Origin of the sequence: Capnocytophaga gingivalis, from assembly GCF_002302415.1 — a bacterium.
Classification (GTDB): Bacteria; Bacteroidota; Bacteroidia; order Flavobacteriales; family Flavobacteriaceae; genus Capnocytophaga; species Capnocytophaga gingivalis.
Genome location: NZ_CP022386.1, coordinates 1,786,466 through 2,247,838 on the forward strand (window position 1 = coordinate 1,786,466; position 461,373 = coordinate 2,247,838).

Below are 461,373 nucleotides of genomic sequence, written 5' to 3' on the forward strand. Positions count from 1 at the left end.
TGTGTAAGTGCTCAGCAGGCACAGCGCTTCTTGGATATCTTCGAAGAGTTACACCAGCAGGTGCCTTGTGAGCTCTTGGAACTTTCTCTCTCAGAGGGATTTACTGATACAGCAAATAAGATAAACTGTTATACAGATCACCAGATCTTGGAGCGCTATCACAAGTTCAATATTCGCAATGGCTATGCTAAAAAACAAGCTATTACGCTCAAGGAACTCCATCAGCTTACTATAGGTGATTACGTGACACATATTGATCATGGAATAGGAAAATATGCAGGCTTACAGAAAATAGACATAGAGGGTAAAAAACAAGAGGCAATCAAGCTCATCTATGGAGATAGGGATGTGCTGTATGTAAGCATTCATTCCTTGCACAAGATTAGCAAATATAATGGTAAGGATGGAGCTCCTCCTCGCCTATATAAGTTGGGAAGCTCTGCATGGAAAGCACTCAAACAGAAGACCAAGGCAAGGGTCAAGCAAATCGCTTTTAACCTCATTCAGCTCTATGCCAAGCGGCGTGAGGCGGTGGGGTATGCCTTTGCGCCGGACTCTTATTTGCAGAAAGAATTGGAGGCTTCTTTTATCTATGAAGATACTCCAGATCAGAGTAAGGCAACACTCGAGGTAAAACAAGATATGGAGCGTGCGCGCCCTATGGATAGGCTCGTCTGTGGTGATGTGGGCTTTGGGAAAACGGAGGTGGCCATACGTGCCGCCTTCAAAGCGGTGGACAATGGCAAACAGGTAGCTGTACTGGTGCCTACTACGATCTTGGCTTTTCAGCATTACCAGACCTTCTGTGAGCGCCTCAAGGAACTCCCTGTAAGGGTGGAGTACCTCAACCGTTTCCGTACAGCTAAGGAGAAAAATCAAGTACTTGCCGATCTGGCCTCAGGCAAAGTAGATATACTTATAGGAACCCATCAGATAGTCAATGAGAAAGTGAAGTATAAGGACTTAGGATTATTGATTATAGATGAGGAACAAAAATTTGGGGTAGCGGTCAAGGACAAGCTCAAGACCTTGAGGGAGAATATCGATGTACTTACTCTTACAGCCACCCCTATTCCGCGTACTTTGCAGTTCAGTCTCATGGCAGCACGAGATCTTTCGGTGATTACTACCCCACCACCCAATCGCTATCCTATCGAAAGCCAGATTATCTCCTTCAATGAGGAGGTGATCCGCGATGGGATTGCCTATGAGTTACAGCGAGGGGGACAGGTGTTCTTCATACACAATAGGGTAGAGAATATCAAGGAAGTAGCAGGGATGATTCAGCGACTGATTCCCGATGCAAAAATAGGGATAGGGCATGGTCAGATGGAAGGCAAACAGTTGGAAGAAGTGATGCTTGCCTTTATCAACGGTGATTATGATATTCTGGTGGCAACCACTATCATTGAGAGCGGATTGGATGTTCCTAATGCCAATACCATATTTATCCATAATGCACAGCACTTTGGGCTCTCTGACCTGCACCAGATGCGGGGTAGGGTAGGGCGTAGTAATAAGAAGGCTTTTTGCTACTTTATCACTCCGAATCTCTCAGAGCTACCAGAGGATTCTCGTAAGCGTATGCAGGCTATCGCACAGTTTTCGGATCTGGGGAGTGGTATCCATATCGCTATGAAGGATCTGGAGATACGTGGAGCTGGAGACTTGCTTGGGGGTGAGCAGAGTGGCTTTATCAACGATATAGGGTTTGATGCTTATCAGAAGATTCTCCAAGAAGCCGTTACCGAACTGAAGGAAAACGAGTTCGCCGAGCTCTATGCCGATGAGACTCAGCAGGCGGTATATATTACAGATACACAGCTGGATAGTGATTTTGAGTTGCTCTATCCAGACAATTATATCAATAGCATCACCGAGCGACTGAACCTATATAATGAGCTGAGCAATCTTAAGAACGAAGAGGAGCTCTCCCAGTATGAATATCGCCTTATTGACCGTTTTGGAGCCTTGCCGCCTCAGGCAAGGGATTTGCTCAATTCGGTACGTATCAAGTGGTTGGCCACTCAGATGGGGATAGAGCGCTTAGTGATGAAGCAGGGCAAGATGCTGGGATACTTTATTGCGGATCAGCAGAGTAAGTTCTACCAGAGTGGGACTTTCCAGAGAGTGCTTGCCTTTGTCCAGCGCAATTCGGATAAATGTCACCTCAATGAAAAGGAAACCCGCAATGGGCTAAGGCTGATTATTACCTTTGATAAGATTACCTCTATCGATAAAGCACTAAGGATTATTAGTGGGTTTGTGGAGTAAAAATCATTCATAAAACCATTGATAAATTACAATTAAAATTCGTATATTTGTGCGGAAAATTTGTAAATACATGAAAAAAATCTATTTACTTGCCTCTGTTGCTTTTTTAGTGGCTTGTGGCTCTCAAAAACAATCTAAAAATGATCCTATAGAAAAGGGATTAGACCTCTCTGCTATGGATACTTCGGTACGCCCTCAGGATGATTTCTATAATTTTGTCAATGGCAAATGGGCTAAAACAGCACAAATCCCTGCCGATAAGTCTACTTGGGGTACGTTCCAAATCCTTCGAGATAAGACCGACGAACAGTGCTTGGCGATCTTGGACGAACTTCTGCAGAAGGACTTTCCTAAGGGAAGCGAAGGACAGAAAATCAAGGATTTGTATGCCTCATATCTCGATTGGAATCGGCGTAATGCTGAGGGACTCAAGCCTCTGGGACAGAGTTTTGTGAAAATTGATGCCATACAGTCTTTGGCTGACCTGCAGCGATACCTTATTGAAGTGACACCACAAGGGGAAAACCCTATCTGTAACTGGAGTGTCTCTGCCGACAAAAAGGATTCTCAGATGAATGCTGTCTATCTTGGAGCCTTCTCCATAGGGCTTTCTCGAAGCTACTACCAAAAGGACTCTGAGGCCAATACCAAGACCATTGCCAAGTATCAAGAATATGTCACTAAAGTACTCTCTATGATTGGGGAGGAAAATCCTGCTCAGAAGGCACAGGAGTTGGTCGATATGGAGCGCCGTATTGCTAAGCTCATCTATACCAATGAGGAGAGAAGGGACCCTAACATCACTTATAATCCTGTATTGATCAAGGAATTGTCTTCTTTGGTTAAGGGAGTGAACCTCCCTGTATATCTCTCCGCAGTAGGGGTACATACCGATAGGGTTATCGTTCCTGAGATCCGTCTGTACAAGGCGTATGATACTTTTCTCTCTCAGGAGAATATCCCACTGCTCAAGACTTACCTCAAGTATCAGCAGGTCTCCAGTAACCTCCATACTTTGGACAGTGCATTGGATGAACTCTCTTTCGATTTCTATACCCGCTATCTCAGGGGACAACAGCAACAACGCCCTATGAACAAGCGTGCCTTGGGCATAATCAATGGGCTCTTAGGGGAGGCCTTCGGCAAGCTCTATGTAGAGAGGTATTTCCCTGCTAAGGCTAAGGAGGAAATGTTGGTACTGATTGACTATCTCAGAAGAAGTTTTGCCCAGCATATCCAACAGGTACAATGGATGTCCCCTCAGACTAAGGAAAAAGCACTTGCCAAGTTGAACAAATTTGGGGTGAAGGTTGGCTATCCTGACAAGTGGACGGATTACTCTCGCTTGGAGATAGCACCAGCCTCCACAGCTTCTTATTTTGACAATGTATGTAGTATCCGTGCATGGCGCTATAAGGAAAACTTGGCCGATGTAGGACAAAAGGTGGACAAATCCCGCTGGCGTATGACTCCACAAACAATCAATGCTTATTATAGCCCTATGAACAACGAGATTGTGTTCCCAGCAGCTATCCTTCAGGCTCCTTTCTTTAGCTTCGATGCGGATCCTGCGGTTAATTTTGGTGGTATAGGCGCGGTGATTGGGCATGAGATGACCCATGGATTCGATGATAGTGGCGCTGAGTATGATGGGGATGGAAATCTTAAAAACTGGTGGACACCTCAGGATAAGGAAAATTTCAAAAAAGCAACTAAGGCTCTCGCAGCTCAGTTCGATAAATATGAAGTGGCTAAAGGAGTTTTTGTCAATGGAATCTTTACCAATGGCGAAAATATAGCCGACCTCGGCGGGGTTAATATCGCTTATGATGCGCTACAGCTATACCTCAAAGAGCATGGCAAGGTACAAAAGATAAGTGGATATACCCAAGAGGAACGCTTTTTTATCTCTTGGGCGACTGTGTGGCGTGGTTTTTCCACTGAAAAACACCTACTCAATCAGGTAAAAACAGACCCTCATACTCCTCAGTATATCCGTGCTTATGCACCACTAACCAATGTGGAGGCTTGGTATAAGGCTTTCAAGGTGAAAACAGGTGATAAGCTCTACAGAGCTCCTCAGGATAGGGTCAAAATCTGGTAATAATGATTAATGGTTAATAATTGAGGGATAATACCTAATTTGTTAAAACACAATAATTGCGTCTCTACTTCGATACTTTCCTTGTCGTAGTAGAGACGCAATTTATTGATTTCCATAAATCATTGCTGAGGTCTCAGGGCAAAATTTACTCCTTTGTGTTCTCCTAAGCCATAGTAATGCTTGAAGTTATAGATTAGTGGATTCCATGCTAAGGGATTGATCTTGTCTCCGTCCATAACTAAATGATCTTCCGCATGAACTACAACGAATTCAAGCTCTACCAATACATAACCATTGCGGTCGATGACTTCTGTCACTTTGGCCTCGGCTTGTATGGGGCACTGAGCAATACGCGGCGGACGCACCTTCTGCGAAGGTAGTGGTGTAAAACCTCCTATAGCAAATTTGTCCTGAGCAAAGGTGTACTTCTCTGCCTTCTGCGCAGGTACAGGATTCTTGGCTGTATAGGGCGCTATAGTATCCACTTGTTCCCACATAGAAGCTGTAGGCAGGTTAAAGACTACTTCAGGGACAACAAGTACATTCTCATAAGCCTTATTGAGCTTTACTAAAGCCATTACCGCATGGGTACTCAGGGTAAAGGTACAGCTGATAGGCGTAATATTTGCATTCCCCTTCTCATCGGTTGTGGTGAGTAATACTACAGGGAAGCCATAATAAAACATGTTGGGTAAAAATGACTGCATAGTATCAAATTTTGAAATTAGGATACAAAGGTACGATTTTGAGTGAGAAACGAAAAGAGAAAAGTGAAAAATATTTTGTAAGGGCAAATGACTGATAGTAAGGTGTATAAGCTCTCTATTAATCGTTTTAACAAAAGATTATCTTTTTGGTTCGCAAACTATAGAACTAAATAACTATCTTTGCTCCCAGAAATAATTATTAATACTAATAGTGATTAATCATTGAACATTAATCCATTGAACATTAATCCATTGAATATTGAAAAAAACACCCTTATTGAGATGATGTCTGAGCTCTTTAGGAAGATGCACCATGTATCTCCTATGGCCGCTAAGATATTGTCTGTATTGGTCATTGAAGGCTGTGCGGAGGGGCTTACCTTTGAGTATCTTATAGAGAGGTTACAGGCCAGCAAGAGCACGCTTTCTACCAATATCAATTTTCTTTTGGACAAGGGGCTGATCTACTATGACACCAAGGAGGGAAAGCGAAGAAAATACTTCAAATCCTTTCCTTTTGACAAGCGATTTTCGGAATTTCTCGAACTGATTCGTTACGAAAGGGATTTTACCCTTCGTTTTAGAAAATATATTGATGACCAAGATCCTCAACATACAGATCGCTTCCTCGAGAGAAGAATGAAAAAAACAGGGGTCCTTCTTGATTTCCTCGGAAAAATGGAATCACTTACTGAAGATTTTTTGGAAAAACTAAAACAGGAAGATATACGTGAAAAACTATAATACAGACGTTCTTTTTATCTTAATCTTAGGATTGCTCTCTATGCTTACTCCTTTGGCGATAGATATGTACTTACCATCCTTTGGGTCAATAGCCTCGGACTTGCATGTCTCCAAGGAGCGCATCCAGACGACCTTAGCCCTCTTTACCATGGGCTTTGCCGTAGGTCAGTTGCTCTGGGGGCCACTTTCGGATAGCTATGGCCGCAAGCCTACTATTATTGTAGGGGTAATCGTAGCGGCAGTGATTGCCTTGTGGCTTACACAGGTGGGGGAATTATATCATTTTTATATATTGCGCTTTTTGCAAGGCTTTTTTGGTTCAGCCCCTGCGGTGGTTGCAGGTGCTTTACTCAGAGACCTTTTCAATAAGGAAGCCTTCTCCAAGATGATGTCTATGATCATGCTTGTCACCATGATAGCTCCTTTGGTAGCTCCTATTTTGGGAGGGTATATAGCCGATTGGTTTCATTGGCAGGCCATTTTTTACCTATTGACAGTATTGGGGTTGCTCGCGGCTCTTTTGGTATGGCTGCGCATCCCAGAGTCTTTGCCCAAAGAACGACGCATTCCCTTGGATATCATAGGTGTATTGCGTAATTATCGTACAGTAGCGACCAATAGGAAAGTACTGGGGTATATTTTTACCAATGCTTTTTCCTATTCAGGAATGTTTTGCTTTTTGACTTCAGGATCATTGGTTTATACAGGAGTCTATGGAGTAGCACCTAAGAATTTTGGGTACTTTTTTATATTGAATATAGGCGTGATGATGATCGCTACTTTTCTTGGGGGGCGCTTCGTAGGTCGCTTAGGCACCGAACGTATCCTAAGGATCGGGCTTTGGATACAGCTGATCATGGGTGTCTACTTGGCATTCTGTGCGTTTTTTCATTGGGGGCTATGGCCTTCTGCCATTGGAATAGCGCTATATGTAGGGATGGTCTCTATCGTCTCGAGCAATGCCAATGCAGCTGTCCTTGAGTTATTCCCACGTACAGCAGGGACCGCCAATTCGCTTATAGGAATGTTTCGCTTTGCTATCGGCGCTATCATCGGTGCTATATTGGCACTATTCTCAGTCGAAACGGAGCAACCCATGCTCTTTGCAATAACCTTGTGTATCTTTATTTCTGTAATGTTTTATAGAATACAAGTAATTGGTAAAAGGTAATGGACATTATTAATAGTAAACATTATAAAAATGAATAAATTTTTCCTGATCAGTATAGGGCTTATGTTATTTTCTTGTAAGACTTTACAAAAAAAGGTAGAACAAAGAGATACAGATACTCTTATTTTACTTTATGAAGCAGCAACTCCAACAGCCTCTCTCAAAAAAGAATTTGCTAAATATGGAGCAGAGATTTTATACGAATACAAGAATATCAATGGTTTTGCTATTAGAATTCCTAAAGAAAAATCCTTAGAGCAAGCCAAAACACATTTCTCCAAAGTCAAGGGAGTGCTTAGTGTCGAAAAAGATGAAAAAGTAGAGATTAACCAATAATATAGAAACCTATAATTTTAAAATTCTTTTAAATAATGAATAAAGTTTTAATTTTTGTAAGTATGCTTGTCCTTACCATAGGATGTAAAAAAGGACAAGAACAACAAGGCGCCGGTATGGGAGCCACTCAGAAGGTATTGCCTACCATTACAGTAGGAGAGCAGAGTACCACTTCGAACCTCTCTTTCCCTGTCAATATAGAAGGGGTGGTCAATAGCCCTGTACAGGCCAAAATTTCTGGATATATCACCAAAGTACTTGTGGACGAAGGGCAGGCAGTGCACCAAGGGCAGCCTATGTTCCAGCTCGAGACACAAACCCTTAACCAATCAGCAGCTTCCGCCAAGGCACAGGTGGAGGTAGCTCGTGTGGAGGTGAACAGACTCCTCCCTCTTGTGGAAAAGAATATCGTAAGCAAGGTGCAGCTCGAAACAGCTCAGGCCAACCTACAGCGTGCCCAAGCTGCCTATAACGAAGTGGCAAGCAATATCGGATTTGCGGTCGTAAAAGCACCTGTAAGTGGAGTGGTAGGAGCCATTCAGTACCGTGAAGGAGCCTTGGTAACTGCCAATAACACGGTACTCACCACCGTTTCCGATGTAAAGGATGTATATGCCTATTTCTCTATGAACGAAAAGGATTATCTCTCTTTCCTTGCTCAGGCAAAAGGAGCTACAGTCAAGGAAAAATTGGCTAATTTTTCCGAAGTATCTTTAATTATGGCCAATGGTAAAGAGTATAATCACAAAGGAAAGATCCAAACAGTAACAGGACAGATAGACCCTACTACAGGATCTATACAGATCCGTGCTACTTTCCCTAACCCAGAACACTTACTTACCAACGGAAATAGTGGTACCATCCTTATTCCACAGACTTTTGACAACTCTTTGGTAATTCCTGAAGTGGCGGTATTCGAGCAACAAGGGAAGATATTTGCCTACAAGGTAGAAGACAATACTATCAAGCAGGTGGTGGTAACCCTCAAGAGCCGTGCTGATAACTTGGTAGTGGTAGAGAGTGGTCTCAAGGCAGGCGATGTGATCATCGTACAAGGACTTAATGGGGTACGTACTGGCGACAAGGTAACCCCTCAACCTGTTTCTATGGATAGTATTGTCAAAGCTATTCAACCCATTTTCTAAGAGGGCATTAATCATTTCATTAATTTAAGTTTCGCAAGTTATTTTTGGATTATAATTAGATTTATAATTATTTAATAATCAATATATTACAAAAAAACCTCCCCTTGCCCCCTCTGAGAGGGGGCAATAAATTCGTTGAAAAAGATAAAAATTGTCTATCAATCTGGAAAATGTTCTCTCTATAACTCCTTGAGAATTATAAACTATCTCATTCCCCCTTTGGAGGGGGGTAGGGGGAGGTTTTGAAAGTCAGTGAGTTACAGAGCTTGCAAAACTTAAATCATTAATCATTACTATGGATGCTTACAAAACCATCTTTGAGAACAATCGCCAGTGGGTCGAAAGGAAGACTGGTGAAGACAAGGATTTTTTCAAGAAACTCGTCAAGGAACAAAACCCTGACTTCCTCTATATTGGTTGCTCGGATAGCCGCGTAACTGCTGAGGAACTGATGGGATTAGGCCCTGGCGATGTCTTTGTCCATCGCAATATCGCCAATGTGGTCAATACGCTGGATATGAGTTCTACAGCGGTCATACAATATGCCGTGGAACACCTGCAAGTGAAGCATATTATCGTCTGTGGGCATTATGATTGCGGAGGGGTAAAAGCCGCCATGCAAGCCAAAGACTTGGGGCTACTCAACCCTTGGCTTAGAAACATACGCGATGTGTATCGTCTACATCAGGATGAGCTCGATAGCATCACCTCTCCTAAGGAACGTTACGACCGTTTGGTAGAGCTCAATGTGGAAGAACAGTGTATCAACGTGGCGAAAATGGCCTGTGTACAGGAGGGATACCTCTATCACCAGTATCCTATTGTCCACGGATGGGTGTTTGATATCCGTTCAGGACGCCTGATAGACTTGGAAATAGACTTCGTAGAGCTGATGAAGCGTATCCAAAGGGTATATGACCTCACCGGAGAAGACTGGAATTATAAGTAGGAGTCTTGAGTTTTCAGTTTTGAATTTTGAGTTATTATGAAATATTTGTTATTATTACTCTTTTCTCTGCCTCTCACAGCACAAGTTAAGGAATCCCAAGGCGGAGGTATAAAGGATATAGGGGAAATTTCTAACAAGACTCCACTTTACCTCATCGATGGAAAGAAATTTAGCGAATGGAGTTTAAAGACTAAAAAACTACAACCCAAAGATATAGCCGAAATTTTGGTATTTTTTACAGAAGAAGCTAAAAATCTTTTTGGCAACAGTGCAAAATACGGAGCCGTATATATCATCACTAAGGAAACTTTTCAGAAAGCAGAAGCCCTTGCCAATAATCATCCTAATAGGCAACTCAACAGAAGAGAGCGGCATTATAGAGAAATTGGAGAATTCTATCAAACTTATCGCCTTATAGTGGTTTCAGGGAAAGTTACAGACAAAGAAGGGAATCCTCTGGCTAATATCAAAGTGCGTAACAACGATAGGGGGACTCGAACCTTTACCGATAGCATAGGTAATTACACGATTGAAGCCCGTCGCTGGAATGCGATACAACCTGAAAATATAGAGGATTGTTATCTCGTTGTAAAAGAAGCAAGAGAACAAAGCCATAACTTTGTACAACATCCTCCTATTGAAAGCAGGAACAGCGACCCAAGAGCCTCTACACCTTCTATAAGTTTGAAAACTCCTTGCGACAAGTTGTTTGTTCTCGACGGATTGCCTATAGAAAAAAAGGAAGAGTTTCTTAAAAAAATACGACGGAAGAAAATAGAGGAAATAATAGAAATAGATGAACAATCAGGAGTTCTATTATATGGCTCTCTTGGAGCCTATGGAGTAATCATTGTAAACACTAAAAAATAAAAATTATGAACAGACTTACTATATTTCTATTCTTTTTTACGCTTTCCACTATGGCGCAAATCACTATAACAGGCAAAGTTACCGATTATCAAGGAAAGCCTCTTGCCAATATTACTGTAAATACAGACGTGATAACTTATACCAATCAAGGGTATTATGTCGCTAATTATGTAAAAACTGATGCCAATGGTATGTATAAGATACAAGCAAAACAGTGGGATACAATCCATTTTGACAATATGGGCTGTTATATTGTGTTTAAAGACACACCTCACCAAGTATATAACCATACTATGGACAGACTCTATAGGAATAGTAATATTCATATTGAGTATGCTTATGGTTGTGGAATCCTTTTTATACGTAATGATAAGATAGTTGAAGAAAAAGATAGAGAAGCATTCAAAAAAGAACTCCGAAGCGGACAGTTTTACAAGTATTCTGTAATGGAGAAGCAAGAGTTATTTGAGCAATATGGCTATCTCAGTCAATATGGATTAGTAGCTTATACCAAGGATTACTATAATGAGCATAAAAAGAATAAGAGTAAAAAGAAATAAAATATTTTTGATATGACCCGAATAACTATATTTCTATTCTTTTTTACGCTTTCCACTATGGCGCAAATTACCATATCAGGAAGGGTTTTTTATGAGAAAAAGAAACCTTATGTTGATTTTCCGGTTACCAATGGAAGAGATACGGTGCGAACCGATAGTGAGGGCAGGTATAAAATAGAAGCCAAACTATGGGATGTTATTTATTTTTATAGATTGGATCGAAAGTTTCGCTTTTATGAAATCGACACACCTCACTATGTACTGACGGAAACACCTCATCAAAGTTATGATGCATTTGTACATTCTATTGATTTTTTTAAGTGTGATAGAGGTAGGAAAAAACCAGATATGCTTTTTGTGCTCGATGGAGTGCCTATTGAGGAAAAAGATAAGGAATCCTTTAAAGAAAGACTCAGAAACGGAGAGTTTTTTCAGTATTCACTAAAGAAAAATGCTTTCTTTTCGAGCAGAATTACCGACTATTACGACTATATTCTATATGTTTATACCAAAGATTACTATAATGAGCATATCAAAGACAAAGAGAAAAAAGAATAAATACATTTTTCTACGTATCGTTGAACTTTGATTTCTGTGCTGTTTTGTATTTTCTATGGTATGTAGATTTCTAAAAAAAGATACTTTTCGTTAAATAAACGTATCGTTGAATATTGAAAAAAATAAAAATTTCCATAAGCTATGACCCGAATTACTGTATTTCTATTCTTTTTTACGCTTTCCACTATGGCACAACAAGTACAAGATACGCTTGGAAAGGTAAAAACACCTGAAGAGGATTCTAATATAAATCCTACTATAAGGTGTGTGATGGGTTTAAGCCCGCAGCCGGTGTTCTTTTTGGATGGGAAAATAGTTGGTAATGCAGGAAATATAGATACAATAAAATCATTTGACCCAGAAGATGTGGCTGCTTTGATAGTTTTTACATCAAAAAATGCAGTAAATCTCTTTGGAAAACAAGCAGTAGGTGGGGCAATATATATAGTAACAAAACAGGCATATAAGAAAGTGCAGGAAGTACAGCATAAGAAGTTAGGAAAACTGACCCGAGAAGGATACAAATACTACCGAATAGCACAAATATTGGAAAAATTCAAATTTCCTATAATGATAACAGGTAGGGTTACTGATGATGAAGGTAATCCTATCGCTGGCTGTAAAATAGAAAACAGAGAAAGAGACTCTGAGGTATATACTGATAGCTTGGGAAGATATGAGATAAAAGCTCGTCGATGGGATGCCATATTAAGTGAATGCGTAGGGCAGTGCCGTGTTGTTGTAACCGATAGCACAGAACAAACGATGGATTTTGTACGTCCTCCTCTTAAAAAATCTTCTATCAACTATACAACTGTGGGTATGGTGACGGTAGGAGGTTCGCCTTGTGATAAGCTTTTTGTCCTTAATGGTAAGCCAATGAAGGATAAAAAGCAATTTCTCAGAAGGATAAAAGACAGTAAGGAGATAAAAGCCCGTGAGATAGCACAGCAAGAGGCTATGGCGCTTTATGGAACTCAAGGTCGTTTTGGTATCGTAGCAGTCAGAGATGAGAAAGGGCGAAAACAAGATAAAATCTATACAAGAAAATTCAAAAGAAAAATGCGAAAAACTAACAACTATGACCCGAATTGCTATATTTTTATTCTTTTTTTACGCTTTCCACTATGGCGCAACAAGTACAAGATACGCTTGGAAAGGTAAAAACACCTGAAGAAGGAGAGACAAAGATTGCTTTTGGAAATTCGTGTCATTATGTAGCGCATAATCCATTGCTTATTATTGATGGGAAAAGGTATAAAACAAAAGAATCTCACAAAAAGATAAAAATAGATATTAGGGAGATAGAACATATAGTTGCTTTTAATCCTCCAGAGTCTAAAAAACGCTTTGGTAGGTATGCCAAATATGGAGCCATCTATGTTATCTCTAAGAAAGAATTGCAAAAAGCAATAGAAATATTTGGCAAAAAAGACAAACGAGGACTTAAAATAAGAAAACGACGATATAGAGAAATCTGGGAAGTGTACCAATTTAACTTAGCAAAATCTAAATTGTCTGATCCAACTGAAAACTAACCACTAATCACTAACAACTATTTACTTATGAACAGAATCATTTATAAAGGTTTCGCAGCGGCTTTTGTAGCCCTTACCCTTACCGCTTGTGCAGGTCGCAAAACTTACGAGCGTCCCAATGTCGTAAATGAAAAACTTTTCCGTACGGACAATATCCCTACGGATAGTCTTAGCAGTGCCAATGTCTCTTGGCGTAACATCTTCACCGATGCTACTCTCCAAGGGCATATCAATAAGGCGCTTTCTAACAATCTTGATGTACGTGTAGCCATGCAGAATGTGGCTTCTGCTCAGGCGTACCTCAAGCAAAGCAAAGCCGCTTTTATCCCTACCCTTGCTGCTCAGGCGAATTATACCCGCGCTACCTCCTCTATCAATGCGATGGGGGGCGTAGGCGAACGTACTTACGGCAACTTATGGGATCTCACAGGCTCAGCTTCCTGGGAAGCCGACATTTGGGGCAAGCTCTCTGCTCAACGCCGTGCTTCCTATGCTTCTTACCTTGCTACCGTAGAGGCACAAAAAGCAGTACAGTCCGAGGTAGTGGCTACCTTGGCAACGGCTTATTACCAACTGCTGATGCTTGATGAGCAGAAAAAGGTATTGGAACAAACCATTGATTTCCGCCAAAAGAGCTTGGAGACTACCAAGCACCTCAAGGAGGCAGGTTCCACTACCGAAGTGGCTACTAAGCAAATAGAGGCTTTGGTGTACAATGCTCAAGCACAATTGGTTACCATAGGCAATAATATATGGGCTTTGGAGAATACCATCTGTGTACTCCTTGGGGAAGAACCGCATACGATAGAGCGCACCACGCTTGCCGAGCAGCAATTCCCTACCGAATTTAAGCAGGGCTATGCCGCCAAGCTTCTCCAAAATCGTCCCGATGTAGCTCGCGCAGAGCTTAGTCTACGCAATGCCTTTGAACTCACCAATGTAGCCCATGCCGCTTTCTATCCTACGCTGACACTCTCGGCTCGTGGAGGTATTTCCTCTACCGAATTGGATACATGGATTTCGGCTAAGTCCATATTTGCTAACTTTGTAGCAGGATTGGCTCAACCTATCCTCAATGGAAGACAGATTCGTACCCAATACGAAGTGAGACAGATAGAACAAGAAACCGCTTTGCTCAATTTCAAGAAAGTGATACTTTCTGCGGGTAAGGAAGTAGCTGATGCTATGCAGAATTTTTCCAACCAAACAGAATTTATTGAGCTAAAAAACAAGGAGATGAAAGCCTATCAAGAAGCTACGGACTACTCCAAACAGCTGTTCGATAGCGGTATGGTGAATTATTTGGAGGTGATCACCGCCGAAGTAAATCGCCTCAATGCAGAGCTTAGTGTTGCCAATGCGCAATTTACCCGTATGCAATACGGTATTACCTTATACAAAGCCCTTGGGGGTGGTTGGAGGTAGAGACGCAATTTATTGCGTCTTCACCTTGATGTAGCGGCAAAGGGTCATAGGAGGTTACAAATAACAAAGTTAATACGCTCTTTTTGGAGGAAATAATACAAGAACTAGCAAAAGCTAATAACTAATGAAGCAACTATACATCATTCACGGATATGACGATACGCCCGAAAGGCATTGGTACAGATGGTTGGAACAAGCACTAAAAGCGGAAAATATCAGCGTCCATTGCTTGGCGATTCCTAATCCAGCCGATCCTAATGTAGCGGTATGGGTGGGTACCTTGGAAAAGGAGCTCGAGATGACTCCCGAGACGGTCATTGTAGCCCATAGTTTGGGAACGATTACCACGCTCTGTTACCTGCTCAAGACCGATAAAGAGCCCAAAGGCATCGTACTTGTATCGGGATTCTGTGAGGAGGTACCCAATTTCGAGAGTCTCAATCCCTTTGTGGAGCATCTCAGGAGCTATCACCGTGTTCCTAAGATAGGCAAGGGGATAGTCATCGCCTCTGAGCAGGATTCTATTGTACCTACCGAGCTGAGCGAACGCCTCGCCACGTGGCTTCATTGTGAGTTTGTACGCCTACCCGTAGCGGGGCACTTTCTTGACCGTGAAGGATACACCCAATTCCCAGAGGTTCGCGACAAGGTATTGGAGATTTTTAGAGAGGAAAAATAGTAAAATCACTATAATTGTTTTTACGCAAACTAATTGGCTAATTTTCAAATTTACTAACAAACATATTATCATTATGCAATCAAGAGAAGAAATCCAAGAACTGAACGACCATTTGCAGGCGTTCCCTAAAGCAGAAGATATTTTCGTAAAAGAGCAACCGTGGCTCAAAAATCATTTTCTGCCCCTGATGAGTATCGATTTAGCCGAAATCAACCCCGATTGGGCAGGGCAAAAGGTGTATATGATCTGTCCGTTTGAGCCTTACGAGGGGTATATAGGCGATAATACCACTGAGTATCACAACGAATATACCGCACCTAACTGGTTGGCTTTCCGCCTAACCGACGATAATAAGTTCGAGTTCCTCGGCAAGGAAGGATATTTTGAACGAACCGCTATTCACCATTGGGATTTTGATTCTGAAGAGGAAGAACTCTTTCGGGAAATGGCTGATAACTATGAAAAGAGTAAGGAAAATGTAGCCAAATATGGTACTTTGGTGAATTTACATTATCCTGAATATAATGGCAAACTCAATAGAGAAACATTTTTGGAGATATTAGGGGGAGAGCCTCAGTATGGTAACTGGTGTTCCACTATTGAAGACGAGGAATATCCGAAGGCTTTCAAGATGAACATAGAAGATGGTGAAGATGATGATGAGGTAGTGTTTGACATTTCATACAAAGGAAATCCTTTTTATCTTATCTCAGAGGCAACAGCTTTCCATTGGGTAGGGGCTGGTGGCTATATCATTATGATGTACGAGCCCATAAGTCGTATCGTGCTATTCACTTTTGATTATTCGTAAATTGATTAAGCAATTTAAATATATTAACAATTTAATTAAATCATTAATTGCCCGTGCGGCTCGTATCGAATGAAAACACTCATTATAGTAACACACCCTCATATAGAGGATTCTCTCATCAACAAACGTTGGATTGAGGAGCTCGAGAAATACCCAGAGCAATATACCATACATCAGTTGTATAAAGTATATCCCGATGAATGTATAGACGTTAAGAAGGAACAACAACTGATAGAGCAGTACGACCACATTGTATTTCAGTTTCCGCTCTATTGGTTTAGTATGCCCCCATTGTTAAAGAAATGGCAAGACGAAGTCCTTACCTACGGTTGGGCTTACGGGAGCAAAAGCGGTTATAAAGTAGGTGGCAAAAAGGTAACGCTTGCCATTTCAGCAGGTATTGATGAGCGTGAATATGCGCATAACGAAAAATATAAATACACCCTTAAGGAATTGTTACGCCCTTTTGAACTCACGTTCGAATACATTCACGCCGATTTTCGTCCGTTTTTTGCCTATTACGGCATCGAGCTGAACAGTACAACCGAATGGATTGAGAGAAGCGTACCACTATACCGTCAGTTTTTAGAAGAATTTGCCAAACAATAATTAGTTTATATATCTTTTCAAAGTTTTAAATCTTAAACTTTAACGTTTTCAGACGCAAATTTAGAAAAAGAATATAGGCGTTTTGGTACGCTTATTGTGGGAAAAATAGAATAACTAAAATTATTAGATTTATGAACAAACGTATTAAAGGCATTGCTATTGCCAGTTTGCAAAATCACGAACACTATGGGTTCGTAACCGAAGTAAAATTAGCTATTGAGCAGGCTAATATCGACTCACTCGCTACTCTTTTAGCCAAATTTACCCCCTTGGTAGAGGAGGAAAACAAATCGTTGGAGATTGTAGCTAAGAGCGAACATACCCACCGCCTGAAGGAATTGGATCGCAACCGCGATAATATGTTCCGAGGGCTCTCCGCTTGTGTAAATGAAGCTTCCTACAGTCCTACAAAAGACGAAAAAGAAGCGGCAACACTCATCAAGATATTGCTAAAACGCTATGGCAATATCATCTCCGAGAGCTTCGAGTCGCAACATAGTAAGACCGAAAATCTTATCCAAGACCTTCGTAGCGAAAAATATGCCGAAGCGTCTAAGAAAATCGGATTGGTGCGCTGGGTGAATTGGCTCGAACAAGCTGAGACTACCTTTATGGAGCTTTATCGTACACGACGCGACGAGAGGGCTTCTACTATCGCAGGTACACGTGCCTTGAAGCTCATTCGCAAGGATTTGAACGGGGTATACCGCGAAATCATCGAACATCTGAACGCTTTGGCAGTCTTACAACCATCAGAAGCACTTACACAGCTTATTGCACGTATCAATATTCATATTGATAAGCTCGTAGCACTGAAAGCTAATAGGTCTACAAGAGCGAAAAAGAGTGTAAAAAATTCTGGTAATAGTACCAAAGAAAACTAAAAACAATTTAGTTGCACGTATCAACGGTACGTAAATCATCCGAAAAAGAGTAATTTACGTACCGTTACGATACGTTGAAGTTATAAATAAGATGATAAAATTAATAACAACGATAGTTCTGTGTAGTATTTTTTCTTTTTCAAGAGGTCAAAATATACTATCGAATAACGCAAATACAAATATGAAAAGATTATTTTTAACCTCATCGTTCAGTTCAGTAGCAAAATTGTTTGAAGATTTTGCAGGTGAACCTGTAAAAGGGAAAAAATTGGCTTTTATCCCAACGGCAAGTTTGGTAGAAAAAGTGCGTTTTTATGTAGATGATGATAGAAAAGCCTTTGAAAAATTAGGTCTTATCATAGAAGAATTAGAAGTTTCTACCGCTACTACCGAAGAAATAGCCCAAGCATTAGAGCAAAATGATTATATTTTTATCTCTGGAGGGAATACATTCTACCTAATGCAGGAACTAAAAAAGAAAGGAGCTGACAAGCTACTTATTGAACAAATTAATAATGGAAAGTTGTACATAGGTACTTCAGCAGGTTCTGTCATTGCCTCTCCTACTGTTGAATTTGTTAGTGATATGGACGAAACAAAAAAAGCCCCTGAACTCACTGATTATTCAGGATTACATTTGGTAGATTTTTACTTTTTACCTCACTATCTGAATTTCCCTTACAAGGAAGCTTCTCAAAAAGTAGTAAATGACTATTCACAGAGAATAGATTTGCGACCTATTTCCAACAATCAAGTAATTACCGTTTTAGGTGATGAAATAAAAACACTTGTTTTAGACGACGCCAAAAAATTAGGATAATTAACACACAAATGAAAAAATTAGGATAATTAACACAAATGAAAAAATTATTTTTAACCTCATCATTCAGTTCAGTAGCAAAATTATTTGAAGATTTTGCAGGTGAACCCGTAAAAGGAAAGAAACTAGCATTTATTCCAACAGCAAGTTTGGTAGAAGAAGTGCGTTTTTATGTCGATGACGATAGAAAAGCCTTTGAAAAATTAGGTCTTATCATAGAAGAATTAGAAGTTTCTACCGCTACTACCGAAGAAATAGCCCAAGCATTAGAGCAAAATGATTATATTTTTATCTCTGGAGGGAATACATTCTACCTAATGCAGGAACTAAAAAAGAAAGGAGCTGACAAGCTACTTATTGAACAAATTAATAATGGAAAGTTGTACATAGGTACTTCAGCAGGTTCTGTCATTGCCTCTCCTACTGTTGAATTTGTTAGTGATATGGACGAAACAAAAAAAGCCCCTGAACTCACTGATTATTCAGGATTACATTTGGTAGATTTTTACTTTTTACCTCACTATCTGAATTTCCCTTACAAGGAAGCTTCTCAAAAAGTAGTAAATGACTATTCACAGAGAATAGATTTGCGACCTATTTCCAACAATCAAGTAATTACCGTTTTAGGTGATGAAATAAAAACACTTGTTTTAGACGACGCCAAAAAATTAGGATAATTAACACAAATGAAAAAATTAGGATAATTAACACAAATGAAAAGATTATTTTTAACCTCATCATTTAGTTCAGTAGCAAAATTGTTTGAAGATTTTGCAGGTGAACCCGTAAAAGGGAAAAAACTTGCTTTTATCCCAACAGCAAGTTTGGTAGAAAAAGTGCGTTTTTATGTAGATGATGATAGAAAAGCCTTTGAAAAATTAGGTCTTATCATAGAAGAATTAGAAATTTCTACCGCTACTACCGAAGAAATAGCCCAAGCATTAGAGCGAAATGATTATATTTTTATCTCTGGAGGGAATACATTCTACCTAATGCAGGAACTAAAAAAGAAAGGAGCAGACAAGCTACTTATAGAACAAATTAATAACGGAAAATTGTACATAGGTACTTCGGCAGGTTCTATCATTGCCTCTCCTACTATTGAATTTGTTAGCGATATGGACGAGACCAAAAAAGCTCCTGAACTCACTGATTATTCAGGCTTACATTTGGTAAATTTTTATTTTTTACCTCATTATTTGAACTTTCCATATAAGGAAGCTACTCAAAAAATAGTAAACGAATATTCACAGAAAATAGATTTGCGACCTATTTCTAACAATCAAGTAATTACCGTTTTAGGTAATGAAATAAAAACACTTGAAAAACCCAAACGAACAACTAAAAAATAGTTTTAATGAAGCCCAACATTCTATTACAACAATTAGAAAATGCCCTCCCAAAGGGAATGCAAATCCCCGAGGAACTCAGACAACTCTATCAGTGGATAGAGGATAACGGCTATTATGATTAGGAATTAGAAGTAGCAACTCCTCATAGTATGGCTGAAAAACCTAAAAAAGGAACTAAGAAATAGTTTCAATTTAAACACGTTTAATAAAATAATATAAGAAAAAATGAAAATTCCAGAAAAGTATTTTGCATTAGTTAAAAAGTATAGCAACTCCGATGATAGTTGGGTAGCTGACAAAGATCAGTTTGGAAATCCAATAGAAACTGAACTAAACATATTCTACAAAACTGAAAAACAAATAATAAAACACAGTAAAGAACTTGTGGAAGACTTCCCCGCTGAAGAGGCTGAAGAATATGCCGACACAGAGCGTATTAATGAATACGATTTAGGGTATATTACCGATTTTTCTAAGATATTCATATTTGGCGTAGATGGTGCAGACTGTCAGTTTTGTATGGATTTTAGTGTAGGAGAGGAACCTCGTATTATCTTCTGGGATGATGCGGAGCTTACTTGGCGGGTGATTGCCAATACTATTGAAGATTTCTTTGCTCTTTTTCATAAAGAATAATCTCTTAAATTAGAAAAATGTCAAACATCTTATTACAACAATTAGAAAATGCCCTCCCCGTAGGAATGCAAATCCCTGAGAAACTCCGCAAATTCTATCAGTGGATAGAGGATAACGGCTATTATGATTAGGAATTAGAAGTAGCAACCCCTCATAGTATGTGCGATGAACCTATTACAGACCCTTTTTTGAAGTGGTTTTTTGAAATGACAGAATAATCATAAAAAGAAAATGAACATTTATTTATCAGAAATAGCTCCTTTTTGTACCACCGATGCAGAAAAAGTATTGTGGCTACGGCTTAAAAAGATACAAAAGTTCCGTATCAAGCGCCATAGTGATAGTTTTCTGTTGGAATCATTGTTGGAAAGCTTCCATATAGAAGAGAAATATGAACCCATAATGTATTATTATGAGGAGGTTATCAAGTTACCATTAGACGAAGAGTTTCCGCTATGGGATACTTTTTGGGATATTTTATCCGTTTTCTATAACAATCCGCTGTGTACAGAGGCGCAAAAAGAGACTATTTTTGCCCGCTATAAAGAGGTTACCCTATATACTTCTTCTTTTGAAGGGGCGCAAGATCTTTTTACTAACTTTTTTGCTAATATTCTTTCGTTGGAAGCGATAAAAGAACGCGAACAAGTACTAAAAAAAGCTGTAAAAGAGAATGATTTACTACTTGAGTTTTCAATGCGTAAGAGCCTGATACTCCGCGCTACAAGGGTAATTATTGTCAATAATGGTAAAGATGTAGCCCTACAAGAGCAGATGCAAAACCTTATAGAGGAGCAAACACAAGCTTTGCGGTCAGGAAAATTTGAAGAATATATATAACTAAATATAACAAACCTATGAACAACGAAGTATTACCTACAATATACTTAGGGAGAGAGCTCCCAAAAGAGTATATAAACTGTATTGAAAAGGGAGAATCTTTCCCAGAATGGCTCACGCTGTATCCTCATACAGAATACGAACACAGTACCGATATTGAAGTATGGAGCAAAGAATTTCTCTTTGGGCATACTTTTAGTGAATCTTTCCGCAATTACGCTTTCTTTACTCGTGATGATCTTGATTTTTCGGTGCTGCAAACCCGTGATGAAGACACTTTAACCCCTGAAGAACTCCAATCAGCCTTTGCTATAGGTTCTGTAAACGAAGGATTTGTGTTTATCAACCTGCACGATGGTTCGCTTTGGATTTGGTATCACGATATGTTTTGTGAGAAGATAGCTGAAAACTTTTCCGACTTCCAAAATCTTCTTACTGAAGAGCCTGTGGATAGAGATGAGTAAATGTAGCACAATAGCTTTGCGGTCAGGAAAATTTGAAGAATATATATAACTAAATATAACAAACCTATGAACAACGAAGTATTACCTACAACATATTTGGGGAGAGAGCTCCCAAAAGAGTATGTAAACAGTATTGAAAAGGGAGAGTCCTTCCCCGAATGGCTCACAATGTTCCCTCATACAGAATATGAACACAGTACCGGGATTGAAGTATGGAACAAAGAGGATCTCTTGTCGCCCAGTTATAGCGAATCTTTCTGCAGTTACGCTTTCTTTACTCGTGATGATCTTGATTTCTCGAGGCTAGAAACTCGTGATGAAGACACTTTAACTCCTGAAGAACTCCAATCAGCCTTTGCTATAGGTTCTGTAAACGAAGGAATTGTGTTTATCAATCTCCACGATGGTTCGCTTTGGATTTGGTATCACGATATGTTTTGTGAGAAGATAGCTGAAAACTTTTCCGACTTCCAAAATCTTCTTACTGAAGAGTCTGTGAATAGAGATGAGTAAATGTAGCACAATAGCTTTGCGGTCAGGAAAATTTGAAGAATATATATAGCCAATATATAAACACAACAGAATGAGCAAACAACTCTATATCATAGCAGGTTGTAATGGCGCGGGAAAAACCACCGCTTCCTTTACCATTTTGCCCGAAGTACTCCACTGCAAAGAGTTTATCAATGCCGACGAGATCGCCAAGGGGCTATCGCCTTTCCAGCCCGAAAGTGTAGCTATGCAAGCCGGTAGAATAATGCTTGCTCGTATGGATGAACTATTGCAAAAAGGGGAAACTTTTGCCTTTGAAACTACTTTGGCTACTAAAAGCTATAAGCAAAAAATAGAATGGGCGCAAGCCAATGGCTATGAGGTTACCCTGTTGTTCTTTTGGTTGGACTCGCCCAATATGGCTAAAAAGCGGGTCGCTCAGCGCGTTGCCGAAGGAGGGCATAGCATTCCCTCAGAAACCATTGAAAGAAGGTATCATAATGGGATTGCTAATCTCTTTGCTATCTATATCGATATGGTAGATATTTGTTATATATTTGATAATTCAGAGGGAAGAAAGGAACTTATAGCTCAAAAGGAAAGGTATAAGGACATCGTAATTTATAACAACGACAAGTTTAACTTAATGAAAAATAATTATGAAAGATAAAATAACTAAGAAAGAGGGTCTAAAAGATAAACTTTTAAAGGGTTTAGACCTTGCTTATGAGCGAATGATTGCTCAAAAACGCAAGAATAATCAAAAGATTGTGGTGCGCCGTGAGGGAAAAATCGTTACTATCACACCATAAGAATTAGTAAAGGTATCAATTAACACATTAATTAAGTTTATGACCGAAGAAATCAAAAACAGAAAAGGAGCTCAAAAGGCAGTAGATATACCTTCCGAAGTGCTTTCGTTATTAAATGCGGGGCGTATAGAAACGGTAAACCTTACCGAGTGGCTGGCTGTAGACCATTCCCAGCTGGTAAAATCTGTTTTTCCTGCTTTGGGGATGGATAAAAATATCATTGAAGAGTTGGTTTGCCAAATCCATCAGCAAAAGAAATCTTCTACAATGAATACAATTAAGCTCATAGGAGCATTGTTATACGAAAAATATGTACATACTGACCTTTATGAGCCTTTGTTTAAGCAAATCAGCACGCACTTATCCGATTCGGTGCGCTGTTATGCTTGTTATTTGGTGGCTTTGCATACCGAAATTCCTTTAGAGGATAAGCTACACAAACTAAAACCTTTGGTAGCCGATAGTCATTTTGGCGTTCGTGAAATCATTTGGATGGCATTACGCCCCGAAATGAGCGAACATTTAGACTTTTCAATCGCTTTTCTCTCCCATTGGGCAGAAAGTGAAGATGAGAATATCCGCAGGTTTAGTACAGAAGCCTTGCGTCCGCGGGGTGTTTGGTGTGCTCATATAGAAGCCTTGAAAGAAAAACCAGAACAGTATTTGCCTATATTAGACAAATTGAAGTCCGATAAGGCAAAGTATGTGCAAGATAGTGTAGGGAACTGGCTGAACGACGCCAGCAAAACCCGTCCCGATTTCGTAACAGCTCTTTGTGAGCGTTGGGAGCGCGAAAGTCCTACCAAGGAAACCAAATATATTGTAAAAAAGGCACTGAGAACCCTTGCCTCTAAATAGTATAAAAACTTATTTTTTACCGAATGACCCGAGAAGAACTCATACAATTGGGGAACCAAATCATAGAAGAAACCGATGACGATCGCCAAGAGGAGCTAATGGAGCGCTTCGATCGCAATGTACCTCACCCCGAGGGCAGTTCGTTATTCTTCTATCCGGAAAACTACAACGCCCGCACTATGGATATTTCCTCCTACGACCCCACTGTCGAGGAAGTGGTAGACAAATGTTTGGCGTATCAACCGATTATCTAATGTGTTAATGAATATTTTTTACTAACAAAAACAATATAACAATGAGTGTTTTAACGATAGATATACTCAATCCTAAAGCGGAGGAATTATTAAAAAACCTCGCGGATTTACAATTAATAGCCATTAAGGATAGAAAAAGCAATCCTTTTCTACAAGTAATAGAGCGTTTTCGTAAGAAAAATGAAGCCAATGCGCCCTCTTTGGAGGAAATTACCAAGGAAGTAGAAAAAGTAAGGGCAAAACGTTATGAAGAAAAGAAGTAAAAGAGTAATTATAGATACCAATCTATGGATTAGGTTTCTTATTTCTCGAGATTATTCCGTGATAGATAAGCTTCTTTTTCAGGAGAGGATACAACTTATTTTCAGTAGTGAGTTAGTGGGGGAGTTTGTAGAAGTTGCTCAGCGTCCTAAGTTTCGTAGATTTTTTCCTTTGGAAGAACTTAGCGAATTGGTAGAGATGATAGAAGAAGTAGCCGATTTTGTAGAAGTTACTACTGATGATATTATTTCGTGCCGAGATGAAAAGGATAATTTTTTGCTTTGTTTAGCAAGAGATGCTTCTGCGGACTATCTGATTACAGAAGATAATGACTTGTTAGTGCTAAATCCTTTTGAAGAAACAGAGATAATGACAATGAAAGATTTTCTATATAAGATAGATTGGCAAAAATAGCCGATGAAAGATATTAATTTTATGATCACAAACCAATACAATCAACCTATAGGGGAAGCATTAGCTGATTTTTCAGTAGGAGAAACCCCTCATATAACCCTCTTAGAGGGAAATTATTGCCTGTTGGAACCTCTTTCGGTAGCCAAACACTTAGACGATTTGAGTGATTTCTATTTGGAAGCCAATGCTGTGATGCCCGATTGGACGTATTTATCTATAGCTCCTGCAAAGAACAAAGAGGAGTTGCACGCTTTACTCACCAAGCAGGAAGCCTCTACCGACCCTTATTTTCTGACGATTGTAGATAAGCAAACGCGAAAAGCCGTGGGTACGCTTGCCCTAATGCGTATAGACCCTAAAAATAGAGTGATAGAAGTGGGATGGGTGAACTATTCGCCAGCTTTGCAGCGTACGCGTATGGCTACAGAAGCGCAGTATTTGTTGGCAAAATATGTATTTGAGACCCTCCAATACAGGCGTTACGAATGGAAATGTGACAGCCTTAATGCACCTTCGCGCCGTGCTGCGGAACGCTTGGGCTTTGTATATGAGGGTACATTCAGGCAGGCAGTGGTTTACAAAGGGCGTTCGCGCGATACCGCTTGGTTTGCTATGATAGATAAGGAATGGGAAGCTAACAAACGCGCTCTTGAGAAATGGCTTTCCCCAGAGAATTTCGACTCACAGGGTAAGCAACAGAAGTCTTTATCCACAATCAGACAAAGTAACATACAGTAATTATGACCGAAAATATCAAAAATAAAGTAGTGATTATCACCGGTGCCAGCAGTGGACTGGGAGAAGCTACTGCCTTGCTCTTGGCAAAATATGGAGCTAAGGTAGTTTTAGCCGCTCGGCGTAAGGAGCGTCTGGAAAAATTAGCTTCTCAAATCATCTCGCAAGGGGGCGAAGCCCTCGTGGTAGTTGCCGATGTGGCTGTACAAAGTGATGTGGAGCGTATTGCAGAGGAGACACTCAAGACGTATGGTCGTATTGATGTACTGATTAACAATGCAGGGATTATGCCTCAAGCTACTTTGGACAAACTCAAAGTGGAAGAATGGGACAAGATGATTGATATTAATGTAAAAGGGGTGCTCTATGGCATCGCGGCGGTATTGCCTACGATGCAGCAGCAACACAGTGGGCATATCATTAACCTATCGTCGGTGGCAGGCTTGCGAGTGGCAGCAGGTCGTGGTACGGTGTATAGCGGTACCAAGTTTGCCGTCAAAGCCATTAGCGAGGGCTTACGTGTGGAAGTGGCTAAGGATAATATCCGTGTAACCACTCTTTACCCTGGGGCAGTGGAGAGCGAACTCAAGTATGGCAGTTCCGACCCTGAAGCCAGCGAGAATATACAAGCTTTCTATAAGGCATATGAGATTCCTGCCTCCTCTGTGGCCAGAGCGATAGCTTATGCCATTAATGAACCAGAAGAGGTAGCGATTAACGAAATTACGCTACGTCCTACCCGCCAAGAATTTTAGTAGGACTGTAGGGGCGAATTGCAATTCGCCTTTCAAAGAGAGGCAATTCGCCCTTTCAAAGAGGATAATTTGCCCTTTCAAATAATTTAAAAAAACGAACAAAGAATAATTAGTGTTTTATGATAAAAAGTTTTATTAACAGACCGGTGCTATCAACGGTAATTTCTATCTTGATAGTGATCTTGGGGGTATTGGGAATCCTTTCACTTCCTGTATCACAATACCCAGATATTGCTCCTGTAACCGTATCGGTAAGGGCAAGTTATGGAGGTGCCAATGCGGAGACCGTGCTCAAGGCGGTAGTAATTCCACTCGAAGAACAAATCAACGGGGTGGAGAATATGGACTATATTGTCTCCTCTGCTTCCAATAGTGGTTCAGCGAATATCACGGTATATTTCAAAAATGGAATGGATCCAGACAATGCTGCGGTGTTGGTACAGAACCGTGTATCGTATGCCAATGCGATTCTCCCTGCTGAGGTAAAACAAGCAGGGGTAACCGTAGAGAAGCGTGAGGCAGGTAACCTGATGTTCCTTACTTTCTTCTCGGATAACCCTGAAATAGATGAGGTATTCTTGGAGAATTACTTGGCGATCAATGTGATTCCAGGACTCAAGCGTATCACTGGAGTAGGTGATGCCGAGGAGTTCGGAGGGAAAAACTACTCTATGCGTATATGGCTGGACCCACAGAAGCTTCAGGCATATAAGCTGAACCCAACAGAGGTTACTGCAGCTATTTCTTCTCAGAGCTTGGAAGCGGCTGCCGGTACCTTGGGGCAGAACAGTGGGAGTTCTTACGAATATACTATTAAGTACAAGGGAAAATATAATAAAGTTTCCGAGTATGAAAACATTGTACTTAAAGCTATGGAAGGAGGGCGTATCCTTCGCTTAAAAGATGTAGCAAAGGTGGAGCTTGATGCCATGGGCTATACAAGCTTCTCCGAGAGTAAGGGGCGCCCAGCTATTGCCATGGGAATTTCTCAGACACCAGGGGCTAATGCACATGCAGTGGTACAGAACATAGAAACATACCTCAAGTCTATCGAGAAAACACTCCCTGAAGGGGTGACTTATTCGATTAACTTCAATGTGAATACCTTCCTCAATGCTGCTATTTCTAAGGTGGTTTCTACCCTCTTGGAAGCCTTCCTTTTGGTGTTCTTGGTGGTATATCTTTTCCTACAAGATTTCCGTTCTACATTGATTCCAGCTATTGCGGTACCAGTATCCATTGTCGGTACGTTCTTCTTCCTCAATATCTTTGGGTATTCTATCAATATGCTTACTTTGTTTGCTTTGGTATTGGCTATTGGTATTGTGGTGGACGACGCGATTGTCGTCGTCGAGGCCGTCCATTCCAAGATGGAACATACGGGAGAAAAAGCCAAACCTGCAACGATCTCGGCTATGAACGAGATTACAGGAGCCATTATCTCTATTACCTTGGTCATGGCAGCAGTATTTGTACCTGTTACCTTTATTGAGGGGACAACAGGGGTATTCTATAAGCAATTCGGGGTTACTCTGATTGTTGCGATCTTTATTTCGGCTGTCAATGCGCTTACTCTCAGTCCGGTACTCTGTTCACTCTTCCTCAAACCCCACGGAGATAAAGAATATCAGAATAAGTCATGGATGGGTAAGTTCTTCCATAAGTTCAATATAGCTTTTGATGCCGCTACGCTTAAGTACGGACAGACCTTTACGTTCTTCCTCCGTCACAAATGGGTCACCTTAGTGCTCTTTGCTGTAGCAGGGGCAGGAATTTACTTTGCAAATAATAACTTACAAAAGGGATTTGTCCCCAACGAAGACCAAGGTTTTGTGCTGATGGATGCTTCCATGATACCTGGAGCTTCTATGGAGCGTGTAGCCAATCAGTTGCGCGAGGTAAGCAAAGACCTCAATGAGATTCCTGGAGTGGAAAACTTTACCTTTGTAACAGGGAATGGGATGCTCTCTGGTGCAGGTAGCAACAATGGTATGGGCTTTTTTACCCTCAAGCCTTTTGAGGAACGTGCTAAGCACCCTGACCAAAGTATAGACGCTATTATAGGCAAGGCTTTTGCTGCGGCATCTAAGATTAAGGATGCACGTATTCTCTTTTTCCAACCGCCTGCTGTATCAGGATTTGGTATGGGAGCAGGGGTATCTTTTGCTTTACTAAACAAATCGGGTGCCGATGTTACTGAGATCAATAAGGTTACTCAAGAGTTTATGGCAGCCCTTAATGCACGTCCTGAAGTGCAGTATGCCCAAACCTCTTTCAATACCGATTTTCCTCAGTATCAGATGGATATCAATGTAGAACGTGCCATGCAGTCAGGAATAGCGGTAAGTACCATTCTTTCTACCTTACAGAACTATATAGGAGGGTATTATGCTACTGACTTTACGCTATACGGAAAACAATTCCGTGTGATGGTGCAAGCATTACCAGAGGATCGTAAGGATGTCAATAGTCTCAACAATCTCTTTGTGAAGACAGGTACAGGAGAGATGGCGCCTATATCAGAGTATGTAACCCTAAATCGTGTATTTGGGCCTCAGGCAATTAGTCGTTATAACCTCTATACTTCTGTGGATATATCCGCGGCTACCAACGAAGGCTATAGTACAGGGGATGTGGTAAAAGCAATAGAAGAAGTAGCAGCTCAGAAGCTCAATAGTAATTATGGAATTGACTATACTGGTCTTACCCGCGAGGAGCAAAACGCAGGTTCACAGACGATTGTTATTTTCCTCTTGAGCTTGATATTTACTTACTTTATCCTTTCGGCTCAGTATGAGAGCTATATCTTGCCGCTTTCAGTACTTATGTCTTTGCCTTTTGGTATCTTTGGGGCATATTTGGGGCAATGGCTCTTTGGCTTGGAGAATAATATTTATTTCCAGATTTCATTGATTATGCTCATGGGGCTTTTGGCTAAGAATGCCATTTTGATTGTGGAATTTGCCATACAAAGGCGCCGACATGGCGAGAGTCTCTCCAAGGCTGCGATTAATGCCGCTATGGCACGTTTGCGTCCGATCTTGATGACCTCTTTTGCCTTTATCGTGGGGCTATTACCTTTGGTATTTGCTTCAGGAGTGGGAGCTGCCGGTAACCGCTCGGTAGCGACAGGTGCCGCTATAGGCCAGCTCATCGGTACTTTCTTTGGGTTGATCGTCATTCCGGTACTCTTCGTAATATTCCAACACCTACAAGAGCGTATCTCTGGGGTAAAACACAAAGAAGAAGTCTTTGTTGCACCGACAGACAACTATTAATAAGTGAAGAATGAAGTGAGAGCTGCACAGGCAAATATGCTACAAGAGTAGACAAAAATAGGAAGTGAACCTCAAGTTCACTTCCTATTTTATTTAGATAACTTGTATCTCCAAGATTATTCTTCACTCTATTAGTCCATTTCTTCAGTGAGTTTTTGGAAGGTTTCACGTGCAGAGTGGTGTAGGTAGAGTACTTTGTATACGGCGTTGAGAATAGGAGTGTAAGCAGGTAATGCTTGTCGCTGGTTGATCTTGTAGGCATTCTCCACGGCATAGTATCCTTCAGCGACCATATTCATTTCCATAAAGGCACTGCGCACTGAGTACCCTTTACCTATCATACTACCAAAGAGGCGGTTACGGCTGAAAGCGGAGTAGCCTGTAACCAAGAGGTCTCCCAAGTAGGCCGACTGGTTGATGTTGCGTGCTATAGGGTGAATGGTATCCACATAGCGCTCCATCTCGCGTATGGCATTGCTCATTAGCACACTCTGAAAGTTATCCCCATACCCCAAGCCATGGGCGATTCCCGCCGCGATGGCATAGATATTCTTGAGCATAGCTCCATACTCTACTCCTATGATATCCTCACTGATCTTGGTGCGGATAAAGGTACAGCGTAGGGCAGAGGCCATTTCTTCGGCTTTGAGAAGGTCTTCACAAGCGATAGTTAGGTAGGAGAGTCGCTCCAGTGCGACCTCTTCTGCGTGGCAGGGACCTGTGATCACCCCTACATTTAGTGGGTTGATCCCATAGGCTTGTATCAGGTGCTCACCTACTACCAAGCCCGATTCAGGAACAATCCCCTTGATAGCTGAGAATACTACCTTTTCCTTAAGTGAAAGGGTGAGCTTGGAGAGTTCTTGTACCAAGAAGGCTGAAGGAATGACAAAGATTATATAGTCAGCTTCTTCTATAGCCTCATTGATGTTGCTTGTCAGGTGAAGCTTCTCGGTATGAAGCTCCACTGAGGAGAGATAGTTGGGGTTGTGGCGGTACTGTCGGATATGCTCTATAGCATGTTCATTGCGCATGTACCAAGTGATCTGAGGAAGGTTCTCGGTAAGGATCTTTACTATGGCCGTAGCCCAAGAGCCTCCTCCTAAGACGGTATATCGTTTCATTACATGTATATTACTATTCAGCCCAAGAGTTTCAAAAGAAAAGCTGCGCCACAAAGGTACGAAAAATTATCAGAATAGGAAAATTTTTCCTGTGACAAGGCAGCCATTTCCACAGTTCTCTTAGAGCTTAAGCATCGTAGGGTTGATATTGATACTACACCAGAACCAATCTTGCCAAGGGCGGGTAGCTGAAAAACCGCGTAAGGTATTGTAGCTACCAGATACTTTATGTACGGAATAGCCCACTTGTAGAGAAGCAAAAGGTTGTAGCTTATGAGTATATACTAGGTCAGCTTCTACCCCTAAGTTGCGAGTTTTGCCATCTATCTTGCCTGCAGAACGGAAGTAGTGTCCTGTAGCAGAAAGGTTTCCTTTTTCACTTGTCTTTACAGTGGCACTGATGTAAGGGTTGAAGAGTCCTACTTTAGGAGTGTAGCTTACATAATAGTAGTCCATAAAGCCATAGAACTTATGGTTGGTACCACTGAAAGGGGTGAATACCTTATCCTTGTCAGAGCTATCTGGAGTATTGTTACCACTGAGGTAGTCTATACCCATAGTGGCCGATAGTGAGGGGAGGAATTTGTATCCTACCATGGCAGCCAAGAGATAGGCTTCCTTAGTAGCTCCTGTATTGTTTTTTCCTGTTTGTAGATAGGCTTCTGCTCCATAGGATAGGCTTTCGGAACGTCCGCGGTAGTGTACGCCAAAGGTTTGCATGTTGTAATCCGCTTTGTCATCGTTGCGTAGTCCTAAGTTGGCAAAAAGGAAGGAAAGTTGCTGCTCTGGAGTGAAAGCATAGTGAGCATGTAGGGCTTCCATATGCTGATAAGGTTGTCCAGGGGTGAAGTATTGTCCCTTAGGGTTGTTTACATTACCATTGATTTTGTCAGTGGCAGCCTTGCCATCCAAGTAGTTTTGATTGAAAGCGAAGAAAGAGCGCAGGTAGAGGTTCTCCACCGGTCTCCAGTTGATATTCACTGCATCATGAGCCCGTCCGGCAGGATGCCAGTCAAGAGAGCCGAAGATACGATCTTCGTCCAAGACAATCTGTTGGCGACCGAGCTTAAGGTCAAATCCTCCTCCCAGAGGTAGCGCTGCATAGGCCTCGAATACCGAGAGCCCTCCTGTACGATCAATCACTTGTACCTGTGGTGCTTGTCCCCAGATATTCACCTGTTGCAAGGACACATACAGCTGTAGGTCTTGGCGAAAACGATAATCCATATTCAATCGTAGACGGTTATTGACCAAAATAGCAGGTTCTTCCCCTTCTTGTAGGGCTTGATACGCACCATTACGGTATTCAAAACGTGGACGAAGCTGTCCTGATAGAGTAAAGAAGTGTTCCTTTTCCTCTACCACAGGAGCATCTCCTTGCTCCTGTGCCATACCTGCTAATGGAACTAAGGCCATGGCCATACTAAAAAATGTAATTCTATTCATAACCTGTTGTTAGTTTTTAGTTTTCAAAGATATATTGTAGCTCTTCACTACATACCCAACGCTGAGAATTGCTGGCTTCTCTCTTTTATGCAGCAGCAAAGATACAAAAAAATAATTAATTTCCAATGATTTAATGATTAATTCTATTTACTACCTAACTATTGTGATCCATTCCCAAATTGCTTGTGATGAGTTATCTATTCTCTCCCTTTTTTCATTAAAACTTTAACAAACAAAATGGTATAAAACTGCTAAAAAACCTGAAAAACTGCTAAAAATCGAGGTTTGAGAAATAAAATTTGTGGTAGGTAGAAAAAAAGTTATACATTTGCGCCGAATTTTAAAATGATAAAAAGAACTTACAAAAAAGATTTTTTTATGAAAAAGAATATTTTAACTCTCGCAGCTATCCTAACAGCTGCAGTAAGTGCTAATGCACAAGAAACGCTAAGCGGTAGCAAATTTTTTGACAACTGGCAAGTAGGTGTTAAGGGAGGAGGATTCTCTTGGACTACTCGTGAGGCTTTCATCAAAAACACTCGTGCCACTTTTGGAGCAGAGATAGGCAAACAAATCTCTCCAGCGTTCCGTTTAGGAGTAGAAGGAATGGCTTATGTTCGTCCTATTGATTTTGACAATGAAGCTAAATATGGAAACTTTATCGATCAAACTAATGTAAGCTTGGTAGGTACTGTAAACCTTAGCAACCTTATCCTTGGATACAAAGAAGCACCTCGTTTCTTTGAACTAGAAGGTTTTGCTGGTTTAGGTTGGGCTCACATATACCCACAAGGCGCTGATAACAGAAAAGCTCCTGCTCCATTAAATAGCATGACAGCTCAGTTTGGTTCTAACTTGTTGTTCAACTTAGGTCAAAGCAAAGCTTGGGGTATCAAAATCAGCCCAGCACTTATCTATTTTGTTGATGGTGTAGAAAACCCTGCTGAATCTAACTCTCAAAATGAGTTGAACCTCAAAAACTCTTGGACTCAAGTAACTGCTGGTGTGGTTTACCGCTTCAAAGGTAGCAATGGAGCTCACCACTTCACCAGACCTTCTAACAGAGAAGAATTGGAAGCGCTTAACAAACAATTGGCAGGTCTTCGTGAAGATCTAAGAGGAAAAGACGGACAGCTTTCTGAAAGCCAAAGACGTATTGCTCAGTTAGAAAAAGAGTTGGAAGAAGCTCGCAACAAAAAACCTGAAATAATCGAAAGAACTGTTACTAAGAGCAAAAAGACTTTGGAATCAGTAGTTACTTACCGTGTAGGTAGAACTAATATTGAGCCTTCTCAGTTGCCTAACGTAGAGCGTATCGCTACTTACCTTAAGAAATATCCTAACAGCAAGGTAGTGATCAAAGGATATGCTTCTCCAGAAGGAAACTTAGAGAAAAATCAAAAATTGGCTGCTGATCGTGCAGAATCTGTAAAGAAAATCTTGGTTACTCGTTACAAAATTTCTTCTGATCGTATCCAAGCAGAAGGAAATGGTATCGGAGATATGTTCAGCGAACCAGATTGGAACCGCGTAAGTATCTCTACTATCGTAGAATAATCTATAATATAAGTGATTTTTAAAAGAGAAAGGCTGTCGTAAGACAGCCTTCTTTTTATATAGAAAGTTGCAAATAGGCTTAGGTTATTCTACATGCTTATAGGCCTTGTAAGAAGAGCGTACCAGAGCACTACTTTCGAAGTGGCGGAAGCCTAAAGAATCCCCTATTTCTTTGTATTTTTGGAACTGATCAGGAGTGATGTATTGTTTTACAGGGAGGTGCTTCTTAGAGGGTTGTAGGTATTGTCCTATGGTGACTATATCTACCTTAGCTTCTTTTAGGTCATAGAGGGTTTGTATGACCTCTTCTTCGGTCTCGCCCAAGCCAAGCATAATACCCGATTTGGTACGATGAGCACCATTTTCTTTTAGATAACGTAATACCCCCAAGCTTCGGTCGTATTGGGCTTGGATACGCACCTCACGGGTAAGGCGGCGTACGGTCTCCATATTGTGGGAAATCACCTCTGGTGCTACAGCCAAAATACGGTTGAGATTGCGCTCTACTCCTTGGAAGTCAGGGATAAGGGTCTCCAGTGTCGTCTTGGGGTTCATACGGCGAATAGCCTTGACAGTCTCTGCCCAGATGATACTTCCCATATCCTTGAGGTCGTCGCGGTCTACGGAGGTAATCACCGCATGGGTGATATTCATCAGCTTGATAGAGCGGGCTACCTTTTCAGGCTCTTCCCAGTCTATCGTATCAGGACGCCCTGTTTTTACCCCACAGAAGCCGCAGGAGCGCGTACAGATATTTCCCAAAATCATAAAAGTAGCGGTACCATGTCCCCAGCATTCGCCCATATTAGGGCAGCTCCCAGAAGTACAAATGGTATTGAGCTGATATTTGTCCACCAAGCTACGTAGCTCGGTATATTTCTTTCCTGTAGGGAGCTTCACCCTAAGCCACTGTGGCTTAGTAGTTTTCTCTACAGAAGTAGTAGTTGTAGTGTCCATAAAAACAGTTGTTAGTTCTTAGGTGTTAGTTGTTGGTAACTCAAAATTTAAAACTCAAAACTCAGAACTCATTGATAAGAACGCCTGCTACAGTAGCATTGCTGGTTTCATCAATCAGAATAGCGCTACCCATAGGAGGATTCTCTTCGAAAGGATCATACACAAGGGGCGAGGCGGCTTTGAGTTGAACCTTAGCTATCTCGTTCAGTTTTACACTCTTGCTTTCAGTATCTTGGGCAAGAGTATTGACATCTATTTTATAGATAATTTCTTTGACAATCACCTTGGTAAGGCGGGCGCGCTGTTGGAGTAGGTATCGGCTACCTTCTTGCAGCTCTCGGCGATCCATCCAGCAGAGGGTAGCCTCCAAGGTTTGTTCTATATGTGGCTCACTATCAGCCTTGACCAGATAATCCCCTCGTGAGATATCTATATCATCGCTGATATGCAATACCGCAGGAGTACCCGCTTGTACTTCTTCTACTTCTTTTCCATCTACTTCTATACGGCTTAGGGAAGTGGTAACCCCTTGGGGAAGGATAGTCAGGGTATCTCCCTTGGTGTAGGTACCTGAGAGGACTTGCCCTGCATAACCTCGATAGTCGTGGAGCTCCTCTGTCTGAGGGCGGATCACGTACTGCACTTGGAAGCGTGGCTTGTCATAAGGATGGCTATTGATCTGTACTCTCTCTAAGAAATGAAGCAAGGAATCTCCCTGATACCAAGGCATGGCGCTGGTGGTATTCACTATATTATCTCCTACAAAAGCAGAAATAGGGAAGTAGTGTACTTGCTTGAGGTTTAGTTGTTTTGCTATACCTTCGTATTCTTTCTTGATATTGTCAAATACCTTTTGGTCATAGCCCACCAAGTCCATTTTGTTCACGGCGACCACTACCTCAGGGATGTGAAGCAGGGAGGCAATGATAGAGTGTCTACGAGTCTGTTCGGTTACCCCATTGCGAGCATCGACAAGCAGGATGATAAGGTCGGAGTTGGAAGCACCCGTGATCATATTACGGGTGTACTGTATATGTCCAGGGGCATCCGCAATGATGAACTTGCGCTTATCCGTGGCGAAATAGCGGTAAGCCACATCTATAGTGATACCCTGTTCTCGCTCAGCACGTAAGCCATCGGTGAGAATGGCCAAGTCTATTCCATCATCATTTTTATTTTTAGATTGCTGTTCTAAGGCTTCGAGCTGATCGGCCAAGATACTTTTACTATCGTATAACAAGCGACCGATAAGGGTACTTTTTCCATCATCTACACTGCCAGCAGTGATAAATCTTAATATATTCATTGTCTAATCGTTGTCTAAAGGTTTGTTACTTGGTAGGGAGGGTATCCACGGGGGTATCGGCTGAGCCAGAAGTGGTCTCTGTCGTCTGTATATTAGCATAAGGAACGGCGTCCAATTGCTTTTTCAGTGGAGTGACAAACTCCATATACCGAGGCTTTAGAGCTCCATCGATAGGAGTCGCCTCAGGGAGTTTCTCCTTCAGAGGGTCTATCTGCACCCCATTTTTCCAAAAGCGGTAACATACGTGAGGTCCTGTGGCGAGCCCTGTACTACCTACCAGCCCGATTACATCCCCTTGGGATACATGTTGTCCCTTGCGAGCAATGATTTTGGACATGTGTAAGTATTGAGTCTCGTAGGTCTTGTCATGGCGTATTTTTACATAGTTTCCGTTGCCTGATCCATAACCTGCCTGAGTCACTGTTCCACTGGCTGTAGCACGGATAGGGGTTCCTGTAGGTGCGGCATAGTCAGTCCCAAAATGCCCCTTCATACGGTGGAGGATAGGATGGTAGCGCATACCATAGTGGGAGGTGATACGGAAGATGTCCAAAGGAGACTTCAGGAACATACGCTTCATCATGTTCCCATTCTCATCATAGTAGCCACCTGCTTTGGTAGTATCGCTCTGGAAATGAAAAGCATAGTAAGGTTTCCCTTTGTGTTCGAAGAAAGCCGCTTTCACTCTTACCAAGCCTGCATTGATAGTATCATCCACATAGCGTTCGTCATAGATAATCTTGAACTTATCATCTTCCTGAAGGTGAAAAAAGTCGATGGTATAGTCAAAGATCTGAGAGAGCTTATAGGCAGCTGCAAAGGACATGCCAGACTTCATTACATCATCGATAAGGTTGTTTTTGATATACCCTCCTCCTTCTCTCTCTACGATGGTCACCTTGCGGTCTATTCTGCGAATTGCCAAAGAATCTCGGAGCTTGATTTCTATAAAGTGCAACAAATCAGGCTGGTATACAAAGTAAGCTAAGGAATCAGGCTGTTTTTTGTCATAGACCAAGGCATAGGGCTGTCCGGCACGGAAATTCTTTGGACGGATTAGTTCCTTGGAGAGGTCGGCTATTTCAGCAACTTTCTGAGCAGAAATATGCTGAGCTCCCAGTAGGGCGCCGAAGGTATCCCCCTGCTTTAGGGTATCCTTGACAATATTGTATTCTAAGAGGTTAAAGCCATATTCGTATACAGGCTTAGGAGGTGGAGGAGTCTCAACCACAGTAGATTGTGGTTCGGTTTTGGGTTCTCTCTTACAAGAGGGTATAAGGGCTGCAAGGCCTATCAGTAGTATGCTTCCTTGAAAAAGTCTCTTCATATGTGACAGTACGTAATTGGGAGAGCAAAGGTCGGTTTTTTTTTTCAAAGCGAAAAGTTTTTAATAGAAATTAGGATTTATTTAGGTATCAGATTAATGATCAATGATCAATGATTAATGATTAATGATTAATGGTCAATGATTAATTTGTTATTGCTCACTGTTTCCTACTCACTGTTCACCACTCACTGTTCACCACTCACTGTTCCCTGACCTCTGCTCACTGTTTCCTGACCTCTGCTCACTGTTTCCTGTTCACCGCTCACTGCTAAAGAATTGTTGTTAGTCATTTGTCATTTGTAATTAAAATTGTATCTTTGCAAAAAATTATAAATAACATAAATAAATGGATACACTTATTAAAGAACTAAAAGAAAAAGTAATAGAAGTGCTTAACTTGGAGGAAATGACTCCAGAAGATATCAAGATTGATACTCCTCTTTTTGGAGCAGAAGGTTTAGGTTTGGATTCTATTGACGCTCTGGAACTTATTGTCCTTTTGGATAAGGAATATGGTATTCGTTTGGCTGATCCTAAGCAGGGAAGAGATATATTCTACTCTATTCAGACCATGGCGGACTATATACAAAAGCACAGAACCAAATAGTCATGGGTGATAGAATTGTCATCACTGGTGTGGGTATCAGTTCCTCTCTTGGTCAGGGGCTGCCCATACATACAGAGGGCTTGCTCTCGGGTAGCACAGGGATTTCTCGGATAGATTATATAGAGACCCTCCATAGGGAACATATCAAGGTAGGGGAAATCAAGCGCTCCAATGAGGAGCTTGCTGCTTCCTTGGGGATTCCCCCTGTCAATGCCTATTCACGTACTTCTTTCTTAGGTATTGAAGCTCTTGGTGAGGCTTTGCAGAGTGCTGGGCTGAGCAAGGATGAAATTATGCAATTACCCTTAGTGATGGCTTCCTCTGTCGCAGGAATGGATATTACCGAGCGCTATTTTTATGAATATACGACTGCGCCTGAGCTGCGTCGCTATATCCACACCCACAATATAGGCGAGGTAACCGCCCAGATAGCCGATTACTTCGGGATCAAAGGCATGGTAACAAGTCTTAGTACTGCTTGTTCCTCCTCTGCCAATGCTATTATCACAGGAGCTCAGCTCATTCGCTCCCGAAGAGCCAAGAGAGTTGTGGTAGGGGGTGCTGATGCCCTTTCGAAATTCACCATTAACGGCTTTAATACCCTAATGATTCTTTCCGATATGGACTGTACTCCCTTCGATGCACATCGCAAGGGCTTGAACTTAGGAGAAGCCGCTGCTTTTCTCGTCTTAGAATCTCAAGAGGAAGCCCTTGAGAAGGGGCGAAAGATATGGGGAGTACTCTCGGGCTGGGGCAATGCCAATGATGCCTACCACCAGACGGCCTCCTCAGAAGAAGGAGAAGGGGCTTTCCTCGCTATGGAGAGAGCACTCCATCTGAGTGGTCTTATCCCCTCTGATATCGATTACATCAATGCGCATGGTACGGCCACAGTGAATAATGACCTCTCAGAGAGCCGTGCTCTTATGCGTATCTTCGGTGAAGAAGTACCTGACTTTAGTTCTACGAAGCCTTTCACAGGGCATACCTTGGCGGTAGCTTCTGCGGTGGAGGCAATATTTAGCCTTTTGGCGATCCAAGAAGGAGCGGTATGGCCTAACCTGAACTGGCAAACCCCTATGCCAGAGGTGCCTCTTCGCCCACAGACAACACTCAAGCGCAAACCCATTAGGCATGTATTGTCCAATTCCTTCGGATTTGGAGGAAACTGCTCAACGCTTATTTTTAGTAAAGCCAGCGAATGCCCACAGTTGGGTATGTGAAAGATGTAAATAGATAGAATACCAAGCTTATTTAATACTATTCCACTATGAGATCATTAAAAAACATTTCTTTTCTATTGTTTCTTGTAGGATTTCCTCTTATGTTGTTTTCACAGTCCAAAACATATAAGGTTTTTTCACCAGCAAGTAAAATTTTAGTTATCTCAGGACATCCTCATTTAGAGAATTCCAATGTGAATAAAGTTATTCTAAAAGAATTAGAAAAACATTTCGGAGAGCAAATCAGTATCCGTAGATTGGACAAGCTTTATCCTGATTATCAAATCAATATAAAAGCAGAACAAGAAGCTATAAAGAATGCTGATTTTATCGTCCTACAGTTTCCTTTCTATTGGTACAGCACGCCAGCACTTTTAAAAAAATGGATAGACGATGTGCTATATGACTATTTCCCAGGTAATAATCTTTCGGGCAGATTCAAAGATAAGGTAGTCATCGCTTCCATTACTATAGGTGGCTCAAAAGAAAGATATACACCACCCCATAAAACAGTGGAGACTTACCTTATTCCTTTACAAGAAACCTTTGAAATCATTGGGGCGGAGTGGGAACTCCCCGTGTATTCATTTGATGCAGTCCTCTCCAACAAAAATCTATCCAAGACGACACTCCAGCATTTTTTAGAACTTGAAAAACGAATAAATAAAAACAATGTGATTCTTCATGAACGAAGATGTTGGTAAGGGAAGAGAATTATATACTATACTTTGCCCTATAATTAGCAAGCAAACTAACTCCTATGGCAATATCAACAAAACTCAAAAGACGTTGGGATATCTATCCCACTTTGCAAGAGGTGCTCACGGCAACTCAAAACCTTAGTGTATCTCCTTTCGGACTTACCGAAGGGGGCTTGCAGGACTTTCGTGGGATTAAGCTCATAGGCGAAAGAGCGCAAGTTCCTTTGCGAAATGGCTATATGTGGGAAAACATATCCCAACCCCTCCACACCTCCCTATCTTATGCCGATTTTACAGGCTCGGTATGGCAGTATTTTGCCATTGAAGAAACAGACGATTTTACCCCTGTGATTGATCACGTTATTTTCGACGAAAGCATGTTTCAATTGAGTGCCTATGCTATTTGTGGAAATGGAGCCACCTTCTTATCGTGCAGTTTTGCTGGTTGCAAATACAAATGGGGAGATTTTATAGGGGCTACACTAAAAGACTGTCGTTTTACCCAAATTAAAAAGAATGTCCGCTTAAAGTTCAATAGTTGTAAACTATTAGAGAACTGCCTATTTAGTGGAGAAATCCACAAGGCACATTTTGGGTATTCCAATCTGAAAAACTGTACCTTTGAAGTGCTGTTATACGACTGCTCGTTTGAAGGGGTTGAAAAGATAGGGAACCTGCGTAAAGGTGAGATTATTCCGCCTGAAAAGGTAGATAACAGAATGGATGGACTGGATTTTTCTAAGGCGGATATCATAATGTGTAGCTTTCAGTCATTTTGTTATTTGGATAAAGTGAAACCCTCAAAAAACAATTGTATATTCAAGGTAACCGATGAATTTCACAACTGTTTGCTTTCCATTATAGAAAATAACAACAGTCCTTTAAAAGAGAAATTGATAGAATACGCAAAATTATTCTACGCTCCGCACACTACAACCCCTTATGAAGTAGTACATCCTAATAATTTTTCATTCAAACATCCAGAAGAAACTGAACTGAGTCAGCAACTCTACAATTTTGTTTGTGAGGCTGCAGAAGCTACTGGGTGTAGGGTGAAGTAGAGAGGAGAACAATCTAAAAAGAATTACAGAATTGATTATCAATTATGGATGCAACAGATATAAAAGTATTGCTAAAAGTAGGAGAACGCATCTCCTTTGAATGCAAGAAAGCCGAAAATAATATTCCAAAGTCGGTGTGGGAAACTTATTCTTCTTTTGCCAATACTATTGGAGGTATTATTGTTTTGGGTATTACTGAAAATATCAAGTTTGCAGGTGAAGCCAATCATTTTGAAATTACAGGAATTACGAATCCACAGAAATTGAGAAAAGAGTTTTTTGATACACTCAATAGCAATAAAGTAAATCGTAATATCCTTACTGATAGCGATGTTGAAATTATAGATTACGAAGGTGTTTCTTTAATGTGTATCACTGTTCCTCAAGCTGATTATAGGTAACGCCCTATCTATATTAATGGCAATATGATGAATGGTGCCTTTAAGCGAAATTATGAGGGGGACTATCACTGCACTGAAGAAGATGTGAAAGCAATGATTCGCGATGCCAATGATAGCGGGAATGACGGAATACTGATAGAACACTATAATACAGATGATATTGATAGTGCTACCCTTAGTGCCTATCGCAACAGATTTAGAACTGCTAACCCCGACCATATCTGGAATGATTATGATGATAAGGATTTTTCACTCAATATAGGAGCTTATACCAAAGATAGAAATACAGGTAGAGAAGGGCTTACATTGGCAGGTTTGCTTCTCTTTGGCAAAGGACTTTCTATAAGAGAACGCTTTGATAATATCCGTATGGATTATCTTGATTATACTAACTTAGAAGAGGAAAGCCGTTGGAGTGATCGCTTAACTTACGATGGGCGTTGGGAGAATAACCTCTATAACTTCTTTATGCGGGTACAATCCAAACTTATTAGCGATATCAAGCGTCCTTTCACTCTCAAAGGTATGGAACGCGAAGATGATAGTTTGCTACACAAAGCTATTCGTGAGGCACTCACAAATTTAATTATTCATACTGATTATATGCTAACAGGGGTTTTGAAAGTAGAGAAGTATGACAATCAGTTTGTATTTTCTAATCCTGGTTCACTTAAAATACTTGTAGTTGATATTTATGAAGGAGGACACTCCAAAGCGCGAAACCCTCATATACAAGCCATTTTTAGAATGATTGGTTTCGGTGAGAATATAGGCTCTGGATTTCCTACCATTTTAGAGGCTTGCAAAAAAGAAAACTGGCGCAGACCTCTATTAAGCGAACGTCCCGATTTGCACTTGGTAGAACTTACTCTTTCTATGATTTCACTAATATCGTCTGAATGTGAAACACAGCTTTTGGAAATCTATGGTGATGATTATAAAGAAATAGAAAAAGAAGAGCAACTTATTTTGGCTACAGCGTTTAGTGAGGGGATTATTGCTAATAATACAGTACAATTACTCCTTGACAAAAATCCGTTAGAAGCAGGAAAGCTACTCTATGCCTTAGTAGCAAAAGATATGCTATTATCCACTAACAAAGGACGTTGGACTACTTATGTTATTAACAAAAAATATACTCAAGGAGTAGAAAACTCAAGGAGTAAAACTCAAGGAGTAAAAAGGCAAGGAGTAGAAAAGGCAAGGAGTAATAAAAAAGAAAAAATTATTGAACGTATTATAGCTTTTTGTCAAGAACCTCACACCTTGCAAGAAATAGCACAAGAATTAGGTTTCTCTGACCGCTATAAGATGAAAAGAAAATATATAAATCCTTTGTTAGGTGATGTGCTACAAATGACTTCTGTAGAGAGTAAAAATGCTCCTACTCAGAAATATGTAGTAATCAACAAATGAGAAAATCAGCAAAATGACAAACCTCATTCACACCATACAGCAAGCCTTTTCTGGCGTTACCTTGGGCAACGGCATAGGGCTCAGCGAGGGCAATGCTATGGATGATTATGCCCCAGCCGAAGAACGCGCCCGCTGTCGCAAGCAAGATGAGCAAACCCATTGGCACAAGATACCTATAGAGCTTCTCAACCAATATTATGTAGCCCTCTGCTATTTCGACCCCGAAGGAATGCGATTTCACCTGCCCGCTTTCCTTATTGCCGACTTACAAGGGCTGTTCCGTTTTGACCTTGTCTATACATTTATCCATTTAGACCAGTACAAAGAGCAACAATTCTCATTGCTAAACGCTCAGCAAAAACAAGCGGTCGCTCAATACCTGCGCTGGATATGCACCGACCCCAATTGTCATACCACTGCAGACGATACCACTGCCATCGAAGAAGCTCTTTTACTATTTTGGGAGGAATAAAATATAATAAATTGAAAATGAATGTCTTATAACAATTACTTACATACACGGTTATTGCCAATTTTACTCATCAGTTGTTTATTTAGCAGCTGCCAATATTTCTCATCCTCTCCTGCCCAAGAAGAGGTAATCGACACCGCTGATGTAGTTTATACAGAAAAGAAGGATTCAGTTGAGAATACACACACTGAGGGTAAAAGAATAGGTAACCCTATTGATTATAATACACCTACGATTAAAGAAGTTTATGTAACCACCCGCGATAGTATTGATCTTTATGAAGAAGCTGACGACAAAAGCGCACGTCTTGGCAAATTGCCTTATGCTGAAAAAGTAGAGGTAGTTCAAGAACTTAACTCTTGGTATGGCATAAAACAACGCCCCCAAAGGAAGTACAAGCGCGATGGCGAGGAGATTATCTTATGGCAATGGGAAAAACTCTTTATTAAAAAAGAACAAACAGGTGATATTAGCCAAATAAAACTCAACTATAAAGAACTGATTACTACTGAAGGCAAGAAACTGTTCAAGAAAATAAACATTCGTTTTGTGACTAAAGACGAATATCTCGCTCAAAAAGCCAATGCGGTTGACTTTGTAGATACTACCAATACTATCAAAAAAGTAAAAGGGAAACTGCGCCTTCCTTGTCAGGAGTGTAAAAACAAATATGTTACTTATATTGATAGCCTTGCGCCTAAGTACGATGACAATAGAATAGAGCATACCTATATAGGGGGAATACCCTTTCTAAATCAATATCTTATCAGTACTACATACTATGAAGATTGGGATTATACCTTGATTGACAAAACCACAGGTAAAAAGTTTACTTTAGCCGCTTATCCTTATATTACCCCAGATAGACAGTATTTTATGACTCTATTAGACAATGTCTATGAAGGAGTTACTGAATTCTCACTTTATAGTATTGATGAGACAAATAAAATAAAGCAAGTATTTTCAACCGCTTTTACCCAGTGGGCATTAGTGTTGGATGAAAAGGATAGAGAACAAGTCTTTATGGGAAGTGATGGGAATCTCTATGCCAAAGTAATTAATGTCTCTGTTCGTTGGGATCAAAAAGGGCACTATAACCCACGAGGTCAGTATATCTGTATTAGTCTTAAAAAATAAATCAAACTTATATGAACAATAAAAATCTTCCCCAAAATTGGGATTTCTTTATGTGCCGTATTGAAGGCGCTCCCGCCTCTATACGCACCAACTTAGCCTTGATTGAGGTCGCTCCTCTCGAAGGACTCTCTCAGCGCTTGCAGTTCTATATCAAAATGCAAAATCCTAGACCCGACGGACTTTCTTCCAATGAAGAATATCCTATCCTCTGTGATATAGAGGACGCTATAGGTGAAAAAGCCGAAGCTACAGGGGCTGTATTAGCAGGGGTGGTGAAATCGGAAGGGTTTTTAGAACTCTGGTTTTATACCCAAAATGCCGAGGCTTTGGCAAAAACTTGTGAAGATGCATTACAAACTTTTGAGGGCTATCAGTCGGGGTATAATATAGCCGAAGACCCCGAGTGGGAAGATTATTTCGGTTTCCTCTACCCCGATGAGTTTTCTTACCAAACGATGCAAAACCGCAAAGTGCTAATGCAACTCGAAAAGAATGGCGATAAGATGGAGGTGCCTCGCGAAATCGACCATTTTATCTACTTCAAAGAAGCGGCTCAGCAACAGGCTTTTGCCAAAGAAGCTGAAGCCAAAGGTTTTAAAGTACGTTTTAACGATGATGAATTTGTAGAAGATCGAAAAGCAGAAGGAAAAGAATATCCCTATATGGTAGAAGCCACCCGTGAGGACAGTCCTTTGGATATCGATGATATCGTATGGGATTTGTTAGAACTCGCCTCTCCTTTTGAAGGTAATTACGATGGCTGGGGCTGTGCAAATGTACAATAATATACTACCTCTGTATCGGACAAGAATAATACACGGCAATTGGATTCACAAAAAGGATACTACCAATTCCCATTGCGTACGGCATTACACAAGGAGTATTGTCTATTATTAAAATATCTGTCTAAGAATGAAAAGAATCTTTTTTTTATTAGTCTTGTTAGGGTCTCTTTCTAAAAGCTACGCAGGTCCTATACTAACTTTCTATGAAGACTTCAGTTTAAAAATAGAAGGTGAAAAAGTGTATTTAGTAAAAAAATACTATAGTAATCGTAATAAAATTGCGATTACTTCTTATGAAAAATACTTATTGCCTTTTGATAGTAAAGAGGCTCATATTGTTATGACAAATGTGGAGGATAAAAATGAATTAATCATTGCTAATGCCAATGATTACTATTTTGTGGAGTATTTTAGAGATTATACAAATTTGAAACAGTGTGTAAGAGCTGTCAAAATGTTTCCTACTAATAGTGTTACTCAAACTTTTAGGAATAATTGCTTTTATGTAAATGGTAAGTGGGTGAGGGTAGCCATGAAATATGGTGAGCTTATCACTACTCCAATGCCAGATTTTCCCCAGCACCCTACTGTTATTGCTGAATTGGAACATACTACTTTGTTAAAAGATAAAAACTTTGTGTATGAGTATAATAACCGAACATATACTTTAAAAAAGATAGAGGGACTCAATGCTAAAACCGTACAATTTCAAAAAACCAATAGTTATGACAAAAATCTGTTATATGACGATAATACTTTTTATGTAATGGATTACAATGGGACTGATCTTATGGAAATCACTAAAGATCTGAGAGCAAGAGGCTGTAAGAGAAAATTTACTGAGGCTACTTTTATCAAGTACCGAAGTGAGGGAGAGCTTTTTGAACAGTATTTGTTGGATTTTAAAGACGGTAATTTGTGGAGTTGTGATAAGTATGGTAACGATAGATTTGTACTACCCATTAAGAATGCTACTTATGTAAAAGACCTTGAAATGGTAAAAACAAGCGAAGGATATTATATTTCATTGCGAGATGATGATCAACCTATTGATATGAGTATTGTGCCAAATCTCAATAAATTACACAAGGTAAAGTATGCTTTTCATTACTTGAATCAGAGCTATGATTTGTATACTGATGGAGAACAACAATATATTTGCATGTATAATATTTCTCAGCATAGAATATTATACCCTCTACAGGTAGAAAAGCACATTTGGGAAGCCTTCACCTCTAAACAAAAATATTATCACTATGAAAAAACATTAGGAGATGACTCAAGCACCACACAAATAGCTGTAGTAGGCAACCAATTGGTAATATATAAAATTACCGCCCTATTTAGTAAAAACTATTTAGAAGCACACCATACGCTCCCCATTGAGATTGTTAAAAAAATACCCCTTACATCAAAAGTCAAAGACCTAAAAATGTGTTATGCCACAAGAGATAAACTCATTATTGACGATATCATTATAGATAATATAGCTGATTTTGATACGCTTACTTTTGTAGGAGCCATTTATACATATGATTCACAACAGAGAGAATATGGCTACAAAAGTTATTTCAAAGATAAAAACAGTGTGTATTCTTACTATGAGAAGTCTCAAGAGATGATTAAGGAAAACTACGACCCTAAAAATTTTGATGAAGAAGCCGTGTGGAAACTCAGAGTTAGGCGACCTGGCGATTAGGTCTAAATCAATAGCAAATTATTATATTAACATATTATCATTATGACAAAAGCATTTGACTTACACAAGGCCATCCGTGCCCGTCTGTTGCGCTTCTTGGACGAAGCTACCCCAGAACAATTAGCGCTCATCCCTGAGGGCTTTCATAACAATATCCTATGGAATATAGCCCATTGTGTGGTCACCCAACAGCTGCTGTGCTATAAGCTCGCCGGAGTGACCCCTCATGTGTCGGAGGAGTTGATTAACACTTACAGGAAGGGTACCTACCCCGATGGACATATCCCAAGCCAAGAGGAAATTGCTACCCTTCGCCAGCTACTGACTTCCACCCATGACCAAATCATTGAGGACTATCAAAAAGGGGTGTTTGCAGGGAAAGACTATCCTGTATATGAAACCTCCTTTGGCTATACCCTCCATAGTGTAGAGGAGGCCATTCTCTTTAACAACACTCACGAGGGGATGCACATAGGGACAATATTGGCTTTGAGGTATTTTGTGTAGAAGACTAAGAGGCTCAAGCACTACAAAAATCAATGGACAAAGCAGTGACGGGAGTGATTCTCCCTGCTTATGAAAGTAACGTGTTACAAAGTCAAGACAATACCCTGTGAGGAATGAGAAGAGGAGTGAGAGAGCAACAAGCAAGCTCTCACTTCTTTGTCTTCTCCCTTGTATCCTTTAGTTCATAGCGGGTTACCTGCATCTGATTGCCATTTTTGTAGGTAATCTCCTGCACAGTTTCTCCTTCTGGGTTGAAGTACTTCCAAGTACCCTCTTTTTGGTTGTGTAGGTATTGTCCTATTATATAAGGATTGCCCGATAGGTGGTATTCCTTATAAGTACCCTCGCGGCTACCTTCCTTGAAGTTGATTTCCTTTTCTAAGTTTCCTTTTAGGGAATAGTACTGCCAGAGACCATCCTCGTAATCCTTCAGGTAGTTGCCCTTAAGTAAGGTACGCCCGCGCTCGTCATATAGGATATACTTACCCTCACGTTTTCCATTTTTAGAAAAACTCTCCTCCTTGACCTGTCCGTTAGGATAGAAAGTCTTCAGGTGGGCAGGGTAGTTATTCTCATAATTGCTGTCCTCGAGCAATACTCCCAGGTCATCATATAGTTTGTAGGGTCCATGGCGCTTATCTCCCTTGAAGGTAGCTAGCTCACGGAGCTTGCCATTCTCATGGTAGCGCTCACGTACCGATGTACCATTGGGCTTGTATTCCTGTCTCTCACGTAGGGTGCCATCCTCAAGTTTTGTTTCCCACTTACCTACAGGGACATCCTCTTTGTAGTACTCAGTGATATATTGTTTTATTCCACTGCGGCGGTCATAGTAGCGCATATACCACTGTTTGCCATCTTTTTTACCCATCTTGTAGTGTTCTATCTCTATAGGCTTGCCATCCTCGTCATATTCCTTCCATTCTCCATCGGGTTTGTCGGCCTTGTAGTGTAAGTCCTTGACTACTTTTCCATCGGAGAACTCGCGAAAGCTTCCTTCCATTTGGTCATTTTTGTAGAAATATTCCCTCCAGAGCATCCCACTACGAGTATATTCTCTATAGAATCCAGTAAAGATTCCAGCGGTGAGTTCTATCTCTTTTTTTACTTTTCCATTAGGATGATATTCACGGCTGACCCCTGTCAGCTGTCCATTCTTATAGCTTCTTTCAGCCATAATTTTTCCGTTGCGGTCGTAGTATTTGGCGATGCCGTTGAGTTTTCCATCCGAAAAAGAGGCTTCATAGTATTCCCCATTGCCCTGAGAAATCTTATAGGCTCCATTCAGGGGCGACTTATCCTCATAGAGGCTAAAGAGACTCTCCATGCCAAACTTTTTTTCTTCTATATCACTTTGGTTTAAGAGTTTTTGCCCATATCCTCCAGCGAAGGAAAATAGGAATAAGGTGAAAATAATCTGTCTCATAAGAAAGTTTTATGAATTTTTGAGTGTACAAAGATAAAAATAATTTTCAAAATAACCATATATTTAGAAAAAATTAGTATCTTTGCGGCAGTATTAGTACATTGTCTTGAGTATATCTTTCATAAGAATCTAGATAAAAGAAAAAAGTTGACAGAGATACTAAAAGAAAAAATTACCATAAGAAAGTGCTTAAAGGAGATAGTATAGGGATTTTTTAGGCATTGGATTTTGTAAAAATAGAGGATAAAAATATTAAAATTATCCAAGAAGAATAGAAATATTTCCTCGTTGTTAATAAATATTTAAGGAAGGGAAAGTTAAGAAAGTATTTTTTATAAATCATTGATTATAAATATTTTGTTGTTTTTCTAATTATACTTAATTATATATTATGGTATAAATGAAAAATGGTTAATAAGTTTTTATGAAAAAAAGATAAAAAAAAACGTTTTTTTATTTGTTTCTAAAAATATTTTTATATCTTTGCGCCGAATAAATAGTTAGACTTATGAGTACACCAGTGAATAAAGAAGTTGCTTGGGACAAGACCAAGACAATTATGAGTAAAACCGATGCAAAGGGCACTATAGAGTATGTAAATCAAGTGTTTATCGATGTATGCGGTTATTCAGAAGGAGAGCTAATAGGCAAGCCTCACAATATAATTCGTCATCCTGACATGCCTAAGACAATATTCAAAATTCTATGGGATAACATCCAAAAAGGGATTAACTTCCATGCAATTGTTAAAAATATGGCTAAGTCAGGGGAGTATTACTGGGTGATTACCGATTTTGATATTATCCGAGATCCAAGTGGACAAATCATCAATTATATGGGGCGTAGAACTTCTGTTCCTTCTCAGACTATAGAAAAATATATAGGCCCCCTTTACCAAAAAATACTACAGGCAGAACAAGCCGGTGGTGTAGAAGCTGGAGAAAAATACTTTGAACAATTCCTCAAAGATCAGGGAAAAGATTACCTTACTTATATAGAGGATGTAATATTGGAGTTTAAATAAATCCAAAAAAACTTGTAAAACTAATCGTGAAGAATTAAACAACAAAGGGAGGTACATGTAAGTGTCCTATACAATCTTCCATTACAAAGACAAAAGATAATTAACAAAAGAAGTGTTAATAACTTTTTTTAAGAATAATTACCATTCGAAATCTTTGTAACTTTTTGAAAATCAATATGCACTAAATTCTTTAAAAAGATAATTGTATAAAGATTTTTTAAAAATAGAAGGAATTTGTAAAAAAAATAGTGTAGGACAAATAAAAATGCCTACATTTGCCATCCCGAAATAATATTGTAGATTATGATATTGAAACTAAAAAAAGTAGCACTTATTGTAATAGGTTATCTGGTGGTATCCTGCGGTTCAGGTAATGACCGAGGAGAGCTTGTAGGTGTAAAAGGAGGGCAGTGGAAACAGCCTAAACCTTATGGGATGACACTTGTGCCAGGTGGTGCTTTCGTAATGGGTAGCTCAGATTATGACAAAGCTCATACAGAGGATGCTACTACGAAGACCGTAACAGTGAGTCCTTTCTATATGGATGATACAGAAATCACCAATGGAGAGTATCGCCAGTTCGTCAACTGGGTGCGTGACTCTATCGTTCGTCGTAAATTGGCTATCATGGCAGAGGAAAGTGGTCAGTCTGCTGGTGGGGAAGGTATAGGACAATATGCTTTCCTTGATACTGATCAGGAAAAACTCAATGCTTATGATAAGTATATGTACGAAAATTATGGAGATAAGGACAATCCTGAAAAACGTAAGATCAATCGTAAAGTAAAGCTTATCTGGGATAAGGAAAAATATCCTGACGAACATTACGTAGAGGTGATGGATACTATGTATGTACCTATTGAGGAAACATATAATGGTCGTCGTCCCTTGGATGTAGATAAGCTCGTTTTCAAATATCAATGGATGGATATTGAGGCGGCTGCTCGTTCTCACAAAAAAGGTCGTAAGGACTTTATCAAAGAAGAGATCGTCAAAATATATCCTGATACTACAGTATGGATTAAGGACTTCAACTACTCCTATAACGAGCCTATGCATAATGACTACTTCTGGCACTATGCTTATAGCGAATATCCTGTAGTAGGAGTTACTTGGAGACAAGCTAAGGCTTTCTGCGAATGGCGTACCTTATATAAGAACTCTTTCCAAAAAGCTAAGAAGAAAAAAGATGTGAATGCTTTCCGTCTTCCTACAGAAGCAGAATGGGAATTTGCTGCTCGTGGTGGCTTAGAGGGTGCTACTTACCCTTGGGGAGGTCCTTATACAGTGGATAGTAAGGCTTGTTTTATGGCCAACTTCAAACCAACTCGTGGGGACTATGCCGCTGATAACGCTCTCTATACAGTAGAAGCTAAGTCTTACCACCCTAACGGATACAATCTCTATAACATGGCAGGTAACGTATCTGAGTGGACTAATACTTCTTATGATTCTAACTCATACGAATATATGTCCTCAATGAACCCTAACGTGAATGACCAAAAGAACAAACGTAAGGTGATCCGTGGTGGTTCTTGGAAAGATGTGGCTTTCTATACACAGGTGGCTACCCGTGATTATGAGTATCAAGACTCTGCCCGTAGCTATATCGGTTTTCGTACCGTACAGAGCTTCATGGGTGTTCAGAGAGTGGATACTAAAAAAGGTAACTTAACCAACATGAGATAGTGAAAAATTAAAAATTAATAAATAAAACAAAGTATAATTAAATCAAAGAAAAAATGGCAAATTCATCAAAATCGTCAAAGAAAATCATAAATATGGTTTATGGTTTGGGAGCATCTGTTGTAATCCTCGGAGCTCTATTCAAAATTCTTCACTGGGAATTACCTTTAGGATCTATTAAGCTTGGGGGTGGTACTCTCTTGGCGATAGGTCTTATCACAGAAGCAATCATCTTCGCTATTTCAGCTTTCGAACCTGTGGATACAGGGTATGACTGGTCTCGTGTATTCCCTGAACTAGAAGGAGGAGAACCAAGACAGCTTAATTTCAGTGGAAACGCACAGCTTCCATCTAGAAATGATCAAGAAACTCAAGTACTTAGAGAATCTCTTTCTGAAAAATTGGATAATATCCTAAGAGAAGCTCATATAGATGCTAACTTGATGAACTCATTGGCTACTAGTATCCGTAACTTCGAAGGAGCTGCTAAGAATATCGGCCCTGCTGCTGATGCTGTTGCTTCTACTCGTAAATATGGAGAAGAGCTTACTACAGCTGCTGTTCAATTAGAGGCTTTGAACTCTCTTTACCGTATCCAACTTGAAAGAACTGAACTTCAGGTGAATGCTCAAGAAGGTATGGTGGATAACCTCAACTCATTGAATGCACAAGTTAATTCATTTAAAGAACATTTGAGATCTCTCAATACAGTATATGGTGGAATGCTTTCTGCAATGGGTGGTGCCAGATAATTCTAAATTAGTTAATAATCATTAAAAAAATTTAGAATATGGCAGCAGCGAATTCACCACGACAAAGGATGATTAACCTGATGTATCTGGTTTTCATCGCGATGATGGCTCTTAATATGGGCAAAGAGGTACTTAGTGCGTTTGGACTTATGAACGAAAAGTTACAAACAGCTAACGAACGTTACCAACTTACCAATGAAGCAGCCTTTGCAGAATTAGAGAAAAAAGAACAGGAAAAACCTGAGGATTATAAAGAGGCTTTAGAAAAAGCGCGTCAGGTAAGAGAACTTTCTAATGAGTATTACGCTTACTTAAACACTCTTAAGGAAGAAGTAATGTCTCAGGCAAGCAACAAAACAGATTACCAAGTGATGGACAAATCTGATTTTTTGGATGAAAAGTTCTTTAAAACAGACGGACTAAAACCAGAAGGGCAAAAATTCTTGGATGAAATCAACAAGTATCGTACCCAATTGGTAAGTCTATTAGGAGCTAAAGATGAAGCCCTTAAGAAAATTATTGAAGAGCGTTTCTCTACAGGAGAGAATAACAAGGTAAAAAACCGTGATGGTAACACTATTGGTTGGGTTCAGTACAACTATGAAGGGTTCCCTTATATAGCCTCTGTTACTAAGTTCTCTCAACTTCAATCCGATATCCGCCAGACAGAACAAGATTTCTATAAGGCTATGCTCGGTGAAAAGATGAAAGACGAGCTTTCTATGAAGCACTATACTACTTTGCTTGAACAATCACGTGGGGCTTACTATGCTAATCAACAGTTCGATGGTGCTATCGTACTTGGTCGTAAGGACGGCTCTACCAAACCAGAACGTGTAGAACTTACCCTCGATGGAAGAAAGCTTTCTGAATCTGAAGTGGAAGTTGTAGAAGGAAAGGTCAAACTTAAAGTGAACACTGGTAATGTAGGTGAGCACAAGATCGCTGGTACTTTGTACTACAAACAATTTGGTCAAGAAACTCAAGTAGAGGTGGCTCAATCATTCACTACTATCCCTCGTCCAAACGAAGCAGTAATCTCTGCTGACAAGATGAACGTAGTATATCGTGGAGTTGTGAACCCTATGACTATCTCTATGCCAGGGGTGCCTGATAATCAGGTGACAGCTTCAGCACCAGGACTTTCTCGTAAGAGTGGACCTAACTATATCATGAAACCTAATGTAGGTTCTGCTGAGGTAACTATCAATGTGACTGGTACTTTCGAGGGTCAGAAATTCTCTTCTTCTAAGAAGTTCCGTGTGAAAGATATTCCAAAACCAGAAGGTGCTATCTTACGTACTACAGGAGCTGTGAAGTTGGCTAAGGCTAATATCTTGGCTGGAGAGCTTTCCGTAGCATTTAACGACTTTGACTTCGACCTTTCTACAAGGGTGAACTCATTCCGTATCTTAGTTCCTGGTCAGCCAAGTGTGGTGGTACAAGGTAACAGAGTAAGTGCTAGCGGTGCTGCAGCAGCTGCAGTGAATAGAGCTAAGAGAGGGGATATCATTCAAATATCTGAAATACGTTACTCTGTATCAGGATATAGTGGTACTCCTAAACCAGCTACTCCAATATCAATTGAAGTATTATAACAAATTATAAGATTATGAAACAAGCACTAAAGAATATCCTGACGCTATCTTTTATGTGGATAGTATCTTCGACTACTTTTGCTCAGGTAAATATACTCAATGCAAAAGTTCCTTCTGAAATAGGTGAGAAGACTGCCGCTCAACAGGAATCTGACAACGACGTACCACTTCCTTATGGTTATGTAGATGATCGCGATATCATGTGGTCTACTACTACTTGGGAACTCGTTGACTTGGAAGAAAGAGCTAATTTTCCACTACTATTCCCTATTGATACTATGGAAATTGGTGCAGATCGTCGTTCTTTGTACGATGTACTTCTTAGAGCGATGAGGGAAAAAAGACTCACTGAGACTTATGTAGATTCTTATTTTACTGAGAAGAGAACTTATGATGATCTTAAGTATAGCCTTTCTAAGGCAGATACTTTGGATGCTGGTTACGAAATCCTTAACCAAGGATTGCCTCTTCCTCCTGAATATATTGTACGTACTGATCTTACTTCTCGTGATATTGTACAATACAGAATCAAGGGGTTGTGGTACTTCGATAAGCGCCAAGGAGAACTTAAGTATCGTCTGTTAGGAATTGCACCAGTAGCTCCCGATGTGAGTGTATTGGGAACTGATGATGCACAGTCTAACTTAGTAGAACTTTTCTGGGTATGGTATCCTGCCGCAAGAAATATCTTGCACAAAGCAAGGGTATTCAATCAGTTGAACTCTGCTAACCGCGTCTCTTTTGACCACTTGCTCAATGCTCGTCGCTTCGTAGGGGTTATCTATAAGGAGGACAACGTATATGGGGATAGGGAAATCAAAAAGTACCTCCCAGACAATGCCTTATACCAACTCTTGGAAGCAGAGCGTATCAAGCAGCGTATCCGCGACAGAGAACAAGATATGTGGGTTTACTAAATTATATATAAAAAGGCTATTCGTAAGGATAGCCTTTTTTACCTATTTCTTATTATCCTATTTCCCAAATTTTGAACCTCGATTTCCTAAGTCAATATTTTACAGAAGTACACTTCACCAAAGGACAGCTCATCACTCGTGTAGGTGAGGTGGAGAACTCTTTGTACTATTTGAGCGAAGGGATTGTACGTTTCTTCTATTATAATTCTACGACCGATAAGGAAACTACCGTAGATATCTTGTTCCCAGAGAGTTTCTGTCTTTCCTACACTTCTTTCGTCAGGCGAGAACCCTCTTTGCTCTCCATAGAAGCGCTCAAGGAGGTTACAGCCTACAAGATTGGCAGAGAACATCTTGATCATCTCATACAACAACAGGAATACCTCCAGATAAAAGCCGATATATTGGAGCACTTGCTTATTGAGAAAATGCAACGTGAAGCTCAGTTTTTATTGCAATCTCCTGAAGAGATCTATCTCAATCTATTAGAAAAGGATCCTAAGCTGATTCAGAATATTCCCTTAAAATACATTGCCTCTTATATAGGGATCACCCCTCAAGCCCTCAGCAGAATACGCAAGCGTATTTTCTAAGGAGCTATTTTCTCATGGAGTTCCCTTAATAATTCTTCCACAAGCGAGAAATGAACTCTTGGATATGTGTCTTTTTCCTGTAGGATTGTAGTCAAGCGAAACCGTAATTTCATATAAAGTTCTGTTCCTAAGGTAGTGTACTTTAAATCTTCTTTCAGCAAATGAGCTAAATTATCATAGTTTTCATCTTCTAATGTGATAATAAGCCATTCCACCTTACCCAAGAAGTCTCTGGAGATATGTTCTTGGTAGAAGGTGTCAAATAGTTCAAAGAAAGCATCTAAAGCCTTTTCTTTAGTCTTGAATTTGTAGAAGAGTATATCCGCCCATCCTCTACTATCCCTAAGATGATATTTCTTGCGTAACCAATAGTAAAAGTCATTATATAGAATATCTGCTTTTACCTCTTCTTCTTGATTGCGATAATACCAACCATTTAGGAAAGTATCTAAGCAGAATATATCGTGTTCGTGAATAAATAATTCAGGAAGAGGCTTGATAAGGTTTATAAGTTCTATGATGTTCATTTTCTATTTTCTATCTACTTGTTTTTCAGTTGTTTTTCTATGTATAACCTTTTGCTGCGATCCGCAAAGGAAGAGGAGATATTCCCTTCAAAGTTACGATTTTATTTTTAAACTACCAAAAGCATTTATGAACCCAAGTTCATTTTTTCTACATTTTTTCGTCGTTACTTTGCATTGAAAAACAAAGACAAATAAAATGAACTTCAAAATGTTATCTATTACTTTTATGATGGCGCTTGTTGCCCTAAAGGGTCGCGCCCAAGATTCCGATTACATGACCCTTATCAAGGCTGCTACCCAAGCACCTTCGGGTCATAATTCTCAACCATGGTGGTTTGAGACTTTCGACCACAGCATAGTGATCTCTCCCAACTTCGAAAAGGCGCTCCCAGCAGTGGATAGCCAGCACCGAGAGCTCTTTATCAGCTTGGGGTGTGCACTGGAGAATCTCTGCACAAAGGCCTCTGAGTTACATTATCAGACTCAGGTAAGCCTTAGTGAGGAAGGGGTGATTACTGTGGAACTTCACAAATCCAATACCGTTGTCCCTGATCCCTTGGCTGCTTTTATTGAGAAGCGACAAACCAATCGTTCTGAGTATGAGGACAGGCGTATCGACCCTGCTCTATTGCAAAGTCTCATTGACAAAGTATATGAGGGATTATCTCCTTTAGAGGGAGCAGGGAAGTTTCATGTTTTTGCCAAAGACACTCCACTCTTTGAAAGGTTTACCCAAGCTGTCCTACAGGGTAATACCGTACAGATGTCAGACCCAGCTTTCAAGAATGAGCTCCTCTCATGGATTCGTTTTAACAAAAAACATTCTGAGAGTACCCATGATGGATTGAGCTATGCGGTGTTGGGAGCGCCTAACCTACCTCGCTGGGTCACTGAGCCTATTGTACGGGGAAGCTTGAAAGCAAAAACTCAAAACAAAACCGACCTGAAGAAGATACAATCCTCTTCCTATATGGTACTACTCACCACCGAAGGGAATGATATTCGTACTTGGATACAGGCTGGTCGTACTCTCGAACGTTTTCTGCTATTGCTTACTCAGGCAGGTATAGCTCATGCCTACCTGAATCAACCCTGTGAAGTGCCTGAAATAAATCTAACACTGCGTGAGAATTTTCCTAAGGAAAATCTTTATCCTCAAATCCTTTTACGTATTGGTTATGCCAAACCAGTAGCTTATTCTAAGAGGAAAGATATCAAGGAAGTGATGGTTAATGATTAATTGTTAATGATTAATGAAGAACACTATATTCTATTGCAACACTTTGTCAAAGTCTAAGGGCTTTGACAAAGTGTATAAATTATTAGCTTGTCTTTACCTATTACCTATTTTTGTCTCTGCTCAGGTCTCCTTTAAGACGGATATACTGGGCAAAGAAGGTCTTTTCAGAGAGGAACTCTCCCTACAGTTGCCTATACATCTTGATTCGCTTGCCAAGGATTCCTATAGGCGAATAAGTGTTTGGGCAGTGGGAGGCAATATGGTTTTCCAACAAATGAATCCTACCGAGGGACTACCTTATCAGACAATGAACCTTAGTGCTAATATCTTGCACTTGCGACCACTGGGTACTCGTTGGTCATGGCTTACGGCTGTAGGATTGGGCATATATACTCCTGAAAACAGACTTTCGTCCATTGCAATTGGTGAAAATGTGGTTGCCAATGGTGCCTTGCTTTTTATCTGGCATAGCAACCAACACATGCAGATAGGGGCAGGAACACTTGTCAATACCCTTTTGGGATATCCTATGGTTTTTCCTACTGCTTTTGTAGAATATCAAGGAGAGCAGTGGATAGGATGGGCTAAAGGTAATTTTTTAGAAGGAGGAAAGGGAGCTATAGGCTATCGTTTTAGTGAACCCTTTTCGCTATGTCTCTTGGCTGACGCTTCTATCTACGCAGCTTTCTTGAGAAAAGAAGGCAAAAAAGCAGTCTTCTTTACCCAACATACAATTGTAGGCTTACAACCCGATTTCAGGGTAGGGAAGTACCTGCATATCCCCTTGGTTATAGGGACAGACCTTATGCGGATGGGTATCTATAAAGAGCGAAAGCTGAGCACTTTCTTTACCCAAACTTTCGAGGGAGCTCCCAAGCAAATTTATAGCCCTGCCCTCTACTTCTCAGTAGGGATAAAAATAGTGAATTAGCAAGTTTACAAAAGAGATAAAATGTTAATTATTTGTTGTCTATTATTTATAGTTCATTATTTGTTATTAATTTTGCTCTTTAATAATAAAAAAAATAGAATAGCAAAAATGAAAAAAGCCTTATATATACTTTGTGCAGTAGTGTGCATTCTATTGGCTGTATTTTTTTACTTTAAAATCACTGGTAAAAGCTCAGAGAAGACCTCTCGCTTTGATATTCCAGAAGAAGCAAGAAATATCATAGCTGAGAAATATATTGCTATCATGGCAGATAATGGGATGACAATCAATGAAGGTAAAAACCCACCTGATATTCAGGGGATTTTTGCTACAGATTCATTGGAGTTGTTCTATACTAGTTTGGAGAACGATTTAGCCATAGGATACAAAGTCCCCAGTTATCGTTACAAATTCTATGGGCAAGATGGGATACAAGTGAAAACCGATTATATACAAGAAGCTCCTTCAAGTGATGACAACGTTACAGGAAAAGGTACTGCCCTCTCAGGATCAGGGAACAAATTTACTGCCTATATAGAACAAAAAGGATCTGCCAAAGGGGCAACTTATCGACAAGCAACGGTACTTTCGGGGGAGATAACCCCTCAGGGAATTAAGGATTTCCAATGGGGATTCTGTATACTTGAAAAAGAAGATCCCGATAACAAACTTATGCAAGTAGGAGGTGTCCGTATTTGGAAGGATAAAGGGAAATTGGCAAAGAAGAAAACAAAGTTTCCCTATGGAGACTGATTAGTGTTCAATTGTTAATTTTTTATTACTAATTATCAAACATTGATCATTAATCATTACCTTTGCCCCCCACTATAATAAAAAGAGAACAAAGAATGAAAAGAACAATCTATGTATTTTGTGTGGCAGTATGTGCCCTATTTGTAATGGTTTCTTGCTCTAAATCAGAGGATAATGCAGGAAACAACAACAAAAATCTGAATATTCCAGCCGAGGCTAAGGCTATTATCCCTGAAGAGCTTATAGGGAAAATGAAAGCTAATGGAATGACTATCAATGAAGGGATGAACCCTCCTAATATCCAAGGAATTTTTGCTACAGGTGATTTAAAGATGACTTATACCAGTTTAGGAGATGATGATGGCTATTCTGTAGGACAAGAGATCCCCAGCTACCGCTATAAGTTCTATGATCAAAAGGGAACAAAAGTAAAGACGGATTACATCAATGAATGGATCACAAGTACTGAAAGAGCTACAGGAAGGGGTACTATTATCTCAGGAGAAGGTAACAAGTTTACTGCTTATTTGGATGTAAATATTACAAATGGTGAAATAAAGAGTAGAGATGTTTCTGTACTTTCAGGAGAGATTACCCCAGAAGGGATTAAGGATTTCCAATATGGTTTTCTTAAAATAGAGAAAACAGGCGATATAATAGGAAGAGTAGTACCAGTGGGTACCATACGTATCTGGATAAGTAAGGATAAGTTGGCCGTAAAAAAACAAGAATATCCTTATGGAGATTAAGTGATAAGTTGATAAATATCATATATAACCGTTGAAAAATAAAATAATTTAAGAGAAAAAGATGAAAAGAACCATTTATGCGCTTTGCACAGCGATATGTGCTTTATTTACAGTAGTATCCTGCTCACGATCAGAGGATCCTAGACATTTTAATATTCCTCAAGAAGCAAGAGAAATTATCTCAGACAGACTTTTAGAGGAAATGGAAAGCAATGGAATGCAGATTAACGAAGGGGATAATCCACCTGATATTCAAGGAATTTTTCAGACAGGTAGTTATAAGTCGATATATACAAATGTGAAAGGAGACATGATAGGGAAAACATATTTGCCTTACCGTTATAAATTCTATGAACAAAATGGGATAAAAATAAAAACAGATTATATAGCGGAGAGCAATGGAAAATTTGATATAGCTACAGGGGAAGGGACTATTATTTCTGGATCAGGGAATAAATTTACAGTCTATATGAAGGTAAAAGGTAATAATGGTGGAGCACTATACAAAGAAGCAAAGGTGTTTTCAGGAGAGATTACCCCAGAAGGGATTAGAAATATCCAAATGGGACTTTGTATAGTTGAAAAAGATGATCCTAAAGGAGAATTGATCCCTGTGGGTGGCATACGTGTTTTTAATAATGAAAGTAGCTTAGCTGTAAGAAAACAAAATTATCCTAGAGATTAACTCATTTAATGAATAAGTAAATTAATATCGTGTATAACAATTAAAAGATAAAAAAATGAAAAGAACCATTTATGCGCTTTGCACAGCGATATGTGCTTTATTTGCAGTAGTATCCTGCTCCAAATCAGATGACAACAACGGAAATCAAGGAGGAACTCAGAACAATAGTCAAAATCAACAGGCTGTTAGAAGTAATAACTTCTCTAATGAAGTGAAGGCAATTGCTTCTCAAGAGTTTATCCAAAAAATGAGAGATGGTGGTGCTACTATCTACGGAGGAACCAATCCTCCTGCAGTAGAAGGATCTTTTACCACTGGAGCATTAGAGCTTATTCATAGCAGTTTTGGAATAGATAAGGATCCTTTAAGAGGTCGTTTTGATGGATTCTTCTATAAGTTTTATGGAAAAAATGGGTCTAACATAAAAGTAGACTATAGCAACCATTCTGGAGGAACTTATGCAGCTCAAGGAGTGAAAGCTGCTATCTCAGGAGAAGGGGATAATTTTACTATTTTCTTTATAAACAAGGCAGGAGATTTACATGCTATTTCAGGGACATTTACAGGAGATGCTATAGAAGGGTTTCAAGAGATAGACTATGTTAAGATTGGTACTAACACTTCTCCAGTAGGCACTGTACGTGTTCTTAAAAGCAAGGATGGTCGTGCTGAAAAGATACAAGGATTTTAATGAGCTAATTTAGCTAATTAACAAATTAATAAAACTTCCCTTTATCTCTGGTAAAGGGAAGTTTTTTATTGTTTTTCGTCACTTATCACTTACTATCATCGTAGTTCTCTTATTGCAGCCTCTACCGCTTGGTCATAGAGGATATTTTTGTGATGATAAGCCTCTTTGTAAGCCTTGAACTGGTTGTAGAGTTGTTCTTTTTCACTGCGAGAGGCCTTGCGAAGATTTATTTTCTTATAGGCGGCCATCAGGCGGTAGTATTCTATTACAAAAGGGCGCAAGACCTTATCCTTGTGGAACTCCTCGGCAAGCTGTAGCACCTGATCATAGTCCTTGCTCTCGAAAGCCTCCTTGAGTTGCTGCATCTGTCCCCCTTCGGCATGCTCTATTTTCTGAACGATAAAGTCCAATTCCGTAGGTGGATACTGCTCTAAAACCTCTTCTACAGCCGTGAGTGACCTGGCTTTCTTGTTCTTCGCAGTAAGAGCCTTGTAGGTGGCGATATCCGTGCGTAGGCTGGACAGGCGGTTGTAGTCGAACTTGACAATATTTTCACTATAATCCTTCTGCAAAAGGGCAAAACGTGCCTGTATAACCCAGTAGAGTGCCTCGGGGGTTTTCAAAAAATCCTCTCCCTTGAGCAGATCTACTACCTGCTGGTAGTTGCCCTTGTGGTACTCTTTATCGGCCAAGGAGAGTTTCTCCCTGAGGGTCTGTGCCTGTAAGAGCTGAGGAAGTAATAGTAGGAATAGGTATAAAATTCTTATAGTCATTATTTTATTTTTTGATTCAGCCATTTTTTGTAGGCTTCTCTAAGGGCTTGAGCTTGAGCCTTGTGAGGGCTGAGGGTACTCATATCATCATAATATTGGAAGGAGACAGCCTTACTTACCTTCGGCAGTGCTGTTTCTATAGCAAGCTGTTGGCTTACCCTATCAAAAGAAGCAGGGGTAAAAGGGTATTCTCCTGTAGGAGAATAGAAGGTCTCCAGATCAGTCCAAAAAGCTCCTTTGTAGTTTTTGTTTTCCTCAAAAAGTCCCTTTTGGGCACTTTGGTAATAAGCACCTAATTGGTCAAGTGTTACGTGCTTGGCTCCTACGCCATCCTGTAACATGATGATTTGCAGGTGGCTCTTAGCCAATTCTGCCATGAAGTGCTGGAGCTGAGCAGCAGAGGTAAGAGAACTGTTCCAAAAAGCGGCGATAGAAACAGGTTTGCGATCCCACTGATGGATGCTATCGGCAATAGGATTTACCAATACTTCTCTAAAAAGGGCTATTTTTTCGTCAGAACCATAAGCATAGGGTTCAGGTTCGTGAGGTATATACCATCCCTTGAAAGCAGGATGATTACCAAACTGGGTATGCAGTTCTTTGGCTAAGGCAATACAGCGTTGGGCATTAAGCTCCAGCCAAGCCCTATCGGTCTGGTGCTGCCAATAAGAATTGTCAAAGAGGAGTCCTATATGTACTTCTATCCCTTGTCTTTGTGCTGCCTCAAGGAGTCGTGCCAAGGTAAGGCGGCTCTTCTGAGAGGTGAAAGTATTGGCTGAATCGAACCAAGTAATATCGTTATACGCATTCTTGAAGGCCGTATATTGCACGATGAGGGTATGGATTCTTAGCTCCTTGAGTTCGGCGAGGTACTGCTCCCATTGGGAAGGGGACCAGTCATCTTTTCCAAAGAGCTGGAGGAAAGTTCCTGTAAGGAAAGCCTCTTTGGAAGTGGGCTGTCCTTCTTCCTTTTTAGGAGTAGGGAGCTGATTGTCGGAAGAGGCCTTATTACAAGCCGTTAGCCATAAAAAGCTGCTAAGAATAAAGGGTAAAAAATACTTTTTCATAGAGTGCAAAAATAAGGATTAATTTTAATATTCAACGATTAATGTTTATCTGTAAATTGTTAATTATTTGTTATTAATCATTAATTGTTGAACATTAATCGTTACCTTTGCCCCCGATTTCGAGAACAAATTGTTTAACCTTAATAAAAATAGCAGAAGAAATGAAATATATCAAGTTACATATTACCGTAGAATTACCTTTGCACAAGGTAACGCTTCGTGGCGTATTAGCTTGATGTAGCATTACTCTATCATACAACAAAAGCCCGGAGCGACAGCTTCGGGCTTTTTGTTGCTACTTTCTACAAAAATCCCAAGCAAATATCGATTTAATTATTAATTGTCAATGGTTAGTCTGATTACTGACCACTGACAGCTAAAAACTGATTAGCATGGGAAATCTATATATTACCCCCGAAGGCCTCTCTCGCCTCCGCAATTTGCGTTCTCGCAAGCGCATTGCTCGAGAAGACCACGAGAAGTATTTGCGCGAATGTATTAAACGCCAAAAAGTACTCTTTAAACAACGCCGTGAACTGCCGCTTGTGCCACTCGAAAAACCCTACCAAAAGGGCTATGTGCGTTTCTTTGTACTGAGGGAAGATGTGCGACAAGGCAAGCAAGCCGACTTTTTTGCTACGCTCTTAGAGAAGATCAACACCTATCAATACGCTGATAATCGCAAGTTCCAAAAGAAGAAAAAGCGCCGTGGCAAACGCGTTTACATAGCTCGCAAACAGGAATTGTACACTTTTAGTCAATGGGAATGGGAAAGAGCCCTTGAAAGGGGAAAGTTCACCCAAAAAGAACGCGCCTATTTTGCAAAAATAGAGTGTTTCAATCGGCAAAAAGACCGTTTTGAAATCCATTACGAGTTTACCGAGGCGTGGCGTTTTGAACTGCGTGTAAAGCCTAATATGATTACGCATTACCGTCCGGTAGATGTAGCCATAGAGCGCGAACTCGCCGAGCTTGATAAAATCATAGATAACCATAAGAATTGGGGAACTATCACTCATAAAATCTATGGACGCAGTTATTCGTGGAGGCAATACCAAAAGCGCTATATGCCTAAGGAAAAGTACAAGCGCACCCCGCTGAAAGAAATTGCAGCCCTTAAGTATCACACCTCAGCAATGGAAATTGGGGAGATGCTTTTAGATTGCAAGCCGTATGTGCAATTATAAACAAAAAGAAAAAATGGAAGAAAAAATCATACAAATCACCGCAGGACGCGGTCCTTTAGAATGCCAATGGGTAGTGGCGAAAGTACTCAAGACTTTCCTGCAAGAAGCTACTCAAGCAGGCATCAGCTATACCATTCTCAGCCGTGAGGAAGGCGATGCCAATCTCACTGTAAAATCGGTTACCCTGCAACTCAAAGGCAAGGAGTTAGCACCATTTTTGAAAACTTGGCTCGGCACCGTGTGCTGGGTAGGTAAGAGCACCTTTCGCAAATTCCACCAGCGCAGCAATTGGTATATAGGCGTTTTTGAACTCGACCAACTGCAACGCCAGACTTTCTCAGAGCGCGATATACAGTTCCAAACCACTCGCTCGCAAGGCAATGGCGGACAGAATGTGAACAAGGTAAATACAGCAGTGCGCGCCACCCACCTGCCCACAGGTATCAGCGTATTGGCACAGGACTCGCGTTCGCAACTCGACAATAAAAAACTCGCCCTTGCCCGCCTTAAAGAAAAACTCGCCGAAATGGAGCTTCAGCAACTTGCCGAGCAAGCTCAGAACCATTGGAGCAATCACACCCAAGTGCAACGCGGCAACCCTGTGCGCACTTTCAAAGGCACCGATTTCAAAAGCACTTATGTAGAAAAAAGCTATAAAAAAGAACGCGCCGCTGGCAAGAAGGAAATTAGAGAATTAACAGATTAGCCAATGCTCGTCGTGCTACGACCTTTACCAAAGTTGAAAAGAATTTCAGCAACCCTCCAAGTTATTCTGAGTTTCTCCGAGATATCAGCATCTCTCAAAAAAAAATAAACTTTATGACAGGAAGAATGTACCAAGATACCCATTTCAACCTTACGATGCTCAATGGTTTGCCCATAGAGCAACTCAAAGTATGTGTAAATCCTGATGATGAAAATATCTGTTTAGTTTATCTAAAAGCGGAAGGACAGCCTATTTTTCATTTCTTTTTAGATGTGGGTATTGCTTTTTGTGAGTGTTGGAATGAGTATGAAGTAGATGAGGACGATGATGACTATCGCTTTGATGACCTTACTGAGGTTTGGCAACTCAAAGGCAAACACATTAGCGCTATTTTTGCCGAAGAAGTAGCGGGAAATAGTGAGATTACCTTTCTTTTGGAAGAAGGTGAAAAGCTCAGGCTCTACTATTGCCCCACAGAAGATAAGAGCTATTTCATTAAGGACAATGAGACAATGAGCCGATGAGTCAATTTGCCAATTTGTCAATGAGTGCGTCTAGCATCTCGGAGATATTCCAAGTTTCTCAAGAAAATACTAATAACTATATTCATTACTATGGAAGAACAGATACAAGAACTTTTAAATAGTATTCCCCAAGGAGTTACTTACACTACTTTCCCTGAAGATCTCGAACCTGAGGATATTTCACAAGAACGCATTGAAGGTCTTAAGAAACTGCTTACTCACGAAGATGTCTTTATTGAGCTTTGTGCTGCCAAATTGCTTTGTGCGTGGGGGATAGATGAAGGTTTTAAGACTTTAATACAACTGTATGAAGCAGGGGATGCCGAAGGTTATTTTACGCATCGTTTGCACGGTTATGATGAAACTGCAGAACAACTTCTCTGGCCACTGTTGTATTATCAATCTACTAAAGAAGAGATTTCAGAAGAAGCAGGCGAGAAAGCTCAACAACAAATTCGCCCTTATGTAAAACAATTGCTACAAAAGGTACATAACCCAGAGCAATGGAAAAAATATGTAAAGGATATTATCAATTAATACATTCATTCTATCACAAAAAGAAATATTCACGGTATTCGTATTTTTGAAAGTGATATAGTATGAGTTTCATTAAAAAATTAAAACAATGACAAACAAAATCATCATTATAGACTTAGAAGCGACTTGTTGGGAGGGAATACCCCCCAAAGGAGAAGTCAGTGAAATTATAGAAATTGGCATTTGCCTGCTCGATACCCTTACAGGTGAGATCAGCGATAACAGAGGTATTTTGGTAAAGCCTACACATTCCAAAATCAGTCCTTTTTGTACCCAACTTACCACCCTTACCCCCGAACTGGTAGCGCGGGAAGGAGTAAGTTTTGAAGAAGCCTTGCAAATCCTTAAAAAGGAATACCAAGCCTATCAGTACACTTGGGCGAGTTATGGGAATTACGATAGGAATATGCTCCAAAAGCAATGTGCACTTAGAAAACTGCCTTACCCAATGCGCAGTGAGCATATCAATGTAAAGGAACTTTTCCAAGAGGTAACCCAGCACCCCAAGCGATTGGGAATGCATCAGGCACTGAACTACCTGAAGATACCCCTTGTAGGAACCCACCACCGAGGCAAAGACGATGCTTATAACATCGCTAAGATAATGCACTGCTTGTCTCATTATCAATTGACAAATTAATTCGCAATGAAAAACAACCTTATTTACGGCGTTCATATTATTGAAAGTGATCTCGCTAATGAACTGGAAGCTATAGTGGAAGATGCTTATCACTATGGGGCTACAGAAGCTGAAATACGCTTCCTTATGGATACTTTTCGCAAGGAAGCTGTGCGCACTGCTTTGGAGAAGGAAATATTTTTGACCCTTCGCCTTGATATGTTGTGGCAGTATGGGTGGTTGCGCCCTGAGGAGGTAGCTCCCCTGCAACAGTTGGTACAAAAAGGAGTTTCTAAAAAGTGGCTACAGCAGTTTGGTACTGATACCCCTCAGATGAGTTATGAAAAACGACAACAGCAAGCAGTACGACTGCTCTCTCGCCTTGCCACTGCCAATACAGCAGTGCCTGCACGCGAACATTGGCAAAAGGTAACCGATTTCCTTTTTGTGCCTTATGAAGTGCTGAGCGTACCTTTGTCGGGAGGTCAGTATGGTGCGGTATGGCTATTGAGGACTGATAACTATGAGGGCGACGGACATTATACTTTCGTGGAACTATTATATAAAAGTACTGAAAAGCCAACGATGGAATCGCTAATGGAGGCGCGCCTTCAGCTGATGGGAGATGGTGATAAGGAAGTGCTCAGTGATGTGCGTAGGGTGAGTCATAAAGCCTTGTTGCTCTTTGCCGAACGCTTGGAGCGGATAGGTACTGCCATTCCTAAGAAATCCCTGCCAGCGCCTTCGCCCTATATAATAGCCTACGATTCTTTTGAGAAATTCGTACAGCGATGGAACAGCGATACGGGTATCCCCGATAAAAGAAAAAGAAAGAAGTTCAAGTCAGTCGTTGCCCATTGGTAAATTAGTAAATTGACAAATTAATCTTATGAAAAAGTTTGAATTTAAATACCAATTTGAGTTCTTTTGTTCCCCTATTTGGATAGAGGAAAATGTGAAGAATCCTACCCCTCGCAATGTGGAGATTGCGGATTTGGATATCAATCCGTATCTAAAAGAAGAATTAGAGGAACTCAACCATCTCTACCAAGAGATTTTCAATGACAATTACCCTCCTGAATCCGATTTCAAAGATGCCGTAAGTGAGTATATCTTTGTAAACCGCGTACTCATCTCGGCAGAACTTTTAGAGAAAGAAGTGGGAGAGCAATACGCTTTTGCCTTTGATTATCCAAAATGGAGAGAAAGAAAAGAACAATTATTTAAGAAGTTGGTTTAGCTTTACACCTAGCCATAATCCAACAAAAAGCGTTTGTACGCCTCCAAAAACATAGAAAATGAGAAGTGTATTAAGATAGCTAAAATTGTCTATGCTATTTTCAAATAAGATGCGGAGTGTAAAAGTCCCTATAAGTACAGATATTGTTAATAAAAGGAACATCAAGAAGATACCTATTACCATACAGAAACTTTTTGAAGGTCTTTTCAAATCAATATACGTACCTATATAGTAGATAATAGTAGCAGAAAAGAGAAATCCAACTAAGACAGGAATAGCCAAGTGGAAGAGAATAGCAGAAAAATCACTAAAGCTATCTGCTCCCGTGACAATAATTCCTATAAAGACAGAGATAAAAGCAAGCACATATTCTAAAATAAGTGCCTTGAATAGTAGCTTTGTTGTGAGATTCATAGGAAAAGTGTTTTTTCGAAATGGAAAGTAGTGCTAGCATTTAAGTTATATATGCCAGGACCATCAGCAGTAGGGGAAAATGTATATAGTGTTTTATGATTAGTAAATAGTTCATAATAAGGGAATAGATTATGCTTTCCAAAACATTCAATATTTAAATTATCTCCAACTCGTTCTAATTTTAGTCTAATATCAAAATCTATATTAGGGGTGATAAAATTAGGAGTGTAAGGATATCCAGCAGAAGCAAGTATTCTTATCTCTGACACATTAAAGTCTCTAGCATTAGACGATATAGAATTATTTAAAGAGCAAAATAAAGGTTTTTCCTCAGATTGTTTGGCTTCAAATTCTTCTATACACCCCACAGCTTTACCCAAAGTTGTATATTTTTTGTATATCTTTACTCTATGACTAAAGGCAGAATGTTGATTCGATATTTTTCCATCACACCAAGTATTATGTTTTAAAACATCGTAAGAACTATTATATTTACCTATTTTATGAAGATCAATATTTAAAGTAAAACCTAATCTTGAAGTATGTAATGTTGTATGTCTGGAATGAAAGTCCTCAGTATCTGTTGAGCAGAAAAGTCTGTTCATTAGATTACCAGGTTCGACAATCCAACGATAAGGTCTAGTGTCAAAATTTTTAAGTTTTCTTACAAAGTCATCATAATTTAGAAGACTTTTGTCAATAAGATCTGTATTAAGTTCATAGAGAGTTTTTCCTAAATTTTTTGGAATATATGCCTGAAAAGTGATATTTATACTCATAATAAAATATTTCTAATTAAGAATGCAAAGATAAATAAAATAGTAGAAAATAAAAATTATTTATGAAAGAAAAAACAGCTACACAAATTGAGTTCGATGAGATGGTAAAAGAACTCTATCAAATACTAAAACCCTTAGGATTTAAGAAAAAAGCACTACATTTTTACCGAGTAGTGGAACAAAGCCTACAAATGATTTCTATTCAAAAAGGCGCTTATGGCAGTGCTGATGAAATCTATTTCACGGCAAATATCAAAAAAGCCCCTTATAAGGAGCCTATCTCTTTCTATCCTGATGATAATACCCAGCGTATAGGTGATATCAAAGGCAATGGCGATATTTGGTATGAGTTTTCTGGTTCTATCGTCGATATTTTTAAACGAAAACAAAAGTTTAAAGAGAATAGAGAAGTCTTTTTGAATGATATGCAGCAAATCGTGCTTCCTTATCTATCTAATTAGCAAATTATGGCAAATTTAAAACTCAAAGGGAAAGATCTACTGAAGTTAGGCTTCCCGAATAATCAATCTATCAATGTAGCGTTGGAAGTGATGAAGCGCAATTACGCTACTAAGAATACCGCTTATGTAAAGTCGGTACTCGAAGATATTTTAAAAAATCCTTCGCAGTACGAAGGGCACCTTACTTTTGGTCAGATAGCCGAAGCGCTGCTTTCATCTACTAAAACCGAAAAACGACAGCTCAACGCTACACGTGCCCCTTATCATATCTTTGGCGATGACATCACCGAAGAGGCTAAAACGCAACTCTACACCGCGCTAAAACTCCCTATTTCGGTAGGTGGCGCCCTAATGCCGGATGCCCATAGCGGCTATGGATTACCCATAGGTGGCGTACTGGCGGTGGAGAATGCGGTCATTCCTTATGGCGTAGGCTTGGACATCGGTTGCCGTATGTGCCTCAGTATCTTGGATATCCCTGTATCTTACCTCTCGGGGGCACGTGATAAGTACGAGAAAGCCCTTGTGGAACATACGAAGTTCGGTATGTACGAAATCCACAAATCACACGTAGACCACGAGATTTTCGAGCGTGATACTTTTTCGCTGATTCCTATCCTCAAGCGATTGAAAGATAAAGCAATCAAGCAGATGGGTACTTCGGGCAGTGGCAATCACTTTGTGGAATTTGGCGAGGTAGAACTCTTGGCAGACGACCCACAAATAGGCTTACCCAAAGGAAAATATCTCGGTATACTTTCTCACAGTGGGTCGCGTGGTTTTGGTGCTGAAATTGCTCAGTATTATGTGCGTGTAGCAGCCGAACAGTGTCCGCTCCCGAAGGAAGCCCAACAGTTTGCGTGGCTTGACCTCTCGACCCACTTAGGGTTAGAGTATTGGACGGCTATGAACCTCGCAGGTGATTACGCATCTGCCTGTCATGAGGATATTCACCGCCGACTTATTCGCGCCGTGGGCGGCCGCCTGAGAGCACGCATAGAGAACCACCACAATTTTGCGTGGAAAGAAATTCACGATGGCAAGGAGGTGATCGTACACCGCAAAGGAGCGACTCCAGCAGGGGAGGGGGTACTGGGTATTATCCCTGCCTCAATGACCGATGCGGGCTACATAGTGCGGGGCAAAGGCAATGCCGAGAGTTTCGATTCAGCTTCACATGGGGCAGGACGCGCTTTCTCGCGCAATGAAAGCAAGAATCGCTTTACCAATTCCGATATCAAAAAAGCCCTCAAAGCCAAAGATATTACCCTCATTGGAGGCAATGCCGAAGAAGCTCCTATGGCGTATAAAAACATAGAAACCGTAATGGCTTCCCAAACTGATTTGGTAGATATCATTGGTACTTTCCAGCCACGTATCGTGCGAATGGACAAGTAATCAATTTGGCAATGAGCCAATTTATCAATAAATGATACTAAAAAAGCTGCTAAGCATCGCGCTTAGCAGCTTTTTTATAAGTCATACAGCAACCTCTCACAACAAGTTTACTCATTTTCTAATTCACAAATTTGCTAATTTTCTAATCTCATATTATTTTTGTCATCAAAATATTCACTTCTGTATGAAAAAGAAACTCTCCTCCCACATAAAGGATATGCTATATGTTTTGTTGCTTCCGCTGCTTTTCATGGGTATATTGTTTAGTCGCTTTTTTGATAAGATGGACGAGAAAATACATATTCGCACTATTCTCGCATGGATATTCTCGCCCATTACAGCCCTATATATAGGGGTACGATGGGTAGTAAGAAAGATTTTTGGCAAGAGAGGTTTTTTTTATTGATAATCTGTTTATTTTTAGTAATTATTCATTTTTTGCTGACTTGCTAATTAACAAATAATCCTTATCTTTGTCCCTGCAATTATTAACCATTGACAATTAACCATTAACAATTAAGAAAGTGGCCAAGAAAAAGAAAACCCTCCCCGCCAACTTCTACGAACTGATAGAAGCCAAAGATTTAGACGCACTTAAAGCGGTGTTCAACGAATGTGAATTAAACGCTTACGACCGTCGTTCCTTTAACAAACCCGCCTTATCGTTTTACGATGTTCCCTTGGAGCTGATGGATTGGCTCATTGCACAAGGAGCAGACATTAATGTAAAAGATGAGTATGACCGTACCCCTCTACATTATCATGCTCAAGTAAATGATATAGAAAGAGTAACCCTTTTGTTAGAAAAAGGAGCTGATATTGAGGCGCAAGATAAATATAAGAATACTCCTTTACACTTTGCTGAGTATAATGCCGAAGTAGCCCAGTTATTCATTCAAAAAGGTGCTGATATAAAAGCAAAAGACAATATGGGGCATAATGTAATGGAGCGTATGCTTGCCAGATTAAGCAATGGTTATCTTGTAAAAGCTGCCAAAGCCGCTGAGGTATACCTCAAAGCAGGATTGAAGCCTAATAAATTTGCCAAAGAACAAGTTACTCGTGTAGGCGAGGATTTTGAGTTTCACCGCAACAATTTCAACCCAGAGTATTTGGAGGAAACCGATGCTGCCCTCCAAGAACTATACAAGCTCTTTGATGTGCCTCCTGTACCTCGCCGTATACAACATGATGGCAAATCGCCTATTGTACTCACTGGCGATACGTGGGAAAAACGCTATGAGCAGGCGTGGGAACTCTTGGTACCTAGCAGTGGCGGTGCCTCCACAATGCAAGGCGAGGTAGTGCGTATAGCAGGTAAAATGAATGATGAACTTCTGCGCAATGCTATGGGCAACTGGGATAGGGAATACCGTAAGATGTTGAATGCTATTAGCGGTTACCTGCAACAAGGCAACTCCCTCTCGGAGAGTGAACTTGCCGAAGTAGCCGATATTCAAAAGCATATCTTGGAAGACGACGGCACTGGCACCCAACGCCTATGCGAATTGGCGACAGCTTGGGTCGTACAGAATCCTCAGCCTATTGCTTTAGGGAAAGTAAATTATAAGTATTAAGGCAATAATAAAAGCCTCTCACAAGTATAAAAAACATTTATACAATGAGTTTTATAAGAAAGAAAGATCCTAAAAATCAATGGATTTTCGCCAAAAAACTCCTGAAAATAACACGTATAATTATAATTGTAGCGGTGATTTTCTATCTATCATATGCTTTATTACAAAAGCCTTTGTCAGTTTTTGGTGATGACTTTATAGGAGAGATAATTTAATTATCCTCTCCATTAGTCTTTTTTATATTATTGTACTTATTTGCTTATTTATGGGTACTTGATCGGCGTATCAGCTACAATCAATATACAAAGGCGGAATTGCCTTCTCTTATTAAAGTCAAAGCAGTGAATGATAGAATTATTCAGGTTTTGCTGCTTATCTTCTTCTGGACTTTTTTGGTGTGGTTGTTTTGGAGTACAATTCAATATTTTATAGGACAACAGAATGGAGGAGATAGACCTTTTATGGTATATATAGGAATAACTCTTTTAGTAGGCTTTATAGTGGCATCTGTTTATGATTTTATAACGAATTATCGGGGTACTTTCTACGCTTTAGAAATACGAAATGAATCGCTTTATATTTTTTACAAAGAAGCACTTACCGATACTATTCCCTTAAATAGTATTCATCACATTCACTTTTTTGCCAAAAAGCAAGGAAAGTCTACGAGAATACATCCTCGTATGCAGGTCTATACCTCGAAGATAGAGCGGATATTGCACATAAAACTGAGTATTGACAACTACCATTTATTAAAAACTTTTTTCTATCGCAAGCAGATAAAAGTAATAGATGAATATAGTTCTAGATCTAAAAAATAGAAGTATAAAGCTTTTTTATGGGAGCATATATGACAATTGCCTAAAAATGTTTATTGCTTTGTAGATGAAAACAATTTTCAGGAATAAAATGAAAAGGACTCCTTATGACGAACTTTGTGTGCTTATTATTTTAAGTATGCTCAAAAAAGAGGGGAAAATAGTATCCTCTTATTATTTTCATCATCTTTTTACAACGTTATTAGGAATTATTAATGAAGTAGTCCCTCTAATAGAGATAATGACCAAAGAAGACTTAATAACTCATCAAGGGCGATATGACACTTCTGGTTTATATAAAGATCTACAAATCACAGATAAAGGGTTGTTGTATTTGAAGGAGAATATAAGTAAAGTAGTTATTAGTCAAGAGGAGTTTCACCCTATACATATTGAAAGGATTAGAAAAATATTAGAGCTTTCATAATAAAGTATTTATAAAAATGATATTCTATGAATAAATATATTACTGCGCAAGAGCGCAAAAACAGAAGTATTACGATACTTGTCTCGCAAGGGGTACCTTATATAGAACATTTGCCTTTGCGTTATGAAACAGAGGAAGTAACCCCTCGTGATAAAAAGGAAGTCATTGAGCGAGTGGCCTGTTCTTTTAGTTCTATAATGTGCGCCTTATCCATCACTAAGAACAAGTATACGGAAGAGGATAGAGTGTATATGACGCAAGATTTTCTTTCAGCTAAATACCATGCCCTTGAGTTGCTAACCCCTATGGAACAACAAGTGATTGCAGGTACTATAAGTGAGGCAGGAGCTATAAATGCCGTTTGGAAATATGAGGCTGTATGGGCTTTGCTGTGGGCTTTGGGTATCGTAGAGGAACTATCATTACCTAGTGAGATTTGTGATTGCGACTTGGTAATGGGTACTATGAGGCGTTTTAAAGGGCTCGATGATTTTATGGCAAACACTACCTTGCGCCCCTTAGAAGAAATATTACAAGCCTTAGACTTGCACTATCGGTACCATTGGGCTGCGGTGAATGCTCGTGTCAATGGCTCCGACCCAGCAGGGATAGATGAAGAGGTAGTAATGGAACGCCGTGCTGGCTTGGAATGGCTGTGCTGTAAAGGTCAGGAGAATGACAATCTTAGCGATACCTATAACGCTTGGGATTACCCTGAACTAGATACTTAAAATCAATAATTACTTCTTTAATGGCGACAAAATACATCAAACTTTTTTTGAGATTGGCAGTAAGTACCGCTATGCTTTCAGCAGTAGCCGATCGTTTTGGCTTGGCAATGTTCACCTCTATGGGACTAAAAGCTACCTTAGACTTTTCGGTATGGAATGCTGTTGGAGCCTGTTTTGCTATCAGTTGTTTGAAAGAAAAACACTGGGAGATAGACAACGTTATAGAGTAAGTAATACGAGGGAATTTCTTGTAGTTTCTGTCTATTAGCCCATACATAGATTTACAAAATGAAAATCATCTCTAAATTCAAAGATTACTACGACTATAAAGTCGCTGAGTACGGCATAGACGAAAACCTCGTCTATGACCGCCGCTTGCCTACGGGGGTAGGTATTGGCAGTCCGCAAAGGAGCTGGATTATCTTGGAGAATGCTGCAGATGATGAGGCTTTGCACTCGGCACTCTATGTGGGCAATACCCTTGTGCACCTCTTTGCCACACGCTCCAAAATATACACTCATTGGGATTTTGAAGACCCCGATGATTGGCATTACAATCTATTTGATTTGTGGTATGGCAACCGCTATGCACTGATGAATGATGGGAAAGAGATAAGGATAACCTCCTACTTATCGGCTACTTGTGATACCCTGCTTGAACAGATGGAAGCCCCGCGCGAGCAGAATATCTTTCAGCTGGAAGACCAACCGCCATGGCTGGTGTTGAAAAGTCCGTTGTTGCTCATTTACAACAAAGACCACAGAGGTAATAATAGGGCTACGCACTATGTGAATTTGCAGGAACTCGGTATCTATATTGATCCCGATTTTGTATGGCAACACATCGTGCAGTACCTTTCCGACCTCAAAACCCAAGCCGAGCAATCGCCCGAACTACCCAATGAGCTAAAAATAGACAGCAAAGGTTTTGACAAAAAACGCTCTTTCCGCCCTAAGATGAAGGGGCAGTGAGCAGGGGCGTGAGTTCTTGCTGACTTTACTCATTACCTAATTAACTACTTTCTTATACAAAGAGAAGCGGTTAGGGGCTTTGCTGAGGTATTCTGGGGAAAAAATGGAGATAAAATCCCCCTTGAGGTCAGCTACTTGTTGCTTTATCGTTTCTATCAAGTAGAGGGTCTCTTTAGTGCATTGTTTGTCAATATGTTGCCAATGCAGTGCGAAGGAATGTACCACAATAGGAATCTGTACTTCCAGGCGGATATCGTAGAAGATATAGGGCGTACAAGTCCCTGCTCGAAAGCCTATATGAGAGAGGTACCCCATGGTATAATCCTCCTTGAACTCTGTAGCGGCCAAGTGTTGGTAGAGCTCTGGCAGGGGCAATAGGTTGTTATTGGCACGAAAGCGCCTTACAGGGCGGTTGATGATATTGCTCATACGTTCACGCTCTTTAAGCAATATCTCCTCCCGAGAAGTGGCATCATAGGATCCTAAGACGGAAACAATGGCATAATCAGCAATATGTTTTATTAAGTACTTGTATCTCAAATTGTTATACGAAATTCCCTGATCGTAATAATTATAATCTCCTAATAGAAAAAAGAAAGTCGGGTGTAGTTTTCTCTCTTGAAAGAAGTCAATCAGTGCTTCATAGAAATCAAAGGGATCTTTACTCCTGCCCATCACCACGCGAAGGAGTTCTCCCAGTTGTGTCCATTGTAGGGTGAAAAAGTAAGTCAGCCCCCTCAATAGCGTGCGTAGGATACCCTTGTGTTTGTATTTGAAAGCCTTAGCCACTTCGATAACGGAAACTGTCGAGGCCTCACGGGGAGCAAAGGTTAGGTTAGGGTACTTCTCCACCAAGGCATTGCGGAACTTCTCGACCCATATATCCACGATAGGAAGCTCTAAGAAATGATACTCATATCCTACACTATCTGTGGCAGCAAAAGGAGTGGACGGATGTGCTTCATGGTGTAGGTATTCCTCATATCGAGTCAGTAGAAAAAAAGCCGCAGAGAGGATGTCAAAAGGAAGATTTCCTTTTTTAGTAGCAAAAAAATAGGGAATGCCCTCCCAGTGATCCACCAAGAGTTCTATAGGCTGCACTCCCTTTTGGAAAAGGAGCCCAAAGTTTTTGATAAAGAACTCATTCCCAATAGGTGATTTGGCATAAGAGAGCTTACTTTCGTCAGATTTGACAAAAGTCTCTAGATCGGTAGTGATCTCTATGGAGAGTCCCAGCATATTGACAAAGATATGTTCGCAGATATACATCAGGCGAGGACTCTTTTTTTCTGTATAAATCAGTAACATAGTTATACCTTTGGGCAAAGGTACGCAAAAAAATGTATAATGGTTTCTTTTAGGAGTGATAAAGTTTTGGTAAAATTAGGTGGAGTTCTCTGCTCAGAGAGCAACTTCATTCTTCACTATGTCTCTGCCGTACAGCCTCGAAGATCAGTACAGCGGCGCTTACCGATACATTCATGGAATCTATTTTGCCTCGCATAGGAATAATGATATTTTGAGAAGAAGCCTCAAGCCACTGGGGAGAGAGACCTACATCCTCAGTACCTACTGCGATAGCAGTGCGTCCTTTGTAGGAAACACTGTCATAAGGGACAGAGGCTGAGAGGGCAGCACAATAGAGGGTAAAATGCTCTTGTGCTAAAAAATGTAGCAACTCTTCGGTACTTGCTGTAGCTATAGGGACTGTAAAGAGGGTGCCTACACTGGAGCGAATCACATTGGGGTTGTACATATCTGTCTTGGGATTGGCGATACATACCGCATCGACCCCAGCGGCATCCGCGGTGCGAAGTAGCGCCCCTATATTGCCGGGTTTTTCAGGCGCCTCAGCGATGAGTAAGAGTGGATTTTCTTTGTTAAAAGACAGAGCTGAGAGGGAAAGATCTTTCCCCTGGGCAAGCGCCAAAATTCCCTCGGTAGAAGAGCGATAGGAGAGCTTTTGATAGACAGGGAGTGATATCTCAGTCAGGGGATAGCCTGCAAAGGAGCGTTCTACCTCCTCTGCCGGAAGGATAGCAGGGCAAAAGAATAATTGCTTGATATGGTAACCGGCAGCGATGGCCAAGGAGAGCTCTCGCTTTCCCTCAAAGAGAAACTCCTGATGCTCCCTTCTGAGCTTGGATTTCTCAGAGAGGGAGTATAGGTATTTGATCAGGGAGTTTTGAGTACTGGTAATCTGTTGCATAGTTAGAAGGCTAAGTTGTCAATCAGGCGTACGCCCTCGATATAGGCGACGATAAAGGCACGATAAGCTACACCAGCTTCCTTCTCAGTGGCGGGCTGTAGGGTACGCTCATCAGCAATGATAAAATACTCCAGTTCGAACTCCGCTTTCTCAGCGAACTGTTCTTTGACAAAAGCCGTAACCTCCTCCACGGAGTGGGAAGCAAAGCGCTCCTTAGCCTCAGTAAGTACTTGGTAGATAAAAGCCGCCTGTGCCTTTCCCTGAGGGGAGAGGCGCTCATTGCGAGAGCTCATCGCCAACCCAGAGGTCTCACGTACGATAGGGCAGGGGACAAGGGTGAGATTAAGCTTGCGCTGGGCGACCATACTTCTGATGATCAGAATCTGTTGATAGTCCTTTTCGCCAAAATAAGCGCGGGTAGGGCGCACCAAGCGGAAGAGTTTTTCTACGATGGTAGCCACCCCATCGAAGTGACCTGGGCGGGAGCTTCCTTCCATGACCTTGTCCAATCCATGAAAGTCATAGCTCTCTGAAGTAGGAGTGCCTTCATACATCTGAGAGACCTCAGGGGCAAAAAGAATGATCTTATCGGATAGGGTTGCTATAGTGGCAGCATCTCGCTCCAGATTGCGTGGATACTTCTCTAAGTCCTCTGCATTGTTGAACTGGGTAGGGTTTACAAAGACACTCACTACTACTACCTCATTCTCTTCTAAAGCTTTCTTCATCAGGGAGAGATGCCCTTGGTGCAGAGCCCCCATGGTAGGAACTAAGCCTATGGTCTTTTTTTCTTGGTGAAAAGGAGCTAAAAAGCGCTCTAATTCTAATGTTTTGTTAAAAATTTCCATTTATTTAATAATTATAGATATAAAAACAACAAAATAAAAAATAATTCAACTTTTTTTTGTAACTTTGCCCTTGAATAGTTTTATTATCTAAAATAAGAATACTATGAAAAGTAAAAAGATACTTTATGTCTCCTCCGAGGTACTGCCCTATCAGGCAGAAACGGAAGTATCCAAACTTGCTTTTGATTTGGCAAGAGCTCTCAATACTACAGGAGGGCAATTGCGTATATTCACACCCCGCTATGGGGATATCAATGAGAGAAGACATCAACTACATGAGGTGATTCGTCTCTCAGGGATGAACTTGGTTATCAATGATATAGATATGCCCTTGATTGTCAAGGTTGCTTCTATTCAGAAAGAGCGCATGCAGGTGTATTTCATAGATAACGATGAGTACTTCAAGCTCGAAGAGTCCTTCGATAAGGATGGTGAGTTATACGCGGACAACGATGAGCGCTGTATCTTTTTTGCCAAGGGCATAGTAGAGACGGTCAAGAAGCTCAACTGGTCGCCTGATCTGATCCATATACAGGGTTGGCTTGGGGCACTACTGCCACTATACTTACAGACCTACTGTAAGGAAGAACCCATCTTCCAACATACCAAAGTTATCACTTGCTTTTTGCGTGAACCTTTTATAGGCTCTCTCGATGAAGGAATTCTTGAAAAAATTGCCTTTGACGAGATTACTCCCGATCAAGCGCCAGAGCTCAAAGAACCCAATAGTATGAATCTTATCAAGCTGGCCAGTCGCTATTCCGATGGGGTTACTACCCTCAGAGGGACTTTGCCTGAGGAGGCTATCTCCTATATTACTTCCCTTGGAAAACCCTTCCTCTGTGAGGAAAATATAGAGACCACTTGCAAGAGTTATCCTCAGTTCTATAAGGAAGTCATGGGCAAGTAGTCTCTATACTTCATAACTTTTTATCGGATTCTTACCTGATAGGGCATCTTGGCTTGCAGGAATGCTCCTGAGGTAGGAAGTGCTTGCTTGGTGTCTTGGAGCTGTTCGTATAGCTCTTTTCCTATTTCTTCCTGTAGTAGCATTTTAAGCTCTGCTTGCGAAGAGGCACGGAATCTCTGTTTCATATAATCCATAAAATTCACTTCTATAATAGGGTAAGCCACAGGTAGGTACTTTCCTTCACTGAGTTTCTGCTCCTTAGCAGCGTAAGCGATGGTCTCTCTTAGCGAACCTATCTCATCTACTAAGCCTTTTTCTAAGGCTTCTTGTCCTGTCCATACACGTCCTTGAGCAAGAGCATCTACCTCTTCCCACGACATATGACGACCATCCGCCACACGTTGGACGAATTTTTTATAGAAAGCCTCAATTCCTTCAGTGATTACTTGGCGTGTTTTTTCTGGAGTTTTCTCAAAAAGGCTATAGGAAAGTGCATAAGGGTGGGTGCTTACCTGCTGGCTGTGTATTCCCCAACGCTGGCTGAGTTCGCTCAAGTTCGGCACCACTCCAAAGACTCCTATGGATCCGGTGAGTGTCTGCCGATCAGCAAAGATACGTGTAGCATTGCAGCTAATATAGTACCCTCCAGAAGCGGCTACATTGCCCATAGAGGCGTATACAGGTTTTTTCTTTTGGGTAAGAGCTATTTCCCTGTGGATGAGTTCGGATGCCAAACCACTTCCACCAGGGGAGTTTACTCTTAGGACAATAGCCTTGACCCGCTTGTCCTCGCGTGCATCACGCAGGGCTTTGATAATGGTCTCGTGCCCTACCTTTCCAGCAGTAGACTGCCCATCAATGATCTCTCCATCACAGAAGATCACGGCGATTTTGTCGTTCTTGATCTCCTTGTATAAATTTTTCTTGCGGTCAAGGGTTACCTTTTCTGTATATTTCTCAATAGGCACCCATTGTAAGTCATTGACTTCTTTGCATTTGGATGCTTTTCGAACACTCTCTTCGAATTGGTCACGGAAGGCAATTCTGTCCACTAAGTGGTGCTGGAGCGCCAGTTCAGGAGTGCGCCCCCACAGACTATCGGCCACTTGATCAAGTTCGCTCAGGGAAAGACCACGACTGGAGCTAACTGCCTCGGCATAGCTATTCCAGAGCGAACGGAGATAGCTGGTGATCTGCTCTCTATTGGCATCACTCATGGTATTCTCCAAGAAGGGTTCTACAGCACTCTTGTACTTGCCATGACGGAAGACCTCCATGTGTACTCCTGATTTTTCTTGTAAATCCTTGTAATAGAGTACTTCAGCACTGAGCCCTTGTACCTCTACACTGCCTAAGGTACCCACAAAAACTGAGTCGGCAACACTTTGCAAATAGTAGTCATACTGGGATGCTCCTTCGCTGAAGGCATATACGAATTTTCCAGATTTTTTGAAATCCTCCACCGCATGGCGAATATCTGCTAAGTGTGTTTTCCCTTCCACCCCTTCAGTGGATCCCAATACAATTCCTTTGATATGGGGATCTTCCTGAGCATGCTTGATAGCTCTGAGTATTGCCTGTAGGGTATTCTCCTGAGCGATCTCATAGTCGAAGTCCTTCACTCGCATAGGTGCACCATACTCATATACAGGCTCGGTGAAGTTGAGCTCTAAAATAGCATTGTCCTCCACGACAAAAGTCTCTTCCTTGGGAGCAAAAGTGGAAGCAATTCCTATAAGTGCGAATAAGGCAATACTTAAGGTGATGAAAAAGCCCACGATGACTGCCAAGACGGTTTTTAGAAAATTCATATTTTGTTTTTGTTAGTAAATTACATAAAAGCAATAATGATATACCCCACTATGATGGCAACAATGGTAGCTACAAAGCCTGGTATCTGAAAAGAGTGATTCAGTACATACTTGCCAATGCGGGTGGTACCAGTACGGTCAAAATTGATTGCTGCTACCACCGTAGGATAGTTAGGGATGAAGAAGTACCCATTGACAGCAGGGAACATGGCGATAAGTGCCAAAGGAGAGATCCCTAATAACAATCCTAATGGATAGAGTGTACGTACAGTAGCCGCTTGACTAAATAGGAAAATAGACATCACAAAAAGGGCAATAGCAAAGAGGAACGGATAGGCCGTTACAATCTCGGCGATATGACTTTTGAAAAATTCCATGTTGCCATTGAAATACGTGTCTCCCATCCAAGCAATCCCAAAGATAGCAATAACCGCCTGCATACCTGCGATAAAGACCGATCCTTTGACTGCTTTGCCTATATCTGCCTTAGAGAAAATGAGCATAAGTCCAGCGGTAGACATCATCACTATCTCTATGATTTGGGTCATCTCCATTGTGACTTTTTTATGATCAATCTCAAAAACAGGACGAAGGGCATCTATGGAACCAAAAAGAACGATAGAGAGTACCCCAAGGAGGAAGATGATTACAGAGAGCTTAGCGCGTTTCTGTTGTTCAGGGGAAAGAGTTTCTTTTTCATCCTTATCAGTTTTGATAAGTCCCTCTTGTACACGGCGTAGGTATTCAGGGTCTTTCTCTAAAGGTACCCCGATGAAATTGACTGCAATAGCCCCCACAATCACCCCAATAAGAGTGGCAGGGATACACACCATAAGGATATTACCTAAGGTAATCCCTTTGCCTCCTAAGAGTTCTGCTGAGAGGAGAGCGGCGGTAGCCGCTGAGATAGGACTCGCAGTAATCGCCTGTTGGGATGCGATCACTGAGATAGAGAGCGGACGCTCAGGACGTACCTTGCTATCGGTGGCTATCTCCGAGATAATCGGAAGTAGGGAGTAAGCGATGTGCCCTGTACCAGAGAATAGGGTAAAGAAATAGCAAACCACAGGGGCAAGGAAGGTGATCATAGCAGGATTGCGGCGCAGAATCTTCTCGGCCACCTTGACCAAGTAATCCAATCCACCTGCTGCTTGTAGGGTAGCGGCAGCGGTAATCACCGCTACGATGATTAGCATCACATCGATAGGTGCCTTCCCTGGTGGCAAACCAAAACCAAAGACCAAAATTCCCAAACCGAGCATCCCGAAGATCCCCAGACCAATACCTCCGACCCTTGCACCAACGAAAATAGCCGCAAGAACAATGAGCAATTCCATGTAAATCATAGCAATTTTATTTGATTAAAAAGGTTGTTGTTTTCGAGCCACAAAGATACGAATTTAATGATTAATGAGCAATGATTAATGATTAATTTCGGTGTGAACTGTAGAAAACTTTTCAGGAAGTAAGCTTTTTTGGAGCAATGTTTTTTATAGTGTCTTAAAGTTTTACCATTACAACCATTTCCTCCTATAGCCTACAAATAGTATAAGGATCAAACATACTACAGTGTTAATCACGAAATTAACCAGTGGAGCGTGTTCTAAAAGACCTTCTCTTAACAAAGTAGCTTCGTTTTGTTCTTCAAAGATTAGAAGTTACCTAATTATTTTCCCTTCGTAATCAATGTGGTATTCCTCATAATTAAAATCTACTAAGTCAATGCCTTGTGGGGTTGTCTTAAAAGCGGGAGTACGCTCTATAGGCGACACAAAAATATCCTTGCCACTGAACTGCCAGAGGATTTCGCCCTGCTTGTTGAGGCGCGATATCTCCACCTCGCCGTGGGTAATGTAATCATCTTGATAGGCGACTATCTGAAAGCAAGTAGCCATATCCACCTGTGTATGCCAAAGGAGCTCTAATGTAGGCAAGAGAACACAAAAAACCTCATAGCCACAAGCTACAAGTAATCTATCGCCATCCAAAAGAACACCTTTCTCACTGAGTACATTATAAGTATCAGCCACAAGCAATACTTTACCCATAGGTTCTTCATTTTCATAGAGCCGAATACCTATCAATTGGTCATAGTCGCCTACTTCACGGTCGTAAGGTTGGCGCTCTTGATAACGAGTAAGGGCTTTTTGATTATCATCGAGATTAGTTTCATCTATAATCTCTATCTGATAAGAATCTTTATAAAGCCAAAGGGTGTTTTTCATAGCAAATTAGATAAAATAGTTAAGCTCTTCTCCATATTTTTCTTTGAGTAAATCAATGATTTCTTCAATAGTATAGGGATGTTTTGTTATAGCCGTTTGGTGTATTAGTTGGAATAGGACATCAGTATCAGGGTTGTACCCTGTTGGGATTACTGGAAATTGGGAGGTAGGAAGAGAAAATAATTCGTGAGTGATTTGAGGAATGTCTAGCCCTAATTTCTTTCTCACCTTGATCAAGTTTAATAACTCCATCGGAATAATTCCTTCTAACAAAAACTCTTCTTTTTCCCACTTTTCACTGCCATATAATGACAAGCCATTTAAATGATAATCACATAACTCATCCCAATAAGTATTTGGTAAAAAACTTAAGTCATTCCAATGATCAATAATCGCTTGATAAATACCATATCCACCTTTATAAGAAAACTCCTTAAATAAACGTGGCAATATTGGATTTTCTCCTAACCATTTTTCAATTAGAAAATGTAAAAAATAAGTTTTCGGATAAATCCACTGTGTTTTATATTCTTTACTTTGCGCATCCTCTTTCTTCCATTCGTTTATTAGCATATCAATTGCCAATTGTATCGTATCTTTATCTTCTACAAAAAAAGCATAATTTAAGTAATCTGTATAAGGATCAATGTATTCGGCTGGTATAGAATTCTTTTTTGCCATTAATCCCCAAAATGCTGTTCGAGAAAAATATTTTCCCGCCAATTCAGGGTTCCCCTGAAACATCAACCTCTTAGCGGCGACATGGTCTATATTGTAAAACCCTAACAGTTCAACATAAAAAAACTTAAAAGGCGTTTGATTCTTTTTGGTACCGAAATACTTAACGCGACGCAAATAATTTTGATAAAACTTCTCATTTTCTGCATAAATATCAATACTATCATCATACACATATGAATAAAGAGTTAGTGCTCTTTTGACATATTTGTTGGTATATTTTTTCATAGTACTTCTTCTAAGGTCGTATAATCGTTTCTTCTACTTTGCCTTTGATCATATTTTCAATAGCGGTATAGAGGTCGCCTCCGTAGAAATGGTAATAGATCTTTCTTGGCACCCAAGAGGTAAGGTCGAGTATGCCCCATACACTGCCTACACTATCTATACAGAGAACTTCATCGGCATTGACATCGCCAAAGGGAATAAGCTCGGTAACGCCCGCATCCGATTCATAGTATAGCATCTCTTGACGAGTGGGGAGGTTTTGTGAGTATATAAAAACCATATAGCCGTCGCGGCGCTTGATTTCCTTGTCGTCGAATAGGGTAAGGAAAGTGACGAGTTCGTGAGGCAAATCGTCATAACCTGCCTCGCGATAGCGTGCTTTGATAGTTTCCGTACGAGCACGTCGCTCTTCTTTAGAGAGGGTATTGAGTAAGGCAATACCTTGTTTTTCTAAAAGGTTTTCTAATGATTTTTTCATTAATTTCTCTATCTTTTTTACCACTCGCGGTATTCATCGGTGATATCTACATTATCGGCTAATTCTAAACCTGTTTTACAAATGAGTGTATTAAGCCACTCGCAAAGTTCTTCACACTCCATACACCCCTAACTAATTTGCTAATACAAGCTTTTTCAAAGTGTGTTTTAAGGTCGTATAATAGTTTCTTCTACTTTGCCTTTGATCATATTTTCAAGGGCGGTATAGAGGTCGCCTCCGTAGAAATGGTAATAGGTCTTTCTTGGCACCCAAGAGGAAAGGTCAAGCACACCCCATACACTACCTACACTATCGATGCAAAGGAGGATTTCATCGGCATTGATAGTGCCAAAGGGAATAAGCTCGGTAATCCCCGCATCCGATTCGTAGTATAGCATCTCTTGGCGAGTAGGGAGGTTTTGTGAGTATATAAAAGCCATATAGCCGTCGTTGCGCTTGATATCCTTGCCGTCGAATATGGTAAGGAAAGTAACGAGTTCGTGAGGCAAATCGTCATAACCTGCCTCGCGATAGCGCGCTTTGATAGTTTCGGTACGAGCGCGTCGCTCTTCTTTAGAAAGGGTATTGAGTAAGGTAATACCTTGTTTTTCTAAAAGGTTTTCTAATGATTTTTTTATCATAACTAATAAATATACTGGTCAATATCAATCGAGCCATTTAACTGGTGAAGCAAGTCAAGAGCAGAGGTATCAAAATACAAAGCAGGGACTTCTTCATTGTATATATTTACACAAAATCGGAATAGTGCAGTGAGTTGATGTGTTTTGATAAAAGCTGATAATTCTTCCAAAAACGGATGCACTTTTTGCTCAAAAACAGCCAAACAATCACTTATATACAAAGTTTCCATAGACGCAAACTTGTATTCCCAAAAAGTTTCTTCGCTAATGCGATGCTTCAAAGCATCTCCCTTATACGCCTTCTCTGTAGGAGGAAAACCTGTGATATGAGTAAGTTCTTCAAGGTCAAAATACTCGCCATAAACACAAAAAGTAAGACCAATATTAGTAAGTTCTTTTTTCATTAATTTCTCTATCTTTTTTACCACTCGCGGTATTCATCGGTGATATCTACATTATATTCTAATTCCAATCCTGTTTTGCGGATAATAATATTCATCCACTCGCAAAGTTCTTCACGCTCCATTGTTTCTATAAGTCCGTATTTGTCATTAATTTTATTGAGTTTTTTTACCAATTTGCCCATAGAGTTATAAACGGTAGTCGCATTTTTCTTTTGCACCGCTTCACAAAGTGTTTGCACATATTCCGTAAGGGCTGTTTCTACAGCGGTAATGCTTTCTTCTGAAAACATATCATCACCCTGAGCCATACGCTTGCGCCACTGAGTGATAGGTGTTTCGGAAAGGAAGGCTTGTATTTCGGGAATGCGATCGGGGTCTATATTCTTGTTTTGTGATTTGAGGAGGGCTTTTAGGCGGATGCGCTCCTTTTCATAGAGTTCTAATTTGAATAACATTAGCCTGTCCAGTTGTTCCTTAGGATTCAGAGCCACTAACAAGCTAAATTCCTCAAATAAAACATCATAAGTAGAACCATAATCACTCACTTCTTTACGCGTAAGCTTCTTGCCTATTTTCTGTTCAATGGTTGTTTTATCATCGCCAATGTTCAATCCAAAAGGCAGGTTTATATCAGAAATTTTTCCATCGGGTGCATTCTCAGAATCAATGGTGATTTGATGCAAAATAAGTTGGTCTTTTTCCTTGTTATAATTGCCAATAGGCTCTCCATAAGCGGGAGCATATCTCACATACCCAGTAAAAAGGCAGCGAATGGTCTTTTCTTCATTATTAACTGGTACCCAAAACAAGTTGCCATAAGCATCATATTCAGGATTAGGGTTTTGTGGCAAATGATATTGCGCAAAAAATTCTTTTATTTCGGGAGAATGAATAAGTCTGCCCAACAAATCTTGTAATTCCATTTTTTATTTTATCAATTTCTTAAACAAATTCACTAAGCCAAGAATAGGCAACCCTATTATTAAAAGGATTCCCACTATAAAGAAAACAAAAAGAGCGATTGTTATTAAGACCAAACCTAATAATGGGTTGTAGGCATTGGCTTTGATTAATTTATCAATAGTGATATTCAAGATCCTTGAATGTATTATTTTATTTAGGTTCATTTATCACTATTTATTTTTAAACAAATTCACTAAGCCAAGAATAGGCAATGTCACCAGCATTATAGGGAATATTAGTACATAGATAATACAGAAAAAAGTTATCATCAAGAAGCAGCCTAAGTATTCGTTATAGGCAAAGACTTTATCCAACAGCTCTATGGTCTTATTAACTATCCATAGTTTTTCTATTTTCTTTTTGAGGTTCATAAGGTTTCACTTTTCATTTTCCATTCTTCACCTCTTCCACTCCCTCCAATTCGAGCAAAAACTTCTTCCGCCACAAGCCCCCGCCATAGCCTGTGAGAGTGCCATTGGAGCCAATAACCCGATGACAAGGAATGAGGATAGAGATACGGTTCATACCATTGGCATTGGCTACGGCGCGTACACTTTGGGGTGATCCCAAGGCAATGGCTTGCTCTTTGTAACTCCACGTTTGCCCATAGGGAATGGTTCGTAAGACCTGCCAGACACGCTGTTGAAAATCTGTTCCTATAGGATGGAGAGGTATGGTAAAAGTCTGGCGAGTACCTGCAAAATATTCGCTAAGCTCTTGTTCCAAAAGGGCAAAGTGGGGACTTTCACCCTTTACAATCGTGGTTTTCTCTCGCTGGGCAATATCTTTTAGTTCGGTCTCCAATAGTTTTCTGTCTAAGAACTCCAACATACAGATCCCCTTATCGTTAGCACAGGCTACCATAGTGCCTATAGGGGTTTCTATATGCTTGAGGAGGATTGATTTGTCTCTATTTTTCATATTTCAATTTTCGTTTTTTACTTTCTTGCTTCCTCTATGGAGAGACCAAAAGAGGCTAAGCGGTATTCTAAGTTGGAAAGGATATAATCTTTTTCTTCGGGAAAACGCTTGGCTATGGCTTTGTAATAGGGTAATAAGCGTTTGTCTTCCACCCCAGAAAGGGCTTGCATAACTGTGCAAAGGACACCGGTATCGGTCTCTTGTAGTCCTTTGATGAAGGTGTCAAGGTACTGTTCTCTCTTCTTGCTTTTGCCGAGTGTATAGTAGGCAGTGCTACGTATCTGAGGATTCTCATTATCGGTAAAGGGTAGGATCACTTCCTCGAAATTGTCATCTCCTTCCGTAAGGAGGTAGGTAGCAAAATCAAGGGTTCTTTCGTCGGTAATGGTAGGCAATAGCTCTTTTACAACAGACACCCATTCGGCACAATGGTCTTTTGCATACCACCATACGAACTGAAATACCTTTTTAGGATCTTTGTTTACCAAATCTTGTAAGTAAGGTTTGGCGCGCTCATAAGAGGATTGGCTAAGAATTTCAATTAAGAAGGCTCTATCGTCGTTGTTTAAGGCGATGAGCTTTTCTATCTTGTCTAATAGTGCAGGTTCTAAAGGCGGTTTTTTATGATATACCCCCTCGAGGCAGTCGGTTTGAGTTTTGCGGTCGGTAGTGTGTTTATATTCATTGAGGAGCACCTCAGCAGCTTCGCCTCGGTGGTAGCCAAACCACGTAGGGCGGTCGTCTACAAGTTGCCCCGAAATGACCTCATCGAGGTAGCGTTCGTACCAATCCAAAAAGTTGGCTTCAAAGGCAAATTTGGGTTGCGCGAGGTCTAAATCTACATTTACTACGCGCCCAGCATATTTGCCATTAAGCACTAAAGCATGTTCATAGGTACACCCCTGACTTCCCAGAGGCAGAAGCCCTCCAAAGACTTTTGCTCGTTCGGCAAAATACTTATCATCGTCGTCTTCTTCCTCTTCCTCAGAGAACAATAGCGGATCGGAGAGCGTTTCCCATTCTTCTTGAGTCATATCAGGAGAAAGGTTGCAAGGCGCTTTGAGGTAGGTTTCTATTTTTTCGTAGAGCAACTCATCTACACAAGTACCAAAGGCATACAAACCGAAATAAGGTCCTGCTATAAAGTCTGATTTTTTAGCTTTGGCATCGCCAATAGTAAGCATAAAGGCTCGATAGCATTTGGGGAGTTGTACGCCATATTTTTGCTCAAAGGTGAGCACTTCTGCCTCGCTTACGGGCGGATTGAGGTGGTACTGATGACCATCGGCACCAAATACTTCTAAGTCTTTATCAGCTTCTTTGGCTTGGACTAATTTCTCTTGGATACGGAGGAGTTGTTCTTTCATTTGTTATAGGTGTTAGGGGGCACTCTTGATATTTCACCTATATATTCCCATACACTTCTATATAGGTGCAGGTAGAGAGCTTTTCTTCTAAATAGGAGATAACTTTCTCTATAAAAATCTTTACTTTTTCATCGTCAAAACTGTGTTGGAGCAGTTGTGCAATAATTTTTTGGCACGTGGTGGAGTCAAAGACGTTGCTGGTGGTACAATTGAAATAGTTTTCGACTTTGTCCCACTGGGGTTGGTATAGAGGAAATAGGGACTTGAAATCTTCTAAAAGATACTTATCAAAATCTTCTATTGGGATAAAGATAGAGCGCTTGGACACAACGTTCAAATTGACATCCAAAGCACTGATGAGATAGCCCATACCCCTCTCACTTTTGTCTCTTCCACCATTGACACTTATAGTCAGTGAGGTACTATATATTTGTTTTATAGCCTTTTCGACATCGTAATGGAAGCGCTCATATACACTTTCAGCTTCCCAACGCTCACACTTGGTATCTGCCATTATACTGGCTATATTTTCTTGGTGATAGAGGGCTATGGCAGCGGGGATATCACCTGCTGTTTGCTCTAAGAGGGTTTTGGCTTTCTGCAAGGGAAGAGCAAGCTCAGTTTTAAGGGTTTGTATTTCTTTTAAGTAGTTCATTCATTTGGCTATTATAAGCAATTTATATTCCTCCCACATATCCAGTTGGTTACACCGTTCACTGCTTACTGTTCACCGTTCACTGCTTACTGTTCACTGCTTACTGTTCACTGTTCACTGCTTACTGACCACCGCAATTGTTTCTTTTACTTTTTGGGCGATGGCGCGGGCGGTTTCTATGTCGGGATGGGTGATGGTGATATGCCCCATTTTTCTAAAAGGGCGCGTTTGCCGTTTTCCATAGATATGAGGGGTTACTCCTTCCAGTGCTAATACTTCTTCTATATGCTGGTAGATAACATCTCCTGCATAGCCTTCTGCTCCCACGAGGTTTACCATTACTCCGGCTACTTTGCTTTTTGGGCTACCCAAAGGCAAGTCTAAAATGGCTCTTAGGTGTTGTTCGAACTGCGAGGTGTAACTGGCCTCGATGGAGTAATGACCTGAGTTATGCGGACGTGGAGCTACTTCATTCACCCATATTTCTCCTTCTTGGGTAAGGAATAGCTCCACAGCCAAAAGACCAATGCTGCCAAAGGCTTCTGCCACTTGTAGGGCTATCTGTTGTGCTTTCTCGCTGACAGACAAGGGAATACGAGCGGGGCAAAGTACATATTCTACTTGGTTGGCTTCGGGATGGAATTCCATCTCTACCACTGGATACAAGGCTACTTCTCCACTGGGGCGACGCGCAACGATCACAGCCAATTCTTTCTCGATAGGTGCACAAACTTCTGCCAAGCAAGGGGTGTCGAGGAGTGTGTCAAGGTCTTGCTTTTGGCGGACGATTTTTACTCCATTGCCATCATATCCAAAGCGGGTGCTCTTCCAGACGAAAGGAAAAGACCAGCGCCCCTCCTTGACCGCTTCTTGCAGTAGGGCAACAGAGGAGAAAAGTTCAAAAGGAGCCGTGGGAATCCGATGTTCTCTATAGAAAACCTTTTGTAAGCCTTTGTCTTGAATAATGCGCAGGCTCTTTGGAGTAGGGAATACCCTGACCCCCTCACTCTCGAGGCGTTCCAAGGCATCTACATTTACATTCTCTATCTCAAAGGTAAGCAAGTCCACCTGTTTGCCAAAACGGTATACTGTATCATAATCCATCAGGTCGCCCTGAAAAAAAGCATTGCAGCCCAAGCGTGCAGGGGCTTCTGCACTTGGGTCAAGCACAAGTGTGCGGATGTCCCACTTGAGGGTCTGAGAAAGAAGCATCTTGCCCAATTGTCCTCCTCCGAGGATGCCTAAAGTAAAATCTGTTGAAAAAAAAGACACTTTGTTAATTGTTAATTATTAATTATTAATTTTCAGTTTCTAAGACTTAAAACTTAGCCTTTTGGTTGTAGGGAGTATTAAATCCTCTTTTTATATATTTTCCTGAGTTTCGAATAGGATAATTAAAAGGTAGACAGCAGTCCTTAGTAAGACCGCTCCCTGCTCCCTGTTCACTCTTCACCACATACCCAAGCTCATTCGCTTGGCTTCATTCTTCACTCTTCACTCTTCACTGCTCCCTGACCTGGCAAAGGTACAAAAATATTTTTATTTTTGGCTGAAAAAAATTGTTCAAAAATCTTTTTTTACTCTAAAAAAATCGTATTTTTGTGCCACGAAAAAAAACAGCAATAATAGCTTGTGTTATGGATAAAAAACGCAACACCATTGAGTATTTGAAATCTTTCTATATCAAAGATTATCTCTATATGGCTTTGGCCATAGGTATCTACACCATTGGGCTTACAGGCTTTATCATGCCCAATCAGATTGTTTCTGGAGGGTTGGCAGGAGCTGCATTGCTTCTGAACTATGCTACAGGGATCAAAGTTTCTACCACTATTTTAGTGGTCAATTTTGCTCTTTTGATAGTAGCATTTCGTCCTTTGGGAAAAAAATTTGTTATCAATACAATTATAGGAGCAGGGATGCTTACTCTTGGGGTGAGGCTCGGGGAAATGTATCTAAAGCCCTACTTCTTGGCCAACCCAGTGGTACATGACCCTTTTATTGCTATTGTTTTAGGAGGTATCTTCATGGGAGTAGCCTTAGGAATGGTCTACTCGGTTAATGGAAGTACCGGAGGAGTGGATATTATTGGTTTCTTGGTAACTAAATATTTCAAAATACGTATCTCCCGTATTCTTCTTTTAGTGGATGTACTTGTGGTGACCTCTTCTATATTTGTCCTCAAGGGATATACTATGGAGAAAATGGTGTTAGGGCTTATTCTCTTACCTATCATGTATCAGGCAGTGGATGTAATTATGAATGGTGCTAAACAGGCAATACAAGTCATTATTCTCTCGAAGAAGTACGAGGAAATAGCCACTCATATCAATACAGAACTCAAGCGGGGCTGTACCGTAGTGGATGGTACAGGCTGGTATACCAAGAATCCTCAGAAGGTCATTATTGTCTTTGCTCGTAGGGGAGAAGGAACTACTATCTTCCGATTGGTCAATAGTATAGACCCCGATGCCTTTGTCACCCGAACCAACGTCGAAGCTGTCTATGGTAAGGGATTCGAAAAATTTAGTTAAGTTGAACTACGCCATACTGATTCCTACCTATAACAATGCCCCTACGCTTGCCCGTGTTCTCAAGGGGGTACTTTCTTATACCCAGGAAGTATGGGTAGTCAATGATGGCGCGACAGATCATACCGCTCAGGTGCTTTCTGAGTTTCCTCAGGTTAGGGTTATTACCTTACCTAAAAATCAAGGTAAGGGCAATGCTCTCAAGATAGGCTTCCGCACCCTCTTAGCTCAGGGCTATGACTATGCCTTGACAATTGACTCCGACGGGCAGCACTTCCCTGAGGATATTCCTACCTTTCTCAGTGCCCTTGAGGGGCGCGCCGAGCCTGTACTCTTGGTAGGGAGTCGGGATATGACAGGCGAGTCAGTGCCTAAGAAAAGCAGCTTCGGCAATAGGTTTTCTAACTTTTGGTTTCATCTTGAGACGGGTATCCGCCTACCCGATACCCAATCGGGCTATCGCCTCTACCCCCTATCGCAGCTCCCTAAGCGCTACTTCTCGGGTAAGTTCGAGTTCGAGATAGAAGTCTTAGTGCGTACGGCATGGCGTGGTGTAGCGGTGGAGAATGTCCCTGTTCGTGTCCTCTACGACCCTGCCGAGCGTGTGTCTCACTTTCGTCCCTTGCGCGACTTTATGCGTATCAGTCTGCTCAATACCTGTTTGGTGCTTATTGCTTTTCTTTATATAAAGCCTCGAAATTTCTTTAGGAAGTTCAAAAAAAAAAGCCTCTCTCAGTTTCTTAGAGAAGACCTTTTGGAAAGCAATGCCTCCCATAGCAACAAAGCTTGTTCAGTAGCCTTAGGGCTTTTCTTTGGCATCGCCCCTTTCTGGGGGTTTCAGACCCTGATCACCCTCTCCTTAGCCGCTATCTTAGGACTGAATAAGTCCTTAGCTTTCCTCTGTTCGAATATCAGCATCCCTCCTATGATTCCTTTTTTAGGTTTAGCTTCGCTCAAGTTAGGGTCGCTATTTGTCGGTGGAGACATCCTCCCCTCCGAGGGTAAGATCACTCAGGAGTTTCTTATGAATAATCTTTCCCAATACCTTGTAGGTAGTTTTCTCTTAGCCTCCCTTACCTCCGCCCTCTTAGGTAGTATGACCTATCTCTTTCTTAAATTCAGCAGTAAGCAGAGGTCGGTGAACAGAGAACAGTGAACGGTGAACAGAGAGCAGTGAACAGAGGTCGGTGAACCAACTATGAGGAGGCTGTCCGAAAAGTCCAAAACATTATTTTTCAAAGTTTAAATCGAATATTTTTAAATTTTATTCTAAAATCAGTTGTTTTAGGTTCTGTTGTAGGGGCGATTTGCAAATCGCCCTTCATGAATAAGACTTTTCGGACAACCTCTAATAAATGAAAAGTGAAGAATATCCCTCTTAAGGATATTCTTCACTTTTCACTATATAATGTGAATCAAGAGTTAAAAAATATTAGTAGTTAATTTGTAAAGGTGCAATGATAATGTCTTTATCTTCACATTGAAAGAGTCTTACCTAATAGGCATAGTTATCTGTAGAGATATAATTTATTGTTTTTTTAGAGTGTTAGGAAGTGGGTATTCTCTATTTTATATTTACTCTATAATATTTCATGGTATAAATCTAAAAAAGACCTCATTAGGTAATAGTAAAACTACCACTCACCGTTTCCGCACCAACATAGGGCAATTTGCAAATCGCCCCTACAACAAGGCGTAACAACCCTTATGTCAATATAAGGAAGCCCTCTGCTCACTGATCTCTGCTCACCGCTCCCTGACCTCTGTTCCCTGCTTACTTAAACTCAAGTATTGCATTTTCGATAAAGTCAATATAGTCGATATAACCATTTTCTTTAAGAAAGTTCATAAGGTAAGCTCCGCTGGCTTCCATACCTCCTACTGCCTCTACTTGTAGCATTTTAGCATAGAGGGGAGCGATATACTTTTCCACACTCTGAGTAGGTATAGAAGTACGGCGAGCTAGATAACTGACAATCTTCCCTTGGGCATCCTTGATGATATCAAAGTCTGTTACCACCCAGTAGTATTCCCCTGATTTGGCTAAATTCTTCGCCACTGCGTGGAAGTTGATCCCTTGTTGGATATTATCCCAAAGCACTTTGAAGATCACCCTTGGCATATCTGGATGGCGAATAATATTGTGAGGAGAGCCTAAGAGCTCTTCGGCAGAGTAGCCGCATACGTCACAGAACACCTGATTGACATAGTCAATAACTCCTGCTGCATCCGTACGACTCATAATGGTTTTTGATTTATCCCAATTCACCTCCCGATCTATAGGAGTAGGATATTGAAAGTTTGGTATCATAGAATTGATTTTTGGTTCTTTATAATATCGCAAAGGTACATTTTTTTTACAAAATAAAAAGAAAAAAATCTAATTTTTTTTTCACTACACACCGCACACCATTAATCATTGATCATTAACCATTGACCATTAACCACTGATCATTAATCGTTAATCATTAAAAAAAGTTATTAACAATTGTAGAAAAAAATATTTCACGAATGTTGGTTTTTTTGATAAATTTTTTATAACTTGCACCCTGAAAAACAAATCAATAATTAGCGAGATGGAATATCTTATTGTAGCAGTCTTTTTCATTGGTTATCTGTTTATTACAGTCGAACACCAGGTCAAAATTGACAAAACTATTTCCGCTTTAGGTATGGCAGTTATGTGCTGGACAATCCTCAAAACTGCCGATTTAAGGGTTTTTGAAGTCAGTGAAGTAGGTGGGCTTATTCCCCTAGCTGACAAATTTCAGGGAGGAAATCCCGAGGCTATTGATAGCATGTTGCTTCATCACCTCGGAAAGGTAGCTGAAATCCTCTTCTTCCTCATTGGGGCGATGACCATAGTTGAGATTATTGACATGCATCGCGGCTTCGAGATCATTAAGAAAATGGTCAAAACACGTAAGAAGAAAAAACTCCTTTGGGTACTCGGGATTGTAGCCTTTTTCCTTTCTGCGCTCATTGACAATCTGACTACTATTATAATAATGATTACCATCTTGCGCAAGCTCGTACCTTTCCGAGAGGAACGTATTTGGTATGCTTCGCTCCTAATAATTGCTGCCAATGCCGGAGGCGCTTGGTCTCCTATAGGCGATGTGACCACTACCATGCTTTGGATGGCAGGTAAGGTCAGCGCGGCACGTCTTGTTGACTATGTAGTGTTGCCTGCAGTGCTTTGTTTTGTAGTGCCTTTTGCGATCGCTTCACTAATGCCTATCTTCAAGGGACGCTTAGAAATCCCTCAGATGGATAAGACCGAGGCTTACAAGAGCAGTACCCCTATCCTTACTATAGGAGTCTTGGCAATCATCTTTGTGCCGGTGTTCAAGTCCTTGTTCCACCTACCCCCTTACTTGGGTATGTTGTTCTCTTTGGCCACTGTATGGTTCTTCTCCGAGCTGCTCAAGCCCAATAGCGAGCTCAGTGAGGAAGCCAAGCCAACTTTCTCAGTGCACAAAGCCTTAGGACGTATAGAGCACTCCAGTATATTATTTTTCTTAGGAATCCTATTGGCCGTAGCCGCATTGGAGTCTACAGGTAGCTTGTTCCACTTTGCTGGCACGCTCAAGGAGGTGGTTCCTAATACCAATATAGTAGTAATGATTCTGGGCTTTGCCTCTGCGGTCATTGACAATGTTCCCTTGGTAGCTGCTGCTATCGGTATGTTCCAGGAAGGAATGGACGCCTCTATTTGGCACTTCATCGCCTTCTCTGCCGGAACAGGAGGTAGCTTACTTATCATCGGATCTGCTGCAGGTGTTGCTGCCATGGGTATGGAGAAGATCGACTTCTTCTGGTATGTAAAACACATCTCTTGGCTTGCCCTTTTGGGATTCCTTGCTGGTAGTGGTGTCCTTATGGCCGTAGAAGCTATCTTTAGATAATTGTTGGGACGTAGGGGCGAATCGCAATTCGCCCATCGAATCGCAGTTCGCCCACAGAATTGCAGTTCGCCCACAGAATTGCAATTCACCCATCGAAATGATGAATTGCAATTCGCTTAATCCCAATTTGTATAAACTAAATTAAGAAACCTAAACTATCCCACTCCCCTTCGGGGGGAGGGGGAACAATTTGCTAACAGAAAAAACCAAGCATATTATGAGATTATTTTTATACCTATTGCTTTTGGTACCGATATTCAGCCGCGCTCAGCAGTGCCGCGTGAATTATACGGCCACAGTGGAGAATACTACCTGTGGCGGTACTGTCAAGGTTGCCTTGGCCTCTGCCGATACCAATTGTATTAGCCAGTACTGGGCGGTCTTGTACGACAGTGCTGGTGCGGTGCAAGCACGACAGAACCTCTCTGCCGCAGGGAAAGCAGACTTCGCTAACCTCTCCTCAGGAACTTATAAGGTAAAGCTTGAAAAGAAGGATGGTAGCGATACGCATCCTACTGCATTGAGTGTTACGGTGGTAAGTACCTATAGGCGCTTCTCTGTGGATATGACCAAAGCTACACAGACAGCTGCTACAGGAGAATGTGCAACTGACGGAAAAGTGGCGCTCAAGATTAAGGATGGTTCAGGTCCCTTTGTAGTGAAGTTCTATGCTCCTGGGGCAACAACTCCTACCTTTACTTCCCCTGCTACTAATAAAACGGGGACTGAGACAACTGTCAATATCACAGGTCTTAAGCCAAGTACAAAATATGACATAGAAGTGGAAGATCGTGCCGGTGGGGGAACTTGTTCTCTTACTGAGCCGAAAAACGTGCGTAGTATTACTACACAGGCTGCGTCAGGTTCTTTTATTCGTAACCTGACTATGGAAACTTGTCGTCCGCTGAAATCTACAGAAACGATAGGTAGAAATGGAGTAATTAATATAGATCTTCGTACTGCAGGGAGCTATACAATAAAAGTAGTAGATACTGATACCAATCAAGTGATTGTAGCAGGAAAGACAATCACAGCTGCAGGTCTAACTCAGATAGAACCAGACAGTGGGAAAAAATTAGAAGCTAATAAAAATTATAAGGTTACAATAGAAGGTGGGGGATGTTCTGCCGAACGTGTATTGAGGAAGGATTATTCTTTTTCTCCTGATACCCTTTTGGCATCTTTTGCACCTATAGAGGGACAGTGTGATACTTATAACTTAGCAGTAGGACATAGATATATACATAGTATTGATTATGATCAAACTTATCCATTCCTATTGAAAGTGAAAGTGACTCGTGGAGGAGCTACTATTATAAATAAAGAATTTGCTAGAGGAGAGCAAGTGAATTTTGTAAGAGCAGGTTCTTATATAGAAGCAGGAAATGATTTTCGTTATTGGAATTGGGATCGTCCTATGCTTTTTAAGTTAGCTGATACTGAGAGAGTAAAGGTGGGAGATGTGATTACAATTTCTTATGAGGATTGTGGAATGACAAAAACAACAACTCATACAGTAAAAGAACTTGCAAATAATTATCCTAAGACAGAAATAGAAGCTGAGGATGCAGGTGCATGTAATACTCGAGCCATTATAAAGACACAATTTAATTATCCATATTGGCAAAGTAGTGATGTATTTTACTATAATACATTTTCTTCAAGAGGATATTATACCCTTACAGAGGGAGGAAGTGTTTCAACTCCCCAAAGTGTTGGATTGTATCGTTTCTATGACAATGTTGATTATAATACACATAGAGTTAGAACTGCTTCTGCAAGTCCTTCATCATTTTCTGTAGCATACTCCAAAGACACATCCATGTCTCCTTCATCTTCAAAATGTGATTATTATAAGACAAGAACCTTTAATAGCAGTGACATTCCATCTCCTTTAGATAGAATTGCTATAGGATGGGGTGACTCTCGTGTCATTTTGGATGCCCCTGATAAGGGAGGAGTGTTGTTATTTGGTCATACTGAGGCTTCTCGAGGAGGATTGAGAGGACTCATTACTGATGCCAATCCGCTTCAGGTAACTCTCACTCCTACCGATGGACAAATGGTAAAGACCATACATGCCACAGGTCCTTGGAATTTGGCAGGCGATTATAGGATAACATTTCCAAAAACAGTGAAGTTTTATCCTTCTATGAATGGAGGAAATGACAGATATTATCAATTAGTAGATGTTCCCCCTGGAAAATATAAGCTTAAATTAAAGGATAATTGTGGACAAATAGAAAAAGAAGTTACGATTCCAACACCTCTTCCTGCCTACTATGATCTTAAGTATACCGTAACTACCGATTGTAGTCAAGGGGGGCAAAGCAGTAGAGGAAAAGTGTCTTTTGAAGTTACTATAAGTAGAGATGGAACTTCTCAAATCTATCGTATGATGGTACTCAAGGACAAGGGGGGAAGTGATCCTATACACAAAAGAGGACAAATAATTCCTGGTATGGGAGTAAAAGCACTTACACAAGTGCCCAATCCAGATCCTTCTAAAATTAGTAAAAAAGGTGAAATAGGAAACTTGCCTCCAGGAAAGTATCTTTTAGCCATCCCTTCAGATGCATGGGATTGGTATACTATAGTAGATGATCCTCATTCCCATGGATATACATATCATTATGATCCTGCTAGACGACTACCCTTACCTAATCCAAGAAAAATTTGGGATGAACGTTATTTAGCAAATACACTGATCTACAAAGAATTTGAGATTGTCAATACTACCGACATCACACCAACTGTAGGAATTGGCATGTGTGATCCTTCGAATCCGAATACAGGGATGGTAAGGGTTGAGTTGCCTGCGGGATCTGAGCCACAATATCCTATTACCTATACCTTATATAAGGTATCAGGAGGGACAAAGGCGATAGCTACTCACTCGGATGGTACTCAGGTGGCGCCTGTAAGGGTAGCTACCCGTCCTGCAAACTTGGAAGATGCTTATGCAACTTTCAGTAACATTCCAAGGCTTTCTGGCAGTGACAGTTATGAAGTGAAGTTTGAGTCAGGTTGTTTGGATCGTTTGGTACCTGTCCCTGAGTTTGGTTCTTTGCAGAATCCACAGGTACGTACCTCAGCGACGACGGCATGTGCGGGTACTCCATTGACATTGAGTGTGGACTTACCAGCGAGTTTGTATGAGTTGGAGTGGAAGTCAAGTCCAGCTACGGCTCTTTCAGGAGTAGCGGATAAGACGCGTCCTTCGATCACCTTGAATCCTACGGTGGATGCGGAGTACTGGGTTACCTATAAGATGAAACCAGGTTTTGGATGTACTCCAGTATCTAAGGATACAGCCAAGAAGCAGGTGAACCTGACCCGCAGCAACTTTGCGGCATCGGATATCACAGGCTTATCGGATAAGACAGGAGTACTGCCAGTGAACCAGTGTGCAGCGGATGTAAGCTGGACAGCCCCTACGATCAATGACACGGCGGGCTGTGGCTACAAGCTCACTTGGGAGGTAACCAAGCCAGATGGAAGTAAATATACCCCTACGCCGGATGCCAATGGTAATACGCCAGCCACCAGCTGGAATGGTTTCCCTGTGGGCGAATCTACGGTAACCTATAAGGTAGAGGGCAAGATAGCAGGGGGTACAGCAGCTACCAAGAGCTTCAAGGTAACGGTAACGGCTCCGAATATAAATATTCAGATCACCAGTTCTTTTGTGGCCAATGTGGGCGGCACTACAGCTCTCACTTCAGTGGCCAAAGGAAGTACAGTATATTATAAGGTAACGCTTAAGAATACTACAGCTACTTCTATCAGTACAGGTGCCTTGAGGATTACCATGCCAGATAACACCAACACCAACTATGAGCTACCTGCGGCGAATGACCCTGCGATAATTACCTCTCAGTTGGGCGGTGCGGTGAATGTAAGCTATGACACAGGCAACCCGAGAGTACTGATCTTGGCAAATATCACTGGAGGCGTATTGGCACAGAATGCGGAACGCTCAGCATATATCCCGATCAAGATCAAGCAGGATCAGGGATGTGATGCGTATGTGAATGCATGTCAGTCAATACTCACAGCGAAGCCTGAGCTTGTCTATGCAGTAGGAGGTGCAGGATGTACGGCAGAGAATACCATCCAAGGGGATGGCATCGCGGCAGAGATTGACAGCCGTGCTACCTGCCCACGTGAGGAACTCTACTGTGGCGGCAGCTTCACGCTTACAGCTTTGGGTACGGGCTATACCTCATATAAGTGGTATAGTGGACAGCCAGGTAGTTTGACTCCATTGGCAAGTACCACTAGTAGCCAGGCGGTAAGTGCGGCAGGCTACTATACAGTAGAGAAGATAGCCACTTGTAGTGGTATTGAGGCGAAGACTACAGAAGTGATCCGCTTGGTGGACAAGAGCGATACCACGGTAGATCCTATCAGAGCCTTAGCGGGCAATGTAGGTGGGGTATGTGCTACGGATAACACCAAATGGCAAAGCCACTTCTACTTCTGTGGAGGTACAGGCAGCAAGGTATTGCAGGTAGCCTACCACCAGTCAGGAGTAAAATGGCAGAAAGAGGGCTCAGGCTGTAGCAATGCCAACCAGCCGAACTGTTATAATACCAGTGCGGCATGCTGGTCTACAGTATCTACCGATAGGAGCTTTACCATAGGAGGTACTACCCCAGGTAAGTACCGCTTACAGGTGGGCAATGGTACTTGTACTAGAGAGTTCTACTTTGAGGTCTTCACCACCCAACTCTCAGGAACCTTAATAGGAACCCCTACCCCACATACAGCCTTGAGCTTAGGGGCAGCGAACTTCGAGATGGGTACCCATGGAGTACAGTATGAGTACGTAGCTACCCGCTCTGATGGTAGAACCTTCACAGGAGATGGCCCTGCTTCAGGCGCCAATATGCACAAGGTCGACGTAACAGGTCTGGAAGTACCGAACAATAGGAGCCAAGATACCTTTAGAATAGTGATCAAGGCTAAGGGTGGTGCGCTCAATGGTTGTACCTTTGAACAGACAGTAACGATCAACCGCTTGGAGACCATGAAGGCAGAGGTAGAATATACTGGAGAGTGGTCTACTACAGAGTGTAACAAAGCTAAATATAACTTTACGGTATACGGTGGGGTACGTAACTACCGATACCTTATATATAAGATAGATGGTCAGTTGGCCAAGACAGAGTATGCGGGCAAGGTATTTGAGCAGCTTCCTGATGGGGATTTCTCAAGTGCAATTACCCCTACCAATGCAGTAGGTACGGTACCAGATGTATTCTCCTCTTGGATAGAAGTCCCAAGAGAAGGTAAGTATATCTTCTTGGTACGAGATAATGATGATAGATATGCCTTGACCAATGAGGTGCAGGTAAACCAAGCCTCTCGCTATGCGGTAGAGGTGACCAAGGTAGACCTTACATGTGCGACCCAGCATGGAGGAAGCATCTCGGCTAAGTTCTTGGAGAGCAATGTACCAAGTCCAAGTGTGAAGTTGGAGAAATACAAGACCGACGGCACTATGGATACGAGCTTCCCAGCACAGAACAACCTTGCGGGACAGTTCAACAACCTTTCAGCAGGTAAGTATAGAGTGACCCTTAGCTACCTCTTCAATAGTGGAGGAGGTGGACGCCGTTGTGAGATTGTTCGAGATGTACGTATAGAATCACCAGCACCTATAGAAGCCTCTATAGGGGTAGTGAGTGCGAACAACTGCGATGGTAACAATGGCAAGTTCTTGCTCAAGGTGAACTGGGTGAAGGGAGGTTCTGGCAGCTATCAGTTTATGTCTACCTCAGGTACAGGCTCCTACAGCACAGATAGAACGTTGTTGGTGGACGGAGGTAGCCAAGCCAATCCTAAGGTTAAAGTATTTGTAAAGGATAGCAATGGCTGTATTGCCGAGTTCGAGGTAATGGCCAAGAAAGACTTGACCAAACCAACCTTGGCAGCTTCTACAGTGGATTATGACTGTGGTGGCAACGGAACCTTTACAGTAACGCCAACCGCTCCAGGGGGAGCTACTTATACCTATGAATATAGCTTGGACGGCGGCGTACGTCAAGCGCCAAACTTAGGCAATGCGATGCGTTATACAGGTTTGGCAGGCAGAGCTACGCCATATTTAGTTCGAGTATACTATACAGAACCCGCTACCGAGTCGGTGAACCAGCTCTACAATGAGACCTTTGCCGATATGGAAGACCTTGACGAGAGCGACGGGGCTCCTACAGGAGTAGGTTCTGCTAAGACAACAGGCATACTTTCTGCCGGAGTACATGTGGTAACCAAGCAGTTACCAGCCACTCCAACTACCTACCGCTCTTTGGCAGGTACAGGCAGATACTATGCGATACACACAGCACCAAGCGATAACCGCTTGTATGTGAAAGATATACAGAATGTGGTACCACGAGCTAAGGCAACAGTGAAGTTCAAGTATGTGAACTTGGGCAATGATGCCAATACAGCCGCGAGTGTACTACTGAGAGTGACCCTACAGGTGACCAATCCAGGGGGCTCAGGTACGACAGCCTTTGTACGTACCCTTCCAGCAGCAGCGCAGGGAGGTACATGGCAGAGTGGCGAAGTGACCTTTGAGGATTTGGAAGGCTTCAACCAGCACACCCAGTTCCGCTTGATTATAGAAGCGGGCGTGAACAATGCTGCGGTGGGTCTGGATGAGATAGAAGTGATCCAGCCTACTAAGAACTGCCAGTCGGGAGAGCCTATCTCGGTACAGGTAGAGCCAAGCAAAGGCTTTGGTGCGACCATCACTCAGGTAGAACCTCCTAAGTGTCATGGTGGCGAGGGTACCCTATTGGTAAAACTCAGAAACATCAAGGCTGGAGCTACCTTTGAGTACCAGCTCAACGGAGGAGCATATAGGAGTACTACTTTGGTAGGTACAGACGAGCTAAAGATACCAGCTCCAGTGACAGCGCCTTCGGATCCAGCTCATACTTTGAAAGTACGTATGGTAAACCCAGATGGTACCTTGTGTGAGATCACCGCAGGTGGGGTAGAGGCACGTATCAATGATGTTCCTGCCTTGACCATAGAAGAGGTGAAGATCTCTCCTAAGGGTTGTGTGGCACCTTACACGACAGCCAGAGCGATCATTCGTGTAGCTTACGGACGAGCTCCATATACAGTACAGAAGAAAGGCCCTGCTGATGCAGACTTTGTGGATGTACCTACAGCGGATGTGACATGGACAGGAACAACAGCTACGGTGGTGAACCTTACCGATGGAGTACACTATCAGTTTAGAATTAAGGATGCGAATGAGTGTCTTTCGAATATAGAGCAGAAGTTTATACCTGCGAAGATAGATATAGATGTAACCTTGACCCCAACCTTGTGCTTACAGTCAGGTAGGACAGGCGAGGTGATGGTACAGGTGAACAATGGTAATGGAGGCTATGAATTTAGTAAGGATGGCGGAACCACTTGGGTAAGTGACCCAGGCAACCCAACCGAATACCGTTTTGATGGTCTCAATCCAGCAAGCTATACCATAAAAGTAAAAGACGCCTTAGGCTGTGAGTTTACCCAAGTGGTAGTGATCCCTCAGGTGATGGAAGTAGGTCTTAGCTCAGATGATGCCTTTGGATGTACCACCCCACAAGAGCAGATCACCATTGAGGCCAAGGGAGGTGCCCAAATATCAGGGGCTTATACCTTCACTTGGAAGCGAGGCGGCGTAGCTACAGATCCATCGGGTTATAACCCAACGACAGATACAGACGGCGGCAATGTACTGATCAATGCCACCCCAGGGGTTACGACAACCTACTTAATCACAGTCAAGACTGCAGGAGAATACCACTTCAAGGTGGTAGATGCCAACGGCTGTGAACATATAGTAAGCAAGGAAGTAAAAGCTGAAACTCCAGCCTTCCTTACAAGTCCTGGTCTTTCAGCCAGCATGGTAGCTTGTACAGGAGAGTCTACGGGCGTAATAGGTGTATATGATGGAACGGCTTACTTACCGATAACAGATGCGATTGATAGAACTAAGGGAGTAGCTCCTTATGTGATAAAGATCTACAAATATGCTACCACTCCAGGTAGTGCAGAGACCCTACAGTCAAGCAATACCGGTCGAGACTTGAGCAAAGGCTGGTATAAGGTGGAACTCTCTGATGCTAAGGGATGTAAGACTTCTGTAGATTTGGAAATCAAGGAAATAGAAGCACCAGTGCTTACCTTGGTAAGGAAGAAAGATATCTCTTGTACCTCAGGAGCAAGCAGCTTAGGAGAGATAGAGTTAAGCTTTACCACAGGCTTACAAGGCAACTATTATATGGCCTTGTATACTGATAGTAACTATACTACCCCTGCACAAAATCATGCAGGTACGCCACAGGTGACAGGAGAGAACTATGTAAACTCCACAGGAGCTACTAAGACCTTTAATTTCTTGGCACCAGGGGATTACTATCCAGCGATCACCAATATGGCTACTGGCTGTAAGGTAACATTACCAGTGGTACAGATAGGAGGCTCTCAGATCAAAGCCAATGCGGGCAATGTAGTACAGGTAGACTGTAATACAGCTAAGCAAAAGATAGAGTTCTTTGAGGATGGTGCAGAAATAGATGAGACCCAACTAAGTGTAGCCATCTACCGAGATGGACCGCTGGGCAGTGGTTTGCTCACTTGGATACCAGGTACTACAGGAAACATAACAGGTACAGGAAACAACAAGAAAGTAGAAATAGAGTTTACCCTCTTGGCGAAGACTCCTTATAGAATTGCAGTAGAGTATAAGGGATGTAAGACCTTGTTGGATGGTACTTTCAGACCGAATATAGCTACTCCAGGGGTAACAATTACTGAAAAACGTAAGCCAAACCTCTGTGGAGCAGGTGCTACAGGATCAGTAATATTACACTATGAGTTGAGTGCCTTTGCGGGTACTACGGCACCTAAGTGGGAGTTGTATACTTATCCATTTGATACTCGTCCAGGAGCACAAAGTCCAATAGCTTCAGGTACCGCTTCGACTCCATCGGGAGGTAAGAGTGTGATCCAGCAAACGGTAACAGGCCTTACAGAGAACAAGACATATATCTTGGTGGTAAGAGATGGAACGGCACAGAACTGCGTAATGGATACCAAAGTCTTTACGGTACTTCGTGCTGCTCAGCCATTGGCCTTTGTACAGACCGACTTGTTGAGAAACTCAGCTTGTTCAGGTTCGGCTAATGAGACTGCACAGGTGAAGGTAACCATCAAGGATGGAGTGGGTCCTTACAAATATACGATAAGCCAAGCTAGCACAGAGCCTACGGATGCTCAGTGGGCACATGCTGCAGTGCTAGGTACCAATAGCCGTGATGTACTCTTGGATGAGACTTTTGAGACTACCTTTGGAGGCAAGATCAAGGGTACCTCAGCGGGAGCTACATGGTATGTACATGTAAGAGATGCTAATGACTGTCATATTTCTCAAGCAGTAACAGTGAAGGAAGATCCTGCTCCAGTGGCTACCAAAGCAGAGGTAGAAAACCCATGTGTGGTAGGTACAGAATATACAGTGAAAGTAACTCTCAGCCAGATAGGTAAGGGACAACACTACTATACCTTTAAGCCAGCGGGAGGAACTGAAGGGCCACAACAGCCAATACAGTTCACCCAGACAGGTCCAAGTGTATGGGAAGGATATATCTATCGTGTGTATGCATCGTCTACAGCACGTGATATCACCATCTATGACCAGAATGGATGTAAGAGTGCGGCTGTGAACTTTGTCTTCCAAGGCAAGATCAGCTTTGACTTGACACAGTCCAAGCCTATCACCTGTCAGCCAGGTGCGGCAGGCAATGGAGAGCTTAAGGTAGACAATATCGCCAACCATAACCCTGCAAACCCACACATCTATAGAGTGCTCAAGGAAGATGTAGGAGGAGATATAGTGATAGTGAACGATACCCCAATGAGTGGATTTGGTGCCTTTACCGTGCCAATCACCCAGCCAGGACGTTATAGAGTAGAGATTGTGGATACCACCCACGGAGGTTGTCCATTCAGCCGTACCCTTACGGTCAATGACAAGGTATTACCGATATTGTCATTGGACAACAGTACCGACTCGAAGTGTTATAATGCCAACCAAGACCTCTTGGATGTAAATGGAGGAGGATCAGCAACCTTGGTAGCGGCTCCAGAGAGTCAGCTTCCGATGAGCTATAGTCTGAAGGCAGCCCGCTATGCGGATGACAATAGTGCAGTGACTGCATTGGCGACCATCCCAGCGACCCATACCAATGTGGTAGCGTCCAATACCTATGTGGATTGGCAGAACAATGGTAGACAGGTGACCTTCAAGGGCTTGTTAGGAGATGTAAGAGGAATCATCTATACGGTAGAGGCTAAGGCAGCCAATGGCTGTACTGCAACAACAGAATTTACGATCTATGGGGTGAAACCTATAGAGATAGATATGACCCAAGAGGCAGCAACCCAGTTCCAGTGTAGTGGAGATCAGGAGGTATTGGCTAAGCTCAGCTTACCAAAGACCGCCATCACTGGAGGTAGTGGACGCTACCGCTTCACCCTACTCAAGGGAGGAACTCCGGTACCGGGTAATATAGACCTTACCGAGCCTACCTTCACTATCTCGGATGAGACAGGAGGTAACTTTACCCTAAGAGTAGAGGATGCACAGTACCAATGTGCAGAGGTGACTAAGCCATTCCCAACAGCGATCAAGCCGTTTGTGAAGATAAGTACAGTCACCGCCACAGAGGTTACCGATATTACCTGTCGAGCAGGCGAGGATGTGAAGGTGGAAGCCACCCTTACGCCAGCCGGAGGGGATCCTATAAGAGTAAGCTTAGCACTAAGAAGTGTAACGGATAGCTCTCACCAAACGGTACAGATAACAGTACCTGCGGGAGCAACTACGGCTACTCATACCTTTACCAATGTGCCTATGGGCAACTACAGTGTGGTGGCAACCAATGATGAAACCGGCTGTGTGACCTATGGTACTACCTACAAGGTACAGGATCCGAATACCTTCTCGCTCACCGCGACAGAGGAAAAACCAGTGAAGTGTTACGGAGGTAATGATGGTTCTATCACCTTTACCTTGGAAGACTTAGACTTAGAGAACAGCGGCGGGGTGAACCAGGCTACCCAAGGGTATACCCTAAGAATCAAGAGCCTTACCCGTCCTACAGATCCGATTATAACAGTGACTGTTCCGGCAGGTTCAGCTACCCATACGCTCAATACCTTAGCATATGGTTCCTATACAGCAGAAGCGGAATCCACTTCTACGGGCTGTATCACTAAGATTCCGGCAAACTTTACCATCCGTCAGGCAGACCAGCCTATCAATATGGCGGCCAAGCTTAGAGTACCGGATGATTGTAGTGCGACAGGTAGCGCGGAAATCTCTATTGATATCACCGGAGGTATAGCACCTTATAAGGTAACGATGACAGGAGATAATGGCCACACTCAGACAGCCAATCAGGTATACAATCGTTGGCTCTTCACCGGAGTGCCAGGAGCGGCAGCACCAGGGGCTACCTTCACCTTCCAGATAGAAGATGCATGGGGCTGTGTGGTAACTCCTACGGTGAATGTAGATAAAGTAGTCAAGCCAGATCCAATAGACTTTGACGCCCCAGAGATCACCATGGTATCTTGTAAGAATGAGCGCGATGGTAAGGTAGTGGTGAAGAATGCACGAGGAGGAGCTGTGGATGATCCTACGGCAACGACTCTGACAACCACTTACTATTACGAACTATATCACGATATAGAAGGAGCCATCAGACCATTGCAGCTAAGCAATGAGTTCACCAATTTACCAGCAGGTAACTATACCTTGTATGTAAGAGACCGTTGGAACTGTGAGAAGAGTGTACAGTTTACCTTGGGTACTCCACCGGAGATACAGGTAACCCGAGTGAGCAATAGCAACTTGGTATGCCATGGAGATACAGGTAAGGTAAGTGTCTCTGTCACAGGAGGAACTCAGACTCCAGATCCAGATGCAGGAGGTGCTTTGGCATACATCTATAGTTTGGAATTGGTAGAGGCAGACCGCGATGTGGTAGTCAATCGCTTGGATAAGGTCAAGACGGCAGATTTCCCTAAAGAGATAGCAGGTCTCAGGGCCGGAGTGAACTACCGAGTAAGAGCGATGGACGGCAAGCGCTGTGCAGGAGAGTCCGATTTGTTCTCACTAACTGCGGCACCTAAGTTAGATATTAAGGCCACTTATGAGGACAACTGTGAGGACAATGAATATCAGGGTTATGTAGTACTGACCTTTGAGGATGCTACGGTGGACTTCACCAAGGTACAATACTCTTTTGACAATGGAGTCACTAAGCACTCTTTTGCCGCGGGTATGACCTCTGGAGCACAGGCACGCATCAGTCGTACACACAGCAGTGTAAGGCCTTCGTCCTTGCCACAGTCTATCAAGCTATACTATAGTGATGCGGGAACTAACTGTGAGGGAGAGACTAGCCCAGTGGTGATCCCAGTAGTAGAGAAGTTGACTTTGATCAAGGATCCAAGTCGTCATCCAGATATCAACGAATTACCGCTCTTAGGTAAGAACGGGGTTCCGGATTATACTTACTATATCAATGGCGTACATCAGGGTAACAATGGCACTTACATCGTAAGGAAGCAAGACCCAGAGGGAGTAGACCCAAGCGACAATAAGCTCAAGAAGCGTATAGAAGCGCGAGTGGAAGACAGTAAGGGATGTACCGCAGAAGAGGTATTCTATGTAGAATACTATGATATAGAAATCCCACGCTTCTTCACTCCTACAGGAGATGGTGAGAACGATACTTGGGCACCGCGCAATACGCAGCAGTATCCGAATATCCATACTTTGATATTTGACCGTTATGGTCGCTTGCTCAAGGAACTTTCTCAGGGACAAAGCTGGGATGGTACTTACAATGGCAAGGAAATGCCTACGGGAGACTATTGGTATATCATCACCTTGGGTGAGGAATCCGATGGTAGAGAATTCAAAGGACACTTTACTTTATACAGATAACAGTTATCAGCTGTCAGTTATCAGTTGTCAGTTTTCAATAACTGACAACTGACCACTGAGAGCTTATAAATAAATTTTAAAAAAAGGATGATGAAAAAACTAGCGTTATACATATGTGTGCTTATGGGCATGCCGAGTGTGTTTGGACAAGAGTTGCAATTACCCTCAGGGAATCAGTACTTGGCCGACAGTGAATTTTTGATTATGCCCACTTATGCGGGTATAGGAAACAACGTACGGGTGCGCCTATCGGCAACCAGCCAATGGGTGGGTCTCAAGGAGGCACCGGACTACCAGAGCTTATCGGGCGATATGCGCTTGGGGAATCGCAGTGGACTGGGGTTGAGCTTGTATAATGACCGAAATGGATACACCAAGCAGATGGGAGCGAAGGCTACTTTCTCGCATCACTTGACCTTGGATAGTTACGATAGCCATTTTGTATCGTTTGGGATCTCTTACTTGGTCAATGCCTTCCGTATAGATATCGATAAGTTCACCGAGGCAGGGCGTCCTAGAGCGGATGCTGCTGTAACGGATAACCGAGCGATGATTAATCACAACTTTGAGGTAGGGGTACTCTATCGTTATAAGGGTATTTTTGCCAGCTTGGCAGCGACGAATATCCTGAATAAGAACAAAGAGATGTTCGATGTAAAAGAGCCTACTACCCTAAGAAACTATAATCTATACGCAGGGTACCGTTATAAGCGTACTCCCAGCAGTATCTTGGAGATAGAGCCCTCTGTATTTGTGCAATACAGAGAGGGGGATAGCCGCTCTCTAACCGATGCGAATGTAAAGTTCCGTTGGTTTGATTTTGAGGACTATTACTGGGTAGGAGCCACTGCTCGATTTGTGAATGATCAGGCCTTCAAGCCACTTTCTGTAGGGCCTATGTTGGGACTGAAGAAAGGGGTGTTTTACTTCGCTTATGGGTACAACCTCAACCTGAACACCATACGCTCCTATAACTCTGGTTCTCATATGATTACTCTCGGAATCGACATGTTCCAAGGTATCGGTGGATGTAACTGTACCGAGAGATAGTCTGTCTTTTGTAAAAATGAAAAGTAGTATTACCCTTAAGAATGTTCGTGTATATGCCTATCATGGCTGTTTGCACCAGGAAGCACAAATTGGGAGTTGGTATCAAGTAGATATGACCGTATGGGCGGATCTTTCCCAATCTATTGAGTCCGACAAGCTTCAGGACACTATTGACTATGTGCGCCTGAATCGTATCATAGAAGAGCAGATGGCTATTCGCTCAGCGCTTTTAGAACATGTAGCCGGACGTATATTACAAGTGGTAAAGACTGAATTCCAGAATATTATCTCTCTTGAGATAGAGGTGGCAAAGATAAACCCTCCCACAGGAGGGGATGTAGAGCAAGTGAGTGTAAAAATAATTTCCTAATTATTTGTGCAGTTCAAAGATTTGTCTTACATTTGCACCCTGAAAAAAGGCATCATGGCCGAGGGGCTAGGCAGAGGTCTGCAAAACCTTCTACAGCGGTTCGAATCCGCTTGATGCCTCAATATTGAACTTTAACTGAATCACTAATTTTAAACCGCATTACAATGACCAATGTATTAGATAAATTTGTACAGGACATCAAAGCCAATGTACCCGGCTTTGTAGCTGTTTCTGTTACAGAAGTAAAATCAGGGGTCTCTTATGTAGCTTCTTCTGCAGATCCTAATTTTGACCCTAACTTGGCTTCTGCTTACAATCTTGAAGTTGTAAAAGCTAAAATGAATGCTCTTCGTGTTCTTGGCTTGGAAGGAAAAGAAAAAATAGAAGATATCCTCATCACCCTAACTAACCAAATTCACGTGATAGATGTAGCGCCTAATGGTACTTATTTCATTTATTTAGTAGTGGATTCTTCTAAAGCAAACTTAGGAATTACTCGTTCTTTGCTTGCCCGCTATAAAAAAGATCTACAATCTATCTTCTAAAAAGGAATTTTCACAACGAAAACTTTTTAGTTAGTTGATAATTAAGAAAAGAGTTTTAATACAAAAAAGGCTTCCCAAATGGAAGCCTTTTTTGTTGTGAAGAATGAAAAGCAAAGAATGAGTATGTTATATCACATCTGTAAGAAGAAAGTTAGTGAGCTGGTATAACGGCGTATGTGAAGCAATTCGCCTACATAAAGGCGGCTAATTTGCTCTTTTGTTCTTTATTCCTTACTCTTTCATTATTCACTTAAAAAAAGAGTGAAAAACTACCCTAAAGTAATTCTTCACTCTTCATTTTTTGTTTTCACTATTCTTATCGAAGGCTAAGATCTATTTTACCGAGTTCTCTCAATTGATCATCGAATACATATACTTGATAAGTACCTCCTTCATATTTCTTAGTAACAGAAGAGATATATTCGCATACATCTACAGGATTTCTCTCATAAAGGAATCTTTTTACAGCACTATAGTTAATGGTTTTATCTCCTACAGTAACAGTCTCATTATCCCCTAAAGTAATACCATTAGGGCTTACTACCTGTACATAGAAAGTACGATTACCTACAGGAGCGATACGGTTTACTCCAACAGTGTAGCACACTTTGATCTTGTCAGTAGCACCAGAGCGCTCTTTTTCTACATAGCGACCACCAGATTTTTCTTTTACCCCATTGGCAGTAAGGCTCTTAAGGCTAAGGATAGATCCTTCGTCGATCACCTGGCTGAGTTCGCGTGCTTTCTGAGATACAGAGTCAAGCTGTGAAGTACGTACATTCAAGGCAGAAGCGGTACTATCACGCTCTTGAGTTACTTTTACATTGTACTTACGCAAAGAGTCATTGATAGCCAATAAGCGGTTACGCTCTTTCTTAAGCACATTTACCTGATCACGATACTTGAAGAGAACATTGATGTCTGCTTTCATATTCTTCAAGGAATCGATGTACTGAGCGATACGTGCTTTCGCATCGGCAAGCTCATCGGCATTCTGTTTGGATACAGTTACTGCTTCATCGTAGTCTTTTTGCAAAGCTTCAAGTTCTTTGACTACTTGATCGCGTTTTTCCAAGATTGCTTCCTCGTTTTTCTTGGCTTCGTTAGACTGATAGAAGGCATATCCTCCTGCTCCTACAAGCCCTAATGAAAGAAGGGCAATGATGAGTCCTCCACCTTTTTTCTTCTCTGGGAGTCCTGCATTTTGTAATTCTGCTGACATAAAATGTAATTTTTTAGTTCTTTTAGTAGGACAAAAGTAATAATTTTTGATTAGCTATAGTGAGTATTTAATAGTTTAACTTTTTTTTAATATATCTCTCCCGATCCGATAAGCTCTTCATCGAGGTACCAAGAGGCAAATTGCCCAGAGGTAATAGCGCTCTGTGGGGTGTCAAAATGGATATATAACCCACTGTTTGTCAGGTACAAATGTGCTTTCTGTAGTGGCTGGCGATAGCGGATACGCACCTGAAATTCCATGCGCTGACCAAGGGACAATGCCAGATCGGGTCTCACCCAGTGAATATCCTCTTTTTTAACAAATAAAGCACTTCTCAAAAGTCCAGGATGGGTGTTTCCTTCTCCTACATAGATGATATTTTTCTCTGTATCGGTGTCAATGACGAACAAAGGTTCTGCCGTACCCCCTACATGTAGTCCCTTACGCTGTCCTATGGTGAAAAAATGGGCGCCTTCGTGCTTGCCTACTACTTTTCCGTCTTGGGGGGTATAATGGTATTTTTCCGCGAGAAATTTCAGCTCGTCCTCATAACATTCAAAGCATCGAAGCATTTGCTTGTTGTGATAGCCCGCCCAAGTAGAAGGGATCTGGATAATATCTCCCTCCTTTGAGGAGAGTTGTTGCTGTAAGAACTCAGGCAGACGTACTTTGCCAACAAAGCAAAGTCCTTGAGAATCTTTCTTTTCAGCTGTGACAAGGCCTAATTCTTTAGCAATGGCACGTACCTCGCTTTTTTGTAGGTCTCCAATAGGAAAAAGGGCACGGCTGAGCTGCTCCTGAGAGAGCTGACAGAGGAAATAGGATTGGTCTTTGTTGGCATCTTTTCCTGCCAAGAGGCGATATATAGGTTTCCCATCTACTTCTATTTCTTCCTTACGACAATAGTGACCTGTAGCCACATAGTCAGCCCCTAAGCTCAGGGCAAGGTCTAAGAAAGTAGCAAACTTGATTTCACGATTACAAAGTACATCGGGGTTAGGGGTGCGCCCACATTCGTATTCTCGAAACATATAATCTACAATACGCTGCTTATAAGGCACACTCATGTCCACGGTTTGGAAGGGAATCCCTAGTTTTTCAGCGACCATTAGGGCATCGTTGCTGTCCTCAAGCCATGGACATTCGTTGGAGATGGTTACCGAATCGTCATGCCAATTTTTCATAAAGAGGCCAATAACCTCATAACCTTGCTTTTGGAGTAGGTAGGCGGCCACACTGCTATCCACCCCTCCACTAAGCCCTACTACTACACGTTTCATATCGTTCCTTTCTTTTTATGATTTTTCTATGCAAATGGCGCCCCATGAGTATCCTACCCCGAAACCAACCAATTGTATTTTATTCTTTGCTTTTTCAGGGTATTTCCTTAGGTGTTCCAGAAAAGCAATGGGAATAGAGGAAGAAATAGTATTGCCATAATAGCGCATCTCTACGACGAATTTCTCCTCAGGGATCTCCATATCCTCCCGTACCTTGTTCAGTATGTGGGTATTGGCCTGATGGAAGATAAATAAGTCTATATCTTCTTTGTTCAATCCGTTGATTTCTAAATTGTTATACACTACCTCGGGGGTGCGTTTTACGATGAAATTAAAAATCTTCGCTCCCTTCATATCAATGAAGTTGTCCCAATCATCAGGGTTTTCATTGCGAGCAGAGCGTGTTCCTCCGTTGCGAATAATAAGGTTCTCAGCACCCATACCATCAGTTCCCAAGGTAGGTTTTCCGATCAGGTATTCCCCTTCAGTGGAGACGAGTGTAGCGGTAGCCGCATCCCCGAAGATACTCAAGTTCCCTTTGTCTTTTGGGTGTACATATTTAGTATAGGTATCCACCGTTACTAAAATTACATTTTTGAAATTGCCAGAGGCAATCAGACTACTGGCCACAGATAGTCCATAGATATAGCCAGAACACCCTTGGTTGATGTCCAAGGCCGCACAGGTAGTAGGTAATCCCACTTTATCTTGTACAATACAAGCTGTGGTAGGGAGGATATGATCAGGGGTTTGGGTACAGAGTAAAAGAAAATCAATGGTGTTTTTGTCCAAGTGATGTTCTTCTATAAGAGTGAGCACTGCTTGTGCTGCCATATCAGAGGCACATTCGTCCTTATCGGCTATATAGCGCTGTTCGATTCCTATTTTTTGTAGTATCTTTTCACTATTCCATTCAGGAAATTGCTCAGATATAGTGTCATTGGTAAGCGTATTCTTAGGGAAATAAGTGGAAATAGCCTTGATATAACTTTTCATTATTCACAAAAGAGGGTTTATTGGATATTGTTATAAAATAAAAAAGTCATTCACTAAGGAATGACGCTTTATAGTGGTGGGAAGAGCAGGATTCGAACCTGCGAAGGTAAAACCAGCAGATTTACAGTCTGCCCTCGTTGGCCGCTTGAGTATCTTCCCGTTTTCGGGCGCAAAAGTACATACTTTTTTTTAGCTGTGCAAATTTTTATATGTCTTTTTCCAAAAACTTTTTAATCTTTTCCACTTCTACGCCTATATCTCCAGCTCCAGCTAAGACTAAAACTCGGGAGGGATGGGACTGTAAGTAGTTGATAATATTGTCTTTAGTGACTAATACCTTATTAGGATTATCTATTTTTTCCAATAGCCACTGGGAGGTAATTCCCTCTATAGGAAGCTCTCTAGCAGGGTAAATATCCAAGAGAACAACACGGTCAAACTGAGCAAGACTCTGGGCAAAGCCGTCAGCAAAGTCGCGAGTACGGGTAAAAAGATGGGGTTGGAAGAGGAGGGTAATCTCCTCATTTGGGTACATGGTGCGTACTCCATTGTAGAGGGCATTGAGCTCAGTAGGGTGGTGGGCATAGTCGTCGATAAAGACTTGTTCAGGGGTATTGATGATATAGCTAAAGCGCCTTCTGACCCCTTTAAAGCTGGCTAAGGCATGTGCCAAATCGGCTAAGGGATAGCCTGCCTGATGGGCTACTGCCACTGCAGCCAAGGCATTGAGTAGGTGATGCTCCCCAGGGCGGAAGAGAGTGCAGTCTTTGACCTCCTCACGATTTCCTGTTTTAGGATCTGTATAGCTTAGGGTAAAGAGGTAGCCCCCGTTTTGTATTCTTATCTGGGAAATCTCATAATCACTTCCATCGGCTATGCCATAGGTAAGGCCTGCGAAAGGCAGTCCCTTGCGAACAATGAGCTTACCTCCTGGCTTGAGACGATGGGTAAAGTCTTCAAACCCTTTTTGGAACTCTTCCGCTGTCCCATAGATATCCAAGTGGTCTGCATCTACAGCAGTGATACAAGCTATGGATGGGCTTAGGCGCAAGAAAGAGCGATCGAACTCATCGGCTTCCACCACTGTAAGTTCAGTCCCCTTACAGATGAAGTTACTTTGGAAGTTCTCACAGATACCCCCTAAGAAAGCACTAACAGGCGCTTTGCACTCCACCAAGATATGGGCTAAGATACTGCTGGTGGTTGTCTTGCCATGGGTGCCAGCTACTGCCAAGCAGAAACTGTCCTCAGTGATAAGCCCTAATACTTCCGAACGCTTGCATACTTTGTACCCATGTGTTTGGAAATAGACAAGTTGCTTGTGTTCTTTGGGGATAGCAGGGGTATAGACAACCAATGTGTTTTCAGGGGTATAGTCTTTGGGGATAAAGTCCAAGTCCTCTGAAAAGGTAATAGCGATGTCCTTTTGGGAGAGCATCTCAGTAATATCCGAAGGGGTACGATCATAGCCACGCACCTCTTTTCCTTTGAAGCGATAGTATAGTGCCAATGCTGACATACCAATCCCTCCTATGCCTATAAAGTAAATGTATTTCATTGGTAATAAATTGATTAGATGATGATCTAATGTGCTAATTAATAGACGCAAAGGTAAGGATAATTTTTCAATTGGTCAATTTGTCACAGGGACAAATTTTGGAATTATTTTGTCTCAGGCAGGTATTGCCAATATCGCTTAGGCATGCTTCTGAGTTGGTAACGGGTGTTCTTACGCTCTGTGATATTGATATGCTGGAAGTAGGTTTTCCAGAGTTGTTCATAGCCATCGGAGAGTTGGGAGGTTTTTCCAAAATTCTTGTCAGTAGGGGTAAAGGAAATGACCTCCTTAAGGTCATAGTAGAATCCATAACCTCGCTTGGGGTCAAAGAGTACCCACTCTTGGTCTGAAAAACGTGCTCTGAAGTGGGGAATCACCAACGGTAATACATCGTACTGTGGTACTATTTTGGCAAAGTAGAGTGTGCCTACTTGCTCAAAACGAACAAATTCTTTTACTCGATGTACCTCACGCCCTACACTCTTAGCTGCCTTTTGAATATGGGCAATAGCCTCATTAGCATAGTTCTCTAAGACATTTCCTTCTGGGTATTGGATCATTAGTCGAATGGCCTGCAAAAGGTGGTTTTCTATTGCGTTTTCTTCGGATAGGAAAGCCCTAAGTACGACAGCCACTCCCTCTGTACCCCATATAGTTTTGATCTTGCTCAGCACGCGCTGGGCTTTGGTAGCATCAGTATATACCCTCTCCTCTTCATCCCATAGGGTAGGGGTATGGCGATACTCAGGAGTGATAATCACTTGTGAATAACGCCTTTCGAAGGTTATAAAGATAGCTGTAAGAAATCCCTCAAAGGAACTATCGTAGAGTAAATGTATCAATGTGTTAATTCGTTAGTGTCCAATTCGCCTATTGGCTAATTGGGAAAGGGTATCTCAGGATCATATATGTTTTTCTGTTTGCTTTGGCTGTTGGCGATGATAAGGCGACGCAGTCTCAGACTATCCATAGTCCCAGCCAAGGGCTGAGCGCCACTGCAAGTGATAAAGTACTTAGCACGACTTAGCAGGACTCCCATTTGTTTGAGAGAATAGTAGGTAAGGCGTTGGAAGGTACGAGCCGAGAGTATCTTCTGTACGGATCGCACTCCTACCCCCGGTATACGTAGAAGCAGCTCGCAAGGTGCAGTATTCACATCGATAGGGAAGAGGTGTTGGTTACGTAGTGCCCAAGCCAACTTCGGGTCTATCTCCAAGTCAAGAAAAGGTTGTGCAGGATCGAGAATTTCTCCAGGTGCAAAACCATAATAGCGCATCAGCCAATCGGCTTGGTAGAGACGATTCTCTCGTACTATAGGCACTTGACTATAGATAGAGGGTAGGCGACTGTCCTGAAGGACAGGAACATAACCAGAATAGTATACGCGCTTGAGCTGGAACTTATCATACATATAGCTGGCTACATGGATGATTTTCTGATCTGTTTCTGCTGTAGCGCCAATAATCATCTGGGTTGTTTGTCCAGCAGGGGCAAACTTAGGGGTGTGTTTGAATTTTTTTCGCTCCAAGGCAGTGATCGCCAACTCATTCTTTACCTGTTGCATAGGAGCGACCATTTGCTTGTGGTCTTTTTCAGGGGCTAAGAGCTTCAAACCCTCCTTGGTAGGAATTTCAAGGTTGATAGAGAGACGATCCGCATAGAGTCCCGCTTGGTGTACCAGTAGTTCACTTGCCCCAGGAATCGTTTTCAGGTGAATATAGCCATTGAAGTGTTCTTCCTCTCGTAGTTTTTTGGCTACCCTTACTAAGCGTTCCATAGTCGTATCGGGATCTTTGAATACACCAGAGCTTAGGAAAAGCCCCTCTATATAATTTCTTCGATAGAAATTAATGGTAAGATCCACTACCTCCTGTACAGAGAAGGCCGCACGGGCGATATCGTTCGAGCGGCGAGAGACACAATACACACAGTCATAGATACAGTGGTTGGTCAGCAGGATTTTGAGTAGGGAGATACACCGCCCGTCTTCCGTAAAGGAATGGCAGATCCCTAAAGGGGCAACATTGCCCAATTCGCCTTTTTTCCCCTTACGTGTACTCCCACTACTAGAGCAGGAAACATCATACTTGGCTGCATCGGCTAAAATGGCAAGTTTTTCTTTGATACGTTCAAAATCCATAGTCAGTGGTCAGTGGTCAGAAGTCAGTTGTTAGTGGTCAGTTGTTAGTTTCTGATGACTGACCACTGACTTCTGATTACTGATTACTGTTTGCAGTTATTACAAGGGCAAAGTCTTTGGGTAAGTTCAGGGAAGCGAACAAACCCAGTCACCCAGATAAGGGTCTCAATTCCTGCCTGTAGCCCAAAAGGTTCCTTGATAACCAAGTGAGTGGCCATAGCTCCTGCCATATAGCAAGCCATTAAGAGGAAACCTACCACTGCAGTACGAGGTATCCAAAAAAGTAAGGCAAAAAGCAACTGTAATCCGCCTAAGATAAAGAGGGTTGTCTGCCCACCTACTAGTTCGGCCATTTTTACATTTTGTTCTCCCCCTGTGAATTTCATAGCTCCTGTGGCTACAAAGATAAGTGTTACCAATCCTGAAAGGATGTAACCCGCGATTTTTCTTTTCTTACAGTTCATAATATATGATCTAAATTCAGGTGCAAAGATAGGCGTTTTTTTTAAAAGGGAAATTAACTTGAGGTAATTAAATTCAAAGTTCCTTTGGTCGCTCAATAGAGAGTTGTTGTTCTATTAGGGAATATACTATTATTGTTTCGTGTAAGTGCCTTCTATGCGTCCATTATGAGTTGTTTTTATTTGGTGTTCATTTACTTTTTCAAAAAGGAAAGTATGTGAAAAAGTGTTGATTTTGTAGCTGACCTTATAGGTGTTGTCATTTTTTTCGTCTTTTATATCGCTAACAGGAAGGTTTTTTTCATTGAAACAGTTTGTGTTCCCTAAGGTTATCTGACAAAAATCTTCAGCTTTAAAGGCATAACCATATTGTTTGTTAGCAGTTGTCCAAGAGCCTTGAATCCACTTTGGAGGTGAGAATTTTCCTACAGAAATATTACCTCCTTCTGAGCTATTGTTGTCATCACTTTTTCCGCAAGTTACTACAGTTAGTGCGGCAACTAATAAAAGAAATGTTTGTTTCATTGTTTATTGTTTTTATGATTATAATTCGAACAAAAGTACTATTATTTTTTGAATTTGCATACTCTTCAGCGATTTTTTTCTTTTATATAAATGCTTACTTCCTCATTCGAAAGTTTGCGTAACTGTTCTGAAGTGCAATCTTTGTATTTAGGTGTTGTAAACAAAGGCTCTAGGTTACAGTGTTTTTGTTTGTTTTGCTGTAGATAATCATTCAGCTCTACTATAGAAGGAAAGATTTTGTATTGTTTTCTTTCTTTACCATCTGTTATTTCGTAAATGCTACAAGCACACCGATGTATTATTTCGGCAGCACGTAAATATAGTTTGGCTATTTCAAGCGTTTTAAAAGGGAAAAGTGCGCGAAATCTTCCTTTATCATCTACATCTGCGCAGATACACCTACCACAAGTACCGCAAATATACTGACGATGATGCAATAAACAATCTTCAGAATTTAACAATGGAGTAATGCGCTTATCAACAGCATAACACTCCGGACAAATATCAGTGGTTTGCATAGTTCTAAGGTGTCATTTGTAATAAGTTGCTGATTTCCTCAGCGTGTGTACGGCAGTAGTACATAACAAACGAAATGAATGGAACAAAAAGTACAATGCTATATAATAGACCTTGGGCGAATCTCTTGTAATTATCCATGCGATAGAGTATATACCCTGCCCAAATGAGGTTCAGTGTCATAGTGATATGTGATAGTTGTGCAAAGATATTAGCTCCACTCCATGTGAAGGTAAAGAGTCCCATAGTTCCAAAATAGTACATCGGTAGGAAGGCAAGAGCCAGCCAAGTACTATTTTTGTTGTATAGGAAGACTATAAAGCCAACTAAATATACCAGACTACTAGGAGAACAAGCGTTGTAGGCAAGCCATTGTACAAAGTTTACTTTCAGGGTGAAGAAAAAGTAACCACTCCCTGAGAGAGTGAGCAATAATAGAAGTATTGCTAAAACAATTCCGGTGATTTTTTCTGTCTTTGTCATGATAAAAAGGTTTTAGGAGTTATGGAAGGTTGTTAGCCTATCTTTCTTGTGGTTAAATAATCGGGATATAAACTTCTGTTTTTAGTTTCTCTTCAGGGGTACGACGAGAGTCATTAAGGTATTTCTCAAAAGTAGGTTCCTCACGTACTTCGTATTCACTATCGATCACCCAGCGCATGGCAGCATCATAGACAGCTGAGAGATGGGTATAACTGCCTTGATAGAAAAAGACTGCATACTTGCCTCCGGCCAAGGTCTTGCAACTTACCTCACCTTCAGGATGAGCAGGCTTGTGAATGGACAAACTTACCTCGGAACGTTGCAAAGAAGCTTCGGTAATTTTAGGATCATCGTATGAAACACATATCGACTCAATACCTTTGGTAAAGAGTTTTTGTGATTTCACTACTGCCCATAGTTGTTCATAGGCCTTGCCATAGTCCAAAGTTCCATATTCGCCCGTGAGGGCTACATAGATAAGGTTTTTAGGCTCGAGTTCCATTATTTTAGGAGCTTTGAGAGCCAAATCAGGATTGATAATTTCTTTTTTCATGATATAAATATCTTTGTTAGTTCTGTACTGAGTAGGGGTGATACCATATTGGTTTTTGAAGGCTTTGGAGAGTGCAGCAGGTGCCTCATATCCTATATTGAAGGCTATATCCTCTATGGAGAGAGCCGAATATCGCAACAGGCGTGCTACTGCCTCTATTCTCAGGCGGCTGATATGTGCTCCAATGGATTCTCCTTTGAGTGCTTTGAAGACACGATGAAAGTGAAATTCAGACAGGGCAGCTACCTCGGCAAGGGTCTTCAGGTCTAAGGATTCATCTAAGTGATCGTTGATATAAGCAACCACCTTATTGATACGCTGTATGTAGTCGTTGTAAGTAATAGTTCGCATGGAAGTTAGGTTTAAGTGTCTGAGCACTGATTCATGCGGCAAAGATACAGTGTTTTTTAGCAAAATACTTTTCCTATCTTGCTAAAAAGGTTCGTTCTTAATCGCTTTTTTTATATAGCGACTGAGAACGAACCTTAACTGATTAATAAGAAGCTATTATTTTAGAAAAACTAATTCGTTGTTAATCCTCCATCAACAGCTAATATAGTGCCTGTGATCCATGAGGCATTCTCACTGGCGAGGAATACTGCTGCTTGGGCGATATCCTCGGCAGTACCGATGTGTTGCAGTGGGTAAATCTCCTTGACCATTGTCTGGAAGGCGGCTTGTTTTTCTGCTGTGAGTGCTTGTAGATTACGATTGAATTGCGGAGTAGAGATGCTTCCAGGAGCAATGGCATTGACACGTACTCCTAAGTGACCTACCTCAAAAGCCAAAGCTTTGGTAAAGGAGTTCAGAGCTCCTTTGGTAGCCGAATATACAGTGGTGGCTCTATTGGGCAGCATACGATGGGCAAAGTAAGAGGATATGTTGATTACATTTCCTTTGCTACGGGTAAGAGCCGGCAGCAACCCTTGAGTAAGGAAATAAGGCGCCTTTACATTGAGATTGAAATGAGCTTCGTATAAGCTGTTATCCACCTGTTCGAAGGGAACAAACTTTCCTAAGCCTGCATTATTGACCAATATATCTATAGAAGGAAACTGACTCAAAATAGTTTGGCTTACTTGGGTAAGGCTATCCATAGCAGAGAGGTCGGTAGCAAGTGTATGTATCTGTACAACGTGCTCATCCAGTAGCTCTTTTTGGGCTTTTTGAAGCTTTTCAGGATCTTTTCCTATAAGTAAAAGATTTGCTCCATTTTGTGCAAAGGCTTTGGCTATTCCTAAACCAATACCATCACTTCCGCCTGTAATCACGGCATTTTTGTTCTCTAATACTTTCATTTCGTTAATTATTTTCATTAAATGTAGATTATTTACAATTAATGACAAAAACTGAGCAAAAAGAACCTAAGGAGCTACTATTAGATTTTGATTTCCTTAAAAAGCTGGTGGTAGGAATAGGGGAGGTGTCGCAAATAACAGGGATTCCTACCCGACAGATACGTTATTGGGAAGAAAAAGGGATTCTCAAGAGCCTTACAGAGAAGGAAGGAAAAAATCGCCGCTATGACTACCTGAATATCAAAAAAATACTTCTTATCAAGGAACTTCTTGACGAGGGGTATACCTTGGATGCTTCCGCAGAGAAAGTAAAAAAACGTATGGAGATGATAGAGGAAATGCTCACCAAAATGAGTCAATATGTTAGTTAGTAGTCAAGCCAATGAGAGTGATAAGTAAACAAGAAGCAATTCAGATAAGAATGCTAAACCAACAGCTGCTTTCTCCCCTATACGAAAGACCAGAAGATATAGTAGCTTGGCAGGGGGCTATGCAAGCGCAGGACTATAACTATTTTCGTTGGGCGATAGGGATACGGCAGCGGATACCACAGTTAGTTAGGTTCCAAGAGGCATTTGCTAAGGCTGAGCTCTTGCGCCTTCACCTCTTGCGATGTACCGTACAGGTGGTTAGTCATACGGATATAGGTTGGTTGCTCTCTTTATGTAAAGAACGGAATTTGCGAACCTTGCAATCGTGGTATAAGAGTCTCAATGTCTCGTTTTCAGAAAGTTATTTTGAGGAAATAACCTATGCCTTACAAGAATTGTTAGCAGGCGGTAAGTCCTTACCTAAAAAAGCTATCGCAGAGAAACTTACCACCTTGGGATTTTTACTTGATGATAGGCTATTGACTTCCCTATTAGTTCGTATGGAAATAGAGGGGCTCTTGTGTTCAGGTGAGATGCAAGGGAGAGAAGCCACTTGGGCTCTGCTCTCAGAAAGAGTACCTATAATATGCTCGCTTACTCCAGATGAGGCACTGAAGCAGTTAGCATTAAAGTATTTTAGAAGTCATTCGCCTGCCTCTTTGGAGGACTTTGTTTGGTGGTCAGGATTGACCAAAACACAATGTAGGAAAGCCTTAGCACTCATAGCTCGAGAGATAGAGGAGATAAAGATAGAGGAAGAGATGATGTACCTATATCATAAAACTCTTGACTGTCCCGATTATGCAAAAATGGTGCTTTTGCTTCCGCCCTATGATGAGTATCTGATAGGTTACAAAAGCCGCTGGGTAGCCCTTGAAAAGAAACATACTGCTAAGGCACACAACAACTTTGGTATCTTCAATCCGGTAATTCTACACGAAGGTAGAGTAGTAGGTAATTGGAAAGCAAGTATCGATAAACAAGCAGCAAACCTTACTATAGATTTTTTCGCAGAAAAAAGCAAAATAGGAAAACGGAACTTGCAAGGGGCGGTAAATCAGTTTGTAGAATTTTGTAAAGTAACAGCCAATAGGGCATCATAGATTCAAAATAACAAGGAGACAAACTGAAATCATTGATCATTAATCATTAACCATTATTTTACGTCCATTCTATACATTTTATGGCAGGCGACACAGTTACCCAAGAGTTCGGTTACTTGTTTAGAGGTATGCTTGGGATCAAAGTTTTTTTCAGCACTCTCGGCAATTTGGTCAAACTTGCCATGAGTATCAAGGCCTAAAGTCTTGAACTCCACAGGGACAGAGGCAAGTAGGCCTGCAGGCGCATGTCCTGCTACAGCTCCCCCTGAAGCACGCGCTACTTTGGCAATAAGAGCAGGATCGTTCTGCTCTATGCCCAGATTGATTTGGTGGAGCGCCTCTACAAAAGTACGCATCTCATGCATAACGAAGTCCTTGTTGGACTGGCTTACAATGATACTTACACGGGTATCATTGGGGAGGGATACTGTGTTGCCAACAAACATTTTCCTGATCAGTACTACATTCACCCCTACCGAAATCACTAAAAGGGAGATAAACAAAATTCTTTTTATCATCTTAGGTTTTAGGTTTTTGAATGAAGATACAAATTTACGAATATTTTTTGAAAAGACCAACTACATCATGGTATTTTTTCTTTGGATTTTCGAGAAAAACGACAAATTATTTGTTTGGATTTCTTTATTTTTATATCTTTGTACACTGATATAGACTGTTTTATAAAATGATAAACGACCAGACTTTGGATTTAGTTTTTGAGTTCTTGACAAGCTATTCCCAATATTTCCAGAAGAACTTACAACGGAAGCCTACCATAGAGGAATTACAAAGGGTTTTGAATACTTCTTTTGCGGTGAATATAGATGAGACCCTCTTTTCAGCATGCGAAGAAAAGGCAATCAGTGAAGTCAAATTCAAGATAGTCAAGAGGAAAAAGCAAAGGAAATATACAGTAGGAGGTATAGGAGCTATTCGACGCTGTTAAGACACTCAATAGTTACCACATGGTCGCCACTGCTCAAAAAAAGATACATCAGTTCGAAATCTACTCCGAAGCATCTTCAAAGCTGGAAGTACAGGTGATACAGCAGACAATGGCATTCGGTAATTGAGAGAAGAAATAGAGAGGAGGTTTTGAGTAGGGAAACAAGGCTCATAATACCATATCATTGTTCAAGGGTTCACGATTTTGTCTCTCACTAATTCTAATAATGAATAGGCTCTCTAATGTAAAAAGAGAGATGTCAATACCAACATCGCAATAGTTATAACAACTCCATTGAAGATACGAATGTCATCGCGACCTAACAATTATGTGAGCCCTGAAACTTAGCTGTGTTTGTTCACCGAATAGCCCCATCATAATCACAGTTTGTTCCTGGAGGAATAACACCTAAGAATATTAGGGGACTCCCACCAATCCTTCCATTAGTCATATCCTCGTTGAGTGGAGAAAAGCTTGCCATCCCGAAAAATGATGGTCGCAGCTATCTTTACAATTTTACTTGGCATATTATTAATTCGGCATAATGTAACCCTTATCTTCTGCCTTTGCTACAATCTTCAGCAATCGTTTGCATTGTGAGGAAGACGGAAGATTTCCGCGTGTAATGTAATCAGCAATTCCCTTGATGAAACTGCAATCACCATAAGACAATATGGTTTCCTTGACAAGGTCTTTGTAAACATTCATCCAATACTGTGCACCAAGTTTGAATACTTCTACAGAAGCATCAATGTCTGAATTGAACTTGTGTGCCTTCTTTGCTGATTGTGCAACAGCCTTGTTCGCTGCCATTGATGCGAGTGTCTCAATAAACTTATCGCTGAGCGTGTACTTGTAATCTTGGAAGTTCTTCCAAACAGTCTGGGTACGTGAGATCGTACGCACAATACCACCGTTAGCTTGATCTATGAGGAAGTTGTGTGTTACATAGGCAAGTTTTAGCAGTTCTTCTGCAAGTTCCGGGTAGAGAGACTGCTTCTGCCAGATGTAATGCCAATCAAGATCACGACCCTTTGGAATAAGAGTTATCAACTTTGAAATTGTATAAGGTACAATCTGTGCCTTGTTACCACCCTTTGGATACCAAGAAGCCTTCCCGACTAAGCTATCGAGTGAATCAAACAGAATAACATAGCTAACACACTTCTTGAAGAAATTTTCGTTAATACTGTCACGCTGCTCTTCATAAATTTTTTCAATAACCGAAGCAAAACGATTGAAATTAATAGCAGAACTCTGGCACACCTGATTAGGATTCATCAAGATGGCATTGTAGCACTTTGCTAGTTTCTCCTTCTTGATAACCTGATTTTTGGGATTCATTTCACAGAATTTCTTCTTCTGTGCTACGGTGAGTTTCATCTGTTCCTGTTCCCATTTTCCTCGCGAGCGCTCGTAGAACCAAATTGTTTGGTATGGGTTACCGCCAACAGGAGGAGCCATCACCTTACGTGACAGTTTCTCCATCATAACATGGAATGGATGGTTAGAGAAGAAGTCTGCATCAGAAACTGCATTCTGACTATTGGCACATTGCGAAATGGTTTTTGTGATGGTGTTGTACTGCTCAACTTGCTCTTCGCTCATGTCGTTTTCCACATTGAGTACGGTGAGCTTCATAGGAACAAATAGCGTATTCATACCATATCGAGCTTCTTTCTTGATAATCGCGTTGGCAAGTGAAGCCGTTGTCTGACCTCCATTGATAATCTGAGGATCCTTGAAACGAACAATACGACTACCATCAGGCGAAAATGTTACGGAACGAGCAACAACAGCAATACCATTGTTGAAAGTAAAGAAATTCTCGGGATGATTTATAATAGTATCGCGAATACCCTTGTTTACCTTTCCTCGTACACTAAGGAATGCGCGAACGTTACCTTGTAGCAACTTACTACCATATTTCAGATAAATATCTGCAAGAAATTTACCAGGGACAATTCCAAGATAAGCATCATACTCAGAACCTTGTCCAAGATCTGCCTTCAGACATTGAATACCCTGACAGTCAAAGTCGGCGGTATCTATCTCAATAATCTCGCTGGAGTTTGATGCAAATGTCTGGAAGAAACGTTCAAGCGTCCATACATTCAGTTCTACAGGACGTTCTAGTAAATTAGGTTTGCTGAGATTCTTTACCTGTTTACTCAATGTTGCATTGGAAATAATGAGGAACTTGAAACGGAGAATTTCCGTTGAGAGCATACCCTTTCCTATTTTCTTTTTAAATTCGTTGGCTATCAGAAGAGCTGAATCTGAGTCATCACAATACTTACTAATGTTGCCTTGTATGCTTTCTTCTACGAAGTTCACCATACGGCCGTACAACTCCTCAATACGAGTGTTGGTTAGTGTAGGAGCTACATCACGTTGATTAGTGAAGTCACTTGCAATAAGCACTAATGCCCCATCGGCTTCATCGTAAGCATATGCATCAAATGCCAAAATGCGATTTCTTGAACCTCGCATTTCCACAGAGATTGGAATTGGATCGTAGAGTTCACCAATCTCTTCCAAGTCATTAAGGGTTTTCTCTATAAACTGAGTTTCGGGTTCTGTACCTTCATGTTCCGCATTGAATCTCAGTTCATCAATGATTTGTTGTCTGTATTCTTCAATTCCCATGGTGCCAACATTTTTACAGATTATGATACCTTAAACTTTTCTATCTCTGAGAGTATAATGTCGTATTGTACTTTTATTATTGGGTCAGGAAGCAAATCTCTAGTTACCCTTGGAAAATCGGCATTATCTACTCTATATGACGACACGGATTTAAGATCGTAAACGAAGTTATCATTCTCTGGAGAAAAATCAAATCCGTATAAACTCAGCTTTGCAAGAAAAGTTTCTTTGTGGTGAGAAGGTTTTATCATAGCAATTAACTCGTTCACCAAAGCATTCAATTTTATACCGTTAAACGAAGGACTCATGCGCTCCATGGAGTACACAATCAGATACCCTTCTATTCTACCATCAAGTTGTTCAATAGATGAAATATGAACCGACTCTTTGCCAAAGTTGATGGTCTTTACCTCGTACCAGTCATTATCGTATGAGAAATCTTTATGAGTTTTCTCAGGTCCAATCCAACTTTCAAGAGCAGCATCAAGTCCCTTTGCAGGAATCATTTCGTTCCTAAGGAAGAGCAACTCCCCAATAAGCCCCATCACCTCAATCTCTGTAAGATTACCATGATTGGGCTTAAAGAGTTGCTTCCATGAGAAGTAACGAGCTCTAAGCGTTTGATAAGCCGTTTCGTCATCGCTGATTACTTGCGTAGAAGTAATCAGGTCTTCACAGAAGGTGCAGAAATATTCGAGCAACGCAGGATTCTCTAATGAGAAACGCATAAAGTTCTCATCCCCGCTATTGATGTGAGTAACAGAGATTACCTCTGAGCTCTTAGTACGAGCAGCCTTAAATTGACCTCTGAAATCAAAAGCATAACGCCCCATTTCGTCTTTACCCACATACAAACTAATGTTGTGGTTCTCACCAATCCTAATGAAATGACTTGCCTTGAAATCTCCAGATAGGAGTGTGTAAATTTTAATCTGCATCATCAACCTCCTCTTCTTCTGCGTCTTCTATATTAAGACGTTGATACACCTTATTTATTTTGTAATGAACGGCATTTTCTATTCCCTTAACTCCTGGCAAACCTATTGCAAAGGCTATAATATGGTCACTACCCAATTCTTCTCTGAACTTGGTCAGTTTCTGTTTCTCTTCTTTTCCTTTATCTGTTTCTGCTGGTGCAGGATGAATAGGCATAATGATGAAGATTGGTTTACGTGTTGGCAAGAATTCAAAGTATGCCTTCAACGGAATATTCTCACCTCCGTTACCTTTTCTATATTCATCTTCTGCGCACTTTATCTGTTCTTTCGTGAGTGCGTATTTTCCTTCTGAACTTCCACTAAGTGCTCTTCGACGTGAGCTTATCTGAACAACATTATTAGTACCATAATAGATGGAACGCTTAACACATTTCATATTCTGCAATCCGTCAAACTGGACATTTTCTTTGCTCTCACCTGCTTGAATTACAACGTCCCAATTCTCTATACCTGTATTCTTAGTATCATTTAGAAACTCAAGAATGTTTGGCACATTGAAATTTCCATTTGCCATCGAACACTTTATCTTTTCAATAAATGCAATGATCATTTTCTTTGGAACATTCTCGAAGAAGCGTGAACTACTATCTGAAGTGTCATTTACATCCTTGGTAGCCTTTCCTACGAGGTCTGTATAACGCAGTGTATAACCACCCTTAAACAACGTATCAATAAAATTTGCGCTTTCCTTCAAATTGTTACGATTGTGCTCAATATTGAAGCTGACGTAGGGTGTATCGTAAATGTTGCCATAGAATGAGTAGCGCAAATCCAAACCTCTTGCTGCTCTCATCTTGTTTGAAGCCGTAATTTGTAATTCGTTACAGTTATCACGAACCTTTATACCAAAGTCTTTTGGCGTAAGGCGTTGGTCATACATGTTCTTAATATTATCTTTTAGCTCCTGTGATGAGCGCGCAATTTCAGCGTACCATTCAGCGCTTGTTTGGCTTGTCCATATCTGGAAAATATCGTCATAACCGTTACGATAGCCAAACCATCTCCCCATCTGCATAAGTACATCAAAGGTAGAGGTGTTTCTGTAGAAATAACTTACAAGAAGACCTTCGAGAGTCAAACCACGAGAAAGTGCCAAGCCACCAACGGCAATTACCCGAAGTGATTTATTGGTTCGATAATCAAGGCTATTGCTTTGCTTCGAGCCATTGACTACCATCACCTTAATCTTCTCAATCGCATTCATAATAGTTTCCCTCTGGATAACTCTATCAAATGTAATGTCTGTTACATGCGAAAAGTGCCTCTTCCAGAGTTTCTCGAATATTTGATAGAGAGGTAACTTTCTGTTGGTTGTATTTTTGTTAGTAAAGTTGAAGCGAATATTATTAAAGGCTTCTTCGTGAATACACTCTACGTGCTTAGTTATTACACGTTGCACCTTGATGAAACGGCTCATATTTATAAGCATACTTCGAGGGGCTGAATGTTGCCCTCTAAGGTCGCGAATGGCATTTGCCAGATAGAAACAATAGATGGCATCCGTCAATGATGCAGGCAATTTACCATCCCATTCTTTCTTATGACGACAATAGAATCCTCCTGAATTCAGGGATTCAATGTCATTATCAACTTGATCAAGGTATTCTTCCGAGGTATAATCTGGCTCTTCAATATCGGTAATGTAGCGCAAGTTGCGGTAGTACTGACCTTCAGGATAGAAAATCTTTTGAGCACCCACATAATTAGAAGGTGCTTCCAAGGCATAAATGAAGTGTTCTGGAAACAAATCTGAGTTCTTCATACTGTCCACAGATTCTGGATCAATGAATACATTTGCAAATGGTGTAGCTGTAAATCCCACATACGTTGTATCCTTAAAGAGCGTACAGATCTGACGTATCAACTTGTTTGTCTTTGTCGGGTCAGTTTCGTCTTTCTTTGTATTGACAGACGCATTATCAGCTTCATCATCAACCAATAACATAGGAATATCTATGTAACCCTTTACTGGATCAAGGTTTTGGTCTTTAAGCCACTTGTGGAGTCTCTGCAAAACGGAAACGTTCTTCTTAATGACAAATACAACCAAAGAGCTCTGTGAGTTCAACGACATTGCAATTCTATCATGATTGCCAACAAAATCATTAACACAGGATGTGAATGAAGTCGCTCTGAGTTCCTGATTATCTTTGCCAACACCAACACGTATAGAAGCCACATTACGACCTTGCCTCCTGCTAGTAAGACCAATAATACTTTCGTCAATACGCTCTTGTGTTTGTTGGCGAAGGCTTTCTGTAATTCCTGCAAGCAGTATGACTACTTTGTAGCCAGCATCGGCAGCCTTACAAATCAAACCAGAGTATGTTGCTGTTTTCCCAGATTGTACGTCACCAATGATAAGTCCTCTACGGAATCTTTTACCTTCAAACTGGTCATTGGGATTGCCAAGACAGTTCATTATGTTAGGCAGAGTATCCTCATCTAGAAGATTTATACTCTTTCTGCTGAAGGATGAATTCTTAAGAAGTAATGCTTTGTATTTATTCCAGAAATAAGGCTTCTTAATATCCTCATTGGAATACCACTCTTGTCTACTGTCATAATCATCAAAGATTACATTTCCCTTGGCATGAGTGATTTTGAACTGATACTCCACATCCGTGAAAAGACGTTTTCGTGTCTCTTCATCACAAGTAATCCGGAGCGACGTTATCGCTCTATCAATATATGTGTTAATGTTTTCAAATTTCACCTCATTGCCTACTGCTTTATCAGCATCGATGAAGATAAATGTTATTTGCCTCAACGAAAGGTATAAATCATCAGTCATTAGTTTATTTGAAATTATCAGTTAGTTTATCCATTAACTTTGGGTACTTGCAGAATGGCTCAGATTTCATCAGGTCGTTAATGATGCTTTCTGTAGTACTCTTCGTTGTAATCTTTAATGTACTTACCATTGTTACAGCAATTTGGAAGACATCATCAAAGCGACTATCTGTTTCTTCTACAGTAATTGCTTCATTTGATCTGTCAATGTACATTTGCTGAGTTGGGATGTTGTTCTCAATCTCTGTTACCAGCATTTCAAGATAGTTGTAATCCTCTTCAGACATTTTATCCTTGACAAACTGAAATAGTTTGCTTTCTCTGTTTATCTGGTAATAGAACATCTGGTTTCGACCTTCTTTTCTATCCCAGATATAATCTGTTTCATCGTCAATCTTTGCAGTTCTTCCTCGGTAAGTTTGCTGATTAACGGATGCTTCGAGTGTATCAAATACCGTTTTGCGCAACTGATTAAGAATACGCTTAGGGATAGAAGCATTTTGCTTCTTAATGTCAATACCCCATATGTCATCCAGCATATTAGGAATATCAACACGTATTCGAGCATTCTTTGTCAACTCAGCACGTTGTTTCATGCCAAACCAAGTACCCCAAATAATGAGACGATTATTTCGGTAAACGTAGAACCCTTGCTTTGCTCGGAGGTTTTCTATGCCTCCAATCAGCTTCTTGTCGTTATCAGAAAGATCGGTGGCAAAAGGAAGAACAAATGGTTTTACATGAATCAAGCGCTCCACTCCTTCACTATCGTTGATTGCTATAGTTCGTTCCCTTTTGCTTGAAGTTCTTGGATGACGTTCGAGAAATGGATCAAGCGGCTTTACACTCAAGTTGTTTATCTGAATTTGGAGTTTAGCACTACCTGTGGCAGAAAGGAATCTATGGAAAATAAGTGCAAGAGCTTTATCGAGCGAGTTCTTTAAATTATCAAGGGTTTCGTAAACCTGACCATCACTTGATTTTGACAAAACATCAAAGTCTCTCCAGATTACAAGTGTGCCTTTAGCCTGATCGGTAATCTGGCTAACGTATGGGAGATTGTCTATTTCTTGTGACGTAAGCTCTTGGATTATCCATTTTTGTTTTTTCTGGATGTAATCATAATCCCAAGTATAGGCGCTTCGTTTTCCTTGGCTATAACTAACTACCGTCAAATTTCTACATTGGGAAAGGGAAGCAGCCTTCATGCCCATGCCGAAACGCCCAAGGTCGTCTTCATCACGTTCTGCTTCTGACGCCATGCTCCCATAACGCATCGCCTCAAAGAGTTTTTCATCACTCATCCCTTCACCATCATCTAAAATACCTACAGCTGTCGGTTCAAGTGGAGTGGTTGGGAAGAGTACTTTTACGAGTGTAGCATGTGCGCTGATGCTATTATCAATAACATCGGCTACCGCGGATTCAAAGGAATACCCCATGGATCTAAGGGAACCCATTAAGGTAGGTGCTACAGGTATGTTTTCTCTATCTTTGGCCATCGTGACGCGACATTTTTATAATTTGGTCAAATACAGCTTTTGCTAGTAGTGGTGGTACGGCATTACCAATCTGTTGTTGGATGTGTGAGATAGGTCCTTCAAAATAGAAGTCATCTGGGAAACTCTGCAAGCGTGCGGCTTCGCGTACAGACAAACCTCTGTCTTGATAAGGGTGAATGAGCATACTCTTTCTGTAGTTAGAGATTACCACAGAAGGTTGGTCGGCAATAAGACGTTTGTAAATGCCACTATGAGTGCGTCCTTTATCTGCATAGTTCTGCATCAGTTCATCGGGGATTGCACGCCAGTTTTGCCCTTGTTTAATGTGCGTATAGCGTTGAATTACAAGGTTATTATTACGTGAAACAAAATTCTGAGTTGGGTAATGAGAATGCTCTCGCATAAGCTGAGCATACTCACTTGCTTCTGAACAAGGGACTTTATATTTGCCCTTTTCAAGCATCTCGCCATTATCCAAATCAGGCAAATCTCCAATAGCTTCTTCGACCGTAATTTTCTTCTCAAAAGGTTCTGGAAATTCAAATTGTATTCCATGACGATTACCCACCATGAAGAAACGGTTTCTATTTTGGGGGACACCATAATCAGATGCCCACAGCACCTGAGAATTTACCTCATAACCTAAAGCTCTGAAGCAATCCTCTATCATGTTCTTGGTTTTACCCTCTTCCATATTGGTTAATCCCCACACATTTTCAAGAACGAACCAAGTTGGTTTCAGCTCCTGAACAAAACGGACGAATTCTAAGAACAAGAAGTTATTTTCATTCTGCATATTTCGCGTACGAGTATTCGAAAGTGAAAATCCTTGGCAAGGAGGTCCACCCATAATGATAAATACTGGATCAATACCTTCTTTTAGTTTTGATGGGTCAATGTCTTTGATGTCTCCTTGAAGAACTTTTGCTCCTTTATGATTTCGAGTAAATGATTTAGCTGCACTTGGATTTATCTCAATTCCATAGCAGATTTGTATTCCAGCCATTTCTGCACCAAGGCTCAAACCTCCTGCACCTGAGAAAATATCTATTCCGTATAACATTGTGTTCTTGATTTAATATAGTACTGCTCTTAAAATAGGAATGGAATCCATATCTGATTGCTGTAAGGAGCCTATCGGTTGTATTTCTCATCGAATATATTCCCGTTCATATCGAGCCTATGCGACCTATCTCTTCACCCTCTGCGTTGTAAGCCGTTGTCGGCGTGCTGGGCAGGTCTGTTACGATGCTGTACACCTTGCCATCAGCGTAAGTGGCTTTCGTCCTTCGCTCTATACTATTTGCTATAGCAATAACTTTCACCCCCAACAGTATGGAGCGAAGTCATCATAAGGCAAATCCACAGAGCAAGAAGACAAAACAGCATACTCTATGCTCAATAACTATAGGGCAAAGATACAACAATAGTAGCTTATAAACAAAAGATTTAGATTATTTAACAGAACAAAGATTTTCTTTGACTTCACTCGTTTTTCATCGGATAATTAGTACCTTTGCTGTATCAAAACAAGTGTTCATTGAGGCATTGCAAAAGAAAGAAAGGGAAAGAAACTCGCTCGTTTCCAACTCGTAATCCCTTTTATCCTTTATTATTCCTTAGTTTCGTGATTATCTGAAAGATACATACTTATTGAATCTTTTGTGGGCATAAAGGGCGCATCAGTCTCTATAAGCATACGTTCTAAGGGTACATAACGTACTACTTCTTCCAAGAAAGCAAATCGGCGGCTATCGCTAATGGCGCCTGTAAAACCAATATAGTAGCCAGCATCAAGGTAGGTCTTTACCTCGCTCAAACTGCCTGTAAAACAATGTACTACACCCTTAGGCAGGAGGGTATAATCCTTGAGAATCCCTACAAATCGGTCAAAGGCAGCACGCTCGTGTAGGAATAGTGGCTTTTGCACCTCTTGGGCAAGGGCAAGCTGGGCACGAAAACACTGCTCTTGTACGGGACGAGGCGAGAAATCGCGATCAAAGTCTAACCCACATTCTCCTACCGCTACCACCTGCTTTTCCTTCAGTAGGGAGTTGAGCTGGGGAATGGTCTGTTCGTTCATTGTCTTGGCATCGTGGGGGTGCACCCCTGCGGTACTATAGAGCAGGGTAGGGTAACCCTTAGCAAGAGCAAAGGATTCTTTGCTACTACGAAGGGAGGTGCCAGTGAGTATCATTTGAGTGACTCCCGCCTGCTCAGCACGGAGGAGGAGTTCCTCTTGGTCATGGGCAAATTGTCGGTTGGTTAAGTTTAGGCCTATATCTATCATTAGTTTTTAGTTTTGAATTTGAAATTTTGAGTTATTAGTTATTCACTTTTCACTCCTTCTGCGATAAGGTAGCCGCCACTCCAAGCATTTTGGAAGTTATACCCTCCTGTGACGGCATCTATATCCAGAGCTTCCCCGCCTATGTAGAGGGTAGGGAAGAGCTTGGAACGGAAGTTCTTGAAATCTATCTCCTTGAGGGAAACACCTCCAGCGGTAACAAACTCTTCTTTGAAAGGGGCTTTGTCATGAATAAGGAAAGTACTAGCGGTTAAGGTCTGAGTTAAGGTGTGTAACTGTCCTTTGTTTAGCTCCGCCCATAGCAAATGGGGGAGAGCTCCACTGCGTTCTAATAGCTTGTTCCATAGTTTTTTAGTCAAATTGAAGGGGCAGTGATTCTGCAATTCTTTACGAGGATGTTTTTGCTTTTCTTCTTGTAAGATAGAAAGTGCCTCCTCTGAAGAAAGGATCTCTTCTTTGGCTAACCAATTGATTTGTAGAGCAAACTTATAATCCAGCTGAGCAAGGTGTCTCGCGGCAAAGGCAGAAAGTCTCAGTACCACAGGACCACTGAATCCCCAATGAGTTACAAGCAGTGCACCTACAAGCCCTTGTTTCTCTAAAAGAGGAATTTTCAAAGACGAGTGGTCGGAGGCCAAAAGCTTTGCATTTACCTCCTTGCTCACTCCAGCAAGTCCTTCGATAAAGGAATCTTCTGTAGCGAAAGTAAAGAGAGAGGGTACAGGGGGTACGATGGTGTGTCCTAACTGGGATAACAGCTGCCATACTTTGGGATTACTACCAGTGGCTACAACTAAGTTGCGGCTGTGAAAAACCTCGGTTGCTTGTACTTTCCACTCCTCTTCCTCAAAAGAAAAAGCATGGACATTCTGCTTGTATAGAATCTCAATGTTATATTTTTTAGCCAAGGAAAGAAAACAATCTATAATCGTCTGTGAGCTATTGGATAGGGGGAATACACGGCCATCGCCTTCTTTCTTGAGGGCTACCTGATGAGTCTCGAACCACTTCACGGTGTCTTTGTTGGAAAAGCGAGAAAAGGCGCCCAATAGCTCTCGGTTGCCTCGGGGGTAATTTTTTACAAATTCGCGTAGGTTGGGCTCTCCATTGGTCAGGTTGCAGCGTCCTCCACCAGAGATACCTACCTTACCAAGGGCTTCTTTTCCTTTTTCGAGAATAAGAATGCGCTTGTGAGGGGCTCCTTCGGCTATATTGATGGCGGTAAAGAGCCCACAAGCTCCTGCACCAAGGATAATAACATCATACAATTGTCTCATAGCTTACAAAAAAATCTGTGAAAAGTAGCCTCTCCACAGATTTTTGAACAAATTATTGATAAATTAAATTATTTCTTGTGTTTGTGAGTAACTTCCTCAGCAGGTGCTTCCTCTTTTCTATTTTTAGAAGTATCATACACCAATGGGGTCGCTACAAAGATAGAAGAGTAAGTACCTACTACTACCCCGATAATCATGGCAAACATGAATCCTCTGAGGGTTTCTCCACCAAAGATGAAGATGGCCAATAGGGTAAGCAAGGTAGTAAGAGAGGTGTTGAGCGTACGGCTTAGGGTAGTGCTTACTGCATGGTTAAGAGTATTTGCACTCCAGCCTTTCAGACCTATTTCCTCACGGATACGGTCAAAGATAATCACCGTATCGTTCAAGGAGTAACCAATTACCGTTAGGATAGCCGCGATGAACTGTTGGTCTATCTCGAGGCTAAATGGCATCACAGAGTATAGCAAGGAGAATGCTCCTAAGGTGATAATCACGTCGTGAGTAAGCGCTGCTACTGCTCCCATAGAGAATTGCCATTTGCGGAAACGTACCAAAATGTATCCAAAGATGATGATTAGCGAACCAACAATAGCCCATACCGCACTGCTCTTGATATCCTCAGCGATACTTGGTCCTGTCTTGTCAGACTTCATCACACCAAGTCCTTCTCCACTCATGAACTCTTCATAGGAGATTTTTTCACCCATTACAGGTTGTAGGTCATTATAGAGGATTTCTTGGATTTCGTTGTCCGTTTGGGTGCTCTCATCGTTGTATTTGTACTTGGTAGAGATACGTACTTGGTTAGCTGCACCAAAGGTTTTTACTTCTACAGAACCGAGCTTACCAGCCTTCAGTAGAGAGGCTACTTCTTCTGTTTTTACAGGATTCTTAAAGCGGATTTGGTAAGAACGACCTCCTACAAAGTCAATACCTTGGTCGAAACCACGGGTGAACATAGAACCTAAGCTGATAAGAACCATGATAGCAGAAATACTGTACCATACTTTTCTCTTAGAAAGGAAATCTATATTTGGATTCACCAATATATTCTTAGAAATCGAAGTGGTAAAGGAAAGTTCTTTGCCTTTGGCCACATACCAGTCGATAAGTAAGCGGGTGATGAATACAGCAGTAAAGATAGTTGTTACAATACCAATCATCAAGGTAGTAGCAAATCCTTTGATAGGTCCACTACCGAACACGAAGAGCACGGCTCCAGTGAGGAAGGTAGTGATATTGGCATCGAGTACAGAGGTAATGGCGTGGCTAAAACCATCATGAATGGACTGAGTAAGCGACTTGCCATTTCTGAGTTCCTCTCGAATACGTTCGAAGATAATCACATTCGCATCGATGGACATACCTATGGTGAGCACAATACCAGCGATACCAGGAAGGGTAAGTACAGAGTTGATACTCACTAAGATACCAAACATGAGAAGGATGTTGAATACTAAAGCGATATCAGCAAATATCCCTGCACGTCCGTAGTAGACTAACATCCAGAGGAAGATAATAAGTCCTGCAATGGCGAAGGAGATAAATCCGCTGGTGATAGCCTCTTGTCCTAAGGAAGGACCTACAATTACTGATTGTACAATATCGGCAGAAGCAGGGAGCTTACCTGCACGAAGTACGTTGGCTAAGTCCTGTGCTTCTGCTACGGTGAAGTTACCCGTAATCTGGGTGCTTCCTCCAGAGATAGGCCCAGAGGTAACTGTAGGAGCGGAGTATACAGTGTTGTCCAAAGTAATGGCGATATTTCCTTTTTCAGTAAATACTTTTCCGGTGAGGTTTTCCCATAGCTTAGCCCCTTCTCTGTTCATATTCATAGAGACACAAGGTTGGTTATGGTTGTCATAAGTCTGTACCGCTTCGGTAACTACACTTCCTGTAAGAGGTGGTTCATTGGTACGGTTGCCACGTAGTGCATAGAGCTCTACTAAGTCAGAACGGCGCAAGAGGCTTTGAAGTCTTTCTTTGAACTTCTTAGCATTGGCAGGATCTGCTTGTTCTGCTTCATAAGGCCAAAACATGCGGTATAGCTGTTGTAAGTCAGTGAGCTTATGAGGCTTTCCGAATACAAACTTAGCATATTTCAGCTCGGCAGGTTGCAGTCTTTTTGCTTCATCGCTCTTGAGGTAAGAGAGGAGCTTGGTGGTATCTGCAGCTAAGAAATAAGCGATAGAAGGAGAGTTTTCCCCATTGGTAAATTGGAAAAGATCAAACAAAGGATTCTTCTGAGCAGGAGCTAAAGAGTCCTTTTTCTGAGCAGTTTTGTTCAGAAGAGAATCTACCTCGTTGTGAGCCAAGGAATCTCTCTTGGAGGAGAGGGTATCAATAGCTGTGGTAGTCTTTGGAGCTTCAGTAGTAGGGGTATTTTCAGCAGTCTTATCGCCTTCTTTAGCTTGAAGAGCAGCATCCAACTGACTGAAATATAGAGCGAAGTCACCAGCCTTGAAGGTTTCCCAGAATTCCAATTGGGCGGTACTTTGCAAGAGATTCTTCACACGTGAGATATCTTTTGCACCAGGGAGTTCTACTGAGATACGACCGGAGTTTCCTAACTTTTTGATATCAGGATTAGTTACCCCGAACTTATCGATACGCTTACGCAATACCTCAAAAGCGGAGTCTATAGATTCATCTATCTTCTTGCGGAGAATAGGTTGCACTTGAGAGTTGCTCATCTGTGGAGTGATCTGAGCACTAAGAGTCTTGTTGCCAAAGATATCTGGAGCAGAGAGCTTAGCCCCTGTAGCATCAAAAGCTTCAAAGAAGAGGTCGATATAGCTTTGGTCTGTCTCACGAAGACGCTTATCGGCTTGGTCTAAAGCCTTTTCAAAATCGGCATTTTTAGAATTTTCAGCCAAGCTGCGGAGGATGTCGTGTACAGAAATCTGTAGGGTAACATTGATCCCTCCCTTAAGGTCAAGCCCTTCCTTAAGCTCACGGTCTTTTACTTCTTTGAAAGTGTAGTTCGTTAGCAAGAGGTTGTATACAGGTTCATTAGCGATAGAATCCAAGTACTTGGAGACTATTTTTTCACGCTTATGAGTGTAATCCTCTACCGAAGTAGGTACTTTTTGTGCGGCAAATTGTTCAGCTTTTTTCTCTTGACGATTTGCTACAAAAGTAAAAGAGAGCTGGTAAATGCTCACTAAACCAAAGAGTAAGGCAAATAATTTTACTAATCCTTTGTTTTGCATTTTACGATGATTTATACTATTTCAAAAAACGTGCAAATATATGAAAATTATGTGAATAATCAGTCTTTTTCTGTGGATTTTTTTTTTAACAAGAGATTGTGTGTAGTGGGAGTGAACAGTGAACAGTGAACAGAGAGCAGTGAACAGAGAGCAGTGAACAGAGAGCAGTGAGCGGTGAACAGTTGGCAGTGAAGAGAGAGTGGTGAACAGAGAGCGGTGAACAGAAAGTAGTGAACAAGTAGGTAGAATACCTTACCTTTTTGATAATCAATGTTTTGTTTTACCTATTGTCTTTTATCTATTGCCTAAATAAAAAAAGCCATACAACGAATGCATGACTTTTTTGTGGGTCCTACTGGATTCGAACCAGTGACCCTCTGCTTGTAAGGCAGATGCTCTGAACCAGCTGAGCTAAGAACCCTAAAATAAAATTTTTTTCTAAACAAAAGTGTGGGTCCTACTGGATTCGAACCAGTGACCCTCTGCTTGTAAGGCAGATGCTCTGAACCAGCTGAGCTAAGAACCCTTTTGTAATCGGGTGCAAAGATACTATCTTTTTTTGAATTGACAAATATTTTTTGTGTTATTTTTTTATTTTTTTCACAAATCACTGTCTGTCAATGATATAATAAAATATTCATATGTTATTGCTCGTTAATCATTAGCCATTAATCATTAATTTTGTACTTTTGCACTCTCATACCAAATACAAATGTCAGCAGAAGTTACCTTAAAAATAACCGATAGAGAGGGAACACTCTTTGAAGTAGAGGCGCCTACCGATATGAATATGTCCCTTATGGAAGTGATTCGTGCCTATGCTATTGCCGAGGATGGCGAGATAGGAGTGTGCGGAGGCATGGCCATGTGTGGCTCTTGCCAATGCTATATAGTAAGTGATACCCCCCTCCCTGAGGTAGGAGCGGAGGAAGAAGCGATGCTTTTTGAGACTTCTTATACTAAGGAAAACAGCCGATTAGGCTGTCAGATTCCTATTACCGAGGAGCTTGATGGGCTGGAGGTAATATTGGCTCCCTATCCGTAGGAAGTATCATTTGTGCAAAGGGGAGGATTGTTTGCATCCCCTTGCTAATGAAATACTCCTTTATATAGCTTTCCTCCCCTATGGCCAGTACAAAATCGCCTCCCCAAGCTCCTAAGCTCTTGATGGTTCCTGAAAAATCCTTGAATAGGGAATCCTTTGCAGTAGGGAGTCTTAGGTAGCTTGATAGTACGGCCTCGTGCTCGCTAAGGAGCTTGGAAAAGGTGTCCAAAGAGTGGGTGCGATAGATCTCTTCTGTAAGCTGGCTAAGCTGTGTGACGAGAGGTTTTTTGTTTTTCTTTAGCCCTTGGTATAGGGCAATTCCTTCTCGGCTGTTTTGTTTTTTGTTCAGGTAGACAAAGAATAAGGAAGCTGCAAAAGGAGGGTTGTAATATATAGGATATACTTTGGCTTTGCCTTCGGTCAATTGGTATAGAATGGGAGAAGAGGCTCTTGCACAAGCGATGTCATACCCACTTCCTCCAAAGCTATTCCAGAGCAGTTCATAAGGGTCTACCCCTGCCCACTGAGCAATCATACAGATAAGGGTGGAGGAGGAGCCCAATCCCCATTCTCTGGGAAAATCCAATCTTGTCTCTACGTGTACTGATTGGTCTGTAAGGAAGTTAGGTTGCATTCTCTGGGCTTGGGAGAGGATTCGCTCTAAGGTCTGGGTGATAGGATTGGTATCTCCTACAAAGAGTTGTCCCTCATACCAGGGAGTTCCCTCTTGGGTAAGGCTACGGAAGAAAATACCTTCCCTCTCGGAGGGGGTAATGTGCATCTCTTGGCCATATTGGGTAGGAAGGGCTATTGCAAGTGCTCCGTCCAAGACCGCATATTCCCCAGTAAGGAGCAATTTTCCATGAGCAAAAAAATGATTTCCTTTTTCCATAACAGTCACGTTTTCAAGAAAAAACCCCTTAAGAGCTTATGCTCTCTAAGGGGGTAGATTCACTAAACAATTATTAACTTTTTTCAGCTTATATTTACAACCTTTTCTATCTCAGGAGCGTATTTCTTAATAGTCATTTCCACTCCGCTTTTGAGGGTCATCTGGTTTACACTACAGCTTAGGCAGCTTCCTAATAGCTTTACTTTCACTATTTTATCATCTTCTATTCCGATAAGGGAAATATCTCCCCCATCATTCTGTAGGTAAGGACGTATCTCGGCTAAGGCTGTTTCTACTCGTTGTAACAAGTCTGGATTATTCATGTTTGGTATTAAGTTATAAGGTTCTATTTCAACAGTGCAAAGATACAGAATAAATCAATGTATAATTGTTAATTGTTAATGGCTAATTGTTAATTATTTAAGGGAGTTTGTTAATGGTAAATAGTGAATGAGCCATACTTGCTTTTCCTTTTTTCAATTCATATCCAGCTCTGAGTTGCTAACTTCACTCCTTTTTTACTCAGAAAGTATGGGTAAGAATGAAGTTCTGTCGCGCTAAGGTAGGATCCATATTTTGGCAGAAAGGATTGTTCTTCTGAGGAGGCAGAAAATAGATAAATCGCACATACTTATATATAAGGTAATATCGCTCAGAGTTACGAATGATGTCTCCCAAGAGGTACAAAGGGGTCGTTTCGGTATCTATAGAGAGCTGTTCCAAGGAAAAGAGTAGGTAGTAGAGCATATCAATCGGCTCCTCAAAGGCAAAACGATTGAAGAAAGCTAGTTGTCCTTCTTTGAAAATCACTAAGTGAAAAGCATCTTTGTCGAAATGTGCATAGACAGCATTTTTCTTCTGGGGGTTGTGCATCAGCAGTACGCCCAGTAGGGTAGTGGTCAGGTGTTCGTACTCGAATATCCCATAGGTCTCCCTCAGGATACGGTTGATAGAGGCATTGGGGATGTATACATTGACCATCTGTTCGTCCTTGAGAGTGTCATGGCTGATGATCTGGTTGTGGTATTCAGTAACATTGAACTTGAGATACTCAAAGAGGTGATCTGTGACAAAATATTTTTCAGGAACAAAAGCAAACTGTTCATTGTTGTGCAGTACCTTGATAGTATCGAAGTCCTGACAGAGTGCGTGCTCTTCCTTGAGGTAGTTCTGGATCTCTTGTTCTACGACAAGCGCGGGCATGGAAGGGGGAAGGGGTAGGTGATAGATGGATTCTATACATGAAAGAGCTGGGTTAAAGATACAAAAAGAAAGCCCATCCAAATTCAATTGAATGGACATCTTTTTAAACTCAATATGTAAGTTATTTTCTTGCGGCACCTTTTTTATCTGTTCTTTCGTTGTAATAAGAAGGCCAGTTTCCACTGGTAGAGACTTCGGTCAAGGAACCTACAGATACATAGGCACCTTTGACATCATTAACCCCCGTTTTTTGTAGTTCTCGCTCTATTTCATCTTGGTCTAATCCCTTGAGAATGTCTTTTTTAGGTACTTTTACCTCGAAGACAGGGAATTTTACATCTCCTTCACGAGAGATCACCCCTGTTTCTATAGTCAAAGGAATCTGTCTGTCTCTGATAGTTACTGAAGACATCTGTTTGTATCGTTCGTTGTCCTTGAACAAAGAATCTTTTACAGATATTTTTCCTATAGTATCTGTCTTGACAGATTGTTTGGGCACATCTATCTTGAGGTGTGGGTCATACTGTACCCAGCTGGTATCTTTCTTGGTTGTGATATAAAAATGAGCGGTCTCGATGAATTTTTCTAACTCACCGAAATTGTTGGTATAGGTCTTATGAATGGATTCATAGGCTTCTTCACTCTTACGAATATCCTTAAGTTTGGCAATTACTTCTGCATAGCGCGCCTTGCTTTCTTTCTCAAACTCAATGGGTGCTTGTATAGATTTGTATATTAAAAAGAACCCTATAGTGCTGATTATCAGCAATCCAAATTGAATACCTCTTCTCATATAATTATGTATTTTGTATTAAGTTCGCAAAGAGCAAAGATACAATAAAATTTTTAATAAAAAAGTTTTTTTGCAAAAGATTTTTTTTACTATCTTTGAAATCATTTATTAGCCTATGGATGCATCGGATATTTATGATCTACTTTTAAGTCATTTTTCATGGGAGCCCACCGAATCACAGGAGGTTGTATTAGAGGAACTTGCAGAGTTTTTCTCTCAGGAGGAAGAGGAACAAAAGCTCTTTCTCCTCAGGGGTTTTGCGGGTACAGGAAAGACAACTCTGGTCAATACTCTGGTCAAAACCCTCAAGGAACTTTCTGTTCGGGTGGTGCTACTGGCTCCTACTGGGCGTGCAGCCAAGGTGATAGCCTCCTATGCGGGTCAGAAGGCTTTTACTGTACACAAATGTATCTATCGCCCAATGGGAGAAGGGGGAGATTTCTCTTTTACTCTTAGGGATAATAAGGCTTCTCATACCTTGTTTATAGTAGATGAGGCCTCTATGATAGGGGAGGAAGCCAGTTTCGCAGGGCGCTCACTGCTCTCTGATCTGATTGAGTTTGTCTATACAGGGGATCATTGCTACCTTATGCTTATAGGAGATTCTGCTCAGCTCCCTCCTGTACATACCTCAATGAGTCCTGCTCTTGATTATGAGAGATTGTCCTTTTATTATCACAAAGAAGTTAGTGAGGGAATCCTTACAGATGTGGTCAGACAGGCTAAAAAATCAGGAATTCTCTATAATGCTACCCGCTTGAGAAAACGTATAGAAAAGTTCAAGGACAATTTTCGTATCCGCACCTCTCCCTTCACCGATGTTATTCCTTTACAGACATCCTATGATTTGGAAGAAGCCTTGATGGAAGCCTATAACCAATGTGGGGTAGAGGAGACCTGCTTTATTGTTCGCTCTAACAAGCGAGCCGTGGAATATAACCAACAAATTAGGAAGGTAGTCTTCGAATATGATGCTCCCCTATCTGTAGGGGACTTACTTATGGTGGTCAAAAATAATTACCGCTGGGTGGATAGTACCTCTCAGGCAGGCTTTATCGCCAATGGGGATACGGTGGAGGTGCTTGAAATTAGCCATGTAGAGAAGCGCTATGGCTTCACCTTTGCACATATATTGGTACGCCTATTAGACTATCCCGAGCTGGATCCTATAGAAACCATTGTCTTCTTGGATACTTTGGAGAGTCCTTTGCCAGCTCTTTCCTCTGAAGAGCAGAACAACCTATATCGTGCTATTATGCAGGAATACAACAAGCAGACTGGGCAAATAGCTCCACTGAATATGAAGCTACATCCTTATTACAATGCTCTACAGGTGAAGTATGCCTATACAATCACTTGTCATAAGAGTCAAGGGGGGCAATGGGAGCGTGTCTTTGTGGAAAAACCTTTTTTGCCAGAAGGACAGAGTGTGGCCTATTTTCGTTGGCTCTATACAGCCCTGACCCGAGCTAAGAAAAAGGTATATCTGATCAACTTTCCTTATGAAGAGATTATCTCGGAGTAAGGGTAGACTTCTTCCCTTTATTTTTTACTCTCGGCAAAAAAAGAGACACAACAAACCCAATATATGAGTCTGTTGTGTCTGAATTTTGGTAACCTATCTTACGTAATTCGTTTTAATTAGATAGCTTCATTCAGGTAGGACTTAAGCATCCAGAGGTTTTTCTCTTGTTCTACTACGAAATCATTGATAAGAGAGTTGGTACCTGCATCATTTGCCTTGTCAGAGAGTTCGAGGAGTTCTCTCTCCAGAGGGAGTAGGGCTACAAGGCTGTCTATCACAAGGCGAACCGCTTTGTCATCGTCAAAAACATTCTCTCCTACAGGAATTGTAGCATGCTTTACATAGCTTTCCAAGGTGTTGAAAGGTACTCCACCGAGGGTAAGAATACGTTCGGCAATTTCATCTACCTGCTCCTGAGCGGCATTGTATAGCTCTTCGAACTTGATATGTAGTTCAAAGAAACGTTTTCCCTTTATATTCCAATGCACACCGCGCAAGTTCTGGTAATAGGTTTGATAATTAGAAAGAAGAATGTTCAATGCATGTATTTCTTTCTCTACTTCGGCTTTTTTAAGCCCTAAACTATTAAAACTCATGATTATAAATTTTTAAATTTCACAGGACAAAGGTACAACCTTATCCCAAGAAAGCAAGCCTTTTGCTATCTTTTTTATTTATATGAATATAGTTTTTATTGATAACAAAACTAAATCACTATAAACAAAAACTATAATAAACAATTGTAAGAAGGTGAATGATGAGTCAAAATAGGGGGCGAAAGATAAATTTCTATATTTAACTTTTTATTGTATTGATTTTATATCTAAAATGTTGTAATTTTGCATCGTTTTCAAAAGTAAAAATATAATCGAGATGAAAGAACAGATATTACAGATTTTGCTACGTATCGCCTCAGGAGAAGCAATAGCACAAGGCGAAAAAACAGTCTATCCTGTTGTACGTGAACAGCTTGCAGCTATTAAGGCTATCATGACCTTACAAGGTTGGGATCGTAAAGAGACTAAGAAAAAAGCAGTTGCTCCAGAGCAAATACCTCTTGAAGCAACTGCTGATACTACTATTGTGGGAGAAACTTCTGTTCAGAAAGAACAGGAATTTACAACAGGTGAGGATGTGACTCCTGATGCTGTCCCTTATGAAATTGCGGCTCAAGAGGGAAAGGTCACTGTTGTAGCAACAGAAGTTACAACAATTCCTACTACAGTTGAAGCTCATTTGTTGCAGACAAATCGGGACATCTCACTCCAAAAACGGCTGTACAAGCCCTTCAAAAGAAAAAAGAAGCTTTTAGGATTTAAGTAGGCAATGATTGTGTGGCTCAATTCGTTAAGACACAATAAGTTGTTTCGTAAGACACAATAAGTTGCATCTTAGAAAGTTAGTGAATCATATTTTAACTATTGATTTCCGTTATTACCTATCTTAGAACGCTGCAGAGTAGGCAGCAAGGAATCCAAGTATGATACCAGGAAGGTTGGCGAATATGATAGGGTAGTCTCTGTCTCGTTTTAAGAAACCATAAGCAACCCACAAGCTACAGTTGATTCCTGCAACAAAAGGCTGTATCCAAGCTCCTTTAGCATCACCCCATGTTTTTTGAATTTGGTCAATGTAAGCTACATACATAGCTACTGCCATAACAGCAGCCAAAACACTGAGAACGCGAACGAATTTGCTTTCTCCACTAGGTTGTTTTTCTTCGAATTTGTCCATAAATCATTTAGTTTAAAAAGTTTCTAAATATGCGGCAAATGTATAAAAAAAAAATTAAATATTTCTCAAATAGAGGATGTAATATTTTTTATTTAACTTTTAATAAACAGTGTAATAAGAGAATTGTATCTATTTTATAAATATTTAACTTATCAAATAAGATAAAATTATAAAAATTCCTATAAATAAATTCGTTTTAGATTCGTATATTTGCATAAGAAAAACTTCTGAAAAGAGGTATATAGAATATCTAAAATAAAAAACACATGAAATTATTGGAAATTAATGACTTAAAAGAGAGGAAGACAGTCCCGGATTCCTATGAGATTGGTCTTGTTTATAAGGGGCATCGGGTGGATATTCTCTTGGATAAGCTTCATTATAGTTTGGAGCAGCTTTTGGAGGCTGCCAATCATTTGTTGCCTTATCTTTCCCAGTTGGATCTGAAGGCACGAAAATATTTAGCAAAGGAGGAGTTATTGCGCTTCAATGCTTATAATCAGACCAGGAATAAACCTCTTGTCTCTGAGGAATGTTTGCAGAAGCATATCTCCCTACATGCGGTACAGTTCTTTGATGAGAGTATAGACTTTTTTTATCGCCTGAGCTGTGATCGGAAATATGAGCTTATAGTAGAGGTGTGTGTAGCACAGGGATATGAGTACCCTAAGTTCGAACAATGGTTCTTAGGGAATGTCAAGGATAAGGGTTGGTTGCATAAAGTAAGTGCTTTTCTTGGGAAAATGTTTGGACTTGTATAAGGATTTGGATACATGTTGTTGTGTATGCTACTGAAAGAATTTAAGAGGGTAAATATCCTAATTGTTATCACAATCTAAGCAAAAGCTCTGTTCCAGTTATCTCTATTTTCTTTTCCTCCAAAGATAGAATCTTCTACAACAATCTCTCGAGTAAGTAGTATGTTTTCTTTTGTATTTAGCCTATTCTCCTTTATATCTAACTGATAAAAGACAGAGCCTCGGTCAAAATCAACCATTGGAGTGTCTTCATAACTATTTTTCTTTTCTTGTAAAGTGCATCTACAAATTTTTTCTCATTTTATCATGATTAAATAGAGGGTTTTACGAAAATAAGCGTCCCCAAAGTAGGGGCGAATTGCAATTCGCCCTTGTATAAGAGGCAATTCGCCCTTGTATAAGAGACAATTTGTCCTTGTATAAGAGACAATTTGTTCTTTTATCTATGATAAGGTAGTTCCCCATAGTTGGGTGCAAGATATGAAAAAATATACAAACCATCAAAAAAGAGATATGATTGTATTTTTTTAATTTGTATGACAGTTTTCTTGAGATTATTTGATTCAAAGCTATAAATATGTTAAATATATACAATAAAATGGTAGCGTCTTTTATAATAAGGTTAATTTTTTATTAAAGGTATAGTCAGTGTAGTTTTTTTTTGTACTTTTGTCTGTTTTTAAAGAAGAATTATTTTTATAGTTTTACTTGTAAAACGATGAAAATAAGTGTTTCATTAAGAAAAAATACAGAAGAACATATGAATACATCGCGACTGAAAACATTGTTTATGCTATTGCTTTTCTGTGGGGTATGTTATACTTCCTTTGCGCAAGAAGAGCTGGCTGTCTCTGGGGTGGTTAAGGATACCAAGTCCAAGCCACTGGCAGGGGTGCAGGTAAGTGTCAAAGGCACTTCGCAGAGCACACACACCGATTTTGAAGGGTTATATACCTTGACTATTACCAAGGGACAAACTTTGGTTTTCTCCCTACAAGGGATGCAGACCCAGGAGCTTACGCCTACCTCAGCTACAGTGGATGTTACCCTTTTAGCTCAGGGAGAAGAGGAAACTAAGAAAAAAGCGGGGACTCCTATGAATACCAATACCCGTGGACAGACTTCTATTGTTCAAACAGTAAAGCCTCTTTGGGTGCTCAATGGCGTGATTCTTCAAGGAGATATAGACCTCAAACCAGAGGATTTGGTCTCCGACGATGCTAAGTCATTGATAGCCTCTGCTATTCCAGGACTTACAGCTGAGAGTATTGAAAGCTTTAGAGTGATCAATGATGCTTCTGCTACTGCTTATTATGGACCACGTGCTATTGCAGGAGTCGTGGAAGTTGTTACCAAAAAAGGTACCGCAGGCTCCAGTAGTTTTACTTATTCTAACGAATCCACTTACCGACTTATCCCTTCCTACAAACAGTATAATATCATGAATTCTCAGGATCAGATGTCTTTTGTACAAGAGATGATGAGAAAAGGGATGATGCCTACCGAAAGCTATAAAACCTATACCCTCAAGGGAGCAGTCGGGAGGATGTATGAACTCTATAATATTTTGGATGCCAATGGAAATCCAAGAGTGGCCAATACCGAAGAAGGTCGCTTGGCTTATATGAGAGTAGCCGAACATAGGAATACCAACTGGTTCAAAGAGCTCTTCCAGAGCAGTGTAATGCAGAACCATACGCTGTCTTTTTCTTCAGGAGGAGAAAAATCTGCTTATTACACCTCCTTGAGTGTACTTAGTGATCCAGGTTGGCAAAAAGGAGAAGAACTTACCCAATATGCAGGTAATCTTAATGCTACTTATAATTTTTCTTCCAAACTTAGTCTCAATGTGATTACAGATATTTCTTATCAGGAAAAAAGAAGTAATGGTAAGAATATGTATGAATATGCCTTAGGAACACCACGTACTATGGATCCTAAGGATGATTATGCCTACTACTACGCCCCCTTCAATATTCATAGAGAAAGAGAAAATAACTTTATGACGACTGATTTGGCAACCTTGCGCTTACAAGCGCAACTCAGTTATAAGATTTCTCCTAAGCTAGAGGCTACTCTCATGGGAGCTATCCGCTATGAGTCAGGGGTCTATAATACAGATATAACAGAAGACTCTAATATAGCTCAGAGTTATCGTGCTATCAATGAAAGTATAAGAGAAAATAATGATTATCTTTACAAAGATCCTAACAATCCTTTTGCAATCCCTGAGATAGTGATGCCTCAAGGAGGAAAACGTACTAAGCAGGTTACTACTTTTAATGGGAATAACCTCCGTGCTACTCTTAACTATAACGACTCTTTCTCAGATGGCCTTCATCTATTGAACCTTTATGGAGGGTTTGATATGGATAATGCTAAAAACTCTAACGATACGAATCATAATTATGGGGTACTCTTTAATTCTGGTCACTTAGAAGCGTATTCTTATTTGTTCTTAAAATATTTACAAGAACGTTCGGAGGGCTATTATAATATTTCTAATACAGTCAATAATAATCAAGCCTTCTTTGGGAATGCTTCCTATACATATGGCAACCGTTATACACTCAATGGTACTTTACGTTACGATGCCTCTAATCAGTTTGCACCCTCGCGTCTGATCCGATGGATGCCTACTTGGAATGTAGGACTTACTTGGGATGTCTCACAGGAAAAATTCTTTACGCATCTTACTCCAGTATTTTCCTATCTCAATATATATACTTCTCTGGGGCTGACCGCTGTTTCGCCTTATGCTACTAATTCTTACACTCAGCTTTATTACGATCTCCCTTGGAGAAATTCTTCTGTCAGAGAAAAAGGAATCTATCGTTCTAATTTAGCAAATCGTGATCTTACCTATGAAAAGACACAAGAAATCAATGTAGGAACTCAGTTTGGTCTTCTGAATTATCGCTTGAATGTATCTTTAGAATGGTTCAAGCGTAGGAGTTATGACTTGATAGGATCTGTAATTACTCAAGGAGTAGGAGGACAGATTTCCAAATATGGGAATATAGCCCAGATGCAGACACAAGGTTTAGAAGCAGGATTAGAAACTATCAATATAAAAACCGAAGATTTCTCTTGGAAAACTTCCTTAGTGTATTCTCGAGCAATCAATAAAATTACCAAACTGAATACAGCTCCAACTGTAGGAGATATGGTGGGTTATAGTGGTTTAGGAGGTTTTGCTCGCGAAGGGTATCCTCAGGGTTCACTCTTCTCAGTACCCTTCAATGGTTTGGATAGTGAAGGGTTACCTACCTTCATAGGGCCTGATGGAAATCCTACTCATTTTGGGGTAGATATGAAAGAAAGAAATGTAGATTTCTTAAAATATTCAGGAACTCTTATTCCTACAGACAAAGGTAGTTTTTCCAATACCTTCAACTATAAAGGACTTTCTTTTGGGATAGTATTTACCTATTCTTGGGGTAATGTGGTACGCCTAAGGGATGTAAGCAGTATCTATAGTGGTCTTTATTCGGACGTTACTACCTTACCTAATGAACTAAAGAATCGTTGGCAATTTGCAGGAGATGAGAAGAAAACAAATATCCCTGCTATCTATACCTCTGCTCAAGAATACAATTATGATTATAAAAATCTTACAGAACATGCTTATCGTGCGTACGATTATTCCGATGTACGTATCGCCAAGGGAGATAATATACGCTTAAAAGAAATCTCTGTAGGATACACTTTTGATAAGAATTTCTTGCAGGAAACACGTATTCGCCAGCTCAGTGTCAAGTTACAAGCAACCAATGTTGCCTTGCTCTATGCCGATAAGCGACTCAATGGAGATGATCCAGACTTTCGTGCTACAGGAATTTATGTAGCCCCTAAGCGAATTATTTTCACCTTGCGTCTTGGTTTATAATTAAAATATTACTCCAACATGAAAAAGATACTTTTACTCATAGGGATGATAGCCATAGGCTTGACATCCTGTAATAAATTAGACGAACTCTCTGATAATAGGGTAGAACAAATAGATACTCCTGAAAAAATTAAAAATATACTTACTAGTGCCTATCCTAAAACTACCAATACTTATATCACTGAGTTGGCTTCCGATAATATAGCTGATAATGGAGCAAATGTGCCTGGGATTCCTTTCTTTGCCATAGAAGCCGCTTATTGGAAACCTATTAAGGAATATTGGGATACTGATGGACTTCATAATTTTTGGCAATATCATTATGAATCTGTCTCCTTGGCCAATGAAGCCCTACAAGCGATCGAAAAGTTAGGAAATACACAGGAATTACAACCTGCCAAAGGGGAGGCTCTACTTATAAGGGCTTATGCTCATTTTTGCTTGGTAACTACCTTTTCTAAAATGTATAACCCTCACACCAGTAATACTGATTTAGGGATTCCTTATGCCAAGACTATTGAAGAAAACCTAATCGTAAAATATCCCCGTGGCACTGTCGCTCAGGTATATCAACAGATAGAAAGTGACTTGGAAACAGGACTTCCTCTTATTGAGGATCGTTATTACCAATTACCTAAGTATCACTTCAATAAGAAAGCGGCTTATGCTTTTGCAGCACGTTTCTATCTCTATTATCAAAAATGGCAGAAAGCCTTAGATGCTGCTAATGTAGTGCTAAGTGGAGATGTAAGTGAACTTCTTAGAAATTGGAAAGCTTTTAGAGATGGAGCCAATGTAGGTTCTTCTACAAAGAATAACTTTGCTATGTATTATACTAAGGAAAGTATTGGGGCTAACCTTATGCTACAACCTACCTTTACTAATATGTTAGAGGCTTATTACTTGGATGAATTGTACGATGCTCGCTTTACCCACAATACTTTTGTGGCTAATAACCAAACTTTGGGAACGAAGAATCTTTGGGATCAAGATGCCTTTAATGCAAATAATGGATATCCGCTTTATTGGTTTACCCCTTTTGTGAATACTACAGGGGGAAAATATATTGATATAGTCAATGTAGGTAAGTTTCCACGCTTTAGGAGATCAAGCTCCAACTATGGTACGATTATTGTACCTTTCACCACCGATGAAACCCTCTTAGTGAGAGCTGAAGCCAAGGTAATGCTTTCTGACCTACAAGGAGCAATGGATGATCTTAACTTATGGACGAAGGCTTATATTACCGATTATAAGGAACAAAATGGGGTACGTACCGCTCATATAAATACAGGCTTCACCATACAAAATGTAAAGGACTTCTATGATTCTATAGATTATGCTACTAATACTCCTGAGGGAGTTACTCAGAAAAAGCATTTGCATCCATCCTTCACCCTTGTAGAAGGCTCAGATCAGGAAGCTATGATACAATATATATTACAATGTCGTCGTGTCCTTACCTTGGGCGAAGGCCTTCGTTGGCAGGATGTTAGGCGCTATAATATAGAAGTACCTCGTTACCAAAAATATGGAAATAGTGGTGCTTACCAAGTGCCAGATATCCTTACCTCTGGAGATAATAGAAACACTTTCCAACTTCCTGACGAGGTATTAGGAGCAGGAATGGAACCCAATCCAAGATAAATATTGAACTTATGAAAAAGATACTATATTCTCTTTTGGCAGTAGGCCTCATAAGCTGTACTGCAGATGATAAAATTCCTGATGAAAGTGAACTTACACCTTCTGTACTGCATGATAAAAATATAAATCATCAGAGCGAATTGGATAATTATCTCTATGAAAACATAGAGAAGCCTTATAATATCCGTATCCTCTATCGTTTTACGGATGAGGAAACCTTTCGTAGCTATACTTATACCCCCGCAAAATATGATAAATCTATAGAGTTTGTTAATATTTTTAATTATCTATTTATAGAACCTTATATCAAGGTTACCTCTAAGAGATTTCTTAAGGAGCATTCCTTTAATATCTTGTTGTTATTGGGAGATCCTGCTTTCAATGCCGATGGCTCTAAGAATGTGGGATTAGCGTCGGCAGGGGTAAAAATCCATCTTACTGAGATTGATAATATACAGCCCAATAGTATCTATTGGTTAAATGACAACTTCTTAGTGACCCTTTATCATGAAAATGCACATACATGGCACCAAGCTATCCGCTTTTCTCCCGCTTACGAACAAGTCTCAGCCAATGACTACAAAGGAGGAAACTGGGTATCTGCTTGGGGAAGCTATGGAACAACAGATTACCTTAAGGCAGGCTTTATTACAACTTATTCAAGTTTTAATAAGGATGAGGACTTTGTAGAGCTTTTGGCTCGCTATATTGTATACTTTAATGCTGATTTGGACGGTTGTAACTGCAAAACTACAGATGAAACTAAGTGGGGTAAAAACTCCACAAATCCTGATTTACAAAACTTACCCGATGGTTATGATGCTGATGATTATTATAACTGGAGGAATAAGCGTTATAATTATGTGGATAGTGAAAAATGGGATGAAATGAATAATGAATCAGCAAAGATATGGCAAGAAGTGCTAAAAACCGCTGATGAAAAAATCCGTGATACAGAACAATATACAGGAAAAGAGAAGATAGAACAAAAAATAGCGATTATGAAGAATTATCTCTCTACTACTTGGAATATTGACCTTGATGCCCTCCGTGCTGAAATCCGTAGCCGATACAAATATGTAGTAGGTAAAGATTTTGAAGGAAATGAAGTCCCTAAAAAAGATTTTGCACGTCTTAATAATAATTGATTGTAATATGAAAAAATATATAATAGCATCTCTTGCTTTGCTCTTCCTTACAGCTTGTGAATATAAGGAAGATCCTGTCTTTGACCAAAATCCCAAAGAGCGCATACTCTCTAGCCTTCAAAATACTAGAAAATTATTAGAAGGACATGATGGTTATTGGTTGCTTACTTACTATCCTGAAGACTATCAAGAAGGTTTTTGGGTGTATCCTTACCTATCAACTCTTTTCCCTTCGACAATTAATTTTCCTAAGTATCACCGCTCCTTAGGAGGATATAATTTTATCTTGAAGTTCTCTGAAGGTAAAGTAACGGCTTCCTCAGAAGTAGTACCTACCAATAGAGAGGAAACAACTTATTATTCTTATAACATATCTGAATTCCCTATTTTAAGTTTCAATACCAAAGGAAATATCATTCACCACTTCTTTAGTTCTACAACCAATTATCATGATGCTAGAGGAGGAGAAGTAGACTTCTTTATTGATAAGGTGGAAAAGGAGACTTTTACCCTTAGAGGAAAAAGGAATGGAAATATCATGACCCTTTCAAAACTCACTACCGATAGAGAGACTTTCCTAAATAAGATTCGAGAAAATCGTGACAAACTCTTGGGTAAGGGACTTTCTCCTATTAGTATAGGAGGAACTCAAGTAAAACTGGAACTCTTCCCAACTACACGTCAGATAGCTTTTCTCTATGAAAATGATACTAAGTATCAGCAACAAGCCTTTATCGTTACAGAGAAAGGGATTAAGTTCTATGAGCCAGTAAGTATTAATAATGTTACCCTCTCTGAACTTTATTTCAATGAAGATAAAACAGCCTTAGTATCTCCAGATGGAAATTTCTCATCAGCCTTAGTGCCTTCTCCCTTGACTATAACTAATTCTACAGTTATAAGTTTTGAGGATTCTAAGGCTTCTCCTTATCTTATAGAAAAATATGAAGCAGCTAAGGGTTGGGCAGAAAATATCTTTAGTTGGGGAACTCTGTCGAAGAAAGTGAAACTTGTCCCTATGACAGGGAATGAGGGAGAAAATGCTACAGGAATAGAAATAGTAGAAACAACACAAGATGGCAGCGGTTGGTCTGGTTATTATCTGGTAGATTTCGTAGGAGTAGCAGGTGCTCCTACTCAAGTCAAATTCTTGAGTAAGGGCCCTCAGGATTCTAAAGAGAATTATTTATACTTCTTTAAGGATCCAGCTATATGGCTTGCAGAAATTCTTGTAAGGAGTGCACCTTATACAGTTGAAAATCATTCGAGTGAATATTACCGCCTTGTTTCGGTTGGTGATGCTAATGTGTGGTTCTTAGTAAAAAAATAAAGAAAAATATAATAAACCTTGAGAAAAGATCTCTCTTATAGAGAGGTCTTTTTTTATAATATTTTCTAAATCAGCGATTTTAAAAAACACCTAAAAGTCCTTTGTTATAAGGTTTTTTGTGTGTTAAAATGTATAATATTCCCGTTTTTTTTCGTACTTTTGTCTGCTTTTTTGAAAGGATTTACTTTTTTACTTTTTTAAATTTTTTAAGGAAAAATCCTTTTACAGTTGGAAATACAAAAAAACACATATGAATACACTGAGACTGAAAATGTTATTTATGCTACTGCTCTTCTGTGGGGTATGTTATACTTCCTTTGGGCAAGAGGAGCTGAAAATCTCTGGAGTAGTCAAGGATACCAAGTCCAAGCCACTCGCAGGGGTGCAGGTAAGTGTCAAAGGCACTTCACAAAGCACACACACCGATTTTGAAGGGTTATATACCTTGACTATTACCAAGGGACAAACTTTGGTTTTCTCCCTACAAGGGATGCAGACCCAGGAGCTTGCACCTACTTCTACCACAGTAGATGTTATTCTTCTCTCTTTGGTAGACCAAAATGCTAAAAAAGAAGCAGGTACTCCTATGAATACCAATACTCGTGGACAAACCTCTATTGCTAAGGAGGCAAAACCTCTCTGGGTGCTCAATGGGGTAATTCTCCAAGATAATATAGATCTAAAACCAGAAGAACTCGTCTCTGACGATGCTAAGATGCTTATTGCTTCAGCCATTCCAGGTCTTACTGCTGAGAGTATTGAGAGCTTCAAAGTACTGAAGGATGCTTCAGCCACAGCTGTCTATGGGCCTCGTGCTATTGCAGGGGTTGTGGAGGTAGTAACCAAGAAAGGTACAGCCGGTTCCAGTAGTATTACCTATACTAATGAATCTACTTTCCGCTTTATCCCTACTTATGGCGAATACAACATTATGAACTCTCAAGACCAAATGTCTGTCATACAAGAACTCATACGAGGAGGGCATCTTACTCCAGACTTTACTTCTATTTGGGAGCGAAAAGGACTGATAGCAAGAATGTATGAACTACATAATGTTTTGGATAATAATGGGAATTTCACAGTGCCCAATACTCCTGAAGGACGTCTGGCCTATATGCAAGCTGCAGAAAAGAGAAATACCAACTGGTTTAAGGAACTTTTCCAGACAAGCATTATGCAGAACCATACACTTTCTTTCTCTTCAGGAAGCCAGAAATCTTCTTATTACGCTTCTTTGAGCTTACTCTCTGACCCAGGATGGCAAAAGAATACTACCTATTCTCAATATTCAGGAAATCTCAATGCAAACTATAACCTCTCTTCCAAGTTTGCTTTGAACGTAATCACAGACCTTTCTTATCGTTCACAATCTACACCAACTATAGCGGGAACAACTCTTTATAATTATGCTCTTACTCGTCCCCGCTTTTTGGATCCTAAGGAACACTATAAGTACCGATATACTCCTTTTAATGCCTTGGAGGAAATGAACAATTCTTATACTGATACCAATGTAGCAACATTGCGCCTCCAAGCTCAGCTCACATACAAGATTACACCTAAAATAAAGGCAACTCTAATGGGGGCTATTCGTTACCAATCCAATATAAGCAATAGAGAACAGAATGAGAATTCGAACTATGCAAACTCATTCAGATATATGCCAAATGCTTTGATAAGAACATATAATAAGTATCTTTACAAAGACCCTAATGATCCTTTCGCTTTGCCTATATCTGTTCTTCCAGAAGGAGGTATTCGTAGAAAGACAGAGAGTACTACTACAGCCAATACTTTCAGAGCCACAATTAATTATAATGATTCCTTTGCTAATGGCCTTCATACATTAGCTCTTTTTGGAGGCTTTGAGATGGATAATGCTAAGTATACTAATGATGTGACAGACCATTTCGGAGTATTGTATAATTCTGGAAATTATGGTACTTATTCCTACAAGTGGTTCCAGTTTTGGCAGGAACAAGGCTATACTTATTATAGTATAGGTAATACTATTACCAACTACCAAGCTTTCTTTGGGAACGCTACTTATACATTCAAAAATCGCTATACTTTTAATGGTACTTTGCGTTATGATGCTTCTAATCAGTTTGGTCCATCACCCTATATTCGTTGGATGCCTACTTGGAATACAGGGCTCAGCTGGAATGTAACTCAGGAGAAATTCTTCGAACACCTCAAGCCTCTTTCTCACTTAAGCTTTAGTGCTTCTTTTGGGGTGACAGCAGTGGCTCCTTCTGTAAGCAATTCATTGTCACAAATATATACTAACGATCCTTGGCGAAACTCTTCTCAGAGAGAATTGGGGCTAAGCATTTCCAATACAGCCAACCATGATCTTACTTATGAGAAGAATCAAGAGTTGAACCTTGCCACAGAATTCGGGCTCTTTAACGATCGTATTAACCTATCAGTAGCATGGTTCAATCGTAAGAGTTATGATCTTATAGGAGGAATTACCACACAAGGGGTTAGTGGTACCATCACCAAGAAAGGAAATATGGCCGAGATGCGTATTCGTGGGTTGGAAATAGGACTGGAAACCACAAATATCAAAACAACTGATTTCTCTTGGAGGACTTCTTTTGTATATTCTCGCGCCACTAATGAAGTTACTAAGCTTCTTACGAATCCTACTATTCAGGATATGGTGGGCTATAATTCTCAAAATGCTACTTCGCAAGGAGGTTTTGCCAAAGAAGGCTATCCTCTTAAGTCTCTTTTCTCAGTTCCTTTCAATGGATTGAATGGTTCAGGACTTCCTACTTTCAGAGATCAAAATGGAGAAACAACTATCAATGGAATACGTTTTGATAGTCAGAATGTAGATTTCTTAAAATATTCAGGAACACTTATTCCTACTGACAAGGGTAGTCTTAGCAATACATTCCATTATAAAGGGATTTCTTTGGGAGTGGTGCTAACCTATTCTTATGGAAATGTAGTACGACTCAGAGGTATGAGAAATGTATATAATGACTATTCAGCAGTACCACGAGAACTTAATAATCGTTGGCAATATGCAGGAGATGAGAATAAGACAGATGTTCCAGTACTCTATACCACTTATATGTATCAAAGACTTTTCAATGGATGGAAGGAAATGAATCAAGCTTATCTTACTTATGATTATTCTGATGTCCGTATCGCTAAAGGAGATAATATTCGACTCAAAGAAATCTCTTTAGGATATACTTTTGATAAAGATTTCTTGCGTGAGACCCGTATTCGTCAGCTTAGTCTCAAGCTACAGGCTACCAATATAGCCTTGCTCTATGCAGATAAAAAGCTCAACGGAGATGACCCTGATTATTTGGCTAATGGATACGCCCCTATACCTCCTAAGCGACTTATCTTTACTTTACGTGTTGGACTTTAATCATCATTAAAATTAGACAATAATGAAAAAAATAATATACTTTATAATAGGAGTTTCCTTACTGACTTCTTGTAATGATTTGTTAGATGAACTTCCAGATAGCCAAGTTCCTGTTAATTCTCCTGAACGAATAAAACGCGTATTGGTCAATGCATATCCTGGAGCAAGTGCTATGATGCTTGATGAGTATTCCAGTGACAATATAGCTGATAATGGAACTATTGTAACCAATTTCAACTATCTTACCGATGAGGTAGCTTATTGGAAGACTATCAATGAATATGGTAACTACGAAGGGTTAGAGTACGTATGGGCATATAATTATAGTGCCATCGGTCATGCAAATGAAGCCTTAGAAGCGATCGCTAAATTGGGGAATGAGAGTAGTCTGAACCCCGCTAAGGGAGAAGCGTTATTGGCCAGAGCTTATGGTCATTTTGAATTAGTAAATACTTTCTGTAAGGCATATAATCCTACTACAAGTAGTACAGACTTAGGGATTCCCTATGCCCTCACTTCAGAGACAAAGCTTAATCCCCAATATGGTAGAAGTACTGTAGCTCAAGTATATCAGAATATAGCTGCGGATATAGAAGCAGGTCTTCCTTTGATAGATGATAGTTACTATCAAATGCCTAAGTACCACTTCAACAAAAAGGCTGCTTATGCTTTTGCGGCTCGTTTCTACCTATATTACCAACAATGGCAAAAGGCTTTGGATGCTGCCAATGTAGTGCTAACTACCAATGATGTTACCACTAAATCTTTGCTCAGGAATTGGGAGGATTTCCGCGATGTCAATAAGGCAGGAAGTACCAATCAAGGAAGTAGAGCCTTGTACTATACGCGTGAGGATATAGTGGCTAATCTATTGCTTCTTCCTATTCAGTCACAACTTCCTACCGCCTATTATACACAAGGGTCAGAAAGGCGTTATACTCATAATGTATTTATCGCTGAGACGCAAACCATTGAGGCAAAGAATGTATGGGATCCTAATGGATTGTCTGGAAAGAATAATTATGGTTATGAATTTTATTGGTTTACTCCAATCAAGGTGGATAATGGCCGTAATAGTACTGTCTTTTTTGATAAATTCCCTATCTTTTCTACAGGAAGTAGCTCTCGAACAGTGATTGTTCCATTCACTACCGATGAGACTCTTCTGGTACGTGCAGAGGCTAAAATACATTTAGGAGATTACCAAGCCGCCTTAAAGGATTTGAATCTTTGGACTTCTAAGTTTATTCAACAGAAGACCATTTTAGGATATTCCTCTCGCAATGAAGTAACTTTGGATCAAGTGACAGCATTCTATAATGCGATGGCTTACTCACAAAACACGCAGGATGGTCTTACTCAGAAGAAACATCTGAATCCTTCCTTTACTATCGTTAATGATGGTGTACAAGAACCTCTTTTACACTACCTTCTACAGTGTCGTCGTATCCTAACTCTTGGAGAAGGATTGCGCTGGCAAGATGTTAAGCGATACAATATAGAAGTACCTCGTTTTCAGACAGATAATGTGGATCGACACTTGAATGAACTCAAGGCAACTCTTCCTGCAACAGACCAACGCAGAGCTATTCAATTACCAGCTTCTTCTATCAAAGCTGGAATGCAACCCAATCCTAGATAATAATACCTTGTACTTATGAAAAAAATATTATATATACTTTTCTTACTCCCTTTTATTTTTGGTTGTAGTAATGATAAAGTCTCTTCTGACAGCAAGCTTGGAGGAGAAGAAGGAACAGAAGTGATGGATACACATACTCCCTTGGATGATCGTTTAGAAAAAGATTTTGCAAAACCTTATGGGATTCGTATTATCTATCGTTTCTTAGAGCGTGAAATTAATAGAGGGTATACTTTTACCCCTACTAAGTATGAAAAAGCCATTGTATTCTCCAATGTCTTCAATTATCTTTTTATAGAGCCCTATGTTAAGATTACCTCTAAACAATTTATGAAGGAGCATTCTTTCAATACAGTAATTCTTATAGGTGAACCTGCTTTTGCTCCTAATGGGAATAAGTATGTTGGATTTGCTGTAGCAGGGGTTAAGATTCATCTTCTGGAAATGAATCATATCAAGACAGATAATATCTATTATCTTAATGAGAATGTACTAGCAACACTCTATCACGAGAATGCACATACATGGCATCAGTCTAAGCTCTTTACATCGGACTATGAGCGAGTTTCAGCTTCAGATTACAAGAGGGATAACTGGTCTGTATGGGCAGGAGATGATTACCTTAAGGCAGGATTTATTACAGCTTATTCTTCCTTTGACAAGGATGAAGATTTTGTAGAAATGATTGCACGCTATATAGTGTATTACAATGCTTCTTTGGATTGTGGTTGCGATATTGCCTCTCATCCCGGAACAGATAGTGATTCTGATGGCTTTAATGATACATTGTATCAGGCTTGGAAAGCCAAATTTGTCAATTATGGGACACTACAAAATCCCAATACCTATCGAAACTATTTCTCTACCAAAGTATGGGAAGAAGAGCTTAAAGCGGCTGATGCTAAGATCCGTTCTACAGAGGCTTATACAGGAAAGCAGAAGATAGAACAAAAAATAGCTATTATCAAAAGCTACCTCACCAATGAATGGAATATTAATTTGGATGAATTGAGAGCAGAAATACGTAGTCGTTATCCTTCTGTAGTAGGAAAAAATTTCGATGGTGATCAAGTGCTAAGAAAAGATTTCTCTGTTTTACCTAATAATTAATAAGATATGAAAAAATATATTATATTTCTTTTGGGAGCTTTCTTATTGCCTTCTTGTGAGTATAGACAAGAAGATGTATTCGATAAGACTCCAGCAGAACGTACTGCCGACAAGCTTAACGAGAATAAAAAAGTATTAGAATATGATGGATATTGGTTGTTGTCTTGTTATCCAGAGGTATATAGACAAGGTTTGGAAACAACTGATTATGTACACAGAGGGATAGGTGGATATAATATTCTACTAAAACTCAATGATGGAAAGGTCGTTGCTTCCTCTGAATTTATGACAACCAATGAAGAACAGCAGTCTTTTTATTCTTATCAGTTAGCTGAAAATCTTTCTATCAGTTTTGATACATACAATGAGGTACTTCATCATTTTAGGACAACTTCAGCACAACATCCCAATGCACGTGGAGGAGATATTTTCTATGATATCATAAAAAAGGAAGGAGATACCTATACTCTACAGGGAAGAACTTCGAGAAACCTTATGACTCTGAGCCGATTCTCAGGTAATCGAGAAGCTTATCTGAACAAGATACGTGAGCATATACAGCTATTTGTAGGAAAGGCACTTAATCCTATCACAATAGGAGGGAAAACGGTGAATCTAAATCTTTCTCCAGGCTATAGACAATTGCTTTTTTCGTATGATGATCAGAAAGTACAGCGAGCCTATATCTATACAGAAAAAGGGATTAAGCTCTATGAACCTGTGGTTATAGGAGGGGTTTCTATAGATGAATTCTATATCAATGATACTAAGACAGCTCTTACCACTCCTGATGGAGCTATTGCGGCAAACTTTGTATCTTCTCCTATAGAGATTAATGATAATACGAAGGAAATATATTTTAATAAAGAATATGGTTATGTCTCTGATGGTATCTTTGCTATGTATGAGGAAGCAAAAGCGGAAATTGCCCGCCAACAGACTTGGTATGACTTGCTAAGGGATTCATATCTCTATGTGAAGAATATAAAAGGAAGTGATAGTGAATCAACTGCAGGATTCGCTAAATATATCTCCTATGTATCACCTTATGATGGAGGGGTATGGACATTCTATGAAGTGGATTTTCAGGGAGTACCTCAGCATCCAGACCAAGTACAAATGGTCTTAAAAGGTCCTTCTAATAATGTCGCTTATAGTCAAGGAGATTACCAAAACAATATACAATATTTCTCTCCATTAGTGAGACTTTATAGAAGAATAGCTGAAAAAGGTCCTTATGCAGTGGATGCTACTCAGTACAATACTTATTATTTACTTACTAGTACCAAGGATCCTAATTTGTGGTTTCTCCTTAGTAAATAATCAAAGTTTCCTTAATTAAAAACAAAGAGAGGTCGCTTAAAAGCGGTCTCTCTTTTTGTTATTTTCTTTTTATAGAAATTTTTCTTTTAAAACCTTTGTAATCAGTTGGTTGTGGGAACATCTGTATTTTTTTATTTCAAAGATTTGTGAGTGTTAAAATGTATTATAATTCCGATTTTTTTTGTATTTTTGTGTCCGTTTTTGGGAAAACTTACTATCATTGAGAAAGAGTGGGTTTTTCTATAAAAAGTACAGAAATATAATAAGAACATGAATACACTGAGATTGAAAACGCTATGCATGCTACTGCTCTTCTTAGGGGTGTGTTACACCTCCTTCGCTCAAGAGGAGCTGAAAGTCTCTGGGGTGGTCAAGGACGCAAAGTCAAAGCCACTGGCAGGGGTACTGGTAAGTGTCAAGGGCACTTCCTCTAGTACACACACTGATTTTGAGGGAATCTATACCCTCACTCTTACCAAAGGACAGACCTTGGTCTTCTCCCTACAGGGATTACAGACACAAGAGCTTATGCCTACTTCCGCTACGGTGGATGTGGTACTCCTTCCTCAGGAAGACAAAAATGCTAAGAAAGAGGCGGCTACTCCCATGAACACCAATACCCGTGGGCAGACCTCTATCTCTGGAGAGACCAAGCCGCTCTGGGTACTCAATGGAGTGATCCTTCAGGATGAGATAGATCTCAAGCCAGAAGATCTCGTCTCTGACGATGCTAAAATGCTTATTGCGGCTGCCATACCAGGGCTTACTGCCGAAAGTATTGATAGCTTTAGGGTACTGAAGGATGCTTCTGCAACAGCGCTCTATGGACCTCGTGCCATCGCGGGGGTCGTGGTGGTAACTACCAAAAAAGGTACTGCAGGAAGCAGCTCTATTACTTATACCAATGAGTCCACTTTCCGCTTTATTCCTACCTACGGACAGTACAACATCATGAACTCTCAAGACCAAATGTCCGTCATACAAGAGCTTATGCAGGGCGGTCACTATGAATTTCAGACAGTAGTTACTCAGAAGAACAAAGGAGTGGTAGGGAAGATGTACGAACTCTTCTATGAGCTTGATCAAAATGGTAACTCTCAGGTACTCAATACTGAGGCAGGTCGTCGTGCTTACCTACAGGCCGCTGAGAGAAGAAATACCAATTGGTTTAAGGAGCTTTTCCAAACCAGTGTCATGCAGAATCATACACTTTCTTTCTCTTCAGGAAGCCAAAAGTCTACCTACTATGCTTCCCTAAGTGTACTCACTGACCCAGGTTGGCAGAAGGGAAACTCTCTTAATCAGTATTCAGGAAACCTCAATGCCAACTATAACCTTTCGTCCAAGGTGCGCCTGAATGTCATCACAGACCTTTCCTACCGAGACCAGACTACTCCTATTCAGGATATGTATAATTATGCACTTACTCGCTCTCGTGTCCTAGATGCTAAGCAGTATTATACAATGAACTATGCGCCTTATAATATTTTCAATGAGAAGGACAATGCTTATATAGATACAGATATAGCAACGCTCCGCCTACAAGCACAGCTCTCTTGGAAGATTACCCCTAAGGTGGAAGCCGCAGTAATGGGCGCTATTCGCTACCAAAATAATACTCAGAAGACAGAGTATAAGGAGAATGCCAACTGGGTACTTTCCTACCGTGCGATGCCCAATTCTACCGTAAGAGACAACAATACCAACCTCTACAAGGATCCTAATGACCCCTTTGCCCTACCAGTGGTGGTGCTTCCTAAGGGAGGGATTCGCGAGAAGAGGGATAGAACCTCCAGTGCGAACAACTTTAGAGCAACACTCCGCTATAATGATTCTTTCGATAATGGCTTACATGCTGTATCCTTGTTCGGAGGATTCGAGATGGACAACGCTAAGAATACCAATGACTTGAATAGAAACTATGGGGTGCTCTATAACTCAGGGAATTATGCTTCTTTTTCCCACCTGATGTTCAAAAAATTGCAGGAAGAGTTCAGAAACTACTATACTATTGCCGATACAGAGAACAACAACCAAGCTTTCTTCGGGAATGCCTCCTATACCTACAAAGGGCGCTATACTGCCAATGGTACTTTGCGCTATGATGCTTCCAATGCTTTTGGGCCTTCTCGCTATATTCGCTGGATGCCTACTTGGAATGCAGGGGTGAAGTGGGATGTTACTCAGGAAGCGTTCTTTAACCACCTCAAGCCTCTTTCTCACTTGAGCTTCAAGGCTTCTTTTGGGGTGACCGCAGTGGCTCCTTCGGTGAGCAACTCCTTAGCTCAGCTATACATTAATAATCCTTGGCGCAACTCTTCTCAGCGTGAATTAGGGCTTGAGATTCAGAATATAGCCAACCATGATCTTACTTATGAAAAGAATCAGGAGCTGAACCTCGGTACAGAATTGGGACTTCTTAAGGATAAGATCAACCTCTCTGTAGAATGGTTCAACCGTAGAAGCTATGACCTTATTGGGGATATCGTAACCCAAGGGACAGGAGGTTTCACCACTAAAAAAGGGAATATGGCCGAGATGCGCATTCGCGGGATAGAAGTAGGTCTGGAAACAACCAATATCAAAACTCCTGATTTCTCTTGGAAGACTTCTTTCATCTATTCAAGAGCAAAGAATGAGATTGCTAAGCTCCTTACCACTCCTACCATTCGTGATATGATAGGTTACTCTACCAGTGCCACTTCCCAAGGGGGCTTCTCCCGTGCAGGCTATCCTCTAAAATCACTCTTTTCGGTGCCATTCGATGGGCTTAATGACCGAGGACTTCCTACTTTTTTGGATGAAAACAACGCCTCTACCATCAGTGGAATCCGTTTTGATAGTCGCAATGTAGACTTCCTTAAGTACTCTGGTACCCTCATTCCTACCGATAGAGGAAGTCTTAGCAATACGATTAATTACAAAGGGCTTTCCTTTGGAGTGGTCTTTACCTATTCTTATGGAAATGTGGTGCGCCTAAGAAAGCTTAGCAATATCTATACCGATTATGGTAATATCCCTCGTGAGCTTAACAACCGTTGGCAGTATATAGGCGATGAGAACAAGACCAATATCCCTGTGGTATATACTACCTATATGCAGAACAGCTACGGCTATTCTGAAATCACTCAGGCCTACAACACCTATGATTATTCCGATATTCGTATCGCTAAGGGAGACAATATCCGCCTAAAAGAAATTTCTTTAGGTTATACTTTTGACAAAGATTTCTTGCGTGAGACTCGTATCCGCCAGCTTAGTCTGAAGTTACAAGCAACGAATGTAGCTCTGCTCTATGCCGATAAAAGGCTCAATGGCGATGATCCTGATTACTTGGCCAATGGATACACCCCTATCTCTCCCAAGCGATTGATATTTACTTTACGTGTCGGACTTTAACAAAGAAAACAATGAGAAAAATATATTATACCCTAACCGCTTTGACCCTGTCGCTTACCTCATGTAACGACCTTCTGGATAGGATGCCTGATAACCGATTGGTTATCGATTCTCCAGAGAAGGTGCAACAGGCCTTAACCAATGCCTATCCTCAGATAGCCACCACCCTTATCAATGAGTTTTCTTCAGACAACATAGATGATATAGGGGCGGATAATATCTACTCCAACTTTCTGACAAGGGAAACGGCTTATTGGCAACCTATCTTGGAGTATAACAACGTAGATGGTCTTCAGAATATCTGGGACTATCACTACAAGGCCATAGGTCAGGCCAATGCCGCCTTGGACGCCATCGAAACGACCCTACACAATGATGCTTCTCTGAATCCTGCCAAGGGCGAGGCTTTGGTAGCGCGTGCTTATGCTCACTTCTGTTTGGTCAATCTTTTCTCTCAGGCCTACAATCCTAATACGAGTAGTTCGGACTTAGGAATTCCTTATATCACACGCCCTGAAGAGGAAATGAATCCACAGCGCCAAAGAGGTACTGTGGCACAAGTATACCAACAAATTGCAGCCGATTTGGAAAAAGGGCTCCCACTGATAGATGATAGCTACTACCAGATGCCTAAGTACCACTTCAATAAGAAAGCAGCTTATGCTTTTGCAGCTCGTTTTTATCTCTATTATCAACAGTGGCAGAAGGCCTTGGATGCAGCCAATGTAGTGCTTACCACCAATGATGCTACCACTAAGAACCTTGTCCGTGAATGGTTGGACTTCAGGGATGCCCAGAAGACAGGAACCCGCTCTATAACCGCCTATGCACAGGCCTATGCTCGAGAAAGTGAAGTGGCAAACCTCATGCTACAGCCCGTGTATTCGCAACTCTCTACCAATTATTTTATAGAGACCAACCAGCGCTTTTCCCATGCCTATAGGGTATCCGAACAGGAAACACTCTCGACAACCAATCTTTGGGATGCTAATGCAGCATCAAAGAATAATGGCTATGAGTTCTACTGGTTTATGCCCTTTACCTCGCGTGCTGACCTTAGAGATATAGTATTGCAATCTAAGTTCCCTACCTTCAAGGATGGTTCCTATACTCGTACTATCTTGGTGCCTTTCACTACCGATGAAACTCTTTTGGTACGAGCTGAAGCTAAAATCATGCTCAATCAGTTGGATAGCGCGGTGACTGACCTTAATATATGGACATCAAAGTATGTACGAGGGACAGTCAATAGCAATCCTAATGGGAATACCTTTACTAAAGCACAGATTATAGCTTTCTATAACAATCTTGCTTATAGCCAAAGTACCCCCAGTGGTGCCACTCAGAAGAAAAGACTGAATCCGTCATTCACACTCTCAGCTGAGCAAGAACCCCTGATCCACTATGTACTCCAGTGTCGCCGTATCCTCACCCTACATGAGGGACTTCGCTGGCAAGATATTAAGCGCTATGGTATAGAAGTAGCCCGCTATCAGCATACTAAAGAAGAGAGAAATATCTCCACCATACAGGGGGTATTAGCTCCTACCGATGTAAGACGTGCCATACAGCTTCCCGGAACTGCTATAGGCGCGGGAATGCAACCTAATCCACGATAAAAACACTTAGACCTATGAAAAAGCTCATATACATATGCTTGGCAGCCGCTCTTGGTAGCTGTTCTGCCGATAATGATCTCTCCTCGGATAGTGTAATCTTAGGAGGTAACACCCCTTCGCAGGAAGAAAAAACCCTTAATCCGCCCAATGCCTTGGATACTTATATAGAGAATCATTTTACCAATCCCTATAATATCCGAATGCTCTATCGCTTCTTGGAGCGTGAGACTACTCGTAGCTGGGTGCTTACCCCTACTAAGTATGAAAAAGCGGTACAGTTTGCTACCATGTTCAACTACCTCTTTATGGAGCCTTATGTGGAGGCAACCTCTAAGCAATTTATGAAGGAACATTCCTTCAATACACTGATTCTCATAGGGGAAAATGCTTATCATGCCACTCGTATCCCGATGAGAGGGTTGGCTACCAATGGGGTAAAGATTCACATGATGAATATCAATAATATAAGACCTAACAACATCTATTACCTCAATGACAATGCCTTGCATACGCTCTACCATGAGACAGCACATACTTGGCATCAGTCTATCGACTATCCTACCGATTACAAGCGAATCTCAGGAACCGACTATAAGAGTAATAGCTGGTCAGCGGCTTGGGCAGGTACGGACTATCTCAAAGCAGGCTTTATCAGTGCCTATGGAAGTAGCAACTCCGATGAGGATTTTGTAGAGATGATCTCTCGCTATATCGTTTATTTCAATGCGAAAGAGGATTGTGATTGTGCTACAACAGATACTACTTTGGATACTGATGGAGATGGCTTTGATGATGCTCTCTATACTGCTTGGAAGCGTAGCTTTACCAATTACAATAATGGAGCCTCAGTAACGTCTTATGAATCGGCTCGTGTATGGGAAGAACAGTTGGCCTTGGCAGATGACAAAATTCGTCCTACAGAACAGTATACAGGTAAGGAAAAACTACAACAGAAAATGGCTGTTATCCGCAAGTACCTTACAGAGAATTGGAATATAGACTTGGATGCCCTACGCAAAAAGATCCGTGTGCGCTACCCTTATGTAGCAGGCCGTACCCTCAGTGGGCAGGCCGTGCCACAGAAAGATTTTTCTGACTTAACTAATAACTAAAAAGAGATGAAAAAATATATTACTTTATTGATCGCTTTCTCCTTCCTTACCTCCTGTAGCTATAAGGAAGACAACACCTTTGAGCAGAAAGCCAGTAACCGTACCACCTCCGTGATAGAATCCTATAAGAATATCTTAGAGGGGCACGATGGGTATTGGGTACTTTCGTATTATCCAGGGGTAACCCGCAGTTTCGGAGGATTTCCTGCGGCACCTCGTAGCCTTGGAGGGTGTACCTTTGTGGTGAAGTTCAAGGATGGAAAGGTTACTGCCTCTTCGGAGATAAGCAATACCAATGCTGAAGAGGAGTCCTACTACACCTACTCTATCACTGAGGGGCCTACTATTAGCTTTGATACCTATAATAGCATATTGGATCACTTCCGTTTTGTTTCGGCAGTCTTCACCAATGCTCGTGGCGGAGATATTGAGTTTATTTTCCTTAAGGAAGAGAATGGGGTTATTACCCTTAGGGGACGTACTTCCAATAATCTGATGACCCTTACTAAGCTCACAGGAGACAGAGAAGCACTTCTGAATAAGCTCCGTGAGAATACCCAAGCACTTAATAGTAAGGGACTTAATCCTATTACTGTACAAGGTACTCAAGTGGATCTTACTTTATTCCCAAGCTATCGCCAGTTAGTCTTCAGCTATGGAGGGAATACGGTACAACGTCCTTTCACTATTACAGAAAAAGGGATTAAGTTCTATGAGCCTGCTGACATTAATGGGGTAAAGATAGAAGAACTCTATTTCAATGAAGATAAGTCTGCTTTAGCAACTCCTGATGGAGCGATTTCTACCACTTTGGTGTCTTCTCCTATTGAGATTACAACAAATTCTCGCTGGGTAATGCTTCAAGACTATTATGCTTCACAGACATATATAGATATCTATAATCAGCTTAAGCACCAAATAGAAAATGGGAAGTGGAGAAATTATTCTCTTAATAATTATTTGCAATTTAGGGTAATACAAAAAGGAAACGATCAGCCTACCGCTACTGCTATTACGCTGTCAGTAGCCAATATAAACCCTCGAACAGGAAATAGGATTAATTATGTAGTAGACTATGAGGCAGATTTTGTGCCTGTACCTGGGCACCCTAACCAATTACAGATCTTTCTAAAAGACCCTAATCTTGCGAATGGATGGTGGCAGTATTTCCCATATCTATCGCCTATTTTGGAAGAAGTTGTTAATAATGCTCCTTATGAAATTTCAGACTCTTTTGATAGTTATTATTATCAACTGACGAGTGTTAAGGATAGAAATTTCTTCATAAGTCTAAGTAAATAAAAGCATTGCATAATAAAAAGCTGTCCGAAAGGACAGCTTTTTTTAGTATTCTTAACTTATTATGCACCTGCGAAACGATATTCTGCTTGTACATCGATGGTAAGGCGGGTGAATAGGTCATTGAGCAGATCTCGACTCACTTGTAGGACATCCTCCAAGAGCTTATCGGAGAAGTTCTGTAAGAGCTCTTGAGCCGCTATAGGGTGTGTAGGGTAGAGGGCTAAGTAGTCCTTTTCCATTTCTTCTTGTCGCTGGTGCATCTCTTCTTCGAAACGGTCATATACATCGCGGATTACAGGAGCATATTTGTTATAATTGACCATTCCCAAGGATTGTACCTTTCTTAGGATCCAGTAAGCGGAATCCTCACTACAATGATGATCGCCCTTGCTATACGCTTCAGGATAAGAGGTAACCCCTTGGTAGAGAGGGATAAAGATACCCAAGGCAGCCATACCCAAAGCCACATAGTTGATTTCACCTATAGCCTTTGGTAGCTCTGGTCTTACCTGTAGGATGTGGGTGTTGGTAGCACGAAAAATAGCTACAGGGCGGTATACTTCTTTGGGGTTTTTGTGGAAGTAAGGATCATGTTCGGTGCCTTGATAGTGGTGATAGTAAGCACGACGTACATCGGCTAAGGAGATGAGTTTTTCTCCTTTTACGAATACAGGGAAGTCATTTTTGGTTACATCGTTTTGTATTTCAGGGCTGAAAAAAGCTTGTAGCGCCCACACACGAGGATAATTATAAGTAGTATCCAATTTTTCATCACGGATATAAGCCTTATGGAAGTCAAAGGGGCCTTGTGTAGGATCATATAGCTGGTGGGCGATGGCAAATTCTATCAAGTCTTCACTACCGAGGAAGTGATGATCGTCCTTGGGGTCATATTCGCGAAGGCGACTTTGGTTGGCAGTAACAAAATAGGTATGGCTGGGAATACGTGCGGCCATCCATCGGTGACCACAGGCAGTCTCGAGGTACCATATCTCATTTTGATCTACAAATCCTACACCGAATCCTTCCATGACTCCGTGTTCTTCAATGAGTTTTCCCAAGCGTATTACCCCTTCCCTTGCCGTATGGATATAAGGGAGTACAATACTGGTAATGGAGATTTCTCCCAATCCAGAGGGGACTAAAGGGTCAGCCTCCAGCGCTTTTTTGCTACTGAAAATACTCTCAGTAGCACTTAGGCCTACCCCAGCAGTATTGAAGCCAGCACTCTCCCACTGGTCAGGATATTGGTAGGGAGGCATGCCCATATAGCCTAAAGCCTCTTTGGGGAGCTTACAGCGGAATCCGTTGTTGAAAGAGACGAATTCTTCTGGGCCTTGTTTTTGAGGAGGGTGCACTTTGAATTTTTTGGCATTGACCGCATTCCAGTCATCAGAACGGGCTACGATCATGGATCCATCCTGAGTCATTTTCTTTCCTACAATGATAGTAGTACATTCAGAAGGATAGAGCGCTTGCTCTTGAGGAGACATTGTTACTTTTTTCATGTCATTAGTTTTTGGTAAGATATAAAATATCTTTGTTTTAGCATGGTAAAATTAGGTTTTTTCTTTTGAAAGACAAAATATTTTAGCATTTTTAATAGATGGCAGCGCGTCTTTGTAATGCTTAAGATATTGATAAACAATGTATAATATACTAAGTAAAGGGTAGAATAAGAATATCGAAAAAGTTGGAAACTTTTTTTGTTTATTTAGTTTTTTTACCTTACCTTTGCCCCGTTTTAGAAAATATAACAATGGATATTATCAAACTTTCGATCAAGCGCCCTAGCATCCTTATAGTGATGCTTTCCATATTATTATTAGGGGGCTTTTATTCCTATAAGCTTCTCAACTATGAGCTTATTCCTAAGTTCGAGGTCAATGTGGTAACTATCTCCACTATATATGCAGGAGCTTCTCCTTCTGAGATAGAGAGCACCGTGACCAAAAAGATAGAGGATGCGGTTTCTTCTTTGGAGAATATCAAGAAGATACAGTCCTATTCTTATGAGAGTCTTTCTGTGGTAGTGGTGCAGCTAACCAATGATGCCAATGTAGATAATACTCTTAATGAGGCACAGCGTAAGATCAATTCTGTACGGGCAAATCTCCCTACTGATGCTAAGGAGCCTTCCCTTTCGAAGTTCTCTCTCTCAGACTTACCTATTATCTCTCTTGGGGTTACTTCTGATCTTTCCTCACAGGATCTTTATGATTTGGTAGACAAGAAGATACAGCCAGAACTCTCTCGTGTGCCTGGGGTGGCACAGGTCAATATCATTGGAGGACGCAAGCGTGAAATCCGAGTGGATGTGGATGCCCATAAGCTTGAAGGTTATGGCCTTACTATCACGCAAGTGCAACAACTCATTGCCGCTTCTAACATGGAAATTCCTGCAGGAAAGCTCAAAACACGTGATAGCTATACCTCTATTCGTGTATTGGGTAAGTTGCAGGATGTAGAGCAGCTGCGAAATCTCATTCTTGCTTCCCGAGAAGGAATAGAAATACGCCTTTCAGATGTTGCTGATGTGCAGGATACAGAGGAAGATGCCCAGAAAATAGCACGTATCAACCAAGAAAGTACACTTTTGTTGCAAGTGCTCAAACAGACAGATGCGAATGCAGTATCTGTAAGTGAGCAGGTACGTAAGAAGATGGCACAGATAGAGAAAACCTATACAAATGAAAATGTAAAGCTACAATTGGCAGAGGATACCAGTGAATTTACCCTTCGTGCAGCTAGTTCCGTAATGTTTGACCTTGTTCTAGCAATTGTTTTGGTGGCTGTAGTAATGTTCTTTTTCCTCCACAGCTTGCGCAATGCACTGATTGTAATGGTTTCTATTCCTACTTCGCTTATTGCAACTTTTATCGGTATGTACTTCTTTGGTTTTACCCTGAACCTAATGAGTCTGGTGGCGCTTTCTTTGGTGGTCGGTATTTTGGTGGATGATGCCATTGTGGTTTTGGAGAATATACACCGCCACATGGAAATGGGGAAAAACAAGGTACGTGCTGCCTACGATGGATCTAAAGAAATTGTGCTAACCGTTATGGCAATTACCATGGTGATTGTAGTGGTATTCGTACCAATTTCTATAGGAAATTCTATAGTGGTGAAGGTAGTAAAAGAGTTCTGTATGACTGTAGCGATTGCCACAGCGCTCTCCTTACTAATGTCCTTTACGGTAGTACCTTGGCTTTATTCTCGTTTTGGAAAATTAGAGCATCCCAATCCAAATTCCTTTATGGGAAAACTCTCTATTGGGTTTGAGGGATTCATCAAGCGTATGACCCACTTTTTCTCTGATCTATTGGTATGGTCATTCAAGAATAAGTGGAAAACTATCATTGTCGTATTCTTCCTCTTTGCGGGTTCATGTTCGCTTATTCGTACAGGCTTTATCGGTACTGACTTTATGCCTAGGATGGACAGAGGTAAGTTCTTAGTACAGTTTGAGCTTAACAAAGATGCTTCATTGGAACAAACTAACTTTATCACTCAGAAGGCAGAGAATTATCTGCGTAATCTAAAAGTACCTGGTACGAATAAGCCTTTGGTGGAGAGGATGATTACTACAGTAGGCCAATCTACCAGTGGTATGGGAGCTTCTCAGTCCACCGCTTATAAGTCAGAAATACAGATTACCCTTGTGGATAAAAAAGAACGTAGTGAAACGACTACCGTCATTGCAGCTAAGCTCAAGCGAGAACTTAGTCAATACTTAGTAGATGCTAAGGTAAAGACGGTTTCTGTAGGTATGATGGGAGCAGAGCAAGCGCCTATTGCCTTGGTTGTTACTTCTGATGATGTGAAGTTGGCTCAAGAATATGCAGAAAAGGCCGCCGAGTTACTTAAAAAAGTGGACGGGGCTACAGGAATCAAACTTACTTCTGAGGCAGGAAATCCAGAAATTAGTGTGCAGCTCAATCGAGATAAGATGACAATGTTAGGACTCAATATCCTGACTATAGGAGGTACTATGCGTACGGCTTTCAATGGGAATGACGATAGCAAGTTCCGTACGGGAGACTCTGAGTATGATATCAATATCGTCTTTGAGGAAGGGCATCGCCAATCTATAGCAGATATAGAGAATATGATGTTCATCAATTCAAGAGGACAGCAAGTGAAGCTTTCCCAGTTTGCCGATATTTCCTATGCTTCAGGACCTACACAGTTAGAGAGGTATGACAAATCTCCTTCTGTGACAGTACAAGCCCAATCTGTAGGACGCCCTACGGGTACTATTGTTTCCGAATGGAAAACAAAATTGGAAGACTTAGAGAAACCGGCTAATGTACAGTTCGTCTTCTCAGGAAACCAGGAGATGCAGGATGAAGGATTTGGCACTCTCTTTGTATCACTTATTGCCGCTATTCTTCTGGTATATATGGTGATGGTGGTACTATATGATAGTTTCTCACGCCCATTTGTGGTCTTGTTCTCTATTCCACTTTCCTTCATTGGGGCTTTGGTGGCTTTGGCATTGGCCAATATGTCGCTCAATATCTTCACCCTCTTGGGGATCATCATGCTCATCGGGTTGGTGGCTAAGAATGCGATTATGATTGTGGATTTTGCCAACCATAGAAAAGAAGAAGGAGAAGATACCGTAACCGCCTTGATACAAGCCAACCATGCTCGTTTCCGCCCGATCCTGATGACTACTATTGCGATGGTAGCAGGGATGGTACCACTGGCAGTAGCTTCTGGTGCAGGAGCAGAGGTCAATAATGCCTTAGCGATTGTAATCATCGGGGGGTTGCTCTCCTCACTGTTCTTGACCCTAATTGTGGTACCATTGGTATACCTTATCTTTGACAATATTGGTAAGCGTTTTGGCAAGGGTACCAAGGTAGACTATGATCGCCTGATGATTGCAGACTACGAACATAAAGAAATCAAGGGCGAACACGAGATATAATGATCAGTGATCAATGAATAATGAACAATGACTAATGCCCTAAAGGGAGAGTCATTGTTCATTATTCAATAATAATTAACCATTAACCAATGATAATTAAATAAAAATCCTTATATTTGCGCGATAATTACAAAGAGTTTTTATGAAAAAAATCATGTTAACAGCTTTGAGCTTAGTGGCTATGGCTACAGCACAAGCACAGATCAATTTAGGAAAAATGGCAGGTGCTGCTTCCAAAGGTGTACAAGCCCTTTCTTTTAGCAATGCTGATGCTCAAAAGCTATCTAAAGAATCCGTGGACTGGATGGATACTCACAATCAAGTGGCAGATGCAAATAGTCCCTATACTAAGCGCCTTAACCGACTTTTTGGCAAACACAAAAACGAAGACGGTATGAGCCTTAACTACAAGGTATATTTGGTAACTGACATCAATGCTTTTGCCTGTGCTGATGGGAGTGTACGTGTATTCTCTTCCCTTATGGACCTAATGACTGATGATGAGCTTTTGGCAATTATTGGTCACGAAATAGGCCATGTGAAGAATGAGGATACTAAGGATGCGATCAAAGCAGCTTACACCCGAGCCGCCTTGCAGGAAGCAGGATCTGCAGCTTCCAGCACCGTAAAGGCCTTGAGTGAAAGCCAAATAGGCGAAATGGCCGAAGCCATGCTCGATGCCAAGCACAGTAAAAAACAAGAATCCCAAGCTGATGAATATTCCTACAACTTCATGAAGAAACATGGCTATAATGTAGTAGGGGTATATACAGCCTTTAAGAAGTTAGCTCTACTCTCAGGCGGGGAGACTCAAAGTCGTTTCCAAAAGATGATGAGCTCACACCCTGATAGTGAGAAGCGTGCAGAAGCTGCTAAGAAACGCGCTATCAAGGACGGACTTTGGAAAGACCCAGGAGAAGTGAAACTTCCTACAACACCTATTGAATAACGGTCTTTTGACCAAAAACTATAAATTCTTTTGGTACAACTATCTGTGCCAAAAGAATTTATTTTTTGTCTATGATAGAAAGAAATTTTTGATACGTTTGTATATCTGTTGATTATTTGTTATTTTTGTTGCCTAAAATTAAGCACTATGGCTACCTACGAATTACCCTATTTCGGAAGAATTACACTTTCTGAAGATGATTACCACAAGGTAGAAGAGGAGGGGATTCATAGTGATAATAATTTTTGTCCATTATACCTAAATTTTTCATTATTGAATATCTTTAGGGGTTATTTTGATTTCACTTATAAGCTTGTGGTTCATATCATAATAGTAATAGTGTATTTGTAACTGGCTTGTTAAGAGATCTTTTACAGCTCCTTGGTCTGCTTTCAACTCTTTTATAATAGAGGCTTTGGCAGATTCAGTTTCAAAAGAGTTATTGTCACTATCAAAGTCTAACAGGATAAAATAGTAGGCCAAGGCTTCTTCGCCTTTCATTTCTATTTTGTCCATCTGTACTCCTGAGGAAACCATAGTAGGCAACTTTTTATTGATGGTTTCCACCTCTTTCTTGATGTTTGTAAGAGCAACTTTTTTTTCTAAATTAGAAGAGCAAGCAGTGGTGTAGCAAGCTATGAGTAGACCCATGGCTACTAAAAAAGTGTTTAATAGATGTTTGAACATAAAATAATAAATTAAATGGACAACAAAGGTACAAAACAATTTAGAATTTACCAAGTGGAAATAGAAATTAGCCTGCTACCACATATTTGTCTGTGTGGCTTGTACTTAGGCACTATATTTTGTCCCTTATTAACGACTAAACTAATATGAATTTTATTACTGAAAACCAAACTGAGTATCAAGCACTCTTTACCTTTTGGGGTGACGAAGAGGCTGAAGTTGTGATCTGTTTTGATGCCAAACGCCACTTTACAGAAGAAGAAAAGCAAGAAGTATTTCGGCAAGTAGCAACCAAAGTACAATGGTTGGAGGGCAACAAGGAAACTGTTCTGCAGTTTCTCCTCAAAAATGAAGAGATAAGAGAACTCTTTGAAGTAGCCCAAGAAGACCTTGAAGAAGAAATTACTGAAGAGCAATTTTGCGAGGCTGTGTATTTCTATGATTTGTATTGTGAAGTAGGTGAAGACCTCATCTGCACTTTTGATGTGGATACTGACCCAGATTACTTTTTGGGGCATCTGGTGAATATCAGGCTCGATAATAACTACCGCCTTCATTTAGAAACGATTAGTGGATAATAAACCTATGAGAAGACTTACTTTTGAGAAATATGGCTTGAGTCCGGAGAAAGTAGAACAGCTTAGAGCTTATAAAAAATACAATGATTGATTACACTCCCAAAGAACACGGCTGGGCAATGGTAACTATTAACAATGGCACTACCGAAATAGCCTTTGTAGCCTCTCACTTGCACGATAGTAGGCAGGATTTGATACGCTCGGTAGTAGCCTTAGAAAAGTACAAAGAAGCAACCGTAGTTTTTCAAGACGAACCCGATGGATATGTACTTCACTTAGAGCGCGAGGACAAGCATTGCCATTATACCCTTCATTCCTTTAAAGGCTATGACCCAGCAGCCCTTTGCGAGTTGGTTTTAGAAGGAAACATCAGTTTTGCGAGTTATAAAAACGACATAGCAAAGATTAAATAATACTATATGGAAATCACACAAGCCCTTAAAACAGAAATTTACCACACCCTTACCGACTTTTTAAATGCTTATAAAGCCGAAGATACCCAAGTATTAGCTGAAAAGTTTGATATTTCGGGAGAATTTTTAGAAGAAATTTATGAAATGCTTGACTTTGTAGAAGATAAAAGCGTCTTGCACCTCTTTCCTATAGAAGAAATGGACAAAGAAGAAGGTGGAGGGGTGAATTTAGAGGTGTATAACTTCAACAATGATGATACTGCTGTAGGAGTAGAAGCCCACTTGTGGGATGATCAAGAATATTTTGCCATCATCAAAGGATATTACAACCTTAGAGACCAATTTCCTAAGTTTGTATTTCACTATTTTAGTTGTTAATACACCCGTTGAGGCTATCTGAAAAGTCTCAAAATCGCTTTTGCGTCGCTATACTTTTGCGAGTTATAAAAACGACATAGCAAAGATAAAATAACACTATATGGAAATCACACAATCCCTTAAAACAGAAATTTACTACGCCCTTACCGATTTTTTAAATGCTTATAAATCGCAAAATACCCAATTATTAGCTGAAAAGTTTGGTATTTCGGGAGCGTTTTTAGAAGAAATCAATGAGACTCTTGATTTTGTAGAGGATAAAAGTGTATTGCACCTCTTTCCTATAGAAGATATAGATAAGGAAGTGAATAAACTACGCGAACTCACTCTCTATAAAGATAAAAAAATGAATAAACTTGTGGTAGAGGCTTGTGTATATAATGATAAAAATGAATGTATAGGGCTTATAGTAGGCGATTATCCTTTATTTGAACATTTACCTAAGTTTGTGTTTACTTATTTTGATGTATAAATAAAAGAACAATTTCCTCAGCTTGTAAAAGCTCTTTCTAAACAAGGCAAGAAATAAAATCAATAAAAATATTTAAAATGACACATAACAAAACACTTATTTACTTTTTCTTTCTACTTATATTATCTGCTTGTAGCAAACAATCAGAAGAAGAAGAACAACAACAAAAAGGGTATTATTATACGGGAAGTCTCTTTGAGCCTTATATAGCTCAGGGGTCTATTTTCACAAGAGAAGTTAAAAATATGCCTTTAGCAACGAACTCGGCTGCCATAGCAGCTTATATGCCTAAAATGCCCGCTGAATATCTGCCAGAAAGATTTAAAAAAACGGTACTAACAACACTGAGTACAACATCTTATAACATCCCTATTTATGTGGTAGATTCTAATAACCCTCATCAGGAATATGCTTATTTTGAATCTAAAGATAATAGAGTTATTTACAGACAAGATCTTATTAAGTATACTACGGGGCGTATTCCCTTGCCTAAATATGCACAACCAGCAGGCGGAGGAGATAGAGCTTTTGCTGTTTATGACAGAGCAACAGGAATAATGCGAGAATATTTTTACGCTGTTAAAGATGAGAAAGGTACTTGGCATTTTGCTGCTTCGGGATATTTTAAAGCAAAACCAAATTTTAAAGATTTGGGTAAGGATAACTTTGCGATGCAACACACCACAGGAGGGTCGGCAGTAGTGTGTATGCTCAATCCACTCTCTCAAATAGGCATTGCAGAGGCGCGAAAAGGTGAGATATGCCACGCGCTATCCTTTACTATTGCCAATGCAGGGAAAGGTTTTTCATATCCAGCAAAGCAAGGAGATGGCACGTCAACGAACCCTAATGCCCCCTTGGAAGGGCAATGGTTTCGGGTAGATCCTAACATAGACCTTAACAAGTTAAAACTTCGTCCTTTTACCCTTTTGGTAGCGAAAGCAGTACAGAAATATGGAGGATATGCAGCTGATAAGAATCTTTTTTGTCATACTTTTACTGCTGAACATCCTATAAACGAAATGGTACAAGGAAAGCCTAACCCTTGGGAAAAAGGAGGGGATATCTATGAGAAATACAACGGAATAGACCTTAATGATTTTCCTTGGCATCTTACCCAATGGGCGCCCGTTGATTGGGGGAAATAAAGCATCAAAAGCTTTCTAAACAACATAAAGTATGATAGATACAATGCCTTTGTTAAGTGAAAATGTAAAAAAGCATTTCCTTACCTTGTCTGCTTCTCATCAAAAAGAGTGGGTAAACTATATTAATGAGGCTAAAAAGGAAGAAACACGCCTTAAAAGAGTGCTGAAAATGCAAGTTTCGTTCTGTGAGAAGTATACATTGGAGGGAGAACCCCAAGTTATTAATCTGTTAGAGCAAATTATTAATATTAATTCGCAAGAAGGGAATGCCCTTGCAGAGGCTTTTATAAGTGCTATAGGTAATAACCATAGTGGCGTGTATTGTGTGGCATATAAGTGGGCAATTGCTTTTTTGGTGCAATTGTACCAAAACTCTGAACCCAGCAGTCTGCGGGCTATAGCTATATATGGGATTCTAAACGACCTTTATTACTTTGAGCCTATAGAAGAACAAGCTGTTAATGCAGATAACACAACCATAAAGGAAGAGATAAAACAACTGTTAGCGCCTTTTGCGGATAAGAATTAAATATCAACAAATGACAACTATAGAAATTCCTAAGTTTATAGAAAAGTATAAAGCCTACGAACGAGAAGGTGGGGTGATAGACTTTCGTATCTTTCAGTTGGATACGGAGCAGGAGGATACACCTTATCAGAAGCATTTGGCAGTAGCCCAGCAAACCCTTATTTCGGTAGCGGAAGAAATAAATACGCATCTTGACTGTATGGCAGCCAAACTGAAAAAGAATCGCAGGGAATTTTTTACGATGGACTATGATTTGGCTGTCCTTAAAGATTCGGGTAAGGAGATTTCTGTACAAGACTTTATGGGCTGGCAATATGAAGAGGTGAGCGGGAGGATAATTCTTAGCGGAGGGAAACTGCACAATCGGTATTTTTACTATGATGATAAAGAAGTGCCTGAAAAAGCAGTGCCTATGGCTGAGGAAGACCTCAAAAAGGAAGCCTTTGCTTACGCTTTCTTTCAGCCCCCGTACTCTTTTATGATTACAAAAAGCAATTTTGAAAAGGGCAACTTCTTTTTAGATTTTTGTAGGTTGCTTTTTACTGATATTTCGCAAATAGAAGTCTATAAGTGGAGTACGGATAGTTCTAATTACTTTGATGAGGGCAAAGACTGGTGGGGAAGTTTCTTTTGGACGGTATACAACCCTTGTAGGGATTGGTATATAGGTATTATAGCTTCAGAAACTGATTAAAAAAAGGAGATAACTAATAGTAAACAATAATATATAAATAAAAAGATGAAAAATATAACAGAAATATTAGAATTGTTCGTTTCAAATTTGGAAAAGTATAATCAACTTGTGGAAAAAGACATTATAGAACTCCTACAGAACAAAGGGGCGTATTACCTATTAGAATATGATTACGAATGGTTTATAATTTCCGCTTGGGCAATGAGTGCAAAAGGCGAATATATAAGTAAGTGTACCGATATTCCCTCACAAAAAATGGAAAAATACTTTCCTTCCGATGCTTTTGTTGATGAGGATATCCATTTTGAAGATAATTTGTATGAAGAAGGCTTGGAAGAAGATGAAATAGATAGCTGTTTAGAAAATATGACCAAGAAAAGAATGCTATTTTCTCTAAATGGTTTCAACAAAGGTGGGAAAATGCGCTAAAAAATGCCCATATACAAGCCGATGGCTACTTTTCGCCTCATGATTCTTATTTTTATACCGATTTGAACACAGGAAAGACAATCAATGAGGATCAAATAAAAGCAAAATATCAATAAAGTACCCAACAGATGAAAACAGATACACAAATTAAATTCGATACGATTATAAAAGAAGGTTTTACACCTTTGTTAAAGCCGCTTTCCTTTAAAAAGAAAGCACTGAACTATTATCGAAGGCTTGCTGAGGTAGGGCATATCATCAATATACAGAAAAGCAGTTATGGGGATAGAGATCACATTAAGTTTCGCATCAATATAGGGATTTTTGAACCTAAATTTTGGTTGGGCTATTATGACTTTAAACATACGGGACAAGTGCCTGATTACCCTACAGAACCTGTTTGTCTTATCCGTAAAACTATTAACGATTTACGAGGGAGAAAAGACCTATGGTACGAGATTCACAACTATACTGATGAACAAAAACTCATCAAAGAAATACAGGAAGATATACAACAATATATTCTGCCTTTTTTTAAACAATATGATAGTGTAGAGAAGATTTTCTATTCGACTGATTCAATTTTTCCTCCTTTTGGAGCATTGGTGTTTTATGGAGAACATGGGTATATAGAGAAAGCTCAAAAGGAATATAATGAACTTTTAAAAGATGTGAATCCTTTAGCTGAAAGAACTTTAAAGGGGTATGCTAAAAAATATGGCTTAAATATTTAGTAATTATATGAAACATTTCATTACTTTTTGTATGTGTATCATTAGTTTTATAGCTTTTGGACAAATAAAAAACACCCATATGAAAAAACAAAAACCTAAAAACCTAACAGAATGTATCCAAATGCTGGATAAGAACCTCAAGAAGCAGGATAAAGAGTATATAAAAACGCTTACCGAAGATGAATTCTTTATGGAAAGTCATTTTACGATAGGAATGGGCATTCGGAATGAGTGGATTCGCAGTGGAAATCCCGAACTCGTGAAGTTCTTTTTAGACCAAGGCGTTGAACACCTCGATGATATGTCGGCTATGATACTCACAAGCTATTATAGACATCTAACAATGATTAATGATTAATGATTAATGATTAATTGAGTGATGATAGATAATAACATTGAAATTGTATTAGGAGATATCACCAAAATTTCCGTAGATGCCATTGTGAATGCTGCCAACACTTCTCTACTTGGTGGAGGCGGTGTGGATGGAGCTATTCATAAAGCAGGAGGCAAAGCACTCACTGAAGAATGTGAGAAGATAAGAAATAAACAAGGAGGTTGCAAGGTAGGTAGCGCTGTTATTACTACTGCTGGCAATTTGCCTGCTAAATATGTTATTCACACAGTAGGTCCGGTGTGGAATGGGGGAACACATAATGAAGAAAACCTACTGGCACAAGTTTATATCAGTTGTTTGGAGTTGGCTTTAGAGCATCAAGTAGCCACTATTTCATTTCCTAATATCAGTACTGGGAGGTATAGATTTCCGAAGGAGAAAGCAGCACAAATAGCGCTTCATACCATAGCTCATTTCTTGCAAAAAACGGATAAAATTAAGCAGGTGAAGATGGTTTGTTTTGATCAAGAAAATTGCGATATTTATACAAACATACACAAGATTTGAGAACTTGCAATATAATTAAAAATAACAAATGGCAAATAATACATACGACCAAATAATGACTGATAGAGGGGGGTATGCTCGTGTGAGGATAGGCGATAAATGGGGAGCTATCAATGCGCAAGGAGAAGAAATTATTCCCATAAAATACGATGAGATGTTTCCTATCTGTTGTGAAAGAGCCAATGTGAGGATAGGTAACTATTGGGGCTATGTAAATACAAAAGGCGAAGAACTCACACCTTTTAAATACGATTATGCTTCTAACTTCTATGAAGGTTTTGCCGATGTGCGCATTGATGGCAAGTGGGGGATTGTGAATATAGATTGCCAAGAGATTACCCCTATCCAATACAGTGATATAGGAGATTTTTCGGAAGGGGTAGTAGCGGTGCAGATAGGTAGTAAGAGAGGTTTTGTGACTGATACAGGAGAGGAACTTACCCCTGTTATTTACGAAGAAGTAGAGTTTTTTGAAGAGGGTAAAGCGGCTGTGAAGAAAGATGGCAAATGGGGTTTTATCAACCGGAAAGGAGAACAAATCATTCCTTTTCTCTACGACGATGCTTCTTATTTTACCGAGGGACTTGCCTTAGTAAAGAAAGACGATAAATATGGTTATATCAATGACAAAAACGAAACCGTCCTCCCTTTTATTTATAACGATGGGGCTCTCTTTGAGAATGGTAAAACGTGGGTACAGATAGGGGATAAACAATTTGAGATTAATAAATTAGGTATAGAAATAAAATAAGAAATAGAATGAAAATCAATAAACCTTTGGCTAAAAAACCTCCTTTTTTTGATATCGATATCCATACCGTAGCAGATATCGACAAAGACCCTCGTTTTTATATGGCGGACACTCAAGAAACGCCCTGCTATTGGACAGACGGCAAGAGGATATACTACCGCTATTCGCCTATAGAGAAGGCAAACCTTGAAACTTTTGTTTATTTTAACGGCTTTTTTGCTAAAGACGATAAGCATTGTTATATAGTAGGACGCACTCTCAAAGGGGCGAATCCTAAAACTTTCGAAATGCTCAACGAGTGTTATGCTACCGATTACCAAAGTGTTTGGACATCGGGTGGGCGCTTTGAACCTGAGGATATTAGTACTTTTGAAGTATGCGATGAGGGTATTCACAGAATAGATGGGGATGAAGAAACTTCGTGGGAGTTTAGCGATGGGATTAGGCGTGTGGTGCGTGTAGAATTTCCGTATGGCTATGCCAAAGATAGTAAGCAGGTGTATTATGAGGATTATCACGGCAAGATAAAAATACTCGCTAAAGCCAATCCAGCAAATTTCATCTCGATGAACGATGGTGATTTTGCTAAAGATGATACCTATGTTTTCTATGGGAAAACACCCTTGCCTAAGGCAAATCCAGCGACTTGGCGAAAGATTTCGCATTTTTATTCCAAAGATGATAAACGGATTTATTTCCTGAACAAACTCATCAAAGAGGTGGATTACGATACTTTTGAGGTGGTAGTGCTCACTTCTCCAGAAGGATATAAACTGCCCTATGGCAAGGATAAAAACCAATATTACAATTATGGAAACCCTCTTAGCGAAGAGGAAGCCTTACACGAAGTGAACAAGCCGATCTGGGATGATTAAAATTTAGACCCCTGAGCTCAAACTCAAAATTCAAAACTATTATGCAGTACCCTATCACTTTAGAAGTCGCGCTCAAAGAAGTAACCGAGGAGCGTTTTTGCAAAGGACATCATTACAAAGATGTCGCCCTGACCGATGAGATGGTCGCACAGATCGTACAAGTAAAGTCGTTGGTCAATATGGGATTTATCAATACCGCAATTACCGATGAAGTACTACAATACTTAGCGACTTTACCCAAACTAAAACTCCTTTTCTTAGAGGACAACAAACAAGTTACAGGCAAAGGCTTTAAGTACTTTGCCGACAAACCTATTGATCATATTTCACTTGATGGTTGCCCTATAACAGATGAGACGCTAAAAATCGTCTTGCAAGTACCACGCTTAAAATCTCTTTCACTAAAGAGAACGCGGGTTACTTTTGAGGGGCTAATGGCAGTAGCACACTACAACAAGGTGAGTTTCTACCTTGACAAACCTTTCACTGCCGAGCAGATAAAAGCCTTTGAACAAGCCCAACGCACGGCAGGCAAGAAGAAACCAGCGGCAACCCCTACCGATGATTTGCCCATCGTAAAGCAACTACTTTTGGATTTCTTTGCGACAATGACCCAGTGGGAGGCTTTTGCTGCCAAGAATGATGATACAGAAGAGGGTGAGCTTTTGGTACAAGAAAAATGTAAAGCCCTCTTCCAAAAGTATTGTACCGACAAGCGCAGGGCGGGCTATCGTCCTGAGGGAATTCATTTTTCACTAAACGAGGGAGGTACTTATAGAGCGCATCAAATCATTGATAGCGAGACCGTAACTAAAAATAAGATATACCTCTATACCCAAAATGATCGTGATGATCAGTTTCGCTTTCTTATCATCAGAAAAGAGGGCCAGTGGAAGATAGATGACTGTCAAAGGCACGATGGGGGGTGGACTAAATACGGATTATAATAATGAAAACAAAAGACAAAAAACCTTATATAGCTTTATTGCGAGGAGTAATGCCTACGGGGAAAAACAGAATCCCCAAAATGGCAGAGCTACAAGAATTACTCTCCTCAGAATTTGAAGGGGTACGCACTTATATCCAAAGCGGAAATATAGTGTTCTTATCTGACAAAATACGTAATGAAATAGCCCCCAAAGTCTCCCAATTAATAAAAGAACATATAGGTCCTGACTTACCAACTGTTGTAGCAACTCGTAAGGAAGTACAGGAAATGCTTGATATGAATCCTTTTATAGGAGAAAATTATGATATAGCTCGGGTATTTTTTACGCTCACAAATAGTGTTTTAGCACCTGATTTAGTAGAAAAGTTGAAGAAAGAAACTTTTGATGGAGAAGAATTGGCTATAGTGGGTGATAAAATATATCTATATCTTCCTAAGGATGCTTCAAGGTCTAAATTGAATAACAATTATGTGGAAAAGAGACTTAAAATAGTAGCTACAACGCGTAATTTTAATACTTTGAGCAAACTTATTACAATGGTTGATGAACTTACTAAAGAATGAAAACAGCAAAACAACTTATAGAAGATGAACTTCAGAAAACAATTCATCAACTTAAAGAAGTTTCTCTTTTGCAAGAGGAGAAACAAGCACTTGTAAGCTATAAAAAGGAGTTAGAGCAGTTATTGTTTCTCAAAAAACTTTCAGATACTTATCATTTGGAACCTAAAGAGATAGAGCGTATTATTGTGTTGCCTCCACCTGGTACAGATTTTGCTAATTTTCGCCTTGTAGATGATGCTGAAACAGAAGAAAAACAATGTTGGGAGGAGTTAAAGATAGAAAATGAACCCCTTTGGCTTTGTGAAGGAGATATTTTGATTAAGAAAAGATAATTTAAAAATATAAATACAATGAAAGATATATATCAAATATTTAAATCTGATATAAAAATAGAAGATGTAAAACAAGAAAATGGTATTTTTTGCTGTATGAATGACCATTTTGTCAGTGGAGACAATCAAAAATATATGAAAATGTACGATTGGATGTCTTTCTTTTATGATTTTGGAGAAAAATGGATAGGAAAACTTAAGTATGGAAACGCCATTGACCACCTGCGTACGGAATTGATGAGTCGTCTGGAATGGAAAAATAATATTTCTGTACTTTATGTTTCCATAGGTACGGGGGCAGACTTGCGTTATCTACCCCAAGGGATTGATTTGAAAACAATAAACCTTGTAGGGGCTGATATTTCTATGGGAATGCTCAAAAGATGTAAAAAGCAGTGGCAGAAGAAAACAAACCTTACCCTTGTGCAATGTCCTGCCGAGGAATTACCTTTTTCCGATAATACTTTTGATATTGTTTTTCACAACGGAGGTATCAATTTTTTCAACGATAAAGCCCTTGCTATGAGCGAAATGCTCCGAGTAGCCAAACCAGGTAGCAAACTCCTTATCGCCGATGAGACAGCCGACTTTGTGGAGACCCAATACAAGAAAAGCGTCTTTTCTAAATCCTATTTTGAAGGCAAAACAGTTGATTTGAACGCCATAGAACAATGTATCCCAACGTCAGTGGTTGAAAAGAAAACAGAATTATTCTGGAATAACAAGTTTTATGGAATCACTTTTAGAAAAACAACTAAATGAATGCCTTACAAAAACGATTAGCACAAATAGGAACAGAACCTCACGAAAATGGCTTGTGTGATGGAATAGTATATGAAGATACAGAAAATCAATGTTATTGGATTTACAACCACTATTCCTATTGCGAATGGCTCAGCACTATATGGTGCATTACGCCAAACTTAGCTGGGAAGAAGCTACTAAGAAATTAGCTCAAAGTAGCCTGTTTGCAACTCCGCCTAAAAATCTCGAGAATTTTTTATTCTGCATTACGCACGAGTTTACCTATCACAATGCAATGGAGATAGCCAAAGGAAATATATATTGGCGGGACGGAACACCCTCTGATACTAATGATTTTGAGGAAGAACACGACGTTTGGTATAAGCAAACCAAAGAAAAATATCACTTGAACGAAGAATACGAAATACTTAGTTTTGAAGAAGCATTGAAATGAAAAATAACTATCAACTTTTTAAGGATTGGGAGACAGAAAAATCACATTTATTAGCTGAAGGGTTAAAAATAAAAGCTGAAGAACATATCGCAATAGAGAAGTGCTTCGATTTTTTATTAGAGAGCCATAAAGATTTCAATACTTTTGATGATCAGATGAATGAACTCCCCCATACTGATGAAAAAAGAGATATATTGGAGGCCTCATTACAAGATATGTTTAACCACTTGCCTCCACTTTCACAAGTAGCAGAGGTATATATCCTTGCTAAAACCCTGTTTTACTACAATATAGTACAGACTAATTTTCTAAAAGGTACTTATGTAGAAACTATTTTTGCATTGCCCTTAGCAAAAATGTACGCACAGAAATCAAGCACTCCTATTGATGTAACCCAAATATTACTTATAACTGATTACCTTAGAGAAAGCCTCAGAGTGGGGCATAATGGAAAATTGTTAGAAGATTTATTAGAACTTATCAAGGATAAAGCCTTACAAAAAGTATGGACACGGAAACAAGAAGCTCATTTATTACAAAACCTGCTCTATATTCATCAGAAAATAGACTATTGTAGTAATTTAAAGACCCTGAGAGAGGTGTGTAAGTATGTACAGAAGGAAACTGCCCCTTCTTTTCTACAAACCATAAGTAATTATAACCATCAGTACCGACAAGGAGGTATGCAAATGGTTGAAATCATCTTGCATACAGCCTTCTCAAAAGATATATATTTAAACTTTCAACTTAAAAACGAATTTCTAATTCTTTTAGACGGATTAACTGGGAAAAATCCTAAACCCACTTGGATTAAAAAATGGAAAAATATCCAAGAAAGAATAGATAATAAAGTTTTGGAAAATGTCATTTCTCAAATAGAAGCCTTAAAACATTACAAAATACTCCATCTTACTGAAGAAGGGAAAGAAATTACTTATGCTATTTCAGATGATGTTGCCACCAGTATACTAAAAGGAGTACAATGGATAAGAGAAGACTTATCAGGGACACTTATTGCAAAAACTTCTAAAACTAAGGAAGAAACTCCCGAGATGATGCAAAAGAAAATCAAGCAAGAATTAGAAGAACTTTTGCTTCAAAAAACACAAGGCAATATAGACCTCAAAATGTATCTATTAAAGAAAAAGGAATTAGAAAAAATATTAGTTACTGATTAAAATGAGTTACATTACCTTTAAAAGCAGGCTCATAGAGCAGAAAGTAAAGCAATATCTGAAAAAGAAACACGAAGACCTTCTTGTAAAAGAGGGGAGGAGGGTGTTGGTCAAAGAAGAAGGAGCGCCTTTGATTACCAAAATGCTCATTCATAACGATGAGTTGCACTCGGAGGACTTAGCCGACTTGCAAATGTTCCCCAATATAAAGGAATTGGAGTTGCTATCGGAGAATATTACTGATTTAGAATCCTTACCACCCTTGGAGAAGCTACAAAAACTCTATTTGAATGTCAAGGCAACAGATTATACACCCCTTGCCAAGTATAAAAAGCTTAAAAAAGTAGAAGTTTATGACAGTGGCGTGAGTGATATAACTCCTTTTTGCGAACTTTCCAAGCTAACAGTGTTGAAACTATCGTGTAATAAGCTCTTTTCTTTAAAAGGAATTGCTAAATTACAAAACCTTACCGAACTTTGGTTGGATAGAAATCAAATCACCGATATATCCCCTTTGGCGTGGTTGCCCAATCTTGAATATTTGCAGTTAGATAGGAACCACATCAGCGATCTATCTCCATTGAAAGCCCTCAAGAAGCTCACCACCTTATATTTGTATCACAATGAAGTAAAAGACCTTTCTCCTTTGAAGCATTTATCTTTAGAGGAATTGAGCTTAGAGCAAAACAAGATAGAAGACCTTAGCGATTTGGTAGGTATAGAAACACTTAGAAATCTAAAGATATGTTTTAATTCTATAAAAGACGCCTCTCCTTTGCTAAAAATGCCTTATTTAGAGTTCATCTGTACAGATGCTGAGGATATCTACTTGCCTTTAGAACGTTACCTCGGTAAAATTGTAGTAAGAGAAGTCTTTGGAGGGCAGTACCCTAACTTTGAAGAAGCAGATACCTATATATTTAGTAGAAAAGAATGAAAAAAATGACCTTATTAGCCTCTTTGTTAGCGTTGTTTTCTTGCAAAAGAGCGACAGAAGAGCGTAAAGCCACAGAAGCCTTTGCGATACAATCCCTACTTACCTATGAATATTGTGGGGAAAAAGATGGTTTTCAGTATTTCTTATTAGGCAACCAATGGGAGCATAAAGTGTTCAAAATAAAAAGCTCAGAAATACACATTGATCCTCAATATGCTTTTTACGCTGATCCCTCTTTTGAGCCTAAAATACCTATTACCCCCGTTGAACAAGAAAGAGTCTTTGCCGAAATCCCTATGAATGGACAGAAACTCTATTTGTATAAGAACTATATTGTACCGCGTTATTTCCTTAGTTGCTCCGACCTACACAAGAAGGGAAATACCCATCCCACCTACCTATATGATGAGGTAAGCCAGCAGGAAGCCGAAGCGCGCCAAGAAGAACGCGCCTACTATATAGGTTATTACCAGGGCGAAAAACTCATTCGTTACCAAAAAATATATAGAGGTGAGGTGCTTATGGAGAAAAGATTTTAAGTATAAAAACTTGAGTAGGAATGATACACACAAGCATTTTTGTGGTATGTTTTCTCATCTCTAAAAAAGGAAAGGTTATCGAAGATAGGATTATACGTAAAACCACTGGTTGCAAAGAGTGTGATACTCTAGTGCTAAAGACGCTCAAAAAAATAAGAAAAAGGAAAGCCTATTCTTTTGATAATAAAGCAAATACAGTTTCTAAAATTACTATTCCTTTTGGGAGGGTTTGGGAATAAATAGATCATTGAAGAAATATCAAACCCTTCTAGTACGTAAAAAATGAAATTAAAAAAATATAGTAAAAAATGAAATTAAAAAAATATAGTAAAAAAATTTATAGATTTCTCGTTATAGCAGATATTATTTCTGTGTTATTTCTATTCTTATATCTTTGTTATTTGAAGAAATATATGAATGATTATATGTATTATATTTTGTCTATATATATTCCTACCATAGCTATTGTAGCTTTCCTTATATTTTTCATCTGTAAAGTAAGAAGGATATTATCTTTGTTTTTTATTCTATTTAACATTCTTATTATTTACATTTCTATTAGAAATATTATAAGAGTTCTCTATGGATAGCAGATTCTCAATAGGTATTTTTTTATTAGCCTCCTTATGGATTGTATTTCCTTGTATAGGATACACACAAGAGAAAGACACTATTCCTTCAATGGATATTGGGGAAGAGGAGCTTATAAATACGACTTGTTTCCCTTCAATGGAACAAAAACCTATGTTTGTACAATGTAAGGAAGTGAGTGCAAGGGAAAGAGACGCTTGCTTTTATCATTTCTTCTCTCAGTATCTTAAGCAAAGCATCCTTAAAAGTCCTTATAAGGAATTGGAGGGAGAAGCGACCGTCCTTTTCAGTGTGGAAAAGGACGGAAGTGTAGTGCTTATCCGTTGTGTGGCTTCTTCTCTGTATATAAGAAAAGAGGTGCAACGCACTATGGAGCAGTTCCCCAAACTGATTCCTGCACAACAGTGGGGGAAGCCCGTACGCTACTTCTATCACTGCAGAATTAGGTTTAATTAGTTTGTATGGCTTTCTTCTTTGTAGCTGATACCTATGTCCACAAGTCTAATTTACTTATTTTTCTTTCTTGAAAGGCGGCTAAAAAGTACAAACAAAGTACTGTAAATAAGTGTAATAGCTATATTGCAAATAAGCAAATAAACATCTGTCATTACACGAAAGGCATCCCTGAGGGCATGCCCAATACCCCATCTACTATCTGAGCCTAAAAGGAAAACGGTCATAAAAACCATTACATAGCAGGCTAAAAAAGTATATAAGACAACATACTTAAATGCTTTCACCTGAAAGGAATTTAATAGATTTGTATATAGTAAGATGACAATAAAAGTGATGGGAAGCATTTCTAATAGAAATAGTCCGGCAAAACTATTATCTATTAGGCTAAAAGCAAGAAAAAAAGCGACTATCGAGAGGATAAATGCTATCAGAAAGACATAAATGATCTTCATATTTCCTTAGACTATTTCTTCACCTCTGCCAAGCTAACGGTAAAGATTCCAAAATCATCAATCAGCATGCTTTCTTTCTTTACCCCTTGCAGAGCGAAAAGTCCGTCCAATTCTCGCTGGCTGCGGCGACGCATCACCCAGTCTTTCTCTTGGTGACTCTTCAGTACAAAGGCAATGGTTTTGAGCTGTGGGTGCCATGGCTGTCCTGTATAGACGATATAACCATTATCCGAGATAGAAACTACTCCTTTGATCGCCTCAGTAGCCAAGGCATTGTCTCCAAAAAGTTCAAAAATACCTGAGATAATAGTGATATTGGGCGCATAATTCAGTTTGCGGTAGGTGTCTGCCTCAAAACAGCTGTAATTGGTAAAGCGTATATGCTGATAGCCGCGTTCTTTGATGATTTGTTCGCCTTTTTGTATGTTGGCTGGCAGGAATTCATTGATGACGATCTCCACTTCAGGGTGTCGCTGCTTGATGTCGAAAAGGTAGTTACCCACCCCACCGGCGATATCCAATATTTTTACCTTCTTCCCTTGTGCTTGTAGGGCTTGTATGGCTTTTTCTACTTGTTGTAATAGATGTCCCTTGCGGATACGCACCCCACGCCAGCCTATGGCATTCAGGTAACTCTTATCCATCCAGCGACCTACACCCCATTTGCCTTGAGGGGTATTTTTATATATATAATCCATGGAAGCACCAGAGTCAAAGCCGTGAGTGAGTCCCACTGTCATCCCTTCGCTGAGGTGTCCGAACTTACCCAATGCCCATTTCTCAAATCGGTAGCACCACCTTTCCCCATTGGGAATAAGCTCATATTGCATGGTCTCAAACTCCTTTTGGGTAAAGAGGTCTGGGGCAAGCGTAGGGGCAGGCAGGGGCGTTGAGAAAGCCTTTTGAATAAAGCGTTGTAGGATTTTGTATACTTCCTCTCTGCCTTGCTCAAAGAGGATTCCATGGTGAAAGCCTTCCAAGGTGATAAACTCTTTTGTTTCAGAAGAGAGATTTACATAGAACTGTTTTTGTTGTCGGTTAATCACCACAAAGTCTTTTTCGGCGGAAAGCACTAGGGTAGGAGTGGTGATAGCGGCGGCATCTTCTACTAATCGCTTGCCTGCGTTGGCAAGGTCAATAAGGAGTTTGCCATTGATAGAACGGGTGATAAAGCGGTCTGTGTCGTAAGCGCGCTGTTGTTCAGGGTCACGTGTGAGCATTTTGGATTTTACATAGCTCTTTACAATGAGCTTAGGATTGACCTTTAGCATCAGTTCAATGGCTTGCTTGGCCAAAGGTACAATAAGGTTTATTTCAAAGGCAGGCGCCAAAAGAGCCATCCCTGCGATACGTGGGGCAAAATCATGTGCCCAAGCCGATGTAATCACCCCTCCAATACTATTGGCTACCACAAAGATGTCTTCCTCGCGTACTCCGTAGCACTGCCCAAGGAACTTAGCAAAGGTGTCCAAATCCCGTACCGAGTCCATGAAAGCAGGGGATACCGCAGCCTTGGTATGTCCATGTCCGCGCATGTCAAAAGCAAAGATGTTATAGGAAGCAAACAAGGGGTGTGTAGCAAACTCCTGCAGGCGCTCGCCATACTCATGTCCCCTATGGATTACGATAAGGGTCTTTTGTCCTGGTTTGTAATTCCACTCATAGAAGAAGATCTCAGCCCCTTCATGACTTTTGAAAAAACCTGTGTTCATGGTATAATGATTTTGATGCGACAAAAATAGATAAATATTTTCTAATCACCTAATTTTTTATTAAAATTAGTTGTTAGCTTGCATCCACTTAGCTTTTCTGTACATAATCAGCGATAGCAGAGGCTTGGGTAGAAAAGAGAGCAGGCACATGAGCCACTTCATACGCGTAGGGAATAGGTGTATAGGCTTCTTCTGGGCAATAGCATGGCTAATTTCCGCTACAGCTTTTACTTCACTTACCACAAAAGGTTTTTTGGATAGGTTGTTTTGATTCAACTCGTGTAGCTTTTGGGTAGCTACATACCCAGGAGCAATGGTTGTGATATAGATACTGAAGGGACGCAGGGCACGCCTATAGGCATCGGCTATTTGCAGAACACTGCGCTTGGTCTTGGTATAGAGACTGGAGGAAGGGTAGTCCAAAATTCCTGATATAGAAGCCAATAGAACGATTTGTCCGCCGCTATTGCTCATGAGTTCTCGTCCTATTTCCAAGGTGTTGATAGCCCCTATAATGTTGGTTTGTAGCATCGCCACTGCCTGGTCATAGGAGATCTCTCCTACCACATCTTCGGCATAGCTACCCGCACAGTTGATCAGTAGGGATAGGGCAGAGGAGTTGATAAATTGATGTATTACGCTGGTTAATAGTTCTTTGTCTATGACATTGGCCTCATATTTCTCAAAGGGTAATTCTGTAGAGATCTTGCTAAGGTCTCTGCCACAGACCCCTACACGATGGCCTTTTTGTTGGTAGAAGGAGGCTAAGGCAAGGCCTATGCCAGAGGTGCCTCCTATGATAAATACATTCATGAGCTAAAGGTGTTAAGAATAGTTTGATAGCCATAGTCCCATTGTTTTTCTATTTGCTGAAAGTAAGTAGGGTAGTCTTTGGGAAAACGAATACCAATACTTAGGCGTTTCCAATCTATATATTTCTCTGAATAAAATCCTTTTAGAACAGAGGTAGCCCTACGTGTATCTACCCATAGGGCAGGGTAGGAGGCCACTGTAGCCAGCCGCTCATTGCCACTAAAACCTAAGACGGCACGCACCAAGGCTTCTTCTGTAGGGGAGTAGGCCTGTTTGCGCTCAGCTATCACCTCAGCAGAAAGGGTATAGGCCAGTTCCATAGGGACAAGGTCAATAGCTCCACCTGCATAATAGGAATCTTGATAAGCCACAGGTGCTACATAGAACATATCGGAGATCGAAATACGAGCTGCTCTAAGTATAGGCATTTCGGTATTGAGTAGTATATTAGAAGCTACTGCCGAATGAATATAGTTGGGCTCGGTATGTTGTAGTCCTGAAGGAGGGATCTTCTGGGCGGTCTCGGGGTCGGTAAAGAGTACCTCTTGGTAGAGCTTTCTTCCCTCTCGGGACGAGCCACACTCATGGGGGGTGAAGAGCATCTTTGCTCCTATGATGATAGTAGGTAAGGTAGCCGAAAAAGATACCTTGGACAAAGAAGGAAGTAAGGCAGAAAGATCCTGTGCCATTTCTACTAAATAGCGCTGATATACATCTTCTACAAAGGGAGCGGGGCGCTTGTCATAGCGCTTTTGCAGCGCTAAAAATCCCAAACGATGCAACTTACTATAGGGGGTAAGGAAAAGACTTAGGATAAAGTGGTAAAATTCCCGAGATTGCAAATACGCTTTTCGCTCCTCGTGGGTAGGGAAAGCATTGATTACCAAGGAAGCAAAGGCACCTCCACAAGAAGCAATCAACAGATCAGGTGCTTTGCCTATCTCACACAGAGCTGCATACATACCATTGTAGAGGGCAAAGCGGGTACCACCCCCTGAGAAGAGCAAACAGCTGGAGAAGGGGCTTATCGAAGGATCCATAAGTAAAACCAAATACAGTTGAACAATAGGCTATCTATACGGTCTAAGAGCCCGCCATGTCCAGGGATAAGCGTGCTTGTGTCTTTGACCCCTGCTCTTCGCTTGAGGTAGGAGAAGGTCACATCTCCCCAGAACCCCCAGAAGCTAAGAAAGAATCCTATGAGCGCTAAGCTCAGGAGTGATATAGGTAGGTCAAGCAAGCTGCCTATAGCCATACTCAGTATAGGGGAGAGCAGTAGACCGCCTAAGAATCCTGCTATGGTTTTGTTGGGGCTTATTTTGGGTAGGATCTTCCGCTTGCCAAAGACCTTGCCTGTGAGGTATTGGAGGATGTCATTCAGTTCGGTGACTACCACTAAGAAGATCAACCACAGTACCCCTTGGGGTTCCATACGCAAGAAAATCAAGTGAGGGTAAGCAACCAAAACAATCAGAAGGGAGATGGGGAGTCCTAAGGGAATTTGCCTAAGGGAGCAACTTAGGATAAGCCCTATACAGACAAAGATACCAGCCCCTATCATATAGTCAGGATAAGCGGGACAGCCTATAAGTAGTATTCCTTGTAATAATGGGACAGCTATACGCCAGTAGGTAGTCTCATACCTAAAGAGCCTTCCCAGCTCGGTCATCCCTTGGAAACTCATCCATAAGCAAAAGAGGTAGATGGTATAAGGGTGGGAGATAGCCACGGCAAAGATACAGATCATGACCCCCCAGCTGCGGATACGCAGTGGTACATCGGCATATTTACTATTGGGCATCGGCATAGAGTCCTTTTTTTAAGCGGATAAAAGTACTCAGGAGCAACAGAGCAATGATGATGGAGAAAATCACTTGAGAATAAGCTGTTATCCCTACTCCAAAGTAAGAGATCAGTCCATAGATACCCACCAGTAGAGCGCGGTCACTCTTGCCCATAGGTCCGTCATAACGCCTTTGGCCACCTAATACCTTTCCCATGATACCCGCAAATTCGTTAAGAACACTTAGTACAATAAAAACTACTATTAAGTAGAGACTTTCGGGGTGGTATTTTAGCAAAGGGAAGAAAATAAACACATCGGAGACGACATCCCCCAGTTCATTGAGAACTTCTCCCAGTCGAGAAGTTTGTCCAAATTCGCGCGCCATCATACCATCGAGGGCATTGAGTATCATCCTGATAAGTAGTCCTATTGGCAATGCCAGAAAGAAAAATGGTACAACTGAGGCTTCCCAGAAGAGTACTCCAATGCAAAACGAGAACACTATAGCCACCACTGTAATGAGGTTAGCGGTTACTTTCTTTTGGTGTAGCCATACCAACAAAGGGTGTAACAATTGTTGGAATTTAGGTTTCAACTTATAAACGGAAATCATATACCAAAAAGATTAAGGTTTTCTTTGGTGAGCTTTGATAAATATCTCATAATCCTCGGCGGTAATTCGTCTGTAGGAATGAGCGGCATCTGTAGCTGTTTTCTTCAAGGAAAGTTGTCCATTCCTAAAGGAATATTCCCAAGGAGAGGACATTCTCTCCACTGAGAGTTTTCCAACCTCTGTTGGGGTGTAGGTATATTCTATGATTTTTGGATAAGCCAAGGTACAAGTGTTCTCCTGCAAAGGAACCCAACCTATTCTGGCTTCTGTAAAGAGCAGAATTTCGTCCTCTCCACAGGAGGCAGTGTGCTCCCGCTGCCAATAACCAATCAAAGTATTGGTACTCTTAGGCGGAGGTGCTACCTTGGGGGAGTTATCCTTTTGACAGCCTACAAAGATAAAGGCAATGATAAGAAGTATAAGTATTCTCATGAGTTAGTTGTCTGTACTTTCCCTTTGGGGAGTAGGGGAATTGCCAGTGGTTAAAGCGCAAAGGTACAAAAAGTAAAGAAAATTGACAAGAGATTTTTTTACTTTTCGCCCTATATCTGTCTGTGAGGACTTGCAGATTATGCTTTTGATTTTTGCACTTAATTATCTGCTTAAAAAAAGTTGGAAACTTTTTTTGTTTATTAAGTTTTTTGTTTTACCTTTGCGCCCTGAAACAAGGAATTAAGATCCTTAAAGAGTTCACTTAAAATATAAAATTTAGAACGATGAAGAAAATACTTACCGCAGTTATTATCCTTGCCTTAGTAGGTTTTATGGCATATCGCTTGTATGCAAACAAGGAAAAGAATGCACAAGAAGTGGCTATTGTAGCCCAGAAGGAAGCTCAAGTGGCTGTGCGTGCCGCCAAGGTAACCCAAGAGAATGTATCGGATCTCTTTACCGCCAATGGGACTTTTGTAGCCGAACAAGACCTCAATGTCTCTTCTGAGACAGGGGGGCAGATCGTGAAGATTTATGTAAAAGAAGGAGATTATGTAAAAGCAGGACAAGTACTTGCCACCACCAAGGCAGATCGTACCAATGTACAACTGGACAATGCAAAGGCGGTACTTGAGACCGCTAAGTCCGATCTGAAGCGATTCGAAAGTGCTTACCAGACAGGGGGCGTTACCGCACGACAATTGGAGCAAGCTCGCCTACAAGTTAAGAACGCACAAGCCAACTACAATTCAGCTGCCATCATCTCTGGCAATACTTCTGTCAGGAGTAAGATTAGTGGAATTGTAAGCAGCAAAGAAGTAGAAGAAGGTACTCTTGTTAATCCTGGTCAACCTCTTTTTAATGTGGTGAATATAGACAATCTTAAGCTCAAAATCACAGTAGATGAAGCCCAAGTAAGCAGGCTCAAAGTAGGACAAACTATTGAGGTAAAGCCCAGTACCTCATCAGAAACTGTAGAGGGAAAGATTGTTTTTATAGCACCTAAATCCAATGGATCCCTTAAGTTCCCTGTGGAAATCTTGGTAGCCAACAAGGATAAAAAGCTCAAGGCAGGTATGTATGCCAGTGCCCAGTTTGCCGGACAGACAGAAGCTACTACCGCTCTTGTAGTGCCTCATAGTGCTTTTGTAGGGAGTGTAAGCCAGAACAAAATTTTTAAGATAGTTGCCGGAAAGGATGAGCAAGGACAGGCTGTACCGAAGGCAGAATTGGTTACAGTAAAGAGTGGTCGTAACTTTGGCGACAAGGTAGAAATATTAGAAGGGCTTGTAGCAGGCGATCAGGTAATCACCAGTGGACAGATCAATATTGATAATGGAACTGCAGTGAAAATTGTTGAATAATTAGTTTAGTAAATAGGATCTAGAAAAAAGACGATACTTTTGCATCGTCTTTTTGTTTGCTAGAATTTTGCCTAAATTTATTACCTTTGTCCCATAGAAATAACCTCTTATGAAAAAATATCTATTCTATACTTTAGCTTTAGTAGGATGTTGGCTTCTACCCTTAGGAGTGCAGATTTTAGTGAGTACTTTCTATGAAAAATACTTCACTTATACGTCTATACATGGGGTTTCATGGGGAATATTTGTCTATTATGTGTATTATTATTTCAATCTTATAGGATTATTACTTGCTTTTTTATTGTTTCAATGGAAGAAATGGCTTCTTTTTGTGCCTTATCTACTCCTTTCCTTAGAGATATTACATCATTTTCCTCATCGTCCTTTGAGAACTTTACTTATATGGGGTAGTATAAGTATAGGCTATGGCTTATTATTTGTGTTATTAAACCGATTTAGAAAAACAAACCCTATTCAGAATGAAAAAGATATTTAACAAACAAAACAACTTTCTTTTTGCCTTAGTGGGGATGATTGTCTTAGCAAGGATTATCCCTTATAGAGATGAATACAATGCGGTATTTAACCTAAACCGCTTTATTGATTGGGGGATTTGTATCATTTTCTTGCTTTATGGGCTAAAACTCAATATCAAAGAGGTATTTCGGGATATAAAGAACTGGAAACTGCACTTATTGGTACAGCTAGGTACCTTTGTCCTCTTTCCGCTTTTAGTAGCCTTGTTCTACCCCCTTGCCAAGGGTACAGACTACCAATTGGTATGGCTCTCTATTTTCTTTTTAGCGAGCTTGCCCTCTACGGTATCCTCCTCGGTAGTGATGGTTTCTATTGCCAAAGGCAATATTACCTCGGCTATATTCAACGCCTCCATATCGGGACTGATAGGGATTGTAGCTACCCCCCTTCTCATGGGCTTTTTCTTAGAAAACACCTCGGCAGAGGTAGATCAAGGAGAAATTATTCAGCAGTTATTACTCAAAGTACTGCTTCCTATTGTACTGGGGCTATTATTGAATCCTCTTTTGAAGAAATGGGTAGATAAATACAGCAAATGGATAGGTCAGTTCGACCGATTTATTATTTTGCTGATTGTATATGAGAGCTTCTCCGATGCTTTTGTCAAGCAGATATTCCTCTCGGTATCTCCTATGGTCTTTGTGATCATTGCAGGGGCTTCAGTAGCCTTGTTTTTTATAGTGTACGAAGTCCTCAAAAGGATTTCCCATGCCTTGGGATTCAATCGTGAAGATACCATCACCGCCACTTTCTGTGGATCTAAAAAGTCGCTGGTACATGGAAGCCTTTTTGTGATGGTCTTAGGGATCCCCGAAACCCAAAAAGTACTCTATCTGCTCCCTATCATGTTGTACCACAGTTTCCAACTCTTTTATGTGAGTTGGTTGGCCAATCGAATTGGTCAGCAGATAGTGAAAAGAGAAAAGCAAATTAAGTGAAAAACGAAGAGTGAAGAGTGAAAAATGCCCTCTGTCGTTCATTTTTTACTATTCGCTTTTAAAATAAAAACCGATGTTAAAAGATATTTTAAACTTCCGCAGGGCGGTACGCTATTATGCGCCTACGCCCATTAGTGAGGAAAAGGTACGTGAATGCCTTCAGCTCGCTACACTAGCACCTAGTGGTTTCAATATGCAACTGTATGAGTTCTATCATATTACTGATAAGGCTTTGTTAGAAAAATTAGCAAAAGCCTGCTTGGGACAGCTTTCAGCAACCACGGCACAACAGATGGTCGTTTTCGTGACTCGACAAGACAAACACCGCCAGCACGCCAAAGCTATCTTGGAATTTGAGCGTGGTAATATACAGCGCAACAGTCCGCCTGAAAGACAAGCTAAACGTATTAAAGATAAAGAGAAGCTTTACCAGAAACTAATCCCGTTTGTGTATAGTCGTTTTTTTGGCTTATTAGGAGCTTTCCGCAAGCTCTCTGGGGTAATCGGTTGGTTTCGCCCTATGGTGCGAGAACTCTCTGAAGGTGATATACGTGTGGAAGTACATAAAAGCTGCGGGCTTGTAGCGCAAACTTTTATGTTAGCCATGGCAGAGGAAGGGTATGATACTTGTCCGTTAGGCGGTTATGATAGCCATCGTATTAAGAAACTGCTACACCTACCTTATGGGGCTGAAGTGTGTATGGTTGTCACTTGTGGGATTCGCGAAGAGCGCGGTATATGGGGCGAAAGGTTTAGACTACCATTTGAGGAAGTGTATAGAAATTATTAATAGTTATAGTGAAAGTAATTGGTATTATCTTTTTGGTTTTTCTATTTTTAAGCGCTTTATTCTATTATCTGATTCAGCAATCTAAGAAACCCTCAGGGATTGTAGGTGTTTTGATGATGCGGCTTTTCAATAAAGCCTATCTACCAATGGTTCGTTGGGCACTTTTATTTTACAATCCATCAGAATCACCTATGAAAATATTAGATATAGGGGTTGGAAATGGAAAATCAACAGCATTACTAGCAAAAAACTTTCCTAAAAGTAGCGTAATAGGTGTTGAAATTTCAGAAATTGCTATCAAAGAAGCCCAAAAACTATCTACTACAGCTGTTTTTCAATTAAAAAATATTGAAAACACTTCATTTGACAGCAAAATATTTGATCTGATATGTGCTTTTCAGACGCATTTTCATTGGCAAGACTTAAAAAAGGCTTTCTCTGAAATAAGGCGTGTTCTTACAGATGAAGGGATCTTACTTGTCGCTTGTGAATATGCAAAAATAAGGTATTACTTACCACAATATAAAGATATGCAAGCCTTTCAAGAGTTTCTAAACTCTGTAGGGTTACAATTAGTACAAGAAGAAAAACAGCAAGGATGGCGGTTTTACAAAATAAAGAAATTGATATAATTTTAATAATAAGATGATGAAAATCAACACTTTAATTCTTAGTTTTTTACTTGCCTTTCATTGGGTAAATGCTAAAACAAAACTTGTAACTATTCAAGGTTCTGTGGGAACACTTCATGGAGTGGTAACCACTCCTGATACTGTGAAAAAATCTCAGAAAATCCCTACTGTGATTATCTTTCACGGACTGACCAGCAATAAAGACAAAAAGTTATATGCTACTTTGGCAGATAGCTTAGCGGCACACGGTATCGCCTCAGTACGCTTTGACTTTAACGCACACGGGGAAAGTGAAGGAGATTTTAAGAAAATGTCGTTAGATAATGAGTTAGAAGATGCACGGCGCATAATGGCATTTACTAAAAGACTCTCTTTCGTAGGTAAGATAGGTTTGATAGGACACTCGCAAGGAGGGGCTATAGCGATGCTTTTGAGTGCAGAATTAGGGAAGAAAAATGTTAAAGCATTAGGCTTGTTAGCACCTGCTTCTACAATTCACGACATACTATCACAAGGGGTACTGTTCGATGCCACTTTCGACCCATTGAATGTACCAGAGGAGCTTTCCTTTTTTGGAGGGAAAGTAACGGTAGGGAAGGACTATATTCTCTCAGCACAACGCTGTAAACTCATTGAGAAAGCGAGTACCTACAAAGGCAAGGTGCTGGTAATTCACGGTACGGGTGATCGGATGATATCCTATACTTATAGCGAGAATTTACCTTTTTTCTACAAACATTGTAAGGTAAGTCTTATAGAAAGAGGAGACCATTTGTTTACTGCCAAGGAAGCACAAACAGCAGAGATGATTACACAGTTTATGCTAAAAAACTTGAGATAAAGAGCAAATGTGTTAATCAATAAAACTAACAATAGATAAGATATGAATCCAAATCTTATTAAAAAACTGCAGGATTTTTTCCAAACGAATCCTATAACAAAGGGAGAACCCTCCACAGCCGAAGAACTATTGTTTGTGGAACAAACTATGCAGCTCAAATTAGATGAGACTCACCGATATCTGCTGCTACATTATGGAGGGGTAGTAATAGGAAACATTCGCATTTATGGGCTAAAAAATGCAGGACTAATAGGTGATGAAACTTTTGTAGAGCTCACCAATGATTTTAGAGAGCAAATGAGTATAGAGGCACAACAATATGTTATCTCGGTAGATGATACAGGGAATCCTATACTCGTAGATACGATAACTCGTGAGATAATTTTGTATAATCACGATATTGGAGCGTATGAAAAATTCTTCGATTCGTTAGAAGATCTTATCCTTAGCAAATTAAGTTTCGTAAGTTGTATAACTTATTGATTTTCAAAAACCTTCCCCCCCTTCCCCCCTCTTCACATACTCGCTCTCGCGACTTCCTCCAAAGGGGGAATGAGATAGTTTATGATTCTCAATGAGTTATAGAGAGAAAATTTTACGTATTGACAAACAGTTTTTGCCTTTTCAACGCATCCCACATACCCAGCTGCGAGCACTCGCTGGCTTTCCCTCTCAGAGGGGATAGTCCGTGAATACATGGAACGGAGTATGTGAGGGGGTTTGTTTGTAATATATTGATTTATAAATAGTTATAATCTTAATTATATTCTAAAAACGACTTGCGAAACTTAAATAATTTTATAAAAACAGAAGAATTCCATCAATCCCTAAGTTTCCCAAATTTTCCACTTATTAAATTTAAAGAATGATGCAAAGAAATATTATTTACATACTACTTTTTATACTATTTTGTCAATGTACAAGCGCCATAAGGAAAGATATAAAATGGATTGCAATTACAGATATCTATGAAGAATTTGGTATAGATTCTTATGATATAGAATTCGAAGAATTCTATTTTGTAGATGAAAGCACATTAATTTTATCAGGTTTCAAAGGGATAGGTACTCCTTCTCGGACAGGTATTATTTTTATATCAAAAGACTTAGGGAAGACATATCACAAAATAGAATTTGTTAATGAAAATATTTATTTCATTTCAGTATCTAAAGACTATTGCTTAATTGAAACTGAAAAAACAGACAATCAAAGAAATGCCTATCTGTTAAATAATTCAAATTTAAACTATCAAAAAATAGGAGAATATGATGGATCTATTTTCTCTTATGGAGCTTTTAATGGGAAAATCCTAGAATGTATATCCTATGATAATTCTAAATTTACAGATATAGAGACGCATAAAATATATAATATCCCTGAAAATTGGCAACATAAAAAATACCGATTACACTCAGATAATACATTATATTATGTGGAAAACAAGAACTTATACACTTACAATCTTCTCACCCAAAAGGAAGATGTAAAAGTATTGTCTCTGAATTACGATGTTTTGTCAGTGAAAAATGACGATATATTCTTGGTAAGATTTAATTTTTTTAAAGATAAAGCTACCTTGTATAATTTAGAAGAAAGAGAAATATATACTGAATCCGAAGAAGATATAGAATATTATAAATACAAAGATTTTATATGCCATTATAAATCTTCCACTCCTCATATAGTACTAAATTACTCTTTTGATAAAGGGAATCATTGGTATTCTTATGAAGCGGATAACTTTTTTGCTGCTTCCCGTCCTATCGCTTATTATAAAGATAGATATATCGTATTAAAAGGAGGCATATATCGAAATTCCGAGAAAGACAAAGGAGGAGGAAGAATAATGGTAGGAGAATTCCTAAAATAAAAGAACTGCTAAGCATTTACAAATATTTATCAGCTTTATCTTATTCTTCTTTCCTTATCAAATGTGCTAATTCAGAATTGATTCTTTTTTCATTTTTTCCTGCAATTCCTTTGGAAATATAGCATGCTTGAGGCGTTCTTCTGCAAGGGCTAATTTTTTAGGAAGCATGATAGCCTCTACTCACTACTGAAGACTTATTACCGACCACCTCCCTCTATTTGGAATCCTACTTCGGTGATGCCTTGTAGGTTTTCTACCCCTTTTTCTTTTCCTAAGCTACGATCAGCCTGCTCTATACGGAAAGTATAGGTGCCTTTGGTAGGGAAGGTAACGCCTTCCTTATACCATAGCTTGCTATCTTTGATAGTAGCTCCCTCTCCTAACCATTTGCCCTCAGCGGTAGCCATTTCATACTCCAAAGTATCCACAATGACTTGGTTATTGGGGAACTCCATCTTGGTAATGAGAAAGATATTGCTATAGGGATAGTCATTGTTATTCCTTAGCATGATAAAAAGGTTATGCTTTTGTAGCGTATCAGTAGCCTCATAGCGAAAAGCAATAGGCTTATTAGCAGCCCACCCTTGGGGGAGGGTCTGGTATTCACTGTATTGTATATTCTCTCCACAGCTGGCCATAAGGAGAGCCCCTACTAAGAAAAAGAAAAACTTATTCATCGGACTTAGGAGTGGTTTTGTTAGGTTTCTTAAAAGGTTTTCGGCTACTTTTCTTAATATTGGTAGCTTGTGGTGTTATCTTTTCCTGTTTTTGAGCGTTGTTGATAGCTTTTTGAGGGTTGTTATTGAAAGGTTTCTTGTTTTCAGGTTGGGGTTTTCGTCCCTCAGGATTATTTCTTTTCTCTTTGGCTACAGGAATTACTTTTTCTTTGTTGTTATCATCCCTTTCTTTGTCAGGATTTGCCTCAGGAGCAGTGTCGTTGGCAGCAGTATTTTTACCCCCTTGTTTCTTTTTGTTTTTACGTTTTTTAGGTTTTTCATCAAAGCGGGTAAGGCTTCCCTCTTGGGAATTATCGATAGGGGAGACCTTCTGGGTTGTATCTTCCTCTTCTGTGATATATTCCTCAAGGCTTGGTACTGTCAGCTTCTGTTTGTTCAGTTCCAAGATTTCTTTTACCTGATCCACAGTAAGTTTGTGCCAGTTGATGAAATCACCCTCATAGGTGAACCACATTAGGCGCTTAAAAATATCTACTTTCTGGCAAGAAGCGATTCCCTTTTCGGTGAGTAGCTTGGTGTCAGTACGAGGGAAGTCGCGCAAGGCCTCGAGGTAGCAATCCAGTTCGAAATTCAGGTCACACTTGAGTTTTCCACATTGTCCGGCAAGTTTCTGAGGGTTGAGCGAGAGCTGTTGGTAGCGAGCGGCAGAAGTCGTTACGCTTCGGAACTCAGTAAGCCAAGTAGAGCAACTGATTTCTCGTCCGCTGGAGCCGATACCTCCCAGGCGAGCAGCCTCCTGGCGGTAACCTATCTGGCGCATCTCGATACGAGTGGAGAACTCTTTGGCCATATCCTTGATCAGCTGGCGGAAGTCCACACGTCCTTCGGCAGTATAGTAGAAAGTTGCTTTAGAGCCATCTCCCTGATACTCTACATCGGAGATTTTCATTTCCAAGCCCAAGGCAATAGCCAGCTCACGTGAACGCTTCTGCAAGGATACCTCCTTGGCACGGTGCTCCTTCCATATTTCTATATCACGCTCAGTGGCTTTGCGATAAATTTTGGGTAGGGTAGGGGACTCCGCATCCGCTTTCTTTTTCCTCATTTGGATACGTACCAGTTCCCCAGTGAGGGAAACGGTTCCTATATCGTGTCCTGAAATAGCCTCTGTGGCTACCATATCGCCTATTTGTAAGGGAAGCCTGTGGACATTGCGAAAAAATTCCTTGCGACTGTTCTTGAAGCGAACCTCTACACAGTCGAAGACCTCTTGTCCTGCAGGTAGCGGGATATCAGAGAGCCAATCATATACTGAGAGTTTGACACTTCCGTAGTTATAAGCGGTAGTGTTGTGAGAAGGTGTATCGTTGTAAATCATTAATATTCATTATTTTATAATCTCTAAAAGGAGAAAATATCCCCTAAAAGGATAGGAGTTTTCCTTTGGAGAAAACAGAGTGTTTTTTTAAAGGACAAAAATACATAAAAAAGTCAGAAATAAAAAGTTAAAAAGAAAAATCCTTTTTTGTAGGATATTTTTTGTGAATAAGGATAAATTTTTCGAGGAAAAGCCGTATATTTGCACGCGTTTTTAATAAAGATAAATTAGAAGAAAATGGGAAGAGCATTTGAATTTAGAAAAGCCCGTAAATTCAAGCGTTGGGCTGCAATGGCAAAAACATTTACCCGTATAGGAAAAGATATTGTAATGGCGGTAAAAGAGGGGGGACCTCATCCTGAGACGAATGCCCGCTTACGTGCTATTATGCAAAATGCAAAGGCAGCGAATATGCCTAAGGAAAACGTAGAACGAGCCATCAAGCGTGCCACAGAAAAAGATACTGCCAACTATAAAGAAATTCTTTTCGAAGGGTATGCTCCCCATGGGATTGCCATTCTTATAGAAACAGCAACAGACAACAACAACCGTACAGTAGCCAATATCCGTAGCTATTTCAATAAGTGCAATGGTACCTTGGGTACTTCCGGATCGGTGGAGTTCATGTTCGATCATACTTGTAACTTCCGTATCAATGCAGAGGGGATAGACCCAGAGGAGTTGGAGTTGGAAATGATCGACTTTGGAGCAGAAGAGGTCTTTGTCGATGACGATGGAATCCTTATCTATGCACCTTTTGAGAGTTTTGGAGCTATACAAAAGGAATTAGAGAGCCGTAATATAGAAATTCTGTCTTCAGGTTTCGAACGTATTCCTCAGATAACCAAGGAACTTACCCCAGAAGAGCAAGCCGATGTGGAAAAACTTTTGGAGAAAATAGAGGAAGACGATGATGTTCAGAACGTATACCACACCATGAAAGAAAGCGAAGAATAAGAAGCAATAACGACGTCTTTTCTTGAGAGAAATTAGTTATAGGGATTGTTTATTTTTGTAGATACAAAGATAAACAATCCCTATCTTTATTATATAAGAACTTTTGAGATTGGACGAATTATTTAGGTGCTACTGGGTATCTTTATTAGCGAGTACCGCAAGTATGCCGCTTGGCTCTTGGGGGCATCACGCACATCAACCCGCCTATTATTGAAGCTGCCGAGGCTATGGGCAGTACCCGCTGGCAACTGCTCTATAAAATCAAACTCCCCTTAGCCCTCCTCGTGCTAATGTCGGGTATTCGCAATATGGTTACTATGACCATTGCGCTCGCTGGTATCGCCTCTTTTGTAGGGGCTGGCGGCATTGACCGACGTCCTGATATTATTAACAATAAAGAGCGTTTTGGTGATTGGGAGATTGATACTATAGTGGGTGCATTTAATAAAGGAGCTATAGTTACATTAACAGAAAGAACTACTAAGATGTTATTAATGAAATATTTACCAAATGGTAAAGAGGCTAAGGGATTAGCAAAAGCGGTAATAGATTTGTTAATCTGCTATTTATTTTTGTACCTTTGAGGAAAAAGTATTATCTTTGCCCCCGTGAAATTCTTAGCATACATATTCAGCATTTACTTCTTGGCACTTATGATAATGCCTTGCTCGGATGTATGTGCCTATCCCTCAGCGGATACTACTTACCATATGGCTACTTCCAAAGAGCATTCTTCAGATACAAGTGATGCGTGCAGCCCTTTCTGTCTATGCAACTGTTGTCATAGTAGTGAGGTAACTTCTCCTATATTTTTAGTATATGAGATATGTGTGCAACAGCCTCTTACTGAAAAGGTTTGCCCTCTTTATCATTCGCCTCTTCATTCAGATTATTTCATTAGCATCTGGCAACCCCCTAAGATTAATGTATAACACATAGTTTGTACTTTTTCAAGTACAAATGAGTTTAGCTATGAGCTAACCATAAGTTAAGGCTTGTCCTCATCTCGTAGTATTCATATTAATCAAAAGAAAATGTTAGACAAAATCATACAATTTAGTATCAAAAATAAGCTATTTGTAGGATTCATGACCCTTATGCTTATTTTTTGGGGCGTATGGAGTGCTACAAGGCTCCCCATTGATGCCGTTCCAGATATTACTAACAACCAAGTACAAATCATCACCTCTACCCCTACTTTGGCCTCACAAGAGGTAGAGCAACTGGTTACTTTTCCTATTGAGCAAGCCATCGCCAATATTCCTGGGCTGGAGGAAACACGCAGTATTTCCCGCTTTGGCCTCTCGGTCATCACGGCCGTCTTTAGCGAGGATATGGACATCTACTTTGCTCGCCAGCTGGTCAATGAAAAACTCAAGGAAGCACAGGAGCAAATCCCTCAAGGCATAGGCTCGCCCGAACTCTCACCCGTGAGTACCGGACTGGGGGAGATATATCAGTATATCATTCGCCCTACGGAGCAGAGCAAAAACAAATATTCCGCCAAAGACCTCCGCACCATGCAGGACTGGATCGTGGCTCGCCAACTCTATGGCACCAAAGGAATAGCCGAAATCAACAGCTTTGGAGGCGAACTCAAGCAGTATGAGGTGGTTATAGACCCCGATCGCCTCCGTGTCATGGGGGTGAGTGTCAGTGATATTTTTACTGCTTTGGAGCAGAACAACCAAAATACAGGAGGTGCCTATATTGACAAGCGCCCCAATGCCTACTTTATCCGAGGAATAGGCATGGCTCGCTCCCTTGAAGACATAGGCAATATAGCCGTGGGCAAGCACACCCCTCCCCTCTTTATCAAGCATGTAGCCGAGGTACGCTTGGGCAGTGCCATCCGCTATGGTGCCCTTACCTATAATGGCGAGGTGGATGCCGTAGGCGGGGTTGTGATGATGCTAAAGGGCGAAAACAGCCACGAGGTAGTCAGTCGAATCAAAGAAAAACTGCCCACCATACAGCAATCCCTACCTGAAGATATAGTGATAGAGCCTTTCTTAGACCGCACGGACTTGGTACAACGCGCCATCCATACGGTAGAGAAAAACCTCTTAGAGGGGGCGCTGATTGTCATCTTCGTCTTAGTGCTTTTCTTAGGGAACCTGCGTGCCGGACTGATTGTCGCCACAGCCATTCCACTCTCCTTGCTCTTTGCCTTAGGAATGATGAACCTCTTTGGAGTAAGTGCCAACCTGATGAGCTTGGGAGCGATAGACTTCGGAATTATTGTTGATGGGTCGGTTATCGTGGTAGAAGCAGTGATGCACCACTTGGCCATTCGAAAAAAACGCCAACGACTTACCCAAGCACAAATGGATGAGGAAGTATTCCATTCCGCTTCCAAAATACGCAGTAGTGCCGCCTTTGGAGAGATTATCATCCTGATGGTATATATTCCCATTCTTACCTTGGTAGGAGTAGAGGGCAAGATGTTCCGCCCTATGGCACAAACCGTCGTCTTTGCTATTTTGGGAGCCCTGATCCTTTCCCTGACTTATATCCCTGCCATGAGCGCTTTGCTCCTACCTAAAACAATAAGTGATAAGCGCAGTTTTGCCGAGCGAATGATAAGCTGGCTCAACCGTCACTACCAACCGCTCTTTGTCCGTTCTATCCGCCTTAGGGGATGGATTATAGGCAGTACCGTGGTGCTGTTCGTCCTTGCGGCAGGCATTTTCAGCCGTATGGGAGGTGAATTTATTCCACAACTACAAGAAGGTGATTTTGCTTTTCACTGTATTCTGCCACCGGGCACTTCCCTGAAGCAGAGCTTGGAGACTTCCATGCAGGCCTCTCGCCTGATTCGTGAGTTCGACGAGGTGAAAATGGTGATAGGCAAAACAGGTTCTGCCGAAGTACCTACCGACCCTATGCCGCTGGAAGCCTCCGATATTGTGATCGTACTCAAGAGCCAAGACCAATGGAAAAGTGGTCGCTCCTATGAGGAATTAGGAGATGCCATCATTGAGCGGCTCAAGGACATTCCTGGGGTCTTCTTCGAGAAAAACCAACCTATACAAATGTGTTTCAATGAATTGATGACAGGTATCAGACAGGATGTAGCGGTAAAAATCTTTGGAGAAAACATGGATACCCTCGCCCACTACGCCCAAAGGGTAAGCCAACTTATCCAGAAAACAGAAGGTGCTACCGCCCCACAGGTGGAAAAAGTAAGCGGACTTCCGCAAATCAATGTCACTTACGACCGTGTGCGTTTGGCCAACTACGGACTTTCGGTGCAAGAGGTCAATGAGGTACTCAGTACCGCCTTTGCAGGTAAGAAGGCTGGGGTTGTCTTCGAGAACGAACGAAGGTTCGACCTTGTGGTACGCCTCGATAGCCTCCATCGTACCGGAATTGACGATGTACAGCATATGATGGTAGCTACCGAAAATGGGCAGGTGCCGATGAGCCAATTGGCCACTATCAAATATGAATTAGGCCCTGCACAGGTAAGCCGTGAAGCAGGAAAGCGCCGTATCGTCATTGGCTTCAACGTGCAAGGGCGCGATGTGCAGAGTGTGGTGAGTGATATAGAACAAAAATTAAAGGGCGTAAAGCTCCCTACGGGCTATTACTTTACCTATGGCGGTCAGTTTGAGAACCTACAACAAGCCACCGACCGACTGCTCATAGCCGTGCCTGTAGCCCTACTTTTAATATTTTTCTTGTTATACCTTGCTTTCCATTCTATGAAACAATCCTTACTCATCTTTAGCGCTATCCCGATGAGTGGCATTGGGGGCGTATTTGCCTTGCTTCTTCGGGGAATGCCTTTTAGTATCAGTGCAGGTATTGGTTTTATCGCGCTCTTTGGGGTAGCAGTGCTCAACGGTATAGTGCTTATTGGCACTTTCAACCAGCTGAAAAAAGAAGGAATGACCAACCTTTTGCATCGCGTGATTACGGGTACCGAGATGCGCTTGCGCCCCGTGCTGATGACCGCAATGGTCGCCAGCTTAGGTTTCCTCCCTATGGCACTCAGTCAAGGAGCAGGAGCCGAGGTACAACGTCCCTTAGCCACTGTGGTCATCGGTGGGTTGGTATCGGCGACCTTCCTCACCCTCTTTGTATTGCCTTTGCTCTACTTAGCTTTTGACAATGGCTTCAAATGGGCAAAGCCCTCAGCCAAAGGACTGGTAATTATCGCTGTGCTCCTTAGCCCCTTTGCCCTACAAGCACAAACCATTTACAGCCTAACTGAAATAGAGCAAATAGCCCTCGAAAACAATGGGCTTATCAAGGCAGAACGGCTCAAACTACAAGAGGCTACCGCCAAAGAGCGCAGCGCCTGGGAGCTTCCCAAAACCGACCTTACAGGGCAGTTTGGCCAGTATAGCAGCCCCGAGAAAGACCTCTCGGTAGGTATATCCCAGTCTATTCCTTTCCCTACGGTATTCAGTGCACGCAAAAAAAGCTACCAGGCGGAAACACAACTACAACAAGGAAAAGTAAAGCTTCAGGAAAATGAACTTAAGCAACAGGTGCGTACCCTATACCAACAATTGCAGTACTTAGCCTTCAAGCAGCAGCAACTCTTGCAGCTCGATAGTCTTTTCAATGATTTTATCCGTATTGCCCAGGTACGTTTTAAGGCAGGTGACACCAAGAAAATAGACATCAACACCGCACAGGTAAAAAAAGGAGAGATTACCCTCTTGCTAAAGCAAAACCAAGCCTTGACACAGACGGCTTATCGCAACCTGCATACCCTTATGCAAACTGAAGCGGATTTTACCATCACCACCTCCACTGCATACGAACCTTTGTTGCTAAAAGAGACCTCTGCCCCCAGCCTCTCTCAGCACCCCTTAGTACAGCTAAGCTACCAAGAGGCAACCATCGCCCAGAATAATCAGCGTTTGGAGCGTGCCCAAGCCCTACCCGATCTTACTTTGGGCTATACTAATCAGTCCCTCATCGGAATGCAAACCATCGGTGGAGTAGAAACCTACGCCGATAGGAGCCAGCGCTTTCACTTTGTCACCGTGGGGCTATCAATTCCGCTCTTTACCGCCACTCACACCAAAGTAAAAGCCTACGAATACCAAAGGCAAGCCGCCTTAGAGCAAGCAAAGCAAACAGAAAAGCAGCTCAACACCCGATGGATCAATCTGTGGGAGAACTACCAACTGAATTTACAAAAGTATCAGTTTTACAAAGATGAAGCCCTCCCTGAAGCACAGCGCATCGTAAAGGCCAACCAATTGGGCTACAGTGCCGGCGAAATAAGCTATGTAGAATACCTCTATACCCTACAAACTGCTGTAGATACCCGCTTGGCATTCCTTGAAAGCATAGAGGCACTCAATCAAAAAGTAATAGAACTCCAATCCCTTTTAAATCAGTAATACACATGAAAAAATACAGTATAAAAATCGCTTTTATCCTTATCACACTCTTCATTTTATCCGCTTGTAATAATAACACCTCTACCGCTGACCACCAGGAAGCGGAAGAAGAACACCACCACGAGGAAGAGAATACGACCACCCTGACCCAAACGCAAATCAAAACGGTAGACATTCGCCTGGGGCATATAGAACAAAAAGCCCTCAGCGCTACCCTGAAAGCCAATGGGGTACTGAGTGTGCCTGCCGACTATCAGGCAAAGGTATCGAGTATATATACAGGGATTATCCAAAGTGTAAAGGTAGAAATAGGCGCCTATGTCCACAAAGGGCAGGTAATTGCTACCATTTCCAATCCCGATTTTCTACAACAGCAACAGCGCTTGCTCACCGTAAATAGCCAAATCGAACTTGCCCAGCAAGAGCTTGACCGCCAGCAGATCCTCTACGAAGGCAATGCCGGTACGGGTAAGAACTTACAAGCTGCCACTACCCAACTGCGTACCCTACGCACTGAAAAAGCAGCCCTCGAAGAGCAAATACGCCTAATGGGCTTGAACCCCAAAACCCTAACCAATGAGGGGATGCAATCTACCTTGGCCGTAGTAGCTCCTATCAGTGGGAATATCAGTGCGGTATATACTAACAATGGGGCTTATGTAGATGCCTCCACCCCTATCGTGGAGATCATAGACAACAGTTCACTACACCTACATTTGCAAGTATATGAGCGCGACCTGCCTTATATCAAAGTAGGACAACAGGTACACTTCAACCCGACTAACAATACTTCTGGTGAATACGATGCCCAAGTGTACAACATCGCCGCTTCATTTGAGAATGAAAGTAAAAGTATCATCGTACATTGCCACATAGAGGGAGACAAACAAGGACTTATCAGCGGAATGAACGTAACAGGGGTTATCAGCCTAGACAAAGAAACGGCGCCTGCAGTACCCAATGATGCCATCGTAGAAGATAGTGGCAAATCATACATCTTTGTCGTCACTCACACTGACAATAAGGAAACCACCTTCGAGAAAATAGAAGTAGCCAAAGGCGCTTCCGAAAGTGGCTATACCGCTATCGCCCCAGTAAAACCGATCGCCTTCGAGCAAACAATCGCCACCAAAGGCGCCTTTTTTATCAATGCTACCTTGGTCAATAGCGGCGAACACGAAGACTAAACTAATGAACATATTGACAAATCTTATCTCTCTTCTCCATGAGGAAGCGCCGTTCTTCCTGCACCTGACTGCTGAGCATTTGCTTATCTCGCTCTTGGCAATTGTTATCGCAACGTTTATAGGGCTGCTATTGGGGATCTTTATCAGCGAGTACCGCAAGTATGCCGTTTGGCTCTTGGGGGCTGTGAATGTGCTCTATACTATCCCCTCTATCGCTTTATTGGGTTTCTTTATCACTATTACAGGGGTAGGGAACCTCACTGCCCTTATCGCTCTAATACTCTATGCTTTACTGCCTATTATCCGCAGTACTTATACGGGTATTACCCAAATCAATCCGCTGATTGTAGAAGCTGCAGAGGCAATGGGTAGCACCCGCAAGCAACTGCTTTGGAAAATCAAACTTCCTTTAGCCCTGCCTGTACTAATGTCGGGTATTCGCAATATGGTGACGATGACCATTGCGCTGGCAGGGATTGCCTCGTTTGTAGGTGCTGGGGGCTTGGGTGTGGCTATCTATCGTGGTATCACCACCAATAATAGTGCGATGACCCTCATAGGCAGTGTGCTGATTGCGCTCTTGGCTTTAGGTTTTGATTTTCTTTTGGCAAAAGTAGAGCAACGATTGGTACACCGTGAAGTTGCCTATAAGCGCAATCCGCTAAAGCTGGTAGGGATAGGCATTTTGGCACTGCTTATCACTCTCTTCTTTGTGCTTTCGCCTAAGAAAACGAAGGATATACATATCGCTACCAAACCGATGACTGAGAGCTATTTGCTGGGGCAGATGCTTTCTTTGCTTATTGAACAAGACACGGGGCTTTCGGTGCGACTGACCAATGGTGTAGGGGGTGGCACCTCTAACATTCACCCTGCTATAGCGCGTGGAGACTTTGATATGTACCCCGAGTACACCGGTACTGCGTGGGAAGCAGTACTCAAATGCAAAGACCCTTACAACGAGAACAAGTTCGCCGACTTAGAAGCTGCCTATAAAAAACAATATGGCTTAGAATGGGCTAACCTATATGGCTTCAACAATACTTATAGCTTGGCAGTGAGCAAAGAGATAGCCCAGCAATACCAGCTTAAAACTTTTACTGACTTGGCTAAGGTGAGCGAGCGACTTATCTTTGGGGCTGAATATGACTTCTTTGAGCGAGAAGACGGTTACAAAGCACTACAAGAGGTATATGGAATGCACTTTAGAAAGGTACTCGATATGGACATCGGACTGAAATACCAAGCGATGCGTGATAAAAAGATTGACGCTATGGTGGTTTTCACTACCGATGGGCAGCTATCAGTAAGTGAGGTGGTGGTACTGCAAGACGACCGTAATATGTACCCCTCCTACAAGGCAGGCACAGTGGTACGCACCGAGCTACTGACCACCTACCCCACCCTGCGCACTACTTTGGTAAAGCTGAACCAGCTAATAGACGATAGCACGATGGCGCACCTCAACTTCTTAGTAGAAACTGAAAGGAAACGACCTGAAGAAGTTGCTAAGAACTTTCTGCTACAAAAAGGACTTTTACACCCATAACAATGATAACATTCACCCACATATACAAAAGCTATAACGGCAAGGAAATCATCTCTGACTTCAACCTCACCATTGAAAGCGGTACTTTCCTCACTATCATAGGCACTTCAGGTTCTGGCAAAACCACCGTCCTAAAAATGATAAATGGATTGGTATTACCCGACAAGGGCGAAATACATATTAATGGCAAGAATATTTTAGCCGAAGACCTCATTGCCCTACGTCGCAATATAGGTTATGTAATTCAGGGGAATATCCTTTTCCCACACCTTACCGTTGCCGAGAATATCGCCTATGTACTCCACCTAAAAAAGTACTCAAAAACCGATATAGAGCGCATTGTCACCGAAAAACTACAACAGGTAAACCTTGCCCCCGAACTCGCCAACCGATTCCCCCACCAGCTTTCGGGCGGACAACAACAACGGGTAGGGATTGCAAGAGCCTTGGCTGCTAATCCTAACATCATACTAATGGACGAGCCATTTGGTGCGTTAGACAGCATCACCCGCAAGCAGCTACAGCGCGAGCTCAAAGCGCTACATCAGCAAACAGGCGTTACCATAGTATTCGTTACCCACGACATCGCCGAAGCCTTAACACTGGGTGCCAAAGTATTGGTGTTGGACAAGGGAGTCATTCAGCAATACGACACCCCCGAAATGATAAAACAACACCCTGCCAATGAGTTTGTTAAACAATTAGCAAATTAGCAAATTAGCATATTAAATGAAAGCAATTGTTATTTACCAAGCAGGCGATGCTCATCAATTACAAGTAGAAGAACGCCTTATCCCTACGCTCCAGAGGATTGCGTATGGGGCACGACTATATCGCCACCGCTCAAACGCTCCCTATATACGAAACTGCCAAAGAGTATAAAGGACCAGCCCTTGTTATTCACGGCACTTGGGATGTGGTAGTCCCTTATACCTATGGCGAGCGCTACCACCAAGGGTACAAGAACAGTCAATTAATACTCCTCCCTCAAGTAGACCACAGCTTTACTTCTGAAGAAGCTCGCAACAAAACCGCTACTGAGATTACAGAGTTTATAAAAAAACATTAGGATATAAAATCCCCGCTTGTAGAGAAATCTATCGGCGGGGAGTTTTTATATCCCTAACTCATAGTAATACCTACACCTTAAAAAAATATTTATAAAATAATATATAGTAAGTTTGCTTATTATATAAAAACATACTACCTTTGCGCCCGAATAAAGAAGTAAATTTAAATTATATATGAATGTTTTAATTATCAACGGGCATCCTACTATGGAGACGTCTAACGCCAACAAGGCTATTTTAGAAGAAGTAAAACGCTTGCTCCCTGAGGCTGAAGTAAGTAACTTGCAAGCTCTCTACCCTAACTATCAAATTGATGTAACTGCCGAACAAGCTAAACTTGTAAAAGCAGATGTAATTGTATGGCAGTTCCCTGTGAATTGGTATTCGCTTCCTGCCTTGCTGAAAAAATGGTTAGACAACGTGTTTTCACACGGCTTTGCTTATGGCGACAACAAGCTGATGGGCAAGAAACTTATCCTTTCTTTCACTACTGGAGCACCTGAAGAGGCTTACCAACACGGTGGCGCACAGAACTATCCGTTTACCGATTTTCTCAATATTCACCGCCAAACTGCCAATCATTGCAAAATGCTATTCCAAGAGCCTGTCATCTCTTACGGAATGAAGTACATTCCAGAGGTAATGCCCAAAGAAGTACTTACAACCCTACAACAAAGAGCCAAAGAGCACGCCGCTCGATTGGTTGCGAAAATCAAAGAATTAAACTAATTTTACAATTGATAAAAATCGCCGTGTGGCAGTGTGTCACACGGTTTTTATTCCATTTATAAATGAAAAACAGACCTATCAAATATTGGATTATCGTGGCGAGCAGAGACCACGTACAAATGGGCGTTGCGGGAGGATTTGCCCAAGCTTGCCACGGCAAGGCACAGCCTTTGAAGCGTATGCAGGAGGGGGACGGTATTCTCTATTACTCTTCCAAACGCTATTTTGGAAAAGAAGACAAATGCCAAGCCTTCACGGCTATTGGCAGAGTGAAAGACGAGGAAGTCTATGCCTTTCAGATGAGTGAAAATTTCTGTCCGTTTAGGAGAAATATTACTTTTGTAGACTGCGAAGAAACACCCATAGCCGACCTTATCGAGCTATTGGACTTTATCCCCAACAAAAAAGCGTGGGGATATCCTTTTCGCTTTGGTATTTTGGAAATATCCGAGAACGATTTTAAACTTATAGCCTCTAAAATGTTACACAATGACCTCTCAGCACTCAATTTTTAGTTTAAGAGCCGAAGAAAGCTCAGGGCTTTTACTTTGGCAGGTAAGTATGTTATGGCAACGCGGAATCAAAAAAGTGTTGCAACCTTTCGACCTCACACACCCCCAGTTTGTACTCTTGGCGAGTGCCCAGTGGTTCGCCCAACAAGGAAAGGAAATCACGCAGGTGTCTTTGGCAAATTTCACCAAGATAGACCCAATGACTACCTCGCAAGTGGTGCGTACTTTGCAGAGCAAAAACCTCATCACAAGGGAAGAACACAAGACCGACACCCGCGCCAAAGTAGTTGCTATCACCGCTCAAGGTGCCGAACTCATCGCGCAAGCCGTCGCTAAGGTCGAGGCTTTCGATGATGAATTTTTCAGTATTTTGGCAACCGAACAACCCTCGTTCAACGCTCAACTGCATAAACTTTTGACGAATTAGCAGAATTGTTTTGCTCCTTGCTATCCTTTATATAGTTTTCTTTTGGGTATTAATGGATTGAATGCTTTGAAGAAGGAAGAGGCGCGTAACCGCTACATTAGGAGATAAAAAAGCCGTGAAAGTAGGTACTGATTTTCTAAAAATTAAAGACGGAAAAATCACCGACTGCTGGACAATGAACAACAGAGAATAAAGAAAAGCGTTTTCCCTTGTGCCACGCATAGCGCAAATGCTTTTTTAGCTAATGGCATAACGAAAAACAGCAACACAAGGGGTGTTTTAGGTATTTTTCAGGTGAAAAAACCTTACAAAAACACTTTATGAACTTGTGGCATTTTTCCCAAAGGCTAACTTATCACTTGGGCAAGCTTTGGCATTCCGAAAAAAGATATAAAAACGAATATTTTAGGCTTTTTCCCGCAGGAAAAAGCCTAAAATATTTATAAAGATACCATTTTCTCGCGGGCAATGGGTGGTTATGGGAGTTTTTTAGATTGAATGGCTTGAAGTAAATGAGAAACAAGCAATGGCTTTTTAGAAGAGCGTTTGAAAATTCTCAGTAGCCAAAGATAAGAAAGTTCCCCTTCGTTATAAAAATATTTCTCAAAAGGAAAGAGTGTAATATCCACCTCAAAAATCGTAGCAAACTCACTAAGGAAATCAACGGCATCATCCCCTTGGATATGCAAATCCGCATTAATAGCACTCTCTGGGGGAATATTCCTTTTATCTGTATACCGATAGAGTAATTCTTCAAATTTTTCTTGTAGGAGAATATTCATATTGTTTTTTTTGATTAGTTACCATTTTAAATTCTCTTTTTCATAATACCCTCCTTCAGATTTGTTATCTTCATATAACTCAATTACTAGTTCTATTGCATCTATAGCTAATAATGCCCATCCTACATAAGGAATAGCTCTTCCTATAGCTCTTCCTAAAACTTTTGTACCAATAATACGAAAAGGCATTTTTTGGGGTAATATTTTTGATAAATATTTTGAAGCAATAGATGTACCTGCAGCAGAACCTTTCATAACAAATCTCTTTTTTAGAAATGGTTGTCCTGATAAAACCATAGCTCCTCCTATAATTGATTTATAGGTAGGATAATGAATATTTGTAGTATCTTCTTTTAGATATTTTAGCTGTATATCAAATCTATTTCTATTAAAACCATAGCTACTATATCCTGACATTATAAAAGACTTATTCAATTCATATTCTAATTCTATCTTAGGATCATATATATTAGAGCTATATATTTTCTTTAAAGTTCTTTTTTTTGCGTCTTCTACTAATGATATAATTTTTTGATCAAATAAATATTCATTCATATTTTTGTTTATTTATTTATTTTTCATATTATACTTAATTCCACCTTTTAATATAGAAAATAGAAAAGATGGATTAAATCTTTTTTCACAAATATTTTATGAGGCAAAGATAATAAAAAAATATTAATCGACCTCTTGTCAATTCAAAAATAATTCGTACTTTTGTAGTAGAAAATTAACAGCTAAAAGCACAAAAATATCAAAACTATGGGAATTAAGCTATTACAAAAAGCCCGTATCACTGAGGTGGATGATACTTCCGACCGCCTCGTGGCGCTCTTCAAGAGCGAAACCGCCCTCGCTGAGGACGCTTTTCTTAAATCTCTATTTACCGAAATGGAAACGCTCTCGGCTAATCTTACCGAGGCTATCAAGCGCGATAAAGGAGTCTCTGAACTCGAAAAGGCTGACAAAGTGCGCAACAACGCTATTCGCACTTTTTCCAAGGTAATCGAAGGTTATCGCGCTATGCCCATCGCTACCGTTAAGCAAAAGGGCGAACGCCTGCACAAGGTGTTTTCCAAGTATGGGTTACGACTTATCCAGAAAAATTATACGGATAAATCGTCCTATATCGCTGCGCTTCTGAAGGATTTGCAATCCCCAGACCTTACGACCCTCATAGCAGAACTACAAGGGGTAACCGAGTGTATAGACGGAATACGGCAGGCGCAAGAGGCGTTCAATACGCATCGTGTAGGCTATGAGAAAACGTTGGCGCATAACGTAAAGCAGGATTCGGCTACTCAGATGAAAGCCCCTATGCTCACGCTCATCAACGAAAAGCTCGTGCCTTATGCCACTACAATGAAAATGGTAGATGCGACCAAGTACCGCCATTTCGCCGATACTGTAACGCAAATCATCACCGATACGAACACTGCTATTAAAGTACGTTCCACTCGCAGTGCTAAAGGTAAAGATACCCCAACGACTTCCACCAAGTCATAAGCTTTTGGAAAAGATACAAAACCCTCCCCACTGGTAGAGAATACTATAAGTGGGGAGGGTTTTATTTGCAAATTCGCTAATTTGCAAATTCGCTAATTAATGATTATTTTTGCCCCCTAAATTTACAAATGAAAGAAAAATGAAAAAGATTTTTATTATCAACGGGGGACAAAAATTTCACGGAGGTGGCGGTACCCTCAACGCCAGCATAACAGAATGGACACGCCAAACGCTTGAGGAACTGGGCTATCAGGTGCAGTCTACTTGTATTAATGATCCGTACGACCCCAGAGCAGAAGCGGAAAAAATAGCAGGTGCCGATGTGATTATCTATCATACGCCTATTTGGTGGTTTCAGGTACCTTATGGCTTGAAGCAATACATCGACGAGGTTTTTAACGCAGGGATGGACATCATTTGCCCTAATGACGGTCGTTCGAGTGCTAACCCTGATATCAATTACGGTACAGGCGGACTGATGCAAGGCAAAAAATATATGGTTACCACCACGTGGAATGCGCCTTTGGCATCTTTTACTCAGCCGAATGACTTTTTCGACCAAACATCTGTAGACGATGGGGTGCTATTTGGTTTCCACAAGATGAATAAGTTCGTAGGACTCTCGCCTTTGGAAGGTTTTCATTTCTATGACGTAAGGAAAAACGGTACTCCCGAAAGAATTGAAGCCTACAAGCAAGCCCATATCGCCCATTTGAAGAATATCTTTGGAAATAAATAAAGAAAAGCGGTTACTTATAAAAAAGTGACCGCTTTTTTTATTTTTCATTCCGTTAGGAAAGTTCCTTTTTCAAGCACAATTTTATTTCCCCATTGGGTAAGGGCATCGAGTATAGGCAAAAAAGATTTCCCTAAGTCGGTGAGTGAATAGATAGCCACCAAAGGAGGCTTCTTACCATAGACAACTTTAGAAATAAGCTCATCGTTTTCCAATTGTTTTAGCTGGATACTCAGCGTAGTTTCGGTTACCGAATAGAGGTCTTTTTTCAGTTCGCTAAATCGCTTTTCACCTTCTTTAAGGTGATACAAAATCACGGCTTTCCATTTTCCTCCTATCAAATCCATCGCTACGGCAATGGTGCAAGGATAGGTTTTTTCTCCTAAGCGAACGCTGGGGGCAGTACACTCTATTTTTGTTTCCATAATAGTTGAAATTATAAAGTATCTATTTAGATAGTTATTGCCAGATTGAAAGTTGTACTATAATTTTGCGACAAAATTAAAAAATAATTTCAATATGGCATTAGTAATTTTAGCACACCCCCATTTTGACCAATCGATAGCCAATAAGGCTATCATAGAGGAGCTTTCTCGTAGCGACATAGATTTTGAAATCAGAAATTTATCAGCGCTATACCCTACCTTTCAAATAGATGTAAAAGCAGAGCAAGAAGCCTTACTCAAGCATCAAGAGGTTATCTTTCAATATCCTTTTTATTGGTATAATATGCCAGCGATACTCAAGCATTGGTTTGATGAGGTTTTCACGTATCAGTTTGCTTATGGTTCACAAGGAGATAAGCTCAAAGGGAAATATTTTATCCCAAGTTTTACCGTTGGGGCACCCGAAAGTGAATATCACACTTTGGGAGAACACCATTTCAAAGTATACGAGTTTTGCAAGAACTTAGCGCAAACGGCTTATTATGCGCAGATGAAGTATGTAGAGCCTCTATATTTTCACGGAACATCAGTAAATGCAGGTTATACCAAAGAGGATATAGAAGCAAAAGCCAAAGCGCAAGCCCAGCGATTGTTAGCATTTCTTTCTTCGCTGAAATAACACGCAAATTAGGATAAAAAACACCCTCCCTACTGGTAGGAAATGCTACGAGTGGGGAGGTTTTTTATTAGTTATTCTTCAAGTGGTCATTTCCAAAACGGATAATCGCTTCTATGATAGGTAAGGCTTCTTTACCTAAATCGGTAAGGGAATACTCCACTCGCGGGGGTACTTCTGGATAACTCACTTTTGCTACTAATTGATGAGTGCAGAGCGTTTTTAGTTCTTCATTAAGTACTTTTTCACTCACTTGTGGAATGGCACGCTTTAGTTCCCCATAACGATGTGTGCGCTGACTGAGATGAAACAGTATAAGCATTGCCCATTTGCTTCCCATTATTTGCATTGTTCGCCATACAGGACAGTCTTTGTTAATATTTTTTTCGTTCATCGCAATATTTTTTCTATTTGATACTGAGTAATTCTAACTTTTTTGTAAGGTGCTTACTTTCTCGTAAGTACTTGTGTGCTTGGATACAAAGGTATAATTTTGCGGTGAAATAACAAAAAAAAATTCATATAAAAATGACAAAAACAGAAATTGTACATCAGTTTTATGTCTCCTTAGCTAAAGGAGATTTTGAGAAAGTAGGCAGTTTATTAGCTGATGACTTAGTATGGCACCAACCAGGGAAAGGGGCTCTTTCCGGTAGTTACAAAGGTAAAGAGGCTGTATTCTCTCATTTAGGAAGAATGGCACAGCTCAGTGGAGGCACTTTTGCTATTGACCAAATTGATTATATCACCGAAAACGACCCTTTGGTAGCTGCTGCCGTCGCTTTTGAGGTCTTTGCTTTTGACAAAAGTATGCGAATGAGAGGTATTGATCTCTATCGGGTAGAGAACGACAAAATACAAGAGGTTTGGTTATTCTCTGAACACATAGACGAAGAAGACGCTTTTTGGACAGAAGCCCTCAGGTTATCTAACCAACAAAAATAATATTTCCCCGCTCGTAGAGAATACTATGAGCGGGGATTTTTATTTCCTAACCAGTGGCATTTGAAATGCGTTATACAAACTTCTTAAACCAATTGTCCAAAAAGATTATTTGCTCTTCTGTATGAAACCAATGTTCGCCATCATTCATAATGGTTAGAGTTGCCCCAATGCTATTTGCAAAATTCGTTATTGTTTCGAAAGAAGTTATCGTATCATTCTCAGCATAAAGAATATTTGTAGGTACATTCCAAGTTATTGGATGAGTTCTAACATAAGAAAGATATTCCCAAGATAAAGTTTCTCCAAAAGAGGTTTTGATTACTTTTTCTTCATATAGTGTTTTCTCTGATACTTTGGAGAGGATCATCATATTTAAAATGATGTGCTCCATATCTACGATTGGCGAGACAAACATAGCTTTTTTAATAGATTTATCTGCCAACGACAACATAGCATAATAAGTTCCTATACTATTGGCTATTAAGACGACACTGCTATACTGTGAGGCTATGAAGTCAAAGAATTTTGGAAATTCTTCTTTGGCTTCCCAAGGAAATTCTGATTTATAGTCAAACCCTATTACTTCATATTCATCACTAAAAAACTTTCTATAGTGATTAGCTTCTGCTGCATTTCCGCCCTTACCATGTATGTATATAACCGCATTTTTCATTTTTTATTTTCTCTATAGTTTTCGTATAAAACGTAGTTATATTAAGTCCGTATTGGGTATATTCACCTTTTTCTATAAACTTTTCGCCTGAGAAATAGATTTCTTGGGTATAAGTGGCGTTGTTTTTGGGAGTTTGTTCCTTTATTTTAAAAACTATTTTATCAGTATCTATATATTTTCTTTTCTTGTCAAGTGAAAAAGGTAATTCGGGAACATTGGTATTTACTTTTCCTGACATTCGAAGACCTTTATCATCGTGTGCTGCATATAAAGTACTATAAACAGTGGTATCTGCTTCGTTGAGGACAGTGCCACCATACATTTTTAGGTTCTTTTTGTATTTGTCCTTAGTGCTTATCATAAATACTTCCGTATCTATAAAATAATCCCCGAATTGGTCGTCTAAAAAATCTAAAATAGTCGCAATATCCCTCTTTTTGAATATTTTCTTCTTTAGAAAGTGGTTGTATTCATCACTGAGTACATAACTATCTCTATTTACACGTATGATATTGGGACTTTCAACGTAAAATAAAAGTGTATGGGTGTAATTTCTATCGCCTATAAGTAGTTGTAGCTTATCGGCATCTATTTTTTTCGTAGTGAGAAAATAGGAAAAGGCATCTTTTTGCGCTATATCCTTTGGGGTATCTTTTTGATGGACAAATAAAGTATCCTTTCTACGGTTGAAGTGCAAAAAGGTATAGTATTCACGGCTCTCCTTTCTGTCAGGGAGTAGTGAATCGGTTTCATTGTCTATGGCATAGCTTTCGTATTGTGTTCTAACTAATACTGCTTTTTGCGCCCATAGTATATTTTGCCCCCAAAGGAGGACTAATAATAAAGGATGTAGTCTTTTCATTTTATTGCTAATTTTCTATTAGATTGGTAACTTGCTGCAATTTTTATAGAACAAAGGTGCTTCTATACCTTTTTTCTTACCTTCTTCATACACGCACTTGCATATATATAATAAGTCGGGGAGATTGTTGTGGAGGGTCATTATTTTTTGGGTGAGGATATTGTTGGCAAACATTCTTTTCATCAAAGGTGCTGAAAGGAAAGTAGGCAATTTGTAAGGTAGTAGTAACTCGTTGTTGTAGTGTTTTAGTACCACCCCTCGTGAGGCTACTATCTTCACCGTTTCACGTATCGATTTTACGGCTTGCTTCAGTAGTTTGGCAGACTGCATTAGCTTCTCGGCTGCCTCAGTAGTTTGTGCATTATTGCTATAATTTTCCATTGTAGTACTTGCTACCGAAATAACTCCCGCATTAATAGCCAGATGTAACCATATCCATTCGAGCATATCGTAAGGGTGTTCTAAGACTATGTTGCAATCGCTAAAAAGCTTTACTAAATCGTCATAATTATCGATAGTAGTTTTTGCTTTGCTCTCCAGCATAAAATGGTCAAACAGACAAGCATTAAGGGTCTCACCTTCTAAATTGCCTCCTGCTACGGGATAACCCAACACATAAGGACGATTACCTAAGAGTTTTTCCAGATAATTCTTATCTTCCCAAATACCACAAGCAATGAGCAGTGTTCCTGTAATATGCTCTCTATTGAGTTCTTCTATCACACTTGCTAATTTTCCAGAAGGTACCGCAATGAAGATAAAATCATACTCTTTTTCTGTGGCGTGCTCAATAGAATAGCTATCGGTATACGAAAGTCCTTTCTTGTGTCCACGCCCGTCCAAGATATGAACGTTTAAAGTGTGTATGTTATTCTTTTTACTGTCTTTTCTAAGGTAATGTGTTACTGTGTGTCCTGCTTTAGAAAACACATAGCCGTAAATAGAACCTATAACGCCTATGCCTATTACTAAGATTTTCATAGTGTCTTTTTTATCTAAGGACAAAGATATGAAATTATTATCATCCCCTTCAATTTCCTCAAAATACCTATCCAAATGGCATCCTATTTCCATATCTTCATCGGAAGTATTTCGTAATACCATAAAGTGACAATTTTTCTCGGCATTAACGAATACAAAATTGTGTTCGCCGAAGTACGCTTGGTATCCCTCATCTACTAACGACCAAACTTCACCCGCTTTAAAGCTGAAAATATCATTTTTTACCCGATAGCTCTTTCCTACTTGCAATTCCATAATAATATGTTTTTTTAAAGCACAAAGATAATAATAATTAGTCAATTTGCTAATTAGCTAATTAGCAAATTATTTAGTACCTTTGCCAAGTAAATTGGCAGCAAAAAAAAAGGATATGAGCGATTTTAAACTAACACTTTTGAGAAAATGGGAATTTGACAATGAATTCTCATTTGTTTATGCTTCAACTTTACTACCCGATGGAACAGCTGTAATCCTAACTTCTGATCATACCGATTGGCATAAACATTACGCCCTTGTTCTTTCAACCGAAGGCGTCAAAAAGATTCCCATTGAATATACCCCAACATCCAACAGAGATTATCCTGTCCTTTTCAGATATAAAGAAGGGTTTGGCATCATCATCTCGGCAAAAGAAGTGCGGTATTACTCAGAGGTACATTCGTCACCAGCACTCATTTCGATAAAAAATAAATCATTACTCAGATATAACATTGTACCAGAGAAGGCTCAGCAGCGGTATTTTCAAAATATATCGGATAGCCAAATAATTCCCGTTTGCTTTGAAAATGAAGTTTATTACGGCAATGCAAGATGTTTTGCCCTTTTAGAGTTTGATGAGGTAGCAAAAACTGCCAAATGGAAATCTTTTTCAAAAATAGATAAAAAAGCATTTACGCATTGTGACAACAGAACCACCGATACCCCAAAAATAGACAGTCTTAAAATATCGAATAAAAAAATCTACGCCTTCATTCCAGGTGAAAGCGCTTCATCGGTCAATAAATGGGGAATGGATTATTATGCGCTCGCACAAATTTCTGCCGAAGGGAAGGTAATCGAGAAAATTATCGAATCGGACAATTTGCATACCGATTATAAAAAACGCGGTGTCAATGGCTGTTTCACAGACTCAGAATATGTGATACTAACACCTATTTTTAAAACCGATGAATGGAAGGGCAATCAAAAAGTCTTTTCGCTCACCACACGCGAATATGGCAATATTTTCTTACCTAAAGGAATGACAAAACACAAACTCCAAAATATCACAGGTAACCTTTGCTTGACCTCTCTTTTCGACAGAGGTTTAAAAGAAATATCTTTGTGTAATTACAATAACTTATAAAATTAGACATTAGTTTTTATGTCTCAAAAAATCAGAGTTTTCAATAAATTATTAGCCCATTATGGCAAGCAATATTGGTGGAATGACCCCAATCGCATTACCGACTGGATTTCGATGATTCTCATTCAGCAAACTACCCAAGAGAATACCGAAAAAGCGCTTGCAAACTTAGAGGGTAAACTATCGGTAGAGGCTTTACATGCTATGGAACTGAATACTTTACAGGAATATATACGTCCGGCAGGCTTCTACAAGCAAAAAAGCACTTACATCAAAGCCCTCATAGAATGGTACGTGTCACATGGAGCGTCCTTACAGAAGTTTCAAGCTATCCCTACTGAGGAACTTCGCAAGGAACTGCTCTCTATCAAAGGTGTGGGGGAAGAAACTGCCGATGCAATGTTGTTGTACATCTTTGAGCGAAAGGTCTTCATTGCCGACCAGTACGCTATACGACTTTTGAACCGCCTGAATCTCTCTTCTGCACAAACCTATAAAGCCCTCCGCGAAGAGTGTATGCCCTTAGTGGCTGAAATTCCCTTAGAAACCTGTCAAGAATGGCACGCTGTGATTGATGTACACGGCAAGGCTTACCGCAAAGGTTTTACCGATGAACAATGGTTGTTAGAATAATTAGTACAAATGAATCGTATTCTTCTTTTGATAGCCCGTGTGGCTCGTACTTGGACGCTTCCTATCTCGATGAGCATAGGGGCGGGAGTGTATTTGTTGTTTTATTATACACCTGCTTTAGAGGGACTTTCACAGTGGTTTGCTCCTATATTCGAGGCTATTTTACCACTTTTTATGTTCCTTATTCTATATGTTACTTTCTGCAAAGTAGACTTTAAAAAGTTGGCGCCTGTTCCGTGGCATTGGTGGATGATAGTAGTGCAGTGTATTTTGGTAGGGAGTATCACGGGAGCAATTCTCTTCTTTGGTATTCGGGGGAAAGAACTAATCCTCTTGGAGAGTGTGTTGGCGTGCATTATAAGTCCGTGTGCAGCTGCGGCCGCGGTGGTAACTCTCAAGCTCGGTGGCAATTTGGAGCAGATGACTACTTATACTTTTCTCTCGAACCTGCTTTGTGCATTGCTTATCCCTGTGTGTTTTCCGCTGATAGAACCAGCCTCGCAGATGACCTTCTGGGGAGCTTTCTCGCTGATAATGCAGAAGGTATGTTTGGTGCTGGTCGTACCGATGTTATTAGCACTTCTTACTAAAAGTTTGCAACAATTACGTCGGTTTCATCAGTGGCTTATCCACATCCCCGACCTCTCTTTTTATCTTTGGGGTTGCTCGTTGATGATCGTTACCGGCACTACCCTCAAGAACATTTTCCACGCGGGGACAAGTGTATTATTTCTGTTGCTCATAGGATTTTCGGGATTAGTGTTATGTCTGCTCCAATATGCTGTAGGGCGTTATATAGGCAGATTTTTTGGCACTTCCATAGAATCGGGGCAAGCCTTAGGACAGAAGAATACCGCTTTTGCTATCTGGATAGCGGCTACTTACTTGCATCCGCTTTCTACCGTAGGGCCAGGTTGTTATATTCTTTGGCAGAATATCATTAACTCTATTGAAATATGGAAAAAAGGTAAATACAAAGCTTGAGGATAAATCAGATTTTTAATCGCTTATTTGTTCTATTTGATAATTAAAAAATATTTCTACCTTTGCCCCCTGAAAAAGAAAAGTTTTACATGCTATGAAAAAATTACTTTATCTATTATTAGCACTGCTTTCTTCGGTTACAGCCTATTCACAAATGCTGTTCTCCGAAAATCTCACGATGACCATAGACAGTACCAAAACCCTACAGGGAAGCCTCATGCCTGAGATAGATTTTAAAACCGAAAAGGAAAATGTCTTTACCTTTAAGAATACGGCCAATCTCAACTTGCTTATCAATCACAATAGGCTGATCAATGTCATCAACAAGTTTGAGCTTTCTACTTATGGCAAGCAGGTAATCCTAAGTGGAGGATATGTACATATGGAATACCGCTACCTCTTGGATCATGCTTTTGAGGTGTACCCTTATGTGGAATCACAATGGGCGGAGAGTAGGGGAATGATCCATAAGATTTCCTCAGGGTTGCAATCACGCTATCGACTGGTGAACACCAATTCGTCCTTGATGTTTGCCGCTGTGGGATTGTTCTTCGAGTATGAAAAATGGCAACACCCCACTCCTGATGCCAATACTCCTGAGCACGCCTATAGCCGCAGTCTCAAGACCCATTTGTCACTGAGCTACAAACTTCAATTGGCTAAGAAATGGGGACTTACTACTACAGCTATACATCAGGGAAAGCCTGATAGAACTTATTTCAAAGAAGCACGTTTTGGAGGAGCTCTTGACCTGAATTATAGTATTACTAATGCTATAGGTATCCGTGGTGCCTATAGGCTTATCTACGATACAGCTCCCATAGTCCCTATAAAAAAAGACTACCATTTGGTTGAAGTAGGGCTTACAGTTTCATTTTAATTAACCAAATTAACACATTAGTATTATGTTTACTATTCCTTATATAGAAACCCGAGAAGAATTCTTCTACTTGGATGTATTTCTAAAATTGCTTTTAGGATTGTTAGCTATTGCTCTGGTTATCAATAAGTCTGGTAAGGGCAACTTGGCACCTACTTCCGCCATGGATCAGGTACAGAATTATGTACTGGGGGGTATCATCGGGGGGGTGATTTATAGTCCTGCCATTACACTCTTCCAGTTTGCCATTGTCTTGGTTATTTGGGCATTTCTTATTATAGGATTACGAAAGCTTAAGACCAAAATTCTTGCCTTTAGGCATTTTATAGACGGAACAGCGGTGATTGTGATCAATCGTGGTAAGATAGACATAGCAGCCTGTAAGAAGGCTAAAATCACGGCACACGATCTTGCCTTTAAGCTCCGCAAAGAGGGTGTCTATTATATCCAGAATGTGAAAAGAGCGGTACTGGAACAGAACGGTGAACTGATTGTTGTATTGGCAGGTGAGGAGAATCCTAAATATCCCATTATTACCGATGGTATTATCCATAAAGGGGTGTTAGAAGATGTGGATAAAACAGAAGAATGGCTACTGGAAGAGCTCCACAAGCAAGGCTATGAAAGTGTCTCAGAGATATTCTTAGCAGAATATTATGGAGGACAGGTAAAAGTAGTTCCCTATAATAATTAGAAAATTAGCTGATTAACATAAGTGTTAATTAGCTAATTTTTTGTATATTTGCTCCCAATTATTCAGATATTATGAACTTGAATATATTCATCACCCTACATCTGATAGAGAAACGCCAAAAGACCTTTTGGGGTACGTTGAGGACAATTCTCTTGTTTCCTCTGGCTATTGTAGGGGATACATGTTTGGTGATAGCTTATTTGATAGCTTTGATGGTGAGTAATATACTTGAAAAATACGAAAATTAGATTTTATGAATATTGGTTACAAATACCTTTTTTTACCTATCCTCTTGCTCTGTATAGGTTGTACTTCTTCCCGGAAGATAAAGGTTCCTGATGACTATTGTGTTCCTCCGCCGTATACAATGACAAAGGAAAAAGAGGCTCCTATAGAAGTTGATGAAGCAAAGCTTGCTTTGGGCAAAAAACTTTTTGAAGGAAAACTTTCCTCCAGAAATATCCTTATTGCTTATGCCTCCGATACCGATGAGGCTCTATTGTCATTAATTGCCTTGGCCGATGATTCTTCTGAGCAGGCACAACTAAAACGCAATACCTTAAAAATAGAGATCCATAGCAAGATTAACGCTATTTTCTCACAAATGAATTCGGTAACTGCGGAATTGGATTGCGAAGAAGAGCGCATAGACCAAATAGCCACCACTTTAAGTGATATCAATGACAAGAATATTACACGCCTTACGGTAGCCTCTATACTTGTAGGAGCTGCCTCGGCGGTGGCAGGGGCTTATATAGCCGATGACAACTGGAACAAAGGCGTAGCGGTAGGTAGTGGGGTGCTGGGGGCAGGCTTGAGTTTTCTCACCCTTAATCCGAAGGGGAAAAAAGTAAACCTACTACACCCTCGCAATCTGTTGCGTTGTTTTATCACTGAGAAAAATGACATAGAGTTTCCTCCCTTTGTATGGTATATGCTAAACGAACCTCGTTTTACCAACTCAGGAGAGAGTTCTGTCTTGCAAAACACACAAAAGAGATGGATCAGACATCTTTTTGACAATGACAAAGAGAAGGCGCTAAAAGCCGTAGTTTTTAGCGATGGAGGCGTCTATAATGCGGGTGATTTGCATACTCGTGCTGAGATGTTTGACCAAATGCAATCGGTGATACATTCGCTGAACCAAAACCTGAACTTCTTTATTCAAGAAGTCAATATACTTATGTTGAAAAAATAAATTGAAATATAATGAAAAAACTCTTTTTACTGCTATGTGTATGGGCAACACTCCCTGCTGTAGCGCAAACCTCGAAAGACAAAACCCTGATTATAGATGCGAGCTACCTCAAACAAGGTAGTAGCTACGGACAGTTAGGAGTGCATCTCAACTATTATGACAGCAATAAGTTGGCACTATTTGCGGGATTGGCAGGCAATTTCCGTTCAGAAAACGGATTAGTCGCTATCCCCGAAGCACAACTCTCAGCGTGGATAAGAGCCGATAATGAGCGTGGAGGCTTTGTTGATATTCCTGTCTTGCTCTTGCGCCCACAGCTGAATTTTTCACCTTATTACTTCGCCCCTGAAGCGGGTATACAAATTCTCTTTCTTTATATAAAAGCAGGTTACGCATTCCCTTGGGGTAAAATGAGTGACAACTATCCTTTTGACACGGGTAAATTCCGCCTTTCAGTAGGAGCTATTATACCGCTAAATATTAAATAATAAATAATATGAAACATTTCTTTTTATCCGTAGCCCTTGTGAGCACAATGCTCGGTTTTGGGCAAGCCTCAGGAAATCTCAACTACCAAAACAGAGGCAGAAATAGCTTGAATAACAACAACTTTTCTGTTGATTTCCCTACCAATTACGAAATGGTAGTCTCTGCCAAAGGACTGGCTAATATCAAAGCTGATGCTTTTGTGGCGATCTTCAGTGTGGTGCAGGTAGGCAAGAGTGCTGAAGAGGCTACCTCCCTAATGAGTCAGCGCCTTTCGCCTGTGCTCTCTGCCCTAAAGGCTAAGAATATGGAGGCTTTTGTAGATATGATTTCCTTTGTGCCTATGTATGAATACGAGACCGAGAAGAAAGTCTTTAGCAAGCGCACCTACAATGAAGTGCCTATGGGCTTTGAACTCAAGCAAAACTTACATATCAAAATCAATGAAGCCTCTCGACTCAATGAGTTAATCACTCTACTGGCTAATAACGAGATTTACGACCTTGTACGTATGGACTACTACAGTAGCCAGTTAGAGACCATAAAAAAAGAACTCAAAGACAAGGTAAAATCTGCCTTTGCCGAAAAGCAAAAGCTCTATGAAACTACCCTTGGGGAGAGCTTTACCTCCGCTGAAAAGAAGGTTGTTGATGGTTTTTTCCACATTTACCCTACCGAACAATATAGTAGCTACGAAGCCTATAGTAGTGCATCCTTACAAGGCAAGCGAGCAGGCAATGTGGTGCAAGCCAACAAGTCTACTACTCAGTATTACCAACCTATTACCAACCGAGATTTTGATGTGGTGCTCAACCCTATTATTGTAGAACCTATGATACAAGTGGTTTATGAAATAAAAATGAGTGTGAATCGCCCTGATAAAAATAAAGCTAAAGAGGCACTATTGCTGACCCCTGCTGGCGAACTCAAGAAGATAAACTTGCCTTAGCAACTTCCATAATATGAGATAACAAGCAATAAAACTCTCAAAGTAAGTCCAAGCGAATTATTCACCGTTGGTGCGAGTATCTGAATCGCGCCAGCGGTGGCATAATGCTTTGTTTGGAGTAGGTTTCTAGCAATCTCAATAGTGGCAATTAAAAACTAAAAATAAAATGAATCCAATAATCAAACAATGGGACACCGCTAAATCTCTAAAAAGATGCCAATATAAGGAAGCTTTGGCTATCTATGAAACGCTCTGCCCTAAGGTAGAGACAGAACTCTCGGATAATTTTGACAAAGCTATGTTTTTTGGGGATTACTTTGGCTTATTGGCAGATGTTGCCCAGTATGACAAAGCGGAAGCAATGGCTGCTAAAGCCTTAAAATACATAACCGAAAATGGGTATACTACTCTAAACTATATCTTCTATAACTATGGGAATATGTATCTTCATCAAGCTAAATGGGAAGAAGCTATTCCTTGGCTCGAAAAAGCACTCAATAAAAATAGCAATGGGTGGATTGACGAAAAACAAAAAGCCTACTATGGCACTGCTTTAGGGGGTGCGCTATTCCATTTGGGGCGTATAGAAGAAGCTGAAGAAGAGTTCCTTAAGGCGGTAGAGGCTGGCAAATATACTGTAGCTAATAAGGATTGGGAACCTTTTTTCTACCTCAAAGAAATATACAAGCAAAAAGGTGACGAGAAACTAATGGCAAAATATGAAAATATGTACCTTACCCGACTCAAAAAGGTAAAGGAAGAAGATCTTATCTATCCTCTATCAGAACATCGGGCAAACAAACAAGCCCTTGAAGACTGGAAAAAACTTAATAACCTTTAATCATTTTACAAATAAAAACCTATGAACGAACAAGCAATAAAACTTTACGAACAAGCCCAAGCGGATTACCCAACGTTGAAAACCCAAATAGAGGCACAAGTAGTGCGTTGGTTTTGGGCAGCAGGAGGCGTGGGACTCTTTTCTTTAGAGCCTTTTTATTTTGAAGAACACAAGTTTCCCAAGAGTAAAATCCTAAAAGAAACCCCTGAAAAGACCGATGATAAATACTTGTATGGCGTGAATGCCAACGACGAGATTATCCTAGGACGCTCTTATATCGGATATGGAGACGAATGTTACGAAGACTTCTATTTCCGTGAGGAAAATCAAATTATCAATTATCACTTTAATTCTTATGTTAAAAAAGAATGTTTAAGTGTGAACATATTCATCTATAAGGAGGGACTCTTACAATCAATCCACTCTGCTTACTCTGCTTTCGATAATAGTAAAACTTGGAGAGAAAAGACTATGTACTATGAGGGGGACAAACTCATTCGTCAGGAGGAAAAGGGATTAGATTATTATCTAAAACCCATTGATAATGCCCTTCTCTACACCTATGATATGCTGGGAAAACTCAATAGTATTACCAGCGGAACCGGCTATGTATGGTATCAGAAGAAAGATAAGAAAATTAGTTATAAAGCCCTCTCTGAAAAAGCTGCGGAACGCTACTATGCACTATTGGTGCCTACCATTAAGGCATATCCTATAAAAGAGCCTTTGTACTGCATCAACCTATCGTTTGACTACCAAAACATACTGCCCACAAGGATAGGCTTTGGTACTGAAAACGAGAGACAAGAATACCAAAAGTATGGCAAAGAGGCAAAACACTACCTTTGGAACACTGCCGAGTATACTCATACTATAGATATAGAACCCAACGAAGAAGACGCTGCTCTCTTTGACCTTTTCAATCAAGAAACCGAGATGCAAGAAAAGAGCAGTGCCGCCACGAAACTATTAGTCGCTTGCGCCAAACGCCTCAAAGAAGAATGGGCATCATTGGGTATTCCCTCCACCGATGACTTTGTAGTGGTAGTAAGTGATGAAGAAGAATCTTTTTTGAAGAAAGTATAGAGTTCAGACATCAGGTTTTAGGTATTAGTTTTGTCGCAAAAAAAAGTGTATTTTTGCGACAAAATAATATCTTATATCGTATGGAAAGTGCTGATGATGAAATATTTAAGAAGCTATTAAAATGCGGAAGGTATATTGAGGAATGGGCACTTATGAACTTGATGACGGAGTACAACTGAGGAGCCTGCTCCAAATGATACAGAGTGAGGAGCGCTATAAAGAGATTTTCAAAAGTGAATTAGATGATATAATAGAAGAAGTAGAAGATTTTTTTAAATAGACAAAATGACCCCCGAACTACAACTATTAGGCGATGCTATTTTTGAGGCTGCCAAAAAAGCATTTTTAAAACTCTTTGAAAACGGAGAACATTATTACTATTGTGTGTTACTCACTACGGGTGAGGCGCTTCCTCCTTGTATTGCGGCGTGGTCGGTGGAAGCTTTAGAGCGATTTGTAAATGAAAATGCTATCCCCCAAGAGGAAATACCATACTACAAATACTCATTTGCCGATAGCCCCTATTACGCTTTTGGTTATGAAGAATATTTTCAGCAGGTAAAGCAGTTGTTTGAGCAGCGCGACTCTCTTATAGATTACAACAATGAGGCGCAATGGAACGAGGAATACAACCTCCGACTTGCTGCTATGGTATATGCAATGAAAAAACTCGATGCTTCGGGGATTTTTGCCCTCAACCAACCACGAGAACAAGTGTATATCAACGTAGAACTAATGCCCCCCGACGATACCGATATAGAAAGAGCCTTGTCGCTTAACAACCCTGATAACATTGAGGAATGGCTTTCTATATTTGGAGGATAATTTCTTCGTGGTATTTTTATGTGATTCAAAAAAATAATGTATATTTGTAGCGCAAATCTATACACACTCAACTTTTATCTTTTATCTTTTATCTTTTATCTTAAGATGCTTTCTCTTGATAGACTAAAATATATAGAAGGTATACAAAAGTATGCGAGGTTTTCAGTTGTCACTACGATTGTAATAGCGATAGTAGTGCTAACTGTTTTTGTTATAAATCATACAGTTATACAAGAAAAGGAGTTGCCAACCATTCTCTACTCTCCTTTTTTCTCAGTAATAATTATAGCATTATTGTTATATTGCTTTATCTTTTATCGGATAAAAAGAAGATCCAGAAGGTTACAAGAACTCATAGAACAGATGAGTGACGATGATTTTCAGTTCCTACTACAAGCGCAATCCTCCTTATCATTCTACTACAAATACGCTCCCAATTTTGTAATTTGCCGTGACCACCTCTATTTGTTTACCCTCTTTGAAATCAAAGAAATTGACCCTAAAAAAGTACAAAAAGTGCGCTGCCACTATACAGGAAGAGGCAGTAATCTGGTAGAGATTCTATCACCTGAAACCACTAGATTTGAGGTGTATACCAGCGCTTATCCTTATTTGGAAAAGCTTATCAGAAAGTACAATCCGAATGCTGATATAGAAGTTTAAAAATTATGAATAAAAATATTAAAAAAATGTTTTTAATTATATTTCTCTCTATACTATCGGGTATTGCTTTGGCAGCCCTTTATGCCTTTCTTGTTATGAGATTTACCTCCAGTTATGACAGAGAGATATCTATCATTTTTTTTCCTATTCCTTTTATATTGGGAGCGAGCATATGCTATTCCTTTGCCTATAATCAAAAAATAAGTGGAGCTCTTGCTGTCATCTGTACCCTTGTTTTCTTTAAATTTATAATGGGTACTTTGGGAGTTACTTTTTCTAAAGTATATGAGAGATTAACCCTGCCCAAAGTCTATAAAAGCTATCATTATACATCAGACTATAAGATATATAACTTAGAAGGAGAAAAACACCTTGTGAGACTGCCTGAAGATATTCATTACATTGCAAAAGGTATCTACCTCAACCCTCAAAATGAGTTGGTTATCTATGATAAATCAAGACCTATTGACCGTGACAAAACATCTGTTATTGACTATATGGAGAAATACAATTCCTTAGGAGAACGTATGCCAGCAAATGATATACTAGAAGTAGAACAAGACATTTCTAATATTTTTGATGAAAATTCAGAGCGTTTCTCTAAAAAAGAAGAAACTCTTAAACGCACACGTATCAATCCTCTCTACGTAGAAAGCTACAAAGAAAAAGGAGATAAATATGAAACTATTTTGTATTTTGAGGTAAAAACCCAGCCTTACACCTTCAGATTAAAAACCCAATTCTCTTACATCAAAAATCAAAAAGAACTATCAAAAACCTCTACAACCTATTATACAAATGACACTGAAACAATAGAGTCTTTTGGCATTATCAGTGTATATACTAATAAACATCTCGGCTATCAACTATTAAAAGTAAAGGACGATTTCTATATGGTAAAATAACGTCAGTTCGATATAACAGAACATTGATTTGCAGCTTTGTATCACAATATATTTACAAAAGAATTCACCATTAGGTGAAAATTTGTGAGATAATGAAAAGTAAAGAGTTTTATACAATTCTAAATTCGTGTTTCACATACCCAGCTGTGAGTCCTCGCTGGCTTTGTGGGGAATTTAAAATATTTTGCTGATTGTTAAACAATTACTTACGTTGAACTCACGTTAATTAACTTCCCATCTTTCTTCTTCTAAATTCAATTGTCGGTGGAAATTGCGTATTTGCTCTTCATCAATACGTGGGTTCTTATTCAGTTGTTGCAATATTTCCCGCTGATGATGCAAAATAGCAATGTATTTCTTTCGCTCTTCAGGAGTAGTATTGCTCTTCGACAAATCGAGTTGGTATTGCCATATATCTTTCTGATTCTGTAATAGAAGACTATCGTTTATTCCTTCTTTGTAATGCTTTTGCATATAATCTAAAGCCGCTTGCGCTAATGATTTACGAATAAGACTTTCGGCTTCAGCTTCAGGAATATGGTCTTCATAATCAGGGAATTTAGCCCATCGGATAAGCGCTGGCAAACTAAGCCCTTGTACGAGTAGGGTTGCCAATATCACTATAAAAGTAATGTAGAGAATCAGGTTGCGATGCGGAAAAGGCTCACCGTTCTCTAAAGTTAGAGGAATAGAAAGGGCTACCGCTAGTGAAAGCACCCCGCGCATTCCTGCCCAACCCAGTACCAAAGGTAACCGAAAGCCAGGGTTCCGCCTGTCGGCTACTGTGATAAAGTGTTTCATTACTTGAGTAATGAGTAAAGCCCCATATGAGGATAGCAGTCGCACCCCTACCACAACCCCTGTGATGAGCAACCCATAATTTGTAGCTGTAGCAAGACTTATACCTTCGGCTTCTATACCCTCGAGTACATCAGGCAAAGCAAGACCTATCAGCATAAAGGCAAGACCATTGAGTACAAAGCCTAAAATATCCCATACCGCTACCGCTTTGTTGTATGTGGAGGCAGCAAGAATACTAGTAATGTGGAGCGACATATACATACCCCCAGCCACTACTGCCAACACTCCCGACACTCCCATTTCGTTAGCTACAATATACATTATATAAGGAGTAATAAAGGTAAGGATAATATCCATATTAGCATCGGTAGGGGAAAATTTGTGTAGCTTGCGCATCACCCACGCTACTGCCAAGCCTATAAGCGTTCCGCCAATAACTACCCAAAGGAAATTTAGCGCTATATCCGTCCACACCAGCTGACCGGTAGTTACTACCAAAGCCGCAAACCTAAAAACTATTAGTGAAGAAGCATCGTTCAGCAAACTTTCACTTTCTATTATTGTGCTGATGCGTTTGGGTACCTTTACAAACTTCATTATCGTTGAAGCACTCACCGCATCGGTAGAGCCTATCACGCCCCCCAAAAGGAAACCTAACGCCAATGAAAACCCAGGGAATACCATATTGGCTACCCACGCCACCGCAGCAGCCGTAATAAAAACTACAATAAAGGCAAAGCTAAAGATAATGCGGCGCCACTTCCACATCTCTTTCAGTGATAGCGAAAACATCGGCATACAGAAGAGGCGGTAAGAAAATGATGAGTACCAAATCAGGATTCAGTGTAATGGTTGGGACATTGGGAATAAAGCTAATTGCCAATCCTCCTAACACCAAAAGAATAGGGTACGCTACCTTGAGCCGGTTTGCAAACATTATCAGTAGCATAATAGCCACCATCAAAAGTAATAAGTAAGGGAAATATTGCACCATAGGTCATTGAATTATGAGGCGGCAAAGATAGTAAAAAATACTTTTTAATCATAATTGATAAGTATTTTTTTTATATCTTTGCACTAATAAATTAATTATTATGAAGGCCCTGATTATCGGCGCTACAGGCGCCACCGGAAAAGATTTAGTAACACTACTATTGAACGACAACGCTTATACCGAAGTGCATTGCTTTGTGCGTAAGCCTATGAGTATCAGTCACCCCAAGCTACACGCTCACGTGGTTGATTTTGATACCCCTGAAGCGTGGGCAGATTTGTTGCACGGCGATGTGGCTTTCTCTTGCTTAGGTACCACCTTAGCTGTGGCAGGTAGTAAAGAAGCCCAATGGCGTGTGGATTACGACTATCAATATGCCTTTGCCCAGCAGTGTAAAGCCAATGGAGTACCTACCTTTGTACTCGTATCGGCAGCTGGAGCTACAGCGCAGTCTAAATTGTTCTACAACCGTATGAAAGGACAGCTAGAGGACGCTATCAAGGCACTTGGTTTCCCAAGCCTACTCATCTTCCAACCCTCTATACTTATTCGTCCTAATAGTGATAGAGGTGCTGAGAACTTCACTGTAAAAGCTATTCATTTCCTCAACAAAATAGGACTCTTCAAGCGGTATCGCCCTATGCCAACGAACGTTTTGGCTCAGAGAATGCGCCGTGAAGTAGCTACAGCCACCGAGGGGGTACATACTTTTACCCTTGATGAAATCTTTTTGTAATGATCCCTGAATACTGACCTCTGATTACAGATTACAGACTTGTGTATATAGAAAATAAATTGTACTTTTGCCTTCGCTAATGAGAGAAATATGAGAACAATCCGAAACTTGTTTTTTATAGGAATGATCTTGGGGACATTCTCATTATATGCCCAAGAGGAGAAGGATATTCCTTCTACACGGATAGATAAGCAACCTTATTACTTAAAAATCGATACCCTTACAGGAGAGAAAAAGGAAATCCCTTTCAGTAATTTTGCACACCGATGGGTGACAAAAAAATTAAAATATCCAGAAAGAGGTATAGAAGAAAAGATTCAAGGCATAGTAATTGTAATACTCACAATAGATGAAAAAGGGATTCTTTCTATAAAAGAAATAAGGGAGGGTAATCCTCTCCTACAAGAAGAAGCTTGTAGGGTATTTGATGGATTTCCTCAGCTCTTCCCAGCCCTACAAGGAGGTAAGCCTGTAAGCATTACCATTGGCTATCCTATTAGATTCAAAATTGACTACTAACCACTTTATATAGAAAATAAATTGTAATTTTGCCTTTCAATACAGAAATATATGACAGCTATTAGGTATTTATTTCTTATAGGAATGCTCTTCGGAGCTTTCTCTTTATATGCCCAAGAAGAGGAGGAGGTTCCTTTTTTCCGGATAGAGAAACACCCTTATTACGTACAAACAGATACAATTACAAGAGAAACAAAGGAAATACCTTTCAAGAATTTTTTAGATCAATGGGTAATAAAGAATCTTAGGTACCCTCAGGAAGCTGTAGAAAAAAAGATTCAAGGCAGAGTAATAGTAGCCCTTAGGATAGATAAAAAGGGTATTCTTTCTATAAAAGAAGTTAAAGGACGTAATCCCCTCTTAGAAGAAGAAGCCTGTAGGATATTTGACGGATTCCCTCAGCTCTCTCCTGCCTTACTAAGAGGCAAGCCTGTAAATGTTGTCTATAACTATCCTATCATATTTAGAATCATTCAACAGAGTGAAAAGTAAAGAATATATCACTTGTCATTAATCATTAATCATTGATCATTAACTAATGAATCATCTCAAGCAATTAGAAGCGGAAAGTATTTATATCATGCGCGAAGTAGCCGCGCAGTTTGAGCGTCCTGCCCTCCTATTTAGTGGCGGGAAGGACTCTATTACCTTGGTACATTTGGCTATCAAGGCATTTGCCCCTATGAAGATTCCTTTTCCTTTGGTACATATCGACACAGGTCACAACTTCCCTGAGGCTATCGCCTACCGCGATGCCTTGGCCAAGCGCATTGGGGCGGAACTGATCGTACGCCAAGTAGAAGATACGATCAAGGCGAAGGGGCTGACAGAACCTAAGGGTAAGTTTGCCTCTCGCAACTGGCTACAAACGCATACCCTTTTGGATACTATTGAGGAATTTCACTTCGATGCCTGTATAGGAGGTGCCCGCCGTGACGAGGAAAAAGCACGTGCTAAGGAACGTTTTTTCTCGGTACGCGATGAGTTCGGTCAGTGGGATCCTAAGTTGCAACGTCCAGAGCTATGGGATATCTACAACGGGCGTATCCACAAGGGGGAGAATGTGCGTGTGTTTCCTATTTCCAACTGGACAGAATTGGATGTATGGAGCTATATTGAGCAGGAAAACATAGCACTCCCTTCTATCTATTTTGCCCATGATCGCGAGGTGATTGAGCACGAAGGTCGCCTAATAGCTGTCTCTCCTTTTATCCAAATAGATGAAAATGATAAAATCGTCAATAAACGGGTGCGCTATCGTACCGTGGGCGATATGACTTGTACGGCAGCCGTGGAGAGCAATGCCGCTACCCTTGAGGAAGTGGTAAGGGAAATCTCCGCCTCCCGCATCTCCGAACGTGGCGAAACCCGCATCGATGACCGTGTCACCGAAGCGGCTATGGAAGATAGAAAAAAAGGAGGCTATTTTTAGGATTCTTTCGACAAACTATTACTCTTCCCTTGCCTAGAAAACTTGGCATGGTTTTGGCTATCTATAAAATTATAGTAGTATACAATATAAAAATTAACAATTGACAATTATGTGGATTTATTATGTAATTCTTGGCGCAATAGCCTTAGTAAGTTGGCTGGTGAGCAACCGCCTACAGAGCAAGTTTGAATATTATTCCAAAGTGCATTTGCGCAATGGGATGAGTGGGGCGGAGATTGCCCAAAAGATGCTTGAAGACCATGGCATCCGTGATGTGAAAGTAATTTCAACTCCAGGAAGGCTCACCGATCACTATAATCCTATGGATAAGACAGTGAACCTCAGTGAGGCGGTATATAATCAACGCAATGCAGCAGCAGCTGCCGTAGCTGCTCATGAGTGTGGGCATGCGGTGCAACATGCTCAAGCTTATTCTTGGCTCACACTACGTTCCAAACTGGTTCCTGCAGTGAATATTTCCTCCAATCTTTCCCAATGGCTTATTTTAGGAGGATTCCTTTTAGGGGCTGCTGCCAAGGTAGGTTTTGGATATTGGGTAGCCTTGATAGGGGTGATTCTTTTTGCTGTCACTACGGCTTTTGCTTTCATTACCCTACCTGTGGAGTATGATGCCAGCAATCGTGCTTTGGCTTGGCTTAAGAATAAGAATATTGTCTCCCAGCAGGAATATGCAGGAGCAGAGGACTCGCTTAAGTGGGCAGCTCGTACTTATGTAGTGGCTGCTTTGGGTTCCCTCGCACAACTTCTTTATTGGGTGTATAGACTTATGGGAAGCAATAGAGAATAATAGTTATTAGTGGTTAGTGATTATTCATCACTAACCACTAATCATTAACCTTAAATCATTGAAACATTGAAAAATTCAGATAATTTCTTTCTTTTGGCGGGGCCTTGTGCTATAGAGGGAGAAGATATGGCTATGCGTATAGCCGAAAAAATTGTAAAAATAACTACTGCTCTTGATATTCCTTATACATTCAAGGGGAGTTTCAAAAAGGCCAATCGCAGTCGTATAGATTCTTTTACAGGGATAGGGGATGAGAAGGCATTGAAGATACTCCAAAAAGTATCTCAGACCTTTGGCATACCTACCATAACGGATATTCATGAGATAAAAGATGCAGAAATGGCGGCCGAGTATGTCGATGTACTACAGATTCCTGCCTTTTTGGTTCGACAGACAGACTTAGTCGTAGCTGCCGCAAAAACAGGAAAAAGAGTCAATCTCAAAAAAGGGCAGTTCATGAGTCCTGAGAGTATGAAGCATGCCGTACAGAAGGTATTGGATAGTGGCAATGATCAAGTCTGGATTACCGATAGAGGAACCATGTTCGGTTATCAGGATATGATTGTGGACTTCCGAGGAATTCCTACTATGAAGCAGTATGCTCCTGTGGTCTTGGATATTACTCATTCACTCCAGCAGCCTAACCAAAGCTCAGGGGTAACAGGAGGTAGACCAGATATGATTGAAACTATTGCGCGAGCAGGAGTGGTGAACAATGTAGATGGAATCTTTGTGGAAACACATTTCGATCCTGCCAATGCCAAGAGTGATGGGGCGAATATGCTACATCTCGACCTGCTGGAGGGACTTCTTACCCGCCTTGTAGCAATACGAAAAACCATTAACACATTCTAAAAAAGTCTAATTCTTTCTACCATGAACGAGCAAACGGCCTATGCTAAGACCATCACTGGTATATATAACAAGGTGTATCAGGGAAAAAATGTAGGGAAAATACCCACTTACATCCCTGAACTACTCAATATAAATCCTGATAAGTTTGGAATTGCTATCCATACTTTACAAGGAAAAAAATTTGGTATAGGTGATTACCAAGAAAAGTTTTCTATACAGAGTATTGCCAAGGTGCTTTCCTTATCTATGGCATACAATATCTTTGGGGATAGTATTTGGGAGAGGGTGTCGGTGGAGCCTTCGGGAACCTCTTTTAACTCGCTCTTACAGCTTGAAGCCAACAATGGGATCCCGCGTAACCCGCTGATCAATGCAGGAGCTATTGTCATCTGTGATATATTGCTTTCTCACTTTGAGAATGCTGAAGAAGAATTTATTAAGTTTGTTCGTCAGCTTGCCAATGATCCTACGATAGAGTATTCACAGACCATAGCTTCTTCAGAGAAGGAGGTAGGGTATCGCAACTTTGCCCTCTGTTATTATATAAAGTCCTTGGGCAATATAGAGAATGACCCAGAAAGGGTTTTGGACTTCTACTTTAAGCTTTGTTCTATAGAGCTTACTTGTGAGTCCTTGGCTTATGTATTCACTTTCTTGGCCAATGATGGGATCACCCTACACGAAGGAAATCGCATTCTCCCCCATATATATACTAAGCGTATCAATGCTATTATGCAGACTTGTGGTTTCTATGATGAATCAGGGGAATTTGCCTTCCGAGTAGGTCTTCCTGGCAAGAGTGGGGTAGGAGGAGGCATTGTGGCCATCATGCCTGGTCACTATGCCATCGCGGTATGGAGTCCACGCCTGAATGAAAAAGGTAATTCCTACCGAGGGGTAAAATTCTTGGAAGGGTTCACTATGCAGACACAAATATCCGTCTTTTAGAGCAAAAGTAAAGTCGCTATGAGCGAGTATCTGACCGAGTGAGTGAAGGTGGGCATATAGTGAAAAATTAAAAGAGTGAAGAATGATATTCCTATCATTTTTCACTCTTCTCTTTAAAGTTGGTCTACAAGGACTCGAACCTTGAATTACAGAGCCAGAATCTGTCGTGTTACCATTACACCATAGACCATTGCTTTATTGCAGGGGCAAAGGTACGACTTTTTTTTGAAATGCGCAATAAAAAAAGCAACCTTTTACAGTTGCTTTTTCCAAATAACTTTAAACTATAATAATATGATTAACCCAATTCAAAAAAATAGGATTGAAAAAAGTTGGTCTACAAGGACTCGAACCTTGAATAACAGAACCAAAATCTGCTGTGTTACCATTACACCATAGACCATCTCTCAATTGCGGTGCAAAGGTACAACTTTTTTTCAAACCTGCAAGTGTTTGCCTTAAAAAAATAAAAAAAATTTTTTTCTCTTTATTTTATTAGGTAGATACAATAAAAATGTGTAACTTCGCTCCGTTTTTTTAAAAAGATAAAAAATGGATTTACAAAAGGACTTTCATAAGTATAATCTCATTACAGGATGGGGGGTATTTCTCATTGCTTTACTCACCTATGGGCTCTCAGTAGAGCCTACTGTAAGTTTCTGGGACTGTGGAGAGTATATAGCTACCTCGGCTAAGCTCGAAGTGGGTCACCCACCTGGAGCACCTTTTTTCCAGATGGTAGGGGCTTTCTTTGCTTCTTTTTCTCCTTCACCTGAGAAGACAGCTCTTTTTGTAAACTTTATTTCGGTATTCTCCAGTGCCTTTACCATATTATTTTTATATTTCATTATTGTCAATTTTACTAAGAAGATTGCTCTGTCCTCCAAAGAGACCCTTACCAATTCTCAAGTGATAGGCTTGTATGGCAGTGGGGTAGTGGGGGCTTTGGCCTATACTTTCTCAGATAGCTTTTGGTTCAATGCCACCGAGACGGAGGTATATGCTATGGCAATGCTTTTCATGTCAGCCATGTTTTGGTTAGGGCTTAAGTGGACAGACAACTTAGATAGTCCTCGGGGGGATAAGTGGTTGCTACTCATCGCTTTAGTAGTAGGACTTTCTTTTGGAGTACACTTTATGGCACTGCTTACTATTCCGGCCATCGGGATGCTCTACTTTTTTAAATCTCATTTTGAGAAGAATATCAAGAACTTTATCTTGGCCAATGTGATTTCTATATCTATATTGCTACTGATATTCAAGCTGATACTTCCTTATACTTTGGCGTTGTTCGGTTACACAGAAGTGTTTTTTGTCAATGAACTGGGCATGCCTTTTAACTCTGGAACTATTTTTACAGGAGTCTCTATTATAGCTTTGTTTACTTTTACACTATGGCAAGCACAGAAGCACCAAAAGCGTCTCTTACAGACCGCTACTCTCTGTCTGCTCTTTGTTTTCGTAGGTTTTTCCTCTTGGCTGATGATCCCAATACGTGCCAATGCAGGTACTGTCATCAATGAGAACAGCCCCACCGATGCGCGCTTGTTACTGGCTTACTACAACTTGGAACAATACCAGAAGACTTATCTTTTCAGAGGGCCTATGTACTCAGATGCTTTTGCGCCAACGGGTGATGACTATATGGATGAAAAGCCTAAGTATGAAAGAGACTACCAAAAGAATAAGTATATTATCGTCAACGAATATAAGGATGCTTTGGATGCTCCCAATCCGGAGCATGTGGGCTTGTTGCCCCGTATGTGGAGCTCGGAACATGCAGCTAACTATATGATGCTCACTTCTCCACTAAAGTACCATATCAATCCCGAACGAAATGATGAGCAGACACAGCAGCTCAATCAAGCCCTACAGAGAACCTTAGCCGCTGGGGATTACGAACAATATGCATACCTCCTCCGCCGAGGACAAGGCAGAATCATAGTAGAGAAGCCATCCTTCTGGGACAACCTCTCTTTTATGTTCAGCTACCAGTTCAACTATATGTACTTACGCTATCTGCTATGGAACTTTGTAGGTCGCCAAGATGATATACAAGGAAAGATCTATAACAATCATGGCAACTGGATTTCTGGTATTTCTTTCATAGATGATTGGCATACAGGCTATCCTCAAGAGCACCTCCCTTCCGATGCAAGGGACAACCGAGGTCGCAATACTTATTTCTTCCTACCTTTCCTCTTGGGCTTGGTAGGGATGTTCTTCCAGTTATCTTCTAGTAAGCGCCAGTGGTGGGTCGCCTTTACCCTCTTCCTCTTTACAGGATTGGCACTAAAAGTATACCTGAACGAACGTCCTTTTGAACCTCGAGAAAGAGATTACGCCTTGGTAGGTTCTTTCTTTACCTTTGCTATTTGGATAGGGATGGGAGTATATGCTATTTATGTATTTTTGGAGGAAAAACTCTCTTTCAAGTTCAAGGGCTTAGCACCTGCAGTAATTGGAGTATGCACCCTTGCGGTACCTGCTCGAATGCTTGCCGAGAATTGGGATGATCATGATCGCTCTAACCGCTATACAGCACGCGCCTTGGCTAAGAGCTATTTGGATTCTGTCTCCAAGGACAATGGAGCTATGATTTTCTCCATAGGGGACAATGATACCTTTGGCATGTGGTATATGCAGGAAGTGGAGCATTATCGTACCGATGTCAGGGTGATCAATACCTCTCTTCTGGGTACCGACTGGTATATAGACCAGATGAAGTGTAAGGCCTATACTAGTGATCCTATTCCTTCCCAGCTTGTTCATAGCCAATATGCCTATGGCGTACGCGATGCGATCTATTTCGATCAGAAAACCGATAAGATATGGAATATAAAGGACTTTATGAAGTGGGTAAGCAGTGATGATCCGAGTACCAAGCTGGAGATAGAGCGTGAGGGAGCTCCTTCTCAGTTTTATTCCAGCTATCCTACCGATAGGATTCGTATTCCTGTCAATAAGGAAAATGTTCTTAAGAGTGGTGTCGTAAAACCCGAAGATGCTGATAAGATTGTGGATTACATCGATATCAAGTTGCCTTTTGGTATGGGTAAAAACCGCTTGATGATGCTTGATATTATTGCCAATAATGATTGGAAGCGCCCTATCTACTTCACTGGAGGTAGCTATAGTGACGACGAATATATTTGGATGCGTGATTACCTACAGCTCGACGGATTGGCTTATAAGTTGGTGCCTATCAGAACCCCTATTGATAAGGACAATCCTTATGATATGGGGCGTATAGACTCCGACCTGATGTATAAGATTGTAAAGAGCTGGGATTGGGGCAATATGGATGATCCTAATATCTATCACGATCCCGAGACACGTCGCAATAGCATTGTTTTCCGTGGCAACCTTGCTCGCCTTACCGAAACCCTTATCAATGAAGGGAAAATACAGAAGGCAAAGGATATCCTTGATCTGGCAACCAAGCGTATTCCAGTAAGCCACTTCGGGTATTACTTCACGGTAGAACCTTTTATCACAGGATATTATCAGGTGAAGGAAAACGAAAAAGCCCGCAAGCTATTCCTTGAGGTAGCCAAGAAATACCAAGAGAATATAGAGTACTATCTCACCCTTTCGGCAGGCGATTTTATCAACCTGTATGAGGATGTAAGCCGAGACCTAAGGCGCTATGATGCCATGTTGCCGATTTTAGCTGAAGATAAGTCTTTCTATGACCAGCAGTATAAAATATATGAACAGTACATAGATCGCCTTCAGGATAAGGCAGTTTCCTTTGGGCTTCTTTCTCAAGAGGATATCAAGGCACAAAAGCAACCTAAGGACCCTAACCCACAAACTCCTGATAGTACACAATCTCAGGATACCGTAAAATAAGTAGTAACTTACTTTGGATAATATACTCAATAGCTATGCTTTTCTTCGTAAAAGTATAGCTATTTTTTTTACACATTTTAGTACTGTAACATGTGAGATTTTAGGGAAGAGAAGGAGTCTATTTGAAAAATAATTTAGTATCTTTGCAGTATGAAAAGGCAAGTGAAAATAGCTCAGTTGGTAGAGCGCAACCCTCCCAAGGTTGAGGTTGCGGGTTCGAAACCCGTTTTGCTTAGTAATTATATTTTTCTTTTGAAAAGTATAGTTATTTCTCTATTGTTCTATAGTTGTTCCTCTAATATTCCAGAGAATCAGGTGTATGGACAAGATAATCCACACAGCATTAAGCCCTATCTATCCCAATACAATTTGAAAGGGAAAATAAAAACACTCCATTACTATAATGGGTATTATAGTGAGACTTTGCATTTCAACAAGCAAGGATTGCTCACTCATATAGATAATGGCCTGCACCAGAAACTATCCTATAATCGGCAGGGCAAACTAACCAAAATATACAGCGAAAGGGATGAAATTATTTTCACTTATCTCCCTAATAATACTGTAAAACAGGAATGGAAAAGTGATTTTGGGAATGCCACGCTCTATTACGTCTACAATGACAAAGGAAACTTACTATCCGAAGAGAGTAAAGGAGATGGAAACTATAAATATTTGTATGAGTATGATAGTCAGGGGAGATTGTTGGTTAAAAAGTATGATTTTGCTTATATGAAAGCATTAAAAGAAACTGAAACGGATATGGGTCTGTCAGAGCGATCTTTTATGAAATTATATGAGTATGATACGCCAGGGAGTCTCAAAAAATATATTGAATATGACAGAAACGGTGATATTGAGAAAATAGATATTTATAAAAAAGGGCTCCTTGTAGAGACACAGAGGTATGAGCAAAATGAATTATTTGAGAAATCTATTTTTACCTATGATAATGGAAAAGAGCAAGAAACGGTATATAATCAGGAAGGGACACCTATCCGCTTAGCAACGTACAACACCACGCTTGACAAGCAAGGAAATGTAATCTTCAAAACAGAAGAATACGAGGATACCTCTGATACAATCAAAGCACAGGGTATAAAAGATATAGAAAAGAGAGAAATAGAGTATTATCCGTAAAACTACAGTATATGAAATGCTTTTCCTTATTTTTGTTGTTTTTAACAGTCTCTGCTAACACACCTTACTATTATAGTGAATAAGATTTTTAAGGAAGTAGGTCTTTTATCTCAAAAATAATTCCTATCTTTGCCCCATCATTAGTACCCAATGAATATACTTAGTAACATTATTGCACAAACACACTCTTTTCCCTCCTTAAGCAGTACTCACAAGAGATACGCAGGGCAACGATATTTTTTATTATTAATACAATAGCTATATTTTTCTTTTGAAAAATGTAGCTATTTTTTTAAAAATCAATAAGTAAGAATGCTTAGTTATAAGAAACTATATTATGATAGTATAGATAAAAAGCTAATGATTTTGAAAAGTTACTAGATAAGTTATTAAAAAAATAAAAGCGCTTAACAAAATGCCAAAAAGAAACGACCTACATTGTGTTCTGCTCATCGGATCAGGACCTATTATCATCGGACAAGCCTGTGAGTTCGACTACTCAGGCTCACAATCGTTGCGCTCTTTGCGCGAAGATGGTATCAAAACCATCCTTATCAACTCCAATCCCGCTACGATTATGACCGACCCCTCTATGGCGGATGTGGTCTATCTCAAACCCCTTACTACTAAATCATTGGTAGAAATCCTCAAGGCTCACCCCGAAATAGATGCGGTACTTCCTACTATGGGCGGACAAACCGCTCTGAACCTCTGTATTGAGGCTGATGAAAAAGGTATCTGGAAAGACTTTGGGGTAGAAATTATAGGGGTAGATATCGATGCGATACAAATCACTGAAGACCGCGAGAAGTTCCGCGTATTGCTCGATGAAATTGGTATCCCTATGGCGCCGTCCGAAACGGCTACTTCTTTCCTAAAGGGAAAAGAAATTGCCCAACGCTTTGGTTTCCCACTTGTAATACGTCCGTCTTTTACTTTGGGCGGTACAGGGGCTTCTATCGTCTATAAGAAAGAAGATTTCGATATGCTGCTTAATCGCGGTTTGGAAGCTTCGCCTATCCACGAGGTGCTTATTGATAAAGCCCTTTTGGGGTGGAAGGAATACGAGCTGGAACTTTTGCGCGACAAGAACGACAATGTTGCGATCATCTGTACCATTGAAAATATGGATCCTATGGGTATCCACACTGGTGATTCTATTACCGTAGCCCCTGCAATGACTCTATCTGACCGCACTTTCCAGCGTATGCGCGATATGGCTATCAAGATGATGCGCAGCATAGGTGATTTCGCTGGTGGTTGCAACGTGCAGTTTGCCGTATCTCCTGATGAAAAAGAAGATATTATCGCTATTGAAATCAACCCACGTGTATCGCGTTCTTCAGCTTTGGCGTCTAAGGCTACAGGCTATCCTATTGCTAAGATTGCCACTAAGCTCGCTATTGGTTATCATCTGGATGAATTGCAAAACCAAATCACCAAATCCACTTCTGCTTTCTTTGAGCCTACCTTGGACTATGTGATTGTGAAGATACCGCGTTGGAACTTTGATAAGTTCGAAGGCTCAGACCGTACTATTGGCTTGCAAATGAAGTCAGTAGGGGAGGTAATGGGCATAGGGCGTTCTTTCCAAGAGGCATTACAGAAAGCTACCCAATCGCTCGAAATCAAGCGTAATGGTTTGGGAGCCGATGGTAAGGGTGAGAAGAACTACGAACAAATCATAGAAAAACTTACTTACCCCAGCTGGGATAGGGTATTTGTGATATACGATGCCGTACAGATGGGTATTCCGCTAAGCCGTATTCATGAAATCACTAAGATAGATATGTGGTTTCTCAAACAATATGAAGAACTATGTGCACTCGAAAAAGAAATATCCCGCTACAAAATAGACACCCTACCTAAAGAACTCCTTTTTGAAGCCAAACAAAAAGGGTTTGCCGACCGACAAATTGCCTATATGCTTGGTTGCTGGGAGAGTGAGGTACATAAGAAGCGTGAGGAGCTGAATATACGCCGCGTGTTCAAATTGGTGGATACTTGTGCTGCCGAGTTCAAAGCACAAACTCCTTATTATTATTCTACTTTTGAGGCGCCTATCCGTACCGCTGACGGCAAGGAATATGTAGCCAACGACAGTATAGTAACCGATCGCAAAAAGGTGGTAGTTCTCGGTTCAGGACCTAATCGTATAGGACAGGGTATTGAGTTTGACTACTGCTGTGTACACGGGGTATTAGCGGCTAAAGAATGTGGTTATGAAACTATAATGATAAACTGTAACCCTGAGACTGTTTCCACAGACTTTGATACAGCTGATAAGCTCTATTTTGAGCCCGTATTCTGGGAGTATATCTATGATATCATTCAGCACGAAAAGCCCGAAGGAGTGATTGTACAGCTCGGTGGACAGACAGCACTGAAGTTGGCCGAGAAATTAGACAAATATGGTATCAAGATCATAGGTACTAGCTTCCATTCACTGGATTTAGCAGAAGATAGAGGTAGTTTTTCAACCCTGCTGAAAGAGAATAATATACCTTATCCACGCTTTGGTGTAGCTGAAACTGCTGATGAGGCACTAAAACTCGCCGATGAACTTGACTTCCCGCTACTGGTGCGTCCTTCGTATGTATTGGGCGGACAGGGTATGAAGATTGTTATCAACAAAGAAGAGTTGGAAGCCCATGTGGTAGATCTCTTGCGTAAGATACCTAATAACAAACTCTTACTTGACCACTATTTGGACGGCGCCATAGAAGCCGAAGCCGATGCGATATGCGATGGCGAAAATGTGTATATCATTGGTATTATGGAACATATAGAGCCTTGTGGTATCCACTCAGGCGATAGTAACGCGACCTTACCACCGTTCAACTTGGGTGAGTTTGTGATCCAACAGATCAAAGACCATACGCATAAAATAGCCTTAGCACTGAACACGGTAGGGCTTATCAATGTGCAGTTTGCCGTAAAAGATGATGTAGTGTATATTATCGAGGCCAATCCACGTGCTTCGCGTACCGTACCATTTATTTCCAAGGCCTACCAAGAGCCGTATGTAAACTATGCTACCAAGGTAATGCTTGGTGAGAAAAAACTCTCTGACTTCCATTTCAATCCGCACTTAGAGGGCTTTGCTATCAAGCAACCTGTGTTCTCGTTCAACAAATTCCCGAACGTAGATAAGAAACTCGGTCCTGAAATGAAATCTACCGGCGAAAGTATCTTGTTTATAGATAGCCTCAAGGACGATGCTTTCTACGATATTTATACGAGAAGGAAGATGTATCTTTCAAAATAAAAAACTAAAAGAGCAGGCGAGAGCTTGCTCTTTTGTTTTTTAGTTGTATATTTGCAATCAAAAAGAGAATAAAAATGAATTCAATAGGGATTAGAGCAACACCAAACGAACTATACTATTCAATAGTTCAAGGAAAAGAAAATGAAATAGAAATAGAAATAATAGATAGGATAAATATTCCTAAAGCTATAGAATTACCTGAACAATTAAAATTTTTGAGAGATACTCTTTCTGATATTATAAATGAATTTCAAATTACAAATGCTTGTGTTAGAGTAACAGAATCTATCGCTCAAACAAAAGATATTAAAAGAACTTATATAGAGGGAGTTATTCAGGAATTATTTGCAAGTTCTACTATAGAAAGATACTATATAGGACAAGTATCTAGTATTAGCTCAAAACTTAATATAAAAAGAGATGATTTTAAGAAATATGTAGATAACAAACTTACTTTTTTAGATATAGAAAATTGGGATAAATATAAAAAAGAAGAAAGAGAAAGTATAATGTCGGCAATTAGTGCCTTAGAAATTTAGAATTATGTCTATAGGATTACAAACAGCAGAATTAAATTTTGATATAATAAGAGAAATAGGACAGGAAGGAAAAAATTCACAAGTTTTTTTAGCTCATGACAAACAATTAGATGCAGAAATAGTAATAAAAAGAATTGAAAAGACAAAATTTACTAATAGCAATGAATATTATGAAGAATCAAAAAAACTCTATTTATCTTCCCATAATAATGTTGTCAAGGTTAGTTATGCTTGCTCTGACGATGATTATATCTATATAGCGATGCCATATTATAAAAATGGTTCTCTTAAGAGTCTTATTACAAATAGGAATTTATCTATTAGAGAAATTATACGCTATTCTATACAATTTCTATCAGGACTACATCATATTCATTCTAAAGGTTTGATTCATTTTGATATAAAACCAGATAATATTATGATTTCAGATAGTAATGAAGCTTTATTGTCTGATTTTGGTTTAGCAAAGGCAATGAATGATTTTGGTTTAGCCAATCCTACTTTTCTTTACGAAAAACAAATAGCTCCAGAAGCTTTTCAAAGTACAAAAAAAACATTACATTATGATATATATTTATCAGGTATAACATTATATAGATTATTGAATGGTGAAAAACATTTTGAAAATCAATTATCTAAGTATAATAATAATATAGAAAGCTTCAAGAATGATGTTATATCAGGTAAATTCCCTAATAGAAAAGATTATTTAGCTCATATACCTATAAAATTACAAAAAATAGTTAATAAAGCTATAGATATAGATATTTCTAAGAGATATAATAATGTGTTAGAGTTAATGAATGACTTAGGAGGTGTTGATGAGAATTTAGATTGGGTATATTCTGAAAAAGAATGGCTATGCAATAAAGGAAATCATACATATAAAATAGTTATAAATGATGACAATCCTAAAGCAATTAGTATTGATACAACAAAAATTAATAATATCACTGGAATAGAAACAAAAGAAAAAAAGAGTACCTTTAAAAACCTTAATGAAAAAGATATTTCTTCTAAAATTAAGGGAGTCTTTAAGAGTTATGAAAAATAGGACTATAAAATATAATAAAAAAGGTTTGAAGAGAGTGGAGAACACTATTCAAAAAACTATTTTACCTAAAAATGACTTAAATGACGAAAATATAAAAATAATAAGAGAAGGAGAATACTTAAAAATAATAAAAAAGTAATGCTTTCATTCACCTAATAATAGATAAATATGAATGTAGATATCAACAAAAACAAACAACATTTAAAAGACTTTTTAGAGTCAGAAGGATTAGAGTTTTCAACAGAGTTTAAAGCTAAGTGTCGCTATAATAATAGTTGCAGTTTAAATAATGTTATGGTTACAATAGATGAAGATTTTAATGTAACTATTGATGAGGAGATTTATCCTATTGATAGTTATATTTATACACTTGAAAATAATACATTAGAAATTACTAAGAATGAAGATATTGTTGAAGTGTTTATAGATCATAGCTATCATAAACATAAGTTAGTCAGATCTCTTAGAAGATAAAAGAAAGTTCATATAACAAAGAATCACCTACCATAAAGCCTATGCCCCGTTTATTCTTATTCCTCCCTTGTCTCGCATTAGCACAATATCCTGAAGCAATGGATTTTAGCAAGCTCTATCAGGGCAAAATAGATAGTATTGTGGTCATACATCGTACGGGCTAGACAAAAGAAACTTTGTGGGCTGGTGCTCCTGAAGAAGAACGTATTACTGAGAAAAGGAAGAGGCTGCCTCTATCTAAAGGAAAGCGATTGCTTAAAATATTGAAAGATAAAACAGTTTATAAAGAAGAATATCCTTGGGTGATTGATGTAGTAAGTAGTTTCCTTTTCTATGCAAAATGGCAATGAAGTGCTTACCTTGCATTTTTCAACAGAGACCAAGCAACTAACAATGTATAGAGAAGATGAACTTATCTTTGCAGGAATGAGCGAAGGAAAACTTACTAAAAAGTTCATTCGTTATCTGTATCCTAACCTATCTGCTAAAGAACTGTATATGAATTTCTTTATCCTATGGGAGGAGATTTAGAAACAACAAACCGTCACTTATTATATAAAAATTGTCTTCCCCTCATAATAAGGTATTGCGGAGTAATAAAGGGGAATGACTCCATTTTATTCATTATTGGGAAGAAAGACAAGACAGAGCTGTGGCTCACTCTAAACAAAGTTTGCAAAGCTGAGGATACCGCCTCTCGCTTTTTGAGAGGATCAATCGAGTTTTCCCTCTGTTTAGAGGTCTTCTCTTTCTCAATTTTACTAATTGCTAATTGTATCTGTATGTTTTACAAAGAATTAGAGGTAGCTCCTGGTTGTGTGGGGCTCTTATTCAAAAAGAATGTTTTTCAGCAAGAACTTACTGCGGGCATCTATAAGTTCAGTCCGTGGGAGAAAGTACATATCCTATCCCTATCACAGAAGCTCAGAAGTACAAGGGTGGTCAATCAGGAGGTATTAACGGCTGATAATATTGCTTTGCGCTTTTCCTTTTATATAGCCTACAAACTGGACAATGCTAAGTTGTTTGTAGACAATTTTGGGGTAGAAGCGGATAATTTCGCCTTAGCCGAACAACAAATGGTAGCCATAGCACAGGTACTATTACGCCAGAGGATAGCCGCTTTCACTAGTGAAAAGCTAAACGAATGCCGAGAAGAAATCACTGATTTCAAAGAGGAGGCTTTCTGTAATGAAGTAGCGGCTTTGGGACTTAAGATCATAAAAGCACAGCTAATAGACATCACTTTCCCTAAGAGTGTACAAGATCTTTTCTCACGTGTACTGGAAAGCAAAATACGTGCTACCTCCGAACTCGAAAATGCGCGTACAGCAGTAGCCACCGCTCGAGCTCTTAAGAATGCTTCCGAACTGGTAAAAGGAGATGAAAATATTAAGTTTTTGCAATATCTGGAAACGATCACCAAGATAGCCGACAAGGGCAAACATACCTTTGTGATAGGGGAAGTACCTATGACAAAAATATAAAGAAACAACTAAAACCTAAATGTATGTATAAATCACTATTTTTTGTAGCTTTTCTAGGGCTTGTGGTAGCCTGCGAGAAATCAGGAGACAACAATGACTCCACTACACAGACACCTACTCCACCGGTGGTTACTCCACCTGCTCCTACTCAAAAGCCCAGCGCTTATGACAGGGATTTCTACTTGGAGCCTTCCCGCCTCAATGTGGTAAAGAACGAACACAATGCGGAACTTAAAAAACTCTATTATCAAGTATATGGCACCCCCTGTGGAGGCTGGTATGATGGGGTAAGTCCCAATGCAGCAAAGAATGAGGGTTGGCTGAAAAATTTTGTAGAGGGCGCAGAGAGGGTACAGAAGACCCCTATTGTCGTGCTTTATGGGATTCCTAACCGTGATTGTGGCTCTTTCTCTAAGGGAGGACACCCTTCCGCCGCTTCCTATAAGGCTTGGATAGACCGTGTGAGTGCTATTATCGGTCAGCGTCGTGCTGTGGTGATCGTAGAGCCTGATGCCATCAACTATTGTGGACATAAGAGAGGTACTCCGGCTTATAACGAACGTGCAGAATTGCTCTCCTATGTGGGGCAAACCTTACAGAAAAACAATCCCAATGTAGCCACTTATATCCATGCAGGAAATTCGGTACTGACGACAAATCACCCCGAAGCGATTGCCCAAGCGATTATAGACGGAGGCTTACAATATATGCGTGGTTTTGCTCTAAATGTATCAGGTTTAGGGGGCACTCTTGAGGAACAGGAAGGAGCGGAGAAGTTTGTCGCTTACTTAGCCTCCAAAGGCTTCAAGGACAAGTACTATGTGATAGATACAGGGCGTAGTGGTATCAACCGACCTCAGCATCAGAATGCCAATGCTCCCTACAACTCATGTAACAATTTCAATGCCGCTTTAGGTCCTCGTAGTACCTCCAGAACTACGGGTGCTCATGCCGATGCCTATCTGTGGATTAACGGAGGAGGAGGCTCTGATGGAGAATGTAATATGGGAGCCCCAGCTGCAGGAAAGCCTTATCCAGAGTACACCAAGCACTTGGTAGAAAATGCCATAAGGGTAAAAAGTATAGAGATTCTTGAGGTACCTGAAAGCCTTAAATAGACTTGTAAAAAACGCAAAAACAACTAATTACAAATAACTATGTTCCGATGGATATGTTCCCTATTCTTCTGTATAGGGTTACAAGCACAGTCTGTCAAGACCTTTGATTACACTTGTGCTGATGGGAAAGTACGTCCCTATGTAGTCTACTCTCCTCAGGGGGAGAGCAAGGCGCCTAAGCCATTACTTGTTTTTTTACATGGAGCCATTTCCTCACCTGAACTCAAGGCGCACCCCGAGGAGTATGTACAGAAATCACCGCTCTTGTCATTGGCCAATGCTGCGGGTTGTTATGTGCTTTTTCCCTTTGGACAGCAGGGGGCTACTTGGTTTGATCATGTCGGGCAGCAGATGGTTATGGACGAAATTGCTCAGGTGAAAAAACAATATGCGATTGATCCGAACAAGGTTTTTCTCTCTGGTTTTTCCGATGGAGGATCAGGGGTATATTATTTTTCTATGACCCAGCCTGAGCCCTTTGCAGGTTTTATCGCAATGAATGGGAGCTTAAAGGTAGCCAGTATGTTGGGCGAAGAAGCGCTTTTCCCCTGTAATATGAATCAGAAGCCCTTGTATATACTTAATACGACTGAGGATATACTCTATCCTTTGGATCAGATAATTCCTGCGGTGGATTTTCTTAAGAGGGATAACCCTCATATAGTCTTTAGAACTCCCAAAGGGAATCATTTTTTGAGCTATTTACCAGAAGAGCAGACCTCCTTGGTGACTTTTATCAAGGAGAATACACGCAAGCCACTGACACATATTGTATGGGAAACAGCTAATATTAGCAAAATCAATAGTATAGGTTGGTTGCGGCTCTCTGCTCTTTCGCTGGATCAAGCGCCGGCTTCTTGGCATGTTCCTTATCCCAAGGTACGTATAGAGAACAATAAGGCCGACTTGGGGCTCAAGTATGATTATACTTATCAGGGAAAGGGACTCAAAGTGGCTGGATTCAAAAATGATACAGTAACAGCCAAGCGCTTAGGAGTAAAACAAGGAGATATACTTCTCTCCTTGGAGCGTGATAGTATCACCTCTCCCATGTCGCCAATGCTGTATATGGCTAAGAAAAAAGCAGGCGACCCTACTCAGATAAGTGTGTTGCGTGAAGGAACACCGCTTACTCTAAAAGGGAATTTTAATGCTGGATATCCCTATCTGCTACTAAAACAACCAGAAAAGACCGCTAAGATAGAAGCAGAGCTTATAGGGAGAAGGGTATATATACGTACCTCTCGTGTGGCTGACTATCACGTAGATAGAGAGCAAGCGCCCGTTAAGATCAAAGGGAAAATTAAAAATTTAAATAAGTAAAAGATGCCAAAAACTTACGGAAAATTTACGCTGTCCCTCACAGGAAAGGACAGTCATAAAGTGAATATTACCCCAGGACAAGGACGCTTTACTATAGCTCCTAAGACCTCGGGAGAGAAAGCAGATGCCTATGTAGAGGCAGACACCCCTATACAATGGGAAGTTTTCAACGATTTTAAAGTACCCGCAGGAGGCAACTGGCCTCGTGTGATGGACTATATGGGGAATGACACCCGCTTTATAAAATGGACAGAACAGCGCGAAATGGAGAGCTTTGACTGGACACTAATGGCTCCTGCAACAGTAGATTTCTCTAAAGCAAAGATTGAATATTTATCAGTAGACAATAATGATTACCCTCTTGATATTAAGCTCGGTAACAAGTGGCTGAAGGGGCTTAGTTTGGAAGGAAATCCGCATAAGATAACGCTTGAAGTGGTAGTTCCTTTGAAGAGTATCTCGTTTGATATCAGTACTGAAAAGAAGAATAATACCCCTGTGTTCTTGCCTAAATTTGAAGCGCTAAAAGACATTACTACTATTAATATAAGCACACCAGTAGGGGGACAACCGTTTGACTGCGGGAGCTTGTTACAGTTCAAAAAACTCAAGACAGTGAGATTGGATGGAAATATGTGTAATATGGAGGCTTTGGGTAAATTAAACCTTAGCGGTATTGAGGTGCGTTATTGCCCTGATATGACTGGATTACCCCCTTTGAGTACTTGGGCAGACCTCAACTATTGTATTTTCTGGAATGTGGAAGAGGTAAGAGGTAAGGTACTGAGAAAAGAACTAAAAGAATTGGAGAAAACGCGAGAGTTGAGTGAATATGTTTCAGTCTCTAACTTGCACCCTAAGAGTTGGTTTGCTACAGAGTTTAACATTCCTTTTGCTTCGTGGGAAGGCAAGAACGGTAGAGAGGCAATGAAAGCCTACAAGGAAACCCTAAAAGCCATAAAAAAAGCTAAAGACGAAAAAGAAGTTAGGAGCCTATTAGAGGGGCTTATCGCAGTTATCAACGGGTTGCCCAATATAGAAACCACTGAGCGAGAGGATACTTATGAAGCTGTATGTCAGCTAGCAGAAGTAGCGCCTTTTGCTATTGAGGAAGAGAAAATAACGCAGTGGTTTGACCAGGCGAGAGAATTTTGATTAACAAGAAATATGTACCCTATAGGGTATATATTTAAAAGAATAATACTATTTTGCACCCGAAAGGGTGTATATTTAATTATTTTATCTATCTTTGCACCCGAAAAGGTATAATCTGATTTGTTAATTATGAATATCGCTTCTTTTGTAAAGGAAAGGCGTAAGCAGTTACGCCTTACACAGCCTGAGTTGGCAATGCGAGCGGGCGTTGGGTTGCGCTTCGTACGCGAATTGGAGCAGGGTAAAAAAACCTTGCGTTTGGATAAAGTAAATCAAGTATTGGCTCTCTTCGGTGCCGAAGTAGGGGTCGTAAGTATTATTGAGGAATGAAACAAGTAGTAAGCATTACCTACTTGGCAACAGTGGATTGAGCGTAGTTTTCTTTCTGATTTTCAATACAATATTATTACTCATTCTTTAACGTTTTGAATAACTTCATCATGAATATAACATTATTTTTAGTAGCCCTTAGTGGTATTTGTTGGACAGTGGTCTATGTAGATGCTATCCGAATAGGTTTTAGAAATAAAACTTATGCTATTCCTTTTTGGGCATTAGCTTTAAACTTTGCTTGGGAATTGCTTTGCACTATAATTGGTTATCAAGAAATTGGAATCAATGACCAAATGATTGCTAATATTGTATGGTTATTTTGTGATGCCTTTATACTCATTACTTATTTTAAATATGGAAAATTATACTGCCCTATAGTTGTCCAAAAATACTTTTATTTGAATGGAATTGTGATATTGTTTATTTCATTTGTAGTACAATATGCCTTTATCAGAGAATTTGGTTTAATAATGGGAAGTAGTTATTCTGCCTTTTTACAAAATCTATTAATGTCTATACTATTTATTGGTTGGGCATTAGACAATAATAGAATTTCTTCCCAGTCTATACTTATAGGCATATCCAAATGTATAGGTACATTAGCTCCCACTATATTATTTGGAATGATAGGTAGTGAACGTCTTGGAGGAGCTAATACCTTTTTATTATACATAGGATTGATAATTTTTGTGTTAGATATAGTGTATATTACTCTATTACTTATAAAAAGGAATACAAAATCCCGTATAATTGAAACCTCTTAAAATCTTTCTTAATATGTCATATAACTTTAGCGAACTTGACGCCCTTACTGATCGACTTATAGAAGAGGAAATGCAGGCGTATGACCTGCCTTATTATATAGAACCACTGCTTGAAGGCACGACTCTTATAGATCTGCTCAAAGCTTATCTAAATGATGCCATTACCCATAAAAATGCAAGTCGTATAGAGAGTGCTATCATTCTTGCAGGAGCATTGGGTGAGGATAAAAAGCTGTTGTCTCAGTACGAAACCTTGCTTTTGGAAGATTGGCATCACAGTCATGAAGATCTTGTGGATATAATTGAATCTTATGGTAATGCCTCAAATGTTGCCACTTTACAGAAAGCTTTCAATCTCTTCCTGCCTTATATGGAGTACAACCATCATTATTCTTTTCACCGCAAGTTGCTCTACGCCATCCAAAAACTAGCTCCTGAGCAATTTACAGGTATACACAAGCAGTATATTGCAGCCTTGAAGAAAGGAATTATTTTAAAAAAATAACTCTATGACCTCAGACGAATTTGTAAAGAATTTTTACCTTGAAAAACTAAAGTTTTTAAAGTCAAGCTTTGAACAGTCTTCCCAATACCCCAACACCGTGAATATCAAAATAAAAGAAATGGGACTCACAGAGATTCAAACAGACCAACTTAAGGAAGTGATGGATAGGCTGTTGAATGATGTGTTTTACAGCATTCTATTAGGCTTAGATGGCGAATGCTCCATAGGCAACACCCAGCAGACTTACAAAATATACGATGAAGATGGTAATCTTATTTCCGATTGTGGAGAATTGGAATTGAGTGCTTATGAATACTTTCAAGGGGGTGAATAAAAGAAGGAAATAGATTGAAAATGAATACATTATGAAACTCTTTTATTTTATATATTTTCTTAGCACCCTTATCAGTGGGTGGGGATACGGGAAGCCCTCTGAGATAAGAGCAAAAAGTTCTTCTATCTTTTGGGAAACCTCTGTAGAGGTAGAAGGAGAAAAGGTATACCTGATCACCCGATATACTGCGGGAGATGGGGTTACTTCTTTTTCTTGTCGTAAAACACTGCTCCCTATTAGTTCTCATAATGTACGTATGATAACCAATGATGAGAGCTGGCTCATCGTTGCCAATGACGATTATTACTATTATATTCGGGAATACAACAATGTCAAAGAAGCCAAAGTAATCCCTCTACTTCCTACTCGAGAGGTAAAAGAGGTGCTTGAGGGAGGACACGTATATTTTACCCAAGGAGCTTGGTATCGTTTGGATTATAAGCTTTCATCAGAAGATCATAAATCTGTCAAGATTACCAAGGAAGCCCTCACCGATTTTCCTACCCAAGAGGTGGTTGTTCTGCAATCTTCTGAGAGAAAAACCCTTCTGAAGGATGCCCATAAAGTATATGTGTACCGAGAAGAGCAGTATAGTGATGAGAGCAGTATCGAGGTTGTAGCGGGATTGGACGCCCCAAAGGTATGTTGGGTAGTGGGAGGTTATGGCTCTTATGATTACTTATACGACGAAGATACTTTCTATATAACTAAGCATGATAGCCCTTGGCTATGGGACTATACAGAGCGATTCACTTGCAAAGGATTCACCCAGAAATTCACTGAAGGAATCCTTGTTCTCTATGGACAGAAGACATACTACAGGAGTGCTTTTTGGGACTTTCACGAAGGACGCTTGTGGTTTTGTGAGCATTTTGATGGAGGACCCCAGATTGTTCCCAGAGAAGATATAACCTATGAGAAATCACTGGATTTGCTCCAAAAAGAGGGAATGTACTACCGAGACTATTCTCATTATCGCAATAGAGACAGAGACGATGATTATTACCGCCCCATAGACCCCTCAGCGGTAAAGAACCCTAAGCAATTACGTATTATCAAGGCGCCTAAAGATTCCTACTTAGCTGAAGATCCCTTTTACTATGATGGGCTTTCCTTTTACACAATTTATAAAAATCGGTTTTTCCCTATAAAAACCAGTCCGCTGCAAGAGAAGATACTCTTAGCTAATGAAAGGTATCACACCACAGGTCAGGAATTTATTCTTATAGATGGCAAAATGGTTTTCTATTATGTCGGACGGTTAGAGATAAAAGAGAATGAACATCTCCCCATTTGCCCTATTAAAATCACTCAAGAGCTACCTTTTACCTCCCCCTTGAGAGATATCGGAGTGGGGTATGTAACTAAGGATTGGCTTGTCTTAGGTCGGTATTGTATCAGGAACACTACCGACTACCAAAGTCTTAGCTTTGTTCGTGCCACTATGGATATGAACTTATACCTCTCATACAAAAAGGCACCTACCTATTACTATTTCAAAGATAAGGATAGGAGTTACCGCTATATATACATGGAGAGAAAAAAGAAGCTACAACAGGCGAGGCTTCCTGAGTGTCGATAAAGGGAAATACCTTTTAGTTATGCAAAAACAAAGAATAGGCATTATTCACTTCCTTGAATAGGCATTATTCACTTCCTTACTAAGGAAGAGGGCGGGCGCCAGTAACCACCTATAGGTACTATAGAGTATCGCCCTACGACTCATATTGTGCAATTAGAACAACCTCATTGGAGTATCGTCATTACTTTTGATGAGCCAATGGAAGCGGGTGTATATAGTGCTTTATGCCAAGTGAGATTCCTCTTGGAGCACGCACCTCATTATATCTTGGACGAGCTCAAGGAAATGGAAGTGTGCGAGGGTGCGAGAATCGTGGGAAAGATTGTGTTTGACTAAATGCAATATAACTAGGACACGAGCGGCACGTTCACTCCAGCGAGGGAATTTAATTTTGATAAATGTAATCTAAAAAATAAAAAAGATTGTACAGAATGAAAGTTTATAAATTTACAAGTTACATAGAAAAAGAATATGCTATTCTTCGACCTAGCAACAAACAAAATATTAAAGAAGTCGATTTGTTAGATGCTTGGTGGGATAGTTGGGGTAGTAATGGGAATAAAATCGGAGATTTTACATTTTGTTATGGTATTAAAATATGTAAATCGTCCGTCTTTAATCTTTTACAAGAAAACTTTAAAGATATTAAGGGGGTAGATATAAAGATTAATAAGACTGAAAGAGAGTTAAAAGCAAAAAATCCTAAAAGACTGAAATGGCTACCACAAGAAGACATTGCATTAAAATCCTTTTTTAGCCCTACATATTTTGATTGTCTTCCCCAAAGTTCTTTAGTTAAGACAGAAAGAGGAAGAATAGAATTTATTGGAGTGTCAGAATTAAAAGGAGAGGAAATAATTCCTCGTGAAAAAGGTAAAGGAATCTTCTTTGATAAGGAGGTTATCAATAATTATGATTTCTTCACTTTACAGAATACAAATCTATTATTATGCACAGAACGTGTAAAAGAATTTTGTGAGGATAAAGAATTTAATAATATCATCTTTTTAGAAATGGGAGATATAATTTAACGTTCGTACAGTATAATAAAACATTATATTTGCATCACAATCCATGTTCACATATCCAGCAGTGAGTCCCCGCTGGCTTTATGTGAGACCTAAAAAACAACGGATGTTTATTTGCTTGATTGACAAATGTTTAACTATATATTTCTTATGTCAAACTCACGCTATAATAGAATAATTATGACAGATATAGAAAAGCAATACTTGAAATTAGTAGCGTTATACAAAACTGATAAAGATTCAGCTATAAACGGAATGATTGATATATTTCAAGAAGTATCTGAAAGTTATGAGCATGAAATATATCATTCTATTATGGAGTGGATAGGCTTAAGAGGGAATGAAAATACCTTAAACCATATAGAACATATAGATCTCAGCCTATATGAAGAGGAAAATGTACAAATATTAAATAGATTGAAAACTAAAATAAAGGAAAGATTAGATAATATTCCTAATGATGCGAGTTGTTAATGTTTTAGTAATGCTCTTAACCCCTCCTCAACCTGCCAAGTAGCACAATACAAAAGAGATAAAGGCACGAGCCACACGCTCGCACCAGCGAGGCGGGTAGATATTAAACCAAATAATATCCAAAGGGGCTATATTTACACTTATTAAAATTACAAAATGAAAAGGAAATGCTATTTTTTTGCAAATGATAATGATTATAATATGTTCACTTCTTTCTTGAAAGAAGTCACAACGATTCTAATTGATACGAAACCTCTATTAATTAATGAAAGTATTAATCCTTTGAAAAATATTTCGGAGGCTCAAAGCATACAGCTTTGTTTGTTAAATACAAATATTGTTTCTTTACCTGAATATTCTAAAGAATATAACAACATTCAAGGATATGCTCATTTTCATCCAATTGGAAAAGGACGTATGCAATTACTTAGATCCACAGTAGAAAAAGGAAAGTTTCTTAAAAATGGACAATTATATGGTTTTTCTGAAGATGAAGATTCAGAGGCTTGGATAAAGGAAGTTTTTAGTTGGATAAAAAGACATAGTAAAAAAGTATATAGAACCACCTTAAATAGAAATACTGTCTCTGAACATCCAGAAGCTAATTATTATTGCTTTCCGTCTGCTTCAGAAGAATTCAATGGAGAAGAAGGTAAATTCCTAACTATTGCAAATGATGTTTATTGTATGGCTAAATAAAAAAGAAATAAAGTCCCCCCCGCAGGCGCGAGTCAGTGAGGAAAATCGTTAAGACTTTATACCTAATATAACACACAGAAACAAAAACTATTTTCAATATGACTATTATAGATCTCATAAAACTTATCAAGCCTATTCCAGAATTATTTATTGGAATTCACAATATATTTTGTTTAGAAGCTTTTATTAATGGTTGGCATTATCGTGATACCAAGGAAGATGTGAGGGCGAGTATCTTATACACAGAATTTTATGAATGGCTAAGAAAAAGGTATAATATGAGAGACTCTAGAGGTTGGGCTAATATCCTTTATTATAAATTTGAAACTGAAGAAAAGGCTTTGGATGAGTTCTTCGTCTTATTCAATACCTTTTATAAAGAAAAATACAAAACAAGTCTATGGTAAAAGGTAATATTTAAAAATGCAACATACTAATACAAAAGATTTCGCATTTTGAATAAAGTAACCCCGCTGGCACGAGTCACATACTCGCTTGCAGGTATTCAGTGACTTTAGCTCGTGCCTATCATCCCAAGAGCTTATAGCTCTATTATAAATTTACAGTAAGCAATTAGATGTATTGTTAAAACCTCAATACAATTAAGCAGTACAATATAGAAACAATGAAGATATACAAAATAAGAGGTGGAAATGATCCCATTTATGCTAGTATTCACGCTCAAATGGGACAACCTTATGAAAAAGGAGAATATATAAAAGTGACTTGGAATGATTACCATTCTAAAGGGAATGTTATTCCTGATTTTTTATATGGTGGGTATATTGTATGTAAAAGAGAAATAGCGAAGGAACTCAAACAAAAGTTTGAAAGTTTGGAGATAGGAGAGCTAGAATGGCATAAAAATCCAAAAGAGATAGTAGCAAAAGATATTCGTAGATTAAGATGGCTACCTAAAGAAGAGGTCGATTTGGTACATATCTATTCTAAAATCAACATTCCTATATTGCCTCAAAGTACTATAATAATGAGTAAAGGAAATGATGGAAAAGATTGGATAAAAGACTATATTGGAGAAGAAACCCTATTTGGTACAAAGCATACACCAAGAGAGTTTGGAAAGGGTATATTTATTGACAAGAGAGATCTTGGAGATTTTGATTTTTTCAGAATAGAAAAAAGTACTTTTCTTTTATGTACAGAAAATGTAAAAAAATATATAGAAAAAAGAGGATTTAGTAATGTTTTATTTTTAGAAATAGGAGATGTTATTTAAAACTAAAACCTCCCCACAGGTGCGAGTCAGTAAGAGAAATCGTTAAGACTTTATGCCTAATATAACACACAGAAACAAAAACTATTTTCAATATGACTATTATAGAACTTATAAAGCAAATCAAACCCTTTCCTGTACTATTTATCAGAAAGCATAGTATATTTAACCTCGAAGTATTTATTGATGGTTGGTATTATCGTGATGAAGAAGAAGATGTAAAGGCAGATATTTTATACACAGACTTTTATGAGTGGTTACGTAAAAGATATAATATGAATGATAGTAGAGGCTGGGCTGATATCCTTTATTATAAATTTGAAACTGAAGAAAAGGCTTTGGATGAGTTCTTCGTCTTATTCAATACTTTTTATAAAGAAAAATACAAAACAAGTCTATGGTAAAAGGTAATATTTAAAAATGCAACATACTAATACAAAAGATTTCTATTGGCAAAATCGTATTTGAATAATGAAAACATTATTAAAAAAATCCCCCTACCTACTGATATTATTTCGGTTTTTGTTAGCCCCTACTATTCTGTGGGTGGCGTATAAGGCAGAAGAACCCACCGCAAGGCTATGGATAGTAGTTTTTATAGTTTTAGGACTATTGTCGGATATCTTCGATGGGATTATTGCACGCTATATGGGGGTCTGCACCGTGGCAATGCGGCGAATCGATAGCCAAACAGATTTGATATTCTGGCTGTCTGTGGGCGTGGCTTGTTATCATCTCAACCCCACTTTGATAGCTGCCTATCGGTATGAAATTATTGCCCTTTTTGTAATGGAAGGACTCTGCTATGGGGTGAGTTTTTGGCGATTTGGCAAAGAAACTTGTACACACGCTTTTCTTTCCAAATTGTGGGGCGTATGCTTATTAGTAGCTTTTATCTCGCTCATAGGCTTTGGTTATGGAGGGTTCCCCTTGCTCTTGGCAGTCTATTGGGGATTCTTCTCGCAATTGGACGTCATTCTTATCATTTTGTTACTACCTAAATGGCAGAACGATATCCCAAGTAGCTACCACGCTTATCTGCTGAGAAAAGGAAAAGAAATTAAGAAACACAAGTTATTTAATTAACAAATGAAAACAGAAAAAATATTATTAGCAGGAGCAACCGGCTATTTGGGTCAGTATATAAAAATGGAGTCAACAAAAATCTCCTCAATGAGGCTTTGTGCGAAGGCGTACAGGAATTTGTATACGTATCAGTTTGAAGGCGTATTTTGAAACAATGAGGCTGTCCAAAAAGTCCAAAACATTATTTTTCAAAGCTTAAATCGAATATTTTCAAATTTTATTCTATTGAAAATCAGTTTTTTAGGTTCTGTTGTAGGGGGAGATTTGCAAATCGCCCTTCATGAATAAGACTTTTCGGACAGCCTGATGAGTTTATTTAAAATTTTCCTCTATTTTTGTGACGATATCTTTGGCAAGGCGCAATGCTTTGGTACCTTGTAGGAAGGTCACTACAGGAGTGGTGTTGTGCTCTATAGCATCGGCAAAGGTTTCTAATTCCTCAAGAATAGCATTGGTAGGTTGTACCTCTGGGTATTCGAAGTAGATTTGCTTGCGTTCGCCTTCGGCATTCTGAAGGATCATATCATATTCGCTCACTTCTTCTGGAGCATCTTTCATATGGATGACTTCTACCTTTTTTTCTAAGAAATCCACAGAGATATAGGCATCCTTCTGGAAGAAACGACTCTTGCGCATATTCTTCATCGAAATACGGCTGGCAGTAAGGTTGGCCACACAGCCATTTTCAAATTCTATACGAGCATTGGTAATATCAGGCGATTTGCTAATCACAGCTACTCCACTGGCTTCTATATGCTTTACAGGCGAATCCACTACATTTAGGAGCACATCTATATCGTGAATCATTAGGTCAAGTACTACGGAAACATCGGTACCCCTTGGGTTGAACTCCGCCAAGCGGTGAACCTCAATGAACATAGGGTTTGCTATGGACGACTTAGCCGCTTGAAAAGCAGGATTGAAGCGCTCCACATGCCCCACTTGCCCTTTGAGCTGGTTTGCTTCCAGTAGTCGGTATATTTCTTCTGCCTCGGCTACAGTGCTGGTAATGGGTTTCTCTATAAAAATATGTCGCTTGGCAGCAATAGCCTTCAGCGCACACTCATAGTGAGATAGGGTAGGGGTTACGATATCCACTACCTCTACTGCCTCGATGAGCTTCTCTATACTATCGAAGTAAGTATAACCAAATTCGGCTACTACCTTCTGCGCTTGCTCTTTATTAGGATCGTAGAAACCTATAAGTTCATATCTCTCGGATTGGTTAAGGAGTTTTAGGTGTATTTTTCCTAAGTGTCCTGCACCCAATACCCCTACTTTTAGTTTATTTTTCATCTTTAGATAGCTTATTTTTTAGTAATATTCATTTTTTCGGCAAAGTAATCACAGAAATCCCGCATCGTATCGGTCATTTTCTGATCTTGAGTTGCCTTGTAGAATGTATCAGCCATGGTTTGGAATGTTTGATAGAAGAAAATATTCATTTCCTCCAGAGGCATGTCCTTTGTCCATAGGTCTATCCGAAGGGCTTCCTTACTCTTGTGATCCCATACGGAAAGGAATAGAGCCTTGGCCTCTTGGTGAGCGATTCCTCCATCGGGAGCCTCCCAGAAAAGGCGCTCAGGAATACGATTCTCATCCAGCTCGACTTGTAATTTTATTTCAGAAGTATGATTCATTTTCTATTTTTTAGGTTTGTAATTTGCTTCTTTGAAGAGTTCTTCGGTAGGGATAATTCCTAATTTCTGTAGGGCATCGGGGTGTTTTTCCATATATTGGGTGACAATCCGAAGTCCAATATACCGCCCTACACCCCCAGGGGATTGATTGTCCAGCTCCAAGTAGAACTTAGAGAAAGGAGCCATATCGATAAAGCGGGTCAGTATTTTCCTATCGGTACTATATAAAAGTTGATTTTCTATAAAGTAGCGCCATATCTGTGCTTCATTCTCCTCTGTCCATTGGTATTTCTCAGAGGTATACTTTAGTAGGTCTTCCTCGGAGACTGTAGGCAGAAACTTATGAGCTAAGTAGAGCACTTTTCCCTCATGAATCATTGCATCTAAGAAGGTAGTATTCCTTGAGGAAGGAATAATAGCCTCAGCAAAGGAAAGGGCTACATCTACAGGGAGGTATTTTTTGTCCAATTCCTGAGCAATATATGCTTCCATATCACTGTAGAAACGATGTTTGCTCCCTAAGTAATTATCTACCCCTATTAGCAATAGGCTGTCAGCATAGATCACACGTGATGAATAATCTACATCGGAGGTTAGGGTAACTACCTTAGGAGGAGTGAACTGAGGAAAATAATACTTAATATGTTGGTAGATACTCTTTATTGTCTTCTTTTGATTGGAAAAATCTCCAAAGGTCTTGTTTATTTCCGAGAAAAGCTCTTTCTGTAGGGAGTCGGATTGCTTCTTAGCCCATTCTTCATCTGTGGTATTTTCAGGGAAGAATAGGGGATACTTTGCTTTGATAAGTGGTAGTTCCTCCACAGGGGTATGGAAGAAAATAGAATCCATACGCAAGACCTTCACATCCATTGGGATCTGGGAGATGGCACGTTCGGTTCTATCACAAGCAGTCAGGGCTATCAGTAAAATAAAAAGTAAAAAATGGTTTGTTTTCATCGTGCAAAGGTAAGAAAAAATATTTTATTTTTTTACAAAGAAAATCACTACTTTTGTCATCTGTTTATTTCAAGAGAGATGAAGGCAATTTTCCAAAAACACATCTTACAATTTAAGCGTCCTGCGGGTACCTCACGTGGAGTGCTGACCGAAAAACCTACTTGGCTGCTCACTATAGAGCACAACGGACGATTTGGCATAGGCGAATGTAGCCCACTCCCAGGGTTGAGTATAGATAATATTACTGATTACGAACGGAGTAAGCTCCTATGGGTTTGCCAACATATCTCCTTGGGGGAGGAAGCTCTATGGGATGAGCTCAAGAGTTATCCCTCTATACAGTTTGGGGTAGAACAGGCTTTTCTCTCCTTGGAAGCTCAAGAGGAGGGGGTGCTTTTTCCTTCTGCTTTTACCCAAGGTAAGGAGGCTATTCCTATCAATGGTCTTATTTGGATGGGCGATAAAGAGTTCATGCAGCAGCAGATACGGGAGAAACTCTCTCAGGGATTCCGCTGTATCAAGATGAAAATCGGAGCTATAGACTTCGAGACAGAGTATGCACTCCTCAAGGGTATTCGCCAGCAATTTACCTCTTCCGAGATAGAGCTTCGGGTGGATGCCAATGGGGCTTTTTCTCCTACGGATGCCTTGGAGAAGCTCAAGAGGCTCTCGGACTTACAGATTCATTCCATAGAACAACCTATCCGAGCAGGACAATATGAGGCGATGGCACGCCTATGTGAGACCTCTCCTTTGCCAATTGCCTTAGATGAGGAGCTTATAGGAGTGGCTTGTCCTTCTCGAAAAGAGGAGATACTCCAATGGATAAAACCTGCTTATATTATCCTAAAGCCCTCGCTTATAGGGGGGTACAGAGGAAGTGAAGAGTGGATAGCCTTGGCAGAGAAAGAAAATATCGGCTGGTGGGTTACCTCCGCTCTGGAGGGCAACATAGGACTTTCGGCTATAGCACAGTGGACATATACTCTGGAAAACCCCTTGCCACAAGGCTTGGGAACAGGTAGTCTGTATACAAATAATTTCCCAAGTTCTTTGCAAGTAAAAAATGGGAAACTATGGTGGATAAAATAAAAAAATGTAATATATTTGCACCAAAATAAAAAGAATGGAACAGGTTTATATTTTTACCCTCTCAGCCCTTTTTGCCCTTGCTATTTTTGACCTTGTGGTAGGAGTGAGCAATGATGCTGTGAACTTCCTGAACTCGGCTTTTAGTTCCAGAGCGGCACGGCTTCGCACTATCATGATTGTGGCCAGTATAGGGGTGGGAATAGGGGCTATCTTCTCCAATGGGATGATGGAGATAGCCAAGAAGGGTATCTTCAACCCAGAGATGTTTTACTTCGAGGAACTGATGGTGATCTTTGCCGCAGTGATGTTGGCCGATATTCTCCTGTTGGACTTCTTCAATACGTTAGGACTTCCTACTTCCACAACCATTTCTATCGTTTTCGAGCTCTTAGGGGCTTCTGTAGGGGTTGCTTTTGTCAAGGAACTCAAAGAAAAAGACCGACTGCTGTATGTGATAGATGGAGTCAGAAACTATATCAATACGGACAAGGTAGGGCAGGTGATTGTGGCTATCTTTGTCTCGGTTTTTATCGCCTTTGTTGTGGGTTCTTTGGTGCAATTCCTCACCCGACTACTCTTTACTTTTGACTTTGAAAAACGCATGCGCTACTTTAGCGGTATCGTAGGTGGGATTGCACTTACTGCACTAAGCTATTTTCTTGTCATCAAGGGCTTGAGTGGTTTGTCCTTTATGCATAAGGAGCTTTTGGATTGGATAGATCAGAACACTCTCCTACTGTTGGGTTGTTTCTTTGTTGGCTTTTTTATCTTGGGACAGGTACTTTATTGGTATAAGGTAAGTATCTGGCGGGTGGTGATTCTCTCAGGTACCTTTGCGCTGGCAATGGCTTTTGCGGGTAATGATTTGGTAAACTTTATTGGGGTGCCTGTAGCTGCTTGGGATTCTTTCCAGTTGTGGGAAGCCTCGGGAACTCCAGAGCAGTCCATGACCATGGGAGCCCTCAGGGAGAATGTACAGACCCCTCAGATCTTTCTCATCATAGCAGGGACACTGATGATACTTACCATTTGGTTCTCTAAAAAGGCACTCAATGTGATGCAAACCGAGATGAAGCTCTCCCAACAAGGAGGAGGCAAGGAACGGTTTGAGGCTACAGGGCTCTCCCGTGGGATTGTTCGCTTTAGTGTATGGGTTACTTCCATGATTGAGGCTCTTATCCCTAAGCGTACCTTGAAGTACATTCATAGCCGCTTTGAAAAACCAGAGGAAGAAAAAAGTGATTCTATAGATAAGCCAGCGTATGATGTCATCCGTGCTGCGATCAACTTGGTAGTCTCCAGTAGCCTTATCGCTGTGGGTACTTCTTTGAAGTTGCCTCTCTCGACTACCTATGTTACTTTTATGGTGGCTATGGGTACTTCTCTTGCCGATAGGGCTTGGGGGAGAGAATCAGCCGTATTCCGTGTGGCAGGAGTATTCAATGTCATAGGGGGGTGGTTCCTCACCGCTGGAGCAGCCTTTGTCATGGGATTGGGAATTGCAGTGATTCTTTTCTATGGGGAAATATATGGACTGATCACCATGATATTCCTTGTTGGTTACTTGGTAGTGCGCAATGCTATTGCTTATCGCAGAAAACAACGCAAGGAAAAAGAAGCTCAAAAGAAACGCTTTAACAAGGAAGACCTTATCACCATTAGTGGAATCATGAAGCTCAGCTCCCAGAATATCGCTGGGGCTGTGCAGACCATTGATGAGCTCTACCGTGAAGTGATAGATAATCTGGCAGTAGAAAATCACAAAGGGCTCAAAGCTTGTAAAAAGCGAGCCAAGGCGCTCACCTCCGATATAGAAGACCTCAAGAGTGATATCTATTACTTTATCCGTTCTATTGACGATAGTTCAGTGACTTCCAGTAAGTTCTATATTCTTATCTTGGACTATCTACACAGTATGTCCAACTCTATTAGCTTCATAGCCGATACCAGCTATACTCATGTGGATAACAATCATAAGAAACTAAAATACAATCATATACGAAATCTTAAAACAATCTCTGAGAAAATGCAGCAGCAGTTCCAGAAGATATTGGAGATACTGAATGTTTCCATGTATTCGAACTCTACCACACAGCTAATCAAGGATGTTAGCAGTATTAAGGACGAGATCTCTGAGCTGATAGAAAAGCAGATACGCGACATCCGTACCACCGAATCCAGTCCTAAGAATACTAAACTATATTTTAGTTTGCTCCTCGAAACTCGTGTACTGATTCGCTCTATCATCAACCTTATGACGCTCTTTAAGAACTTCAAAGACCAGTTCAGGACGATGACAAATGAAAAATAACAAATGATTAATAAAAGTGCTTATAGAATTGACTATAGGCACTTTTTTAGTGTTTTGATTTACAAGACAATAATATCTATTGTGATTTCCTAAGAGAAAAGTCCTTGATTCGTACAATCAGGGAGCTTTTGTTGTGTCGGTGGGGTGTTAAAATATATTTTTCCTTATATATTTCTTTTTTTGTAAAAAAAAGAGTATTTTTGTAGCTCAAAAACAATCATCAAAAATGAAATACAAAATTATCTTTGTAGCTCTTTTGTCCTTACCTATGTGGGCTCAAGAGAAGACATGGTCGCTTACTGATTGTATCAACTATGCTGTAACTAATAATATATCTGTAAAAAAGACAGAACTTAATCAACAAACGGCCTCTATCAATCTCCATCAGGCTAAGAGCAATCGCTTGCCAAGTGTAGCGGCTAATGCTTCTGCCAATGTGAACAATGGTTCGGTAATCAACCAGATTACCAATGATAGGGTGAACCAAACAACCTTCACCAACAGCTTTGGGGTGAATGCTTCTTTGCCTTTGTATGAAGGAGGAAAGCTCGGATTGCAGGCAGAACGTACCCAATTGGTATTGGAACAAAGTGAGTTGTATAGGAAGGAAGCTCAGAACAACATCACCCTTAGTGTGTTGGAGGCATACCTACAAGCACTCTATCAATATGAGAATATCACTGCAGCTAAGAATACAGCTCGCTCCTCCGAGGAAGAACTCGCTCAGGCTCGTAAGCGTTTTGAAAATGGAGCTATCGCTAAGATTGACCTTATCGAGATAGAAACTCAAAATGCTAACAATCAGTATAATATTATATTAGCACAAAACCAATATGAGACTCAGGTGCTTGCTCTCAAGCAGCTCTTGGAGTTGCCTATAGGAACAGATTTCAAAATAGAAATTATTCAGAAGGAGGAAGTTAGTGCTCCTATTGAGAATAAAGAGGAGATGTTTAGGCAAGCATTACAGCATTTGCCTAATACTAAGGTGTATGAAAAACAAAAAGAAATAGCTCAAAAGGATATTCAAATCGCTAAAGCGGGGTATTTGCCTTCTCTTACTCTTAGTGCAGGTCTCAATACAGGGTACTCTGACCGAGCTGCTGATAAGTATATGGAGCAATTGAGAAATAACTTCGGAGAAACGGTTGGTTTATCACTTAATATTCCTATTTTTTCTCGCTATCAGAACAGAAATAATGTCGCTTTAGCTAAAATAGCCGAATCCCAAGCGGAGCTCGATCGCCGACAAGCAGAAAAAGACCTCTATACTAAAATAGAGACTGCTTGGCACAACGCTACTACCCGTCAAGCACAGGAGGTAGCTTCTAAAACAGCTCGTGATAATGCAAAATTGGCTTACGAATTGGCTCAGAAAAAACACGAGTTTGGCAACTTAACCAATACCGAACTCCTTGTGAGTAGAAATACTTACCTTAATGCTGAGCAAACGTACCTACAGAATAAATATATGGTCTTACTCTACCAACAATTATTGAATTTCTATCAAGGGAAGGAAATAATAATCAATAACTAATAACTGAAAATTAAGAACTAAGGACTAAAGACTAAATCGGAATGAAGAAGATAATAAAAACATCTATAATTGTCCTATTACTTGCAGGAGTGGGCTATGGAGCATATCGTTTTTTCTTTAAGGAAAAACCTGCAATCATTGAGATACAGAAAGAAAAAGTAGAAAAGGGGGATGTAACTACGGAGGTTACCGCTACAGGGAGTGTACAGCCTGTTGATGAGATAGAGGTAGGTACTCAGGTTTCTGGCTTGGTGAGCAAGATATATGTAGACTACAACAGCCAAGTGAAAAAAGGGGAACTCTTAGCCGAATTGGATAAGACCAACCTGCAAGAGAATGTCATCAATGCTCAAGCCAACTACAACGCTGCACTCAATGAGGTAACTTACTACCAACAGAATTATGAGCGTAAGAAAAATATGTATGATAACCAGATCATTAGCAAGGCAGACTATGAGCAGGCCTACTATCAGCTCCATAATGCTAAGGCAGCAGTTACACAACGACTCACTATGCTCAATCAGGCTCGAACAAACCTCGGCTATGCCAGTATCTATGCCCCTATCGATGGGATTATTCTTAGTAAGGAGGTAGAAGTTGGTCAGACTGTGGCCGCTACCATGAGTGCTCCTACCCTCTTTAAAATTGCTAAAGATATCAAAAAGATGCAAGTGGAGGCCAATGTGGATGAGGCAGATATAGGTCAGGTGAAAGTAGGACAGCGCGTCACCTTTACTGTCGATGCCTATCCTTTAGAGGAATTTCAGGGGGAAGTATCACAAGTAAGGCTTTCGCCTACCACTACTTCCAATGTAGTAACCTATACTGTGATTGTGGATGCACAGAATCCTCAGGAGAAACTAAAACCTGGACTTACAGCGACTATAGTGATCTATACCAACGAACTCAAAGGGGTTACCATCGTCAATAACAAGGCTATTAACTTTTCCCTAGATTTGGCACTCTTAGCACAATATTATGCACAAAAAGGAATCAATGTACCAACCCCCAAGGTAGAACGCAGTAAGGGAAAGAACAAACATGTATGGGTAGAACAGCCCGATGGAAGTCTCTCCCAGAAAGCTATTGTGATAGGAAGTAATGATGGTATCAATGTAGAGGTGGTCAGTGGTCTCTCCCAAGGGGAAGAGGTGGTTACCTCCCTCTCGGCTATGAATCGTACAGCCAAAACAGCACAGGGAGATCAGAATGGGGCAAGTCCTTTTATGCCAAAGATGCGCCGACGTGACAATAGCAAAGCTAAATAGAGGGAATCATGGGAAAGACAATTATTGAGATAAAAGACCTCAGAAGGGAGTTCAAGATGGGGGGAGAGACCCTACATGTGCTCAAGGGGATTGACCTGAATATCCATGAGGGAGAGTTTGTCACTATTATGGGACCTAGCGGTTCTGGGAAATCTACTCTGTTGAATATTTTAGGATGCTTGGACAGACCTACTTCTGGGGATTATATACTGGATGGTATTTCGGTGAGAAATATGTCCAAGAACTCACTGGCGAATGTGCGTAATACCAAGATAGGTTTTATCTTTCAGGCTTATAATCTCTTGGCACGTACTTCTGCTATAGAGAATGTGGAACTTCCCCTGATGTATAACCCTAAAATCTCGGCCAAAGAACGTCGGGATCGTGCTATAGAGGCTTTGAAAAAGGTAGGATTGGAGTCACGCCTGCACCATATGCCCAGTGAACTTTCGGGAGGACAACAGCAGCGTGTAGCCATAGCTCGTTCCTTAGTGAATGACCCTGTAATCCTTCTGGCTGATGAGGCTACTGGGAATTTGGATACCCGTACTTCCTATGAAGTAATGGAACTTTTCCAAGAACTTAATGATAAGGGAAGCACCATAGGCTTCGTAACCCATGAGGATGACATAGCCCAATTCAGCAAGCGTACTGTGGTACTTAAGGACGGCAATATCATCAAGGATAATCTCATAGAAAATAGGTTTGATGCTAAAGAGGAATTACGAAAGATAAAATCAGGATTTAGTGAATAGCAGGGCTAACATTCTCTAAAGGAAAAGAGACTGTCCGAAAAGTCCAAAAACAGTATTTTTCAAAAGTTTAAATCAAACATTTTAAAATTTTATTCTATTGAAAATTAGTTGTTTTGGGTTCCTCGGACAGCCTCTTTTTTATTATTCAGGATAATTCAGATTCTCCTCTTTAAGCTGGTAGAGTACCTCATCTAAATATTTCTTGGCTTCATACTTGGCCATAGGGAGGTTGTTGTTGTAGTAATTGCCACATTCTACCGCAGAAGCTCCGGGGATGTCTCCCTCGAAATTAGCCATATATTCGAACAGACGGATGATCAGCGGGGCTATATCTTTAGAAGTATAGTCTCCTGCAAGAATCAGATAATGTCCTGTCATACAGCCCATAGGTCCCCAATAGATGATTTTATCCTTCCAATCACTATTGCGTAGCCAAGTGGCTGCCAAGTGTTCCATAGTATGTATTTCAGCTCCTCCTAATACGGGTTCACGGTAGGGGGCTTTCATACGAATATCAAAAGAAGTAATCACTTCCTGACCTACAACATCTCTACGAGAAAGGTAAATCCCACGCTGTAACTTGAGATGGTCTACACAAAAACTTGCTATTCTTTCCATTCTTTTATGATGATCAATGATTAATGATTAGTTTAGTATTGATAATTTTAACAATTGAATTTACTATCCTAAGATCATTCCGGCAATAGTGGCAGACATTAGAGAGGCAAGGGTTCCTCCCAATACTGCCTTGAGTCCAAACTCAGAAAGGGTCTTACGCTGGTTAGGAGCAAGAGATCCGATCCCGCCTATCTGTATCCCGATAGAGGCAAAGTTGGCAAAACCACATAGCAAATAAGTGGACATAATCACCGATTTTTGGTACATTAGGTGCATGGGAGCTTCTGGGTTTTTCAATACAGCCAACTGAGTATAGCCGACAAATTCAGAGGCAGCTAACTTGATTCCTAAGAGCTGACCCACTAACATCATATCTTCTTTGGCTACACCTATTAGCCACATAATAGGGGAGAAGATAGAGCCTAAAATCATCTCCAAGGAGAACCGGTCATAAGGGAGTATACTGCTATTACTGATTATCCCATTCAGGTGGGTAATCTCTCCTACCCAGCCAAGGAAGTAATTGACCATAGCAATTAGCGCAACGAAGACTAAGAGCATAGCTCCTACATTGGCAGCCAATTTTAGTCCTTCACTAGTACCTGTGCTGATGACATCGAGGATATTGCTTCCGTATTTCTCATGGGAGCTTTCATACATTGTAGGAATTGGTTCATCCTGTGGATAGAGTATTTTGGAGATAACCACTGCACCAGGGGCTGCCATGACTGAAGCTGCCAATAGGTGCTTGGCAAATTCTAATTTCAATGCATCATCATTTCCTCCTAAGAAGTTGATATAGGAGGCCAATACGCCTCCTGCTACTGTAGCCATACCACCAATCATTACAAGCAGAATCTCACTCTTGGTCATCTTCTCCAAAAAGGACTTAATCATCAGTGGAGCTTCTGTCTGTCCTAAGAAAATATTCCCTGTAACTGAAAGGCTCTCTGCTCCTGAGATTTTTAGTGATTTACTTAGTACCCAGGCCAATCCTCGAGTGAATAGCTGAATGATGCCATAGTAGAATAGGATAGAGGTAAGAGCAGAGAAGAAGATGATGGTAGGGAGTATCTGAAAAACAAAGATATATCCAATCCCGTTTATATCCATCAAGTTTCCAAAGAGGAAATTACTACCAGCTCTGGTGAAGTCCAAGATCAGAAGGAAAAAGCGTCCAGCCAGTTCAAAGAGTTCTCTCACCCATGCTACTCGTAGTACACCAAAGGCTAAGAGCAATTGTATAGCCAGCCCGATACCGACAGTCTTCCAAGCGATGGCTTTGCGATTGTGGCTAAAGAGGATGGCAATCATCAGTAGCACACACATTCCTAAGACACCCCTAAGGACACTTTCCAAACTCATACCCTCGCTTGGAATGATTGTATTTCCTTGCGATTGTGCTATTCCCAGCATTGGGGAAAGCAAAAGTGTAAAAACATATATAAGTTTCATAGACAATTTGTGTTATATTTTCTTTCTTCGGTCTAGTTCTTTTTGGATTTTGGCAGCCATCTCATAATTCTCTTCCATAAGAGAAGATTCCATAAGCCGCTCTAGCTCGGCTGTGAGGTAGCGCTTTAGTTCATCTTTGCTGGCAGGCCTTGTGCTCTCTTCTTCGGGTTCCGTCTCAGTGAAATCCTCTTTCCCTCGGGAGGTAGAGCCATATCTTTTTACCAATTCGGAGACCATGTAGATAGGGACATTGGCACAGATGGCCATTACCAGTCCATCGGCCACACGGATAGGATAGGAGGTAGTACCCATCTCATCTTCACAAAGAAGATGACAGAAGAAATTACCTTCTTTGAATTCCGAAATCTGTACTTGAGTGATATGCAGCTCATTTCTTTCCAGTATCTCCAGCATCACATTGTAAATAGAAGGATGGCTGATGGCCGTGCTTTTGAAGTGGTTATATTGGATAGCCATAGCTTCATTTTCTCCAACCATAATGGGCACTAATCTCTTGCCATGACTCTCTTTGAGTAGAACGACATAGCTGCTGGCAGACATATTGCCCAATGATTTTATGTACATTTGAATCCATTCCATAATAGTGGCGGGTAATAGGCTGCAAAATTAGGTAAAATTATTTATTTTTACAACCTTTAGTAGGGTGAAATTTCGCTTGTTTTTTAAAATAAAATGTTGTATCTTTGCGCGAAAATAAAATATATTTGTTATGAGTTACGTACCTGTAATTTTCCTTTTGTTTGGCTTGTTTATATTGTTTTCTTTGTTCTTTACTGTAAAGCAACAAACAGCCGTATCTATAGAGCGTTTTGGAAAGTTCCAAAGTATTCGCCATTCAGGATTACAACTGAAAATCCCTGTGATTGACAAGATTGCAGCACGTATAAGTCTTAAGATTCAACAGCTGGACGTGATTGTGGAAACCAAAACACTGGACGATGTTTTTGTTAAAATCAAAGTCTCTGTTCAGTTTGTCGTGATCAAAGACAAGGTATATGATGCCATCTATAAGCTTGAATATCCTCATGATCAGATAACCAGTTATGTATTCGATGTGGTACGTGCGGAAGTGCCTAAGATGAAGTTGGACGATGTCTTTGTTAAGAAAGATGATATTGCTATCGCTGTAAAGCGTGAAGTGCAAGAATCCATGGAAACTTATGGATACGATATTATCAAGACCTTGGTTACTGATATAGATCCAGATGCTCAGGTAAAAGCAGCTATGAACCGTATCAATGCAGCCGAACGTGAGAAAGTGGCTGCACAATATGAAGGGGATGCACAGCGTATTCTTATTGTAGAAAAAGCTAAAGCAGAGGCCGAAAGTAAGCGCTTACAAGGGCAAGGTATCGCGGATCAGCGTCGTGAAATCGCACGTGGTTTGGTAGAGAGTGTCGATGTTCTCAACAAAGTAGGTATCAGTTCACAAGAGGCTTCCGCACTGATAGTGGTAACACAACACTATGATACCCTACAGTCCGTAGGACAGGATACCAAGAGCAACCTTATCCTCTTACCGAACTCTCCACAAGCAGGTGCTGAAATGCTGAACAATATGATTGCTTCCTTTGCAGCCTCCAACCAGATAGGAGAAATCATGCGTAAGGAAAATGACAAGAAAAGAGAATAGAGATAAATAATCATAGGATCATTCTAACCTCCCTTATATTTTAGGTTATAAGGGAGGTCATTTATGTTTTAATCATGATTTTTAGGAAAAAGAAAAATATGTTAGGTAAAAAAGTTTTAGCTCGTATTGAGACTCTTGGAGGAGATATAAGTCAGGTGAAAGGTACTTCCTTGAGAGAGGATCTATCAGCAATTACTTTTAATACTCCTCTTTATCAATGGGATGATGCTTTTGATGATTGGTCGTTAGGTGAGGATGATGAGCCCATCTATGGACTTAATGACTTTATAGAAGCTCATAGGGAATTATACAAAGAGGATAAGGATGAGTTTCGCCGTCAGTTAGTAGCTCATTTTTATTCTCCTCAAAATGAGCCAGTGGGAGCACAATGGATAGGAGAACCTTTCACCCCTTTCCAAGAAGGGACTGCTGACTATCAGCAATGGTATCTACATTTCTCAAATGAAGAGTTTGTTGATTTGTATCAGATAACTAAGCTTACCAAGGAACTGCATCCCAATTTTATTCATCTATTAGCCTCAGAAGGTTATCCCGATGGTTATTACATCGCTATTAATGACCCAAATCCTGAAAACCCTACAGTATTCAGTACTGACCATGAAGCGTTCTTTAGCGAAATTAACAAAGAAGGAAAATTAGAAAAATTCCTAAACAACTTTATTACACCACAACAGCTCATTACTATTGTAGAAAAAGAATTAAAGTAGTTTTAAATCATTGATCATTAACTATTAATCATTAATCATTGATAAGTCCTATTGGTTTATTTGATTCAGGAGTAGGAGGTACTACTATCTGGAGGGACGTGGTAAGACAGCTTCCTTGGGAGAGTACTTTATACTTAGCGGACAGTCTCAATGCTCCCTATGGAGAAAAGTCCTCAGAGGAGATTATTGCCCTGTGCGAAAAGAACACGGAATATTTATTAGACCATCATAGCAAACTCATTATTGTAGCTTGTAATACCGCTACAACCAATGCTATAACTCACCTTAGGGCTAAGTATAAGGTGCCTTTTATAGGGATAGAGCCTGCAATCAAGCCAGCAGGGCTCTATAGCCAAACCAAGACCATAGGGGTACTGGCTACACAGAGTACTCTAAAGAGTGCTTTCTTTGCCAACACCTGTCAGCAACTACTTGATAAAGGGATTAATGTACTTAAGCAAGAAGGGATAGGGCTGGTACCACTCATAGAAGAAGGAAAGATAGACACCCCTGAGATGATGGCACTCTTGGAGCAATACCTCCGCCCTATGGTAGCTGAGGGAATGGATTATTTGGTTTTGGGCTGTACCCATTATCCTTATCTTACCTCTCTTATTTCCGAAATTTTGCCCGAGAATGTCCGTATTATGGACTCTGCTCAAGCTGTAGCTAAGCAGACAGAGCGTATCCTCTCCCAAAACAATCTACTTGCCAAAAAAGAAGAGCACGTGCCCTCTCACCTGTGGCTGACTAATAAAAATGCGGAGATACTACAATCCTTTGCTCCTGAGGGAGTGAGGGTACTCTATGAGGATTTTTGAAAATATCCTTTGTCATTGAGAACATTTATCCACAGATACTTCTTTTGAAAGAAAGGTAATAATATCAGATATGCAAAGCCAATATAACTTATATTTAGAAAAATGCAGCGATTTCTGTTATGAGAACTTTTACGGAGAATTATCCTTTATCAAAAAAGAGGCTTTGTTTGCTGCTTATTTTCTCCCGTTGCTTAACCTAAGTAGGTATCCCATTTCTCATCAAGCAATCCAAAAACAGTTAGAGAATATAAAGAGTGATAATGATTATGATACTTATTCTCAGAAAGCAGAGGAATTATATAGGGAAACTTTTTTCAATGGAGTTTTTTCTTTTTCGCTTTTACAGACCAAAGAAGATTGGGATACTATTGGTGTGGTGCAGCATTGTTTTATCGATGAACCGGAGCAGGATGATCTGATGATGGAATATACTTGCGGCAGCTTATCTTTTTTAGGATTTCCTCAAGAGCTTTTGCTTGATAAGCTCAAAAGTTTCTTTGGAGAGTTGGGGCGTTTTGAGGAAATAGATCCTACAACCATCGAGGCTATTATGAGCTATGTAACTGCGGTGAGCCGGTATCATAAAAAGAATGTCATAGGAAGAGAAAAAGCACTTGATTTCCTCAAAGTAGAAGTGACATTTATGATTGATGTCATTCTCAATGAAGAAAGCTATATAAGTAGCTTGCCTATGCCTACCAATTATGCTAAGCGATATATAGATATTCAAAAAGAAAATCTTCTTTCGGAAGATTTTCTGTTACGTTCCAAATATCTAAGAGAAGAAATACTCTCAGAAATCTACAGAATAGACAAGCCAGCACTGAATAATTCTTATACAAGGGATGCCTTAATGGCTTTCATGAGTATTTTTCCTTTTTCTTTGGAGCAAGACGGGGCTCTGATAAAAATATTTATAACATACTACACAAAAACTTTTTTTGACAAGGATTTTTTGTTAGAAAGACTTCATTACTATTTTTCTCGAAAGCTAAAGGAACAATCTTTGTAGAAAAAAGCAGTGGCTATATTGCATTTGATGATTATTTATTGTATATTTGCGGGCTTAAAAAGGAATAAATTATGACCTCACAAGAGATAAGAGAATTATTTCTAAAATTCTTTGAGAGCAAGGGACATGTGATCGTTCCCTCTGCTCCTATGGTAATTAAGAACGACCCTACCCTGATGTTTACCAATGCAGGGATGAACCAGTTCAAAGAGTTTTTCTTAGGCAATGCCAAGCCTAAGCAAAAACGGGTAGTGGATACCCAAAAATGCCTTCGTGTATCTGGAAAACATAACGATTTGGAGGAAGTAGGACGTGATACCTACCACCATACCATGTTCGAGATGTTGGGCAACTGGTCTTTTGGTGATTATTTTAAGAGGGAAGCCATCACTTGGGCGTGGGAATTGCTCACCGAAGTGTATAAGATCCCTAAGGAAAACCTATATGTAACTGTTTTTGAAGGAAGTCCTGAAGAAGGAGTGCCTTTTGACCAAGAAGCGTATGACATTTGGAAGGAACGTATTGCCGAGGATCATATCCTCTTGGGGAACAAGAAGGATAATTTCTGGGAAATGGGAGATCAAGGCCCCTGTGGTCCTTGTTCTGAAATCCATGTGGATATCCGCTCAGACGAAGAAAAAGCTAAGATAGCAGGCCGAGACTTGGTTAATAATGACCATCCTCAGGTGATTGAAATCTGGAATAATGTCTTCATGGAGTTCAATCGTAAGGCTGATGGCTCTTTGGAAAAGCTCCCTGCTCAGAATGTGGATACAGGTATGGGCTTTGAGCGCCTTTGTATGGTGCTACAAGGCAAGCAGTCCAACTATGATACGGATGTATTTACGCCTCTGATCCACAAAGTAGAAGAGATTACTAAGACTCGTTACACTAATGGCATACAACTCACTCCAGAACAAGAACAGATTAATATAGCCATACGTGTGATCTCTGATCATATCAGGGCGGTATCCTTTGCGATTGCTGATGGACAATTGCCTTCTAATAATGGGGCAGGCTATGTCATTCGTCGTATCTTACGCCGTGCTATTCGTTACGGATTCACTTTCTTAGGGCAGAAAGAACCTTTCATCTACAAGTTGGTAGAAACCTTGACCAAACAAATGGGTGGTACTTTCCCAGAGTTGGAAAAAGAGTTTTTGTTGATTGTTAGTGTGATTAAGGAAGAAGAAGCTTCTTTCTTGCGTACTTTAGAGCAGGGCTTACTGATGCTCGATGTGATGATACAGAATGCCTCTGACAAGCAGCTCTCTGGTAGTAAAGCTTTTGAACTCTATGATACTTATGGCTTCCCCAAAGACCTTACTGCACTGATTCTCTCCGAGCGAGGAATGACTTTGGACGAGGCTTCTTTTGAGGAGCATCTCCAAAAACAGAAGGAGCGCTCTCGTGCTGCGGCTCAGGTAAAAGCAGGAGATTGGGTAGTACTCCGTGATGATGAAGAAGAGGAATTTATTGGCTATGACACATTGGAAGCAATGGTTCGCTTGGTCAAATATCGTAAGGTAGAGAGCCAAAAGGATGGAACCCTTTACCAATTGGTGTTCAACACTACCCCTTTCTACCCCGAAGGAGGAGGGCAGGTAGGAGATCGTGGTACCCTACAAGCTGCCAATGGTGAGCTAATCTACATTACAGATACCAAGAAAGAAAATAACCTCATAATACACATAGCAGAGCATCTGCCAGAAAATCTCAATGATCCGTTCAAGGCTGAAGTACACCCTATGGGACGTGCTTTGGCTCAGTCCAATCATAGTGCCACTCACTTGCTGCATCAGGCACTAAGGGAGGTATTGGGTACTCATGTAGAGCAAAAGGGCTCTCATGTATCACCAGAGGCCTTACGCTTTGACTTTTCTCACTTCGCCAAGCTCACACCCGAGGAACTTACCGAGGTAGAACGCCTGGTGAACAAGCGTATTTATGAAAAGATTCCTCTTGAGGAACATCGCAATATCCCTATACAACAAGCATTGGAAGCAGGAGCTATGGCACTCTTTGGAGAAAAATATGGGGAGAAAGTACGTATGATACAGTTTGGTGAAAGCCGAGAACTCTGTGGAGGTACTCACGTAAAGAATACAGGAGATATTTGGTTCTTCAAGATTGTTTCCGAAGGAGCGGTAGCTGCTGGGGTACGCCGTATAGAAGCTATTACCAATGCGGGGGCTCTTAAGCACTTCTTATTACAAGAAAAGCTCTTGGAAGAAATCAAGGGATCGCTCAAGAATCCACAAGATCCTATCAAGTCCATTACTAACTTACAAGAGGAGAATGCTCGCCTGCATAAGGAGTTGGAACAACTCAAGAGAGAACAGGCCAAACAGCTCAAGGGTGAGCTCAAGGGTGAGTTTGTAACTATCTCAGGTGTACAATGCTTGACAAAACGTTTGGATTTGGATATCGCTACTCTCAAGGATTTAGCCTTTATGCTTGGGGAAGAAGTCAAAGATGCCTTTATTCTCTTCGGAGCTACACAAGAAGATGGTAAGGCACTACTCTTGTGCTATATCAATAAGGAATTGACCCAAAGCAAAGGCTTAGATGCTGGAAAAATCGTACGCGAGTTGGGTAAATATATCCAAGGAGGCGGAGGAGGCCAGCCTTTCTTTGCTACCGCAGGGGGTAGAAAACCGGAAGGTATCGCTGAAGCTTTGGAAAAAGTAAAAACATTGTTATAACACGTTGAAAAGCAAATTTCTATAACTTTTTAAGAAGTGATGAATTGCGTCTCTACAAAAACCTTGTCTCTATAGAGCTTGTGTTAGGGTAGAGACGCAATTTATTGCATCTTTAAGGAATGATCTTATTTGTATTTTTTAAAAATGTAGAATCTATTTACATGACAGGCTTTTCGTATTCCTTAGGATATTTATCTTTTACATATTTATTGACATCCAAGAGAATACGTAGAGTGATAGGAATATTCTTCTCCTTATAGCGGCGAGCCCAGAAGGAATATGCCCAGCGTATATCGGTGTATTCCAGTTCACTATTGTTCAGATCACGCCTAAGTTCCTCCGAGCGATCCTGATCGGTGTATACCCTAAGCAATGCTTTTAACTGGTTCTTTAGGTGCTGTTCTTCATCGTATCCTCCATATTCAGTAACTTCATTATCAGTGTCTTTCATTACTTTATAGACTTCCTCATATAGGCTGATATTACCCTTGTCTAAGTAATATACTTTGAGTAAGTAGCGTGCTCTGGCACTATAGCGAAGCAGTTGATTCTGATTCATCTGTTCCAAGGTAAAAGTACCCAAATGCCTCCAAAAACAAGAGAGCATATAGGAGTCTTTTCCAAGTTCTTGAGTAAACTCATAGAGTCCTTTGTCTTGCGCCTCTTTGCTGGCTTTGCTCCTATCCACCTGACGATAGATATCCTCCAAATCTACTACATATTGTTCTTGATTAAATAATTTCTGGAGAAAATCACGATTGAATTTGTTAAAATCCCACTTATAATACTCTTGTGGTTTATCCCATTCCATGTAATCCATTTGACTTGTCTTAAAAGCAAAAGGATCGTAAGTGCCTTTGGTGTCTTTTTCAGGATTATAGGTTATTTCTTCCTCGTCATTATCCCCTGTTTCTTCTATGATGAGAAAATCTTCAGAGTCTTCTCCTTCTTCATTATCAGAATTGTTGTCTCTCTCAGGATAATCGTCATTCTCATAGGAGTATTCATCCCAATTCTTTTCACCTTCTTGTCCATAGGTATAGATACTAATACCTGATACAAAGGCAAGAGCTATCCCACAAGCGGCTAAAGCAACCCCTCCCAGTAGTCGTGTGCTACGTCGCCAGAGCCATCTGCCTAAGAGAAAAATAGGAAAGCATCCTGCAAAGGCAACCAAAAACATAAATAAAGAAGAGTCTTTCTCTATTTCAAAGGAAAAATGATTCGTCAGATAGATGATAAGATAATTGATCACTAATAAGCCTATGAATATAACTTCTCCCAGTAAGAAATCCTTCATCCAAGGGGAAGATTTGAGCGTTTTTTTCTTGATAAAATACCAAAGAACCCCTATAATGTTTCCCACTACCATAGAGAAAAACAAGAAATAGCAGAGCGAATGTAACAATAGGAAGAAAGAGTTGCTATACTGGCTGTTATCGGTAAGGATATAGAAAGGAGTGAGTATAATACTTAAGAAGTCTTGAGCAGGTTCATATTCATATAGATATATCTTATCGTTGATAAATTGAGTTATTAAAACAAGTAATCCAACGATGACAAAAGAAGCGATTTGTACTCCTACTACTGAACGTAAAAGATAGTTTTTCATACTTTAGAAGTCTTTTGAAATCCATGACAAAATTACATAATTTTTTTGAGAAGAAGAAAAAAAATAGTATCTTTGCCTCTTTAAAATAAGTATAAATAAAAATGACACTTACCGTCAATCAAATGAAGCGTGGAGAAAAGTATCTTATCAAGGAGATACATACCGAGATGCTTCCTATCAAATTATTAGAATTGGGATGTCTCCCTGGAAATAAGGTAGAACTGGTGGAGATAGCTCCCTTAGGAGATCCTTACTATCTGATTGTGAATGATACACACTTAGCCATTCGTAAGGAAATGGGACAATATATCGAGGTAGAAATCTTTAATACGGCTTCTGATGAGTAAAAATGAAATAAAAGTAGCTCTCATAGGCAATCCCAATGTAGGGAAAACTTCCATCTTCAACCTGCTTACGGGGATGAATCAGCATGTAGGGAATTATCCTGGAGTTACTGTGGATAAAAAGGTGGGATTCTGTAAGCTCTCCCAAATCATTAATGCACGTATCTATGACCTGCCGGGTACTTATAGTACCAATCCTAATTCTATGGATGAAAAGGTAGCTGTAAGTTGTCTCTTGGATAGGGATGATATTGATTTTCCTGATGTAGTGGTGGTAGTGGCTGATGTAGAGAACCTCAAGCAAAATCTCTATCTCTTTACTCAGATTAAGGATTTTGGTATTCCTACCATCTTGGCGATCAATATGGCCGATAGGATGAAGCCCCGAGGAATTACCATTGATATCCCAGCCTTGGAAGCTGCTCTTCATACGCGTATCGCTCTTGTGAGTACGCGGCAGAAAACCGGAATAGAAGAACTCAAGGAACTTATTATCAATTATAAAAAACTCTCTTTGGAGACCTTAGTGGATATAGCTCGTATAGATCCTCCTTTCTTCTCCTCGCTCAAAGAGAAGTTCCCCAACGAGGAATTGGGCAAACTCTGGATGGTGATTTCTCAGAATTTCGAAGTAGTAGGTGCGCTGCGCAAGGTGGAGATCCAGAAGGAAAATATCAAGACTGAAGCTGAAATCAAGCGAATGCAACAGCGGGAAACAATTCTTCGCTATCAGGTGATTAACAATGCACTCAAGGATACCTACAAGGTTACGGCAGTCGGTACACGAGCCCTCTTGGATAAGATACTCCTGCATAAGGTATGGGGCTATGTGATCTTCATGGCAATATTGCTGCTGATTTTTCAAGTGATTTTCTATGTAAGTGAATATCCCAAAGGCTGGATAGAAAGCGCTTTAGGCTGGGTAGGAGAGTGGCTTTCGGGGATTCTTCCTGAGGGATCACTGACTTCTCTCTTAGTGGATGGGGTGATACCAGGACTTACCGCTGTGGTCTCTTTTGTCCCTCAGATAGCCTTACTTTTCTTCTTTATTTCCTTATTGGAGGAAAGTGGCTATATGAGCAGGGTGGTCTTTCTTATGGATAGAATCATGCGCCCCTTTGGGCTTAATGGAAAGGGAACCATTCCGCTTATCTCAGGGGCTGCTTGTGCCATCCCAGCGGTGATGGCTACCCGTACGATTGAGAGTTGGCGCGAGCGCCTGATAGCTATTTTGGTAACGCCTTTTATTACTTGTTCGGCAAGGCTTCCTATTTATTTGATTATCATAAAGTTGGTGATTCCTCAGGGCAATTATTTCTTTTTTGACAATCAGGCTGTGGCACTCTTTGCGCTCTATATGTTGGGTGTTTTTATGGCTATTTTTTCGGCTTGGCTTTTGAATAAGTTCTTGGTACTCAAGCATACAATCAAAACACATTTTATTATAGAAATGCCTACCTACAAGGTGCCTTTGGCACGAAATGTGCTACTGACGGTCTATGAGAAGTCCAAAGCCTTTGTGGTCAATGCCGGTAAGATTATCTTTTTCATGACGGTGCTTATATGGTTCTTGCAGACCCATGGACTGAGTGAAAAGTATCGCAATGCGGAGACTCATACCGAGCAGATGGTAGCCCAATACGGTTGGGATGAGGATCAGAAGGAGCATTACCTACTGAGCTACCGTACTGAAAACTCTCTGTTGGGGAATATGGGCAAGTTTGTAGAACCTGTATTTCGCCCCTTAGGCTATGATTGGAAGATAAGTATTGCAGTATTAGGATCTTTTGCTGCTCGTGAGACTTTTGTAAGTACCTTGGCTACTATTTATAGCTTAGGAGAGGTAGATGTAGAGGAAGGAGAGGCAGAGCAGCGCACAGTAATCACTCGCCTACAGGAGGAAATGCGCCCCGATGGTACTCCTATGTTCAACCTTGCTACAGGGGTTTCTATATTGCTTTTCTTTGCCTCGGCTATGCAGTGTATTAGTACCTTTGCCATTGTTCGTAAGGAAACTAATAGCTGGAAATGGGCGATTATTCAGTGGCTTTTTATGACAGGGTTTGCCTATCTTTCGGCTTTTGCAGCCTATCAAATTCTTAGCTAAGAAATAGGAATATTCATTTTTTTTAATTATTTTTGCGCCAAATTAAATTGTTTTAATCATGACAGGACTTATTATTATCCTCGCTGTAGTAGCGATTGTAGTGCTTTGGTACATCAGTGCCAATAACAAATTAGTGGCTTTGTCCAATAATCGAGAAAATGCTTTTGCAGATATAGATGTTCAGCTCAAGCAGCGCCATGACCTTATCCCACAGCTGGTAGCAGCCGTCAAGGGATATATGAACCACGAATCAGAGGTACTCACTCGTATCACTCAAGCACGCTCTCGTGCTCTTGCTGCTACGGGAGTCAATGATAAGATAGAAGCAGAAAAGGAACTTTCTTCAGCTATGGGTGCCTTCAATGTCCAAGTGGAAGCTTATCCTGAGCTTAAAGCAAATACCAACTTTATGCACTTGCAAGAGGAAATAGCTGATATAGAGAATAAATTGGCTTCTGTACGCCGTTATTTTAACTCCACTACCAAGGAACTCAATACAGCTATACAATCGATCCCTACCAATATCGTAGCAGGATTCAAGCATATGACACCTCAGCCTTTCTTTGACTTAGGTACAGAACAGCGCAAACAGTTGGACAAAGCACCAGAGATTTCTTTTTCGTAAGGAACTCCATGAAGATTCTTTATCCCACGTTACCTATGATATTCGGTTTATATTCTACAAAATAGCAGCAGGATGTTCAAGATTATAATGTTTGTCCGTAAGAAAGCTTCTCTTACAAAAGAAGAATTCATAAAACTATGGGAAGCACATTCTCAAAAGGTAATAAAGTATAAGGAGATCTTACTTATCAAGGATTATACCAAGACATTTCCTTTCTTTTCTACGGATGAGAAATCTGCAACTCAGAGGGAAACTCTCCCTTTTGAGTTTGACGCCATGGGAGAATTGTGGTATGAGCATAAGGAAGATTTTATCCAAGCGCGCAATACTCTAGAGGGGCAAAAAGCCTTGGCAGACCTCCGCGAGGACGAACTAAAATTTGTGGACATGGCCTTCTCTGTAATGTGGCTCGGCACGGAAGAAAGAATATTTGATGAAAATAGGTAATTTCACTCCTTTTGCACATATTCAAGCAAGTGTTAATCATTAATCATTACCTAATTAAGAAATGCAATACCTCGGAATACGACAACAAATCGCAAGAAACAATACCAAGTCTATCTTGTTCCTATTGGCTTTCCCTTTACTGATTTTAGTAGGGGCGTATGTGGTATTGTATATACTTTCAGACCAAGAAATAGAACGTACCAATACTCAGTTTCTTTCGATAATACCTATGGTTCTTATAGGGGTGGCGATATGGTTCTTTATTTCTTATTTTTTTCATACTCAGATGATACAGTCCGCTACTCATTCTCGCCCCTTGGAAAGGCGAGAGAATATGAGAGTGTATAACCTGACGGAAAACCTATGTATGAGTGTGGGAATGACCATGCCTAAGCTCTATATCATAGAGAGTGATGCGCTGAATGCCTTTGCTTCGGGGATCAATGAAAAAACTTTTGCTGTTACCCTGACACGTGGGATTATCAACAGACTCAATGACGAGGAATTAGAAGGGGTGATTGCTCACGAGCTTACACATATTCGCAACCGTGATGTACGCTTACTGATAGTAACCATAGTCTTTGTAGGGATATTTGCTACCATAGCCGATTTTGCTTTGCGGATGTTGCTCAATGGGAGTATGTCCTCCTCTCGCAGTCGTAAAAATGACAAGGGAGGTGGGGCACTTGTATTGTTGATAATTCTTTTGGTGGCAGGAGCTATCTATTTCCTCTCGATTCTCTTTAAGCTGGCGCTCTCTCGCTCACGGGAGTATATGGCCGATGCTGGAGCAGTGGAACTCACTCGTAATTCTTTGGCTTTGGCCAGCGCGCTGAAAAAAATATCAGGTCATTCTACCATACGGGAGGTTCAAAATGATGAAGTTAAGGAACTTTTTATCGACTACAAAGCACAAGGGTTCTTCTCGCTCTTCGCTACCCATCCACCTATAGAGAAGCGTATACAAGTATTAGAACAATATTAATGATGAATATCTCTATCCTCAAGTACCTCCCGCATCGCCCGCCTATGCAAATGGTGGATACCATTACACATATCAATGATACCAGTATTGTGACCGAATTTCTTATCCCAGAGGATTGTATCTTCTTGGAGAAAGAATACTTTACCGAATCAGGCTTGATTGAGAATATGGCACAGACCTGCTCGGCTATTGTAGGGCAGTTTTTCTTTGGTTTGGAAGAGGATACCAAGAGGGTTATTGGCTATATCAGTGCTATCAAAAAGGCAGAAATTTTCTCTTTGCCCAAGGTATTACATACCATACGTACAGAGGCTACTTTGCTTTCTCGTTATGATGACAAGGGATATAGTATTTGTGCAATGGATTGTGGAGTCTATCATCAGGAAAAACTATTGGCACAGGGACAGATGAACTTATTTATCAAAGAATTGGACGTATGAAAGAGCAAGAGATGCCCAACCAGAAGGGGGCTTTGGAGGGACTTAAGGAGGTTTGTTATGTAACCGATAATCAAGGAAATTACACAACGGCTCTCAGCGAAGGCTGGGAGGTTAAGGATATTGCGATAGAATCCTCTATGAATCTTTTGCAGGAGCAAATGCAAAAAGCGAAGGAGCAGATACAAGCAGGTAAGCAGAGCCCTATTGTCTATTACATGGCTCGTGCTCGTATGGACTGGGTTACCTTGGCCAGTTATATGGGCCAGTGGCAATGGATTATCAAAAGACATGCACGCCCTAAAGTATTTGCTAAGCTCTCTGAAAAGACATTGAAAAAATATGCGGAAATTTTTGATATTTCTGTAGAAGAACTAACCAATTTTCCCTCAAACACATGAGTAAGGTAATAGAGGTCGTCAATCTCTATAAAAAATATAAACAATCAACCCATTTTGCACTGAAGGATCTTTCTTTTTCGGTGGAGAAAGGGGAGATTTTCGGTATGCTCGGTACCAATGGGGCAGGGAAGACCACGCTCATGTCCATCCTTATGGGGGAAATGACCCCTACTGCGGGGGAGTTCTCTATCTGTGGCTTGTCTTTTAAGGGACAAGCCAACCAGATTCGCTATAGGATAGGGGTGGTGCCTCAGGAATATGCACTCTATCCTACCCTTACAGCAAGGGAGAATCTTTGCTATTTTGCTAGTCTCTATGGTCTTCAGGGGAAACACTTACAAAATCTTGTTTCTCAAGGACTTGAAAGAGTAGCACTTTCACAGGTGGCGGATCGAAAGATCAAGCACTTCTCTGGGGGTATGAAGCGCCGTATCAACCTCTTAGCGGGGATTCTGCACACCCCCGAAGTGCTCTTCTTGGATGAACCTACTGTCGGAGTCGATGTCATATCCAAGAATATCATTATAGATTATCTAAAAGAGCTCAATGAGCAGGGTATGTCCATCCTATATACTTCTCACCACATGCAGGAAGCTCAAGAATTCTGCCATAGGGTAGCTATTTTGGATAGGGGAGTGCTCCTCTGTCAAGGAACTCCTAAAGAACTTATCTCTCAGGAGAAAGTACAACACTTGGAGGAGGTCTTTATTCGTTTCACTTCTCAGGAGCTGGCCTATGAATAAGTTTTTCGCATCTATTTACAAGGAAATCCTCCTTATTAGTAGAGACTTGGGAGGACTTATCATTCTTTTTGTGATGCCTTTGGTTTTGGTCATCACAGTTACTCTTTTGCAAGATGGGGCTTTCCGAAATATCTCCCAGCAGCAAATGCGTATCCTCTTGGTAGATAATGACCATGGAGAGGTATCACAGCACATACGCATGGGGATAGAAGGGGGGCATTTCTTCTCAGTAGTTACTGATGCTCAAATCAAAGGATTGGACGAGCAAAAAGCTAAACAATTGGTACGCCAGGGAGAGTATATCATGGCGATAGTATTACCAAAGCATCTTTCAGCTGATCTGCAAGCAGAAGTACAAGAGAGTGTCGATAGGATTCTTAGTGCTTTTATGGAGGAGATACACAGACAGCCATTAAAAGAAATAGATCCTAAGGAAGTGCGATTGTACTTTGATCCTACCTTATCTCTCTCTTACAAAGAAGTAATCAAAACCCATATAGATAAGATGATGTACCAAGTGGAAAACCTTTTTATCTATAGTGCTTTTGAGAAGGAATTAGGAGAAGATAAACATCTGCCTTTTCCCACAGGAAGGAAGATGATTACTTTCTCTGAGATCAATCCTACAGAGATGACTCAGCTTCCCAATTCAGTACAGCACAATGTGCCTGCATGGGCACTCTTTGCTATCTTTTTTATCACTATTCCACTTTCGGCAAATATTGTGCGGGAGAAGACACAGGGTACTCATATACGCCTATTGACCTCTCCGCTCTCTTATGGGGAATTGCTCATGGCCAAGATAGGAGTTTTTCTTTTAATAGGGCTTTTACAGTTTGCCCTAATGGTGCTTATGGGCTTGTATATTTTCCCTCTTATGGGCTTGCCGCTCTTGGATATCTCAGGACGGATGTTGTCTCTTTTTTTGGTAGCTACCTCCGCAACCTTGGCAGCAATCGGCTTGGGGGTACTCTTGGGGACACTCTGTCAGACACAGGAACAGTCAGCACCCTTAGGCGCTACGCTTACGGTAATCCTTGCCGCTATAGGTGGGGTATGGATTCCTGTTTTTGCCATGCCATCTTTTATGCAGACTATAGCGAGGCTCTCCCCTATGAACTGGGGGTTACAGGCTTTCTATGAAGTATTCCTCCGAGCGGGAAGTATCGCCTCTGTACTCCCCAGGGTGGGACTATTATTTTTATTTTTTATTCTTTGTATGGTAATTTCTATAGTATATGACAAGGCAAAAAGAAATCTATAATCCGACCTCCCTATATGAGAGTATACAGCTAAGAGTACGCTTTAGCGAAACAGATCCCTTGGGGATTGTTTGGCATGGCAACTATATCAAGTATTTCGAAGATGCTCGAGAGGCTTTCGGTCGTAAGTATGGCATCTCCTATCTGGATGTAGAACGACATGGGTTTGCCACTCCTATTGTCAAGAGTGTCTGCGAACATAAGAAAATGGTACGCTACGGGGAACTCCTTGAGGCACAGGCACATTATATGGATACTACAGCGGCCAAGTTGGTCTTTCATTATCTTATCTACAATGTTGCTAAGGAATTGGTATGTACAGGAGAGACAATACAGGTCTTCACCACTCTAAAGGAGGGAACACTATCCCTCTATAATCCTGAATTTTATGAACAATGGAGGAAGCAGCACCTATAAGAATCTTATTAGTTGATAGTGATATCCAATGGATAGAACATAGGGCAAATTTGTTACAACAAGTGGGTTTCGAAGTTCTTACAGCTACTTCAGCGGCACAAGCATTACGCATAGCCAAGAAGGCAGCTCCAGAGCTCTTGCTACTTAATATTTTTCTTCCAGATACTGATGGAGTGGAAGTGTGTGAACAATTGCCCCAGATGGGACTTCCTACCTATCCTATAGTGGTACTATTGGCTGAGGAAAATCAAGACTATGCCCTTCTGGCAGGATTTGAAGCAGGTGCTGATGATTTTATCTATAAAAACTTAAAACCAAAACTTTTTATCTATAAGTTACAAGCTTTGGTCAGGTGTTGTCTCTCTAAGAAAGAACCACAACACACTTTTGCACAGCATGATGATTTTTCACTGGATCCAGACTCTTATACACTTCTTAAGGGGGGAGAAAGATATGTTCTTCCCAAGAAAGAGTTTGAATTGCTCTCTCTCTTACTCTCAGCCCCCGAAAAGCTCTTTACTCGGGAGGAACTTGCCTTGCATATTTGGGGAGATGCTCATCAGGCTAAAAATCGTACCATAGATGTACATATCCGGAAAATCCGAGAGAAAATAGGCCAGAATAAAATAAAAACAATTAAGGGAGTAGGGTATAGGTTAGTGAAGAATGAAAAGTAAAAAGAGAAGAGTGAAAAATGATTTCTCACTTTTCACTCTTCTTTTTAATTTATTGTAAGGTGTTTACAATATCAATAATTTTGTTGTAGGTAGTAACCATATTTCTATTGAGATAATCAGTAAGATTAGGGCCATCTATGTTGCCATATTCTCCATTGAAATTTTCCTTAATAAGATTCTCTATCTCGGTATGGGTAGGATATTTCTTGCGATATTGCTCAGCTATACGAACCATAATCTCTACTTCTGCATAGCAAACTCCATATTGGTGTAGATTCTCATAAGTATTCTTTAGGTCTTTGATGCTGGCAGTATCTTTATTCTCTTTATAGTATTGTTTTGCAGCTCTGGAGATTCTTATTCCTTCGAGATATAAATTGTTTTGGTCATTATAACGATATATATCAAGAGGGTATTTTTCTAAATTCTCTAATTTGACCATTAGCTTTTCATAAGCCACAAGTCTTTCTTCTATCAGGCGCTTGTATTCTTCTCGATCGGTAATATCTGTCCTATAGTGAGGTAGCGGATTCTTATGAGGTAGCTTGAGGGTGCTGGCCAAGATATACACAGATACTTCAAAACTGCCTCGACTGCGGTTGTCCTGAGTGAAAATCTCTACCTTGGTAGTCCCTGCTTTTTTGGCTAAAAGGGTAATTTTGTTATCAGTTACATTGCCTTGTAGTTGAGCTATTTCCCCATTGACAATTTGTACTCTATCGGTAGCATTCCATACGCCACTGAAAGTAATTGTAGTGGTTTCTCCTTCTTTTACAACCGCTTTTTCAGGGGTGAAAGAGAGCAAAAGTTTAGGGCTTACAGTAAGCTCAAAGCTTCCTCTTTCTTTGTTGTCAGCAGAGAGGATATGTACTTTGGTCGTTCCCACTTTTTTACCTAAGAGGGTAAGTTTGTTGTCCTGAACTGCACCCTGTAGAGCAGCAACTTCCTCATTGTCTATTTTTACCTTGTCGGTAGTGTTCCAAGTCCCTACTATGCTAACTGTAGTTGTTTTCTCCATTTCTACAGAGGGATTTTCAGGGGTAAACTTCAATGGGGAAGCTACAGGAGGATTAGTGGGGTTAGAAGGATTGGTAGGATTAGAAGGATTAGAAGGATTTTTAGGATTAGGGGTTACTTCATCATCTCCTTTTTTACTACATCCTATGGCCAAAAGACCAATGGCTAATGCCATAAAAGAAATTTTAAAAAAATATTTCATGTTATAATTATTTTATTCTATTTATAATATTTCATTCTTCATTTTTTACTCCTCACTCCCAAAGACTTGCGTCCAATACCTGCCCTTACGAGCTATTCCCATTTCTTTTATGTGAGGGTTCATGATGTTGGCACAATGTTTGGGACTCATGAGCCATCCTTCGATAACAGTACGTTCCTCAAAACTACCCATAGCGATATTCTCAGCATAGGCACGCCAATGGTAGCCAGCCTTGCTCAGGCGTTTCCCAGGATCAGCTCCATTCTTACTATAGTGGGTAAGCTGTTTGCGCACAGACATCTCTTCACTGTGCTTTTGAGCTATTGTAGTGAGCTTATCACTCCATTTCAAGGGAGGTACTGCTGGGTAAAAGGTATCTCCACACAAGCAGCCTTGATTCCTTTGAGCATTGACCAGCTCCAAAAGTAGTTCTTTGTTCAAAGGAGTATCTTGTGCACTTGCGATAATACAAGAGAATAATAGGAAGTAAAAAAATCTGTAAGCCAATTTCTAAAAAATAGTTGAAAATAGTGATTCTTACTCCTCGCTTTTGACTTTCTCCCAAGTATCCTTCAGACCTACTGTTTTATTAAAAACAAGCTTGTCAGGGGTGCTATCAGGATCTACACAGAAGTAGCCTAAGCGCTGGAATTGTACAATATCACCTGCTTTGGCTGTTTGTAGGCTGGGCTCTACATATGCGGTAATTACCTTTAGCGAATCAGGGTTGATGTAATTAAGAAAACTATCCTCTTGACGATCGGGTTCTGCTACTGTGAAAAGGCGGTCATATAGGCGTGCCTCTACAGTAAGTGCATGAGGTACAGATACCCAGTGGAGGGTGCCCTTTACCTTGCGAGTGCTTGCTTGGCTACCACTACCACTACGGCTGTCAGGATCATAAGTGCAATGTATTTCCAAGATATTACCTTCACTATCCTTCACTACACTTTCAGCCTTAATGATATAGGCATTCTTTAGACGAACTTCTCCTCCTAATTTTAGGCGGAAATATTTCTTGTCAGCTTCTTCGCGGAAGTCCTCACGTTCTATATATAATTCACGAGAGAAAGGTACCTTACGATAAGTCATAGGGCTTACCTCTGGATTGTTCTCAGCTTCAAGCCACTCTTCTTTCCCTTCTGGATAGTTGGTAATGATGACTTTTACAGGGTCTAATACTCCCATCACACGATTGGCCTTCTTGTTAAGGTCTTCACGTACACAAAATTCTAACAAAGAGACATCTATCAGGTTTTCTCGCTTAGCAATACCGATGGTATCGGCAAACTTACGTATGGCTTCTGGAGTATAACCACGGCGGCGCAATCCTGAAATGGTAGGCATACGAGGGTCGTCCCAACCCGCTACATATTTTTCAGTAACCAGTTGCAGCAGTTTGCGCTTGCTTACAATGGTATGGCTAAGGTTACGTCGGGCAAATTCTCGTTGCTTAGGGCGCACTACTTCCTTTCCATCGGCAAGGGCAGAGGCGGGGATTACCTGATCCAAAAACCAGTCATATAATTCTCTATGAGGCAAAAACTCTAAGGTACATAGAGAGTGTGATATCTGTTCTAAGTAGTCACTCTCACCATGTGCCCAGTCGTACATAGGGTAGATATGCCACTTATCGCCTGTACGATGGTGGGAGGCATTCATAATGCGGTAGATGATAGGGTCACGCATAAGCATATTAGGAGAGGCCATGTCTATCTTAGCACGCAGTACATAGGTACCATTGGCAAACTCGCCATTCTTCATACGCTCAAAGAGAGCAAGGTTCTCTTCTGGAGAGGTGTTGCGATAAGGGCTCTCTGTACCAGCAGTGGTAGGAGTCCCTTTCTGAGCTGCAATCTCTTCAGAAGTCTGTTTGTCCACATAGGCTTTCCCCTTTTTTATAAGCATTACAGCCCAGTCATACAGCTCTTGGAAATAGTCAGAAGCATAGCACTCTTTGTCCCACTTATAACCTAACCATGCTACATCACGACGGATGGCATCCACGTATTCTTGTTCCTCTTTGCTGGGATTGGTGTCATCAAAACGCAGATTCACAGGAGCGTTGTAGCGCAAGCCCAACCCAAAGTTAAGGCAAATAGAACTGGCATGCCCTAAGTGTAAGTAGCCATTAGGTTCTGGGGGAAAACGAAAACGTAAGTTATTTGCAGAAAAACCTCCTGCAAGGTCTTCCTCTATGATATTTTCTATAAAATTGTTGGATCTTTCTTTGATTTCTTCTGCCATGTTAGTTTTTTTAAGGTTTTTAGGTCTTAGATATAAGGTTTGATTTTGAGTAAAGCACTCCCTTGTAAAGAGGGGCTTCTTTTCAAGAGTGCAAAGATAGTTAAAAAAAATTAATTTGTCAATGAGAGAGAAAGTAGAAATAGTCTCAAAACAAACTTTTTAATATAAAAAGAGTTCTTTTTATGAGCTCTCATCTGTCAATTTAAATTGTCCTAAGAAATTCATTCGGTTTTTTTGTGATAAAAAAGAAATCTAATTTTTCAAAGAAATCAGTTTTTTCTTCTAAGGAGTATGCCTTAAGTGAGGGTTTCGTGTGCATCCCTCAACAATCCAAGCCTTTTCTCCTGTTACATTGAGATGTAGTTGGAGTTCCGTTCTATTGGGAATGGTATTTCTGAATTTAGGATATTGCTCCTTATAGGTCTGAGCAATGAGAATAGTTTCTCTCTTTGTTTACCAAGGGAAATGTTCAAAAGCATTGATGACAATTGAGAGGGTAAAACCATGGAAAGTAGCCTCATTCCTCAGGGGTAGGGAATAGCCTGCTTGTATTTGGTATTTGTTGACCAAAGAAACTCCTGCACGGGGAGTGATGGCATGGGTATTGATAGAAAGTCCCATTCCGAAGAGCATCATATAGAACTCCGCTCCTATTTCGGGGACAAACTGTACCGTACCCTTATGGCTACCGATGTGTGTGCCCCCGTAATAGGAAAAGCCCCCATAGAAAGGTTCAGAGTTTTGGGAGGCGCCTACAAATCCATAGTGATACACTCCATTAGTAAAGGTATAAGCTGTACGCACCCCCGTCACCTGCCCCTTCATGAGAAAAGGAAAGAATAGTAAAAGCAAATATTTCATTAACTATTAATCATTAACCAATTGGTCATTAATCATTATTTAGTTTCCTACTTCACTGATAAACTTAATACGATACAGACGTAGCTCGTCATCTTCGTAATCCCCACCAAATTCTTTGGAAGCTACAGATATTTTATCTGTCTCGGCATCCAAGAAGTAATCATGGAGCTCTTCTTGTTGCTCTTCATCAAGAATTTCATCTATCCAGTAGTTGATATTCAGCTTGGTACCACTGTATACGATTTGTTCCATTTCCTTGAGGAACTCATCCATGGACAGTCCCTTTGCTTTAGCAATATCAGGAAGAGGGAGCTTCTTGTCTACATTTTGGATGATAAAGAGTTTTAGTGCAGAATTAGCTCCTGTGGTTTTTACAATTAGATCTTCTGGGCGGATGATATCATTCTCTTCTACATATTTGGCTATGAGAGAGACAAACTCTTTTCCGTATTTTTTAGCCTTCCCTTCTCCTACACCAAATACATTGGTGAGTTCTGTGATATTGATAGGATATTTCATACACATATCCTCCAGAGAGGTGTCTTGGAACACTACAAAAGGAGGTACACCAAATTCCTTAGCTACCTTTTTGCGCAAGTCCTTCAGGTACTTCAGTAGTGTATCATCCAAGGCTGAAACGGTATTCTTAGCTGGTTCGTCAGGATCTTCGTCGAAGTTGTGATCCTCCGTCATCATGAACGAATGAGGTTCCTTGAGGAAGGCGCGCCCCTTGTCGGTAAGGAACATCACCCCATAGGTCTCTATATCCTTGCGTATGTAATCATTGACCATTACTTGGCGAATGAGTGACATCCAGAAATGTCCATCTAAGTCACTACCACAGCCGAAGAAATCCTGTTCGTCAAAACGGTTGGACTTGATAATAGCTGAATATTTGCCGGTAAGTACATTGACCAAGTCTTTGGCTTTGAGTCTTTGGCGGGTTTTGTCAATAACGTCCAAAAGCATAGTAACTTGTTCTTTAGCCTCTTTCTTGGTCTTAGGATAGCGCATATTGTCATCCATATTGGCACCTTCCCCATTGATCTCGTCGAACTCTTCTCCGAAATAGTGTAGGATGAACTTCCTACGAGAGCTGGAGGTCTCTGCATAGGCTACCATGTCCTGCAAGAGGGCTTGTCCTACCTCTTGCTCAGCAATAGGCTTACCTACCATGAATTTCTCCAATTTCTCTATATCCTTATAGCAGTAGAAAGCAAGGCAATACCCTTCTCCACCATCACGCCCAGCACGCCCAGTTTCTTGGTAGTAGCTTTCGATACTCTTAGGAATGTCGTAGTGGATGACAAAGCGAACATCGGGCTTATCAATTCCCATTCCAAAAGCGATGGTAGCTACCACTACGTCTACTTCTTCCATCAGGAACATATCTTGGTGCTTGGCACGTGTCTTGGCATCCAAGCCTGCATGGTAGGGAATAGCAGTGATCCCATTCACCTGTAGGGTTTGGGCAAGTTCCTCTACACTCTTGCGGCTCAGACAGTAGATAATTCCCGATTGTCCAGGACGTTGTTTGACAAAGCGAATGATATCACTATTGATGTTTTTCGTCTTGGGGCGTACCTCATAGTATAGGTTAGGGCGATTGAAGGAGGATTTGAATACATTGGCCTCGGGCACTCCTAAGTTCTTGAGAATGTCTTCTTGTACCTTGGTAGTCGCCGTTGCCGTTAGAGCGATGATAGGAATTCCTTCTCCTAAGCGTTCTATGATAGTTTTTATATTTCGATATTCAGGGCGAAAATCATGTCCCCATTCAGAAATACAGTGCGCTTCATCTACCGCGACAAAGGAGATATTGATAGTTTTTAAGAAGTCCGCATATTCATCCTTGGTGAGTGATTCTGGAGCCACATATAGCAACTTGGTGTCTCCATTACGAATATCCTCCATTACATTACGGATCTCTCCTTTGGTGAGGGAGGAGTTCAATACGTGGGCTATTTTATCAGTGCCAGAGATGCCTCTTATGACATCTACTTGGTTCTTCATCAGGGCAATAAGTGGAGAAATCACAATAGCAGTTCCTTCCTTGAGCAAGGCAGGGAGCTGGTAACAAAGGGATTTTCCGCCACCGGTGGGCATCAAAACGAAGGTGTGATGATTGTCCATGATACTGCGAATAATCTCCTCTTGCTTTCCTTTGAAGGCACTGAAGCCAAAAATGCTTTTTAACGCTTTTTGTAATTCAACATTTGTTGTACTCATAATATAATATGTAGTATTTTTTTCTTACTTTTGCAGGATAAAATTACAACTTTTTTTTTAAGTAGCAAATCTAAATATTACTATTTTGGAAAACTTTAATAAAATACTCGATTTTGCTCGGGAAACCATTGAAACTGAGCTGTATTCTTTAGGGAAATTAACAAATTTTTTAGACAAAGATTTCGCTCTTTCCGTCCAAACAATCCTTGAAAGTGGGGGGAGGGTCGTGGTTACAGGCATCGGAAAGAGTGCAATTATCGCACAAAAAATTGTTGCCACAATGAATTCCACCGGTACACCTTCTCTTTTTATGCATGCAGCGGATGCTATCCATGGGGACTTGGGGATGATCCAGCCCAAGGATGTGATTATCTGTATTTCTAAGAGTGGTAACACTCCAGAAATCAAAGTGTTGGTGCCTCTGCTCAAGCGTGAGGGAAATCCCTTGATTGCCATTACTGCCAATAGGGAGTCTTTCCTGGCCACTCAGGCTAATTATGTCCTCTATGCCTATACCCAGAAGGAGGCTTGTCCTAACAACTTAGCACCGACGACCTCGACCACCGCTCAGCTGGTCATGGGCGATGCGCTCTCAGTAGCACTCATGCGAATGAAATCCTTTGGGAGCGAGGACTTTGCTAAGTATCATCCAGGGGGTGCCTTGGGCAAGCGCCTCTACCTAACTGTAGGCGAGGCCATTGCACGCAACCAAGTGCCGTCAGTAGCCCCTGATACGGATATAAGACAGGTCATTGTCGAGATTTCTCAAAAGATGCTCGGGGTCACTGCTGTACTTGAGGGTGATACCATTGTCGGGGTCATCACCGATGGGGACATCCGTCGTATGCTTAGCCGCTATGAGGACATAAAGGGGCTCAAGGCCAAGGATATCATGTCCTCTCATCCTAAAACAATTGAGGCAAGTGTGCTGGCAGTTGATGCTCTTGACTTCATGCAAAATCACAAGATCACCCAGTTATTGGTCACTCACTCTGGTCGTTATATAGGGGTCATCCATCTTCACAATCTCATACAAGAGGGAATTATTTGAGAATGATTAATGCCAATAATGATTAATGAATAATACCAAATAATAATGCAATAGGGAGGATTAATCATTGATCATTAATCATTAACCATTATTGAAATGGTTTTCTCATTTCCTTGTGTATCCATACATCGCAGAAGGTGTTCCCCTGGGCTGAGTTGCAATTGCATGTCGTGGAAGTGGAGGGTCTCTCCCAGATAGGTCTCGTCCAAGTACCAAAACAGCTTACCACTGTGCTTATAGGCCACACGGGCTACAATAGGCTGTACTTCTCCTCCGAAGCCTTTGGCTTGGTGAAGAACAGTACCATCCTTGGGGTAGATAAAGTCCAAGGCTGCTTGGCGCTCTCCCCCCTGACAGTCTTCTCGTAGGGGTGGTAAGGGTAGGTAAGTGGGGTGTCCCTTGCGGTAGAACCATTCCATCAAGGGGGGCAATACAAACCAGCTCTTGGAGTCTATCGCTGAGATGGGCTGACAATCCGCCGTCACTTGCCACTTATGATCAGGGCTGAGGTGTACCCACTTATGATATTTACATGGAGTGCCTAATAGGTTTGCTTTGGCAGTAGTTATCAGCTTCTTAGGGCAGATGTCACTGGCGAGCATCCCACTTATGGCACATACTTCTATTTGTTGTAAATCTTCTTTTGGAGAGGCAAACCATTGGTTCTTCGCAAGCCACTGGAATATCTCCAACATCACAGGGGAGGCAGTGCCTACTCCTGTGAGCTCTGGTCGTCCTTCTCCAGAGGCATTGCCAACCCATACGCCTACTAAGTAATTGGCATTCATCCCTATAGACCATGCATCACGGTTGCCAAAACTGGTGCCTGTCTTCCAAGAGATTTTTCTTGAGGAGGCATAATAGCGCCAAGCTGAGTCGAAAGAGGGGCGGTTCACCTGGGTGAGAGCTTCTAAGGTTTTATAGATAGCTCCTGCACTTAGGTGGGTTTTCTCTTGCTGCTCCTTGCCATAGTTACGCTCTCGGGGCAGATAGCTCAATGGCTGAAAGGACTGGGAGAGGTAGCTGTGCTTTTGGTTGTAATGGTTGAGTTCAAACCCCATATGAGCATAGGCTTGTGAGAGTTCCCATAGGCTGCTCTCAGCGCCTCCCAAGATCAAGGAAAGCCCGTAGTGGTCGGGATGGCGGTTGATGGAGTACAGCCTATGCTTGCGTAGCTGTTGGTAGAACCTACTGATGCCATACTGTCGTAAGAGTAGTACAAAGGGAATATTCAGCGAGCGATACAGCGCCTCATGGGCGGGCACTACTCCCTCATAGGTGTTTTCAAAGTTCTGAGGAGCATAGCCTGCTATATGGGTAGGCACATCGGCAACGAACTCTTCAGGTAACAGCTCCCCACTGTCGAGCATAGCCGCGTAGAGGAAGGGCTTGAGTACACTTCCGGTACTGCGAGGTCGGTGAATGATATTTACATCCTTCTGGTGCTCGCCATCGGTGGGGCTATTTCCTACATAGGCGAGGACTTCTTGCCGCTGAATGTCTACAACTATGGCACAGAGGTTATGTACTTCAAAGCGCTTGTAGTAGCGATAGTACTTCTCTACGATCTGGTTGACTTTCTCTTGCAGGGGATAGTCTATAGTACTTTGCTTGCGCTCTCCACGGTGGCTTTTGGCAATGCGCTCCACCAAGTGAGGTGCCATATTGGGTAGCTCATGGGGCTTCTCAGGCAGCGATTCGCTCAGGGCAAGCTCGTAGGTGGTTTTATCTATGGTATGATTTTTGTACAGTTTGCCTAAGAGAAAATCTCTCTTACGCTTCAGGGAGGTTTGGTTTTTCCCTGGGTAGATAAGCCCTGGAGCATTGGGCAATACTGCAAGGGTACAAGCTTCTGCCCAGGAGAGCTGCCATACAGGTACCCCAAAGTAGCGCCAAGCGGCCATCTCAGCTCCGATGATATTCCCACCAAAGGGTGCGTGGGAGGCATAGAGACGGAGAATGTGCTCCTTGCTATAGCGTAGCTCAAGACGTGTTGCCCAAATGGCCTCGATGAGTTTTTCGCCATAAGTGCGCTTTTTGTTCTTACGAGCCAAGCGAATCACCTGTTGGGTAAGGGTACTGCCTCCACGCCGCGTACGCCCATGGCGTAGGTTTGTAAGCAGGGCTTTGCCTGTGGAGATAGGGTTCACCCCTGGATGATAGTAGAAATAAGCATCCTCGTAGGCTAAGATAGCCTCTTTAAGCTTGTGGGGGACACTGTCTAATTCGGGAAAGCGCCACTGCCCATCAGGGGCGATTTTGCCTCCTAAGAGCTTGCCATCACTGCTCTCGACTATAGTAGCATACCCCTCAGGGAAAAGTTCTCGTGGTAGGCACAGACTATACCATAATAGTAGTATAATCCCGATCCCCACACGGATTTTGTGGCGACGGGCATAGCCTATAGCAGCAAGGAGATATTTTCGACATAGCGCTTTCACGATTACAAAAGTAAATGTTTTTTCTATAACAAACAAATTTTTTTCATTACTCATTACTCATTAACCATTGACCATTACTCATTGATCACTGTTTATAATTTTAAAAAATGTTAATAACTTTTTAGGAAAGTGATTTTCTGGGAACCTATTTTTTATAAAGCCCTGTATTTACGAAGGCTAGAGGTAAATTCTACCCCTAAGATCTTATAGAATTTTTCCTAAGACCTCTCTGAAACTTTTAAGAAAAAAACAACGTATAAAAACTTTTTTATATATTTGCATCGCTTTTCCACGCCTTGTAAAAAAGTAAAGAAAAGAGTCAATATTCCATTATGGTAACACATACCAATTTATGAAATTTTTTAATCAATAAATGTACTATGAAAAAATTGAAATACATCGCTTGTCTGTTCCTGCTCTTGGTAACAGGAATGATCTATGGACAGACAGCACGTGAGATATATAGCATTCAGACTGGTAGTAGCGAATCCAATAATTATTATTGTGTGCGCAATTCCTCCGGTCAGGTCAAGGTATACTTCAAGTGGAAGGGTACGAAAGCAAACCCTGATAATAAGTTCATCGCAGAACTCTCCGATGCCAATGGGAATTTTGGTTCTCCTATAAAGCTTGGCGAGATCACCGAGCGTGGAAACCAGGTACAGGTTTTTGAAATTCTCTTCCATCTGCCCGCAGGTACTGATGGTCTGGCTTATAAGATCCGTATCCGTAGTACCTCGCCAGAGGTTATTGGGGTGAGTGCTCCCTTCGAGGCGCACCACTTAGGCGATGCTACTCCTACTCAGTTGAACAATTTTAACAATGTAGAGCTCTGTCCTGGGGCTGGTGGACGTACTATCTCTGTCACAGGAGGAAGTACTGCCGCTGTATATAAATGGTATAAGGATGGCCAACTTATCCCTGGGGCTACTGGTAGTAGCTATACAGTAACTACTCCTGGAGTATATGCTGTGGATCCTGATTTTGGCCGTTGTTCTACTTCCTTGCGCTCCAATCAGGTTACCGCTACCTTAGCAGGCTCTTCAGGCTCTATGGTACTCAAGATCAAGGGGGCTTCTCCTCGTGAAATCTGTGCAGGTGTTCCCACTACTCTTGAGACTGAGGTAGAAAATGGTGGATCCAATACCTTTACCTATCAGTGGTATAAGGGGGAAGTGGCCATCACAGGGGCTTCTACTGCTACTTACAATGTTACTGAGGCGGGAGACTATAAGGTAACAGCTACCGCAGCGGGTGCTTGTCCGCTTACTTCCAATGTGATCAAGGTCACCGAGCGCAACACGGCTGGCTTGCTCACTATCTCTGGTGGAGAAACTCAGGTGAAGTGTCCCGCGCAAACCATCACACTGACTTCTGCACTTTCTAATCCTTCTCTTACGGGTATATATAAATGGTATAAAAACAATACAGAAATATCGGGGGCCTCTACCAATACTTATACGGTGAGTGATACTGGTAGCTACTATGTCACTCTTACCGAGACTGATGGTTGTGTGATCAAGTCCAATACTGTGACGGTTACCGATCGCTCTGGGGTGAACCCTGGTGATATCAAGTGGCTCGGTCATGAGAATAACGATGTGGTCTTTTCTTTCCCTTATCGTCGTCCAGTTATAGAGTTGGATATTCCTTCTACAGAGACCCTTACAGTCAAGTGGTTCAAGGAGGATGACCCTTCTAATATTCTTCAGGAGAATACCACCCGCTCTTTTCAAGTACCTTCAGAAGGGACTTTCGTGGCGGAGGTATATGATGCTTGTGGTACTAAGGTGAGTACTGGTGTACTCAAGCTTCAGGTGAAAGAGCCTTCTCGCTATATCCCTACCATTGGCTTCAAGCAGGGCAATGCTCCCTGTGGTGCCTCTCAGGCAATCTTGGAGCTCTCCAAGCTCGAGGCGGTGATTGTAATAGGTTCTGAACAGAAAAAGACTCTTGTTCCCAATGCGGATTATGATCAGTATACTTTCCAATGGAAAAAGGATGGTGTAGCAGTAGGCTCCGGCAAGGAACTCTCGGTGACCAGTACCAATACGGTGAGTGTCTATCACTTGATGGTTAGCGGCGCTTTCAACTCCAATGAGATCAAGCTCATGAATGTCGATGTCCCTACAGCGATCTCCATTACTACTAGCACTGGGGCTACTGAGCTCGAAAGTGATCGTGCTCTCGAACTTATCCCAACCCTCTCTGGAAACTTCCAACAGGAACTCTTTACCTATAAGTGGTATCACCGTAAGGACAACACCCAGCCTTGGGAAGAGAAAAAAGATGTAACAGGTGAAACAGACAAAAAATATGTGATCCCTGCCACCTCTCAGAAAGATCCTGCCTTCAGATCGCTTGCAGGCGAATACCAGTTTGTGGCCAAGCTCAAGGAAGGCAACGTAAGCATAGGCGGACAGAGTATAGACCTTACACCCTATGCCGCTGCTTGTGGAGGTACCGAAGGGGTGATCAATATAAGGTATGTGCTCAACTACGATGGGGTAGAGGTTCCTAATATCTTGCTCCTTCGTGGAGAAGACCTCAACCGCAAGTGGATACTCCCCTCCCAGTGGGCAGGTGCTAAAGTAACTATTTACAAACAAACTGGTGAAATTGTATACCAAGCTAACCAATACAACAACGATTTTCCAAATTTCGAATCAATACCTTCTCGTGAAGGTGCTGCTATCTACTTCTTCTATGAATTAGAAAAAGATGGTAAAACGCAGCGCGGAACTATAACCATATTCCATTAAAAATGAAAATAGGACTCTCATATAAGATTTGGCTTTGCTTTCTCATCTCTGCCTTCGCCTTGGCGCAAGAGCAGAAGGGATATTATATGCCTTACCAGATGCCTACCCATGCTTTTGTGCGCTTCAATACATTTGTTGCCAATCCAGCTTTCCCGCTTATTGTCAACTACCAAGAGCACAATGTAGGTCTATACTATCGTAACCAGTGGTCGGGCTATAAGAATGACAACTTCTCTCTTATGGGGCTTTCCTATGGCCGCAACTGGAGAGAAACCAGCTCAATGAATGCAATGGTCTTCAAGCGCAATGCTACAGTGATGACCAATTACGGCGTCGTGCTCAACTATGGTCACCTTATCACCCTTTCCGACCAGGTGCGTATAGGATTGGGTCTCAGTGTAGTGCCTTCCTTCAGTGGCTTGGACAAGGGACGCATTCGTGCAGCCGATCCTACTGATCCCTTGCTCAATGTAGGTAACTCTTTCGATATCAATGTCCAACCAGGGGGATATATTGCCTTTGGGGACTTCTATATAGCAGGGATGGCCGAGAACCTTATTGACTATTCCTCCGGAGCAGGGAAGGCCATGACCGAGTTCCGTGACAAGACTTTTACCGCACACCTGATGTATCGTACCGCTTTGGAGAGCAACAACAGCCTCTTGGAAAACGGCTATTGGTCAGCGGCTTTTCGTGCGACTAAAGAATATGACGGTTACAACTTTGGCGGTAGTGCGATGCTCGATCTCCCCGCTTTGGGATGGCTCAATGTGGGCTACACACAGCGCAATGGGCTCTTAGCTGGAGTAGGGGTCAATCTACGCCAGCAATGGAGCCTTGGGGTAGAGTATGAAAATCCTATAGGGGTAAAAATTCCTCAGCTGGGTAGCACCTTCGGGGTGTATCTCAATGTACAGTTCGGTGGCGAACGACAGAAAGTAGCTCCTGCTCCGACTCCAAGACAACCAAGTACCAAGAGACCTTCTATTGTACAGGTAACTCCTGAGCCTCCAAAGGTAGATCCTCCTAAACCTGTGGATCCTCCTATGCCACCTCAACCACCAGTAAAAGTAGATATCAAGAGGGTACTCCCTCCTATAGAAGGGGTGCCAGCTGGATACTATGTCATCATTGGGGTATATGCCAGTCCGCGTAATGCCTATAATTTCCGCCAGCAGAGAGCCAAACGCTATGAAGTAGGTTCTTTTGTCAACAAACAGAATGGAATGACCTATGTATATCTCGGTAAAGGTGCTATGCCTCTTGAGGAAGCTCAAAATCTTATGCGCAAGCAAATGCTCAATGTAGATTTCATAGATGGTATATGGATACTAGAAGTAAAAGAACGTTAGTCTGTTTTTAGGTTTTAGAGATAGCCTCTAAAACCTAAGAACTAACCTCTAAAACCTTAATGTTGTTAATAAAAACATAAAGTTTTTATTTTAACAAAAATAGCCTTTTGATTTCTAAAAAAATATATATATTTGCCCATAAAAAGTAGCCTTTTAGGGTAAGGGGAATAGTATTTGTAATAAATTGATTCTTAATTAATTAACAATTTATTTTCCTTAAATGTGTTTATAGGAAAACACAGCTACTCTCATGTATTTGACTTTTTTGTTTATTTCACCTTCTATGAATAAATGCAAAGTAGGTAGAAGTATGCAAAACTAAAAATAAACAAATCCATCTCAGCATCTCTTCAAATCCCAATTCCTCTTCAGGGGGGTAGGGATAAGAAGAATAAAAACTAAACAATTATGGATACCATTTTTTTAAAAAAAACAATTGTGAAAAAACTATTTCATTTTCTCTGTACCGTGACCCTATTGCTTTCAGGGATCACGGCTTTCGCACAAGAAGCCTTCACTACTGTCTATGACAATGGTGGAAAGCCCATCAAGGGTAGTTTCATGACTATAGGGAACAAATCCGATGCTCCCTATAACTTGAATATTCCCTCGAAGGATCCTAACTGTCCTGTTAATATCAAGTGGGCGCGCCTCTATTGGGGGGGACACTCAGGTGGGGGCAACAAAGATCAGGTGCGTTTAGTAGGTCCTGGAGGTCTCAATAAATCCATTACCAAAGATGGAGGTAATGAAGAAACAAATGGGGTAGTATGGGCAGATGCTGACTATCTTATCTATCGTTTCTATTTTACTAGTAATGATGGTACCGATTTGGATATTGCAGCTGAAATTACTTCTCCTGTAAGATATCGAGCAGGATATTGTCGAGGTAGGTTCTCCTCTCAAGATATGCCAATAAGGGGAGCTGCTCCTTCGGGAAATTTTGCAATGTGGAGTGGTGATAATACAGGAGTTGGTTTGGAGTCTATTATTATCAATGTAAAAAAGATAAAACAAGCGCATCCTTCTTCTCAAGATATTGTTATGAACTTCTATGCAGGATGGTTTAGAAGGTATGTATCAGGGAATATGGCTATCAAAGCAGAAGCCTACAGAGGAGAAATGATAAACGATCCAGCCGATCGTTTCAACTGGATACCAGCTCCTGGAGCTCAAAAAGTAGGAGAAGCAACTTTCCCTATACAGTTGGCAAAATATAATGGAGCTTGTAATGGAAATAAGTGGACACATGTGCCTACAGGCGATATGTACCACTTTGGAGAGTTTGTGTATAATCCTTCTGATGGTCGTATTCTTTGGAAAAAATCCTCTACCATAGGAGGAGGACAAGAGTACTTAGGACAAAGTAATGTTGTGGATCCTACCAAAACAATTGTTAATGATGGTACTCGTGTCGATGATGATTCTTACTACTATCGTTGGACAGATGTGACTGCTGATCTGCAAGCCTTAGCTCGTGCAGGAAATCTCAATGGTCAGTATCGTGTAGATAACATATATAATAATGGAGGTACTTCTTGGAAATTTGATTCAGGTTGGGCTTTAGTTGTGGTTTATGAAGATCCTAAAGGGGATCAAAATAATTTAAGGGTGATTAAGGTAGAACAAGGTTTTGAACGAGTCGGTGCGGGTGGTCCTACCACACGAACTCGTTCTATTGGAGGCTTTGTCAAACCGGGGCCTTTGAGTGATTATTGGGATATCTTCTCTGGAGTAACTTTAGGAGGAGAAGCTTCTAAAAATGGAGATAAATATAAGGCTAATGGAGCTGAGTATGCTTGGCCTTTAGGATATAGGTCTTCTTCTAACTTTTTCAATGAATCAATTACAATCAACCAAGAAGCCAAGCAACCAACACGTGGTTGGGATGTATTTTTCTTTGGAACTAAATCGTTAGCCCCAGGATCTACTTCGACTACCTCTAGTTATTTAGCTAGTGATGGTGGCTATGATGCCTATATCAATTTGGTCAATGTGATGTCTATTGCAACAGCAAGGCCACTTTACCAAATGGTTACCTCCGTGAAAAACTCCGCTGGTACTGACATCTCAGGTCAGCGTATTGCCTTAGGAGCTACTGCCAAATATGAAATTACCCTACGCAATGTAGGCTCTGGTAATGCCTCTTCTGCTATTACCTTGGAGGCGTTACTACCTAAGAATCTTAACTATGTAAGTCATGAAGCCTTGCCGCTGGGAGCTACCTTCGCAGGTAAGACGGATAATTATAACAACACAGGACGTACCTTGCTCAAGTTTACGATTCCTGCAGCAGGTCTTCCTGCCAATGCTAATGCTCCTATGTCTGCGCCTATTACAATTAATGTAAAGGCGGTATCCGATTGTGGAGCTTTGCGTGATGCTTGTTCTAACAAACTTGAGTTCCAGCCTGTCCTTAAGTATAGTGTAGTAGGGCCTAATGAGAATTTAGAACAGCTTTCCTACAACAAGCTTACTGACTGTGATCCTAAGCCTACTACTTTCTTTATCGATGATTCCCCTTGTAGCCAATCTGCCAACAATACCTATCCGTATTGTGCTGCCTTTGAGCTCGATGGAGGGGCTGGTTATCCTTCCTATAAGTGGACACGACAAGGAAGTACCCAAGTACTTAGTACCGATCGTAAGTACCGCATCACTGAGGCTGGTGTTTATGTACTCGAAAGAGGAGCTTCTGCTTGTCAGAACCCTACAACCTTGACTTTCAACATCACACCTCGTACTGGCAACGATGCCCTGCATCCATTGCGCAACAATAGTCGTGTGGTGGAGCGTCAGACTTGTAACAATACAGGTCTTGAGTACCTACAGGTGGCACTTTGCGGTCCTTCAGTGACCCTCTCTACCACTGGAGTAAGTCTCCCCGATAGTGATGTGATCTGGTACCGTTACAAAGGAAATACTTCTCAGCTAGTACCTTCTTGTCCTCCAGCTTCTGTAGCTGCTGAACCAGCCAACTGGGAACGCTTGGGTACAGGAAAGACTTTTACAATCAACGAAAACCAAGTAAGTAACAATGGTACACACTTCGCTATTGTCCTTAAGAATCCAGGTAATTGTGACGCGGATTATTACTTCCGTGCTTACAAGGCATCAGGTAATTATACTTTGGCTAAGGAAAATATCTTGTCGCTCATGTGTAATGGAGCTACTACAGCTACCGCTCAGGGCTGGCTCAAGATAACCAATATTCCTAATGGGCAATACCAATATAAAATAGATGGACCTTCTGCCTCTGTGGGCTGGACGGATGTACCTGGAGGTAATAACAATTTCGAACATCAAGTCTCTGCCCGTGGGGAATATACTGTGACCCTACGTCCGAAACTTGCTGGAGGCTCTTCTCAGTTCCAAAATAATGTATGTACTTTCGAACAGAAGATCACCGTGCAGGAGACCACCACGGCAGGTACGGATCCAACCCTGACCCTCACCAAAAAGGATGTACAGTGTGTGGCACAGACTCCTTCCGGAGGAGCCATTCATGTTATGCTACATGGCAATGTCTCCCTACCGGTGGATGTCATCGTCAAAAAACAAGCAGGGTCTCAGATAGTGCGTGTAACGGTAGATAATGATAGCAAGCGCGATTCCAACAACTGGGACAATGTTTCCAAGGCAGCTATCAGCACCTTAGGCAAAGGAAAATATGAAGTTACAGTAGTACCTAACCAGCGCAACTGTACTACTCCAGCTCAGATAGTAGAAATCAGTGAGTTGCCTGAATTAAAGCTACTTACAGTAACTCCTGAAGATCCAACTTGTGGACCTACTAAGAGAATTTCCATTACTTACTCAGGAGGTACTCCGCCATATACTACTTGGTTAGAGGCTAATGGTATATTGATACGTCCAAATGTAGGAAATGTAACTGCTTATACTTTTGAAATTAATGATCCTACTTTTATCTCAGGGTCTAAACAATATTATGTAGGAGTAATAGATGCTAATGGTTGTTCTGTATTTAGAAATATAACCTATCAGTTACAACCTAAGCCTACCTTTACCAAGGCTTCTACTTCAGCGGATTGTTCGACTACAGCAGGTACCATTACTATGACCATCAACAATCCATCGTTCGATGCGACCAAATACTCTGTGCGTTATGCTATTGAAAAAGCTAATGCAGGAGGTACCTTCTCAGGCAACTGGATATATCAAAACTATCCTAACAATACCTTTACTGGACTCGCTTCTGGTAAGTATCGTCTCCGTGTATACTACAAGCGCGGTAGTAAGGAGTGTTCTTGGCCAGAAGAAACCTATCAGGTAATGAATAATGGTCGTCTTGAATATCTCACAGGGCCTGACTTTGATGATCAAATTGTCACTATTGATGAGGGTAATGGACCTCTTACTGGTTTTGCCAACGTATCTCACTTGGCTTGTAAGGTAGGAGAAAACCCAATCGGACATGCTCACGCCTCTGTACGTGTCTCTGGTCTTGGTGGAGGTAACGGTACTGCTGGCGGGGTAGGACCTGGTGGCAAGTATGATGTCTCCTTGAATGGTGGACTTACCTGGAACGTAGCTCCTACCGGAACTACTTTTGATCAAAACGACTTGCGTTGGGACAATGTACCTGTGGGTACGTACAACGTGAAGGTACGTAGCCATGCTCCTGCCGGAGGGGTAACAGCCTGTGAAATAGAGTATACTGTAAAGGTAGAAGCACCGCTTTTGGCACCTGAGATCACTAGTACCCTTACTTACGACTGTGAGGGCTCTGCTCAGGCTACTTTTGTTACTTCTCGTAGCGACTATAGCTATCATGTAGAGATAGGTTCACCGCTATCTTCACTGCCTACCGAATGGAATGGTAACTATGAAGGTACAGGTACTATTAACAAATTGACTATTGATAAATCTAAAGCAGGTACTACTCAATATGCCCGTGTCTTCTATAAGAGAACTGTAACGCCTAAGCGTGAACTTATTCGTGAGGACTTCGGAGTAGGAGAACCTACTGATATCGCTGGACTTAACAAACCTGGCGTAAGTACTTCTCCTCTATTGAACTATCACTATCCTCCAGGAACTGTAAGTTGGCAACAATATAGTATTACCAACCAAAAAATATTCCATGATACAGGATGGTTAGGAGTAGGAGGTGGAGCACACCGCTTGGGAGACCCCAGTTGGATACAAGCAGCTCCAGAGGATCATACAGGATTGCCTAATGGGCGCTATATGTACATTGACTTGCACGAAACTCTTACTCCTGGTACAGTACTTTATCAGAAAGATGTCGATATAGTGCCTAATGGACCTATTGGTTTTGAACTTTATGTAATGAACCTCAACCAATCCGCCTCTGGATGGCAGAAGCCTTTCTTCCGCATAGAGGTAACGGATCTTTCAGATAATGTATTAGGTCAGGTAACCTCTCCTGATATAGATTATAATGATATAGGAAATACTAACTGGATACGTATCTCCTCTGACGATCTTGGAGATATCAACCCAGGTAACAATACCCGTGTACGTATCAAGATAAAGAACATGCGTAACCATCGTATGGGTAATGACTTTGCTATTGATGACATCTATGTATTCCAAGGACCTGTGAGCTGTCCTACCCTCAAGGTGGATGTAGCCTTACCAATTGAGGCTGGCAAAGAAATGAAAATCACCTCACATACTACTATTGATGAGACTTGTAATGGTTCGAATGATGGTAAGCTTACCTTTGGAGTAGCGAACTATGGCAATGTGGCATATACTTGGAAGGTGGTAACTCGAGGCACTACCACTCAGGTACAGGGCGGTACTAATAATACAGCAGGCCTTACTGTGAACAACTTAGCTCCAGGTCTTTATACATTGAAGATTACCTCTGGACATCAGAAGAAGTTCAGCAATGATCAGGCTTGTGAGGTTACACAGGACTTTGAGATCAAGAGAAATGCTAAGGTAACAGTAACTCAGAATAGGACTATAGATTACCTAGACTGTAATATAGATAGGAAGCAGATGCTTATCTTCTCTCAGAATGCAACGGGTACTAACCAAGGAGTGTTCAACATCACGGGAGGTAAGCAGGCACCGAGCGCGCCGCTGAGATATACGATTAAGGTAGTAAAAATTCCTTCAGGAGCTACAGATATTCTTACGCCAGATTCGAATGGAAACTACCGTTATGTAGTGGTAGCAGGAACCTACCAGATTACCATTACAGACGACAACAACTGTAATGGAGGTCATGGCACCTTCACCTACAAGGTAGAAGCACGCCATAAGATTGGTACTGTGAAAGCAGAGTACAAAAACTGTGTGGTTGCCAATGGTATAGGTGACATGGAGCTTAGCCACACTTTCATTGGAGGTGCAAGCAATGGCAAGCCAGTAACCTATGATTGGAAGAAACAGGGTGATGCTACATGGACAGCGGTGTCTGGTAATACCATTCCTAAAACAACCCTTGATGGTTGGACAAAAGGAGTTACTTACCTTATCCGTGCTAAGGATGAGTACAGTTGTGAGAAAGAGATAGAGGTATCAATCCCAGTAGAGATTGAGAACCTAACTACGGCAGACTATACCGTAGTTCATCCTGCGGCAGCCTGTCCTCCTAATCCAGTAACTCCAGGAAGTATCACAGTGAACCATGTACGAGGTGGTAGTTCAACCCCTATTTATCACTATGCTTTTGTTGCTGCGGGTACTCCACCACAGGATAGTGACTATACAGCGACCAACGCGAAGTCAGGTATTACCACGGGTGGTAATTGGGATGTATATATTAAGGATATGGCGGCAACACCTCCTACTTGTGGTAAGAAGGTGACCACAACACCTATTCATATTGAAGATCCAGTACCTACAGGAGGTGATTTAGATCCTTCAGGTATTATAAAACATACATCTTTCAGTGCTACCTGTGAAGATGGACAGGGCGGTAGCTTGGTAATAGAGCGCTTCCGTGGTAAGGGACCTTTCCGTGTGGAAGTAACTAAGACAGCACCTATAGCAGCACCTATGGTACCTTATCGTATTCCTAAGGTAGCAGTAGCGGGTAAGGTAACGATCAATCCTACTACTGGAGAGATGGTAGTAACAGGCTATGTGATAGACAACTTATCCAAAGGAACCTACAAGGTAGAGATTTTTGATGAGGGTAATGGTAACTGTGCCGTTCCAGGAATGGTAGGAAAAACCTTCACGATAGGGGCTATGAGCATTGACTTCCCAGCTTCAGGAGCAGTGACTCAGTCTAACCCTAGCTGTACAGAAACAACAATGGCTTTTGCCTTGAAGGCAACTAGTACCATAGTTCCAGCCAGTGAGTATGAGATAGTATACCGCTTGGTAAGACATAATGGTGTACCAGTGACCAATGGAGACGAACAGTGGAAGACAGAAGCCCAGCGTCCAATAGTTTCACCTTATACAGGTCAAGGCTTGGTAGGGGCTATGTATGGCGGGGTGACTGTCGGAGATAAGTTTACCGCTCAGATAGGAGTAAGAAGGAAATCGGATAATGCAGTAGTATGTACTAAGGATATTCCTGAGTTTACTCTTGCACGTCGAGCTAATGATTTGACCCTTACACCTAAGGTAAATGGTAATTGTAGCAACTTTGATTTGGATGTGAAGTTTGGTAATACGGGAACTACTTATTATAAGGTAACTTTCTATCTTAATAATAATGGTACTCCTGCCGAACAGCAATTAGGAACGTATAATGGTTATGTAGGAGGAACTACCTATACTTTCACTAACCTACAGAAGGGTAGAAACTATATGGTGTATGTACACTATGAGACTACCTCAACTTCAGGATTGTGTAGGGAAGGTTTGGAAGTACCTACAACGCCTGCCAATACCCCTGCTATTCAGGTGGATAACTCAGCAAGTAGAGGGGTGGCTTGTGATAATGCAAGCACACCAGTGAACATACGTTTCCATGTCACCCTCACTACAGGGGAGGAGCACCATTACCTTATACTATTTATGAAAAGACAAATGCAGGTCTTGTTCCAGCGACAGGTGCAGGAGCAACAGGAACTGTGAACCCAACACCCGCGGGATCCAATACTTATGAGATCTCTTACAATAGACCTACAGCGCTTCCAGCGGGAGGCCAACGCTATGTGATATCGTTCACTGCAGCAGGTTGTGAGTCTTATAGTGGAGATATTACAGTAACCCCACCAGCGGCAGGTCGTGCTTTGATACCAGGCGCCTTGTCTGTGGTCGCAGCTAAGACCAAACCGATGAACTGTCAGGATGGTACAGCCAAACTCACTGTCAAGGGTGGAGCTACAGGCGGATATGGACCATTTACCTATAGCTTGTTGATGGAAGATAACATAACAGCACCTTCCACTTCCTTCTTAAGAAGAAATATAGTAAGAAGAAATATAGCGGATCTTACAACCGATGTAGAGTTTGACTTGAGAGAGAGTGATTTCAATGTAACGGGTACCAACTGGTGGAGTACAGTCTTCCCAACCTTAACCTTCAAGGTAAGAATTACCGATCAGGCGACAGGTTGTGAGGTGACAGCTACCGCAAGTGGTAATGCCTTAGGCAAGTTCCTCAATAGCAAGCATACTGCTACAGCGACCTTGGATATCAACAAGACTGCTCCAGGAGCGAATGCTTGTGATGCCAACGATGTGAACTATAAGCTCAAGATCACCTTGTCTAATATCAATGCGACAGGGGGTACGGCACTTACCTTTGCTGATTACGAATACTCTATAGATGGAGGTAATACATATAAGCCCTTCCCAGCACTAACAGCAGAGGAAAACATACCAGCACTCTTTGATCAGAATAAGGTCAAGGTAAGAGCGAAAGAGAGTCTTTGTGATGCGACTATTGCTTATGCAGGCGGAACACCTCCGGGAGCTAACGAGCGCTTGACGTATCCTAAGCTTAAGTTTACCGCTGAGAAGAAGACGGATATGGCTTGTGACAATGCAGGGGTATATACAGCGACCTTTAACTTGAAGATCACCAGTGGTTCAGACTTTGTTACACCTCCAGTGGTGCCAGCCCCACTTTCTCCAGCAGGTAACCGTTATGATATAGTGGTAACCCAAGGAGGTAGTGTAGCAGCAGGAGCAAGACATACGAATTTTGCTACGCCTCCTACAGGAGCTACAGTAGTGGCGGGAGCTACACCTACAAGTACGAATATACACAATCAGGTGATTACAGTAACTTATACAGTTCCTCCATTCCCAACAGCACCTATCACATATAATGTATGGGTGAGAGATAGAGGTAATAAGTATTGTGATGATTATGTGGCGAGTGCGCCTATAGTAATCCAACCAGCAGAAGATCCAGCAACTCTGAAGGCACGTCATACGATAGACCCAGCGAAGATAAATAATGTAGTGGGATGTACCCCAGGAGGTACTACTGGTAGCTTTGAGTTTACCCGTACCATTACTTCGGGAAGAGAGAATGTCTCCTTTGTATATGAATTGTTCTATAGTACTGCTGCTGCGGGTCCATTTACAGGATCAGGTATTGAGGTAGGTGATGGAGACATCATAGAGCGTACTACAAGTACAGTTCGCTATAAGGTAACAGGACTTAAGGCGGGTTACTACCAGCTCAGAGTGAAGAGCTCAGCCAATGGTAGTTGTGGTCAGGATGTGACAAGCTTCTCTGGAGGGGTAGTTCAGATAACAGAACGTCCAGTAGCTCAGTTCGATGCGAATCCACCTGCCAACCCAGGTATAGCGATTGTTCAAGCAGGTTGTGGTGCTGCCACTTCCTATGGGGTAACCCCTAAGCAGTCCAATGCGCAGCTTTACCTCAATATTAAGGGAGGTACTGCACCTTATAAGGTAGAGATCTATGAGGCAGGTAATGTAATCCTTACTCAGACAGTAACCTCTACTACACCTCCAGCGCCTTACCCAGGACCTACAGTGTACACAGCGAATGCCACTATAGACCTTCCTGCTAAGGATGTGGATTATACGATAGTAGTAAAAGTAACGGATGCAAACGGATGTGTATTGGCTATTCCAAGTTCATTCGTAGGAACAGTTAAGACACTACATAAGATAACAGGGGCAACCTTCCATCGTACCCAACAGATGAGCTGTCAGCCAACGGGTACGGAACAGGTGACCATGACTGTGACACGTACGAATGGTTCAAATACAGGAGGATACAATGTATATATAAGAAAGATGACCGGAGCAGGAGCTCCTACAGAGGTAGCTGGCTATGACTCAGCTGCTAGAACAGCAGGTACTGCTCAGATAGGGGGTACAGGGGTAGGTACTATTACCTTCCCTCAGATCGCCGAAGAAAGTGCCGATTATGAGATTACCTTGACCGATAAGGATACAGGATGTACTTTTGTGGTACCAAGTGGATATAGAGTAGAGAAGGCTAAAGCGCCACGAGTAAACTTCTTTGTAACGGAAGGAATCTGTGGAGATACTGCTTCACCTGCTCCAGGTACAGTTGATGTAACCTTCAAGGTAGAAGTAGAAGGAGAAATAGGCTCCTCAGGATATACTTGGTTTGTGAAGAAGTCAGGAGGAACTACCTATGGTACCCAGACAGGCCATGGAGCTTCAGACCAGATGACTGTACATATACCTGTAGGAGATGTGCCACAAGGTACTGCAGTAACTTTTGAGACTGAGGTAACTGTAGTGAGTACACAGTGTAAGACTATGGCGCAGCTTACGGCTACCCGTCCACAGAATATCAATGCAGTGAGCAAGGTATTGCGCTATATGACTTACTGTAATGGAGAAGCTCAGAACGATGCTCAGATAGGGGTTACCTCAGCTCCGACAGGAGGTTGGGGAGCACCATACCAATACCGAGTAGTAACCGATGGTAATGCAGGTAGCTTCACCGATCAGATGACCTTTACCGTAGGGGTGGGTACCCACTATATAGAAGTGAGAGACTCACGCGGATGTACAAGGAAATTGGATAGCTTTACCTTTGTGCCTTACCACGGTCCATCTATGCAGCTACAAGCACCGAATGCACCAACAGCGACCAAGATACCAAGCTGTGTAGGCTCTCAGGATGGCGAGATTAAGCTCACTGGGGTAACAGGAGGTAGCGTAACAGCTACCACACCATCACCTTCAGGATCTACACCAACGTTGATAGAAGGACGCTTGTCTTACGAGTTGTTCGACGCGACCACAGAAAGATCCTTAGGTAGAATCTTGCCAGATGATAACCCAACCACTCGTGGTACGGTAACCTTCTCTGGTTTAGGAGCTGGTAAGTACTTTATCAGAATCACCTCGGATATGCTTTGTGCCGATGACAAGGTTGATTCACAACCTGTAACAGTTAATGACCCAGGTACAATCATTGCCAGAGCGGAATTGACTAAGTACCCAGGCTGTAATACAGCAGGTGACATCACCGTACAGATAGAGGGCAGACCGAATATGGATCCTACAAGAGGTACTTATAAGGTAGAACTCTATGACATTAGTGCAGGTCGTCCAGGTACTTTAGTGCCAGGAACACCAACTATTACGGGAGCTTACCAGACAGGAGTAACGGCAGTCTTTGCCACAGCAGTAGCATCAGGTCCTACTTCGGATAAGGTATACTATGCTAAGGTAATGGATAACGGTGGTGGTACAGGTGCCTGCGAAGGAGAATCCAACGAGGTACATGTAGCCAAAGTGAATCCGATAGATGGCGCTATAGATAATGATAAGAGTGTCTTGAGCCTCAAGTGCTATGGTAGCTCTTATGGTAAGATTGTGGTAACAGCCACAGGAGGTAAGAACGATGAGCCTTATGTCTTTACCCTTAAGAAAAACGGAACTGTTGTACCAGGCTTGCCTACACCGAATCCAAATGCGCAAGGAGTATTTGAAGGACTTGTTGCAGGAGATGACTATACGGTAGAAATCAGTCAAGCTGTGGGAGGATGTACTACGAAGGTAGTTCAAGTACAGATAAAACAAGAAACCAAGTACACGGTAGAATACGAAGTGAAACAGGTGACTTGTAATGGAGATCATGATGGTTCTATCGAGATCACCACAACATCAGGTCAGACCAAGCTTGATGGTACCCAAAGAAAGCTTACCTATGCGATTAGTCCTCGCTTAGACCGCTTCTTGGACAATGGTGGTAAGTTCGAAGGCTTAGCTCCTGGTAAGTACTATGTGATTGTACAGGATGAAAATGGTTGTCGTCCTAATGAGATTAAGGAGAAAGGTCAACCTACCCCACTTGGAACCGATATTATAGAGTTTACCATCACCGAACCGGATCCGCTAAGCGTAACAGTACGTATGGATACGGTAGAGCACGAAAGCTGTGCTGGAAGCAATGACGGAAAGGCTTACTTGCGAGTGATTGGTGGAACACCACTAAGAACAGTGGGCAATGATAAGGTATACGAATACTCTAAGGATGGAGGAGCTACATGGGTTGAATACCATAGTGATGGCAATGGTACCCTCATAGATGGCTTAGCCCCTGGCGACCATACCATCAAGATAAGAGATAAGAATGGCTGTCAAGCCGAAGCAACCCTTACCATAGAAGCCGGCTCAGAGGTGACCCTCAAGCTCAGCGAAGGTAAGTATGAGTGTGTGAACAATGTGATTAAGTATGTGGTAGAGGCCAGTGTAGAACCTGCTTCTGCAGCGCTTAATGTACGTTACTTGCTCGATGGAGTAGCTCATAACAATACCCGCTTTGAGTTGGATGTGGATCTTCAGACCAATACAACTAAGAGCTATGTAATCTCTGTAATCCATAAGGTAGCAGGTCATGGAGAATGTAGAAAAGACTCTGCACCGATTGTGGTAGCTCCAAAGACACCGCTTAAGGCTCAGGCAGATAAGATCACCAGCGTAAGCTGTCATGATGGTGCTGATGGTTCCTTCGAGGTAGTAGCTCAGGGAGGTTCAGGTAAGTACGAATATGGACTTAAACAAGCCGATGGCTCTTACAGATGGCAGGGTACGAACAACCAGTTCAAGAACCTTTCTGTAGGCTCTTACACGGTAGGAGTGAAAGATACAGAATACGGATGTATCTATGAGGTAGTCAATACAGCGATCATCGCACCTACACCGATACTGATCACTCAGAATAGCATCACCCATGTAGGATGTAAGGGCGAAGCCAATGGAGAGATAGAGTATGTACTCAAGGGAGGAAATCCTCAGTATAGCTGGGAGGTATTCTTCGAAAATGGAGAAAGCACTTCTAAGCGAGGTACAGGAGAGAGAGAAGCTACACCATTCAAGATACAAGGTCTTAAGGCTGGTAAATACCTCTTGGTAGTGAAAGACGCTAAGGGATGTAGCCAGAAGAAAGAGTTTGAGATCATAGAAGGGGTAGACCTCAAAGGAGTGATCACACAACACTATCAGTGTAATGCGGATATCAGTGAGAACAACAAGGTCTTGGTAGTGGATGGTTCAGGTCCTAATAGTGACACAGCTGCTCAGGCTACTTACGATGTATATGTATCGGTAACGACTCCATACTTGGTAATCAACCCAAGTTCAGGAGGAGCGATAAACCGCTTGCGATATGCGATTACCACACAGGGTGGATCCCCAATCCAGCGTTATGAGTTCAATGGAACTACGCCTACAGGAACTGATAATACACACAATATGTATAAGATTGCCCATGCATCGCTGCTTGCACAGCTCAATGCGGTACGTCCGTTGCAAGAAGGCTTGAACAAATACGAATTGCACTTGTATTACTTCAATAAGGATAACCCAGCGATGAGTGATCCACCATTGTGTCAGGAAGTGAGAGAACTCAATATTGAGTACTATCCACCGATCAAGATCACCAACCAGAGTATCGCCAACGACCTTAACTTAGTAAAAGTGAAGGTAGAGGGAGGTAAAGAGCGCTATACGGTATACTTTAGTGGAGCTCAATACCACACAGGGGAAGAGGTTAAGGCGCACTATGTACAGAAGGTGGACGATGTGAAGGCAGGAGATGAGGTAGTTTACTACGTACAGAAGACGGATTATGAAGAGGTGAACCCAGCCACAGGCAAGGTAGAGAAGAAAGTCCGTGTATATGTAGAGGACAGCAAGGGCGAGCTCAAGGAAGAGAATGGAGGTAAGCAGGTATGTGCTCATTCAGTATTCATCTATAAGGAATATATGGATGTTGTGATACCGAACTACTTCACGCCGAATGGAGATGGCGAGTATGACACATGGGCACCGCTCAACTTGGCCAGCTATCCACATGCCGAAACGATCATCTATGACCGCTACGGCCGCCAGATAGCGACCTTGAACAACCGTCAAGAGTGGGATGGTACCTACGGAGGCGAGCCACTTCCAACGGGAGATTACTGGTATGTACTTCGTCTGAACGAGCCAGATGACAGCCGTACCTTCAAAGGGCATTTCACCCTTTATAGGTAGTGATTAATGATCAATGTTCAATCTTCACTGATCACTGATTAATACCTAAAGAAAGGAATAACAATAATTGAAAAGAGACCTTCCATTACTGGAAGGTCTCTTTTTATTATTACAACTCCCCATATTCTCTGCTCCCCGTTTACTGCTCCCCGTTTACTGCTTACTGTCGCATGCACCAGTATAGGGCGATTTGCAAATCGCCCCTACAACAGGACGCAACAACCCTCATACCAATATAGAGAACCTCTGCTCACTCTTCGTTTTTCACTGACCTCTGTTGACTAAATTAACAATTAGCAATTGATAATTAACAATTAAAAATTGTATATTTGCCCTCTAAAATCACCATATGAAAATAAAGAAATGGATAGGAACTTTTTTCCTATGGATTACAGGCTGGAAAGTAGTATTAGAGGGAGAGGATAAGGTGCTCAATCGCTGTGTGTTAGTCGTGGCTCCCCACACTTCCAATTGGGAGTTTGTCTTGGGAATATTGGCCTATTGGAAGTTGGATAAGCCCATCAAGCTCATCATTAAGGACGCTCATACTAAGGCATGGTATGGATGGCTTGTTCGTAAGTTAGGAGGTATAGGAATTAACCGCTCCCAGCGTAATCATTTAGTTGAGTTTGTCACTGAGCAGTTCAAAAAGGAAGATTTTAGTTTGGTCGTAACCCCTGAAGGCACTCGTTCCAGAGTGGACAAATGGCGTATGGGCTTCTACCATATGGCACTTACCGCCCAAGTGCCTATCGTATTAGGTGCTGGAGATTTCAAAAAGAAGACAATTTTTATAGGGAAAACCATTCCCTTTACTGATTTGCAGACACGCTCAAAAGAGAGCATTATCGATGAAATACGAGAGTATTACCGAGACAAAAACCCAAAATATCCTCAGCAGTGGAACCCTGATTTCAGTTGTTAGTGCTCAGTAGCCAGAGGATAGTAGTCATTAATCATTGATTATTTTTGCAGCTGCTTCCAACTGTTCATACCATTCCTCTCCAAACTTACGGATTAGTGCTTCTTTGACAAACTGGTAGATAGGTACTTGGAGTTTGTGTCCCAGTACACAGGCATCTTTACAGATACTCCAGCGATCATAGTTTACCGCTACAAAGGAGCTGTATTGTTTCAGACGAATTGGGTAGAGATGGCAAGAGATAGGCTTTTTCCAGTCTATTACACCCTCGCGATAGGCTTGCTCTATCCCACAAAGGACGATTCCCTTTTCATCTCTGACGACATAGGCGCATTCGCCTCCTCCGATCAGTGGGGTCTCCCATTCTCCATCGATCCCTCGGATGGCTGTGCCTTGTGCCTCAATTGCTTGGCGTCCTGCTGCACTTAAAAAGGGAGCCACCTTAGGGTAGATACGTTCGAGGATAGCTACTTCCTCCTGCTCTACAGGAGCTCCGGCATCCCCCTCCACGCAGCAAGCGCCCTTGCATGCATCTAAGTTGCAGACAAAATCTTTTTCTATAATCTCCTCCGAGATTAGAGTATCGTTTATTTCTATCATAATCTAATTTAGGCAATAGGGTAATAGTAAAGTCGCATAAGCGAGTATGTGGGAGAGAAGAGGCGTAGGGAAAAACCACAATTTGCTCTTCTGCATACAAGCAACATTAACTATTAATCATTGAACATTAACCATTAATCATTATTTTTGTGGTCATAGTAACATTACAAAGAGATAAATGTATAGGTTGTAATTATTGCGTGGAGATGGCTCCTGAGCAATTCCAAATGAGCAAAAAGGACGGAAAGACTGTCCTATTGCGTTCGACTGAAAAAAAAGGCTTTTTCACCCTCAAATCACATGATGATAGCATCTTTGAGGCTTGTGAAAATGCCCAAAAAGCATGCCCTGTCAAGATTATTTCTACCAAGAAAATCTGAGCGTATTTACACAACTTCTGCAACGACAAAGGTGCTCCCTCCTACATAGACAAAGTCTGTGACTTTGGCCTCTTGCTGTGCCTTGGTAAGCGCTTCCTTGACCGAGGAGAATACAACTCCCTCAATGCCATACTCTCGTGCTTTTTCTTGTAGCACAGTAGCATCTAAGCCCCTATCTATCTGTGGTTTACAAAAATAATAACGTGCATTCTTCGGTAACATGGGTAGGATAGAACTTAGGTCTTTTTCCTTGACAAATCCCAGTACCATATGTAGAGTGTCGTATTTCTCTTGCTGTAGTTGGGAGAGAATTTCTGTAAATCCATGAGCATTATGAGCTGTATCGCATATTGTCTTAGGGGCTTCTCCCAAGAGTTGCCAGCGCCCCATAAGGTGAGTATTAGCCACGATATGGGAGAGTCCTTTTTCGATATGTTCCTCTGTAATCTTCCAACCTTTTTGCTGTAACACACGCAGGGTCTGTACAATTCCCTTGATATTTTTCGCCTGATATCCCCCTTTCAGATCCATAGTATAGGGCACCTCAAGGGAGTTGGCAAAGTAGATTTCGCTTTCCTTCTCTAAAGCTACTTGCTTGAATACAGGAGCGGTAAGTGGGTGAAACTCACTGATAACCACCGGTATCTGTCGCTTGATGATTCCTGCCTTTTCTCGGGCAATTTCCTCTAAAGTATTGCCCAAAATCTCAGTATGATCTTTGCCTATATTGGTGATGAGGGAGACTATAGGGGTGATGATATTGGTCGAATCCAATCTGCCGCCTAATCCTACTTCTATTACCGCTATATCCACTCTCTCACGGGCAAAGTAATCAAAGGCCATGCCCACAGTAACCTCAAAGAAGGAAAGGTCTTCTCCCTCCATATATTCCTTATTTTCTTCTACAAAGTGAACCACAGCTTCCTCAGGGATATCTACTCCATTGATTTTGATACGTTCGCGAAAATCCTTCAAGTGAGGCGAGGTATATAGTCCTACTTTGTAGCCAGCTTCCTGTAGTACAGAGGCAAGGGCATGAGAGGATGAACCTTTGCCGTTGGTACCCGCTATATGTAGGCAGGGAAAGTGCTCTTGTGGGTTGCCCAAGTGGTCACACAGAAGAAGTATATTGTCCAATTTGCCTCGGAAGGCAGCGCGTCCTTTTTCTTGATACATAGGCAGATGTGCCCAGAGCCAGTCTATTGTTTCTAAGTAAGTCATCAGTGTATATAGTATTTTTCTATGTTCTCAATGCGCACACTCTCAGGGACAAGAAGGGTATAGTCACCTCGGTTGCGTATCACATCCCGCACAATGGAGGAAGAGATGTGCGAGGTCTGTACCGCTGTAAGCAGAAAAAGGGTCTCTACTCCAGCCAAATCTCGGTTGGTATGGGCGATGGCACGCTCAAATTCGAAATCAGCTGGGTTGCGTAATCCTCTGAGAATAAATGGAATATCCAGCTTCTTACAGAAATCTACCGTAAGACCTTGGTAGCTCACTACTTTTACTTTTTCATTTCCTGCAAAAGCCTTTTCTATAAAAGCCATGCGCTCCTCTGTGGTGAACATATAGCGCTTGTCTGCATTCTCACCTACTGCAACTACAATTTCATCGAAAAGGGCTGTAGCTCGGCAGATAATGTCATAGTGCCCCAAGGTTATAGGGTCAAAAGAGCCTGGAAAAAGAGCCTTCTTCATAGTGTGTTATTATCCGTTGTTTTCAGGGAGCAAAGGTAAGAAAAAGAACTTATTTTTCTTGGTTATTCCGAAAAAAAATGCGTACTTTGCAGAAATTTCTGTGTGATGAAAAAACTCATTCTATTGGCCTCTGGTAATGGCTCTAATGCGGAGAGGATTGTAACTTATTTTAAGGAAAATGCCTTGGCTGAAGTCTCTTTTATTCTTACCAATAACCCCAAGGCAGGGGTGATAGGTCGTGCAGAACGCTTGGGAATCCCTTGTATGATTTTTGATAGAAAGGATTTCTATGAATCTACCTATATATTGGAGCTTCTTGAGCGCGAACAGCCGGATTTGATCGTCTTGGCAGGTTTCTTGTGGAAGTGCCCAGAGAATATCATTGCGCGTTTTCCTAACAAAATAGTCAATATACATCCTTCTCTGTTGCCTAAGTATGGAGGGAAAGGCATGTATGGTATGTATGTACACGAGGCTGTGATTGCTGCCCAAGAGAAGGAGAGTGGAATTACGATTCATTACGTCAATGAGCACTACGATGAGGGAGCTATTATTTTTCAAGAGTGTGTTCCCATTTCCCCTGAGGATACCCCCGAGTCCCTCGCTCAGAAGATTCATGAGGTGGAGTATCGAACTTTCCCTCTGATTATCAAGCAATTATTACAAAACTAATAGATAAAATATGAAATTAGACAAAACCGTTTTTGCACTACATAAGTGTATCAGGGAGCGCTATCTGCAATATTTAGAAGGTTTTTCCTTGGAGCAATTGGCCGTGATTCCCGAGGGATTCCGCAATAACCTACTTTGGAATATCTCTCATGCCATCGTTACACAGCAGTTGTATTGTTATTATAACAGTGGGCTACCTATGTATGTATCGGAGGATTTCATTGCAGCCTATCGCAAGGGAACAGTACCCGATGGTCATATCCCTACCCAAGAAGAGGTGGATACCCTCAAGAAGCTCTTAATCTCAACCCAAGAGCAGATGGAAGAGGACTACCAAAAAGGGATTTTTACCACCTATACAGATTACCTCACAGGACTGAACTATCCCCTCCGCTGTGTGGAAGATGCTATCTACTTCAACAATACCCATGAGGGCATGCACTTAGGATTGGTCATTGCAATCAAATACTTAATATAATGATCAATACCATTAAACATTATTAAAAAGGCTAAAGGCAGTTCCTCCATAGCGCCTATCATGGTCAAAGTATGGATTCTCTTCCATAGATATTTTAGCTGAGTGTTCTATAATGAGTAGCCCGTCTGGGGCAAGGAGATTGCGCTCGAATACCAAAGATACCAATCGCTCTAAGTCTTGCTCGGGAAGGTCATAGGGAGGGTCAGCAAAGATGACATCGTAAGAACTTAGGTTTCGCTCCAAGAAGGTAAAAGCATCACTTTTGATTACCTCAATAGGGTAGGAGAGTGCTGCGGCTGTCTTATGGATATACTGTACGCAGCCAGCATGGCTGTCTACAGCTGTGATATCAGGACAACCACGACTGCCAAACTCATAGCTGATATTGCCCGTCCCAGCAAAAAGGTCAAGCACTTTGATACTATCTAAGTAGAAGTAATTGTTTAGAATGTTAAAAAGAGACTCCTTCGCAAAGTCTGTTGTAGGACGTACCGGAAGGTTCTTAGGAGCAATGAGTTGCTTGCCGCGATGGCTGCCTGAGATGATGCGCATATCTTTGAAATAAAGGGCAAAAATACGGATTTTATAACGATAAAAAAAGTTTTTTAGTGAAAATAGTACATATACACTTTCCCTCTTCAGGGGAACCTGTCTTTTACATAAAGCCAGATACAGCCGTGCATAATCGGGAATTGCCACTCTATATCCCTGATTTTACAACAGATCTTAGAGGGCAGTTAGTTCTTTTGGCAAAGATTAGTAAGCAGGGCAAATGCATCTCTGAGAGATTTGCCTCTAAGTATTACGAGCAGGTTTCTGTTGGGCTTTCTCTTACGGCTTATGATCGGTGGCAGGAGCTCCAAGCAGAAGGTCTTCCTTGGGAGGAAGCAACCAGTTTTGATGGGGCAATGATAGTGGGTAATTTCATAGAAAAGAGCTCTTTAGAAAAAGAAATGACCATTATATTTTCTAAGAATAATATCCCTTTTCAGTCAATCGCTTTGCAAGATATCCTGCCAAAGGTGCCTTTAGGGCTAAGTATGGTCTCTCAGAGGGTAACTCTTCGCACGGGGGATCTGCTTGCTATTCCCCTTGAGAGTATCTTCTACCCTCTCGAAGGAGAGACTACTTGGATAGCCCTCCTGCAAGAGGAGAAGCTCTTCTGGGTAGAGGTAAAATAATAGAGGTTACTCCCAAGGGAGTAACCTCTAACGCTTTACAATGATAGTTCGAAGAAATTTATTCTACGATGAGAACACCTCTCATAAGAGAAAAGTGTCCAGGATAAGAACAAATATACTCATAAGTACCTGGCTCAGGAGCTTTGAAAGAAATAGTGTCTGTTTCTCCACCTCCGAGGAGCTTGGTATGAGCAATCACATCAGCACCATCATTAGGGATATAATCTTTGTCCAATCCTGCTTTCATAGCTTCCATTCCAAAGGCAGCTACATCTACTCCTTTTTTGAGGAGAACAAAGTTGTGTCCCATTTTATCCTTAGGCATATTTCCTACATGCTTAAGGGTGACATTGATGGTTTGTCCAGCCTTGGCTTTGATTTCCTTGATATTGAAAGTCATCTGGTCAGTACCTTCTAAGGCAACATTCACGGCTTCTGTATCTTGGCTTGCCGCAGGAGTATCTTGACTTACCGCTCCTTGTTCTGTAGTCTGTGCAGACTCTTCAGGCTTTTTGTTATCCCCACAAGAAGCCACCATTAAGGCAACAGAGGCCATTAAAAACATTTTTTTCATATCGAATTATTTTAATATATGAATACGCCGCAAAAATACAAATAAAAATTTGATACAGCAAATTATTTAGAATATTTTTAAATTAGCTTTTCACTCTTCACCACATACCCAGCTGTGGGCACTCGCTGGTCACATACTCGCTCACGCGACTTTACTCTTCACTTTCCACTCTTCATTCTCTTACCCTCTTGTATAGAAGTTATAATCCTTGAGGAATTGCTGGACAAAGGCTGTTTTCTGAGGATAGATGGTATGTTCTCGCTTGGAAACCTCGGTAATTTTGTCGGCTAAGCGCTGTATGATAGCCTCTCCATTTTTGCTCTTGAGAGCTTGCGTAAAGTAGTTCTTGATGGTCTGCACATCGCGGTCAGAGAAGAGCAGTACCTCGGTCTGACTGAAAAGAGGTTGATAAGCAAGGGAGAGTTCCTCCAAGATAGTGTGAGAGATATTGAGCTTGTTGCGCTCGGTGATCACGGCTGTCCCTGCAGCTATATCGCCCAAGCGTTGAGAATGTTGGGTCGAAATGATGCTAATGATCCCTATAGAGCCTATAAAAAGATCCAACTCGAACAAGCCAAAGGCCCAGCGAATAAAAAAATCAGCAAAAGAGGCCTGATATCCATCAATCTTCAGCACTCGGATTTTCATTATTCGCTTGCCTATAGTCTGTCCTTGCATGAGGGATTCAGCCACTAAGGGGTAGAAGGCAGCTGGTAACATCAGTAGGGAATAGATAGCTATCCCTTCTTCCAAAGAAAAAGACGAAAGAGGAGAAATTTCCATAAAGGCTTTGTTGGCCAAAAAACCATATCCCATTATAAGAACAAAGTCAATAGCAAAGGCTGCCATACGCTCCCCAATAGAAGCTGGCTGGAAAGCCAGCAAAATATTTTGTGTGGTTTTTATTTGTATCTTTGACATATTTTCATTAATTTAGCACCCTGTATGAGAGAAGTAGCCTTTATCGAACAAAACAAAGACAAATGGTTGGAAGTGGAGGCCATCCTTAACAAAGGGCAGACTATTTCCCCCGACCAAATGGCGGATAATTACATCCAGCTATTGGGCGACTTGTCCTTTGCACAGACCTACTACCCAAGGAGTAACACTACCATCTACCTCAATTTTTTGGTCACGCAAATATACCAAAAAATTTACAAAACCAAGCGTATTGACAAAAATAGATTAAAATTTTTTTTCACCGACTATGTTCCTATGCTTGCCTATAAGTATCGCAAGCTGATTTATTTTAGTTTTATCCTTTTCTTTTTCTTTGTATTGATAGGTGTACTCTCAGCACAATATATGCCCCGATACATTAGGGCAATCTTAGGGGACTACTATGTGAATCAAACCTTGGAGAATATCGAAAAGGGAAATCCTATGGGAGTGTATGGTGATGGAAGTAATTGGGGAGGTTTTATAGGAATTACTCTTAATAATATAAGGGTGGCTTTTCTTTGTTTTATCTATGGAATTACTGCAGGAGTAATGACTTTTTTCATTGCTTTGAACAATGGAGTAATGCTCGGTTCCTTCCAGTATTTTTTTTATGAAAAAGGGCTGTTATTTCTAAGTGTCAGAGCCATATGGCTACATGGGGCTATGGAGATATTCAGTATTGTGATAGCGATTGCCTCAGGTTTTATCCTTACAGGGGGGATACTCTTTCCTAAGACCTATTCTCGCTTGCTCTCCTTCAAGGTCGCTTTTCGCGAGGGGGTATCTTTGCTCTTGGGTACGGTGCCTTTCTTTATTGCTGCTGGCTTTATTGAGGGCTTTATTACTCGTTATTATAACCAGATGCCCTTGTGGCTCAATATGTTGATTATATTGGGAAGTCTTTCTGTGATTTCCTTTTATTTCCTGGTCTATCCTATAGTAAAACATACAAAAAATAAATATTTAAAACCATGAACGATTTTGTTTTTTACAAAAAGAGAAAATTTGGTGACCTCATTAGTGACACCTTTACTTTTTTTAGAAAGTATGCGGGTAATTATTTTTCTAATTATCTGGTAATCAATGGAGCAGCAATAGTTTCCGCAGGTATTCTTTTTACTGTAATGGTATTCTTTTTGCCATCTTTGTCTGGAGGGATTGGCACTTCCCTACTGTTGGTGCTACTGATGCTGGTTATAGTATTTTTCTTGTTTCTTTTTGTGTTTTGTTTTCCTATTGCCTATACAGAGCTCTTGGAGAAAAATCCTAATCGGACAGATATTGCCTCGCAAGAGCTGTTGGAGAGTATCAAAAAAATGATGCCTAGAGCTTTTCTTTTTGGGTTTATTTCTATTTTTGTAATATGGATTCCTTATCTGTTGGTGTCTTTTGGATTGGCGTCAATTTTAGGAGATGCTCCTTTCTTATTACAATTGGTAAGTTACTTTCTCAGCACTCTATTATTCCTCTTTATGCAACAAACCATGTTGGTCTACATCAAGGATAGGGAAGGTTATTTCCAAGCCTTGGGCAAGGTGGTAAACCAGCTTAAGGAGCGTTTTTGGGATAAGTTTGGAGCTACTTTTGTGATGAATTTTATTTGTGGTCTTATTATCTCAGTGGGGGCAATTATTCCTATAATTGTCTACTTTCTGACACTGGCTGTATCAGGTTTTGAACCAGGGTTAGGAACGGCTATATTGGTCTTTGTACTACTGCTTATTGTCGTTACAGTTATTTTTGTATCTCTTAATCTGTCTCTGTTCCAGCAAATACTTATTCACTTAGGAGAAAAAGAAGATCAACATACCGATGATATAGATCTTATTGGTCAGAATGTGGAAGAATAAATGGAAAATAATAGCTTATGGGGGGCTCTTATACTTTCTTAGTATAGGAGTACCGCTCTATGCACAAGCCGATTCGCTCGTACTCAGGGGAAAGGACAGCCTTACTTATCAGATTCCTATCAGCCGTGAGCGACCTGAATCCTTGCGCTCTTTTCAGGGGGTACCTCATAGCTATGATTCCTCTGCTTTCGATTATTCTGAGACCTCGGGCAGGAATGAGGCCTTTCTTTCAGGGATGTGGAAAGCTTTTATCAAGTTGATAACCAGGATATTGGAGTTTATTTATGGAAAAGGAGCAAATGGTATGGGTATGAGGGAAATCCTCCGTATGCTAGGGGCGATTCTCTTCTTAGTCTCTCTCTTCTTCTTTGGTCGCTGGATTCTCAAAAACAAAGGTCGCTGGCTGACGGATAGAAGCTCTGAGAAGCTCTCCAATATTTCTATGGAAGAAGTAGAGAAGCACTTGCATCAGACAGATTTCTCTGTATTGATACAGAATGCTGAAAAACAGAATGATACACGACAAAGCATTCGCTTATACTACTTATGGTTGCTTAAGGTACTTTCCGATAAGAAACAGATAGAATGGGAGCCGAAAAAAACCAATTCGGACTATGAGAGAGAAATCAAAGATCCTGTACAGAAGGAGCGATTTGTCTATCTATCCAAGCTCTATAACTACATATGGTATGGGGAATTTCTTATTAGTGATGCACAGTACCAAGAGGCAAAGGCTGATTATCAGAATTATATAAACACTCAAAAAGCAAAGTAAATGGGAAAGTCGATACGTAATTACTTGATTTTTTTGGGTGTCGTTGTCCTTATCATGTCCCTGACAGTCTTTTCCCCCTCCAATAGAAAGCGGGATTGGCAATGGACTTTTGACCCAGAGAGTAAGCAGCCCTATGGGCTCTATATCTTTGGAAAGGAACTCAAGCATTTTTTCACTAAAAAGGTAATACAGGAATCATACTATACACCTTATGAGTATTTGTCCGTAAAAGAAGAGAAACAAGAACCTTATAATTATATCTTTACGGTAGGATCTATAGATAAGGTGTCTCTAAGAAAATTGCTTGTTGAGGTAGAGAGAGGAAGTCAGGTGCTTTTCTTGAATGATTTTGCCTCTCTTACCGACTCATTGGAGATAAAAACAGAAGACAAATATAGAGCAGAGGACTTACAGATGCAGCTCAATAGTCCTTCTTTTGATAAGAAAGTGCCTATTGAACTCAAACAAACTTTCCTCGGAATCAATTATTTTACGGATCTTGACAAGAATAGGGATAAGGCCTTGGGCTATATGTATTTCTATGAAGAAGGAAAAACCAAAAAGGAGCTAAGGAAGAAAATCAACTTTGTAGAGGTGTCACATGGCAAAGGGAAGCTCTATATTCATGCTGGACCCCCGATTGCTTTTACCAATTATTATCTCAAGAAGGATCCTAAAGTGCGTGACTATGCAGCTACGATACTCTCTTACCTACCTAAGGACAGGCCTACAGTATGGTTTGCCACTCCTACACAAGATAGAGTAAGTTCTTCTGATGCTTTGAGCTTTATCATGAGCCAACCTCAACTAAGGATCGCTTGGTGGTTATTACTTTTAGGATTTTTACTCTATTTGCTTTTCAAGGGCAAGCGACAGCAGCGTATTATTCCTGTGATAGAAAAACCTAAGAACACCACCGTAGAGTTTGCTCAGAGTGTCAGCTCGCTTTACTACCAAGAGGGCAATGCTACGGATATGGTACAGAAGAAAATCACTTATTTCTTGGATCAGGTAAGACAACGCTATTACATGGATACACAACAGATCAACGAAGATTTTGCCCAAAAGCTGTATAACAAATCGGGTAAAGATAAAACTTTGGTAGAGAATATCGTACAAACAATTGTACACTTTAGACAAACCCAACAAGCCCAAGAGGAAACCCTTACCCAAATGGACAAATGGATAGACGAATTTTGGAAACCCTAAAAATATACTATGGACGAGAATAATAAATTAGAATTTGCTTCCCGCTTAGACCTTGGGCAGCTGCAAAGTCAATTAAACCAGGTACGTTCCCAGCTGAAAAAGGTAATCGTGGGACAAGAGAGAATGATAGACTACCTGCTGGTAGCCCTACTGAGCAACGGGCATGTCCTTCTGGAAGGGGTGCCAGGGATTGCCAAAACCATTACAGTAAAGCTCCTTTCCAAGGCGTTGGATATTGGTTTTAGCCGTATACAGTTTACCCCAGACCTTATGCCTTCGGATGTGCTGGGGACTTCCGTCTTTGACCTTAAGAAATCAGAATTTGAGTTCAAGAAGGGACCTATCTTCTCGAACCTAATCCTTATCGACGAGATCAACCGTGCTCCAGCCAAGACCCAAGCAGCTCTTTTTGAGGTTATGGAAGAGAGACAAATCACCATTGATGGTTTGCGCTTTTCTATGCAACCACCTTTCTTGGTCATAGCTACTCAAAACCCTGTGGAACAGGAAGGTACCTACCGTCTCCCTGAAGCACAGCTCGACCGTTTCCTCTTCAAGATAGTCATAGATTATCCTACTCTGGAGGATGAAATACAGATTATTACCCGTGAACATGAGGCTAAAGCTAAAGACAAAACAGCCGTAGTAGAGAAAGTGCTCTCAGCGGAAAGTCTGGTACACTACCAAGCCTTGGTCAAAAATATACTTATAGAACCTCAGCTGATAGAGTATATTGCTAAGATTACCCAGAATACCCGTGAGAATAGTTTCCTTTATTTGGGAGCATCTCCACGTGCTTCCTTGGCAATGCTCAATGCCTCCAAAGGCTTTGCTGCTCTTGCAGGTCGTGATTTCGTAACCCCTGAGGATATCAAGCAGGCGGCTTACCCAGTACTGGGACATAGGGTGATACTCGCTCCAGAGAAGGAAATGGAAGGAGTCCATTCTGAGCAGATTATACAACAAATCATAGAAAGTGTAGCCATACCTCGATGAGAAGAATATACTTACATACGGGCTTTTTCATAGGGCTGCTGTGCCTGGTCGGGCTTTTTGTCCTTTCGTTTTTCTTTAGGATGCTCTTCCCCTTGGTACAATTGGCTCTCTTTGGCTTTGCCTCGCTGTGTCTGATTGATTTTCTGTTGGTATTCACCACACGAAAGGGGGTCACTGCCCAGCGGCAACTCCCTGAGCGCCTTTCCAATAGCGATGAAAACCTAATAGAGGTATACATTAAGAATCTCTATTCCTTTCCGGTATATATTCAGCTTATTGATGAGATCCCTTTTCAGTTCCAAAAGCGCAATTTCGAATATACTTTTTTCTTCAAAGCAGGGCAAGAGAAGTGCATGCAGTACTACCTGCGCCCTACTGAACGCGGAGAATATAATTTTGGAAAGCTTAATGCTTTTGTATATACACCTATGCGCCTTTTCATGAAGCGTTACATTTCTTGTGAGAATGCTATGGTGGCCACTTATCCTTCTTTCATCCAGATGAAGAAGTTTGAGCTTATCGCTTTCTCCCAGCGCCTTTTTGACTATGGTATCAAAAAGATTCGCAAGATAGGACACACCATGGAGTTTGAGCATATACGTGACTATGTACAAGGAGATGATATACGTACAATCAACTGGAAAGCTTCTTCCAAGCGAGGACAGCTCATGGTCAACCAGTACCAAGATGAGAAGTCTCAGCATGTATATACATTGATTGATAAGGGACGAAGTATGTATATGCCCTTTGAGGGGCTTTCCCTCTTGGATTATGCGATCAATACTTCCTTGGCACTGACCAATATCATTATCAAAAAACAAGATAAGGCAGGTATTTTTACTTTCTCCAAGAAGGTAGAGGATAGGGTAGTAGCCGATCGCAAGGTCTCTCAGATGGAGCGGATCATGGAGACACTCTACCGCATAGAGACTGATTTCAAAGAAACAGATTTTAGTAGGCTCTATTCAGATATCAATAATACTATTAAGCAACGCAGCTTGCTTATGCTCTATACCAATTTTGAGACACCTAATAGCCTCTATCGTCAGTTACCTTTCCTAAAGGCCATTGCCAAAAAGCATCTTTTGGTGGTGATATTTTTTCAGAATACAGAATTGGAACAGATGCTACACAAGCCTTCTGAGCATATCCAAGAGGTATATGATAAGGTCATCGCTGAGAAATTCTCTTTTGAAAAACGCCTTATTGTACAAGAACTCACCCGCCATGGTATCCAATGTATACTCACCCGCCCCCAAGAACTCACCCTCCAGAGTATCAACAAATACTTGGAACTCAAAGCAAGGGGAATGATTTAAGGCAGTGAACAGTGAACAGTGAACAGAGAACAGAGAGCAGAGAACAGAGAACAGTCTAATCATTGACCATTAATCATTAAAACATTAACCATTAATCATTAAAAAAGTGCTTTTCCTTTCTTTAGGTAGTAATCTTGGCAACCGAGCTCAATATCTTAAGCATGCTCTTTTCTTACTTCATCGAGAGGTAGGGGAGGTGGTGAGCATATCACCTTTGTATGAGTCTCCTGCTTGGGGGTTTAGCTCTACTCCTTTTTACAATATCTGTGCCCAGCTACATACGACTCTTCCTTTGGAAGCGCTTTTGCCTAAGCTTCATGCTATAGAAGCTCGTTTGGGACGTGTTCGCAGCTCCTCCCCTGAGCAAGGATATAAGGCACGCACCTTGGATATTGATATACTCTATTATGGTGATACCCTTCTACATACCGATACCCTTTGTGTACCACACCCTCATCTTGCTCTAAGACGATTTGTCTTACAGCCCTTGGCTGATATCGCTCCTGATTTTGTAGACCCTAATGCGCGACAAACAATAACTCAACTATTACAAGCTTGCCCAGATACTGCTACTCTTACAGTGGTAGCGCAGGACTTTTCCCTACCCGTGAACAAGGCAAATATTCCCTACCATTATATTACAGTAGAGGGCAATATAGGAGCAGGGAAAACTTCCTTGACAACCCGCTTGGCAGAAGATTTCTCGGGACAACTTCTTTTAGAGGAGTTTGCCTCCAACCCTTTCTTGGAGGATTTTTACAAAGATTCACAGCGCTATGCTTTGGCTACAGAACTAAGTTTTCTCAAGGATCGTTACAAACAACTCCAGCAGACTCTTTCTCTGAACAAACATACACTCTGGGTAGCCGATTATGCTTTCTCTAAGTCACTTATCTTTGCGATGGAGACACTGCCTCCCAAGGAATATAATCTCTATGAAGAGTTGTTTTATTTGCTTTTTGAGCGAATGATAAAGCCTGATTTGTATATTTACCTACACCAGAATACCGATTCTCTACTGAAAAATATACAGAAGAGAGGCAGAAGTTTTGAAACTCCTATCTCCAAGGCCTATTTGGAACGTATTGAGCAGAGTTATCTTTCTTTTTTGCAGCGCAATACCTCACTGAATACTCTTTTTATAGACGTATCCTATATGGATTTTGTAAATAATGAAGACGATTACCAGTTTATCACCGCCCTAATTACGAAATAGATGCCTTTTTTCCAGCAACTCCATATAACCGATACTTATGTTTATACATGGCAACTTACCGAGACGGTAGCACAGCTTAGGGTAGGTCTCACCCTCTCTCAAGGAGAGGAAGAGCGGCTCACGACGCTCCATAGCGAGAAGAAACAACGGGAGTTTTTAGCCATTCGCCACCTCTTGCGAGAGGCGCAACTGCCTACCACAGCTCTTTACTATACGGAGGGTAAGCCGCAGCTCGAGGGGCAATATATCTCTATCTCTCATAGCCACGATTTTGTAATGATAGCTCTAAGCCCGCACCCCATAGGGATAGACATAGAGCGCTGTACCCCCCGTATCCTTCGTCTTGCACCCCGCTTTACCCCTTGGCAAGCCCCCCCCGATATGGACGAGCTTACCCAGATACAGGCCTATACACAGCTATGGACGATCAAGGAAGCCCTATACAAGGTCACCGACCTGCCCTCAGTTCGCTTCTATGAGGACTTGCAAGTAGCCCATTTTGAGCCTCTTGCTCCGCGCCAACAAGCCCTCATCACTCACCCTGAAGGGGATAAAGCGTACAATACACGGAGCTTCTTTTGGGAGGGATACATTTGGACGGTGGTAAGTGAAGAATGAAAAGAAAACAACTCAAAACTCAAAATTAAAAACTCAAAACTCAAATGCGTATTCTTGCTATAGATTATGGTACCAAGCGTTGTGGTATCGCGGTAACCGATGAACTCAAACTCATAGCCTCGGCACTGGCGACCGTTGAGACACCCCAGTTGCTGGATTTCTTGCAAAAGTACTGCCAAGAAGAATCCGTGGAGCGTATCATTGTAGGGCTGCCAAAGCAGGTCTCTGGAGAACTTTCTGAGAGCGAACAGGCCATTGCGCCTTTTATCGAAAAACTCCAAGAAAAACTCCCTCAGATACCCGTTTCCCGCTATGACGAACGCTTTACCTCCAAGATAGCTTCTCATATTCTGGTGGAGAGTGGTACTAAAAAGAAAAAAAGACAGGACAAAGCGCTCTTGGATAGGATCAGCGCGACCCTTATCCTACAGGATTATTTGAGTTCCCTATAATAGAAAAATGACTTTATTAGAACAAATATATTCTCCGGCCGACATTCGCAATTTCTCTCTCGCAGAGCTTAAGCAGCTTGCGGGGGAGTTGCGCCATTTTATTATCAATGAAGTAGCGGCTAAGGAAGGCCACCTGGGAGCAGGCTTGGGCGTGGTAGAGCTGACTATTGCTCTGCACTATGTGTTCAACACTCCTGAGGATATATTGGTATTTGATGTAGGACACCAAGCCTATCCACATAAGCTCCTTACAGGCAGGCGCGAACGCTTTGCCACCAACCGCCAATGGGGCGGACTATCGGGCTTTCCTAAGCGTAAGGAGAGCGAATATGATCCCTTTGGGACAGGGCATGCAGGCACCTCTCTCTCAGCAGTTTTGGGCATGGCTACCGCCGCGGTGCTTCAGGAGAATTTCCTGCGCAAGCATGTAGCTGTCATCGGAGATGCTTCCTTTGTCAATGGTATGGCCTTTGAAGCACTCAGCCAGATGGGGGATAGCAAGGTCAATGTACTCATAGTGCTCAATGATAATCAGATAGGCATAGACCCATCTACAGGAGCTTTCCGTTATTACTTGGAGCGCTTAGCTCAGGGTACGGACTTAGGAACCTTCTTCACCGACCTACAAATAGAGTATCTCGGCAGTTATGACGGACATTCCCTTGAGGAGTTGATCCCTATGCTGAGGGAAGCAAGGGATTTCTTTGGGGTACAGCTTGTTCATATCCGTACTACCAAGGGGAAAGGCTACCAAAGGGCAGAAGAGAAACAAACGCTCTTTCATGCCCCAGGCAAGTTCGACCCTGCTACAGGAATGCTCCTGCCTAAGAAGCTACAACAAACTAAGTTTCAGGATGTTTTTGGACATACTCTCTGTGAGTTGGCTGCTGAGAATAAGACTATTGTGGGTATTACTCCAGCCATGATCACAGGTAGTTCTCTTCACTATATGCAACAGCAATTCCCCGCTCGCACTTTTGATGTAGGTATAGCCGAAGAACATGCAGTGACCTTTGCTGCCGGACTGGCTACTCAGGGCTTGCTGCCTTTTTTGGTGATTTACTCGACTTTCTTGCAAAGAGGGTATGACCAACTCATTCATGATGTGGCTCTGCAGGAGCTTAAGGTGATTTTCTGTATTGATAGGGCAGGTCTTGTAGGGGAGGATGGAGCGACTCATCAGGGAGTGTTCGATATTGCTTACTTGCGCTGTATTCCTAATATAGAAATTGTAGCCCCACGCAATGAGATAGAACTGCGCAATATGCTCTATACAGCGCAACTTCCCGAGCAGGACAAGGCTTTGGCGATACGTTATCCTCGTGGTTACGGACAGCTCACACTCTGGCAATTGCCTTTTGAGAAAGTAGAGAAGAAGGGGGTACTGCTTCGAGAAGGGGCGCGCTATGCGGTACTCTCGGTAGGTACTATAGCCGACGAGGTAGCCCAAGAGATAAGCCAGCATCCTCAGGCAGAGGCTTTTGCACACTACGATATGCGTTGGATAAAGCCGTTGGATGAGGCGCTTTTACACCATATTCTAAGCCAATACGAGGCGGTTATTACAGTAGAGGAAGGATGCAAAGCAGGCGGTTTTGGTGAAAGTATTGTAGTCTTTGCTAAAGAAAAAGGCTATAGCCTTCCGATAAAAATCGTTGCTATAGCCGATGTCTTTATAGAACAGGGAACAGTTGCCCTGCAACGAGAATTTGCGTCTCTTACTAATTTTCTAAACGGAGCTTTCTAAGCCATTGGTTCATATCTACTTCCTTGAGGATAAGTTCTCTAAGGGCTGAGATAGGCACACGTTGTTGTTCCATAGTATCACGATGACGTATGGTGACAGTATTGTCCTCTTTGGTCTGATGATCTACAGTGATACAGAAAGGAGTACCCACGGCATCCTGTCTGCGATAGCGGCGACCTACAGCATCTTTCTCATCATAGGCTACGTTAAAGTCAAATCGTAAATCATTGAAGATATCTAAAGCGATCTCAGGTAGGCCATCTTTTTTCACCAAAGGCAATACTGCTACTTTCGTAGGGGCAAGTACGAAAGGTAAGCGTAATACAGTACGTGTTTCTCCTCCTTCAAGGGCTTCTTCTTGTAGGCTGTGAGAGAAGATAGCGAGGAACAAGCGGTCAAGCCCTACAGATGTTTCCAATACATAGGGAACATAGCTTCTATTTTCATCTGGATCAAAGTATTGTAGCTTCTTTCCTGAATATTTCTCATGGTTACTTAGGTCAAAATCGGTACGGGAGTGGATACCTTCTAATTCCTTGAATCCGAAGGGGAAGCGGAACTCTATATCACAAGCTGCATCCGCATAGTGGGCTAATTTCTCATGGTCATGGAAGCGGTAGTTCTCAGCACCTAAGCCTAAGGACAGGTGCCATGCCAAGCGAGTCTTTTTCCAGTGATCATACCACTCCTGTTGAGTACCAGGCTTGATGAAGAATTGCATTTCCATTTGTTCGAATTCGCGCATGCGGAAGATAAACTGGCGCGCTACAATCTCGTTGCGGAAGGCTTTTCCTGTTTGAGCAATCCCAAAAGGAATTTTCATACGCCCTGTCTTCTGTACATTGGAGAAGTTTACAAAAATCCCTTGTGCGGTCTCTGGGCGTAGGTATAAGTCCATAGCTCCCTCCGAGGTAGCGCCGAGCTTGGTGCCGAACATGAGGTTGAACTGCTTTACCTCTGTCCAGTTTTTGGTACCAGAGATAGGGCAGACGATTTCTAATTCCTCGATAAGGGCTTTCACATCAGCCAAGTCTTCTCGCTCAAGGGATTTACCCAAGCGGTGTAGTATGGCTTCTGCTCTTTCCTTGTATTCGATCACCTTAGGGTTAGTCGAAAGGAATTGTTCCTTGTCAAAGGCTTCTCCAAAGCGTTTTTGGGCTTTGGCAACCTCTTTCTCTATCTTGTCCTCTATTTTGGCTACATAGTCCTCTACCAGAGTATCGGCACGGTAGCGCTTCTTGGAGTCTTTATTGTCTATAAGGGGGTCATTGAAGGCATCCACATGTCCGGAAGCTTTCCAGGTGGTAGGGTGCATGAAGATAGCAGCATCTATCCCTACGATGTTCTCATGGAGCTGTACCATTGCCTTCCACCAGTATTCGCGGAGGTTCTTCTTTAGTTCCACACCATTCTGAGCGTAATCGTACACGGCACTGAGTCCGTCATAGATCTCACTTGAAGGAAAAATATAACCATATTCCTTGGCGTGGGAGATTACTTTCTTGAAAATGTCTTCTTGATTTGCCATAGTTCTGATTTTAAGCAAGTGCAAAAATAGTAAAAAATATCTTTAGTTCTATATTTTTTGAAAAATAAATTATCGCTTGGGGTATTCCTCCCATAGGGGAAACTCAAACTGAAGTTGTATCCACTGCGGTTTTTTGCTCTCTAGGGTAGGGTAGTTGAAGTGGCTTAGAGACACTCCTACCAGACGAACAGATTCATAAAGTTTTTCTTGGTAAAGCAGTTCTTCTACCACTGCATAGATATCGGTACTATTTCCTATGAACTCAGGGATAGAACGACTGCGAGTTTGCTGTTTGAAATCGCTGTACTTGAGCTTGAGTGTAACGGTTTTAGCCAATAGCTTCTTTTCTTTTAGTCGCTGAGCTACTTCCTCACAGAGTTGTTTGATAGGTTCTTCTAAGAAAAGCTCACTAGTGATATTGGTCTCAAAAGTATGTTCTACTCCTATCGATTTTCTCACACGGAAAGGCTGTACAGGACTTAGGTGGATGCCTCGGGCTATCTGGTAGAAATATTCCCCATTGTTGCCAAAATAGGCTTGTAACTCCTCAAGACTCTTAGCCCGCAGGTCAGCCCCTGTGAAGATTCCCTTCTGGTACATTTTCTGTGCGGTTACTTTTCCTATACCATAGAATTTCTTAATATCTAAGGGAGCTAAGAAGTCCAAAATCTCCTGTGGGGGAACGGTCTTTTGGCCATTAGGCTTGTTGTAGTCGCTGGCTATCTTGGCGATAAACTTATTCACCGAAATACCTGCCGAGGCGGTAAGCCCCGTTTGTTCAAAGATCTTAGCACGAATTTGTTGGGCTATGAGTGTAGCCGAGGGGAGGTCTTTCTTGTTGGTGGTTACATCAAGATAAGCCTCGTCCAAGGAAAGCGGCTCCACTAGGTCGGTATATTCATGAAAGATAGCCCGAATCTGCATAGAGACCTCCCGATAGCGATCGAAACGGGGCTTGACAAAGATAAGTTGCGTGCATAGCTGCCGTGCCATAGCCCCAGCCATAGCACTGCGCACCCCATACCTACGCGCTTCATAGCTCGCTGCTGCAACCACCCCGCGTGCCTCACCTCCACCTACAGCAATAGGAAGTCCCCTAAGTGAAGGGTTGTCATGCTGCTCCACCGAGGCAAAGAAAGCATCCATGTCGATATGAATAATCTTGCGTTCCACAGGGACAAAGGTAGTGATTTTTTTACAGTTATATTTTATCTTGGCACATTTCTTGTTGTTACCTCTTTAAAATAGTATTTTATGAATGTAGGAATAAAAATACTACTCATCTTATTCTTTATGAATATTTCCTTTTTACAAGCAAGCGAATGTTATCATTACCATACACCTACAACCTATGAGATAATAAATGAAGGGGGGAAGGCTTATTGGGTAACCATCGTTCGAGATCCTAATGGTATCAGTCTGGTGAGTTATGGTAAGAAATTGCTCCCCAATGTAGGGGAAAAGGCACGCTTTGTAACCATGGATGACCAAATGCATTATATGGTAATTGCTGATAAGGATTGGTATTACTTTATCAATAATTACGCTTTGGATGAAAAAGAGAAAATGCCTATAAGGGCTTTTTCGGCTAAGGGTGTAGCACATTTTGGACAGCGTACTTTTCGTATAGGGGGACAGTGGTATAGAGTGACATTTGATCCGTATGACAAGCAAAATAAGTTCAAAAAGGAGCTTGTAGAAGGACTGCCTAACGAGGTAACTGTGATTTCCGGTTTTAGGAACAAGTGGTTCTTAGTAAAAGGGAATACAGGGGTATTTCTCTATAAGGAGGAGTTACATAACAGTGTAGATAAGTACCTACAAAAGATAGAGGGCTTGGATCCCCAAACAGTACAATTCAAGGAGAGGAGAGATGTTAATTTTCTCTATGATGAAGACACTTTCTATACAACAGACGATGCCTTTAATCTAAAAGATCATTCTAAGAGTTTTGAAATGCTGAATATAGGGAAAAACAAATTTACAGAGGCTACTTTTGGCAGCTATGGACTATGGGAAGAGCTCTTGGATTTTCACGATGGAAGAATATGGTTTTATTGGTGGCAGGGGATAACTTCAATAAATGGTCAAAAAGTTTATTTCTACCCACATGAGAATTTTGTATATTTGCCACAGATGAATCTGGTAAGAAGAGGAGCTGATGAGTATTTTACCAATTATAAGAGAATAGCATGGAAGCAAAAAGCAGTAGATATGTCGGCAGTGAAGGATATAGCCCACCTGAAATATATAGAAGATAAAGGGTATTATTATGATGGCATAGACTACTACCGCATGTACTATGATCCTGAGAGATTGAGTGTTATTGCTATGGATCCACTAACTAAAGCAATAATGCAAAACAAAAATTATTGGGCGCCTTATTCCTATCAGCATTCATTGGTGCCTTTTGTGGTTTGGGATCATAAGATTATTCGTTACCAAAGGGACAACAGTGGCAACTATACTGTTATAGGGCAGTTTCCCGCTACCTCTGAGATAAAGGACTTAAAGCTGTGTTTTGCGACCAAGGACCAACTACTGATTGAAGAGAAGATAATAGACAATAGTTGTGATTTTGAGACCATGAGCTTTGTCGGCTCTACCGTAGATGTCATTTCACCCTGTGATGGAGGACAAGGGCAAATACCTATTGTGATAGAATATAACTATTTCTTCAAAGATAAAAACGCTGTTTATCAGTATCATACAGGAAAGGAAAAATTAGAAAAGTTGCTCTATAATCCTGAATCCTTCACTGAAAAAAGTTTGTTGAAGCTACTGAATAAGAAAAAGTAGTATTGCTAAAAACCAGAGACTTTCTAAATCTCGTTTGGAAAGCCTCTTGTTCTTTTATTATCGATATTTGCTCTATTTTTTGATTGGTATTTACGGAGATTTTGATTAAGTAGTGATTTTGTAATTTAATTATTAGTTGTTCGTAAAAATGACTTTTTTGAAAATAGCTTTTAAATTTTGGCTAAATCAGGTATTAAAAAGAAAAAAACCTCTTGAAAAACAAGAGGTTACAAGTCAAGGTTGTACTCGGAGCGGGACTGTAAACTATTATTCTTATTAAAAATATATCTTCTTGTAAATCAAAAATAATTATCTATAAATCAATTAATTGTATGTAAAATATAGGTTTTCTGAAAGTGTAATTAAGATGTATAAGATGGCATATAATATAAAAAATGTTGGGAAAATGTTGGGAAAGAATATTTTTATTCATACCTTTGCAACGTTATTTTGAAATTAATGATTATGCCAGCAATTACATTTTTGATAAAAGGGGAAAGTAATCCTACTTCTATTTATATGCGCTTGAGTACAGGAAGAGGAAAAGACTTTGTGAAAAAGACAGGATTAAGCATTAATCCTAACCAATGGAGTAGTAAAAAGAAAGAACCTAAACAGACAACTCCAGACAATAAGAACCTCAGTGTTCAATTAAACAAGTTACGAACATTTATAGAGAATAGCTTAAACTCTGTAGATGAGAAAGGAGAGGTTATTGATTCTGATTGGTTACAGACAAAAATAGATTTACATTTTAAACGAATAACAGATACAGAAACAAGGCAAAGTGATTTAATACAAGACCTGATAGATTATATCATAAAAAGTGCTCCTGCAAGAAGAAATGGAAAGGGTAAATTAGGACTTTCTGTTAGTCGTGTGAAAGCATACCATACTTTGAAAAATATTTTCAAAGCCTATGAGAATAAGAAACGAAAACACTACAAAGCAAAAGATATAGACATCTTCTTTGAGAAAGAATTTCTGAGTTGGCTAATGAAAGAGAAAGGGTATAAAGATAGTTATGCTCTTAAAATTATAGATAACCTCAAAGCAGTATGCAATGAAGCACAAACATTGGGTATAGAAACTCACCCTCAGTTAGCAAAGATAGCTAAAGGAACACCTGATAAGGAGACTCCTGTATATCTTAATCTTTTTGATTTGCAAAAAATTCGCACTTGTGAGATAGAGAATAAGAGTTTGGATAACGCTCGTAAATGGCTGCTCTTAGGATGTTTAACAGGACAAAGAGGGGGTGACTTGTTAAATATTACAGAAAGAAATTTCATAAAGCATATAGACACAAGAGAGTATATACAAATAGAACAACAAAAGACAGGAAAAAAAGTACATATACCTATTGTAGGAGCTTTGGAAGAAATAAATGAAATAAGGGCAAAAGGACTACCTTATAAAATATCTGTACAGAAGTTAGACAAATACATAAAAGAGGTTTGTAAAATAGCAGGAATTACAGAGCCAATTGAACATTCAAAGGTTTGTATGGTAGATGATAAAGGTAATATCATAGAGCCTAATAATAAAGGAGAGTATCCTTGTAAAGGTGTAAAACGTACAGTTAAGGGGGTGTTTGAAAAATGGCAATTAGTAGGTACTCATACGTGTAGACGGTCATTTGCTACAAATTTATATGGTAAATTAGAAACCGTCTTCATTATGAAAATGACAGGACACACAAAAGAAAGTACATTTCTTTCTTATATAGGTAAAACAGAAATGGATTATCTAACACAAACAGCAAATAAACTACAGGAATTGGAGCAAGCGAATAAACCTATGCTTGTAAATTATTGAAAAAATAACATTTAAAATAGAATCAGACTAATGGAAGGTATAAAAGACTTTACTGCATACGAGATATGTGATTTGATTAGAGTACGTAATTTAGGAGAACCCGATATGCTCAAAATATTAAAAGAGTATACAGAGGGGTATGATTTGGAACTATTAGAGGCTCTATACAAAGAAGTAGAAACCTATATAGGTATAGAGAAAGACGAAATGAGAGGGAAAATTTCAAAGGAGGAAATAGATGATAAAATAAAAGAATATAAAGAACTTGAAAAGGAACTTCCTGTCTTAGATATGAGCTTTATCTCCAAAATAGACCCTAAAGCTAAAGCAACTCCAAGACTTGATTTAGAACAACTTTTCTTCCCTTTTGAATTTTTTAGTGTTTACCAATTTCAAAAAATGATTATTTCAAAAATAAAAGAAAAGAGGCAGAAAAATAATCAAGAAGAAATACAAGGAACTATCCTTGATTTTTCAGAAGATAAATTAGAAGTAAAAACAAACTTAGTTATATTACAAAAATTGGGGATATTTGATTATTTGATAAAGGAACATCAATTAAGTATCAATAAAATAGCTTCATTGCTAAGTAGTATTTTGGGAGTTTCTACAACAACATTACAGTCCTATATAAACCCTATGTTAAGTCTCAATACTGAGAGCAAAAATGCTCCAACAGAAAAGCATATAAATAAAGCTATGCAAATATTGAGACAATTAGATATTAAAATTAAAGAAGGTAAATAACTCTTGTTAAACTACTATAAATAAAGGTTTTAAGTGAAATGCTTAAAGCCTTTATTTATTTCTTTAAACCAATTTGCACTTTTTAGGTATTACCTAAAAAATACCTAATCTTCCTTTGCACCATAAATTTTTAAACCATTTATTTATGGAAGTAATTAAATTCATACAAATTGAACCTAATGAACTAAAAAGTTTATTAAAAGAAAGTGTAAAGCAAGAGTTTAATCAGTTAAAAGAGGAAATTCTATGTAAAACCCCAACTCAGTACCTTACACGAAAACAGGTAGCAAAAATGTTAGATATTAATCTAACAACTCTCAACAATTGGACAAATAGAGGAGCCCTAACTTCCTATGGTATTCAAGGGCGAGTGTATTACAAGCGAGATGAAGTAGAAAAAGCTATTATCAAACTTGAACAATAGTAACACTATATAATAATAAGTCTAACTTTTATACAATATTTGTTATGTTAGGTTTTACTATAGATACTATTGGGATTTTTGCTAATGCTGAATCGATAGCTAACTTTAATTCCCAAAACTTAGTGCTTACTATTATAAGAAATGGTAAGTTTAAGTTTTGGGGAGAAGGTTACTATAAGAACTTTTATATAAAATATCACAGGGATTATGGTATGTATCTCTCTGGAAGTATCTCCAATTACTATAAGGGGTATACTTCTATACTTCAGTATGATGATTTGTATAAAGCTATTGAAAAATTAGGCAATTCATTAGCTATCAATCTTCATTCAGCAAGGTTATATAGAGTAGACTTAGCTTTGAATATAGAAACTAACAATTCTGTAAGTCAATATAGTAATACTCTTTTTACAGATTTACCTCATTTTAAAAGATTTGAGCAAGATGATGGTGTACGTTTTGAAACTAAGAATAAAGTTATCGCCTTTTACAATAAGACTAAAGAAATTAAAGAGAAAAGAAACTTTGTAATTAATCAGGAGGTATTAAGAATAGAGCTTAGAGTTCTAAAAAACTTATCGAATGTGTTTAAAATAAAGGAGATAAAAGTAGAGCATTTGTATCAACCTTCAGTATATTTGCTTTTAGTAGATACATTTTTCAAAAACTATCAAAAAATCAAAAAGCAACATATTATTTCGGCTGAGGTAAATGCTAAATATATAACACCAACAGTATTCAAAAGTCTTCTGATGAATAAAGGCATAGAACTTTATTTCCAGACAGAAGGAGATGCTTATACAAAAATTGAGGAATGGAGCAGAGAAGGAAAATTTAAGAATCCTATGGATAAAAGCAGGTGTAAGAAAATCATTACAGATGCTTTTAAAAATCCTAAAAATACTGAAATTCATCCTTTAGTAAAAGAGATTAATAGCAAAGTTGAAAGTAATTGCAAGCATACTATAGAAAAACTGAGAAAGAAGGAGGTTAAAAATGAATAAGTCAAGTAAACATATTGTAAATCAAAGAATTAATGAGGTGGTTAGTATGTTGATTTTAGGGTATAATAGAGATTTGATACTTCAAAATACTTCAAATGTTTGGAAAGTATCAGATAGACAAATAGATACCTACATCAGCAAGGCAAGAACTCTCATAGAGCAATCAGTAAAGAAGCAAGTAGCTTATGATTATGCAAAGGCAATTAGAAGGTATGAAGAGTTATACAGATTGAGCATAGAGAAGAAGGACTACAAAACCGCCTTGTCAGTGAATAAAGAATTAACTACCCTACAAGGGCTATTTAAAATAGAAGTAGAACATTCAGGTAATATAGAGTTTATCTGTAATATACCTGATTAAAATTAATCGTTATGAGAATAGACTTTTCACTTTATTATCAGCCTAAACCTAAGCAACTAATTGCTCATAAATGCAGAGCTAAGTATATGCTCTTTGGAGGGGCTTTAGGTGGTGGAAAAAGCTATTTCCTTTGTGCAGAGGCTATAAAAAATGCAATGAAATTCAAAGGTAACCGATTAGTACTTGTGAGAAAGGAACTCTCTGTTCTCCGTAGGACTACATTGGTTACCTTCTTTTCTATCTGCCCAAAAGAAATTATTAGAAGCTTTAATCAAACGAGCTTAGAAGTAACCTTCATCAATGATTCAAAGTTGCTGTTTCTTGATGCCAATATAGCCAAAGACCCAATGCTTCAAAAGATAAAAGGTTTAGAGATAGGTTGGTTTGGTATTGATGAAGCTAATGAAGTATCTGTTGAGGTGTATAATATGCTCAAAACTCGTTTGCGTTGGGTATTACCAAACAAGCAGAAACCTCGTTATGAAGGGCGATTGACCAGCAATCCTGAACCTTGTTGGCTTATTTCTACTTTCATTCAGTCTACCAATCCTGATGAGGTATATATCCAAAGTTTAACTACAGATAACTATGATGAAAACAGTGAGTATGTTATCACTCTAAAGGAAGCCTTTAAGGATAATCCTAATTTTTTGAGGAAGTATCTTTATGCTGATTGGAGTGCTTTAGATATGATTAATCAGCTTATTTCAAGTGAAGTAATCATAAGTAGTGCTGAACGAATAGAAAATGGTTTAGAAGTTACTTCTATGGGGATTGATGTGGCAAGGTATGGAGATGATAAAACCGTCTTTACAATCCTTAAAAACGGTAATATTGAGCTAATAGAGAGCTATGAACAGACTTCTATAACAGAGATAGTAACACGAACCATACAGCTTATTCACGACTACAATATAGACCCTAATTATGTAGGAATAGATAGCGTGGGAGTGGGTGCTGGTGTAGTTGATAATTTAAAGTCAGCAGGCTATGATGTGATTGAATTACAGGGTGGTTCAAAGCCAGAAGAAAGCCAATATGAAGAAGCCTTTTTACCTTTTAATTTGCGCTCACAAATGTACTATGAATTACGAAGGGATATGATGAACGGACAAATAGGTAACCTCACTGATGAAACTCTAAAGTTAGAATTGCAGTCTATTCAGTATGAAATCTATTCAGATAAGAAAGTAAAGGTTATCAGCAAAGAAGCTATTAAAAAACTTTTAGGCAGAAGCCCTGACTATGCAGATAGTTTAGTATATGCAAATTGGGTAAAGACTTATAGAGGAGGAATTAAATGGTATATGGCTATTAGTGGGGGTCTTTAGTTTTCTTTATTTATTAGATGAGCGAACCTTCAGCGAAGGATAAGCGAAGGATAAGCGAAGGATAAAAAAATTACAACTATTAAAAATTTTGTAATATCACAAAATAATACTACTTTTGTCCCATCATTTTAAAAGAAAAGAAAATAGAACAGAAAAATTATTTTTTAACATAAAGACATATTAGCGTTTAGCTATTATTCAGATTTATCAAAATCGCCAATTTTGTACACCTACTGAATAATAAGTAAAAAACGCTCACGCTTCGGCGTGGGCTGTACTTATTTTAGGTGTGGGTGTTTGGCGATACCCGATAAATGAATAAGGTTATGCAGTCCCACGCTTTTTTATTTTATATTACTAACCGCTTTTAGGGGCTGAAAAGCATTCAAAAACTATCTTTTTAGCTTATGAAAGCATTAAAAATCTTCTTGACTTTGTTCTGTATGGGAGTCATTGTGAGCTGTTCTAAAGATGAACCTGCTCCAGCTCCAGCAAAAGAACAACCTACACCTCAACAAACTAATTTTCCTACAGTTAAAAACTTCTCTGCACAAGAGGTTACTATAGGAGATATTATTACCATTGAAGGAGAGAATTTTGTTCCTTCACAAACCTACACAATTACTTTTAATGGAGCAAAAGGGACTATCAAAGAAGTAACTTCCAACCATCTAAAAGTAGAAATTCCTGAAGAGGCTACATCAGGAGAAGTTATTCTATCTTCCAATGAAACTTCTAAGAGTATAGGTCGCTTAACTATTCTTCCCAAACCAAGTGTTTTGTATGCTTATGTAGCCTATAGTAAAATTGTAAAATTAGACCTTCAAACAGGTAAAGAATTAGAAACCATTGCTGAAATAGGTAAGGAATACTTAGGAAGAGGTATTTACTACTTAAAGAGTACTAATGAAATTATAGGCATACAATCAGGAAATTCAGGACATTATTTATTCAAACTTAATGTAACTACAAAAGAGATTATAAGATTACCTTGTAACCATTATGAGAAGCTCATAATAGCTAATAATGAACCGTATGCTTATGATTTGCGCAACCATAAAATTGTAAAATTAGACCTTCAAACAGGTAAAGAGATAGAAACTATTGCTGAGGTAGGGAATGATTATTTAAGTCATATTCGTTTCTCTAAAAGTACCAATGAGATTATAGGACAACAATCAAAATATAACGAAAAAACGTTTAAGAAAGACTACTCTTTTTTCAGACTTAATTTGACAACAAAACAGATTGTAAAAGTTCCTTTTAATGGATATGAAAGACTTATAGTAGCTAATGATGACTTATATGCTTATGTAGCTTACAATAAAATCGTAAAATTAGACCTTCAAACAGGTAAAGAGTTAGAGACTATTGCAGAAATAGGAAAGAACTATTTAAGCTATATACAATACTCTAAAAGCACGAACGATATTATTGGACTACAATCAGGCACAGAAAAAAGTCTTTTCAAACTCAACTTGAAAACCAAGCAAATAACAAGAACTCCTACTAAAAACTATGAGAACCTTATAATAGCAAATTATTAATCTTAAAAACAATTGATTTTATGAAAGTAGCAAAATATATTTTAGGAATATTATTCATAATAACAGGTTTAGGTGTTATTACTCAAAAAAGCATTATAACAGGAATTGCCTTTGTAATTCTTGGAGTTGTTCTTTTACCCACAGTTTCTGATAAACTCAAAGAAAATGTGAGTTTTTGGCAAAACAAAATAGTTAGGTATGTTTCTTATATTGTACTATTTACAATAGCAGGAGCTACTGTTCCTAAATCTCCTGAAACACCTTCTCCAAAATCGGATATTTCTAAAACGGTGTTAGTAGAAGAAGAAAATTCTAAGGAAAAAGAAAGATTGAACAAACAACAAGCAGAGGAACAGGAGAAAAAGAAGAAGCTGTTAGCAAGTTTTGAAACTTGTGATTTTGTTGGTCAGAAGTCTTATATCATTCCAGACTTCAATGGTGCTAATTTCTACACTGTATTACAAAGTGATTTTGGTTTTACAGTCAGTAAGAATTTTAAAAATGGTGTAGATTACTTCTGTACCAAAGAAATGCCAAGAAAATTCGATTATAAGGTAAATATTATAGGTTGTTCCCCTTCTGAAATTATTGGTGTAACAGCTGCTGCTATTGACTATGGAATAGGGCAGAATGAGGTTATGGGCTTTATACGATATATAGCCATTTCTACTTGTAGGGAAAATGATGTAGAGGCAGTAAGAAATTGGGTAGAAGCAAATATAGGGAATGAAAGTTCAGAAACAACCATAGGAGGTATTACATTTTTACTTTCTCATTCAGGACATTCTACTACCTTACAGGTCTCTGTTGAGGAAAAGAACATATTAGCAAATTAATTGAGCTATGGGGTTTCGTTTTCGTAAAAGTCAATCATTTGGAGCTTTCAGACTCAATTTGAGTACATCAGGAGTTGGGATGAGTGTTGGAGCTGGTGGTTTCAGATTGGGACTAAGTAGCAATGGACAGCTATATAACACTGTCAATATTCCTAATACAGGGCTTACTTATCACTCTAACCTATTAAGAAGTATAAACACACCACAAGCATCAAACTCCTATCAGCAAGGAATAAACCTATTAGGTTTTTCTATTGATGAAAACAAGTATGGTAATAGCGATGGTTGTTTGACCTTTCTCCTTTGGGTTATAGCTATCTGTTTGATTCCTTTTGTAATAGGAGTGATAATGATTTTCTTTTTAGTTAGAAGGTCTCGTTCTCCTAAGAAGGTTGTGAAAGCTCATCTTGAAACGGCTATATCTAATTTCTATAAGGGAAATTTTGAAGGAGCTGTTGCTACATTAGATACCGCTCTCTATAAAGTACCTTTAAGTCCCTATGAATCTGATATAGTAGATTTGAAAGGAGTCTGTTTGTATTATTTAGGGCGGTATGTAGAGTCAAGTGATTGCTTTGGTAAGGCTTTGAGGTTAAATCCAAGTTCTGAAAGGCTAAAGCTTCTTTACGTAGAAACGCTTATTTTGAAGGATGATAAGATTGATTGTCCTAAAATCATTGAGCTATATGAAGATTTGCTTTCTCGCAAATATGATGAAAGACAAGTACTATTGACAGGGAACTGTTACTACCTTTGTGAGAACTATGATAAGGCAATTTCGTACTTTCAGAAGATACCTAAAAACAGTGATTTATTCCTAAAAGCATTGCAAGGAATAGCAAATAGTTTTATAGGTAAGAATCAAATAGATTTAGCTATAGAAACCCTTAAAAAAGCACCTTTGCGCACTTCTAATCCAGACGATGATTTGATAGACATTATGTTTCTATTAGGCAATCTTTATGAAGAAAAAGGAGAGAAGGAGCAGGCAAAGCAACTCTATCAAAAAGTCTATACACAAAGCATAGAGTATGAGGATGTAGCACAACGGTTACAAGGGTTAGACACTTAGAACAAAAAGGCAAGCTGAAAGGCTTGCTTTTTTCTTGGTTTTCAAATGTTTGAATACTGAGTAATGGAGATTTTTTTGCTTTTATAAGAATTATTATTTTTTTTGTACTATCTTTGCACCAAATTCTTATAGATTCAAAGAATCAAATCAATTAATGAATATCACAGAATTACATAAAGATATAGGAACTTCAAAAGATAACAAGCAGAGTCCTATTCATAATTGGTATAGATTTACAGCAGGGTTTTCATATAAATTAGTTGATAAAATAATAGAGGAAGAAAATTTATCAAAGAAAGATAGTATATATGAGAGCTTTGCAGGGTGTGGAACTACTCTTGTTTCTGCTCAGAAAAAAGGGATTTCTGCCTATGGTAATGAAGGACAAGAACTTTTGTTTGATGTGATACAAGCTAAGTTGAATTGGGATATTGATAAGAATCTGATAGAGTTAGTATTAACTGATATAAAGCAAAATATTTTCAATAAAGAAAATCATACAGAAGTATATCATAAATTATTAGAGTCTTTATACTCTAAAGAAAATCTTTTTGAATTATATTTTATACGAGATTATATACAACTTTTGGATGAGAAAATAAAGTTATTTTTAAAATTAGCATTGACTCAAACACTTCATAAAGTAAGTGTGCATCCAATAGCTGTACCTTATATATCCAGAAGTAAATTTTTGAAAAATGAATTGTCTGGATTACAAATGTTTGAAAAGACAGTTAGAAAAATGTTAGATGATTTGGATAGTTATCGGAATATACCTAAAACTACTAATATTTTTCATCACGATTCTCGTAAAATAAATTATAATATAGATAGTAATAGTTGCTCAATATGTATAACATCTCCTCCTTATTTAAATAACTTAGATTATGGAGAAGTCTCAAAAGTTTGTTCTCACTTTTACGGGATAACTGATAATTGGAATGATATAACAGAAAAAGTCAGAAAAAACTTAGTAACAGGAGCAACAACCCACTATAAAGAAGCTGACTTTCAACTTGAAGAATGGAAAAAGAATCAGTTTTATATAGAGAATAAAAATGTTATTGATAATCTAATGCCTGATATTCTTAAAATAAAAGAGATTAGTAAAAATAAAAAAGGTAAAAAAAGTTTTGACATTTTAGCTCTACTATATTTTGAAGATATGTATAACGTCTTGTTAGAAATGAGACGAGTTTTAAAACAAAGAAGTAAAGCATATCTTGTATTAGGAGATTCTGCTCCTTATGGCATATTTATTGATACAACTAAATTATTAGGAGAAATTGCCCTGAATAGTGGGTTCAATAAATATAATATTGTAAAAATCAGAGAAAGAGGTATAAAATGGACTTCTTTAAAAAATAGACATAATTTGAAACTATCAGAAAACATCTTAATACTTGAATAGAAATAGCAACATATTAGAATACCCTACTGTACAACTTCCTATCTTGTCTGATGAGGAGGCAGGAAAACAATTTTCTAAATGGTCTTATGTGAATATCTATTCTTTAAAGGATTTAAAAGACATTTATCTGATAAGCCGTCTGGTCAAAGAAAAGACAGTAAAAAATATAACCAAAAAAAGAAATGAACTAATGTATAAAAATGAGGTATGGGGAGAGAGAAAAATATTAGAGTACCTCAATGCTTTAGTCAAATTTGATATATTAGATTCAGATTATAATTCATATACTTCTTTTTTTACTAATAGTCAAATAAATGAAGAATTAACGGATGAAAATAAGGATATTCTAAGAAATATTTTTTTTAAATATTTCAGATTTAAAGAGCTTTCTTCTTGGTTCATAAGTCCAGACCCTTCATTTCATAAAACATTTAGTTCTTTAACTGAAGAAGATTACATTAATAATTCTAATCTTTTGTTCTATTATAGTGAAAAGAATCGGTTTACAGATACATTCTTATATGATAAATATCAAAAGAAGTTTATTATTGAAAATGATGTGTTAATGCGATTTTGGGATGTTTTCTTGAAATGGGGAACAACCTTAAGAATTTTAGAGAAGTTTAATTTATCTGGATTGGAAAATGATGTGTTTGCAGATATTTCTAACAAGAGTTTATCAGTAGCGTACTTTATTAAACCTTTTAAAGAATTTGATTTGATAAAATTTCTTCAGAAAGAATTTAATACAAAATATATTTGGATGCCTGAAGTGATTTTTAGAATAGCAAGAACATATAGATACGCTATCCCCGACATCAAGGAATTTGTTATTTCAATGATAAGAGAAAAAGATGAATTGACCTATGAAAGGACTTCTGAAATTTTTCTAATAAAAGGTAAAAATACACAAAAGGCAATAGATATGGCTACCTATCTATTTCCAAAAATGAATGATAGCTATATTTCAACTTTAATATTACGACAATGAATTTAGAGGATAGAGTAAAACGTTTAATGGGGGAAAAAGATAAAAGATATAATAAATTTCTTTTAAGCTTTAATCCTTTTCCTAAATCAGGAACTGCTAATACAAATGAATCAAGTGAATTGACAAAAGTTTTGACTCCTATTGATGTTGAAGTCGAAAAGGAAATAGAAAATTATGTTTATGATTCTTTGTATTCGAGCAATGACGAAGACCATAAATTAGTATGTACTATAACAGGTGATTATGGTACAGGGAAGACACAGCTGTTGTTATACGCTAAGTACTTAATCCAATCTTTACCAAGAAAAGCTTATGTGATATACATAAACAATCCTGAGAATAAATTATCAAAATTGATAGGCTCTATTATTGAACAAATAGGACAAGAACAATTCAAAAAGTATTTATGGGATTTTATATTAACAGAAATAAAATCTGATGAGAATAGGTATAAAAAAATGTTAGAGGACTTTTTTCAAGAAAGTAGGAAAAATACTATTTTTTCAACTTCAGAGGAAGAAAATCTATTTTCCACAGAAAATGAGGTTAGCCATAAAGCTTTTTTAGATGCTCTCTTAAAAAAATTATACACTAAAGAACAGAGACGAGATTTCAACTCATTGTTAAAGGATATTATCATAAAAATCCTCTTGGATAATAATGAAAAAGATGGAACTATAGCTAACTATTTTTATGATTTAATTTCAGAAGATGTAGGCATTAGTAAAACGTGGGATGTAATAACTTCTGGTGGAACTAACTTAGAGAGTAGAGTTGTAAAACTTCTTAATGCTATTATTACCATAATTCAAGCTCAAGGTTTTGAAAGATTTTACATTTTGGTAGATGAATTTGAGGATATAACTTCAGGTCGTTTAACAAAAAAAGAAATAGATAATTATTCTCATAGCCTGAGAACACTAATTGATAAAGAAAGACGCTGGTGTTTGCTAATAGCAATGACAGCTACAGCTCTTAAAGAATTGACAACTATTTCTCCTCCTTTAGTGGATAGACTAAAAGACAGAGAAATTCGTATCACAAGATTAACTAAAGAGCAAGCTAAACAAATTATTATAAACTACTTAAACCTTGCACGTGAGGAGGGGAATGATAAAAAAGGAACTCTTTTTCCTTTTACTGAAGAGGCTATAGATTTGATTAATAGAGAATCTCAGGAATTACAAAGATTAGTTCTTAGAAAAACCTACTATATATTAGAGAGGGCTGTAGAAGAAACATCAATATCAATAATAGATGAGAATTTTGTAAAAAAACTTTTGAACTCTAAATAGTTATGGAAATGAATCCTCCTATAGATGATAATTTTAGAATAAAAATAGCATTAGATACTCAAATATTAGCCTATTGGATTGATAGAACGTATCCTAAACTTTCTTTGTTTATTGAAGAGCTTTCCCAAAGCCCCTTTGTTGATATTGTTTGTTCTCGCTTTGCTATATATGAATTTGTTGGCATTAGAAAAGTAGAGCACTATCTTCGTTGCTTAATTTATAAACCGACTGAGAATGGTGCAAAACCTAATTTTACTTCGGCATTAAAATATAAAAATGAATTTAATAATCCCGAAATCCCTTACTCAAAGGTGTTTCCTGAAATAAAAAAAGCAGTAGAGAATGAATTAAAAGAGATAGATGATTTGTTAGATATAGATTGTGATACTCTTACTTTTCCTAATGAGTTGTGGGAACCTCATCAGGATTTGGTGCTATCTACACGAATCTCAAAAGAAGATAGTCTTCTATTGATGTCAAGTATATTTAATGATGAACTTAAAAAAGAAGATTACTTGGTTCTACTAACAAATGATAAACAATTTTATGATGCTATTGAAGAGGAAAGCGGTGAAATCTTTCAAAAGCATAACCTAACTAAACCTAAAGTTTATTCTTTAAAAGAAATGAACATAGAAGGAACTACAATCAATTTAGTTAGTGATAAAAAGGAAGAAGAAATTATAAAAGATTTTACTACAAAATTTATTTTAGAACGCATAAAAGAGAAAAACCAAAAATTGTATATAGGTAAAGTGAAGCCGTGTCCTAAAACATATAAAGGGAAATTATTATGTTTTGGTTTAGAAGCAGACACTTTAGGAAACAATCTTTATCTAAGTGTCTTATCTAAAAACTTGGAATATCTGTATAATATAAAGGTAAAAGGTGGGCTAACTAATTTTCGTTATGGTAAAGGGAATGAAATAGAAGATTATCCATACAGCCCTATTGAAAATAAAAATGACAAAGGAGAAGATATTTCACGAAATATATCAGTGGAAATAAAGGAAAATGGAGATTATTTAAGTGAAGAAGATTATTCAAAAATCTCACAAACAGGAGATTTAGTTTTTATCCACCCAGACACATTCAATTAAACAAATAAAAAAAGAGGCTATCGTTTTGGATAGTCTTTTGCATTTTATTAGCGTGTTAATTTGTCTAATATAGAAGCAAGTAAGAGTGAGTATTCCCTCAATAGTAACTATCTTTATTTCTTATTGTGAGGAATGACTAATTTTGTAAGGTAAGTCCATATTTAGATGCGAGTCTATTAACCACTACATACGAATCTTCACATTGGTCAAAAGTATTGTCAACTTCCAACCCTTCCAAGTATCTCATTAATCTTGGAATCATTTCAATAGGCTGAGGTGTGTTTTTTCTGTTGCTTTGTCTTACTTAAATAAGAGGTAGCAAATGTTACAGCTGTTTCCATAGTCAAATATTTTTAAGAGTTAATATAAAAGCAAAAAAATCACTACTTAAAAAAGTAATGATTTTTAAATTTTCTCACTCTACTCTTGAAGGAAAATATCCTTTAGAGAATGTACTTTTTTTAAATTGTTGGGAAAATGTTGGGAAAAATCACACTTTCTAAAACCTAACCAATTAAATACTAAGTACTTAAAAAGTAAATTCGTACTCGGAGCGGGACTTGAACCCGCACAGGCATTGCTGCCCACTGGATTTTAAGTCCAGCGTGTCTACCGATTCCACCATCCGAGCCTTTATGATGGGGCATAAAAAAAGAGCGAAAAACGGGATTCGAACCCGCGACCTCAACCTTGGCAAGGTTGCGCTCTACCAACTGAGCTATTTTCGCATTTCATCTATTTCTAAGACAGCGCAAAGGTACTACTTTTTTTAAAACTGACAAAGAAAAAATGAAATTTTTTTGTAAAAATAAAATATTTATTGCAACTATTTGATTACAAGGGGGTTGTTATTTTATTAATCATTGATCCTTATTTATGATTTTTTTGATAGAGAACCCTGCTAAGACCAAGTAGACCAAGCACAATCCCCACATTCCCAGCCAATAAGGCATAATGATAGGTAGTGAGGCACCCATTTGGGTAATCGATACGAACCCTTTTGCCCCTAAGGTGGTAGGCACGATATACGAAAAGACATTTAGCCACTGTGGCATTGCTACTGAGGGCCACGAAAAGCCGGTGAGCATTACCGAAGGCAACGAGGTGTACATAATGAGCATAATCGCATCTTCACGGCGGCGTAGAAAGTTGAGCAGACAAAGCCCCATAAACACTATCGAAAGGATAAAGGGTATCATAAATACCATAGTGGTAAGTATACTGCTACGTACTGGGATACCAAAAAGAGGCATCACTATTCCTAAAATAATGAGCAAAATGACCATTGCAAGGGCTAAGTAGGTGGTTGCTTTACCCATTACAATAGGCAAAGCCCCAAAAAAGTTTCTCGAATTGGGGTATATCTTGCGTAGTTTATTACCCTCGCGCATCGTACCGCCCAAGATTCCTACAGCTGTGAGAATAGTGGTTTGGAAAATAATCACCAAAACCACGGGGATCAAAAAGGTAGCATAGCCCGACGAAGGGTTGTACAAACTTACTACTTTAGCACTTACAGGCATTGCTTCCTCGCGTGCTTGGGTAGGGAGCTTGCCTTGTGCTGAAGAGCGTCTCATCTCCACGCCTGCATTGAGGTAGGTTGCCGAGAGTTTTGCTGCAGTGAGTATCTGTTTGTAATAGAGCATATACGAGGCATCGGCGTAGACAGATATAGAGGGTTGTTCTCCGCGCTGTAGGTCGCGTGCAAAACCGTTAGGGATGGTTACGATACCGCGTATCTGCTCGCGCTGAAAAGCCTTTTCTGCTTCGCTGAGGTTGAGATAGCTACTGTAGATAGCCACGCCACTATTGGCATCTATCATACGCAATAGCTGACGGCTTTGGGTAGTATTATCCTCATCAACCACTCCTATAGAGAGTTCCTGTAGGGTTTCTTCAGAATAGAGGTAGGTGTACAAGAAAGAGACTACCACCGCTACTATCACAAACGAGAAGAACACCGCCTTGTCACGGAATATGTATTTGGCTTCCCAGAGCATTGCACGGGTGAAGTCGGCTGAACTTTGATAAATATATTTTCTAAATGCTTTCATATCCTCCTGATTTTATTTTCTTTACAAACATAGGGTAGGCAACTATCAGCAATAAGCCGAAGAGCAACAGGGCTAAAAGGGGTTGCCATGTCATTTCCACAGGGATTCCCTTGATCGCACGATTTACATAGTATTTCATAAAATGAGCATAGGGGAAGATTTGTGCTAAATACTGCATACTCTTTGGCAATCCTTCTATCGGAAAAGTATAAGCGGCAAATGAGAAAGCTATCGCTGTGAAACCACTGCCGATGGTGAGTGCAGACCTGAAATTAGGCAGGAGAGAGACGAGTGTAATCCCAATGATTTGATAAATAACTACCAAAGCAAAAGTAATGAGTACTACATTGAACATCGGGATATGGAGAGGAGCACCTATAAGCCCAAAGAGGAGATAGTTCATCCACCACGCTACAAAAAAGAGCACTAAAGTGTAGGGTAAGAGTTTGCCCACCAAGGCTTTTAGCGGGTTGCCTCCTGCTTGGGCGAGCCAGTGTTTGCCTTGGTGGTAACGGAATTCTACGCCCAATACATACACGGTTACCATCATCACAATCATTTGGAGCATCATAGGCAAGAGTGCAGTGAGTAGGTAATAGGCATAGTTAGAATAGGGGTTAAACAGCCCATGATCATCTACCTTTACGGTTTGGGCTTCGGCCCGTACCCTCTCGGTTTGTTGCCCTTTTTGCATCTTCTTTTTCATCACAAGACCAGCCGAGAACATGCCTATGGTGGTTTGAAAATCCTTTTGGATAAGACCTGCACCGAGCATAAACTGGTTATTTGTATAACAGATCACCGATTGGTTTTCCCCTTTGAAAAGTTTTTGCTGAAAATCGGCAGGGATAACGATAAAGCCCATAATCTGCTGTTGCTGGATAAGTCGTTGGGCTTCTTGTTCATCGGTGAGTTTGATTTTCAGGTCGATGTTTGGGGTAGCATCGAGCATACGCAAGAGGTTTTCGGACAGCTGACTTTGGTCGTAATTGATATACGCCATAGGCAGGTCGCGAGGCACGCCTTTGTAGAAAATAGCCGCAAAGAACCCAAAGATAACCAAAGGGAACACCAAAACGTAAAACAGTCGTTTGGGTGATAGGAAAAGGTTCTTGCATTCGGTTTTAAAATATTTCATAGTATAATTAGCAAGTTAGGTTTATTCTTTTTCTTCTAAAGTAGCTTCTGAAAGTAATTCATCAAAGCTATTAGCTATTTTGTGAGTAGATTTATCGTCAAGCCAATAGTCCCAAACTGACCCATCGGAGAGGTTGAAGTATAGTCTGGAGTCATCACCTAAACTACCAAAAACAAAAGTATTTTCAGTATTAGGTTCATCAAGATATTGTAGTAATTGCCACGCTTGATAGTCTCTGCTCAGCTTTTCAAAAAGGAGGTTACAATTTTTAATATCCAAATCTTTGCCTTTGTACTGATAAAGGCAATATAAATCAAAACTGCTGAGGATTTCCTTGTAAAGAGCAGGAAGTTCAAAGGAATGTTTTTGTTCTGTTTCTGTAATTCTGTTCATACTTTTTTATTTATTAAATAATCTAAGTTAATTATATTTCTTCAGCATCTTCTAAGTTTTCTATTAGGATAGGGGTTTCTTCTTTAAAGTGAAAAGAAACACCATAAGGTTCGCAAAAGCTGAAACCACCTCCGGCAAAATGCAATATCCATTCTTTGTTGTCATAGAATAGGAACTGCGGGCGTTCAAAAGGAACTTCCTGCAACGGAACGCTTAGCAATTGTTTTTCTTCTTCTGAAAGATGAAAGTCATTAGAGCTTATTAGCAGTTGTTCTTGAAAATAAGAAAGTGCTTTGGCAACCAACTTATCTGCACTGGTAAGGATCTGTTCAATAAAAGCAATAGTATCAGGTGTGATGGTTTCACTATTGCTAAACACAGAAAAAGGCAGCTGTAAAGTTTCTTTATAGAAATCACTTTTCCACTGGAATGAAGCCTCCCAAAAATACTCGTCTCCCACTTTTTGAGAGAAAGCAAGAGTGCCAAACTTGGTGTTATAACTTGATAGGTTCATTCTAATTATTTTATTGTCATATTATTTTTTGAACAAAATATTTCTCTATGTATTTTCAAATAGGGTTTATTTTCAGGTAAAATTTTAAAAAGTTTATCATTAGCACTAATACCTAAAACTTTATATTCTTCTTCTTTTATCTGAGAAGAAATTATTATTTTGCCATCATCATCAAAAGAAATTAAGTGCTTATCAAATAATTTATCATAGTTAGGTAATAATAAAAGTCCATTATAGCGGTCTAATTTTTCTTCATTAGAAGATTCGCTCCAGGGTTTTATATGTGAAGCTATTAATAAATCTGTCATATTACACTCCGAAACAGAACATTTTCCCCAAAGTTCTATAAGGTCTTTTCTATATTTACCTTGTCCTATTCTTGCAAAAGTTAATAACTCTTTCTGTGTTTCAGAAATAGTACGATCTTTTCTTATAGCTTCTATATCATCAACTAAATTGTTTTCTTTTGCAGTAATGAAATATTTGTACTTCTTAAGTGCAGATTTTAAATTAGAATATTGTTTGCTATTTTTGTATGTTTTTCTATTAGATTCTGTCTTTTTTAGTGAATCAATAATAGTATCTATGTCTAACATACCTCTACCAATATAAAAACCATTTTTAGCGATAAATCTAAGTCTACTCATATAATCTTTTATCGCTTCTGTTACTTTACCTTCTTTTTCCATAAAGGCTTTAAACTCTTTCTCAAACTCTATATATTCCATAAGTGATATTTTAAGAGATTATTTTTATTATCGTATTTTTTGAGCATTATCCAATCTTCTATGGCAATATGATATAATACTCAAAATTTCTAAAGCGTCTTGTTCTTTGATTTCCCACTCTATTTTTGGTTCATGAGCAATAGTGTTTCTAAACATACCGCATAATCCTTTTAATAAGTTACAAAAACCCGTATGTTCATTTCTCTCCGAGTTAGTTTGATAATTATTAATGATGAGGATAGGATTTTGACTAAAAACCTCTTCTATCAAATTTATTCCATCTTTTTGGAGATTAGATAAATCTCTAATGCGCTGAAAAAGACCTTTATTAGCTTCAAAAACAGAATGAAAATAATTATTCTGTAGTAATTCTGATTTGCAATATTTAAAGATTTCAGAATGAGTCTTTCTACTTTCTAATTCCTGCTTTAAGTTTTCTACTTTAATTTGTACATCAGAAATTGTATTTGCTTTTTCAATTGCTCTATATTGCCCATCCTCTTTCAGTTCATATCCAGCAAAAGCTAATTGTTGATTTATAGCAGTTCTTAAACTGTTAAATTCATCTTCTTTATTTACAAATCTAGAAGGTTTAAGTACCAGACTAATAAAATTCAATATGTTATTTGAACATTTATTTGTATTTTGAAAATTAGCGAAAGCATTAAATAAACGTTTCCTTTTGCTTAAAAATTCATCTTTTTCTGAAATATCTTCTATTTTAGCTTGTAATAGAAGCCTATGTATTTCACTTCCCGTTAATCCTTTATTGGTATCTCCTAATATATTACTGATCATTTCTAATATATTAGGGTCTAAACATTTTCTTTCAATCATATGAAGTTTTTTATTCTAAAAATTATTTATATCTTTGCCCCAGTTCTATTCCCGATAGGTCTCTGAGTAATCAAACTATCGGGTTTTGTTTTTATAAAATCACACTCTTCCATTTTTCAGGGTCTCTGTTTTCTGGCAAATACTGTTCTTTGATAGTGTCTAATAGCCAGCGACCTTCTACAAGTTTGTACTTGTACTCGCGCTTGTAATTCATTCCGGCATAGACTCTATCGGTAAATATAGAGGCTTTTTTACCCGTGATTTGCACTTCGTTAATGGTTTCTTTAGAAGGGTCATAGTTAGGAGGAAAGGCGTGACTGGTGTACTGAGCGCCACCATATTTGCGTTCGCGTTCGGTTATGTATTCCTTATAAATAGGGATACGCAGCTCGGTTTGTTTGTTGCAAAAGTCTTCCCAAGAGAGGGTTTTCTTTTTCTCCACTTCTTCTTCATCCACTCTGTTGGCTTCTGTTTCCCAGTCGTACATCGCTTGTAAGAAAGCCGTGAAACGCTGGTGTAGGGTTTGTTCTGTTTCTGTCATTTTGGATTATAATTTTAAATTGTCATTTTCGTCAAACTCCCAAAAAGGATTATAAGCAACTTCAAAGAGGTAGCCGTCCAAGTCCTTGAAATAGCCACTATATCCACCCCAAAATACTTTTTGAGCAGGTTTGACAATAGTAGCTCCTAATTCACTGACCTTGGATAAAACAGCATCTACTTCTGCTTCCGATTTGGCATTATAACTAATTGTTATTCCTGCAAATGTACTTGACTGATAAGGTAGCGTAGTATCTTTGGAGAGTTCTTGTAAAGGATATAATCCTAATACAATTCCTCCCAAAGGGAAAAGAGCATACTCCTCTATACTTTTGTCCGACTTCTGCCAGCCCAAGTTCTCATAAAAGGCAAGAGCTTTCTTAAAGTTGCGGACACCTAAAGTGATAAGTGTAAATTTCTGTCTCATTTGGTTAATGCTTTTTCTACTATTTCTATAAGCTCCTCTGGGGTCATTAGGGTATTGAGATAGTCCTCTAAGGTTCCCATATTATCGATTTCTCCAAAGAATACCTCGTGATCAGTACCAAAGAGTGTTGGGTTTTCTCCATTGGGGTCGCTTAGGGCTATGTATATATGGTCAGGATAGCCAGAGGTATAGAACAATTGTATAAGATCAGGTGTCTTGTCTCCTGTAACTTTTATAATTTCAGTGAGGTCTGTAAATTCCTCATCGGAGAAATCGTCATACCATTCTTCATAGTCATCAGTACCTTCTTTGAAAGGGGTAAAGAGGCTGACTGTCCAAAAGTGTTGCCCATAAGGTTCTTCCGTAAGTCGATAGAACTGAGCAATCATCTGGTCATAAAAATCCTTTTTATCCGTTTGGTAAAGTTCCCTATGATCATCTACCCACGCTCCTATGCCATAAATAGGCTCGGTATCTTCGGCCTTTGCCCAAGGAGTGTCCTGAGGCTTTGGATAGAGTACGGTATCAAAAGTAATAGCCAATAGGTCATCAGCAAGGGAAGTGCCTTTCACTTGACTGGTATTGCCTCCAAGAGCTTGTATACGAGTTAAGATTTTTTGGTTCAACATATTTATTTTATTAAAAGGTTTCTTTTTCTTTGCTCCTTTAGCGGTATTCTTCAAGCCAAATTCGCCAATCTTCAGGACAATGGTATTTATCCATATATTCCTGCCGAGTTTCGGGGGATAAGGAGTGCCAATATTTAAAAAAAGTATCTCTATAATGCTCTTGGTATCCCTGATTCCAGCGAGGAGCCCCATAGAAACTATGAGGAAAGACGGTCCAAAAAGGAAATACTTCTTTATAATCCTCCATTTCTTTCTGAAAATGCTCTCTTTTTCCTTCTTCATAGAATGCTATTTGTACAAAAAAGAGTTTGTCGGCTTCTTGGGTAATTTGTAGCTGGTCTTTGCTAAAAGCATAAGGAGCTTTGCTAAAGAAAAGCCTAATACTTTGGGGGCTGACCTCTCCTTCAACTGCCTCTATACGCTTGTAGAGAGCTACAGGAATAAAGAATTCGTACCCAAAAACTGGATAGGTTTTACAAAAGAAATCTTTGAGCTTTGAGAACATAATCTTGAATTAACTAATTAACATTTCTCTTTCCTTCTTGGGGACTTTGGCAAGTACTTGGTCGTAAGAGTGCTGTATCATCTCCTTGATAAGGACAGGGGGTAAGCCTTCTAAAAGCACAGTATTCCAATGTTTTTTGTTGAGGTGGTAGCCCGCTATAATCTTATCGGGGTATTGCTCGCGGAGTTCTATCGCGCGCTCGGGGTCGCACTTGAGACTCACCCGCAAAGGTACTGATTCTAAACTTGTAAGCACAAAAATACGATTACAAATCCGAAATACTAAAATATCCTCGCCAAAAGGCATATCCTCAGTAACGTGGGGCAAGGAAAGGCAATATTCTCTAAGTTCTTCTAAGTTCATTTTGTTTAGGTAAGAGATAAGAGATAAGAGGGGGCTCATTCCTCATTATCAATTCAGCACACACGTGTGCCAAATTTTTATTCAAAAATCTTATTAATTTGTGCGGAAGGGTTTGCTATAAACTCTTCAAAGGTACAGAGTTCGGTGAAAGTTTCGTGTTCGTAATCAGCAAAGGCGAGTTTTTTATTCCTAGGATACCATACTAAAAAGCCTTCAGCGCCATACCTATCAGCATCGGAAAGGAGGTCGAGGAATTTTTTGTTTTTCCACTTTACTTCCTTGATATCACTCAGTGGGGCAAACTCTACAAAACTGGTATATTCGCATTCGGGCAAGGGAATACGTCTATCGGTAGCGCGCATTAGGGCGATGAGTCCTTCGGGAAGTTTGTAGGCTTTTAAGGCTCGCAAGCGCTCTTCCTCGTCGTGCCACTGGGCAGGCTCTACCGATTTGATATACTCGGCAACTGCTTTCTGCTTGTTGCGCAGAGCGTAATGATAGGCACGTTCGCCGTATTTATCTTTGTAGGAAAGGTCGGCACCCAGCTCAATAAATCGTTTTACCAACTCAAGGTGACCATCTGAGGCAGCTACTTGTAAGGGCGAGGCGTTGTAAGGATATACCATATCAGGCTCAGAATAGTTTACATCAAATCCGTGAGTGATAAGGTATTCACATAGACGAGTAAATCCAGCTTCGGCAGCGTGTCGCAAGGTTGTACCATCAGGAGTAAGGCGGTAGCCATTTTCCAAGAGTATAAAAGCTATTTCCTCACTTCCTCCATAGATAGCTGCCTGCAAAACAGTGATATGAGAGTTAGCATTCACATCGGCACCTTGTTTAATCAACCATTTTACCAACTCAGGGTCGCTTTTTTCACTCATACAAACATCAATAAGCGCTGTTTCGTATATATGAGCCCCCTTATCAACTAAAAACTCTAATAGTTTCTTTTTGCGATTGGACAGGGCAAAGTCAAAAGGTGTTTGAGAATAACGTTCGTGTACGCGGACTTCTTGGTTGATATCCCAGCCCTTGGCAAGTTCAGCTTCCAAGGCAGGAAAATCTTCCTTACGCAAGAGGGTTACAATTTCGGGACATTTGAAAGGTGCTTTTTTTTGGGCAAAGATGTTTCTTTCTTCCATATTGTTTAGGATTTTACAATTTTCAAAAAACCAAAGAAAGGAGTTACTTCCACTACTTCTTTTACTTTAAAGCCTGCTGTAGCTAAAAGTGTTTCTACCTCTATAAGGGCGTGAAATTGGTATTCGGGTGGGGTATTTTCTTTCATCTCTTCAAAAGTATACTTATGCCCTTCTTCTAAATAAGGCTTGATATACTGCTCATACACTGCTTTTGGAGTGGTATTTGCCAATAAATAGCGGTATACACTATCAAAAAGCGGTATATTCTCTTCGGGGTTGAACAGTATGAGCTCATCAGCCATTAATAGTTCTCCTTCGTTTTTCAAAATAGTGTGGAGTTTTTGGCAAACCCCATAAAATTCCTCTAAGGGTATCTGGTGCAGGGCAAGAGCGGTAATCATTACATCTACCGATTGTGCAGGCAGATTTAGTTCTTGTATTTTGCCTTGCTCAAAACGGACATTAGGCTGTGCCTGATAAATTGCTTTGGCTCTGTCAAGGTTCTCTACACTCATATCCACCCCTATAAGTTCTTTGAAATGAGGAACAAAGGGAGCTAATGATTTGCCCCAACCGCAACCTAAATCAAGCAAAGTGTCCCCTTCTTTATAAGAAGAAAGTTCATACAATTTTTCAGCTAATAAAGGCGTGGATTCAAAAGTATCACGTCCATCAGGACTTACTAAATGCTGAATATAAAGAGCTAAGTCCTTTGTCCATTGGTTTTGTGTATTTTCAGTGTGATTCATATTGATGAATTTTTATTCTATAAATAATCTTTGTATGTTGTTAAATAAAAATCTAAAGGGTTTTCAATAAAATGGTTTCTTTCGGCAGTGGGTTATACTTATTTAGTAACGTTTCTTTCTCTCCTTCGTGTAGCAAGGTAAGAAATGTATAACAGCCTCCAGATGTAAGTTTTCTAGTATATTCTTTAATCTCTCTTTTATAAATATCCTCTAACACCTCCGCTTGTTCTTCTGTTAAATAAGGGCAATGGGTGCGAAGTGTCTGACGCAGATTTTCATAGAAATCCCCATAACAGATAAAACTTATGTCGTGAAAATGTGCTACCAACCGTTTTATTAATTGGTAAAAGATAAAGTTCTGCAAATTTCTTGAAAGGATATCTACCTCTCCATCTTCTCTAATAAATACTACACTTGGCTCTTGTGTTGGTTTTTCTTTGTCATAACAAAAACAATAAACCATATAATCATCCACTACAGCCCTTGCAAAGGGAGCGAAGAAGACTTTTCGGTTCTGAGGATATTGTGTTAAATGCTGATTTAAAAACTCAAACTCTTTCGCGAGTTGTGAGGGGGTGAGCACCTGAAACCAATCTACATACAAAAACAAAGGCGGGTTCTCTTTCAGTTTAGGATATTCTTGTTCTAACCACTCCTTATTAGGCAATCTATCACCATTTTTGTATTCCATAGGACAATAAGAATGATATGGATATTTTGCGCCCATATTCAGCATTCCATCCTCATAAAGCTGATGATATAGCTTGGGGTACTGAAAGTTATAAGTTTGTTCTATATGTTGTAATGGGTTCATATTGCTGAGGTTTGATGTTAATTTCTCACATATCTTCCCCTATATCTTTTAAGAAGCTATCTATCGCCTCAAAAGAACTTTTAGAAGAAGAAGCATATATTAATTGACTGCCTTTGTCTAATATAGCAATACTATCTGTGGCATCCCCATAAAAGTCGGCTCCTTCTAACCAATGATGGAGGGCAAAAGGTTTTTTGGGGAAACGCTCTTTTATAGCTGCCAATTCCTCAGGAATGATATATTTAAAGCCTTCATAAGCATAAGGAAGCGCAAATACAGCTTGCAAGTGAGCCATTGCCAACAAAAAATCAGCTAATGTATCACATTCTACTTGCCAATGTTGGTGAGTAAAGTCGGTACTCATATACACCTTAGGATTGGCGGTCTCTAAATCTTCCTTTGCGATAGCCCACAGACAGCAATTTTGATTTTCCGTATAAAAAACAAAATAGTTCGGGTCGCTGAAAAGAGTAAGGTTATCCTTTGGGGTTACCAAGTTATCTTGTGTTTGATTCAGAGCTTGATGTTTTCCCAAAGTAGTGTAATAGTTGTATAACAGTGTAGGCATTTTCTCTATCACCTTGAAGAAAGGTTGCATCTCTTCATCGGTAAAACCACAATCTTCCTCTAAACCAAAGAGCGTACGGATTTGTTCAAAAATGTTGCTTTCTTCTATTATATTAGATTTCGTTTTAGTCATTGCTATATTCAAATTGTTTTTCTTCTTTTGGAATGGGAATAAACTTGTTACACAAAGTGTCGAACTCTTCTCGCGAAAGCAACCCTATATATTTTTCTGTGCGTTCTCTATCCTTAAATGTATAGGTGTAAGTAGATTCAAAAGTTTTTCTTTTATAAATGTCTTCTACTATTTTTGCTTGCTGCTCACTTAGATAAGGACGATGAGTGCGGAACATATTGGCTATTTCGGTATAAAAAGAATCGTCATCAGCAAGGAGTTCATCCATATATAACACACATTCTAACAATCCGTAGAAAATAAAATTCTGAAAGTTATCGGATAGAACTTCTACTTCGTTAAAATCGTGAGCAAATAGTACTACCCTAGGTTCAGAAAAAGGGTTTTCTTTATTATAAAATAAACAATAATAGTCGCCTGCTCCATTCTTCCCAAAAGGGATGAAGAGGAACTCAGGCTTAATTTTATAAAAACTTTCGGCACCGTGTAAGTATTCTATTTCTTCTGATATTTCAGAGAGTTCTAAAATTTCAAAATCCATACGCCCTTCTAAAAGTAATGGTGGATTATCTTTGATTTTAGGGTACTCAAGTTCGCGCCAACGAGGACCAAATTGTCCCCAATTGAGCATACCATCCTCATAAAGCTGGTGATATAGCTTGGGGTACTGAAAGTTATAAGTCTGTTCTATTTGTTGTAATAGGTTCATATTGGATGTTTTTTTATTCATAATACCTTCCTAAATCTAACAAATGTCCTAAAAAATACCAATCATTGGCGATGGTTTCATCTTCACCTATATAATCACATAAGCCTCGTGCGCCACACTCCAAGAGGTCTAAAGGGTTGAAATTGTACCAATCATAGCCTGTTTCGGAAGTGATGCCAAAGGAACGCATTTCGTTATGAAGTTCTTTGTCTTTCATACGGTGGAGTTCAGCTATCTGAAAGAGAATAACAGCTTGGGTATAAGCAAAGGCCGAAAGATGTTCAGTCTCTTCGGGCATTGAGTGAATGCTTGTCCACTGCTCCTCATAAGTAGCAGTCTTTGCACTGAATGCCTCCTTAAGCAGTTCAAGGCAAAGAGTAGGGGAGAAGGGTGTGTTTTCGTGTGGAGTTACAATCCTATATAAAGCTGAGAGATAGGCTTCCAAATCTCTGTTGGTTACTTCTTTAGGAAGCTGTTCTATACAGTTGTAAAATTCGTCGTAGGTCATAGAGATAATTAGCAAAAGGGTGTTTCTTATTCATTAGCGTATTCAATGGTTCGTTCTACAATCAGGTTGGTATAACGTTTGGAGTATTCGATGCGTTTCTCTATCCAATTGCCGTGATTATCATAGCGATAGGTGTATTTTCGGGTATAGACTTCGCCTTCTTTGTTGCTAATTCGCTCGAAAATTTCGTTGTTATGCTCATTGAAAGTGGTTTCAGTTATTGAATAAGGTTCGGGGTCGCCTATATCCTGATGGGCAACATAAATTACATTGCCTTTTTCATCAAAACGAGTTATGGTAAACATAAAAGGCTTGCCATTGGCTGAAAGATTGGTATCGACTTTTTCGGTATCGCTACGAAATTCAATAGAGTCGTGAAGAATCATTTCTCCCGTAGATATGTTTGTATGACAACGATCTATACACCTGCCTTGGGTATCATATTGGAGTTGTAAGAGATATTCGGCATCGGCTGTGCGAGTGAGCTGACTTATATTATTACCATATGCATCGTAAGTGAAAGTAGTAGTTTCTTTCCATTTATCATTTTCATAAGTGATACACTCCACCTTTTGTTGTAGGTCATTATAGCGGTATTGTTTTTCCTCCCAGCAGTCGGTTAGTTCTTCATCTTCAGGGTCGTAGAGGTGAGAACTCAAGCAATTACCGTGAGAGTCGTAGGTAAAGAGGAAGTGGTATTCCTCGCCATAAGAAGCCTCTACAAGTTTACCTTGCTCATTGTAAATGAGGGTTTCGGTATAGTCTTCTAAGAAGTATTCTTCGCCTTTTTGCCACTGACCATCTTCGGTGATGACAGCAGCATAACAATGAGATTCATCTCGTTTTATGTCCATAGTATTAAATTTGCCAATTAGTTAATTACCAAATTGCTTTTCATCATTTTGTATTTCTTCCTTTCTCTTTCAATAGTAGCCACTACTTCAAAACCGAGTTTTGTATAAAGACCTTTAGCTATGGGGTTGTCATCAAATACATTTAGGCTAATAGAATGAACACTTTTATCTTCAAAAAGCATTGCGATAAATAATTGCATTGCTGAGGTGCCTAATCCTTTTCCTGTAAGCGAAGGATTGATAAGAAATCTACCAATATGTACGTTGCTCCCTTCTACTCTTATTTGCTGAATCATTCCTATAAAACTACCTTCTGTCTCAATACGAAAACAATGAGGCAAAGCATTGAGTGCTTCTATGGTAAGAGGATAGGACAAAGCATCTCCTGCCCATTGTTGCAAGAAATCAGCTCCTTTACTATTGGTCCAATGTATAATAGCCTCTTTATCTTCAGGCAATAATCCTTCAGTAATTCTCATTTTTTGCTAAACTTACTTCTTAATATTATCTAATCAGATGGTTATTTCTATCATATTACCATCAGGATCAAGTATCACACTTTCATAATACCCATCGCCTGTAGTGCGTGGAGTACTAAAACATATGTAGCCTTCATCTATGATTTTCTGAGTAAGTGCATCAACAGCTTCTTTGCTTCCTACACTGAAGGCAAAATGTATAAATCCTTCATTCATGACCTTATCCAAACGTTCACTAAGATTGGGACGCCACATAATTTCCAAGCGAGCACCACTTTCGAAGGTTAGAAAATAAGTGTGTAAACCTGTTTTAGGATTGTGGTATAGCTCATTTGATTTCGCTCCAAAATAAGTTTCATAAAAAGACTTAGATTCCTCTAAGTCTTTTACATACAAAGCAATATGGTCTATTTTCATAGTGATAATCTGCTAATTATCTATTACTTGTTACCTGTTATCTTCAACTAATACCGACATTCCAGGTCTTAAATCCTTTACTTTTTGGGTAGGGTAGGCTTTGATAGCAAAGGTTTTCTTGTCGAAATCCCCCTTACTCTTGGTAGCTGTCCAAGTAGCAAAATCCGCTTGTACAGCTATGTGCTTTACTTCCATCTCTATCTCCTGATTACCAAGGGCAGGTACGATACCTTTGAATTTAGTACCTATTTTGAAATCAGCCATTTTATCCTCGCGTATGTTGAACACTACCCATTCGTCACTACTGTCAATGAGGTTCATCACAGGGTAGCCTGCATTGACGATTTCTCCTTCGTTGGGGATAATTGTCTGTATCTCGGCATCGGCAGGAGCGAAGACTTTAGCGCCGTCTTTGTAGGCATTCACTTCAGTGATAACTCCTTGGGCTTGAGCTACAAGTGCTTGGGCGGCGGTTTTATCCTCTACACGAGCTCCGTTTTTAGCCATTTCGTATTGTGATTTGGTTGCTTCGGCTTGTTTTTGTAGAGCGACCATTTGGGTATAAGCCTCGTCTTTCTTTTGAGCAGGGAGTACCTTGTCGTTGTATAGGTTACTTACACGCTGATAGGTTTTTTCAGCGAGCTCGGCAGCAGCTTGGGCTTGTTGCCACACATTGTATGCTCCTTGTATTTGTTCGCTGCGGGCACCACGCTGGGCTTTGTCCGATTGGGCTTGTGCAGCTAAGCGAGCAGCTTCGGCTTGAGAGAGCTTGGCGTCGAGTTCGGTGCTTTCCAGTTCCAAAAGGAGATCGCCTTTGTGCACTTGGTCACCTTCCTGCTTGTAGATAGCCTTTACCCGACCAGGTACTTTGGGGGCAACATTGATTTGCTTGGCTTCTACTTGCCCCTGCAAATACACAGGTTCACGATTGCTAAAAAAGTAGATAGAGAGCACAAGAACTACTGCAAATACAGCAATAGTAACTAAAAGGCCAATGATATTTTTCTTTTTCATAAGATGAATAATATTTGAATACTAATTAAAGTGCAAAAATAGTGAAGATTTGGGACATAGGGATGCTTTTTCTACAAAAGATTTTTAAGATAGATTAAAAATTATATGACACAAAGAGGTGAAAAAAATCCTACTTTTATTCGGATATTTTCTCAAAAAGTGGTAACTTTGCCCTACCAAATAATATTGTGTTTGACACAAGAAAAGAATAAACCAACTAATAACTGCAATATCATGGAAACATTACGAGAAATCATTCACTCTATACAGCAAAACAAAGTCCGTAGCTTCATGTCAGGCTTTGGAATCATGTGGGGAATTTTTATCTTGGTACTCCTCTTAGGGGTAGGTAAAGGGGTAGAATATGGGGTACAAGATCTACTAAAGAGGTTTGCGGCCAAATCAATATTTATTTGGAGTGGAGAAACCTCTATGAAATATAAGAACATGCAAGAGGGTAGGCAAATTTTCTTCAACAAATACCTCTTGGAAGATATCAAGCGCAAGTTCCCCGAGATAGAAGGACTTTCTCCACGAACAACTATTTCTAAAAATGCTATTTTTGGAAAGAAAAATTACTATACCTCTGTAACAGGAATTACTCATGATTATTGGTCTTTCTCCAGTTATAAGATGATAGAGGGAAGCCGCCCTTTCAACCTTATGGATGACAAAAAAGCACGTAATGTAGCGATTATAGGAAAGAAAGTGGCCACTAAGCTATTCCTTGATGACAATCCTTTGGACAAACTTATCAATGTCGGGGGAGTGTATTACCGCGTAATAGGAGTGATGAAAAATGATGATATGATTAGTCAGCAAGCAGAGTCGGAAATCTTCGTACCCTATCCCAGTTTTACCCGTAATATCCAAGATACTCCCGATATTTCTTCCTTTGGCTTCTATTTGCGTGATGATGCACAGATCTCTGTTTTAGATTTTAAGAAAAAAATAATCAACTATTTGGCACGTACTCTCCGTTTTGATGAAAACGATCCTAATGCGATCTATGTACAAGCATTGGAGGAACAACTCTCCAGTATCAATAGTATCTTTACGGGGATTAGTGTTTTTATCTGGATTGTAGGGCTTTGTTTTCTTATCAGTGGGATGGTAAGTGTCACTAATATCCTCTTTATTGTAGTCAAGGAGCGTACTAATGAGTTTGGCTTGCGTATGGCCATAGGGGCGACACCACGCCATATCATCACTCAGGTACTTTTAGAAGCACTGATTATTACCTTAGCTTCAGGGCTCTTAGGAATGTTCTTAGGCGTAGGAGTACTTAAGCTTTTGAATATACTCTTGGAAGCCACTGGTGGCATGGGCTTGCTCAAAACCACAGAAATAGATATGGGTATTGCTTACTTAGCTGTCTTTATCATGGTGCTTTCAGGTATTTTTGCTGGTACCTTCCCTGCCCGAAAAGCCTCTAAAATAGAACCTGTAGCCGCTATGCGTTATGAAAATAGAGGATAAGAAGGAGTGAAGAATAGGTGAAAGGGGGGAAATCTTATTTTTATTTGGATATTTTCTCAAAAAATAGTGACTTTGCCTTATCAAATAATATTGAGTTTGGCGCAAGAAAAGGATAAACCAAACTAATAACTACAATATCCTAATAACTACAATATCGTGGAAACATTACGAGAAATTATTCACTCTATACGGCAGAATAAAGTCCGTAGCTTTATGTCTGGCTTTGGGATTATGTGGGGTATTTTCATCTTGGTACTGCTCTTAGGAGTAGGGAAGGGAGTAGAATATGGGGTGCAAAATCAGCTTAAAAGCTTTGCCTCCAAATCAATATTTGTTTGGGGTGGAGAAACCTCTATGAAATATAAGAATATGCAAGAAGGTAGGCGAATTTTCTTCAACAAATACCTCTTGGAAGATATCAAGCGGAGATTTCCCGAAATAGAGGGACTTTCACCAAGAACATCTGTTTCTAAAAATGTTATTTTTGGAAAGAGGAACTACTATACCTCTGTAACAGGAATTACACATGATTATTGGATGTTCTCTAACTTCAGAATGATAGAGGGAAGCCGTCCTTTCAACCTTATGGATGACAAAAAAGTACGTAATGTAACAATTATAGGAAAGAAGGTGGCCACTAAGCTTTTTCTTAATGACAATCCTTTGGACAAACTTATCAATGTGGGGGGAGTGTATTACCGTGTGATAGGGGTGATGAAAAATGATGATATGATGAGTCAAAGAGTTGAATCAGACATATTTGTGCCTTTTCCGAGTTTTACTTGCAATATTCAAGATGCTCCCGATATTTCTACTTTTGCTCTCTACTTAAGGGATGATGCACAAATCTCCATTTCCGATTTTAAGAAAAAAATAACCAATTACTTGGCACGTACCCTGCGTTTTGATGAAAATGATCCTAATGCGGTCTATGTACGCGCTTTCGAGGAAGAAATATCTAATGTTAATAGTATTTTTACCGGTATCAGTGTTTTTATTTGGATAGTGGGACTATGTTTCCTTATCAGTGGTATTGTGAGTGTGACCAATATTCTTTTTATTGTAGTCAAGGAACGTACTAATGAGTTTGGCTTGCGTATGGCCATAGGAGCGACTCCTCGCCATATTATTATTCAGGTACTTTTGGAAGCCCTAATTATCACGTTAGCTTCAGGACTGATGGGGATGTTCTTAGGGATAGGGGTGCTGAAACTTGTCAATATGTTTCTTACTGCTACAGGTGGTTTAGGCTTGCTCAAAACTACAGAAATAGATATGGGTATTGCCTCCTTAGCTGTATTTATCATGGTGCTTTCAGGTATCTTTGCTGGTACCTTCCCTGCCCGAAAAGCCTCCAAAATAGAACCTGTAGCCGCTATGCGTTATGAAAATAGAGGATAAGAGGGGTGAAGAATGTAGCCAGCGAATACTTAATATCGGTGTTGTGGCACACCTGTAGGGGCGATTTGCAAATCGTCCTTCCAACATGTCACGCAAATTGCTCACCAAAAAGCGAGAACAATTCATCCACTAACACATGAAGTATTTCGCCCTTCTCAACACATGATGCAATTCTTTTCACTAACGCGAGCTGCAAGCTCTACCATAGTAGACATGAGGATCATTAATCATTGAAAATTAATCGTTGATCATTAAGAAACTGTGTTTCTATAGGGAGGTAATAGAGTGTGGAGAGAGCCCCTTCTAAGCGAACATAATCTTTTTCAGTGGTGAGAATACGCCCCTTCTGGCGTAGGAATTCCAATTCTCTGTTTGAAAAATGGTGGTGGTCGCTATAGGCTAAGTGCTCAAAGGAAGCCCCTTGTTTTTCTAAAAAATCCACCAGAGGAGTAGGGTTGGCGATACCTGTTACCAAAGTAAAAGGAGTGGTAATAAAATCCTTCAATGCTTGGCTATCCTCATGACTATACACCCTATCGCTATAGGCAATAGAGGTAAAGTATACCTTCTGTGAAGGGAGGGGCTTGAGTTGTTGAATAATTTTTTCTTGCTCTGTCTGAGTAAGTTCAGGACACTTGGTCACAATAATGATTTGTGCTTTGCGGGCACGGCTGCGAATATCCCGAAGCGAACCTACAGGAAGGAGAAAATCCTGTGTGTAGAGCTTGTCATAGGAGGTCAGCAGTAGGTTTGTCCCTGCTTGTACTTTGCGGTGCTGGAAGGCATCGTCCAAGATAATATACTTAAAGTGAGGATTCTCAAGCAACCGCTCTATTCCTTCCTGCCGGCTCTCACATACGGCGACGGTAGCTCGAGGGAACTTACGATGGTACTGATAGGGCTCATCGCCCAGAGTCATCGCTGTAGCTGAGTCATCGGCAAGGACAAATCCTCTTGTCTTACGGCGATACCCACGGCTGAGAATCGCCACTTGCTCTTGCCCCAGTAGGCGTACAAGATATTCTACCATAGGGGTCTTGCCAGTACCCCCTACAGCCAAATTGCCTACACATAGAATAGGGAAGGGGTAGCGCTTGGACGAAAGCCAACCTCTATCATAGAGAAAGTGCCGTAAGCGTACTCCTAAACCATAAAGAATCGCAAAGGGTAGTAATAGAAAACGCATGGTTAGTTTTGAGTTTTTAATTTTGAGTTTTAGGTTCCAGTAACCTACCTTACCTCCTACTTTATTTTTCGTTCTTCACTCTATGAGAGGGGAGGACAAAGCTAAAAGGTGCCTTCTTAAAATGTCTCCATACGGCCTTGATAAGGGCGAAAACCTCCGAAGAAGGGATATTTCTGGAGCGAAAGGCAATCCACAAGGAAAGTCCGAAACTTACAATAAAATTGATAAAACCAACCAAAACCAGTCCGACAAAGATCCACACCCACATACTCCATACTAAGTGGAAGGCAGCTCCATAGAGCCCCATAGCTATATTCCCACTGACAAAAGTAATGTGGCGTATATCTAAATCAAGATCGAAGAAAGACCCTATAGAAGCAGTACTTCCCATGAATACACCGAACCAAAAATTGGAAAGAATTCCAGGGCGCTTATGATCGAGCCAATGAGCCAATCGTCGGGTACGCTTTACCCCTAAGGTACGCTTGAGGAGAGGGTGTTCCATGATACGATAGGCGAATTGGTTGTATTTCTGCTTATTGGAGACATCTCCAGCAATGATTCCCGAAATGAAAAGGAATACTCCCGCAATAGCAGCATGGAATATCAGTTTGGAGTGTATGGGGGAGGCATCCGAGAGGAACTTTTCCCAGCTATGGGAAACGATATTCTGTCCCCAAGCGGCCTCGATACCCCATACAAGCAGCAGAGCTACCCCAAAAGCCATAATCACATTCCCTACAAAGGCAATAAACTGTGAGCGCCATAGGCGAGCAAAGAACTCAGCGAATTCGTTGTGTTTCTCACTTTCCTTTCCTTGTTTCTTCATTCCTTCTTCTACCATACGGGCAACGGTAGTAGCCGTCATCGAAGGCTGTTTAGTGGCCAAGGCAGAACCAGTGAGGTAGATTAGGATAAACCCAAAGGCATAGTTCATACTATAGAGAAAAGCATGCCCAAAAGCACTCGCATGTACCTCATGTAAGAGAGCCTTGAATATACACAGAAAGCCTACAATAAATCCTGCACCAAGGCTGGCCTTGAGCATTTTGAAGTATTCTCGGGGTGTGTCGGTGATATATTTCTCACCAGTAGAGGCATTGAACTGGGTAATCTCATAAGTGACTGTTTGGGTACTCTCTCGGATAAAAGAACGTAGGTTGTTCTTATAACAGTTGTACTCTATGAGTTTTAGTGCTATACAGATAGTGTTGTCTATCTTGTCTTTCTCGGGGTGGAGTACCAATAAGTTCAAAAGGGTTTTTACACGTGTCAGCTGCTGGTTGATACGCAAGAGCCCTTGGTTTACACGCATAGTGATACCATACTTGGACGAATTCTTATAGGCTTGTTGTACAAAATCCTCACACTGTTGGAAGAGTACCATTAGCTGTTTGTAGTTAAGGTTCTCTTCGGTAAGGGATTCTCCGCGTAGGATACCCTCGCGCACAGTCTCGAACTCTCTCTCGAAACTCAGAAAGGGACTCTCCAAGTAGCCATATTGGGGTACCATACGGATAATATCCGACTCCATAGTGCGTCCACTCATGCGCTGGGTAATTAGCCCAATGGCATCACAGAGCTGGTTAAGCCCATAGGAGGGAGCCCCCTCGCAGGTGAAAATGTTGTCAAACTCTAATAATCCAAAGAGTGTTCTATACTCATGGTGTTCTATCTTCTCAAGCCACTTATAGTCAGAGGAAAGGTAGAATACTTGGTTAAGTACATACTGCAAGGTATCCTTCTCTGGTTGGTAGGGCAGTATCTTTTCTGAAAGGCGCTTTTTTACCTCATAGAAAAAGCTGGAATCCTGTAGGATACCCACCTCCGAGATCATACGCCCAAAACGACGATTTGAAAGTAACTCCTTGATATAGGTAGAAAACAACTGACAATGTGTAGGATGCTCTTGCAAATAGCCGATAAGCTCCAACAGAGAGATTTTGTAGCTCGCTTTTTTCGGACGAAAGTAGCGAACGATATCATATAGTAGGTATAGGTTGGTATGTCCTAAAAGTATGTCTTCTTTTATATGAAAGTCAAACACTTCTTGGACACTATGGAATTTTTTTAATTTGTTAGGCATCTTTATAAGTTATGAGTTATAAGTTATGAGTTATTTAGGAATATAGAGTTAAAAGAATTATAGTCATTGATCATTAATCATTAATCATTGTAAGAGGTGATTTGCCCACTGAAAACAATATTTTTTCGGACAGCCTCCATAAAGAGGATCACTGCTTACAGTTTACGGATCACCGCTCACTGATTACTGCTTTCAGTTTTTTAAAGAAGTTTTTCTCAGATTGAGCAATGTCATACAAGGTTTTGGAAAGTGCCTCATAAGCATTGGGGGTGCTATTGCGATCCTTGTACAGACGAGCTACCGCTACGGCAAAATCACGCCAGCGATCGCCTATCTCCGTAATCTCTTGAGAAAGCGTCTTGAGCCTGTCCTCTTGTAATACCTCGGCAGCTTCTTGTAGAAAAGCCCCATAGATAAAGCGGAAGCCCCCTCCTCCAGTACCTATTTCCTCCTGCATGCGAAGCATGTTGGCCAAGTAGTGGTTGGTGATTTTATTCCCCAATTTCTTCTGCCACTTCAGTATATCGCGACTTACACGTATTATCGCTCGATACCCAATGATAGGTACAGGAGAAAGCATCCAGTCACAAGTATTTTTGATTCCTTTGCAAATTGCCTTTTCCAAAGAAAATGACTTAGGCAAATGAGTAGGATAATAGATATGCCCCTTAGGAGCCAAAGCGCCTTTGGCAAAGCGTACTCGCTCAAGCTCTGTTGCACTTAGCTCTGTGGTGAACTCCATCACAGGGTCGCTGATAAGGTATGAATCCCCCTGCTTGCCATACACTACAAGGTTGTGTGCATTGAAGTGAAAACGATATTGTTCAGGGAAATAAGGAAGATGGTAGACCCCCACCTGTAACCCTACGGGAATCCCCTTGGAAAGGGTCTGGTCTAATACCTGTTGGGCTTCTTTCTCAGAAGAAAATTTCTTTCGAGAAACCTTGAATCCCAATCGCTTAGCTACTTTTGAGAAAATATGCCCAGGCATGGTACGATAGCTTATAGCTGGCGCTTGATTGACCTTTATCCATGGGAAATAAAAAAACAAAAGACCGGAACCAATCCCAAAAACCATAGGCTCACTAAGGGATAAACCGTTGTATTTTAGTAAATTAGAAGCTACCCCATTTTCACAATGTGCCGATTGGGTATGTTCAAATTCTAATTGCATCTTATTCAAAAACTAATCAGCGGCAAAATTACAAAAATTTTTTTAAAGAATAAGATTTTGCAAGTATTTCTAAAATGTAGTATCTTTGCACGCCCATTCACGGATATAATCTGAGATATTAAAATGCTTACATTACAACAATTTACATTCAATCCTTTTTCGGAAAATACTTATATTCTTTACTCAGATAAGGGCAATGCCTTTCTGATAGACCCAGGTTGCAGCACTCATAGCGAGGAGCAACAGCTCAAAACATTCATTGCAGAGAAGGGGCTCACGATAGAGAAGATTCTCCTTACGCATGCTCATATAGACCATGTTTTTGGCTTGCAATGGGCTTGTGATACCTATGCCCTGCCAGTGCATTTGCATCCTTATGAAAAGGAAGTCTTGGAGAGAAATCCTTCGGATGCACGTCTTTTTGGCTTTACCTTTCCTGAGTTTGATGGGCAAATAGTGGAGATAGATACCGATACCATATTATATATAGATGATACTCCCATTACCCTACGCTTTGTGCCAGGACATTCTCCAGGGAGTGTTGCCTTTTATGTGGAGAGAGAGGCGTTTATCATCTCAGGGGATGCTCTTTTTAGAAGAAGTATAGGGCGTACCGACCTATATAAGGGAAATACAGAGCAGCTACTCAGTAGCATTCGTTCCCAATTACTTACCCTACCTGAACAGACAAAAGTATATTCCGGACATGGACTGCCTACTTCCATAGGAGAAGAAAAACAGCACAATCCTTTTTTACAGTAAAATGAAACCAACTACCTCAAGATTAATTTTTATAGATATTATACGTGCTTTTGCGATCTGTATGATGCTCGAAGGGCATTTTATAGATGGCTTATTGGCACCCGAATATCGCGATGAAAATAATCTAATTTTCTCTACATGGCTCTATATCAGAGGGATGACAGCGCCCGTGTTCTTCACTGTGTCTGGCTTTATCTTCACCTACTTGCTCATCAGGGAGCAGAATCCAGAGAAAATGGGGTGGAATCATGTACGCGTACAGAAGGGAGTGCGAAGGGGAATTTCCTTGGTGTTCATCGCTTACTTGCTTAGGGCAAATATTTTCAACCTTTTTTCGGATATGACCGATATGAATGTCCGCAAGGTAGATGTACTTCATTGTATAGGATTCTCTTTGCTCTTTCTTATAGCCTTCTATCTGGCTTCTTACAAGAGAAAAAGCCACTACCTACTGCCGGTATTCCTTCTGATGATTACCTTTGTATTGTTTTTCTTTGAACCCATCTATAGCCACCTGACTTATGAGTATTTGCCTATTTTCTTAGCCAACTATTTTACCAAAGTCAATGGCTCGGTGTTTACTCTTTTTCCTTGGTTTGGCTATGCTTCCTTGGGAGGATTTATGGGATATATGTTCTACAAGTACAGAGAACATCCACACCTATACCGCAATGCAATATTATTGTATATCGTTTTAGGGATTTTCTTTCTTACTTTTCCCTATTGGGCAGGAGAGATAGGGAAAGAGACCCATTACTATACTTTAGAACTCATAGCGGGAGGGGATTACCTGATCAAGCGTATAGGCAATGTATTGTTGTTCTTTGCACTATTTATGCTCTTGAGGAAGGTAATTACTTCCACATTATTACAAAAAATAGGGCAGAATACCCTTACCATATATGTAGTACACTATATCATACTTTATGGGAGTTTCACAGGATTGGGGCTATACCGCTTTTTTCACGATAAGCTCAACCCTTATGAGGCGGTCATTGGAGCAGTGTTGTTTGTGGTAGGGACTCTTCTGGTTACCTTTGCTTATCTGAATAAGGAAGCTATTATTGACCAAAAAATTGATGGGATCAAGGCGAAGATAGGGCAGGGGATAGGTCGTGGTTTTGATAGTATAAAAAATACAATAAAGCGTTTCTTCTCCTAAAGAGAGTATCGAAAAACAGAAATTATGATTAGTAAAGAAGCACATTTGCTCGCTTATTTAGAAGAGTTTATCACTCAGGAACGCAAGGAGCGATTTACACAAATCCTTTCCCAGCGTACAGAGCACTTTACCGTAGCCATAGAAGATCTCTTCCAAGTACACAATACCAGTGCGGTAGTGCGTACTTGCGAAGTTTTTGGAGTGCAGACTGCACATATTATAGAAGAAAAATACGGAAAACGCTTGGATTCAAAGATAGCCATGGGGGCTGAAAAATGGGTGACTACTATACGTTACCCTCATACCCAGCCCTGTATAGAAGCTCTTCGAGGTCAGGGATATAGGATTGTTGCCACCGTACCTGCACCCGGGGCTACTCCTCTGCAGGAGTTTGATATTACCCCAAAGAGTGCCTTTTTCTTTGGTACTGAGCGCGATGGCCTCTCTCAAGAGGTTATCTCCCAAGCTGATGAGTGCTTGACAATTCCTATGGTGGGCTTTACCGAAAGTCTCAATATATCTGTGAGTGTAGCCATTATCCTACAGTATGTCACAGCCAAGCTACGAGCTTCTTCTATTCCTTGGCAGCTCTCCCCTCAGGAGGAATTGCTACTGCGCTTACAATGGACAAAAAACTCCATACGTAGTCTCACGGATGTCTTATCTCGTTATGAATCTTTACAATAAGCATGGCAAAAAAGTACTATGTTATATGGGAAGGGTATGAGGTGGGAGTGTTTTCCTCATGGGAAGAGTGCAAAAAGTACACTTCAGGATATCCTACAGCTAAGTATAAGTCGTTCCCAACTAAGGAACAAGCAGAGAAAGCTTTTAGAGAGGACTATCGCCTTTATTGGGGAAAGAAAGCAACTACAACTGTTCCTCTTTCAGCAGATTATGATACCAATAGTATAGCTGTAGATGCTGCTTGTAGTGGTAATCCTGGGACTATGCACTACCGCGGGGTAGACCTCTCGACTGGGGAAATTATCTTCTCTCAAGGTCCTTTTATGCAAGCTACTAATAATATAGGTGAGTTCTTGGCTATAGTACATGCCTTGGCACTCATGGAGCAAACAGGAGAGCCGCGCACTATTTATTCTGATAGTAAAATAGCGATTTCATGGGTCAAACAAAAAAAATGTAAGACCAAACTCCCCCCTTCTCAGGCTAATAAAAAGGTTTTTTCGCTGATAGAACGTGCCGAAAAATGGCTACATACCCATACCTATACCGCTCCTATTCTCAAATGGGAAACAAAAATCTGGGGAGAGATCCCCGCTGATTACGGAAACAAACAACGATAGAAGTTATTTTTTCGAAGATTAGAGCGTAATTAAAATGCTAATAATTAACCACTTATAAAATATTCAAAAAAAATATGACAAATTATTTTGTCAATTAAAAAACTTGTTGTACTTTTGCACCCGCTTTCGATAAGGGAGCGTAGCTCATTGAAAAGACGAAAAAATTTTTTTAAAAAAGATTTGGTGGAATGGAAAAAAGGTTGTACCTTTGCACCCGCAAAAAAGATGAGGGTGATAAATGAAGCTGAAAAAAATATTTTAAAAAATATTTGGTAGAAAGGAAAAAAGGTTATACCTTTGCACCCGCCAAAAGAGCGAGAAGTTCATTAAGAAATATTGATAATACAGCACAGAAAGATTTAGACTAAGCGGGCTTTATACGAGTCAAAAGAGATTTAAAGATTTAACGATGAAGAGTTTGATCCTGGCTCAGGATGAACGCTAGCGGCAGGCCTAACACATGCAAGTCGAGGGAGAAGCCCTTTCGGGGGCAGAAACCGGCGCACGGGTGCGTAACGCGTATGCAACCTACCTTTCACAGGGGGATAGCCCGAAGAAATTTGGATTAATACCCCATAATATTATTGGATGGCATCATTTGATAATTAAAACTGAGGTGGTGAAAGATGGGCATGCGTCCTATTAGCTAGTTGGAGTGGTAACGGCACCCCAAGGCTACGATAGGTAGGGGTCCTGAGAGGGAGATCCCCCACACTGGTACTGAGACAGGGACCAGACTCCTACGGGAGGCAGCAGTGAGGAATATTGGTCAATGGTCGGAAGACTGAACCAGCCATGCCGCGTGCAGGAAGAATGCCTTATGGGTTGTAAACTGCTTTTATATGGGAAGAATAAGGCGTACGTGTACGTTGATGACGGTACCATATGAATAAGCATCGGCTAACTCCGTGCCAGCAGCCGCGGTAATACGGAGGATGCGAGCGTTATTCGGAATCATTGGGTTTAAAGGGTCTGTAGGCGGGCTATTAAGTCAGGGGTGAAAGGTTTCAGCTTAACTGAGAAATTGCCTTTGATACTGGTAGTCTTGAATATCTGTGAAGTTCTTGGAATGTGTAGTGTAGCGGTGAAATGCTTAGATATTACACAGAACACCGATTGCGAAGGCAGGGGACTAACAGACAATTGACGCTGAGAGACGAAAGCGTGGGGAGCGAACAGGATTAGATACCCTGGTAGTCCACGCTGTAAACGATGGATACTAGCTGTTTGGCGCAAGCTGAGTGGCTAAGCGAAAGTGATAAGTATCCCACCTGGGGAGTACGCACGCAAGTGTGAAACTCAAAGGAATTGACGGGGGCCCGCACAAGCGGTGGAGCATGTGGTTTAATTCGATGATACGCGAGGAACCTTACCAAGGTTTAAATGGAGACTGACAGGTGTAGAGATACGCCCTTCTTCGGACAGTTTTCAAGGTGCTGCATGGTTGTCGTCAGCTCGTGCCGTGAGGTGTCAGGTTAAGTCCTATAACGAGCGCAACCCCTATTGTTAGTTACCAGCAAGTAAAGTTGGGGACTCTAGCAAGACTGCCGGTGTAAACCGTGAGGAAGGTGGGGATGACGTCAAATCATCACGGCCCTTACATCTTGGGCTACACACGTGCTACAATGGTCGTTACAGAGAGCAGCCACTGCGCGAGCAGGAGCGAATCTATAAAGACGGTCACAGTTCGGATCGGAGTCTGCAACTCGACTCCGTGAAGCTGGAATCGCTAGTAATCGGATATCAGCCATGATCCGGTGAATACGTTCCCGGGCCTTGTACACACCGCCCGTCAAGCCATGGAAGCTGGGAGTACCTGAAGTCGGTCACCGCAAGGAGCTGCCTAGGGTAAAACCAGTGACTGGGGCTAAGTCGTAACAAGGTAGCCGTACCGGAAGGTGTGGCTGGAACACCTCCTTTCTAGAGAAATGACTAGTTGAGGGTCAGCTTAGTTTAGATCTGTGTTGTGTTATTAAGAAATATAAAAGATAAGCAGTCTCATAGCTCAGCTGGTTAGAGCGCTACACTGATAATGTAGAGGTCGGCAGTTCGAGTCTGCCTGGGACTACAAAGCTGAAAGGAAATTCTAGAAGCTGAAGAAGTTTTTAGTTTTGGGTTTTTAGTTTTGAGTTAGGAAAATCTGACTCAATATAGGGACTCAAAATTCAAGACTCAAAACTCAAAAATAACTTGGGGAATTAGCTCAGCTGGCTAGAGCACCTGCCTTGCACGCAGGGGGTCAAGGGTTCGAATCCCTTATTCTCCACAGAAAGAATGCCATAAGAAGCATTTTAGAACAAGTTCATTGACATATTGGATAAGATATCAAAAATTAAAACAAGTAGATACAAGAATTAATAGGTAAGTTTTGGATTTTGAGTTTTAGATTTTGAGTTGTTATAACTCAAGACTAAAAACTAAGAACTCAAAACTACTACATACGAGTACAAATAAGTTATGTAAGGGCGTATGGGGGATGCCTAGGCTCTCAGAGGCGAAGAAGGACGTGATAAGCTGCGAAAAGTTGCGGGGATTGGCACATACGAAATGATCCGCAAATATCCGAATGGGGCAACCCAGTATACTGAAGGTATACTACATCGCAAGATGAGCAAACCCGCTGAACTGAAACATCTAAGTAGGCGGAGGAGAAGAAAACAAAAGTGATTCCCAGAGTAGTGGCGAGCGAAATGGGAGGAGCCCAAACCTGTATTGTTTCGGCAATGCAGGGGTTGTAGGACTGCGACATTTGCTGTTTATCGAATTAGAACACCTTGGAAAAGTGTGACCATAGAGGGTGATAGTCCCGTATAGGTAAGATAAATAAGTAATAGCAGTATCCTGAGTAGGGCGGGGCACGTGGAACCCTGTCTGAAACTGCCAGGACCATCTGGTAAGGCTAAATACTCCTGAGAGACCGATAGTGGACTAGTACCGTGAGGGAAAGGTGAAAAGCACCGTGAATAACGGAGTGAAAGAGACCCTGAAACCATACGCTTACAAGCGGTCGGAGCGGCGATAGCCGTGACGGCGTGCCTTTTGCATAATGAGCCTACGAGTTACTGTTACTGGCAAGGATAAGCACTTAAGGTGCGCATTCGAAGCGAAAGCGAGTCTGAATAGGGCGCTTAAGTCAGTAGGAGTAGACGCGAAACCTGGTGATCTACCCTTGGGCAGGTTGAAGCACTGGTAACACAGTGTGGAGGACCGAACTGGTTGTCGTTGAAAAGACTTCGGATGACCTGAGGGTAGGGGTGAAAGGCCAATCAAACTGGGAAATAGCTCGTACTCCCCGAAATGCATTTAGGTGCAGCGTTGTAATAAAGTTTAATAGAGGTAGAGCTACTGATTGGATGCGGGGGTTTCACCGCCTACCAATTCCTGACAAACTCCGAATGCTATTAAATGTTTTACAGCAGTGAGGGCTTGGGTGCTAAGGTCCAAGTCCGAGAGGGAAAGAACCCGGACCATCAGCTAAGGTCCCCAAATATATGCTAAGTTGAAAAAACGCGGTTGAACTGCATGGACAGCTAGGATGTTGGCTTGGAAGCAGCCATACATTTAAAGAGTGCGTAACAGCTCACTAGTCGAGCGGTTCGGCATGGAGAATAAACGGGCATAAGCATATTACCGAAGCTATGGGGTAGAGATACCGGTAGGGGAGCATTCTATAGGCGTTGAAGCTAAAGGCGTGAGCCATAGTGGAGCTTGATAGAAAAGAAAATGTAGGCATAAGTAACGATAAGGCAGGTGAGAAACCTGCCCGCCGAAAGATCAAGGTTTCCTCAGCTATGCTAATCAGCTGAGGGTTAGTCGGGGACTAACGCGTACCCTTTCAGGGGAAGTGGATGTACAACTGGTTAATATTCCAGTACTAGTATTTCAATAAAAGCGACGGAATGAGATATACGCTGCGCACAGACGGAGTTGCGTTGAAGGAGCTGTTATGGCTTTGATAGTACACTTAGGCTACGGTCGAGGTGATAATGCGTAGACAACGTTTCCAAGAAAAGCGAGAGATACTACCCGTACCGTAAACCGACACAGGTGATTGGGAAGAGAATTCTAAGGCGCTCGAGAGATTCATGGCTAAGGAACTAGGCAAAATAGACCTGTAACTTCGGGAGAAAGGTCGCCTATCGTAAGATAGGCCGCAGTGAAAAGGTCCAAGCGACTGTTTATCAAAAACACAGGACTCTGCAAAATCGAAAGATGAGGTATAGGGTCTGACACCTGCCCGGTGCTGGAAGGTTAAGAGGAGGGCTTAGCGTAAGCGAAGGTCTGAATTGAAGCCCCAGTAAACGGCGGCCGTAACTATAACGGTCCTAAGGTAGCGAAATTCCTTGTCGGGTAAGTTCCGACCTGCACGAATGGTGTAACGATTTGGACACTGTCTCGGCCATGAGCTCGGTGAAATTGTAGTATCGGTGAAGATGCCGATTACCCGCAGTGGGACGAAGAGACCCTGTGCACCTTTACTACATCTTCGTATTGACCTTGGATAAGTGATGCGTAGGATAGGTGGGAGACTATGAATGGGGCATTCCGGTGCTTCAGGAGTCGTTGTTGAAATACCACCCTTTGCTTATCTGAGGCCTAACTCTCCTGTAGGGAGAGGACAATTCGTGGAGGGTAGTTTGACTGGGGTGGTCGCCTCCAAAAGAGTAACGGAGGCTTCTAAAGGTTCCCTCAGCACGCTTGGTAACCGTGCGTAGAGTGCAATGGCAAAAGGGAGCTTGACTGAGAGACCTACAAGTCGATCAGGTACGAAAGTAGAGCATAGTGATCCGGTGGTTCCGTATGGAAGGGCCATCGCTCAAAGGATAAAAGGTACGCCGGGGATAACAGGCTGATCTCCCCCAAGAGCTCACATCGACGGGGGGGTTTGGCACCTCGATGTCGGCTCGTCACATCCTGGGGCTGGAGAAGGTTCCAAGGGTTGGGCTGTTCGCCCATTAAAGTGGCACGCGAGCTGGGTTCAGAACGTCGTGAGACAGTTCGGTCTCTATCTACTGTGGGCGTTAGAAATTTGCGTGGAGCTGACTCTAGTACGAGAGGACCGAGTTGGACTAACCGCTGGTGTATGAGTTATTCTGCCTAAGGGTACAGCTCAGTAGCTATGTTAGGAAGGGATAAGTGCTGAAAGCATATAAGTACGAAACCCACCACAAGATGAGATTTCTTTTGAGGGTCGTGGGAGATGACCACGTTGATAGGTTACAGGTGTAAAGGTGGTAACATCAAAGCCGAGTAATACTAATCACCCGAAGACTTATTGTACAGAATTTTTCTTAAGTTAGTTGTGTCAAACAATTAATGATTCAAATAATACTTGATATCTTATCCAATAGAGTCAATAAATTAAAGTATTAAGAGTATATACTCTTTAAAAATCTAAGGTGGTTAAAGCGAAAGGTCTCACCTCTTACCATTCCGAACAGAGAAGTTAAACCTTTTAGCGCAGATGGTACTGCAATTTGTGGGAGAGTATGTCGCCGCCTTCTTATCAGAAACCGAGCTATTCTTATGGCTCGGTTTTTTCTTCTATTTTATTTTCTTATCTATCTCCCCAATGCCTCCTAACCCCAAAGGTAACTAATTATGGAATATCCTACACAAGTGAATGGGAGCCCACTCTACATAAAACAAAACAAACAAAAATATGCAAAATACAATTCATTACAATCAGAGATTGAAAATCAATGAACTAAATAACACTACTAATTTAGAGGAAGCTATAAAAAATGCTGAACATCTCTATATTAGTAACCTATTAGGGGATGAAGAACTTTTATCATCTATTAATTCCTTTTTAAAGAAGTACAATAAGAAACTTTGGCTGTCTTTAGATAAAAGTACAGAGATAAATCAGGAGAATTTAAAACAATTACGTTATTTAACTAATGTAAAGAAACTAAAAATAATTGTATTCAATGGCTTTATAGAGGATTTATCAGAGTTATCACATATCAATGATTTAGAAGAATTTACGATATATGATAATGTAAAAAAGGGTATTTCGTTAGCGCCTTTGGCTAAGTTTAAAAACTTATCTTTTTTAAGTTTATATACTGGATTGACTATAAAACAATACGCTGTACTCAATACATTTGAAAAGCTAGAACACTTGAGCGCTCGAGAGATAGATTTTTCTAAACTCAATAATTTACCTATTAAAGAACTTACTGTTGATAGTAAGTTTATCCATAGTGATTTGATTGCTGAGAAATTTCCTGATATAGAATATATTTCTTTACAGAACTGTAAAGATGTTAGTATAGAAAATATTGCTTTATTACCTGTGGTTTCTGATGTGCGATTGAGGTATATGCCTCATATTACAAGGCTTACTTCTTTTAAAAATAAAGAAAATATATTTCATCTCGAATGTGTTCATTTAAAGAATCTTGAAAGTATAGAAGCTCTTTTTGAATTGAAGCAACTAAAATATCTGATGATTACAGATTTAGAGAAACTTAAAGCTGAAGATTTTTATAGATTAAAGGAACTTCCTAATTTAAAAGTAGCTTATATAACGTTTAAAAACGCAAAGGAAAACGATAAGTTTATAACATTTGCTAATGCTCATAATTGGGTATATAAACAGCCTTCCTTAGTGAGGTAATATTCTTGTTGTGTATTTCCTTGCAGTGTTTTTATCAGTGTTAAGTTTTATGAAAGAGTGAGAGAATTTGGTTTTTAATTCTTTTTTAAGTATCTTTGTAGGCGGATAATCTATTTCTTCATTATAGTATTATAAAAATAATAGGGTATTCTCTTTTTAAATTATTTCCAATAAATTATCTCTATGAAAACCTATTTTTACCTTTTATTTTTGCTATCGCTCTCTTTAGCAGCACAAACCAAGGATGCACAAAAGCGTTTGTACTATAATCCTATGGAGGGAGATCCTGCCTATGCTATGGGCAAGTATGAGCTGAAGTTACAGGGCTTTGAAGAAACTTTTGATACGCTTACAACGAAGCAGAATATGGTGGATTTTGCTAAGAAAAATCACTTCTCAGATACTATTCCCAAGCAGAATCCTAAGCTAAAAATACCTCATTATTACCTTACTTATTATCAAAAGAATGGAGAAAATCATTGGCAAAATACAATGATTTACTTTCTTGGAATGAAAATGGATGGGAAAGATGTATCACTGATCGCTACGATTAGTTCAGTCTCCGAGGCACCCTCCGAAGAGATTGATACGGAGATGCTCCAGCTCGTATTGGATAGGAAAGTGCCTAAAGAAAACTATATGGGAGGGCGTTCCTTTGATTTTCTTGGAAGAAAAGTACCACTGATGGACGAATGCTATTGGACTGGAGTCAATATCGTGCGCTGCCCTACCAAAGGGGAAATGAATTGGAGCTTGCACCCTACCTTAGCCGAGGCACAGCAGGCTATTGCCTTACAGAAGAGATGGGCGATGATGATTCCTGCGCCAGAGAATCATACAATGAGCCTTCTGATGGAGCGGGATATCACTCTCCTCTTCGAAGGGAAGGAAACACGAGCTACAGAAATTATCTATAACGAACACTATCAACATCCTATCCTAAAGAGTCATCATAAGGATTATAAACTCATTGTCTATTATATAGCCACAGAGGTCAGAGGTCAGGCGATTGCTTGTGTGATTAGCTATTATGATTATAATGAGCGACTTGCTGATACAGGTTTGCCCGAATTTGTCTCTCAGTTTGTGCGATTGCCCAAATCTTCTCGTTAGCTTATTGTAAGATACGCAGTATCGTTTGTGCTTTATTTTCGGTTTCCTGCCATTCGCTTTCCTCTTGCGAGCCACTATTTATCCCACCTCCTACATATACAAATACCTCTTTGTCTGAGAGCTGGGCGCATCTGAGATTGACAAATAGGTCTAAGGAATTTTTATGTTTGAAATTCACAAGGCCACAATATCCCGCATAGAACTCCCTTGGGTATCCTTCATTTTCTAAAAGAAACTCACGCGCCTTTTCCGTAGGGAAGCCACATACGGCAGGGGTAGGGTGTAGGCGTTGGACAATTTCTTGGATAGGTGTATTAGAAGGGATTTTAGCAGTGATTTCTGTACAGAGATGCCAGAGCTTGCCGGCGCGTACTTCGTGGATTTTTCCAGTGGATAAATCGTTGGTATAAGGGGATAGCACCTTGATAATTGTATCGGTGACTACTTGTTGTTCTCGGTATTCCTTTTCCGTCCATAAAGGTTTTTCTCCTTCGACAAAGGGTTTGGTACCCGCCAAGGACATAGTGCGAAGCTGGTTATCTTCTATTTTGACCAATGTCTCAGGGGTTGCCGCTACCCATTTGCCTATTTTAGGATGAGAAAAAGCATAGCAAAAAGCTGAGGGGTAAGCCTGTACAAGGTCTTGGAAATAGGAGAGAAGTGGTTTTTGAACTCCGGTGTAGGCAATTCTTCGGGAGAGGACCACCTTTGTCAATTCTCCTTTGTCAATAGCCTTTAGGGCTTTTCCAAATAATGCCTGATACTCCGCTCTTGCTGAAGGGAAGAGGATAGGAGAGGGGACAATATCTTTTTTTTCTTCACCGACAAAAGCAGTGGAAAAAAGATTGTCTTGTCTTAGTATAAAAGACTCTATCCCCACGAAAGGGTGTATGACAAATCCTTTTTCTGAAAAATCCTCTATGGTATGTACAAAAGTGTCGTTTTGGTAGATAAGATGGAGCTGGCTATCGTTGGGATATTTGAAAAGTACAAAAGGCAGGTCTTCAGTAGCTACTTCTTTAGCTTTTTGTAAGAAATCTTCAGGAGAAAGTATCATCTTTTCTTTACAATTATAGTTGTGTGCTTGCCGTAGGAAATGAGCTTGTTATCTTCATCAGTGATTTTGATATCCCAATGTTGTAGGGTACTTCCCTTATGGATTAGGGTAGCCTTGGCAAAAACTGTTTTCCCCAGAGCTGCAGGGCGGATGTGATTCATTGTGATATCGGTACCTAAGACCAATTGTTTGTCCGGATTGGCCAAGAGTACCGAGGCCATACTCCCCACCGTTTCGGCTAAGGCTGCAGAGGCACCGCCGTGTAGGATACCATTGATCTGGCAATTTTTCTCAGTAACAGGCATCTGCGCAATAAGGTAATCCTTACCTACTTCAATGAAGGAAATCTCAAAGTTCTCCAGTAAGGTATTTTTCCCAATGGCATTGGCTTGTTCTAATAAGTCTTCTTGCATAGTCGCTGAAATTTAGTGCAAAAATACGAAAATAATCACAAATAACTAACACTCATCTTCGAGGAATGTTTCCCCTTTTGCAGTGAGTTGTAAGGTAATGGCAACTATAAATTATCCACTCTGTCATAAACACATTACTACCCCAATGCACTTTTGTTTCGGATGAAGGTTGTTCATACATATCGTATAGCATTTTGACAATATCCCAATAAATATCGGCAACCTCATCGTACATTTCTAAATTCAAAGCCATTCCATATCATATATAAGTTCGATGATTTGTTTTTAGGATAGATAGTCTGCAAAGCTTCACTTACAGTACTATATCCTCAACATCTCGCTTGTGTAATCCCTTAGCAGGAAAAGACTTTATGGAAAATAATTCCTTCATAATCGTAAAAAGAAGTATTCTATCTCCTTATACATTGAAAAACCATTCTAAGAAAGTATTAAAATCTTTCCATTGAGGATTGAGTTTATTGTTTTGAAAATCAGAGAGCATTTCTCCTAACTGAAGGAGTAGCACTTCTCCTGTATTGCGATTATAGAAAAAGCCACTTTCTGCTTCAAAACTGTCCAAAGGAAGATATTCTTCAGGCAAAAGGAATATCTTTGATGCGTTTTCTATAGCATAATCTAAATCTTCGGAATAGAGTTTGAACCAACAGACATTATACAATTCGTACCCTCTCTCAGCGAAAGTCGGGCCTATAGCAGAAAGATTGAATGCTGCAAAATCACTGTTTAAAGGAATACCTAAACTTATTAGTGCTTTGGTATAGTTTTCCTTTTCTTCTTCGGTTAGAGGCAAATAACCTCTTTGCTCAAATAAATGCGTTATTTTATGAGATAACATATTGTAAAGTTATAATTTTTGATAGTTTCTCATTATCAGAGGCTATTTACTGCCTATAGTCTAAAATTGTCTCATTCCCCAAAAGCATGCTGTTAGTCCCAGTCCTACACTGCCTACTACGTAAAGAATAGTTTTTAGATATTCGTTTTGTTGTAATAACTGTATGGTTTCAAGAGAGAAAGTAGAGAAGGTGGTAAATCCTCCCAAAACGCCTGTCATCAGTAGTAAAGGCAATACAGAGGCTGTAGTAGCTTTATGTTTGAAGTAGCTATACAGTAGCCCTATCAGAAAACAACCTAGCACATTCACTACCATGATACCTATGGGGAATGCCCACTCACGACCTACCTTACTAAAAGCTACCGAAAGCACATAGCGCAAAGCTCCCCCTACAAAACTCCCTAATCCTACGATTAATATTTCTTTTATCATTTTTTGATTTTTATAAAAACTCACAGATATGACTTAGCCACTCGTGCCCTTATCAATTAGGCTTTGTCTTTTTACATTGCACTACTTGTCAGGTTGAGGGGGTGAAGAGCATATACAAAACACATTAACAACTTGCATCATTAGGAATATTATCTAATCTTTCCTTTATTTTAGCCTTCAATCTATTTAATATTTGTACATTTTCCTCTTCATATAGGCTGAGATTTATATGTTCTATATGATTTAAGGTATTTTCATTCCCTCTTAAGCCTATCCACTCCATAATAGAATGATATATCTCATGCTCATAACTTTCAGATACCTCTTGAAATATATCAATCATTCCGTTTATAGCTGAATCTTTATTAGTTTTGTATAACGCTACTAATTTCAAATATTGCTTTTCTATATCTGTCATAATTATTCTATTATAGTGTGAGTTCGATGTATAATATCTTTAAAGTTTTCTTGTAAAAGATTAAAGACAGATAATTTACATATTTTAATCCCATAACAAAATGTGAAATCTCCGATTTTATTCCCATTACTATCCCAACTATCCCACCAAGCATCTAACAAACTGACTTCTTTAATGTTTTGTTTACTACTAGGTCGAAGAATAGCATATTCTTTTTCTATGTAACCTGTAAATTTATAAACTTTCACTCTGTAATCAATTTATCAATAATTCTTTTTTCAACTTGTATATGGGTATAGATTCCCATTAGTTGATAATCTCCTGTCATTAGTTCTTCCTTAGTTATAGGAGTTTCGCTGTTATCTTTGGCTTTCCAGACTCTCAAATCATCAATAGAGCCTAAAACTAACTCAATATCGTTATAATCTGAATGAATTATCCGATCATAAGCAGGCGTTATATACATAGATGGCCATCGTTTTCTTATCACTGGTGTCCAAACGGTATAAAAGGCTTCATTAGGATTCCAGAATTGACAATAACCTCCATAGGAGATTCTTGAGCATATACTTTTATTAGGTTCTCACAATTTTGAAGGTGTTATTATACGATTTATGCCAGTATTGGGATTCAGACAATTCTGCTAATTTTCAGGGCATAAGAAAGCATAAGCTACAACGAATGTACCAGTGGAGAGACCTATATCATTTTATTGGATAGTAGATCACAACTTTTTCTCCCGACAGATAGAAAATAGTATCGTTCTTTTTCTCTTTTATATAACCAATGTATTTTTCTACAGAATACATAGTATCAATATCAAAGCTATTTAACAGGGCTGGATCTTCTTTAAGTTCTGATAATGTATATCTTAAAAAGCCATTTGCCCTATTCCAAGAAATCTCTTTTAATTTTCCTTCCTTATCATAGCGCGAAATGGTTTTGATAAGCAACTTCCCATAATTGTTTTTTATAAAACCATCAGGATTATATTGATATGTGTCGGCTACTTTCTCGGAGTGAAGCACCTCAAAATCTCTTTTTGAGTCATTACAGCTTATGAGTAAAAAGCTGATAATGATGCTTAGATGAGTCAAGGGGCTGTTTGTTTTCTTATCAAAGGATGTTGTTTTCTGTTTTTTCTTTTTCTGAAAATAATTCAACCTTATATAAAAAGCGAAAATACAGATACTGCAGGGGATGATAGAGCCATATATTACCACAGGGTTAATCTCCTCTTTCAAAAAGGTAGACCAACACTCCTCCCTGTGTAAAAACTCAACCCTATTGACATATAGCCAAAAAACTAAAACAATCAAGAGCAATATATACTTGGCGATAGATGATTCAAGAGGCTTGAAAATCAGGCTATAGATAAGAACTATGCAGAATTGGATAGGCATATCATAAAGAATAGCTGTAATGATATCACTTTCCCCATCGATACAAGAATAGCCATCAGGCAAAAATAATATCATCTGAATAGCTCCTATAATTACAGATAAAATGCTTATTTTTATACTTTCTTTCATTTCTATGTGATACATTTAGGGATGAGCTATCTATTATAGTATGTGTGTTACGAGTTCGCATCAGCGACTAAAGAGAGCCCCATCTTTTTAGCTTTTTCAATCATAAAAGGATAGGCATCGTCATAGGAATTGCTGATAATTCCCTCAAGTATCGCTTCTTTGATCGCTTCCTTGAGCTGTCCTACCTCGCGGGAGGGACTTAGCCCAAAGAGCCTCATGATATCCTCTCCAGAGATAGGTGGTTGGAAGTTGCGGATATGGTCTTTTTCTTCCACTTCTACCACCTTTTGGCGAACGATTTGGAAGTTCTGATGGTATTTTTTGTATCGTTGAGGGTTTTTTGTAGTGATATCCGCCTCACAAAGGGTCATCAGCGCCTCGAAGTCATCGCCAGCATCGAAGAGCAAGCGCCTTACTGCCGAATCGGTAACGATATCCTGTGCTATAATGATAGGGCGGGAGCTCATAGTAACCATTTTTTGGACGAACTTCATCTTTTCATTCTGAGGAAGGCGCAAGCGTTGGAATATCTTTACTACCATTTTCCCTCCGAGAAACTCGTGTCCGTGGAAAGTCCACCCTATTTTCTTATCAAATCGCTTGGTAGGCGCTTTGCCTATGTCATGCAAAAGGGCTGCCCAGCGGAGCCAAAGGTCATCGGTATGTTTGGAGATATTGTCCACCACCTCCAGCGTATGCCAAAAGTTGTCCTTATGTCGCTGTCCCTCCTTTTCGTCGACCCCTTGTAGGGCAACCAATTCGGGAAGGATTAGGGAGAGTAAGCCCGTCTGGAAAAGGAGCTTAAAGCCTACAGAAGGAGTAGGGGAGGCGAGGATTTTGTTAAGTTCCTCCGCGATACGCTCGTTGGAGATAATCTTAAGCCGCTCCTTGTTATCGGCTATCGCCTGAAGAGACTTTTCCTCAATGACAAAATTCAGTTGAGCGGCAAAACGAATAGCCCTAAGCATACGCAAGGGGTCATCGGAGTAAGTCACATTAGGCTCTAAAGGTGTGCGGATAAGGCCGTTTTGTAGATCATCGACCCCATGGAAAGGATCTATAAGCTCCCCAAAAGAGTCCTTAGAGAGAGAGAGAGCCAAGGCATTGATAGTGAAGTCACGACGGTTTTGGTCATCCGAGAGAGAACCATCCTCAACGATAGGCTTACGCGAGTCCTCACGGTAGCTTTCCTTGCGAGCTCCGACAAATTCGATATCGATATTCTCAGTCTTGATCATGGCTGTGCCAAAATTCTTGAAAACTGAGATTTTAGGATTGTTAGGAAGCTCAGCGGCGACTTTTTCAGCCAGAGAGATACCACTGCCTAAGGTAACAATATCAATATCCTTGGCCTGACCACGGCTAAGGAGTAGATCCCTGACGAAGCCCCCGACGACAAAACACTCTTGGTTGTTCTCGTGGGCGATTTGGGAGATAAGATGAAAGATAGGATCGGAGAGCGCAGCAGCGTAATTCATGATGATAGGTTCAGAGAGCAAAAAAAATATAAAATAATAAAAAAATAGTAGTTAGAGACTTAGTCCCAGCTACTTTTGTAAGAGAGGGCGTACTTTCCGCCACCGGTTAGGCAAAGCGTAATAGCCCCCCCAATGAAGAGGGCAAGGTTCTCAATAGCCCAAGCTCCCGTAGAAGGATCGATCACGAAGGCCTCACTACGGTGTACCAAGAAGATAGCCGTAAGGCAATTGATAGCAATGAGCATAGAGAAGAAGCGAGTTCTGTAGCCCAGAATTACCAAAATGGGAGCTAAGAGTTCTCCCAGATAGGTGCCATACGCCCAAATGGTAGGTAACCCATTGTTGGTCAGTTGTATTTCTACGAAGCTGATATCATGGAGCTTAGAGAATCCATGGAAGAGGAGAATACCCCCTATGACAATTCTGAGGAGGAGCACCCCCGCATCTGTATTTTTTTTAGGCTCTTTGTTGGTATTTTGATAGAACATTTGGAAACGATTTAAAGCAAGCCGTACTCTCTTGAAAAAGAACCACTTAAGGGAAATGCATGTCAGTAAATATAAGTGTTCACACTCACCTTAATTTTGAAGCGGTCATATAGCAAAGTTTTGAATTTCAGAGCGATATTCACATCAGAAAAGATCATAGCGCGGCTAATACTTGAAGTAAAGACAACTTCACCAATCAAGTATTCTACCAAATAAGTTCCCTCTTGGGTCATAAGCACATAACTTATATTGGGCGCTATATCCACAGGCTTGGAAATTTTTGCAAAAATACAAAAAAACAAAATAAATATCAACAATTTTTTGAATATAAATGAGTTGGGATTTTTTTAAATAGAAGAATATTTTTTAAATAATTGAAAATTAGTAAATTATAAAATAAAGATATTCAGGAGGGATGATATGGTAAGAAATACGCTGGCAGGGGGCTACAAGTTCGCACCAACACAGCTGCAAGAAATGTACTATTGGAATTTAACATTTTTATAAAAGAAGAAGTGTGATAAAAGTTGTATTTTTGCATAACTAAAGAAAAAGATATGCGAAAGCGTTTTTTTTTACTACTGTTTTCCTTGCCACTGCCTGTGGTGTGGGGACAACAACAAGACACAATCGTTAAGAGGGATAGTATAGCTCCAACGGAGACGGTGTATGATCTGGAGGAAGTGCTTTTCTTCGGGAGTCAGCCTGTGTTCAGGAATGAAGAAGATCGGAAGAAATATGAGCTATTGCGCTACAGAGTAAAGCGAGTGTACCCCTATGCTAAGTTGGCGGCAGATAAGCTCTATCGGATAGAGAAAGTATTGGATTCGCTGCCGAACAACCGCCAGCGGAAGAAATATACCAAGCGAGTACAGGAAGATGCTGAGGCGCGCTTTACCGAAGAGCTAAAGAAACTTTCCCGTTCGCAGGGACGGATACTTATCAAACTCATCTATAGGCAGACAGGAGAGTCGGCGTACAACTTGGTGAAGAATCTCAGGAGTGGGTGGCGTGCTTTTTGGTATAATAATACTGCTTGGTTTTATGATTTGTCCCTCAAGAGCACCTATAATCCGGAGGAAGTAGAAGAAGATTTTTGGATAGAAGATATTCTACTAAGAGCCTTTTCCTCAAACGAATTGGAGATGCAACCTCCTGCAATCCATATAGACTACCAAGCGATAGAGCGGAAATGGCGTAAGAAATAAGAGCAAGAAGATAAAAAGGGGCGAATACCATTCGCCCCTTTATGATTAGAAAGAAATTTTTACACCAAAATTGACTCCTAAAGAAGAATAAGAGGCTTTTTCAGTAAGTTTTTTAGCGGAATTATTGGCAAGCTCTTCCTTGGTAGCTTCTTCGACATAGTCGGTGTGCTGATGGTATACCTGACCGCGGAGTACATCGTTGTAAGATCCGTTGGTGAATCCGTCCAAGGACTTGAGCGGCACCTCTACATTTCTGTTTTGTCCAGCTACACTGATAGTCGCTTTGAGGGTTTGGTTAAACTCTCTTAGCTCAGAATAGTCACGCTTTACAGCGATATTCATATATTCCAATTCGGCAAAGATAGCGAGCTTTTCAGTCACATTGTACTTATACCCGAAAGCGGCGATAGTACCAAAAGGCATTTTCCCTTTGTAATCTTCAGTGTAAGAAGTCTCAATGGTAGCACCTTGCTTGATCACAGCAGAGGTAGGTAGTCCAGAGAGTCCAGGGAGAGAAAGTCCCAGGCGAGCCAGAGCAGCAACAGGGATGTCCTGATTGGTAGTGGTGTAGGAGTGAGCAATGGCCTCAGTCTTTCCACCGATTTTGGTAAGGACTCCAAAACGTCCATAGAAGTTGTCCGTAAAGTTGTAGATTACCGAAAGAGCCGCCCCGAAGGCACGTCCACGCCCCTTTACCTCTCCATCGATAGTGGCAGTAAGAGGGGTATTGGCAATGTTCTTTTGGCTTATCTCACGCTTTACGAGTTGGTCTTCCCCATAGAGATACCCAGCGCTGATATCGATTCCCCAAGTTTTGTTGAAGAAATAGCCGACTCTGAGCTGGCTATTGATTCCTTCTCCAAAAGTACCAAAGCGTACACTTTCCTTGCCGTTGATACTTTCCTCGCCTATTTTGGTAGAGGGCACTCCCCAGGCGTATCCTCCAGTGACAGATACATAAACCTGAGCGGAGGCAGTGTAGCCAGCCCATAAAAGGGAAGCTACAAGAAAAATTCTCTTCATATGAAATTAATTAAAAGAATGATTTTTATTATTTTTTCTGTAGTTTGAGCCATTCTTGCGCCACACTTAGGGGGCGAGCTATGATGGCCTTATCCCCTTGGATGAGGATAGGACGCTCTATGAGCTTAGGATATTGGTGCAGTAGCTCGATGATTTGTGTATCAGTGAGGGAATCACTGCCTACTTCTTTCCAAATAGCTTCTTTCTTGCGCACCAAATCGATAGGTGGGATGCCTAATTTGTGTAATAATTCTTTTATCTGAGCTACAGAAGGAGGATTTTTGAGATAGTCAATGATCTCAATAGGTTGTTCATCTTCTTCTTTTAAGAAAGCCAAGCATTCTCGACTTTTGCTGCAATGAGGGTTGTGATAAATGATCAATTTTTTAATGATTAATAATTAATGTTCAATGATTAATAGTTTCAAATGACAGAATAAGATTTTTTTTAATTGAAATAGTTGATTTGTGCTTCTACTAAAAATACTAATTTGCCATTGTAACGTACTTCTTTTTGTATCCAATTTCCTTTTTTATCATACTGATAGGAAAGCTCAGAATAAGCGGGAAGGGTTCCATTGGCGGACATAGACTGTTGGTAAGGTAATTTTTCGTCTTTATAGAAATAAATCACCTTCATATTGTCTACGAAATCTACATAGTCATCCTTTGTAATTTTTGTATGATAGCCATCAGCATTATATTCGTTGTGAAAGACATATTTTTTTTCATTGTCAGGCGTTCTGTACACCTTTTCTAACACTTTATTATCCTTATCATAAGTTGTCCAACACTTTTCGATTAGTTTTCCTTCGTTGTTATAGGTCATACAGTTAACGGGGTTATCGTGATCGTCCAATTGACAAATGGTAGTACGACGATGGTCGGTTTCTCGGCTTTCGTTCTTCTTATCATCATACGTGATAAAGATTTCTTGAGTCATTTCGCCTTTGTCGTTATATATTTTTTCGTTTGTACATCTATTTTTGTTATCATAAGAGAGTTTTCTGTGTCTTGTGACTTCATTTTTATTATTATAATCTATTTTTTCGATTACTTTACCAGATTTGTTGAATCTTATAAAAGTATTTTTGTCATATAGAAAACCAATGCTAGTATTTTTTTCAATCGATTTGTCCTCATTTTCTTTTATTTCATAAGGAATGATACGTACAGATTCGATTTTTCCCTTTAATCGTAAGTAGGGAAGCATATTGTCATCCTGTGCGAAGGAAGAAAAGGAGTATAATGTAATTAGAAAAAGATATAAGGACTTCATCATGCAGTATTTTAGTAATAAGTTATTTTTCTTTTGATAATAGCCACAGCTTCTTCGTCAAGGAAATACGTTTTTTCGATCCAGTTGCCTTTGCTGTCGAACTTGTACTTAAATGTAAGTGTTTCGGGATCATCATCTCCTATGATGGCAGTGTGTTCTATAGGGTAAATATCGTCTTTATAGACATATTTGTAAGTAATATCTCCCTTGGGAAAAGCGATATAATAATGCTTCGCTTCTATGATTCTCCCTTTGTCGTCATACTTATAGGAGACCTGTCGTTCGAGTTCACCGTCTTCGTATATAGTAGATTTAGCAAGTTTCTGGTTTTTGTTATACTCATAAGAAATTTCTTTGAAGGCCTCTCCATCGGAGTCAAAAAAGATTACTCTAATGGGGAGCCCTTCGTCGTTGAGGGTTATCTCTCTTCTAGTTCGTCTATCACTCTTGTGGGAAGAATGGGCAATAGCAGTACCTTTTTTTTCCTTGTCATTATAGGAATAAGAGATTTTTCGGGTTATTTTTTCGGGGAGGAAAAGCACAGTTTCTTTAACAACTCTATTTTTATTATCATAGGTAGTTTCTTTGATATCGGAGGGCTTCCCCTTTTCACTATAGGAAGTGAGCTTGATGACTCGTCCTTTTTTGTCCAATATGATAGACATATTATAGTCAAAAGAATCGACCAAGAAATCTCCTTCAATCTCATCAGATTCCTCTTTAGTAATATCAATAGATTTTACATTACCTTTTACCTGACAGGAAAGGCGAACATCTTCTTGTCCCCATGATAAGGTACAAAGAAAGAAAAAAATAATAAATAAATGATTCATAGAGATCACTTTTAGTAGTAAGTAATTTCTCTTTCGATAGTTGCGGCAGCTTCTCCATCAAGGAAATACGTTTTTTCGATCCAATTGCCTTTGCTGTCGAGCTTGTACTTGAGCGTAAAAGTTTGAGAAGGTTCTTTGCCTGATGTAACTATATATTTGGTAGGGAAAAGCCCCTTTTCATATAAGTATTTGGTAGAGAAATGTAATTCATAAGTCCTATTCACCCTATTGTCTATCTTTGTGAATCTATTTTTATCATCATACTCATAGGAAATGCTATGAACAAGTTTGTTTTTATCATCATAAAAAAGAGACTGAGCGAGGAATCCATTTTTGGAATGTTTGAGCACCCTTTCTCCTTCCAATTTTCCTTCGAAATTGTACGCTAAGATCTCAGAGGGAAGGAGATTGTCGCCTAAAGATATTACCATTTTAGATTTTTTGTTAGGAAAACCCGTAGAGGTAATGGTAGCAGAGGCTTTTTTCAGCTTATCATCATAGGTATAGGAAGTGGTTTGAGTAAGTTTTTCAGGGACAAGCTCAAGGACTTCCTTGGAGACATGATTTTTGTCATCATAAGTCCATTTTTGAATCGTTTTAGGCTGTCTTCCCCGAAAATAAGTATCCAATTCGGTGATACGTCCCTTTTTGTCAAAGAGGAGGAACTGGTCATCATCTAAGGGATCAAACAAAAGCGCCTCAGCAGCTTTTTCGAGTTTGCTCTGAGTGATTGTCAGGGATTTTACATTGCCCTGTAGCTGATAGACTTGTTGGCGTTTTTCATTCTGCCCCCAAGCGAGGGAACCTATGAATAAGAATAAGTAGATAAGCTTCATAAAAATTAGTAATAAGAAATTTCTCTATAATCAATCGTAGTGCACACAGACTTCACCTCTCCGGAAAGCCTATAAGGAAATTTCCTTGTAAACACTTGTCCGAAGGAGGTGTAAGAAAACAATAATAGGCAATAAATTATAAATGTTTTCATAGGATTATATTCATTCAGTTAGTCATTATCTATCACGAATTTGATATAACAGAAGCTCCTTAGAAAAGTTAATCACTAAGTCTCTTAAAATGTTTTATGGCAAGTGACCCCAAAGCTACTAAAAATAAAATATGGTGAATGGGTTCTAAAAATAGAATTTTAAAGCTATATACTATATAAATTTCAAAGTCACTAAACTGAGTAATACCATCCATCCCAAAATTTTCATGTATAAAATAGAGATCTAAAGAGGATATACTCTGTAAAAGGAACCAACCTAATATAAGAAAATACTCCCAACGGTGCTTATTTGCAAATTTCTTTATTATGAAGAAACTTATTAAGTAGGGAATGAGTCCTATAATAATGATATATTTGAGACTTACCATTGTCTATCATGAGTAAATAAACAATAAATAATGAGGGAGATTATATAAGGTCACTGAGGTTTTTGACAGCGACATAGCGTTCGACATTGAAGCCTTCGGCGTATTCCTTATTGATAAGTCTGCCCAAATCCTGAGCGCGGTAGGTGATGCTATCGCGGAAGTTTTGGCTATTGATAAGAGTTTGAGGTTCCTTGGTATCCTCGTCCAAGAATTGAGAACGATAAGCGAGGACAGCCTCTAACTTTTTGCCTAAGAAGCCAGTGATATCGACCACGAAATCGGGGCGTAAGTCCTTCCATTGGATATAGTGATAGACCACCTTAGGGCGCCAAGCCTGTTGAGGAGAACCGTCCTCATCGGTGGTTTCGATACGGCGCAAGCCACTGAGGAAACAAGCATCACTGACGAGCTTTCCTCCCTTGCCGTGGTCGATATGCCTATCATCGAAAGGGTTACAGATGACAATTTCGGGGCGGTACTTTCGGATTTTCTTAATCACCTCTATCTGGTGCTCTTTGTCATTGACAAAGAAACCATCGGCGAAGCATAGGTTTTCACGCACTTTGACCTCAAGTAGGTGAGCGGCCTCCTGAGCTTCTTGGCGGCGGAGTTCGGCACTACCACGAGTACCAAGTTCCCCTTGGGTAAGGTCGATAATACCAACAGTTTTTCCTAAACTAATTTCTTTGGCGAGAGTGCCTGCACAGCCGAGTTCTACATCGTCGGGATGTGCTCCAAATGCTAAAATATCTAATTTCATGTCTTTTTAGGTAATATAGGTCAGTGAACGGTGAACAGAGGTCAGTGACGCGCAAATATACAAAAACTTTTCCAAAGAACAAGACTTTGAAAAAGTTTTTGCTGAAAAATTTTGAACAGACTAAAAAAATATACTTATTTTCTTAGCGATGTAAGTAAGATTAATTTTTTACACGGAAGGCTTTTTCCTGAGGGTAGTAGGCTACTTCATCCAATTCTTCCTCGATGCGGAGCAGTTGGTTGTACTTGGCCATACGGTCAGAACGAGAAGCCGAACCTGTTTTGATCTGGCGTGTATTGAGCGCTACAGCGAGGTCAGCAATGGTGTTGTCCTCAGTTTCGCCAGAGCGGTGAGACATAATAGAGGTATATCCAGCACGGTGTGCCATATCCACAGCGGCGATGGTTTCAGTAAGGGTACCTATCTGGTTAACCTTGATAAGGATAGAGTTGGCTACTCCCTGAGCGATACCTCTTTCCAAACGTTCTACATTGGTTACGAAGAGGTCATCCCCTACGAGCTGTACACGATCGCCAATGGCTTCGGTAAGGAGTTTCCAACCGTCCCAGTCATTTTCGTCCATACCATCTTCGATGGAAATAATAGGATACTTGTTGACCAATTCGGTAAGGTAAGCCACCTGCTCAGCAGAGGTACGTTTTTTACCCTTAGCCCCTTCGAACTTGGTATAGTCATATACTCCATTGTCGTAGAACTCAGAGGAAGCGCAGTCAAGAGCGATTTTCACCTCTTCACCAAATTTGTATCCAGCTTTTTCTACAGCTTTTTTGATGGTTTCGATGGCATCTTCAGTACCTTCGAAGGTAGGAGCGAATCCTCCTTCGTCCCCCACAGCAGTGCTAAGTCCGCGATCGTGGAGAACTTTTTTGAGGTTGTGGAAGATTTCAGAGCCCATCTGTAGTGCTTGAGAGAAAGATTCTGCTTTGATAGGCATAATCATGAATTCTTGGAAAGCGATAGGCGCATCGGAGTGAGAGCCCCCGTTGATAATATTCATCATAGGGACAGGGAGCGTATTGGCACTTACCCCGCCGACATAGCGATAGAGAGGAAGCCCTAAAGACTCAGCGGCCGCTTTGGCTACGGCAAGAGATACCCCAAGGATCGCATTGGCACCCAAGCGAGATTTGTTGGGAGTGCCATCGAGCTCAATGAGCACCTTGTCGATGAGATTTTGGTCGAAAACATTCATACCAATAATTTCCTCAGCGATGATGTCATTGACATTTTCCACAGCTTTGAGGACTCCTTTACCTAAATACTCTTTGCCTCCATCACGAAGTTCTACGGCTTCATATTCGCCAGTGGAAGCGCCAGAAGGTACTGCAGCACGGCCACGAGCACCGCTATCGGTGATTACATCTACCTCGATGGTAGGATTACCTCTTGAATCGAGGATTTGTCTTGCATGTACGTCTAAGATAATATTCATATCGTTGCTATTTAAAAATGGTTGTTATTCGTTCTAAGAGATATAGCAAAAAGGTCAGTCGTCAGTGGGAACTGACAGCTGACCTTAAGGGTTATTTCTTTTTATTTTGAGCATTGCGTTGAGCTTCTGCCTGTTCCATCATCTCTCGCATTTTGCGCTGGAACTTGCTTTCCTTACGCGGTTTTTGTTTGTTCTCCTGAATCTTGGCATGGATGCGTTTTTCATCGATAATCCAATACTTGATTGCCAACATAATGAATATGGTAATGAGGTTGGATATAAAGTAATACAAGCTCAAGCCGCTGGCATAATTATTGAAGAAGAACAACATCATAATAGGAGAGAGGTACATCATGAACCTCATATCCGGCATACCCTCCTGCTTGGTTTGCTGCATTTGTCCTGTAGTCATGAGCATGTAGATTAGCATAGTCACAGAAGCTAATATAGGGAACAAGCTCACGTGATTTCCATAGAAAGGAATGGAGAAAGGTAGCTGAGCTACAGCATCGTAAGAGGAGAGGTCTTCAGCCCACATAAAAGATTTTTGTCGGAGCATGAAAGCTGTAGGGAAAAAGCTAAAGAGTGCGAAAAAGACCGGCATCTGGAGTAGGGCAGGAATACAGCCACTGAGAGGATTGACACCCGCCTTGCTGTAGAGTGCCATGGTCTCCTGTTGGCGCTTCATAGCATTCTCAGATCCCTTATATTTGTTATTAATTTCCTCAATCTCAGGGCGAAGTACTTTCATTTTAGCTTGAGAGAGATAGGACTTATACTGAATAGGAGAGAGGAGGATACGCACGATAATGGTTAGGACGATGATTGCTACTCCAACAGCCATAAAGGAGGAGAGCAGGTCAAAGACAGGAATTACGAACCATTTGTTGATCCAGCCAAAAATACCCCATCCTAAAGGAATAGCCTTCGTAAGTCCATACTCTTTGTCATATTTTTTAAAGATATGATAATCAGAAGGTCCGTAGAAGAAGTGAAGTGATTCGCTGAGCTCTCCAGAGGTAAAAGCAATGGGGAACTCCGCAGCGAAAGCCTTGGTAGCTTGTACATTGTCCCCTTCGGAGGTTGCTAAGTTTTTGGAAGAAATCTTTCCAGAGGCCAAAGGCTTATCGGAGATCAGGAAAGAGCTGAAGAGGTGTTGTTTGAAATCGACCCATTTGATACTCTTGAACTCCTCAGAATCTTCGCCCCCTGCACTAAGCTTATCATCGCGATTGTCCTCATACTGCACTACTGCCTGTACATATCTGTCCTCATAGGTTACACTCTTTTCCATGCGGCGAGCCTTAAGCTTCCACAAGAGCTCAGGAGTAACTCCAGTATTGAATACCTGAGAGAGCCCTACACTACGAATAGAAAAATCCACCATATACTCATCGGGACGGAGGGTGTATACGTATTCTAAATATTGATTATCAGATACATGTAGCTTCATGGAAAGCGTGTTTCCAGAGAGAGTAGGAGAGAAGAAGAGATCCTTAGTCTCCAGTGTACGATTATCATTGGTGGTAAACTTTAGAGAGAATGACGCATTCCCATCCTTAATCAGTTCAACAGGTTTACCATTGTAGGTTTTCTGATTTTTGACTAAAAGATTGGTAATCTGTCCCCCTTTGTTGCTTACCTGCAGCTTGATAAGATTGTTTTCGATTTCGGTAAAGGCTCCTTCTTTGGCAGAAGGGAGTGCGGCAGAGAAGCCAAAAGCCCCAAGAGTCTCCTTATACTTACTTAGCCCTAAGGAATCGGTAGGTAGGGTAGTGGATGCAGGAGTAGCCACCTGCTGAGAGGAGGACTGTTGGGTAGTGTTATTTGTCGATTCGGTAGTTTGCTGAGGTGGTTTCTGGTTGTACATGTAGTATATCAGTACAACAAACATCAGCGCGAATCCAATAAGAGAAAAAGTATTATTGCGTTTTTCTTCCATAAATTAATTTTCTGAAATTTGTATATTTATAATTTGGCAAAGGTACAAAATAAAATTGTTATAGAAAAACTTCTTTTACTATAAATGATTATTTTTTCTTGTGTACAATATTTATAGTCAATCCCGTATCTTAAGAAAGAGGACGGTGATTTTGAAGGGCGAATCCTTCACATACTCAGCCGCACCAGCCCGCTGACTTTGTCCTTAGGCTCATGTCAATTTTTTGCGAACCATTTTTGATTGACTAAAGATTTCTGTTTGGGTATCAAACTATTTTTCTAATTTGTATTGTAAAGCTGCTTGTACAAAGGCTACAAAGAGCGGATGAGGGTGAGCGACAGTACTCTTGTATTCAGGATGGTACTGTACCCCTACAAACCAGCGATGTGTAGGTACTTCGACTACTTCCACTAAGCCTGTCTCAGGATTGGTACCAGAGCAGAGCAGTCCAGCTTCTTCCAAGGGCTTGCGGTATTCGCTATTGAACTCATAACGATGGCGGTGGCGCTCACTGATGTGTTTACTTTTGTAAGCCTCATATACACGGCTGCCCTCCAAGAGCTCACAATCCCAAGCCCCGAGGCGCATGGTGCCCCCCTTCTGAGTGATGTGTTTTTGTGCCTCCATCAGGTCGATAACCTTGTAGATAGCCTTGGGATTGACCTCGGCTGTATGTGCATTTTCGAAGCCTGCCACATGGCGAGCAAACTCAATAACCGCCATCTGCATACCCAGACAAATCCCTAAGAAAGGAATATTGTGCTCACGGACATACTGGATAGCCTTGATCTTCCCTTCGAGTCCACGTTCGCCAAAACCAGGAGCTACCAAGACCCCATCGAGAGTGCTAAGCTTATCAACCAAGTTGGATTCGTCCAGATACTCAGAGTGAATCATGATCACTTCCACTTTGACCTCATTCTCAGCCCCTGCATGGATAAAAGCCTCCAAGATAGACTTATAAGCATCGGGCAGTTCCACATACTTGCCCACCAGTCCTATACGTACCCTATGTTTTGGATTCTTATGTCGTTGGAGGAAAGTATTCCATTGGGTCAGCTCAGGAGCTTGATTGTCAGGGAGTGCTAACTTTTTGAGAACCACCTTGTCAAGCCCTTCTAAAAGCATAAGATTGGGGACATCATAGATTGTAGGCACATCAATAGACTGGATGACGGCCTCCTTTTTCACATTGCAGAATAGGGCGAGCTTTTGTCTGAGATCGTCTGGTAAGTCCCTATCGGTACGGCACACTAGGACATCGGCTTTCAGACCACTCTCCATAAGTGTTTTGACACTGTGCTGAGTAGGCTTGGTCTTGAGCTCTCCAGCGGCAGCCAGATAAGGTACGAGGGTCAGGTGAACTACAATCGCATTGTTATCCCCCAGTTCCCACTGGAGTTGGCGTACAGCCTCGATATACGGGAGCGATTCGATATCCCCTACAGTTCCTCCTATTTCAGTGATGACAATATCATATTGGCCACTCTTACCAAGAAGTTGTATACGGTCCTTGATTTCGTTGGTAATATGAGGGATCACTTGCACTGTTTTGCCAAGGAACTCCCCACGGCGTTCCTTTTCGATGACACTTTGGTAGATACGACCAGTGGTCACATTGTTAGCCTGAGAGGTGAAGACATTGAGGAAACGTTCGTAATGGCCTAAGTCAAGATCCGTTTCGGCGCCATCTTCAGTGACATAACACTCCCCATGTTCGTAAGGATTGAGTGTGCCAGGGTCAATATTGATATAAGGATCCAACTTTTGAATAGTTACTCTATAGCCTTTAGCTTGTAAGAGTTTGGCCAGAGAAGCAGCGATGATCCCCTTGCCTAAGGAAGAGGTCACGCCCCCAGTTACGAAGATGTATTTGGTATTGTTCATGTGCTTTACTAAGATAGGGCAAAAGTAAGGATAATTTGCGAATAAAACAATTTCTTTTTGAAATGATTTTTTAGTAGGAAGAAAGAGGGGGCAGCAATAAAAACCCCAAAGAGCAAATGCCCTTTGGGGTAGAGGAAAGTCTATCTAATTAAGATGTATTTTTATGGGGGCAAAGATAAACATAAAAAATAAACTACCAAATATTTTTTTAAAAGAAGAGGAGAAAAGCTGTTAAAAACAAAAATATTTGATAAAAACCACTATTCCATAAAAAAGTTGTATATTTGCCCCTAAATATTTAGAGAAGATGAAAAAGCTTTATTTACTATTTTTAATGGGAGGATTTTTGGGTAGTTTCCAAGGAGTTGCCCAACAGCTAAAGATTAATCAGAGTCAGCAAATCAAAGATCTTATGGAGGTAAAAAAAGAGTTCAGCCGCCAGGAGAAGACCTATCAGATACAGGTGTATAACGGAAATGTAACAGAGGCGAATGAACATGTGAAACGTGCTACCTCTAAGTTCCCCTATCCAAGTTTCTTAGTATTTGAAACTCCGAACTACAAAGTTCGTATGGGGCTATTTCGCACCCGCTTGGAAGCGGAAAAAGCGCTAACCAAAGTGAAGAATACCTATCCAGCTGCATTTGTCGTGGCACCTTATTAGCCTGAAGAATGAAGAGTGAAGAATCTAGCCAAGTGAATGAGCTTGGGTATATGGTGAAGCGAGTGTGTGACCAGTGAGGGATCTTTACTCTTTTACCCCTTCAACTCTCAAATCCTTAAATTCCAAAATCCTTAAACCCTTAAAATAAAATGTTTTATAAACCACACAAAGAAGGTGTAAAAATTATCTTTGGGAGTACAGCTATGGTGGCTTTATTCCTTATACTTATAGATCAGTTTGTCACAATAGAGTGGCTTAGGGTAACACTAATGCTGGTTGTCTTAGCCTTCTATATACTAATTTTACAATTTTTCAGGAATCCTAAGCGAGAGACACCTATCAATCCTAACCATATCATCTCCTCGGTAGATGGGAAGGTGGTAGTGATAGAAGAAGTAGAAGAGAATGAATACTTCAAGGACAAGCGTAGGATGGTTTCCGTATTCATGTCGCCCCTGAATGTACATGTAACCCGCTATCCGATGAGTGGAGAGGTAGTCTATAGTAAGTATCATCCTGGGAAATACTTAGTAGCATGGCACCCTAAAGCCTCTGAGGAGAACGAGCGCACTACAGTAGTGGTAGAAAATACCCAATTCGGTAAGGTACTCTATCGACAGATAGCAGGCGCTTTGGCTAAGCGTATAGTCAACTATGCCAAAGAAGGAGATCAAGCAGTACAAGGGGAAGATGCTGGTTTTATCAAGTTTGGCTCCCGAGTAGACATTTACCTACCTCTATCGGCAAAAATCAAGGTTACCCTTGGTCAGAAAGTCAAAGGAGGGATAGACATCATAGCAGAGGTATAGTTCCCCTTGATGAAAGAACAAACAACAGAAATAGCAGTGCTTCTGCTCACCTGGTATGCTGCCCATAAGCGAGAGCTGCCCTGGAGAGGGGCAGGTAACCCCTATTACATATGGCTGTCGGAAGTCATACTACAACAGACCCGAGTAGCTCAGGGATTGCCCTACTACCAAAGGTTTGTGGAGCAGTTCCCCACCGTAGAAGCCCTTGCTCAGGCCCCTGAAGCTCAAGTGCTAAAGGTATGGCAGGGCTTGGGATACTATTCCAGAGCCAAGAACCTACAGCGTGCAGCCCAGTATATAACAGAAGAGCTACAAGGAGTCTTTCCCAGCACCTATGAAACCCTACTCAAGCTCAAGGGAGTAGGAGAGTATACAGCAAGCGCTATAGCCTCTATATGCTATAATGAGCCCAAGGCCGTGGTAGATGGTAATGTGTATAGAGTACTCAGCCGAATATTCGATATAGATACTCCTATCAATACCACTGAAGGAGCAAAATATTTTAAAGAACTGGCGCAAGAGCTTCTGGACAAAGAGCGAGCAGGAGAGTACAATCAAGCCATTATGGACTTTGGAGCCCTACAATGCAAGCCCCAATCTCCTGATTGTGAGAGCTGTATTCTTAGTGCCAAGTGCTTGGCCTATCATAGAAAGAAAGTAACACAGCGACCAGTAAAGATAGCCAAGATAAAACCTATTCATAGGTATTTTCACTATTGTGTCCTAAAAGATTCCCAAGGCAATACCCAGTTGCACAAGCGGGAGGCGAAAGATATATGGCAAGGACTCTATGAGTTTCCCCTTATAGAAGTAAAAGAGAATACAACAGAGGCTCAAGTGATAGAAACCATAAGAGCACAATACCCTCACACGACATATATAAAGAAATATGCCACAGAGTTTCTACACAAGCTCACACATCAGCACTTACACACCTGTTTTTGGGAGGTAGAGGTAGCAGAAGTATTGTCGGACGGTCTTCCTATAAGAGAACTTATACACTATCCTATGCCAGCGCTACTGATAAAATTCTTAAAAAAAGAGAAGATTTGAAAAATAAAACGTATCTTTGAAGAAAAATATAGGATATGAACGGAACACTTAATAAAGTAATGCTAATAGGCAGGTTGGGCAGTGATGTAAAACTTACCTATTTTGACAAAGATTCATGTACAGGTCAGGTATCCTTGGCTACGGATGAATCCTATACGGATAAAACCACTCAAGCAAAGGTAGAGAATACCCAATGGCACAATGTAGTATTCTATAATAAGATGGCCGAGCGTGTGGAGAAATATGCCAAGAAGGGCGATCTACTCTATGTAGAAGGGCGCTTGCGTACCCGCCAGTACCAAGGGCAGGATGGTGTCACCCGTTATGTTACCGAGGTAGTAGCTTTGGATATTAACTTTCTCTCTCCCAAGAGAAGTACAGAAGGACAAGCCACTCCTACTACAACTACAGCCACGGCAGCTCAGGCAGAGCCTACTGCAGCAGCTCCTACGGAGACAGGAGGCGCTCCCTTCTAAAAATAAGAGGACAAGGGAAGTCCTTATTGTATAACTAAATTCATTATTTTGGATACAGACTCGTCGATAAGTCAATTATTAGCTTCGCCCACAGCAGATTTGATCATTAGGGCATTTATATTTATCTTTTTATTAGGCTGTTCTGCCCTTATATCAGGGTCAGAGACAGCACTTTTCTCCTTGTCCAATACAGAACTGGAAGAAGAAGAGGAAAAGGGGCAAAAGACCATAGTGCAGCTGCTGAGAAAACCCCAAAAGCTGCTGGCTACTATACTGATAGCGAATAACTTAGTAAATATATCTATAGTACTTGTCTTTGCTCCCTTGGGAGAATTTCTCTTTGGAGGGATGAACGAATGGGTCAGAGCCATCTTCGAGGTAGGGATACTAACCTTTGTGATACTGCTATGTGGTGAGATTTTGCCTAAGATCTATGCCAATCGCAACAATAGGATTTTTGCTCGTAAGGTAGCCCCTATCATCAAAGTCTTGGATACCCTCTTCACCCCCATCAGTGGTATCATGACCTTATTCACTACCTTTGTCAATAATCGCTTACATAAGAGTTCCTCTATTTCGGTAGGGCAACTCTCACAGGCCTTGGAACTTACCTCACAGGAGGACACCACCCAAGAGGAGCATAAAATACTCTCAGGGATTGTTTCCTTTGGGAATACCGATATACGAGCAGTGATGCACCCACGTATAGATATTTCAGCGATAGAAGAATCTATGACCTACAGAGAGGTACTGACCTTTATCCAAGAGAATGGATATTCACGAGTGCCAGTATATCAAGAAAATATAGATAAAATCACGGGAATTATCTACGCTAAGGACTTGCTACCGTATCTGGAAGAAGAGGATTTCGATTGGCGAAAAATCAAGCGAAAAGCCTTCTTTGTGCCAGAGAATAAGAAATTGGACGACCTATTGACTGAGTTTCAGCAGCGAAAAATCCACTTAGCTATAGTGGTAGATGAGTATGGAGGAACCTTAGGAGTTGTCACACTTGAGGATATCATAGAAGAAATTGTAGGAGAGATCAGTGATGAGTACGATATGGAAGACACCTTCTATACCAAGATAGACGATCGCAATTTCCTCTTTGATGGGAAGACCTCTTTGAAAGACTTCTATAGAGTGCTTTCGGTAGAAGAGACCGATCAAGAAGACTTTGAGAAGGTCAGAGGAGAGAGTGAGACCATAGCTGGATTCCTACTGGAACTGATAGAATCTTTTCCTGAGAAAAAGCAAGAAATCCCATACAAACATTATATTTTCACCATAGAAGATATAGATAAAAAGCGAATCAAACAACTAAAAGTTACCATCAGATGATATATAGGATACTGATAAGCAGTGTATTGCTACTTGTGATAAGTTGTTCAGGCGATATACAGCCCAAGCCAAAAGCCTTTCTTCGCTTGGAGTACCCTGAACCTACTTATGACACTATAAAAGAGTCTTGTCCTTTTTCTTTTGAGAAGAACCATCTTTCCTTCCTCAATCTTCAGAAAGGGTGCAGTATGAATCTGGACTATCCCCAGATGAAAGCCACCATATATATCACCTATAAGCCAGTGAAGGACAACCTTACCAAACTGCTCAAGGATGCCCAGAACTTCACCTACGAACATACGATCAAGGCAACAAATATAGTAGAGCAGCCCTATTTGAACGAAAAAGACAAGGTATACGGTATGTTCTACGAGGTAGATGGCAATGCAGCCTCCCAATCCCAGTTCTATATCACCGATAGTGTGAATCACTTTATCACAGGGTCTATCTACTTCAAGGTACGCCCCAACTATGACTCGATCTATCCGGCAGCACTCTATCTCAAGAGAGATATACGACGTATCATGGAAACAACCCATTGGAAATAAATACTATGCAAAGAAAAATACTCCCAATATTTCTGCTCCTCACCTTTCTTTTGGTAAGTTGTAGGAAAGAAGATCGTCAGCGCAATCCCTACCTGCAAGAGGCTAAGTTCTCCCGAACTATCAATCTTCGCTTGGCAGAATACAACCGTCTTAGAATCCCAGGAACTGCTGTATTGGTAGACAATGTAGGGCTCAGAGGCATAGTAGTGGCCAATATAGGCAACAATTTCTTAGCATGGGACAGAGCCTGTCCCTCCCAAGCCTTGGCCGAATGTAGTCAGATGACCCTTGAGAGTGATAACCTCTTTATGCTATGCCCATGTACAGGAGTGAAGTACAACCTACTTAACGGATATCCACAGAAGAAAGCAGACACAGATAAAGAGAAAAATACTAACTACCCTATGCTGAACTATCAGGTAGTGGTACAAGGAGATTTGCTAACGATATCGAACTAAATGCTATACAACCTACTCAATACCACCAAGACTGCACGCTTCTTTGCCATATATGGTATGGGAGTATTGCAATTGTTACTATGTCGCTATGGGATACTTTCCCTTGAGATAAGCCCTACTACCCTATTAGAAACCTTACTTATGAGCTTCCTCCTACTGGTGAACCTCTCGACAATCAACCTTTTGGTAAGGAAGAACCAGCTGAGTGAGGGCAATCTCTTAGTTCCCTTTTTGTGGGTGCTTTTGATTTTCTTCTTTCCTAAGGTGTACCAAGATAGCAGTGTGATGCTTGCCAATACCTGCTTACTGCTACTTTCCTCCCTGATTATATACCTGAGGAACAATACCGATGGAAGGGAAATCTTCTTCAACTCATCCGTGCTTATTTTTGTAGGGAGTTACTTTTTCCTTCCCAGCCTTCTTTGGCTACTTTTGCTGTGGGCACATATCCTTATCTACCCCAGTAAAAGGCTGAGGAACATGCTGATACCCTTAGTTACTTTTGTACTATTGGGTATTTTGTCCTTAGCTATAGCCCTACCTATGGGAAAAGTAGCGGCACTTGTAGAACGTTATTACTTTATCCCCGACTTTTCCTATGAAGCCTTTGTACACCCATCCTATCTTCCTCTCTATACCATTATAATACTGAATCTTACCCTTACTTCATGGATATTTTGGGGTTCCTATAAGCGCTACATCTCTAGATTTTTTGTAGGAGTGGTACTGGTGGGGCTCTTAGGGATAATTCTTTTTCCTAATAAAAATGCAGTAGGAATGGTATATCTGACCTTTCCTACTGCACTTTCGCTGATGGTGCTTATAGAGCGTATACGCCGAGTGTGGCTCAAAGAACTATTGTTATGGCTGCTACTGATAGCCTCCTTTGGGATTATTCTCTCAACCTCTCGCTGAGGGATTATTTCCCGCCAGTGAGCCAACGATAGATATCATTTCCATTGGCATAGATAAGCAAAGCAAAAACGATAATAATTCCTACCATCTGGGCATATTCTAATACTTTCTCGCTGGGCTTGCGGCCTGTGACCATTTCATAAAGAAGGAAGACAATATGACCTCCGTCGAGAGCAGGAATAGGGAGTATATTCATGAAAGCCAAGATAATGGAGAGCAAGGCTGTGATTTCCCAGAAATGCAACCAATCCCACTGAGGTGAGAAAAGTCCTGCCATGGATCCCAATCCGCCTACTTGAGAAGCTCCCTTCTTGGTAAAGATATACTTGAACTGAGTGATGTAGTCCCTGAGCGTCCAATAGCCAAAGCTCACTCCTTCGGAGATAGCTTCAGAGAAAGAATAACTCCTATGAGTGCTTCCTGTATCGTAGAAATGGGCTGCAAAGACCCCTAAGATACCTTTGTCAGGAGTGATGGAGACACTTTGTGTCTGTCCTGCTCTGAGCACCTCAATAGTGTTTTCCCCTTCGGTGAGATGTCCTTTTACTTGGTCGAAGAACTCGATTGGATGTCCGTTGATACTTACCAAATGATCTCCCTTGAGAAGACCTGCCTTTTGAGCGGCAGACCCGGCTATAACTGAATCAATTTCAGTAGTACGGCGCTTGTAGAAAGGAATAGGTGAGCGGTCATTGCGGAATATCTGCATGCCTAAGCTATCAGGTACAGCAATGGTAACCACGTGTCCATCAGGTTTTTGCACAGTGATATTCTCCACATGGCGGGTGAGAATCATTTTGTTGATAGCAAAAGTATTTTCCAAGTCTTTTCCATTGACTTTCAGAGGAATATCCCCATCGGTGAAGCCATAAGATTTTAGTGTTTCGCTTACCTCATATCCATGAGGGACATCCTTAGAAGTAAAGATATCCTTGCCCCATACGCTGAAAATCATAGAATAGATGAAGAATCCTAAAAGTAAGTTTACCACAACCCCTCCGATCATGATAATCAGGCGCTGCCAAGCAGGTTTGCTACGGAATTCCCAAGGTTGGGCAGGCTGTGCCATCTGTTCCTTGTCCATACTTTCATCAATCATACCCGCGATTTTGACATATCCACCTAAGGGAAGCCAACCTATTCCATAAACAGTTTCGCCTATCTTTTTCTTGAATAGAGCAAACTTGATATCGAAGAACAAGAAAAACTTCTCCACCTTGGTCTTGAATAACTTGGCAGGGATAAAGTGACCTAACTCATGCAGTATCACTAAGATAGATAAGCTTAGTACCAGCTGTCCTGCCTTGATTAAAATAGTTTCCATTATAATAATTTTAGTGTGCAAAAATAGACTTTTTTTTGATATTAGAGGCCAAAAAACCTGTTAATTTCAATACTCGATGATTAACGATTGAGGATCAATGATTAGGTGGGGAGTTAAGTTATTGTTTCGATTAAGAGTGTAAATATTGTTAAAAAACATATTTTATTCTTAATAAAAGGACTAAAATTTTGAAATGAGAGGAAAGAAAAATATCTTTGCACCGAATTAAAATAAGAAAGATTAATTATGAAGAAAATAGCATTTATTCTACTGATTACTGCAAGTTCTTTTGCTTCAGCACAGGTGATAGACACCCTAAAGACTAATGTCAGCAATGAACAAGCAATAAATGAGATGAAGACAAACTTGGAAGCACAAAAAGAAGCTTTGGAAGCAAAAGAGTTTGCCATTAAACAAGAAGCCGCTAATAGAAAATTAGCAGAAAGAGAACTAAAACTCAAGGAAAGACAACAAAAAGAAGCCGAGAGACAACAGAAACAAGCCGAAAAACAGCAGAAAGGAGCTGAAAAGTTGCAGAAAAAGCAACAAAAACAATTAGAAAAAGAGCAGAAACTCAAAGAAAAACAGCTCAAACAAGCAGAAAAAGATGCTAAAGCAGCTCAAAAACGAGAAACAAAGAAGCTAAAGGTACAAGACAAATTGGCTAAAGCTCAAATAAAGAAAAACAAAGCGCAAGCAGATTATGACAAGCAAGATCTGAAGCTAAAAACAGGACTTTCCAGAGGAAACCTCTCTGCAGAGAAAGAACTGAAGTTGCGTACCAAACTGCTAAAGAGCAAGTCTAAGCTCATCGATGCAGAATCCAATGTAAAGAATTTGGAAATAGAACTCCAAAGATTAAAATAGCAGTAAGTTTTTTAGTCATAAATTTAATTTTTAAAATTGAAAAAAGGCACTTCACAAGGAGCGCCTTTTTTATTTTGGGTAGGTATTGATAATAATCTCGAAGTACTGAGGGTCGTAGAGTGTTCGCATGGTATAGAAGGCCTCTTTTCTCTTTTTGTACTCAGTAGGAAAGGAGACAAGATGGAGGTCATGGTCGAGAATTTGGTAGATAAGCTCACTGCAATAGAGCTTGGAAGGCTCATCGATAGTGCCGATATGATCAAAAGGTATCTTTAGAGAAAGATAATACTTAGCCCTGCTAACAATCTCTTTTCCCTGCTCAAGAGTAATCTTTTTGGGGCGTACCACCAATAACTTTTCAGGCATGGAGTGTCTTAGGAAATCGTGTAGAGACTGGGACTGCATGCCATCGATAGGGCTTACGTCCGAAGAGAGTGAATGAATCACCCGCCATTTGTTGTTTTCCCGATAGAGAATAGCCGAATGAGTGACATCAAAAAGAGAATCATTCAGTTTTTGGGAGATAATATCGCTGAAGAAGCCATAGCCGCGGCGCAAGATAATATCCCCTTCCTCAAGCAGAGCGAGCTGCTCGGGGGTAAGGCGTATAATAGAGCTATTGCGAGTTACCTGTTTTTTCTCTTGTAGGGTATCCACCCAGAAGAAAAGGCGAAATCCTCCCCAAAGGAAAAGAAACAAAATCCCAAAACAAAGGAAAAATAGGCGTATTCTTCGATTCATTTTGGGATTTTAAATCAATTAAAAATAGAATTTTTTACATAGCAGGGATGGAATCCTGAGCAGGCTCGCCCTCATGTTCGTGAGGTTCATCACCCATATCTGCATCATCCGGATGAGCGTGGTCATCGCCTTCTTCTCCAGGAGCACCATGCTCTTTATTGCCCTGTTCCTTGTTGATAGAAACAAGCCATTTGCCATCTACTTTTTTTAGGTCAAGAGATTCCTCCTTATCAGAACCTTCGGACTTGTAGTATACCTTAGCCTTGTCACCATCTTCCTCTACTTTGGTAATGGTAAAGGATTTGATATCTTCAGGTTTTGCTTTTTCTCCTTTGGAGAATCCTTCCAAAACCCCAATGAACTCAGCAGTTTCTTTATCACAATACTTTTTAGCCTCTTTGAAATCGGCTTTATTGATTGCTTTTAAGAATTTTTCAGCAACTACTTTAGGAGAATTTCCAGAACAAGAGGCCAAAAGAAGGCACACGAGTAGGGAAAAAGTAAAAAGGATTTTTTTCATAAGATAAAAAATTACAAGATTATACAATTATACAAGCGACAATACATCACGAGCTATCTGAATTTCTTCATTGGTAGCTACGATAACGATTTTCACTTTACTATCAGGGGCTTGAATTTCCACGATATCACTTGGGTGATTAAGAGATTTGTTCTTTTCAGCATCGATTTTCACACCTAAGTATTCCAAATCTTCGCAAACCAACTGGCGAATGATAGAGGCATTTTCTCCTAATCCAGCAGTAAAGATAAGTGTATCTACCCCATTGAGTGCAGCCGCATAAGCACCAATATATTTTTTCACACGGTAGGCATACATATCCAAGCAGAGGATACCATTAGGATCTCCTTTTTCAGCTAAAGCCTCGACATCGCGGGCATCGGAGCTTCCAGTGATTCCCTTCATACCACTTTCGTGATTGAAGATTTCGGCAATCTCGTCATTGGAGAGTCCTTTTTTGCCTAAGAAGAACACTACAGCACTATCGATATCTCCACAGCGGCTTCCCATAAGGAGTCCTTCGTTGGGTCCGAATCCCATAGAAGTATCGATACAATGTCCTTGAGCATCGACAGCTGCCATACTTGCCCCATTTCCTAAGTGAAGTGTAATGTTCTTCAGATGAGGGTTGTTGAAGTGACGTCGGGTACGCTCGTCCACATACTTATGGCTGATTCCATGGAAGCCATAGCGACGGATTTTGTCCTCGGTATAGAAGTGGTTAGGGATGGCATAGCGGAAGGCCTTTTCGGGCATAGTCTGGTGGAAAGCCGTATCGAAGACCACAAAGTTTTCAGTTTCCTTAGGGAAAATCTTTTGAGCCGCTTCGATTCCTATGATACTTGCAGGGTTATGCAGCGGAGCCAAAGGAATCATCTTGCGAAGTTCCTCCATAACCTGAGGAGTTACACGCTCAGGAGCCGTGAATTTTCCTCCGTGAACGACCCTGTGTCCTATATACTTTACCTCACTGATGGAGTGGATCACCCCAATTTTTTCATCGGTAAGATAAGCGGCCATTTCCTTGAAAGCTACTTCGTGATTGTCGAAGTGCATTTCCTTGCTCACCTTATTTTTTTGACCATTTTCCCAATATTCGTGAGAGATTTTACCTTGTTCTAAGCCGATACGTTCGGCAAGACCCTTAGCCAATACAGTTTCGGTATCCATCTCGATAAGCTGATACTTAAAGGAAGAGCTACCGCCGTTGATAACGAGTACTTTCATTCGTTCTATTTTTTTAATATCAATTGTTAGTAAAGATTTAGAAAGGTAGCCCATCGTCCTCCAAGTCATTTCCAGAAGGTGCTACTGCGGGTTGAGGGGTAAAAGTAGTTCCTCCTTGAGGTGCTTGGGCAGGAGGTGGTGGGGGAGGGGTCGCCTGAGTAGAAGCCTGAACGGGTGCTTGAGCTTGAGCTTCTACATTAACAATACGCCAAGCTACTAAGGAGTTGAAGTATTTTGTTTCCCCCTGAGGGTTTGTCCATTCACGGCCACGCACATCGAAAGTAACCTTGACTACTTGTCCAGGTTGGTAGCCATTGAGCAATTCGCAATTGCCTTGAGTAAACTCAAGGGAAATAGTTTGCGGATATTGTTCCTCAGTTACGATAATAAGTTCTCTTTTACGGAACCCATTTGCTCCATATTCCTGAATGGGAGTAATGAGTTTTATACGACCTTGTAATTCCATAGGGATACGATTTGTATATAATTAAATTAAAAATAAAAGTTGCGACAAAGTTACTAAAAAAAAGCGAAATAAAGGGTAGTTTCGAGGAAAAAATATTTTTACATAAGGAAGGACTGTTTTTATCTATTAATTCATCACAGGATAGTAGTTTTGTATATTGTTAGGATATTTTTTCGAAAATATCTCTTATTGGTCACTTCATCCTGAGGACTTAAGAAGTCTCTTTTTTAGTGAAAGATTCCTAAAAGAGGATCTCAAATCACTTGTTCTCCCCTTAGAGAGAGTTATATAAAAGTCATTGACAAAGAAGATATTTTCCTTTACTATCAATCGTTTGTTCCAGAGAATAAGTCCCTGGCAAGCTTAGCTACCTTCAATAATGAAATTCTTAGGCACAGTGGACTTTAATGAGGTGTTTTTCTCTCTCGCTTATAGATACGCTTGATTTTTCTTGCAATAAACTTATTAAGGTCTTTGTCCTTGACCGAGTAAGTGTTGAACAAGAGTACCGGAGCGATCACCCCGAAGGCTAAGCCTAAGGTGATAAAGCCTGTCTGGAGGGCAAGCTTGATCGTTTCGAAAATGGTTTCCAAGGTTTGGTTATGCTCATGTGTGATCGTTACAATCTTGATCAGTCCCATCATGAATTCATATCCCGATTTCCCAGGAATCATATTGATTACAGCCGGAATAGTAAAGACCATAGGAGGAGTGTGTACCCTATGGGCAAAGTACATTCCCAAGAAGCCCACTACACAAGCTCCTACAAAAGAGGCAATGACCACCTGATCAGGAATCAAGGTTTTGATAAGCAAAAACTTAGTGCTCCATCCGATAGCCCCCAATAGTGCTGTTGCCCACAGTGCGCGGCGTGGTGTGTTGAACAAAAGCGCAAAACCAATAGAGACCCACATAGACCAAAAAATACGTTCGGCCAGTAGGGCGAAAGCATCAAAGAAGTTCATAACCAAAGATAAATAAAGAGAGATAAAACCCGATAGAAATCATAAAGATAAGCATCATCGCATAAGCGAGCTTGGCTATACCCGCGACTACATAGCCGGTGAGTAGATCAATAAAGCCATTGATCAGCGGCACGCCAGGGATCAGCCATAACACACAGGAAGCCAGTGCATTTTTGTATTCTTCGACCCCTAATAGGCGGAATCCATTCACTACAGAGACAGAGATAAAAGCCGCCCAAGCCCAACAGATAAAAATATTGAACTTTTTCAGCTGTAAGATTCTTCTGCCAGCCAATCCCAATAGGGTAGCCAAGAAGGACATACCAAATTCCAAATAGCTATTGTGATGATCCCCGCCGAAGATGTATGCCAAGGAACCTCCTGCCAAGGAGACGAAGAACCACATCAGGTACATATTGTAGTGTGATTTTCCCTTGATATAAGCTACTTCACGCTCTATGACATTGATAGGGAGCTTCTTCTCCAGGATACGCCAAGAGAGAATACTGATATCCGAAATCGCATTGAAATTGACCCCATGGTGAGGAATACTCTTAACGACGGTTTCCTTTTCTCCTGTGGTATTGTTATACAGAGTAAGAATGATAGCCGAAAAAGAGTAGAAGATGTCACAGCGATAGTTTAGAGCCCCAGCGATTCGATTCACATTCCTAAGAACTCTACGTGTATTTGCCCCTCCAGTGATCAATACAAAATTGATATCGGCTAAGAGCTGAGCCACACGTTCTATTTCTTTCATGGTTACTATTGAATGATTTTTTGTGTTTTTACTTTAGTTTTATTTTACGATGATAAGGAAATAATTCTTTTTACCACGCTGAAGAAGGATAAAGCGCTGGTTGAGCAAGTCCTTTTCGCTCAGGCAGTAGCCTTCAGTCACTTTTTCTTTGTTCACCGAGATAGAGTTTTCCCCCAGTGCACGTCGGGCTTCGGAATTACTTTTGATAAATCCTGTTTTGGCAGAGAGTGCAGCGATCATATCCAAGCCATTTTTAAGGTCATCGAGAGCTATCTCAGCCTGAGGTACTCCATCGAACACCTCAAGGAAAGTCTTTGCATCGAGCTTCTTGAGATCCTCGGAGGTAGAGTTGCCAAAGAGAATCCCAGAGGCCTGTACGGCTTTTTCCCATTCCTCTTTTCCATGTACCAAAAGGGTAAGTTCCTCAGCCAATTTGTTTTGCAAGATTCTCAGGTGAGGTGCTTGGAGGTGCTCGGCGGTAAGAGTCTCTATTTCCTCCTTAGGGAGCATGGTGAAAATCTTGATATAGCGCTGGGCATCAGCATCGGAAGTATTGATCCAGTATTGGTAGAACTTGTAAGGAGACGTTTTCTCAGGGTCGAGCCATACATTGCCCCCTTCTGACTTACCGAACTTGGTACCATCGGCCTTGGTGATCAGAGGGCAAGTAAGGGCATAAGCCTTTCCTGAAGCCTTGCGGCGGATTAGCTCCGTACCCGTGGTAATATTTCCCCATTGGTCAGAGCCCCCCATTTGGAGAGTTACCCCTTTTTCTTGGTATAAGTGAAGGAAATCGAAGCCTTGTAGGAGTTGGTAAGAAAATTCAGTAAAGGACATACCCTCGGTATTCTCGTTGGGGTCAAAGCGTTTTTTTACGGAATCTTTAGCCATCATATAATTCACAGTAATATGCTTACCGATATCACGGATAAAGGAGAGGAAAGAAAATCCCTTCATCCAGTCATAGTTGTTTACCAATTCAGCACGATTGGAAGCGGTACTTTCAAAATCAAGGAATTTGGCTAATTGTTTTTTGATACCCGCTATATTGTGAGCTAAAGCCTCCTCAGTGAGTAAGTTTCGTTCTGTAGATTTCCCAGAAGGGTCTCCGATCATACCTGTAGCCCCGCCTACTAAGGCATAAGGCTTGTGACCACAGTTTTGGAAGTGGCGGAGCATCATCACCCCCACCAGGTGTCCTATATGGAGAGAGTCCGCTGTAGGGTCTATTCCCACATAAGCGGCGCGAAGCCCTTCTAATAAGTGTTGTTCAGTCTCAGGCATGATATCCTGAATCATGCCACGCCAGCGTAATTCTTCTACAAAGTTTCTCATTTTTTTCTTCAAGGAATTAATAAGTGGCAAAGTTACGAAAAATAATGATTCATTTCTTAATAATATTTGATTAATTTTAAAAAGAAGACATTCTGCCACTTGTATCCAATTTCTGAAAATAAATGCGTTTAGAGATTGTATTTATTTAAATAAAAACGTATCTTTGCGAAAAATATAATAATGAGAAAAGCTAAATATGGGAGCTATGTAATAGGATTGTGGTTTGTGTTACTTATTGTAGCTTGTCATCATCAAAGAGAGAAAATAATAACTTTGCAAGAGGCTGAAGAGAAGGTGCTTTCATTGCCCTTGACGCAAAAAATAAATGAATATATTGATAAATTTTCACATGGGAAGCATGGGGTATCTATTCTTTCAGACAGCCTTTTGATAGATAACAAATACTTCTATGAGCTACAAATAGGATATAATTCCCCAATTCGTTATGAGACTTATTATACGCTCTATGTGAATAAGAGTAATGAAGAGGATATTCGTATTATGGAGCCTATTTCAGGGGAGATTATTCCTCTTTCTCAATGGAGAGAAGATACATCTTCTTATGAAAATCCTTCAGAAGAGGTGTCAGATAACCTATCATGTGATGAGCTACTTACCCAAATAGTACAATCTTCTAATATCACACTGATAGTGAAGCCTTCTGACTGTTATGTGGTACAAGATAGGGTAGAGAAAGATGCTATCTATGCAGGAGTGTATACTCCTACAGAAGGAGAGAGCAACACAATGGTCTTAGCTTGGATAAAATACAATGTCAGAGAAGCTAAATTGTATGATATTACTAAAGATCCTGATCAGCCTATAGAACTTGATTTTGATAAGAAAGTGCCAGTAGGATATGACTTCGAATCACAATGTGGGGCAAATTCTCAAAGAGAATAAAAGGTTGTTTTAGGAATCCATTCAGTGAGATGAAAGAAGCAAAAAACATTTGGTTTTTGAAAAATAAGTAAAAATGAACTCTATTAAATTTTACCTATGGAAGAGAAAAAAATTATAGACCGTTTTATCCGCTATGTGAAGGTTGATTCACAATCGGATCCAGAGGGGACAGAGACCCCCAGTACCCAGAAACAATGGGACATTGTACACCTTTTGGTAGAAGAGCTCAAAGAGATAGGCCTTTCGGAAGTAGAGGTTGATCAGTATGGCTATATCATGGCTACCTTGCCTTCTAATGTATCGCATACAGTGCCTACTATAGGCTTTATTGCTCACTATGACACCTCACCAGACTTCTCTGGAGCGAATGTAAATCCACAGTTTGTACATAACTACGATGGGGGAGATATAGTGCTCAATGCAAAAGAAAACATAGTACTTTCCTCCTCTTACTTCCCAGACTTAAAGAAATACATAGGCCAGACAATCATCACTACCGATGGGCTTTCTCTCTTAGGAGCTGATGACAAGGCAGGGGTGGCAGAGATCGTATCGGCTATGGAATATCTTTTGGCACATCCTGAGATTAAGCATGGGAAAATCCGAATAGCCTTCACTCCTGATGAGGAGATCGGGAAGGGACCCCATAAGTTTGATGTGCCAAAATTTGGTGCCCAGTGGGCATATACTATGGATGGTAGTCATATAGGAGAGCTTGAGTATGAGAGCTTCAATGCTGCAGGGGCTAAGATTCATATCAAGGGAAAGAGTGTGCACCCAGGAACTGCCAAAGGGCGTATGGTCAATGCTGTACTTCTCGCCAGTAAGCTTATAGAAGCACTTCCAGAGAATGAAATCCCAGAACGTACAGAAGGTAGAGAAGGATTCTTCCACGTGATGAATATCAAAGGAGATGTAGAGAATGTGTATATCAACCTGATTATCCGTGACCATGATCGCAATAAGTTCAATGCCCGTAAGGAACTATTAAGCACAATCGTGAAAGACTTCCAACAGAAGCACAAAGATGCTGTCTTTGAGTTAGAAGTAGAAGATCAGTACTACAACATGCGTGAGAAGATAGAGCCTGTAATGCATATAGTAGAGATAGCAGAGCAAGCGATGAAGGATGCAGGGGTGACACCAGTGATCCAAGCCATTCGTGGAGGTACCGATGGAGCGCAGTTGAGCTTCAAGGGCTTGCCTTGTCCTAATATCTTTGCTGGAGGAGTGAACTTCCATGGTAAGTATGAATACCTACCTGTTCCGAGCTTATTCAAGGCCATAGACGTGATCCTAAAGATAGTAGAACTCACAGCTAAGAGGAGTGAACAGTAAGCAGTGAGGAGTGAACAGTGAGCAGTTGTTATTGCTCATTAATCATTAATCATTAAAAAAGAGGTTACTCAAGGGAGAGTAACCTCTTTTTATAGTTGAAGTATAACTTAAATCATCTTGTCAATTAGTTGATTTTAGGGTCTTTCATGCCCTGTTCGATCATGTTGTAGAACTGGTCGAGCTTAGGAAGTACCACGATACGAGTACGGCGGTTTAGTGCACGTCCGTCAGCAGAAGCATTGGAAGTTACAGGGACATATTCTCCACGACCAGCAGCAGTCATACGGCTGGCAGTTACCCCGAAATCATTCTGAAGGATACGCACTACGGCAGTAGCTCTAAGTACGCTCAAGTCCCAATTGTCTTTGATACAAGTATTTTTGATAGGCACATTATCAGTATGTCCTTCTACCATGAACTCGAAATCAGGCTTGTTGTTCACTACCTTAGCGACCTTGCCAAGTACCTCACGAGCGCGAGGAGTTACATTGTAGCTACCACTGCTAAAGAGCATTTTGTCGGAGATAGATACATATACCACCCCTTTATCCACTTGTACAGTGATATCCTCATCGTCCAAGTTGCCCAAAACTCCTTTAAGGCTCTGAACAAGAGCTAAGTTGATAGAGTCACGACGGGTAACAGCATCTCGTAAGTTTTTGATAGTAAGATCTTTTTCTTTGAGACTTTCCAAAGAGCGTTCCAAGTTGTCAGCTCCTTTTTGAGTAAGCATGGTCATGTTGCCAAGGTTGGTCATGAGTCCTTCGTTGTTTTTGGCCAACATTTCATTTTTAGACTGGAGTAGTTCCTTGTCCTTAAGGCAGCTATTGAGCTTTATAGTAGCTGTATTAAGCAAGTCTTCAGTTGTTTTTAGTTGTTCTTGTACTGCGCGGAACTTTTTGTTGGAGACACAAGAGGTCATCACCAATCCGCCTAACAAGAAAAGTACCATTTTTTTCATACGTAATTCTTTTTAAAATTTTTTGTGGACGCAAAGGTACGATTTCTTATGGAATAAAACCCTATAGAAAAGGATATTTAAAAGTTAAATCTCTTTAAAACTTTTGAGGTGCTCTTAAAAAAAATTAATTTCCTGCGTTAAAACGAAAGAATCGAGATTTTATTTTTGTAAATGATATTACTATAATATTTTTTATGAAACATATTGTAATATAAACTTTTGAAATATAGGGAATATTGAAAAAAAATCATAAATAAGTAAAAAGATGAATTTATTTTTGGTAGATAGCAAAAAAAATATTAATTTTGTTGCTCCAAATTTTTTACGTATGTTGAAAAGAAATTTATTTTTAGGAATCTCGGCAATAGCCACTTCACTGACAGGGAATGCACAGGACTATCAGTGGAAAGAGGCTCAGAGTGGAGGGTATACGTATCGTTATGTAACGAATGACCCTACCAATGCCCGTTTTTACACCCTCAAGAACGGCCTTACGGTCATTCTCAGCCCTACTAATAAGGAGCCACGTGTACAGTGCTATGTAGCTGTGAGAGCAGGGAGCAAGACCGATCCGGCGACCAATACAGGATTGGCTCACTACTTAGAACATTTGCTTTTTAAAGGTACCGACAAATATGGTTCTTTAGATTGGGCAAAAGAGAAAGTAGAGCTTGATAAGATAGATGCGCTCTATGAGAAGTACAATAAGACCAAAGATCCTGCCCAGCGTAAGGAAATCTACAAGGAAATAGACAGAGTCTCTGGGATCGCCAGCAAGTATGCTATAGCCAATGAATATGACAAGATGATGTCCGCCATGGGAGCCCAAGGAACTAACGCCTTTACCTCCTTCGAGCAGACAGTCTATACCGATGATGTACCTGCCAATGCCCTTGACAAATACATAGCCGTACAAGCGGAGCGTTTCCGCAACCCTGTATTGCGAATCTTCCATACCGAATTGGAGGCTGTATATGAGGAAAAAAACCGTTCGCTGGACAATGATGGTAGTTTGGTACTGGAAACACTCCTTGCCAATCTTTTCAAAAAGCATAACTATGGGCAACAGACTACCATAGGTACAGTAGAGCACCTGAAAAATCCTTCTCTCATAGAGATACGCAAGTATTTCAATACTTACTATGTACCTAATAACATGGCGGTGATTCTTTCCGGAGATTTTAATCCAGACCATGCTATTGCCAAGATCGATAAGGCTTTTTCTTATATGAAAGAAAAGTCCGTACCTGAGTACACCTTCGCTCCAGAGGATGCCATTACCTCCCCTGTGATCAAAGAGGTAGTAGGGCCTGATGCCGAGAGTGTAACCATCGCTTTCCGCTTGCCTAGCAACCAAGACAAGGATGCTGCTTTGGCCAACTTGGTAGGTTCTATCCTCACTAATGGAAAGGCTGGACTTATTGACTTGAACTTGGTGAAGAAGCAGAAACTTCTTAAAGCAAGTGCTTACTCTTACCTATTGGTAGACCATGGACTATTGTATATCTCAGCTTCTCCTTCGCAAGGACAGTCTTTGGAGGATGTTAAGAAATTGGTACTTAACGAGATCGAAAACCTCAAGAAAGGAAATTTCGATGATGATCTTATTCCTTCGATAGTAAATAATATCAAAAAACACAAGATACAACAGACAGAATCTTACGGGGATAGAGCTTATATGCTTATGGATGCCTTTACTGGAAAACTCAATTGGCGCGATCAAGTGGCCTATGTGAATGACCTTTCGAAGGTGACTAAGAAAGATATCATGGATTTTGCCAACAAATATTTTGGAAACAACTATGTAGCTGTGCTAAAACACAAAGGAGAACGCACTGATATAGAAAAAATAGAAAAGCCTACCATCACACCTGTAGAGACCAATGCGGATAAACAATCTGCTTTTGTTAAGATGATTAACCAGATGCCAAGTACTCCTGTGGCTCCTGTATTCTTGGATTACAACAAAGACCTACAGAGATCCAAATTGGGTAAGGCAGAGGTATATTATGTACAAAACAAAGAAAATCAGCTATACCGATTGAACTTCCGCTACAAAATAGGTACCCTCAATGATCTAAAGATGGGACTTGCAGCACAGTATATACAATTCTTAGGAACAGATAAGAAATCCGCAGAGCAAATATCTAAGGAGTTCTACAAAATCGCTTCCAGCTTCAGGGTACATACTGCTGATGAATACACCTTTGTTACTATAGAAGGATTGCAAGAAAACTTTGAAGCAGCAGTGACCCTCTATGAAAATCTGATACAAAACCTAAAGGCTGATGATCAAGCTCTTGAAGCCCTTAAGGCAAGAATCCAGAAATATCGTTCAGATGTTAAGGCCAATAGAAACCAAATCATGCAAGCCCTTACCAGCTATGCACTCTATGGACCTAAGAACAAGTACAATCACGCCCTTTCTAACGCAGAGATAGCTTCTACAACTTCCCAAGAGCTTGTCGATAGGCTCAAGAAGCTCAATGATGTAGAACAAATAGTTATCTACTATGGACCTGCTACCATGGGAGAGCTTACCTCTAAGCTATCTTCCCTACACAAGGTGCCTGCTACCTTTGCTAAAGTAGCTCCTGCCAAGGTATTCAAACAAGTAGAGCAAACTAAGAATCAGGTGCTCTTCACCGATTATGAGATGGTACAAGCCGAGACACGCTGGATTCGCAATACTGTTCCTTACAATCCAGCAGAAAGTACAGTAATCAAAGTATTCAACAACTATTTTGGAGGCAGTATGGGGTCTTTGATATTCCAGACCATTCGTGAGAGCAAAGCTTTGGCTTATAGTACTTATGGTATGTATAGAGTACCAAGAAAGAAAGATGAAAAATACTATATGTTGGCTTATGTAGGAGCTCAAGCAGATAAGCTTAAGGAAGCCGTATCCACTATGGATGATCTTCTAACAACTATGCCAGAGCTACCAGCCAACTTAGACTTAGCCAAGGCACAATTGAAGAAAGATATCCAAACAGAGCGTATCAGCCAAGATGATATCATCTATAATTATCTCAATGCAAAAGAATTGGGACTTACCAAAGATATCAGAAAGGAAATCTATCAGAATTTGGACAAGATTACCATGAGCCAAGTGAAGGCCTTCCATGACAAATATCTCTCCAAAAAGCCTTATACTTATGTGATATTGGCTTCTGAAAAGAAACTTTCCAAAGAAGAACTCCAGAAGATAGGAGAGTTCAAGAAACTTACTTTGGAAGAACTCTTTGGATATTAGTTTAGCGCAGTAAGCAGTGAAGAGAAAAAAGGTAACAAGTAGAACTACTTGTTACCTTTTTTAATAAGTCTACTCCCTCATTTTTACTTTTTTGAGATTGGGGAGGAAATAGGCAATTAAGCCCATCAGAGGGAGAAAAGAACAGACCTTGTAGACAAAGGTGATACTTGTCATATCAATAAGTTTGCCTAATACAGCCGAGCCTAAAGCGCCCATACCGAAGGCGAATCCATAGAAAACACCTGAAATCATTCCTATTTTCTTAGGGAGAAGCTCTTGGGCATAGACCAAGATAGAGGCAAAGGCCGAGGAGATGATAAAGCCAATAAGCACTATTAGAATAGCCGTAGTCTGGGCATCAGCATAGGGAAGCCATAGAGCAAAAGGAGCAGCTCCCAAAATGGAGAACCAAATAATGAACTTACGCCCTACCCGATCCCCGAAGAACCCGCCAATGAGCGTACCTGCTGCTGCGGCACCTAAGTAGTAGAAGAGGTAGAGCTGTGCTTGAGTATCACTAAAACCAAAAGTCTTGATCGTATAGAACTGTAAGTAGTTATTGATGCTTGAAGTATAGAAATTCTTTGAAAAGACCAAGAACATGAGGATAATCATCGAATTGCGAACCTGTGCATGAGTAAGGTCGGGTAGGGGTATCTCTTTCTTTTTGACGGTTTGTGCCTGCTTGAGAAGTTTCTTACGCCAAGTGCCTATAAAGAATAGTATGACAATGGCAATTATAGGGAAGAGAACAAACCATAGTAGGCGTTCTAAGTGGCTCTCCTCTACAAGCTTTCCTTCGACTACTTTTTTAGAAAAAATAATCCATATCACCAGCAGAGGAGCCAATGCTGCGCCTGCATTGCCGCCCAATTGGAAAACTGCTTGCGCAAAAGAGCGCTTGCCCCCAGAGGCTAAGAAAGAGATACGGGAAGCCTCAGGATGGAAGATAGAAGAACCTATTCCCACAAAGACCACCGAACACAATACAAGGGTATAGCTATCTACCCAAGAGAGCAACCCTATCCCCAAGGCACTGAACCCCATCCCTACTACCTGTGCGTAAGGCTTAGGATGCTTATCTGTATAAGCCCCCACTATAGGTTGGAGGATAGAAGCCGCTATCTGGTAGCAAAAAGTGATCAGCCCTATCTGCGCCATAGAGAGGGCAAACTTACTCTGAAGAGCAGGATATATAGAAGGAAGCACCCCCTGCAATAAGTCGTTTAGACAGTGAGAGAGGGAGATGAGGATAATGATGAGGTATTGTGTACGTTGTTTTGTCTCCATGCTACATAGATATTTTTTAGTGCAAAAGTACGAAATATCTGTCTTTTTTTCTTTTTCGGGAAAGATTTTTTATAAACTACTTTTATTATTGATATTATATCGTTATCTTTGCCACTTGTAAAAGCCAATTAGCATGAGAATTTTTGTATTTCTTTTATCATTGCTCCCCTTGAGTACTGTTACCGCACAAGAGAGCAATGTACGTATAGGAGCCAAGGCAGGGCTTTCGCTCTCAACTTTTTCCAGAGGTTTCCTCTATCAACAGAATGATTTTTCCTATGTATCGAGCTTCTATGTAGGAGCAGTGTTGGGAGTGCGTACCGATAGAAACATTAGTGGAAAGTTAGAGCTGATGTATTCGGGGCAAGGTTCACACTACAAAGACTCTTACAATGCACAATATGGAGGACGCTATTCCTTAGGCTACCTTTCTATGGGATATATCATCCATTTTCGTTTGCTCGAATTTTTATACTTAGATGCAGGACTGACCACTGACCTATTGGTAAAGAAGGATAGCAAGGTACCTTCCCCAAGAACCTTCGATGTGGCAGGGCTTGTCGGGGTGGAGGCACCTATACTACCTTCATTAAGCCTTGAGGCAAGGGTCAAGTCAGGACAAGGAAATATCAATAATTATACTAATTATTATGGTGGTCAGGCTCCCTTCAATACAGATCTGAAGAACTTAGTCGTACAAATGGGAGTTATCTATTATTTTTGATAGAAGATGAAGGTTGAAAAGAAAAGAATAACTATTTACAAGGATTAACAACTAAAACATGGATAAAGTACTTATTTTAGATTTTGGATCTCAATATACACAGCTTATAGCCCGTAGAGTACGTGAGCTGAATGTATATTGTGAGATACACCCTTACAACCATTTGCCAGAGGGTGTAGAGGATTTTTCGGCGGTGGTGCTTTCAGGTTCTCCGTATTCGGTCAGAGCCAGTGATGCTCCTCATCCTGATTTGTCTCTCTTCAGAGGCAAGAAACCCCTTTTGGCGGTTTGCTATGGAGCGCAATACTTAGCTCACTTTTTTGGAGGAGAGGTAGCACCCTCTGATGTACGCGAATATGGGCGTGCTCACTTAGTCTATCTCAAGGATAATGAGCCTTTTCTCTCAGGAGTTCCTGCCAATAGCCAAGTGTGGATGAGCCATAGTGATACTATCAAGCAATTACCTACAGGCGCAGTACGCTTAGCCAGTACTCCTGATGTGGAGAATGCAGCCTATCGTATAGAAGGGGAGGATACCTATGCTATTCAGTTTCACCCAGAAGTGTATCACTCCACCGATGGAAAGCAATTTCTGGCGAACTTCCTCTTTAAGATAGCCAAGCTGACCCCTTCGTGGACTCCAGACAACTTTATCGAAACGACCGTAGCGGCACTTAGGGAACAAGTGGGCAAGGAGAAAGTTGTTTTAGGACTCTCAGGAGGAGTGGACTCCACTGTGGCAGCAGTACTACTCAATAGAGCCATCGGAGACCAACTGCACTGTATCTTTGTCAATAATGGACTGTTGCGCAAAGGAGAGTTTCAGAGTGTCTTGGCACAATACCAAGGGATGGGGCTTAATATCAAAGGAGTAGATGCTTCAGGAGAATTTCTCTCCGCTTTAGCAGGGATCACCGATCCCGAGGCTAAGCGCAAGACTATAGGACGAGTATTCATAGAAGTATTTGACAAGGAAGCCCACCAGATAACGGATGTTACCTATCTGGCACAGGGGACTATCTATCCAGATGTGATAGAGTCTGTTTCGGTAAAGGGGCCTTCGGCAACCATTAAGAGTCACCACAATGTAGGAGGTTTGCCCGACTATATGAAGCTTAAGATTGTAGAGCCCTTGCGAACCCTTTTCAAGGATGAGGTACGCCGAGTAGGAGCTTCTTTGGGGATTCCAGCAGAACTTTTAGGGAGACATCCTTTCCCTGGACCTGGACTGGCTATTCGTATCTTAGGCGATATTACCCCAGAGAAAGTCGCCACCCTTCAGGAGGTGGATGCTATCTTTATCAACTCCCTTAAGGACAACGGCTTGTATGATAAAGTATGGCAAGCGGGAGCAATACTGTTGCCTATCAACAGTGTAGGAGTGATGGGGGACGAACGCACTTATGAAAAATGTGTTGCCCTAAGAGCAGTAGAGAGCACCGATGGTATGACAGCCGACTGGGTACACCTCCCTTATGAGTTCTTGCAAAAAGTCTCCAATGAGATTATTAATAAAGTGAAAGGAGTGAACCGAGTAGTCTATGATATCAGCTCTAAACCACCTGCAACGATAGAATGGGAATAATCAGAGAATAGATTCCTCTGTCCCTAACAATTCAGAATTGATAATTAACAATTAAAAAATGGATATAAAAAACTACATTGAAGAGAACAAAGAACGCTTTTTAAGCGAGTTGTTTGCCCTATTGCGAATGCCCTCAGTGAGTGCGGATTCTGCTTATAAGTCATCTATAGAGGATACCGCCCGATGGATCAAGGAAGCCCTTCTTGCAGCAGGTTGTGATAAAGCAGAAGTATGTGAGACTCCAGGAAACCCCGTAGTGTATGGAGAGAAACACGTAGGAGATAACCTACCTACCGTACTGGTATATGGTCACTATGATGTACAACCAGCCGATCCTGTAGCACTATGGGATACCGATCCTTTTGAACCAGTGATTAAGAAAACAGAACTACATCCTGAAGGCGCTGTTTTTGCTCGTGGAGCTTGTGATGATAAGGGGCAAATGTTCATGCATGTGAAAGCCCTTGAATACATGGTCAAGGAAGGTAAGCTCCCATGTAATGTCAAGTTCATGATTGAGGGAGAAGAAGAAGTAGGTTCCAAGAACTTAGGATGGTTTGTCGAAAGAAACAAAGAAAAACTCAAAAATGATATTATTCTTATCTCTGATACGGGAATCATAGCAAAAGATACTCCTTCTATTACGACAAGTCTTCGTGGGCTTAGCTATATGGAGGTAGAAGTAACAGGGCCTAACAAAGACCTGCATTCAGGAGTGTATGGAGGTGCGGTTGCCAATCCAGTGAATGTGCTTTCTAAGATGATTGCCCAGCTCCATGATGAGAACAACCATATTACTATTCCTCATTTCTATGACAAGGTGAAGGAAATCCCAGCAGAAGAAAGAGCCCTTTTTGCAGAAATACCTTTCTCCTTAGAGGAATATAAGAAAGACCTTGGGGTAGCCGATGTACAAGTAGAAAAAGGCTATTCAGTAATAGAGAGTTCTGCAATACGTCCTTCGCTGGATGTCAATGGTATCTGGGGAGGATATATAGGTGAAGGTGCCAAAACGATTATTCCGAGTAAGGCATCAGCAAAAATCTCTATGCGCTTGGTACCTGACCAAGACAATAAGGAAATAGAAGCCCTTTTCACTAAGTACTTTACAGAGCTTGCTCCAGAAGGGGTTACTGTAAAAGTAACCTCCTTAGGTGGAGGGCCTGCCTATGCGATGACTATAGACAATGATGGCTACCGAGCTGCTGAAAAAGCTATGGAAAAGACCTTCGGCAAGCGCCCTATCCCTTCTCCAGAGGGAGGTAGTATCCCTATTGTAGCTCTTTTTGAAAAAGAATTGGGTACCAAATCCGTATTGATGGGATTTGGATATGATTCCGATCTTATCCATTCGCCCAATGAGCATTACGGACTCTTTAACTTCTTCAAAGGAATAGAGACCATACCGTATTTCTATGAGTATTTTGTAGAGATACATAAGAAATAATAATGATTTTTTCCTTGAAAAACTTTGACAAGAAACCCCTTGTCAAAGTTTTTTGTTTGATCTCTATTCTCTGTTTTTATCCAATGATTTAGGAGAAGATATCTTTTAAATCATTTAACTTTTCATTTAGATTTATGTGCTGAAAAAACACTAACTTTGCTATTTAAAACGCAAACTAACAGTGATGGATTTAGAGAAATTTCACTTAGTTACCCGATTGGCCTATCAAGCAGCACATTATAAAGATCGAGAGGCTATTCGCTATTGGGAAGAAGGGCAGTGGCGCCCTATGTCTTGGATGGTATTTTACGATAAAATCCAAGAACTTGCCAAGGCATTACTACATCATAGAGTAGGAGTGCAGGAAAAAGTGGGGATTTTTGCTCCCAACTCTCCCCAGTGGACTATGGTGGACATGGCAGCAGCACATCTGAGAGCCTGTGCAGTACCTATCTATGCTACCAATACGGCTGACCAAGCCGCATATATCATCAACAATGCAGGAATCAGAATCCTTTTTGTAGGAGAAAAAGAACAATATGAAAAGGTAGCGCAAATAAAAGAACAATGTCCTGGATTGCAGTATGTCATACTTTTTAATGAGACACTTTTAGATAAGGAAGATACTTTTGTATTGCCTTTATCTCAATTTCTCAGAACAGGACAAGGGGAAGAATACGAACAGTTACTCAAAGAGCGTGTTGCCCAGCGCAATATGCAAGATATCTATACTATTATTTATACCTCAGGAACCACAGGCAATCCTAAGGGAGTTCTTATTGATTATGAGAATGTAGCCTATCAGTTCATCAACCATGATGATCGCTTGGCAGTAGTAGAAGGGAATGTCTCCCTATCCTTCTTACCTCTTTCCCACGTGTATGAGCGTATGTGGGTCGCCTATGTGCTTCACAAAGGGGTGATCAACTGCTACTTAGATGATACCAATCGCGTAGCTGAAGTGCTCAAGGAGGTACGCCCCCACTATATGTGCGTGGTGCCGCGCTTATTGGAGAAAATCTATACTAAAATCTATGAAAATGTAGAAAAACAATCAGTCCTTAAAAGACTTGTTTTTGCTACAGCAACCAGAATAGCTAAGATACAATTGGGCAGAAAGAAAAAAGGTAAAAAACCTTCTTTCCTCTTGCAGAAAGCCTATAATGTAGCTGATAGAGTTGTTTTCCAAAAGCTAAAGGCTGCCTTAGGGGGGAATATCCAGATGATTCCTTGTGGAGGAGCGCTTTTGGAACCTTCTATAGGGCGCTTTTTCCGAGCGATAGGTGTCAATGTCACCTTGGGATATGGGATGACAGAGACTACCGCAACGGTATCTTGTTGGGATGATCATAAGTTCAAGCTCAAGTCAGTAGGAACACTTGTTCCTAATATGCAGGTCAAAATAGGAGAAAATAACGAAATACTCCTCAAGGGAGGTTCCATTACCAAAGGGTACTATAATAACCCAGAGGAAAATGCCAAAGCCTTTACCGAAGATGGTTTCTTGCGCACAGGGGATGCTGGTTATATAGATAAAGAAGGGAATCTCTTCATCACTGAGCGAATCAAGGAACTGATGAAGACCTCCAATGGCAAATATATAGCCCCCCAACAGATAGAAGGAAAAGTAGGTAAGGATAGCTTCATAGAACAAATAGCCATCATAGCCGATGCACGTAAGTATGTCTCCGCTCTGATAGTGCCTAACTATGATGCGCTGGCTGAATATGCTAAGTCGCTGAACCTGAAGTATAAAAACTATGCAGAGCTGATAAAGAACAGTCAGATAGTGGAGTTCTTTCAGAAGAGGTTACAGAACCTACAGCAAGAGTTGGCTTCTTACGAACAAATAAAGAAATTCACCCTGCTTACCACCCCTTTTTCTATTAATAATGATGAGCTTACCCCTACACTGAAGCTCAAAAGGAAAAATATTTACAAGAACTATTTCCGAGAAATAGAGGCAATGTATGCATAATTAGAACAAACATGGCAAAACCAGTAGTAGAACTTAAGGATGTTTCTATCTTTCAGAGGAAAAACCTTATCTTACACGATATCAACCTCACTATAGAACGAGGCGAATTTGTCTATCTTATAGGTAAGACAGGAAGCGGGAAGAGTTCCTTGCTCAAGATACTCTATGGAGACCTCCCACTGAAGAAAGGCAGTGGTATGGCGGTGGATTTCGACTTAGCTACCCTAAAGGAAGCAGAGATTCCCTATCTGAGAAGAAAGATAGGAGTTGTATTCCAGGACTTTAAGTTGCTTCCGGATAGAACTGTATTTGGCAATTTGGAGTTTGTCTTACGAGCTACAGGTTGGCAAGATGCTCACAAGATAGAGACACGTATCAATAGTGTGCTCACCAAGGTAAAGATGCAGACTAAAATACAGAAGCATCCTCATGAACTCTCAGGAGGAGAGCAGCAACGTGTAGCCATAGCAAGAGCCCTGCTCAATGACCCAGATCTGATATTGGCTGATGAGCCTACAGGAAACCTTGACCCTGAGACCAGTGTGGAGATCATGAAGGTAATGCGAGAGATCAATGACTCCGGACGCTCTATTCTGATGGCCACTCATGACTATGCCCTGATACTGAAGTTTCCTTCCAAGACTATCAAGTGTGATGCTGGGAAACTCTTCGAGGTAGTACAGCGTACGGTATAGCTAGAAATCGAATTTTAGCTGAATATCAATGAGTTGAAATGTTTTTCGATGATATTCGCAAGCCCCATACTCAAGGATAGCCTCACGATGTTCGCGTGTAGGGTATCCTTTGTTTTTATCCCAATGATACATAGGATATTGCTTGTGAAGGGTTTCCATATATGCATCGCGGTAGGTTTTGGCCAGCACAGAAGCGGCAGCAATACGCATAAAGCGTCCGTCTCCCTTCACCTGGCAGGAGTAGGGAATCTCCTTGTAGGGCTTAAAACGATTGCCGTCCACTACGACAAACTCGGGGGTGAGGGTCAGCTTATCCAAAGCCTGATGCATAGCCTCAATAGAAGCGTTGAGGATATTAATCTGGTCAATTCGCTCAGGGGACAGATGCACTACAGCATAGCTCAGCGCCTGCTCCTCAATGATAGGGCGTAGTAGGTTGCGCTGCTTTTCGGTCATCTGTTTAGAATCATTCAGCAGCGGGTGGTAGAAGTCCTCGGGGAGTATCACTGCTGCGGCCGTGACAGGCCCTGCCAAGCAGCCCCGTCCTGCTTCATCGGTTCCCGCTTCCTGCGGGGAGAAAAACCATTTTTCCATAGGATTAATTTTGTAAAACTAACAGATTACAACCGCGAATATCCGCAGCATCGAAGCGACCTAATACTTCAAAAGAGCCATCAGGGTAAGCCTTGCCCAAGTCCTGAGTGGCGATAAAGCTACAGGAGTAGTAGTTGGCAAGGTCTATCACATTAATCCCCCCGATTTTACCATAGGGTAGGGGAGAGAGCGCATCTTCGCTGTCTCGGATTAGAATCTTCATCCAAGGAACCGGATAGAAAAGGCCATTCCCTTGGCTATATGCTTGAGAGAGTAGTTCGGTCATCCCATATTCGGAGTGAATTACCTCCGTACCGAATCCCTTGCAAAGTATGCTGTGTAATTCCTCACGAATCAGCTCTTTGCGTCGGCCTTTCATGCCGCCAGTCTCCATGACAATTGTGTTTTTTAAGGAAAACTGGTATTGTTCCACCAAGTCCAACAGCGCAAAAGAGACCCCCATAAGGAAAATCTTTCGTCCCTGTGTATCCCACACACTAAGCTTCTGGGCGAGTTCCTCCTGATTGTAGAGGTAGAAACCACTTTCCTTCTGAGCATGCCCTATCAAGTCCTCTGCCATATAGATAAGAGAAGAGCCCTTGCGCTCAAGGTAAGAAGGAAGCAGCGCTAAAAAAATATACTCCTCTACCTCTCCATAGAAGTGAGCAAACCCCTTGCGGAAACTCTCTCTGTAAAGGGCGAGAGAGCTTACCAAGTGCCGAGACGTTTGGCTACCAGTGGTGCCACTACTGGTGAAGACCTCCTCAAAAGGTGTGGTAGCGGCATAGACTTCCTTGCTTTTGAAAAATTCTATAGGCAAGAAAGGAATCTCCCAGAGGGTATGTACCGACTGAGGAGTTTTTCCAAAATAATTGCAAAACTCCTGATATACTGCATTGTTTTGGTATTGAAAAGCAAATACAGCTAAAGCCTGTGCCTGAAATTGTTCAGAGGTATAATCGTGAAAGAGGTTATTCATGTAGAAACTAATAGGTGCTTTTAAATTGTGTCACCGTTAGTAACATAATTTTTAATAATTGATTACCAAGGTAAAACCTTTTCGAAAAATAGGGATATTGTCCCCCTATAATAAAGTCTTTTTATACAAGGCAAAGGTACTATTTTATTTTAAGATGACAAAGTGTTGGGAGCACTGAAAAATTATGTATATTTGCCGATTGGAAAAGTAAAATCTCACGCAAGGTAGAATATCTTATCAGAGAAGAAGGGGGGAGAAAACAATGGAGGAGAAAAGAGAAATCACTTACTATTGAGGTTCTTACAATCAGTAGTATATTATTTTTTTATTTGGTTATAAAACTATAAAAATTTGTTTATCTCCTTATAAAAACCTAATTTTGCACTCAAATATAAAAAGAAGTATAATATACTTTAGTGAGATATAGAAAAATAAAACTATGGATGAGCTCAAATATATAGAAATCAATAACTTTACTACACTTTCAGGGAAAGTGTACCCTAAGATAAAGCTTACTTATCAGCTTTTTGGGCAACCCTTGGGAGAGGCTCCTGTGATTGTGGTCAATCATGCACTAACGGGCAACTCACAGGTGATTGGTAAGGAGGGGTGGTGGAACCAAACCGTAGGGGAGGGGCAACCCTTTAATACGCTGACTCATACGGTGATCTGTTTCAATATTCCAGGGAATGGCTATCGCAAGGGGGAACTCCTTACGGACTACAAGGCATGGACAGCCCGCGATGTAGCGCGTATCTTCCTTTTAGGTTTGGAACTATTGGGAGTGGAGCATGTGGATATTCTTTCGGGGAGCTCCTTAGGCGGAGGTATCGCTTGGGAGATGTTGGTACTTGCCCCCCAATATGTTACTCACTTTTTTGCCGTGGCTACCGACTGGAAGACTACCGACTGGGTTATCGCCAACTGCCTGATCCAAGAGCGCCTTTTGGAAGGGAATAATCCCCTACATGATGCCCGTATGCACGCTATGCTTTGTTACCGTACTCCAGCTTCGCTCAAGGAAAAGTTCGACCGCAGTATCAATATAGAGCGCAACCTCTTCAATACTGAGACATGGCTACTCCATCATGGAGAAAAACTCCAAAACCGCTTTACATTGGAAGCTTATAAGCTTATGAATCAGCTGGTTAAAACTATTGATATTTGTAAGGACAGAGGGGATTTTGCTCAGGTTATGGCACCTATTACCACTCAAATACACATTATAGCTACCGATACCGATTTGTACTTTGTCCCAGAGGAAAACCGATTGACCTATGAGGCGCTAAAGCAAATGGGCAAGAAGACCACCTATCATGAGATTCACTCCATACATGGGCATGATGCTTTCCTGATTGAGTTTGACCAATTGGATGCTTTTATTCGTCCTTGTCTTAGCTAAACTTATGGCATAGTTATTGTAAGGGACTTACTAAAGAATTGATTTATGAGAGAAATATACATACTACTGAGCCTGTTATGCAGCACTCTGCTCTGGGGACAACAACCCCTAACACAAGTGCAAGCAAATGCTTTCGAAGAGAAAGTAGTGCAGAAGAATAAGACTATCAAAACGATGCAGGCTTCTTTTGTTCAGAAGAAACATCTGGAGTTTATGTCCAAGGATATGGAAACCAAGGGTGAAATGGCCTTTTCCAAGCCAGACAAGCTCAACTGGAGCTATACCACCCCCTATAGCTATCGTATTGTATTCCAGGGAGATAATATCAAAGTAGACGATGCGGGGAAGGTGTCACAGATGAAGGCCGATAATAAAGTTTTTAAAAAGATTAATCAGTTGATTACTCGTTCGGTAAGTGGAGATATGTTCGACCAAAAAGAGTTTGCCGTTACTTTTTTCACTTCGGGGAAAGAAACCTTGACAAAACTTTTGCCCAAGGACAAGACCTTGCTCAAGTATATCAAGGAGATACATTTGTTTTTCTCTCCTGACGCCACCGTAGGGCGTGTCAAGCTTATAGAACCCACTGATGACTATACCGAGATTACCTTTACCCACCAACAATTCAATACTCCTATTGATGAAGCGACTTTTAAGCTATAGTATCTTCCTCTTATTACTCAGTTGTGGAGCCTCTTTTTCTTTGCCAGAGAGCTATCAAAAGGAAAAAACAGGGGAGAAGATAACCCATCCTTATTTTGATATAGGAGAGCACCAGCTAAGAGCCACGATTGAGGCTTATGGACATAGTTTCAATGGAGTGTTGGCGATAAAAACAGTTACCGATAACTATAGAATCGCCTTGATTACCGATTTTGGCAATACACTTTTCCAGTTCTACTATAGAAGAGGGGAAGGTTGGCGGGTGGAATATATAACTGAAGCCTTGGATAGGAAACCACTCATCAGACTGCTTCAGCGAGATTTTGAGGATTTGTTACAAGCAGATAGGTACGCGGATAAGTATACCCATAATCAAGAGGTCGCTTATGTGGCAACAGAAGGAAAAAGAAAGGTGTATCTATTCGAAAATCAAGATAAAAAAATATACAAACAGGAGAATATAAAAGGCTCAAAACACTATACCACTTTTGCAGCTCACTATAAGGCAGCAGGAGAACTCTCACAGATAGTCATAGAGCATCACACTGTGCCAGTAAAAATTACCTTGGACGTATTGTAATGAAAATAAATAAATATGTTAGAAAACTTTTATACACTTAATCAAATAGAATCACAAGGAGAGGGAAAATACCTTTGCCGTATTACCCTCAATGCTGCTCATCCGATTTTTGCAGGGCATTTTCCGAACAATCCTGTAACCCCTGGAGTGTGTATGTTGCAGATTATCAAGAATATTACAGAAGAAATTACTCAAAAGAAACTATTTCTGAGCAAGACCTCACAGGTGAAGTTCATGACCCTAATCAATCCTAACACAGCAGGAGAGCTCACCCTACAGTTGGAACTTGCAGAGCATCCCGATACGATAGTCGTTAAGAATACTACCTCCTTTGGCGATACTGTAGCCCTGAAACTCACCAATACCTATAAGCTATGCTAAGAGTTTTTTTGTTTTTTTTCCTAAGTACCTTTTGTATACAAGCCCAATCCATAGAGGAGATACGCAAGGCATATACAACTGCCTCAGAGAGTAAGGAGCAGAAGGAGCGATTCTACCAGCTTATGCAAGGGGCTGCCATGGATACTTCTGTCAAGGAAGCCTACAAGGGAGCTTCTCTGATGATGTATTCTAAACAATCAGGAAAACTCCGCACGATGCTCAAGGAAGGAAAGGCACTGATAGAGGGAGCTATAGGGAAAGAACCTCAGAATATAGAGCTACGCATGATACGCCTAAGTGTGCAGGAGCATTTGCCTAAAATAGTCCCCTATCGTGCTAATATAGAGGAAGATAGAAAATTTATCCAAGATCACCTTTCCCAACAACCACAACCCCTGAAGAAATATATAGAAAACTATATTAATGATTAATGATCAATGATTAATGATGTTGATTTTTAATAAGATAGGTAGGGGGCGAAAAAGATGATCTATAAAAGATGATCTATAGCAGAGAATATAAATTATGAATAAATGAAAATATAAAAACCTTTACATAATGTGGAAAAGTTTTTATATTTTTATATTTTTATTTTTTGTATATTTGCGCCATAAAATAGTTTTTAATCAAAAATTTTATATTATTAGACAAATGAAAGTATTTTTAACAGCTTTATGTTGCTGTGCTTCTTTCTTTACTTTTGCACAGCCCAAGTTGGAAGAGACTTGGAAGGATTCTCACCTGAATGAAACCCTGGAGACTCCACTGGGTTTTCTTAGAAAAGAAAAAACTACTGTAGAGAAAGTAGATTATTTTCTTGGGGTGGATAAGAGCAATAAAATCAAGTATATAGAGACCAGTAGCCCTGCTTTCAAGGTAAGTAATTACAACCTTAATACCAAGCTATTTGGTTTTAAGAACTATACTTATACCCGCTATTTCGAAGGGTGGGGGTACTACCTGAGAATCAATGCTTCTTGGTGTGCTTTCTTTGGAAAAGCAAAACCTACTAAGGATACCCGTCCTGTCTTCTTTTTCAACTATAACTTTGGGGCAGCAGAAGGGAAACCTATTTTTGATGCCAACTACGAAGAAGTATTAGCAGCACAGCAAAAAGCAGAGAAGGAAAAGGCAGAGAAAAAAGCCAAGGAAAAGGAGCAGCAAGCACAGAAAAAAGCTGAATATGAGAAGGAAGCAGCTCGCTTAGCCAAAGAAAAAGCTGAGAAAGAAAAGGCGGAACTTGAGCGTAAGCAAGCCATACAGAAAGAAGTAGAAAAGAAAAAAGCTGAGGAGGAAGCCAAGAAGAAAGCAGAAGATGAGGCCAAGCAGCAGTACGCACGTGAAGTAGCTGCCTACAATGCCCAAAAAGAGGCAGAGAAAAAAGCGAAGGAAGAAGAGAAAAAACGTAAATCGGAAGAGTTTCGTACAGGACAGAGAGTAGTTAATACCGAATTGGCTCAAGGAGGAAGTACTGCTACAACTTCCTCAACAGAAGCACTCCAAGGAGGAGAAAAATACTTGGATGAAACCCTCAAGGCAAAACTAAAGAAATCACTCCGTGATTATCAAGCATATATAAACAAGAATCAAAAACGAACAGAGGCTTACCCTTTGGTATTGGTCAATTACAAAGATGTAATGGAATATTCGCAAAGTGAGCTTTCGAAAATTACGAAAGTTAATTCCACTACAGTATTCAAGAAAGGTGCCAAACGTACAGAAGATTTCAAAGAAAAAGGACTCAACGGGGTGGTGATCATCAAGGTAGAGTTTTCAAAATAATATTAGTTTGTTCATTTGTTAAAAAAAGGACATTGCCTCTGTGGCAATGTCCTTGTCTTTTTATCGGACTAACTTTTTGTACTTGATACGGGTAGGAGTGACCTCCTTGCCTAAGCGTTTTTTCTTATTTTCTTCGTATTCGGAGAAACTTCCCTCGAAGAAATACACTTGAGAGTCTCCCTCAAAAGCCAAGATATGAGTACAGATACGGTCTAAGAACCAACGGTCGTGTGAGATCACCACAGCACATCCAGCAAAGTTCTCTAATCCCTCTTCGAGGGCGCGTAGGGTATTGACATCCAGATCGTTGGTAGGCTCATCTAAGAGTAGTACGTTACCTTCTTCCTTGAGAGTCATAGCCAGATGGAGGCGATTGCGCTCCCCTCCGGAAAGTGTAGCCACTTTCTTGTTTTGGTCACTACCCGAGAAGTTAAAGCGGCTCAGGTAAGCACGAGAGTTCACCTGTCGCCCTCCCATAAGGATGAGGTCTTGCCCTTCGGAGAAGTTCTCCCAGATGCTTTTCTCAGGATCTATATTCTTATGAGTCTGGTCAACATAAGCGATTTTTACGGTATCCCCTACGAGGAATTCTCCACTGTCGGGTTTTTCTTCGCCCATGATCATACGGAAGATGGTGGATTTACCCGCTCCATTAGGACCTATTACCCCTACGATTCCCGCCTGAGGGAGTACAAAGTTCAGGTCGTCGTACAAGAGCTTATCTGCGAAAGCCTTGCTTACATGGCGAGCTTCTATCACATTGGTACCCAAGCGAGGTCCATTAGGGATATATATTTCGAGCTTTTCTTCCAATTGTTTTTGGTCTTCGCTGAGCAGGCGGTCATAGTTCTGCAAGCGGGCTTTCTGCTTGGCTTGTCGTCCCTTAGCCCCTTGTCGCACCCATTCAAGCTCCCTTTCGAGTACCTTTTGGCGCTTGCTTTCTGTCTTTTGTTCTTGGGCAAGGCGTTTTGCCTTTTGGTCGAGCCAAGAGGAGTAATTACCTTTCCAAGGAATCCCTTCCCCACGGTCAAGCTCCAAGATCCAGCCAGCGACATTGTCCAAGAAATAACGGTCGTGAGTTACAGCGATCACCGTACCTGCATATTGTTGTAGGTGTTGTTCGAGCCATAGAACAGACTCAGCATCCAGGTGGTTGGTAGGCTCATCCAAAAGCAATACATCAGGTTGTTGTAAGAGCAGGCGGCAGAGGGCTACACGACGGCGTTCGCCGCCTGAGAGTACCTTGATAGGGGTATCAGGATCAGGGGTGCGGAGTGCATCCATAGCCACTTCCAGCTGGTTGTCTATCTCCCAAGCATTCAGGGCATCTATCTTGTCTTGTAGTTCCGCCTGTTTGTCCATGAGTTTTTGCATCTTGTCCGGATCGGAGTAGTTCTCCTCCAGACCGAAGAGATCATTGATATGGTTGAACTCCTCCAAGAGCTTCATTGTCTCGGCCACTCCCTCGCGCACTACCTCAATGACGGTTTTCTCTTCGTCCAACTTCGGTTCTTGCTCTAAGTAACCCACCGTATAGCCAGGGGCGAAGACCACTTCTCCCTGATAGTTTTTGTCAACTCCGGCGATAATTTTTAGTAGGGACGACTTACCCGCCCCATTAAGCCCCAGAATACCAATCTTAGCCCCATAGAAGAAACTCAGATAGATATCCTTGAGCACCTGTTTGTTTGTCGATGAATAGGTTTTGCTAACCTTATTCATGGAAAAGATGATTTTCTTATCGTCTGCCATAATAAAGTGAAAAATTAGGTGCAAATATACGAATTATTTTGTATATTTGTCGGCAAAAATAGGATTCAAGTATGTGCTATATACCTTATAGACCTTTCTTAGCACCAATGATTTTAGGGATAACTTTGCTGGTCTCGTTCTCTTGCTCAGCACAGAAGAATACCACTTACCCCACAGAAAAGGGTATATTTGATCAAAACGGAGAGTATAAGGGAGACGCTTTCTTTTGTCTGGATGAAATAGAGACACTTGTAGATACGATTATAGCAGAAGGGAAAAGAAAGAGAAGGCATTATGTAATGCAGTATCCTGATGGAAAAGGAAATATATACAGATTTGGGAAAGGTGATAAATATGCAGGTTTGTATTGGTTTAACTCTTATAACAGATATCATGTATATCGTGGGTACTATTTAGATACAGGTGTCATATATACCAAGAAAACAGCGTTAGGAGATACTCCTATTGGCAAAGAAATCACCTATACAAAAGAGGGGAAGGTAGAGAGTATCATAGATTATGAAGCTGATTTTTCTACACCTTTGGAAGAAATAATAGCTTTATGTAGAGAAAAATTCAATGTAGATTTAGAATACAAAGTTCCTGTGAATCCTTCCGAAATTGAATTTAAGCGTATGATTTATAAGCAGCATCCCGATTTTCCTAAAGCTTACATATTATCATTTTCTTCCAAGGAGGAAAAGGAAGATAATAAAAAACGATTTATAGTTATTAAAGACGGAACTAAAGAAGTTGTAATGGATAAATTAATTAATAGAAGGATAGAAACTCCTGATGGGAAAGACCTTATCAAAGTAGAAGAAGCATATATACCTGATAAAGAAATTATAAAAGCACTCCTTTTTCTAAAAAAGTAACAGAACTATGACACAGACATTTGTAAGGAAAATATGTTTATTCCTATTTTTAATTCTACAGCTCGCCAGCTGTCAAAACAATATACCTAAAGAAGAAGCTATGAACGAGCCCGAATACGAATGGGGAATCTCTGTGAATGCCCCTATTGGCTATCCTGTCCATGTATATGCAGGAAAAGTTGGTCCGCAATATATAATAAGAGAGCTTTGGTGCTCGACCGAAGAACCTGATTGGGGAGAAGCCTATGCCAATGAAGGAAATTACTCCAAGGAACTCCCCAAGAATATAGATATTGTATGGTTTTCTTTTATAGAGAATTGCTTTTATAACCTACAAGCTCCTCTTGACTATGAAAAGATAGAAAAACTGTTCAAAGAGGGCTTTGAGCAGCGTATCCGGTATGGGGAACTACGCCATATCACCTACGATGGTCTGGTAGTGGGCTTAGCTCCTGGAGGCACTGTTGTGGTATGGGTAGGATATGGATATTCCCCTATTACAGAGGTAGGACGCTTCCAAGCCTCTCAGATCTATCTAACAGAAACTTCTGATATGGATAGCCACGAGCGACTTATTTTTGATAAGGAATATAGAAAGAGTATTGCTACAGCACCCAATATAGTTCCTCTGGAAGTACAGAAAGCTAATGAAGGGAAACCTATTCCCTATAACCTATGGGATCACTATGCTGAGACCCAATACCGATGGTACCCTACTTTTGAAATCCCTGATGGAAAGATGGGAGATGTTGATTTCCAATATTGGAATGGGGAAGCCAATACTATTTTTTATACCGATTTAGAACCTACTACTGAAAGAGAGACTATTCTTAAACCTAAAGTATGTCAAGAACCTATAGGAAAACTTCCTTTGTATAAGGAAGTAAGTTTTACTTATAGGAGGGCTATTGATGGAGTAAAGTATATTGCTATCATTACCTTTGATTGGGAACAGAGTGCTGAGACTTATAAAAAGGTTTTCGGGGAACATCCTGAGGAGGTAACAGCGCAACTTTACTTTCGTCTGAATCGAAATAACACTCATGTAACAACTCGCCTGATAGGGAGTAATGGAAAGGATCTTATCATAGCACCCAAAAAAATATATATAGGGGAAGCTGATCCCTATGCAGCTCCTGTGGATGAACAATTAATAAAAAAACAATAGTATGGGATATTCATTTGTATACAATTCAGGAAGTTATATGGTAGGAGAATTTCAGAAGTGATACCATAAATAAAATATGTATCTTATGAAAACAATGAAAAATAGACTTTTAATAGACCTACAATTGGCGATTTTGCTCATTTTAGTTATCGGTTGTACCACTTTAATCCCTGATAACAACATGAAATGGACTGCCAAATACAACTTTATGGATTTGTACAAAAAAAGAAACTATGGATTCAATCCAGGTTCGGACAAACAACTAAGTTTGGTATTCTCCCCTATGGAGAATGTCATTATCTTGGGAGCTCAAAAGGACACTCCTAATTTTGACCCTACAGCAACAGAACGGCAAGCGGTACTCTATATCTCTACGGATAGAGGGCAATCCTACAAGGAACTCATCCTTGAAGGAAATGATGTCTATGATATTGCAGCCTATACGAAAGAGTACAGCATTGTAAAGACTTCTGGGGATAAAAATAGATATATATACCTCCTTAACCATAAGACTTTTGAAATAAAGGAAATAGATAAGTATAATAGAGATGATGAAATCTATTACGATGATTTTGATGGTCGATTTCTCAAATGTGAAAAGAATGAAATTCGTTTTTTAGTAGATGTATTAAGTAAAGACTCTGTAAAGTTGTATGAGATACCTAAAAAACTCACTGCTTATCAGTATTATCCTATTCATCAGAATGGAGATATTCTATATTACAATGGAATATTAGAGCTTCGTACTTACAACGTAATTACAGGAGAAGACAAACTTTTTAGACAACTCAAACATAAATATGATTTCTTATCTCCAGAGAACTATTTGGATTACAACACACCTCTTTCTTTGCTAAAGATAGAAAATATGGATGATGAGGAAAGAGAAATAACCACAGTTTACGATCTTGAGGAAAACTTTGTCCGTAAGATAACCAAAGAGAATCGTGAAAAGTACTATTACTATAAGGACTTTATCTGTGATTATACAAAGTTTCACACACATACTGAATTGCGTTTTTCTTTTGACAAAGGGAAAACGTGGAAAACCCACAAAATTCCTATGGTAGGTTTGTTTGGTTTTAATAAGAATGTAGGTTTCTTTGAGGACAAATACATTATCTTTGAGGGTATTTTCTTTCGTGGAGATTCTCCAGAGAGTGGCGGTCGCATAATGGTAGGAGAATTTCAGAAGTAAAACAATTTATATAAAGTATTGATTTTTTGCTTTTTAGTTCTATATTTGTGCAAAAATACCTATTCTTAGGATAAAAACGATTTATAGTTATCAAAGAGGTTGCTAAAAAATAATGTAATAGACAAATTAATAGATAGAAGGATAGAAACTCCTGAAGGAAAAGACCTTATCAAAGTAGAAGAAGCATATATACCTGATAAAGAAATTATAAAAGCACTCTTAAACACGAGGTATTAAAACAGCTCTATTGTTTTAATATTTCAAGAAAAAAACGTATCTTTGCACAAAAGTAATTCACATGAGAAAAATCTATTTACCATTTACTATTTTATTGATTTTGAATAGCTTATTATTGCAATCGCAAAACAAAACGTACAAGATACGTACGGTGGCTTTCTACAATGTAGAAAATCTCTTTGATACGATCAATGATCCTAAGAAGTTTGATGATGATCGTACCCCTACCGGTAAAGACCATTGGACCAGTAAGCACTACTATGATCATGTGAACAAGCTCGGCCAGACTATCGCTAAGATAGGTAAGGATGTGACTGGGCAAGCTCCTGACTTTGTAGGGCTTGCGGAGGTAGAAAACCGAGAAGTAGTCGAGGATTTGGTCAATTCCGAAGCACTCAAGGACAACTATTATGGCATTGTACATTACAATTCGCCTGATGCCCGAGGGATAGATGTGGCTTTTATCTACAAACAAAGTGTATTCAAGCCTACAAAAACCTCCAAGCACTTTTTGGATATAAAAGATGCCGCCGGTAAGCGTCGCTATACTCGTGATCAGATACTCATTTCTGGAGAGATGGATGGGGAGGAAGTGCACTTTATCGTCAATCACTGGCCTTCACGCTCAGGAGGGGAAGCCGCTTCGCGCCCCTTGAGAGAGGCTGCCGCCGCACTGAACAAGAGGATTTTCGATTCGCTAACGGCTATAAATCCTATGGCAAAGGTAATCAGCATGGGCGACTTCAATGACGATCCGACCAACTCCGGATTCAAAAAGATTCTCAAGACCAAAGCCGATAAGAAGAAAGTACAACAAGGGGACTTGTATAACCCTATGGAGAATATGTACAAAAAGGGAATAGGTACCTTAGCTTATCGTGATAGCTGGAGCTTGTTTGACCAGTTTGTCCTCACCTATGGCTATTTGGCTAAAGAAGCAGAAGGTTATAAATATTGGAAAGCAGGAGTATTCAATAGTCCAGAGCTGGCCAATCCTTCTGGTAAGTATGCGGGCTATCCTTACCGTAGCTATGCCAACGGAAGCTATACAGGTGGGTACTCAGACCACTTCCCTGTATATCTGTACCTGATAAAAGAATTTTAGTAGTCAGTGGTCAGTCTATTATAGACCGACCACTGAAACTTAATATACCTCACGCCCAGAGAAGAAAAATCCTATTTCTCTTTGGGCGTTTTCGTTGGAGTCAGAGCCATGAATGGCATTTTCTCCTACACTCTCCCCATATTTGGCACGGATAGTTCCCTCTGCCGCCTTGGCTGGATCTGTAGCTCCGATAAATTCACGGAAAGCTTCTACAGCATTCTCCTTTTCCAAAGCAATCGCTACAATAGGGCTACGCGACATGAAAGCCACCAACTCAGCAAAGAAAGGGCGTTCCTTGTGGATTTCGTAAAACTTCTCTGCTTCCCTTTGGCTGAGCCATACATACTTAAGGGCTATAATTCGGTAGCCACCCTTGATGATTTGGTCAATAATAGCCCCAGTATGCCCCTTTTCTACGGCATTCGGCTTAATCATGGTAAAAGTTTGATTGGTTGTCATAAAAACATTTTTTAATTAAACAATTGATTTTTAATACTTTATAAGTATATAAAAAAGATAAAATAGATTCAGAGAAAAAATTTGCGTAAAAGTACAAAAAAATATTGGAATAAGGTTGCAGATTATTATTTTTTTTGTACCTTTGCACTCGGCAAGTCCTACACGACCAGCTCCCTTAGAATCCTCCAGGGTGGGAACGCAGCAAAGGTATAAGGTTGTAGCGGTGCGATGTAGGTAGCTTGCCATTTTTTGTTTAGTAATGTTAGAAAATAATTTATAATCTACTTAAAATCAATAAATTATGACAGAGCAACAGATCTTAAAAAAAATTGATAAGTGGAATGAGGATGACCATATCCAAGCCATTGTTGATTTTATTGAAAATCTTCCACACGAGAGCAAAACCACCGAAGTACTTAGTGAATTAGGCCGAGCTTACAACAACCTCTATTGGTTGGATTCCAATAAAGAGAATGAGAAATATCTACAGCGTGCGGTAGAAGTATTTAAGTACCTTGAGCCAGAAATTGGAGATACTGAGAGCTGGAACTATCGTATAGGCTATTCTTACTTCTATCTTAATGATATGGAGAACGCTAAGAAGCACTTACTTAAAGCAACTTCCCTTTCAGGTACACAGGAACTATTGGACTATCTTTCCATAGCCGAAGAGAAAGGAATTACTCTATTGGATGCTGTAGCAGGAGGTAGAGGAGGGGTAGAATATATCTTGGAGAACTACAAAAGAGCCATAGCACAGTATGCTCCGCAGATGACAGATCGCTTAGGAGCTCCCGCTACCGAACAGAAGATAGAAGCGCTCGAGAAGCGCTTAGGCTTTGCCCTATCCGAGGAGTTCAAGCAACTTCACAGAACCTTTGATGGACAGACAGGCGCCCCTTTCTATAGTGCAGGACAGCGCTTCGTGTCCTTGGACGAGATAGAAGCCTATCAGGATGAAATGGAACAATACTTAGAGGCTCATTATGGTAAGAATTGGCAAAAAGTACGTATTCCAGAAGATGAGTTTGTAGAAGAAGGCTATATAAAGAACCGTCTCTATTCACGCAAATGGGTGCCCTTTATGGTTCAAGAATTAGAAGGAGAGGATGCCCCCAGCTATTTGTGTTTTGACTTTGACCCAGATGAGCAGGAAGGAATCTTCGGGCAGCTTATAGGGGTATCTCCTGCTGAGAAGATAGAAGATTGTGAACTGGACTTTATCTATCCAAATATTTTCCAATGGGCAAATGTTATGATAGAAGGAATGAAGAAAGGTCAATTGGCATACTCAGAGGAAAAAGACGCCTTAGAGTTCCTCTCTCGAGGAAACTTTGAGCCTTCTTACTATAGCGAGGAAGAAAGAGAATCCTTAGAGGAATATATCCAAGAGAATATAGGAGAATTCGACGAGGTACTCCATGAGTTAGTATCTCCAGATATTCATTGTGATATCTATATCGTAAAACCAACTCCCGAGCGTAACTATTATACCTTAGTTACTGGAGGTATGGGCGCTTATGCGATGAATGTTCCTGATGGGTTCAATGGAAGTCCCTATGCTGAGATGTGCATTAACTTGCCGCCTACTTGGAATCTTAAGAGTGAAGATGAGAAAGATTATTGGCCTATCCGTTGGCTAAAGATTCTCTCTCGCTTGCCTATAGAGCAAGATACCTTTTTGGCTTGGGGACATACAGTACCTACAGGAGAGCCTTTGGAAGGGACTAACTTCACCTGTATGTTGCTCATTGCAGCCGATAATAAGGACGGAGAGGATGCCGTGGCACACTTGGCACCTTCAGGTAAGGAGGTGAACTTCTATAGCATAGTACCTCTATACGAACAAGAGATGCTCTACAAGCTGGAGAATGATAGCGGAGCACTCTTAGAACTCTTCTCAGAGAAGGAAATTCCTTATCCACCTGTGGTAGATGTACATCGCCAGAATGTATGTGAGGGCTATACTCCTACTCAGAATTCCAATCTCTTGGATGAAGTATACTGGGCATTCACCCAAGAAGCCTATCCAGGACTGATGATCTTCTGGGAAGCTGTGAAGACCTACAATTCGGATGTAGAGAATGATTTGGAGGATTTCAATCCTTTTGGAACCATATTCCGTTCGCCTAAGGTGAAAATCATGTACGAAGCTTGGATAAAGAGCCGAAAAGAGCTCTATGACTTTGAGATATTGGCCAATGAGAACCTCTTTGACGAAGAACCTGATGAAAATGGTCTTTATCAAGCGCTTATCGTCGCCGAGCTCTACTCAGGAGATGGAGCTGCCTTTGGAGCTTTGGAACTCTTGTGGTTGATTCACAATACCTTGTCCAACAAAGACTTGGGAGATCACATCTTCTTTGAAGGCTTCGATATAGAAGGATATGAAGAGGATGGAACACCAGTAATATTTATCAATTGTGGCTCTTAGTTAGCTTTTCAAATAGTATGACAAGAGGCTGTACCTGATTTAGGACAGCCTCTTTTTTTAGTTGTGATAAAAGGGTTTTTATAGTACGCCCTCAAGGGCTTTGTTTACTTCGCGTACAGCTTGTGTGCTTTCGTTGAATTTAGCTTTTTCAGCCTCATTGAGTTTTACCTCTACGATGCGTTCTACTCCATCACGGCCGATGATTACAGGCACCCCTACGCATACATCTTTCTGTCCGTATTCTCCTTCCAGAAGTACAGAACAAGGGAAGAGTTTCTTCTGGTCGCAAGCAATCGCCTGTACCAAGGCGGAAACAGCCGCACCAGGGGCATACCAAGCGGAAGTACCCAAGAGCTTGGTAAGAGTAGCTCCTCCTACTTTGGTATCTTCAGCCACTTGAGAGAGGCGCTCTGCAGAAAGGAATTCGCTTACAGGCACCCCACGATAGCTGGCAAGGCGTGTAAGAGGTAGCATACCGCTATCACTATGAGCCGCGATTACCATACCATCCACATCGGAGATAGGGCTGCCGAGGGCTTCTGCTAAGCGATATTTGAAACGGGCAGAGTCCAAAGCACCACCCATACCGATAATGTGGTTTTTAGGTAGTTTGGTGGCTTTGTGTACCAAATAAGCCATGGTATCCATAGGGTTGCTCACTACAATGACAATAATGTTAGGTGAGTGTTTTACCAATTGTTCGACTACCGACTTTACAATATTGGCATTGGTACCGATAAGTTCTTCACGAGTCATGCCAGGCTTGCGAGGAATACCAGAGGTGATTACCGCGACATCGCTACCTGCGGTTTTGGAATAGTCATTAGTGACCCCTACGATACGGGTATCGAAGCCATTAAGAGAAGCTGTCTGCATAAGATCCATAGCTTTTCCTTCGGCAAATCCTTCCTTGATGTCGATAAGGACAACTTCGGAAGCGAAATTCTTTAGTGCAATGTATTCTGCACAACTGGCACCGACAGCGCCAGCGCCTACTACAGTTACTTTCATATAAAAAATTTTTTTAAAATGTTATTGTATCCGATGTCAAAGGTAAATAAAAAAAATGACATAAACAACCTTTTGATAAACTTTATTTGGAGGGATATTAAAAAAAGACATTCGCTCCTATCGAAGGGGCGAATGTCCTATATAATATATTAGTGAAGAAAGCCTATTTTTTCAACCAATTGTTGGAGAACTTACAGTTTCGGTACTCTCCTTTGACAGAGACGAAAGTCTTCTGGATAGCTCCTTTGATCCACTTTTGTACAGCTTCCAATTGTTTTTCCTTCAGCGCTAAGTCTTTGATTCGTATATAATCATTTACAAAATCAGCCGTATGCTCATTGGTACGATTGGTCACGCGGTATATTTTATACATTTTTCTACCGGTTCTATCTTCGTCCATGATAGGGGTAGAGACCTCATCGTCCTTGAGGGAAGCTACCTGAGAGTAGAGTAGAGGTTCCATACGAGTGAGCTCGAACTTAGTAGAATAGTCCTCGGGATTGAGCAGCTGTCCGCCATCTTCTCTTGTTTCCTTCTCATCTGAGAAATTCTTAGCAGCTTCGGCGAAAGTAAATTCTTTGTTGATGATCTTATCACGGATATCATTGATTTTCTTTTTGGCCTCTTCCAAGGAGTTTTGAGGAATCTGAGGTACCATAAGGATATGGCGTACAGAGACTTCCTTACCACGTATCTTGACTACTTGTAGGATATGCCATCCGAAATCTGTCTTGAAAGGGTCAGATATTTCTCCTTCTTGGAGGGAGAAAGCCACATCCTTGAACTCTTTGGCAAAGCTTGATTTTCTGTTGAAAGTCAGCTCTTTGCCCCCTGTAGCTCTGTCGGCAGAGTAGAGGATAGCCTTGGTGGAGAAGCTTGTTCCATTCTCCAAGACATCTTTTTTGATTTCTTTGAGTTGTTCTATGACCTTATCTATCTCGCTCTGAGGGGCTTTAGGTTCTATAACAATTTGAGCTATTTCGAGTTCTGTGCCGATTGTAGGAAGCTCATCCTTAGGAATCTTGTTGAAGAATTGCTTCACCTCCTCGGGAGTTACCTCGATATTCTCTACAATTTTAGCTTTCATGCGGGAGCTTAGTTCGTTCTGGCGAAGAATCTCGAAGAGCTCGTCACGAAGGGATTGTTCGTCGTCCTTGTGGTAGAAATCTACTACTTTCTTGATGTCGCCCAATTGTTCCACGAGGAAGTCGATACGGCGATTTACCCCGTCGCGAATGTCATTATCAGAGATTTTGATACTATCCTGAATGGCTTGGCTCACATAGAGCTTGTCCTCCATGAGCTTGCCTAAGAGTTGGCAGCGGGTAACATTCTTGGTATCCACGTTTTGGGATTTGAGTTCCACCAAAGCGCGGTCAATATCTGTTTCCAAGATTAGGTAATCCCCCACGACGGCCGCCACCCCATCTATCTTGTTTTTGGGAGATTGCGCCCATAGAGCAGAGGTGGAGAGTAGGGAAAATAGGAATAATTGGCAAAGGATACTAATTCTGTTCATAGATCTCAAGTTGTTTTTTTTCAATGGCACTATTGATAATCTCTTTTTCTAAAGTGTTGATATATTTGCTTTTGCGTTTGTTTAAAATAATTTGTTTCAGAGTAGGGTAAGCATATTCCATAGGTGCATAGTCGGAGGCTTCCAAGAAATTGTTGATTTTGACCAAATATACCGAAGAAGAATCTCTTTCTTCTATGAGCTGATGGAGATAGCTTTTTTTGAGTTTGTCCTTGAGTAAGGGGAGCTTTTCCTCTACTTCACTGGCTCTGACCCACACAGAATCATTCAGAAAGGAAGAAGTGAAGTGGGGGGCAAGAGAATCTATATAATGCCTATCCTTGGACGAATAGGTACGAAAAGCCGCTGAAAGCTTAGGGCTTATCTCGGTAGAGGATAGCTGGATATACCTGAGCTGTACCAAGTCCTCACTTAGGCGGAAAACCTCTTTGTTAGCCTCGTAGAAATCCTCCCTTTCCTTGCGAGAGATGGTGGTATCAATCTGTTGGGAGAGCAAGTCCAAGTAGAACTGAGTGTACAGATCCGTGCGGTATTGACTGACTAAGTGTTCGAATTCTTCTTGTTTTTCTTTGTTGATATTTTCTTCCGCCTTGAGGAAAAGGAGCTTTTTCAGTGCCCAATTATTGATATAGGGGGTTACGATTTGTACACTATCCTCAAGTGTATAATCCTTGGGGAGAAGTTTTTGGATATCCTCCTGATAGAGGTAATAATTACCCACTTTGGCTACAATAGTACGATCCTTCTCGGAGGAGCTTAGCCATTGGCAGCTGCTTACAAGAAGGCCTACAAGGAGAAAAGAGGACATTATTTTCCAGTTCATTTTAACGTTTCTTAACAAGAGGTGTAAAAACAGCGCAAGTTACAGCTATTTCCTGAGAAAAACTAATTAATTAATTTTGTTTTAACTTTCAGAGGGGGATTTAGGCAAGAAGGACTCAGTGGAAAAGGAGTCCTTGTACTGGAAAATATAGGTGCGTATCCAAGTATTGGTTTTCATAATAGGGTTGTAGAAGAGAGATTCTTCGGTGGTTTTTTTAGGAATCAGCTCCATAGCACCTTCGTTCAGGTACATTAGCGCCGTTCCTACGATAAGAGACCACTTGAGCATACCGAAAACAGCCCCCGCTATACGGTTAAGGAAGCCTAAGGAGACACTCTCTAAAATCTTTGTCAGGAGCTTCCCCGCCAGCCCGACCAAAACAAGGACAATGAGAAAGGTAATGATAAAAGCCAATACCTGCTCGGTCTTGGCAGAAAAAGAAAAAATATCACTGATAAATGGTGCTACCATAGCCGAAAAGTGAATAGCTCCCCATAGAGCTACAAATACAGCAATAAGAGAGGTTACTCCCCAAATAAACCCTTTGAGAAAGCCTTGTACTATACCAAAACCTAAAAAGAGGCCTAAAACAATATCTATATTACTCATAATACTAAAAAAGAGATGGGAGCGCCATCTCTTTAAAATTCTTAATATTCATCCTCATTCCAAAGATAATCTTCTTCTGTGGGGTAGTCTGGCCAAATCTCCTCGATAGATTCATATATTTCTCCCTCATCTTCGAGGGCTTCAAGGTTCTCCACTACTTCCATAGGAGCTCCTGTACGGAGGGCATAGTCAATAATCTCTTCCTTGGTAGCTGGCCAAGGGGCATCACTTAAGTAGGAAGCCAGTTCTAATGTCCAATACATACAATTTGAATTTATTAGTAAATATTTGTTTTTCAAATAGGGCACAAAAATATAAAAAAAAATGATATTTAAAACATTTTTCTACTATCTTTTTTCTTTTTTTTTCGAATGAGTAATTATCACATTGATTATCAGTCGGGTATATTTATTTTTTATATTTATTCCAATATTCGATAAGTAGTGCCAAAAGCTCCTTGTGACTGATTTGCATGGTGGAACTTGAGATACTAACCGAGGTACCACACAGGCGGAGGTTCCACTGCATCATTTTCCTTAGAAAAGGGCTCTTTTCCTTGGCGATATAGGCTTGAGGATCCTTGAGCATGATTAGGACAGAT

443 protein-coding genes, 11 tRNA genes, 3 rRNA genes, 1 other RNA gene and 3 pseudogenes (2 of these 461 only partly in view) are annotated in these 461,373 nt (G+C 40.5%); 293 read left to right on the plus strand and 168 right to left on the minus strand.

The features are described from left to right. Positions 1 to 2,274 carry the 3' portion of a transcription-repair coupling factor gene (gene mfd, locus CGC50_RS08425; protein WP_095910466.1) on the plus strand. The gene continues 1,059 nt to the left of window position 1, outside the view, so the window shows 2,274 of its 3,333 coding nt (coding positions 1,060-3,333); the start codon falls outside the window, past its left edge; the stop codon is at positions 2,272 to 2,274. Between the two features lie 70 nt (positions 2,275 to 2,344). Continuing rightward, positions 2,345 to 4,378, plus strand: coding sequence for a M13 family metallopeptidase (locus CGC50_RS08430; RefSeq protein WP_095910467.1), 2,034 nt, complete (start codon positions 2,345 to 2,347; stop codon positions 4,376 to 4,378). 119 nt (positions 4,379 to 4,497) lie between these two features. Here CGC50_RS08430 and CGC50_RS08435 read toward each other — a convergent pair whose 3' ends face one another. Further along, on the minus strand, positions 4,498 to 5,085 hold the full coding sequence (locus tag CGC50_RS08435) for a flavin reductase family protein (RefSeq protein WP_095910468.1): 588 nt from the start codon (positions 5,083 to 5,085) through the stop codon (positions 4,498 to 4,500). A gap of 252 nt (positions 5,086 to 5,337) precedes the next feature. Between CGC50_RS08435 and CGC50_RS08440 the strand changes: the two genes are divergently transcribed. The 31 genes from CGC50_RS08440 (at position 5,338) to CGC50_RS08585 (ending at position 29,335) form a co-directional block, all read left to right on the plus strand. After that, positions 5,338 to 5,829, plus strand: a complete 492-nt coding sequence (locus CGC50_RS08440; RefSeq protein ID WP_095910469.1) for a GbsR/MarR family transcriptional regulator — start codon at positions 5,338 to 5,340, stop codon at positions 5,827 to 5,829. After that, positions 5,816 to 7,000: a Bcr/CflA family multidrug efflux MFS transporter gene (locus tag CGC50_RS08445; protein WP_095910470.1), complete on the plus strand. Its 1,185-nt coding sequence runs from the start codon at positions 5,816 to 5,818 to the stop codon at positions 6,998 to 7,000. The genes CGC50_RS08440 and CGC50_RS08445 overlap by 14 nt, the downstream gene beginning before the upstream one ends. A gap of 30 nt (positions 7,001 to 7,030) precedes the next feature. After that, the gene (locus CGC50_RS08450) at positions 7,031 to 7,336 is read left to right on the plus strand and encodes a protease inhibitor I9 family protein (RefSeq protein WP_095910471.1); all 306 of its coding nucleotides are present in this window, start codon (positions 7,031 to 7,033) and stop codon (positions 7,334 to 7,336) included. A 35-nt stretch (positions 7,337 to 7,371) separates the two neighbouring features. Continuing rightward, the gene (locus CGC50_RS08455) at positions 7,372 to 8,481 is read left to right on the plus strand and encodes an efflux RND transporter periplasmic adaptor subunit (protein ID WP_095910472.1); all 1,110 of its coding nucleotides are present in this window, start codon (positions 7,372 to 7,374) and stop codon (positions 8,479 to 8,481) included. A gap of 295 nt (positions 8,482 to 8,776) precedes the next feature. Next, positions 8,777 to 9,430 carry a carbonic anhydrase gene (locus CGC50_RS08460; RefSeq protein ID WP_095910473.1) on the plus strand — a complete coding sequence of 218 codons (654 nt, stop codon included), beginning with the start codon at positions 8,777 to 8,779 and terminating at the stop codon, positions 9,428 to 9,430. 36 nt (positions 9,431 to 9,466) lie between these two features. Beyond that, positions 9,467 to 10,300 carry a carboxypeptidase-like regulatory domain-containing protein gene (locus tag CGC50_RS08465; protein WP_095910474.1) on the plus strand — a complete coding sequence of 278 codons (834 nt, stop codon included), beginning with the start codon at positions 9,467 to 9,469 and terminating at the stop codon, positions 10,298 to 10,300. Positions 10,301 to 10,305: 5 nt separating this feature from the next. Further along, positions 10,306 to 10,860, plus strand: a complete 555-nt coding sequence (locus CGC50_RS08470) for a carboxypeptidase-like regulatory domain-containing protein (RefSeq protein ID WP_095910475.1) — start codon at positions 10,306 to 10,308, stop codon at positions 10,858 to 10,860. A gap of 12 nt (positions 10,861 to 10,872) precedes the next feature. Continuing rightward, complete coding sequence (locus tag CGC50_RS08475; RefSeq protein WP_232781074.1) at positions 10,873 to 11,418, plus strand: carboxypeptidase regulatory-like domain-containing protein; 546 nt, start codon at positions 10,873 to 10,875, stop codon at positions 11,416 to 11,418. 141 nt (positions 11,419 to 11,559) lie between these two features. Then, on the plus strand, positions 11,560 to 12,582 hold the full coding sequence (locus CGC50_RS08480; protein ID WP_232781075.1) for a carboxypeptidase-like regulatory domain-containing protein: 1,023 nt from the start codon (positions 11,560 to 11,562) through the stop codon (positions 12,580 to 12,582). Beyond that, positions 12,546 to 12,956, plus strand: a complete 411-nt coding sequence (locus CGC50_RS08485) for a hypothetical protein (protein ID WP_095910477.1) — start codon at positions 12,546 to 12,548, stop codon at positions 12,954 to 12,956. The genes CGC50_RS08480 and CGC50_RS08485 overlap by 37 nt, the downstream gene beginning before the upstream one ends. Positions 12,957 to 12,983: 27 nt before the next feature. Continuing rightward, the gene (locus CGC50_RS08490; RefSeq protein ID WP_095910478.1) at positions 12,984 to 14,381 is read left to right on the plus strand and encodes an efflux transporter outer membrane subunit; all 1,398 of its coding nucleotides are present in this window, start codon (positions 12,984 to 12,986) and stop codon (positions 14,379 to 14,381) included. Positions 14,382 to 14,505: 124 nt separating this feature from the next. Further along, a complete protein-coding gene (locus CGC50_RS08495; RefSeq protein ID WP_095910479.1) occupies positions 14,506 to 15,060 on the plus strand; it encodes an RBBP9/YdeN family alpha/beta hydrolase in 555 nt (184 codons plus the stop codon). Positions 15,061 to 15,133: 73 nt separating this feature from the next. Further along, on the plus strand, positions 15,134 to 15,871 hold the full coding sequence (locus CGC50_RS08500; protein WP_095910480.1) for a hypothetical protein: 738 nt from the start codon (positions 15,134 to 15,136) through the stop codon (positions 15,869 to 15,871). Between the two features lie 69 nt (positions 15,872 to 15,940). Further along, on the plus strand, positions 15,941 to 16,480 hold the full coding sequence (locus CGC50_RS08505; RefSeq protein ID WP_095910481.1) for an NAD(P)H-dependent oxidoreductase: 540 nt from the start codon (positions 15,941 to 15,943) through the stop codon (positions 16,478 to 16,480). 131 nt (positions 16,481 to 16,611) lie between these two features. Further along, entirely contained in the window at positions 16,612 to 17,364 is a 753-nt protein-coding gene (locus tag CGC50_RS08510) for a DUF6261 family protein (RefSeq protein ID WP_095910482.1), read from the plus strand. A gap of 181 nt (positions 17,365 to 17,545) precedes the next feature. Continuing rightward, the gene (locus CGC50_RS08515; protein ID WP_095910483.1) at positions 17,546 to 18,184 is read left to right on the plus strand and encodes a Type 1 glutamine amidotransferase-like domain-containing protein; all 639 of its coding nucleotides are present in this window, start codon (positions 17,546 to 17,548) and stop codon (positions 18,182 to 18,184) included. Positions 18,185 to 18,222: 38 nt separating this feature from the next. Continuing rightward, on the plus strand, positions 18,223 to 18,861 hold the full coding sequence (locus tag CGC50_RS08520) for a Type 1 glutamine amidotransferase-like domain-containing protein (RefSeq protein ID WP_095910484.1): 639 nt from the start codon (positions 18,223 to 18,225) through the stop codon (positions 18,859 to 18,861). A gap of 36 nt (positions 18,862 to 18,897) precedes the next feature. After that, positions 18,898 to 19,536 (plus strand): peptidase E, encoded by a 639-nt coding sequence (locus CGC50_RS08525; protein WP_095910485.1) that lies wholly within the window; start codon positions 18,898 to 18,900, stop codon positions 19,534 to 19,536. 225 nt (positions 19,537 to 19,761) lie between these two features. Further along, complete coding sequence (locus CGC50_RS08530) at positions 19,762 to 20,172, plus strand: SMI1/KNR4 family protein (RefSeq protein ID WP_095898641.1); 411 nt, start codon at positions 19,762 to 19,764, stop codon at positions 20,170 to 20,172. Between the two features lie 231 nt (positions 20,173 to 20,403). After that, entirely contained in the window at positions 20,404 to 21,012 is a 609-nt protein-coding gene (locus CGC50_RS08535) for a hypothetical protein (protein WP_095910486.1), read from the plus strand. A 17-nt stretch (positions 21,013 to 21,029) separates the two neighbouring features. Then, positions 21,030 to 21,476 (plus strand): hypothetical protein, encoded by a 447-nt coding sequence (locus CGC50_RS08540; protein WP_095910487.1) that lies wholly within the window; start codon positions 21,030 to 21,032, stop codon positions 21,474 to 21,476. A 96-nt stretch (positions 21,477 to 21,572) separates the two neighbouring features. After that, positions 21,573 to 21,989: a hypothetical protein gene (locus tag CGC50_RS08545; protein WP_232781076.1), complete on the plus strand. Its 417-nt coding sequence runs from the start codon at positions 21,573 to 21,575 to the stop codon at positions 21,987 to 21,989. Between the two features lie 70 nt (positions 21,990 to 22,059). Then, positions 22,060 to 22,638 carry a zeta toxin family protein gene (locus tag CGC50_RS08550; RefSeq protein ID WP_095910489.1) on the plus strand — a complete coding sequence of 193 codons (579 nt, stop codon included), beginning with the start codon at positions 22,060 to 22,062 and terminating at the stop codon, positions 22,636 to 22,638. Next, positions 22,628 to 22,780 carry a hypothetical protein gene (locus CGC50_RS13905; RefSeq protein ID WP_167372064.1) on the plus strand — a complete coding sequence of 51 codons (153 nt, stop codon included), beginning with the start codon at positions 22,628 to 22,630 and terminating at the stop codon, positions 22,778 to 22,780. The genes CGC50_RS08550 and CGC50_RS13905 overlap by 11 nt, the downstream gene beginning before the upstream one ends. A 39-nt stretch (positions 22,781 to 22,819) precedes the next feature. Then, entirely contained in the window at positions 22,820 to 23,638 is an 819-nt protein-coding gene (locus tag CGC50_RS08555) for a DNA alkylation repair protein (RefSeq protein ID WP_095910490.1), read from the plus strand. A 23-nt stretch (positions 23,639 to 23,661) separates the two neighbouring features. Next, positions 23,662 to 23,892 (plus strand): bacteriocin immunity protein, encoded by a 231-nt coding sequence (locus tag CGC50_RS08560; RefSeq protein WP_002665645.1) that lies wholly within the window; start codon positions 23,662 to 23,664, stop codon positions 23,890 to 23,892. Between the two features lie 41 nt (positions 23,893 to 23,933). Further along, on the plus strand, positions 23,934 to 24,155 hold the full coding sequence (locus CGC50_RS08565; protein WP_095910491.1) for a hypothetical protein: 222 nt from the start codon (positions 23,934 to 23,936) through the stop codon (positions 24,153 to 24,155). Beyond that, the gene (locus CGC50_RS08570) at positions 24,139 to 24,567 is read left to right on the plus strand and encodes a putative toxin-antitoxin system toxin component, PIN family (RefSeq protein ID WP_095910492.1); all 429 of its coding nucleotides are present in this window, start codon (positions 24,139 to 24,141) and stop codon (positions 24,565 to 24,567) included. The genes CGC50_RS08565 and CGC50_RS08570 overlap by 17 nt, the downstream gene beginning before the upstream one ends. 21 nt (positions 24,568 to 24,588) lie before the next feature. Then, positions 24,589 to 25,305, plus strand: a complete 717-nt coding sequence (locus CGC50_RS08575) for a GNAT family N-acetyltransferase (protein WP_095911327.1) — start codon at positions 24,589 to 24,591, stop codon at positions 25,303 to 25,305. 2 nt (positions 25,306 to 25,307) lie between these two features. Continuing rightward, positions 25,308 to 26,057 carry an SDR family oxidoreductase gene (locus CGC50_RS08580; protein ID WP_095910493.1) on the plus strand — a complete coding sequence of 250 codons (750 nt, stop codon included), beginning with the start codon at positions 25,308 to 25,310 and terminating at the stop codon, positions 26,055 to 26,057. Between the two features lie 119 nt (positions 26,058 to 26,176). Beyond that, positions 26,177 to 29,335 carry an efflux RND transporter permease subunit gene (locus CGC50_RS08585; protein WP_095910494.1) on the plus strand — a complete coding sequence of 1,053 codons (3,159 nt, stop codon included), beginning with the start codon at positions 26,177 to 26,179 and terminating at the stop codon, positions 29,333 to 29,335. Positions 29,336 to 29,466: 131 nt separating this feature from the next. Here the strand turns inward: CGC50_RS08585 and CGC50_RS08590 are convergent, their stop codons facing one another. Both CGC50_RS08590 and CGC50_RS08595 read right to left on the minus strand, forming a co-directional pair. Beyond that, complete coding sequence (locus CGC50_RS08590) at positions 29,467 to 30,459, minus strand: NAD(P)H-dependent glycerol-3-phosphate dehydrogenase (protein WP_002665787.1); 993 nt, start codon at positions 30,457 to 30,459, stop codon at positions 29,467 to 29,469. A 120-nt stretch (positions 30,460 to 30,579) separates the two neighbouring features. Continuing rightward, positions 30,580 to 31,905: an alginate export family protein gene (locus tag CGC50_RS08595; RefSeq protein ID WP_095910495.1), complete on the minus strand. Its 1,326-nt coding sequence runs from the start codon at positions 31,903 to 31,905 to the stop codon at positions 30,580 to 30,582. Positions 31,906 to 32,283: 378 nt separating this feature from the next. Between CGC50_RS08595 and CGC50_RS08600 the strand changes: the two genes are divergently transcribed. Then, positions 32,284 to 33,462: an OmpA family protein gene (locus CGC50_RS08600; RefSeq protein ID WP_095911328.1), complete on the plus strand. Its 1,179-nt coding sequence runs from the start codon at positions 32,284 to 32,286 to the stop codon at positions 33,460 to 33,462. 84 nt (positions 33,463 to 33,546) lie between these two features. On the opposite strand, the gene lipA is transcribed toward CGC50_RS08600, so the two are convergent. The 3 genes from lipA to CGC50_RS08615 all read right to left on the minus strand — a co-directional run bounded on the left by lipA (position 33,547) and on the right by CGC50_RS08615 (position 37,052). Beyond that, complete coding sequence (gene lipA / locus CGC50_RS08605) at positions 33,547 to 34,419, minus strand: lipoyl synthase (protein ID WP_095910496.1); 873 nt, start codon at positions 34,417 to 34,419, stop codon at positions 33,547 to 33,549. A 61-nt stretch (positions 34,420 to 34,480) separates the two neighbouring features. Next, the gene (locus CGC50_RS08610) at positions 34,481 to 35,725 is read right to left on the minus strand and encodes a sulfate adenylyltransferase subunit 1 (protein ID WP_002665696.1); all 1,245 of its coding nucleotides are present in this window, start codon (positions 35,723 to 35,725) and stop codon (positions 34,481 to 34,483) included. A gap of 25 nt (positions 35,726 to 35,750) precedes the next feature. Beyond that, positions 35,751 to 37,052 carry a M23 family metallopeptidase gene (locus CGC50_RS08615; RefSeq protein ID WP_002665863.1) on the minus strand — a complete coding sequence of 434 codons (1,302 nt, stop codon included), beginning with the start codon at positions 37,050 to 37,052 and terminating at the stop codon, positions 35,751 to 35,753. 346 nt (positions 37,053 to 37,398) lie between these two features. On the opposite strand from CGC50_RS08615, the gene CGC50_RS08620 reads away from it, so the two are divergent. From CGC50_RS08620 to CGC50_RS08665, 11 genes are all read left to right on the plus strand, one after another. Next, entirely contained in the window at positions 37,399 to 37,659 is a 261-nt protein-coding gene (locus CGC50_RS08620; protein WP_095910497.1) for a phosphopantetheine-binding protein, read from the plus strand. A gap of 2 nt (positions 37,660 to 37,661) precedes the next feature. Further along, a complete protein-coding gene (locus CGC50_RS08625; protein ID WP_095910498.1) occupies positions 37,662 to 38,882 on the plus strand; it encodes a beta-ketoacyl-[acyl-carrier-protein] synthase family protein in 1,221 nt (406 codons plus the stop codon). 101 nt (positions 38,883 to 38,983) lie between these two features. After that, positions 38,984 to 39,586 (plus strand): NAD(P)H-dependent oxidoreductase, encoded by a 603-nt coding sequence (locus tag CGC50_RS08630; protein ID WP_262482353.1) that lies wholly within the window; start codon positions 38,984 to 38,986, stop codon positions 39,584 to 39,586. 56 nt (positions 39,587 to 39,642) lie between these two features. Next, positions 39,643 to 40,644 carry a pentapeptide repeat-containing protein gene (locus tag CGC50_RS08635; RefSeq protein WP_095910500.1) on the plus strand — a complete coding sequence of 334 codons (1,002 nt, stop codon included), beginning with the start codon at positions 39,643 to 39,645 and terminating at the stop codon, positions 40,642 to 40,644. A 44-nt stretch (positions 40,645 to 40,688) separates the two neighbouring features. Further along, on the plus strand, positions 40,689 to 41,045 hold the full coding sequence (locus tag CGC50_RS14105; protein ID WP_232781079.1) for an AlbA family DNA-binding domain-containing protein: 357 nt from the start codon (positions 40,689 to 40,691) through the stop codon (positions 41,043 to 41,045). Between the two features lie 27 nt (positions 41,046 to 41,072). Then, a complete protein-coding gene (locus tag CGC50_RS08640; protein WP_232781081.1) occupies positions 41,073 to 42,461 on the plus strand; it encodes an ATP-binding protein in 1,389 nt (462 codons plus the stop codon). Between the two features lie 13 nt (positions 42,462 to 42,474). Further along, on the plus strand, positions 42,475 to 42,933 hold the full coding sequence (locus CGC50_RS08645) for a DUF6714 family protein (RefSeq protein WP_095910501.1): 459 nt from the start codon (positions 42,475 to 42,477) through the stop codon (positions 42,931 to 42,933). Positions 42,934 to 42,954: 21 nt separating this feature from the next. Further along, entirely contained in the window at positions 42,955 to 44,070 is a 1,116-nt protein-coding gene (locus CGC50_RS08650; protein ID WP_095910502.1) for an SH3 domain-containing protein, read from the plus strand. A gap of 11 nt (positions 44,071 to 44,081) precedes the next feature. Continuing rightward, the gene (locus CGC50_RS08655; RefSeq protein WP_095910503.1) at positions 44,082 to 44,855 is read left to right on the plus strand and encodes a DUF695 domain-containing protein; all 774 of its coding nucleotides are present in this window, start codon (positions 44,082 to 44,084) and stop codon (positions 44,853 to 44,855) included. A 127-nt stretch (positions 44,856 to 44,982) separates the two neighbouring features. Continuing rightward, positions 44,983 to 46,554: a hypothetical protein gene (locus CGC50_RS08660; protein WP_095910504.1), complete on the plus strand. Its 1,572-nt coding sequence runs from the start codon at positions 44,983 to 44,985 to the stop codon at positions 46,552 to 46,554. Between the two features lie 42 nt (positions 46,555 to 46,596). Further along, positions 46,597 to 47,061 (plus strand): DinB family protein, encoded by a 465-nt coding sequence (locus CGC50_RS08665; protein WP_095910505.1) that lies wholly within the window; start codon positions 46,597 to 46,599, stop codon positions 47,059 to 47,061. A gap of 148 nt (positions 47,062 to 47,209) precedes the next feature. On the opposite strand, the gene CGC50_RS08670 is transcribed toward CGC50_RS08665, so the two are convergent. Beyond that, positions 47,210 to 48,487: a toxin-antitoxin system YwqK family antitoxin gene (locus tag CGC50_RS08670; RefSeq protein WP_095910506.1), complete on the minus strand. Its 1,278-nt coding sequence runs from the start codon at positions 48,485 to 48,487 to the stop codon at positions 47,210 to 47,212. 508 nt (positions 48,488 to 48,995) lie between these two features. Between CGC50_RS08670 and CGC50_RS08675 the strand changes: the two genes are divergently transcribed. The 6 genes from CGC50_RS08675 (at position 48,996) to CGC50_RS08700 (ending at position 55,057) form a co-directional block, all read left to right on the plus strand. After that, positions 48,996 to 49,511, plus strand: coding sequence for a PAS domain-containing protein (locus CGC50_RS08675; RefSeq protein WP_095910507.1), 516 nt, complete (start codon positions 48,996 to 48,998; stop codon positions 49,509 to 49,511). Positions 49,512 to 49,814: 303 nt separating this feature from the next. After that, the gene (porK, locus tag CGC50_RS08680; protein ID WP_002665808.1) at positions 49,815 to 51,200 is read left to right on the plus strand and encodes a T9SS ring complex lipoprotein PorK/GldK; all 1,386 of its coding nucleotides are present in this window, start codon (positions 49,815 to 49,817) and stop codon (positions 51,198 to 51,200) included. Between the two features lie 53 nt (positions 51,201 to 51,253). Beyond that, positions 51,254 to 51,949: a type IX secretion system motor protein PorL/GldL gene (porL, locus tag CGC50_RS08685; RefSeq protein WP_002665684.1), complete on the plus strand. Its 696-nt coding sequence runs from the start codon at positions 51,254 to 51,256 to the stop codon at positions 51,947 to 51,949. Positions 51,950 to 51,987: 38 nt separating this feature from the next. Continuing rightward, complete coding sequence (gene porM, locus CGC50_RS08690) at positions 51,988 to 53,547, plus strand: type IX secretion system motor protein PorM/GldM (RefSeq protein ID WP_095910508.1); 1,560 nt, start codon at positions 51,988 to 51,990, stop codon at positions 53,545 to 53,547. A 14-nt stretch (positions 53,548 to 53,561) separates the two neighbouring features. Continuing rightward, positions 53,562 to 54,464, plus strand: a complete 903-nt coding sequence (gene porN, locus CGC50_RS08695) for a type IX secretion system ring subunit PorN/GldN (protein ID WP_095910509.1) — start codon at positions 53,562 to 53,564, stop codon at positions 54,462 to 54,464. A 71-nt stretch (positions 54,465 to 54,535) separates the two neighbouring features. After that, positions 54,536 to 55,057, plus strand: a complete 522-nt coding sequence (locus CGC50_RS08700; protein WP_095910510.1) for a Crp/Fnr family transcriptional regulator — start codon at positions 54,536 to 54,538, stop codon at positions 55,055 to 55,057. Here CGC50_RS08700 and CGC50_RS08705 read toward each other — a convergent pair. Continuing rightward, complete coding sequence (locus tag CGC50_RS08705) at positions 55,054 to 55,584, minus strand: hypothetical protein (RefSeq protein ID WP_095910511.1); 531 nt, start codon at positions 55,582 to 55,584, stop codon at positions 55,054 to 55,056. The two genes, CGC50_RS08700 and CGC50_RS08705, sit on opposite strands and share 4 nt — an antisense overlap. A gap of 196 nt (positions 55,585 to 55,780) precedes the next feature. Between CGC50_RS08705 and CGC50_RS08710 the strand changes: the two genes are divergently transcribed. The 6 genes from CGC50_RS08710 to CGC50_RS08735 all read left to right on the plus strand — a co-directional run bounded on the left by CGC50_RS08710 (position 55,781) and on the right by CGC50_RS08735 (position 60,633). Next, a complete protein-coding gene (locus CGC50_RS08710) occupies positions 55,781 to 56,824 on the plus strand; it encodes an Acg family FMN-binding oxidoreductase (RefSeq protein ID WP_095910512.1) in 1,044 nt (347 codons plus the stop codon). A 13-nt stretch (positions 56,825 to 56,837) separates the two neighbouring features. After that, the gene (locus tag CGC50_RS08715; protein ID WP_232781082.1) at positions 56,838 to 57,755 is read left to right on the plus strand and encodes a DUF6268 family outer membrane beta-barrel protein; all 918 of its coding nucleotides are present in this window, start codon (positions 56,838 to 56,840) and stop codon (positions 57,753 to 57,755) included. 108 nt (positions 57,756 to 57,863) lie between these two features. After that, positions 57,864 to 58,508, plus strand: coding sequence for a hypothetical protein (locus tag CGC50_RS08720; RefSeq protein ID WP_095910514.1), 645 nt, complete (start codon positions 57,864 to 57,866; stop codon positions 58,506 to 58,508). Positions 58,509 to 58,603: 95 nt separating this feature from the next. Further along, positions 58,604 to 59,257, plus strand: coding sequence for a hypothetical protein (locus CGC50_RS08725; protein ID WP_095910515.1), 654 nt, complete (start codon positions 58,604 to 58,606; stop codon positions 59,255 to 59,257). 61 nt (positions 59,258 to 59,318) lie between these two features. Further along, a complete protein-coding gene (locus CGC50_RS08730) occupies positions 59,319 to 59,942 on the plus strand; it encodes a hypothetical protein (protein WP_095910516.1) in 624 nt (207 codons plus the stop codon). Positions 59,943 to 59,997: 55 nt separating this feature from the next. Further along, positions 59,998 to 60,633, plus strand: coding sequence for a hypothetical protein (locus tag CGC50_RS08735; protein ID WP_095910517.1), 636 nt, complete (start codon positions 59,998 to 60,000; stop codon positions 60,631 to 60,633). A 95-nt stretch (positions 60,634 to 60,728) separates the two neighbouring features. On the opposite strand, the gene CGC50_RS08740 is transcribed toward CGC50_RS08735, so the two are convergent. Continuing rightward, on the minus strand, positions 60,729 to 61,406 hold the full coding sequence (locus CGC50_RS08740) for a hypothetical protein (RefSeq protein ID WP_157909444.1): 678 nt from the start codon (positions 61,404 to 61,406) through the stop codon (positions 60,729 to 60,731). Next, complete coding sequence (locus CGC50_RS08745; RefSeq protein ID WP_394363699.1) at positions 61,406 to 62,473, minus strand: DUF4434 domain-containing protein; 1,068 nt, start codon at positions 62,471 to 62,473, stop codon at positions 61,406 to 61,408. The genes CGC50_RS08740 and CGC50_RS08745 overlap by 1 nt, the downstream gene beginning before the upstream one ends. A gap of 392 nt (positions 62,474 to 62,865) precedes the next feature. On the opposite strand from CGC50_RS08745, the gene CGC50_RS08750 reads away from it, so the two are divergent. The 7 genes from CGC50_RS08750 to CGC50_RS08780 all read left to right on the plus strand — a co-directional run bounded on the left by CGC50_RS08750 (position 62,866) and on the right by CGC50_RS08780 (position 67,286). Beyond that, the gene (locus CGC50_RS08750; protein ID WP_095910520.1) at positions 62,866 to 63,660 is read left to right on the plus strand and encodes a hypothetical protein; all 795 of its coding nucleotides are present in this window, start codon (positions 62,866 to 62,868) and stop codon (positions 63,658 to 63,660) included. Between the two features lie 13 nt (positions 63,661 to 63,673). After that, complete coding sequence (gene prfH / locus CGC50_RS08755; protein ID WP_095911329.1) at positions 63,674 to 64,366, plus strand: peptide chain release factor H; 693 nt, start codon at positions 63,674 to 63,676, stop codon at positions 64,364 to 64,366. A 113-nt stretch (positions 64,367 to 64,479) separates the two neighbouring features. Then, entirely contained in the window at positions 64,480 to 64,890 is a 411-nt protein-coding gene (locus CGC50_RS08760; protein WP_095910521.1) for a hypothetical protein, read from the plus strand. 90 nt (positions 64,891 to 64,980) lie between these two features. Then, entirely contained in the window at positions 64,981 to 65,427 is a 447-nt protein-coding gene (locus CGC50_RS08765; RefSeq protein WP_095910522.1) for a hypothetical protein, read from the plus strand. Between the two features lie 88 nt (positions 65,428 to 65,515). Then, the gene (locus tag CGC50_RS08770; protein WP_095910523.1) at positions 65,516 to 66,067 is read left to right on the plus strand and encodes a 3'-5' exonuclease; all 552 of its coding nucleotides are present in this window, start codon (positions 65,516 to 65,518) and stop codon (positions 66,065 to 66,067) included. Between the two features lie 6 nt (positions 66,068 to 66,073). Beyond that, complete coding sequence (locus tag CGC50_RS08775; RefSeq protein WP_095910524.1) at positions 66,074 to 66,910, plus strand: hypothetical protein; 837 nt, start codon at positions 66,074 to 66,076, stop codon at positions 66,908 to 66,910. A 25-nt stretch (positions 66,911 to 66,935) separates the two neighbouring features. Further along, positions 66,936 to 67,286 carry a hypothetical protein gene (locus CGC50_RS08780; protein WP_095910525.1) on the plus strand — a complete coding sequence of 117 codons (351 nt, stop codon included), beginning with the start codon at positions 66,936 to 66,938 and terminating at the stop codon, positions 67,284 to 67,286. Here CGC50_RS08780 and CGC50_RS08785 read toward each other — a convergent pair. Together CGC50_RS08785 and CGC50_RS08790 are read right to left on the minus strand one after the other, a co-directional pair. Continuing rightward, positions 67,266 to 67,700 (minus strand): hypothetical protein, encoded by a 435-nt coding sequence (locus tag CGC50_RS08785; RefSeq protein WP_095910526.1) that lies wholly within the window; start codon positions 67,698 to 67,700, stop codon positions 67,266 to 67,268. The genes CGC50_RS08780 and CGC50_RS08785 overlap by 21 nt on opposite strands. Next, positions 67,697 to 68,479, minus strand: a complete 783-nt coding sequence (locus CGC50_RS08790; RefSeq protein ID WP_095910527.1) for a hypothetical protein — start codon at positions 68,477 to 68,479, stop codon at positions 67,697 to 67,699. The genes CGC50_RS08785 and CGC50_RS08790 overlap by 4 nt, the downstream gene beginning before the upstream one ends. A gap of 62 nt (positions 68,480 to 68,541) precedes the next feature. Between CGC50_RS08790 and CGC50_RS08795 the strand changes: the two genes are divergently transcribed. The 9 genes from CGC50_RS08795 (at position 68,542) to CGC50_RS08830 (ending at position 74,863) form a co-directional block, all read left to right on the plus strand. Further along, a complete protein-coding gene (locus tag CGC50_RS08795; RefSeq protein WP_095910528.1) occupies positions 68,542 to 68,940 on the plus strand; it encodes a DUF4304 domain-containing protein in 399 nt (132 codons plus the stop codon). A 6-nt stretch (positions 68,941 to 68,946) separates the two neighbouring features. Then, the gene (locus tag CGC50_RS08800; RefSeq protein ID WP_095910529.1) at positions 68,947 to 70,338 is read left to right on the plus strand and encodes an RtcB family protein; all 1,392 of its coding nucleotides are present in this window, start codon (positions 68,947 to 68,949) and stop codon (positions 70,336 to 70,338) included. Positions 70,339 to 70,522: 184 nt separating this feature from the next. Next, a complete protein-coding gene (locus CGC50_RS08805) occupies positions 70,523 to 70,744 on the plus strand; it encodes a hypothetical protein (protein WP_095910530.1) in 222 nt (73 codons plus the stop codon). Positions 70,745 to 70,862: 118 nt separating this feature from the next. Beyond that, positions 70,863 to 71,915 (plus strand): ankyrin repeat domain-containing protein, encoded by a 1,053-nt coding sequence (locus CGC50_RS08810; protein ID WP_095910531.1) that lies wholly within the window; start codon positions 70,863 to 70,865, stop codon positions 71,913 to 71,915. Between the two features lie 341 nt (positions 71,916 to 72,256). Next, entirely contained in the window at positions 72,257 to 72,736 is a 480-nt protein-coding gene (locus CGC50_RS08815; protein ID WP_157909445.1) for a hypothetical protein, read from the plus strand. A gap of 88 nt (positions 72,737 to 72,824) precedes the next feature. Further along, the gene (locus CGC50_RS08820) at positions 72,825 to 73,160 is read left to right on the plus strand and encodes a hypothetical protein (protein WP_232781083.1); all 336 of its coding nucleotides are present in this window, start codon (positions 72,825 to 72,827) and stop codon (positions 73,158 to 73,160) included. A 26-nt stretch (positions 73,161 to 73,186) separates the two neighbouring features. Further along, on the plus strand, positions 73,187 to 73,891 hold the full coding sequence (locus tag CGC50_RS08825) for a DUF4272 domain-containing protein (protein WP_095910534.1): 705 nt from the start codon (positions 73,187 to 73,189) through the stop codon (positions 73,889 to 73,891). Between the two features lie 53 nt (positions 73,892 to 73,944). After that, positions 73,945 to 74,121, plus strand: coding sequence for a hypothetical protein (locus CGC50_RS13685; RefSeq protein WP_232781084.1), 177 nt, complete (start codon positions 73,945 to 73,947; stop codon positions 74,119 to 74,121). Between the two features lie 58 nt (positions 74,122 to 74,179). Beyond that, positions 74,180 to 74,863: a hypothetical protein gene (locus tag CGC50_RS08830; RefSeq protein WP_095910535.1), complete on the plus strand. Its 684-nt coding sequence runs from the start codon at positions 74,180 to 74,182 to the stop codon at positions 74,861 to 74,863. Between the two features lie 36 nt (positions 74,864 to 74,899). Here the strand turns inward: CGC50_RS08830 and CGC50_RS08835 are convergent, their stop codons facing one another. The 3 genes from CGC50_RS08835 to panC all read right to left on the minus strand — a co-directional run bounded on the left by CGC50_RS08835 (position 74,900) and on the right by panC (position 77,920). Next, positions 74,900 to 76,171, minus strand: a complete 1,272-nt coding sequence (locus CGC50_RS08835) for a polysaccharide deacetylase family protein (RefSeq protein ID WP_095910536.1) — start codon at positions 76,169 to 76,171, stop codon at positions 74,900 to 74,902. Between the two features lie 106 nt (positions 76,172 to 76,277). Then, the gene (locus CGC50_RS08840; protein WP_095910537.1) at positions 76,278 to 77,072 is read right to left on the minus strand and encodes a TrmH family RNA methyltransferase; all 795 of its coding nucleotides are present in this window, start codon (positions 77,070 to 77,072) and stop codon (positions 76,278 to 76,280) included. Positions 77,073 to 77,074: 2 nt separating this feature from the next. Then, positions 77,075 to 77,920 (minus strand): pantoate--beta-alanine ligase, encoded by an 846-nt coding sequence (panC, locus tag CGC50_RS08845; RefSeq protein WP_095910538.1) that lies wholly within the window; start codon positions 77,918 to 77,920, stop codon positions 77,075 to 77,077. Between the two features lie 103 nt (positions 77,921 to 78,023). Between panC and CGC50_RS08850 the strand changes: the two genes are divergently transcribed. Further along, entirely contained in the window at positions 78,024 to 78,830 is an 807-nt protein-coding gene (locus tag CGC50_RS08850; protein WP_095910539.1) for a glycogen/starch synthase, read from the plus strand. A 20-nt stretch (positions 78,831 to 78,850) separates the two neighbouring features. Here CGC50_RS08850 and sppA read toward each other — a convergent pair whose 3' ends face one another. From sppA to CGC50_RS08920, 13 genes are all read right to left on the minus strand, one after another. Then, the gene (gene sppA, locus CGC50_RS08855) at positions 78,851 to 80,641 is read right to left on the minus strand and encodes a signal peptide peptidase SppA (protein WP_095910540.1); all 1,791 of its coding nucleotides are present in this window, start codon (positions 80,639 to 80,641) and stop codon (positions 78,851 to 78,853) included. Between the two features lie 20 nt (positions 80,642 to 80,661). Beyond that, positions 80,662 to 81,987, minus strand: a complete 1,326-nt coding sequence (locus tag CGC50_RS08860) for an anaerobic C4-dicarboxylate transporter family protein (protein ID WP_095910541.1) — start codon at positions 81,985 to 81,987, stop codon at positions 80,662 to 80,664. A gap of 312 nt (positions 81,988 to 82,299) precedes the next feature. Next, the gene (locus CGC50_RS08865; protein WP_095910542.1) at positions 82,300 to 82,866 is read right to left on the minus strand and encodes a hypothetical protein; all 567 of its coding nucleotides are present in this window, start codon (positions 82,864 to 82,866) and stop codon (positions 82,300 to 82,302) included. A gap of 6 nt (positions 82,867 to 82,872) precedes the next feature. Next, the gene (locus CGC50_RS08870; RefSeq protein ID WP_095910543.1) at positions 82,873 to 83,832 is read right to left on the minus strand and encodes a hypothetical protein; all 960 of its coding nucleotides are present in this window, start codon (positions 83,830 to 83,832) and stop codon (positions 82,873 to 82,875) included. 10 nt (positions 83,833 to 83,842) lie between these two features. Then, positions 83,843 to 84,310 (minus strand): immunity protein, encoded by a 468-nt coding sequence (locus CGC50_RS08875; protein ID WP_095911330.1) that lies wholly within the window; start codon positions 84,308 to 84,310, stop codon positions 83,843 to 83,845. A gap of 167 nt (positions 84,311 to 84,477) precedes the next feature. After that, positions 84,478 to 84,951, minus strand: a complete 474-nt coding sequence (locus tag CGC50_RS08880; protein ID WP_232781085.1) for an immunity protein — start codon at positions 84,949 to 84,951, stop codon at positions 84,478 to 84,480. 2 nt (positions 84,952 to 84,953) lie between these two features. Further along, a complete protein-coding gene (locus tag CGC50_RS08885) occupies positions 84,954 to 85,355 on the minus strand; it encodes a DUF4279 domain-containing protein (protein ID WP_095911332.1) in 402 nt (133 codons plus the stop codon). Positions 85,356 to 85,372: 17 nt separating this feature from the next. After that, positions 85,373 to 86,278: a hypothetical protein gene (locus CGC50_RS08890; RefSeq protein ID WP_095910544.1), complete on the minus strand. Its 906-nt coding sequence runs from the start codon at positions 86,276 to 86,278 to the stop codon at positions 85,373 to 85,375. A gap of 210 nt (positions 86,279 to 86,488) precedes the next feature. Further along, entirely contained in the window at positions 86,489 to 86,689 is a 201-nt protein-coding gene (locus tag CGC50_RS08900) for a hypothetical protein (RefSeq protein ID WP_095910546.1), read from the minus strand. A gap of 13 nt (positions 86,690 to 86,702) precedes the next feature. Further along, positions 86,703 to 87,239, minus strand: a complete 537-nt coding sequence (locus CGC50_RS08905; RefSeq protein WP_095910547.1) for a methylated-DNA--[protein]-cysteine S-methyltransferase — start codon at positions 87,237 to 87,239, stop codon at positions 86,703 to 86,705. A gap of 17 nt (positions 87,240 to 87,256) precedes the next feature. Beyond that, positions 87,257 to 88,606, minus strand: a complete 1,350-nt coding sequence (locus CGC50_RS08910; RefSeq protein WP_095910548.1) for an SMI1/KNR4 family protein — start codon at positions 88,604 to 88,606, stop codon at positions 87,257 to 87,259. A 37-nt stretch (positions 88,607 to 88,643) separates the two neighbouring features. Beyond that, positions 88,644 to 89,261, minus strand: coding sequence for a hypothetical protein (locus CGC50_RS08915; RefSeq protein ID WP_095910549.1), 618 nt, complete (start codon positions 89,259 to 89,261; stop codon positions 88,644 to 88,646). 114 nt (positions 89,262 to 89,375) lie between these two features. Further along, positions 89,376 to 90,533, minus strand: coding sequence for a 5-(carboxyamino)imidazole ribonucleotide synthase (locus CGC50_RS08920; RefSeq protein WP_095910550.1), 1,158 nt, complete (start codon positions 90,531 to 90,533; stop codon positions 89,376 to 89,378). 365 nt (positions 90,534 to 90,898) lie between these two features. Here CGC50_RS08920 and CGC50_RS08925 point away from each other — a divergent pair, with 365 nt between their 5' ends. Both CGC50_RS08925 and CGC50_RS08930 read left to right on the plus strand, forming a co-directional pair. Beyond that, positions 90,899 to 91,795, plus strand: coding sequence for a YitT family protein (locus CGC50_RS08925; RefSeq protein WP_095910551.1), 897 nt, complete (start codon positions 90,899 to 90,901; stop codon positions 91,793 to 91,795). Position 91,796: 1 nt separating this feature from the next. Continuing rightward, on the plus strand, positions 91,797 to 92,948 hold the full coding sequence (locus CGC50_RS08930; RefSeq protein WP_095911333.1) for a DUF2062 domain-containing protein: 1,152 nt from the start codon (positions 91,797 to 91,799) through the stop codon (positions 92,946 to 92,948). 618 nt (positions 92,949 to 93,566) lie between these two features. On the opposite strand, the gene CGC50_RS08935 is transcribed toward CGC50_RS08930, so the two are convergent. After that, positions 93,567 to 94,103 (minus strand): PAS domain-containing protein, encoded by a 537-nt coding sequence (locus tag CGC50_RS08935; protein WP_095910552.1) that lies wholly within the window; start codon positions 94,101 to 94,103, stop codon positions 93,567 to 93,569. A gap of 265 nt (positions 94,104 to 94,368) precedes the next feature. Between CGC50_RS08935 and nhaD the strand changes: the two genes are divergently transcribed. From nhaD to CGC50_RS08965, 6 genes are all read left to right on the plus strand, one after another. Further along, positions 94,369 to 95,700, plus strand: a complete 1,332-nt coding sequence (gene nhaD / locus CGC50_RS08940; RefSeq protein ID WP_095910553.1) for a sodium:proton antiporter NhaD — start codon at positions 94,369 to 94,371, stop codon at positions 95,698 to 95,700. Between the two features lie 217 nt (positions 95,701 to 95,917). Then, the gene (locus CGC50_RS08945) at positions 95,918 to 108,733 is read left to right on the plus strand and encodes a T9SS type B sorting domain-containing protein (RefSeq protein WP_095910554.1); all 12,816 of its coding nucleotides are present in this window, start codon (positions 95,918 to 95,920) and stop codon (positions 108,731 to 108,733) included. Positions 108,734 to 108,823: 90 nt separating this feature from the next. Further along, a complete protein-coding gene (locus tag CGC50_RS08950) occupies positions 108,824 to 109,783 on the plus strand; it encodes a PorP/SprF family type IX secretion system membrane protein (RefSeq protein WP_095911282.1) in 960 nt (319 codons plus the stop codon). Between the two features lie 16 nt (positions 109,784 to 109,799). Further along, a complete protein-coding gene (folB, locus tag CGC50_RS08955) occupies positions 109,800 to 110,153 on the plus strand; it encodes a dihydroneopterin aldolase (RefSeq protein ID WP_095910555.1) in 354 nt (117 codons plus the stop codon). Between the two features lie 48 nt (positions 110,154 to 110,201). Beyond that, a tRNA-Cys gene (locus CGC50_RS08960) sits at positions 110,202 to 110,272 on the plus strand. A 45-nt stretch (positions 110,273 to 110,317) separates the two neighbouring features. Further along, positions 110,318 to 110,698, plus strand: a complete 381-nt coding sequence (locus CGC50_RS08965; RefSeq protein WP_095910556.1) for a hypothetical protein — start codon at positions 110,318 to 110,320, stop codon at positions 110,696 to 110,698. A gap of 316 nt (positions 110,699 to 111,014) precedes the next feature. Here CGC50_RS08965 and CGC50_RS08970 read toward each other — a convergent pair whose 3' ends face one another. From CGC50_RS08970 to CGC50_RS09030, 13 genes are all read right to left on the minus strand, one after another. Then, positions 111,015 to 111,920, minus strand: coding sequence for a YfgM family protein (locus tag CGC50_RS08970; RefSeq protein ID WP_095910557.1), 906 nt, complete (start codon positions 111,918 to 111,920; stop codon positions 111,015 to 111,017). A gap of 86 nt (positions 111,921 to 112,006) precedes the next feature. Further along, positions 112,007 to 113,200, minus strand: a complete 1,194-nt coding sequence (gene mnmA, locus CGC50_RS08975; RefSeq protein WP_095910558.1) for a tRNA 2-thiouridine(34) synthase MnmA — start codon at positions 113,198 to 113,200, stop codon at positions 112,007 to 112,009. Between the two features lie 15 nt (positions 113,201 to 113,215). Further along, complete coding sequence (locus tag CGC50_RS08980) at positions 113,216 to 114,196, minus strand: ketoacyl-ACP synthase III (protein WP_095910559.1); 981 nt, start codon at positions 114,194 to 114,196, stop codon at positions 113,216 to 113,218. A gap of 74 nt (positions 114,197 to 114,270) precedes the next feature. Next, positions 114,271 to 114,355 (minus strand) — tRNA-Tyr (locus tag CGC50_RS08985). A gap of 46 nt (positions 114,356 to 114,401) precedes the next feature. Beyond that, positions 114,402 to 115,754 (minus strand): UDP-N-acetylmuramate--L-alanine ligase, encoded by a 1,353-nt coding sequence (gene murC, locus CGC50_RS08990; protein ID WP_095910560.1) that lies wholly within the window; start codon positions 115,752 to 115,754, stop codon positions 114,402 to 114,404. 104 nt (positions 115,755 to 115,858) lie between these two features. Continuing rightward, complete coding sequence (locus CGC50_RS08995) at positions 115,859 to 116,596, minus strand: TIGR03915 family putative DNA repair protein (protein ID WP_095910561.1); 738 nt, start codon at positions 116,594 to 116,596, stop codon at positions 115,859 to 115,861. A 35-nt stretch (positions 116,597 to 116,631) separates the two neighbouring features. Next, positions 116,632 to 117,894, minus strand: a complete 1,263-nt coding sequence (locus CGC50_RS09000) for a putative DNA modification/repair radical SAM protein (protein WP_095910562.1) — start codon at positions 117,892 to 117,894, stop codon at positions 116,632 to 116,634. Between the two features lie 83 nt (positions 117,895 to 117,977). After that, on the minus strand, positions 117,978 to 118,358 hold the full coding sequence (locus tag CGC50_RS09005) for a DoxX family protein (RefSeq protein WP_095910563.1): 381 nt from the start codon (positions 118,356 to 118,358) through the stop codon (positions 117,978 to 117,980). 129 nt (positions 118,359 to 118,487) lie between these two features. Beyond that, complete coding sequence (locus tag CGC50_RS09010) at positions 118,488 to 118,880, minus strand: hypothetical protein (protein WP_095910564.1); 393 nt, start codon at positions 118,878 to 118,880, stop codon at positions 118,488 to 118,490. A gap of 65 nt (positions 118,881 to 118,945) precedes the next feature. After that, positions 118,946 to 119,398, minus strand: coding sequence for a hypothetical protein (locus tag CGC50_RS09015; protein ID WP_095910565.1), 453 nt, complete (start codon positions 119,396 to 119,398; stop codon positions 118,946 to 118,948). A 4-nt stretch (positions 119,399 to 119,402) separates the two neighbouring features. Next, positions 119,403 to 119,879: a hypothetical protein gene (locus tag CGC50_RS09020; RefSeq protein WP_095910566.1), complete on the minus strand. Its 477-nt coding sequence runs from the start codon at positions 119,877 to 119,879 to the stop codon at positions 119,403 to 119,405. A 52-nt stretch (positions 119,880 to 119,931) separates the two neighbouring features. Next, entirely contained in the window at positions 119,932 to 120,783 is an 852-nt protein-coding gene (locus CGC50_RS09025; RefSeq protein WP_095911334.1) for an AraC family transcriptional regulator, read from the minus strand. Between the two features lie 170 nt (positions 120,784 to 120,953). Continuing rightward, on the minus strand, positions 120,954 to 121,730 hold the full coding sequence (locus CGC50_RS09030; protein ID WP_095911335.1) for an SDR family NAD(P)-dependent oxidoreductase: 777 nt from the start codon (positions 121,728 to 121,730) through the stop codon (positions 120,954 to 120,956). A 41-nt stretch (positions 121,731 to 121,771) separates the two neighbouring features. Between CGC50_RS09030 and CGC50_RS09035 the strand changes: the two genes are divergently transcribed. Continuing rightward, positions 121,772 to 122,101, plus strand: coding sequence for a MerR family transcriptional regulator (locus tag CGC50_RS09035; protein WP_095910567.1), 330 nt, complete (start codon positions 121,772 to 121,774; stop codon positions 122,099 to 122,101). Between the two features lie 11 nt (positions 122,102 to 122,112). Next, positions 122,113 to 123,204: a winged helix DNA-binding domain-containing protein gene (locus CGC50_RS09040; RefSeq protein ID WP_095910568.1), complete on the plus strand. Its 1,092-nt coding sequence runs from the start codon at positions 122,113 to 122,115 to the stop codon at positions 123,202 to 123,204. A 53-nt stretch (positions 123,205 to 123,257) separates the two neighbouring features. Here CGC50_RS09040 and CGC50_RS09045 read toward each other — a convergent pair whose 3' ends face one another. Then, positions 123,258 to 123,722: a hypothetical protein gene (locus tag CGC50_RS09045; protein ID WP_095910569.1), complete on the minus strand. Its 465-nt coding sequence runs from the start codon at positions 123,720 to 123,722 to the stop codon at positions 123,258 to 123,260. A gap of 167 nt (positions 123,723 to 123,889) precedes the next feature. Between CGC50_RS09045 and CGC50_RS09050 the strand changes: the two genes are divergently transcribed. Then, positions 123,890 to 124,150, plus strand: a complete 261-nt coding sequence (locus CGC50_RS09050; protein ID WP_002669131.1) for a hypothetical protein — start codon at positions 123,890 to 123,892, stop codon at positions 124,148 to 124,150. Positions 124,151 to 124,508: 358 nt separating this feature from the next. On the opposite strand, the gene CGC50_RS14260 is transcribed toward CGC50_RS09050, so the two are convergent. The 11 genes from CGC50_RS14260 to CGC50_RS09100 form a co-directional block, all read right to left on the minus strand. Beyond that, entirely contained in the window at positions 124,509 to 124,631 is a 123-nt protein-coding gene (locus CGC50_RS14260; RefSeq protein WP_262482320.1) for a hypothetical protein, read from the minus strand. 50 nt (positions 124,632 to 124,681) lie between these two features. Then, positions 124,682 to 126,799: an AIPR family protein gene (locus CGC50_RS09055; protein ID WP_095910570.1), complete on the minus strand. Its 2,118-nt coding sequence runs from the start codon at positions 126,797 to 126,799 to the stop codon at positions 124,682 to 124,684. Between the two features lie 20 nt (positions 126,800 to 126,819). Continuing rightward, complete coding sequence (locus CGC50_RS09060) at positions 126,820 to 127,740, minus strand: PD-(D/E)XK motif protein (protein WP_232781086.1); 921 nt, start codon at positions 127,738 to 127,740, stop codon at positions 126,820 to 126,822. Further along, a complete protein-coding gene (locus CGC50_RS09065) occupies positions 127,727 to 130,591 on the minus strand; it encodes a Z1 domain-containing protein (RefSeq protein ID WP_095910571.1) in 2,865 nt (954 codons plus the stop codon). The genes CGC50_RS09060 and CGC50_RS09065 overlap by 14 nt, the downstream gene beginning before the upstream one ends. 4 nt (positions 130,592 to 130,595) lie before the next feature. After that, positions 130,596 to 132,092 carry an ATP-binding protein gene (locus CGC50_RS09070; protein ID WP_095910572.1) on the minus strand — a complete coding sequence of 499 codons (1,497 nt, stop codon included), beginning with the start codon at positions 132,090 to 132,092 and terminating at the stop codon, positions 130,596 to 130,598. After that, positions 132,079 to 133,155 (minus strand): DNA cytosine methyltransferase, encoded by a 1,077-nt coding sequence (locus CGC50_RS09075; protein WP_095910573.1) that lies wholly within the window; start codon positions 133,153 to 133,155, stop codon positions 132,079 to 132,081. Before CGC50_RS09075 ends, CGC50_RS09070 begins: the two co-directional genes overlap by 14 nt. A 549-nt stretch (positions 133,156 to 133,704) precedes the next feature. Continuing rightward, entirely contained in the window at positions 133,705 to 134,382 is a 678-nt protein-coding gene (locus tag CGC50_RS09080; protein WP_232781087.1) for a TatD family hydrolase, read from the minus strand. Positions 134,383 to 134,420: 38 nt separating this feature from the next. After that, entirely contained in the window at positions 134,421 to 135,677 is a 1,257-nt protein-coding gene (locus tag CGC50_RS09085) for a BaiN/RdsA family NAD(P)/FAD-dependent oxidoreductase (RefSeq protein ID WP_095910574.1), read from the minus strand. A 68-nt stretch (positions 135,678 to 135,745) separates the two neighbouring features. Further along, positions 135,746 to 138,892: a protein translocase subunit SecD gene (secD, locus tag CGC50_RS09090; protein ID WP_095910575.1), complete on the minus strand. Its 3,147-nt coding sequence runs from the start codon at positions 138,890 to 138,892 to the stop codon at positions 135,746 to 135,748. A gap of 346 nt (positions 138,893 to 139,238) precedes the next feature. After that, positions 139,239 to 139,313: transfer RNA gene (locus tag CGC50_RS09095), tRNA-Val, on the minus strand. A 30-nt stretch (positions 139,314 to 139,343) separates the two neighbouring features. Further along, positions 139,344 to 139,418 (minus strand) — tRNA-Val (locus tag CGC50_RS09100). 186 nt (positions 139,419 to 139,604) lie between these two features. On the opposite strand from CGC50_RS09100, the gene CGC50_RS09105 reads away from it, so the two are divergent. Then, positions 139,605 to 139,937 (plus strand): 2Fe-2S iron-sulfur cluster-binding family protein, encoded by a 333-nt coding sequence (locus tag CGC50_RS09105; protein WP_095910576.1) that lies wholly within the window; start codon positions 139,605 to 139,607, stop codon positions 139,935 to 139,937. Here the strand turns inward: CGC50_RS09105 and CGC50_RS09110 are convergent. The 4 genes from CGC50_RS09110 to CGC50_RS09125 all read right to left on the minus strand — a co-directional run bounded on the left by CGC50_RS09110 (position 139,888) and on the right by CGC50_RS09125 (position 142,825). Next, positions 139,888 to 140,829 (minus strand): GYDIA family GHMP kinase, encoded by a 942-nt coding sequence (locus CGC50_RS09110; protein ID WP_095910577.1) that lies wholly within the window; start codon positions 140,827 to 140,829, stop codon positions 139,888 to 139,890. The genes CGC50_RS09105 and CGC50_RS09110 overlap by 50 nt on opposite strands. Before the next feature lie 83 nt (positions 140,830 to 140,912). Beyond that, complete coding sequence (locus tag CGC50_RS09115) at positions 140,913 to 141,152, minus strand: NifU family protein (RefSeq protein ID WP_002668797.1); 240 nt, start codon at positions 141,150 to 141,152, stop codon at positions 140,913 to 140,915. A gap of 199 nt (positions 141,153 to 141,351) precedes the next feature. Then, positions 141,352 to 142,215, minus strand: a complete 864-nt coding sequence (locus CGC50_RS09120) for a DUF3822 family protein (RefSeq protein WP_314083047.1) — start codon at positions 142,213 to 142,215, stop codon at positions 141,352 to 141,354. Then, the gene (locus tag CGC50_RS09125) at positions 142,154 to 142,825 is read right to left on the minus strand and encodes a hypothetical protein (protein ID WP_095910579.1); all 672 of its coding nucleotides are present in this window, start codon (positions 142,823 to 142,825) and stop codon (positions 142,154 to 142,156) included. Before CGC50_RS09125 ends, CGC50_RS09120 begins: the two co-directional genes overlap by 62 nt. Positions 142,826 to 142,940: 115 nt before the next feature. Here CGC50_RS09125 and CGC50_RS09130 point away from each other — a divergent pair, with 115 nt between their 5' ends. Beyond that, positions 142,941 to 144,350: an ATP-dependent DNA helicase gene (locus CGC50_RS09130; protein WP_095910580.1), complete on the plus strand. Its 1,410-nt coding sequence runs from the start codon at positions 142,941 to 142,943 to the stop codon at positions 144,348 to 144,350. A gap of 116 nt (positions 144,351 to 144,466) precedes the next feature. On the opposite strand, the gene CGC50_RS09135 is transcribed toward CGC50_RS09130, so the two are convergent. Next, positions 144,467 to 144,946 carry a Dps family protein gene (locus CGC50_RS09135; protein WP_095910581.1) on the minus strand — a complete coding sequence of 160 codons (480 nt, stop codon included), beginning with the start codon at positions 144,944 to 144,946 and terminating at the stop codon, positions 144,467 to 144,469. Positions 144,947 to 145,223: 277 nt separating this feature from the next. On the opposite strand from CGC50_RS09135, the gene CGC50_RS09140 reads away from it, so the two are divergent. Beyond that, positions 145,224 to 145,673 carry a hypothetical protein gene (locus CGC50_RS09140; RefSeq protein ID WP_095910582.1) on the plus strand — a complete coding sequence of 150 codons (450 nt, stop codon included), beginning with the start codon at positions 145,224 to 145,226 and terminating at the stop codon, positions 145,671 to 145,673. Positions 145,674 to 145,793: 120 nt separating this feature from the next. Here the strand turns inward: CGC50_RS09140 and CGC50_RS09145 are convergent, their stop codons facing one another. After that, positions 145,794 to 146,084: a SemiSWEET family transporter gene (locus CGC50_RS09145; protein WP_095910583.1), complete on the minus strand. Its 291-nt coding sequence runs from the start codon at positions 146,082 to 146,084 to the stop codon at positions 145,794 to 145,796. Positions 146,085 to 146,350: 266 nt separating this feature from the next. On the opposite strand from CGC50_RS09145, the gene CGC50_RS09150 reads away from it, so the two are divergent. Beyond that, on the plus strand, positions 146,351 to 146,845 hold the full coding sequence (locus CGC50_RS09150) for a DUF2262 domain-containing protein (protein WP_095910584.1): 495 nt from the start codon (positions 146,351 to 146,353) through the stop codon (positions 146,843 to 146,845). Positions 146,846 to 146,919: 74 nt separating this feature from the next. Here the strand turns inward: CGC50_RS09150 and CGC50_RS13790 are convergent, their stop codons facing one another. Next, entirely contained in the window at positions 146,920 to 147,081 is a 162-nt protein-coding gene (locus CGC50_RS13790; protein WP_157909446.1) for a hypothetical protein, read from the minus strand. A gap of 521 nt (positions 147,082 to 147,602) precedes the next feature. Here CGC50_RS13790 and CGC50_RS09155 point away from each other — a divergent pair. From CGC50_RS09155 to CGC50_RS09210, 12 genes are all read left to right on the plus strand, one after another. After that, positions 147,603 to 150,731: a carboxypeptidase-like regulatory domain-containing protein gene (locus tag CGC50_RS09155; protein WP_232781090.1), complete on the plus strand. Its 3,129-nt coding sequence runs from the start codon at positions 147,603 to 147,605 to the stop codon at positions 150,729 to 150,731. A gap of 18 nt (positions 150,732 to 150,749) precedes the next feature. Further along, the gene (locus tag CGC50_RS09160) at positions 150,750 to 152,378 is read left to right on the plus strand and encodes a RagB/SusD family nutrient uptake outer membrane protein (RefSeq protein WP_095910586.1); all 1,629 of its coding nucleotides are present in this window, start codon (positions 150,750 to 150,752) and stop codon (positions 152,376 to 152,378) included. A gap of 11 nt (positions 152,379 to 152,389) precedes the next feature. Next, positions 152,390 to 153,526, plus strand: coding sequence for a substrate import-associated zinc metallohydrolase lipoprotein (locus tag CGC50_RS09165; protein ID WP_095910587.1), 1,137 nt, complete (start codon positions 152,390 to 152,392; stop codon positions 153,524 to 153,526). Positions 153,527 to 153,533: 7 nt separating this feature from the next. Next, positions 153,534 to 154,856: a DUF4302 domain-containing protein gene (locus CGC50_RS09170; RefSeq protein WP_157909447.1), complete on the plus strand. Its 1,323-nt coding sequence runs from the start codon at positions 153,534 to 153,536 to the stop codon at positions 154,854 to 154,856. Positions 154,857 to 155,106: 250 nt separating this feature from the next. Next, complete coding sequence (locus tag CGC50_RS09175; protein WP_232781091.1) at positions 155,107 to 158,253, plus strand: SusC/RagA family TonB-linked outer membrane protein; 3,147 nt, start codon at positions 155,107 to 155,109, stop codon at positions 158,251 to 158,253. Between the two features lie 22 nt (positions 158,254 to 158,275). After that, positions 158,276 to 159,895 carry a RagB/SusD family nutrient uptake outer membrane protein gene (locus tag CGC50_RS09180; RefSeq protein ID WP_095910589.1) on the plus strand — a complete coding sequence of 540 codons (1,620 nt, stop codon included), beginning with the start codon at positions 158,276 to 158,278 and terminating at the stop codon, positions 159,893 to 159,895. A 15-nt stretch (positions 159,896 to 159,910) separates the two neighbouring features. Further along, positions 159,911 to 161,005, plus strand: coding sequence for a substrate import-associated zinc metallohydrolase lipoprotein (locus CGC50_RS09185; RefSeq protein ID WP_095910590.1), 1,095 nt, complete (start codon positions 159,911 to 159,913; stop codon positions 161,003 to 161,005). Between the two features lie 6 nt (positions 161,006 to 161,011). Further along, positions 161,012 to 162,328, plus strand: coding sequence for a DUF4302 domain-containing protein (locus tag CGC50_RS09190; protein ID WP_095910591.1), 1,317 nt, complete (start codon positions 161,012 to 161,014; stop codon positions 162,326 to 162,328). A gap of 270 nt (positions 162,329 to 162,598) precedes the next feature. After that, complete coding sequence (locus CGC50_RS09195) at positions 162,599 to 165,727, plus strand: SusC/RagA family TonB-linked outer membrane protein (protein WP_232781092.1); 3,129 nt, start codon at positions 162,599 to 162,601, stop codon at positions 165,725 to 165,727. A gap of 11 nt (positions 165,728 to 165,738) precedes the next feature. Continuing rightward, a complete protein-coding gene (locus CGC50_RS09200; RefSeq protein ID WP_002668900.1) occupies positions 165,739 to 167,346 on the plus strand; it encodes a RagB/SusD family nutrient uptake outer membrane protein in 1,608 nt (535 codons plus the stop codon). A 14-nt stretch (positions 167,347 to 167,360) separates the two neighbouring features. Continuing rightward, on the plus strand, positions 167,361 to 168,458 hold the full coding sequence (locus CGC50_RS09205) for a substrate import-associated zinc metallohydrolase lipoprotein (RefSeq protein ID WP_095910593.1): 1,098 nt from the start codon (positions 167,361 to 167,363) through the stop codon (positions 168,456 to 168,458). Positions 168,459 to 168,464: 6 nt separating this feature from the next. Beyond that, complete coding sequence (locus tag CGC50_RS09210; RefSeq protein ID WP_095910594.1) at positions 168,465 to 169,760, plus strand: DUF4302 domain-containing protein; 1,296 nt, start codon at positions 168,465 to 168,467, stop codon at positions 169,758 to 169,760. A 59-nt stretch (positions 169,761 to 169,819) separates the two neighbouring features. Here the strand turns inward: CGC50_RS09210 and CGC50_RS09215 are convergent, their stop codons facing one another. Then, positions 169,820 to 171,268 (minus strand): C69 family dipeptidase, encoded by a 1,449-nt coding sequence (locus CGC50_RS09215; protein ID WP_002668901.1) that lies wholly within the window; start codon positions 171,266 to 171,268, stop codon positions 169,820 to 169,822. 251 nt (positions 171,269 to 171,519) lie between these two features. Here CGC50_RS09215 and CGC50_RS09220 point away from each other — a divergent pair, with 251 nt between their 5' ends. Both CGC50_RS09220 and CGC50_RS09225 read left to right on the plus strand, forming a co-directional pair. Beyond that, complete coding sequence (locus tag CGC50_RS09220; RefSeq protein WP_095910595.1) at positions 171,520 to 174,696, plus strand: efflux RND transporter permease subunit; 3,177 nt, start codon at positions 171,520 to 171,522, stop codon at positions 174,694 to 174,696. 142 nt (positions 174,697 to 174,838) lie between these two features. Then, a complete protein-coding gene (locus tag CGC50_RS09225) occupies positions 174,839 to 175,645 on the plus strand; it encodes a M48 family metallopeptidase (protein ID WP_095910596.1) in 807 nt (268 codons plus the stop codon). Positions 175,646 to 175,915: 270 nt separating this feature from the next. Here the strand turns inward: CGC50_RS09225 and CGC50_RS09230 are convergent, their stop codons facing one another. Further along, entirely contained in the window at positions 175,916 to 176,332 is a 417-nt protein-coding gene (locus tag CGC50_RS09230; protein WP_095910597.1) for a hypothetical protein, read from the minus strand. Positions 176,333 to 176,478: 146 nt separating this feature from the next. Between CGC50_RS09230 and CGC50_RS09235 the strand changes: the two genes are divergently transcribed. The 22 genes from CGC50_RS09235 (at position 176,479) to CGC50_RS09350 (ending at position 190,978) form a co-directional block, all read left to right on the plus strand. Continuing rightward, positions 176,479 to 176,910: a DUF2262 domain-containing protein gene (locus CGC50_RS09235; protein ID WP_095910598.1), complete on the plus strand. Its 432-nt coding sequence runs from the start codon at positions 176,479 to 176,481 to the stop codon at positions 176,908 to 176,910. A gap of 83 nt (positions 176,911 to 176,993) precedes the next feature. After that, positions 176,994 to 177,323: a hypothetical protein gene (locus CGC50_RS09240; protein WP_095910599.1), complete on the plus strand. Its 330-nt coding sequence runs from the start codon at positions 176,994 to 176,996 to the stop codon at positions 177,321 to 177,323. 6 nt (positions 177,324 to 177,329) lie between these two features. Further along, a complete protein-coding gene (locus CGC50_RS09245) occupies positions 177,330 to 177,701 on the plus strand; it encodes a hypothetical protein (RefSeq protein ID WP_095910600.1) in 372 nt (123 codons plus the stop codon). A gap of 100 nt (positions 177,702 to 177,801) precedes the next feature. After that, the gene (locus CGC50_RS09250) at positions 177,802 to 178,173 is read left to right on the plus strand and encodes a hypothetical protein (protein ID WP_095910601.1); all 372 of its coding nucleotides are present in this window, start codon (positions 177,802 to 177,804) and stop codon (positions 178,171 to 178,173) included. A gap of 77 nt (positions 178,174 to 178,250) precedes the next feature. Further along, entirely contained in the window at positions 178,251 to 179,321 is a 1,071-nt protein-coding gene (locus CGC50_RS13910) for a hypothetical protein (protein ID WP_232781093.1), read from the plus strand. A gap of 31 nt (positions 179,322 to 179,352) precedes the next feature. After that, positions 179,353 to 179,850: a YdeI/OmpD-associated family protein gene (locus tag CGC50_RS09265; protein ID WP_095910602.1), complete on the plus strand. Its 498-nt coding sequence runs from the start codon at positions 179,353 to 179,355 to the stop codon at positions 179,848 to 179,850. 10 nt (positions 179,851 to 179,860) lie between these two features. After that, positions 179,861 to 180,544, plus strand: coding sequence for a hypothetical protein (locus tag CGC50_RS09270; RefSeq protein WP_095910603.1), 684 nt, complete (start codon positions 179,861 to 179,863; stop codon positions 180,542 to 180,544). Between the two features lie 45 nt (positions 180,545 to 180,589). Next, positions 180,590 to 180,973, plus strand: coding sequence for a hypothetical protein (locus tag CGC50_RS09275; RefSeq protein ID WP_232781094.1), 384 nt, complete (start codon positions 180,590 to 180,592; stop codon positions 180,971 to 180,973). A 128-nt stretch (positions 180,974 to 181,101) separates the two neighbouring features. Further along, complete coding sequence (locus CGC50_RS09280) at positions 181,102 to 181,707, plus strand: DUF4304 domain-containing protein (protein WP_095910604.1); 606 nt, start codon at positions 181,102 to 181,104, stop codon at positions 181,705 to 181,707. 79 nt (positions 181,708 to 181,786) lie between these two features. Then, on the plus strand, positions 181,787 to 182,065 hold the full coding sequence (locus tag CGC50_RS09285) for a DUF6794 domain-containing protein (RefSeq protein ID WP_095911338.1): 279 nt from the start codon (positions 181,787 to 181,789) through the stop codon (positions 182,063 to 182,065). A 21-nt stretch (positions 182,066 to 182,086) separates the two neighbouring features. Next, a complete protein-coding gene (locus CGC50_RS09290; RefSeq protein WP_095910605.1) occupies positions 182,087 to 182,611 on the plus strand; it encodes an O-acetyl-ADP-ribose deacetylase in 525 nt (174 codons plus the stop codon). A 28-nt stretch (positions 182,612 to 182,639) separates the two neighbouring features. Next, on the plus strand, positions 182,640 to 183,362 hold the full coding sequence (locus CGC50_RS09295; RefSeq protein ID WP_095910606.1) for a WG repeat-containing protein: 723 nt from the start codon (positions 182,640 to 182,642) through the stop codon (positions 183,360 to 183,362). 8 nt (positions 183,363 to 183,370) lie between these two features. Further along, entirely contained in the window at positions 183,371 to 184,237 is an 867-nt protein-coding gene (locus tag CGC50_RS09300) for a DKNYY domain-containing protein (protein WP_095910607.1), read from the plus strand. 41 nt (positions 184,238 to 184,278) lie between these two features. Further along, positions 184,279 to 185,184, plus strand: a complete 906-nt coding sequence (locus tag CGC50_RS09305; protein ID WP_095910608.1) for an NTF2 fold immunity protein — start codon at positions 184,279 to 184,281, stop codon at positions 185,182 to 185,184. Between the two features lie 2 nt (positions 185,185 to 185,186). Beyond that, complete coding sequence (locus CGC50_RS09310; RefSeq protein ID WP_095910609.1) at positions 185,187 to 185,750, plus strand: DUF1697 domain-containing protein; 564 nt, start codon at positions 185,187 to 185,189, stop codon at positions 185,748 to 185,750. Beyond that, positions 185,747 to 186,082 (plus strand): cell-division protein, encoded by a 336-nt coding sequence (locus CGC50_RS09315; protein WP_095910610.1) that lies wholly within the window; start codon positions 185,747 to 185,749, stop codon positions 186,080 to 186,082. Before CGC50_RS09310 ends, CGC50_RS09315 begins: the two co-directional genes overlap by 4 nt. 18 nt (positions 186,083 to 186,100) lie before the next feature. Then, a complete protein-coding gene (locus CGC50_RS09320) occupies positions 186,101 to 186,844 on the plus strand; it encodes a class I SAM-dependent methyltransferase (RefSeq protein WP_095910611.1) in 744 nt (247 codons plus the stop codon). Between the two features lie 91 nt (positions 186,845 to 186,935). Further along, a complete protein-coding gene (locus CGC50_RS09325; protein WP_232781095.1) occupies positions 186,936 to 187,280 on the plus strand; it encodes a hypothetical protein in 345 nt (114 codons plus the stop codon). Next, positions 187,277 to 188,458: a hypothetical protein gene (locus tag CGC50_RS09330; protein ID WP_095910612.1), complete on the plus strand. Its 1,182-nt coding sequence runs from the start codon at positions 187,277 to 187,279 to the stop codon at positions 188,456 to 188,458. The genes CGC50_RS09325 and CGC50_RS09330 overlap by 4 nt, the downstream gene beginning before the upstream one ends. A 1-nt stretch (position 188,459) precedes the next feature. Continuing rightward, a complete protein-coding gene (locus CGC50_RS09335; RefSeq protein ID WP_095910613.1) occupies positions 188,460 to 189,392 on the plus strand; it encodes a leucine-rich repeat domain-containing protein in 933 nt (310 codons plus the stop codon). Between the two features lie 5 nt (positions 189,393 to 189,397). Next, on the plus strand, positions 189,398 to 189,931 hold the full coding sequence (locus CGC50_RS09340; RefSeq protein WP_232781096.1) for a hypothetical protein: 534 nt from the start codon (positions 189,398 to 189,400) through the stop codon (positions 189,929 to 189,931). A gap of 582 nt (positions 189,932 to 190,513) precedes the next feature. Then, a complete protein-coding gene (locus tag CGC50_RS09350) occupies positions 190,514 to 190,978 on the plus strand; it encodes an energy transducer TonB (protein WP_232781097.1) in 465 nt (154 codons plus the stop codon). 50 nt (positions 190,979 to 191,028) lie between these two features. Here the strand turns inward: CGC50_RS09350 and CGC50_RS09355 are convergent, their stop codons facing one another. The 7 genes from CGC50_RS09355 to CGC50_RS09385 form a co-directional block, all read right to left on the minus strand. After that, positions 191,029 to 191,430, minus strand: coding sequence for a hypothetical protein (locus CGC50_RS09355; protein ID WP_095910616.1), 402 nt, complete (start codon positions 191,428 to 191,430; stop codon positions 191,029 to 191,031). An 11-nt stretch (positions 191,431 to 191,441) separates the two neighbouring features. Then, positions 191,442 to 193,142, minus strand: a complete 1,701-nt coding sequence (locus CGC50_RS09360) for a bifunctional alpha/beta hydrolase/class I SAM-dependent methyltransferase (protein WP_095910617.1) — start codon at positions 193,140 to 193,142, stop codon at positions 191,442 to 191,444. Between the two features lie 66 nt (positions 193,143 to 193,208). After that, a complete protein-coding gene (locus tag CGC50_RS09365; protein WP_095910618.1) occupies positions 193,209 to 193,955 on the minus strand; it encodes an SDR family NAD(P)-dependent oxidoreductase in 747 nt (248 codons plus the stop codon). Then, positions 193,952 to 194,995: a patatin-like phospholipase family protein gene (locus CGC50_RS09370; protein WP_095910619.1), complete on the minus strand. Its 1,044-nt coding sequence runs from the start codon at positions 194,993 to 194,995 to the stop codon at positions 193,952 to 193,954. Before CGC50_RS09370 ends, CGC50_RS09365 begins: the two co-directional genes overlap by 4 nt. Then, complete coding sequence (locus CGC50_RS09375) at positions 194,980 to 195,762, minus strand: phosphatidate cytidylyltransferase (protein ID WP_095910620.1); 783 nt, start codon at positions 195,760 to 195,762, stop codon at positions 194,980 to 194,982. The genes CGC50_RS09370 and CGC50_RS09375 overlap by 16 nt, the downstream gene beginning before the upstream one ends. After that, positions 195,746 to 196,354 (minus strand): CDP-alcohol phosphatidyltransferase family protein, encoded by a 609-nt coding sequence (locus CGC50_RS09380; protein WP_095910621.1) that lies wholly within the window; start codon positions 196,352 to 196,354, stop codon positions 195,746 to 195,748. The genes CGC50_RS09375 and CGC50_RS09380 overlap by 17 nt, the downstream gene beginning before the upstream one ends. A gap of 12 nt (positions 196,355 to 196,366) precedes the next feature. Beyond that, the gene (locus tag CGC50_RS09385) at positions 196,367 to 196,786 is read right to left on the minus strand and encodes a hypothetical protein (RefSeq protein ID WP_095910622.1); all 420 of its coding nucleotides are present in this window, start codon (positions 196,784 to 196,786) and stop codon (positions 196,367 to 196,369) included. A gap of 284 nt (positions 196,787 to 197,070) precedes the next feature. Here CGC50_RS09385 and CGC50_RS09390 point away from each other — a divergent pair, with 284 nt between their 5' ends. The 8 genes from CGC50_RS09390 (at position 197,071) to CGC50_RS09425 (ending at position 203,758) form a co-directional block, all read left to right on the plus strand. Further along, on the plus strand, positions 197,071 to 198,150 hold the full coding sequence (locus CGC50_RS09390) for an efflux RND transporter periplasmic adaptor subunit (protein ID WP_095910623.1): 1,080 nt from the start codon (positions 197,071 to 197,073) through the stop codon (positions 198,148 to 198,150). 109 nt (positions 198,151 to 198,259) lie between these two features. Next, complete coding sequence (locus CGC50_RS09395) at positions 198,260 to 198,646, plus strand: hypothetical protein (RefSeq protein WP_095910624.1); 387 nt, start codon at positions 198,260 to 198,262, stop codon at positions 198,644 to 198,646. Next, complete coding sequence (locus tag CGC50_RS09400) at positions 198,630 to 199,625, plus strand: bile acid:sodium symporter family protein (RefSeq protein ID WP_095910625.1); 996 nt, start codon at positions 198,630 to 198,632, stop codon at positions 199,623 to 199,625. The genes CGC50_RS09395 and CGC50_RS09400 overlap by 17 nt, the downstream gene beginning before the upstream one ends. A gap of 73 nt (positions 199,626 to 199,698) precedes the next feature. Then, entirely contained in the window at positions 199,699 to 200,415 is a 717-nt protein-coding gene (locus CGC50_RS09405; RefSeq protein WP_095910626.1) for a nitroreductase family protein, read from the plus strand. A gap of 8 nt (positions 200,416 to 200,423) precedes the next feature. Further along, complete coding sequence (locus tag CGC50_RS09410) at positions 200,424 to 201,047, plus strand: class I SAM-dependent methyltransferase (RefSeq protein WP_095910627.1); 624 nt, start codon at positions 200,424 to 200,426, stop codon at positions 201,045 to 201,047. Between the two features lie 16 nt (positions 201,048 to 201,063). Then, positions 201,064 to 201,888, plus strand: a complete 825-nt coding sequence (locus CGC50_RS09415; protein WP_095911340.1) for an alpha/beta hydrolase — start codon at positions 201,064 to 201,066, stop codon at positions 201,886 to 201,888. Between the two features lie 42 nt (positions 201,889 to 201,930). Further along, positions 201,931 to 202,371, plus strand: coding sequence for an SMI1/KNR4 family protein (locus CGC50_RS09420; protein ID WP_095910628.1), 441 nt, complete (start codon positions 201,931 to 201,933; stop codon positions 202,369 to 202,371). 382 nt (positions 202,372 to 202,753) lie between these two features. Then, complete coding sequence (locus tag CGC50_RS09425) at positions 202,754 to 203,758, plus strand: hypothetical protein (protein ID WP_095910629.1); 1,005 nt, start codon at positions 202,754 to 202,756, stop codon at positions 203,756 to 203,758. Between the two features lie 197 nt (positions 203,759 to 203,955). Here CGC50_RS09425 and CGC50_RS09430 read toward each other — a convergent pair whose 3' ends face one another. Both CGC50_RS09430 and CGC50_RS09435 read right to left on the minus strand, forming a co-directional pair. After that, the gene (locus tag CGC50_RS09430; protein WP_095910630.1) at positions 203,956 to 204,435 is read right to left on the minus strand and encodes a gliding motility lipoprotein GldH; all 480 of its coding nucleotides are present in this window, start codon (positions 204,433 to 204,435) and stop codon (positions 203,956 to 203,958) included. Next, positions 204,428 to 205,813, minus strand: coding sequence for a PSP1 domain-containing protein (locus CGC50_RS09435; RefSeq protein WP_095910631.1), 1,386 nt, complete (start codon positions 205,811 to 205,813; stop codon positions 204,428 to 204,430). Before CGC50_RS09435 ends, CGC50_RS09430 begins: the two co-directional genes overlap by 8 nt. Positions 205,814 to 206,050: 237 nt before the next feature. On the opposite strand from CGC50_RS09435, the gene CGC50_RS09440 reads away from it, so the two are divergent. The 11 genes and pseudogenes from CGC50_RS09440 (at position 206,051) to CGC50_RS09485 (ending at position 217,610) form a co-directional block, all read left to right on the plus strand. Then, positions 206,051 to 206,770, plus strand: coding sequence for a YebC/PmpR family DNA-binding transcriptional regulator (locus tag CGC50_RS09440; protein WP_002669066.1), 720 nt, complete (start codon positions 206,051 to 206,053; stop codon positions 206,768 to 206,770). A gap of 126 nt (positions 206,771 to 206,896) precedes the next feature. Next, positions 206,897 to 207,138 (plus strand): annotated as a pseudogene (locus tag CGC50_RS09445) (ABC transporter permease subunit); the annotation flags it as partial. A 291-nt stretch (positions 207,139 to 207,429) separates the two neighbouring features. After that, on the plus strand, positions 207,430 to 207,702 hold the full coding sequence (locus CGC50_RS14360; RefSeq protein ID WP_390881592.1) for a hypothetical protein: 273 nt from the start codon (positions 207,430 to 207,432) through the stop codon (positions 207,700 to 207,702). Positions 207,703 to 207,804: 102 nt separating this feature from the next. Next, complete coding sequence (locus CGC50_RS09450) at positions 207,805 to 212,136, plus strand: CusA/CzcA family heavy metal efflux RND transporter (protein ID WP_095910632.1); 4,332 nt, start codon at positions 207,805 to 207,807, stop codon at positions 212,134 to 212,136. Between the two features lie 5 nt (positions 212,137 to 212,141). Continuing rightward, positions 212,142 to 213,323 carry an efflux RND transporter periplasmic adaptor subunit gene (locus tag CGC50_RS09455; protein WP_095910633.1) on the plus strand — a complete coding sequence of 394 codons (1,182 nt, stop codon included), beginning with the start codon at positions 212,142 to 212,144 and terminating at the stop codon, positions 213,321 to 213,323. 13 nt (positions 213,324 to 213,336) lie between these two features. Next, positions 213,337 to 214,872: an ABC transporter permease/substrate-binding protein gene (locus tag CGC50_RS09460; protein ID WP_095911341.1), complete on the plus strand. Its 1,536-nt coding sequence runs from the start codon at positions 213,337 to 213,339 to the stop codon at positions 214,870 to 214,872. 2 nt (positions 214,873 to 214,874) lie between these two features. Next, the gene (locus tag CGC50_RS09465) at positions 214,875 to 215,585 is read left to right on the plus strand and encodes an ATP-binding cassette domain-containing protein (protein WP_095910634.1); all 711 of its coding nucleotides are present in this window, start codon (positions 214,875 to 214,877) and stop codon (positions 215,583 to 215,585) included. Positions 215,586 to 215,689: 104 nt separating this feature from the next. Further along, entirely contained in the window at positions 215,690 to 215,941 is a 252-nt protein-coding gene (locus CGC50_RS09470; protein WP_232781098.1) for an alpha/beta fold hydrolase, read from the plus strand. 175 nt (positions 215,942 to 216,116) lie between these two features. Beyond that, entirely contained in the window at positions 216,117 to 216,671 is a 555-nt protein-coding gene (locus CGC50_RS09475; RefSeq protein WP_095910635.1) for an NAD(P)H-dependent oxidoreductase, read from the plus strand. Between the two features lie 62 nt (positions 216,672 to 216,733). Then, a complete protein-coding gene (locus CGC50_RS09480; protein WP_095910636.1) occupies positions 216,734 to 217,186 on the plus strand; it encodes an EVE domain-containing protein in 453 nt (150 codons plus the stop codon). Beyond that, positions 217,161 to 217,610 carry a MarR family winged helix-turn-helix transcriptional regulator gene (locus tag CGC50_RS09485; protein ID WP_095910637.1) on the plus strand — a complete coding sequence of 150 codons (450 nt, stop codon included), beginning with the start codon at positions 217,161 to 217,163 and terminating at the stop codon, positions 217,608 to 217,610. Before CGC50_RS09480 ends, CGC50_RS09485 begins: the two co-directional genes overlap by 26 nt. Before the next feature lie 476 nt (positions 217,611 to 218,086). On the opposite strand, the gene CGC50_RS09490 is transcribed toward CGC50_RS09485, so the two are convergent. Both CGC50_RS09490 and CGC50_RS09495 read right to left on the minus strand, forming a co-directional pair. Next, the gene (locus CGC50_RS09490) at positions 218,087 to 218,392 is read right to left on the minus strand and encodes a DUF1493 family protein (protein ID WP_095910638.1); all 306 of its coding nucleotides are present in this window, start codon (positions 218,390 to 218,392) and stop codon (positions 218,087 to 218,089) included. Positions 218,393 to 218,410: 18 nt separating this feature from the next. Beyond that, the gene (locus tag CGC50_RS09495; RefSeq protein ID WP_095910639.1) at positions 218,411 to 218,947 is read right to left on the minus strand and encodes a hypothetical protein; all 537 of its coding nucleotides are present in this window, start codon (positions 218,945 to 218,947) and stop codon (positions 218,411 to 218,413) included. 207 nt (positions 218,948 to 219,154) lie between these two features. Between CGC50_RS09495 and CGC50_RS09500 the strand changes: the two genes are divergently transcribed. Both CGC50_RS09500 and CGC50_RS09505 read left to right on the plus strand, forming a co-directional pair. Next, entirely contained in the window at positions 219,155 to 219,898 is a 744-nt protein-coding gene (locus tag CGC50_RS09500) for a DUF6261 family protein (protein WP_095910640.1), read from the plus strand. A 139-nt stretch (positions 219,899 to 220,037) separates the two neighbouring features. Beyond that, complete coding sequence (locus tag CGC50_RS09505) at positions 220,038 to 220,637, plus strand: NAD(P)H-dependent oxidoreductase (protein ID WP_095910641.1); 600 nt, start codon at positions 220,038 to 220,040, stop codon at positions 220,635 to 220,637. A gap of 44 nt (positions 220,638 to 220,681) precedes the next feature. Here CGC50_RS09505 and CGC50_RS09510 read toward each other — a convergent pair whose 3' ends face one another. Further along, the gene (locus tag CGC50_RS09510; protein WP_016420173.1) at positions 220,682 to 221,059 is read right to left on the minus strand and encodes a winged helix-turn-helix transcriptional regulator; all 378 of its coding nucleotides are present in this window, start codon (positions 221,057 to 221,059) and stop codon (positions 220,682 to 220,684) included. 94 nt (positions 221,060 to 221,153) lie between these two features. Between CGC50_RS09510 and CGC50_RS09515 the strand changes: the two genes are divergently transcribed. After that, a complete protein-coding gene (locus tag CGC50_RS09515; protein WP_009419375.1) occupies positions 221,154 to 221,699 on the plus strand; it encodes an NAD(P)H-dependent oxidoreductase in 546 nt (181 codons plus the stop codon). Between the two features lie 67 nt (positions 221,700 to 221,766). Here CGC50_RS09515 and CGC50_RS09520 read toward each other — a convergent pair whose 3' ends face one another. Next, positions 221,767 to 222,090, minus strand: a complete 324-nt coding sequence (locus tag CGC50_RS09520; RefSeq protein WP_016478853.1) for a winged helix-turn-helix transcriptional regulator — start codon at positions 222,088 to 222,090, stop codon at positions 221,767 to 221,769. A 134-nt stretch (positions 222,091 to 222,224) separates the two neighbouring features. On the opposite strand from CGC50_RS09520, the gene CGC50_RS09525 reads away from it, so the two are divergent. Beyond that, positions 222,225 to 222,641 carry a nuclear transport factor 2 family protein gene (locus tag CGC50_RS09525; RefSeq protein ID WP_095910642.1) on the plus strand — a complete coding sequence of 139 codons (417 nt, stop codon included), beginning with the start codon at positions 222,225 to 222,227 and terminating at the stop codon, positions 222,639 to 222,641. Positions 222,642 to 222,711: 70 nt separating this feature from the next. Here the strand turns inward: CGC50_RS09525 and CGC50_RS09530 are convergent, their stop codons facing one another. The 3 genes from CGC50_RS09530 to CGC50_RS09540 are packed head-to-tail and all read right to left on the minus strand — an operon-like array spanning position 222,712 to position 225,433. Next, positions 222,712 to 223,314: an alpha/beta hydrolase gene (locus CGC50_RS09530; RefSeq protein WP_095910643.1), complete on the minus strand. Its 603-nt coding sequence runs from the start codon at positions 223,312 to 223,314 to the stop codon at positions 222,712 to 222,714. Continuing rightward, complete coding sequence (locus CGC50_RS09535; protein ID WP_095910644.1) at positions 223,283 to 224,176, minus strand: hypothetical protein; 894 nt, start codon at positions 224,174 to 224,176, stop codon at positions 223,283 to 223,285. The genes CGC50_RS09530 and CGC50_RS09535 overlap by 32 nt, the downstream gene beginning before the upstream one ends. A gap of 18 nt (positions 224,177 to 224,194) precedes the next feature. Next, on the minus strand, positions 224,195 to 225,433 hold the full coding sequence (locus CGC50_RS09540) for a ketopantoate reductase family protein (RefSeq protein ID WP_095910645.1): 1,239 nt from the start codon (positions 225,431 to 225,433) through the stop codon (positions 224,195 to 224,197). Positions 225,434 to 225,548: 115 nt separating this feature from the next. On the opposite strand from CGC50_RS09540, the gene CGC50_RS09545 reads away from it, so the two are divergent. From CGC50_RS09545 to CGC50_RS09605, 14 genes are all read left to right on the plus strand, one after another. After that, complete coding sequence (locus tag CGC50_RS09545) at positions 225,549 to 226,523, plus strand: hypothetical protein (protein WP_095911342.1); 975 nt, start codon at positions 225,549 to 225,551, stop codon at positions 226,521 to 226,523. Between the two features lie 18 nt (positions 226,524 to 226,541). Next, the gene (locus CGC50_RS09550) at positions 226,542 to 227,156 is read left to right on the plus strand and encodes an endonuclease III domain-containing protein (RefSeq protein WP_095910646.1); all 615 of its coding nucleotides are present in this window, start codon (positions 226,542 to 226,544) and stop codon (positions 227,154 to 227,156) included. Positions 227,157 to 227,165: 9 nt separating this feature from the next. Further along, positions 227,166 to 228,140, plus strand: coding sequence for a transporter (locus CGC50_RS09555; protein WP_095910647.1), 975 nt, complete (start codon positions 227,166 to 227,168; stop codon positions 228,138 to 228,140). Positions 228,141 to 228,234: 94 nt separating this feature from the next. Next, positions 228,235 to 229,020, plus strand: a complete 786-nt coding sequence (locus tag CGC50_RS09560) for a DUF481 domain-containing protein (protein WP_095910648.1) — start codon at positions 228,235 to 228,237, stop codon at positions 229,018 to 229,020. A gap of 25 nt (positions 229,021 to 229,045) precedes the next feature. After that, on the plus strand, positions 229,046 to 229,714 hold the full coding sequence (locus CGC50_RS09565) for a DUF421 domain-containing protein (protein ID WP_095910649.1): 669 nt from the start codon (positions 229,046 to 229,048) through the stop codon (positions 229,712 to 229,714). A 71-nt stretch (positions 229,715 to 229,785) separates the two neighbouring features. Then, entirely contained in the window at positions 229,786 to 229,962 is a 177-nt protein-coding gene (locus CGC50_RS13915) for a hypothetical protein (protein ID WP_002668845.1), read from the plus strand. Between the two features lie 5 nt (positions 229,963 to 229,967). Then, positions 229,968 to 230,912: a hypothetical protein gene (locus CGC50_RS09570; protein WP_095910650.1), complete on the plus strand. Its 945-nt coding sequence runs from the start codon at positions 229,968 to 229,970 to the stop codon at positions 230,910 to 230,912. Between the two features lie 11 nt (positions 230,913 to 230,923). Further along, positions 230,924 to 231,400 (plus strand): hypothetical protein, encoded by a 477-nt coding sequence (locus tag CGC50_RS09575; protein ID WP_095910651.1) that lies wholly within the window; start codon positions 230,924 to 230,926, stop codon positions 231,398 to 231,400. Positions 231,401 to 231,408: 8 nt separating this feature from the next. After that, entirely contained in the window at positions 231,409 to 232,347 is a 939-nt protein-coding gene (locus tag CGC50_RS09580; protein ID WP_095910652.1) for an SIMPL domain-containing protein, read from the plus strand. A 166-nt stretch (positions 232,348 to 232,513) separates the two neighbouring features. Then, on the plus strand, positions 232,514 to 233,188 hold the full coding sequence (locus tag CGC50_RS09585) for a tetratricopeptide repeat protein (protein ID WP_095910653.1): 675 nt from the start codon (positions 232,514 to 232,516) through the stop codon (positions 233,186 to 233,188). A 21-nt stretch (positions 233,189 to 233,209) separates the two neighbouring features. Then, on the plus strand, positions 233,210 to 234,274 hold the full coding sequence (locus CGC50_RS09590; RefSeq protein ID WP_095910654.1) for a hypothetical protein: 1,065 nt from the start codon (positions 233,210 to 233,212) through the stop codon (positions 234,272 to 234,274). A gap of 285 nt (positions 234,275 to 234,559) precedes the next feature. Beyond that, a complete protein-coding gene (locus CGC50_RS09595; RefSeq protein ID WP_095910655.1) occupies positions 234,560 to 235,099 on the plus strand; it encodes a DUF4303 domain-containing protein in 540 nt (179 codons plus the stop codon). A 363-nt stretch (positions 235,100 to 235,462) separates the two neighbouring features. Next, on the plus strand, positions 235,463 to 235,762 hold the full coding sequence (locus tag CGC50_RS09600; protein ID WP_157909449.1) for a hypothetical protein: 300 nt from the start codon (positions 235,463 to 235,465) through the stop codon (positions 235,760 to 235,762). A gap of 26 nt (positions 235,763 to 235,788) precedes the next feature. Then, the gene (locus CGC50_RS09605) at positions 235,789 to 236,667 is read left to right on the plus strand and encodes a hypothetical protein (RefSeq protein ID WP_232781099.1); all 879 of its coding nucleotides are present in this window, start codon (positions 235,789 to 235,791) and stop codon (positions 236,665 to 236,667) included. 222 nt (positions 236,668 to 236,889) lie between these two features. On the opposite strand, the pseudogene CGC50_RS09610 reads toward CGC50_RS09605, so the two are convergent. Then, positions 236,890 to 238,462: pseudogene (locus tag CGC50_RS09610) on the minus strand (Na+/H+ antiporter). A gap of 100 nt (positions 238,463 to 238,562) precedes the next feature. Between CGC50_RS09610 and CGC50_RS09615 the strand changes: the two are divergent. From CGC50_RS09615 to CGC50_RS09645, 7 genes are all read left to right on the plus strand, one after another. After that, on the plus strand, positions 238,563 to 239,198 hold the full coding sequence (locus CGC50_RS09615) for an NAD(P)H-binding protein (RefSeq protein WP_095910658.1): 636 nt from the start codon (positions 238,563 to 238,565) through the stop codon (positions 239,196 to 239,198). A gap of 90 nt (positions 239,199 to 239,288) precedes the next feature. Further along, positions 239,289 to 239,717 carry an energy transducer TonB gene (locus CGC50_RS09620; RefSeq protein WP_095910659.1) on the plus strand — a complete coding sequence of 143 codons (429 nt, stop codon included), beginning with the start codon at positions 239,289 to 239,291 and terminating at the stop codon, positions 239,715 to 239,717. Between the two features lie 51 nt (positions 239,718 to 239,768). Then, the gene (locus tag CGC50_RS09625) at positions 239,769 to 240,209 is read left to right on the plus strand and encodes an energy transducer TonB (protein WP_095910660.1); all 441 of its coding nucleotides are present in this window, start codon (positions 239,769 to 239,771) and stop codon (positions 240,207 to 240,209) included. Positions 240,210 to 240,255: 46 nt separating this feature from the next. Beyond that, positions 240,256 to 241,149 (plus strand): sulfate adenylyltransferase subunit CysD, encoded by an 894-nt coding sequence (gene cysD / locus CGC50_RS09630; protein ID WP_095910661.1) that lies wholly within the window; start codon positions 240,256 to 240,258, stop codon positions 241,147 to 241,149. Positions 241,150 to 241,258: 109 nt separating this feature from the next. Next, on the plus strand, positions 241,259 to 241,957 hold the full coding sequence (locus CGC50_RS09635; protein WP_095910662.1) for a zinc metallopeptidase: 699 nt from the start codon (positions 241,259 to 241,261) through the stop codon (positions 241,955 to 241,957). A 66-nt stretch (positions 241,958 to 242,023) separates the two neighbouring features. Beyond that, positions 242,024 to 242,812 carry a 3-deoxy-8-phosphooctulonate synthase gene (gene kdsA / locus CGC50_RS09640; RefSeq protein WP_095910663.1) on the plus strand — a complete coding sequence of 263 codons (789 nt, stop codon included), beginning with the start codon at positions 242,024 to 242,026 and terminating at the stop codon, positions 242,810 to 242,812. 21 nt (positions 242,813 to 242,833) lie between these two features. Next, positions 242,834 to 243,760: a glutaminase gene (locus CGC50_RS09645; RefSeq protein WP_002669136.1), complete on the plus strand. Its 927-nt coding sequence runs from the start codon at positions 242,834 to 242,836 to the stop codon at positions 243,758 to 243,760. 119 nt (positions 243,761 to 243,879) lie between these two features. Here CGC50_RS09645 and CGC50_RS09650 read toward each other — a convergent pair. Continuing rightward, positions 243,880 to 243,950, minus strand: a tRNA-Gln gene (locus tag CGC50_RS09650). Positions 243,951 to 244,092: 142 nt separating this feature from the next. Further along, positions 244,093 to 244,163, minus strand: a tRNA-Gln gene (locus CGC50_RS09655). Positions 244,164 to 244,312: 149 nt separating this feature from the next. On the opposite strand from CGC50_RS09655, the gene CGC50_RS09660 reads away from it, so the two are divergent. From CGC50_RS09660 to CGC50_RS09780, 26 genes and pseudogenes are all read left to right on the plus strand, one after another. Then, positions 244,313 to 247,615, plus strand: coding sequence for a glycosyltransferase family 117 protein (locus CGC50_RS09660; protein ID WP_095910664.1), 3,303 nt, complete (start codon positions 244,313 to 244,315; stop codon positions 247,613 to 247,615). Between the two features lie 159 nt (positions 247,616 to 247,774). Continuing rightward, positions 247,775 to 247,851, plus strand: a tRNA-Gly gene (locus CGC50_RS09665). A 16-nt stretch (positions 247,852 to 247,867) separates the two neighbouring features. After that, positions 247,868 to 248,755 (plus strand): hypothetical protein, encoded by an 888-nt coding sequence (locus CGC50_RS09670; RefSeq protein ID WP_095910665.1) that lies wholly within the window; start codon positions 247,868 to 247,870, stop codon positions 248,753 to 248,755. 415 nt (positions 248,756 to 249,170) lie between these two features. Then, a complete protein-coding gene (carB, locus tag CGC50_RS09675; RefSeq protein WP_095910666.1) occupies positions 249,171 to 252,023 on the plus strand; it encodes a carbamoyl-phosphate synthase large subunit in 2,853 nt (950 codons plus the stop codon). 74 nt (positions 252,024 to 252,097) lie between these two features. Continuing rightward, a complete protein-coding gene (locus CGC50_RS09680; RefSeq protein WP_095910667.1) occupies positions 252,098 to 252,562 on the plus strand; it encodes a hypothetical protein in 465 nt (154 codons plus the stop codon). 4 nt (positions 252,563 to 252,566) lie between these two features. Beyond that, positions 252,567 to 253,616: a serine/threonine-protein kinase gene (locus CGC50_RS09685; RefSeq protein WP_095910668.1), complete on the plus strand. Its 1,050-nt coding sequence runs from the start codon at positions 252,567 to 252,569 to the stop codon at positions 253,614 to 253,616. A 168-nt stretch (positions 253,617 to 253,784) separates the two neighbouring features. Further along, positions 253,785 to 254,090 (plus strand): hypothetical protein, encoded by a 306-nt coding sequence (locus tag CGC50_RS09690; protein ID WP_095910669.1) that lies wholly within the window; start codon positions 253,785 to 253,787, stop codon positions 254,088 to 254,090. Positions 254,091 to 254,131: 41 nt separating this feature from the next. Beyond that, on the plus strand, positions 254,132 to 254,254 hold the full coding sequence (locus CGC50_RS14270; RefSeq protein ID WP_262482325.1) for a hypothetical protein: 123 nt from the start codon (positions 254,132 to 254,134) through the stop codon (positions 254,252 to 254,254). A gap of 169 nt (positions 254,255 to 254,423) precedes the next feature. Further along, positions 254,424 to 254,621: a hypothetical protein gene (locus CGC50_RS14110; protein ID WP_232781100.1), complete on the plus strand. Its 198-nt coding sequence runs from the start codon at positions 254,424 to 254,426 to the stop codon at positions 254,619 to 254,621. Between the two features lie 251 nt (positions 254,622 to 254,872). Continuing rightward, positions 254,873 to 255,577 (plus strand): slipin family protein, encoded by a 705-nt coding sequence (locus CGC50_RS09700; RefSeq protein WP_095911343.1) that lies wholly within the window; start codon positions 254,873 to 254,875, stop codon positions 255,575 to 255,577. Between the two features lie 23 nt (positions 255,578 to 255,600). Next, a complete protein-coding gene (locus CGC50_RS09705) occupies positions 255,601 to 256,695 on the plus strand; it encodes a glycoside hydrolase family 6 protein (protein ID WP_095910670.1) in 1,095 nt (364 codons plus the stop codon). A gap of 39 nt (positions 256,696 to 256,734) precedes the next feature. Continuing rightward, complete coding sequence (locus tag CGC50_RS09710) at positions 256,735 to 258,018, plus strand: PHB depolymerase family esterase (protein ID WP_095910671.1); 1,284 nt, start codon at positions 256,735 to 256,737, stop codon at positions 258,016 to 258,018. 3 nt (positions 258,019 to 258,021) lie between these two features. Next, positions 258,022 to 259,173, plus strand: coding sequence for a hypothetical protein (locus CGC50_RS09715; RefSeq protein ID WP_095910672.1), 1,152 nt, complete (start codon positions 258,022 to 258,024; stop codon positions 259,171 to 259,173). A gap of 129 nt (positions 259,174 to 259,302) precedes the next feature. Then, entirely contained in the window at positions 259,303 to 259,503 is a 201-nt protein-coding gene (locus CGC50_RS09720) for a helix-turn-helix transcriptional regulator (protein WP_198541604.1), read from the plus strand. A gap of 110 nt (positions 259,504 to 259,613) precedes the next feature. Next, a complete protein-coding gene (locus CGC50_RS09725; RefSeq protein ID WP_095910673.1) occupies positions 259,614 to 260,270 on the plus strand; it encodes a transmembrane-type terpene cyclase in 657 nt (218 codons plus the stop codon). Positions 260,271 to 260,283: 13 nt separating this feature from the next. Further along, positions 260,284 to 260,775, plus strand: a complete 492-nt coding sequence (locus tag CGC50_RS09730) for a hypothetical protein (RefSeq protein WP_095910674.1) — start codon at positions 260,284 to 260,286, stop codon at positions 260,773 to 260,775. Between the two features lie 4 nt (positions 260,776 to 260,779). Beyond that, complete coding sequence (locus CGC50_RS09735; RefSeq protein WP_095910675.1) at positions 260,780 to 261,109, plus strand: hypothetical protein; 330 nt, start codon at positions 260,780 to 260,782, stop codon at positions 261,107 to 261,109. A gap of 31 nt (positions 261,110 to 261,140) precedes the next feature. Then, positions 261,141 to 262,691 (plus strand): hypothetical protein, encoded by a 1,551-nt coding sequence (locus tag CGC50_RS09740; RefSeq protein ID WP_095910676.1) that lies wholly within the window; start codon positions 261,141 to 261,143, stop codon positions 262,689 to 262,691. A 57-nt stretch (positions 262,692 to 262,748) separates the two neighbouring features. Continuing rightward, positions 262,749 to 263,027: pseudogene (locus CGC50_RS09745) on the plus strand (hypothetical protein). 95 nt (positions 263,028 to 263,122) lie between these two features. Beyond that, positions 263,123 to 263,722 carry a hypothetical protein gene (locus tag CGC50_RS09750; protein ID WP_095910677.1) on the plus strand — a complete coding sequence of 200 codons (600 nt, stop codon included), beginning with the start codon at positions 263,123 to 263,125 and terminating at the stop codon, positions 263,720 to 263,722. Between the two features lie 177 nt (positions 263,723 to 263,899). Then, positions 263,900 to 264,193: a hypothetical protein gene (locus tag CGC50_RS09755; RefSeq protein WP_157909450.1), complete on the plus strand. Its 294-nt coding sequence runs from the start codon at positions 263,900 to 263,902 to the stop codon at positions 264,191 to 264,193. A 156-nt stretch (positions 264,194 to 264,349) separates the two neighbouring features. Beyond that, a complete protein-coding gene (locus CGC50_RS09760; RefSeq protein ID WP_095910679.1) occupies positions 264,350 to 264,892 on the plus strand; it encodes a hypothetical protein in 543 nt (180 codons plus the stop codon). Between the two features lie 98 nt (positions 264,893 to 264,990). Beyond that, a complete protein-coding gene (locus CGC50_RS09765; protein WP_095910680.1) occupies positions 264,991 to 265,299 on the plus strand; it encodes a hypothetical protein in 309 nt (102 codons plus the stop codon). Between the two features lie 218 nt (positions 265,300 to 265,517). After that, on the plus strand, positions 265,518 to 266,129 hold the full coding sequence (locus CGC50_RS09770; RefSeq protein WP_095910681.1) for a hypothetical protein: 612 nt from the start codon (positions 265,518 to 265,520) through the stop codon (positions 266,127 to 266,129). A gap of 92 nt (positions 266,130 to 266,221) precedes the next feature. After that, positions 266,222 to 266,530 carry a hypothetical protein gene (locus CGC50_RS09775; RefSeq protein WP_095910682.1) on the plus strand — a complete coding sequence of 103 codons (309 nt, stop codon included), beginning with the start codon at positions 266,222 to 266,224 and terminating at the stop codon, positions 266,528 to 266,530. A gap of 67 nt (positions 266,531 to 266,597) precedes the next feature. After that, entirely contained in the window at positions 266,598 to 267,212 is a 615-nt protein-coding gene (locus tag CGC50_RS09780) for a CDP-alcohol phosphatidyltransferase family protein (protein WP_095910683.1), read from the plus strand. 312 nt (positions 267,213 to 267,524) lie between these two features. Here CGC50_RS09780 and CGC50_RS09785 read toward each other — a convergent pair whose 3' ends face one another. The 3 genes from CGC50_RS09785 to gldB are packed head-to-tail and all read right to left on the minus strand — an operon-like array spanning position 267,525 to position 269,809. Next, entirely contained in the window at positions 267,525 to 268,508 is a 984-nt protein-coding gene (locus CGC50_RS09785) for a Gfo/Idh/MocA family oxidoreductase (protein WP_095910684.1), read from the minus strand. 11 nt (positions 268,509 to 268,519) lie between these two features. After that, positions 268,520 to 268,852 (minus strand): gliding motility protein GldC, encoded by a 333-nt coding sequence (gene gldC, locus CGC50_RS09790; RefSeq protein WP_002666006.1) that lies wholly within the window; start codon positions 268,850 to 268,852, stop codon positions 268,520 to 268,522. 3 nt (positions 268,853 to 268,855) lie between these two features. Next, positions 268,856 to 269,809 (minus strand): gliding motility lipoprotein GldB, encoded by a 954-nt coding sequence (gene gldB, locus CGC50_RS09795; protein ID WP_095910685.1) that lies wholly within the window; start codon positions 269,807 to 269,809, stop codon positions 268,856 to 268,858. 78 nt (positions 269,810 to 269,887) lie between these two features. Here gldB and CGC50_RS09800 point away from each other — a divergent pair, with 78 nt between their 5' ends. The 5 genes from CGC50_RS09800 (at position 269,888) to CGC50_RS09820 (ending at position 276,772) form a co-directional block, all read left to right on the plus strand. Beyond that, positions 269,888 to 270,901 (plus strand): o-succinylbenzoate synthase, encoded by a 1,014-nt coding sequence (locus CGC50_RS09800; RefSeq protein WP_095910686.1) that lies wholly within the window; start codon positions 269,888 to 269,890, stop codon positions 270,899 to 270,901. A gap of 34 nt (positions 270,902 to 270,935) precedes the next feature. Continuing rightward, positions 270,936 to 273,212 (plus strand): inorganic phosphate transporter, encoded by a 2,277-nt coding sequence (locus CGC50_RS09805; protein WP_095910687.1) that lies wholly within the window; start codon positions 270,936 to 270,938, stop codon positions 273,210 to 273,212. Between the two features lie 226 nt (positions 273,213 to 273,438). Next, complete coding sequence (locus tag CGC50_RS09810) at positions 273,439 to 274,749, plus strand: TolC family protein (RefSeq protein WP_095910688.1); 1,311 nt, start codon at positions 273,439 to 273,441, stop codon at positions 274,747 to 274,749. Between the two features lie 41 nt (positions 274,750 to 274,790). Next, positions 274,791 to 276,017: an efflux RND transporter periplasmic adaptor subunit gene (locus CGC50_RS09815; protein ID WP_095910689.1), complete on the plus strand. Its 1,227-nt coding sequence runs from the start codon at positions 274,791 to 274,793 to the stop codon at positions 276,015 to 276,017. 8 nt (positions 276,018 to 276,025) lie between these two features. Continuing rightward, positions 276,026 to 276,772 carry an ABC transporter ATP-binding protein gene (locus CGC50_RS09820; RefSeq protein WP_095910690.1) on the plus strand — a complete coding sequence of 249 codons (747 nt, stop codon included), beginning with the start codon at positions 276,026 to 276,028 and terminating at the stop codon, positions 276,770 to 276,772. Positions 276,773 to 276,913: 141 nt separating this feature from the next. On the opposite strand, the gene CGC50_RS09825 is transcribed toward CGC50_RS09820, so the two are convergent. From CGC50_RS09825 to CGC50_RS09835, 3 genes are all read right to left on the minus strand, one after another. Continuing rightward, positions 276,914 to 277,390 carry an S-ribosylhomocysteine lyase gene (locus CGC50_RS09825; RefSeq protein WP_002666004.1) on the minus strand — a complete coding sequence of 159 codons (477 nt, stop codon included), beginning with the start codon at positions 277,388 to 277,390 and terminating at the stop codon, positions 276,914 to 276,916. Positions 277,391 to 277,453: 63 nt separating this feature from the next. Then, positions 277,454 to 278,806 (minus strand): NupC/NupG family nucleoside CNT transporter, encoded by a 1,353-nt coding sequence (locus CGC50_RS09830; RefSeq protein WP_394363710.1) that lies wholly within the window; start codon positions 278,804 to 278,806, stop codon positions 277,454 to 277,456. Positions 278,807 to 278,857: 51 nt separating this feature from the next. After that, positions 278,858 to 279,445, minus strand: coding sequence for a bifunctional nuclease family protein (locus tag CGC50_RS09835; protein WP_232781102.1), 588 nt, complete (start codon positions 279,443 to 279,445; stop codon positions 278,858 to 278,860). Positions 279,446 to 279,575: 130 nt separating this feature from the next. Between CGC50_RS09835 and CGC50_RS09840 the strand changes: the two genes are divergently transcribed. The 5 genes from CGC50_RS09840 to alaS all read left to right on the plus strand — a co-directional run bounded on the left by CGC50_RS09840 (position 279,576) and on the right by alaS (position 285,765). After that, positions 279,576 to 280,499, plus strand: a complete 924-nt coding sequence (locus CGC50_RS09840; RefSeq protein ID WP_002666021.1) for an SPFH domain-containing protein — start codon at positions 279,576 to 279,578, stop codon at positions 280,497 to 280,499. A 98-nt stretch (positions 280,500 to 280,597) separates the two neighbouring features. Next, positions 280,598 to 281,227: a hypothetical protein gene (locus CGC50_RS09845; RefSeq protein WP_232781103.1), complete on the plus strand. Its 630-nt coding sequence runs from the start codon at positions 280,598 to 280,600 to the stop codon at positions 281,225 to 281,227. Positions 281,228 to 281,265: 38 nt separating this feature from the next. Then, positions 281,266 to 282,048 (plus strand): glutamate racemase, encoded by a 783-nt coding sequence (murI, locus tag CGC50_RS09850; RefSeq protein WP_095910692.1) that lies wholly within the window; start codon positions 281,266 to 281,268, stop codon positions 282,046 to 282,048. A gap of 70 nt (positions 282,049 to 282,118) precedes the next feature. Beyond that, a complete protein-coding gene (locus CGC50_RS09855; RefSeq protein ID WP_095910693.1) occupies positions 282,119 to 283,060 on the plus strand; it encodes a hypothetical protein in 942 nt (313 codons plus the stop codon). A 71-nt stretch (positions 283,061 to 283,131) separates the two neighbouring features. After that, positions 283,132 to 285,765 (plus strand): alanine--tRNA ligase, encoded by a 2,634-nt coding sequence (alaS, locus tag CGC50_RS09860; RefSeq protein WP_095910694.1) that lies wholly within the window; start codon positions 283,132 to 283,134, stop codon positions 285,763 to 285,765. A gap of 157 nt (positions 285,766 to 285,922) precedes the next feature. Here alaS and CGC50_RS09865 read toward each other — a convergent pair whose 3' ends face one another. After that, positions 285,923 to 287,377 (minus strand): acyltransferase family protein, encoded by a 1,455-nt coding sequence (locus CGC50_RS09865; RefSeq protein WP_095910695.1) that lies wholly within the window; start codon positions 287,375 to 287,377, stop codon positions 285,923 to 285,925. Positions 287,378 to 287,478: 101 nt separating this feature from the next. On the opposite strand from CGC50_RS09865, the gene CGC50_RS09870 reads away from it, so the two are divergent. The 11 genes from CGC50_RS09870 to CGC50_RS09920 all read left to right on the plus strand — a co-directional run bounded on the left by CGC50_RS09870 (position 287,479) and on the right by CGC50_RS09920 (position 295,822). After that, positions 287,479 to 287,724: a FeoA family protein gene (locus CGC50_RS09870; protein ID WP_002666024.1), complete on the plus strand. Its 246-nt coding sequence runs from the start codon at positions 287,479 to 287,481 to the stop codon at positions 287,722 to 287,724. Then, entirely contained in the window at positions 287,717 to 289,828 is a 2,112-nt protein-coding gene (gene feoB / locus CGC50_RS09875; RefSeq protein ID WP_095910696.1) for a ferrous iron transport protein B, read from the plus strand. The genes CGC50_RS09870 and feoB overlap by 8 nt, the downstream gene beginning before the upstream one ends. Positions 289,829 to 289,886: 58 nt before the next feature. Continuing rightward, positions 289,887 to 290,453: a LemA family protein gene (locus CGC50_RS09880; RefSeq protein WP_002666028.1), complete on the plus strand. Its 567-nt coding sequence runs from the start codon at positions 289,887 to 289,889 to the stop codon at positions 290,451 to 290,453. Between the two features lie 72 nt (positions 290,454 to 290,525). Then, the gene (locus CGC50_RS09885) at positions 290,526 to 290,900 is read left to right on the plus strand and encodes an EthD domain-containing protein (RefSeq protein WP_095910697.1); all 375 of its coding nucleotides are present in this window, start codon (positions 290,526 to 290,528) and stop codon (positions 290,898 to 290,900) included. Between the two features lie 61 nt (positions 290,901 to 290,961). Further along, positions 290,962 to 291,885: a M48 family metallopeptidase gene (locus CGC50_RS09890; RefSeq protein WP_095910698.1), complete on the plus strand. Its 924-nt coding sequence runs from the start codon at positions 290,962 to 290,964 to the stop codon at positions 291,883 to 291,885. Positions 291,886 to 291,887: 2 nt separating this feature from the next. Beyond that, positions 291,888 to 292,325 (plus strand): acyl carrier protein, encoded by a 438-nt coding sequence (locus CGC50_RS09895; protein WP_095911345.1) that lies wholly within the window; start codon positions 291,888 to 291,890, stop codon positions 292,323 to 292,325. Beyond that, a complete protein-coding gene (locus CGC50_RS09900) occupies positions 292,322 to 292,723 on the plus strand; it encodes a hypothetical protein (RefSeq protein ID WP_095910699.1) in 402 nt (133 codons plus the stop codon). Before CGC50_RS09895 ends, CGC50_RS09900 begins: the two co-directional genes overlap by 4 nt. Further along, on the plus strand, positions 292,720 to 293,466 hold the full coding sequence (locus tag CGC50_RS09905) for an ABC transporter ATP-binding protein (protein ID WP_095910700.1): 747 nt from the start codon (positions 292,720 to 292,722) through the stop codon (positions 293,464 to 293,466). Before CGC50_RS09900 ends, CGC50_RS09905 begins: the two co-directional genes overlap by 4 nt. Beyond that, positions 293,459 to 294,730 (plus strand): ABC transporter permease, encoded by a 1,272-nt coding sequence (locus CGC50_RS09910; RefSeq protein WP_095910701.1) that lies wholly within the window; start codon positions 293,459 to 293,461, stop codon positions 294,728 to 294,730. Before CGC50_RS09905 ends, CGC50_RS09910 begins: the two co-directional genes overlap by 8 nt. After that, complete coding sequence (locus tag CGC50_RS09915; RefSeq protein ID WP_095910702.1) at positions 294,705 to 295,145, plus strand: acyl-CoA thioesterase; 441 nt, start codon at positions 294,705 to 294,707, stop codon at positions 295,143 to 295,145. The genes CGC50_RS09910 and CGC50_RS09915 overlap by 26 nt, the downstream gene beginning before the upstream one ends. Then, complete coding sequence (locus tag CGC50_RS09920) at positions 295,124 to 295,822, plus strand: response regulator transcription factor (RefSeq protein WP_095910703.1); 699 nt, start codon at positions 295,124 to 295,126, stop codon at positions 295,820 to 295,822. Before CGC50_RS09915 ends, CGC50_RS09920 begins: the two co-directional genes overlap by 22 nt. Before the next feature lie 49 nt (positions 295,823 to 295,871). Here the strand turns inward: CGC50_RS09920 and CGC50_RS09925 are convergent, their stop codons facing one another. The 5 genes from CGC50_RS09925 to recQ all read right to left on the minus strand — a co-directional run bounded on the left by CGC50_RS09925 (position 295,872) and on the right by recQ (position 302,378). Next, entirely contained in the window at positions 295,872 to 297,014 is a 1,143-nt protein-coding gene (locus CGC50_RS09925) for a GAG-binding domain-containing protein (RefSeq protein WP_157909451.1), read from the minus strand. Positions 297,015 to 297,086: 72 nt separating this feature from the next. Beyond that, positions 297,087 to 297,482, minus strand: a complete 396-nt coding sequence (locus CGC50_RS09930) for a CAP domain-containing protein (RefSeq protein WP_232781105.1) — start codon at positions 297,480 to 297,482, stop codon at positions 297,087 to 297,089. A 96-nt stretch (positions 297,483 to 297,578) separates the two neighbouring features. Continuing rightward, on the minus strand, positions 297,579 to 299,288 hold the full coding sequence (locus CGC50_RS09935) for a glutamine--tRNA ligase/YqeY domain fusion protein (RefSeq protein ID WP_095910706.1): 1,710 nt from the start codon (positions 299,286 to 299,288) through the stop codon (positions 297,579 to 297,581). Positions 299,289 to 299,741: 453 nt separating this feature from the next. Continuing rightward, on the minus strand, positions 299,742 to 300,149 hold the full coding sequence (locus tag CGC50_RS09940; RefSeq protein ID WP_157909452.1) for a hypothetical protein: 408 nt from the start codon (positions 300,147 to 300,149) through the stop codon (positions 299,742 to 299,744). Positions 300,150 to 300,188: 39 nt separating this feature from the next. Further along, complete coding sequence (recQ, locus tag CGC50_RS09945) at positions 300,189 to 302,378, minus strand: DNA helicase RecQ (RefSeq protein WP_002669772.1); 2,190 nt, start codon at positions 302,376 to 302,378, stop codon at positions 300,189 to 300,191. An 85-nt stretch (positions 302,379 to 302,463) separates the two neighbouring features. Between recQ and CGC50_RS09950 the strand changes: the two genes are divergently transcribed. Then, positions 302,464 to 303,429: a KpsF/GutQ family sugar-phosphate isomerase gene (locus CGC50_RS09950; protein WP_095910708.1), complete on the plus strand. Its 966-nt coding sequence runs from the start codon at positions 302,464 to 302,466 to the stop codon at positions 303,427 to 303,429. Between the two features lie 74 nt (positions 303,430 to 303,503). Here the strand turns inward: CGC50_RS09950 and pbpC are convergent, their stop codons facing one another. After that, entirely contained in the window at positions 303,504 to 305,906 is a 2,403-nt protein-coding gene (gene pbpC, locus CGC50_RS09955) for a penicillin-binding protein 1C (RefSeq protein ID WP_394363701.1), read from the minus strand. 344 nt (positions 305,907 to 306,250) lie between these two features. Here pbpC and CGC50_RS09960 point away from each other — a divergent pair, with 344 nt between their 5' ends. From CGC50_RS09960 to CGC50_RS09980, 5 genes are all read left to right on the plus strand, one after another. Further along, positions 306,251 to 308,632, plus strand: coding sequence for a PKD domain-containing protein (locus CGC50_RS09960; RefSeq protein WP_095910710.1), 2,382 nt, complete (start codon positions 306,251 to 306,253; stop codon positions 308,630 to 308,632). A 2-nt stretch (positions 308,633 to 308,634) separates the two neighbouring features. Continuing rightward, entirely contained in the window at positions 308,635 to 309,984 is a 1,350-nt protein-coding gene (locus tag CGC50_RS09965; RefSeq protein WP_095910711.1) for a PorP/SprF family type IX secretion system membrane protein, read from the plus strand. A 438-nt stretch (positions 309,985 to 310,422) separates the two neighbouring features. Next, on the plus strand, positions 310,423 to 318,018 hold the full coding sequence (locus CGC50_RS09970; RefSeq protein WP_157909453.1) for a hypothetical protein: 7,596 nt from the start codon (positions 310,423 to 310,425) through the stop codon (positions 318,016 to 318,018). Next, positions 318,015 to 324,392 (plus strand): T9SS type B sorting domain-containing protein, encoded by a 6,378-nt coding sequence (locus tag CGC50_RS09975; protein WP_095910713.1) that lies wholly within the window; start codon positions 318,015 to 318,017, stop codon positions 324,390 to 324,392. Before CGC50_RS09970 ends, CGC50_RS09975 begins: the two co-directional genes overlap by 4 nt. Positions 324,393 to 324,741: 349 nt before the next feature. Next, entirely contained in the window at positions 324,742 to 325,317 is a 576-nt protein-coding gene (locus tag CGC50_RS09980) for a 1-acyl-sn-glycerol-3-phosphate acyltransferase (protein ID WP_095910714.1), read from the plus strand. Between the two features lie 27 nt (positions 325,318 to 325,344). On the opposite strand, the gene CGC50_RS09985 is transcribed toward CGC50_RS09980, so the two are convergent. After that, positions 325,345 to 325,914 carry a DUF3109 family protein gene (locus CGC50_RS09985; protein ID WP_095910715.1) on the minus strand — a complete coding sequence of 190 codons (570 nt, stop codon included), beginning with the start codon at positions 325,912 to 325,914 and terminating at the stop codon, positions 325,345 to 325,347. 149 nt (positions 325,915 to 326,063) lie between these two features. On the opposite strand from CGC50_RS09985, the gene CGC50_RS09990 reads away from it, so the two are divergent. Then, a complete protein-coding gene (locus CGC50_RS09990) occupies positions 326,064 to 326,294 on the plus strand; it encodes a ferredoxin (RefSeq protein WP_095910716.1) in 231 nt (76 codons plus the stop codon). A 6-nt stretch (positions 326,295 to 326,300) separates the two neighbouring features. Here the strand turns inward: CGC50_RS09990 and CGC50_RS09995 are convergent, their stop codons facing one another. Together CGC50_RS09995 and coaD are read right to left on the minus strand one after the other, a co-directional pair. Then, positions 326,301 to 327,515, minus strand: a complete 1,215-nt coding sequence (locus tag CGC50_RS09995) for a bifunctional folylpolyglutamate synthase/dihydrofolate synthase (RefSeq protein WP_002667046.1) — start codon at positions 327,513 to 327,515, stop codon at positions 326,301 to 326,303. Continuing rightward, positions 327,515 to 327,994 (minus strand): pantetheine-phosphate adenylyltransferase, encoded by a 480-nt coding sequence (coaD, locus tag CGC50_RS10000; RefSeq protein ID WP_002667017.1) that lies wholly within the window; start codon positions 327,992 to 327,994, stop codon positions 327,515 to 327,517. The genes CGC50_RS09995 and coaD overlap by 1 nt, the downstream gene beginning before the upstream one ends. A 105-nt stretch (positions 327,995 to 328,099) precedes the next feature. Here coaD and purN point away from each other — a divergent pair, with 105 nt between their 5' ends. Both purN and CGC50_RS10010 read left to right on the plus strand, forming a co-directional pair. After that, on the plus strand, positions 328,100 to 328,666 hold the full coding sequence (gene purN, locus CGC50_RS10005; RefSeq protein WP_002666938.1) for a phosphoribosylglycinamide formyltransferase: 567 nt from the start codon (positions 328,100 to 328,102) through the stop codon (positions 328,664 to 328,666). Between the two features lie 10 nt (positions 328,667 to 328,676). Then, positions 328,677 to 329,144, plus strand: a complete 468-nt coding sequence (locus tag CGC50_RS10010; protein WP_002666966.1) for a DinB family protein — start codon at positions 328,677 to 328,679, stop codon at positions 329,142 to 329,144. 12 nt (positions 329,145 to 329,156) lie between these two features. On the opposite strand, the gene CGC50_RS10015 is transcribed toward CGC50_RS10010, so the two are convergent. Beyond that, complete coding sequence (locus CGC50_RS10015) at positions 329,157 to 329,696, minus strand: RsmD family RNA methyltransferase (RefSeq protein WP_002666999.1); 540 nt, start codon at positions 329,694 to 329,696, stop codon at positions 329,157 to 329,159. 56 nt (positions 329,697 to 329,752) lie between these two features. On the opposite strand from CGC50_RS10015, the gene CGC50_RS10020 reads away from it, so the two are divergent. Further along, on the plus strand, positions 329,753 to 330,325 hold the full coding sequence (locus tag CGC50_RS10020) for a fumarylacetoacetate hydrolase family protein (RefSeq protein ID WP_002666940.1): 573 nt from the start codon (positions 329,753 to 329,755) through the stop codon (positions 330,323 to 330,325). A gap of 58 nt (positions 330,326 to 330,383) precedes the next feature. Here the strand turns inward: CGC50_RS10020 and azu are convergent, their stop codons facing one another. Then, a complete protein-coding gene (gene azu, locus CGC50_RS10025; protein ID WP_232781107.1) occupies positions 330,384 to 330,899 on the minus strand; it encodes an azurin in 516 nt (171 codons plus the stop codon). A 180-nt stretch (positions 330,900 to 331,079) separates the two neighbouring features. Then, positions 331,080 to 331,820, minus strand: coding sequence for an RDD family protein (locus CGC50_RS10030; RefSeq protein ID WP_095910717.1), 741 nt, complete (start codon positions 331,818 to 331,820; stop codon positions 331,080 to 331,082). Between the two features lie 24 nt (positions 331,821 to 331,844). Here CGC50_RS10030 and CGC50_RS10035 point away from each other — a divergent pair, with 24 nt between their 5' ends. The 10 genes from CGC50_RS10035 to CGC50_RS10080 all read left to right on the plus strand — a co-directional run bounded on the left by CGC50_RS10035 (position 331,845) and on the right by CGC50_RS10080 (position 342,023). Beyond that, positions 331,845 to 332,816, plus strand: a complete 972-nt coding sequence (locus CGC50_RS10035; RefSeq protein WP_002667024.1) for a stage II sporulation protein M — start codon at positions 331,845 to 331,847, stop codon at positions 332,814 to 332,816. Beyond that, positions 332,813 to 333,691, plus strand: a complete 879-nt coding sequence (locus CGC50_RS10040) for a hypothetical protein (protein ID WP_095910718.1) — start codon at positions 332,813 to 332,815, stop codon at positions 333,689 to 333,691. The genes CGC50_RS10035 and CGC50_RS10040 overlap by 4 nt, the downstream gene beginning before the upstream one ends. Further along, positions 333,678 to 334,466 (plus strand): DUF4129 domain-containing protein, encoded by a 789-nt coding sequence (locus CGC50_RS10045; protein ID WP_095910719.1) that lies wholly within the window; start codon positions 333,678 to 333,680, stop codon positions 334,464 to 334,466. Before CGC50_RS10040 ends, CGC50_RS10045 begins: the two co-directional genes overlap by 14 nt. After that, the gene (locus CGC50_RS10050; protein WP_095910720.1) at positions 334,467 to 335,675 is read left to right on the plus strand and encodes a hypothetical protein; all 1,209 of its coding nucleotides are present in this window, start codon (positions 334,467 to 334,469) and stop codon (positions 335,673 to 335,675) included. A gap of 9 nt (positions 335,676 to 335,684) precedes the next feature. Then, positions 335,685 to 336,671 carry an AAA family ATPase gene (locus CGC50_RS10055; RefSeq protein ID WP_002667019.1) on the plus strand — a complete coding sequence of 329 codons (987 nt, stop codon included), beginning with the start codon at positions 335,685 to 335,687 and terminating at the stop codon, positions 336,669 to 336,671. Continuing rightward, complete coding sequence (locus tag CGC50_RS10060; protein WP_095910721.1) at positions 336,668 to 337,990, plus strand: DUF58 domain-containing protein; 1,323 nt, start codon at positions 336,668 to 336,670, stop codon at positions 337,988 to 337,990. The genes CGC50_RS10055 and CGC50_RS10060 overlap by 4 nt, the downstream gene beginning before the upstream one ends. A 106-nt stretch (positions 337,991 to 338,096) precedes the next feature. Continuing rightward, complete coding sequence (gene folK / locus CGC50_RS10065) at positions 338,097 to 339,206, plus strand: 2-amino-4-hydroxy-6-hydroxymethyldihydropteridine diphosphokinase (RefSeq protein WP_095910722.1); 1,110 nt, start codon at positions 338,097 to 338,099, stop codon at positions 339,204 to 339,206. Further along, positions 339,207 to 339,824 carry a 4'-phosphopantetheinyl transferase family protein gene (locus tag CGC50_RS10070; protein WP_095910723.1) on the plus strand — a complete coding sequence of 206 codons (618 nt, stop codon included), beginning with the start codon at positions 339,207 to 339,209 and terminating at the stop codon, positions 339,822 to 339,824. 44 nt (positions 339,825 to 339,868) lie between these two features. After that, positions 339,869 to 340,276, plus strand: coding sequence for a Holliday junction resolvase RuvX (ruvX, locus tag CGC50_RS10075; RefSeq protein WP_095910724.1), 408 nt, complete (start codon positions 339,869 to 339,871; stop codon positions 340,274 to 340,276). Between the two features lie 7 nt (positions 340,277 to 340,283). After that, positions 340,284 to 342,023 carry a 1-deoxy-D-xylulose-5-phosphate synthase gene (locus tag CGC50_RS10080; protein WP_095910725.1) on the plus strand — a complete coding sequence of 580 codons (1,740 nt, stop codon included), beginning with the start codon at positions 340,284 to 340,286 and terminating at the stop codon, positions 342,021 to 342,023. Here CGC50_RS10080 and CGC50_RS10085 read toward each other — a convergent pair. Both CGC50_RS10085 and dinB read right to left on the minus strand, forming a co-directional pair. Next, entirely contained in the window at positions 341,998 to 343,551 is a 1,554-nt protein-coding gene (locus CGC50_RS10085) for a glycine--tRNA ligase (RefSeq protein WP_095910726.1), read from the minus strand. The two genes, CGC50_RS10080 and CGC50_RS10085, sit on opposite strands and share 26 nt — an antisense overlap. Positions 343,552 to 343,620: 69 nt before the next feature. Further along, the gene (dinB, locus tag CGC50_RS10090) at positions 343,621 to 344,724 is read right to left on the minus strand and encodes a DNA polymerase IV (protein ID WP_095910727.1); all 1,104 of its coding nucleotides are present in this window, start codon (positions 344,722 to 344,724) and stop codon (positions 343,621 to 343,623) included. A gap of 81 nt (positions 344,725 to 344,805) precedes the next feature. On the opposite strand from dinB, the gene CGC50_RS10095 reads away from it, so the two are divergent. From CGC50_RS10095 to CGC50_RS10160, 14 genes are all read left to right on the plus strand, one after another. Then, positions 344,806 to 346,350, plus strand: coding sequence for a hypothetical protein (locus CGC50_RS10095; RefSeq protein ID WP_095910728.1), 1,545 nt, complete (start codon positions 344,806 to 344,808; stop codon positions 346,348 to 346,350). A gap of 465 nt (positions 346,351 to 346,815) precedes the next feature. Next, a complete protein-coding gene (locus CGC50_RS10100; RefSeq protein WP_095910729.1) occupies positions 346,816 to 348,168 on the plus strand; it encodes a phage integrase SAM-like domain-containing protein in 1,353 nt (450 codons plus the stop codon). Positions 348,169 to 348,198: 30 nt separating this feature from the next. Then, complete coding sequence (locus CGC50_RS10105) at positions 348,199 to 348,915, plus strand: hypothetical protein (RefSeq protein ID WP_095910730.1); 717 nt, start codon at positions 348,199 to 348,201, stop codon at positions 348,913 to 348,915. A gap of 145 nt (positions 348,916 to 349,060) precedes the next feature. Then, positions 349,061 to 349,339 carry a helix-turn-helix domain-containing protein gene (locus tag CGC50_RS10110; protein ID WP_095910731.1) on the plus strand — a complete coding sequence of 93 codons (279 nt, stop codon included), beginning with the start codon at positions 349,061 to 349,063 and terminating at the stop codon, positions 349,337 to 349,339. 44 nt (positions 349,340 to 349,383) lie between these two features. After that, the gene (locus tag CGC50_RS10115; protein WP_095910732.1) at positions 349,384 to 350,343 is read left to right on the plus strand and encodes a hypothetical protein; all 960 of its coding nucleotides are present in this window, start codon (positions 349,384 to 349,386) and stop codon (positions 350,341 to 350,343) included. Then, positions 350,336 to 350,704 carry a hypothetical protein gene (locus CGC50_RS10120; protein WP_232781108.1) on the plus strand — a complete coding sequence of 123 codons (369 nt, stop codon included), beginning with the start codon at positions 350,336 to 350,338 and terminating at the stop codon, positions 350,702 to 350,704. The genes CGC50_RS10115 and CGC50_RS10120 overlap by 8 nt, the downstream gene beginning before the upstream one ends. Positions 350,705 to 350,715: 11 nt before the next feature. Then, the gene (locus tag CGC50_RS10125) at positions 350,716 to 352,035 is read left to right on the plus strand and encodes a phage terminase large subunit (protein WP_095910733.1); all 1,320 of its coding nucleotides are present in this window, start codon (positions 350,716 to 350,718) and stop codon (positions 352,033 to 352,035) included. 407 nt (positions 352,036 to 352,442) lie between these two features. Continuing rightward, positions 352,443 to 353,582, plus strand: coding sequence for an IPT/TIG domain-containing protein (locus tag CGC50_RS10130; RefSeq protein WP_232781109.1), 1,140 nt, complete (start codon positions 352,443 to 352,445; stop codon positions 353,580 to 353,582). 20 nt (positions 353,583 to 353,602) lie between these two features. Next, the gene (locus tag CGC50_RS14115; RefSeq protein ID WP_232781110.1) at positions 353,603 to 354,418 is read left to right on the plus strand and encodes a hypothetical protein; all 816 of its coding nucleotides are present in this window, start codon (positions 353,603 to 353,605) and stop codon (positions 354,416 to 354,418) included. Positions 354,419 to 354,425: 7 nt separating this feature from the next. Beyond that, the gene (locus CGC50_RS10140) at positions 354,426 to 355,490 is read left to right on the plus strand and encodes a DUF4236 domain-containing protein (protein WP_095910734.1); all 1,065 of its coding nucleotides are present in this window, start codon (positions 354,426 to 354,428) and stop codon (positions 355,488 to 355,490) included. Positions 355,491 to 355,644: 154 nt separating this feature from the next. Beyond that, the gene (locus CGC50_RS10145) at positions 355,645 to 356,901 is read left to right on the plus strand and encodes a methyltransferase (RefSeq protein WP_095910735.1); all 1,257 of its coding nucleotides are present in this window, start codon (positions 355,645 to 355,647) and stop codon (positions 356,899 to 356,901) included. Beyond that, positions 356,894 to 357,892 (plus strand): hypothetical protein, encoded by a 999-nt coding sequence (locus CGC50_RS10150; protein ID WP_095910736.1) that lies wholly within the window; start codon positions 356,894 to 356,896, stop codon positions 357,890 to 357,892. Before CGC50_RS10145 ends, CGC50_RS10150 begins: the two co-directional genes overlap by 8 nt. Then, positions 357,889 to 359,187: a BREX system ATP-binding domain-containing protein gene (locus CGC50_RS10155; RefSeq protein WP_095910737.1), complete on the plus strand. Its 1,299-nt coding sequence runs from the start codon at positions 357,889 to 357,891 to the stop codon at positions 359,185 to 359,187. Before CGC50_RS10150 ends, CGC50_RS10155 begins: the two co-directional genes overlap by 4 nt. Positions 359,188 to 359,195: 8 nt before the next feature. Beyond that, positions 359,196 to 360,287 carry a hypothetical protein gene (locus tag CGC50_RS10160; RefSeq protein ID WP_232781111.1) on the plus strand — a complete coding sequence of 364 codons (1,092 nt, stop codon included), beginning with the start codon at positions 359,196 to 359,198 and terminating at the stop codon, positions 360,285 to 360,287. 545 nt (positions 360,288 to 360,832) lie between these two features. On the opposite strand, the gene CGC50_RS10170 is transcribed toward CGC50_RS10160, so the two are convergent. From CGC50_RS10170 to CGC50_RS10280, 23 genes are all read right to left on the minus strand, one after another. Next, positions 360,833 to 360,918 (minus strand) — tRNA-Leu (locus CGC50_RS10170). Positions 360,919 to 360,942: 24 nt separating this feature from the next. After that, positions 360,943 to 361,015, minus strand: a tRNA-Gly gene (locus CGC50_RS10175). A gap of 132 nt (positions 361,016 to 361,147) precedes the next feature. Next, the gene (locus tag CGC50_RS10180) at positions 361,148 to 362,341 is read right to left on the minus strand and encodes an ABC transporter permease (RefSeq protein ID WP_095910739.1); all 1,194 of its coding nucleotides are present in this window, start codon (positions 362,339 to 362,341) and stop codon (positions 361,148 to 361,150) included. After that, positions 362,328 to 363,479, minus strand: coding sequence for an ABC transporter permease (locus CGC50_RS10185; RefSeq protein WP_095910740.1), 1,152 nt, complete (start codon positions 363,477 to 363,479; stop codon positions 362,328 to 362,330). Before CGC50_RS10185 ends, CGC50_RS10180 begins: the two co-directional genes overlap by 14 nt. A 21-nt stretch (positions 363,480 to 363,500) precedes the next feature. Then, a complete protein-coding gene (locus CGC50_RS10190) occupies positions 363,501 to 363,872 on the minus strand; it encodes an SMI1/KNR4 family protein (protein WP_095910741.1) in 372 nt (123 codons plus the stop codon). Between the two features lie 31 nt (positions 363,873 to 363,903). Beyond that, positions 363,904 to 364,386, minus strand: a complete 483-nt coding sequence (locus tag CGC50_RS10195) for a hypothetical protein (RefSeq protein ID WP_095910742.1) — start codon at positions 364,384 to 364,386, stop codon at positions 363,904 to 363,906. A gap of 5 nt (positions 364,387 to 364,391) precedes the next feature. Next, positions 364,392 to 365,114: an HNH endonuclease gene (locus CGC50_RS10200; RefSeq protein WP_095910743.1), complete on the minus strand. Its 723-nt coding sequence runs from the start codon at positions 365,112 to 365,114 to the stop codon at positions 364,392 to 364,394. Between the two features lie 27 nt (positions 365,115 to 365,141). Further along, positions 365,142 to 365,951: a TIGR02391 family protein gene (locus CGC50_RS10205; protein ID WP_095910744.1), complete on the minus strand. Its 810-nt coding sequence runs from the start codon at positions 365,949 to 365,951 to the stop codon at positions 365,142 to 365,144. Between the two features lie 91 nt (positions 365,952 to 366,042). Next, positions 366,043 to 366,492 (minus strand): NTF2 fold immunity protein, encoded by a 450-nt coding sequence (locus CGC50_RS10210; RefSeq protein WP_095910745.1) that lies wholly within the window; start codon positions 366,490 to 366,492, stop codon positions 366,043 to 366,045. 6 nt (positions 366,493 to 366,498) lie between these two features. After that, positions 366,499 to 366,918 (minus strand): VOC family protein, encoded by a 420-nt coding sequence (locus CGC50_RS10215; protein WP_095910746.1) that lies wholly within the window; start codon positions 366,916 to 366,918, stop codon positions 366,499 to 366,501. After that, on the minus strand, positions 366,915 to 367,544 hold the full coding sequence (locus tag CGC50_RS10220) for a hypothetical protein (protein WP_095911348.1): 630 nt from the start codon (positions 367,542 to 367,544) through the stop codon (positions 366,915 to 366,917). Before CGC50_RS10220 ends, CGC50_RS10215 begins: the two co-directional genes overlap by 4 nt. Positions 367,545 to 367,584: 40 nt before the next feature. Then, a complete protein-coding gene (locus CGC50_RS10225; protein WP_095910747.1) occupies positions 367,585 to 368,052 on the minus strand; it encodes a hypothetical protein in 468 nt (155 codons plus the stop codon). A 9-nt stretch (positions 368,053 to 368,061) separates the two neighbouring features. Continuing rightward, on the minus strand, positions 368,062 to 368,415 hold the full coding sequence (locus CGC50_RS10230) for an MmcQ/YjbR family DNA-binding protein (protein WP_095911349.1): 354 nt from the start codon (positions 368,413 to 368,415) through the stop codon (positions 368,062 to 368,064). A 77-nt stretch (positions 368,416 to 368,492) separates the two neighbouring features. After that, the gene (locus tag CGC50_RS10235; protein ID WP_095910748.1) at positions 368,493 to 369,560 is read right to left on the minus strand and encodes an ankyrin repeat domain-containing protein; all 1,068 of its coding nucleotides are present in this window, start codon (positions 369,558 to 369,560) and stop codon (positions 368,493 to 368,495) included. 5 nt (positions 369,561 to 369,565) lie between these two features. Beyond that, positions 369,566 to 370,309 carry a class I SAM-dependent methyltransferase gene (locus CGC50_RS10240; RefSeq protein WP_095910749.1) on the minus strand — a complete coding sequence of 248 codons (744 nt, stop codon included), beginning with the start codon at positions 370,307 to 370,309 and terminating at the stop codon, positions 369,566 to 369,568. 52 nt (positions 370,310 to 370,361) lie between these two features. Then, positions 370,362 to 371,123, minus strand: a complete 762-nt coding sequence (locus CGC50_RS10245; RefSeq protein ID WP_095910750.1) for a hypothetical protein — start codon at positions 371,121 to 371,123, stop codon at positions 370,362 to 370,364. A 25-nt stretch (positions 371,124 to 371,148) separates the two neighbouring features. Then, positions 371,149 to 371,823 carry a hypothetical protein gene (locus CGC50_RS10250; protein WP_095910751.1) on the minus strand — a complete coding sequence of 225 codons (675 nt, stop codon included), beginning with the start codon at positions 371,821 to 371,823 and terminating at the stop codon, positions 371,149 to 371,151. Next, positions 371,816 to 372,532, minus strand: coding sequence for an SMI1/KNR4 family protein (locus CGC50_RS10255; protein ID WP_095911350.1), 717 nt, complete (start codon positions 372,530 to 372,532; stop codon positions 371,816 to 371,818). Before CGC50_RS10255 ends, CGC50_RS10250 begins: the two co-directional genes overlap by 8 nt. A 13-nt stretch (positions 372,533 to 372,545) precedes the next feature. Continuing rightward, on the minus strand, positions 372,546 to 373,040 hold the full coding sequence (locus CGC50_RS10260; RefSeq protein ID WP_095910752.1) for a hypothetical protein: 495 nt from the start codon (positions 373,038 to 373,040) through the stop codon (positions 372,546 to 372,548). 26 nt (positions 373,041 to 373,066) lie between these two features. Continuing rightward, positions 373,067 to 373,894: a hypothetical protein gene (locus CGC50_RS10265; protein WP_095910753.1), complete on the minus strand. Its 828-nt coding sequence runs from the start codon at positions 373,892 to 373,894 to the stop codon at positions 373,067 to 373,069. Positions 373,895 to 373,911: 17 nt separating this feature from the next. Beyond that, positions 373,912 to 374,373: a GNAT family N-acetyltransferase gene (locus tag CGC50_RS10270; RefSeq protein ID WP_095910754.1), complete on the minus strand. Its 462-nt coding sequence runs from the start codon at positions 374,371 to 374,373 to the stop codon at positions 373,912 to 373,914. Positions 374,374 to 374,406: 33 nt separating this feature from the next. Continuing rightward, positions 374,407 to 374,790 carry a VOC family protein gene (locus CGC50_RS10275; protein ID WP_095910755.1) on the minus strand — a complete coding sequence of 128 codons (384 nt, stop codon included), beginning with the start codon at positions 374,788 to 374,790 and terminating at the stop codon, positions 374,407 to 374,409. Positions 374,791 to 374,820: 30 nt separating this feature from the next. Continuing rightward, complete coding sequence (locus tag CGC50_RS10280; protein ID WP_095910756.1) at positions 374,821 to 375,804, minus strand: HlyD family secretion protein; 984 nt, start codon at positions 375,802 to 375,804, stop codon at positions 374,821 to 374,823. Positions 375,805 to 376,038: 234 nt separating this feature from the next. Between CGC50_RS10280 and CGC50_RS10285 the strand changes: the two genes are divergently transcribed. Beyond that, positions 376,039 to 377,283, plus strand: a complete 1,245-nt coding sequence (locus CGC50_RS10285; protein WP_095911351.1) for an ABC transporter permease — start codon at positions 376,039 to 376,041, stop codon at positions 377,281 to 377,283. Between the two features lie 156 nt (positions 377,284 to 377,439). Next, on the plus strand, positions 377,440 to 378,684 hold the full coding sequence (locus CGC50_RS10290) for an ABC transporter permease (RefSeq protein ID WP_095910757.1): 1,245 nt from the start codon (positions 377,440 to 377,442) through the stop codon (positions 378,682 to 378,684). Positions 378,685 to 378,907: 223 nt separating this feature from the next. Here the strand turns inward: CGC50_RS10290 and lpxK are convergent, their stop codons facing one another. The 3 genes from lpxK to CGC50_RS10305 form a co-directional block, all read right to left on the minus strand. Next, complete coding sequence (gene lpxK / locus CGC50_RS10295; protein ID WP_095910758.1) at positions 378,908 to 379,870, minus strand: tetraacyldisaccharide 4'-kinase; 963 nt, start codon at positions 379,868 to 379,870, stop codon at positions 378,908 to 378,910. Between the two features lie 61 nt (positions 379,871 to 379,931). Beyond that, a complete protein-coding gene (locus tag CGC50_RS10300; RefSeq protein WP_095910759.1) occupies positions 379,932 to 381,956 on the minus strand; it encodes a recombinase in 2,025 nt (674 codons plus the stop codon). 169 nt (positions 381,957 to 382,125) lie between these two features. Beyond that, positions 382,126 to 383,130 carry a BtrH N-terminal domain-containing protein gene (locus CGC50_RS10305; RefSeq protein ID WP_095910760.1) on the minus strand — a complete coding sequence of 335 codons (1,005 nt, stop codon included), beginning with the start codon at positions 383,128 to 383,130 and terminating at the stop codon, positions 382,126 to 382,128. A 123-nt stretch (positions 383,131 to 383,253) separates the two neighbouring features. Here CGC50_RS10305 and CGC50_RS10310 point away from each other — a divergent pair, with 123 nt between their 5' ends. From CGC50_RS10310 to CGC50_RS10360, 11 genes are all read left to right on the plus strand, one after another. Further along, positions 383,254 to 383,892, plus strand: a complete 639-nt coding sequence (locus CGC50_RS10310; RefSeq protein WP_095910761.1) for an MBL fold metallo-hydrolase — start codon at positions 383,254 to 383,256, stop codon at positions 383,890 to 383,892. Between the two features lies 1 nt (position 383,893). After that, on the plus strand, positions 383,894 to 385,054 hold the full coding sequence (locus tag CGC50_RS10315) for a heparan-alpha-glucosaminide N-acetyltransferase domain-containing protein (RefSeq protein ID WP_095910762.1): 1,161 nt from the start codon (positions 383,894 to 383,896) through the stop codon (positions 385,052 to 385,054). Between the two features lie 24 nt (positions 385,055 to 385,078). Beyond that, positions 385,079 to 385,741, plus strand: coding sequence for a TrmH family RNA methyltransferase (locus tag CGC50_RS10320; RefSeq protein ID WP_198541605.1), 663 nt, complete (start codon positions 385,079 to 385,081; stop codon positions 385,739 to 385,741). A 2-nt stretch (positions 385,742 to 385,743) separates the two neighbouring features. Next, entirely contained in the window at positions 385,744 to 386,361 is a 618-nt protein-coding gene (locus CGC50_RS10325) for a ribonuclease H1 domain-containing protein (RefSeq protein WP_095910763.1), read from the plus strand. Positions 386,362 to 386,767: 406 nt separating this feature from the next. Then, positions 386,768 to 388,281 (plus strand): 16S ribosomal RNA (locus tag CGC50_RS10330). A 74-nt stretch (positions 388,282 to 388,355) separates the two neighbouring features. Continuing rightward, positions 388,356 to 388,429, plus strand: a tRNA-Ile gene (locus tag CGC50_RS10335). A 124-nt stretch (positions 388,430 to 388,553) separates the two neighbouring features. After that, a tRNA-Ala gene (locus tag CGC50_RS10340) sits at positions 388,554 to 388,627 on the plus strand. 182 nt (positions 388,628 to 388,809) lie between these two features. Continuing rightward, positions 388,810 to 391,641, plus strand: a 23S ribosomal RNA gene (locus CGC50_RS10345). A gap of 115 nt (positions 391,642 to 391,756) precedes the next feature. Next, positions 391,757 to 391,865, plus strand: a 5S ribosomal RNA gene (gene rrf / locus CGC50_RS10350). Together the 16S, 23S and 5S rRNA genes with 2 tRNA genes alongside form the textbook arrangement of a ribosomal RNA operon. A 158-nt stretch (positions 391,866 to 392,023) precedes the next feature. After that, positions 392,024 to 392,986 carry a hypothetical protein gene (locus tag CGC50_RS10355; RefSeq protein WP_095910764.1) on the plus strand — a complete coding sequence of 321 codons (963 nt, stop codon included), beginning with the start codon at positions 392,024 to 392,026 and terminating at the stop codon, positions 392,984 to 392,986. Positions 392,987 to 393,169: 183 nt separating this feature from the next. Further along, positions 393,170 to 394,099, plus strand: a complete 930-nt coding sequence (locus tag CGC50_RS10360; protein ID WP_095910765.1) for a hypothetical protein — start codon at positions 393,170 to 393,172, stop codon at positions 394,097 to 394,099. Position 394,100: 1 nt separating this feature from the next. Here the strand turns inward: CGC50_RS10360 and CGC50_RS10365 are convergent, their stop codons facing one another. The 10 genes from CGC50_RS10365 to CGC50_RS10415 form a co-directional block, all read right to left on the minus strand. Next, positions 394,101 to 395,156, minus strand: coding sequence for a chorismate-binding protein (locus CGC50_RS10365; protein ID WP_095910766.1), 1,056 nt, complete (start codon positions 395,154 to 395,156; stop codon positions 394,101 to 394,103). Continuing rightward, positions 395,153 to 395,569 (minus strand): PaaI family thioesterase, encoded by a 417-nt coding sequence (locus CGC50_RS10370; RefSeq protein WP_002666210.1) that lies wholly within the window; start codon positions 395,567 to 395,569, stop codon positions 395,153 to 395,155. Before CGC50_RS10370 ends, CGC50_RS10365 begins: the two co-directional genes overlap by 4 nt. Before the next feature lie 418 nt (positions 395,570 to 395,987). Continuing rightward, positions 395,988 to 396,380, minus strand: a complete 393-nt coding sequence (locus tag CGC50_RS10380; RefSeq protein ID WP_232781112.1) for a hypothetical protein — start codon at positions 396,378 to 396,380, stop codon at positions 395,988 to 395,990. Positions 396,381 to 396,485: 105 nt separating this feature from the next. Beyond that, on the minus strand, positions 396,486 to 396,857 hold the full coding sequence (gene crcB, locus CGC50_RS10385; RefSeq protein WP_095910768.1) for a fluoride efflux transporter CrcB: 372 nt from the start codon (positions 396,855 to 396,857) through the stop codon (positions 396,486 to 396,488). Positions 396,858 to 396,981: 124 nt separating this feature from the next. Then, entirely contained in the window at positions 396,982 to 397,275 is a 294-nt protein-coding gene (locus CGC50_RS10390) for a hypothetical protein (protein WP_095910769.1), read from the minus strand. A 2-nt stretch (positions 397,276 to 397,277) separates the two neighbouring features. Next, complete coding sequence (locus tag CGC50_RS10395) at positions 397,278 to 397,523, minus strand: hypothetical protein (RefSeq protein ID WP_198541606.1); 246 nt, start codon at positions 397,521 to 397,523, stop codon at positions 397,278 to 397,280. Then, positions 397,520 to 397,741 (minus strand): hypothetical protein, encoded by a 222-nt coding sequence (locus CGC50_RS10400; RefSeq protein WP_095910770.1) that lies wholly within the window; start codon positions 397,739 to 397,741, stop codon positions 397,520 to 397,522. Before CGC50_RS10400 ends, CGC50_RS10395 begins: the two co-directional genes overlap by 4 nt. 238 nt (positions 397,742 to 397,979) lie before the next feature. Beyond that, positions 397,980 to 398,807, minus strand: coding sequence for a hypothetical protein (locus tag CGC50_RS10405; RefSeq protein ID WP_095910771.1), 828 nt, complete (start codon positions 398,805 to 398,807; stop codon positions 397,980 to 397,982). A gap of 47 nt (positions 398,808 to 398,854) precedes the next feature. Then, positions 398,855 to 400,285: a CCA tRNA nucleotidyltransferase gene (locus CGC50_RS10410; protein WP_095910772.1), complete on the minus strand. Its 1,431-nt coding sequence runs from the start codon at positions 400,283 to 400,285 to the stop codon at positions 398,855 to 398,857. A gap of 59 nt (positions 400,286 to 400,344) precedes the next feature. Beyond that, on the minus strand, positions 400,345 to 400,773 hold the full coding sequence (locus CGC50_RS10415) for a DoxX family protein (RefSeq protein WP_002666183.1): 429 nt from the start codon (positions 400,771 to 400,773) through the stop codon (positions 400,345 to 400,347). Positions 400,774 to 401,330: 557 nt separating this feature from the next. Between CGC50_RS10415 and CGC50_RS10425 the strand changes: the two genes are divergently transcribed. Next, positions 401,331 to 401,981 carry a DUF4294 domain-containing protein gene (locus tag CGC50_RS10425; RefSeq protein ID WP_095910773.1) on the plus strand — a complete coding sequence of 217 codons (651 nt, stop codon included), beginning with the start codon at positions 401,331 to 401,333 and terminating at the stop codon, positions 401,979 to 401,981. Positions 401,982 to 402,026: 45 nt separating this feature from the next. Here CGC50_RS10425 and CGC50_RS10430 read toward each other — a convergent pair whose 3' ends face one another. The 9 genes from CGC50_RS10430 to CGC50_RS10475 all read right to left on the minus strand — a co-directional run bounded on the left by CGC50_RS10430 (position 402,027) and on the right by CGC50_RS10475 (position 412,534). Continuing rightward, the gene (locus CGC50_RS10430) at positions 402,027 to 403,004 is read right to left on the minus strand and encodes a hypothetical protein (protein ID WP_095910774.1); all 978 of its coding nucleotides are present in this window, start codon (positions 403,002 to 403,004) and stop codon (positions 402,027 to 402,029) included. A gap of 28 nt (positions 403,005 to 403,032) precedes the next feature. Next, positions 403,033 to 403,386, minus strand: coding sequence for an arsenate reductase (glutaredoxin) (arsC, locus tag CGC50_RS10435; protein ID WP_095910775.1), 354 nt, complete (start codon positions 403,384 to 403,386; stop codon positions 403,033 to 403,035). A gap of 65 nt (positions 403,387 to 403,451) precedes the next feature. Continuing rightward, complete coding sequence (locus CGC50_RS14120; protein ID WP_232781113.1) at positions 403,452 to 403,946, minus strand: hypothetical protein; 495 nt, start codon at positions 403,944 to 403,946, stop codon at positions 403,452 to 403,454. Positions 403,947 to 404,293: 347 nt separating this feature from the next. Then, positions 404,294 to 405,115, minus strand: a complete 822-nt coding sequence (locus CGC50_RS10445; RefSeq protein ID WP_095910777.1) for a hypothetical protein — start codon at positions 405,113 to 405,115, stop codon at positions 404,294 to 404,296. A gap of 11 nt (positions 405,116 to 405,126) precedes the next feature. Continuing rightward, complete coding sequence (locus tag CGC50_RS10450; protein WP_095910778.1) at positions 405,127 to 405,951, minus strand: hypothetical protein; 825 nt, start codon at positions 405,949 to 405,951, stop codon at positions 405,127 to 405,129. Positions 405,952 to 406,532: 581 nt separating this feature from the next. Beyond that, positions 406,533 to 407,252: a bacillithiol biosynthesis deacetylase BshB1 gene (gene bshB1 / locus CGC50_RS10460; RefSeq protein ID WP_095910779.1), complete on the minus strand. Its 720-nt coding sequence runs from the start codon at positions 407,250 to 407,252 to the stop codon at positions 406,533 to 406,535. A 160-nt stretch (positions 407,253 to 407,412) separates the two neighbouring features. Beyond that, positions 407,413 to 408,705, minus strand: a complete 1,293-nt coding sequence (gene eno / locus CGC50_RS10465) for a phosphopyruvate hydratase (protein WP_002666314.1) — start codon at positions 408,703 to 408,705, stop codon at positions 407,413 to 407,415. A gap of 91 nt (positions 408,706 to 408,796) precedes the next feature. Beyond that, positions 408,797 to 410,647, minus strand: a complete 1,851-nt coding sequence (gene yidC, locus CGC50_RS10470) for a membrane protein insertase YidC (protein WP_002666302.1) — start codon at positions 410,645 to 410,647, stop codon at positions 408,797 to 408,799. 270 nt (positions 410,648 to 410,917) lie between these two features. Further along, entirely contained in the window at positions 410,918 to 412,534 is a 1,617-nt protein-coding gene (locus CGC50_RS10475) for a CTP synthase (protein ID WP_095910780.1), read from the minus strand. Positions 412,535 to 412,841: 307 nt separating this feature from the next. Here CGC50_RS10475 and CGC50_RS10480 point away from each other — a divergent pair, with 307 nt between their 5' ends. The 8 genes from CGC50_RS10480 to CGC50_RS10515 all read left to right on the plus strand — a co-directional run bounded on the left by CGC50_RS10480 (position 412,842) and on the right by CGC50_RS10515 (position 418,798). Continuing rightward, positions 412,842 to 413,198, plus strand: coding sequence for an SPOR domain-containing protein (locus CGC50_RS10480; protein ID WP_002666241.1), 357 nt, complete (start codon positions 412,842 to 412,844; stop codon positions 413,196 to 413,198). A 149-nt stretch (positions 413,199 to 413,347) separates the two neighbouring features. Beyond that, positions 413,348 to 414,007: a phosphatidylserine decarboxylase family protein gene (locus CGC50_RS10485; RefSeq protein WP_002666217.1), complete on the plus strand. Its 660-nt coding sequence runs from the start codon at positions 413,348 to 413,350 to the stop codon at positions 414,005 to 414,007. Between the two features lie 9 nt (positions 414,008 to 414,016). Then, positions 414,017 to 415,060, plus strand: a complete 1,044-nt coding sequence (gene mutY / locus CGC50_RS10490) for an A/G-specific adenine glycosylase (protein ID WP_095910781.1) — start codon at positions 414,017 to 414,019, stop codon at positions 415,058 to 415,060. A 35-nt stretch (positions 415,061 to 415,095) separates the two neighbouring features. Further along, positions 415,096 to 415,536, plus strand: coding sequence for a single-stranded DNA-binding protein (locus CGC50_RS10495; protein WP_095910782.1), 441 nt, complete (start codon positions 415,096 to 415,098; stop codon positions 415,534 to 415,536). A 48-nt stretch (positions 415,537 to 415,584) separates the two neighbouring features. Then, the gene (gldE, locus tag CGC50_RS10500) at positions 415,585 to 416,877 is read left to right on the plus strand and encodes a gliding motility-associated protein GldE (RefSeq protein WP_095910783.1); all 1,293 of its coding nucleotides are present in this window, start codon (positions 415,585 to 415,587) and stop codon (positions 416,875 to 416,877) included. Next, positions 416,874 to 417,425: a gliding motility lipoprotein GldD gene (gene gldD / locus CGC50_RS10505; protein WP_002666214.1), complete on the plus strand. Its 552-nt coding sequence runs from the start codon at positions 416,874 to 416,876 to the stop codon at positions 417,423 to 417,425. The genes gldE and gldD overlap by 4 nt, the downstream gene beginning before the upstream one ends. Before the next feature lie 5 nt (positions 417,426 to 417,430). Next, positions 417,431 to 417,883 carry a hypothetical protein gene (locus tag CGC50_RS10510; RefSeq protein WP_095910784.1) on the plus strand — a complete coding sequence of 151 codons (453 nt, stop codon included), beginning with the start codon at positions 417,431 to 417,433 and terminating at the stop codon, positions 417,881 to 417,883. Beyond that, a complete protein-coding gene (locus CGC50_RS10515; RefSeq protein ID WP_095910785.1) occupies positions 417,884 to 418,798 on the plus strand; it encodes a DUF6427 family protein in 915 nt (304 codons plus the stop codon). It abuts the gene before it with no gap. Positions 418,799 to 418,802: 4 nt separating this feature from the next. Here the strand turns inward: CGC50_RS10515 and rseP are convergent, their stop codons facing one another. Continuing rightward, a complete protein-coding gene (gene rseP, locus CGC50_RS10520; protein WP_095910786.1) occupies positions 418,803 to 420,122 on the minus strand; it encodes an RIP metalloprotease RseP in 1,320 nt (439 codons plus the stop codon). 246 nt (positions 420,123 to 420,368) lie between these two features. On the opposite strand from rseP, the gene CGC50_RS10525 reads away from it, so the two are divergent. Further along, on the plus strand, positions 420,369 to 420,989 hold the full coding sequence (locus CGC50_RS10525; protein ID WP_095910787.1) for a hypothetical protein: 621 nt from the start codon (positions 420,369 to 420,371) through the stop codon (positions 420,987 to 420,989). Between the two features lie 69 nt (positions 420,990 to 421,058). On the opposite strand, the gene CGC50_RS10530 is transcribed toward CGC50_RS10525, so the two are convergent. The 7 genes from CGC50_RS10530 to tyrS all read right to left on the minus strand — a co-directional run bounded on the left by CGC50_RS10530 (position 421,059) and on the right by tyrS (position 427,003). Beyond that, positions 421,059 to 421,730: a YiiX/YebB-like N1pC/P60 family cysteine hydrolase gene (locus CGC50_RS10530; RefSeq protein WP_095910788.1), complete on the minus strand. Its 672-nt coding sequence runs from the start codon at positions 421,728 to 421,730 to the stop codon at positions 421,059 to 421,061. Between the two features lie 34 nt (positions 421,731 to 421,764). Continuing rightward, complete coding sequence (locus tag CGC50_RS10535) at positions 421,765 to 422,250, minus strand: nuclear transport factor 2 family protein (RefSeq protein WP_002666204.1); 486 nt, start codon at positions 422,248 to 422,250, stop codon at positions 421,765 to 421,767. A 27-nt stretch (positions 422,251 to 422,277) separates the two neighbouring features. After that, positions 422,278 to 423,477 (minus strand): acetate/propionate family kinase, encoded by a 1,200-nt coding sequence (locus CGC50_RS10540; RefSeq protein WP_002666337.1) that lies wholly within the window; start codon positions 423,475 to 423,477, stop codon positions 422,278 to 422,280. 37 nt (positions 423,478 to 423,514) lie between these two features. Then, on the minus strand, positions 423,515 to 423,943 hold the full coding sequence (locus CGC50_RS10545) for a DUF3127 domain-containing protein (protein WP_095910789.1): 429 nt from the start codon (positions 423,941 to 423,943) through the stop codon (positions 423,515 to 423,517). 404 nt (positions 423,944 to 424,347) lie between these two features. After that, entirely contained in the window at positions 424,348 to 424,908 is a 561-nt protein-coding gene (locus CGC50_RS10550) for a threonine/serine exporter family protein (protein ID WP_002666320.1), read from the minus strand. Continuing rightward, complete coding sequence (locus CGC50_RS10555; protein ID WP_095910790.1) at positions 424,895 to 425,668, minus strand: threonine/serine exporter family protein; 774 nt, start codon at positions 425,666 to 425,668, stop codon at positions 424,895 to 424,897. Before CGC50_RS10555 ends, CGC50_RS10550 begins: the two co-directional genes overlap by 14 nt. 39 nt (positions 425,669 to 425,707) lie before the next feature. Then, complete coding sequence (gene tyrS, locus CGC50_RS10560) at positions 425,708 to 427,003, minus strand: tyrosine--tRNA ligase (protein ID WP_002666199.1); 1,296 nt, start codon at positions 427,001 to 427,003, stop codon at positions 425,708 to 425,710. 180 nt (positions 427,004 to 427,183) lie between these two features. Between tyrS and CGC50_RS10565 the strand changes: the two genes are divergently transcribed. Both CGC50_RS10565 and pepT read left to right on the plus strand, forming a co-directional pair. Continuing rightward, entirely contained in the window at positions 427,184 to 427,906 is a 723-nt protein-coding gene (locus CGC50_RS10565) for a hypothetical protein (protein WP_095910791.1), read from the plus strand. A gap of 96 nt (positions 427,907 to 428,002) precedes the next feature. Beyond that, on the plus strand, positions 428,003 to 429,244 hold the full coding sequence (pepT, locus tag CGC50_RS10570) for a peptidase T (RefSeq protein ID WP_002666327.1): 1,242 nt from the start codon (positions 428,003 to 428,005) through the stop codon (positions 429,242 to 429,244). 124 nt (positions 429,245 to 429,368) lie between these two features. Here pepT and CGC50_RS10575 read toward each other — a convergent pair whose 3' ends face one another. Further along, complete coding sequence (locus tag CGC50_RS10575) at positions 429,369 to 430,205, minus strand: OmpA/MotB family protein (protein ID WP_095910792.1); 837 nt, start codon at positions 430,203 to 430,205, stop codon at positions 429,369 to 429,371. Positions 430,206 to 430,533: 328 nt separating this feature from the next. Here CGC50_RS10575 and CGC50_RS10580 point away from each other — a divergent pair, with 328 nt between their 5' ends. Beyond that, a complete protein-coding gene (locus CGC50_RS10580) occupies positions 430,534 to 433,461 on the plus strand; it encodes a M16 family metallopeptidase (RefSeq protein WP_095910793.1) in 2,928 nt (975 codons plus the stop codon). A 69-nt stretch (positions 433,462 to 433,530) separates the two neighbouring features. Here CGC50_RS10580 and CGC50_RS10585 read toward each other — a convergent pair whose 3' ends face one another. Further along, on the minus strand, positions 433,531 to 434,751 hold the full coding sequence (locus CGC50_RS10585) for an MFS transporter (protein WP_095910794.1): 1,221 nt from the start codon (positions 434,749 to 434,751) through the stop codon (positions 433,531 to 433,533). A 133-nt stretch (positions 434,752 to 434,884) separates the two neighbouring features. Between CGC50_RS10585 and CGC50_RS10590 the strand changes: the two genes are divergently transcribed. The 5 genes from CGC50_RS10590 (at position 434,885) to CGC50_RS10610 (ending at position 441,180) form a co-directional block, all read left to right on the plus strand. Further along, positions 434,885 to 435,475, plus strand: coding sequence for an outer membrane beta-barrel protein (locus CGC50_RS10590; RefSeq protein WP_002666197.1), 591 nt, complete (start codon positions 434,885 to 434,887; stop codon positions 435,473 to 435,475). 58 nt (positions 435,476 to 435,533) lie between these two features. After that, positions 435,534 to 437,060, plus strand: coding sequence for a glutamine-hydrolyzing GMP synthase (gene guaA / locus CGC50_RS10595; protein WP_002666330.1), 1,527 nt, complete (start codon positions 435,534 to 435,536; stop codon positions 437,058 to 437,060). Between the two features lie 58 nt (positions 437,061 to 437,118). Then, positions 437,119 to 438,507 carry a dipeptidase gene (locus CGC50_RS10600; RefSeq protein WP_095910795.1) on the plus strand — a complete coding sequence of 463 codons (1,389 nt, stop codon included), beginning with the start codon at positions 437,119 to 437,121 and terminating at the stop codon, positions 438,505 to 438,507. 184 nt (positions 438,508 to 438,691) lie between these two features. Next, on the plus strand, positions 438,692 to 440,485 hold the full coding sequence (locus CGC50_RS10605; protein WP_095910796.1) for an AMP-dependent synthetase/ligase: 1,794 nt from the start codon (positions 438,692 to 438,694) through the stop codon (positions 440,483 to 440,485). An 11-nt stretch (positions 440,486 to 440,496) separates the two neighbouring features. Next, positions 440,497 to 441,180, plus strand: coding sequence for a cell division ATP-binding protein FtsE (locus CGC50_RS10610; protein WP_002666243.1), 684 nt, complete (start codon positions 440,497 to 440,499; stop codon positions 441,178 to 441,180). Here CGC50_RS10610 and CGC50_RS10615 read toward each other — a convergent pair whose 3' ends face one another. Then, entirely contained in the window at positions 441,181 to 441,774 is a 594-nt protein-coding gene (locus CGC50_RS10615; protein ID WP_095910797.1) for a ribonuclease HII, read from the minus strand. A gap of 4 nt (positions 441,775 to 441,778) precedes the next feature. After that, positions 441,779 to 442,753: a long-chain-fatty-acid--protein ligase gene (locus tag CGC50_RS10620; RefSeq protein WP_095910798.1), complete on the minus strand. Its 975-nt coding sequence runs from the start codon at positions 442,751 to 442,753 to the stop codon at positions 441,779 to 441,781. Positions 442,754 to 443,192: 439 nt separating this feature from the next. On the opposite strand from CGC50_RS10620, the gene CGC50_RS10625 reads away from it, so the two are divergent. The 6 genes from CGC50_RS10625 (at position 443,193) to CGC50_RS10650 (ending at position 447,561) form a co-directional block, all read left to right on the plus strand. Beyond that, positions 443,193 to 444,155, plus strand: a complete 963-nt coding sequence (locus CGC50_RS10625) for an alpha/beta fold hydrolase (protein ID WP_095910799.1) — start codon at positions 443,193 to 443,195, stop codon at positions 444,153 to 444,155. A 45-nt stretch (positions 444,156 to 444,200) separates the two neighbouring features. Next, positions 444,201 to 444,818 carry an outer membrane lipoprotein carrier protein LolA gene (locus CGC50_RS10630; protein ID WP_095910800.1) on the plus strand — a complete coding sequence of 206 codons (618 nt, stop codon included), beginning with the start codon at positions 444,201 to 444,203 and terminating at the stop codon, positions 444,816 to 444,818. Then, positions 444,796 to 445,398 (plus strand): hypothetical protein, encoded by a 603-nt coding sequence (locus CGC50_RS10635; protein ID WP_095910801.1) that lies wholly within the window; start codon positions 444,796 to 444,798, stop codon positions 445,396 to 445,398. Before CGC50_RS10630 ends, CGC50_RS10635 begins: the two co-directional genes overlap by 23 nt. Positions 445,399 to 445,413: 15 nt before the next feature. Beyond that, a complete protein-coding gene (locus CGC50_RS10640; protein WP_095910802.1) occupies positions 445,414 to 445,779 on the plus strand; it encodes a 3-hydroxyacyl-ACP dehydratase in 366 nt (121 codons plus the stop codon). After that, positions 445,773 to 446,210 carry a hypothetical protein gene (locus tag CGC50_RS10645; protein WP_095910803.1) on the plus strand — a complete coding sequence of 146 codons (438 nt, stop codon included), beginning with the start codon at positions 445,773 to 445,775 and terminating at the stop codon, positions 446,208 to 446,210. The genes CGC50_RS10640 and CGC50_RS10645 overlap by 7 nt, the downstream gene beginning before the upstream one ends. Before the next feature lie 220 nt (positions 446,211 to 446,430). Next, entirely contained in the window at positions 446,431 to 447,561 is a 1,131-nt protein-coding gene (locus tag CGC50_RS10650) for a hypothetical protein (RefSeq protein WP_095911353.1), read from the plus strand. Positions 447,562 to 447,621: 60 nt separating this feature from the next. On the opposite strand, the gene ettA is transcribed toward CGC50_RS10650, so the two are convergent. Beyond that, positions 447,622 to 449,313, minus strand: a complete 1,692-nt coding sequence (ettA, locus tag CGC50_RS10655; protein WP_095910804.1) for an energy-dependent translational throttle protein EttA — start codon at positions 449,311 to 449,313, stop codon at positions 447,622 to 447,624. A 71-nt stretch (positions 449,314 to 449,384) separates the two neighbouring features. Here ettA and CGC50_RS10660 point away from each other — a divergent pair, with 71 nt between their 5' ends. The 4 genes from CGC50_RS10660 (at position 449,385) to CGC50_RS10675 (ending at position 453,899) form a co-directional block, all read left to right on the plus strand. Beyond that, on the plus strand, positions 449,385 to 450,191 hold the full coding sequence (locus CGC50_RS10660; RefSeq protein WP_095910805.1) for a hypothetical protein: 807 nt from the start codon (positions 449,385 to 449,387) through the stop codon (positions 450,189 to 450,191). 7 nt (positions 450,192 to 450,198) lie between these two features. Then, positions 450,199 to 451,359, plus strand: a complete 1,161-nt coding sequence (locus CGC50_RS10665) for a DUF2931 family protein (protein ID WP_095910806.1) — start codon at positions 450,199 to 450,201, stop codon at positions 451,357 to 451,359. 85 nt (positions 451,360 to 451,444) lie between these two features. After that, complete coding sequence (locus tag CGC50_RS10670; RefSeq protein WP_095911354.1) at positions 451,445 to 452,557, plus strand: hypothetical protein; 1,113 nt, start codon at positions 451,445 to 451,447, stop codon at positions 452,555 to 452,557. 298 nt (positions 452,558 to 452,855) lie between these two features. Further along, a complete protein-coding gene (locus CGC50_RS10675) occupies positions 452,856 to 453,899 on the plus strand; it encodes an endonuclease/exonuclease/phosphatase family protein (RefSeq protein ID WP_095910807.1) in 1,044 nt (347 codons plus the stop codon). Positions 453,900 to 453,938: 39 nt separating this feature from the next. Here CGC50_RS10675 and CGC50_RS10680 read toward each other — a convergent pair whose 3' ends face one another. After that, positions 453,939 to 454,358, minus strand: a complete 420-nt coding sequence (locus tag CGC50_RS10680) for a nucleoside-diphosphate kinase (RefSeq protein WP_002666249.1) — start codon at positions 454,356 to 454,358, stop codon at positions 453,939 to 453,941. Between the two features lie 149 nt (positions 454,359 to 454,507). On the opposite strand from CGC50_RS10680, the gene ffs reads away from it, so the two are divergent. Next, positions 454,508 to 454,606, plus strand: an RNA gene (gene ffs / locus CGC50_RS10685) — signal recognition particle sRNA small type. Positions 454,607 to 454,659: 53 nt separating this feature from the next. Further along, positions 454,660 to 456,792: a suppressor of fused domain protein gene (locus tag CGC50_RS10690; protein ID WP_095910808.1), complete on the plus strand. Its 2,133-nt coding sequence runs from the start codon at positions 454,660 to 454,662 to the stop codon at positions 456,790 to 456,792. Positions 456,793 to 456,870: 78 nt separating this feature from the next. On the opposite strand, the gene CGC50_RS10695 is transcribed toward CGC50_RS10690, so the two are convergent. The 6 genes from CGC50_RS10695 to CGC50_RS10720 form a co-directional block, all read right to left on the minus strand. Then, positions 456,871 to 457,803 (minus strand): malate dehydrogenase, encoded by a 933-nt coding sequence (locus CGC50_RS10695; protein ID WP_002666278.1) that lies wholly within the window; start codon positions 457,801 to 457,803, stop codon positions 456,871 to 456,873. 163 nt (positions 457,804 to 457,966) lie between these two features. Next, complete coding sequence (locus CGC50_RS10700) at positions 457,967 to 459,322, minus strand: peptidylprolyl isomerase (protein ID WP_002666316.1); 1,356 nt, start codon at positions 459,320 to 459,322, stop codon at positions 457,967 to 457,969. Further along, complete coding sequence (locus tag CGC50_RS10705) at positions 459,309 to 460,163, minus strand: hypothetical protein (RefSeq protein WP_232781115.1); 855 nt, start codon at positions 460,161 to 460,163, stop codon at positions 459,309 to 459,311. The genes CGC50_RS10700 and CGC50_RS10705 overlap by 14 nt, the downstream gene beginning before the upstream one ends. 81 nt (positions 460,164 to 460,244) lie before the next feature. Then, complete coding sequence (locus tag CGC50_RS10710) at positions 460,245 to 460,772, minus strand: CvpA family protein (protein ID WP_095910810.1); 528 nt, start codon at positions 460,770 to 460,772, stop codon at positions 460,245 to 460,247. Between the two features lie 41 nt (positions 460,773 to 460,813). After that, positions 460,814 to 461,035 carry a DUF2795 domain-containing protein gene (locus CGC50_RS10715; RefSeq protein WP_002666276.1) on the minus strand — a complete coding sequence of 74 codons (222 nt, stop codon included), beginning with the start codon at positions 461,033 to 461,035 and terminating at the stop codon, positions 460,814 to 460,816. A gap of 145 nt (positions 461,036 to 461,180) precedes the next feature. Then, positions 461,181 to 461,373, minus strand: partial view of an STM3941 family protein gene (locus tag CGC50_RS10720; RefSeq protein ID WP_002666261.1) — the 3' portion only. It continues 320 nt past the right edge of the window; 193 of the gene's 513 nt are visible here — the last part of the coding sequence; its start codon lies beyond the right edge, outside the window — the gene reads right to left on this strand; its stop codon occupies positions 461,181 to 461,183.

What these genes read in the sequence shown, in the direction of transcription:
- CGC50_RS08430 (WP_095910467.1), top strand. Translation starts at nt 2,345, where the DNA reads ATGAAAAAAATCTATTTACTTGCCTCTGTTGCTTTTTTAGTGGCTTGT.
- CGC50_RS08435 (WP_095910468.1), bottom strand. Translation starts at nt 5,085, where the DNA reads ATGCAGTCATTTTTACCCAACATGTTTTATTATGGCTTCCCTGTAGTA.
- CGC50_RS08450 (WP_095910471.1), top strand. Translation starts at nt 7,031, where the DNA reads ATGAATAAATTTTTCCTGATCAGTATAGGGCTTATGTTATTTTCTTGT.
- CGC50_RS08455 (WP_095910472.1), top strand. Translation starts at nt 7,372, where the DNA reads ATGAATAAAGTTTTAATTTTTGTAAGTATGCTTGTCCTTACCATAGGA.
- CGC50_RS08460 (WP_095910473.1), top strand. Translation starts at nt 8,777, where the DNA reads ATGGATGCTTACAAAACCATCTTTGAGAACAATCGCCAGTGGGTCGAA.
- CGC50_RS08465 (WP_095910474.1), top strand. Translation starts at nt 9,467, where the DNA reads ATGAAATATTTGTTATTATTACTCTTTTCTCTGCCTCTCACAGCACAA.
- CGC50_RS08470 (WP_095910475.1), top strand. Translation starts at nt 10,306, where the DNA reads ATGAACAGACTTACTATATTTCTATTCTTTTTTACGCTTTCCACTATG.
- CGC50_RS08475 (WP_232781074.1), top strand. Translation starts at nt 10,873, where the DNA reads ATGACCCGAATAACTATATTTCTATTCTTTTTTACGCTTTCCACTATG.
- CGC50_RS08480 (WP_232781075.1), top strand. Translation starts at nt 11,560, where the DNA reads ATGACCCGAATTACTGTATTTCTATTCTTTTTTACGCTTTCCACTATG.
- CGC50_RS08485 (WP_095910477.1), top strand. Translation starts at nt 12,546, where the DNA reads ATGGCGCAACAAGTACAAGATACGCTTGGAAAGGTAAAAACACCTGAA.
- CGC50_RS08490 (WP_095910478.1), top strand. Translation starts at nt 12,984, where the DNA reads ATGAACAGAATCATTTATAAAGGTTTCGCAGCGGCTTTTGTAGCCCTT.
- CGC50_RS08495 (WP_095910479.1), top strand. Translation starts at nt 14,506, where the DNA reads ATGAAGCAACTATACATCATTCACGGATATGACGATACGCCCGAAAGG.
- CGC50_RS08500 (WP_095910480.1), top strand. Translation starts at nt 15,134, where the DNA reads ATGCAATCAAGAGAAGAAATCCAAGAACTGAACGACCATTTGCAGGCG.
- CGC50_RS08505 (WP_095910481.1), top strand. Translation starts at nt 15,941, where the DNA reads ATGAAAACACTCATTATAGTAACACACCCTCATATAGAGGATTCTCTC.
- CGC50_RS08510 (WP_095910482.1), top strand. Translation starts at nt 16,612, where the DNA reads ATGAACAAACGTATTAAAGGCATTGCTATTGCCAGTTTGCAAAATCAC.
- CGC50_RS08515 (WP_095910483.1), top strand. Translation starts at nt 17,546, where the DNA reads ATGAAAAGATTATTTTTAACCTCATCGTTCAGTTCAGTAGCAAAATTG.
- CGC50_RS08520 (WP_095910484.1), top strand. Translation starts at nt 18,223, where the DNA reads ATGAAAAAATTATTTTTAACCTCATCATTCAGTTCAGTAGCAAAATTA.
- CGC50_RS08525 (WP_095910485.1), top strand. Translation starts at nt 18,898, where the DNA reads ATGAAAAGATTATTTTTAACCTCATCATTTAGTTCAGTAGCAAAATTG.
- CGC50_RS08530 (WP_095898641.1), top strand. Translation starts at nt 19,762, where the DNA reads ATGAAAATTCCAGAAAAGTATTTTGCATTAGTTAAAAAGTATAGCAAC.
- CGC50_RS08535 (WP_095910486.1), top strand. Translation starts at nt 20,404, where the DNA reads ATGAACATTTATTTATCAGAAATAGCTCCTTTTTGTACCACCGATGCA.
- CGC50_RS08540 (WP_095910487.1), top strand. Translation starts at nt 21,030, where the DNA reads ATGAACAACGAAGTATTACCTACAATATACTTAGGGAGAGAGCTCCCA.
- CGC50_RS08550 (WP_095910489.1), top strand. Translation starts at nt 22,060, where the DNA reads ATGAGCAAACAACTCTATATCATAGCAGGTTGTAATGGCGCGGGAAAA.
- CGC50_RS13905 (WP_167372064.1), top strand. Translation starts at nt 22,628, where the DNA reads ATGAAAGATAAAATAACTAAGAAAGAGGGTCTAAAAGATAAACTTTTA.
- CGC50_RS08555 (WP_095910490.1), top strand. Translation starts at nt 22,820, where the DNA reads ATGACCGAAGAAATCAAAAACAGAAAAGGAGCTCAAAAGGCAGTAGAT.
- CGC50_RS08560 (WP_002665645.1), top strand. Translation starts at nt 23,662, where the DNA reads ATGACCCGAGAAGAACTCATACAATTGGGGAACCAAATCATAGAAGAA.
- CGC50_RS08565 (WP_095910491.1), top strand. Translation starts at nt 23,934, where the DNA reads ATGAGTGTTTTAACGATAGATATACTCAATCCTAAAGCGGAGGAATTA.
- CGC50_RS08570 (WP_095910492.1), top strand. Translation starts at nt 24,139, where the DNA reads ATGAAGAAAAGAAGTAAAAGAGTAATTATAGATACCAATCTATGGATT.
- CGC50_RS08575 (WP_095911327.1), top strand. Translation starts at nt 24,589, where the DNA reads ATGATCACAAACCAATACAATCAACCTATAGGGGAAGCATTAGCTGAT.
- CGC50_RS08580 (WP_095910493.1), top strand. Translation starts at nt 25,308, where the DNA reads ATGACCGAAAATATCAAAAATAAAGTAGTGATTATCACCGGTGCCAGC.
- CGC50_RS08585 (WP_095910494.1), top strand. Translation starts at nt 26,177, where the DNA reads ATGATAAAAAGTTTTATTAACAGACCGGTGCTATCAACGGTAATTTCT.
- CGC50_RS08590 (WP_002665787.1), bottom strand. Translation starts at nt 30,459, where the DNA reads ATGAAACGATATACCGTCTTAGGAGGAGGCTCTTGGGCTACGGCCATA.
- CGC50_RS08595 (WP_095910495.1), bottom strand. Translation starts at nt 31,905, where the DNA reads ATGAATAGAATTACATTTTTTAGTATGGCCATGGCCTTAGTTCCATTA.
- CGC50_RS08600 (WP_095911328.1), top strand. Translation starts at nt 32,284, where the DNA reads ATGAAAAAGAATATTTTAACTCTCGCAGCTATCCTAACAGCTGCAGTA.
- lipA (WP_095910496.1), bottom strand. Translation starts at nt 34,419, where the DNA reads ATGGACACTACAACTACTACTTCTGTAGAGAAAACTACTAAGCCACAG.
- CGC50_RS08610 (WP_002665696.1), bottom strand. Translation starts at nt 35,725, where the DNA reads ATGAATATATTAAGATTTATCACTGCTGGCAGTGTAGATGATGGAAAA.
- CGC50_RS08615 (WP_002665863.1), bottom strand. Translation starts at nt 37,052, where the DNA reads ATGAAGAGACTTTTTCAAGGAAGCATACTACTGATAGGCCTTGCAGCC.
- CGC50_RS08620 (WP_095910497.1), top strand. Translation starts at nt 37,399, where the DNA reads ATGGATACACTTATTAAAGAACTAAAAGAAAAAGTAATAGAAGTGCTT.
- CGC50_RS08625 (WP_095910498.1), top strand. Translation starts at nt 37,662, where the DNA reads ATGGGTGATAGAATTGTCATCACTGGTGTGGGTATCAGTTCCTCTCTT.
- CGC50_RS08630 (WP_262482353.1), top strand. Translation starts at nt 38,984, where the DNA reads ATGTTGTTTTCACAGTCCAAAACATATAAGGTTTTTTCACCAGCAAGT.
- CGC50_RS08635 (WP_095910500.1), top strand. Translation starts at nt 39,643, where the DNA reads ATGGCAATATCAACAAAACTCAAAAGACGTTGGGATATCTATCCCACT.
- CGC50_RS14105 (WP_232781079.1), top strand. Translation starts at nt 40,689, where the DNA reads ATGGATGCAACAGATATAAAAGTATTGCTAAAAGTAGGAGAACGCATC.
- CGC50_RS08640 (WP_232781081.1), top strand. Translation starts at nt 41,073, where the DNA reads ATGAATGGTGCCTTTAAGCGAAATTATGAGGGGGACTATCACTGCACT.
- CGC50_RS08645 (WP_095910501.1), top strand. Translation starts at nt 42,475, where the DNA reads ATGACAAACCTCATTCACACCATACAGCAAGCCTTTTCTGGCGTTACC.
- CGC50_RS08650 (WP_095910502.1), top strand. Translation starts at nt 42,955, where the DNA reads ATGTCTTATAACAATTACTTACATACACGGTTATTGCCAATTTTACTC.
- CGC50_RS08655 (WP_095910503.1), top strand. Translation starts at nt 44,082, where the DNA reads ATGAACAATAAAAATCTTCCCCAAAATTGGGATTTCTTTATGTGCCGT.
- CGC50_RS08660 (WP_095910504.1), top strand. Translation starts at nt 44,983, where the DNA reads ATGAAAAGAATCTTTTTTTTATTAGTCTTGTTAGGGTCTCTTTCTAAA.
- CGC50_RS08665 (WP_095910505.1), top strand. Translation starts at nt 46,597, where the DNA reads ATGACAAAAGCATTTGACTTACACAAGGCCATCCGTGCCCGTCTGTTG.
- CGC50_RS08670 (WP_095910506.1), bottom strand. Translation starts at nt 48,487, where the DNA reads ATGAGACAGATTATTTTCACCTTATTCCTATTTTCCTTCGCTGGAGGA.
- CGC50_RS08675 (WP_095910507.1), top strand. Translation starts at nt 48,996, where the DNA reads ATGAGTACACCAGTGAATAAAGAAGTTGCTTGGGACAAGACCAAGACA.
- porK (WP_002665808.1), top strand. Translation starts at nt 49,815, where the DNA reads ATGATATTGAAACTAAAAAAAGTAGCACTTATTGTAATAGGTTATCTG.
- porL (WP_002665684.1), top strand. Translation starts at nt 51,254, where the DNA reads ATGGCAAATTCATCAAAATCGTCAAAGAAAATCATAAATATGGTTTAT.
- porM (WP_095910508.1), top strand. Translation starts at nt 51,988, where the DNA reads ATGGCAGCAGCGAATTCACCACGACAAAGGATGATTAACCTGATGTAT.
- porN (WP_095910509.1), top strand. Translation starts at nt 53,562, where the DNA reads ATGAAACAAGCACTAAAGAATATCCTGACGCTATCTTTTATGTGGATA.
- CGC50_RS08705 (WP_095910511.1), bottom strand. Translation starts at nt 55,584, where the DNA reads ATGAACATCATAGAACTTATAAACCTTATCAAGCCTCTTCCTGAATTA.
- CGC50_RS08710 (WP_095910512.1), top strand. Translation starts at nt 55,781, where the DNA reads ATGAACTTCAAAATGTTATCTATTACTTTTATGATGGCGCTTGTTGCC.
- CGC50_RS08715 (WP_232781082.1), top strand. Translation starts at nt 56,838, where the DNA reads ATGAAGAACACTATATTCTATTGCAACACTTTGTCAAAGTCTAAGGGC.
- CGC50_RS08720 (WP_095910514.1), top strand. Translation starts at nt 57,864, where the DNA reads ATGAAAAAAGCCTTATATATACTTTGTGCAGTAGTGTGCATTCTATTG.
- CGC50_RS08725 (WP_095910515.1), top strand. Translation starts at nt 58,604, where the DNA reads ATGAAAAGAACAATCTATGTATTTTGTGTGGCAGTATGTGCCCTATTT.
- CGC50_RS08730 (WP_095910516.1), top strand. Translation starts at nt 59,319, where the DNA reads ATGAAAAGAACCATTTATGCGCTTTGCACAGCGATATGTGCTTTATTT.
- CGC50_RS08735 (WP_095910517.1), top strand. Translation starts at nt 59,998, where the DNA reads ATGAAAAGAACCATTTATGCGCTTTGCACAGCGATATGTGCTTTATTT.
- CGC50_RS08740 (WP_157909444.1), bottom strand. Translation starts at nt 61,406, where the DNA reads ATGACTATAAGAATTTTATACCTATTCCTACTATTACTTCCTCAGCTC.
- CGC50_RS08745 (WP_394363699.1), bottom strand. Translation starts at nt 62,473, where the DNA reads ATGAAAAAGTATTTTTTACCCTTTATTCTTAGCAGCTTTTTATGGCTA.
- CGC50_RS08750 (WP_095910520.1), top strand. Translation starts at nt 62,866, where the DNA reads ATGGGAAATCTATATATTACCCCCGAAGGCCTCTCTCGCCTCCGCAAT.
- prfH (WP_095911329.1), top strand. Translation starts at nt 63,674, where the DNA reads ATGGAAGAAAAAATCATACAAATCACCGCAGGACGCGGTCCTTTAGAA.
- CGC50_RS08760 (WP_095910521.1), top strand. Translation starts at nt 64,480, where the DNA reads ATGACAGGAAGAATGTACCAAGATACCCATTTCAACCTTACGATGCTC.
- CGC50_RS08765 (WP_095910522.1), top strand. Translation starts at nt 64,981, where the DNA reads ATGGAAGAACAGATACAAGAACTTTTAAATAGTATTCCCCAAGGAGTT.
- CGC50_RS08770 (WP_095910523.1), top strand. Translation starts at nt 65,516, where the DNA reads ATGACAAACAAAATCATCATTATAGACTTAGAAGCGACTTGTTGGGAG.
- CGC50_RS08775 (WP_095910524.1), top strand. Translation starts at nt 66,074, where the DNA reads ATGAAAAACAACCTTATTTACGGCGTTCATATTATTGAAAGTGATCTC.
- CGC50_RS08780 (WP_095910525.1), top strand. Translation starts at nt 66,936, where the DNA reads ATGAAAAAGTTTGAATTTAAATACCAATTTGAGTTCTTTTGTTCCCCT.
- CGC50_RS08785 (WP_095910526.1), bottom strand. Translation starts at nt 67,700, where the DNA reads ATGAATCTCACAACAAAGCTACTATTCAAGGCACTTATTTTAGAATAT.
- CGC50_RS08790 (WP_095910527.1), bottom strand. Translation starts at nt 68,479, where the DNA reads ATGAGTATAAATATCACTTTTCAGGCATATATTCCAAAAAATTTAGGA.
- CGC50_RS08795 (WP_095910528.1), top strand. Translation starts at nt 68,542, where the DNA reads ATGAAAGAAAAAACAGCTACACAAATTGAGTTCGATGAGATGGTAAAA.
- CGC50_RS08800 (WP_095910529.1), top strand. Translation starts at nt 68,947, where the DNA reads ATGGCAAATTTAAAACTCAAAGGGAAAGATCTACTGAAGTTAGGCTTC.
- CGC50_RS08805 (WP_095910530.1), top strand. Translation starts at nt 70,523, where the DNA reads ATGAAAAAGAAACTCTCCTCCCACATAAAGGATATGCTATATGTTTTG.
- CGC50_RS08820 (WP_232781083.1), top strand. Translation starts at nt 72,825, where the DNA reads ATGAAAAGGACTCCTTATGACGAACTTTGTGTGCTTATTATTTTAAGT.
- CGC50_RS08825 (WP_095910534.1), top strand. Translation starts at nt 73,187, where the DNA reads ATGAATAAATATATTACTGCGCAAGAGCGCAAAAACAGAAGTATTACG.
- CGC50_RS08830 (WP_095910535.1), top strand. Translation starts at nt 74,180, where the DNA reads ATGAAAATCATCTCTAAATTCAAAGATTACTACGACTATAAAGTCGCT.
- CGC50_RS08835 (WP_095910536.1), bottom strand. Translation starts at nt 76,171, where the DNA reads ATGTTACTGATTTATACAGAAAAAAAGAGTCCTCGCCTGATGTATATC.
- CGC50_RS08840 (WP_095910537.1), bottom strand. Translation starts at nt 77,072, where the DNA reads ATGCAACAGATTACCAGTACTCAAAACTCCCTGATCAAATACCTATAC.
- panC (WP_095910538.1), bottom strand. Translation starts at nt 77,920, where the DNA reads ATGGAAATTTTTAACAAAACATTAGAATTAGAGCGCTTTTTAGCTCCT.
- CGC50_RS08850 (WP_095910539.1), top strand. Translation starts at nt 78,024, where the DNA reads ATGAAAAGTAAAAAGATACTTTATGTCTCCTCCGAGGTACTGCCCTAT.
- sppA (WP_095910540.1), bottom strand. Translation starts at nt 80,641, where the DNA reads ATGAATTTTCTAAAAACCGTCTTGGCAGTCATCGTGGGCTTTTTCATC.
- CGC50_RS08860 (WP_095910541.1), bottom strand. Translation starts at nt 81,987, where the DNA reads ATGATTTACATGGAATTGCTCATTGTTCTTGCGGCTATTTTCGTTGGT.
- CGC50_RS08865 (WP_095910542.1), bottom strand. Translation starts at nt 82,866, where the DNA reads ATGAAAAACACCCTTTGGCTTTATAAAGATTCTTATCAGATAGAGATT.
- CGC50_RS08870 (WP_095910543.1), bottom strand. Translation starts at nt 83,832, where the DNA reads ATGAAAAAATATACCAACAAATATGTCAAAAGAGCACTAACTCTTTAT.
- CGC50_RS08875 (WP_095911330.1), bottom strand. Translation starts at nt 84,310, where the DNA reads ATGAAAAAATCATTAGAAAACCTTTTAGAAAAACAAGGTATTGCCTTA.
- CGC50_RS08880 (WP_232781085.1), bottom strand. Translation starts at nt 84,951, where the DNA reads ATGATAAAAAAATCATTAGAAAACCTTTTAGAAAAACAAGGTATTACC.
- CGC50_RS08885 (WP_095911332.1), bottom strand. Translation starts at nt 85,355, where the DNA reads ATGAAAAAAGAACTTACTAATATTGGTCTTACTTTTTGTGTTTATGGC.
- CGC50_RS08890 (WP_095910544.1), bottom strand. Translation starts at nt 86,278, where the DNA reads ATGGAATTACAAGATTTGTTGGGCAGACTTATTCATTCTCCCGAAATA.
- CGC50_RS08900 (WP_095910546.1), bottom strand. Translation starts at nt 86,689, where the DNA reads ATGAACCTCAAAAAGAAAATAGAAAAACTATGGATAGTTAATAAGACC.
- CGC50_RS08905 (WP_095910547.1), bottom strand. Translation starts at nt 87,239, where the DNA reads ATGAAAAATAGAGACAAATCAATCCTCCTCAAGCATATAGAAACCCCT.
- CGC50_RS08910 (WP_095910548.1), bottom strand. Translation starts at nt 88,606, where the DNA reads ATGAAAGAACAACTCCTCCGTATCCAAGAGAAATTAGTCCAAGCCAAA.
- CGC50_RS08915 (WP_095910549.1), bottom strand. Translation starts at nt 89,261, where the DNA reads ATGAACTACTTAAAAGAAATACAAACCCTTAAAACTGAGCTTGCTCTT.
- CGC50_RS08925 (WP_095910551.1), top strand. Translation starts at nt 90,899, where the DNA reads ATGGATAAAAAACGCAACACCATTGAGTATTTGAAATCTTTCTATATC.
- CGC50_RS08935 (WP_095910552.1), bottom strand. Translation starts at nt 94,103, where the DNA reads ATGATACCAAACTTTCAATATCCTACTCCTATAGATCGGGAGGTGAAT.
- nhaD (WP_095910553.1), top strand. Translation starts at nt 94,369, where the DNA reads ATGGAATATCTTATTGTAGCAGTCTTTTTCATTGGTTATCTGTTTATT.
- CGC50_RS08945 (WP_095910554.1), top strand. Translation starts at nt 95,918, where the DNA reads ATGAGATTATTTTTATACCTATTGCTTTTGGTACCGATATTCAGCCGC.
- CGC50_RS08950 (WP_095911282.1), top strand. Translation starts at nt 108,824, where the DNA reads ATGAAAAAACTAGCGTTATACATATGTGTGCTTATGGGCATGCCGAGT.
- folB (WP_095910555.1), top strand. Translation starts at nt 109,800, where the DNA reads ATGAAAAGTAGTATTACCCTTAAGAATGTTCGTGTATATGCCTATCAT.
- CGC50_RS08965 (WP_095910556.1), top strand. Translation starts at nt 110,318, where the DNA reads ATGACCAATGTATTAGATAAATTTGTACAGGACATCAAAGCCAATGTA.
- CGC50_RS08970 (WP_095910557.1), bottom strand. Translation starts at nt 111,920, where the DNA reads ATGTCAGCAGAATTACAAAATGCAGGACTCCCAGAGAAGAAAAAAGGT.
- mnmA (WP_095910558.1), bottom strand. Translation starts at nt 113,200, where the DNA reads ATGAAACGTGTAGTAGTAGGGCTTAGTGGAGGGGTGGATAGCAGTGTG.
- CGC50_RS08980 (WP_095910559.1), bottom strand. Translation starts at nt 114,196, where the DNA reads ATGAAAAGTTATATCAAGGCTATTTCCACTTATTTCCCTAAGAATACG.
- murC (WP_095910560.1), bottom strand. Translation starts at nt 115,754, where the DNA reads ATGAAATACATTTACTTTATAGGCATAGGAGGGATTGGTATGTCAGCA.
- CGC50_RS09000 (WP_095910562.1), bottom strand. Translation starts at nt 117,894, where the DNA reads ATGGATTTTGAACGTATCAAAGAAAAACTTGCCATTTTAGCCGATGCA.
- CGC50_RS09005 (WP_095910563.1), bottom strand. Translation starts at nt 118,358, where the DNA reads ATGAACTGTAAGAAAAGAAAAATCGCGGGTTACATCCTTTCAGGATTG.
- CGC50_RS09010 (WP_095910564.1), bottom strand. Translation starts at nt 118,880, where the DNA reads ATGAAACAAACATTTCTTTTATTAGTTGCCGCACTAACTGTAGTAACT.
- CGC50_RS09015 (WP_095910565.1), bottom strand. Translation starts at nt 119,398, where the DNA reads ATGCAAACCACTGATATTTGTCCGGAGTGTTATGCTGTTGATAAGCGC.
- CGC50_RS09020 (WP_095910566.1), bottom strand. Translation starts at nt 119,879, where the DNA reads ATGACAAAGACAGAAAAAATCACCGGAATTGTTTTAGCAATACTTCTA.
- CGC50_RS09025 (WP_095911334.1), bottom strand. Translation starts at nt 120,783, where the DNA reads ATGCGAACTATTACTTACAACGACTACATACAGCGTATCAATAAGGTG.
- CGC50_RS09030 (WP_095911335.1), bottom strand. Translation starts at nt 121,730, where the DNA reads ATGAAAGTATTAGAGAACAAAAATGCCGTGATTACAGGCGGAAGTGAT.
- CGC50_RS09035 (WP_095910567.1), top strand. Translation starts at nt 121,772, where the DNA reads ATGACAAAAACTGAGCAAAAAGAACCTAAGGAGCTACTATTAGATTTT.
- CGC50_RS09040 (WP_095910568.1), top strand. Translation starts at nt 122,113, where the DNA reads ATGAGAGTGATAAGTAAACAAGAAGCAATTCAGATAAGAATGCTAAAC.
- CGC50_RS09045 (WP_095910569.1), bottom strand. Translation starts at nt 123,722, where the DNA reads ATGATAAAAAGAATTTTGTTTATCTCCCTTTTAGTGATTTCGGTAGGG.
- CGC50_RS09050 (WP_002669131.1), top strand. Translation starts at nt 123,890, where the DNA reads ATGATAAACGACCAGACTTTGGATTTAGTTTTTGAGTTCTTGACAAGC.
- CGC50_RS14260 (WP_262482320.1), bottom strand. Translation starts at nt 124,631, where the DNA reads ATGGCAAGCTTTTCTCCACTCAACGAGGATATGACTAATGGAAGGATT.
- CGC50_RS09055 (WP_095910570.1), bottom strand. Translation starts at nt 126,799, where the DNA reads ATGGGAATTGAAGAATACAGACAACAAATCATTGATGAACTGAGATTC.
- CGC50_RS09060 (WP_232781086.1), bottom strand. Translation starts at nt 127,740, where the DNA reads ATGATGCAGATTAAAATTTACACACTCCTATCTGGAGATTTCAAGGCA.
- CGC50_RS09065 (WP_095910571.1), bottom strand. Translation starts at nt 130,591, where the DNA reads ATGACTGATGATTTATACCTTTCGTTGAGGCAAATAACATTTATCTTC.
- CGC50_RS09070 (WP_095910572.1), bottom strand. Translation starts at nt 132,092, where the DNA reads ATGGCCAAAGATAGAGAAAACATACCTGTAGCACCTACCTTAATGGGT.
- CGC50_RS09075 (WP_095910573.1), bottom strand. Translation starts at nt 133,155, where the DNA reads ATGTTATACGGAATAGATATTTTCTCAGGTGCAGGAGGTTTGAGCCTT.
- CGC50_RS09080 (WP_232781087.1), bottom strand. Translation starts at nt 134,382, where the DNA reads ATGATAGATATAGGCCTAAACTTAACCAACCGACAATTTGCCCATGAC.
- CGC50_RS09085 (WP_095910574.1), bottom strand. Translation starts at nt 135,677, where the DNA reads ATGAGACAATTGTATGATGTTATTATCCTTGGTGCAGGAGCTTGTGGG.
- secD (WP_095910575.1), bottom strand. Translation starts at nt 138,892, where the DNA reads ATGCAAAACAAAGGATTAGTAAAATTATTTGCCTTACTCTTTGGTTTA.
- CGC50_RS09105 (WP_095910576.1), top strand. Translation starts at nt 139,605, where the DNA reads ATGTCAGCAGAAGTTACCTTAAAAATAACCGATAGAGAGGGAACACTC.
- CGC50_RS09110 (WP_095910577.1), bottom strand. Translation starts at nt 140,829, where the DNA reads ATGGAAAAAGGAAATCATTTTTTTGCTCATGGAAAATTGCTCCTTACT.
- CGC50_RS09115 (WP_002668797.1), bottom strand. Translation starts at nt 141,152, where the DNA reads ATGAATAATCCAGACTTGTTACAACGAGTAGAAACAGCCTTAGCCGAG.
- CGC50_RS09125 (WP_095910579.1), bottom strand. Translation starts at nt 142,825, where the DNA reads ATGAGAAGAGGTATTCAATTTGGATTGCTGATAATCAGCACTATAGGG.
- CGC50_RS09130 (WP_095910580.1), top strand. Translation starts at nt 142,941, where the DNA reads ATGGATGCATCGGATATTTATGATCTACTTTTAAGTCATTTTTCATGG.
- CGC50_RS09135 (WP_095910581.1), bottom strand. Translation starts at nt 144,946, where the DNA reads ATGAGTTTTAATAGTTTAGGGCTTAAAAAAGCCGAAGTAGAGAAAGAA.
- CGC50_RS09140 (WP_095910582.1), top strand. Translation starts at nt 145,224, where the DNA reads ATGAAAGAACAGATATTACAGATTTTGCTACGTATCGCCTCAGGAGAA.
- CGC50_RS09145 (WP_095910583.1), bottom strand. Translation starts at nt 146,084, where the DNA reads ATGGACAAATTCGAAGAAAAACAACCTAGTGGAGAAAGCAAATTCGTT.
- CGC50_RS09150 (WP_095910584.1), top strand. Translation starts at nt 146,351, where the DNA reads ATGAAATTATTGGAAATTAATGACTTAAAAGAGAGGAAGACAGTCCCG.
- CGC50_RS13790 (WP_157909446.1), bottom strand. Translation starts at nt 147,081, where the DNA reads ATGGTTGATTTTGACCGAGGCTCTGTCTTTTATCAGTTAGATATAAAG.
- CGC50_RS09155 (WP_232781090.1), top strand. Translation starts at nt 147,603, where the DNA reads ATGAATACATCGCGACTGAAAACATTGTTTATGCTATTGCTTTTCTGT.
- CGC50_RS09160 (WP_095910586.1), top strand. Translation starts at nt 150,750, where the DNA reads ATGAAAAAGATACTTTTACTCATAGGGATGATAGCCATAGGCTTGACA.
- CGC50_RS09165 (WP_095910587.1), top strand. Translation starts at nt 152,390, where the DNA reads ATGAAAAAGATACTATATTCTCTTTTGGCAGTAGGCCTCATAAGCTGT.
- CGC50_RS09170 (WP_157909447.1), top strand. Translation starts at nt 153,534, where the DNA reads ATGAAAAAATATATAATAGCATCTCTTGCTTTGCTCTTCCTTACAGCT.
- CGC50_RS09175 (WP_232781091.1), top strand. Translation starts at nt 155,107, where the DNA reads ATGAATACACTGAGACTGAAAATGTTATTTATGCTACTGCTCTTCTGT.
- CGC50_RS09180 (WP_095910589.1), top strand. Translation starts at nt 158,276, where the DNA reads ATGAAAAAAATAATATACTTTATAATAGGAGTTTCCTTACTGACTTCT.
- CGC50_RS09185 (WP_095910590.1), top strand. Translation starts at nt 159,911, where the DNA reads ATGAAAAAAATATTATATATACTTTTCTTACTCCCTTTTATTTTTGGT.
- CGC50_RS09190 (WP_095910591.1), top strand. Translation starts at nt 161,012, where the DNA reads ATGAAAAAATATATTATATTTCTTTTGGGAGCTTTCTTATTGCCTTCT.
- CGC50_RS09195 (WP_232781092.1), top strand. Translation starts at nt 162,599, where the DNA reads ATGAATACACTGAGATTGAAAACGCTATGCATGCTACTGCTCTTCTTA.
- CGC50_RS09200 (WP_002668900.1), top strand. Translation starts at nt 165,739, where the DNA reads ATGAGAAAAATATATTATACCCTAACCGCTTTGACCCTGTCGCTTACC.
- CGC50_RS09205 (WP_095910593.1), top strand. Translation starts at nt 167,361, where the DNA reads ATGAAAAAGCTCATATACATATGCTTGGCAGCCGCTCTTGGTAGCTGT.
- CGC50_RS09210 (WP_095910594.1), top strand. Translation starts at nt 168,465, where the DNA reads ATGAAAAAATATATTACTTTATTGATCGCTTTCTCCTTCCTTACCTCC.
- CGC50_RS09215 (WP_002668901.1), bottom strand. Translation starts at nt 171,268, where the DNA reads ATGAAAAAAGTAACAATGTCTCCTCAAGAGCAAGCGCTCTATCCTTCT.
- CGC50_RS09220 (WP_095910595.1), top strand. Translation starts at nt 171,520, where the DNA reads ATGGATATTATCAAACTTTCGATCAAGCGCCCTAGCATCCTTATAGTG.
- CGC50_RS09225 (WP_095910596.1), top strand. Translation starts at nt 174,839, where the DNA reads ATGAAAAAAATCATGTTAACAGCTTTGAGCTTAGTGGCTATGGCTACA.
- CGC50_RS09230 (WP_095910597.1), bottom strand. Translation starts at nt 176,332, where the DNA reads ATGTTCAAACATCTATTAAACACTTTTTTAGTAGCCATGGGTCTACTC.
- CGC50_RS09235 (WP_095910598.1), top strand. Translation starts at nt 176,479, where the DNA reads ATGAATTTTATTACTGAAAACCAAACTGAGTATCAAGCACTCTTTACC.
- CGC50_RS09240 (WP_095910599.1), top strand. Translation starts at nt 176,994, where the DNA reads ATGATTGATTACACTCCCAAAGAACACGGCTGGGCAATGGTAACTATT.
- CGC50_RS09245 (WP_095910600.1), top strand. Translation starts at nt 177,330, where the DNA reads ATGGAAATCACACAAGCCCTTAAAACAGAAATTTACCACACCCTTACC.
- CGC50_RS09250 (WP_095910601.1), top strand. Translation starts at nt 177,802, where the DNA reads ATGGAAATCACACAATCCCTTAAAACAGAAATTTACTACGCCCTTACC.
- CGC50_RS13910 (WP_232781093.1), top strand. Translation starts at nt 178,251, where the DNA reads ATGACACATAACAAAACACTTATTTACTTTTTCTTTCTACTTATATTA.
- CGC50_RS09265 (WP_095910602.1), top strand. Translation starts at nt 179,353, where the DNA reads ATGATAGATACAATGCCTTTGTTAAGTGAAAATGTAAAAAAGCATTTC.
- CGC50_RS09270 (WP_095910603.1), top strand. Translation starts at nt 179,861, where the DNA reads ATGACAACTATAGAAATTCCTAAGTTTATAGAAAAGTATAAAGCCTAC.
- CGC50_RS09275 (WP_232781094.1), top strand. Translation starts at nt 180,590, where the DNA reads ATGAAAAATATAACAGAAATATTAGAATTGTTCGTTTCAAATTTGGAA.
- CGC50_RS09280 (WP_095910604.1), top strand. Translation starts at nt 181,102, where the DNA reads ATGAAAACAGATACACAAATTAAATTCGATACGATTATAAAAGAAGGT.
- CGC50_RS09285 (WP_095911338.1), top strand. Translation starts at nt 181,787, where the DNA reads ATGAAAAAACAAAAACCTAAAAACCTAACAGAATGTATCCAAATGCTG.
- CGC50_RS09290 (WP_095910605.1), top strand. Translation starts at nt 182,087, where the DNA reads ATGATAGATAATAACATTGAAATTGTATTAGGAGATATCACCAAAATT.
- CGC50_RS09295 (WP_095910606.1), top strand. Translation starts at nt 182,640, where the DNA reads ATGGCAAATAATACATACGACCAAATAATGACTGATAGAGGGGGGTAT.
- CGC50_RS09300 (WP_095910607.1), top strand. Translation starts at nt 183,371, where the DNA reads ATGAAAATCAATAAACCTTTGGCTAAAAAACCTCCTTTTTTTGATATC.
- CGC50_RS09305 (WP_095910608.1), top strand. Translation starts at nt 184,279, where the DNA reads ATGCAGTACCCTATCACTTTAGAAGTCGCGCTCAAAGAAGTAACCGAG.
- CGC50_RS09310 (WP_095910609.1), top strand. Translation starts at nt 185,187, where the DNA reads ATGAAAACAAAAGACAAAAAACCTTATATAGCTTTATTGCGAGGAGTA.
- CGC50_RS09315 (WP_095910610.1), top strand. Translation starts at nt 185,747, where the DNA reads ATGAAAACAGCAAAACAACTTATAGAAGATGAACTTCAGAAAACAATT.
- CGC50_RS09320 (WP_095910611.1), top strand. Translation starts at nt 186,101, where the DNA reads ATGAAAGATATATATCAAATATTTAAATCTGATATAAAAATAGAAGAT.
- CGC50_RS09325 (WP_232781095.1), top strand. Translation starts at nt 186,936, where the DNA reads ATGTTATTGGATTTACAACCACTATTCCTATTGCGAATGGCTCAGCAC.
- CGC50_RS09330 (WP_095910612.1), top strand. Translation starts at nt 187,277, where the DNA reads ATGAAAAATAACTATCAACTTTTTAAGGATTGGGAGACAGAAAAATCA.
- CGC50_RS09335 (WP_095910613.1), top strand. Translation starts at nt 188,460, where the DNA reads ATGAGTTACATTACCTTTAAAAGCAGGCTCATAGAGCAGAAAGTAAAG.
- CGC50_RS09340 (WP_232781096.1), top strand. Translation starts at nt 189,398, where the DNA reads ATGACCTTATTAGCCTCTTTGTTAGCGTTGTTTTCTTGCAAAAGAGCG.
- CGC50_RS09350 (WP_232781097.1), top strand. Translation starts at nt 190,514, where the DNA reads ATGGATAGCAGATTCTCAATAGGTATTTTTTTATTAGCCTCCTTATGG.
- CGC50_RS09355 (WP_095910616.1), bottom strand. Translation starts at nt 191,430, where the DNA reads ATGAAGATCATTTATGTCTTTCTGATAGCATTTATCCTCTCGATAGTC.
- CGC50_RS09360 (WP_095910617.1), bottom strand. Translation starts at nt 193,142, where the DNA reads ATGAACACAGGTTTTTTCAAAAGTCATGAAGGGGCTGAGATCTTCTTC.
- CGC50_RS09365 (WP_095910618.1), bottom strand. Translation starts at nt 193,955, where the DNA reads ATGAATGTATTTATCATAGGAGGCACCTCTGGCATAGGCCTTGCCTTA.
- CGC50_RS09370 (WP_095910619.1), bottom strand. Translation starts at nt 194,995, where the DNA reads ATGGATCCTTCGATAAGCCCCTTCTCCAGCTGTTTGCTCTTCTCAGGG.
- CGC50_RS09375 (WP_095910620.1), bottom strand. Translation starts at nt 195,762, where the DNA reads ATGCCGATGCCCAATAGTAAATATGCCGATGTACCACTGCGTATCCGC.
- CGC50_RS09380 (WP_095910621.1), bottom strand. Translation starts at nt 196,354, where the DNA reads ATGATTTCCGTTTATAAGTTGAAACCTAAATTCCAACAATTGTTACAC.
- CGC50_RS09385 (WP_095910622.1), bottom strand. Translation starts at nt 196,786, where the DNA reads ATGAGAATACTTATACTTCTTATCATTGCCTTTATCTTTGTAGGCTGT.
- CGC50_RS09390 (WP_095910623.1), top strand. Translation starts at nt 197,071, where the DNA reads ATGAAGAAAATACTTACCGCAGTTATTATCCTTGCCTTAGTAGGTTTT.
- CGC50_RS09395 (WP_095910624.1), top strand. Translation starts at nt 198,260, where the DNA reads ATGAAAAAATATCTATTCTATACTTTAGCTTTAGTAGGATGTTGGCTT.
- CGC50_RS09400 (WP_095910625.1), top strand. Translation starts at nt 198,630, where the DNA reads ATGAAAAAGATATTTAACAAACAAAACAACTTTCTTTTTGCCTTAGTG.
- CGC50_RS09405 (WP_095910626.1), top strand. Translation starts at nt 199,699, where the DNA reads ATGTTAAAAGATATTTTAAACTTCCGCAGGGCGGTACGCTATTATGCG.
- CGC50_RS09415 (WP_095911340.1), top strand. Translation starts at nt 201,064, where the DNA reads ATGAAAATCAACACTTTAATTCTTAGTTTTTTACTTGCCTTTCATTGG.
- CGC50_RS09420 (WP_095910628.1), top strand. Translation starts at nt 201,931, where the DNA reads ATGAATCCAAATCTTATTAAAAAACTGCAGGATTTTTTCCAAACGAAT.
- CGC50_RS09425 (WP_095910629.1), top strand. Translation starts at nt 202,754, where the DNA reads ATGATGCAAAGAAATATTATTTACATACTACTTTTTATACTATTTTGT.
- CGC50_RS09430 (WP_095910630.1), bottom strand. Translation starts at nt 204,435, where the DNA reads ATGAATAAGTTTTTCTTTTTCTTAGTAGGGGCTCTCCTTATGGCCAGC.
- CGC50_RS09435 (WP_095910631.1), bottom strand. Translation starts at nt 205,813, where the DNA reads ATGATTTACAACGATACACCTTCTCACAACACTACCGCTTATAACTAC.
- CGC50_RS09440 (WP_002669066.1), top strand. Translation starts at nt 206,051, where the DNA reads ATGGGAAGAGCATTTGAATTTAGAAAAGCCCGTAAATTCAAGCGTTGG.
- CGC50_RS14360 (WP_390881592.1), top strand. Translation starts at nt 207,430, where the DNA reads ATGCCTTGCTCGGATGTATGTGCCTATCCCTCAGCGGATACTACTTAC.
- CGC50_RS09450 (WP_095910632.1), top strand. Translation starts at nt 207,805, where the DNA reads ATGTTAGACAAAATCATACAATTTAGTATCAAAAATAAGCTATTTGTA.
- CGC50_RS09455 (WP_095910633.1), top strand. Translation starts at nt 212,142, where the DNA reads ATGAAAAAATACAGTATAAAAATCGCTTTTATCCTTATCACACTCTTC.
- CGC50_RS09465 (WP_095910634.1), top strand. Translation starts at nt 214,875, where the DNA reads ATGATAACATTCACCCACATATACAAAAGCTATAACGGCAAGGAAATC.
- CGC50_RS09470 (WP_232781098.1), top strand. Translation starts at nt 215,690, where the DNA reads ATGGGGCACGACTATATCGCCACCGCTCAAACGCTCCCTATATACGAA.
- CGC50_RS09475 (WP_095910635.1), top strand. Translation starts at nt 216,117, where the DNA reads ATGAATGTTTTAATTATCAACGGGCATCCTACTATGGAGACGTCTAAC.
- CGC50_RS09480 (WP_095910636.1), top strand. Translation starts at nt 216,734, where the DNA reads ATGAAAAACAGACCTATCAAATATTGGATTATCGTGGCGAGCAGAGAC.
- CGC50_RS09485 (WP_095910637.1), top strand. Translation starts at nt 217,161, where the DNA reads ATGACCTCTCAGCACTCAATTTTTAGTTTAAGAGCCGAAGAAAGCTCA.
- CGC50_RS09490 (WP_095910638.1), bottom strand. Translation starts at nt 218,392, where the DNA reads ATGAATATTCTCCTACAAGAAAAATTTGAAGAATTACTCTATCGGTAT.
- CGC50_RS09495 (WP_095910639.1), bottom strand. Translation starts at nt 218,947, where the DNA reads ATGAATGAATATTTATTTGATCAAAAAATTATATCATTAGTAGAAGAC.
- CGC50_RS09500 (WP_095910640.1), top strand. Translation starts at nt 219,155, where the DNA reads ATGGGAATTAAGCTATTACAAAAAGCCCGTATCACTGAGGTGGATGAT.
- CGC50_RS09505 (WP_095910641.1), top strand. Translation starts at nt 220,038, where the DNA reads ATGAAAAAGATTTTTATTATCAACGGGGGACAAAAATTTCACGGAGGT.
- CGC50_RS09510 (WP_016420173.1), bottom strand. Translation starts at nt 221,059, where the DNA reads ATGGAAACAAAAATAGAGTGTACTGCCCCCAGCGTTCGCTTAGGAGAA.
- CGC50_RS09515 (WP_009419375.1), top strand. Translation starts at nt 221,154, where the DNA reads ATGGCATTAGTAATTTTAGCACACCCCCATTTTGACCAATCGATAGCC.
- CGC50_RS09520 (WP_016478853.1), bottom strand. Translation starts at nt 222,090, where the DNA reads ATGAACGAAAAAAATATTAACAAAGACTGTCCTGTATGGCGAACAATG.
- CGC50_RS09525 (WP_095910642.1), top strand. Translation starts at nt 222,225, where the DNA reads ATGACAAAAACAGAAATTGTACATCAGTTTTATGTCTCCTTAGCTAAA.
- CGC50_RS09530 (WP_095910643.1), bottom strand. Translation starts at nt 223,314, where the DNA reads ATGAAAAATGCGGTTATATACATACATGGTAAGGGCGGAAATGCAGCA.
- CGC50_RS09535 (WP_095910644.1), bottom strand. Translation starts at nt 224,176, where the DNA reads ATGAAAAGACTACATCCTTTATTATTAGTCCTCCTTTGGGGGCAAAAT.
- CGC50_RS09540 (WP_095910645.1), bottom strand. Translation starts at nt 225,433, where the DNA reads ATGGAATTGCAAGTAGGAAAGAGCTATCGGGTAAAAAATGATATTTTC.
- CGC50_RS09545 (WP_095911342.1), top strand. Translation starts at nt 225,549, where the DNA reads ATGAGCGATTTTAAACTAACACTTTTGAGAAAATGGGAATTTGACAAT.
- CGC50_RS09550 (WP_095910646.1), top strand. Translation starts at nt 226,542, where the DNA reads ATGTCTCAAAAAATCAGAGTTTTCAATAAATTATTAGCCCATTATGGC.
- CGC50_RS09555 (WP_095910647.1), top strand. Translation starts at nt 227,166, where the DNA reads ATGAATCGTATTCTTCTTTTGATAGCCCGTGTGGCTCGTACTTGGACG.
- CGC50_RS09560 (WP_095910648.1), top strand. Translation starts at nt 228,235, where the DNA reads ATGAAAAAATTACTTTATCTATTATTAGCACTGCTTTCTTCGGTTACA.
- CGC50_RS09565 (WP_095910649.1), top strand. Translation starts at nt 229,046, where the DNA reads ATGTTTACTATTCCTTATATAGAAACCCGAGAAGAATTCTTCTACTTG.
- CGC50_RS13915 (WP_002668845.1), top strand. Translation starts at nt 229,786, where the DNA reads ATGAACTTGAATATATTCATCACCCTACATCTGATAGAGAAACGCCAA.
- CGC50_RS09570 (WP_095910650.1), top strand. Translation starts at nt 229,968, where the DNA reads ATGAATATTGGTTACAAATACCTTTTTTTACCTATCCTCTTGCTCTGT.
- CGC50_RS09575 (WP_095910651.1), top strand. Translation starts at nt 230,924, where the DNA reads ATGAAAAAACTCTTTTTACTGCTATGTGTATGGGCAACACTCCCTGCT.
- CGC50_RS09580 (WP_095910652.1), top strand. Translation starts at nt 231,409, where the DNA reads ATGAAACATTTCTTTTTATCCGTAGCCCTTGTGAGCACAATGCTCGGT.
- CGC50_RS09585 (WP_095910653.1), top strand. Translation starts at nt 232,514, where the DNA reads ATGAATCCAATAATCAAACAATGGGACACCGCTAAATCTCTAAAAAGA.
- CGC50_RS09590 (WP_095910654.1), top strand. Translation starts at nt 233,210, where the DNA reads ATGAACGAACAAGCAATAAAACTTTACGAACAAGCCCAAGCGGATTAC.
- CGC50_RS09595 (WP_095910655.1), top strand. Translation starts at nt 234,560, where the DNA reads ATGACCCCCGAACTACAACTATTAGGCGATGCTATTTTTGAGGCTGCC.
- CGC50_RS09600 (WP_157909449.1), top strand. Translation starts at nt 235,463, where the DNA reads ATGAGTGACGATGATTTTCAGTTCCTACTACAAGCGCAATCCTCCTTA.
- CGC50_RS09605 (WP_232781099.1), top strand. Translation starts at nt 235,789, where the DNA reads ATGTTTTTAATTATATTTCTCTCTATACTATCGGGTATTGCTTTGGCA.
- CGC50_RS09615 (WP_095910658.1), top strand. Translation starts at nt 238,563, where the DNA reads ATGAAGGCCCTGATTATCGGCGCTACAGGCGCCACCGGAAAAGATTTA.
- CGC50_RS09620 (WP_095910659.1), top strand. Translation starts at nt 239,289, where the DNA reads ATGAGAACAATCCGAAACTTGTTTTTTATAGGAATGATCTTGGGGACA.
- CGC50_RS09625 (WP_095910660.1), top strand. Translation starts at nt 239,769, where the DNA reads ATGACAGCTATTAGGTATTTATTTCTTATAGGAATGCTCTTCGGAGCT.
- cysD (WP_095910661.1), top strand. Translation starts at nt 240,256, where the DNA reads ATGAATCATCTCAAGCAATTAGAAGCGGAAAGTATTTATATCATGCGC.
- CGC50_RS09635 (WP_095910662.1), top strand. Translation starts at nt 241,259, where the DNA reads ATGTGGATTTATTATGTAATTCTTGGCGCAATAGCCTTAGTAAGTTGG.
- CGC50_RS09645 (WP_002669136.1), top strand. Translation starts at nt 242,834, where the DNA reads ATGAACGAGCAAACGGCCTATGCTAAGACCATCACTGGTATATATAAC.
- CGC50_RS09660 (WP_095910664.1), top strand. Translation starts at nt 244,313, where the DNA reads ATGGATTTACAAAAGGACTTTCATAAGTATAATCTCATTACAGGATGG.
- carB (WP_095910666.1), top strand. Translation starts at nt 249,171, where the DNA reads ATGCCAAAAAGAAACGACCTACATTGTGTTCTGCTCATCGGATCAGGA.
- CGC50_RS09680 (WP_095910667.1), top strand. Translation starts at nt 252,098, where the DNA reads ATGAATTCAATAGGGATTAGAGCAACACCAAACGAACTATACTATTCA.
- CGC50_RS09685 (WP_095910668.1), top strand. Translation starts at nt 252,567, where the DNA reads ATGTCTATAGGATTACAAACAGCAGAATTAAATTTTGATATAATAAGA.
- CGC50_RS09690 (WP_095910669.1), top strand. Translation starts at nt 253,785, where the DNA reads ATGAATGTAGATATCAACAAAAACAAACAACATTTAAAAGACTTTTTA.
- CGC50_RS14270 (WP_262482325.1), top strand. Translation starts at nt 254,132, where the DNA reads ATGCCCCGTTTATTCTTATTCCTCCCTTGTCTCGCATTAGCACAATAT.
- CGC50_RS14110 (WP_232781100.1), top strand. Translation starts at nt 254,424, where the DNA reads ATGCAAAATGGCAATGAAGTGCTTACCTTGCATTTTTCAACAGAGACC.
- CGC50_RS09700 (WP_095911343.1), top strand. Translation starts at nt 254,873, where the DNA reads ATGTTTTACAAAGAATTAGAGGTAGCTCCTGGTTGTGTGGGGCTCTTA.
- CGC50_RS09705 (WP_095910670.1), top strand. Translation starts at nt 255,601, where the DNA reads ATGTATAAATCACTATTTTTTGTAGCTTTTCTAGGGCTTGTGGTAGCC.
- CGC50_RS09710 (WP_095910671.1), top strand. Translation starts at nt 256,735, where the DNA reads ATGTTCCGATGGATATGTTCCCTATTCTTCTGTATAGGGTTACAAGCA.
- CGC50_RS09715 (WP_095910672.1), top strand. Translation starts at nt 258,022, where the DNA reads ATGCCAAAAACTTACGGAAAATTTACGCTGTCCCTCACAGGAAAGGAC.
- CGC50_RS09720 (WP_198541604.1), top strand. Translation starts at nt 259,303, where the DNA reads ATGAATATCGCTTCTTTTGTAAAGGAAAGGCGTAAGCAGTTACGCCTT.
- CGC50_RS09725 (WP_095910673.1), top strand. Translation starts at nt 259,614, where the DNA reads ATGAATATAACATTATTTTTAGTAGCCCTTAGTGGTATTTGTTGGACA.
- CGC50_RS09730 (WP_095910674.1), top strand. Translation starts at nt 260,284, where the DNA reads ATGTCATATAACTTTAGCGAACTTGACGCCCTTACTGATCGACTTATA.
- CGC50_RS09735 (WP_095910675.1), top strand. Translation starts at nt 260,780, where the DNA reads ATGACCTCAGACGAATTTGTAAAGAATTTTTACCTTGAAAAACTAAAG.
- CGC50_RS09740 (WP_095910676.1), top strand. Translation starts at nt 261,141, where the DNA reads ATGAAACTCTTTTATTTTATATATTTTCTTAGCACCCTTATCAGTGGG.
- CGC50_RS09750 (WP_095910677.1), top strand. Translation starts at nt 263,123, where the DNA reads ATGAAAGTTTATAAATTTACAAGTTACATAGAAAAAGAATATGCTATT.
- CGC50_RS09755 (WP_157909450.1), top strand. Translation starts at nt 263,900, where the DNA reads ATGACAGATATAGAAAAGCAATACTTGAAATTAGTAGCGTTATACAAA.
- CGC50_RS09760 (WP_095910679.1), top strand. Translation starts at nt 264,350, where the DNA reads ATGAAAAGGAAATGCTATTTTTTTGCAAATGATAATGATTATAATATG.
- CGC50_RS09765 (WP_095910680.1), top strand. Translation starts at nt 264,991, where the DNA reads ATGACTATTATAGATCTCATAAAACTTATCAAGCCTATTCCAGAATTA.
- CGC50_RS09770 (WP_095910681.1), top strand. Translation starts at nt 265,518, where the DNA reads ATGAAGATATACAAAATAAGAGGTGGAAATGATCCCATTTATGCTAGT.
- CGC50_RS09775 (WP_095910682.1), top strand. Translation starts at nt 266,222, where the DNA reads ATGACTATTATAGAACTTATAAAGCAAATCAAACCCTTTCCTGTACTA.
- CGC50_RS09780 (WP_095910683.1), top strand. Translation starts at nt 266,598, where the DNA reads ATGAAAACATTATTAAAAAAATCCCCCTACCTACTGATATTATTTCGG.
- CGC50_RS09785 (WP_095910684.1), bottom strand. Translation starts at nt 268,508, where the DNA reads ATGAAAAATAAACTAAAAGTAGGGGTATTGGGTGCAGGACACTTAGGA.
- gldC (WP_002666006.1), bottom strand. Translation starts at nt 268,852, where the DNA reads ATGAATCATACTTCTGAAATAAAATTACAAGTCGAGCTGGATGAGAAT.
- gldB (WP_095910685.1), bottom strand. Translation starts at nt 269,809, where the DNA reads ATGAAAACAAACCATTTTTTACTTTTTATTTTACTGATAGCCCTGACT.
- CGC50_RS09800 (WP_095910686.1), top strand. Translation starts at nt 269,888, where the DNA reads ATGAAGGCAATTTTCCAAAAACACATCTTACAATTTAAGCGTCCTGCG.
- CGC50_RS09805 (WP_095910687.1), top strand. Translation starts at nt 270,936, where the DNA reads ATGGAACAGGTTTATATTTTTACCCTCTCAGCCCTTTTTGCCCTTGCT.
- CGC50_RS09810 (WP_095910688.1), top strand. Translation starts at nt 273,439, where the DNA reads ATGAAATACAAAATTATCTTTGTAGCTCTTTTGTCCTTACCTATGTGG.
- CGC50_RS09815 (WP_095910689.1), top strand. Translation starts at nt 274,791, where the DNA reads ATGAAGAAGATAATAAAAACATCTATAATTGTCCTATTACTTGCAGGA.
- CGC50_RS09820 (WP_095910690.1), top strand. Translation starts at nt 276,026, where the DNA reads ATGGGAAAGACAATTATTGAGATAAAAGACCTCAGAAGGGAGTTCAAG.
- CGC50_RS09825 (WP_002666004.1), bottom strand. Translation starts at nt 277,390, where the DNA reads ATGGAAAGAATAGCAAGTTTTTGTGTAGACCATCTCAAGTTACAGCGT.
- CGC50_RS09830 (WP_394363710.1), bottom strand. Translation starts at nt 278,806, where the DNA reads ATGCTGGGAATAGCACAATCGCAAGGAAATACAATCATTCCAAGCGAG.
- CGC50_RS09835 (WP_232781102.1), bottom strand. Translation starts at nt 279,445, where the DNA reads ATGGAATGGATTCAAATGTACATAAAATCATTGGGCAATATGTCTGCC.
- CGC50_RS09840 (WP_002666021.1), top strand. Translation starts at nt 279,576, where the DNA reads ATGAGTTACGTACCTGTAATTTTCCTTTTGTTTGGCTTGTTTATATTG.
- CGC50_RS09845 (WP_232781103.1), top strand. Translation starts at nt 280,598, where the DNA reads ATGTTAGGTAAAAAAGTTTTAGCTCGTATTGAGACTCTTGGAGGAGAT.
- CGC50_RS09855 (WP_095910693.1), top strand. Translation starts at nt 282,119, where the DNA reads ATGCAAAGCCAATATAACTTATATTTAGAAAAATGCAGCGATTTCTGT.
- alaS (WP_095910694.1), top strand. Translation starts at nt 283,132, where the DNA reads ATGACCTCACAAGAGATAAGAGAATTATTTCTAAAATTCTTTGAGAGC.
- CGC50_RS09865 (WP_095910695.1), bottom strand. Translation starts at nt 287,377, where the DNA reads ATGAAAAACTATCTTTTACGTTCAGTAGTAGGAGTACAAATCGCTTCT.
- CGC50_RS09870 (WP_002666024.1), top strand. Translation starts at nt 287,479, where the DNA reads ATGACACTTACCGTCAATCAAATGAAGCGTGGAGAAAAGTATCTTATC.
- feoB (WP_095910696.1), top strand. Translation starts at nt 287,717, where the DNA reads ATGAGTAAAAATGAAATAAAAGTAGCTCTCATAGGCAATCCCAATGTA.
- CGC50_RS09880 (WP_002666028.1), top strand. Translation starts at nt 289,887, where the DNA reads ATGACAGGACTTATTATTATCCTCGCTGTAGTAGCGATTGTAGTGCTT.
- CGC50_RS09885 (WP_095910697.1), top strand. Translation starts at nt 290,526, where the DNA reads ATGTTCAAGATTATAATGTTTGTCCGTAAGAAAGCTTCTCTTACAAAA.
- CGC50_RS09890 (WP_095910698.1), top strand. Translation starts at nt 290,962, where the DNA reads ATGCAATACCTCGGAATACGACAACAAATCGCAAGAAACAATACCAAG.
- CGC50_RS09895 (WP_095911345.1), top strand. Translation starts at nt 291,888, where the DNA reads ATGAATATCTCTATCCTCAAGTACCTCCCGCATCGCCCGCCTATGCAA.
- CGC50_RS09900 (WP_095910699.1), top strand. Translation starts at nt 292,322, where the DNA reads ATGAAAGAGCAAGAGATGCCCAACCAGAAGGGGGCTTTGGAGGGACTT.
- CGC50_RS09905 (WP_095910700.1), top strand. Translation starts at nt 292,720, where the DNA reads ATGAGTAAGGTAATAGAGGTCGTCAATCTCTATAAAAAATATAAACAA.
- CGC50_RS09910 (WP_095910701.1), top strand. Translation starts at nt 293,459, where the DNA reads ATGAATAAGTTTTTCGCATCTATTTACAAGGAAATCCTCCTTATTAGT.
- CGC50_RS09915 (WP_095910702.1), top strand. Translation starts at nt 294,705, where the DNA reads ATGACAAGGCAAAAAGAAATCTATAATCCGACCTCCCTATATGAGAGT.
- CGC50_RS09920 (WP_095910703.1), top strand. Translation starts at nt 295,124, where the DNA reads ATGGAGGAAGCAGCACCTATAAGAATCTTATTAGTTGATAGTGATATC.
- CGC50_RS09925 (WP_157909451.1), bottom strand. Translation starts at nt 297,014, where the DNA reads ATGGCATTAGCCATTGGTCTTTTGGCCATAGGATGTAGTAAAAAAGGA.
- CGC50_RS09935 (WP_095910706.1), bottom strand. Translation starts at nt 299,288, where the DNA reads ATGGCAGAAGAAATCAAAGAAAGATCCAACAATTTTATAGAAAATATC.
- CGC50_RS09940 (WP_157909452.1), bottom strand. Translation starts at nt 300,149, where the DNA reads ATGAAATATTTGCTTTTACTATTCTTTCCTTTTCTCATGAAGGGGCAG.
- recQ (WP_002669772.1), bottom strand. Translation starts at nt 302,378, where the DNA reads ATGAGTACAACAAATGTTGAATTACAAAAAGCGTTAAAAAGCATTTTT.
- CGC50_RS09960 (WP_095910710.1), top strand. Translation starts at nt 306,251, where the DNA reads ATGAAAAAATTGAAATACATCGCTTGTCTGTTCCTGCTCTTGGTAACA.
- CGC50_RS09965 (WP_095910711.1), top strand. Translation starts at nt 308,635, where the DNA reads ATGAAAATAGGACTCTCATATAAGATTTGGCTTTGCTTTCTCATCTCT.
- CGC50_RS09980 (WP_095910714.1), top strand. Translation starts at nt 324,742, where the DNA reads ATGAAAATAAAGAAATGGATAGGAACTTTTTTCCTATGGATTACAGGC.
- CGC50_RS09985 (WP_095910715.1), bottom strand. Translation starts at nt 325,914, where the DNA reads ATGATAGAAATAAACGATACTCTAATCTCGGAGGAGATTATAGAAAAA.
- CGC50_RS09995 (WP_002667046.1), bottom strand. Translation starts at nt 327,515, where the DNA reads ATGACTTACTTAGAAACAATAGACTGGCTCTGGGCACATCTGCCTATG.
- coaD (WP_002667017.1), bottom strand. Translation starts at nt 327,994, where the DNA reads ATGAAGAAGGCTCTTTTTCCAGGCTCTTTTGACCCTATAACCTTGGGG.
- purN (WP_002666938.1), top strand. Translation starts at nt 328,100, where the DNA reads ATGAAAAAACTCATTCTATTGGCCTCTGGTAATGGCTCTAATGCGGAG.
- CGC50_RS10010 (WP_002666966.1), top strand. Translation starts at nt 328,677, where the DNA reads ATGAAATTAGACAAAACCGTTTTTGCACTACATAAGTGTATCAGGGAG.
- CGC50_RS10015 (WP_002666999.1), bottom strand. Translation starts at nt 329,696, where the DNA reads ATGCGCATCATCTCAGGCAGCCATCGCGGCAAGCAACTCATTGCTCCT.
- azu (WP_232781107.1), bottom strand. Translation starts at nt 330,899, where the DNA reads ATGAAAAAAATGTTTTTAATGGCCTCTGTTGCCTTAATGGTGGCTTCT.
- CGC50_RS10030 (WP_095910717.1), bottom strand. Translation starts at nt 331,820, where the DNA reads ATGTCAAAGATACAAATAAAAACCACACAAAATATTTTGCTGGCTTTC.
- CGC50_RS10035 (WP_002667024.1), top strand. Translation starts at nt 331,845, where the DNA reads ATGAGAGAAGTAGCCTTTATCGAACAAAACAAAGACAAATGGTTGGAA.
- CGC50_RS10040 (WP_095910718.1), top strand. Translation starts at nt 332,813, where the DNA reads ATGAACGATTTTGTTTTTTACAAAAAGAGAAAATTTGGTGACCTCATT.
- CGC50_RS10045 (WP_095910719.1), top strand. Translation starts at nt 333,678, where the DNA reads ATGTGGAAGAATAAATGGAAAATAATAGCTTATGGGGGGCTCTTATAC.
- CGC50_RS10050 (WP_095910720.1), top strand. Translation starts at nt 334,467, where the DNA reads ATGGGAAAGTCGATACGTAATTACTTGATTTTTTTGGGTGTCGTTGTC.
- CGC50_RS10055 (WP_002667019.1), top strand. Translation starts at nt 335,685, where the DNA reads ATGGACGAGAATAATAAATTAGAATTTGCTTCCCGCTTAGACCTTGGG.
- CGC50_RS10060 (WP_095910721.1), top strand. Translation starts at nt 336,668, where the DNA reads ATGAGAAGAATATACTTACATACGGGCTTTTTCATAGGGCTGCTGTGC.
- CGC50_RS10070 (WP_095910723.1), top strand. Translation starts at nt 339,207, where the DNA reads ATGCCTTTTTTCCAGCAACTCCATATAACCGATACTTATGTTTATACA.
- ruvX (WP_095910724.1), top strand. Translation starts at nt 339,869, where the DNA reads ATGCGTATTCTTGCTATAGATTATGGTACCAAGCGTTGTGGTATCGCG.
- CGC50_RS10080 (WP_095910725.1), top strand. Translation starts at nt 340,284, where the DNA reads ATGACTTTATTAGAACAAATATATTCTCCGGCCGACATTCGCAATTTC.
- CGC50_RS10085 (WP_095910726.1), bottom strand. Translation starts at nt 343,551, where the DNA reads ATGGCAAATCAAGAAGACATTTTCAAGAAAGTAATCTCCCACGCCAAG.
- CGC50_RS10095 (WP_095910728.1), top strand. Translation starts at nt 344,806, where the DNA reads ATGAATGTAGGAATAAAAATACTACTCATCTTATTCTTTATGAATATT.
- CGC50_RS10100 (WP_095910729.1), top strand. Translation starts at nt 346,816, where the DNA reads ATGCCAGCAATTACATTTTTGATAAAAGGGGAAAGTAATCCTACTTCT.
- CGC50_RS10105 (WP_095910730.1), top strand. Translation starts at nt 348,199, where the DNA reads ATGGAAGGTATAAAAGACTTTACTGCATACGAGATATGTGATTTGATT.
- CGC50_RS10110 (WP_095910731.1), top strand. Translation starts at nt 349,061, where the DNA reads ATGGAAGTAATTAAATTCATACAAATTGAACCTAATGAACTAAAAAGT.
- CGC50_RS10115 (WP_095910732.1), top strand. Translation starts at nt 349,384, where the DNA reads ATGTTAGGTTTTACTATAGATACTATTGGGATTTTTGCTAATGCTGAA.
- CGC50_RS10120 (WP_232781108.1), top strand. Translation starts at nt 350,336, where the DNA reads ATGAATAAGTCAAGTAAACATATTGTAAATCAAAGAATTAATGAGGTG.
- CGC50_RS10125 (WP_095910733.1), top strand. Translation starts at nt 350,716, where the DNA reads ATGAGAATAGACTTTTCACTTTATTATCAGCCTAAACCTAAGCAACTA.
- CGC50_RS10130 (WP_232781109.1), top strand. Translation starts at nt 352,443, where the DNA reads ATGAAAGCATTAAAAATCTTCTTGACTTTGTTCTGTATGGGAGTCATT.
- CGC50_RS14115 (WP_232781110.1), top strand. Translation starts at nt 353,603, where the DNA reads ATGAAAGTAGCAAAATATATTTTAGGAATATTATTCATAATAACAGGT.
- CGC50_RS10140 (WP_095910734.1), top strand. Translation starts at nt 354,426, where the DNA reads ATGGGGTTTCGTTTTCGTAAAAGTCAATCATTTGGAGCTTTCAGACTC.
- CGC50_RS10145 (WP_095910735.1), top strand. Translation starts at nt 355,645, where the DNA reads ATGAATATCACAGAATTACATAAAGATATAGGAACTTCAAAAGATAAC.
- CGC50_RS10155 (WP_095910737.1), top strand. Translation starts at nt 357,889, where the DNA reads ATGAATTTAGAGGATAGAGTAAAACGTTTAATGGGGGAAAAAGATAAA.
- CGC50_RS10160 (WP_232781111.1), top strand. Translation starts at nt 359,196, where the DNA reads ATGAATCCTCCTATAGATGATAATTTTAGAATAAAAATAGCATTAGAT.
- CGC50_RS10180 (WP_095910739.1), bottom strand. Translation starts at nt 362,341, where the DNA reads ATGAAAGCATTTAGAAAATATATTTATCAAAGTTCAGCCGACTTCACC.
- CGC50_RS10185 (WP_095910740.1), bottom strand. Translation starts at nt 363,479, where the DNA reads ATGAAATATTTTAAAACCGAATGCAAGAACCTTTTCCTATCACCCAAA.
- CGC50_RS10190 (WP_095910741.1), bottom strand. Translation starts at nt 363,872, where the DNA reads ATGAACAGAATTACAGAAACAGAACAAAAACATTCCTTTGAACTTCCT.
- CGC50_RS10195 (WP_095910742.1), bottom strand. Translation starts at nt 364,386, where the DNA reads ATGAACCTATCAAGTTATAACACCAAGTTTGGCACTCTTGCTTTCTCT.
- CGC50_RS10200 (WP_095910743.1), bottom strand. Translation starts at nt 365,114, where the DNA reads ATGGAATATATAGAGTTTGAGAAAGAGTTTAAAGCCTTTATGGAAAAA.
- CGC50_RS10205 (WP_095910744.1), bottom strand. Translation starts at nt 365,951, where the DNA reads ATGATTGAAAGAAAATGTTTAGACCCTAATATATTAGAAATGATCAGT.
- CGC50_RS10210 (WP_095910745.1), bottom strand. Translation starts at nt 366,492, where the DNA reads ATGACAGAAACAGAACAAACCCTACACCAGCGTTTCACGGCTTTCTTA.
- CGC50_RS10215 (WP_095910746.1), bottom strand. Translation starts at nt 366,918, where the DNA reads ATGAGACAGAAATTTACACTTATCACTTTAGGTGTCCGCAACTTTAAG.
- CGC50_RS10225 (WP_095910747.1), bottom strand. Translation starts at nt 368,052, where the DNA reads ATGTTCTCAAAGCTCAAAGATTTCTTTTGTAAAACCTATCCAGTTTTT.
- CGC50_RS10230 (WP_095911349.1), bottom strand. Translation starts at nt 368,415, where the DNA reads ATGAACTTAGAAGAACTTAGAGAATATTGCCTTTCCTTGCCCCACGTT.
- CGC50_RS10235 (WP_095910748.1), bottom strand. Translation starts at nt 369,560, where the DNA reads ATGGAAGAAAGAAACATCTTTGCCCAAAAAAAAGCACCTTTCAAATGT.
- CGC50_RS10240 (WP_095910749.1), bottom strand. Translation starts at nt 370,309, where the DNA reads ATGAATCACACTGAAAATACACAAAACCAATGGACAAAGGACTTAGCT.
- CGC50_RS10245 (WP_095910750.1), bottom strand. Translation starts at nt 371,123, where the DNA reads ATGAACCCATTACAACATATAGAACAAACTTATAACTTTCAGTACCCC.
- CGC50_RS10250 (WP_095910751.1), bottom strand. Translation starts at nt 371,823, where the DNA reads ATGACTAAAACGAAATCTAATATAATAGAAGAAAGCAACATTTTTGAA.
- CGC50_RS10255 (WP_095911350.1), bottom strand. Translation starts at nt 372,532, where the DNA reads ATGAACCTATTACAACAAATAGAACAGACTTATAACTTTCAGTACCCC.
- CGC50_RS10260 (WP_095910752.1), bottom strand. Translation starts at nt 373,040, where the DNA reads ATGACCTACGACGAATTTTACAACTGTATAGAACAGCTTCCTAAAGAA.
- CGC50_RS10265 (WP_095910753.1), bottom strand. Translation starts at nt 373,894, where the DNA reads ATGGACATAAAACGAGATGAATCTCATTGTTATGCTGCTGTCATCACC.
- CGC50_RS10270 (WP_095910754.1), bottom strand. Translation starts at nt 374,373, where the DNA reads ATGAGAATTACTGAAGGATTATTGCCTGAAGATAAAGAGGCTATTATA.
- CGC50_RS10275 (WP_095910755.1), bottom strand. Translation starts at nt 374,790, where the DNA reads ATGAAAATAGACCATATTGCTTTGTATGTAAAAGACTTAGAGGAATCT.
- CGC50_RS10280 (WP_095910756.1), bottom strand. Translation starts at nt 375,804, where the DNA reads ATGAAAAAGAAAAATATCATTGGCCTTTTAGTTACTATTGCTGTATTT.
- CGC50_RS10285 (WP_095911351.1), top strand. Translation starts at nt 376,039, where the DNA reads ATGGAAACATTACGAGAAATCATTCACTCTATACAGCAAAACAAAGTC.
- lpxK (WP_095910758.1), bottom strand. Translation starts at nt 379,870, where the DNA reads ATGCGTTTTCTATTACTACCCTTTGCGATTCTTTATGGTTTAGGAGTA.
- CGC50_RS10300 (WP_095910759.1), bottom strand. Translation starts at nt 381,956, where the DNA reads ATGCCTAACAAATTAAAAAAATTCCATAGTGTCCAAGAAGTGTTTGAC.
- CGC50_RS10305 (WP_095910760.1), bottom strand. Translation starts at nt 383,130, where the DNA reads ATGCAATTAGAATTTGAACATACCCAATCGGCACATTGTGAAAATGGG.
- CGC50_RS10310 (WP_095910761.1), top strand. Translation starts at nt 383,254, where the DNA reads ATGCTTACATTACAACAATTTACATTCAATCCTTTTTCGGAAAATACT.
- CGC50_RS10315 (WP_095910762.1), top strand. Translation starts at nt 383,894, where the DNA reads ATGAAACCAACTACCTCAAGATTAATTTTTATAGATATTATACGTGCT.
- CGC50_RS10320 (WP_198541605.1), top strand. Translation starts at nt 385,079, where the DNA reads ATGATTAGTAAAGAAGCACATTTGCTCGCTTATTTAGAAGAGTTTATC.
- CGC50_RS10325 (WP_095910763.1), top strand. Translation starts at nt 385,744, where the DNA reads ATGGCAAAAAAGTACTATGTTATATGGGAAGGGTATGAGGTGGGAGTG.
- CGC50_RS10355 (WP_095910764.1), top strand. Translation starts at nt 392,024, where the DNA reads ATGCAAAATACAATTCATTACAATCAGAGATTGAAAATCAATGAACTA.
- CGC50_RS10360 (WP_095910765.1), top strand. Translation starts at nt 393,170, where the DNA reads ATGAAAACCTATTTTTACCTTTTATTTTTGCTATCGCTCTCTTTAGCA.
- CGC50_RS10365 (WP_095910766.1), bottom strand. Translation starts at nt 395,156, where the DNA reads ATGATACTTTCTCCTGAAGATTTCTTACAAAAAGCTAAAGAAGTAGCT.
- CGC50_RS10370 (WP_002666210.1), bottom strand. Translation starts at nt 395,569, where the DNA reads ATGCAAGAAGACTTATTAGAACAAGCCAATGCCATTGGGAAAAATACC.
- crcB (WP_095910768.1), bottom strand. Translation starts at nt 396,857, where the DNA reads ATGATAAAAGAAATATTAATCGTAGGATTAGGGAGTTTTGTAGGGGGA.
- CGC50_RS10390 (WP_095910769.1), bottom strand. Translation starts at nt 397,275, where the DNA reads ATGACAGATATAGAAAAGCAATATTTGAAATTAGTAGCGTTATACAAA.
- CGC50_RS10400 (WP_095910770.1), bottom strand. Translation starts at nt 397,741, where the DNA reads ATGTATATAACGCCTGCTTATGATCGGATAATTCATTCAGATTATAAC.
- CGC50_RS10405 (WP_095910771.1), bottom strand. Translation starts at nt 398,807, where the DNA reads ATGAAAGAAAGTATAAAAATAAGCATTTTATCTGTAATTATAGGAGCT.
- CGC50_RS10410 (WP_095910772.1), bottom strand. Translation starts at nt 400,285, where the DNA reads ATGAATTACGCTGCTGCGCTCTCCGATCCTATCTTTCATCTTATCTCC.
- CGC50_RS10415 (WP_002666183.1), bottom strand. Translation starts at nt 400,773, where the DNA reads ATGTTCTATCAAAATACCAACAAAGAGCCTAAAAAAAATACAGATGCG.
- CGC50_RS10425 (WP_095910773.1), top strand. Translation starts at nt 401,331, where the DNA reads ATGCGAAAGCGTTTTTTTTTACTACTGTTTTCCTTGCCACTGCCTGTG.
- CGC50_RS10430 (WP_095910774.1), bottom strand. Translation starts at nt 403,004, where the DNA reads ATGAAGAGAATTTTTCTTGTAGCTTCCCTTTTATGGGCTGGCTACACT.
- CGC50_RS14120 (WP_232781113.1), bottom strand. Translation starts at nt 403,946, where the DNA reads ATGACTCAAGAAATCTTTATCACGTATGATGATAAGAAGAACGAAAGC.
- CGC50_RS10445 (WP_095910777.1), bottom strand. Translation starts at nt 405,115, where the DNA reads ATGAATCATTTATTTATTATTTTTTTCTTTCTTTGTACCTTATCATGG.
- CGC50_RS10450 (WP_095910778.1), bottom strand. Translation starts at nt 405,951, where the DNA reads ATGAAGCTTATCTACTTATTCTTATTCATAGGTTCCCTCGCTTGGGGG.
- bshB1 (WP_095910779.1), bottom strand. Translation starts at nt 407,252, where the DNA reads ATGAAATTAGATATTTTAGCATTTGGAGCACATCCCGACGATGTAGAA.
- eno (WP_002666314.1), bottom strand. Translation starts at nt 408,705, where the DNA reads ATGAATATTATCTTAGACGTACATGCAAGACAAATCCTCGATTCAAGA.
- yidC (WP_002666302.1), bottom strand. Translation starts at nt 410,647, where the DNA reads ATGGAAGAAAAACGCAATAATACTTTTTCTCTTATTGGATTCGCGCTG.
- CGC50_RS10475 (WP_095910780.1), bottom strand. Translation starts at nt 412,534, where the DNA reads ATGAACAATACCAAATACATCTTCGTAACTGGGGGCGTGACCTCTTCC.
- CGC50_RS10480 (WP_002666241.1), top strand. Translation starts at nt 412,842, where the DNA reads ATGAAAAAGCTTTATTTACTATTTTTAATGGGAGGATTTTTGGGTAGT.
- CGC50_RS10485 (WP_002666217.1), top strand. Translation starts at nt 413,348, where the DNA reads ATGTTTTATAAACCACACAAAGAAGGTGTAAAAATTATCTTTGGGAGT.
- mutY (WP_095910781.1), top strand. Translation starts at nt 414,017, where the DNA reads ATGAAAGAACAAACAACAGAAATAGCAGTGCTTCTGCTCACCTGGTAT.
- CGC50_RS10495 (WP_095910782.1), top strand. Translation starts at nt 415,096, where the DNA reads ATGAACGGAACACTTAATAAAGTAATGCTAATAGGCAGGTTGGGCAGT.
- gldD (WP_002666214.1), top strand. Translation starts at nt 416,874, where the DNA reads ATGATATATAGGATACTGATAAGCAGTGTATTGCTACTTGTGATAAGT.
- CGC50_RS10510 (WP_095910784.1), top strand. Translation starts at nt 417,431, where the DNA reads ATGCAAAGAAAAATACTCCCAATATTTCTGCTCCTCACCTTTCTTTTG.
- CGC50_RS10515 (WP_095910785.1), top strand. Translation starts at nt 417,884, where the DNA reads ATGCTATACAACCTACTCAATACCACCAAGACTGCACGCTTCTTTGCC.
- rseP (WP_095910786.1), bottom strand. Translation starts at nt 420,122, where the DNA reads ATGGAAACTATTTTAATCAAGGCAGGACAGCTGGTACTAAGCTTATCT.
- CGC50_RS10525 (WP_095910787.1), top strand. Translation starts at nt 420,369, where the DNA reads ATGAAGAAAATAGCATTTATTCTACTGATTACTGCAAGTTCTTTTGCT.
- CGC50_RS10530 (WP_095910788.1), bottom strand. Translation starts at nt 421,730, where the DNA reads ATGAATCGAAGAATACGCCTATTTTTCCTTTGTTTTGGGATTTTGTTT.
- CGC50_RS10535 (WP_002666204.1), bottom strand. Translation starts at nt 422,250, where the DNA reads ATGAAAAAAATCCTTTTTACTTTTTCCCTACTCGTGTGCCTTCTTTTG.
- CGC50_RS10540 (WP_002666337.1), bottom strand. Translation starts at nt 423,477, where the DNA reads ATGAAAGTACTCGTTATCAACGGCGGTAGCTCTTCCTTTAAGTATCAG.
- CGC50_RS10545 (WP_095910789.1), bottom strand. Translation starts at nt 423,943, where the DNA reads ATGGAATTACAAGGTCGTATAAAACTCATTACTCCCATTCAGGAATAT.
- CGC50_RS10550 (WP_002666320.1), bottom strand. Translation starts at nt 424,908, where the DNA reads ATGAACTTCTTTGATGCTTTCGCCCTACTGGCCGAACGTATTTTTTGG.
- CGC50_RS10555 (WP_095910790.1), bottom strand. Translation starts at nt 425,668, where the DNA reads ATGAAAGAAATAGAACGTGTGGCTCAGCTCTTAGCCGATATCAATTTT.
- tyrS (WP_002666199.1), bottom strand. Translation starts at nt 427,003, where the DNA reads ATGAGAAACTTTGTAGAAGAATTACGCTGGCGTGGCATGATTCAGGAT.
- CGC50_RS10565 (WP_095910791.1), top strand. Translation starts at nt 427,184, where the DNA reads ATGAGAAAAGCTAAATATGGGAGCTATGTAATAGGATTGTGGTTTGTG.
- pepT (WP_002666327.1), top strand. Translation starts at nt 428,003, where the DNA reads ATGGAAGAGAAAAAAATTATAGACCGTTTTATCCGCTATGTGAAGGTT.
- CGC50_RS10575 (WP_095910792.1), bottom strand. Translation starts at nt 430,205, where the DNA reads ATGAAAAAAATGGTACTTTTCTTGTTAGGCGGATTGGTGATGACCTCT.
- CGC50_RS10580 (WP_095910793.1), top strand. Translation starts at nt 430,534, where the DNA reads ATGTTGAAAAGAAATTTATTTTTAGGAATCTCGGCAATAGCCACTTCA.
- CGC50_RS10585 (WP_095910794.1), bottom strand. Translation starts at nt 434,751, where the DNA reads ATGGAGACAAAACAACGTACACAATACCTCATCATTATCCTCATCTCC.
- CGC50_RS10590 (WP_002666197.1), top strand. Translation starts at nt 434,885, where the DNA reads ATGAGAATTTTTGTATTTCTTTTATCATTGCTCCCCTTGAGTACTGTT.
- guaA (WP_002666330.1), top strand. Translation starts at nt 435,534, where the DNA reads ATGGATAAAGTACTTATTTTAGATTTTGGATCTCAATATACACAGCTT.
- CGC50_RS10600 (WP_095910795.1), top strand. Translation starts at nt 437,119, where the DNA reads ATGGATATAAAAAACTACATTGAAGAGAACAAAGAACGCTTTTTAAGC.
- CGC50_RS10605 (WP_095910796.1), top strand. Translation starts at nt 438,692, where the DNA reads ATGGATTTAGAGAAATTTCACTTAGTTACCCGATTGGCCTATCAAGCA.
- CGC50_RS10610 (WP_002666243.1), top strand. Translation starts at nt 440,497, where the DNA reads ATGGCAAAACCAGTAGTAGAACTTAAGGATGTTTCTATCTTTCAGAGG.
- CGC50_RS10615 (WP_095910797.1), bottom strand. Translation starts at nt 441,774, where the DNA reads ATGGAAAAATGGTTTTTCTCCCCGCAGGAAGCGGGAACCGATGAAGCA.
- CGC50_RS10620 (WP_095910798.1), bottom strand. Translation starts at nt 442,753, where the DNA reads ATGAATAACCTCTTTCACGATTATACCTCTGAACAATTTCAGGCACAG.
- CGC50_RS10625 (WP_095910799.1), top strand. Translation starts at nt 443,193, where the DNA reads ATGGATGAGCTCAAATATATAGAAATCAATAACTTTACTACACTTTCA.
- CGC50_RS10630 (WP_095910800.1), top strand. Translation starts at nt 444,201, where the DNA reads ATGAGAGAAATATACATACTACTGAGCCTGTTATGCAGCACTCTGCTC.
- CGC50_RS10635 (WP_095910801.1), top strand. Translation starts at nt 444,796, where the DNA reads ATGAAGCGACTTTTAAGCTATAGTATCTTCCTCTTATTACTCAGTTGT.
- CGC50_RS10640 (WP_095910802.1), top strand. Translation starts at nt 445,414, where the DNA reads ATGTTAGAAAACTTTTATACACTTAATCAAATAGAATCACAAGGAGAG.
- CGC50_RS10645 (WP_095910803.1), top strand. Translation starts at nt 445,773, where the DNA reads ATGCTAAGAGTTTTTTTGTTTTTTTTCCTAAGTACCTTTTGTATACAA.
- CGC50_RS10650 (WP_095911353.1), top strand. Translation starts at nt 446,431, where the DNA reads ATGAAAGTATTTTTAACAGCTTTATGTTGCTGTGCTTCTTTCTTTACT.
- ettA (WP_095910804.1), bottom strand. Translation starts at nt 449,313, where the DNA reads ATGGCAGACGATAAGAAAATCATCTTTTCCATGAATAAGGTTAGCAAA.
- CGC50_RS10660 (WP_095910805.1), top strand. Translation starts at nt 449,385, where the DNA reads ATGTGCTATATACCTTATAGACCTTTCTTAGCACCAATGATTTTAGGG.
- CGC50_RS10665 (WP_095910806.1), top strand. Translation starts at nt 450,199, where the DNA reads ATGACACAGACATTTGTAAGGAAAATATGTTTATTCCTATTTTTAATT.
- CGC50_RS10670 (WP_095911354.1), top strand. Translation starts at nt 451,445, where the DNA reads ATGAAAACAATGAAAAATAGACTTTTAATAGACCTACAATTGGCGATT.
- CGC50_RS10675 (WP_095910807.1), top strand. Translation starts at nt 452,856, where the DNA reads ATGAGAAAAATCTATTTACCATTTACTATTTTATTGATTTTGAATAGC.
- CGC50_RS10680 (WP_002666249.1), bottom strand. Translation starts at nt 454,358, where the DNA reads ATGACAACCAATCAAACTTTTACCATGATTAAGCCGAATGCCGTAGAA.
- CGC50_RS10690 (WP_095910808.1), top strand. Translation starts at nt 454,660, where the DNA reads ATGACAGAGCAACAGATCTTAAAAAAAATTGATAAGTGGAATGAGGAT.
- CGC50_RS10695 (WP_002666278.1), bottom strand. Translation starts at nt 457,803, where the DNA reads ATGAAAGTAACTGTAGTAGGCGCTGGCGCTGTCGGTGCCAGTTGTGCA.
- CGC50_RS10700 (WP_002666316.1), bottom strand. Translation starts at nt 459,322, where the DNA reads ATGAACAGAATTAGTATCCTTTGCCAATTATTCCTATTTTCCCTACTC.
- CGC50_RS10705 (WP_232781115.1), bottom strand. Translation starts at nt 460,163, where the DNA reads ATGAACTGGAAAATAATGTCCTCTTTTCTCCTTGTAGGCCTTCTTGTA.
- CGC50_RS10710 (WP_095910810.1), bottom strand. Translation starts at nt 460,772, where the DNA reads ATGAGTAATATAGATATTGTTTTAGGCCTCTTTTTAGGTTTTGGTATA.
- CGC50_RS10715 (WP_002666276.1), bottom strand. Translation starts at nt 461,035, where the DNA reads ATGTATTGGACATTAGAACTGGCTTCCTACTTAAGTGATGCCCCTTGG.